The organism is Thermococcus thioreducens, from assembly GCF_002214545.1.
Taxonomy (GTDB): Archaea; Methanobacteriota_B; Thermococci; order Thermococcales; family Thermococcaceae; genus Thermococcus; species Thermococcus thioreducens.
In genome coordinates this window covers 777,931-1,217,498 of sequence record NZ_CP015105.1, presented here as the reverse complement: position 1 = coordinate 1,217,498, position 439,568 = coordinate 777,931, and the positions used below count along the sequence as shown (strand labels likewise).

At 53.3% G+C, this 439,568-nt stretch carries 489 protein-coding genes, 5 tRNA genes and 6 pseudogenes (2 of these 500 only partly in view); 277 read left to right on the top strand and 223 right to left on the bottom strand.

Annotated features, from left to right (window positions below; translation table 11 throughout):
• Positions 1-113, top strand: the 3' portion of a protein-coding gene (locus tag A3L14_RS06695) for an adenylate kinase (RefSeq protein WP_055429310.1). 562 nt of this gene lie to the left of the window's left edge; only the last 113 of its 675 coding nucleotides appear in the window; the start codon falls outside the window, past its left edge; its stop codon occupies positions 111-113.
• Here the strand turns inward: A3L14_RS06695 and A3L14_RS06690 are convergent.
• Positions 76-834, bottom strand: coding sequence for a hypothetical protein (locus A3L14_RS06690; protein WP_143597774.1), 759 nt, complete (start codon positions 832-834; stop codon positions 76-78). The genes A3L14_RS06695 and A3L14_RS06690 overlap by 38 nt on opposite strands.
• A gap of 65 nt (positions 835-899) precedes the next feature.
• Here A3L14_RS06690 and A3L14_RS06685 point away from each other — a divergent pair, with 65 nt between their 5' ends.
• The 4 genes from A3L14_RS06685 to A3L14_RS06670 are packed head-to-tail and all read left to right on the top strand — an operon-like array spanning position 900 to position 2,536.
• Complete coding sequence (locus tag A3L14_RS06685; RefSeq protein ID WP_055429312.1) at positions 900-1,181, top strand: ubiquitin-like small modifier protein 1; 282 nt, start codon at positions 900-902, stop codon at positions 1,179-1,181.
• The gene (locus A3L14_RS06680) at positions 1,181-1,462 is read left to right on the top strand and encodes an MTH1187 family thiamine-binding protein (RefSeq protein ID WP_055429313.1); all 282 of its coding nucleotides are present in this window, start codon (positions 1,181-1,183) and stop codon (positions 1,460-1,462) included. The genes A3L14_RS06685 and A3L14_RS06680 overlap by 1 nt, the downstream gene beginning before the upstream one ends.
• A gap of 1 nt (position 1,463) precedes the next feature.
• Positions 1,464-2,135 (top strand): class I SAM-dependent methyltransferase, encoded by a 672-nt coding sequence (locus tag A3L14_RS06675; RefSeq protein WP_055429314.1) that lies wholly within the window; start codon positions 1,464-1,466, stop codon positions 2,133-2,135.
• Positions 2,132-2,536, top strand: a complete 405-nt coding sequence (locus A3L14_RS06670; RefSeq protein ID WP_055429315.1) for a ParB/RepB/Spo0J family partition protein — start codon at positions 2,132-2,134, stop codon at positions 2,534-2,536. Before A3L14_RS06675 ends, A3L14_RS06670 begins: the two co-directional genes overlap by 4 nt.
• Here A3L14_RS06670 and A3L14_RS06665 read toward each other — a convergent pair.
• Positions 2,533-5,397 carry a peptide transporter gene (locus A3L14_RS06665; RefSeq protein WP_074631198.1) on the bottom strand — a complete coding sequence of 955 codons (2,865 nt, stop codon included), beginning with the start codon at positions 5,395-5,397 and terminating at the stop codon, positions 2,533-2,535. The genes A3L14_RS06670 and A3L14_RS06665 overlap by 4 nt on opposite strands.
• Before the next feature lie 10 nt (positions 5,398-5,407).
• Entirely contained in the window at positions 5,408-7,216 is a 1,809-nt protein-coding gene (glmS, locus tag A3L14_RS06660; RefSeq protein WP_055429316.1) for a glutamine--fructose-6-phosphate transaminase (isomerizing), read from the bottom strand.
• Between the two features lie 163 nt (positions 7,217-7,379).
• Here glmS and A3L14_RS06655 point away from each other — a divergent pair, with 163 nt between their 5' ends.
• The gene (locus A3L14_RS06655; protein ID WP_055429317.1) at positions 7,380-7,583 is read left to right on the top strand and encodes a PCNA-inhibitor; all 204 of its coding nucleotides are present in this window, start codon (positions 7,380-7,382) and stop codon (positions 7,581-7,583) included.
• Here A3L14_RS06655 and A3L14_RS06650 read toward each other — a convergent pair.
• Positions 7,578-8,729 (bottom strand): methyltransferase domain-containing protein, encoded by a 1,152-nt coding sequence (locus A3L14_RS06650; RefSeq protein ID WP_055429318.1) that lies wholly within the window; start codon positions 8,727-8,729, stop codon positions 7,578-7,580. The genes A3L14_RS06655 and A3L14_RS06650 overlap by 6 nt on opposite strands.
• Positions 8,730-8,788: 59 nt before the next feature.
• Here A3L14_RS06650 and A3L14_RS06645 point away from each other — a divergent pair, with 59 nt between their 5' ends.
• The 4 genes and pseudogenes from A3L14_RS06645 to A3L14_RS06630 all read left to right on the top strand — a co-directional run bounded on the left by A3L14_RS06645 (position 8,789) and on the right by A3L14_RS06630 (position 11,974).
• Positions 8,789-10,174, top strand: a complete 1,386-nt coding sequence (locus tag A3L14_RS06645) for a dolichyl-phosphate-mannose--protein mannosyltransferase (protein ID WP_055429319.1) — start codon at positions 8,789-8,791, stop codon at positions 10,172-10,174.
• A 201-nt stretch (positions 10,175-10,375) separates the two neighbouring features.
• A pseudogene (locus tag A3L14_RS06640) lies at positions 10,376-10,699 on the top strand (DUF234 domain-containing protein); the annotation flags it as partial.
• Positions 10,700-10,949: 250 nt separating this feature from the next.
• The gene (locus tag A3L14_RS06635) at positions 10,950-11,162 is read left to right on the top strand and encodes a hypothetical protein (protein ID WP_055429320.1); all 213 of its coding nucleotides are present in this window, start codon (positions 10,950-10,952) and stop codon (positions 11,160-11,162) included.
• Positions 11,163-11,176: 14 nt separating this feature from the next.
• On the top strand, positions 11,177-11,974 hold the full coding sequence (locus A3L14_RS06630; RefSeq protein ID WP_143597775.1) for a hypothetical protein: 798 nt from the start codon (positions 11,177-11,179) through the stop codon (positions 11,972-11,974).
• Here the strand turns inward: A3L14_RS06630 and A3L14_RS06625 are convergent.
• From A3L14_RS06625 to A3L14_RS06605, 5 genes are all read right to left on the bottom strand, one after another.
• Complete coding sequence (locus A3L14_RS06625; RefSeq protein WP_055429322.1) at positions 11,954-12,340, bottom strand: HEPN domain-containing protein; 387 nt, start codon at positions 12,338-12,340, stop codon at positions 11,954-11,956. The two genes, A3L14_RS06630 and A3L14_RS06625, sit on opposite strands and share 21 nt — an antisense overlap.
• Positions 12,337-12,642 (bottom strand): nucleotidyltransferase domain-containing protein, encoded by a 306-nt coding sequence (locus A3L14_RS06620; RefSeq protein ID WP_055429323.1) that lies wholly within the window; start codon positions 12,640-12,642, stop codon positions 12,337-12,339. Before A3L14_RS06620 ends, A3L14_RS06625 begins: the two co-directional genes overlap by 4 nt.
• A gap of 44 nt (positions 12,643-12,686) precedes the next feature.
• Positions 12,687-13,337 carry a ribonuclease HII gene (rnhB, locus tag A3L14_RS06615; protein WP_055429432.1) on the bottom strand — a complete coding sequence of 217 codons (651 nt, stop codon included), beginning with the start codon at positions 13,335-13,337 and terminating at the stop codon, positions 12,687-12,689.
• A gap of 61 nt (positions 13,338-13,398) precedes the next feature.
• A complete protein-coding gene (locus tag A3L14_RS06610; protein WP_055429324.1) occupies positions 13,399-14,220 on the bottom strand; it encodes a metal ABC transporter permease in 822 nt (273 codons plus the stop codon).
• Positions 14,217-15,011 carry a metal ABC transporter ATP-binding protein gene (locus A3L14_RS06605; RefSeq protein ID WP_055429325.1) on the bottom strand — a complete coding sequence of 265 codons (795 nt, stop codon included), beginning with the start codon at positions 15,009-15,011 and terminating at the stop codon, positions 14,217-14,219. The genes A3L14_RS06610 and A3L14_RS06605 overlap by 4 nt, the downstream gene beginning before the upstream one ends.
• A 300-nt stretch (positions 15,012-15,311) precedes the next feature.
• On the opposite strand from A3L14_RS06605, the gene eif1A reads away from it, so the two are divergent.
• From eif1A to A3L14_RS06495, 22 genes are all read left to right on the top strand, one after another.
• Complete coding sequence (eif1A, locus tag A3L14_RS06600) at positions 15,312-15,677, top strand: translation initiation factor eIF-1A (protein WP_055429326.1); 366 nt, start codon at positions 15,312-15,314, stop codon at positions 15,675-15,677.
• Positions 15,678-15,698: 21 nt separating this feature from the next.
• A complete protein-coding gene (locus A3L14_RS06595; protein WP_055429327.1) occupies positions 15,699-16,475 on the top strand; it encodes a serine protein kinase RIO in 777 nt (258 codons plus the stop codon).
• An 11-nt stretch (positions 16,476-16,486) separates the two neighbouring features.
• Positions 16,487-17,185 (top strand): KH domain-containing protein, encoded by a 699-nt coding sequence (locus tag A3L14_RS06590; RefSeq protein WP_055429328.1) that lies wholly within the window; start codon positions 16,487-16,489, stop codon positions 17,183-17,185.
• 2 nt (positions 17,186-17,187) lie between these two features.
• Entirely contained in the window at positions 17,188-18,882 is a 1,695-nt protein-coding gene (gene top6B, locus A3L14_RS06585; RefSeq protein WP_074631201.1) for a DNA topoisomerase VI subunit B, read from the top strand.
• Positions 18,875-20,035: a DNA topoisomerase IV subunit A gene (locus tag A3L14_RS06580; protein WP_055429329.1), complete on the top strand. Its 1,161-nt coding sequence runs from the start codon at positions 18,875-18,877 to the stop codon at positions 20,033-20,035. The genes top6B and A3L14_RS06580 overlap by 8 nt, the downstream gene beginning before the upstream one ends.
• On the top strand, positions 20,032-21,279 hold the full coding sequence (locus tag A3L14_RS06575) for a DUF530 family protein (RefSeq protein ID WP_055429330.1): 1,248 nt from the start codon (positions 20,032-20,034) through the stop codon (positions 21,277-21,279). Before A3L14_RS06580 ends, A3L14_RS06575 begins: the two co-directional genes overlap by 4 nt.
• A gap of 4 nt (positions 21,280-21,283) precedes the next feature.
• Positions 21,284-21,694: a DUF1699 family protein gene (locus A3L14_RS06570; protein WP_055429331.1), complete on the top strand. Its 411-nt coding sequence runs from the start codon at positions 21,284-21,286 to the stop codon at positions 21,692-21,694.
• A complete protein-coding gene (locus tag A3L14_RS06565; RefSeq protein ID WP_055429332.1) occupies positions 21,682-22,455 on the top strand; it encodes a DUF4129 domain-containing protein in 774 nt (257 codons plus the stop codon). The genes A3L14_RS06570 and A3L14_RS06565 overlap by 13 nt, the downstream gene beginning before the upstream one ends.
• Before the next feature lie 51 nt (positions 22,456-22,506).
• On the top strand, positions 22,507-23,310 hold the full coding sequence (locus A3L14_RS06560; RefSeq protein ID WP_055429333.1) for a GTP cyclohydrolase IV: 804 nt from the start codon (positions 22,507-22,509) through the stop codon (positions 23,308-23,310).
• A 284-nt stretch (positions 23,311-23,594) separates the two neighbouring features.
• The gene (locus A3L14_RS06555; protein WP_055429334.1) at positions 23,595-23,933 is read left to right on the top strand and encodes a hypothetical protein; all 339 of its coding nucleotides are present in this window, start codon (positions 23,595-23,597) and stop codon (positions 23,931-23,933) included.
• Between the two features lie 274 nt (positions 23,934-24,207).
• Positions 24,208-25,014 carry a hypothetical protein gene (locus A3L14_RS06550; RefSeq protein WP_143597776.1) on the top strand — a complete coding sequence of 269 codons (807 nt, stop codon included), beginning with the start codon at positions 24,208-24,210 and terminating at the stop codon, positions 25,012-25,014.
• Complete coding sequence (locus tag A3L14_RS06545; protein ID WP_055429336.1) at positions 24,996-26,063, top strand: hypothetical protein; 1,068 nt, start codon at positions 24,996-24,998, stop codon at positions 26,061-26,063. Before A3L14_RS06550 ends, A3L14_RS06545 begins: the two co-directional genes overlap by 19 nt.
• The gene (locus A3L14_RS06540) at positions 26,060-27,148 is read left to right on the top strand and encodes a hypothetical protein (protein ID WP_055429337.1); all 1,089 of its coding nucleotides are present in this window, start codon (positions 26,060-26,062) and stop codon (positions 27,146-27,148) included. Before A3L14_RS06545 ends, A3L14_RS06540 begins: the two co-directional genes overlap by 4 nt.
• Before the next feature lie 4 nt (positions 27,149-27,152).
• Positions 27,153-27,920, top strand: coding sequence for an ABC transporter permease (locus A3L14_RS06535; RefSeq protein ID WP_055429338.1), 768 nt, complete (start codon positions 27,153-27,155; stop codon positions 27,918-27,920).
• Positions 27,917-28,378 carry a hypothetical protein gene (locus A3L14_RS06530; protein ID WP_055429339.1) on the top strand — a complete coding sequence of 154 codons (462 nt, stop codon included), beginning with the start codon at positions 27,917-27,919 and terminating at the stop codon, positions 28,376-28,378. The genes A3L14_RS06535 and A3L14_RS06530 overlap by 4 nt, the downstream gene beginning before the upstream one ends.
• Positions 28,378-29,154, top strand: a complete 777-nt coding sequence (locus tag A3L14_RS06525) for an ABC transporter ATP-binding protein (RefSeq protein WP_055429433.1) — start codon at positions 28,378-28,380, stop codon at positions 29,152-29,154. The genes A3L14_RS06530 and A3L14_RS06525 overlap by 1 nt, the downstream gene beginning before the upstream one ends.
• 55 nt (positions 29,155-29,209) lie before the next feature.
• The gene (locus A3L14_RS06520; RefSeq protein WP_074631205.1) at positions 29,210-30,286 is read left to right on the top strand and encodes an HD domain-containing protein; all 1,077 of its coding nucleotides are present in this window, start codon (positions 29,210-29,212) and stop codon (positions 30,284-30,286) included.
• 135 nt (positions 30,287-30,421) lie between these two features.
• A complete protein-coding gene (locus tag A3L14_RS06515; RefSeq protein ID WP_055429340.1) occupies positions 30,422-32,620 on the top strand; it encodes an elongation factor EF-2 in 2,199 nt (732 codons plus the stop codon).
• 131 nt (positions 32,621-32,751) lie between these two features.
• Positions 32,752-33,273, top strand: a complete 522-nt coding sequence (locus tag A3L14_RS06510) for a hypothetical protein (protein WP_055429341.1) — start codon at positions 32,752-32,754, stop codon at positions 33,271-33,273.
• Positions 33,274-33,458: 185 nt separating this feature from the next.
• Positions 33,459-34,745, top strand: coding sequence for a translation elongation factor EF-1 subunit alpha (gene tuf, locus A3L14_RS06505; RefSeq protein WP_055429434.1), 1,287 nt, complete (start codon positions 33,459-33,461; stop codon positions 34,743-34,745).
• Between the two features lie 51 nt (positions 34,746-34,796).
• On the top strand, positions 34,797-35,105 hold the full coding sequence (gene rpsJ / locus A3L14_RS06500; RefSeq protein WP_055429342.1) for a 30S ribosomal protein S10: 309 nt from the start codon (positions 34,797-34,799) through the stop codon (positions 35,103-35,105).
• Between the two features lie 16 nt (positions 35,106-35,121).
• Positions 35,122-35,208, top strand: a tRNA-Ser gene (locus A3L14_RS06495).
• Positions 35,209-35,574: 366 nt separating this feature from the next.
• On the opposite strand, the gene A3L14_RS06490 is transcribed toward A3L14_RS06495, so the two are convergent.
• Both A3L14_RS06490 and for read right to left on the bottom strand, forming a co-directional pair.
• Positions 35,575-35,805: a MoaD/ThiS family protein gene (locus A3L14_RS06490; RefSeq protein WP_055429343.1), complete on the bottom strand. Its 231-nt coding sequence runs from the start codon at positions 35,803-35,805 to the stop codon at positions 35,575-35,577.
• 71 nt (positions 35,806-35,876) lie between these two features.
• On the bottom strand, positions 35,877-37,736 hold the full coding sequence (for, locus tag A3L14_RS06485; protein WP_074631306.1) for a tungsten-containing formaldehyde ferredoxin oxidoreductase: 1,860 nt from the start codon (positions 37,734-37,736) through the stop codon (positions 35,877-35,879).
• A 169-nt stretch (positions 37,737-37,905) separates the two neighbouring features.
• On the opposite strand from for, the gene A3L14_RS11700 reads away from it, so the two are divergent.
• Positions 37,906-38,070, top strand: coding sequence for a hypothetical protein (locus tag A3L14_RS11700; RefSeq protein WP_157628437.1), 165 nt, complete (start codon positions 37,906-37,908; stop codon positions 38,068-38,070).
• A 4-nt stretch (positions 38,071-38,074) separates the two neighbouring features.
• On the opposite strand, the gene taw2 is transcribed toward A3L14_RS11700, so the two are convergent.
• Entirely contained in the window at positions 38,075-38,914 is an 840-nt protein-coding gene (gene taw2, locus A3L14_RS06480; RefSeq protein WP_055429344.1) for a tRNA(Phe) (4-demethylwyosine(37)-C(7)) aminocarboxypropyltransferase Taw2, read from the bottom strand.
• A 127-nt stretch (positions 38,915-39,041) separates the two neighbouring features.
• On the opposite strand from taw2, the gene A3L14_RS06475 reads away from it, so the two are divergent.
• Positions 39,042-39,377, top strand: a complete 336-nt coding sequence (locus A3L14_RS06475) for a hypothetical protein (protein ID WP_055429435.1) — start codon at positions 39,042-39,044, stop codon at positions 39,375-39,377.
• A 178-nt stretch (positions 39,378-39,555) separates the two neighbouring features.
• Positions 39,556-40,197, top strand: coding sequence for a CRISPR-associated protein Cas4 (gene cas4 / locus A3L14_RS06470; protein WP_074631207.1), 642 nt, complete (start codon positions 39,556-39,558; stop codon positions 40,195-40,197).
• Positions 40,198-40,263: 66 nt separating this feature from the next.
• Here the strand turns inward: cas4 and A3L14_RS06465 are convergent, their stop codons facing one another.
• Positions 40,264-41,142: an MBL fold metallo-hydrolase gene (locus tag A3L14_RS06465; RefSeq protein ID WP_055429345.1), complete on the bottom strand. Its 879-nt coding sequence runs from the start codon at positions 41,140-41,142 to the stop codon at positions 40,264-40,266.
• A gap of 74 nt (positions 41,143-41,216) precedes the next feature.
• Positions 41,217-41,396 carry a hypothetical protein gene (locus A3L14_RS06460; RefSeq protein WP_055429436.1) on the bottom strand — a complete coding sequence of 60 codons (180 nt, stop codon included), beginning with the start codon at positions 41,394-41,396 and terminating at the stop codon, positions 41,217-41,219.
• 187 nt (positions 41,397-41,583) lie between these two features.
• Here A3L14_RS06460 and A3L14_RS06455 point away from each other — a divergent pair, with 187 nt between their 5' ends.
• Both A3L14_RS06455 and A3L14_RS06450 read left to right on the top strand, forming a co-directional pair.
• Positions 41,584-42,891: a hypothetical protein gene (locus A3L14_RS06455; RefSeq protein ID WP_055429346.1), complete on the top strand. Its 1,308-nt coding sequence runs from the start codon at positions 41,584-41,586 to the stop codon at positions 42,889-42,891.
• Positions 42,888-43,778, top strand: a complete 891-nt coding sequence (locus tag A3L14_RS06450) for a 2-phosphoglycerate kinase (RefSeq protein ID WP_055429347.1) — start codon at positions 42,888-42,890, stop codon at positions 43,776-43,778. The genes A3L14_RS06455 and A3L14_RS06450 overlap by 4 nt, the downstream gene beginning before the upstream one ends.
• Here A3L14_RS06450 and A3L14_RS06445 read toward each other — a convergent pair.
• From A3L14_RS06445 to A3L14_RS06435, 3 genes are read right to left on the bottom strand one after another with little or no spacing between them, the layout of a single operon-like run.
• The gene (locus A3L14_RS06445) at positions 43,744-45,279 is read right to left on the bottom strand and encodes a metallophosphoesterase family protein (RefSeq protein WP_198300105.1); all 1,536 of its coding nucleotides are present in this window, start codon (positions 45,277-45,279) and stop codon (positions 43,744-43,746) included. The two genes, A3L14_RS06450 and A3L14_RS06445, sit on opposite strands and share 35 nt — an antisense overlap.
• 5 nt (positions 45,280-45,284) lie before the next feature.
• A complete protein-coding gene (locus tag A3L14_RS06440) occupies positions 45,285-45,692 on the bottom strand; it encodes a CBS domain-containing protein (protein ID WP_055429348.1) in 408 nt (135 codons plus the stop codon).
• A 44-nt stretch (positions 45,693-45,736) separates the two neighbouring features.
• The gene (locus A3L14_RS06435; protein WP_055429349.1) at positions 45,737-46,528 is read right to left on the bottom strand and encodes a class II glutamine amidotransferase; all 792 of its coding nucleotides are present in this window, start codon (positions 46,526-46,528) and stop codon (positions 45,737-45,739) included.
• Positions 46,529-46,597: 69 nt separating this feature from the next.
• Here A3L14_RS06435 and A3L14_RS06430 point away from each other — a divergent pair, with 69 nt between their 5' ends.
• Positions 46,598-47,338: a Rossmann-like domain-containing protein gene (locus A3L14_RS06430; protein ID WP_055429350.1), complete on the top strand. Its 741-nt coding sequence runs from the start codon at positions 46,598-46,600 to the stop codon at positions 47,336-47,338.
• A 2-nt stretch (positions 47,339-47,340) separates the two neighbouring features.
• Positions 47,341-48,213, top strand: a complete 873-nt coding sequence (locus tag A3L14_RS06425; protein ID WP_055429351.1) for a type I restriction enzyme HsdR N-terminal domain-containing protein — start codon at positions 47,341-47,343, stop codon at positions 48,211-48,213.
• On the opposite strand, the gene A3L14_RS06420 is transcribed toward A3L14_RS06425, so the two are convergent.
• The 10 genes from A3L14_RS06420 to A3L14_RS06380 all read right to left on the bottom strand — a co-directional run bounded on the left by A3L14_RS06420 (position 48,210) and on the right by A3L14_RS06380 (position 55,569).
• Entirely contained in the window at positions 48,210-49,202 is a 993-nt protein-coding gene (locus A3L14_RS06420; protein ID WP_055429352.1) for an AIR synthase family protein, read from the bottom strand. The two genes, A3L14_RS06425 and A3L14_RS06420, sit on opposite strands and share 4 nt — an antisense overlap.
• 1 nt (position 49,203) lies before the next feature.
• Positions 49,204-49,401: a hypothetical protein gene (locus A3L14_RS06415; protein WP_055429438.1), complete on the bottom strand. Its 198-nt coding sequence runs from the start codon at positions 49,399-49,401 to the stop codon at positions 49,204-49,206.
• A gap of 2 nt (positions 49,402-49,403) precedes the next feature.
• The gene (locus tag A3L14_RS06410) at positions 49,404-49,700 is read right to left on the bottom strand and encodes an ArsR/SmtB family transcription factor (protein ID WP_055429353.1); all 297 of its coding nucleotides are present in this window, start codon (positions 49,698-49,700) and stop codon (positions 49,404-49,406) included.
• 76 nt (positions 49,701-49,776) lie between these two features.
• Complete coding sequence (locus A3L14_RS11695; RefSeq protein ID WP_162493198.1) at positions 49,777-49,929, bottom strand: hypothetical protein; 153 nt, start codon at positions 49,927-49,929, stop codon at positions 49,777-49,779.
• 26 nt (positions 49,930-49,955) lie between these two features.
• Positions 49,956-50,258, bottom strand: coding sequence for a hypothetical protein (locus tag A3L14_RS06405; RefSeq protein WP_055429354.1), 303 nt, complete (start codon positions 50,256-50,258; stop codon positions 49,956-49,958).
• Positions 50,259-50,302: 44 nt separating this feature from the next.
• Positions 50,303-51,115 carry a DUF2202 domain-containing protein gene (locus A3L14_RS06400; RefSeq protein WP_055429355.1) on the bottom strand — a complete coding sequence of 271 codons (813 nt, stop codon included), beginning with the start codon at positions 51,113-51,115 and terminating at the stop codon, positions 50,303-50,305.
• 122 nt (positions 51,116-51,237) lie between these two features.
• On the bottom strand, positions 51,238-52,425 hold the full coding sequence (locus A3L14_RS06395) for a hypothetical protein (RefSeq protein ID WP_055429356.1): 1,188 nt from the start codon (positions 52,423-52,425) through the stop codon (positions 51,238-51,240).
• A gap of 235 nt (positions 52,426-52,660) precedes the next feature.
• Positions 52,661-52,885: a hypothetical protein gene (locus tag A3L14_RS06390; RefSeq protein ID WP_055429357.1), complete on the bottom strand. Its 225-nt coding sequence runs from the start codon at positions 52,883-52,885 to the stop codon at positions 52,661-52,663.
• Positions 52,885-53,592 (bottom strand): DUF4405 domain-containing protein, encoded by a 708-nt coding sequence (locus A3L14_RS06385; RefSeq protein WP_055429358.1) that lies wholly within the window; start codon positions 53,590-53,592, stop codon positions 52,885-52,887. The genes A3L14_RS06390 and A3L14_RS06385 overlap by 1 nt, the downstream gene beginning before the upstream one ends.
• 201 nt (positions 53,593-53,793) lie before the next feature.
• Positions 53,794-55,569, bottom strand: coding sequence for a ribosome biogenesis/translation initiation ATPase RLI (locus A3L14_RS06380; protein ID WP_055429359.1), 1,776 nt, complete (start codon positions 55,567-55,569; stop codon positions 53,794-53,796).
• Positions 55,570-55,740: 171 nt separating this feature from the next.
• Here A3L14_RS06380 and A3L14_RS06375 point away from each other — a divergent pair, with 171 nt between their 5' ends.
• The gene (locus A3L14_RS06375; protein WP_055429360.1) at positions 55,741-58,437 is read left to right on the top strand and encodes a DEAD/DEAH box helicase; all 2,697 of its coding nucleotides are present in this window, start codon (positions 55,741-55,743) and stop codon (positions 58,435-58,437) included.
• Positions 58,438-58,498: 61 nt separating this feature from the next.
• On the opposite strand, the gene A3L14_RS06370 is transcribed toward A3L14_RS06375, so the two are convergent.
• Together A3L14_RS06370 and A3L14_RS06365 are read right to left on the bottom strand one after the other, a co-directional pair.
• A complete protein-coding gene (locus A3L14_RS06370) occupies positions 58,499-59,128 on the bottom strand; it encodes a YigZ family protein (protein ID WP_055429361.1) in 630 nt (209 codons plus the stop codon).
• A 1-nt stretch (position 59,129) separates the two neighbouring features.
• Complete coding sequence (locus tag A3L14_RS06365; protein ID WP_055429362.1) at positions 59,130-59,576, bottom strand: HAD family hydrolase; 447 nt, start codon at positions 59,574-59,576, stop codon at positions 59,130-59,132.
• Positions 59,577-59,684: 108 nt separating this feature from the next.
• On the opposite strand from A3L14_RS06365, the gene A3L14_RS06360 reads away from it, so the two are divergent.
• On the top strand, positions 59,685-60,500 hold the full coding sequence (locus A3L14_RS06360; protein WP_055429363.1) for a phosphatase PAP2 family protein: 816 nt from the start codon (positions 59,685-59,687) through the stop codon (positions 60,498-60,500).
• A gap of 39 nt (positions 60,501-60,539) precedes the next feature.
• Positions 60,540-60,616, top strand: a tRNA-Thr gene (locus A3L14_RS06355).
• A 97-nt stretch (positions 60,617-60,713) separates the two neighbouring features.
• Here A3L14_RS06355 and A3L14_RS06350 read toward each other — a convergent pair.
• Positions 60,714-61,130, bottom strand: coding sequence for a hypothetical protein (locus A3L14_RS06350; protein WP_082431999.1), 417 nt, complete (start codon positions 61,128-61,130; stop codon positions 60,714-60,716).
• A gap of 243 nt (positions 61,131-61,373) precedes the next feature.
• Here A3L14_RS06350 and A3L14_RS06345 point away from each other — a divergent pair, with 243 nt between their 5' ends.
• A complete protein-coding gene (locus A3L14_RS06345) occupies positions 61,374-62,231 on the top strand; it encodes a DMT family transporter (RefSeq protein ID WP_055429439.1) in 858 nt (285 codons plus the stop codon).
• Here the strand turns inward: A3L14_RS06345 and A3L14_RS06340 are convergent.
• Positions 62,206-62,871, bottom strand: a complete 666-nt coding sequence (locus A3L14_RS06340; RefSeq protein ID WP_088886118.1) for a glycosyltransferase family 2 protein — start codon at positions 62,869-62,871, stop codon at positions 62,206-62,208. The two genes, A3L14_RS06345 and A3L14_RS06340, sit on opposite strands and share 26 nt — an antisense overlap.
• Positions 62,872-63,729: a 3-methyl-2-oxobutanoate hydroxymethyltransferase gene (gene panB / locus A3L14_RS06335; protein ID WP_055429366.1), complete on the bottom strand. Its 858-nt coding sequence runs from the start codon at positions 63,727-63,729 to the stop codon at positions 62,872-62,874. It abuts the gene before it with no gap.
• A 91-nt stretch (positions 63,730-63,820) separates the two neighbouring features.
• Here panB and A3L14_RS06330 point away from each other — a divergent pair, with 91 nt between their 5' ends.
• The 6 genes from A3L14_RS06330 to A3L14_RS06305 are packed head-to-tail and all read left to right on the top strand — an operon-like array spanning position 63,821 to position 67,823.
• Positions 63,821-64,081: a ribbon-helix-helix domain-containing protein gene (locus A3L14_RS06330; RefSeq protein ID WP_055429367.1), complete on the top strand. Its 261-nt coding sequence runs from the start codon at positions 63,821-63,823 to the stop codon at positions 64,079-64,081.
• Entirely contained in the window at positions 64,050-64,511 is a 462-nt protein-coding gene (locus A3L14_RS06325) for a type II toxin-antitoxin system VapC family toxin (RefSeq protein ID WP_055429368.1), read from the top strand. The genes A3L14_RS06330 and A3L14_RS06325 overlap by 32 nt, the downstream gene beginning before the upstream one ends.
• Position 64,512: 1 nt before the next feature.
• Complete coding sequence (locus A3L14_RS06320) at positions 64,513-64,941, top strand: archease (RefSeq protein WP_055429369.1); 429 nt, start codon at positions 64,513-64,515, stop codon at positions 64,939-64,941.
• 9 nt (positions 64,942-64,950) lie between these two features.
• On the top strand, positions 64,951-65,886 hold the full coding sequence (locus tag A3L14_RS06315) for a tRNA (cytosine(49)-C(5))-methyltransferase (RefSeq protein ID WP_055429370.1): 936 nt from the start codon (positions 64,951-64,953) through the stop codon (positions 65,884-65,886).
• Positions 65,883-66,347: a methyltransferase RsmF C-terminal domain-like protein gene (locus tag A3L14_RS06310; protein WP_055429371.1), complete on the top strand. Its 465-nt coding sequence runs from the start codon at positions 65,883-65,885 to the stop codon at positions 66,345-66,347. The genes A3L14_RS06315 and A3L14_RS06310 overlap by 4 nt, the downstream gene beginning before the upstream one ends.
• Positions 66,348-66,383: 36 nt before the next feature.
• Positions 66,384-67,823: an RtcB family protein gene (locus A3L14_RS06305; RefSeq protein WP_055429372.1), complete on the top strand. Its 1,440-nt coding sequence runs from the start codon at positions 66,384-66,386 to the stop codon at positions 67,821-67,823.
• A 45-nt stretch (positions 67,824-67,868) separates the two neighbouring features.
• Here A3L14_RS06305 and A3L14_RS06300 read toward each other — a convergent pair whose 3' ends face one another.
• From A3L14_RS06300 to A3L14_RS06290, 3 genes are read right to left on the bottom strand one after another with little or no spacing between them, the layout of a single operon-like run.
• Entirely contained in the window at positions 67,869-68,795 is a 927-nt protein-coding gene (locus A3L14_RS06300; protein WP_055429373.1) for an ABC transporter permease, read from the bottom strand.
• Positions 68,792-70,918: a COG1470 family protein gene (locus A3L14_RS06295; protein WP_074631208.1), complete on the bottom strand. Its 2,127-nt coding sequence runs from the start codon at positions 70,916-70,918 to the stop codon at positions 68,792-68,794. Before A3L14_RS06295 ends, A3L14_RS06300 begins: the two co-directional genes overlap by 4 nt.
• Complete coding sequence (locus tag A3L14_RS06290; protein WP_055429374.1) at positions 70,915-71,844, bottom strand: ABC transporter ATP-binding protein; 930 nt, start codon at positions 71,842-71,844, stop codon at positions 70,915-70,917. Before A3L14_RS06290 ends, A3L14_RS06295 begins: the two co-directional genes overlap by 4 nt.
• A gap of 96 nt (positions 71,845-71,940) precedes the next feature.
• Between A3L14_RS06290 and moaC the strand changes: the two genes are divergently transcribed.
• Entirely contained in the window at positions 71,941-72,423 is a 483-nt protein-coding gene (moaC, locus tag A3L14_RS06285) for a cyclic pyranopterin monophosphate synthase MoaC (RefSeq protein ID WP_055429375.1), read from the top strand.
• Here moaC and A3L14_RS06280 read toward each other — a convergent pair.
• The gene (locus A3L14_RS06280) at positions 72,408-72,917 is read right to left on the bottom strand and encodes a hypothetical protein (RefSeq protein WP_055429376.1); all 510 of its coding nucleotides are present in this window, start codon (positions 72,915-72,917) and stop codon (positions 72,408-72,410) included. The two genes, moaC and A3L14_RS06280, sit on opposite strands and share 16 nt — an antisense overlap.
• A 106-nt stretch (positions 72,918-73,023) precedes the next feature.
• On the opposite strand from A3L14_RS06280, the gene A3L14_RS06275 reads away from it, so the two are divergent.
• A complete protein-coding gene (locus tag A3L14_RS06275) occupies positions 73,024-74,751 on the top strand; it encodes a P-loop NTPase family protein (RefSeq protein ID WP_055429377.1) in 1,728 nt (575 codons plus the stop codon).
• Positions 74,752-74,762: 11 nt separating this feature from the next.
• Here A3L14_RS06275 and A3L14_RS06270 read toward each other — a convergent pair whose 3' ends face one another.
• Positions 74,763-75,431 (bottom strand): Kae1-associated kinase Bud32, encoded by a 669-nt coding sequence (locus A3L14_RS06270; protein ID WP_055429378.1) that lies wholly within the window; start codon positions 75,429-75,431, stop codon positions 74,763-74,765.
• Between the two features lie 4 nt (positions 75,432-75,435).
• Complete coding sequence (locus A3L14_RS06265) at positions 75,436-75,756, bottom strand: hypothetical protein (protein WP_394325663.1); 321 nt, start codon at positions 75,754-75,756, stop codon at positions 75,436-75,438.
• Between the two features lie 167 nt (positions 75,757-75,923).
• Between A3L14_RS06265 and thsB the strand changes: the two genes are divergently transcribed.
• The 3 genes from thsB to A3L14_RS06250 all read left to right on the top strand — a co-directional run bounded on the left by thsB (position 75,924) and on the right by A3L14_RS06250 (position 79,814).
• The gene (gene thsB / locus A3L14_RS06260) at positions 75,924-77,576 is read left to right on the top strand and encodes a thermosome subunit beta (protein WP_055429380.1); all 1,653 of its coding nucleotides are present in this window, start codon (positions 75,924-75,926) and stop codon (positions 77,574-77,576) included.
• Positions 77,577-77,657: 81 nt separating this feature from the next.
• Entirely contained in the window at positions 77,658-78,530 is an 873-nt protein-coding gene (gene htpX, locus A3L14_RS06255; protein WP_055429381.1) for a zinc metalloprotease HtpX, read from the top strand.
• Positions 78,531-78,671: 141 nt separating this feature from the next.
• Positions 78,672-79,814: an amidohydrolase gene (locus A3L14_RS06250; protein WP_055429382.1), complete on the top strand. Its 1,143-nt coding sequence runs from the start codon at positions 78,672-78,674 to the stop codon at positions 79,812-79,814.
• Here A3L14_RS06250 and hepT read toward each other — a convergent pair.
• From hepT to A3L14_RS06220, 6 genes are read right to left on the bottom strand one after another with little or no spacing between them, the layout of a single operon-like run.
• The gene (gene hepT / locus A3L14_RS06245; protein WP_055429383.1) at positions 79,811-80,209 is read right to left on the bottom strand and encodes a type VII toxin-antitoxin system HepT family RNase toxin; all 399 of its coding nucleotides are present in this window, start codon (positions 80,207-80,209) and stop codon (positions 79,811-79,813) included. The two genes, A3L14_RS06250 and hepT, sit on opposite strands and share 4 nt — an antisense overlap.
• On the bottom strand, positions 80,178-80,591 hold the full coding sequence (locus A3L14_RS06240; RefSeq protein ID WP_055429384.1) for a nucleotidyltransferase domain-containing protein: 414 nt from the start codon (positions 80,589-80,591) through the stop codon (positions 80,178-80,180). The genes hepT and A3L14_RS06240 overlap by 32 nt, the downstream gene beginning before the upstream one ends.
• 45 nt (positions 80,592-80,636) lie before the next feature.
• The gene (locus tag A3L14_RS06235; protein ID WP_055429385.1) at positions 80,637-81,584 is read right to left on the bottom strand and encodes a radical SAM protein; all 948 of its coding nucleotides are present in this window, start codon (positions 81,582-81,584) and stop codon (positions 80,637-80,639) included.
• Entirely contained in the window at positions 81,568-82,392 is an 825-nt protein-coding gene (locus A3L14_RS06230) for an NAD(P)/FAD-dependent oxidoreductase (protein WP_055429386.1), read from the bottom strand. Before A3L14_RS06230 ends, A3L14_RS06235 begins: the two co-directional genes overlap by 17 nt.
• Positions 82,374-83,006: an isochorismatase family protein gene (locus A3L14_RS06225; RefSeq protein WP_055429387.1), complete on the bottom strand. Its 633-nt coding sequence runs from the start codon at positions 83,004-83,006 to the stop codon at positions 82,374-82,376. Before A3L14_RS06225 ends, A3L14_RS06230 begins: the two co-directional genes overlap by 19 nt.
• Before the next feature lie 23 nt (positions 83,007-83,029).
• Positions 83,030-83,836 carry an SDR family oxidoreductase gene (locus tag A3L14_RS06220; protein WP_198300082.1) on the bottom strand — a complete coding sequence of 269 codons (807 nt, stop codon included), beginning with the start codon at positions 83,834-83,836 and terminating at the stop codon, positions 83,030-83,032.
• A gap of 170 nt (positions 83,837-84,006) precedes the next feature.
• Between A3L14_RS06220 and A3L14_RS06215 the strand changes: the two genes are divergently transcribed.
• From A3L14_RS06215 to A3L14_RS06205, 4 genes are read left to right on the top strand one after another with little or no spacing between them, the layout of a single operon-like run.
• Positions 84,007-85,053, top strand: a complete 1,047-nt coding sequence (locus tag A3L14_RS06215; protein WP_055429388.1) for an FAD-dependent oxidoreductase — start codon at positions 84,007-84,009, stop codon at positions 85,051-85,053.
• Positions 85,054-85,089: 36 nt separating this feature from the next.
• Entirely contained in the window at positions 85,090-86,100 is a 1,011-nt protein-coding gene (locus tag A3L14_RS06210; RefSeq protein WP_055429389.1) for a deoxyhypusine synthase, read from the top strand.
• A gap of 40 nt (positions 86,101-86,140) precedes the next feature.
• The gene (locus A3L14_RS11690; RefSeq protein ID WP_055429390.1) at positions 86,141-86,374 is read left to right on the top strand and encodes a hypothetical protein; all 234 of its coding nucleotides are present in this window, start codon (positions 86,141-86,143) and stop codon (positions 86,372-86,374) included.
• A complete protein-coding gene (locus tag A3L14_RS06205; RefSeq protein ID WP_157726983.1) occupies positions 86,328-86,810 on the top strand; it encodes a PIN domain-containing protein in 483 nt (160 codons plus the stop codon). The genes A3L14_RS11690 and A3L14_RS06205 overlap by 47 nt, the downstream gene beginning before the upstream one ends.
• Before the next feature lie 79 nt (positions 86,811-86,889).
• Here A3L14_RS06205 and A3L14_RS06200 read toward each other — a convergent pair whose 3' ends face one another.
• From A3L14_RS06200 to A3L14_RS06185, 4 genes are all read right to left on the bottom strand, one after another.
• Positions 86,890-87,726 (bottom strand): hypothetical protein, encoded by an 837-nt coding sequence (locus tag A3L14_RS06200; RefSeq protein ID WP_074631210.1) that lies wholly within the window; start codon positions 87,724-87,726, stop codon positions 86,890-86,892.
• A 277-nt stretch (positions 87,727-88,003) separates the two neighbouring features.
• Positions 88,004-89,377 carry an ATP-binding protein gene (locus A3L14_RS06195; protein WP_055429394.1) on the bottom strand — a complete coding sequence of 458 codons (1,374 nt, stop codon included), beginning with the start codon at positions 89,375-89,377 and terminating at the stop codon, positions 88,004-88,006.
• A gap of 37 nt (positions 89,378-89,414) precedes the next feature.
• On the bottom strand, positions 89,415-90,701 hold the full coding sequence (gene tiaS / locus A3L14_RS06190) for a tRNA(Ile2) 2-agmatinylcytidine synthetase TiaS (RefSeq protein WP_055429395.1): 1,287 nt from the start codon (positions 90,699-90,701) through the stop codon (positions 89,415-89,417).
• A gap of 58 nt (positions 90,702-90,759) precedes the next feature.
• The gene (locus A3L14_RS06185; protein WP_055429396.1) at positions 90,760-91,290 is read right to left on the bottom strand and encodes a GNAT family N-acetyltransferase; all 531 of its coding nucleotides are present in this window, start codon (positions 91,288-91,290) and stop codon (positions 90,760-90,762) included.
• Between the two features lie 44 nt (positions 91,291-91,334).
• Here A3L14_RS06185 and A3L14_RS06180 point away from each other — a divergent pair, with 44 nt between their 5' ends.
• Positions 91,335-92,291, top strand: a complete 957-nt coding sequence (locus A3L14_RS06180) for a transcriptional regulator (protein ID WP_055429440.1) — start codon at positions 91,335-91,337, stop codon at positions 92,289-92,291.
• Here the strand turns inward: A3L14_RS06180 and A3L14_RS06175 are convergent.
• Together A3L14_RS06175 and A3L14_RS06170 are read right to left on the bottom strand one after the other, a co-directional pair.
• The gene (locus A3L14_RS06175) at positions 92,284-93,534 is read right to left on the bottom strand and encodes an HD domain-containing protein (protein WP_055429397.1); all 1,251 of its coding nucleotides are present in this window, start codon (positions 93,532-93,534) and stop codon (positions 92,284-92,286) included. The two genes, A3L14_RS06180 and A3L14_RS06175, sit on opposite strands and share 8 nt — an antisense overlap.
• A gap of 83 nt (positions 93,535-93,617) precedes the next feature.
• On the bottom strand, positions 93,618-94,901 hold the full coding sequence (locus tag A3L14_RS06170) for a phenylacetate--CoA ligase family protein (RefSeq protein ID WP_055429398.1): 1,284 nt from the start codon (positions 94,899-94,901) through the stop codon (positions 93,618-93,620).
• A 119-nt stretch (positions 94,902-95,020) separates the two neighbouring features.
• Here A3L14_RS06170 and A3L14_RS06165 point away from each other — a divergent pair, with 119 nt between their 5' ends.
• The 3 genes from A3L14_RS06165 to A3L14_RS06155 all read left to right on the top strand — a co-directional run bounded on the left by A3L14_RS06165 (position 95,021) and on the right by A3L14_RS06155 (position 97,737).
• Positions 95,021-96,079, top strand: coding sequence for a hypothetical protein (locus A3L14_RS06165; RefSeq protein ID WP_074631211.1), 1,059 nt, complete (start codon positions 95,021-95,023; stop codon positions 96,077-96,079).
• Positions 96,080-96,085: 6 nt separating this feature from the next.
• Positions 96,086-97,180 (top strand): DUF835 domain-containing protein, encoded by a 1,095-nt coding sequence (locus A3L14_RS06160; protein WP_055429399.1) that lies wholly within the window; start codon positions 96,086-96,088, stop codon positions 97,178-97,180.
• A gap of 290 nt (positions 97,181-97,470) precedes the next feature.
• Positions 97,471-97,737: a hypothetical protein gene (locus A3L14_RS06155; RefSeq protein WP_055429400.1), complete on the top strand. Its 267-nt coding sequence runs from the start codon at positions 97,471-97,473 to the stop codon at positions 97,735-97,737.
• A 1-nt stretch (position 97,738) separates the two neighbouring features.
• Here A3L14_RS06155 and A3L14_RS06150 read toward each other — a convergent pair whose 3' ends face one another.
• Together A3L14_RS06150 and A3L14_RS06145 are read right to left on the bottom strand one after the other, a co-directional pair.
• The gene (locus tag A3L14_RS06150) at positions 97,739-98,929 is read right to left on the bottom strand and encodes a molybdopterin molybdotransferase MoeA (protein WP_055429401.1); all 1,191 of its coding nucleotides are present in this window, start codon (positions 98,927-98,929) and stop codon (positions 97,739-97,741) included.
• A gap of 1 nt (position 98,930) precedes the next feature.
• A complete protein-coding gene (locus A3L14_RS06145) occupies positions 98,931-99,446 on the bottom strand; it encodes a MogA/MoaB family molybdenum cofactor biosynthesis protein (protein ID WP_055429402.1) in 516 nt (171 codons plus the stop codon).
• A 101-nt stretch (positions 99,447-99,547) separates the two neighbouring features.
• Here A3L14_RS06145 and A3L14_RS06140 point away from each other — a divergent pair, with 101 nt between their 5' ends.
• From A3L14_RS06140 to A3L14_RS06130, 3 genes are read left to right on the top strand one after another with little or no spacing between them, the layout of a single operon-like run.
• Positions 99,548-100,141 (top strand): adenosylcobinamide amidohydrolase, encoded by a 594-nt coding sequence (locus A3L14_RS06140; protein ID WP_074631213.1) that lies wholly within the window; start codon positions 99,548-99,550, stop codon positions 100,139-100,141.
• A 29-nt stretch (positions 100,142-100,170) separates the two neighbouring features.
• Positions 100,171-100,377 (top strand): hypothetical protein, encoded by a 207-nt coding sequence (locus tag A3L14_RS06135; protein ID WP_055429403.1) that lies wholly within the window; start codon positions 100,171-100,173, stop codon positions 100,375-100,377.
• Entirely contained in the window at positions 100,367-100,828 is a 462-nt protein-coding gene (locus tag A3L14_RS06130; protein ID WP_074631215.1) for a type II toxin-antitoxin system VapC family toxin, read from the top strand. Before A3L14_RS06135 ends, A3L14_RS06130 begins: the two co-directional genes overlap by 11 nt.
• Here A3L14_RS06130 and cobT read toward each other — a convergent pair.
• Positions 100,806-101,813, bottom strand: coding sequence for a nicotinate mononucleotide-dependent phosphoribosyltransferase CobT (gene cobT / locus A3L14_RS06125; RefSeq protein ID WP_074631216.1), 1,008 nt, complete (start codon positions 101,811-101,813; stop codon positions 100,806-100,808). The two genes, A3L14_RS06130 and cobT, sit on opposite strands and share 23 nt — an antisense overlap.
• 68 nt (positions 101,814-101,881) lie before the next feature.
• Between cobT and A3L14_RS06120 the strand changes: the two genes are divergently transcribed.
• Complete coding sequence (locus tag A3L14_RS06120; RefSeq protein WP_055429404.1) at positions 101,882-103,333, top strand: cobyric acid synthase; 1,452 nt, start codon at positions 101,882-101,884, stop codon at positions 103,331-103,333.
• Here the strand turns inward: A3L14_RS06120 and A3L14_RS06115 are convergent.
• Both A3L14_RS06115 and A3L14_RS06110 read right to left on the bottom strand, forming a co-directional pair.
• The gene (locus tag A3L14_RS06115; RefSeq protein WP_055429405.1) at positions 103,330-103,542 is read right to left on the bottom strand and encodes a hypothetical protein; all 213 of its coding nucleotides are present in this window, start codon (positions 103,540-103,542) and stop codon (positions 103,330-103,332) included. The two genes, A3L14_RS06120 and A3L14_RS06115, sit on opposite strands and share 4 nt — an antisense overlap.
• The gene (locus tag A3L14_RS06110; protein ID WP_055429406.1) at positions 103,539-104,078 is read right to left on the bottom strand and encodes an NTP transferase domain-containing protein; all 540 of its coding nucleotides are present in this window, start codon (positions 104,076-104,078) and stop codon (positions 103,539-103,541) included. Before A3L14_RS06110 ends, A3L14_RS06115 begins: the two co-directional genes overlap by 4 nt.
• 50 nt (positions 104,079-104,128) lie before the next feature.
• Between A3L14_RS06110 and A3L14_RS06105 the strand changes: the two genes are divergently transcribed.
• Positions 104,129-105,259, top strand: a complete 1,131-nt coding sequence (locus A3L14_RS06105; protein ID WP_055429407.1) for an MJ1477/TM1410 family putative glycoside hydrolase — start codon at positions 104,129-104,131, stop codon at positions 105,257-105,259.
• Here A3L14_RS06105 and A3L14_RS06100 read toward each other — a convergent pair.
• Genes A3L14_RS06100 through A3L14_RS06080 form a run of 5 tightly spaced genes read right to left on the bottom strand, consistent with a single transcriptional unit; the run spans position 105,246 to position 107,620 of the window.
• Entirely contained in the window at positions 105,246-105,626 is a 381-nt protein-coding gene (locus A3L14_RS06100) for a type II toxin-antitoxin system VapC family toxin (protein WP_055429408.1), read from the bottom strand. The genes A3L14_RS06105 and A3L14_RS06100 overlap by 14 nt on opposite strands.
• On the bottom strand, positions 105,613-105,822 hold the full coding sequence (locus tag A3L14_RS06095; protein ID WP_055429409.1) for a DUF2281 domain-containing protein: 210 nt from the start codon (positions 105,820-105,822) through the stop codon (positions 105,613-105,615). The genes A3L14_RS06100 and A3L14_RS06095 overlap by 14 nt, the downstream gene beginning before the upstream one ends.
• 33 nt (positions 105,823-105,855) lie before the next feature.
• On the bottom strand, positions 105,856-106,551 hold the full coding sequence (gene cobS, locus A3L14_RS06090) for an adenosylcobinamide-GDP ribazoletransferase (RefSeq protein WP_055429410.1): 696 nt from the start codon (positions 106,549-106,551) through the stop codon (positions 105,856-105,858).
• Complete coding sequence (gene cobZ, locus A3L14_RS06085) at positions 106,548-106,973, bottom strand: alpha-ribazole phosphatase CobZ (RefSeq protein WP_055429411.1); 426 nt, start codon at positions 106,971-106,973, stop codon at positions 106,548-106,550. Before cobZ ends, cobS begins: the two co-directional genes overlap by 4 nt.
• Entirely contained in the window at positions 106,970-107,620 is a 651-nt protein-coding gene (locus A3L14_RS06080; protein WP_055429412.1) for a PAB0415 family putative ATP pyrophosphatase, read from the bottom strand. Before A3L14_RS06080 ends, cobZ begins: the two co-directional genes overlap by 4 nt.
• A 42-nt stretch (positions 107,621-107,662) precedes the next feature.
• On the opposite strand from A3L14_RS06080, the gene A3L14_RS06075 reads away from it, so the two are divergent.
• The 10 genes from A3L14_RS06075 to A3L14_RS06030 all read left to right on the top strand — a co-directional run bounded on the left by A3L14_RS06075 (position 107,663) and on the right by A3L14_RS06030 (position 117,731).
• Entirely contained in the window at positions 107,663-108,409 is a 747-nt protein-coding gene (locus tag A3L14_RS06075) for a uracil-DNA glycosylase family protein (RefSeq protein WP_055429413.1), read from the top strand.
• On the top strand, positions 108,397-109,281 hold the full coding sequence (gene cbiB, locus A3L14_RS06070; protein WP_055429414.1) for an adenosylcobinamide-phosphate synthase CbiB: 885 nt from the start codon (positions 108,397-108,399) through the stop codon (positions 109,279-109,281). Before A3L14_RS06075 ends, cbiB begins: the two co-directional genes overlap by 13 nt.
• On the top strand, positions 109,266-110,264 hold the full coding sequence (locus A3L14_RS06065) for an aminotransferase class I/II-fold pyridoxal phosphate-dependent enzyme (protein WP_055429415.1): 999 nt from the start codon (positions 109,266-109,268) through the stop codon (positions 110,262-110,264). Before cbiB ends, A3L14_RS06065 begins: the two co-directional genes overlap by 16 nt.
• A 4-nt stretch (positions 110,265-110,268) precedes the next feature.
• Positions 110,269-111,015 carry a class I SAM-dependent methyltransferase gene (locus tag A3L14_RS06060; protein ID WP_055429416.1) on the top strand — a complete coding sequence of 249 codons (747 nt, stop codon included), beginning with the start codon at positions 110,269-110,271 and terminating at the stop codon, positions 111,013-111,015.
• A 115-nt stretch (positions 111,016-111,130) separates the two neighbouring features.
• A complete protein-coding gene (locus A3L14_RS06055; protein WP_055429417.1) occupies positions 111,131-112,105 on the top strand; it encodes a hypothetical protein in 975 nt (324 codons plus the stop codon).
• A gap of 64 nt (positions 112,106-112,169) precedes the next feature.
• The gene (locus A3L14_RS06050; RefSeq protein ID WP_232473286.1) at positions 112,170-112,964 is read left to right on the top strand and encodes a hypothetical protein; all 795 of its coding nucleotides are present in this window, start codon (positions 112,170-112,172) and stop codon (positions 112,962-112,964) included.
• A gap of 40 nt (positions 112,965-113,004) precedes the next feature.
• On the top strand, positions 113,005-113,448 hold the full coding sequence (locus A3L14_RS06045; RefSeq protein ID WP_055429419.1) for a hypothetical protein: 444 nt from the start codon (positions 113,005-113,007) through the stop codon (positions 113,446-113,448).
• A gap of 119 nt (positions 113,449-113,567) precedes the next feature.
• The gene (locus tag A3L14_RS06040) at positions 113,568-114,230 is read left to right on the top strand and encodes a hypothetical protein (protein ID WP_055429420.1); all 663 of its coding nucleotides are present in this window, start codon (positions 113,568-113,570) and stop codon (positions 114,228-114,230) included.
• 45 nt (positions 114,231-114,275) lie between these two features.
• A complete protein-coding gene (locus tag A3L14_RS06035) occupies positions 114,276-114,788 on the top strand; it encodes a hypothetical protein (RefSeq protein ID WP_074631218.1) in 513 nt (170 codons plus the stop codon).
• Between the two features lie 270 nt (positions 114,789-115,058).
• On the top strand, positions 115,059-117,731 hold the full coding sequence (locus A3L14_RS06030) for a valine--tRNA ligase (RefSeq protein WP_055429423.1): 2,673 nt from the start codon (positions 115,059-115,061) through the stop codon (positions 117,729-117,731).
• A 6-nt stretch (positions 117,732-117,737) separates the two neighbouring features.
• Here A3L14_RS06030 and A3L14_RS06025 read toward each other — a convergent pair whose 3' ends face one another.
• On the bottom strand, positions 117,738-118,847 hold the full coding sequence (locus A3L14_RS06025; protein ID WP_055429424.1) for a transglutaminase-like domain-containing protein: 1,110 nt from the start codon (positions 118,845-118,847) through the stop codon (positions 117,738-117,740).
• A gap of 61 nt (positions 118,848-118,908) precedes the next feature.
• Positions 118,909-120,021: a tRNA (guanine(9)-/adenine(9)-N1)-methyltransferase gene (trm10, locus tag A3L14_RS06020; RefSeq protein ID WP_055429442.1), complete on the bottom strand. Its 1,113-nt coding sequence runs from the start codon at positions 120,019-120,021 to the stop codon at positions 118,909-118,911.
• Between the two features lie 97 nt (positions 120,022-120,118).
• Between trm10 and A3L14_RS06015 the strand changes: the two genes are divergently transcribed.
• Both A3L14_RS06015 and trm5b read left to right on the top strand, forming a co-directional pair.
• Positions 120,119-120,196 (top strand) — tRNA-Glu (locus tag A3L14_RS06015).
• A gap of 80 nt (positions 120,197-120,276) precedes the next feature.
• Positions 120,277-121,272 carry a tRNA (guanine(37)-N1)-methyltransferase Trm5b gene (trm5b, locus tag A3L14_RS06010; RefSeq protein WP_055428852.1) on the top strand — a complete coding sequence of 332 codons (996 nt, stop codon included), beginning with the start codon at positions 120,277-120,279 and terminating at the stop codon, positions 121,270-121,272.
• 77 nt (positions 121,273-121,349) lie between these two features.
• On the opposite strand, the gene A3L14_RS06005 is transcribed toward trm5b, so the two are convergent.
• Complete coding sequence (locus tag A3L14_RS06005; protein WP_055428851.1) at positions 121,350-122,675, bottom strand: TldD/PmbA family protein; 1,326 nt, start codon at positions 122,673-122,675, stop codon at positions 121,350-121,352.
• A 10-nt stretch (positions 122,676-122,685) separates the two neighbouring features.
• Positions 122,686-124,053 (bottom strand): TldD/PmbA family protein, encoded by a 1,368-nt coding sequence (locus tag A3L14_RS06000; protein WP_074631220.1) that lies wholly within the window; start codon positions 124,051-124,053, stop codon positions 122,686-122,688.
• A 129-nt stretch (positions 124,054-124,182) separates the two neighbouring features.
• On the opposite strand from A3L14_RS06000, the gene A3L14_RS05995 reads away from it, so the two are divergent.
• Complete coding sequence (locus A3L14_RS05995; RefSeq protein WP_055428850.1) at positions 124,183-124,527, top strand: cupin domain-containing protein; 345 nt, start codon at positions 124,183-124,185, stop codon at positions 124,525-124,527.
• 2 nt (positions 124,528-124,529) lie between these two features.
• The gene (cuyB, locus tag A3L14_RS05990; protein WP_055428849.1) at positions 124,530-125,228 is read left to right on the top strand and encodes a cysteate racemase; all 699 of its coding nucleotides are present in this window, start codon (positions 124,530-124,532) and stop codon (positions 125,226-125,228) included.
• Here cuyB and corA read toward each other — a convergent pair.
• Positions 125,225-126,124, bottom strand: coding sequence for a magnesium/cobalt transporter CorA (gene corA / locus A3L14_RS05985; RefSeq protein WP_232473284.1), 900 nt, complete (start codon positions 126,122-126,124; stop codon positions 125,225-125,227). The two genes, cuyB and corA, sit on opposite strands and share 4 nt — an antisense overlap.
• A gap of 232 nt (positions 126,125-126,356) precedes the next feature.
• On the opposite strand from corA, the gene A3L14_RS05980 reads away from it, so the two are divergent.
• The gene (locus A3L14_RS05980) at positions 126,357-127,550 is read left to right on the top strand and encodes a redox-regulated ATPase YchF (protein ID WP_055428848.1); all 1,194 of its coding nucleotides are present in this window, start codon (positions 126,357-126,359) and stop codon (positions 127,548-127,550) included.
• A gap of 4 nt (positions 127,551-127,554) precedes the next feature.
• On the opposite strand, the gene cyaB is transcribed toward A3L14_RS05980, so the two are convergent.
• The 3 genes from cyaB to A3L14_RS05965 are packed head-to-tail and all read right to left on the bottom strand — an operon-like array spanning position 127,555 to position 129,088.
• Positions 127,555-128,070 carry a class IV adenylate cyclase gene (gene cyaB / locus A3L14_RS05975; protein WP_055428847.1) on the bottom strand — a complete coding sequence of 172 codons (516 nt, stop codon included), beginning with the start codon at positions 128,068-128,070 and terminating at the stop codon, positions 127,555-127,557.
• On the bottom strand, positions 128,071-128,553 hold the full coding sequence (locus A3L14_RS05970) for an Lrp/AsnC family transcriptional regulator (protein ID WP_055428846.1): 483 nt from the start codon (positions 128,551-128,553) through the stop codon (positions 128,071-128,073).
• A 1-nt stretch (position 128,554) separates the two neighbouring features.
• Entirely contained in the window at positions 128,555-129,088 is a 534-nt protein-coding gene (locus A3L14_RS05965; protein ID WP_055428845.1) for a UbiX family flavin prenyltransferase, read from the bottom strand.
• Positions 129,089-129,188: 100 nt separating this feature from the next.
• On the opposite strand from A3L14_RS05965, the gene A3L14_RS05960 reads away from it, so the two are divergent.
• The gene (locus A3L14_RS05960) at positions 129,189-129,992 is read left to right on the top strand and encodes a DNA integrity scanning protein DisA nucleotide-binding domain protein (RefSeq protein WP_074631221.1); all 804 of its coding nucleotides are present in this window, start codon (positions 129,189-129,191) and stop codon (positions 129,990-129,992) included.
• Positions 129,993-130,203: 211 nt separating this feature from the next.
• Here the strand turns inward: A3L14_RS05960 and A3L14_RS05955 are convergent, their stop codons facing one another.
• The 4 genes from A3L14_RS05955 to A3L14_RS05940 form a co-directional block, all read right to left on the bottom strand.
• Positions 130,204-131,406, bottom strand: coding sequence for a sugar phosphate nucleotidyltransferase (locus A3L14_RS05955; RefSeq protein WP_232473282.1), 1,203 nt, complete (start codon positions 131,404-131,406; stop codon positions 130,204-130,206).
• A gap of 126 nt (positions 131,407-131,532) precedes the next feature.
• Positions 131,533-131,787, bottom strand: a complete 255-nt coding sequence (locus A3L14_RS05950) for a FeoC-like transcriptional regulator (RefSeq protein ID WP_055428843.1) — start codon at positions 131,785-131,787, stop codon at positions 131,533-131,535.
• A gap of 9 nt (positions 131,788-131,796) precedes the next feature.
• The gene (gene feoB / locus A3L14_RS05945; RefSeq protein ID WP_055428842.1) at positions 131,797-133,773 is read right to left on the bottom strand and encodes a ferrous iron transport protein B; all 1,977 of its coding nucleotides are present in this window, start codon (positions 133,771-133,773) and stop codon (positions 131,797-131,799) included.
• Between the two features lie 10 nt (positions 133,774-133,783).
• The gene (locus A3L14_RS05940) at positions 133,784-134,017 is read right to left on the bottom strand and encodes a FeoA family protein (RefSeq protein WP_394325657.1); all 234 of its coding nucleotides are present in this window, start codon (positions 134,015-134,017) and stop codon (positions 133,784-133,786) included.
• 211 nt (positions 134,018-134,228) lie between these two features.
• Between A3L14_RS05940 and A3L14_RS05935 the strand changes: the two genes are divergently transcribed.
• From A3L14_RS05935 to A3L14_RS05915, 5 genes are read left to right on the top strand one after another with little or no spacing between them, the layout of a single operon-like run.
• Positions 134,229-134,591: a DUF4870 domain-containing protein gene (locus tag A3L14_RS05935; RefSeq protein WP_055428840.1), complete on the top strand. Its 363-nt coding sequence runs from the start codon at positions 134,229-134,231 to the stop codon at positions 134,589-134,591.
• A gap of 37 nt (positions 134,592-134,628) precedes the next feature.
• Positions 134,629-135,423, top strand: a complete 795-nt coding sequence (locus A3L14_RS05930; RefSeq protein ID WP_055428839.1) for a DUF7411 family protein — start codon at positions 134,629-134,631, stop codon at positions 135,421-135,423.
• Entirely contained in the window at positions 135,420-136,418 is a 999-nt protein-coding gene (locus tag A3L14_RS05925) for an AIR synthase family protein (RefSeq protein ID WP_055428838.1), read from the top strand. Before A3L14_RS05930 ends, A3L14_RS05925 begins: the two co-directional genes overlap by 4 nt.
• 25 nt (positions 136,419-136,443) lie before the next feature.
• Positions 136,444-136,761 carry a nucleotidyltransferase domain-containing protein gene (locus tag A3L14_RS05920; RefSeq protein ID WP_055428837.1) on the top strand — a complete coding sequence of 106 codons (318 nt, stop codon included), beginning with the start codon at positions 136,444-136,446 and terminating at the stop codon, positions 136,759-136,761.
• Positions 136,758-137,132, top strand: a complete 375-nt coding sequence (locus A3L14_RS05915) for a HEPN domain-containing protein (protein ID WP_055428836.1) — start codon at positions 136,758-136,760, stop codon at positions 137,130-137,132. Before A3L14_RS05920 ends, A3L14_RS05915 begins: the two co-directional genes overlap by 4 nt.
• Here A3L14_RS05915 and A3L14_RS05910 read toward each other — a convergent pair.
• The 4 genes from A3L14_RS05910 to pepQ are packed head-to-tail and all read right to left on the bottom strand — an operon-like array spanning position 137,119 to position 139,747.
• Positions 137,119-138,192, bottom strand: a complete 1,074-nt coding sequence (locus tag A3L14_RS05910; RefSeq protein WP_055428835.1) for an mRNA surveillance protein pelota — start codon at positions 138,190-138,192, stop codon at positions 137,119-137,121. The two genes, A3L14_RS05915 and A3L14_RS05910, sit on opposite strands and share 14 nt — an antisense overlap.
• A 10-nt stretch (positions 138,193-138,202) precedes the next feature.
• On the bottom strand, positions 138,203-138,463 hold the full coding sequence (locus A3L14_RS05905) for a type II toxin-antitoxin system RelE family toxin (protein WP_055428834.1): 261 nt from the start codon (positions 138,461-138,463) through the stop codon (positions 138,203-138,205).
• Positions 138,453-138,659 carry a hypothetical protein gene (locus A3L14_RS05900; RefSeq protein ID WP_232473280.1) on the bottom strand — a complete coding sequence of 69 codons (207 nt, stop codon included), beginning with the start codon at positions 138,657-138,659 and terminating at the stop codon, positions 138,453-138,455. Before A3L14_RS05900 ends, A3L14_RS05905 begins: the two co-directional genes overlap by 11 nt.
• A gap of 41 nt (positions 138,660-138,700) precedes the next feature.
• Positions 138,701-139,747: a Xaa-Pro dipeptidase PepQ gene (pepQ, locus tag A3L14_RS05895; protein WP_055428832.1), complete on the bottom strand. Its 1,047-nt coding sequence runs from the start codon at positions 139,745-139,747 to the stop codon at positions 138,701-138,703.
• 124 nt (positions 139,748-139,871) lie between these two features.
• On the opposite strand from pepQ, the gene A3L14_RS05890 reads away from it, so the two are divergent.
• The 4 genes from A3L14_RS05890 to A3L14_RS05875 all read left to right on the top strand — a co-directional run bounded on the left by A3L14_RS05890 (position 139,872) and on the right by A3L14_RS05875 (position 143,195).
• A complete protein-coding gene (locus tag A3L14_RS05890) occupies positions 139,872-140,534 on the top strand; it encodes an HAD family hydrolase (protein ID WP_055428831.1) in 663 nt (220 codons plus the stop codon).
• A 50-nt stretch (positions 140,535-140,584) separates the two neighbouring features.
• Positions 140,585-140,851, top strand: a complete 267-nt coding sequence (locus A3L14_RS05885) for a 50S ribosomal protein L35ae (protein ID WP_055428830.1) — start codon at positions 140,585-140,587, stop codon at positions 140,849-140,851.
• Between the two features lie 46 nt (positions 140,852-140,897).
• Complete coding sequence (locus tag A3L14_RS05880) at positions 140,898-142,031, top strand: tRNA (guanine(10)-N(2))-dimethyltransferase (RefSeq protein ID WP_055428829.1); 1,134 nt, start codon at positions 140,898-140,900, stop codon at positions 142,029-142,031.
• Positions 142,032-142,100: 69 nt separating this feature from the next.
• On the top strand, positions 142,101-143,195 hold the full coding sequence (locus A3L14_RS05875) for a VIT1/CCC1 transporter family protein (RefSeq protein WP_055428828.1): 1,095 nt from the start codon (positions 142,101-142,103) through the stop codon (positions 143,193-143,195).
• Here the strand turns inward: A3L14_RS05875 and A3L14_RS05870 are convergent.
• The 5 genes from A3L14_RS05870 to A3L14_RS05850 form a co-directional block, all read right to left on the bottom strand.
• Positions 143,192-143,596 (bottom strand): type II toxin-antitoxin system VapC family toxin, encoded by a 405-nt coding sequence (locus A3L14_RS05870; protein WP_074631223.1) that lies wholly within the window; start codon positions 143,594-143,596, stop codon positions 143,192-143,194. The two genes, A3L14_RS05875 and A3L14_RS05870, sit on opposite strands and share 4 nt — an antisense overlap.
• Positions 143,583-143,804, bottom strand: a complete 222-nt coding sequence (gene vapB, locus A3L14_RS05865; protein WP_055428827.1) for a type II toxin-antitoxin system VapB family antitoxin — start codon at positions 143,802-143,804, stop codon at positions 143,583-143,585. Before vapB ends, A3L14_RS05870 begins: the two co-directional genes overlap by 14 nt.
• Positions 143,805-143,851: 47 nt before the next feature.
• Entirely contained in the window at positions 143,852-145,222 is a 1,371-nt protein-coding gene (locus A3L14_RS05860; protein WP_055428826.1) for an MATE family efflux transporter, read from the bottom strand.
• Positions 145,223-145,328: 106 nt separating this feature from the next.
• Positions 145,329-145,520, bottom strand: coding sequence for a 50S ribosomal protein L37e (locus A3L14_RS05855; RefSeq protein ID WP_055428825.1), 192 nt, complete (start codon positions 145,518-145,520; stop codon positions 145,329-145,331).
• A gap of 25 nt (positions 145,521-145,545) precedes the next feature.
• A complete protein-coding gene (locus tag A3L14_RS05850; RefSeq protein ID WP_055428824.1) occupies positions 145,546-145,776 on the bottom strand; it encodes an LSm family protein in 231 nt (76 codons plus the stop codon).
• 151 nt (positions 145,777-145,927) lie between these two features.
• Between A3L14_RS05850 and A3L14_RS05845 the strand changes: the two genes are divergently transcribed.
• Both A3L14_RS05845 and glyS read left to right on the top strand, forming a co-directional pair.
• Positions 145,928-148,216: an alpha-amylase family glycosyl hydrolase gene (locus A3L14_RS05845; RefSeq protein ID WP_074631225.1), complete on the top strand. Its 2,289-nt coding sequence runs from the start codon at positions 145,928-145,930 to the stop codon at positions 148,214-148,216.
• A gap of 92 nt (positions 148,217-148,308) precedes the next feature.
• A pseudogene (gene glyS, locus A3L14_RS05840) lies at positions 148,309-150,019 on the top strand (glycine--tRNA ligase).
• 2 nt (positions 150,020-150,021) lie between these two features.
• Here the strand turns inward: glyS and A3L14_RS05835 are convergent.
• Both A3L14_RS05835 and A3L14_RS05830 read right to left on the bottom strand, forming a co-directional pair.
• Positions 150,022-150,353, bottom strand: a pseudogene (locus A3L14_RS05835) (HepT-like ribonuclease domain-containing protein).
• Between the two features lie 74 nt (positions 150,354-150,427).
• Entirely contained in the window at positions 150,428-150,649 is a 222-nt protein-coding gene (locus A3L14_RS05830) for a nucleotidyltransferase family protein (RefSeq protein WP_232473278.1), read from the bottom strand.
• Positions 150,650-150,708: 59 nt separating this feature from the next.
• Between A3L14_RS05830 and A3L14_RS05825 the strand changes: the two genes are divergently transcribed.
• Positions 150,709-151,245 carry a DUF402 domain-containing protein gene (locus A3L14_RS05825; protein WP_055428822.1) on the top strand — a complete coding sequence of 179 codons (537 nt, stop codon included), beginning with the start codon at positions 150,709-150,711 and terminating at the stop codon, positions 151,243-151,245.
• On the opposite strand, the gene trmY is transcribed toward A3L14_RS05825, so the two are convergent.
• Positions 151,206-151,811, bottom strand: a complete 606-nt coding sequence (trmY, locus tag A3L14_RS05820) for a tRNA (pseudouridine(54)-N(1))-methyltransferase TrmY (RefSeq protein WP_055428821.1) — start codon at positions 151,809-151,811, stop codon at positions 151,206-151,208. The genes A3L14_RS05825 and trmY overlap by 40 nt on opposite strands.
• Before the next feature lie 58 nt (positions 151,812-151,869).
• Here trmY and A3L14_RS05815 point away from each other — a divergent pair, with 58 nt between their 5' ends.
• Positions 151,870-152,154 (top strand): DUF167 domain-containing protein, encoded by a 285-nt coding sequence (locus A3L14_RS05815; protein WP_055428820.1) that lies wholly within the window; start codon positions 151,870-151,872, stop codon positions 152,152-152,154.
• 94 nt (positions 152,155-152,248) lie between these two features.
• Positions 152,249-153,364, top strand: a complete 1,116-nt coding sequence (locus tag A3L14_RS05810) for an aromatic amino acid transport family protein (RefSeq protein ID WP_232473277.1) — start codon at positions 152,249-152,251, stop codon at positions 153,362-153,364.
• A gap of 59 nt (positions 153,365-153,423) precedes the next feature.
• Here A3L14_RS05810 and A3L14_RS05805 read toward each other — a convergent pair whose 3' ends face one another.
• On the bottom strand, positions 153,424-154,428 hold the full coding sequence (locus A3L14_RS05805) for a phosphorylating glyceraldehyde-3-phosphate dehydrogenase (RefSeq protein ID WP_055428819.1): 1,005 nt from the start codon (positions 154,426-154,428) through the stop codon (positions 153,424-153,426).
• Positions 154,429-154,584: 156 nt separating this feature from the next.
• Here A3L14_RS05805 and A3L14_RS05800 point away from each other — a divergent pair, with 156 nt between their 5' ends.
• The 4 genes from A3L14_RS05800 to A3L14_RS05785 are packed head-to-tail and all read left to right on the top strand — an operon-like array spanning position 154,585 to position 156,846.
• Positions 154,585-155,343, top strand: coding sequence for a molybdopterin-binding protein (locus tag A3L14_RS05800; RefSeq protein WP_055428818.1), 759 nt, complete (start codon positions 154,585-154,587; stop codon positions 155,341-155,343).
• A gap of 47 nt (positions 155,344-155,390) precedes the next feature.
• On the top strand, positions 155,391-155,579 hold the full coding sequence (locus A3L14_RS05795) for a hypothetical protein (RefSeq protein WP_055428817.1): 189 nt from the start codon (positions 155,391-155,393) through the stop codon (positions 155,577-155,579).
• Positions 155,576-156,013: a type II toxin-antitoxin system VapC family toxin gene (locus A3L14_RS05790; RefSeq protein ID WP_055428816.1), complete on the top strand. Its 438-nt coding sequence runs from the start codon at positions 155,576-155,578 to the stop codon at positions 156,011-156,013. Before A3L14_RS05795 ends, A3L14_RS05790 begins: the two co-directional genes overlap by 4 nt.
• 5 nt (positions 156,014-156,018) lie before the next feature.
• A complete protein-coding gene (locus A3L14_RS05785) occupies positions 156,019-156,846 on the top strand; it encodes a translation initiation factor eIF-2B alpha/beta/delta subunit family protein (protein WP_055428815.1) in 828 nt (275 codons plus the stop codon).
• A gap of 37 nt (positions 156,847-156,883) precedes the next feature.
• On the opposite strand, the gene A3L14_RS05780 is transcribed toward A3L14_RS05785, so the two are convergent.
• Positions 156,884-158,983 (bottom strand): Gldg family protein, encoded by a 2,100-nt coding sequence (locus A3L14_RS05780; protein WP_082431965.1) that lies wholly within the window; start codon positions 158,981-158,983, stop codon positions 156,884-156,886.
• Positions 158,984-159,122: 139 nt separating this feature from the next.
• Between A3L14_RS05780 and A3L14_RS05775 the strand changes: the two genes are divergently transcribed.
• Positions 159,123-159,638: a cob(I)yrinic acid a,c-diamide adenosyltransferase gene (locus A3L14_RS05775; protein WP_055428813.1), complete on the top strand. Its 516-nt coding sequence runs from the start codon at positions 159,123-159,125 to the stop codon at positions 159,636-159,638.
• A 48-nt stretch (positions 159,639-159,686) separates the two neighbouring features.
• On the opposite strand, the gene A3L14_RS05770 is transcribed toward A3L14_RS05775, so the two are convergent.
• The 7 genes from A3L14_RS05770 to A3L14_RS05745 form a co-directional block, all read right to left on the bottom strand.
• On the bottom strand, positions 159,687-160,940 hold the full coding sequence (locus tag A3L14_RS05770; protein WP_055428812.1) for an MFS transporter: 1,254 nt from the start codon (positions 160,938-160,940) through the stop codon (positions 159,687-159,689).
• A gap of 80 nt (positions 160,941-161,020) precedes the next feature.
• The gene (locus A3L14_RS05765) at positions 161,021-161,680 is read right to left on the bottom strand and encodes a DUF4097 family beta strand repeat-containing protein (protein ID WP_324615376.1); all 660 of its coding nucleotides are present in this window, start codon (positions 161,678-161,680) and stop codon (positions 161,021-161,023) included.
• A complete protein-coding gene (locus tag A3L14_RS05760; RefSeq protein WP_055428810.1) occupies positions 161,664-162,338 on the bottom strand; it encodes a hypothetical protein in 675 nt (224 codons plus the stop codon). The genes A3L14_RS05765 and A3L14_RS05760 overlap by 17 nt, the downstream gene beginning before the upstream one ends.
• Positions 162,335-162,463: a hypothetical protein gene (locus A3L14_RS12010; RefSeq protein WP_255496492.1), complete on the bottom strand. Its 129-nt coding sequence runs from the start codon at positions 162,461-162,463 to the stop codon at positions 162,335-162,337. The genes A3L14_RS05760 and A3L14_RS12010 overlap by 4 nt, the downstream gene beginning before the upstream one ends.
• Before the next feature lie 5 nt (positions 162,464-162,468).
• On the bottom strand, positions 162,469-163,764 hold the full coding sequence (locus A3L14_RS05755) for a hypothetical protein (protein ID WP_055428809.1): 1,296 nt from the start codon (positions 163,762-163,764) through the stop codon (positions 162,469-162,471).
• On the bottom strand, positions 163,761-164,171 hold the full coding sequence (locus A3L14_RS05750; protein ID WP_055428808.1) for an ArsR/SmtB family transcription factor: 411 nt from the start codon (positions 164,169-164,171) through the stop codon (positions 163,761-163,763). The genes A3L14_RS05755 and A3L14_RS05750 overlap by 4 nt, the downstream gene beginning before the upstream one ends.
• A 185-nt stretch (positions 164,172-164,356) precedes the next feature.
• A complete protein-coding gene (locus A3L14_RS05745; RefSeq protein WP_055428807.1) occupies positions 164,357-164,842 on the bottom strand; it encodes a PadR family transcriptional regulator in 486 nt (161 codons plus the stop codon).
• A 117-nt stretch (positions 164,843-164,959) separates the two neighbouring features.
• Here A3L14_RS05745 and A3L14_RS05740 point away from each other — a divergent pair, with 117 nt between their 5' ends.
• The 3 genes from A3L14_RS05740 to A3L14_RS05730 all read left to right on the top strand — a co-directional run bounded on the left by A3L14_RS05740 (position 164,960) and on the right by A3L14_RS05730 (position 171,054).
• Positions 164,960-169,012: an MMPL family transporter gene (locus A3L14_RS05740; protein WP_055428806.1), complete on the top strand. Its 4,053-nt coding sequence runs from the start codon at positions 164,960-164,962 to the stop codon at positions 169,010-169,012.
• A gap of 95 nt (positions 169,013-169,107) precedes the next feature.
• The gene (locus A3L14_RS05735) at positions 169,108-169,989 is read left to right on the top strand and encodes an AEC family transporter (RefSeq protein WP_055428805.1); all 882 of its coding nucleotides are present in this window, start codon (positions 169,108-169,110) and stop codon (positions 169,987-169,989) included.
• A gap of 48 nt (positions 169,990-170,037) precedes the next feature.
• The gene (locus A3L14_RS05730) at positions 170,038-171,054 is read left to right on the top strand and encodes a M42 family metallopeptidase (protein ID WP_055428804.1); all 1,017 of its coding nucleotides are present in this window, start codon (positions 170,038-170,040) and stop codon (positions 171,052-171,054) included.
• A 64-nt stretch (positions 171,055-171,118) separates the two neighbouring features.
• On the opposite strand, the gene A3L14_RS05725 is transcribed toward A3L14_RS05730, so the two are convergent.
• From A3L14_RS05725 to A3L14_RS05705, 5 genes are all read right to left on the bottom strand, one after another.
• Positions 171,119-173,488 carry an ABC transporter substrate-binding protein gene (locus A3L14_RS05725; RefSeq protein ID WP_055428803.1) on the bottom strand — a complete coding sequence of 790 codons (2,370 nt, stop codon included), beginning with the start codon at positions 173,486-173,488 and terminating at the stop codon, positions 171,119-171,121.
• Between the two features lie 102 nt (positions 173,489-173,590).
• Positions 173,591-174,592 carry an SPFH domain-containing protein gene (locus tag A3L14_RS05720; RefSeq protein WP_055428802.1) on the bottom strand — a complete coding sequence of 334 codons (1,002 nt, stop codon included), beginning with the start codon at positions 174,590-174,592 and terminating at the stop codon, positions 173,591-173,593.
• A gap of 1 nt (position 174,593) precedes the next feature.
• On the bottom strand, positions 174,594-175,088 hold the full coding sequence (locus A3L14_RS05715) for a hypothetical protein (protein ID WP_055428801.1): 495 nt from the start codon (positions 175,086-175,088) through the stop codon (positions 174,594-174,596).
• 4 nt (positions 175,089-175,092) lie between these two features.
• The gene (locus A3L14_RS05710; protein WP_055428800.1) at positions 175,093-175,992 is read right to left on the bottom strand and encodes a zinc ribbon domain-containing protein; all 900 of its coding nucleotides are present in this window, start codon (positions 175,990-175,992) and stop codon (positions 175,093-175,095) included.
• 5 nt (positions 175,993-175,997) lie between these two features.
• A complete protein-coding gene (locus A3L14_RS05705; protein WP_055428799.1) occupies positions 175,998-176,993 on the bottom strand; it encodes a hypothetical protein in 996 nt (331 codons plus the stop codon).
• Positions 176,994-177,208: 215 nt separating this feature from the next.
• On the opposite strand from A3L14_RS05705, the gene A3L14_RS05700 reads away from it, so the two are divergent.
• From A3L14_RS05700 to A3L14_RS05690, 3 genes are read left to right on the top strand one after another with little or no spacing between them, the layout of a single operon-like run.
• On the top strand, positions 177,209-177,520 hold the full coding sequence (locus A3L14_RS05700) for a hypothetical protein (RefSeq protein WP_055428798.1): 312 nt from the start codon (positions 177,209-177,211) through the stop codon (positions 177,518-177,520).
• The gene (locus A3L14_RS05695) at positions 177,517-178,311 is read left to right on the top strand and encodes a hypothetical protein (protein ID WP_055428797.1); all 795 of its coding nucleotides are present in this window, start codon (positions 177,517-177,519) and stop codon (positions 178,309-178,311) included. Before A3L14_RS05700 ends, A3L14_RS05695 begins: the two co-directional genes overlap by 4 nt.
• Position 178,312: 1 nt before the next feature.
• Positions 178,313-179,086 (top strand): oxygen-binding di-iron domain-containing protein, encoded by a 774-nt coding sequence (locus A3L14_RS05690; RefSeq protein ID WP_055428796.1) that lies wholly within the window; start codon positions 178,313-178,315, stop codon positions 179,084-179,086.
• On the opposite strand, the gene A3L14_RS05685 is transcribed toward A3L14_RS05690, so the two are convergent.
• On the bottom strand, positions 179,083-179,742 hold the full coding sequence (locus tag A3L14_RS05685) for an HAD family hydrolase (RefSeq protein WP_055428795.1): 660 nt from the start codon (positions 179,740-179,742) through the stop codon (positions 179,083-179,085). The genes A3L14_RS05690 and A3L14_RS05685 overlap by 4 nt on opposite strands.
• Positions 179,743-179,830: 88 nt before the next feature.
• Positions 179,831-180,559, bottom strand: a complete 729-nt coding sequence (serK, locus tag A3L14_RS05680) for an L-serine kinase SerK (RefSeq protein ID WP_055428794.1) — start codon at positions 180,557-180,559, stop codon at positions 179,831-179,833.
• A gap of 95 nt (positions 180,560-180,654) precedes the next feature.
• Here serK and A3L14_RS05675 point away from each other — a divergent pair, with 95 nt between their 5' ends.
• From A3L14_RS05675 to A3L14_RS05665, 3 genes are all read left to right on the top strand, one after another.
• Positions 180,655-181,800, top strand: a complete 1,146-nt coding sequence (locus tag A3L14_RS05675; RefSeq protein WP_055428793.1) for a DUF763 domain-containing protein — start codon at positions 180,655-180,657, stop codon at positions 181,798-181,800.
• Between the two features lie 54 nt (positions 181,801-181,854).
• The gene (locus A3L14_RS05670) at positions 181,855-182,943 is read left to right on the top strand and encodes an AAA family ATPase (protein ID WP_055428792.1); all 1,089 of its coding nucleotides are present in this window, start codon (positions 181,855-181,857) and stop codon (positions 182,941-182,943) included.
• A gap of 406 nt (positions 182,944-183,349) precedes the next feature.
• Complete coding sequence (locus A3L14_RS05665) at positions 183,350-184,492, top strand: integrase (RefSeq protein ID WP_157726980.1); 1,143 nt, start codon at positions 183,350-183,352, stop codon at positions 184,490-184,492.
• 259 nt (positions 184,493-184,751) lie between these two features.
• Here A3L14_RS05665 and A3L14_RS05660 read toward each other — a convergent pair whose 3' ends face one another.
• Positions 184,752-184,967: a hypothetical protein gene (locus tag A3L14_RS05660; RefSeq protein WP_143597778.1), complete on the bottom strand. Its 216-nt coding sequence runs from the start codon at positions 184,965-184,967 to the stop codon at positions 184,752-184,754.
• 785 nt (positions 184,968-185,752) lie between these two features.
• Between A3L14_RS05660 and A3L14_RS11680 the strand changes: the two genes are divergently transcribed.
• From A3L14_RS11680 to A3L14_RS05620, 9 genes are all read left to right on the top strand, one after another.
• Positions 185,753-185,935 (top strand): hypothetical protein, encoded by a 183-nt coding sequence (locus A3L14_RS11680; RefSeq protein ID WP_143597779.1) that lies wholly within the window; start codon positions 185,753-185,755, stop codon positions 185,933-185,935.
• On the top strand, positions 185,932-186,156 hold the full coding sequence (locus A3L14_RS05655; RefSeq protein ID WP_055428789.1) for a hypothetical protein: 225 nt from the start codon (positions 185,932-185,934) through the stop codon (positions 186,154-186,156). Before A3L14_RS11680 ends, A3L14_RS05655 begins: the two co-directional genes overlap by 4 nt.
• A complete protein-coding gene (locus A3L14_RS05650; protein ID WP_055428788.1) occupies positions 186,137-186,718 on the top strand; it encodes a helix-turn-helix domain-containing protein in 582 nt (193 codons plus the stop codon). Before A3L14_RS05655 ends, A3L14_RS05650 begins: the two co-directional genes overlap by 20 nt.
• Positions 186,681-186,911 (top strand): hypothetical protein, encoded by a 231-nt coding sequence (locus A3L14_RS05645; protein ID WP_055428787.1) that lies wholly within the window; start codon positions 186,681-186,683, stop codon positions 186,909-186,911. Before A3L14_RS05650 ends, A3L14_RS05645 begins: the two co-directional genes overlap by 38 nt.
• Before the next feature lie 116 nt (positions 186,912-187,027).
• Positions 187,028-187,222, top strand: a complete 195-nt coding sequence (locus A3L14_RS05640; RefSeq protein ID WP_055428786.1) for a helix-turn-helix domain-containing protein — start codon at positions 187,028-187,030, stop codon at positions 187,220-187,222.
• A gap of 34 nt (positions 187,223-187,256) precedes the next feature.
• On the top strand, positions 187,257-189,068 hold the full coding sequence (locus A3L14_RS05635) for a hypothetical protein (RefSeq protein ID WP_055428785.1): 1,812 nt from the start codon (positions 187,257-187,259) through the stop codon (positions 189,066-189,068).
• Positions 189,069-189,425: 357 nt separating this feature from the next.
• Positions 189,426-190,190: a hypothetical protein gene (locus tag A3L14_RS05630; protein ID WP_055428784.1), complete on the top strand. Its 765-nt coding sequence runs from the start codon at positions 189,426-189,428 to the stop codon at positions 190,188-190,190.
• A 101-nt stretch (positions 190,191-190,291) separates the two neighbouring features.
• Positions 190,292-190,531, top strand: coding sequence for a hypothetical protein (locus A3L14_RS05625; protein ID WP_055428783.1), 240 nt, complete (start codon positions 190,292-190,294; stop codon positions 190,529-190,531).
• Complete coding sequence (locus A3L14_RS05620; protein WP_055428782.1) at positions 190,528-191,469, top strand: ATP-binding protein; 942 nt, start codon at positions 190,528-190,530, stop codon at positions 191,467-191,469. The genes A3L14_RS05625 and A3L14_RS05620 overlap by 4 nt, the downstream gene beginning before the upstream one ends.
• Positions 191,470-191,779: 310 nt before the next feature.
• On the opposite strand, the gene A3L14_RS05615 is transcribed toward A3L14_RS05620, so the two are convergent.
• From A3L14_RS05615 to A3L14_RS05585, 7 genes are all read right to left on the bottom strand, one after another.
• Positions 191,780-191,856, bottom strand: a tRNA-Val gene (locus A3L14_RS05615).
• A 38-nt stretch (positions 191,857-191,894) separates the two neighbouring features.
• Entirely contained in the window at positions 191,895-193,637 is a 1,743-nt protein-coding gene (tgtA, locus tag A3L14_RS05610) for a tRNA guanosine(15) transglycosylase TgtA (protein WP_088886116.1), read from the bottom strand.
• A gap of 41 nt (positions 193,638-193,678) precedes the next feature.
• Complete coding sequence (locus A3L14_RS05605) at positions 193,679-194,587, bottom strand: inorganic phosphate transporter (RefSeq protein ID WP_055428780.1); 909 nt, start codon at positions 194,585-194,587, stop codon at positions 193,679-193,681.
• Between the two features lie 92 nt (positions 194,588-194,679).
• Positions 194,680-195,729 carry a glycosyltransferase gene (locus tag A3L14_RS05600; RefSeq protein WP_055428779.1) on the bottom strand — a complete coding sequence of 350 codons (1,050 nt, stop codon included), beginning with the start codon at positions 195,727-195,729 and terminating at the stop codon, positions 194,680-194,682.
• A 93-nt stretch (positions 195,730-195,822) separates the two neighbouring features.
• Positions 195,823-196,239 (bottom strand): type II toxin-antitoxin system VapC family toxin, encoded by a 417-nt coding sequence (locus tag A3L14_RS05595; protein ID WP_055428778.1) that lies wholly within the window; start codon positions 196,237-196,239, stop codon positions 195,823-195,825.
• Positions 196,236-196,454: a division/cell wall cluster transcriptional repressor MraZ gene (locus tag A3L14_RS05590; protein WP_055428777.1), complete on the bottom strand. Its 219-nt coding sequence runs from the start codon at positions 196,452-196,454 to the stop codon at positions 196,236-196,238. The genes A3L14_RS05595 and A3L14_RS05590 overlap by 4 nt, the downstream gene beginning before the upstream one ends.
• 61 nt (positions 196,455-196,515) lie before the next feature.
• On the bottom strand, positions 196,516-196,827 hold the full coding sequence (locus A3L14_RS05585) for a hypothetical protein (RefSeq protein ID WP_055428776.1): 312 nt from the start codon (positions 196,825-196,827) through the stop codon (positions 196,516-196,518).
• 90 nt (positions 196,828-196,917) lie between these two features.
• Between A3L14_RS05585 and A3L14_RS05580 the strand changes: the two genes are divergently transcribed.
• A complete protein-coding gene (locus tag A3L14_RS05580; protein ID WP_055428775.1) occupies positions 196,918-199,521 on the top strand; it encodes an ATP-dependent helicase in 2,604 nt (867 codons plus the stop codon).
• Here A3L14_RS05580 and A3L14_RS05575 read toward each other — a convergent pair.
• Together A3L14_RS05575 and A3L14_RS05570 are read right to left on the bottom strand one after the other, a co-directional pair.
• Positions 199,510-200,214 (bottom strand): RAD55 family ATPase, encoded by a 705-nt coding sequence (locus tag A3L14_RS05575; protein WP_055428774.1) that lies wholly within the window; start codon positions 200,212-200,214, stop codon positions 199,510-199,512. The two genes, A3L14_RS05580 and A3L14_RS05575, sit on opposite strands and share 12 nt — an antisense overlap.
• An 85-nt stretch (positions 200,215-200,299) precedes the next feature.
• Positions 200,300-200,470 (bottom strand): annotated as a pseudogene (locus A3L14_RS05570) (prolyl oligopeptidase family serine peptidase); the annotation flags it as partial.
• 305 nt (positions 200,471-200,775) lie between these two features.
• On the opposite strand from A3L14_RS05570, the gene A3L14_RS11675 reads away from it, so the two are divergent.
• The 3 genes from A3L14_RS11675 to A3L14_RS05560 all read left to right on the top strand — a co-directional run bounded on the left by A3L14_RS11675 (position 200,776) and on the right by A3L14_RS05560 (position 203,533).
• Positions 200,776-200,922, top strand: coding sequence for a hypothetical protein (locus A3L14_RS11675; protein ID WP_157628421.1), 147 nt, complete (start codon positions 200,776-200,778; stop codon positions 200,920-200,922).
• Between the two features lie 75 nt (positions 200,923-200,997).
• Positions 200,998-202,125 (top strand): radical SAM/SPASM domain-containing protein, encoded by a 1,128-nt coding sequence (locus A3L14_RS05565; protein ID WP_055428773.1) that lies wholly within the window; start codon positions 200,998-201,000, stop codon positions 202,123-202,125.
• Between the two features lie 40 nt (positions 202,126-202,165).
• Positions 202,166-203,533: an MATE family efflux transporter gene (locus tag A3L14_RS05560; protein WP_074631230.1), complete on the top strand. Its 1,368-nt coding sequence runs from the start codon at positions 202,166-202,168 to the stop codon at positions 203,531-203,533.
• A gap of 4 nt (positions 203,534-203,537) precedes the next feature.
• On the opposite strand, the pseudogene A3L14_RS05555 reads toward A3L14_RS05560, so the two are convergent.
• The 5 genes and pseudogenes from A3L14_RS05555 to thiC form a co-directional block, all read right to left on the bottom strand.
• Positions 203,538-204,986: pseudogene (locus tag A3L14_RS05555) on the bottom strand (prolyl oligopeptidase family serine peptidase); the annotation flags it as partial.
• Positions 204,987-205,028: 42 nt separating this feature from the next.
• On the bottom strand, positions 205,029-205,616 hold the full coding sequence (locus tag A3L14_RS05550) for an IMP cyclohydrolase (protein WP_055428772.1): 588 nt from the start codon (positions 205,614-205,616) through the stop codon (positions 205,029-205,031).
• Complete coding sequence (locus A3L14_RS05545; RefSeq protein WP_055428771.1) at positions 205,613-206,545, bottom strand: formate--phosphoribosylaminoimidazolecarboxamide ligase; 933 nt, start codon at positions 206,543-206,545, stop codon at positions 205,613-205,615. Before A3L14_RS05545 ends, A3L14_RS05550 begins: the two co-directional genes overlap by 4 nt.
• A complete protein-coding gene (locus A3L14_RS05540) occupies positions 206,542-207,201 on the bottom strand; it encodes a phosphoribosylaminoimidazolesuccinocarboxamide synthase (RefSeq protein ID WP_055428770.1) in 660 nt (219 codons plus the stop codon). Before A3L14_RS05540 ends, A3L14_RS05545 begins: the two co-directional genes overlap by 4 nt.
• Positions 207,198-208,487 (bottom strand): phosphomethylpyrimidine synthase ThiC, encoded by a 1,290-nt coding sequence (gene thiC, locus A3L14_RS05535; protein ID WP_055428769.1) that lies wholly within the window; start codon positions 208,485-208,487, stop codon positions 207,198-207,200. The genes A3L14_RS05540 and thiC overlap by 4 nt, the downstream gene beginning before the upstream one ends.
• A 141-nt stretch (positions 208,488-208,628) precedes the next feature.
• Between thiC and A3L14_RS05530 the strand changes: the two genes are divergently transcribed.
• The 6 genes from A3L14_RS05530 (at position 208,629) to A3L14_RS05505 (ending at position 215,742) form a co-directional block, all read left to right on the top strand.
• A complete protein-coding gene (locus tag A3L14_RS05530; RefSeq protein WP_088886115.1) occupies positions 208,629-210,212 on the top strand; it encodes a hypothetical protein in 1,584 nt (527 codons plus the stop codon).
• 129 nt (positions 210,213-210,341) lie between these two features.
• Positions 210,342-211,100, top strand: coding sequence for a sulfide-dependent adenosine diphosphate thiazole synthase (locus tag A3L14_RS05525; protein WP_055428767.1), 759 nt, complete (start codon positions 210,342-210,344; stop codon positions 211,098-211,100).
• A gap of 1 nt (position 211,101) precedes the next feature.
• Positions 211,102-211,893, top strand: coding sequence for a hydroxyethylthiazole kinase (thiM, locus tag A3L14_RS05520; RefSeq protein ID WP_055428766.1), 792 nt, complete (start codon positions 211,102-211,104; stop codon positions 211,891-211,893).
• A 1-nt stretch (position 211,894) separates the two neighbouring features.
• The gene (gene thiE / locus A3L14_RS05515) at positions 211,895-212,512 is read left to right on the top strand and encodes a thiamine phosphate synthase (RefSeq protein WP_055428765.1); all 618 of its coding nucleotides are present in this window, start codon (positions 211,895-211,897) and stop codon (positions 212,510-212,512) included.
• A 1-nt stretch (position 212,513) separates the two neighbouring features.
• On the top strand, positions 212,514-213,806 hold the full coding sequence (gene thiD, locus A3L14_RS05510) for a bifunctional hydroxymethylpyrimidine kinase/phosphomethylpyrimidine kinase (protein ID WP_088886114.1): 1,293 nt from the start codon (positions 212,514-212,516) through the stop codon (positions 213,804-213,806).
• Between the two features lie 40 nt (positions 213,807-213,846).
• Positions 213,847-215,742, top strand: a complete 1,896-nt coding sequence (locus tag A3L14_RS05505; RefSeq protein ID WP_055428764.1) for an ATP-binding cassette domain-containing protein — start codon at positions 213,847-213,849, stop codon at positions 215,740-215,742.
• A gap of 5 nt (positions 215,743-215,747) precedes the next feature.
• On the opposite strand, the gene A3L14_RS05500 is transcribed toward A3L14_RS05505, so the two are convergent.
• The 5 genes from A3L14_RS05500 to A3L14_RS05480 are packed head-to-tail and all read right to left on the bottom strand — an operon-like array spanning position 215,748 to position 220,022.
• Positions 215,748-216,881 (bottom strand): hypothetical protein, encoded by a 1,134-nt coding sequence (locus A3L14_RS05500; protein WP_055428763.1) that lies wholly within the window; start codon positions 216,879-216,881, stop codon positions 215,748-215,750.
• Positions 216,859-217,473: a hypothetical protein gene (locus A3L14_RS05495; RefSeq protein WP_055428762.1), complete on the bottom strand. Its 615-nt coding sequence runs from the start codon at positions 217,471-217,473 to the stop codon at positions 216,859-216,861. Before A3L14_RS05495 ends, A3L14_RS05500 begins: the two co-directional genes overlap by 23 nt.
• A gap of 38 nt (positions 217,474-217,511) precedes the next feature.
• Positions 217,512-218,258 (bottom strand): heparan-alpha-glucosaminide N-acetyltransferase, encoded by a 747-nt coding sequence (locus A3L14_RS05490; protein ID WP_055428761.1) that lies wholly within the window; start codon positions 218,256-218,258, stop codon positions 217,512-217,514.
• A gap of 39 nt (positions 218,259-218,297) precedes the next feature.
• Positions 218,298-218,900, bottom strand: a complete 603-nt coding sequence (mrtA, locus tag A3L14_RS05485; RefSeq protein ID WP_055428760.1) for a CPBP family archaeomyxosortase MrtA — start codon at positions 218,898-218,900, stop codon at positions 218,298-218,300.
• Between the two features lie 33 nt (positions 218,901-218,933).
• On the bottom strand, positions 218,934-220,022 hold the full coding sequence (locus A3L14_RS05480; RefSeq protein ID WP_055428759.1) for an FKBP-type peptidyl-prolyl cis-trans isomerase: 1,089 nt from the start codon (positions 220,020-220,022) through the stop codon (positions 218,934-218,936).
• A gap of 114 nt (positions 220,023-220,136) precedes the next feature.
• Between A3L14_RS05480 and A3L14_RS05475 the strand changes: the two genes are divergently transcribed.
• Together A3L14_RS05475 and cysS are read left to right on the top strand one after the other, a co-directional pair.
• On the top strand, positions 220,137-221,348 hold the full coding sequence (locus A3L14_RS05475; protein WP_157726979.1) for an L-lactate MFS transporter: 1,212 nt from the start codon (positions 220,137-220,139) through the stop codon (positions 221,346-221,348).
• Between the two features lie 42 nt (positions 221,349-221,390).
• A complete protein-coding gene (gene cysS / locus A3L14_RS05470; protein WP_074631235.1) occupies positions 221,391-222,821 on the top strand; it encodes a cysteine--tRNA ligase in 1,431 nt (476 codons plus the stop codon).
• On the opposite strand, the gene A3L14_RS05465 is transcribed toward cysS, so the two are convergent.
• Positions 222,811-223,278 (bottom strand): PIN domain-containing protein, encoded by a 468-nt coding sequence (locus A3L14_RS05465; RefSeq protein ID WP_055428756.1) that lies wholly within the window; start codon positions 223,276-223,278, stop codon positions 222,811-222,813. The two genes, cysS and A3L14_RS05465, sit on opposite strands and share 11 nt — an antisense overlap.
• Positions 223,275-223,595 carry a hypothetical protein gene (locus A3L14_RS05460; RefSeq protein ID WP_083391971.1) on the bottom strand — a complete coding sequence of 107 codons (321 nt, stop codon included), beginning with the start codon at positions 223,593-223,595 and terminating at the stop codon, positions 223,275-223,277. Before A3L14_RS05460 ends, A3L14_RS05465 begins: the two co-directional genes overlap by 4 nt.
• Here A3L14_RS05460 and A3L14_RS05455 point away from each other — a divergent pair.
• From A3L14_RS05455 to A3L14_RS05445, 3 genes are all read left to right on the top strand, one after another.
• A complete protein-coding gene (locus A3L14_RS05455) occupies positions 223,585-227,433 on the top strand; it encodes an Eco57I restriction-modification methylase domain-containing protein (protein ID WP_074631236.1) in 3,849 nt (1,282 codons plus the stop codon). The two genes, A3L14_RS05460 and A3L14_RS05455, sit on opposite strands and share 11 nt — an antisense overlap.
• Before the next feature lie 90 nt (positions 227,434-227,523).
• On the top strand, positions 227,524-228,174 hold the full coding sequence (locus A3L14_RS05450; protein WP_055428752.1) for a phosphoribosyltransferase: 651 nt from the start codon (positions 227,524-227,526) through the stop codon (positions 228,172-228,174).
• An 18-nt stretch (positions 228,175-228,192) separates the two neighbouring features.
• Positions 228,193-228,510: a hypothetical protein gene (locus tag A3L14_RS05445; RefSeq protein ID WP_055428751.1), complete on the top strand. Its 318-nt coding sequence runs from the start codon at positions 228,193-228,195 to the stop codon at positions 228,508-228,510.
• On the opposite strand, the gene A3L14_RS05440 is transcribed toward A3L14_RS05445, so the two are convergent.
• Positions 228,489-230,189 (bottom strand): hypothetical protein, encoded by a 1,701-nt coding sequence (locus tag A3L14_RS05440; protein ID WP_232473427.1) that lies wholly within the window; start codon positions 230,187-230,189, stop codon positions 228,489-228,491. The two genes, A3L14_RS05445 and A3L14_RS05440, sit on opposite strands and share 22 nt — an antisense overlap.
• 188 nt (positions 230,190-230,377) lie before the next feature.
• On the opposite strand from A3L14_RS05440, the gene A3L14_RS05435 reads away from it, so the two are divergent.
• Positions 230,378-231,361 (top strand): metal ABC transporter solute-binding protein, Zn/Mn family, encoded by a 984-nt coding sequence (locus A3L14_RS05435; RefSeq protein ID WP_055428749.1) that lies wholly within the window; start codon positions 230,378-230,380, stop codon positions 231,359-231,361.
• Between the two features lie 49 nt (positions 231,362-231,410).
• Here the strand turns inward: A3L14_RS05435 and A3L14_RS05430 are convergent, their stop codons facing one another.
• The 4 genes from A3L14_RS05430 to A3L14_RS05415 form a co-directional block, all read right to left on the bottom strand.
• Entirely contained in the window at positions 231,411-232,298 is an 888-nt protein-coding gene (locus A3L14_RS05430) for an ABC transporter permease (RefSeq protein ID WP_055428748.1), read from the bottom strand.
• On the bottom strand, positions 232,298-233,350 hold the full coding sequence (locus A3L14_RS05425) for an ABC transporter permease (protein ID WP_055428747.1): 1,053 nt from the start codon (positions 233,348-233,350) through the stop codon (positions 232,298-232,300). Before A3L14_RS05425 ends, A3L14_RS05430 begins: the two co-directional genes overlap by 1 nt.
• Positions 233,331-234,869, bottom strand: a complete 1,539-nt coding sequence (locus tag A3L14_RS05420; RefSeq protein ID WP_055428746.1) for an ABC transporter ATP-binding protein — start codon at positions 234,867-234,869, stop codon at positions 233,331-233,333. Before A3L14_RS05420 ends, A3L14_RS05425 begins: the two co-directional genes overlap by 20 nt.
• 68 nt (positions 234,870-234,937) lie before the next feature.
• Entirely contained in the window at positions 234,938-236,176 is a 1,239-nt protein-coding gene (locus A3L14_RS05415) for a BMP family lipoprotein (protein WP_055428745.1), read from the bottom strand.
• Positions 236,177-236,300: 124 nt separating this feature from the next.
• Between A3L14_RS05415 and A3L14_RS05410 the strand changes: the two genes are divergently transcribed.
• Positions 236,301-236,750 carry a hypothetical protein gene (locus A3L14_RS05410; protein WP_055428744.1) on the top strand — a complete coding sequence of 150 codons (450 nt, stop codon included), beginning with the start codon at positions 236,301-236,303 and terminating at the stop codon, positions 236,748-236,750.
• A 138-nt stretch (positions 236,751-236,888) separates the two neighbouring features.
• A complete protein-coding gene (gene ftsY, locus A3L14_RS05405) occupies positions 236,889-237,794 on the top strand; it encodes a signal recognition particle-docking protein FtsY (RefSeq protein WP_055428743.1) in 906 nt (301 codons plus the stop codon).
• Between the two features lie 477 nt (positions 237,795-238,271).
• On the opposite strand, the gene A3L14_RS05400 is transcribed toward ftsY, so the two are convergent.
• Positions 238,272-238,865 carry a hypothetical protein gene (locus A3L14_RS05400; protein ID WP_143597780.1) on the bottom strand — a complete coding sequence of 198 codons (594 nt, stop codon included), beginning with the start codon at positions 238,863-238,865 and terminating at the stop codon, positions 238,272-238,274.
• Positions 238,866-238,973: 108 nt separating this feature from the next.
• Positions 238,974-239,753: a 5'/3'-nucleotidase SurE gene (gene surE / locus A3L14_RS05395; RefSeq protein WP_055428741.1), complete on the bottom strand. Its 780-nt coding sequence runs from the start codon at positions 239,751-239,753 to the stop codon at positions 238,974-238,976.
• 60 nt (positions 239,754-239,813) lie between these two features.
• Here surE and A3L14_RS05390 point away from each other — a divergent pair, with 60 nt between their 5' ends.
• From A3L14_RS05390 to A3L14_RS05340, 11 genes are all read left to right on the top strand, one after another.
• A complete protein-coding gene (locus A3L14_RS05390; RefSeq protein WP_055428740.1) occupies positions 239,814-240,788 on the top strand; it encodes an archaeosine biosynthesis radical SAM protein RaSEA in 975 nt (324 codons plus the stop codon).
• A 150-nt stretch (positions 240,789-240,938) separates the two neighbouring features.
• Positions 240,939-241,208, top strand: coding sequence for a 2-oxoglutarate ferredoxin oxidoreductase subunit delta (locus A3L14_RS05385; protein ID WP_055428739.1), 270 nt, complete (start codon positions 240,939-240,941; stop codon positions 241,206-241,208).
• 3 nt (positions 241,209-241,211) lie between these two features.
• Positions 241,212-242,402, top strand: coding sequence for a 2-oxoacid:acceptor oxidoreductase subunit alpha (locus A3L14_RS05380; RefSeq protein ID WP_055428738.1), 1,191 nt, complete (start codon positions 241,212-241,214; stop codon positions 242,400-242,402).
• Positions 242,402-243,256 carry a 2-oxoacid:ferredoxin oxidoreductase subunit beta gene (locus tag A3L14_RS05375; protein ID WP_055428737.1) on the top strand — a complete coding sequence of 285 codons (855 nt, stop codon included), beginning with the start codon at positions 242,402-242,404 and terminating at the stop codon, positions 243,254-243,256. The genes A3L14_RS05380 and A3L14_RS05375 overlap by 1 nt, the downstream gene beginning before the upstream one ends.
• A 5-nt stretch (positions 243,257-243,261) precedes the next feature.
• The gene (locus tag A3L14_RS05370) at positions 243,262-243,774 is read left to right on the top strand and encodes a 2-oxoacid:ferredoxin oxidoreductase subunit gamma (protein WP_055428856.1); all 513 of its coding nucleotides are present in this window, start codon (positions 243,262-243,264) and stop codon (positions 243,772-243,774) included.
• A complete protein-coding gene (locus A3L14_RS05365) occupies positions 243,771-244,112 on the top strand; it encodes a DUF4258 domain-containing protein (RefSeq protein ID WP_055428736.1) in 342 nt (113 codons plus the stop codon). Before A3L14_RS05370 ends, A3L14_RS05365 begins: the two co-directional genes overlap by 4 nt.
• Entirely contained in the window at positions 244,084-244,290 is a 207-nt protein-coding gene (locus A3L14_RS05360; RefSeq protein ID WP_055428735.1) for a DUF2283 domain-containing protein, read from the top strand. Before A3L14_RS05365 ends, A3L14_RS05360 begins: the two co-directional genes overlap by 29 nt.
• Positions 244,287-245,435 (top strand): 2-oxoacid:acceptor oxidoreductase subunit alpha, encoded by a 1,149-nt coding sequence (locus tag A3L14_RS05355; RefSeq protein WP_055428734.1) that lies wholly within the window; start codon positions 244,287-244,289, stop codon positions 245,433-245,435. Before A3L14_RS05360 ends, A3L14_RS05355 begins: the two co-directional genes overlap by 4 nt.
• Positions 245,436-246,281: a 2-oxoacid:ferredoxin oxidoreductase subunit beta gene (locus A3L14_RS05350; RefSeq protein ID WP_055428733.1), complete on the top strand. Its 846-nt coding sequence runs from the start codon at positions 245,436-245,438 to the stop codon at positions 246,279-246,281.
• The gene (locus A3L14_RS05345) at positions 246,278-246,838 is read left to right on the top strand and encodes a 2-oxoacid:ferredoxin oxidoreductase subunit gamma (protein ID WP_055428732.1); all 561 of its coding nucleotides are present in this window, start codon (positions 246,278-246,280) and stop codon (positions 246,836-246,838) included. Before A3L14_RS05350 ends, A3L14_RS05345 begins: the two co-directional genes overlap by 4 nt.
• 49 nt (positions 246,839-246,887) lie before the next feature.
• The gene (locus A3L14_RS05340) at positions 246,888-247,358 is read left to right on the top strand and encodes a DUF192 domain-containing protein (protein ID WP_055428731.1); all 471 of its coding nucleotides are present in this window, start codon (positions 246,888-246,890) and stop codon (positions 247,356-247,358) included.
• Between the two features lie 102 nt (positions 247,359-247,460).
• Here A3L14_RS05340 and A3L14_RS05335 read toward each other — a convergent pair whose 3' ends face one another.
• The 6 genes from A3L14_RS05335 to A3L14_RS11665 form a co-directional block, all read right to left on the bottom strand.
• Positions 247,461-248,771: an RNA-guided endonuclease InsQ/TnpB family protein gene (locus tag A3L14_RS05335; protein ID WP_055428730.1), complete on the bottom strand. Its 1,311-nt coding sequence runs from the start codon at positions 248,769-248,771 to the stop codon at positions 247,461-247,463.
• Positions 248,772-249,005: 234 nt separating this feature from the next.
• Positions 249,006-249,479 carry a PIN domain-containing protein gene (locus A3L14_RS05330; protein WP_055428729.1) on the bottom strand — a complete coding sequence of 158 codons (474 nt, stop codon included), beginning with the start codon at positions 249,477-249,479 and terminating at the stop codon, positions 249,006-249,008.
• Positions 249,476-249,658 (bottom strand): hypothetical protein, encoded by a 183-nt coding sequence (locus A3L14_RS11670; protein WP_143597781.1) that lies wholly within the window; start codon positions 249,656-249,658, stop codon positions 249,476-249,478. The genes A3L14_RS05330 and A3L14_RS11670 overlap by 4 nt, the downstream gene beginning before the upstream one ends.
• Before the next feature lie 37 nt (positions 249,659-249,695).
• Positions 249,696-250,043 carry a 6-pyruvoyl trahydropterin synthase family protein gene (locus A3L14_RS05325; RefSeq protein ID WP_055428728.1) on the bottom strand — a complete coding sequence of 116 codons (348 nt, stop codon included), beginning with the start codon at positions 250,041-250,043 and terminating at the stop codon, positions 249,696-249,698.
• A 2-nt stretch (positions 250,044-250,045) separates the two neighbouring features.
• The gene (locus A3L14_RS05320; protein WP_074631238.1) at positions 250,046-250,345 is read right to left on the bottom strand and encodes a type II toxin-antitoxin system RelE family toxin; all 300 of its coding nucleotides are present in this window, start codon (positions 250,343-250,345) and stop codon (positions 250,046-250,048) included.
• Positions 250,317-250,484: a hypothetical protein gene (locus tag A3L14_RS11665; protein WP_157628418.1), complete on the bottom strand. Its 168-nt coding sequence runs from the start codon at positions 250,482-250,484 to the stop codon at positions 250,317-250,319. Before A3L14_RS11665 ends, A3L14_RS05320 begins: the two co-directional genes overlap by 29 nt.
• Before the next feature lie 100 nt (positions 250,485-250,584).
• On the opposite strand from A3L14_RS11665, the gene A3L14_RS05315 reads away from it, so the two are divergent.
• Together A3L14_RS05315 and metG are read left to right on the top strand one after the other, a co-directional pair.
• A complete protein-coding gene (locus A3L14_RS05315; protein ID WP_055428726.1) occupies positions 250,585-250,842 on the top strand; it encodes a hypothetical protein in 258 nt (85 codons plus the stop codon).
• A 106-nt stretch (positions 250,843-250,948) separates the two neighbouring features.
• On the top strand, positions 250,949-253,183 hold the full coding sequence (gene metG / locus A3L14_RS05310; RefSeq protein WP_088886113.1) for a methionine--tRNA ligase: 2,235 nt from the start codon (positions 250,949-250,951) through the stop codon (positions 253,181-253,183).
• Between the two features lie 259 nt (positions 253,184-253,442).
• Here the strand turns inward: metG and A3L14_RS05305 are convergent, their stop codons facing one another.
• The 5 genes from A3L14_RS05305 to A3L14_RS05285 form a co-directional block, all read right to left on the bottom strand.
• Entirely contained in the window at positions 253,443-254,378 is a 936-nt protein-coding gene (locus A3L14_RS05305; protein ID WP_055428724.1) for a helix-turn-helix transcriptional regulator, read from the bottom strand.
• A 56-nt stretch (positions 254,379-254,434) separates the two neighbouring features.
• A complete protein-coding gene (locus tag A3L14_RS05300) occupies positions 254,435-255,703 on the bottom strand; it encodes a hypothetical protein (RefSeq protein ID WP_055428723.1) in 1,269 nt (422 codons plus the stop codon).
• A gap of 154 nt (positions 255,704-255,857) precedes the next feature.
• Positions 255,858-256,694: a helix-turn-helix transcriptional regulator gene (locus A3L14_RS05295; protein ID WP_055428722.1), complete on the bottom strand. Its 837-nt coding sequence runs from the start codon at positions 256,692-256,694 to the stop codon at positions 255,858-255,860.
• A 33-nt stretch (positions 256,695-256,727) separates the two neighbouring features.
• Positions 256,728-257,933 carry a hypothetical protein gene (locus A3L14_RS05290; RefSeq protein WP_055428721.1) on the bottom strand — a complete coding sequence of 402 codons (1,206 nt, stop codon included), beginning with the start codon at positions 257,931-257,933 and terminating at the stop codon, positions 256,728-256,730.
• Positions 257,934-258,195: 262 nt separating this feature from the next.
• Complete coding sequence (locus A3L14_RS05285; RefSeq protein WP_055428720.1) at positions 258,196-258,927, bottom strand: sulfite exporter TauE/SafE family protein; 732 nt, start codon at positions 258,925-258,927, stop codon at positions 258,196-258,198.
• A 45-nt stretch (positions 258,928-258,972) separates the two neighbouring features.
• On the opposite strand from A3L14_RS05285, the gene A3L14_RS05280 reads away from it, so the two are divergent.
• Positions 258,973-259,533 carry a hypothetical protein gene (locus A3L14_RS05280; protein WP_232473425.1) on the top strand — a complete coding sequence of 187 codons (561 nt, stop codon included), beginning with the start codon at positions 258,973-258,975 and terminating at the stop codon, positions 259,531-259,533.
• Here the strand turns inward: A3L14_RS05280 and A3L14_RS05275 are convergent.
• Genes A3L14_RS05275 through A3L14_RS05255 form a run of 5 tightly spaced genes read right to left on the bottom strand, consistent with a single transcriptional unit; the run spans position 259,475 to position 262,951 of the window.
• Positions 259,475-260,239: a sulfite exporter TauE/SafE family protein gene (locus A3L14_RS05275; protein WP_055428719.1), complete on the bottom strand. Its 765-nt coding sequence runs from the start codon at positions 260,237-260,239 to the stop codon at positions 259,475-259,477. The genes A3L14_RS05280 and A3L14_RS05275 overlap by 59 nt on opposite strands.
• Before the next feature lie 4 nt (positions 260,240-260,243).
• Positions 260,244-260,672, bottom strand: coding sequence for a type II toxin-antitoxin system VapC family toxin (locus tag A3L14_RS05270; protein WP_055428718.1), 429 nt, complete (start codon positions 260,670-260,672; stop codon positions 260,244-260,246).
• The gene (locus A3L14_RS05265) at positions 260,647-260,910 is read right to left on the bottom strand and encodes an AbrB/MazE/SpoVT family DNA-binding domain-containing protein (protein WP_232473423.1); all 264 of its coding nucleotides are present in this window, start codon (positions 260,908-260,910) and stop codon (positions 260,647-260,649) included. The genes A3L14_RS05270 and A3L14_RS05265 overlap by 26 nt, the downstream gene beginning before the upstream one ends.
• 33 nt (positions 260,911-260,943) lie before the next feature.
• Entirely contained in the window at positions 260,944-261,939 is a 996-nt protein-coding gene (locus A3L14_RS05260; RefSeq protein ID WP_055428716.1) for a M42 family metallopeptidase, read from the bottom strand.
• Positions 261,940-261,949: 10 nt separating this feature from the next.
• The gene (locus tag A3L14_RS05255) at positions 261,950-262,951 is read right to left on the bottom strand and encodes a 2-hydroxyacid dehydrogenase (protein ID WP_055428715.1); all 1,002 of its coding nucleotides are present in this window, start codon (positions 262,949-262,951) and stop codon (positions 261,950-261,952) included.
• A 125-nt stretch (positions 262,952-263,076) separates the two neighbouring features.
• Between A3L14_RS05255 and proS the strand changes: the two genes are divergently transcribed.
• On the top strand, positions 263,077-264,528 hold the full coding sequence (gene proS, locus A3L14_RS05250) for a proline--tRNA ligase (RefSeq protein ID WP_055428714.1): 1,452 nt from the start codon (positions 263,077-263,079) through the stop codon (positions 264,526-264,528).
• A gap of 47 nt (positions 264,529-264,575) precedes the next feature.
• Here proS and A3L14_RS05245 read toward each other — a convergent pair whose 3' ends face one another.
• Complete coding sequence (locus A3L14_RS05245; RefSeq protein ID WP_055428713.1) at positions 264,576-264,962, bottom strand: hypothetical protein; 387 nt, start codon at positions 264,960-264,962, stop codon at positions 264,576-264,578.
• Positions 264,963-265,051: 89 nt separating this feature from the next.
• On the opposite strand from A3L14_RS05245, the gene A3L14_RS05240 reads away from it, so the two are divergent.
• On the top strand, positions 265,052-266,662 hold the full coding sequence (locus A3L14_RS05240) for a carbamoyltransferase family protein (RefSeq protein WP_055428712.1): 1,611 nt from the start codon (positions 265,052-265,054) through the stop codon (positions 266,660-266,662).
• Positions 266,663-266,766: 104 nt separating this feature from the next.
• The gene (locus A3L14_RS05235) at positions 266,767-267,936 is read left to right on the top strand and encodes a pyridoxal phosphate-dependent aminotransferase (RefSeq protein WP_055428711.1); all 1,170 of its coding nucleotides are present in this window, start codon (positions 266,767-266,769) and stop codon (positions 267,934-267,936) included.
• Here the strand turns inward: A3L14_RS05235 and A3L14_RS05230 are convergent.
• The 3 genes from A3L14_RS05230 to A3L14_RS05220 are packed head-to-tail and all read right to left on the bottom strand — an operon-like array spanning position 267,933 to position 270,009.
• Positions 267,933-268,589 carry a metallophosphoesterase gene (locus A3L14_RS05230; protein WP_055428710.1) on the bottom strand — a complete coding sequence of 219 codons (657 nt, stop codon included), beginning with the start codon at positions 268,587-268,589 and terminating at the stop codon, positions 267,933-267,935. The two genes, A3L14_RS05235 and A3L14_RS05230, sit on opposite strands and share 4 nt — an antisense overlap.
• Before the next feature lie 14 nt (positions 268,590-268,603).
• On the bottom strand, positions 268,604-269,464 hold the full coding sequence (locus A3L14_RS05225) for a M48 family metalloprotease (protein WP_055428709.1): 861 nt from the start codon (positions 269,462-269,464) through the stop codon (positions 268,604-268,606).
• Positions 269,465-269,466: 2 nt separating this feature from the next.
• Positions 269,467-270,009, bottom strand: a complete 543-nt coding sequence (locus tag A3L14_RS05220; RefSeq protein WP_055428708.1) for an adenylate kinase family protein — start codon at positions 270,007-270,009, stop codon at positions 269,467-269,469.
• Between the two features lie 139 nt (positions 270,010-270,148).
• Between A3L14_RS05220 and A3L14_RS05215 the strand changes: the two genes are divergently transcribed.
• On the top strand, positions 270,149-270,364 hold the full coding sequence (locus A3L14_RS05215) for a hypothetical protein (protein ID WP_055428707.1): 216 nt from the start codon (positions 270,149-270,151) through the stop codon (positions 270,362-270,364).
• A gap of 46 nt (positions 270,365-270,410) precedes the next feature.
• Here A3L14_RS05215 and A3L14_RS05210 read toward each other — a convergent pair whose 3' ends face one another.
• Positions 270,411-271,628, bottom strand: coding sequence for a methionine adenosyltransferase (locus A3L14_RS05210; protein WP_055428706.1), 1,218 nt, complete (start codon positions 271,626-271,628; stop codon positions 270,411-270,413).
• A gap of 332 nt (positions 271,629-271,960) precedes the next feature.
• Between A3L14_RS05210 and A3L14_RS05205 the strand changes: the two genes are divergently transcribed.
• From A3L14_RS05205 to A3L14_RS05185, 5 genes are read left to right on the top strand one after another with little or no spacing between them, the layout of a single operon-like run.
• The gene (locus tag A3L14_RS05205) at positions 271,961-272,584 is read left to right on the top strand and encodes a translin family protein (protein WP_055428705.1); all 624 of its coding nucleotides are present in this window, start codon (positions 271,961-271,963) and stop codon (positions 272,582-272,584) included.
• 40 nt (positions 272,585-272,624) lie between these two features.
• On the top strand, positions 272,625-273,185 hold the full coding sequence (locus A3L14_RS05200) for an endonuclease V (RefSeq protein ID WP_055428854.1): 561 nt from the start codon (positions 272,625-272,627) through the stop codon (positions 273,183-273,185).
• A complete protein-coding gene (locus A3L14_RS05195) occupies positions 273,182-273,820 on the top strand; it encodes a DUF120 domain-containing protein (protein WP_055428704.1) in 639 nt (212 codons plus the stop codon). The genes A3L14_RS05200 and A3L14_RS05195 overlap by 4 nt, the downstream gene beginning before the upstream one ends.
• Positions 273,817-274,335, top strand: coding sequence for a hypothetical protein (locus tag A3L14_RS05190; protein ID WP_055428703.1), 519 nt, complete (start codon positions 273,817-273,819; stop codon positions 274,333-274,335). The genes A3L14_RS05195 and A3L14_RS05190 overlap by 4 nt, the downstream gene beginning before the upstream one ends.
• 41 nt (positions 274,336-274,376) lie before the next feature.
• The gene (locus A3L14_RS05185) at positions 274,377-274,586 is read left to right on the top strand and encodes a PRC-barrel domain-containing protein (RefSeq protein WP_055428702.1); all 210 of its coding nucleotides are present in this window, start codon (positions 274,377-274,379) and stop codon (positions 274,584-274,586) included.
• Between the two features lies 1 nt (position 274,587).
• Here A3L14_RS05185 and A3L14_RS05180 read toward each other — a convergent pair whose 3' ends face one another.
• The gene (locus A3L14_RS05180) at positions 274,588-276,051 is read right to left on the bottom strand and encodes a DHH family phosphoesterase (protein ID WP_055428701.1); all 1,464 of its coding nucleotides are present in this window, start codon (positions 276,049-276,051) and stop codon (positions 274,588-274,590) included.
• Positions 276,052-276,165: 114 nt separating this feature from the next.
• Between A3L14_RS05180 and A3L14_RS05175 the strand changes: the two genes are divergently transcribed.
• The 15 genes and pseudogenes from A3L14_RS05175 (at position 276,166) to A3L14_RS05110 (ending at position 291,318) form a co-directional block, all read left to right on the top strand.
• Entirely contained in the window at positions 276,166-277,905 is a 1,740-nt protein-coding gene (locus tag A3L14_RS05175; protein WP_074631239.1) for a hypothetical protein, read from the top strand.
• Positions 277,906-278,039: 134 nt separating this feature from the next.
• Positions 278,040-279,345 (top strand): annotated as a pseudogene (locus A3L14_RS05170) (RNA-guided endonuclease InsQ/TnpB family protein).
• A gap of 227 nt (positions 279,346-279,572) precedes the next feature.
• On the top strand, positions 279,573-280,442 hold the full coding sequence (locus A3L14_RS05165; RefSeq protein ID WP_055428700.1) for a DMT family transporter: 870 nt from the start codon (positions 279,573-279,575) through the stop codon (positions 280,440-280,442).
• 259 nt (positions 280,443-280,701) lie between these two features.
• Positions 280,702-281,274: a CBS domain-containing protein gene (locus tag A3L14_RS05160; RefSeq protein WP_055428699.1), complete on the top strand. Its 573-nt coding sequence runs from the start codon at positions 280,702-280,704 to the stop codon at positions 281,272-281,274.
• 86 nt (positions 281,275-281,360) lie between these two features.
• Positions 281,361-282,578 (top strand): hypothetical protein, encoded by a 1,218-nt coding sequence (locus tag A3L14_RS05155; protein WP_055428698.1) that lies wholly within the window; start codon positions 281,361-281,363, stop codon positions 282,576-282,578.
• Between the two features lie 100 nt (positions 282,579-282,678).
• The gene (locus A3L14_RS05150; protein WP_055428697.1) at positions 282,679-284,529 is read left to right on the top strand and encodes an ABC transporter substrate-binding protein; all 1,851 of its coding nucleotides are present in this window, start codon (positions 282,679-282,681) and stop codon (positions 284,527-284,529) included.
• Positions 284,530-284,623: 94 nt separating this feature from the next.
• Positions 284,624-285,655 (top strand): hypothetical protein, encoded by a 1,032-nt coding sequence (locus A3L14_RS05145; RefSeq protein ID WP_055428696.1) that lies wholly within the window; start codon positions 284,624-284,626, stop codon positions 285,653-285,655.
• A 43-nt stretch (positions 285,656-285,698) separates the two neighbouring features.
• The gene (locus A3L14_RS11820) at positions 285,699-285,875 is read left to right on the top strand and encodes a hypothetical protein (protein ID WP_162840165.1); all 177 of its coding nucleotides are present in this window, start codon (positions 285,699-285,701) and stop codon (positions 285,873-285,875) included.
• A 255-nt stretch (positions 285,876-286,130) separates the two neighbouring features.
• Complete coding sequence (gene hydB / locus A3L14_RS05140; protein WP_055428695.1) at positions 286,131-287,234, top strand: NADPH-dependent hydrogenase/sulfhydrogenase 1 subunit beta; 1,104 nt, start codon at positions 286,131-286,133, stop codon at positions 287,232-287,234.
• Positions 287,231-288,115: an NADPH-dependent hydrogenase/sulfhydrogenase 1 subunit gamma gene (gene hydG / locus A3L14_RS05135; RefSeq protein WP_055428694.1), complete on the top strand. Its 885-nt coding sequence runs from the start codon at positions 287,231-287,233 to the stop codon at positions 288,113-288,115. Before hydB ends, hydG begins: the two co-directional genes overlap by 4 nt.
• 10 nt (positions 288,116-288,125) lie before the next feature.
• Complete coding sequence (gene hydD, locus A3L14_RS05130; protein WP_074631241.1) at positions 288,126-288,920, top strand: NADPH-dependent hydrogenase/sulfhydrogenase 1 subunit delta; 795 nt, start codon at positions 288,126-288,128, stop codon at positions 288,918-288,920.
• Positions 288,917-290,206 carry an NADPH-dependent hydrogenase/sulfhydrogenase 1 subunit alpha gene (hydA, locus tag A3L14_RS05125; RefSeq protein ID WP_055428693.1) on the top strand — a complete coding sequence of 430 codons (1,290 nt, stop codon included), beginning with the start codon at positions 288,917-288,919 and terminating at the stop codon, positions 290,204-290,206. The genes hydD and hydA overlap by 4 nt, the downstream gene beginning before the upstream one ends.
• Positions 290,207-290,254: 48 nt before the next feature.
• A complete protein-coding gene (locus tag A3L14_RS05120) occupies positions 290,255-290,470 on the top strand; it encodes a hypothetical protein (protein WP_055428692.1) in 216 nt (71 codons plus the stop codon).
• The gene (locus A3L14_RS05115; protein WP_055428691.1) at positions 290,433-290,864 is read left to right on the top strand and encodes a type II toxin-antitoxin system VapC family toxin; all 432 of its coding nucleotides are present in this window, start codon (positions 290,433-290,435) and stop codon (positions 290,862-290,864) included. Before A3L14_RS05120 ends, A3L14_RS05115 begins: the two co-directional genes overlap by 38 nt.
• Positions 290,865-290,868: 4 nt before the next feature.
• Complete coding sequence (locus tag A3L14_RS05110) at positions 290,869-291,318, top strand: hydrogenase maturation protease (RefSeq protein ID WP_055428690.1); 450 nt, start codon at positions 290,869-290,871, stop codon at positions 291,316-291,318.
• Positions 291,319-291,351: 33 nt separating this feature from the next.
• Here A3L14_RS05110 and A3L14_RS05105 read toward each other — a convergent pair whose 3' ends face one another.
• Both A3L14_RS05105 and lonB read right to left on the bottom strand, forming a co-directional pair.
• A complete protein-coding gene (locus A3L14_RS05105; protein ID WP_055428689.1) occupies positions 291,352-291,645 on the bottom strand; it encodes a hypothetical protein in 294 nt (97 codons plus the stop codon).
• Positions 291,646-291,803: 158 nt separating this feature from the next.
• Entirely contained in the window at positions 291,804-293,711 is a 1,908-nt protein-coding gene (gene lonB, locus A3L14_RS05100) for an ATP-dependent protease LonB (protein WP_055428688.1), read from the bottom strand.
• A gap of 118 nt (positions 293,712-293,829) precedes the next feature.
• Here lonB and A3L14_RS05095 point away from each other — a divergent pair, with 118 nt between their 5' ends.
• The 7 genes from A3L14_RS05095 (at position 293,830) to A3L14_RS05065 (ending at position 297,666) form a co-directional block, all read left to right on the top strand.
• Positions 293,830-294,630 carry a DUF2666 family protein gene (locus A3L14_RS05095; protein ID WP_055428687.1) on the top strand — a complete coding sequence of 267 codons (801 nt, stop codon included), beginning with the start codon at positions 293,830-293,832 and terminating at the stop codon, positions 294,628-294,630.
• A gap of 102 nt (positions 294,631-294,732) precedes the next feature.
• A complete protein-coding gene (locus tag A3L14_RS05090) occupies positions 294,733-295,116 on the top strand; it encodes a RidA family protein (RefSeq protein WP_055428686.1) in 384 nt (127 codons plus the stop codon).
• 25 nt (positions 295,117-295,141) lie between these two features.
• Positions 295,142-295,513 carry a Mov34/MPN/PAD-1 family protein gene (locus A3L14_RS05085; protein ID WP_055428685.1) on the top strand — a complete coding sequence of 124 codons (372 nt, stop codon included), beginning with the start codon at positions 295,142-295,144 and terminating at the stop codon, positions 295,511-295,513.
• 58 nt (positions 295,514-295,571) lie between these two features.
• Positions 295,572-295,949, top strand: a complete 378-nt coding sequence (locus tag A3L14_RS05080; RefSeq protein ID WP_055428684.1) for an ArsR/SmtB family transcription factor — start codon at positions 295,572-295,574, stop codon at positions 295,947-295,949.
• Between the two features lie 4 nt (positions 295,950-295,953).
• Positions 295,954-296,253 (top strand): MazG nucleotide pyrophosphohydrolase domain-containing protein, encoded by a 300-nt coding sequence (locus A3L14_RS05075; RefSeq protein WP_055428683.1) that lies wholly within the window; start codon positions 295,954-295,956, stop codon positions 296,251-296,253.
• Between the two features lie 172 nt (positions 296,254-296,425).
• A complete protein-coding gene (locus A3L14_RS05070) occupies positions 296,426-296,875 on the top strand; it encodes an Lrp/AsnC family transcriptional regulator (RefSeq protein WP_055428682.1) in 450 nt (149 codons plus the stop codon).
• A gap of 77 nt (positions 296,876-296,952) precedes the next feature.
• Complete coding sequence (locus A3L14_RS05065) at positions 296,953-297,666, top strand: DUF92 domain-containing protein (protein ID WP_055428681.1); 714 nt, start codon at positions 296,953-296,955, stop codon at positions 297,664-297,666.
• Between the two features lie 135 nt (positions 297,667-297,801).
• Here the strand turns inward: A3L14_RS05065 and A3L14_RS05060 are convergent, their stop codons facing one another.
• From A3L14_RS05060 to A3L14_RS05020, 11 genes are all read right to left on the bottom strand, one after another.
• On the bottom strand, positions 297,802-298,857 hold the full coding sequence (locus A3L14_RS05060) for an SPOUT family RNA methylase (RefSeq protein WP_055428680.1): 1,056 nt from the start codon (positions 298,855-298,857) through the stop codon (positions 297,802-297,804).
• Positions 298,858-298,957: 100 nt separating this feature from the next.
• Positions 298,958-299,560 carry a 30S ribosomal protein S3ae gene (locus tag A3L14_RS05055; RefSeq protein ID WP_055428679.1) on the bottom strand — a complete coding sequence of 201 codons (603 nt, stop codon included), beginning with the start codon at positions 299,558-299,560 and terminating at the stop codon, positions 298,958-298,960.
• Positions 299,561-299,575: 15 nt separating this feature from the next.
• Positions 299,576-299,836, bottom strand: a complete 261-nt coding sequence (locus A3L14_RS05050; protein ID WP_055428678.1) for a KEOPS complex subunit Pcc1 — start codon at positions 299,834-299,836, stop codon at positions 299,576-299,578.
• Positions 299,826-301,253 carry a DHHA1 domain-containing protein gene (locus A3L14_RS05045; RefSeq protein ID WP_074631243.1) on the bottom strand — a complete coding sequence of 476 codons (1,428 nt, stop codon included), beginning with the start codon at positions 301,251-301,253 and terminating at the stop codon, positions 299,826-299,828. The genes A3L14_RS05050 and A3L14_RS05045 overlap by 11 nt, the downstream gene beginning before the upstream one ends.
• Before the next feature lie 28 nt (positions 301,254-301,281).
• A complete protein-coding gene (locus A3L14_RS05040; protein ID WP_055428677.1) occupies positions 301,282-301,737 on the bottom strand; it encodes a 30S ribosomal protein S15 in 456 nt (151 codons plus the stop codon).
• Positions 301,706-302,185, bottom strand: a complete 480-nt coding sequence (locus A3L14_RS11935; RefSeq protein WP_232473441.1) for a hypothetical protein — start codon at positions 302,183-302,185, stop codon at positions 301,706-301,708. Before A3L14_RS11935 ends, A3L14_RS05040 begins: the two co-directional genes overlap by 32 nt.
• On the bottom strand, positions 302,143-302,475 hold the full coding sequence (locus A3L14_RS11930; RefSeq protein ID WP_232473421.1) for an LAGLIDADG family homing endonuclease: 333 nt from the start codon (positions 302,473-302,475) through the stop codon (positions 302,143-302,145). Before A3L14_RS11930 ends, A3L14_RS11935 begins: the two co-directional genes overlap by 43 nt.
• Complete coding sequence (locus A3L14_RS11925) at positions 302,468-302,725, bottom strand: hypothetical protein (RefSeq protein WP_232473419.1); 258 nt, start codon at positions 302,723-302,725, stop codon at positions 302,468-302,470. Before A3L14_RS11925 ends, A3L14_RS11930 begins: the two co-directional genes overlap by 8 nt.
• Positions 302,726-302,836: 111 nt before the next feature.
• A tRNA-Met gene (locus A3L14_RS05030) sits at positions 302,837-302,914 on the bottom strand.
• Between the two features lie 100 nt (positions 302,915-303,014).
• On the bottom strand, positions 303,015-303,725 hold the full coding sequence (locus A3L14_RS05025) for a hypothetical protein (protein ID WP_055428676.1): 711 nt from the start codon (positions 303,723-303,725) through the stop codon (positions 303,015-303,017).
• Between the two features lie 13 nt (positions 303,726-303,738).
• Positions 303,739-304,188, bottom strand: a complete 450-nt coding sequence (locus A3L14_RS05020) for a hypothetical protein (RefSeq protein WP_055428675.1) — start codon at positions 304,186-304,188, stop codon at positions 303,739-303,741.
• Between the two features lie 138 nt (positions 304,189-304,326).
• Between A3L14_RS05020 and A3L14_RS05015 the strand changes: the two genes are divergently transcribed.
• Genes A3L14_RS05015 through A3L14_RS05005 form a run of 3 tightly spaced genes read left to right on the top strand, consistent with a single transcriptional unit; the run spans position 304,327 to position 307,188 of the window.
• Positions 304,327-305,487, top strand: a complete 1,161-nt coding sequence (locus A3L14_RS05015; protein ID WP_074631245.1) for an aconitase X catalytic domain-containing protein — start codon at positions 304,327-304,329, stop codon at positions 305,485-305,487.
• 9 nt (positions 305,488-305,496) lie between these two features.
• Entirely contained in the window at positions 305,497-305,889 is a 393-nt protein-coding gene (locus tag A3L14_RS05010; RefSeq protein ID WP_055428674.1) for a DUF126 domain-containing protein, read from the top strand.
• Between the two features lie 42 nt (positions 305,890-305,931).
• Positions 305,932-307,188 carry a site-2 protease family protein gene (locus A3L14_RS05005; RefSeq protein WP_055428673.1) on the top strand — a complete coding sequence of 419 codons (1,257 nt, stop codon included), beginning with the start codon at positions 305,932-305,934 and terminating at the stop codon, positions 307,186-307,188.
• Here the strand turns inward: A3L14_RS05005 and A3L14_RS05000 are convergent.
• Positions 307,185-307,745: a hypothetical protein gene (locus A3L14_RS05000; RefSeq protein ID WP_055428672.1), complete on the bottom strand. Its 561-nt coding sequence runs from the start codon at positions 307,743-307,745 to the stop codon at positions 307,185-307,187. The genes A3L14_RS05005 and A3L14_RS05000 overlap by 4 nt on opposite strands.
• Positions 307,746-307,862: 117 nt before the next feature.
• Here A3L14_RS05000 and A3L14_RS04995 point away from each other — a divergent pair, with 117 nt between their 5' ends.
• The 4 genes from A3L14_RS04995 (at position 307,863) to prf1 (ending at position 310,499) form a co-directional block, all read left to right on the top strand.
• On the top strand, positions 307,863-308,039 hold the full coding sequence (locus A3L14_RS04995) for a class III signal peptide-containing protein (RefSeq protein ID WP_074631247.1): 177 nt from the start codon (positions 307,863-307,865) through the stop codon (positions 308,037-308,039).
• A 341-nt stretch (positions 308,040-308,380) separates the two neighbouring features.
• The gene (locus A3L14_RS04985) at positions 308,381-308,938 is read left to right on the top strand and encodes a HEAT repeat domain-containing protein (protein WP_055428670.1); all 558 of its coding nucleotides are present in this window, start codon (positions 308,381-308,383) and stop codon (positions 308,936-308,938) included.
• 10 nt (positions 308,939-308,948) lie between these two features.
• Entirely contained in the window at positions 308,949-309,185 is a 237-nt protein-coding gene (locus tag A3L14_RS04980) for a pro-sigmaK processing inhibitor BofA family protein (protein WP_055428669.1), read from the top strand.
• A 66-nt stretch (positions 309,186-309,251) separates the two neighbouring features.
• Positions 309,252-310,499 (top strand): peptide chain release factor aRF-1, encoded by a 1,248-nt coding sequence (gene prf1 / locus A3L14_RS04975; RefSeq protein ID WP_055428668.1) that lies wholly within the window; start codon positions 309,252-309,254, stop codon positions 310,497-310,499.
• Between the two features lies 1 nt (position 310,500).
• Here prf1 and A3L14_RS04970 read toward each other — a convergent pair whose 3' ends face one another.
• Entirely contained in the window at positions 310,501-311,382 is an 882-nt protein-coding gene (locus tag A3L14_RS04970; protein ID WP_055428667.1) for a dihydrodipicolinate synthase family protein, read from the bottom strand.
• Positions 311,383-311,477: 95 nt separating this feature from the next.
• Here A3L14_RS04970 and A3L14_RS04965 point away from each other — a divergent pair, with 95 nt between their 5' ends.
• Entirely contained in the window at positions 311,478-312,551 is a 1,074-nt protein-coding gene (locus A3L14_RS04965) for an AAA family ATPase (protein ID WP_055428666.1), read from the top strand.
• Here the strand turns inward: A3L14_RS04965 and A3L14_RS04960 are convergent, their stop codons facing one another.
• Entirely contained in the window at positions 312,552-314,480 is a 1,929-nt protein-coding gene (locus A3L14_RS04960; protein ID WP_074631248.1) for an arginine--tRNA ligase, read from the bottom strand.
• A gap of 69 nt (positions 314,481-314,549) precedes the next feature.
• Here A3L14_RS04960 and A3L14_RS04955 point away from each other — a divergent pair, with 69 nt between their 5' ends.
• Together A3L14_RS04955 and A3L14_RS04950 are read left to right on the top strand one after the other, a co-directional pair.
• On the top strand, positions 314,550-314,828 hold the full coding sequence (locus A3L14_RS04955; RefSeq protein ID WP_055428665.1) for a lipoate protein ligase C-terminal domain-containing protein: 279 nt from the start codon (positions 314,550-314,552) through the stop codon (positions 314,826-314,828).
• Between the two features lie 9 nt (positions 314,829-314,837).
• Positions 314,838-315,407, top strand: a complete 570-nt coding sequence (locus A3L14_RS04950) for a stage II sporulation protein M (protein WP_055428664.1) — start codon at positions 314,838-314,840, stop codon at positions 315,405-315,407.
• Here A3L14_RS04950 and A3L14_RS04945 read toward each other — a convergent pair.
• Positions 315,339-316,472: a DUF354 domain-containing protein gene (locus A3L14_RS04945; RefSeq protein WP_055428663.1), complete on the bottom strand. Its 1,134-nt coding sequence runs from the start codon at positions 316,470-316,472 to the stop codon at positions 315,339-315,341. The genes A3L14_RS04950 and A3L14_RS04945 overlap by 69 nt on opposite strands.
• Positions 316,473-316,757: 285 nt before the next feature.
• Here A3L14_RS04945 and A3L14_RS04935 point away from each other — a divergent pair, with 285 nt between their 5' ends.
• Together A3L14_RS04935 and wecB are read left to right on the top strand one after the other, a co-directional pair.
• Positions 316,758-318,044: a UDP-N-acetyl-D-mannosamine dehydrogenase gene (locus tag A3L14_RS04935; protein WP_074631250.1), complete on the top strand. Its 1,287-nt coding sequence runs from the start codon at positions 316,758-316,760 to the stop codon at positions 318,042-318,044.
• Positions 318,041-319,174, top strand: a complete 1,134-nt coding sequence (gene wecB / locus A3L14_RS04930) for a non-hydrolyzing UDP-N-acetylglucosamine 2-epimerase (protein WP_055428661.1) — start codon at positions 318,041-318,043, stop codon at positions 319,172-319,174. Before A3L14_RS04935 ends, wecB begins: the two co-directional genes overlap by 4 nt.
• Here the strand turns inward: wecB and A3L14_RS04925 are convergent.
• The 3 genes from A3L14_RS04925 to A3L14_RS04915 form a co-directional block, all read right to left on the bottom strand.
• Complete coding sequence (locus A3L14_RS04925; RefSeq protein ID WP_055428660.1) at positions 319,160-319,873, bottom strand: hypothetical protein; 714 nt, start codon at positions 319,871-319,873, stop codon at positions 319,160-319,162. The two genes, wecB and A3L14_RS04925, sit on opposite strands and share 15 nt — an antisense overlap.
• A complete protein-coding gene (locus A3L14_RS04920; RefSeq protein ID WP_055428659.1) occupies positions 319,870-320,448 on the bottom strand; it encodes a hypothetical protein in 579 nt (192 codons plus the stop codon). The genes A3L14_RS04925 and A3L14_RS04920 overlap by 4 nt, the downstream gene beginning before the upstream one ends.
• Positions 320,449-320,553: 105 nt before the next feature.
• Positions 320,554-321,813 carry a radical SAM protein gene (locus tag A3L14_RS04915; RefSeq protein WP_055428658.1) on the bottom strand — a complete coding sequence of 420 codons (1,260 nt, stop codon included), beginning with the start codon at positions 321,811-321,813 and terminating at the stop codon, positions 320,554-320,556.
• A gap of 189 nt (positions 321,814-322,002) precedes the next feature.
• On the opposite strand from A3L14_RS04915, the gene A3L14_RS04910 reads away from it, so the two are divergent.
• From A3L14_RS04910 to A3L14_RS04835, 16 genes are all read left to right on the top strand, one after another.
• Positions 322,003-322,503: a hypothetical protein gene (locus A3L14_RS04910; protein WP_055428657.1), complete on the top strand. Its 501-nt coding sequence runs from the start codon at positions 322,003-322,005 to the stop codon at positions 322,501-322,503.
• Positions 322,504-322,768: 265 nt separating this feature from the next.
• Complete coding sequence (locus tag A3L14_RS04905) at positions 322,769-323,275, top strand: Na+/H+ antiporter subunit E (protein WP_055428656.1); 507 nt, start codon at positions 322,769-322,771, stop codon at positions 323,273-323,275.
• On the top strand, positions 323,272-323,526 hold the full coding sequence (locus tag A3L14_RS04900) for a monovalent cation/H+ antiporter complex subunit F (RefSeq protein ID WP_055428655.1): 255 nt from the start codon (positions 323,272-323,274) through the stop codon (positions 323,524-323,526). Before A3L14_RS04905 ends, A3L14_RS04900 begins: the two co-directional genes overlap by 4 nt.
• Positions 323,523-323,939 (top strand): monovalent cation/H(+) antiporter subunit G, encoded by a 417-nt coding sequence (gene mnhG / locus A3L14_RS04895; protein WP_055428654.1) that lies wholly within the window; start codon positions 323,523-323,525, stop codon positions 323,937-323,939. The genes A3L14_RS04900 and mnhG overlap by 4 nt, the downstream gene beginning before the upstream one ends.
• Positions 323,936-324,220, top strand: coding sequence for a DUF4040 domain-containing protein (locus A3L14_RS04890; RefSeq protein ID WP_055428653.1), 285 nt, complete (start codon positions 323,936-323,938; stop codon positions 324,218-324,220). Before mnhG ends, A3L14_RS04890 begins: the two co-directional genes overlap by 4 nt.
• Positions 324,221-324,222: 2 nt before the next feature.
• Entirely contained in the window at positions 324,223-324,930 is a 708-nt protein-coding gene (locus tag A3L14_RS04885; protein WP_055428652.1) for a Na(+)/H(+) antiporter subunit B, read from the top strand.
• Complete coding sequence (locus A3L14_RS04880) at positions 324,927-325,271, top strand: NADH-quinone oxidoreductase subunit K (protein WP_055428651.1); 345 nt, start codon at positions 324,927-324,929, stop codon at positions 325,269-325,271. The genes A3L14_RS04885 and A3L14_RS04880 overlap by 4 nt, the downstream gene beginning before the upstream one ends.
• Positions 325,268-326,755 (top strand): proton-conducting transporter transmembrane domain-containing protein, encoded by a 1,488-nt coding sequence (locus A3L14_RS04875; RefSeq protein WP_055428650.1) that lies wholly within the window; start codon positions 325,268-325,270, stop codon positions 326,753-326,755. Before A3L14_RS04880 ends, A3L14_RS04875 begins: the two co-directional genes overlap by 4 nt.
• The gene (locus tag A3L14_RS04870; protein WP_074631316.1) at positions 326,755-328,614 is read left to right on the top strand and encodes a proton-conducting transporter transmembrane domain-containing protein; all 1,860 of its coding nucleotides are present in this window, start codon (positions 326,755-326,757) and stop codon (positions 328,612-328,614) included. The genes A3L14_RS04875 and A3L14_RS04870 overlap by 1 nt, the downstream gene beginning before the upstream one ends.
• Positions 328,615-328,617: 3 nt before the next feature.
• Positions 328,618-329,547 (top strand): respiratory chain complex I subunit 1 family protein, encoded by a 930-nt coding sequence (locus A3L14_RS04865; protein ID WP_055428649.1) that lies wholly within the window; start codon positions 328,618-328,620, stop codon positions 329,545-329,547.
• 11 nt (positions 329,548-329,558) lie between these two features.
• Positions 329,559-330,152, top strand: coding sequence for a NuoB/complex I 20 kDa subunit family protein (locus tag A3L14_RS04860; RefSeq protein ID WP_055428648.1), 594 nt, complete (start codon positions 329,559-329,561; stop codon positions 330,150-330,152).
• Positions 330,145-330,660: an NADH-quinone oxidoreductase subunit C gene (locus tag A3L14_RS04855; RefSeq protein ID WP_055428647.1), complete on the top strand. Its 516-nt coding sequence runs from the start codon at positions 330,145-330,147 to the stop codon at positions 330,658-330,660. The genes A3L14_RS04860 and A3L14_RS04855 overlap by 8 nt, the downstream gene beginning before the upstream one ends.
• Before the next feature lie 10 nt (positions 330,661-330,670).
• Positions 330,671-331,846: an NADH-quinone oxidoreductase subunit D gene (locus tag A3L14_RS04850; RefSeq protein WP_055428646.1), complete on the top strand. Its 1,176-nt coding sequence runs from the start codon at positions 330,671-330,673 to the stop codon at positions 331,844-331,846.
• 5 nt (positions 331,847-331,851) lie between these two features.
• Complete coding sequence (nuoI, locus tag A3L14_RS04845) at positions 331,852-332,502, top strand: NADH-quinone oxidoreductase subunit NuoI (RefSeq protein WP_394325658.1); 651 nt, start codon at positions 331,852-331,854, stop codon at positions 332,500-332,502.
• Between the two features lie 81 nt (positions 332,503-332,583).
• Positions 332,584-333,186 carry a DUF996 domain-containing protein gene (locus A3L14_RS04840; protein WP_055428644.1) on the top strand — a complete coding sequence of 201 codons (603 nt, stop codon included), beginning with the start codon at positions 332,584-332,586 and terminating at the stop codon, positions 333,184-333,186.
• Between the two features lie 57 nt (positions 333,187-333,243).
• A complete protein-coding gene (locus A3L14_RS04835) occupies positions 333,244-333,888 on the top strand; it encodes a DUF996 domain-containing protein (RefSeq protein WP_232473415.1) in 645 nt (214 codons plus the stop codon).
• Positions 333,889-333,924: 36 nt separating this feature from the next.
• Here the strand turns inward: A3L14_RS04835 and A3L14_RS04830 are convergent, their stop codons facing one another.
• The gene (locus tag A3L14_RS04830) at positions 333,925-335,226 is read right to left on the bottom strand and encodes a uracil-xanthine permease family protein (RefSeq protein WP_055428642.1); all 1,302 of its coding nucleotides are present in this window, start codon (positions 335,224-335,226) and stop codon (positions 333,925-333,927) included.
• A gap of 76 nt (positions 335,227-335,302) precedes the next feature.
• Positions 335,303-336,646 carry a leucine/methionine racemase gene (locus A3L14_RS04825; RefSeq protein WP_055428641.1) on the bottom strand — a complete coding sequence of 448 codons (1,344 nt, stop codon included), beginning with the start codon at positions 336,644-336,646 and terminating at the stop codon, positions 335,303-335,305.
• Between the two features lie 117 nt (positions 336,647-336,763).
• On the opposite strand from A3L14_RS04825, the gene A3L14_RS04820 reads away from it, so the two are divergent.
• Positions 336,764-337,225: an Lrp/AsnC family transcriptional regulator gene (locus A3L14_RS04820; RefSeq protein WP_055428640.1), complete on the top strand. Its 462-nt coding sequence runs from the start codon at positions 336,764-336,766 to the stop codon at positions 337,223-337,225.
• On the opposite strand, the gene A3L14_RS04815 is transcribed toward A3L14_RS04820, so the two are convergent.
• The 3 genes from A3L14_RS04815 to A3L14_RS04805 are packed head-to-tail and all read right to left on the bottom strand — an operon-like array spanning position 337,222 to position 339,955.
• Complete coding sequence (locus A3L14_RS04815; RefSeq protein ID WP_055428639.1) at positions 337,222-338,298, bottom strand: M24 family metallopeptidase; 1,077 nt, start codon at positions 338,296-338,298, stop codon at positions 337,222-337,224. The genes A3L14_RS04820 and A3L14_RS04815 overlap by 4 nt on opposite strands.
• 3 nt (positions 338,299-338,301) lie before the next feature.
• Entirely contained in the window at positions 338,302-338,613 is a 312-nt protein-coding gene (locus A3L14_RS04810) for a cupin domain-containing protein (RefSeq protein ID WP_055428638.1), read from the bottom strand.
• A gap of 1 nt (position 338,614) precedes the next feature.
• Positions 338,615-339,955, bottom strand: coding sequence for a DUF438 domain-containing protein (locus A3L14_RS04805; RefSeq protein WP_055428637.1), 1,341 nt, complete (start codon positions 339,953-339,955; stop codon positions 338,615-338,617).
• A 111-nt stretch (positions 339,956-340,066) separates the two neighbouring features.
• On the opposite strand from A3L14_RS04805, the gene A3L14_RS04800 reads away from it, so the two are divergent.
• On the top strand, positions 340,067-340,546 hold the full coding sequence (locus A3L14_RS04800; protein ID WP_055428636.1) for a DUF1858 domain-containing protein: 480 nt from the start codon (positions 340,067-340,069) through the stop codon (positions 340,544-340,546).
• Positions 340,547-340,669: 123 nt separating this feature from the next.
• Here the strand turns inward: A3L14_RS04800 and A3L14_RS04795 are convergent, their stop codons facing one another.
• From A3L14_RS04795 to hcp, 3 genes are all read right to left on the bottom strand, one after another.
• The gene (locus tag A3L14_RS04795; RefSeq protein ID WP_055428635.1) at positions 340,670-341,467 is read right to left on the bottom strand and encodes a hypothetical protein; all 798 of its coding nucleotides are present in this window, start codon (positions 341,465-341,467) and stop codon (positions 340,670-340,672) included.
• Positions 341,468-341,502: 35 nt separating this feature from the next.
• The gene (locus A3L14_RS04790) at positions 341,503-342,588 is read right to left on the bottom strand and encodes a PDDEXK family nuclease (RefSeq protein WP_074631251.1); all 1,086 of its coding nucleotides are present in this window, start codon (positions 342,586-342,588) and stop codon (positions 341,503-341,505) included.
• Between the two features lie 226 nt (positions 342,589-342,814).
• Positions 342,815-344,185, bottom strand: coding sequence for a hydroxylamine reductase (gene hcp, locus A3L14_RS04785; protein ID WP_055428853.1), 1,371 nt, complete (start codon positions 344,183-344,185; stop codon positions 342,815-342,817).
• A gap of 175 nt (positions 344,186-344,360) precedes the next feature.
• Between hcp and A3L14_RS04780 the strand changes: the two genes are divergently transcribed.
• The 4 genes from A3L14_RS04780 (at position 344,361) to A3L14_RS04765 (ending at position 346,631) form a co-directional block, all read left to right on the top strand.
• On the top strand, positions 344,361-344,747 hold the full coding sequence (locus A3L14_RS04780) for a transcriptional regulator (protein ID WP_055428632.1): 387 nt from the start codon (positions 344,361-344,363) through the stop codon (positions 344,745-344,747).
• 72 nt (positions 344,748-344,819) lie between these two features.
• Entirely contained in the window at positions 344,820-345,632 is an 813-nt protein-coding gene (locus A3L14_RS04775; RefSeq protein WP_055428631.1) for a hypothetical protein, read from the top strand.
• Between the two features lie 10 nt (positions 345,633-345,642).
• Positions 345,643-346,212, top strand: a complete 570-nt coding sequence (locus A3L14_RS04770) for a hypothetical protein (RefSeq protein WP_055428630.1) — start codon at positions 345,643-345,645, stop codon at positions 346,210-346,212.
• A 71-nt stretch (positions 346,213-346,283) separates the two neighbouring features.
• A complete protein-coding gene (locus A3L14_RS04765) occupies positions 346,284-346,631 on the top strand; it encodes a thioredoxin family protein (RefSeq protein ID WP_055428629.1) in 348 nt (115 codons plus the stop codon).
• Here A3L14_RS04765 and A3L14_RS04760 read toward each other — a convergent pair.
• Both A3L14_RS04760 and A3L14_RS04755 read right to left on the bottom strand, forming a co-directional pair.
• The gene (locus A3L14_RS04760; protein WP_055428628.1) at positions 346,623-347,351 is read right to left on the bottom strand and encodes an electron transporter; all 729 of its coding nucleotides are present in this window, start codon (positions 347,349-347,351) and stop codon (positions 346,623-346,625) included. The genes A3L14_RS04765 and A3L14_RS04760 overlap by 9 nt on opposite strands.
• 61 nt (positions 347,352-347,412) lie before the next feature.
• The gene (locus tag A3L14_RS04755) at positions 347,413-348,012 is read right to left on the bottom strand and encodes a CGP-CTERM sorting domain-containing protein (RefSeq protein ID WP_055428627.1); all 600 of its coding nucleotides are present in this window, start codon (positions 348,010-348,012) and stop codon (positions 347,413-347,415) included.
• A 92-nt stretch (positions 348,013-348,104) separates the two neighbouring features.
• Between A3L14_RS04755 and A3L14_RS04750 the strand changes: the two genes are divergently transcribed.
• Complete coding sequence (locus A3L14_RS04750) at positions 348,105-348,569, top strand: hypothetical protein (protein WP_055428626.1); 465 nt, start codon at positions 348,105-348,107, stop codon at positions 348,567-348,569.
• A 110-nt stretch (positions 348,570-348,679) separates the two neighbouring features.
• On the top strand, positions 348,680-348,937 hold the full coding sequence (locus A3L14_RS04745) for a hypothetical protein (protein WP_055428625.1): 258 nt from the start codon (positions 348,680-348,682) through the stop codon (positions 348,935-348,937).
• Positions 348,938-348,939: 2 nt separating this feature from the next.
• On the opposite strand, the gene A3L14_RS04740 is transcribed toward A3L14_RS04745, so the two are convergent.
• Positions 348,940-349,407 carry a YbhB/YbcL family Raf kinase inhibitor-like protein gene (locus A3L14_RS04740; protein ID WP_055428624.1) on the bottom strand — a complete coding sequence of 156 codons (468 nt, stop codon included), beginning with the start codon at positions 349,405-349,407 and terminating at the stop codon, positions 348,940-348,942.
• Between the two features lie 165 nt (positions 349,408-349,572).
• On the opposite strand from A3L14_RS04740, the gene A3L14_RS04735 reads away from it, so the two are divergent.
• From A3L14_RS04735 to A3L14_RS04715, 5 genes are read left to right on the top strand one after another with little or no spacing between them, the layout of a single operon-like run.
• Complete coding sequence (locus A3L14_RS04735; RefSeq protein WP_232473413.1) at positions 349,573-350,304, top strand: SDR family NAD(P)-dependent oxidoreductase; 732 nt, start codon at positions 349,573-349,575, stop codon at positions 350,302-350,304.
• Between the two features lie 36 nt (positions 350,305-350,340).
• On the top strand, positions 350,341-350,802 hold the full coding sequence (locus A3L14_RS04730) for a DUF2284 domain-containing protein (protein WP_055428622.1): 462 nt from the start codon (positions 350,341-350,343) through the stop codon (positions 350,800-350,802).
• Between the two features lie 12 nt (positions 350,803-350,814).
• Positions 350,815-351,264: a hypothetical protein gene (locus tag A3L14_RS04725; RefSeq protein ID WP_055428621.1), complete on the top strand. Its 450-nt coding sequence runs from the start codon at positions 350,815-350,817 to the stop codon at positions 351,262-351,264.
• Positions 351,261-351,743, top strand: coding sequence for a hypothetical protein (locus tag A3L14_RS04720; protein WP_055428620.1), 483 nt, complete (start codon positions 351,261-351,263; stop codon positions 351,741-351,743). The genes A3L14_RS04725 and A3L14_RS04720 overlap by 4 nt, the downstream gene beginning before the upstream one ends.
• Positions 351,727-352,725, top strand: coding sequence for a PIN domain-containing protein (locus tag A3L14_RS04715; protein ID WP_055428619.1), 999 nt, complete (start codon positions 351,727-351,729; stop codon positions 352,723-352,725). Before A3L14_RS04720 ends, A3L14_RS04715 begins: the two co-directional genes overlap by 17 nt.
• An 8-nt stretch (positions 352,726-352,733) precedes the next feature.
• Here the strand turns inward: A3L14_RS04715 and A3L14_RS04710 are convergent, their stop codons facing one another.
• The 6 genes from A3L14_RS04710 to A3L14_RS04685 form a co-directional block, all read right to left on the bottom strand.
• Entirely contained in the window at positions 352,734-354,056 is a 1,323-nt protein-coding gene (locus A3L14_RS04710; protein WP_055428618.1) for a RuvB-like helicase, read from the bottom strand.
• A 146-nt stretch (positions 354,057-354,202) separates the two neighbouring features.
• The gene (locus A3L14_RS04705) at positions 354,203-354,640 is read right to left on the bottom strand and encodes a hypothetical protein (RefSeq protein WP_055428617.1); all 438 of its coding nucleotides are present in this window, start codon (positions 354,638-354,640) and stop codon (positions 354,203-354,205) included.
• A 9-nt stretch (positions 354,641-354,649) separates the two neighbouring features.
• Complete coding sequence (locus A3L14_RS04700) at positions 354,650-355,411, bottom strand: 7-carboxy-7-deazaguanine synthase QueE (RefSeq protein WP_055428616.1); 762 nt, start codon at positions 355,409-355,411, stop codon at positions 354,650-354,652.
• 9 nt (positions 355,412-355,420) lie between these two features.
• Complete coding sequence (locus A3L14_RS04695; protein ID WP_055428615.1) at positions 355,421-355,681, bottom strand: hypothetical protein; 261 nt, start codon at positions 355,679-355,681, stop codon at positions 355,421-355,423.
• Between the two features lie 52 nt (positions 355,682-355,733).
• Complete coding sequence (locus A3L14_RS04690; RefSeq protein ID WP_055428614.1) at positions 355,734-356,234, bottom strand: hypothetical protein; 501 nt, start codon at positions 356,232-356,234, stop codon at positions 355,734-355,736.
• Positions 356,235-356,265: 31 nt separating this feature from the next.
• The gene (locus tag A3L14_RS04685) at positions 356,266-356,583 is read right to left on the bottom strand and encodes a hypothetical protein (RefSeq protein WP_055428613.1); all 318 of its coding nucleotides are present in this window, start codon (positions 356,581-356,583) and stop codon (positions 356,266-356,268) included.
• Between the two features lie 978 nt (positions 356,584-357,561).
• On the opposite strand from A3L14_RS04685, the gene A3L14_RS04680 reads away from it, so the two are divergent.
• From A3L14_RS04680 to pcc1, 4 genes are read left to right on the top strand one after another with little or no spacing between them, the layout of a single operon-like run.
• Entirely contained in the window at positions 357,562-357,822 is a 261-nt protein-coding gene (locus tag A3L14_RS04680; protein ID WP_014012168.1) for a 50S ribosomal protein L37ae, read from the top strand.
• A 33-nt stretch (positions 357,823-357,855) separates the two neighbouring features.
• A complete protein-coding gene (locus A3L14_RS04675) occupies positions 357,856-358,005 on the top strand; it encodes a DNA-directed RNA polymerase subunit P (protein WP_014788082.1) in 150 nt (49 codons plus the stop codon).
• A 52-nt stretch (positions 358,006-358,057) separates the two neighbouring features.
• Positions 358,058-358,699, top strand: coding sequence for a ribosomal biogenesis protein (locus A3L14_RS04670; RefSeq protein WP_055428612.1), 642 nt, complete (start codon positions 358,058-358,060; stop codon positions 358,697-358,699).
• Positions 358,642-358,920: a KEOPS complex subunit Pcc1 gene (gene pcc1 / locus A3L14_RS04665; RefSeq protein ID WP_055428611.1), complete on the top strand. Its 279-nt coding sequence runs from the start codon at positions 358,642-358,644 to the stop codon at positions 358,918-358,920. The genes A3L14_RS04670 and pcc1 overlap by 58 nt, the downstream gene beginning before the upstream one ends.
• On the opposite strand, the gene A3L14_RS04660 is transcribed toward pcc1, so the two are convergent.
• The 7 genes from A3L14_RS04660 to pstS are packed head-to-tail and all read right to left on the bottom strand — an operon-like array spanning position 358,917 to position 364,627.
• Entirely contained in the window at positions 358,917-359,516 is a 600-nt protein-coding gene (locus A3L14_RS04660; RefSeq protein ID WP_055428610.1) for a phosphate signaling complex PhoU family protein, read from the bottom strand. The genes pcc1 and A3L14_RS04660 overlap by 4 nt on opposite strands.
• A 9-nt stretch (positions 359,517-359,525) precedes the next feature.
• Positions 359,526-360,131, bottom strand: coding sequence for a hypothetical protein (locus tag A3L14_RS04655; protein ID WP_055428609.1), 606 nt, complete (start codon positions 360,129-360,131; stop codon positions 359,526-359,528).
• Complete coding sequence (locus tag A3L14_RS04650; RefSeq protein WP_055428608.1) at positions 360,128-360,889, bottom strand: phosphate ABC transporter ATP-binding protein; 762 nt, start codon at positions 360,887-360,889, stop codon at positions 360,128-360,130. The genes A3L14_RS04655 and A3L14_RS04650 overlap by 4 nt, the downstream gene beginning before the upstream one ends.
• A complete protein-coding gene (gene pstA / locus A3L14_RS04645; RefSeq protein ID WP_055428607.1) occupies positions 360,886-361,716 on the bottom strand; it encodes a phosphate ABC transporter permease PstA in 831 nt (276 codons plus the stop codon). Before pstA ends, A3L14_RS04650 begins: the two co-directional genes overlap by 4 nt.
• Complete coding sequence (gene pstC / locus A3L14_RS04640) at positions 361,703-362,623, bottom strand: phosphate ABC transporter permease subunit PstC (protein WP_055428606.1); 921 nt, start codon at positions 362,621-362,623, stop codon at positions 361,703-361,705. Before pstC ends, pstA begins: the two co-directional genes overlap by 14 nt.
• The gene (locus A3L14_RS04635; RefSeq protein WP_055428605.1) at positions 362,620-363,405 is read right to left on the bottom strand and encodes a sugar phosphate isomerase/epimerase family protein; all 786 of its coding nucleotides are present in this window, start codon (positions 363,403-363,405) and stop codon (positions 362,620-362,622) included. The genes pstC and A3L14_RS04635 overlap by 4 nt, the downstream gene beginning before the upstream one ends.
• Before the next feature lie 34 nt (positions 363,406-363,439).
• The gene (gene pstS, locus A3L14_RS04630; RefSeq protein WP_394325654.1) at positions 363,440-364,627 is read right to left on the bottom strand and encodes a phosphate ABC transporter substrate-binding protein PstS; all 1,188 of its coding nucleotides are present in this window, start codon (positions 364,625-364,627) and stop codon (positions 363,440-363,442) included.
• Positions 364,628-364,799: 172 nt separating this feature from the next.
• Between pstS and A3L14_RS04625 the strand changes: the two genes are divergently transcribed.
• The 11 genes from A3L14_RS04625 to A3L14_RS04570 all read left to right on the top strand — a co-directional run bounded on the left by A3L14_RS04625 (position 364,800) and on the right by A3L14_RS04570 (position 373,633).
• Complete coding sequence (locus A3L14_RS04625) at positions 364,800-365,150, top strand: prefoldin subunit beta (RefSeq protein WP_074631253.1); 351 nt, start codon at positions 364,800-364,802, stop codon at positions 365,148-365,150.
• Positions 365,151-365,179: 29 nt separating this feature from the next.
• Positions 365,180-365,512, top strand: coding sequence for a DUF3194 domain-containing protein (locus A3L14_RS04620; protein ID WP_055428603.1), 333 nt, complete (start codon positions 365,180-365,182; stop codon positions 365,510-365,512).
• Positions 365,490-366,473, top strand: coding sequence for a DHH family phosphoesterase (locus A3L14_RS04615; protein WP_074631254.1), 984 nt, complete (start codon positions 365,490-365,492; stop codon positions 366,471-366,473). Before A3L14_RS04620 ends, A3L14_RS04615 begins: the two co-directional genes overlap by 23 nt.
• A gap of 1 nt (position 366,474) precedes the next feature.
• Positions 366,475-366,801: a hypothetical protein gene (locus tag A3L14_RS04610; protein WP_055428602.1), complete on the top strand. Its 327-nt coding sequence runs from the start codon at positions 366,475-366,477 to the stop codon at positions 366,799-366,801.
• Between the two features lie 1,092 nt (positions 366,802-367,893).
• The gene (locus A3L14_RS04600; protein ID WP_055428601.1) at positions 367,894-368,619 is read left to right on the top strand and encodes a tRNA-binding protein; all 726 of its coding nucleotides are present in this window, start codon (positions 367,894-367,896) and stop codon (positions 368,617-368,619) included.
• A gap of 162 nt (positions 368,620-368,781) precedes the next feature.
• Entirely contained in the window at positions 368,782-370,194 is a 1,413-nt protein-coding gene (locus A3L14_RS04595) for a hypothetical protein (RefSeq protein WP_143597784.1), read from the top strand.
• Between the two features lie 22 nt (positions 370,195-370,216).
• A complete protein-coding gene (locus A3L14_RS04590) occupies positions 370,217-370,720 on the top strand; it encodes a hypothetical protein (protein ID WP_055428599.1) in 504 nt (167 codons plus the stop codon).
• A gap of 372 nt (positions 370,721-371,092) precedes the next feature.
• Entirely contained in the window at positions 371,093-371,533 is a 441-nt protein-coding gene (locus A3L14_RS04585) for a hypothetical protein (protein ID WP_055428598.1), read from the top strand.
• Positions 371,534-371,542: 9 nt separating this feature from the next.
• Positions 371,543-372,616, top strand: a complete 1,074-nt coding sequence (locus A3L14_RS04580; RefSeq protein ID WP_055428597.1) for a hypothetical protein — start codon at positions 371,543-371,545, stop codon at positions 372,614-372,616.
• The gene (locus A3L14_RS04575) at positions 372,613-373,017 is read left to right on the top strand and encodes a hypothetical protein (RefSeq protein WP_055428596.1); all 405 of its coding nucleotides are present in this window, start codon (positions 372,613-372,615) and stop codon (positions 373,015-373,017) included. Before A3L14_RS04580 ends, A3L14_RS04575 begins: the two co-directional genes overlap by 4 nt.
• Positions 373,010-373,633: an ABC transporter ATP-binding protein gene (locus A3L14_RS04570; RefSeq protein ID WP_055428595.1), complete on the top strand. Its 624-nt coding sequence runs from the start codon at positions 373,010-373,012 to the stop codon at positions 373,631-373,633. Before A3L14_RS04575 ends, A3L14_RS04570 begins: the two co-directional genes overlap by 8 nt.
• A 2-nt stretch (positions 373,634-373,635) precedes the next feature.
• On the opposite strand, the gene A3L14_RS04565 is transcribed toward A3L14_RS04570, so the two are convergent.
• From A3L14_RS04565 to A3L14_RS04555, 3 genes are all read right to left on the bottom strand, one after another.
• On the bottom strand, positions 373,636-375,492 hold the full coding sequence (locus tag A3L14_RS04565) for an aldehyde ferredoxin oxidoreductase family protein (RefSeq protein WP_074631256.1): 1,857 nt from the start codon (positions 375,490-375,492) through the stop codon (positions 373,636-373,638).
• Positions 375,492-376,313 (bottom strand): aldo/keto reductase, encoded by an 822-nt coding sequence (locus A3L14_RS04560; protein WP_074631258.1) that lies wholly within the window; start codon positions 376,311-376,313, stop codon positions 375,492-375,494. Before A3L14_RS04560 ends, A3L14_RS04565 begins: the two co-directional genes overlap by 1 nt.
• Before the next feature lie 123 nt (positions 376,314-376,436).
• On the bottom strand, positions 376,437-377,672 hold the full coding sequence (locus A3L14_RS04555) for a 2,3-bisphosphoglycerate-independent phosphoglycerate mutase (RefSeq protein ID WP_074631259.1): 1,236 nt from the start codon (positions 377,670-377,672) through the stop codon (positions 376,437-376,439).
• 119 nt (positions 377,673-377,791) lie between these two features.
• On the opposite strand from A3L14_RS04555, the gene A3L14_RS04550 reads away from it, so the two are divergent.
• Entirely contained in the window at positions 377,792-378,301 is a 510-nt protein-coding gene (locus A3L14_RS04550; protein WP_074631261.1) for an HIT family protein, read from the top strand.
• On the opposite strand, the gene A3L14_RS04545 is transcribed toward A3L14_RS04550, so the two are convergent.
• The 3 genes from A3L14_RS04545 to A3L14_RS04535 form a co-directional block, all read right to left on the bottom strand.
• A complete protein-coding gene (locus A3L14_RS04545; RefSeq protein ID WP_074631262.1) occupies positions 378,298-378,993 on the bottom strand; it encodes a hypothetical protein in 696 nt (231 codons plus the stop codon). The two genes, A3L14_RS04550 and A3L14_RS04545, sit on opposite strands and share 4 nt — an antisense overlap.
• Before the next feature lie 46 nt (positions 378,994-379,039).
• Positions 379,040-379,789 carry an FAD-dependent thymidylate synthase gene (thyX, locus tag A3L14_RS04540; protein ID WP_074631264.1) on the bottom strand — a complete coding sequence of 250 codons (750 nt, stop codon included), beginning with the start codon at positions 379,787-379,789 and terminating at the stop codon, positions 379,040-379,042.
• A 109-nt stretch (positions 379,790-379,898) separates the two neighbouring features.
• On the bottom strand, positions 379,899-380,423 hold the full coding sequence (locus A3L14_RS04535; protein ID WP_088886112.1) for a DUF996 domain-containing protein: 525 nt from the start codon (positions 380,421-380,423) through the stop codon (positions 379,899-379,901).
• Between the two features lie 234 nt (positions 380,424-380,657).
• Between A3L14_RS04535 and argF the strand changes: the two genes are divergently transcribed.
• From argF to A3L14_RS04515, 4 genes are all read left to right on the top strand, one after another.
• Complete coding sequence (argF, locus tag A3L14_RS04530; protein WP_074631266.1) at positions 380,658-381,605, top strand: ornithine carbamoyltransferase; 948 nt, start codon at positions 380,658-380,660, stop codon at positions 381,603-381,605.
• A gap of 70 nt (positions 381,606-381,675) precedes the next feature.
• The gene (locus tag A3L14_RS04525) at positions 381,676-383,034 is read left to right on the top strand and encodes an ATP-binding protein (protein ID WP_074631268.1); all 1,359 of its coding nucleotides are present in this window, start codon (positions 381,676-381,678) and stop codon (positions 383,032-383,034) included.
• A 75-nt stretch (positions 383,035-383,109) separates the two neighbouring features.
• Positions 383,110-383,331, top strand: coding sequence for a hypothetical protein (locus tag A3L14_RS04520; RefSeq protein WP_074631270.1), 222 nt, complete (start codon positions 383,110-383,112; stop codon positions 383,329-383,331).
• Between the two features lie 41 nt (positions 383,332-383,372).
• Positions 383,373-384,227, top strand: a complete 855-nt coding sequence (locus A3L14_RS04515; RefSeq protein WP_074631272.1) for a hypothetical protein — start codon at positions 383,373-383,375, stop codon at positions 384,225-384,227.
• On the opposite strand, the gene A3L14_RS11660 is transcribed toward A3L14_RS04515, so the two are convergent.
• Positions 384,224-384,370, bottom strand: a complete 147-nt coding sequence (locus A3L14_RS11660) for a hypothetical protein (protein WP_157726977.1) — start codon at positions 384,368-384,370, stop codon at positions 384,224-384,226. The two genes, A3L14_RS04515 and A3L14_RS11660, sit on opposite strands and share 4 nt — an antisense overlap.
• 148 nt (positions 384,371-384,518) lie before the next feature.
• On the opposite strand from A3L14_RS11660, the gene A3L14_RS04510 reads away from it, so the two are divergent.
• The 5 genes from A3L14_RS04510 to A3L14_RS04490 all read left to right on the top strand — a co-directional run bounded on the left by A3L14_RS04510 (position 384,519) and on the right by A3L14_RS04490 (position 389,487).
• Positions 384,519-385,805, top strand: a complete 1,287-nt coding sequence (locus tag A3L14_RS04510) for an ATP-binding protein (RefSeq protein ID WP_074631274.1) — start codon at positions 384,519-384,521, stop codon at positions 385,803-385,805.
• A gap of 55 nt (positions 385,806-385,860) precedes the next feature.
• Positions 385,861-386,139 (top strand): hypothetical protein, encoded by a 279-nt coding sequence (locus A3L14_RS04505; RefSeq protein WP_074631277.1) that lies wholly within the window; start codon positions 385,861-385,863, stop codon positions 386,137-386,139.
• Positions 386,084-387,004, top strand: a complete 921-nt coding sequence (locus A3L14_RS04500) for a hypothetical protein (protein WP_143597785.1) — start codon at positions 386,084-386,086, stop codon at positions 387,002-387,004. Before A3L14_RS04505 ends, A3L14_RS04500 begins: the two co-directional genes overlap by 56 nt.
• A 205-nt stretch (positions 387,005-387,209) precedes the next feature.
• The gene (locus A3L14_RS04495; RefSeq protein ID WP_055430276.1) at positions 387,210-388,529 is read left to right on the top strand and encodes an ATP-binding protein; all 1,320 of its coding nucleotides are present in this window, start codon (positions 387,210-387,212) and stop codon (positions 388,527-388,529) included.
• 28 nt (positions 388,530-388,557) lie between these two features.
• The gene (locus A3L14_RS04490; RefSeq protein ID WP_055430275.1) at positions 388,558-389,487 is read left to right on the top strand and encodes an NOL1/NOP2/sun family putative RNA methylase; all 930 of its coding nucleotides are present in this window, start codon (positions 388,558-388,560) and stop codon (positions 389,485-389,487) included.
• Here the strand turns inward: A3L14_RS04490 and A3L14_RS04485 are convergent.
• The gene (locus tag A3L14_RS04485; RefSeq protein ID WP_055430274.1) at positions 389,484-390,458 is read right to left on the bottom strand and encodes a hypothetical protein; all 975 of its coding nucleotides are present in this window, start codon (positions 390,456-390,458) and stop codon (positions 389,484-389,486) included. The genes A3L14_RS04490 and A3L14_RS04485 overlap by 4 nt on opposite strands.
• Positions 390,458-391,036 carry a metallophosphoesterase gene (locus A3L14_RS04480; RefSeq protein ID WP_055430273.1) on the bottom strand — a complete coding sequence of 193 codons (579 nt, stop codon included), beginning with the start codon at positions 391,034-391,036 and terminating at the stop codon, positions 390,458-390,460. The genes A3L14_RS04485 and A3L14_RS04480 overlap by 1 nt, the downstream gene beginning before the upstream one ends.
• Before the next feature lie 59 nt (positions 391,037-391,095).
• On the opposite strand from A3L14_RS04480, the gene A3L14_RS04475 reads away from it, so the two are divergent.
• The 4 genes from A3L14_RS04475 to A3L14_RS04460 all read left to right on the top strand — a co-directional run bounded on the left by A3L14_RS04475 (position 391,096) and on the right by A3L14_RS04460 (position 394,790).
• The gene (locus tag A3L14_RS04475) at positions 391,096-392,184 is read left to right on the top strand and encodes a saccharopine dehydrogenase family protein (protein WP_055430272.1); all 1,089 of its coding nucleotides are present in this window, start codon (positions 391,096-391,098) and stop codon (positions 392,182-392,184) included.
• Positions 392,162-392,821, top strand: a complete 660-nt coding sequence (locus tag A3L14_RS04470; RefSeq protein ID WP_055430271.1) for a 16S rRNA methyltransferase — start codon at positions 392,162-392,164, stop codon at positions 392,819-392,821. Before A3L14_RS04475 ends, A3L14_RS04470 begins: the two co-directional genes overlap by 23 nt.
• Positions 392,822-392,925: 104 nt before the next feature.
• Positions 392,926-394,305: a sodium-dependent transporter gene (locus A3L14_RS04465; protein WP_055430270.1), complete on the top strand. Its 1,380-nt coding sequence runs from the start codon at positions 392,926-392,928 to the stop codon at positions 394,303-394,305.
• 74 nt (positions 394,306-394,379) lie between these two features.
• Positions 394,380-394,790, top strand: coding sequence for a translation initiation factor IF-5A (locus A3L14_RS04460; RefSeq protein WP_055430269.1), 411 nt, complete (start codon positions 394,380-394,382; stop codon positions 394,788-394,790).
• Between the two features lie 50 nt (positions 394,791-394,840).
• On the opposite strand, the gene treT is transcribed toward A3L14_RS04460, so the two are convergent.
• The 5 genes from treT to A3L14_RS04435 all read right to left on the bottom strand — a co-directional run bounded on the left by treT (position 394,841) and on the right by A3L14_RS04435 (position 400,382).
• Positions 394,841-396,079, bottom strand: coding sequence for a trehalose synthase (gene treT, locus A3L14_RS04455; protein ID WP_055430268.1), 1,239 nt, complete (start codon positions 396,077-396,079; stop codon positions 394,841-394,843).
• A 72-nt stretch (positions 396,080-396,151) separates the two neighbouring features.
• Positions 396,152-397,225 carry an ABC transporter ATP-binding protein gene (locus A3L14_RS04450; RefSeq protein ID WP_055430267.1) on the bottom strand — a complete coding sequence of 358 codons (1,074 nt, stop codon included), beginning with the start codon at positions 397,223-397,225 and terminating at the stop codon, positions 396,152-396,154.
• The gene (locus tag A3L14_RS04445) at positions 397,225-398,073 is read right to left on the bottom strand and encodes a carbohydrate ABC transporter permease (protein ID WP_055430266.1); all 849 of its coding nucleotides are present in this window, start codon (positions 398,071-398,073) and stop codon (positions 397,225-397,227) included. Before A3L14_RS04445 ends, A3L14_RS04450 begins: the two co-directional genes overlap by 1 nt.
• On the bottom strand, positions 398,070-399,011 hold the full coding sequence (locus tag A3L14_RS04440) for a carbohydrate ABC transporter permease (RefSeq protein WP_055430265.1): 942 nt from the start codon (positions 399,009-399,011) through the stop codon (positions 398,070-398,072). The genes A3L14_RS04445 and A3L14_RS04440 overlap by 4 nt, the downstream gene beginning before the upstream one ends.
• Positions 399,012-399,020: 9 nt before the next feature.
• On the bottom strand, positions 399,021-400,382 hold the full coding sequence (locus tag A3L14_RS04435; RefSeq protein ID WP_055430264.1) for an ABC transporter substrate-binding protein: 1,362 nt from the start codon (positions 400,380-400,382) through the stop codon (positions 399,021-399,023).
• A gap of 159 nt (positions 400,383-400,541) precedes the next feature.
• Between A3L14_RS04435 and A3L14_RS04430 the strand changes: the two genes are divergently transcribed.
• The 4 genes from A3L14_RS04430 to speB are packed head-to-tail and all read left to right on the top strand — an operon-like array spanning position 400,542 to position 405,467.
• A complete protein-coding gene (locus A3L14_RS04430; RefSeq protein ID WP_055430263.1) occupies positions 400,542-401,600 on the top strand; it encodes a TrmB family transcriptional regulator in 1,059 nt (352 codons plus the stop codon).
• Positions 401,601-401,610: 10 nt separating this feature from the next.
• A complete protein-coding gene (locus A3L14_RS04425) occupies positions 401,611-402,312 on the top strand; it encodes an HAD family hydrolase (RefSeq protein WP_055430262.1) in 702 nt (233 codons plus the stop codon).
• A complete protein-coding gene (locus A3L14_RS04420; RefSeq protein ID WP_074631280.1) occupies positions 402,312-404,555 on the top strand; it encodes a glycoside hydrolase family 65 protein in 2,244 nt (747 codons plus the stop codon). Before A3L14_RS04425 ends, A3L14_RS04420 begins: the two co-directional genes overlap by 1 nt.
• 51 nt (positions 404,556-404,606) lie before the next feature.
• Complete coding sequence (gene speB / locus A3L14_RS04415; protein WP_055430261.1) at positions 404,607-405,467, top strand: agmatinase; 861 nt, start codon at positions 404,607-404,609, stop codon at positions 405,465-405,467.
• Positions 405,468-405,517: 50 nt separating this feature from the next.
• Here the strand turns inward: speB and A3L14_RS04410 are convergent, their stop codons facing one another.
• Positions 405,518-406,849: a cation:proton antiporter gene (locus tag A3L14_RS04410; protein WP_055430260.1), complete on the bottom strand. Its 1,332-nt coding sequence runs from the start codon at positions 406,847-406,849 to the stop codon at positions 405,518-405,520.
• Positions 406,850-407,030: 181 nt separating this feature from the next.
• On the opposite strand from A3L14_RS04410, the gene A3L14_RS04405 reads away from it, so the two are divergent.
• From A3L14_RS04405 to A3L14_RS04395, 3 genes are all read left to right on the top strand, one after another.
• On the top strand, positions 407,031-407,525 hold the full coding sequence (locus tag A3L14_RS04405) for a CBS domain-containing protein (protein ID WP_074631282.1): 495 nt from the start codon (positions 407,031-407,033) through the stop codon (positions 407,523-407,525).
• Positions 407,513-408,832 carry a cation:proton antiporter gene (locus A3L14_RS04400; protein ID WP_055430259.1) on the top strand — a complete coding sequence of 440 codons (1,320 nt, stop codon included), beginning with the start codon at positions 407,513-407,515 and terminating at the stop codon, positions 408,830-408,832. The genes A3L14_RS04405 and A3L14_RS04400 overlap by 13 nt, the downstream gene beginning before the upstream one ends.
• 103 nt (positions 408,833-408,935) lie before the next feature.
• Positions 408,936-410,543, top strand: coding sequence for a NosD domain-containing protein (locus A3L14_RS04395; RefSeq protein ID WP_055430258.1), 1,608 nt, complete (start codon positions 408,936-408,938; stop codon positions 410,541-410,543).
• Positions 410,544-410,552: 9 nt separating this feature from the next.
• Here the strand turns inward: A3L14_RS04395 and A3L14_RS04390 are convergent, their stop codons facing one another.
• Positions 410,553-411,023, bottom strand: a complete 471-nt coding sequence (locus A3L14_RS04390; RefSeq protein WP_055430257.1) for a hypothetical protein — start codon at positions 411,021-411,023, stop codon at positions 410,553-410,555.
• A 75-nt stretch (positions 411,024-411,098) separates the two neighbouring features.
• On the opposite strand from A3L14_RS04390, the gene A3L14_RS04385 reads away from it, so the two are divergent.
• Positions 411,099-412,817 carry a chloride channel protein gene (locus A3L14_RS04385; RefSeq protein ID WP_055430256.1) on the top strand — a complete coding sequence of 573 codons (1,719 nt, stop codon included), beginning with the start codon at positions 411,099-411,101 and terminating at the stop codon, positions 412,815-412,817.
• Positions 412,818-412,826: 9 nt separating this feature from the next.
• On the top strand, positions 412,827-414,101 hold the full coding sequence (locus A3L14_RS04380; RefSeq protein ID WP_055430255.1) for a TIGR00375 family protein: 1,275 nt from the start codon (positions 412,827-412,829) through the stop codon (positions 414,099-414,101).
• Here the strand turns inward: A3L14_RS04380 and galT are convergent.
• Entirely contained in the window at positions 414,094-415,077 is a 984-nt protein-coding gene (gene galT / locus A3L14_RS04375; protein ID WP_055430254.1) for a galactose-1-phosphate uridylyltransferase, read from the bottom strand. The two genes, A3L14_RS04380 and galT, sit on opposite strands and share 8 nt — an antisense overlap.
• 61 nt (positions 415,078-415,138) lie before the next feature.
• Between galT and A3L14_RS04370 the strand changes: the two genes are divergently transcribed.
• The 8 genes from A3L14_RS04370 to A3L14_RS04335 all read left to right on the top strand — a co-directional run bounded on the left by A3L14_RS04370 (position 415,139) and on the right by A3L14_RS04335 (position 423,725).
• Complete coding sequence (locus A3L14_RS04370) at positions 415,139-416,131, top strand: thiamine-phosphate kinase (protein ID WP_162840166.1); 993 nt, start codon at positions 415,139-415,141, stop codon at positions 416,129-416,131.
• 41 nt (positions 416,132-416,172) lie between these two features.
• Positions 416,173-417,054, top strand: coding sequence for a lysylphosphatidylglycerol synthase transmembrane domain-containing protein (locus A3L14_RS04365; RefSeq protein ID WP_055430252.1), 882 nt, complete (start codon positions 416,173-416,175; stop codon positions 417,052-417,054).
• Positions 417,030-418,256: a glycosyltransferase family 4 protein gene (locus A3L14_RS04360; RefSeq protein ID WP_074631284.1), complete on the top strand. Its 1,227-nt coding sequence runs from the start codon at positions 417,030-417,032 to the stop codon at positions 418,254-418,256. The genes A3L14_RS04365 and A3L14_RS04360 overlap by 25 nt, the downstream gene beginning before the upstream one ends.
• Positions 418,253-418,975 (top strand): polysaccharide deacetylase family protein, encoded by a 723-nt coding sequence (locus tag A3L14_RS04355; protein ID WP_055430251.1) that lies wholly within the window; start codon positions 418,253-418,255, stop codon positions 418,973-418,975. The genes A3L14_RS04360 and A3L14_RS04355 overlap by 4 nt, the downstream gene beginning before the upstream one ends.
• Positions 418,976-418,999: 24 nt before the next feature.
• The gene (gene amrS, locus A3L14_RS04350; RefSeq protein ID WP_074631286.1) at positions 419,000-420,046 is read left to right on the top strand and encodes an AmmeMemoRadiSam system radical SAM enzyme; all 1,047 of its coding nucleotides are present in this window, start codon (positions 419,000-419,002) and stop codon (positions 420,044-420,046) included.
• A gap of 2 nt (positions 420,047-420,048) precedes the next feature.
• Positions 420,049-420,873, top strand: a complete 825-nt coding sequence (locus tag A3L14_RS04345) for a hypothetical protein (RefSeq protein ID WP_055430250.1) — start codon at positions 420,049-420,051, stop codon at positions 420,871-420,873.
• Positions 420,874-421,073: 200 nt separating this feature from the next.
• The gene (locus A3L14_RS04340; RefSeq protein ID WP_055430249.1) at positions 421,074-422,897 is read left to right on the top strand and encodes an S-layer protein; all 1,824 of its coding nucleotides are present in this window, start codon (positions 421,074-421,076) and stop codon (positions 422,895-422,897) included.
• A 45-nt stretch (positions 422,898-422,942) separates the two neighbouring features.
• Complete coding sequence (locus A3L14_RS04335) at positions 422,943-423,725, top strand: hypothetical protein (RefSeq protein WP_055430248.1); 783 nt, start codon at positions 422,943-422,945, stop codon at positions 423,723-423,725.
• On the opposite strand, the gene A3L14_RS04330 is transcribed toward A3L14_RS04335, so the two are convergent.
• On the bottom strand, positions 423,715-425,460 hold the full coding sequence (locus A3L14_RS04330; protein ID WP_055430247.1) for a radical SAM protein: 1,746 nt from the start codon (positions 425,458-425,460) through the stop codon (positions 423,715-423,717). The two genes, A3L14_RS04335 and A3L14_RS04330, sit on opposite strands and share 11 nt — an antisense overlap.
• A 75-nt stretch (positions 425,461-425,535) precedes the next feature.
• On the opposite strand from A3L14_RS04330, the gene A3L14_RS04325 reads away from it, so the two are divergent.
• Entirely contained in the window at positions 425,536-426,090 is a 555-nt protein-coding gene (locus tag A3L14_RS04325) for a ferritin-like domain-containing protein (protein WP_232473411.1), read from the top strand.
• Here the strand turns inward: A3L14_RS04325 and rsmA are convergent, their stop codons facing one another.
• The 5 genes from rsmA to A3L14_RS04300 form a co-directional block, all read right to left on the bottom strand.
• Complete coding sequence (gene rsmA, locus A3L14_RS04320) at positions 426,091-426,912, bottom strand: 16S rRNA (adenine(1518)-N(6)/adenine(1519)-N(6))-dimethyltransferase RsmA (RefSeq protein WP_074631288.1); 822 nt, start codon at positions 426,910-426,912, stop codon at positions 426,091-426,093. It abuts the gene before it with no gap.
• A complete protein-coding gene (locus A3L14_RS04315) occupies positions 426,909-427,529 on the bottom strand; it encodes a DUF655 domain-containing protein (protein ID WP_055430245.1) in 621 nt (206 codons plus the stop codon). The genes rsmA and A3L14_RS04315 overlap by 4 nt, the downstream gene beginning before the upstream one ends.
• A gap of 69 nt (positions 427,530-427,598) precedes the next feature.
• Positions 427,599-427,961, bottom strand: a complete 363-nt coding sequence (locus A3L14_RS04310) for an RNA polymerase Rpb4 family protein (protein ID WP_055430244.1) — start codon at positions 427,959-427,961, stop codon at positions 427,599-427,601.
• 2 nt (positions 427,962-427,963) lie between these two features.
• A complete protein-coding gene (locus A3L14_RS04305; RefSeq protein WP_055430243.1) occupies positions 427,964-428,260 on the bottom strand; it encodes a 50S ribosomal protein L21e in 297 nt (98 codons plus the stop codon).
• Positions 428,261-428,395: 135 nt separating this feature from the next.
• Positions 428,396-429,556 (bottom strand): tRNA pseudouridine(54/55) synthase Pus10, encoded by a 1,161-nt coding sequence (locus A3L14_RS04300; RefSeq protein WP_055430242.1) that lies wholly within the window; start codon positions 429,554-429,556, stop codon positions 428,396-428,398.
• Between the two features lie 45 nt (positions 429,557-429,601).
• Between A3L14_RS04300 and A3L14_RS04295 the strand changes: the two genes are divergently transcribed.
• The 3 genes from A3L14_RS04295 to gatE all read left to right on the top strand — a co-directional run bounded on the left by A3L14_RS04295 (position 429,602) and on the right by gatE (position 433,209).
• Positions 429,602-429,895, top strand: a complete 294-nt coding sequence (locus A3L14_RS04295) for a transcriptional regulator (protein ID WP_074631289.1) — start codon at positions 429,602-429,604, stop codon at positions 429,893-429,895.
• Positions 429,896-430,000: 105 nt separating this feature from the next.
• On the top strand, positions 430,001-431,320 hold the full coding sequence (gene gatD, locus A3L14_RS04290; protein ID WP_055430241.1) for a Glu-tRNA(Gln) amidotransferase subunit GatD: 1,320 nt from the start codon (positions 430,001-430,003) through the stop codon (positions 431,318-431,320).
• Positions 431,320-433,209 (top strand): Glu-tRNA(Gln) amidotransferase subunit GatE, encoded by a 1,890-nt coding sequence (gatE, locus tag A3L14_RS04285; protein ID WP_055430240.1) that lies wholly within the window; start codon positions 431,320-431,322, stop codon positions 433,207-433,209. The genes gatD and gatE overlap by 1 nt, the downstream gene beginning before the upstream one ends.
• A 16-nt stretch (positions 433,210-433,225) precedes the next feature.
• Here gatE and A3L14_RS04280 read toward each other — a convergent pair whose 3' ends face one another.
• Positions 433,226-433,870 (bottom strand): hypothetical protein, encoded by a 645-nt coding sequence (locus tag A3L14_RS04280; protein ID WP_143597786.1) that lies wholly within the window; start codon positions 433,868-433,870, stop codon positions 433,226-433,228.
• A 311-nt stretch (positions 433,871-434,181) separates the two neighbouring features.
• On the opposite strand from A3L14_RS04280, the gene A3L14_RS04275 reads away from it, so the two are divergent.
• Entirely contained in the window at positions 434,182-434,832 is a 651-nt protein-coding gene (locus A3L14_RS04275; RefSeq protein ID WP_055430238.1) for a hypothetical protein, read from the top strand.
• Positions 434,833-434,936: 104 nt separating this feature from the next.
• Here A3L14_RS04275 and A3L14_RS04270 read toward each other — a convergent pair whose 3' ends face one another.
• The 4 genes from A3L14_RS04270 to A3L14_RS04255 form a co-directional block, all read right to left on the bottom strand.
• Positions 434,937-435,608, bottom strand: a complete 672-nt coding sequence (locus tag A3L14_RS04270; protein WP_055430237.1) for a hypothetical protein — start codon at positions 435,606-435,608, stop codon at positions 434,937-434,939.
• A gap of 12 nt (positions 435,609-435,620) precedes the next feature.
• Positions 435,621-436,106, bottom strand: coding sequence for a hypothetical protein (locus tag A3L14_RS04265; protein WP_055430236.1), 486 nt, complete (start codon positions 436,104-436,106; stop codon positions 435,621-435,623).
• Positions 436,107-436,212: 106 nt separating this feature from the next.
• Positions 436,213-437,439: a hydroxymethylglutaryl-CoA reductase (NADPH) gene (hmgA, locus tag A3L14_RS04260; protein ID WP_055430235.1), complete on the bottom strand. Its 1,227-nt coding sequence runs from the start codon at positions 437,437-437,439 to the stop codon at positions 436,213-436,215.
• 17 nt (positions 437,440-437,456) lie between these two features.
• Positions 437,457-438,200 carry a MinD/ParA family ATP-binding protein gene (locus A3L14_RS04255; protein WP_055430234.1) on the bottom strand — a complete coding sequence of 248 codons (744 nt, stop codon included), beginning with the start codon at positions 438,198-438,200 and terminating at the stop codon, positions 437,457-437,459.
• Between the two features lie 151 nt (positions 438,201-438,351).
• On the opposite strand from A3L14_RS04255, the gene tdh reads away from it, so the two are divergent.
• On the top strand, positions 438,352-439,404 hold the full coding sequence (tdh, locus tag A3L14_RS04250) for an L-threonine 3-dehydrogenase (RefSeq protein ID WP_074631291.1): 1,053 nt from the start codon (positions 438,352-438,354) through the stop codon (positions 439,402-439,404).
• Between the two features lie 71 nt (positions 439,405-439,475).
• Positions 439,476-439,568: the beginning of a phenylalanine--tRNA ligase subunit alpha gene (gene pheS / locus A3L14_RS04245; RefSeq protein ID WP_055430233.1), read on the top strand. 1,407 nt of this gene lie beyond the right edge of the window; the window shows 93 of its 1,500 coding nt (coding positions 1-93); the start codon lies at positions 439,476-439,478; its stop codon lies off the right edge, out of view.

The window sequence follows — 439,568 nt, the reverse complement described above, 5'->3', positions numbered from 1 at the left end:
GCGTGTATGTAAGAATAGACGGGCACGGCGGTATAAACGAGGTCTGGGAGAGGATAAGGCCCCTCCTGGACTACATCAGGAATCGGGAGTCCCTTTCCCGAGGAGGCTCATGAGCTCCCGAACCTCCTCACTCTGGGCGAGCTCATCGGCTTCTTTCTCTATTTCAACCTTTCTTTTGAGAATCGAGGCCAGGGTTCTGTCTTCGGGGTCTATGATTTTAACCTCAAGCGGAAAGACTCTCTGGGTCAGGGTTTTGAGATACGTTCTGGCTTTGTGTCTGACCTTTTTCTCAAGCTCTCCCTTTTCCTCAGGAGGAAGAAGGCGGTTCATCTTCAGGACTATCGTTAGTACGTGGGGCTCCTCGAATGGCACAGTTACCGCGAGGGCTGAAAACTCCACGCTCCACTCCCTCAGGGTTATTATAAGTCCCTTTCCAAGGCGTTCAAGGATTTCCTTTATTTCCTCAGGCCCATTGACGATTAGCTTGGGGGCTTCCTCCGAGGGGATTCCCTCCGGCCCTTCGTCGATAACCTTAAAGCCGGAGATTGAAAACCGTACCCCGTAAACCTTACCGAGGGTCTCCGTAGCGTCCGATGCCAGCTTTTCCAGAAGACCGTAGACAAAAGGATCGATGTCCATGGAGAGAAACCTCCTGAGCCCTCTAACCTTCAAAAGGAAGATCAGGTTCAGCACCCTCTCTTCGGGCTGGACAAAAACTGTGAGCTCCTCCAACGATGCCCCAAAGGCCTCCACGGCCTCTTTAATCCTCCCGGCAAAGAGCTTGTCAATAATCGGGTAGTATTCCGGCGGATTGACGTTCAGCAATTTCAACACTCCTTGATAGAATTATGGCGAAATCACTTTAAGGGTTTCCCATCAATTAATACCGGTGGTTCTTTATGAGGGTCAAATTTTACGCGACGTTTAGGGAGCTCATGGGCACTAAGGAAGTGGAGGTTCACGGTGTAAAAACGGTTCGCGAGCTCATAGAATACCTGGCCGAACACTACAGTCCGGAGATCAGAAAACAGCTACTGGAAACTGAGCGTGTTGCGGAAGGGAAGCCCGTTGACGGCATGATACTGGTTAACGGACACAACGTGCTCCACCTGAAAGGGCTTGACACTGAACTCGAAGAGGACGATGAGGTTCATATATTTCCGCCCGCCGGTGGTGGTTGATGGCGGTCGCTGAGATATGCCTCTTTCCGCTCGGGACGGGGAGCCCAAGCGTCGGGGGATACCTTGAGCCGGTTATGGATGTTATCAGAAAGAGCGGGCTTAAGCACCGGGTCTGTCCGATGGGAACGGTCGTTGAGGGTTCAGTGGAGGAAATCCTTGAGCTGGTGAAAGCCTGTCACGAGGCTATCCTCAAAGCGGGGGCAGAGAGGGTCATCATAAGCCTTAGAATAGACGATAGAACCGATAAGCCCCTGACGATCGAGGGCAAGATGAGGGTGTGAGATGGCGGAGTACTTCGACAGAATAGCCGGCAGATACGATGACTGGTACAGAACAAAAACCGGAATGTATATTGACAGGATTGAGAAGTGGCTCGTCTTTTCCATGCTGCAGTCGAAATCAGGAAAGGCCCTCGACCTCGGCTGCGGGACGGGCAACTATACCCTTGAGCTGAAGAAGAGGGGCTTCGACGTGATCGGCCTGGATGCCAGTGAGGGCATGCTTGGCGTGGCACGCTCCAAAGGGCTGAACTGCATAAAAGGCGACGCCTACAGTCTACCCTTTCCAGATGAGAGCTTTGACCTTGTTCTCAGCGTCACGATGTTCGAGTTCATTTACGAGCCCGAGATTGTTGTTGCTGAGATAAGCCGCGTCCTGAAGCCCGGAGGGGAGGTCATCATCGGGACGATGAACGGACGGAGCGCGTGGTTCCTCTTCAAGAGACTTAAGAGCCTGTTTGTGGAGACCGCTTACAGGTACGCTCGCTTCTATACTCCAGGGGGGCTTGAAGACCTGCTCAGAGACGCCGGCTTTACGGATGTCCGGAGCGGTGGGGTGATATTCTTCCCATCTTTCTGGCCGTTCCACGGCCTTGCCGAGAGCCTCGACAGAAAGCTCCACCACCGTTGCAAGGACATTGCGGCTTTTATAGCGGTCAGGGGCGTGAAGCCTTGAGACGGATAAGGCTGATAACACGTGAGGAGGCGTGGAAGCGGGCCGAGCGGATAAAACGGGAATACGAAGCAATTTACGGCATTAAATTTGAACTTGAGGCCGCGTTTATACCCCTCGCCAGCGTTGTGCCCACCCAGGCGGCGCTGAGCGAGGTCAAACTTCTGGTCGTTCTTCAGGAGATAAAGCACGGCTACAACGCCCCGGTTATAGTCATACCACACGGGAGCAGATACTACCTCATAGACGGCCACCACAGGGCTTTTGCCCTGAAGAAGCTGGGCTTTGACGAGGTTGAGGCCATCCTCATCAGGCCGGAGGGTGAATTCATGCCCGGTGTTGCCAAAACGGCAGAGAAGGAGGGATTAAAAAGGCTCGAAGACGTAAAAATAGTGAGGGATTAACCCTCCCAGACCACGTACTCCTTCTTTGTTATAAAGACGGGCTCTACCCTCTTTCTGACGATGACGACCTTGTCCTCACCGTACTTCTGGTAGAGCTTTTGGATGTATGCGTCAAAGACACCCTCGGGCATCGATGCCTGAACGGTTATCTCGTTGTCTCCCGGGACGACGCTTATGTCACTCTTGACAGGCACGTAGGTTACAATGTCCTGGTGGGGTTCGAGGTAGAACTTCTCCTGATAGATGTCCTTTCCGTTGGGCGCGATGTAGTAGACGACGCTTGCCCTGAGGTAGAGGCCAACCGTGCGCTCCTCCCTGAAGGCGGCGGTGAGTTTAAGCTCCCCACTTTCTCCCTCCTTGAGGACGTAGCTGGGGTTGACGAGTTTCCCGTTGACGTAAACCGGACCATTGAGCACTCCGACGGGACCATCCTGAATTAGGAGGAAGCGGTACTTGGTGGCGTTGGGTATGGTCAGGCTGACCTCGATGGGAGTCTCGTTGAGGTGGTTCATGTTGATGCCTTCAGCTAGGATTTCCCTCTTCACCAGCACGCTACCGTTGTATGCCTCGAAGATGAGGGTTGCGTCCTTGACGTCCCTGCCAAAGGCAGATATCCAGAGCCTCAACTTCTGTTCTCCCAGCGGGAGTTTTCCACCGCCGAGTGTGCTGTAGAAGGCCTTCCACGTTCCGTTCTCGAACTTGTCGATCCTGTAAACTGCAAACGGCCTGAACTCGTAGGTCGAAACTCCGCCGTCCCTGTGAACCGGCTTGAAGTTGGCAAAGAGCATCTGGGCGTCCCACGGTTCGAAGGAGAACGGTATCTGGAACGCCAGCCTCACGAAGTTGCTGAAGGCTATCTTCCGATACGCCAGAAGCCCGTAGCCCTGGAAGACATATAGGACATAGGGTATATCGCCCCTGCCCTGTATGACCTGCCCCTTGGTGAGGTCTATCGTCAGTACCGGCTGGTAGGCGTACTTCCCTGTGTTTATGTAGACAACGGCCCTTCCGCTCTCATTGGAGTACTGGATGTACTGGGCAGGTATGACCTGGAACATCGGATTGCTCTTGTACTCGCCGTATGTTATCGCACCGCCGAGGTAGCTTATGGCGTTGAACTTGTATATGTCCTGCTGCCAGACGATCAGGTAGTTCAGCTCCCAGGCTTCAAAGTCCTGCTCGCTCTCGTTGCCGTAGTGGGAGAAGAAGTCCGCAACGATGTAACGCCTGTCGTATGCGTGACCACCATCGGTGGCGCTTCTCCTGTGGCTGAGAAGACTTGACTCAATCCAGTAGCCGTAGTCCCACCAGCTGGTGGCGCTGTCGAGGGGATTGCTGTTCTCCTTGAGCCAGTTGAGGGAGTTGACCCACTCCGCTGGAACGGAGCCCTGGGATTTAGCATAATTGGTGGCAACGCTTTCCATGTACTGGGCACCTATAAGAGGCAGGGGCAGGAAGAGGAGCATCAGAAGGAGGGCGTAGAGTGCCTTCGTTGTTACACTCTCCTTCATGTTCTCCACAAAGAGGAAGGCCTCACCAACCGCAACACCCGCCAGCAGGAGTATCGCTCCAGAGGCCTGGAACACGAAACGAACCGCGAGGAGGAGAAGGTAGAGGGAGCCAAGGTAGTATGTGACCAGGAATATCTCCTTGTGACCGGTGAGGTCGTTCTTGGTGAGCTTCCTAACGAACCTTGCGGCTACTATAAGGAACCCAACAGCGGAGAGTATGAAGATTATGGCGTCCTTTGTTTTGACGCTGTAGTATGTGGTTATTGTGTTCCAGTCTGTCTTCGCAAGCTCTGCCACCGTCTGGTAGAGGGGATTTGACTGTGTGGCTGCCCCTAGGAACTTGAACAGGTCTTTTCCAAAATATCCGTAAAATGCTAGGGCGGCAAAGATGGCTATACCTGCCACAACTCCAAATCTGTGCTTCTTGTCCGAGTAATTTAAGCCAGCTCTTTCCCCGTAGAGCATTATCACAGTGAGAGCACTGAGTGCAATGAATCCCTCTAGGGCAAATATCAGAAACCATCTTATTCCTACGAAGCCTGTGTAAGATAGTGCCATGCCGGTGAGTAGTGAAAGACCATAAAGCGGGAAGAAGTCTCTGACAAAAAGCCTTAGGGCGTCTACCATTCCGAATATGAACAATACCACTACAGTGATGCCCGCGAAGAGGAGCAGTATGCTGACGCCAAAGGTGCTTCCGGTCCACGCCGCCATGTACAGGACGCTGGTTACGAGGAACATCACACCGCCCAGGGCTTTCTTCCAGTTCCACTCCCTCTCATCGAGGTAGACCAGGAGGAAGAACACCGCGAAGATGAAGAACATCATGAATGGCCCTTCGCCACGGTTGTTGCCGGAGTATGTCTTGCTGAAGTTGGCGTAGGAGAACATCATGAACGCTGCCGCCCAGAGGCCGGCCCAGTTTGAGTGGAGCTTCTTTCCGAGGAGATAGACTCCTATGATGGTCATCGCCCCGACGAACGGCGGCCAGAGCTTGAACGCCCCAAGCTGGTCGTAGCCGAATACCGAGACGATTTTGTAAAATACCGCCTGAATTGTGTAGAGCCCGAGGTAGCCGCCTGCCTTTATTCCAGCCGGCGGATCGGCGTAGGCAAAGTACCTAGGAATCCACTCGGTTATTGCCTGGCGGTACATCTCGTAGTGGAAGAAGGTATCCGGGTCGAGGAAGGTCTTGTAGTTTGAGGTGATGTTTCTTATCCTGAAGCCGGCGTAGGCCAGTATGAGGACTATCAGGGGGAGGCCATAGGCCTTGAACTTCCGATAGTACTCGGGAAGGGAAGTTTTCTCCCCTTTCTTCTTTCGTTTCTCCTTAATTTTCGTTTTCACCATCCAAACCACCTCATTCAACGGTGACAGATTTGGCCAGGTTTCTCGGCTTGTCGGGGTCGTTGCCCCTCAGAACAGCCAGATGATAGGCTAGGAGCTGGAGTGGAACAGCGTAGACTATAGGCGTGAGGAGCTCGTCCATTTCAGGCATCTTGACAAAAACGTCAGAGACCTTTCCCAAGTCGTCCCTGTTTCCGATGCTTATTATGTACGCCCCCCTCGCCTTGGATTCCTCGATGTTCGAGACCACCTTGTCAAAGGTCTTTCCGCCGGGCGCTATGGCGACCACGGGAACGCCGTCCTCAAGGAGTGCCAGGGGGCCGTGCTTCAGCTCACCGGCGCTTAATCCCTCCGCGTGGATGTAGCTTATCTCCTTGAGCTTGAGCGCCCCCTCAAGAGCCGTTGGAACGCTTATGCCCCTACCGATGTAGAAGAAGTCCCTCTTTTCCCTGAGATACTCAGCCAGCTCTCTCAGCGATCCATCATGTTTGAGAACCCTCTCAACAAGTTCCGGGACGGTGTTGAGTTCCATCTCCAGCCTTTCGAGGTACTCCTCCCCAGCGGTTCCGAGAACCCTCGCCAGCTCGATGGCGAGCATCGTGAGGACCGTCAGCTGGGTAGTGTAGGTTTTTGTTGCTGCGACGCCTATCTCGGGCCCGGCGTGGGTGTAGAGCGTCAAATCCGCTATTCTGGTCGCCATGCTCCCGACAACGTTGACTATCGCGAGAACTTTTGCGCCCTTCCTTTTGGCCAGCTTCATGGCCGCGAGGGTATCTGCCGTTTCCCCGCTCTGGGTTATGGCTATGACTAGGGTGTTCTCATCCACCAGGTCTTCGAACTCGTAGCGGAACTCGCTGGCATCCTCAACGATTGGAACCTTCTTGGCGAGCCTCTGGAAGAGGTACTTGGCAACTAAGCCGGCGTGATACGAAGTGCCCATGGCCACTATGAATATCTTCTCGTATCTGGCCACCTCCTCCGCCACCGAGCGGATTATCCCGGCGTTTCCGTGGAGGGCGTCCCTTATGGCCCTCGGCTGTTCGTATATCTCCTTGAGCATGAAGTGGGGATAGCCGGCTTTTTCCGCCATTTCAAGGCTCCACCCTATCTTCTGGACCGGTTTTTCGACGGTTTCGCCACTGTCGAGATTCTTAACCACCCAGAAGTCCTTTCCGATGATAGCGTACTCCCTGTCGTCCAGAAAAACAACCCTGTTCGTGTACTCGAGGAAGGCCGGAACGTCGCTCGCGGCGAAGTTCTCCCCCTCTCCGATCCCAAGCACTAGGGGACTCTCGTTTCTCACGAAGTACAGTTTGTCCGGCTCCTCGGTGTATATTATGCCGAGCGCGAATGAGCCTTTGAGCCTGAGGAGTGCCCTCCTCATTGCTTCCTCAAAGCTCCCACCTGATTTGAGTTCGTCTTCTATAAGGTGAGCTATGACCTCAGTATCTGTGTCGCTGTCAAAACGGTGGCCACGTTTAAGAAGCTCCTCACGGAGTTCGCGGTAGTTCTCGATTATGCCGTTGTGGACGAGGGCAATCTTGCCGGTGCAGTCAGTCTGGGGATGGGCATTAATGTCGTTTGGAATCCCGTGTGTGGCCCAACGGGTGTGTCCAATTCCCCTTTTGCCGGGCATTTCAGGAAAGCCGAGTTCTTTAGAGAGTTCGTCTATCCTCCCGGCTCCTTTCTTTATGTAGAGCTTCCCATCCTCTTCCGTAACTATTCCTGCGGAGTCGTAGCCCCTGTATTCGAGCCTTTTTAGCCCCTTGACAATGATCCGGGAGGCTCTGCCGTCTCCGATATAGCCGATTATACCGCACATTACCTTCCACCCGCCTCTCTTACTCTTTCCCTAAATAAATGCCGGAAGTTAAAAGCGTTTCTCAACTGCGCTCTCTCGGTGCCCGTTGATATACCCTTTGGTTCAGCCTTCGATTGGTGGAAAAACCTTTATACCTAAGGGTATACGGAATGTGGGTGGGGTAATGGACAGGAAGCTCGACGAGTTCCTGAGGCCCGCGTCCCGGCGGGCTGCTGCAGGGGATGAACGGGCAGGGCCGCGTAAAAAGAAGAAACGGCTAAAATCAACCAGCCTTGACTCTTTTCTGCCCGACGAGCACCTGGACTATTTCAAAAGGCTCCGTATCGGTTCAAAAAAGATACGGAACGCCAGAATCGAGGAACTATAGTCCCTCCGCTATTATCGCCATCTTTCCGAACTGGAAGATGAAAGCCCTTCTTTCTCCCTTCAAGTTTGCCTCTATCCTTTTCCTGACCTTCCAGTACTCCCCTTCGGGCACGCTTATCCTGAGGGTCGCCCTTCCGAAGCCCTCTCTCCTGAGAAAGTCGTTTATCCTGACCGGATGGAAAGGCACGATGCCCACAACGGCGTAGGTTCTCTTGAGGTAGGGGCTTCTGACTTCCTCGTTGCCCGTCGCCAGAACGCGCCTCTTCTCGCGGAGGAGCATCTTTGCGTCCGCATCCAATACATGGAACAGCTCGTTTATCAAATCGGCGTAGTCAACGCTCTGGGGAATCTCGTAGAGGTACTGGCCGGGCCTTTCTGCCCATTCGACTATGTTCTCCAAGTCTGGGTCGCTCTCAATCCTCGCTCCAGCGGGCAGGATGACGGCGCTCCTCTCTGCCCTTGCCAGGGGTTCTGTGTAAAAGGTCAGCCTGTTGAGTGCACCGAAGAGGTCTATGTACTCGAACTCTCCCTCCCAGGGAACCCTCTCGCGCCTCATCTGGGGGGGCAGGTCGAAGATGAAGGCGTCAGTTTTGGATTTGTAAGCTTCGTATACCTCCAGGGGACTCGGCAGGAGGTCTTCCAGTTTCCTCTCGGGCATTTCGGGCGGTCTCGCCGGGTCCGAGAATATTACCTCAGCATCAACCTTCTCGACGGTATCTTTACTGAGTGAATCGGCGTTTATGAACTCGATGTTGTGAACCCCATAGCGCTTGGCGTTCCTCCGCGCGAACTCCACCTTTAGGGGGTCGATGTCGATTCCATATGCCTTCTCGACCTTCATCGCGTAGAATATGAGCTGTATCCCTATCCCGCAGGAAACATCGGCAACGCTTTTGACGCCAAACTCCCTCAGACGTTCGGCGCGGTATTTTGCCACGACCTCGTGGGTGGCGTAGCGCAGGCCTTCCAGATCCATCCAGAGATCTTCTCTGGAGAACTTGTCCCTTGCCCTTATTCTGGCCCGGGCTATCTCGGCTATGAGCTCCCAGTCCTCACCGAGCTTGGCGCGGAGCTTCCTCTCGTCTAAACCTCGCTTTATCATGTCCACGGTTTCTCTAATTTTTTCCTCGGTAATCCCGCTGAGCATGTTTCCGCCTAAGGGGAGAGGCTTAAAAACGTTGCCGCGCTAATCTACCCGGTGGTAAAATGGACTGGAAAAGGGCCCTCTTCATTGCGATTTCGGCCGTCATACTGCTCGGTTCATTCTGGTATCTCTACGACTTCGCATCCCGTTCTGACCTAAGGGACTACATCGGGGACGAGGTCTGGTACGTCCCTGCCAGCAGGAACGTTCTCCACAGGCTTGGGGTTGATCTTCACTACGTGAACGAAACAACGAACTCGGCTGGAATAAACGTCATCTTCTCAAACACAAGCGTTCGGATAAAATACCAGTACGACGTTGAGAAGATAGCCCTCCGGTACAACGCAACCTACGAGATGGAGTATCTCAAGTTTCCGGGCGTTTACTTCGAGATACCGGTGGATAAAGTGGACGGCTTCCTCAACGCCCTGTCCGCAGAGATACCTGCGGATGCCTACTACATAGTCCCCGGCTACAGGTATCCAGACAAGGAGAACATCCAGAACTACCTCAACACCGAGCACCCCTTCCTGGGGAAGGACATCATAATGCTCGGCATGCTCGTCGAGGACAAGCCCATAAACTGGCGCCTGCCGGGAATAATCGCCTTCGTCCTGATAGGCGTTCTGGTCGTTCTCGCAACGTACAGGATAAGCGGCAGCTACCTCGCGGCGCTCATAGCCCTCATCTTCACCGTCGCGGATCCGACCCTTGAAGCCACCGCCGTGACTGCCATGCTGGACATCCACGTGGCCCTCTTCGTGGCCCTTTTCACGACGTTGCTGGTCTATGAGCGGAAAAAATCTTCGGCCTTTGCTGTCGGCCTTGCCGCTGCCGCCAAGCTCAGCGGGGTGTTCGGTTACCCCGTGCTCCTGGTAAAGGCTTTCAAGGGCGAACGGAAGCTGACGGGCTTTCTGCTCGCCATAGCCGTCTTCCCAGCCCTGGGATTTCTTCTCCCCAATTTGATAGCAGTTAAGGTTGTTGGATTTGAAAAATGGTTGGATGATTTTTTGGGCAGCTTCCGCTGGCACCTCTCGAACAAGGGAGGCCATCCTGCGGCTTCGCCGGTCTGGGAGTGGTTCATAAACAGGAAGGCCTTCCCATTCCACTACAACCCCAACATATTCGCCCAGACGGACCCGTTCCTGCTCCTCAGCATGGTCCTGTTCATACTCGCCCTTCCCTGGCTGTACCGGAGGCGGGGGAAGCTGCTGATTCCCTACGGGGTGTTCTGGAGCACGGTTGGGTTCTTTGTCCTCCAGTACCTCCTCGGGGGGACGACCCAGTTCAGCTTCTACGCGACCGTCCTCGTCCCGCCGGCAGCCATAGTCATGGGAGTTGCGCTGAAGGAGCTCCTGCGCTGGGAGGCATTCACGGACTCCCTCTGGCTGTACCTCGAATGGCTGTTTGAGGTAAAGGACAGAATAAGGTTGAGGCTGGGGAGGTGAGAACGCGAAAGGCTTGAATACTAAGGCTGTTTAGTACTAATCATGATTAGTCCATTCATTGATCGGGATTAGGGAGCTGGAAATACTAGAGCGGGAATGGAAGAATGTTCCCTCGTTCGTCGTGATCTACGGCAGGAGACGGGTTGGAAAAACGAGACTGCTGTGGAGTTTTCCCGTGGGAGAAAAGTTTTCTTCCACACCTTTACCAAGATTGGAAGGTGGTGGAACAAGAACGAGGAGATTGATTTGCTCGCCATTAACGAGCGGGAGAAAAAGGCCTTGTTCGTTGAGGTCAAGTGGAAGGAGCTTGGCGAGAGGGAAGCGCGGGGGATTCTAAGGGATTTAGAGAGAAAGGCGGAGTTAGTTGGTCTGGATGAATGGGGAAAACATTACGGCCTCGTTGCCAAGGGTGTTGATGGCAAAGAATTGCTTAGAGAAGATGGTTGGCTGGTCTGGAACTTGGAGGACTTCGAAAGGTTAATTAGGGAACATGCCATAGTGCAACCATCACGAGAAGTGGGGTAGAAGCCGGTTCGAGCGAGGGGACTTTCCAATCACCCCTGTTTCCACCTTCATCAGCCTTGCCAGCTATGCGATCCTGGCGACGAAGCTCAACGCCGCGATGACCATGCTCGGCGTGCACATCAGTCTCGCCAAAGGCGCAGTCAAGATCTCCACGAACATCGGACACACGTGGCACATAAGCGGCAGGTCTATTTGGTTTATAAAGTTCGGACAACCCGAATATTACATAGAAGCGGGAGGGAGCTGAGAGATGGTTTACTTTCCGCGAAAGAATCCATTCGTGATAAAGAAGAAGGTTGGAACGATACGGAAGAGGGAAATAGAGTACACAGTGGTGCCGTACGAAATGGTGTCTCCAAGATCAACGCTAAACCGGTTGAGCGAACAACTCGCAGCGGAGATCGGGGCATACGAAGGGAGAATCAAAGAGATCCTCGATCACACACACCGGAAGTATCATTAAAAAATGAGGATGGCATGTCCTACGATGTTATCGCGCCCAGCACAGACGACGCATTTCTATATCATATTTTCTTCCAACTACTCGCGCTGCCAGTAGCGCTAAAAAACGAAAAGATTAGAGAGAAACACCTTGCTAATGCAACGGCGAAGGTGATTCACACGCATGCATTGGACAGAAAGGTATATGCGATTTCTGGGAAGGTTGAACCAGAAGATCTAGAGCATCCAAGAATCACCGGGTACCTAACGAAGAAGTTCGACGAAGTGATAAACGAAGATAACATTCCGAAACTTGCGAAAACATGGGTGGAAGGATTGAGGGAAGCAGGGATATACGGAGTATCTGAAGAAGAAGTAGAGCAATACATGCGGAAAGTTCTGAAGCTCTCCAAGAAAATAAAGAAAGAGCTTCACGGGGACAGAGTAAGCACCCACGATCTGGGCAAAGAGAACCCGATGATCTGGTCAGCACTCAACATTAAGGAGTTCCGTCAGTTCCTCGCCGAGATCAGCGGGAAGAAGATAGAACCAGAAAAACCGAAATTCCCGGAGACGAAGAAAGCCGTCGAGAATGCTCCTACTGACATTAAACTCGAAGTCCAGAAGCTCCTCGGCGTTCTGAACGGACTCAAGTATGCGGACTACTCCCAAAAGGCCGTTGAGAAAGCACCCAAGGAACTTGAAGCCGAGATAGAAAAACTCATCGAGGAGAAAAACCTCGAACTCATCGGGGTGTATTCCACGGTTGCCCTCCTGTTGAGGAAGGGGGAGTTTGAGGAGGCGCGGGAGTTCTTAAAGGGAATTGATCCTTAACTTCCCTGCGATGAACTCCCTTGAGAACTCGGCAAGCTTCAGGGCTTCCTCCGCGTCCTCTTTTTCTGGCACATAAATGCCGGGATACCTGACTTCAACCGCATATTCAGTTAGGTAGTGTACCCCTCTTTTCAGGAGCTCGACAAAGGCAGGGTCAATATTCCTGCATTCGTTGATCAGGAACTTCAAGTTGTGCGTCTTGGATATCTCTTGCTCCTTCTCGACAAGGAAGGCCTTCAAATATTTCTCAATGGCCTGCTGGGAGTGAAAGCAGGATAGGGCATATAAACCCTCCCTGTAAAGTATCTTGGCAGCTTTTAAGTCCTCGTCCCCCTTATGGAACCATTCCCGGGCATCTTCCTTCATACCTTGATCCCTTCCCTGGCGGCGTAGTAGTAGATGTAGCCCTTCATGTCTTTGAGCCTTTCAAATTCGTCCTCCGATACTATCAATATGTCCGCAGGGACGTCAAGGCTCTCGTATATCCCCCTCCACAGCTCGCGGTATTTCCTCCTGTCAAGTCGCTCTTTGATCACCACGAGGATGTCCCAGTCGGAATCCTCCCGAAAGTCTCCCCTCGCACGGGAACCAAACAGTATAACTTCCACAAGGGCCAGGCCTGCCTTTTCAACTTCCCGGGCAATCGTTTCCCTGATTTCTTCAAGCATGATTCCTTTAACGTCTTCCTGATATTTATCCTTTGTGCTGTCATCTACGGTTGCCCTTTCAGAAACTCCTCCAGGCTGACCTGTCCTTTCTTCTTCGGTTTTCTGACCTCTAACTCTGTCCTCAACCTCCCCTCTATCTTCCTCAGCGTCTTCCAGCTCCGCCTGACTATCGGCGGGAACTCGCCGTGCTCGCGGTAGTAGTTTTCGAGGAACGCCCTCGTCCTCGGGTCGCTGGGATAGCCGCTTCCAATCTCACCGTACTCCCCCTTCAGCTTTTCTATCGCCCTGTCGCGGGTCACCTTTGCTATTATCGAGGCCGCAGAGACCGGCACGAACTTGTCGTCTGCCTTGTGCTCTGCTATTATCTCCGCCTCGAAGTTCAGCTTTGCTCTTATCTCCTCTCCGAAGCGTTTTTCTTTTACGTCGGCGGCGTCGATGTATATCACGTCGGGCTTAACCTTGAGCGAGTTGAGGGCCTTAACGAAGTTCTCCACCTCGAACTCGTTGAGCGTTCCAGCGCGGGAGTCTATCTCCTCCGGCCATAATTCCAGGATTACATAATCGTCTAAAAATTTAATTATTTCATCAAAAAGCCTCTCCCTCCTCTTGGGTGTCAGCTTTTTGGAGTCCTTAACGCCGAGCTCTTCGAGCTTGGGAACGTTTTTCTCGTCAACAACCACTGCCGCTATTACCATTGGGCCTATGACAGGCCCCCTTCCGGCTTCATCGATCCCGGCAAGTTTTCTGCCCAAAGTTTCACCTCCTGAAGAGCAGAGCACCGTAGATGATGCCCAGCATTATCGTTGCTAGGCCGCTCGGGGGTATGTCTATGAAGTACGCGAGGATTACCGAGGAGAGCTGTATCACGAGGGTTAGCATGAGGCTAACGGCGAGAACCTTTCTTATGTCGCTCCTCACCATTAACGCTATCGCACCGGGAAGTACTGCTACAACCTGCAGGGTAATCAGCCCCACGGTCTGCACTATGAGTGCTCCAATGGCCCCGACGAGGACGTAGAGGATCATCAGGTACGCACGGGTGTTGCCGCCATAGCTCTCCACCCCCTCCGGGTCAAAGCTGAGGTAGAGAAAGTCGCGGTAGAGGAAAATCATCAGGAAGAACAGAACCGCCCCGCCTAGGACGAGCACCGTGAGGTCGTTGAGGGTTATCAGGAATATCTCGCCCGTGAGGTACGAGACTATGCTCTGGCTGAGGGGGAAGTACGGCCTGTCCGCCATGACCTTGTACAGGACGCCGAATCCCAGAACGGTGAGTCCCGCCACAAAGCTCGCAACGATTCCTACCGCCGAGTCCGGGGAAAACCCTGCCCTTTCAAGCTGGGCTATAATGAGAACCACTGCGACCGTCACGACCAGCGCCGTGAGCATGACCAATGAGAGGTTCTCTAAGAGCAGTCCGAGTATCATCCCCAGGACAGCCCCGAAGAGAAGGGAGTGGAAGAGCGCATGGGTTAGAAAGGCCAGTCCCTTTGTGTTGATTAGCGGACTGAGCATCCCGAGGAGAACGCTGACCATAATGCTCGCCAGTATGGCGCGCAGGAGGTACTCCGGGATCACAGTCCCCCACCCCCGTGCTCGTGGAGGTGGGCGTCTCCGGTTATGCAGAAGAGCCTGCCCTCAACGGGCACCACCCTGGCCAGCGGGCCGTAGACGGATTTGATAATGCTGTCTCTGAGGACTTCCTCCGGCCTGCCGAAGGCCACAAGGCGCCTGTTGAGCAGCATGACCCTGTCCCCCAGCTCTATTAGGGGGTTTATATCGTGGGTTGTGATTATCATCGTTATGTTCCTCTCGCCCTTTATCCTCTCAAGGACGTTCGCCACCTCCACCCTTGCGCTGGGGTCAAGGGCCGAGAGGGGTTCATCAAGGAGGAGCAACTTGGGGTCGCTTATGAGCGCCCTTGCGAGAAGGACCCTCTGCTTCTGCCCACCACTCAGCTCGCGGAAGAGCCTGCTCTCGAAGCCGGACAGTCCAACGAAGCCGAGAACTTCCGCCGCTTTCTCCACCACCTCTCGGGGCATTTTAAAGTGCGCGAAGCCCCTCCGGTAGATGCCCCCCATTGCAACTACCTCCAAAGCCGTTAGCGGGACCTTCTCATTGAGGTTGCTGCTCTGGGGGACGTAGCCTATCAGTTCCCTCGCATCGCACGGGGGCCTGTCAAAGACCCTGAGCTCCCCAGAGTACTCCCTGTGAAAGCAGGCTATCGTTTTGAGGAGCGTGGTCTTGCCGGCGCCGTTCGGCCCTAGGAGGAGGAGCGTTTCACCCTCTTCGAGGAGGAAGTCAACCCCCTCAACTGCCGGCTTCCCCTCGTAGGTTATTGTGAGGTTCTCGGCGATTACCGCTGCCATAAACATCTCCGGACTCCAGATTGAACGGCGCACTTTTAAACCTTCATGTGCTGTTCGTGAGGGATACCGAATGAGGTCGGTATTGGAGTGACCCGGTTTTCAAGGTTTTGCATTCCTCGCTGGACTTGTGGGATAGTGGCCGGCGTTCTCGGCGGCTATTCCAGGGCGACTGTGCTACCGGTTATTCCTCCGTGGGCTTTGTGCAAAAATTTTAAAAGCACAGACCTGTACTCTCATTAGAAAATTTTTGCAAGGCTCAAGTTTATAAGGGATCGAACCTACTCGCTGGAGGTGATGCTCATGGCGTACCACAAGGGTGGAAGAGGAGGAAAGAAAAAGAACAGGCAGGTTCAGGGTGACGAGGTTATCCGTGTTCCCCTGCCAAAGGAAGGACAGCTCTTCGGAGTGATAGAACAGGCTCTGGGTTCAGGGTGGATGGACGTCCGCTGCGAGGACGGAAAAATCAGAAGGTGCAGAATTCCTGGCAAGTTGAAGAGACGCATGTGGATGCGCGTTGGAGACGTCGTCATAGTCCAGCCCTGGCCGGTTCAGACCGATGAGCGGGGAGACATAGTGTACCGCTACACCAGAACCCAGGTCGACTGGCTCCTAAGGAAGGGCAAGATAAGCCAGGACTTCCTCACCGGTGGAGATATGCTCTTCTGAGCGTAATCCCGAGTGATAGCGATGCGCGAGGAGTTCATCGAACGAGAGATCGAGCACATGCTCGGCCTCAGGGAGAGGCGCGAGAAGGACAGTGAGCTCTATAAGATAGCCAACGAGGTCTTTGACAGAACTACCAAGGAGACCCTCGCCTATCTGCACAGGAGGGGAAAGGTCGAGGCACTTTACGGCGTAATCAGCACGGGGAAGGAGGCCAATGTCTTCGCCGGGATTGACAGCGAGGGCAACAGGGTGGCGGTGAAGATATACAGGACATACACTACCGAGTTCAGGCGCATATGGGAGTATCTGGCTGCAGACCCGCGAGTCGGCTACCTGCCAAAGGACATGAGGAAGCTCGTCTTTGTCTGGACGCGGCGGGAGTTTAAGAACCTCCAGCGGGCGATAAAATACGCGGTTCGCGTCCCCGAGCCCGTAATCTTCCGCAACAACGTCCTGGTGATGGAGTTCATAGGAGGCGAAGTGCCGGCCCCGAGGCTTAAGGATGTGGAGCGTGAGCTTTCCAGAGGGGACTTCGAGGAGCTCTACGACTTCACGATGCGGGTCATCGAGAGGCTCTGGAAGAGAGGGGATATGGTTCACGGCGACCTGAGCGAGTATAACATACTGCTCCACGACGGTCCGGTGGTCATAGACTGGTCTCAGGCGACCGTGAAGAGGAACCGCATGAGCCTGGAGCTGCTCAAACGTGACCTGAGGAACGTCATCAATTACTTCGGTAGAAAAGGCGTCGATGTTGATGATTTCAATGATAAGTTCCGCGAGCTGGTTGGGATTTAGAGGGTGAGAGTATGGACGAGTTTGAGAGACTCCTTAAGAAGTACGAGCGCATTGACAAAGACGGCAGGCCCGTTCGGGAAGCCCCTGAGGAGGAGATAAGCTACACCGCCCTGGGAGAGCAGGAGGAGTTCGTAAGGATTCCGAAGGACAGGGTGGCGGTCGTCATAGGGAAGAAGGGACAGACGAAGAGGGAGATAGAGAGGAGGACAAAAACGAAGATAGAGATAGACAGCGAGACCGGGGAGGTGTTCATAACCGCCACGAAGGAGACTGACGACCCGCTCGCCGTCTGGAAGGCACGCGATGTCGTCATGGCCATTGGAAGGGGATTCTCCCCCCAGAGGGCCTTCAGGCTCTTCAACGAGGGCGAAGTCCTTGAGGTGGTCAACCTTACCGACATAGTCATCGGCAACGACAAGAACGCCCTTCCGCGCGTTAGGGGAAGGATAATCGGCAGAAAAGGGAGAACACGCGAGATAATCGAGGAGATGAGCGGTGCCGATGTGAGTGTTTATGGTAAGACCGTCGCGATAATCGGCAACCCGATCCAGGTTGAGGTTGCCAAGACTGCAATAGAGAAGCTCGCCAAGGGCTCCCCGCACGGTGTCGTTTACAAATACCTCGAAAGGAGGAAGAAGGACCTTGAACTGGAGAGCATGAGCTATTACGAGGCCCTTGGCGGCGAACTGGAGAAGAACGAGGAGGAATGAAAATGGCCGAAGCAAGTCAGCTGTTTAAGGAGTTCAAGATTCAGAGCGTCAGTGAGTTCTTCAGACGAAACGCGGCCATGCTTGGCTACACGGGCAAGATACGCTCCCTTACCACGGTCGTCCACGAGGCCGTTACAAACTCCCTCGATGCCTGTGAGGAGGCGGGAATCCCCCCCTACATCCGCGTTGAGATAGAGGAGCTTGGAAGGGAGCACTACAAGGTTATCGTTGAGGACAACGGTCCTGGAATACCCGAGAAGTACATAACCCACGTCTTTGGAAAGATGCTGGCCGGAACCAAGGCGCACAGGAACATACAGAGCCGTGGCCAGCAGGGCATAGGTATAAGCGGTGCCGTCATGTTCGCCCAGATAACGAGCGGAAAGGCAACGCGCGTTATCACCTCCACCGGCGGAGATAAAACCATTGAGGCCTGGGTGAAGATTGACGTTGACAAGAACGAGGGTAAAATAGTCAAAAAGGAGAAGCACCCCAACCCGAAGGGCTGGCGCGGGACGAGGATAGAGCTCGAGGTCAAGAACGTCAAGTATATCCGTTCCAAGCAGGGCGTTTACTGGTATCTCAAGCTCACCGCCATAGCAAACCCACACGCCCACATCGAGCTCATAGAGCCCGATGGGAAGCTCATAGTCTTCCCGAGGTCGAGCGACTACATTCCGGAACCGCCGGTTGAGATGAAGCCCCACCCGCGCGGTGTCCTTACCGACGACGTTTACAGGATGGCCAAAAAAACTAGGAGGAACACCGTGAAGCGCTTCCTCGTCGGTGAGTTTTCAAGGATAAGCGACAAGAAGATAGACGAGCTGATAGAGTACATTGCCGCGTTGAGGCTCATAAAGACGGAGGAGGACAAGAACGTCCAGGAGCAGCTCTACGAGAGGCTCATGAAAGGCGAGGTTAAGGCCGTCCTCCGCTCCTTCAGGGGATACACGAAAGTCGTCAAGCAGGTCGCCAAGATCATGGAGAAGCCGCCGGAAAAGCTCACCTGGCACGAGGCAGAGGAGATCGTCGAGGCCTTCAAGTACATGAAGTTCCTGGCTCCCCCGACTCATGGCCTCAGGCCGATAGGCGAGGAGAACATTGAGAAAGGTCTGAGGGGAATCCTCAAGCCGGAGTTCGTCACGGCGGTAACTAGACCGCCAAAGGTCTACTCAGGTGGTATTCCTTTCCAGGTTGAGGTTGGATTGGCGTACGGCGGTGAGATTCCGGCTGGCTTTGAACTTCTCCGCTACGCCAACCGCGTTCCTCTCCTCTTCGATGCAGGCTCATGTGTGACGACGCTCGCGGCACGCTCGATAGACTGGAAGCGCTACAAGGTTGACGACCTCGACCGTGCCCCGGTGGTGCTCATGATAAACGTCATCAGCGTCCACGTCCCATACACCGGCACGGGGAAGCAGAGCATAGCCAACGTCGAGGAAATCCAGAACGAGATAAGGCTGGCCATAATGGACGCCGCCAGAAAGCTTCAGACGTACCTCAGCGGCAAGCACAGGAAGCTCTACCAGGTCAAGAGGAAGAAAACCTTCGAGAAGTACGTGCCCGAGATAGCGAGGGCCCTAAGCGTCCTGACGGGAGAGGAGGAGGACGCCATCAGGAGCTACTTCCTGACTTTCATAGAGAGCCGCTTTGCAACCAAAGAGGGTGAGCTTAACGAGGTGAGCGAGAATGCCTAAATCCAAGGTCGTCAAACGTGAGAAGCCCAGGGAACGCTTTTCCTACGACCCGACCAGGGTGCTCACCAAGCTGGAGGAGTATGGAAGGAGGGTTCTTGAAGACATAAAGACCGGAAAGAACCCCTACTTCGATATCCCGATGCGTGGGCTGAACAACGTCTACTTCGACGAGAAGAGACGCGTTATCAGGATGGGCGACAAGCTCTCCAGGAGATACTTCCTCAACGTAGCTCACGCAAGAAAGTTCATGCAGACCTTACTCATAATGGCCTACGTCAAAAGGCTGGTAAGCGAGGGGAAGCACGCGAGCCTTCGTGAAGCCTACTACGCCAACAAGCACACCATCCCCGGGACTAAGGAGAACACCTTCGAAGACCAGCGCGAGAGCGACCCCATCATCGAAGACCTCGAAAGGATGCTCGGCGTTCTCAGGGAAGAGATGCACCTCACGGCCGACAGGCGCGGCTATATCTACGGTGACATAGTCATACGCGACGGCGAGGACGAGTTCAACACGTCAAAGCTCGGTATGGGAGGCTGGGCGGTTCCAGGAACGGTCGAGCACCTCCAGTTCGTTGAGGTTAACGTCGACTATGCATTGGTTGTAGAGACAGCGGCTATGGCCGACCGTCTCATCGAGGAAAAGTTCCCGAAGAAGGAAAACGCCCTCATCATAGCGACGCAGGGACAGGCTTCTCGTGGAGTCAGGAGGCTCATCCACAGGCTCCACTACGAGGAAGGACTGCCCATTATAGTCTTCACCGATGGTGACCCCTACGGTTGGTACATCTACTCCACCATAAAGCAGGGCTCCATCAACCTCGCCTACCTGAGCGACAAGCTCGCAACTCCTGAGGCGAAGTTCGTGGGGATGACCATGGACGACATAAAGCGCTACGGCCTCGAAAACGTCACTGAAAAGCTCAAGGGAATCCCCCCCAACAAGAAGGGCGGCCCGACCGGTGACTACAAGCGCATTCTGGAGGAGATGGAATACCCGTGGTTCCAGAACAGGGAGTGGCAGAGGCAGCTCAAGATGGCCGTTAAGATGGGAGTCAGGATAGAGCAGCAGGCCCTGGCCAACAAGAGCCTTGAGTTCGTGGCGAAGAAGTACCTGCCCGAAAAGATAAACAACGGTGAGCTCCTGCCATGACGACGACGGAGGAACTCGTCGCGCAGGTGAACAAGATACTGGACGACATCGGGATAGACATGGACGGGTTATTTGAGACTTTCGACCTCCCGTCCATTTCTTATCACCTTAGGGAGAATCTCTCCCTCCTTCAGGAGCTTGAGGAAGACCTCTCAAGGAGAGTTGGTGAGACCACCCCGTCAGTCAGGGGCATGGGCAAGCGCGACCGCGATCCTCACATCCAGTGGATTTACAAGAAGAAGCGCAACAGGATTCTCGCCCTTGAAAGGCTCCGTGCGGCGATAACCGCCCACAAGATGGCCCTTGCCATCATCTCCGCCAACTACACCTTCTTCCTCGGGAGGAAACCGGTAACTCTCAAGGAGCTCACTAGGGAAAACGTTGAGAATGTTGAGGCCGTCCCGAGGAATGTTCAGGTGGGCAGGATAGAGGTGTTGCCCCACCTGGCCTACTCTGGGGACGTCCTGAGGCTCCTCGCCCGGGAGAGTATAGCGGTCAGGGAGTCTTTCAAGTTCATAAAGGGCAAGCTCCGCGAGAAGGGAACCGTTAGGACGCGCGGGCTTAGGATAGAAGTCGAGTACTGGGAGAACAACAGGCTCAAAAAGGCCCGGATTGACCTGCCGGCGGACGCTGACATAGAGGGGGAGTTAAGAAAGCGCTACGGAAGGCGCTTCCGCTGGCGCGTGCTGAGCTTTGTCAAGACCAAGGGGGTTTTGATAAACAATCACTATACAGTTGACAACCTCTCCCTGGCCTATTCTGTCCTTGATCCGGAGAAGGGCGCCGAAAAACTTGGCCTTGACCTCTTCCGCTACTATTTCCTCACCTCCGAGAACGAAAGGGAAACCCTCGGCCTTTATCCAAACATAAAGCTCTGCATAGACTGCCACTACTCGATATTTGACCTTCCCTTCCGGAACGAGCCTAACTTTAGGACGGGTCACGGTAGCATGCTCATAATAAGGAAGTGTGAGATGGAGAATGCCCTCGTTGGAAAGAGGAAGGATCTAACCGGCGTTCCCAACTACCTCCTCGGCGCGGTTCTCCTCTACGGGATGAGCGAATACAGTGAAGAGAGGGTTGCCGAGCTTCTCGGCGTGCCGAAGGATGAAGTTGAGGAGGCCATCAGGAAGTTCGTGATTTCCGGCCTGCACAGGACGCTTTTTGCTGACACGAAGAAGTTTGAGAAGTTTCTGCCGAAGAGTGATAAGGCCAAGCAGTTTTTGGCCCTCCTCCAGGGGTGAGCCTATGAGGGTGGAGGTTAAGGCGCGGAACAATTCTGAACTCATAAGGAAGCTGAACGAGGTGCTGAGCGATGAGGTTACCGAGGTCTACGTAAACCTCCGCCCGACGAAGGAGATACTAGTGAGGATTCTTGAGCGCGCCCCCAACGTGAGAAAAATTTCCTGCCCCCCTAGCCTCTATCCCAAGGTCTCGAAAAAGGCCGTCAAAGCTCTCGCCCAGATGGGCATAGAGCTTGTCCCCGAGGGCTACCCCAGGGGGCGACCCAGGAAATACGACGAGGGAACAGTTAGGGAGGTCCAAAACCTCATAATGAACGGAGTTCCCCCCAAGGAGATAAGCGCCAGGATGGGCATCCCGCTCAGAACGGTTTACTACATGATTGAGCAGCTGGGTGTCCGGCGATGGAAAGGCTGAAAGGCATTTACGCGGCCCTTTTTGTGTCTTTTATCCTCGTTTCCACGCTCCTTGGCAGGACGGCCGTTCATGGAGGGACTACTGTCTTCAACTTTGAATGGGTATTTTTCTTCGCGAACCTCTTCCTGTTTGCGGCGGCTGGCTATGTGCTGAAGATGCTCCTTGAGGGGAACTTTGAAAGGGGAATGCGGGGAACCAAGAGGGGCAACGTTCTGGCTGGTGTCATAACGCTACTGTCCCTCTTGGTCGTCATTAAGCTGATCCTCGAAAATAAGCCGGAAGAGCTCGTGAACGGGGGCAAAGTAGGGGAAACGCTCTCCGGGGTCTGGTACAACGTTACCTCCGGCGACTTCGCCGTTACTCTAAGGGAGCTTCCGGGGATATTTTATTTCATTCCCTTCATAGTCTTTATCCTGTTCCTCCTCACGGTGAGGAGGCGTAAGAAACCGAAGAGGGTTCCCTTTGAGGTCAGGTTCGAGCCCCAGATGACGTACGACTCAATAGAGGGCACCCCTGCGGAGAGAGTCATAAAGATGTACAAGAACGTCGTCGCGGGCCTCGTCATGAAGGGCTACCCCTACCAGAAGAGCTGGACGCACTGGGAGCACGAAGAAAAGCTGAGGGAAATCTTTCCTGACCTCGAAGACATCGACATCCTCACGAGGATATTCGAGAAGGCCAAATATGCCGGCAGGCTGGACGAGGCCGATGTCGCCGCCGCCAGAAAGAGCTATGACAGGCTCATGGAGCTGCTCAGGTAGGTTTAAAAGGCGGTCGAATTAGAAGCCCCTAAAAAGTTAAAGGTGATGCTAATGCTCGTCGAGACCCAGGAGGAGAGGCCGGAGATAATGGAGCGCCTTCACCGCGTCGGGATAACCAACCTGCGCACCGTGGCGAGAATAAACTGGAAAGGACGGGTGTACACCTTTCTCCCAGTGTTCGAGATAACCATAGATGTCCCGGAGGAGAAGAAGGGAATACACATGAGCAGGCTCGTGGAAAGCATAACCGAGGCCATGAGCGAGGCCGTCGAGGAGGAAGTGATGGAGGCCCACAGCTCCCTTGAGGAGCTTGGAAAGTCCATTATCAAACGTCTTGAGGGCAAGCACCCGCACAGGCGCGCCGAGGTCTGGATAAGAACCCACCTCATAATACCGCGCGAGACTCCCGCGAGCAAAAAGACCACCTACGAGCCCTACGACGTCGAGGTCGGTGTCATCAAAAACGAGGAGGGTTCCTTTGAGAAGGTTCTCCGCGTCAAGGTGGTCGGCAACACCGCCTGCCCCCACGCGATGGCCAACAACAACGGAAAGACCCACATACAGAGGGCGATAGGCGAGCTTGAGGTGAGGACGGCCTTTGATGAGGAGATAGCACTGGAGGACATGATAGACGTCGTCGAGAGCTCCTTCAGTCATCCGACTTACACGCTCCTTAAGACCGTCGATGAAAACGCCGTCGTGCAGGGTATGTTTGCCAACCCGAAATTCGTGGAAGACGTTGCGCGCGAGATATTCGCCAGGGCGAAGGAGAGGTTTAAAGGAAAGATCCACGTGAAGGTCATCAGCAACGAGAGCATCCACAAGCACGACGTGATAGCGGAGACGTGGAGCTGAGATTTGAGACTCGATATTCCTTATTCTCTTTACTCTCTCCGAAGTTTTTGCACAATTCTGCGACCTTTTGTTAAATTATTTCGTTAACACCTGCATAACCGGGTTGTTAGTTTTGACATATCTGCCTATGTGTTTGTACAATGTAATGGGCTGCAGGGACGTTCCCGATTTTTTTTTGAAATTTATAATTAAACTTTGAAGTAAAAGTTAAATATGATGATGGGAGTATAACCAATTGCCCGACAGGGCGTATTGACCGCCCCCCGGGCAGGAGGGTCGGCACCATGAAGAAGCTTGTGGCAATACTGTTCGGTCTGCTGGTAGTGGCGGCAGGGTTCGCGGCAGCGACGATATGGAACACCACGGTTGTGAGAGACTACAGTTCAGGCCAGTATGGCTGGGCCTATGCAGAAATCGGAGTCAAGTATGATGTCAACAATCCGTACACCAACTACCAGATAACTTACAGGTACGGAGATGGTGGTCTGATTAACGAGCTCGACCCATACTCCTATGGTGTCTACAAGTACTATGACAGCACGGGAATTACCGTAAAGACGGTAGTTCTCGCTCCTGATGCTCCAGAGACCGTGGTAGCGTCTGCTCACTGGCCGGCATATTGAGAGTGCCACCCTTTTTCTTTTTATATCTTAATGGATATTTGGAGGTGGTGTCTTGAACAGCAAAAACCTGAAATTCCTCGTGATTCTTTTGATCGTGCTAATCGGTGCGTATCCTGTTAATGCCATGCCATACTGGGCCAAACCGGGAGTTTATATTAAGTATGCCTCATTAAGACACGAGGAAATTGCCCGTAAGTATGCATCAACGGGCATGTCTCTCTCAACGGGTGACGTTGTTCTTGAGGTTAATGGTACTTACATCCAGATGTCTGCTATGGGGGACACATACTTGACATTTACCATCCTGGGCGACGAAGGAGACTACCTGCTCATGAAGCTGATTTTGGAGATGTTTAATGTAACGATAAAGCAGTTCGGGGACAAGACGGTAGTGCTGTGGCCGGAATCAGCTTTGATCTCAAAAAAGACCCTTGACAACGAGACGCTATTCAACGTCACGGAGGCTAGGTACTCATGCACCTACAAGATTAGAAAGGAGGACAGCATGGTCTTCGATACCGCAGGCACAAACTACGGCCACACAATCCTCTGGGACGATCTGGGAAACGCCCCCATAACAGTAGATCAGCCGTTTCAGCTCGTTGGCTTCGCGGGCAATTCCATTTCAAAGGTGGTGAACGTTACTTCCCTGGACGTGAGTGTAATCACTAGAACTTCCAATTTCACGAAGCCGGTGATCTACGTCAGAACCGCGGGAGGTATGAGTGTAAAGACCCCGATTGGGGAGGTTTCCTTCTCAAGAACCGATGCGATACTGTATTTCGATGGATCCACAGGTATGTTTGTTACTGGCCTTTTTCCGACAGCCCCTGATCTCGCGGCATGCGGTGTCAAGCTGGTGTACTTTATGGATCAGTGGGGCATGTACATGAGCAAGAACCACAAGGAGGACGGGAAGCTCTACACCTACGGAATAGGGTTTTACGACACCAATGCAGAGTTTGGGGTCGCTGAGACGGTACAGTTTTCAAAATCTGAAACGGACGCGGCATATCTATACACGGCCGTTGTCCTACTCCTGGTGCTCGCAGTGGTTGTGGCGTGGAGGAAGAGGCAATGAAGGCTCTTAGGGGTTTGGGAGTTTTATTTACAATATCTCTTCTTGTTTTCCCTACATCTGCGGCCCCGTACTGGGTCAAGCCGGGAGTTTACATTGAGTACATCGCCCAGAGGTACGACCCATACATTGAAACCCAGATCAGTCATGGCACGAAATTGGAATCAGTCACGACTGCTTCCATTCTGTACTTCAGAAACGGAACAGAATACTGGGTGGATAGCTATAATGATACCCTCATAAAATTCAAGATACTCGGGGAGAGCGGGGAGTATTTTGTCGTTGGTGTTATCATTGAGCTCAAAAATGTAACAATCAAGTTCAGCCTCCACAACGGAACCAGCGCCCCGGCCTTCTGGGAGAGTACAGATATGCTCTCAACATCGAAACGGGTCTCGGCTGATGGTGAGGTCAGCGTAAAGGTCAAACTTCGCTCCCTGAGGATATTTGGAGAATATAGAATAAGGAAGAGGGATGGGATGGTCTTCGGGATAGATGGGAGACCCTATGGCCACACTTTCCTCTGGATTAACCCGAATGAGACCCCAAAGGGGAATGATACTTTTGTCGTTCTTCCCACCCTTAACTGGACGATGAAAGTCGAAAGGGTGTCCGCGATGGATAAACCCAAGAAAACGTACTACGGAGAATTTGGACCGCCGACTGCCATACTTTCCCTTATGGGGCCACCGCTCGTCATAAAGGGTCGTTTGGAGTTCACCACCCAGACTCCTGGGGGAATATGCTACGACCCAGCAACTGGAATGGTGTTATCCCCGACTACCCTCTCAATACTGATCTCCCCTGACCTTGCCGCTATAGGGATTCCTTTTGCATCCTTTATGGACGAGCGCGTGGCCTATGACCAGATGGTAAAGGGAAACCCCATGTGGGCCGGCCTGTTGCCACTCTACGACACCAATGCTGAGTTTCAGAGAGTAGAAGAGGTACCGTTCTCGAAGGCTAAAACGCCGTGGAAGTACGCGTTCTGGGGGTCGCTGGTTCTCCTCGGCTCTATCATGACAGCAAAAGGCTGGAGGAAATCAAAATGAGGAACGTCATTCCCTCGATGTTAGTGGCAATATTCATCCTCATCGGAGGCCTTCATTCAGCGCTCGCGGCCCCGTACTGGGTCAAGCCGGGAGTTTACATTGAGTACATCGTCCAGAGGTACGACCCATACTTTGATTTAGTCACGGGAGCACTCCCAAACCAAATACACACTGCCGAAATCTTCATCGAGATTAACGGCACTTTATTCAGGGTATTCGCAAACAACAATACCACAGTCCGATTCGATATTTTGGATGAAAACAATGGGTATTTACGAGTACGGGCGACAATTATGATGGAAAACGTGACGATTTCTTCGATATTTTTGAACGGCACCAGATATCCGGTCTTCTGGAACCGCAGGGACGTTATATCTGAGAAGCTCATCCCGAGCCATGATGTAGGATTTCTCGACTGCGTGTGGCTTGAGGTTAAGTTGAACAACCTCACGCTCTCCGGTGACTATATGATACGGCGGAGTGATGGCGCGGTTTTTGATATGGACGGCAACTATTACGGGCACACGTTCCTCTGGATAAACCCCAACAATCTCCCCGAAGCAAATGAAACGTTTTCCCTCCTGGGAAGTACGAACGTAACGGTATGGGGGGCAGGTACCCTCAACGAATCGGCGATGACGTACTATGGAAAATTCGGCCCGCCCCTGATTTCAATTGCGCTAACCATGGGGGACTTCAAGCTGTCCCAGAGAATTGACGAAAAAAGGGAGTATACACTAATTGACGTGTCGTTCGGCGGGCCAAGTGCAGGGATAATCTACGATCCCTCCAGCGGCATTGCCCTATATCCCGCAACCACAGGTACTGCTCCCTACGCCGATTTTCGTGCAATTGGTGTGAAATGGGCAGTGTTTGAGGACCAGCTATCGGGATATCGGATGATTGCGAAAAAGAACCGCTCCTGGAAATTCGGCCTTGTCCTCCATGACACCAACGCGGATTTTGGAGCTGTTGATGAGGTGAAATACACAAGACCTCAGACCGCGGTGGGCTACATTTTCTACATCACACTGGTTTTCCTGGGAATCGCCGTGGTATGGGCTTCACTAAGAAAAAGGAGGTGACTCCATGGAACGTCGGTGTGTAATCTTCCGCTGGGAAATGAATGACGTTGTGAAGAACGTTCTCTTACTGTTCGGAATACTCCTGGTAGGGATGGCGATGAAGCAGTCCATTATGGGTGTTAATTCAAGCATGGGGTTTGTCTCTGGAACCGAAATTGAACTCTTTGGGCCTCTCCGGGCAAAGGGGGTGGCGTCGAGTATTCAAATCCTCCTTTCCCTCGACGACGTCTGGACACTGATGGGCTTTCTCGTTCTGCTCCTCGGCGCTTTAACGTTCCGCTACGACAGGGACAGCGGCGTTGCGCGTTCGATTTACTCGCTTCCTTACTCCAACGGTGAACTCTTCGGGGTCAAGCTTCTCTCGCTCTTAATCTACGGATTCACCATGATACTGCTGCCCTTCGCCTACGTTAGCGTGACCACTTACGCGGGCATCTTGAAGTACCTCCCCCGGATAACCTCAAACTTCCTAAGCGATGCACTGGTTCTGGTAGTTTTCCTTGTACTTTACATGGTGGCGGTTGCGACCTTTGTCTCGCTGGCATCTCCAAACGCATTCTTAGCATTCATGATCGGCTTTGCGGTGATATACGCGCCCAGGGTTACCGGCCTTTCCAACGTCCCGCCGGTGCTCTTCATCAACGCCATACCCAGGAGCGGGAGCACTGATTTCACGCCGTTCACAATTAACTACATCGGCTGGGGCCTTCTCGTCCCGCTGGCGCTCTTTGCCCTCGCGTGGGTTCTCATCAGAAGGAGGGATGTGGTGTGAGGTTCTGGGGTGCCCTGCTGTCCGCAATGCTCCTGCTCACCATCGGCTCGCTCTGGGTTTACAGTTCCTATGAAAATCAGGTCGGCTCAATCGGCCCGGTTTTTCTCCAGCCGGTGGAGCGTCAGGGTAATGTGACCGATATAACCTCAGTAACAGCCCATACCCCCACCAGCTCACTGGTTGAGGCTTCCTGCAACGGCAACGGGGTCATTGAGGTCTATGACGTCATAACCGGAGAACAGGTGGACAAACACGCCGTCTACGGCCATGCCAGGTATCAGTTCGTTCTGCCGAGGGAGGGAGACTACCTTATAATTAACAACGGCACTGACAAACTCACCTGCTCCTTCCGTTTCATCAAAAACTACCCAACCAAACCTGTCCAAAACGCCCTCTACATCAGCGGCTCCGCTTTTGCAATCCTCCTGGCACTCATTGTGTGGAGGTGGGGCAGGTGATAATCGAGGCGAGAGACCTGAAGAAACACTTCGGGAGCATCAAGGCGCTCGACGGCGTTACCGTGGACATTCCTGAGGGAATCACCCTAATCCTCGGCCCCAACGGCGGCGGAAAGAGCACCTTCCTAAAGCTCGCCACCGGCGTTTATCGTCCAAGCGCCGGAGAGATAAGGGTCTTCGGTGAAGTCCCCTGGAACAATGGAAGACTTAAGGCCCGCTTCGGCGTTGCCTACGACCCGCCGGCTTTTCCGCAGTTCGTCACCGGGAGGGAATGGCTGACTCTCTTCGCTGAGAGCAAAGGGTTCGGTGAGGAAGAAGTCGAGAGGGTTGCGGAGCTGTTTGAGGTCATGCCCTTTATAGACAAGAGGATAAACGGCTACTCATCAGGAATGCTGAAACGTTTGAGCCTGGCGCAGGCCTTCGTAGGGAAGCCCGAGCTGATATTCCTTGACGAGCCCCTGGCGAACATAGACTTCGACAGCATGGAGAGGGTTATTGAGATAATCGAGGGGATGAAAAAGACCAACTTCGTTGTCATAAGCCACATCTGGGAGCCGCTGATTCCGATAGTGGACTGGGTAGTTGTCATAGGCAACGGAAAGCTCGTCCTGAGTGGAAAAGTGGAGGAAGTGCAGGAGGAAGTCGAAAAGCTGTTCAAGCCCAAGGTTGGACGTTCAAAAAGGAGAGGGAGCGAAGATGCCCCCTCTCTAGGGCAGGAGGGTCGGCAAACTCCAAGCGGAGGTGAACCACTTGAAGTGGAAGCCCCTGCCCGTTGATATTTTTGGGGATTAGATTTATTAAACTTTTTCCCCTCTTTTCCCGGGGAACATTATGAAGCTCGTCCACGACCCAATACACGGCCACATCGAGCTTGACGAGTTTGCGGTTAGGCTTGTGGATACGCCGGAGTTTCAAAGGCTCAGGCGGATAACCCAGCTGGGCATGGCTTTTCTCGCCTACCCCTCCGCCCGGCACACCCGCTTCGAGCACTCGCTCGGGACGTTCTATCTGGCAAAGCGAATCGCCGAGCACAATCCAGAGATTGAGGAGGGAGCAGTTCACGCCGCTCTGCTCCACGACCTTGGCCACTACCCCTTCAGTCACACCCTTGAGGCACTCTATCCAAGACACGAGGAGAACACGAAGTGGTTAATAAGGCACGGTGAAATCGGAGATGTCTTGAGGGAGCAATACTCCCTCCGGGAGTTCATCGAGCTTTTCAAACACCCCCTCGTGAGCGGGGACATCGATGCCGACAGAATGGACTACCTCGTGAGGGACGCCTACTACACCGGCGTTGCTTACGGGCTGGTCGACCTCGACAGGCTCGTGAGGAACCTGTACTACGACGGTGAGAGGCTCGTGGTGGAGGAAAAGGGTGTAATGGCCGCCCAAAGTCTTCTCCTCGCGAGGAGCATGATGTATCCCACTGTTTACGGGCACCACGTTTCAAGGATAGCAAGCGCAATGCTCGTCAAGGCGGTCGAACTGGAGGGGCTGTCCCTCGAAGAAATCCGCACCATGGACGAGGTTGACCTCGTAGCGAGGCTCAGGAGGAGCGAGAAGGACGAAGTTCGCGAGCTCGTCAAGGCCATGGACGACAGGAGGCTCTACAAGCGTGTTCTCTACACGAACAGAGACCCCGGTGAGGGGGCAGTTGAGGAGCTGAGGGGAGAACTTGAAGCCGAGTTTGGCCACTTAGTCCTGGTGGATTATCCCCCAAAGCCCAAGTTCGAGGAGAAGAACGCTTTCGTCGAGACGGAGAACGGACTGAGGCGTCTCAGCGAGGTTTCACCTCTCGTTCGCTCCCTCGTTGAACTGAAGGACGCTCACTGGCGCTGGGGGATCTATGCGAGGGCCGACGTGAGGGAGTGGGTTGAAAGGTTTCTGAAGACCTTCCTTGATTGAACGTGATTTTTCATCCAAAACCCTTAAGTAGTTTGAACGCATTCCCGTGCTGCCGCTTCTCCACCGGGAAAAGCTTTATAACCGCACCTTTTAAGTGAGTGGTGAACAAGCTCATCAGGTTAGAAGGTGGTGTAAATGGGAAGAAGGGAAGAGATGATTGCGAAGATTAAGGAGCTCATGACCCAGCCCGAGAGGATCAGGAACATGGGTATTGCCGCTCATATTGACCACGGTAAGACGACGCTGAGTGACAACCTGCTCGCCGGTGCCGGAATGATCAGCGAGGAGCTCGCCGGAAAGCAGCTCGTTCTTGACTTCGACGAGCAGGAGCAGGCGAGGGGAATCACCATCAACGCGGCCAACGTTTCGATGGTTCACAACTACGAGGGCCAGGACTACCTCATCAACCTCATAGATACGCCGGGTCACGTTGACTTCGGCGGTGACGTTACGAGAGCAATGAGAGCCATAGACGGTGCCATCATCGTCGTTGACGCGGTCGAGGGAGTCATGCCCCAGACCGAGACCGTTCTCAGGCAGGCCCTGAGGGAGTACGTCAAGCCCGTCCTCTTCATCAACAAGGTCGACAGGCTCATCAAGGAGCTCAAGCTCGGTCCGAACGAGATACTCCAGAGGTTTGCCAAGATAATCACCGACGTCAACAGGCTCATCAAGAAGTACGCCCCGGACGAGTTCAAGAGCCAGTGGATGGTCAGGGTCGAGGACGGTAGCGTTGCCTTTGGTTCAGCTTACTACAACTGGGCCCTCAGCGTTCCGTTCATGAAGAAGACAGGCGTTTCCTTCAAGGACATCGTCGAGCTCACTAATGCTGGTGACCTCAAGACCCTCAGGCAGAAGGCCCCGCTCCACGTCGTCGTCCTTGACATGGTCGTCAAGCACCTCCCGAACCCACTGGAGGCCCAGAAGTACAGGATCCCGCACCTCTGGAGGGGAGACGTTGAGAGCGAGGTCGGCCAGGCCATGCTCAAGTGCGACCCGAAGGGCAAGATGGTCATGGTCGTCACCAAGATCATCCTCGACAAGCACGCGGGTGAGGTCTCAACCGGCCGTGTATGGAGCGGTACCGTGAAGACCGGACAGGAAGTCTACCTCATCAACGCCAAGAGGAAAGCGAGAATCCAGCAGGTCGGTATCTACATGGGTCCCGAGAGGGTCAACATGGAGGCCGTTCCGGCAGGTAACATCGTCGCGGTAACTGGTCTTAGAGATGCTATGGCCGGTGAGACCGTTGCCCAGGAGCAGATCGAGCCGTTCGAGGCCCTCCACTACACCAGCGAGCCGGTCGTCACCGTGGCTATAGAGGCCAAGAACGTTAAGGATCTTCCGAAGCTCATCGAAGCCCTTCGCCAGCTAGCCAAGGAGGACCCGACGCTCCACGTCAAGATCGACGAGGAGACCGGCCAGCACCTCCTCAGCGGTATGGGCGAGCTCCACCTCGAGGTCAAGCTCGTCAAGCTCAAGGAGGACTGGAAGCTCGACGTTGACGTTTCCCCGCCGATCGTCGTTTACCGTGAGAGCGTCAGCAAGATGAGCCCGATAGTCGAAGGAAAGAGCCCGAACAAGCACAACAGGTTCTACATCACAGTGGAGCCGCTCCCGGACGAGATATACCAGGCCATCCGCGAGGGTCTCATCCCAGAGGGCAGGCCCAAGAACCCGAAGGAGGTTGCCAAGAAGCTCGCCGAGCTCGGCATGGACTACGAAGTCGCCAAGGGTATAGTTGACATATACAACGGCAACCTGTTCCTCGACAACACCAAGGGTATCCAGTACCTCAACGAGGTCATGGACCTCCTCGTTGATGGATTCCACCAGGCCATGGACGAGGGCCCGCTCGCCAGGGAGCCTGTCATGAAGGTCATGGTTCGCCTGCACGACGCAAAGATACACGAGGACAACGTCCACCGCGGCCCGGCCCAGATCTATCCAGCCATCAGGGGTGCAATTCAGTGTGCCATGATGAAGGCCCAGCCGATCCTCTACGAGCCGTACCAGAAGGTCATCATAAACGTGCCCTACGAGTACATGGGTGCCGTCAGCAGGGAGATCAACCAGAGGCGCGGTCAGCTCATCGACATGAGGCAGGAAGGAGAGGTCATGATCATCATCGCCGAGGCCCCGGTCGCGGAGATGTTCGGATTCGCCGGAGCCATCCGTGGAGCAACCAGCGGAAGGGCCCTCTGGAGCACCGAGCACGCCGGCTTCAAACGCGTTCCGGGAGAGCTCGCTGTGAACATCATCAGGCAGATACGCCAGAGGAAGGGCCTCGACCCGAACCCGCCGAAGGAGCAGGACGTCTGCCCGCAGCAGTGAGGGCTTTTCGCCCTTCCCTTCTACTTACTTTCTAGTCTCATGGGCTTGAGATACCGTGCCACTTAATTCAACGTCTCCTCCGAAAATCCTTTAATCTCTAACGATAATATCGGAACGATAATATCGGCTCCATGGGGGCACAAAGGAAGGCACTCCTCGTCGGAATCCTGGTGGTCATTGGGATTTTACTGTTCGTCCCGTGGCCGGGGAGGGTGTTCTACGAGCACTACTCCTATTTCTGGTGGGGGCCGTCAACACCCCAGGAGAAGGTGGAGTGCAAAGCTGGAACTGCACCCTTCGAGTTCGTCAGAGGTATCAACTATGAAAGCTGGAACGTGAGCGTGAACAGGTCCGGTAGGATAGAAACGGTGGTGGCGGAGAGGAGTTTCCTCTCGAACGGTGGATACGGCAGGACCTATCAGCGCCTCATCCTGGTGCGAAAGGACGGTCGCCTGGTGGAGGTTAGATACACCGCGAGCACAGGCCCCTCGGAGAATGCCTACAGGGAAATTTGCTATACCCTCGAAAACGGCACAAGGGAGTGCGGGCTGGTTCTCACGGTGTATGACCTTGACAGCAGGAGAGAGGAGAGGTTCACCATCTACTACACACTCTGGGACTACCTTCGGAAATGCAGACTGAAAGGGGGCTGAGGTTTACATTTTTCTGTTCAAACCCCCGTAGTTAACTTTTTAAACCCGCTTCGTAACTTAGGGACGGAACTCATGAGGCCTCCCCGATAAAAGGCGGGTTTCCCGCCCGAGGGGGCCGAGGTTCGAAAGATTTAAAAAGCCATCCTAGTCAACGAGACTAGACCAAAATATGGAGGTGTATGAAAATGGCTAAGGAGAAGCCGCACGTTAACATTGTCTTTATAGGCCACGTCGACCACGGAAAGAGCACCACCATCGGAAGGCTGCTCTTCGACACCGCCAACATACCGGAGAACATCATCAAGAAGTTCGAGGAGATGGGTGAGAAGGGCAAGTCCTTCAAGTTCGCCTGGGTCATGGACAGGCTCAAGGAGGAGAGGGAGAGGGGTATTACCATCGACGTTGCCCACACCAAGTTCGAGACCCCGCACAGGTACATCACCATCATCGACGCTCCGGGCCACAGAGACTTCGTTAAGAACATGATCACCGGTGCCAGCCAGGCCGACGCTGCCGTTCTCGTCGTTGCCGCCACCGACGGTGTCATGCCGCAGACCAAGGAGCACGCCTTCCTTGCCAGGACCCTCGGTATCGGCCACATAATCGTCGCCATCAACAAGATGGACATGGTCAACTACGACGAGAAGAAGTTCAAGCAGGTCGCCGAGCAGGTCAAGAAGCTCCTCATGATGCTCGGCTACAAGGACTTCCCGATCATCCCGATCAGCGCTTGGGAGGGCGACAACGTCGTCAAGAAGAGCGACAAGATGCCCTGGTACAACGGCCCGACCCTCATCGACGCCCTCGACCAGATTCCGGAGCCGCCGAAGCCGACCGACAAGCCGCTCCGCATCCCGATCCAGGACGTCTACTCCATTAAGGGTGTCGGTACCGTCCCGGTCGGCCGTGTCGAGACCGGTGTCCTCAAGGTCGGTGACGTCGTTATCTTCGAGCCGGCCAGCACCATCTTCCACAAGCCGATCCAGGGTGAGGTCAAGAGCATCGAGATGCACCACGAGGCCATGCAGGAGGCCCTTCCGGGTGACAACATCGGATTCAACGTCCGTGGCGTTGGTAAGAACGACATAAAGCGCGGTGACGTTGCCGGACACACCACCAACCCGCCGACCGTCGTCAGGCCGAAGGACACCTTCAAGGCCCAGATCATCGTCCTCAACCACCCGACCGCTATCACCGTCGGCTACACCCCGGTCCTCCACGCGCACACCCTCCAGGTCGCCGTCAGGTTCGAGCAGCTCCTGGCTAAGCTCGACCCGAGGACCGGCAACATCGTCGAGGAGAACCCGCAGTTCATCAAGACCGGTGACTCCGCCATCGTCGTCCTCAGGCCGACCAAGCCGATGGTCATCGAGCCGGTCAAGGAGATACCGCAGATGGGCAGGTTCGCCATCCGTGACATGGGCCAGACCGTCGCTGCCGGTATGGTTATCTCCATCCAGAAGGCCGAGTGAAGGCCTTCTTTGACCTTTCCTTTACTTCCTTAAGCCTTAGGAGGGACGGAAATGCAGAAGGCAAGGATTAAGCTCGCGAGCACCAACATTAAGGCCCTCAACGAGGTCACCGACCAGATCAAGCAGATAGCCGAGAGGACCGGTGTCAGGATGAGCGGACCCATACCGCTCCCGACCAAGAGGATAAGGATCACCACCAGGAAGAGCCCGGACGGCGAGGGTACCGCAACCTTCGACAAGTTTGAGCTCCGCGTTCACAAGAGGCTCGTTGACATCGAGGCCGACGAAAGGGCCATGCGCCAGATTATGCGCATCCGCGTCCCTGAGGACGTCACCATCGAGATCGAGCTCATCTCATGATTCTCCCCCTTTTTGCGCCGGGGTAGCCTAGCCTGGGAAGGCGCGGGCCTGGAGAGTCCGTGGGCGTTTGCCCGCCAGGGTTCAAATCCCTGCCCCGGCGCCATCCAAACTTTGCCTGTGCAAAGTTTGATCAAAGTTCTTATGTCCATTTGAACATGTAAGTCTTCGTTATCGCACGCCACTCACTGATGGTTTTGTACCGGAGATATTCGGGGAGTTAATTCAAGAGGGGGCACCTCTCTGAAGAACTCACCCATTATGAGGGGAGCCCCGCGGCAAGTTCAATGGCATTGAGCTCTTTAAGCATCTCATGTTTATCCCTCTCTTCTCGCTGAAAAGTTCGTTTATAAGACGCCTTTGGCGTTCAACCTCTGGGGAGAGAAGCAATGTAGAAGAGTTGCTGTTAACAAGTTAACAGAAAAACGAACGGATGATGTTAATAGATTAACAAAAAAGACATTCGACGACCTCACCCACCGCTCAAAACCGGCATCACCTTGATCTCATCGCCGTCGGTAACCTCGGCGTCGCCCCTCGCGGGGTGCCCGTTGATCATTATGATTTTGTCGTGGAACTCGTCGTAGCGCGGAATGACTTCGCGGAGGATCTCATCCACAGTTTTTTTCCCATCAACCTTGACGTGAAGCTCCCTTGCCTTTGCGAGATGAACGAAAGCACCCATCAGCCTTATCCTGACCACCGCTATCACCACCTGAAAATTGGGGCTCCACGCTAAAAATCTGTCGAAGAGAATAATAAAAGGGGACTGAATCACTCCAGCCTGGTGACCTGCTCAAGCTCCGGAATGACCTCCTCAAGGCCGAGCTCCTTGAGGGTCTCCTTCTTCGGGATTCCGCGCTCGTCCCAGCCCCTGAGCCTGTAGTACTCGCTGAGCAGGGCGTCGTATTTCTCCCTGTCGAGGTGCTGTCCCTTGTACGGCCCGCTCTTGAGGCCTTCGATGAACCACCTCTTCGGCGGGTAGTCCATGTGCCTGCCCCACTTCTCGCCGAGCTCCCTGACCCAGTAGGCCCTGATGAGGGCGTAGACCCTGTCAGCTGCTTTGTACAGGTCGTCCCAGGTGTACTTGACGCCGGTAATGGCTTCGAGAAGCTTCGGATAGTAGTCGAGGCTCAGCCCCACTTCGACCCATGGGAGCCTGCACGCGGTGAGCATCTCGAAGAGGCCGCCCCTGAGGCGCTGGAGCTCGATGACCTTTGCTGCCTTCTCCGGGTCGTAGGTGATCTTGTACTCGACCTTCTTCGCCTGCTCACCCTCAATTGGAGCAGTTCCTATCTCCCAGGCGATGACCCAGGCCTCCTTGTGGTGGGCGCCGATCGAGCTGGTCGCAAATGCCAAGGCCATGGCCGGGTAGATGTAGCTGTTGTAGCCGCTGACCTCAAGTCCCTTGGAGTGCATGGCGAAGCTGTCGTCGCCGAGCTTTTCGGCCATTCTCATGACGCCTTCCGCTGCAAAGTTGCCAAGCTCGCCGCGCCTGAAGGCGATGTCCTCAACGAGTTGCTTGGCGCCCTTGAAGTCTCCGAAGGTCGGGCCCTCCTTGAGGAGTCCCCTCTCAACGGCCTCCATCACGAAGCTTATTGAAACACCGAGGGATATTGTGTCAATTCCATACATGTCGGCGAGCCTGTTGAGAACCGAAACCTCGTTGAGCTTCCCGATGCCCAGGTTGGAGCCAAGAAGGGCCACGTTCTCATAGTCGAGCTCGCTCTCCTTTCCTTCAGCGTCGAGGACGACGTTTCCACACGGCATGTTACAGTATGGACATCCCCTCTGCTTGACCTTCATGCCCTCAAGGGTGTAGCCGTCTATCGAGCGGGCGAACTCGAATGAACCGTCCTGGAAGTTCCTGGTCGGCAGTGCCGAGTTCTCGTTCGTCCACTCAACCGCTGCCATCGTCCCCTGCCTGTGCCAGAACGGATACGCTGGGGAGTTGAGTATTGCCTGGTAGGCTTCCCTTGAGAGCTCGCTCAGCTTCTTCTTGTCCGCGACCGGAATCTCCTTGGTGCCCCTTATGACGACGGCCTTGAGCTTCTTGCTCCCCATGACCGCACCCATACCGGGCCTTCCGGCGGCCCTTCCTTCCTGGGACATAACAACGGCGTAGCGGACGAGGTTCTCTCCACCGGGGCCGATGCTGAGGATTCCGACGTTCTTGCCGTGTATCTTCTTGAGCTCCTCCTCGGTCTTGAATGTGTCAAGGCCCCAGAGGCCCTCGGCACTCAGTATGCTGACGTTGTCGTCCTCGATATAGATGTAGACCGGCTTTTTGGCCTTGCCCTCGACAACTATCGCATCATACCCGGCCTTCCTCAGGTGGACGGTCGCCATGGTGCCGAGGTTGCCGTCACCGTAGCCGCCGGTGAGCGGGCTCTTGGCCGCAACTACGAGCTTACCGCCGCTCGGGGTCGGGAGGCCGTTAAAAGGCCCGGCAGCGAACACGAGCTTGTTGTCGGGGCCGAGAGGGTCAACGCCCTTGGCCTCGTTCCAGAGAATCCAGGCGGCCAGGCCCCTTCCGCCTATGAACTTTTTGGCGACCTCTGGAGAATACTCCTGCACCCAAACTTTGTTGTTGGTCAGGTCAACCCTGAGAATCCGTCCCCACCATCCTTTCATTGCCATGTCAGAATCACCTCGAAAGATTTTCGGCTTGAAGGATATAAGGTCTTCGCAAAAGGAAGCGTTTCATACCCGACATGGAGTTAAGTTCATTTGTTAACTGCACTGCTCGCGGCGGTGCAGATATGTCCAAAGGTTTATGTGCCCTGCCCTCAAAGATGCACCGGTGGACGGAATGAAGGAGGAGCTGAAGGCCTGCAAAAACTGTCGCTGGTTCGGTGCGATAGATTCGTACTTCCCAACGCAGGGGATGTGCAGAAGGCACGTGAAAACTGTCCATATGAACTTCGTATGCGATGACTGGGAACCCCTGTGGGGCCGTAGAGGGTAGGAACTTATTTTTTAAAAACCCTCACGTCAACGACGACGTGCCAGACACCGGGAGCGTAGCGCTTGATGACCAGCTCGTTGAGCTTTTCAGCCTCATAGCCGTGCTCCCGGGCTATGTTCCGGAACGTCCTGAAAGGCTCATCCGGCATCAGCCTCTCGGGCACGGTGTTGTGGTAGTGGATTATCGCTTCGTCCTTGGCTATGCTGAGAGCCTTGGGGATGAACTCGTGGGTTGTAACAACGTAGCCCATCAGAATCCTGTCGGCTATGTTCTCTCCGGGGAAGTCGCGGTTGTCGATGTTGTAGGCCGTCATCCTGTCCTGGACTTTGTTGAGCTCGATATTCTCGACTAGAAACCTGAAGGTGTAGGGGCTCTTCTCTATTGCTATGACCCTCGCCTTCCCGTGGACGGCCATCGGCAGGCTCAGGTGTCCGATTCCCGCGAACATGTCCACCACAAGTTCCCCGGGCTTCGCGACCTCTGCCATTCTAACGCGCTCCTTGACGTTGGCCGGAGAGAACATTATCCTTGCCACGTCGAGCTTGTACCTGATCCCGTTCTCTATGTGGATCGTCACTGTATCGTTTCCGTAAAGTATCTCATAGTTGGTCTCCCTGAACTCGCCGCCTATGCGCCCCTTCCTGAGAACGGTCTTGGCGCCGAGAACTTCCGCGTATACCTCCGCTATGCGGTGCTTGTAGGGTTCAAGCTCGGGACGGATGGGAATAATCAGCACGTCCCCTATCCGAACCCAGTGTTTTGGGAGCATCTTCACGAGCCCCTCCGGGAGCTCCCCTGAGATCATCTCCCTGATGCGGGGCTTTATCAGCTGCGTCCTCGTCATCGGCCTTACTCGGGCCGGAAACTTTAAAAAACCTTCTCCCGTCATTTCGGCAAAAAGCGATGAGAAATCCTTAAAAACCTGGAGAACGAGTCTAAACCGAGAAATCCTCCGGAGGTCGATGAGGAGTATGGATGAGGAGCCTTCAAGTAGTTGGTTTTCCCGCCTGTTTAAGTCACGTGAAAAACCCGCCCTTCTTGAGCAGAAGCTGAGCCGTGAGGCATACGAGGACTACAGGAAGCTTTTAATGAAAGCAAGGCCTGAAATTAACGGTTCAAAGCTCACCATCCGGCTCTCAAACGGAACAGTTGAGCTTGAGCGTGGTGTCCTGCGTGTTAAAGCCCGGAACAGGAAGACAGCGGAGAAAATACTCCGCAACCTGCACCACTACGAGCAGCCGCCGAGCCTCTGGCCTGCTTACGGTCTGAGCTACTCGCTCAAGAGGAAGAAGGGCATCATACTCTGATTTCGTTCTCTTTATTCCGGCCTTCTTTCCCCAAAGATTTAAATGCTGGGTTAGCCTTAACTCTCCAAGCGGATGACGACCCTTGCCCAGTCTGATGGGTGATGACGTCGGTATTAGCTGACGCAGGGGCGGCGAGGTTCGCGGGCCGATGACCTGCCCCGTATCTGGAGGGAATGGAATGAGGGCCAATGGGAATCACAACGAAAACGATGGGTTCATCGAGTTTTACGCCAGCGAGGCATTGACCTGTCCGAGGAGGATATACTTCAGACTGAAGGGCTATCCCGAGAGGTGGCCGGAGTTCGTTAGAGTGAGGCTGAACCAGGGAATAAACACCCACAACGTTCTCGGGGAGATTCTGGAGAGAAGGTTCGGCTTTGAGCTTGAGAAGCACATGGTACTCCGCTCCAACCGGCTTGGTTTTGAGATACACGGAAGGGTCGATGCCATACGGGACTTCCCCATCGAGATAAAGGGAAAAACGAGCCTTCCGAAGAACCCCTACGACTATCATCTGGCCCAGCTCAACATATACCTCCGCTGGGCCGAGGCGGAGTACGGCTACCTCTACTACATCAAGCTCCACGAGGAGCCCATGAAGGTTATCAGCAGGATAGACTTCTCTCGTTTCCCCATCGTCAGGGGGCCGAACTTCAAGGCCTTTGAGGTTCCCTACGACGGCAAGCTCTTCAGGGAGACATTGAAGCACTTCTACTCCGTCAAGCGCGCGTACGAGAAAGGAAAGCCCCCGGAGGGGTGGAACAACTATACCTGCAGGTTCTGTCCGTACAGGTATCTGTGCTATCCGGACGAGGAATGAGTTTGTGGTTATCAACCTCAAACTTTCAGAGAAAGTTTGTGGATAGCAATCACAAACTCAGGATATTCAATTCCCTCTAACCCTCCACTTCAGCCCCTTCTCAACAAGGGCCTCAACTCTCCCTTCGTTGTAGAGCTGGGCTATAAAGGCCCTCAGCGGGACGAGGTTGAGGGCGAGCTTCTGGGGAGTGGGTTTCACGCCGTAGTGCTCCATAATCCTGAGGGCCAGCTCATCGATGCTCATTGGGGTTTTAAGGAGTTCGAGTATGATGCTCTCCATCTCCTCAACGCGCCCAAGGTTGAAGTTGAGCAGTTCAATCGCCTCCTCGCCCTTCACGGTCTTTCCATGGGAGGGTATGAGCAGGAAGCCCTTTTCTGCATAATTCTGTAGTTCTTTAATTGAAGCTTTAAATAACTCTGGATCGACGAGGTACGGAAGGCCGACGGCCTCTATCACCCTCTCACCGAAGAAGGCATCTCCCGCGTATACGAGGCCGTTCTCCCCGTCCAGAAAGCCAGTCATTCCTGGTGAATGCCCGTTCAGCTTGACGGCCTTTAGGCCGAACGGCTCATCCCCCCACTCGAAGACTGCGTGAACTTTAACCTCCTCAGGAAACTGGTAGGCTAAGAATCCCTCCGGTGCCTTCGAGCCGAAGGTGAGGAGTTCCCTGTTGAGAGGGCTCTCGGCGATGGAGAACTCGAAGCGGTGGATGAAGAGGGGGGCGTTTATCCTGGGCGCCACCGCGATGTGGTCCGCGTGGCCATGCGTTGCGAGCTGGGCGGCTATTTTGACTCCAAGCTTCCTGACCTCCCGCCTAAGATCTTTATGCCTCCCACTTCCGTGACCGGGGTCAACGATGACCGCTCCCCCTTCGATCACCTTCACGAGGGTCGAAGGGCTTCCGGGATATAGGTAAACCGAATCACCCAGTTTCCTTAGCGCCATGATACCACCGGAGTGATTAGGTGCAGGAGGATAAAAGAGCATCGGAACCAAAGACTGAAAAAGAGGGGGAGAAGTCAGACGTGCCTCGGGTAGAGGGTCTTCTTGCCCTCGTCCTTGGCCCTCTTGACGGCCTTCTCGATGAGAGCCTTGATCTCGGCCTCAAGGGCCTCGTAGAACTCTGGGTTAACCCTCATCTCGGGCTCTATGGCCTTAACGGCCTCCTTAACCTTGGACTTAACTATCAGCTCAGCCATTTCCATACACCTCCATCTCAGGCACCGCCCTCTGGCGGTTGCCAATTATTTTACCCCTCCGGGGTTTATAACCCTTCCTACGGTTGCTTGGGCGGTGTCCGCTCCAACACCTAATCCAGTGGTGTCCGTTTGATGGCACCTGCAAAAGGTTAAATCCCCTTGGGGAATAGAAGTTAACGGTGGTGTTATGGAAAAGGGAAGGCTCGTCCTGATCGACGGCGAGCATTACCCCGATGTCACCGCTTGGGCGGTGGAAAAGCTGGGTGATGTCTGCTGTGCCGTTTTTCTCGGCGGGAGTGAGAAGATTGGTAGCATTGATGAGATAGGGAGGAAGCTCGGCCTTAGGGTGTACTACGGTCACGATTACATGATGTCCCTGAGGAGGGCCTTGGAGGAGAACGAGATAACAGAGGTGGTGGATTTAAGCGATGAGCCCGTGCTTGACTATGAAGACCGCTTTAGAATAGCGTCTCTCTGCATGCTTTACGGCGTCCCTTACAGGGGAGCAGATTTCTACTTTACTCCCCGCAGGCTCAAAAGGACTCGAAAGCCCAGTCTGGCCGTTATCGGCACGGGAAAGAGGGTCGGAAAAACCGCAGTGAGCGGCTTCATAGCGAGGACGCTTAAGGAGATAGCCAGACCGGTGATAGTAACCATGGGGCGCGGCGGTCCCGAGAAGCCGGAGCTGATCGATGGGGAAAGGTTTGAGATAACACCAGAATTTTTACTGCAACTTGCCCAGAGCGGAAAACACGCCGCCTCGGATCACTTTGAGGACGCACTAACTGCGAGGGTGACGACCATAGGTTGCCGTCGCTGTGGAGGGGGTATGGCTGGATTTTCCTTCTTCGACGTGATAGATGAGGGAATACGGCTGGCCGAGAGTCTCCCCAACGACCTCATAATTCTGGAGGGCAGCGGGGCAACTTTTCCCGCCTATCGCGCCGATGGCTACATCCTGATAACCAGCGCAAAGGGAAAGCTGGACTTCATCAGGGGCTACTTCGGTTCCTTCAGGGTGAGCCTCGCGGATGTAGTGGTTGTTACCATGGCCGATTCTGTGAGTGAGGGACGCCTCAGGGCGCTGAAGGAGGCTGTGAGATCGATAAATCCTGACGCGGACGTTCACCTGACGACCCTGCGCTCGAGGCCCCTGGGAGACGTCTCGGGAAAAAGGCTAGGTCTCGTCATGACCTCCAGCGATGCCCTCCCAAGGGCAGGTGAATGGCTTGAGAAGCTGGGGGCGGAGGTCGTTGCGGTTTCGGCCAACCTGTCCAGAAGAGGATTACTCCTGAAGGATTTGCAGGCCTTCAGAGGGATAGATGCGGTTGCGGTTGAGCTCAAAGCTGCAGCCGTTGATGTTGTCACAAAATGGGCTCTGGAGAACGGAATAGAGGTAATATATCTGGACAACGAGCCTGTTAACGTGGACGGGAAAGACCTGCGGGAGGCCATCCTTAAACTTGGACGTTCGATTCTGGAGGGAGGAAGATGATAATCGTCACCGACCCGGAGAGAAAGATACGCCTGCCCTTTTCGAGGGGCATCCTTACGCGCTCTATAACCCTGGCGGGCGTTGAGGTGGGCATAGCCTACATCATCGCTACTGAAGTTCAGAAGGAGCTCAACGAGAAGAGGCGCAAACTTGTGACAACCGAGGAGATAAGAGAACTGACGTACAGGAAGCTCCTTGAGCACGGCCTCAGCGAAGCGGCGAAGCGCTACCTCTTCTGGCGCCAGCTCAGGAGGCTTAAGATACCCATAACCATACTCCTCGGAGGCGCAACGGGCGTCGGCAAGTCGACGATAGCTACCGAGCTGGCCTTCCGCCTCGGCATAAGGAGCGTTATAGGCACTGACACGATAAGGGAAGTCATGAGGAAGATAATCGCCCCGGAACTGCTGCCCGATTTGCATACATCATCGTTCCTTGCATGGAGGACGTTTCACAGCCCCCGAACCGGACGGTCTCCCCTAATAGACGGTTTTGAGAATCAGGTCCGGCACGTTTCGGTCGGCATAGCGGCTGTCCTAGAACGGGCCTATAAAGAGGGCTTCAACGCAATAATCGAGGGCATTCACCTTGTCCCGGGCTACGTGGAGCTCAAGGAGAACAGCTTCATGTATGTGATAACGGTCAGCGGGAGAAAGGACTTGGAGGCCAGGTTCTACGAGAGGGCGCGCTACAGCAAGCGTCCCGCTGATTACTACCTGAAACACCTGGACGCGATAATCGAGATACAGGGATTTATCGTGGACAGGGCGAAGGAGCACGGAATCCCCGTTATAAACAATGTCGAGCTTGAAAAGACCGTCAATGAAATAATGGAGGACATAATGGGACGGCTCATGGAGAGGACGGAGGCGAAGATGAAATTCTAAAGGGTGCCTTTATCTTCCATATCCCCACCAGCCTCCCCGAGCCCCACGTTGCCTGGATCTCGAAGACAACGACCATGTCCCGGTAGACGTCTATCACATTGAAGGTGTTCCCGTATGGATTTCTGTGGAGCTCCCAGCTTATGGAGCCTGAATTGACGATTGGCGTTTTCTCTACCTTAAGCCCAAAGGAGTTGCCGCCGTGGCCGGTCAGCACAAGGTTCGCTTCCCGCTTTGTAATAACGCGAAGGACGTCGCCGGCATCCTCCAGGAAGCCGACCTCCCTGCTTTTGGGTATGGGGACTATGTTGTGGTGCATGACTACGACGGTAAAGCTCTCCCTGTACTCTTCGAGACGCACTGCGAGCCTTCTCTGGCCTATCCTTCCCACGACGCCTATGGGCGTCTCGTACTGAGCGCTTATGACCGGGATGAACGTGAAGCCGCCCAGCTCCTTTATCTCCGGCTCGCCAAAGTACTCAAGGAACAGGTCGTAGCCAAGGTAAGTTATATCGTTGTGGCCCGGGACGATCAGCTTTTCCGCCTTTATCATCTCGTAGAACTCGTATGCCCTCTCATAGTAGCGCTCTATCCCCATATCCACGACGTCGCCACAGTGGATCACAATGTCCGGCTTCAGCTTTTCATTTATCGTCCTGATAGCGTTCTCCAGAACCTTTCTCCTGAAGTATATCCTGTCCGAGACGTTGCTCTCACTCATCTGGATTATCCTGATGAGCCTTTTACCCTTTGGGACGAAGAGCTTTGGCCTCACTGGCCTGTGCTCTTTTACCACCTGCTCGCCTGTGACGCGCTTTATCCTCACCTCTATCCTCCCGTCATCGTAAAGTGTTATGACGTTGTAGCTGTTGACGTCGCCCTTGCGGGTTTTCCTGCAGGAGGTACAGCCCGCGTTGTCCACCACCATGTCCTCTATTCTGTAAACGTTGGGGACGTGTTTATGTCCGCAGGTGTAGAGGTTGACCTCGTGCCTGAGAAGGAGGTCGAGGACGTCGCCGGCATTGAAGAGCACGTTCCTCTCCCTTCCCGTGTCCGGAAGGGGCACCAGATGGTGGTGTGAGGCCACTATCTTGAACTTCCTGTCCGAGTACTCCTCCAGCTTCTTCTTCAGCCATCTGAACTTGTGGCCGCCAACGCGACCATCGCTTAAGTCCGGAATCGTGGAGTCGACCCATATCACGACGCCGTCTTTGAACTCAAAGACTCCGTTCAGCGGCCCGATGAACCTTTCAAAGAGTGTATAGCCGACGTTCCTGACATCGTGGTTGCCAGGAATGACAACCAGCGGCTTCTGGATTTTCCGGAGTTCGTAGGCGGCCCTCTCGTACTCCTCCCGCAGTCCCTGGTTGGTCACGTCGCCGGTGTGGATTACGAAGTCGAAGTTGCCCCTGTTTATTTCGTTGACTATGAGGTCGTAGGCGTACCCCTTGTAGGCGCTCTCGCCCGTTATGTGGGTGTCGCTTATGTGGGCTATCCTTATCATGGCCATCACTCAGCCGCTATGGCTGTCTCAAGCCTTCTCCTGCTGGCGGTGAGTAGGTCGCTCAGGCTGAATATTCCGACTATCTCCCCGTTCTCCTCGATGAGCATGTGCTTGATGCCCTTTTTCGCCATCAGGTCGAGCACCTCTCTGAGGGGAGTGTTGGAGTCGACGCTTATCAGCTCCCCGCTCATTATTTCCCTCACGGGGGTCGTGTTGGGGAGCCCTGGGATCACGACCCTCCGTATAACGTCGCTCTTCGTAAAGAAGCCGACGACCTTTCCATTCTCAACGACGACGAGGGAGCCTATGTCGAACTCCACCATGACCTCGCAGGCCCGCCGTATGCTATCGTTTGGCTCAACGCCGATGAGCTTTCTCGTCATGTAGACTTTAATCGGGGCGTTTGTGTCCATCCCACCACCCAATATAAAAATGGGGAGACATCGTATATAACGTTTCACAGATGCACTGTCTCGACTTCAAACGCATCCCCGCGGATGCGCACGCAGAATGCCGTTTCGTTTGGAACCTCCTCGTATTCCGCCGGATAGTAGAGCTCCAGGGTTGAGGAGACCACCGCGAAGAGATTCTCTCTTCTTAGGAGCAGAAGCTTGCCGTACTCGTAGTTCAGAGGATCCCCCATGTAGCTCTCACTCATCCTTGCCGTGATAAACGCGATGAAGTCTCCCCCCGAGCGGTGGAAGAGTGTCACGGTGTTGAAGAGGGACTTCGTGGTCTCCTCGATTGTCCTGTAGTGAACCAGCAGGTTGCTCAATGTCGGACTCTGGAGCCTTCTGCAGAGGTATGTCCCGAAGACGTAGGTGTCCGAGACGTTTTCAAGCTCCTTCTCATCGAGGTCTGCCAGCTCTATGATGCGGGACTTGTCGAGGTCGCCGTTGTGGAGGAGCCAGAATGTAAAGCCGTGCCTTGAGGAGAAGACAAAGGGCTGGACGTTGAAGAGGCTCTTAACGCCCTGAGACGCCGCCCGGGAGTGCACCATAAGCGTCACAAAGCCTGTGAGCTCACCCCGCAGGGCCTTCACGGCTCCGGTGTCCTCGAATATGGGCCTCATCGACCGGTAGTGCCTCACGGTTCCATCTTTCAGGAGCACGTAGCCCCAGCCGTCGCGGTGTTGCTTTCCCCTCCCACGTTTTTCCTTGTACGGGTCGTTTTCCGATGCTTTGACTATCGCGTCGAGGAGGGGGACGATTTCCCTACCCTCCCCGGTGGCGAAGAGTATCCGGCACATGTTTTTTCACCAGATGTTAATTCTCGGGTATCCCCAAAAGCTTTTAGGTCTCGGAGAGTAAGAAACCCCATGTTGCTGAGGGAGATTAAACGGAGGGCACTGGATATAATAGACGAGGACTTTCGGCTACTTGACTTCTCCTTTGCACTTCCGTACAGCTACGTTCTCATCGAGGGGAAGCGCGGTTCAGCGCTGGGCGTGGCCATGACACTGCCCGGAGAGGTGGGCAGGTATCAAAACTCCATCCGAGAGCCCTCGCTGGAGGGATTTATTCAAAAGGCAGACAGCCTCAACGTGATCGAAAGGACCCTTGGAATCGCCGCCATAAACGCCCTTTCCCAGTACCTCCTGGACGTATCAAACGCCCCGAAGGTGGATGTTGTTGAGCTTCTGGAGGACGACGTTGAAAAAGTCGCGGTTGTTGGAAACATGCCCCCCGTTGTTTCGAGCCTCCGTGAGAGCGGATTCGAGGTTATGGTTTTTGAGCGGAATCCCAAGCTCTGGGACAGAGAAACATTAAGCGATGCCCTTGAGTACTGGCTCCTTCCGGAGGTGGATGCCCTCATAGTCAGCGGCTCGGCAATAATCAACGGAACCCTTGGCATGATGCTGGACAGGGCGAAGAGGGCCAGGCTCTTTGTCCTTACCGGCCCAAGCGCCCAGCTCCTCCCGGATTTCCTGAGGGGCACTGGGGTAACGCACCTCGCATCAATGAGTGTTGTGGATGTTGAATCCGCCATCGTGAGGCTCAAACTCGGCTCCTTCAGGGGTTTTGAGGCGGGGAGCAGAAAGTACGTGCTGGAGGTATGAGCATGGAGGAGCTCAGAAACGCTATCATCAACGTCCTCAGGAAGGTGCGTGCCCACAGAAACCTCTACGTCAGGAATGAGGAGGCAGTAAAGCAGCACCTCATCGGTGAGATCTTTCAGGCGCTCGGCTGGGACTGGAACAACCCGGAGGAGGTTCGGCCGGAGGAGAGAACCGAGGATGGAAGGGCAGACTACTCCCTTATCCTGGACGGAGGGGTCTTCGCCTACGTCGAGGCGAAGAACATGGGTGTGAACATCCTGAAAAGGGACGAGCCGCTCCGCCAGCTGGCGAGGTACTGCTTCAACTCCGGCGTGAGGTACGGTATTCTCACCAACGGCACCGTTTGGATAGCTGTCAAGGCCTTTGAGGAGGGCTCCCGCCTCTGGGACAGGGTTCTGGTTGCAGTAAACGTCGAGGAAGAGCCCCTTGAAAGGGCTGTTCTCAAGCTCTCCCTGCTCTCCAAAGCAAGGATAAGGGACATTGAGAGGCTTTCCTCCCTGCTCAAGGCGCTGGAGCTGAGCTTCGAGGGACTGAGGAGGGAGGGCTATTCGGAAAAAACCCTCGTCGAGTATCTGACCTCCCGCGAGGGCTCCACGACGGTTCCAGTAACGGAGCTCCGTGGAGACGAGAGTCCGAAGGCGGCATACGTCTATGACAACGGCTGGAAACTCCTGCCCCTGCCGGAGAAGAGCATCAAGGGCGTTCTCCTTGCAGTTCTGCTGTACATCGAGAAGAAATCGTCTGGCTACCAGCGGGAGGAGATAAGAAAGGCCTACGAGCACATCAGGACGCTTAAGCTCGACCCAAAAACGGCACTGGAGGTACTCCGGAAGCTTGAGGAAGAAGAAAAGCTGAGAATAGCCGTGGAGCTTTAGACTACCTTCCAGAGCTCGTCGCTTTCGGGCCTCTCAAGGGGTCTTTCCTTTCCGTTCTCGACGATTACCTTTACGCCCGGGTCTTCCACGAACTCACCTATAACCGCGGCGTTTATGCCCTTCCCCCTCAGGGCTTCAACGACAGCTTTAGCTTGCTCTTTAGGGGCGGCTACCATCAGTGTTCCGGAGCTTATCAGAGCCAGCGGGTCTAGATTGTAGAACCCGCATATCTTCAGCGTCTCTTCCCTGATGGGAATCCTCTCCCTGTAAACGCGGAAGCCTACTCCAGCGGCATCCGCCATCTCGTGGAGCCCGTTGGCTATGCCTCCCTCAGTAGGATCGTGCATGGCATGGACGCCGACCTCGTTGGCCGTGAGTGCATCTTCCACAACGCTTATCATCTCGATAAAAGACCTGGCTTTTTCCACGAACTCTCTTCCAAAGGCCCTCTCCAGCTCTCCGCTTCTCTCGCTGGCTATTATCGACGTCCCCTCAAGGCCGGCCCATTTGGTGACAATAACAGCATCTCCAGGCTTGGCCCCGTTGGAGGTTACGAGCTTCTCCTGATCAACCTCACCGAGCATCGTTCCTACCACTATCGGCCTCTCAAGACCGGGAGTCACCTCGGTGTGGCCGCCGACTATGGCAACCCCGAGCTTCGATGCGCTTTTATGCAGCTCCTCCATTATTCCGGCCAAGAGGCTTTCATCCGCGTTCTCCGGCAGGAGTATGCTCACCAGGAACCACTTTGGCCTGGCTCCAAACGTAGCTACGTCATTGGCGTTGATGTGAACCGCGTAGAAGCCTATCCCCTTTTCGGCCCCGGTTATCGGGTCTGTCGATGCCACGAGAATGGAAGAACCGAAATCAATGGCGGCGGCATCTATGCCGAGGTCAGCGCCGATTATAACCCTCTCCCCTCTAGCCCCTAGATGGTTAAAGACCAGTTCCCTGAGCTTCTCCGGGGGGATTTTGCCTGGAGGCAGCATTTCAGACTTCCTCAAGCTTCTTCTTGACTTCCTCGGTGTGTCTCTTGGTCTCCTCCAGTGTGTTCCTCAGCTGGGCAAGCTCAAGTTTGAGCTCCCCGAGTGTCTTGTTCATCTGGTAGAATGCGAAGACCATTATCGCTATCAGAATGAGCCCGAGGATTATGCTTATCCACCCGCTCGGGGTCGATGCGTATGGCATCATCACACCTCCTTAAGGTTCTTTATGGTCTCATTATCAACGACGAACTTAAACGGCTTTGCCCGGTAGTACTTCTTTGCCCTGGGGTCGTTGGGCTCCAGACGGAGCTCGCTCTCGACTAGGTTGGCCTTTTCGAGCTTTTTGAGATGGAGGTAGAGCAGCTGGCGAGAAATGCCGAGGCTCTTAGCCAGCTCATAGACATACCACTCCTTTTCGCAGAGCATTTTGAGTATTTTCACCCTCACGGGAGAGCTCAGGGCCTCTGCAATCACTGTTATCTCTTGTATGCTCTCGACCATCTTACATCACTCTTGACCTTCCATAGGGCAGCAGGCTCTTACATAAGTTGGCGGGGAGAAATAAAAAGCTTTCGAATCAGTGCTTCAGGAAGGCGTAAAGCAGGGCACCAAGGAGCACGAGGGGGAGCAGCAGTAGGGCAATGCGGGCGAAGAGAAGGAATATGGCAAATATTCCAAAGCCCCACCACATCCACCAGAGTCCTCTTCTTCCAAAGCCGGGCCGCATCATTGGGCCTCCAAACCATCTTGGCATCGTCATCCCTCCAGGTAGAGCCAACCAACAACGCTCTCGCCGCAGTCCAGCGTCACCTTTATCCCAAATGGGGTCTGGTAGGCACTCCCGATGGAGAGCTTCTCCAAAGAGCAGCCCCCGACAACTTTTCCGATGTAGTTTCCATGCTCATCAACGAGCTTGAGGACGGTCCCGCGTGATGTCTCGTACCTCTCAACGGTCACGCGCCCGAGAAGTTCCAGCGCGTCGTCCCTCACCTCCTCAACATCGATCTCTTCAACTGGGAACTCACCAAACTCAACGAAGTGCCAGGCTTTAGCTTCCATCACCAACCCCCCATTGTGGATTAGTTAGGAATAAAAAGAAAGCTTCAGATGGGCGTTCCAATCCTCTGGGCGAGCCCGTTCATCCACGCCCAGGCGTGCCTGAAGGCGCTGGCTATACCCGCCATGATGCCCCATTCCTGCATTCCTCCCGCCTGCCCTTGGGCTGCTATCATGCCGTGACCTCCGTACCCGTGGCTGGGTGTTGTGCCGATAACGCTCTGGTAGTAGTCCTCACTCACAACCTGCGGCTCATAGGTCACCCCGTAGGCCTCAAGCTGGCCCGCGAAGGCCCTGAGGTGGTTCTCACTTCCGGTCATGAGGTTCTCATAGACGAGTTTTATGTCCTCGTTGTCGGTCTGGGCTATCCTCTCCTGAAGATCCACTATGTCGGTTTCTTCTATCAGTGCCCCAACCTTGAGGGCATCTACAACGCTCTGGCTTCCCATCTCGACAAGCTGGTTGTAGAGGTTCTGGAGCTGCTCGTTCTGGAAGACGCCCACTTGGTCGAGTGTGTCCGGAGCGGTCAGGTTGTACTTCTCAATGAGGTTCAACACGGCATCCATGTGCATCTGCTCGCTGTTGGCGATGTTGCTGAACACCACCAGTCCAGTCTGATCGTACAGCGTCAGGTAGACGTCCCTTGCGAGCTTTTCCTCCTCGACCATCCAGAGGAGACCATCTATCTCCTCCTGGCTCAGGTCTGAGTAGTAAGTGTCAAGGGTACTGCTCGTCGCCGGGGCGGTTGTTTGGGATGCGTACGGGTTAGGTCCTGGGGTCCCCATGTACGCTGAAACCGCCCCGATGGACATTCCCACCAGCAGGGCTATCAGCCCAATTCCGAACCATATCTTCCTCATGGTCTCAACCTCCTACATGTGTAAGTTTAATATTACATATGTGCGAGATCTTATAAAGTTTTCGGTTAGAAGAGCCCGGAGGAATTGTTCAATTCAAACTAAAGAAGAAATGGGAAGAGGTGTTACGGTCTGCCGTGTCTGCCATGGGCGGGGAACACCATGCGCTCTCTAAACTTGCCCCTGCCGTTGGCATAGAGCTCAAGGAGCTTTTCCCTTATCTGTTGCATTATTGAATCTATGGCATCGTAGTCGCCGTTCTTTATGGCCTCCTTGAGCTGGTCGACCAGTGCCCTGAGCTCGGTGGTGTTGAACCCGCTTTTCTCCATTACCATAATCTGCCTCTCAAGCCTCCAGACGTACATCTCTGCCCTCATAGTCATGTTGGTCTGTATCTCTACGCTCCATCTGTCAGAGGCCATTCTGATAACGAACTCTGCATGGGCCTTTGCCGCTATGGCCTGTCCGTATGCCTTCCCGTACCTTCCCATCTCGTAGGCATCCTTGGCGTTCTCCAGTTCCTTTTCGGCAAGGTTCAGCATCCTTGTGGCGAGCCGCTCCTCGGGTGGGCTTAGAGTCACGTTCTCCAGCATCTCCTTGGCTGTGGTTATTCTCTCCTCACTCGCGTTGATGGCCTCAAGTGCCGTCTCGGCAGTTATGTTGACCTCCATCTCGGTGCAGTTGCAGTTCATCTTCTCCCTAAGCTGTTCCCTTATGTGGAGCATCACTTTGCTCATAACCGGGGTCTGCACGATGGTTACGTTGGCGTTCCTTAACTGGAGCTTCAGCATGAGCTTGGTTATGTTTGAGGTGTCGTTGACGAAGGCTATCATAGCCTTTCTGCGAACTGCCATCCTGAGCGCGGCCCTGATGGCTGCGCTGTCGTTTCCGGGGGTTATTATCACGCTGTTGTTGAACATGAGTTTGAATTTGAGTTTTGCCTGTTCCATTACCATGAGGTTTGTTTCATATCTGTTTTGACCTCCCCAGCGCTCAACGGTTATGCCGAGCTCTTCAAGGTCAGCCACATACTGCTCAACCACAGCATCTGGTCCCCCAATTATGATGACCTCGTCCGGAGCGTAGCTCATAATCTCCGCCGTAACGTTAGGATCATAAACGCCCCACGTGGTCGTCACAACCACAGCACCAGTCACATTAGCCAAATACTGAGCCAAGGCACAGTCAGCCTCGTTGTCGCTGACAAGTATCACTGTCACTGAGGTGTCCTCGGCCATCACTTTGCCGAAGGAGAGTGTGGTTGCCACGAGCATCAAACCAAAGAGCAATGCAACGCCTTTTTTCCACATCATGGCCCTTCACCTCAATGGTCTCTATGAGAAAAGCAATATTTAAGCTTTTTTCACGAAACCATGTGCTTAAATTCATGCTTGTTTACTGAAGCGGCTTTTCCTGCCTTTTTTCGATTTTTACCGTTAAACAACGTTATTCATCGTTTATCTGTGTTTAAGAAGCGGTTTGGGGGGAGAATATAGAAAACCGGATTTTCTGAAAATAGTTGTGGTAGAATGGGGGGAGATACCCCCTTTACACCTCCTCCAGTATCTTCTCCACGTCGCTGGTCTCGTTCATCAGCTCAAGGGCGGCGGCGTTTATCTCCCTCATCTCCCAGAGCAGGGAGTTGAGGCTCTTGCTGAGGCTGTACATCGAGATGGCCACCACTGCGAGGAGGACAAGCCAGAGGGCTATGCTCAGATATGCCACATATCCAGGTGTCTCGGCGTAGATGTACTGGGAGAAATATGGTCCCATCAGCTTTCACCCCCTTCCGCTGTTTCCGACGTGGTGTTGGTTTCAGCATTGCTTATTCCAAGGAGCTTTTCAATGGCCGAAGCCAGTTCTTCCTTGAACACTTCGCGATCCAGTCCGTTGTTGGCCTCTATGACCTCAAGCAGCTCGTCGGTCTTGGCCTCAATACCGTAGTCCTCCTTCAGCACCTCTGCCAGCTCATCGGCCGAGACGCCGTAGATGTCCGCCAGTTGCTGGAGGGTGTACGTCTTCAGCATTGAGCCGGTTATCTCCACGTACGTGTAGGTTGTGTCGTTGGTCTCACTCGGGAGATAGGCGACATAATCGGTGCTCTCCGTTGAGTCTTCCTCCGTGAAGTACGCCTTGTACGCCTGGAATCCGCCGAGGACGAGCCCCATGGTGAGCAGAAAAGCCACTGCTGGCTTCCACCTGCTCTGCCTGAAGCCCATTCTGAGCATGGTGAGCATGCTTCTGAAGCCTATTATCAGGTGTGCCGCTATAAGTCCTATCATGGCAAAGCCCATGTACGTGTGTACGTTTGTCCATGTATCCTTGTCCAGCCCCAGAAACGTCCATCCTATTGTGTCCGCTATCCTTCCCGATGGTGCCAGGTAGAGGGCTATCCCGGATACGGCAAGTATTACAAACACTATGGTGAGGACGAGGTCTATTGTGCCCCTCAGCCATGCTGGAGCCGTCCACCTTGCCATCACCGGCACCTCCCACGGCATTTTATCCTGTAGAGCTTTCCGGCGATCGCGCCGAACCTAATCATACTATCACCAACATATGTATGTTTTAACTTACATATGCCAGTTTAGTTTAAAAAGATTTCGGATGCACCGACGCTCATGTGAAATGAGAAAGGACCATCAGAAAAGCGGAAAATATGAAAAATACCACGGGATGCCTCATGCCGATACGTAGTAGTACTCGCCTCTCTCCTTCTGCTCCCTGTCCTTCACGGAGCCTTCCTTGTTTGCCCTCGGTCTTCCAGTCTCCGGGTCCCTTCTGAAGGTTATTCCAACGGAGGCAAGGAAGCGGTTCATGCCTTCCCTCATCCCCATCGGCGGCAAAGCTTTTCCGCTCCTTCCGGGTTCACCCTCGAAGACTATGAGCCTGTCACTGAGGTAGTCAACCATCATGACATCGTGCTCTACTATAAGGGCAGTCTTTTCGTTCTTTGCCATGAGTGAGCGTATTGCCTTTGAGACTGCCAGCCTCTGCTCGACGTCGAGGTGTGCTGACGGCTCGTCGAGAAGGTACAGATCCGCGTCGCGAATCAGGCAGGCCGTTATGGCAACGCGCTGTAGCTCTCCACCGCTCAGCTCGTCCAGTTTTTTGTCGTAGAGGTCGGGAATGCCGAGGGGGTTCAGGAGCTCGGTCTTGTAGAAGCTGTTCATCAGCTTCCCCGCGTCTATTTTGCTCAACAGCTCGAAGACCGTTCCCTCGTAGTCCACCTTGATGTACTGGGGCTTGTAGCTTACTGTGAGCGTCCAGTCGACCTCGCCCTCCGTTGGCTTCTCCACACCGGCGAGCATCTTGACGAAGGTGGTCTTACCTATCCCGTTGGGTCCCACTATGCCAATCACCTCGCCGACGTAGAGGGTTCCGCCCTCAGCCTCAAGTCTGAAGCCCCCGTAGTCCTTTACCAGCCTCGGATACTCGACCAGTATCTCGCCATCCTGGCTCTTCCTCTCGCTCTTCTTGGTGAAGCTGACCTCATATGGTCTGAACCTAACGTTCTCGTCGCGGAGATAGCCGCGAAGGAACTCGTTTATGCCGTTGCGCGTGCTCTTGGGCTGGGAAAATATACCGTACGCTCCGGGCTTGCCGTAGACCACGTGGATTATGTCGCTCATGTAGTCGAGTATGGCTAAATCGTGCTCGACTGTGAGGACGGCCTTTCCGGAGTCGGCAAGCTTGCGGATTATCCTTGCCACCCTGAGGCGCTGCCTTATGTCGAGGTAGCTTGAGGGCTCGTCGAAGAAGTAGAAATGTGCATCCCTGAGCATCGCGGCCGCAATTGCAACCCTCTGAAGCTCACCACCGGAGAGGTGCCTTATATCCCTATCAAGGACGTTCTCAAGCTCAAGCTCCTTCACAACTTCCTCGAACCTGCCCGCCTCGTCGGCCTTCTTCAGCAGGTCCCTAACTCTACCCTTGACTGCCTTGGGTATCAGGTCAACGTACTGCGGCTTGACGACCGGTCTTATCTCGCCCTTTTTCAGTCTCTCGAAGTAGTTTTGAAGCTCGTTGCCGCGGAAGGCCTTTATGACGGCGTCCCAGCTATCGTTATAGCCGCAGAGGTTCGGGACTATCTGACCCGAAAGAACCTTAACGGCGGTGGTCTTACCCGTTCCGTTCGGCCCAAGGATTCCGACGACCATACCGTCCTTGACGACTGGCAGGCGGTACAGCACAAAGGCGTTGACGCCGTAGCGGTGGACGCAGCCCTCCTCAAGCTCCTCCGGAAGGTTCACAATCGTTATTGCGTTGAATGGGCACTTGTGGACGCAGATTCCACAGCCGGTACAGCTCGCCTCCTGGATCACCGGGCGGTAGTTTTCTTCGTCTATGATTATCGCCTCTCCGCCCATTCGATTGACTGGACAAACGCGCTCACACAGGAAGTGGCCGCACTTATCGGGGTTGCACCTATCGTAATCGATGACCGCTATCCTCATCACTCACCACCGACTTAGCCTACCGAAAGCCCTTTTAAAGGGTTGCGGGTTGTTTCCTTCTTATCCGAAAGTCCAGGCAGTTCCCCTCGCCATATCACAGCCGCTTCAAAACGTCATGTTTCTACGGCAGGTGCCCGCTACTTTTTTAGCTATCCCACCGAATTTATCTTCATGTCACTCTTCGAGACCCTCAGACCCCTCAAGTCGGAGATAGCGAGGGTTCAGGTTTTTCCGCCAAAGGACGGTGAGTTCGGCGATTTTCAATTCAACAACCCTGAGATTAACGCCCTCCTTGGAGAACTCGGCTTTAGGCCCTACCGCCACCAGGTCGAGGCCCTCGAAAGGCTGTACTCCGGGAGGAACATCGTTGTAACAACCCCGACCGCCAGTGGCAAGAGCGAGATATTCCGGCTGGCCATTTTTGATTCCTACCTCTCCGATCCCCGTGCAACTTATCTGCTCATATACCCCACGAGGGCCCTCATAAACAACCAGCTTGAAAAGTTCTCCCTCCAGAACCTCGTCTTCTACCGTCTCACCGGAAAGCTCGTTAGCGCGAGGATGTTGACCGGAGACATTCCGTGGGAGGAGAGGAGAACTTTAATCCGCGAGAAGCCGAGGGTTATCTTTACAACGCCGGATATGCTCCACTACAACATTTTGCGGAGATGGCGCGACTACGAGTGGCTCCTCAGAAACCTCCGCTATCTCGTCGTGGACGAGCTCCACGTTTACCGCGGCGTCTTCGGGAGCAACTTTGCGTACCTCTTCCGCCGCCTCGACTTCAGGCTCAAGCACCTCGGCGCGAAGCCTCAAATAATGGCCCTCTCAGCGACACTAAGAAACCCACGGGGGTTTGCCGAGAAGCTCTTCAGGAGGAGGTTCAGTGCAATAAGCCACGCCACCAACCCCTTCCCGAGGCGGTACTTAATCCTCTTCGAGCCCAAGAACCTTGACGAGAGACAGCTTTTGAGGGCCGTTGTGGAGAGGCTCGCCGAAAAGAAGATCAAGACTCTCGTCTTCTTCGACTCGCGTAAAGGGACGGAGAAGCTCCTTCGCTTCCTCCTTGGTTCAAAGGTTTTCTCGAAGGTGACCACCTACAAAGGAACACTGCCCAGGAACGTCCGCTGGGAGATAGAACGGGACTTCAAGGAGGGCAAGCTGCTCGTTCTCCTGACGACCAACGCCCTTGAGCTCGGCATAGACATCGGCGACCTCGATGCCGTCATCAACTACGGAATTCCCCCGGACGGGCTCTTTTCGCTGATTCAGCGCTTTGGTCGGGCCGGGAGAAAGACTGAAAGGGAAGCCTTGAACGCCGTAGTCCTCAGGAAGAACGGCCTCGACTACTACTACAGGGAACACTTCGACGAGCTCGTTGAGAGGCTGGGGAGGGGGATAATAGAGTACATGCCAGTCAACTTGGAGAACGAGCGCATAGCGGAAAAGCACCTCCACTACCTCCTCACGGAGCTGGGAATAGTGGACTGGGACGAGCTTGATGAGTTCGAGAGGAAAGTCATGGAGAAGCTTGTTATCGAACGGAAGGCGGACCTGAAGAAAAATCCGCTCACGGGCAAACTTGAAGTTCGTCTGAGGAAGCCCGCTTTCAGCTACTCCTCCCTGAGGACGGCGAGCGACGAAACGTTTTTCCTGGTTAAGGATGAGCCATGGATAAAGGGCAAACTGATGGAGAAATCCTCGCTCAGGGAGCTGCTCAACTTCGTAAACTGGCTCAAGCTCAAGGGGTATATAATCGAGGAAGTTGATTCGGATGAATATCACCGCTCTCTCCTCCCGGGAATGGCATACTTCTCAAGGGGAGAGCTCTACATGGCCAGGGACAGACTCGCGCTCGGAAAGTTTCACTTTGTCTTTGCAAAGCCCTTAAACCGCTTCTGGGACGTGGAAACATTCGTGGCCAAGAGGGAGGAGGTCGAGATACTGGAGAGCAGGGGGGAGAAAACCTACAGGGGAGTTGAGGTGCACCTCGGCAGGCTGAGGGTTAGACACGTTTACACCGGCTTCGCCGTCAAGGGGGCCGACACCGGGAACTACGTTAAGGAGATCTTGAAGCTGAAGGAAAGCGGAATCCTTCGGGCCGAAATATATTCCCCAATGACAGGTGAGAGGGTCAATGAGGAGGACTTTTCGATCCTCAACTGGGAGAAGTTTGCGAAAGTTGAGCTGAAGGAACCCTACGTCAGGGAGTTTGAGACGGAGGGAATATGGCTCGTCTTTCCCGACTCGATAAGGGAAGTCGCGAGTGAGGAGTTCAGGGAGTTCTTCAACGTGGCGATCGAGAAAGGCTTTGAAGACCCTGCATTTATCCTTTACAGCAACCTCGACCGGAGGAAGCTCTTTCCGCTCTACCTAGGCACTACCACCCACGTCATAAGGAAAACCATAGGTGATACCCTTCAGAGGCTTGGAATCAGCGATGAAGAGCTGGCCTTCGCGATAAAGAAGATGGTCGACAGCAAAGACGGAATCGGCTCCGCTTTGCATGCGATAGAGCACAACATGATAAAAATTGCCCCCATATTCACCTACGTGGACAGCAGGGAGCTCGGTGGCTACAGCTATGCGAGCTTTCCTAGTTTACCTCACGCTGGAAGGCCGGTCGTGTTCATCTACGACGGCAACGAAGGGGGGAGTGGCTTGGCTCCCATACTCTACGAGAACGCCGAGAGGCTGATGGAGAAGAGCCTTGAACATCTCCGTTCCTGCCCTTGTAAGGACGGCTGTCCCGTCTGCGTTCTCTCACCGAAGTGCGGCACCTTCAACGAGTTTTTGGATAAGTGGGCCGCGATAAGGGTCTGGGAAAAAGTTCTGGAAAGGTTCCCCTCCAAGAGCAAGGATGACTGACTTGGATTTTTACACGGGATGTAATTTACACCCCATGTAATTTACATGGCATGTAAAAAACTCAGAGGCTCCCCTCAAACGAACTCATGAAGAGCTTCCTCAGCCTTACCCTCCCCTTCGTCCTCTCCGTCAAAAGTTCCATCAGCTTCTCAGCTTCGCCCTTCCTCGTCTCAACGGTGAACGTCACCAGCTCGCCGTAATCCTCCCCAACGACCCTTCCTCCGGAATTCTTAACGGTATCTCTGACGGGGTGAAAGAGGCTGTAGGGGAATGTAACCTGGAAGCGCTCCGTCTCGTAAACTTCGATGATATCAGCGTTTTCGATGGCAAGGCTTGCAGTGTCGCTGTAAGCCTTAACAAGCCCGCCGTAGCCGAGTTTTATGCCGCCGAAGTATCGGGTAACAACGACCACAACATTGCTCAGGCCTTTATTCTGGATAACCTTGAGAACCGGTTTCCCGGCAGAGCCTTTGGGCTCGCCGTCGTCATCGTATCTGACCGCAAAGTTCTTTCCGTCGTTGATGAGGTATGCTGAGACGTTGTGCGTTGCGTCGCTGTGGTGGGCTTTGATTTTTGATATGAAGGCTTTGGCCTCTTCTTCCGTCTTCGCGGGCGAGGCGTAGCCTATGAAAACCGACTTTTTGATCACCAGCTCCGCCGTCCCGACTCCTCTCAGCGTTTTCACGTTTATCTCACCCTCTGAGCGTAGCTATGAGCTTTTTCTCGTCGAGGATCATGCCTATGGCGTCCTTAACGTCCCTCACCACTACGTCGCTGGCGAGGAGGGCATCTATACTCGCCCCCTCCGGCCCTATCACGCAGAAAGCCAGCTCTGCCCCCTCAAGCATCGCCACATCGTTGTTGCCGTTGCCGACCGCGGCATAGGGTTTGTAGCCCTCGGCTATCCTGGCCTTCTCAGTACCGCTGGAAACTCTCTCGATCCTCACTGGAAGGCCCCTCAGCTCGTCCTCCAGGGTTCCAAATGTATCGGCGCTCAGAACGACGACCGTGTATCTGTCTGCGAGCCTTTCAAGGAGATGCTTGACTTCGTCATCTACCCTTCCGCTCTCTCCAAGGGTTCCGTTGAGGTCAAAGAGAACAGCCCGGAATTCAATCCTGCCGTAGTTTGGTATCTCCATGCTCCCACCGGTGATAATTGGGTGCAAGGTTTTTAAGGGTTGGAGTCCAAGGCGGTAGTGTATCCAAGAGCGGGTAATTAAAGGTTTGACTACTCGGGGGTAAAAGGCATGAACCTGCTTCAGCGCCGTCTCCACGATCCGGAAGTGCTCATCAGGCTCAACGCCTTTTTCCTGAGCTACTTTGGGTGGATAGCCTTCGGAGTTCTGTACGGAATCATCGGCCGCTGGAGCGTTGACGTCACGAACGAGTTTCTGAGACTTCCCCTAACCTCAAGGGAATTCGTGGTTGGACTGGTGGAATTTACAAAGGGCATTCCCCTCATGTACTCCTTCTTTACGGCTGTTTATTACCTCGGCTTTACTGGATCCATAGCACTGGCAGTTGCGTACCTGCTTCTTTATAAAGGGGACTTGGCGGCATCCGATGAACTGTTCATCCGATATCTGGCGGCCTATATCACAGCCGGTGCCGTATATCTCGTTGTCCACATATACGCCCCCCACATCGTCTATAACCTTCCAGGTTACAACTCCTCGAACACTCTCCTGACCCGGCAGGAGTTTGTCTTGCCATCTCTCCACAACACCATCATTACGATAAACATAATTACCGTCTGGAAGTACAGGAAGAATCTCGGAGGAAAAGCGATTATACTCGTGAACACCCTGATACCCTTTGCCACACTCTTTCTCGGCCACCACTGGATCTATGATGTTCTGGCAGGTATGGCTCTCGGCGTTCTCATATCCAGAGTTACTGAGGGCAAAAACACCAGGATTCCGGAGACACTCTATAACCTGGAAATTGCTTCCCTGAGAAAGGTAACCGTGGTGAACTTCCTCCTCGCGGTTTTGGTTCTTATAGTTGCAACCAGCCCCGATAGGTGGCTGGAGATTATAAACGGCCTCCTGCCTACCCCCTGAGAAAAACTTATAAACTTCCCGTGAACCTTAACATCGGGTGCCGGGGTAGCCTAGCTCGGCAGGGCGGCGGACTCGTAATCCGCAGGTCGCGGGTTCAAATCCCGCTCCCGGCTCCACAATCGTCCTTCCGGTTTTTCCGGCCAGTTCTGAGTGAAAACCTATCCAGAACAGCATCTCGGTGGGTGCTTTTTTAGGTTCCCACAGTTGGGGGAATCACCAGAGAACCAGTCCACCCTTCACATGGATGGAGACAGAAACTGGCCCCCCGTTTGACTCGGGGATGATGATCATGTACATGGGTCCGTCCTTGGGGAACCGCCAGATCTTTTCAACGCTGGTCGTGTCGTCCACTTTGAAGAGGCACAGAGCACCGTCCCCTGATTTCAGTATTCTAAGCCCAACTTCATCAGTGATGCATACCGTTACGGGTTCGGTGGACTTTATCGAGAATTGAATTACGCTCCAGTCGTAGCCCTCAAGTTTGTAAACGTAGTAACCTCCGGAGGATATGACGACGTTTTCCTGAAAACTGTATGAGGCTCCCCATAGGGTGGCGGCTACCAAAATGAGCCCCACAACAAGAATCGTGAACCCCAGGGCTTCAATACGCTTCATCGTGAGTGGGCCCATTGTTATCGCCGCCACCCCCATCCCCAGTTTTAACCTTGTTATCGATGTATTTAAACATTGTGACTTTAAGTGTTAGTTTTATTCTTTTTTGTTACCACTATTTCCACAATCTGGAACATACCCACGGTCTTGGACAAAATCCAAGATATGGGGGGCTTACTTCTGCTTCCGGTTGACAGGAAGGCCCTCAGCTCTGAAAAATTTTTCCGTGGATTTTTTAAGATGGAGGGCGAAGGTGAGCATATGAAAAGGGAATCCGCGGGAGTACTCTTTGCGATAACCGGGACCTTCATCTACGGCCTTGAGCCCGTGGTGATAAAGTCCAATCCCTCAAATCCAATAAGCTTCGCGGCGTTCTCTGCCCTCGTTGCATCGCTTCTCCTCTGGGGCGGTCTTTTCTGGAAAGGGACATGGAGGGAGGTAAGTAACAATAGGGGTAACCTATGGGGGGCATTTTTAATGGGGCTCTTCGGCACTGCGCTCGCCTATCTGGCGTACTCCTTTGGAGCGCGGATGAGCACGGCCATAAACGCCGCCCTGATAACCCGGAGCGAAGTTCTGTTCTCTTTCATTCTCTCCTGGCTGTTCCTGGGGGAAAAGATAACACGGAGGCTTATCGCCTATTCCTTAGCTATCATCACAGGGCTGGCCATCGTGATACTCCAGGGGCGCTCTCTTGAACTCCATCTTGGAGATTTCCTTCTTCTCCTCGTCCCGCTGTTCTGGCAGCTCGGCCACGTTATAGCCAAAAGGCTGCCTTACAGCCCGCCAATGATAGCGGCCCTTAGGAATACCTTCGGCTTCCTCCTGCTATTCCCGCTGGCGGTTGTCACGGGATTTGAGTTTTCTGCCTTCGTGATTGCAGAGGGCCTCGTCATAGCCCTCGGCCAGCTGGTCTGGTACAGGTCGATAAAGCTCATCAACCTATCCAAGGCCACAGCCATAATAACGCCCGCCCCTGCGGTTGCAATAGGGCTGGGCGTCCTGCTCGGCGAGAGCTTTACCATTTACCACGCCCTCGGTTTCCTCCTTATTACCCTGGGAACACTGGGCGCGGTAAAGGTGGAGAGCGAACTCAGAACCGGAGCAAGGCACCAATGAAGCGAAAGACATCCCTTATTCCGAAACGTCCCTCTCTGCTGGGGTCATATATCATGCTCACCGGCACTTCTTTTATTCGGGCCCCCATCTTGGCGGCCTTTATCAGCATCTCGGTTTCGACCTCGTAGCGGTCGCTCTCTATCTCCGGAAGGAATTGCCTGCTGAACGCCCTGAAGCCGCTCTGAGTGTCGTAGACGTACTGCCGCAGCTTGAGGCGTATGAGGCGAGTCGTTATTATGTTGCTGAGCCTTCTGTGAATGGGCCTCTGGCTAACGTCCCCCTTTCTGGCGCCGATTACCATATCCGCGTTGCCCGAGACTACCGGCTCAACGAGCTTGATTATCTCCCCAGGTTTGTGCTGGCCGTCGGCGTCCATAAAGACCACAACGTCGCCGCTGGAGTGGTTTATCCCCTCACGCATTGCACAGCCTTTGCCGCAGTTTTTCTTCAGCCTGATGGCCTTTATCCTGGGGTCCTTCTCGGAAAACGCTTTGGCCACCTTATACGTTCCATCGCTTGAGCCGTCGTCAACGACTATAACCTCGTCAACGAAGTCGGGAATACTCTCAAGGACCTTCGGGAGCCTCGTCTCCTCGTTGTAGGCGGGTATGATGACGGGAATCATTCTGCCCTTCAGCATCTACTCATCCTCTCCGAGCCTTTCGAGGACCCTCTGGGCTTTTCTCCGGAAGTCGTCCTTATCGAGGAACTCCCAGTAGTGTTCCCTTGCCGGGAATCTTCCATCTTTTACTTCCTCGCGGTAGCTCTCAAGGGCAAGTCTTATCATCCCACCGATGTCGGCGTATTTCTTCACGAAGGGGGGCGTGTTTTCGTAGATTCCCAGGAGGTCGTGCCAGACGAGAACCTGTCCATCAACGTAGGGCCCGGCACCGATTCCGATGGTAGGAATCGAGACCTCTTCTGTGACGAGCTTGGCCACATCTGCGAGGGTAAACTCAAGGACGACGGCAAAAGCGCCGGCCTTCTCAAGTGCCCTGGCATCGCGGAGGATCTCCTCAATCTCCTCTTCAGTCTCTCCCATCAGCCGGTAGCCGCCGAGGCGGAGGTAGCGCTGCGGTGTGAGTCCCGTGTGCCCCATCACCGGGATGCCCATGCGGACCAGCTTCCTCACGAGCTTCCTGTGGTCGTAACCGCCTTCTATCTTCACCGCATCCGCCCCGGCCTGAATGAGCCTTACGGCGTTTCTAACGCCCTCGTCGGTATCGATCTCGTAGCTGCCGAAGGGCATGTCAGCCAGGACGAGCGCCCTTTTGACGGCCTTTGCCACGGCCTTGGTGTGGAATATCATCTGATCCATCGTGACGTTCAATGTATTGGGTTCTCCGTAGACAACCATTCCCAGAGAATCACCGATGAAGATTATGTCCATGCCTGCTCTGTCAGCTATGAGCGCTGAGGGGTAATCGTAAGCGGTTATCATGGCTATCCTTTCCTTCCCCTTCATCTCGATTATTTTCCGAGGCGTTATCTCCCTCATTTTCTCACCTCTGGAAGATTAAAGATCCCGGTCTAATTAACGGTTTCGATGGGTTTATATACCTAAGTCGGTAATTACCTACGGTGGTATTATGGGCAGGGTGAAGACCAGCGTTTATATCGATGAGGAACTGTGGGGGGAGTTTAAGGAACTCGCCCATAGGGAGAAGAGTGAGGTCAGCAAACTCCTGGAGGAGGCCCTCGTGAACTACCTAATAAACGAAGTCCTTAGGGATGTTGACGACTCAGAGGTTCCCCTGTGGTTTGAACCGCTGAAAGTTGGTGGAGAGAGCACTGAAAAGCTCCTGAGGGAGATGAGAGATGACAGGGAAAAACGTCTACTTGGACAGTAGTGCAATCCTGAAGAGGTATATAAGCGAAAAGGACAGCGAGGTCGTGAGGGACCTCTTCAGGGACGCATACAGGGGAGAGATAAAGCTGGCCTTCAGCTTCTGGAACATAGGGGAGGTGCTGGAAGTATTTGACAAAAAGCTCAGACGGGGAGAACTCAGCAAGAAAAACTTCAACTTTCTCAAAAAGGGCTTTTTGGCCGAGATTAAGAGGTTCACACGGCTGGGAGTGCTGGAAGTGGTTCCGGTACACTCCCTCATTCTGGCGGATACCTGGAAGTTGATTGAAAAATACCACCTCTATCAGGCGGACGCCCTGCAGATAGCCTCGGCAAAGTACGCCGGTGCAGAGAGGTTCTATACCGCAGACAAGAGGCTTTATAATGCCTCAATAGATGAGGGGCTAAGCGCTGTACTACTCGGAGGTGATTAAAGTGAGGAAGTGGGAGCACTACGAGCACACCGCCGACATTGGCATCAGGGGCTACGGCGAGAGCCTTGAGGAGGCTTTCGAGGCCGTTGCGCTGGCGCTCTTTGACGTGATGGTTGATGTGAGGAAGGTCGAGAGCAAAGAATGCCGTGAGGTCGGGGCCGAGGGCGAGGACCTGATGGCGCTCCTCTACAACTTCCTTGAGGAGCTTTTGGTGCTTCACGACATGGAGGGCCTCGTCTTCGGCGATGTTAAGGTCAAGATAGAGAAGACCGGGGGCGGCTACAAACTCAGGGCAGAGGCCTGCGGCGAGCCCTTGGATTACGAGAAGCACGAGCCGAAGGAAGAGGTGAAGGCGATAACCTACCACGACATGAGGATTGAGGAGCTGCCGGATGGCAGGTGGATGGCCCAGCTGGTTCCCGACCTGTGAGGTGGTTCCATGAGCGCGAGGGACAGGATTAGGGAGACCAACCCGGCTTTCTACGAGCGCTATTCGATGCTCGAAGATACCGACGAGTTCTGGGAGTTCATAATTCGGCCGCTCAGGCAGAGCATAAGGGTCAACACCCTGAAAGCCCCACTTAAGGTGGTTGTTGAGAGGCTTAAGGAGGAATTCGAGCTCGAACCAATCCCCTGGGTTAAAGAGGGCTTCTTTATCAACGTTGACAACCTCGCGAAGGTGCCGGAGCACAGTCTTGGCCTGATCTTCGGCCAGGAAGCGAGCTCTATGATTCCTCCGGTTGTGCTTGAGCCAAAGCCGGGCGAGCTAGTTTTAGATATGGCCGCCGCGCCGGGTTCGAAGACGGGCCAGATAGCCCAGTACATGGAGAACGAGGGATGTATAATAGCAAACGACCCAAAGCTCAGCAGGGCGAACGTCCTCATAGCGAACCTCAACAGGATGGGGGTCTTAAACATCCGGGTAACTACGAAGGACGGGGCTTACTTCGGCCGTTTTGAAAATACTTTTGACAGGATTCTCCTCGATGCCCCGTGCTCTTCTGTGGGAATGATACGGAAGAAGTGGAAGTTCCTGGAGAGCTGGCGCCTGAGGGGCGTCATCAAGTACATGAAGGTTCAGAAGAGGCTCATCCTGGCCGCCTACCGGGCGCTCAAGCCAGGCGGGACGCTGGTTTACTCAACATGCACGATAGACCCCCTGGAGAACGAGGAGGTCGTTGATTACCTCCTGAGGAAGACCGACGCGAGACTTGAGCCGATAGATCTGCCGGTGAAGACCAGCGAGCCAGTCCTTGAGTGGGAGGGGAGAGCTTACTCTGCAGAGCTGAAAAAAGCCCTCAGAATTCATCCAAACGACAACGACACCGAGGCCTTCTTCATAGCGAAGATAGTAAAGCCGGAGGGAGGGGCATGAGCGAAAACCCGAGGGATGAAATAGGAAAAACGAGTGACACCGAACTCGTCAAAAGGCTTCTCCTGGAGAACTACGGATATGCGCCGGATCTTCTCTATGAGATAAGAGGCAGGTATCACAAGGTCTACGCCTGGAAGCCCTGTGCCCTCGACGTCAGCGGGCCGGACAGGAACGGCGTCTACTTCGGCAGGATAGAGAGCGATGGAATAAGGCTGAGCATCGAGGGTTCCTTCCTCGTTGGGCCAAAGGCCACGAAGAACGTCGTCGAGCTGGACGACGAGAGGGCGAGGCTGTACCTGGCGGGTGAGAGCGTCGAGATTGAAGATAAGAACCTCCACGGCTGGGTCATCGTCAAGTGGCGCTCCTACTACCTCGGCTCGGCCAAAGCGAAAGAAGGAAGGCTCATAAACTACGTGCCAAAGGAGAGGAGGCTTAAGCTTGAAGGCTCCGCGAAAGCTTAAAATAACGTTAGGGCAATCTAAAACGGAGGTGGGACGATGGTGCCGCTGAAGAGGATAGACAAGATCCGCTGGGAAATCCCGAAGTTCGACAGGCGCATGAGAGTTCCGGGCAGGGTTTATGCTGACGACCAGCTGATAGAGAAGATGAGAGGGGATAGGACGCTTGAGCAGGCCGCCAACGTTGCGATGCTTCCGGGAATATACAAGTACTCCATAGTGATGCCCGACGGTCACCAGGGCTATGGCTTCCCAATCGGTGGTGTCGCGGCCTTTGACGTCAAAGAGGGCGTTATAAGCCCCGGAGGCGTCGGATACGATATTAACTGCGGCGTCAGGCTGATTAGAACGAATTTAACTGAGAAAGAAGTCAGACCAAGGATAAAGGAGCTCGTCGATACGCTCTTCAAGAACGTTCCGAGCGGTCTTGGAAGCAAGGGCCGTGTAAGGCTCCACTGGAGCCAGCTCGATGACGTCTTGGCTGATGGAGCCAAGTGGGCCGTCGACAACGGCTACGGATGGAAGGAGGACTTAGAGCACCTTGAGGAAGGCGGGAGGATGGAGGGCGCTAACCCGGATGCAGTCAGCCAGAAGGCGAAGCAGAGGGGAGCGCCACAGCTCGGTTCCCTCGGCTCAGGAAACCACTTCCTTGAGGTTCAGGTTGTCGACAAGATTTTCGACGAGAAAATCGCCGAGACCTACGGTCTCTTCGAGGGGCAGGTCGTTGTCATGGTTCACACCGGCAGCAGGGGCCTCGGGCATCAGGTCGCAAGCGACTACCTCAGGATAATGGAGAGGGCCAACAGGAAGTACGGCGTGCCCTGGCCCGACCGCGAGCTGGTGAGCGTTCCCTTCCAGACGGAGGAGGGACAGCGCTATTTCAGCGCAATGAAGGCCGCTGCCAACTTCGCGTGGGCCAACCGGCAGATGATAACCCACTGGGTCAGGGAGAGCTTTGAGGAGGTCTTCAAGAGGAAGGCCGAGGACATGGAGATGCACATCGTTTACGACGTCGCTCACAACATAGCGAAGGTCGAGGAGCACGTCGTTGACGGCAGAAAGGTCAAGGTCGTCGTCCACAGGAAGGGAGCCACGAGGGCCTTCCCTGCCGGCCACCCGGACGTTCCGAAGGCCTACAGGGATGTCGGTCAGCCGGTTCTGATTCCAGGTTCGATGGGAACCGCGAGCTACGTTTTAGCTGGAGCCGAAGGCTCGATGAGGGAAACGTTCGGTTCGACCTGCCACGGTGCCGGAAGACTGCTCAGCAGGAAGGCCGCCACCAGGCAGTACCGCGGCGACAGGCTCAAGAACGAGCTTGCAAGGCAGGGCATCTACATCCGCGCGGCCTCCCTTAGGGTTGTGGCTGAAGAAGCACCTGGAGCCTACAAGAGCGTTGACAACGTCGTCAACGTAGTCCACGAGGCGGGGATAGCGAACCTGGTTGCAAGAATGCGCCCGATGGGCGTTGCCAAGGGCTGATTCCGGTTTTCCCTTCCCTATTCTTCAGAAAGAAAAAGAAATGGGTTAACTTATGTCGCTGGTCATGAACCTAACGTAGGCTATCGCGAAGGGCAGGAAGAGCATCACGAGGAGCATGGCCAGGTTGTTGAAGCCGTAGGTGAACGAGTCGCCCAGCGGGATGTAGTAGTTGAAGAACCTGTCGCCGCCAAATATGTACTGGACGAGCTGGACGTAGTGGTGTGCCGGGTTGAGGAAGTGCAGCCTTGCCATCCATGTGTTTACCGTTTCCTGCCAGACCTCGTGGGCACTTGTCCCCCACGGCGGCTCTGGGCCGGCAAGCCTTGGGGCAGCTATGCCAACCGCTATGCCGTAAAAGACGGTAAGAAATATGGCCAGTCCAACTGCGGCAAGCATCGATGTCTCGGGCTTTTTGAAGAGGGTTGAGAAGAGCACACCAACTGAGAGGAACGCCAGGGTGTAGAGTATCGTGGCGACTATCGCCAGAAAACCCCTGAAGAGTGAATCTCCGTCCAGTGGAATTCCCAGTATAAGCATCACCGCCACTATGGCAACGTAGACAACGAAGTTCGTGAGGACTATCAGCAGCCCCATGCCGAGGAACTTGCCGTTGATAACCTCGTCCCGGTAAACAGGATGCCCTAGGAGAACCTTGGCCGTCCCCGTTTCCACCTCCCTGTTTATCGCATCAGCACCCAGAGCTGCACCCAGAACAGCGCCTATGATAGTGATTATCATCATGTTTATCATGAAGAGTGCGGCAAGCGGTGTCATGTAGACCTCGCTGACCGATCCCCACAGGAAAAGCTCGTTGCTCTCCACCCTAGGCGTTCCCATGCGGATCAAATAGTCCTTAATGCCGTAAACCGCAAGGCTAAAAATGAGAAGGTAGAACACCATGATAACCACGAACCTCCTGCTCTTCACTGCCGTGTAAAGCTCTTTGAGTGCTATGTTCCATGCCGGGTTCATCTCCTCCCGACCCTCCTCATCAGCCATATCACGATGCCGAAGGCTATCACGAGGAGCAAAATTCCGAGATAGGCACTGCCCGAGCTCTGGGTCACCCTAACGGTTATTACAGTCTCAGCTTTGCCCTGGTCGCCCGTAGCGGTTACGGTTATGGTGTATGTCCCAGCGGGCGCTGATTTCGGAACCCTGATCCTCAGCTCAACGGTGGTGGGGCCGGGATACACCTGGACGTTTCCCTGGTCTATCACGCCGATTCTTGGGATTGTATCAGGGACAACTTTAACGTCCCAGCCTTCTGGAGCCTGAACCGAGAACTTGACGTTGGTAACTGTTCCCGAGGCGTCCACCCATATGCTGGTGGCCGTTGAGCCTCCGGCTTTTACCGCCAGACTTGGGCTGTCCGGGTTGAGATTGAGGAACGCCGGGTTCTCCACAATAAACGTCAGCGGCTTTTCTACCTCCATTCCTCTGCCCCTGATTATAAGTCTGGCATTGACTTTTCCGGTGGGGGCGTTGAAGGGAGGAATCACGACTAAGTAGACATCGGTGCTCCCACCGGGGCCGGCCCTGAGGGTTCCAACCGGAGTTAAGCCCTTGGGGTCACTGCTGACCACGTAGCTCCATCCAGGTTCAAGTCCCTCAATGGTCACTCTGTACTCGTCTTCGTCTGAGCCCAGATTTGTCACCTTTATCTCCGTGCTGGTGCTCTGCCCGGGCTGGACGGTCAGAACATCGTTCTGAAGCATTACCTCAAAATAATATGGAGCCTTGGTTAGGGTCACCTGGAGGCTCTTTTCCTCTCCATCTCCCAGCTTTATGGTCTCTTCCCTGGAGACCGCTCCTGGAGCACCGGCGGTAAGTTTATACTCCCCAGGGGGGAGTTCTAAAACCGCGGTACCTGTGGGGGAAGTTGTGATGTTCTTCCCCCCTATGCTCACCCATCCCTTCAGGGGATTTCCGCTCTCATCGCTCAGAACCACGGTCAGCCTTGCCGGCTGTCCGAGGTAAGTCTTGTATATGTGGAGCGTCAAACCGTATTTCTTCCCGTTTACTTCAAAGCTCAGCCTGTGGTCCCCGAGGGTGGCATTTCTGGGCACCTCGATGATGAGGTCTGCATCGAGTCTTCCGGAAACGGTAAAACCCCTCAGCCTGTACTGGCCGTCGGTCAGGTACATCTTCCAGCCCACAGGGAGGTTCACCGGCTTAAACTCGACCTTTCCGCTTCCACTGAAGGTTACGGGGATCGTGAGAACCTGGCCGGCCTCAACGTCGAGTGCAATGTACGGGATGGAGAGCTCAACCCCCGTAGCCTCTATCTCAACGCTTCCGGGAAAGTTCCCGACCAAGAACTTGACCGTTCCGCTCCCCGTTGCCTCGATGTGAAGGGTAACCGTGATCGAGCCCATCGGCGGGAGCGTTACCTCCTCGACCTCAATTCCATTGTACAGGAAGCTCGCCTTCCAGCCCTCGGGAATTGAGGTGACCGTAAGGTTAAGGCCCATCTCTTCGTTGGAGGAACTTGTTATCGTTATCGGAATATCAACCGGCCCGGAGACCCTTATTTTCCCGTAGGGGTAGAAGACCACGTAGTTCAGGCTGGCTGTTTCAGAGACCGGGCTTGCAGCGTACACCCTTATCTCCTTCCCGTCGTACTCAAGGGCTATCAGGTCAACCACAGCGCTTCCGTTTGTCTCAAGCGTTCTTGCAACGCCGTTAATCGAAACATCGACAGTCTTATTACCAACGGCCGTTACTTCGACGACGTTGCCGTTAAAGAGAGCCTTCGCACCGACCTCTGGCTTGATGGAGGTGATGAAAGTCGGCTTCACGGACACGATCACAAAACCTCCCTGTGAGGTGTAGCTCCCGAGGAGGATTTTGAGGCCGTCCCTCTCTATCTCCGTTCCAAAGGCGAATGGCTTCAGCTCCAGGATTCTGCTCCCGTTCTTCAGCATCAGATAGTAGCTTCCATCGGCGGCTTGGACAACGGTTACCGTGTAGTTGCCCACCACAAGGCTCTGTCCTGCGGTGATCCTGCCCTCAAACACCGTCACGTACGGCTGGGCAACTACGAGAGACGAAAGGAGAACCAGAGAAAGGAGAATTCCTAAAAGCTTCCTCACTCCTCATCCCTCCCGTAAACGGTTTTGAGGAAAACGTCTTCGAGGCTGGGCTCCTCGATATCAAGGCCCAGAATCGTGAGTCCCTTCTCGGAGAGGGCCCTTGACAGTTCCTCCCTGATATCAGTGCGGGCAAATATTATGGCCCGGTTCGGTTCAACCAGCTCGATCCTCGTTATCTCTGGGTGCTCGATAGCCGGCAGGGGCTCCTTGGTCTCCACCTTTATCTCGTAGCCCTCAAGCTCCATGAACTGTCTCTTTATTTCGCCTACGGTCCCCACTGCCTTGAGGTTTCCCCTCACGATGATTCCAACCCTGTCGCTGAGCTCTTCGACCTCGCTGAGTATGTGTGACGAGAAAAAGACCGTCCTCCCCTCGGATTGAGCTTCCCTTATCAGCCTCTTAACGAGGTGGGCCCCCTCGGGATCGAGGCCGCTCGTCGGCTCGTCGAGGATCAGCAGTTCGGGGTCGTTTATGAATGTCTGAGCTATAAGGAGCCTCTGCTTCATGCCCTTGGAGAAGGTTTTGGCCTTTCTGTAGCGGACTTCCCAGAGGCCGACCATTTTCAGGAGATCGGTTATCCTCTTCTCCTTTTCAGCGTTTGACATCCTGTAAAAGTTGGCAAAGAACTCAAGGTTCTTCCAGGCCGTCAGCTCACCGTACACCGTGGCGTTTTCTGGAAGGTATCCGATTCGCTCCTTTATCTTCAGGGGTTCCTTGGAGACATCCATACCGAGTATCTCAACCCTTCCGCTGTCTGGTATGATGAGGTTCAGCATGCTCAGAATAGTCGTTGTTTTTCCGGCACCGTTCGGTCCGAGGAATCCGAAGACCTCCCCTTCCTTCACCTCCAAATTCAGGGAGTTAACGGCCTTCAGAGTTCCATACGACTTGGTGAGGTTTTCTATGAGTATGGCCGGCGATGGCATGGGCTACCACCCCTGCCGATGGTAAGGAAACCGTAACTTAAAAGGATTACGGACAGAGTTTTAAAGGAGGAGGTCAATAAACGCTGGGGAAGACATATGAAGGAACTAACCCACGTAGATGATAGGGGCGTTAAGATGGTCGAAGTGGGCCACAAAGGGGAAGTCTTCAGAAGGGCCGTGGCAAAGGGCAGGATAAGGCTCAGGCCGGAAACTATAGGGCTCATAAAGTCCGGAAAGACGAAGAAGGGCAACGTCATAGCCACCGCCCAGATAGCGGGTATCCTGGCCGTCAAGAAAACGCCAGGGCTAATTCCGCTCTGCCATCCGATACCCCTCACGGGCGTTGACATCACCTTCGAATTCGGGGAGGACTACATAGAGGCGACATGTGAGGTTCGCGCGTACTACAAGACCGGCGTCGAGATGGAGGCCCTAACAGGCGTGAGCGTCGCCCTGCTGACGATATGGGACATGGTGAAGGCCGTTGAGAAGGACGAAAAAGGTCAGTATCCATTCACGAGGATCGAGGGCATCCACGTGGTCGAGAAGGTAAAGGGGGAAGATCACTCCCTGCAGTAGCCGAGGACAAAGTACTCAAAGGCCTTGGCAAGGTCGTTCAGAAGAAAGCCAAGGAAGAACAGCAGGAATGTTCCGAGCGGGTATTCCTCGAAGTAGCTCCAGATGAGCCACCACACGGCCCCCCAGATAATTACTGGAGGTGCCTCTATTAGGATCATTGACTTTCTTGAAACCTCCCTTAGGAGAAAACGCTTGAGTCCGTTCTCATCGCGGACCATGTACTTCGTAGCGTTTGGCCAGTTATCCTTTGATATTCGGTTAGTGTGCCTCGCGAGAAACAGTTTACCCTTTGAGAACTTCAGGACATAAACATAGGGGCCGTAGCTTGAGGCTATGAACGACTCTATGGCGAGTTCAATATCGAGGTCCCTCTGAAATTCCGAGACATGGGCACCTTTTCCCCGGAGCGCCTCGACTACGTCCTCGGGCTTAAATTTGTTCATGTTGAGGATTCCGATGCGGTAGCTTGGCTTCAGGAGCCTCTCAACTATCATCTATCCCACCCGAAGGCATTGTTTAGATATTACTTCACGAGTTTATAAAATTTGCCGTTTCTGGGCTTCAGGTAACTTTTTTAGCCCTTTAGACATTCCCTTAGCGATGGCGCTCAAGCTGAACCCCGAGGCTAAAGCGATATACCGCTCAATCCGGGAGGAAATAAAGAAGCGGTTAGTTCTCCCTGGAAGTTCAACATTTCTTGAGGGGTTTGAACCCACCTCAGACCGCGAGGAAATCCTCCGCAGACAGGATTACTTCCGTGAAAACCTCCCCAAAATCCGGTCCGAGCTGAGGGAGCAGATAGCCAAAGTCAAGCCGATAAAGTTCCGGCGCGATTACCTCCACGACAGGATTCTCATAGTTGACGAAAGTGAGCTCGAAAGGGCCCAAAACCTCGGTCTCTGCGAGGTTTCCACAGCCCTCGAAGATGCGGAGGGGTATCCAATTGTCCTGAGCACGCTCGGCTACGGCATAGATGTTGAACTTACCCCATCCCAGATAGCCCCGGAGCTCTACATAATGCCCCTGTGGGAGAACAGAGAAGCGCTTGAGGCACTGGCCAAAATTGGCGAGCTAACAGGGGAAGGAAGCGTCGCCCCAGATATACTCAGCGAGCTGGGCGAACTTGGGGAGGTCATGGGAAAGCGGAAGCTCCTCGACGGCCTTGAGGAACTAATAGCCGAGAAAGAGCGCGAGCTCAACGAGGAAATAGCGGAGAAACTTGAAAAGTTCAGCCTGACGCTGAGCGGAAAGGAGCTGCTGGACTTCCTCGGGGAGCTCAGGGCCGGCAACTACGAGGCCATATTCAGGCACTTCGGCGAGATTGAAGGGGAGATCCTGAACCTAATAAACGACGTCGAGGACGAGCTGAACGAAAAGCTTGGCATAACCGTTGAGCTCTTCTCTTGGGAGGGGCTGTACCCGGTGACCGTGCCGCCGGACAGGATAGAGATGCTCCGCGAGGAGCTCGAAAGAGAACTTAAGGTGGAGCTGTACATCAGGAGCAGGGAAGTGCTTGAGAGGATAATGCCCCTTCTCCCCAAGCTCAAGGAAGAACTCGGCAGGGTTTATGAGCTTGACTTCCTGCTGGCTGTGAAAGAATTCATCGAAGGATTTTCCTTCCCTGAGCTCTGGGAGGGTGGAATAGCGTTCGTCAGCGGGAGGCACCTCTTCATTGAGAATCCCCAGCCGGTCAGCTATGCTGTCGGGAAAACGCCCGAGGAGTTCTTAGTCCCGGGAGCTGGAGATATAGGCGGCGAGAGGGTGGTCATCCTCACCGGAGCCAACAGCGGTGGAAAGACCAGCCTCTTGGAACTGATGACGCAGATAACAATTCTCGCTCATATGGGTTTCCCAGTTCCGGCCGAGAAGGCCTGGGTCGAGCCCCTCGATGAGCTCTTCTTCTTCAGGAGGAAGAGGAGCACCTACGGTGCCGGCGCCTTCGAAACGGCCCTGCGTTCCTTTGTCAGGGCCCTCCGTGGGGAGGGCAGAAAGCTCATCCTCATAGACGAGTTCGAGGCCATAACCGAGCCCGGCGCGGCCGTCAAGATAATCGGCGAACTTTTGAAGATAGCCCATGAAAAGGGCTTCTACGTCCTCATAGTGTCCCATCTAGGGGAAGACCTCAGGAAGGAGCTTCCCTTCGCGAGGGTCGATGGTATCGAAGCGAAAGGTCTTGACGAGAAGCTCAACCTCATCGTCGATAGGCAGCCGGTCTTCGGAAAGCTCGGCAGGAGTACGCCTGAGCTCATCGTTGAAAGACTCGCGCGGAAGAAGCGCGGGAAGGAGAAGGAGATATTCGAGAGGGTTCTGAGGGCGTTCAGGGAGTGACTCCTGTACAACTACCCCACCCAGCTCCGCTCCCTGTACCTACCGCGGCTTTCTATCTCCTCAATTTTTGCCTCGATTTCTTCCCTAGCCCCTTCACCGCGAACCTCGGCATAGCCCTCCAGAACGGCCTCAAAGCCCCTCTCGAACCAAGTATAGTGGGTGCTCTCCATCGCCCTTTTGAGGAGGTGCAGATCAACGCCCCTCGCTTCGAGCGTTGAGTCAAAGTCGGCTAAACCGAAGTCTATCAGGTGGACTTTCCCGTCTCTGAGTATCATGTTGGAAGTCGTTAGATCGCCGTGCACTATGCCTGCCTCGTGGAGCTTTCCAATCTGCCTCCCAATCTCCCTGCACAGCTTAAGCCTCTCCTCCATCGGCAGTCTCTCCAAAAGCTCCTTCAGACGTTCGCCGTCTATAAATTCCATGGCTATTTTCATGTCTTTCATATCCACCTCGTAGACGTAGGGGCAGTTCACACCGAACTTCTTCGCCCGATGAAGAACCCTGGCCTCCCTGACGGTTCTTTCTTTTCTCAGCTTTGTGTCTATCTCCTTTATGCGGTAGCGCTTCGGAATCCGGTGCTTTATCACAACTTTCTCCCCGGGCAGGAGGTCGACGCCGAAGAACTCCTCAAAGTCCACCAAGTAGATCTTCGCCTCGGCTCCCTGTTTTACCAGCTCCATGGAATCACCCCTGGCTAAGTGAAAAGTCCTTAATCAGCCTTAGAGCGTCTCGGATGGTGATCCGTATATCCACGACGTTTTCCACCTTGATAATGAACACGCCTCCGTCTTCTCGGAGGACTAAAACGGCCCTATCAATCTTTCCGCTGTCAAGGATCCTTCGGGCATAGTGGAGTTTCTCCGCGTTGGAATCAAGCATGTTGTCAAATATAGAGGCCGCGTTCTCAACGTCTACCCCCACGATGCCATAGCGCGCTATGGTATCAAAAATATCCAAAGCTTTTTCCGGGTCTATGGGATATATCCCCGCCTTCATTGTCTCCACACTGATCTATCGCCGCTGAAGGTTTTAGCCCTTTCCCTGGCTTGTTGCTCAAGTTTTTGTCATTTTTTCAAAGATATTACTATTCTTTGAAATTTTTGACCCAAAACTTTTTATAGAGCGCTGACGAAGCGTTTCTGCAAAAAGGAATTTGATAGGAGGAATGTCAAATGGCACAGCTTAGCGGACAGCCGGTTGTTATTCTGCCTGAGGGGACCCAGAGGTACGTTGGTAGGGACGCCCAGAGGCTCAACATTCTCGCCGCGAGGATCATAGCCGAGACGGTCAGGACGACCCTCGGCCCGAAGGGAATGGACAAGATGCTCGTCGACAGCCTTGGCGACGTCGTTGTCACCAACGATGGAGCCACTATTCTCGACAGGATAGACCTTCAGCACCCCGCTGCCAAGATGATGGTTGAGGTTGCGAAGACCCAGGACAAGGAGGCTGGTGACGGTACCACCACTGCCGTCGTCATTGCTGGCGAGCTTCTCAGGAAGGCTGAGGAGCTCCTCGACCAGAACATCCACCCGAGCATCATCGTCAAAGGTTACACCATGGCCGCAGAGAAGGCCCAGGAGATACTCCAGGAGATCGCCATAGAGGTCACCCCGGACGACGAGGAGACCCTTATGAAGATAGCCATGACCTCAATCACTGGCAAGAACGCCGAGAGCCACAAGGAGCTCTTTGCCAAGCTCGCCGTTGATGCCGTCAGGCAGGTCGCCGAGAAGAAGGACGGCAGGTACACCGTCGACATCGACAACATCAAGATCGAGAAGAAGGCCGGTGAGAGCGTCGAGGAGAGCGAGCTCGTTCGCGGTGTTGTCGTCGACAAGGAGCGCGTCCACCCGAGGATGCCCACCAAGATCGAGGGTGCCAAGATCGCCCTCATAAACGAGGCCCTTGAGGTTAAGAAGACCGAGACAGATGCGAAGATAAACATCACCAGCCCTGACCAGCTCATGAGCTTCATCGAGCAGGAAGAGCAGATGATAAAGGAAATGGTGGACAAGATAGCCGCCACCGGTGCGAACGTCCTCTTTGTCCAGAAGGGCATTGACGACCTCGCCCAGCACTACCTGGCCAAGTACGGCATCCTCGCCGTCAGGCGCGTCAAGAAGAGCGACATGGAGAAGCTCGCGAAAGCTACTGGAGCTAAGGTCGTCACCAACGTCAAGGATCTCACCAGTGAAGACCTCGGCCACGCCGACATCGTCGAGGAGCGCAAGATCGCCGGCGAGAGCATGATCTTCGTTGAGGGCTGCAAGAACCCGAAGGCCGTAACCATACTCATCCGCGGTGGAACCGAGCACGTTATAGATGAGGTTGAGCGCGCTCTGGAAGACGCCATCAAGGTCGTCAAGGACGTCATGGAGGACGGCTACGTTCTCCCGGCCGGTGGTGCCGGCGAGATAGAGCTCAGCATCAAGCTCGACGAGTACGCCAAGCAGGTCGGCGGCAAGGAGGCCCTCGCTATAGAGAACTTCGCCGAGGCCCTTAAGATAATCCCGAAGACCCTGGCAGAGAACGCAGGTCTCGACACCGTTGAGATGCTCGTCAAGGTCATCAGCGAGCACAAGAACAGGGGCAGGGCCATAGGCATCGATGTCTTCGCCGGCGAGCCGGCCGACATGCTCGCCAAGGGCATCATCGAGCCGTTGAGGGTTAAGAAGCAGGCCATCAAGAGCGCCAGCGAGGCCGCGATAATGATACTTCGCATTGACGACGTCATCGCGGCAAAGATAAGCAAGCCCGAGCAGAGCGGTGGCGGAATGCCCGGCGGTATGGGCGGAATGGGCGGCATGGACATGGGCATGTGATGCCCCTTTTCTACCCTTTAATTTGGGCACCAAAAGATTTTAATACCAAATCGTTATTTTAACCCCTGAGGGGGTGAAAAGATGGGACTGCTGATGTGGCTGAGAACCGGCCTGCTGATGGCCATGCTGACGGGCCTGCTCATGGCCATCGGCTACGTCTTCGGCGGGCCGAACGTGGCCTTCCTGATGTTCCTGTTCGCTATGGCGTTTAATTTCATCACCTACTGGTACAGCGATAAAATCGTCTTGGGCTGGTACCGGGCGAGGATCGTGGACGAACACGAGGCCCCGGAGCTCTATGCCATAGTCAGGGATCTCACTGAGAGGGCAGGCCTCCCAATGCCCCGGGTGGCGATAATCCCGAGCGAGACGCCTAACGCCTTCGCCACCGGGAGGAACCCCAAGCACGCCGTCGTGGCCGTTACCACCGGACTTCTCAGGATTCTCGACAGGGATGAACTTGAAGGTGTCATAGGCCATGAGCTGACCCACATAAAGAACAGGGACATCCTCATAGGGACGATAGCGGCCGCGATGGCCGGCGCCATAATCCAGCTCGCCTACTGGGCAAGGTGGATAGCCATCTTCGGCGGCTTCGGCAGGGACGAGGACGACGCCGGCAACATCCTCGCCGCGGTCCTCATAGCGGTCCTTGCACCTATAGCGGCGATGCTGATACAGGCCGCGGTGAGCCGCTCCAGGGAGTTCTTAGCGGATGAAGGGGGCGCGAAGATAAGCGGCAAGCCCCATGCCCTGGCGAGCGCCCTGATGAAAATTGAAGGGGCGGTTCGCTACAGACCGATGAGGGAAGGGAACCCGGCAACGGCCCACATGTTCATCGTCAACCCGTTCAGGGGCGCCAGCATAGCGAACCTGTTCTCGACTCATCCTCCCACCGAGGCGAGGATCGAGAGGCTCAGGAAGATAGCCGAGGAGATGGGCATATACTTCTGAGGCCCTTCCCTTCTGTTTTTATCTTGCCTTTGCCAATAGGTGGATATTGTGAAGTTCTTGAATTCTATAATCATCTAATTCTGCAATTGCATCATCGACAGGCATTTAAACGTTCGGGCGGACTCTTAAGTGGTGACAACCATGAAGGCCGTTAAAGCCACCATTCTCTACGACGGTCTGGGGAACGTTCTCAGGGATGTGTACGTCGTTTTTGATAGGAACATAGTTGATGTAACGAAGGAAAAGCCGAAGGAAGCCGAAGTTATAGCCGAGGGCGTTGTTACACCCGCGTTCATAGACGGCCACAGCCACATAGGAATGGAGCGCTACGGAGAGCCCTACCAGGAGGGCGAAGCCAACGAGCAGATGGACGCGGTTCTTCCGCTCGTTGATGCCCTCTACTCGATCTACATGGACGACAAGGCCTTCAAACACTCGATAGAGTTCGGTGTTCTCTACTCGTCAGTTCTGCCGGGAAGCGGAAACATAATCGGCGGAAAGGCGGTCTTCATAAGGAACTACGGACGCGACATAGAGGATGCCTTCATACAGTACGCCGGCGTTAAAGCTGCCTTCGGCTACAACCCGCGTTCCACCAAGGAGTGGAAGGGGACGAGGCCGAGCACGAGGATGGGCGCGATAGGAATCCTGCTCAACTGGCTCATAAAGACCCAGAAGACAATAGCGCTCATCGAGAAGGGCAAGAAAGAGCCGGAGGAGGTCGAGCCGACCGTCGAGGCACTCATACCAGTCCTCAAGGGCGAAGTCCCGCTCCGCGTCCACGTCCACAAGGAGGACGACATCGCGGCGCTCCTCATGATAAAGAGGAAGTTCGGACTGCGGATTACAATCGAGCATGCCGGCGACGTCCACAGCAGGGAGACCTTCGAGAAGATTAAGGCTGAAGGCGTTCCGGTAGTTTATGGCCCCTTTGACAGCCTCCCCTACAAGGTCGAACTCAAGCACGAGGACTGGAAAAACGCCCGCTACCTGCTCGAGGTAAAACCCCTCTTCGGCCTCATGAGCGACCACCCTGTCACGCTTCAGGCCAACCTCTACCTCCAGCTCAGGCACTTCATAAGGCTCGGCATGAGCAAGGCGGAAGCGATAAAGATAATCACCCACAACAACGCGAAAATACTCGGCGTTGACGACAGGCTTGGAAGCATAGAGAAGGGCAAGTGGGCCTCGCTCGTCGTCTGGAACGGCGACCCCTTCAGCCTTGAGAACTACCCGACGCACGTCTTCGCGGAGGGCGAGCTGATTCACGAGGCGGAGCTTTAGTCTTCCAGCTTTTCATACTTTTCCACGAGCTTTATAACAATCTCATATAATCCATCAATTCTGCTGAGGCCTTCCCTCACAGCATCAAAGTTAAGTCTGTCGTACTTGTGAACAATGGCATTTCTAAGTCCGTTGTACGCCCTCAAAAGTCCTGCTTCACCTTCGGATATAACTTTTGCCTTTCTAAGTCGCTCGATGTTTGTATAATCATCTTCAACGGTCATGCCCAAGTCCTTAACAAGCATTGCAACGATGTCCATTGCGATATCCACACAGAGCTGAAGGGAATAAAAGAGGGCCCTCTGGGTAACATCGTCCTTCATTTCATGGCTCTTTATGAACTCGTATTCCTCCTCAAACCTCTCAAGCTTCTCTAAGTACCTCTGCCTTCTCACGGGCACGCCTCCTGAGTCTTATCTTCTCCCTCACGCTCTCAAACCGGTTCTCCTTTATCCTGTGCTCCATGTCCTTCCACAGCTTTCGGAAGCGGTAGAAATACTCCGACAGTTCAATCTCGTCGCCGTAAATTACTTTGTGGTTCCTGATAACCTCGATCTGGAGGTAGAGCGGAAGCTCCTCGAAGACTTTGATATCGTACTTTCCACCGAGTTTTTGGAGGACTTCCCCATATACGCCGGGTTTTGGCTTAACGAGGCATACATCGATGTCACTTCTGCTTGTAGCATCGCCCTTAGCGTGGGATCCGTAGAGGAGAATCCCCATGCACGAGTCTTTGAACTCTTGGAAGTCCCTGCGGAGCCCTGCCATGAGTTTCATTGAACCACCGTATAAACTGAGACAAAGAAGAAGATAAGCCTTTCGTCAGCTCACCCTGAAATCGAACCCCCTCGCGAAGGTGTAGGCTTCTCTAAGCTCTGGCCGCTCCTTGAGGAACCTGAGGATGTACTGGCCGCAGTTCGAGCCGATGAGGTTCTCCCTCGTGTCGCCGACCGATATAATGACGTCGTAGCCGAGCCTCCTTAAATCGTCCACGAACTTCCTGTGCTTCATCGGAAGGCCGGTCTCAAGGTCAACGTCGTTGGTGAGCCTATTCTTTAGCACGCTCACCGTCGGGTTGAGCGGCGTTATCTTGATGAGGAAGTATTCTTTCGGGAAGTACTCAGCTATGATGCTTGCATCGGCCTCATTCTCCCTCGCGAGGGCGAAGTTGAGCGTAATCTTCTTGCCGCCATCGTCGTAGAAAGCTTTACCGTACTCCGCGATTTTCTCGAAGTCCCACTTCCTGACCGGAATTATCTCGTCCCTCTGCTCGGGATTGGTCGAGTGTATCGAGAACTGGAGCTGGAAGTTGGTCGGAAAGGCCTCCTTCTTCAGCTCCAGCAGTGCCTCGAAGAACCTGTCCGTCCCGATCGGGGCTATCGTTGAGAGCGAGGGGTAGAAGTTCTCGTAACGCTCGCCCAAAATGCGCATCGCCTCTATCACCGCCATGTTGAAGCTCGGCTCGCCCATTCTCGCGAACTGCACCTTGAACTTCCTGGTCTTTGGCTTTCCGTTCCAGCGCTTCTGGATTGGATACTCTATCTGCTCCATCAGCTCGTCCACGCTCAGCCTTCCCCTGTAAAAGAAGCCCGCGTCGCACATCTTACAGCCGACGGGACAGCCGTTGAGCGATGAGACTATGAGCACCCACTTCTCGGCTGGGTTGTAGGTGGGAACCGATTCGACGAACTCGACGATGTTCCCCCTGGAGGTCTTTCCTATATAAACCACCGCAACGTTGGGGTCTCCAACCTCACTCAATATCTCCATACCTCTCCCTCCTCCATATCACCATCGCGGTTTTGATTCCATCGGCTATGGCCAGGGCCGTTTGCCTGTAGATTCCGTTCTTAACGTCCCCGACCAGGAAAAGGTTATCGTCCTTCATGCCCTCCACAAGTTCGATGTTCGGAACCCTGCCGATGGCCCCAAGGATCAGGTCAACCTCAAAGTCGCCAGCGCTGGTCCTGGCTAAAAGCTTTCCCCTCCCGTTTATGGGTCTTACTTCCCTAACCTGTCCCATCAGCGTCCTGATGTTTGGCCGGCTCTTCACGAGTTTTTGCAGGTAGGGCAGGGCCTTCGGCTCGCTCCTCATGAGGATTATTACTTCGTCGCTGGTCTCGCTCACTGTTAACGCGTAGTCAAAGGCCACATCGCCGCCGCCGATTATGAGAACCCTTCCGTAGTGCCGCCTCGGGACTTCGGCGACGTGGTAGACTATCCCCTCGAAGGGAAGCTTTCTCGGCCTCGTCCCCGTCGCAACCACGAGGTACTTGAAGCGGTAAGTCCCTTCCTCTGTTTCGACCTCAAACTGCCCACCAGCTTTTCTCACGGCCTTGACTTCCTGGTAGAGGATTTTCAGGTCGTACTTTTTCACGTACTCCTCAAGAATTTTGACGACCTTCTCGCCTTTGATTCCGTCGGGAAAGAACATGGTGTTCTCCACGGAGTAGGCGTTCCTTATGAGTCCACCTATCCGGTCGCGCTCGAAAATTACACTCTCAATGCCGTAGCGCGCCAGCTGGACGGCCGTCGCTATGCCTCCGACTCCGGCCCCGATTATTCCGACGAGAGCCATTCCAACACCTCCGAGAGGAGCGGCGTAACCGCGAAGCCGTGGGAAAGGTTTCTGAGCGTCGCCTCGTGGAAGAGCCTGTTCTGGGTCAGCGTCCCATCGACTGGAAAAATCACGTTGAAGCCCCTCACGAAGGCCTCCCGGGCGGTTGTCTCGCAGCAGAGGTGAGTCATGACGCCGGTTACGATGACCGTCTCGACTCCAAGCCCCCTCAGCAGGCCCTCAAGGTTAGTGCCGTGAAAGGCGTTGTAGGTCTTCTTCTCAATGACGGTTCCGGTGAAGGGCTTGAACTCTTCAAGAAGTTCGTTCAACGGGTTGTCCTTTGGCATATCGCCGCCCCACCAGAGGGTCATTATGTCGTCCCGGTGGAAGTGGCGAGTGAAGATTATCGGGACTCCGAGCCTCTCTGCCTCCCTGTAAAACTCCACCAGCCTCGGTACGAAGCGCGGCGCGGAAGGTAGAAACGCCCTGCTCTCTGCCCTGAGGAAATATGCCTGGAGGTCTATCGCCAGAACCGCCGCCTTTCGGAACGGCTTGACCTTCTCCCATTTCTTGAGTCTAAAATACATCTCCCTCATGTCGACTATAAATTCTCCGGTGAAGTAGTCCTCCTTCATGGGTGTGAGAAGGGAGGGTGGCCTTAAATGTCTATCCCCCTCGTCATCGCGCCGTCTATGACCACTGTCGAGCCGAGCATGTATTCCGCTTCCTCGCTCAGGAGGAACGCAATGAGCGAGCCGAGCTCACTCCACCTTCCCGTCCTGTGGAGGGGCGTTCTGCCGAGCACCTCCCGCTCCCAGGTCTCCTCAAAGGTCTCGCCCCTCGCCTCTGCAACCGCCTTGAGGTTCATCCTCGCTCCCGGCGTGTCAAAGCTACCAAGGAGGACGGAGTAGGCCCTTATTCCGTGCTTTCCGTAGGTTCTCGAAACACTCTTCGCCAGCTGAACGAGACCGGCCCGCGTTACGTCGGCCAGAATGAGAGGTGGCATGGGTTCCTTTATTGAGACGGAGTTGAGGTAAACGAGAACACCCCGACGTTTCTTTTCAAGCCATGCCTGAACGAGGAGGGTCGTCAGGTAGCCAGGGGCGACCGTATGCAGGGCCGAAGCCTCAATCCAGTCTACATAGGTCGCCTCATGGAGGAGACAGGGTTCACAGCGGACGTTTCCAGCGTTCCATACGAGGGCGTCGATTCCACCAAGGAGCGCCCAGCTTTCTTTTATGAGGTTCTCAAGATCGTGCTGGTCAAAAAGGTTGGTCCTAATGGAATAAACTTCGCCGTAGCTCGAAAGCTCATCCAGCGCCTTCTTCAGGTTCTCCTCGTTTCGGGAGCTTATAACGACCCTCGCGTTCCTCTTCAGCAGTTCCCTTGCAACGTTGAGGCCTATACCGCGCGATGAGGCCGTGACTATCACACCCAGGCCCTTGAGGTCTATCTCCACGCTCATGATCGTTTCTTTGTCCCGGGATTAATAAACGTTGGCTGTCATTCTGACAAAGATTACCCGAATTAGGATAACCTAATTCGTCTCGTCGTCAGCACTTCTGGAGAAAATAAATTAAAGTGCAAAACCTTCGGTTTTAGACAGATTTCTTGAAAAATTTTGGGGGTGATGGCGTGAGGTTCTACACATGCAGGGAGGCGCACGAACCAAAGCCGTTTAGAGTGGCCGTCATAGGAGCGGGGCCCGCCGGACTCAGCGCCGCAGGATACCTTGCATGCAGGGGTTACGAGGTTCATGTCTACGACAAGATGCCAGAAGGGGGAGGGATGGTGGCCTTTGCAATTCCGGAGGCCAGGATTCCAATACGGGCCGTCAGAGATGGTGTTAGGGCCCTTGAGCGGCTCGGTGTCCGCTTTCACTTCAGGACTAAGGTGGTTTATGATTCACCAAGAGAGTTTGGTGACGAATGGGCCGAACATTTCGTTTCTCTTGAAAAGCTTCTAAGCGAGTTCGATGCCCTTCTGATAGCGACCGGTGCCTGGCGTCCGAGGAAACTGAAGGTTCCTGGTGTTGAGCTCCCGGGGGTCTACGACGCCCTCAGCCTGCTCCACGGCATAAAGATGGCCCGCATAGGCTATTACTCCTGGGAAAGAATCCCTGACCTTAAGGGGGAGCATCTCGTAGTGATCGGAGCCGGCTACACGGCAGTTGACGTCGCTATGGAGGGTCGTCTTCTGGGTGCGGAAAAAATAACCATGGCCTATCGCCGCTCCCTCGAGCACAGCTACGCTAGGGCCGAGATAAGGAAGCTCATCGCAGAGGGCGTCGAGTTCATAGAGCACGCGACTCCCGTCAGGATACTGGGGGAGGAAAAAGTAGAGGGCGTTGAATTCGCTAAAACAAAGATAGTCGGGGGGAGCGTCGTGACGACGGACGAGCGCTTTGTCCTTGACGCGGACGCCGTTGTTTATGCCATCGGCCAGCTTCCCACGAGTCCAATAAAAGAGATCGTCTGCGCCAGCGAAAGGGTGCTGGAGGAGGCGGGAATATTCTTCGCCGGTGACGTCATAACCCCGAGGAACATAGGCACCGCCATGAGGGAGGGAAGGGCCGCCGCTGAGAGGATAGAGGAGTGGCTCCTGAGGAAGGCACCGCGCAGGGTCTTTCCCGTTGCTATGACTGGCAGGCTTATAGCCGGGGTTCTCAGCGGTAAGTGCTGAGCAAAGTTTATACGCCCTCTCCCTGAACCCACTATCATGACCGAGCCGAAGGACATAGTGCTAAAGGAGAGTGAAGAGGTCGAGGGGCTTCCTATTGAGGGCCCCTGGCTGGATGAGGTTTCGAGCCTTGAGGAAGTTTTGGACTATTACGAGCGCATAGGCTTTCAGGCAACGCATCTCGGAAGGGCGATAGAGATATGGAAAAAGGTAGAGGAGAAGCGCGCTAAAGGTGAGGAAGTCCGTGTTTTCCTCGGCTACACTTCCAACATAATCTCTTCCGGCCTGCGCGAGCTGGTCGCGTGGCTCGTGAAGGAGGGCAAGGTGGACGTCATCGTAACAACGGCCGGCGGCGTTGAGGAGGACTTCATAAAGGCCCTAAAGCCGTTCATCCTCGGCGACTGGGGGGTAAACGACGCTTTAATGCGCGAGAAGGGTATAAACAGGATAGGCAACATCTTCGTGCCCAACGACCGCTACATCGAGTTCGAGAAGTACATGATTCCATTTTTCGAGAGAATCCTTGAGATGGAGCGCGAAGCTGGAAAGCCCATGACGGCGAGCGAGTTTATCCACGAGATGGGTCGATACATGGACGAGAAGCTCGGGAAGGAGAAAGAAAAAAGCGTAATCTACTGGGCTTACAGGCGGAACGTCCCTATCTTTTGCCCGGCAATAACCGACGGCTCGATAGGGGACATGCTCTACTTCTTCAAGGAGGAGCGCGGTGACAGGGAGCTGATCATTGATATCGCCAACGATATAGTGAAGCTCAACAACCTCGCGGTCACAGCGAAGGAGACCGCCTCGATAATCCTCGGAGGGTCCCTGCCGAAGCACGCGATAATAAACGCCAACCTCTTCCGGGGTGGAACAGACTACGCGATATACATTACCACTGCCATTCCCTGGGACGGCTCGCTGAGCGGTGCACCGCCGAACGAAGGTGTAAGCTGGGGCAAGATAAGGGCTAAGGCCGACTACGTCGAGATATGGGCCGACGCGACGCTCGTCTTCCCGCTGCTGGTGTGGAAGGTGATGAAGGGATAGGGTTATATCTAATGAACCCCAAATTAAGAGCGGTGGGAGTATGGAAGAGGTAACCCTTCGCGTGAAACTACCCGGTAAGGTTAGTGAGGAGACCAAACGGACCATTGAAAGAGAGCTTGAGCTTGAAGCCCTTCGAATCTACCTTGAATTAAAATTAAAGAAAAAACGTAAGAAACTTCCCGTTGAGAGCTACATGGGAATACTCGGAAAGGCTTCCGTTGAGGAGCTTGACACCTACGCTCTGGAGGCTGAGGGCTTTGAGGACATACATTGACGCCAACATCATCTACAACTTTCTTTTCACGACATCCTTAACTCCAAGAGCGAGGGGCATACTGACTTCAGAAGACGAGCTGGTCATTTCTCCGATTTCAATCAACGAAGCAGTTTACGTCTCTTTTAGGAAGCTCGCCAAAGAGAAACGCGGAATTTCTAACATCTACGATGTAAAGCGATTCGTCAAGACTACAGATGGTTTAAAACTGATTGAAACGGCGTTTTCCATGGTCTTAGGTCTCATCGGGGATGCTGGGATTGATATCCTCCCCGATGAAGATAGAGCCGAAATAATAAAAGAAGTTGTTGCCATGTACGGTCTCCTGCCAAGCGATGCAACGATTCTCGCGACCTGCATAAAGCACGGCATTCCAAGGATAGCGACTTTTGATTCTGACTTTGAGGGCATTAACGCGATTGAGGTCATTAGATAGATTGCATCCTCACTGCAAACTCCTTTTAAATCCCCTTGCAGGGGAGTACAGACGTTAAAGTAGAACTTCTCCCGTTCTCTCACTTAGCGAACTCCGCTATCTTCTTTATCTCCTTCCTCTGGACGAGCCTGAGGAGCTTGACCGTATAGGCTATCTCGATGGCGTTTTCTTCGGGGTTTTCGAGAAGCCCATCGAGCCTGTTAAGTAAGTCTCTCTCCGCTCGCTTTATCGCTTCACTTGAGAATCCCGCGTATTTGAGGGCCTTTGCTATGGCGAGAAGCTCGGTAAAGGTGGCGGTTTTCTTCTCCTCAGGGAATTTTGGTTTCTTCCCAATCGGTTCCAGCGTTTTTGGATCAATTCCTTTCTTCTTGAGGAATTCGTACCATAGATCGCCATACACTTCCTCTGGTTTCACGACGTTTGGGAATACCTTCTTCAGCTCGATTATGCGATCTCCTATTGTTTCAAGCACCTCTTCCCGCGGTACTCGGAGAAGTCCGTCAAATATTCCAGTCAGCTGGCCTGGCGGCGGTTGGTCATACAGGTTTTTGTAGTGATTAACGGCGATCCAGTACGGATCTGCTCGGTTATCGAATATGTTATGCGCAAGTTTGTCGGAAATCTCGATAGCATTTTCTACAGCCTTTCTGATTTTCTCTTTGTCTATGATCCTTCCCCTCGTTTTGTAGGCTGTGTAGATAGCATCTGTCATCTCTTCGATTACCTTCTCTCTGTGCTTCTGGATGAAGTCCTTGAACCTCGGCACTTTTATGCCCATACTCACTTCTTGGTACGTTACGTCCTCTAACGGTCTTATGTCACTTAAACCACGAATTTCTCCAACTTCTTCACCGATTTCCTTGAGTATGTTGTGGAAGCGGGACTCTACGTGGTTTGTGTGCGCCGCCGACGCCATCTCTTGCCAACCCAGTGAGCAGGCCTATCAGAAAATCGTATCCTACCTCTGTTGGTGTGTCTCTTTCTGATATAAAATTGGTTCCATCGCTGGCCCAGTGTGTGTTGGGTGCAGGTCAGGCAATCCTGCGGCGATCTGGGCAATTTCGGCAAATACTGTGCTGTTGCGCCCTGTGGGTGCCGTGTATACATCTACCTGTTCCTTCCTCTTTACCGTTCTGAATCTCTTTTTTCTTTCACCACTACTATTCCTGTTTTCTTCCGCGTGAGTACCATTGTTATGCCCCTCTCTGAATTTGGGTTTCAGAAGTGATAAGCCTTTCGAAATTCTCCAAGTCCCAGACGAGCCATCCTTTTTCCCTAAGCCCCTCCTTGCCCTCCACTACCTTAGCAACGATCCCATAGCTCTTCTCCCAGCTCTCAAGCTCCACAAGCTCGCTTTTCCTCTCAAGGTCTCTCAAAACTCCCCTCGCATCTTTCTCGCTTAGCTCTTTCCACTTAACTTCCACAAACAGAGCCTTCTTCTCACGTTCGTTCAACGCTAAGAGGTCAATCTCCTCGCCCTTCCTCCACCACCGCCCGATCTTAGTGAAGCGGAAGGGTAATTTCTGAACCCTGTTAAGCTCGATTAAAAACTGTTTGGCGGCTTTTTCAAATACTTGGCCGAGGTAGTGGCTGTAATCCCTCTTAATCTCTTCAACATCAAAGATGCCTTCCTCTATAGCTGAGAGGTTCGGGTAGATGAAGCGGAACCAGAAAGCGAGGAAGTTGTCGGCCAGGTAGTAGCGACCCCTCTTTGAGTTAGACTTTTCAGTTATTGGGACTTCCCTCACAAGGAGCCCGGTTTCGATTAAGTTTCTGAGGTAAGGTGTTACGTCCGAGTGTCTCATGCCGATGAAGTCCCTTATCTCCTTTGGCGTCGTTTTGCCAAGAGATATCGCCTCAAGGATTCTCCGGTATGTTCTCGTCTCCGTAAACTCATACCTTAGCAGAAAATCAACCTCATCGCGGAAAAAGCTTACAGGGTTTTTCAGCTCCCTATCAAGCCATTCCCAGAAGGGCAACTTCACCTGCGTTATGTAGAAAGGAATTCCATCGGTCATGCCGTAGACCTCTACGAGTTCCTTCCAGTCGGCATTGGGGAAGAACTCCCGTAGATGGAGAAATTTCAGGGGTTTAAGCTTCATTGAGCCCGTTCTCCTGCCGTAGAGCGGGCTCTTGTAGCTGAGAACCTTCTCGGTCATTATGCTCACTGAAGAGCCAAGAAGAATTAGCTTTGCCTTTGAATCCGAAAGGTCCGTGTCAATAGCCCTCTGAAAAACGCTCAAAACGGTGGGGTCTTCCTTTATCAGGTTTGGAAACTCGTCAATAACGATGACTTTCCCTCTGAGGGCGTGGAGAAGGCCCTCCCAGTCTCCCCGGGCGTACCTCACCTCCTGAAAAACTCTCTCGGCAGTCTCCCTGAAGTGCCTCAGGTTATCCCCCTCGACGGCGAGGTAGTAAACGTGGGGAACGTCTTTCACGGCTTCGAGGACGAGACGGGTCTTCCCAACGCGCCTCCTACCATAGATGACGATTAGCTCAAAATTATCGCTTGAGATTCTTTCCCTTAGTGCTTTAAGCTCTTCTATCCTGTCCACAAAATGACCCATATGATAATCACCATTATGATAATGGCAATTATCATTCTTAAGCCTTTTGATTGAAAGGCTTCAGAATACTATCTTCCCCACCCGGCAGGACGAGCGGCCTCGACAGGTGCTTCCTGGCATCGGGAGGAACCTCATAGACTTTCCTCTCCAGCTCGCGCGGGACTTCAACCGGAATGAGCTTCTTCGGCATCTTATAGCCGCAGCGCTTGCACTTGAGGTAGTCGCCCTTGCTCTTCATCGTCCCTCCACAGCGCGGGCACCTGGGCTTTCGGTACTCGATTTTGGGGACGAGCTTCACCGGATAGAACTTTTCGAGGTTGAGCGTCAGAACGCCCTCGTGCTCCTTCACTCCTCCGGCCGCGATAATCTCATCGCCCGGCAAAAGCTTCCTCACGTAGTTCCTGAACTTCTTGGTCGGCTCGAAGGCCGCTACTCTGATTTTTCCCGTCTCGTCCTCCAGCTCGAAGAAGACGTGCCTCCCACGCTCCCAGTAGGGCTTAACCACCGTTCCCCTAACCACCGCGCTGTCGTAGAGCTTCAGCTCGCCAATTTTTTTAGGAGTTAAGTGGTCGTCAGTGTTCTGGTTGGTCTTGTAGAGCTGGTAGAAAGCGATAGGTTCACCAAACTTAACCCGCTCGAAGGTCTGGAGGACTTTTCCCTTATCAATCCCCCGGATTCCAACGAGAACGGGGTCTTTGCCGTGAGGGGTTATGAGGACGCTCCTCTTGTAGGGGTCAACGTTGTCGTAGGTGAAGGGGTAGCCCCAGCGGTCGGCCAGAAAGACGCTCTCGGCGTTTACCCTCCTCGGCGTCCCCCAGTTGTTGAGCTCCCTGTAGGCCAGCAGCTCGTAGGTGAAGCGCTTAAGTGGGTAGCCGATCGAAGCTAAGGCACCGATTATTCCCCTGCCGAGCTTGAACTTGAAGACATCCGCCCCGACATCTTTCGCGACCCTTTCGGCATCTTCGATCGTAACGTGCTCCCTCAAAGCCCTAAACGAGAACTCGCGGAGCTCTTCTGGAATATCCCCCTCCAAGAAGACAACTCCCGGGTTGGTGTTCTCGTGGGTGAAGTCGGAAAGCTGGTTTACGTAGAAAAGGACGGTATCTTTGATTTCTGGGATCAGCTTCCCATCGACCTCGAAGGTCATCGCGACCGCTCCGTTGCCCCTCGTCTTGTATGGGATGTTCGGGTTGAGCCGGATCAAGCGGGGGAGGTCTATGGGCTCGGCTAACCTGGAAAGCTCGCGGTAGAGGATGGCACCGAGGTAGGTGGTGCACATGCCGTTGGGTGAGTCTGTATCGTCGATTCCGATGTGGAGCCTCATCGTTGAGAGAAAAGGGAGGGGGTTTAAAAATCAACCGGAGTTCCGTCAAGGTGGACCGCTATTCCCTGAACCTCTCATAGCAGAGCACGTCAACGAAGCCCTCTCCCGGGACGTACTGGTGCTTCCTCCAGCGGCCTGCCAATCTGAAACCGTTCTTCTCCAAGACCCGTATGGAGGGCACGTTTGTCTCAAAGACGTGGGCGTAGACCTTCCGCAGGTTGAGCCACTCGAAGGCGTAGTCGAGGGCGAGCTTTACTGCCTCGCTGGCGTAGCCGTGGCCCCAGTACTCCCTGGCTAAGAAGTAGCCGAGCTCTGCCCTGCTGTTGTGGTAGTCTATCTTGTGGAGGCCTATGAGCCCAACGGGGGACCGCGAGGAGTTCTCTATGATCGCGAAGACCTTTTCGTGCTTCTTCTCCCGCCTCAGGGCCTCGTACCATTCGAGCTCGTCTTCATAGAAGAACACTTCCTCAGGATACGACAGGTACCTTCTAACCTCCCTGTCGTTGTACCAGAGCCAGACGTGCTTCAAATCCTCTCTGAGGAGCACGCCCAGGGAAACGAGGTTGCCCTTGAGGATTATCGGCCTCATGCGAACACCTTAACTTTATTAAGCCCTTTGCGTATTTAAAAATGATGGACAGGGAAAGGCTCATCAGAACGGTTGAGGCGATACTCAGGGGCACGGGATACAAAACGGCACGGATGGACTTCAAGGGCTCGTGCTTCGACATAGTGGCGAGCAGGTTACTCCTCCTGCTCTTCGTCAAGGTGGCCACAAACATAGACACCGTCACCGAGGAGCAGGCCGAAGACTTAAAGAGACTCTCCAAGTTTTTCAAGGCGTCTCCTCTGATAGTCGGGCTGAAGACGAAGAACGCTGAGCTGGAAGAGGGTGTAGTTTACGAGAGGTTTGGAATATACGCGCTCAGGCCCGAGACCCTATACGACGTCCTCGTCGAGAACGAGTTGCCGGCGATATTCGCCGAGCGTGGTGGCTTCTACGTAAGGATAAACGGTGCCCTACTGCGGAAGCTGAGGGAGAAGTACGGCTACTCCGTGAACGAGCTGGCCCAACTCCTTGGAGTTTCTCGCAAGAGCCTGATAAACTACGAGCGCGGCGAGCAGGCGGTCTCCCTTGAGGTCGCCATACGGCTTGAGGAACTGTTTGACGAGCCGCTTGCGGAGCCGATCGACATTCTCCACTCCACTGTGGAGGCAGACCTCAACGTTATCCCCGAAAGTCCGCTTGAGAGGGAGATATTCGAGCGCCTAAAGGGCCTCGGCCTCGGTGTCGTCAAGGTCAAGAAGGCACCGTTCAATGCAGTGTCAAAGGAGGATGAGTTCAACATCCTCACGGGCATAGACGAGAGAAAGACCCGCTCGACTGTGAAGAGGGCCGAGATGGTCACCGAGGTGAGCAGGATAATCAACAGCGACGGGGTCTTCATACTGGAGAAAGCGAGAACCGAGATTGTCGGCGACGTCCCCCTGATCCCGAAGGAGCGGCTTGAAGAGGTCAGGGACGCTGATGAGCTCATAGAGATGATTGAGGAGCTCAAGAAGGAAATAAAGAAGCAGCTCTTCAGCTGAAGATGACTCTTCTCCAGACCTCCCTTACCTTTGGAACGTATTCCTTCGGCGCGGCTATAAGGACTGCCCAGCGTGGTGTCTGTCTCCTCTTGAGGGCGTTGGCAAGTGGGGTGACCTTGGTAAGCGGCTGAAGCTCCCCGTTGCCCAGGAGGACGTTTATTTCAGTCGCCTTGAGCCTCGGCTCGCTGAGCATGAGGTCCGCTATGCTGAACTCCAGAATGACCTCCCCCTCCCTCGCGCCGACCATCTCCGCGAGAGTTCTCTCTATCTCCTGCCTGCGCTTAACGTTCCTGTAGGCCGTCAGGAGCTCCCTTTTCTCCTCGGTGCTTAGTTCATCGGCACCCGCCAGAACGGCGGCCTTGTAAAGCTCGCGGTACTTTACCCTCCTCACCATCTCCGCAGGAAGGCCCTCCAGGTCTTCAAGCTCGACAAGGACGCGGCAGTCTATCATCCTCCAGAAGTCCCAGAGGTGGCCCTCCTCCAAGGCGAACTCCAAAGCTCTGGTCAGCATCCCTTCGGCTATCTTGACCGTGTGGTGGAAGTAGACGCGGGAGTACATGAGGGATCTTGCTACCATCATGCCCTCGACCGCTTCAACACCCTTCTCATCGACCACGAGCTCACCGTCGTGAACCCTCAGAACCTTCATGAGCCTTTCAAGGTCTATTATCCCGTGGGCGACCCCCGTGTAGTGGGCGTCCCTCACCAGATAGTCGAGCTGGTCGACGTCGACGTCGCCGTGGAGCATCTGACCGAGGTAGCGCTTCTCGTGCTTTCCGAGGATCAGGTCTGCGACGTCTCTGGGGGTGAAGTCGTAGTCGTAGCGCTCTATTATCTCCGGGATCATTCCCCCGTTCTCGCTCTCGGTTATGTTTATCCGTCCGAGGATTATATCCTGGCCTAGGCGCATGTGGTCGCGCTCCTTCACGTAGTGCTTGTAGATGCTCTCAAAGGTGTGGCTGAAGGGCCCGTGCCCGATGTCGTGGAGTAAAGCCCCCACCTGAAGGAGCATGCTCTCGCTCTCGTCCAGACCAACTTCCTGCGAGAGCCTCCGGGCGAGGTGCCACGCTCCGAGGGAGTGCTCAAAGCGGGAGTGATTGGCACCCGGGTAGACGAGGTAGGCCAGGCCGAGCTGTCTTATGTTCCTGAGCCTCTGGAACTCGGGGGTCTTGACAAGGTCTAGGATAATGCCGGTAAGCTTCATGCTGCCATGAACGCCGTCGTGAATAATCTTCCCATCCATTAACACCACCGCTGAAAGTTTGAGAAGAGTCTTATATAAATTTTCGGCATTGTGACAAAATTGGAAGGGAAAGAACGGCAGAATCAGAGATCCTTGCCGACGATGTATATCCTCTTGGTCTTGCCGAGCCTCTTCGGGAGGTCCGCCCTGAGCTTCTCAATGGGAACCGCTTCGATGATCAGCTCGGCCTGCTTGGACTCCTCCACCTCGTAGCGAACCGGGTTGTTGGCCTCGTAGATGAGCTCCCTGACCTCGTCCTCTATTCCGGCCGGCTTTTCACCGCTGTAGGCGACGCGGAGTACGGCCTTCGGCTTGGGGTTCTCAGGTGAGAGCGGGTGGTAGATTATCACGAAGTCGAGGAGGGCCGGATGGTCGTAGACTATCTCCATCACCTGATCGATGTGGAGCTTGGCTCCCGCGAGTGTTACGACGTCCTTAATGCGGATTATGTTCCTGACCTCGCCGTTCTCGATCCTCGCGAGGTCGCCTATGTCGTAGTTGAATAGGGGCAGACCGGTAAGCTCTCCCTCCCTCATGACCTTGGTTATGTAGATGCGCTTGTAGTCGTCGTAGCCGTCGCCGTTGTCCTTGAGGACGACTATAGACTCCTCGAAGTTGAACCTTGTGGCCTTCTTCCTCGTGATGACACGGTAACCGGTTATGGCGTCCTCAGTCGAGCCGAAGTTGTCTATTATCACGGCGTTTTCAAACAGCTCAAGGGTCGCCCTCGCGAGCTCGGGGGTAAGTGTCTCGCCGCCGACCACTATCGTCTGGATGTCCTTCTTTATGGACTCCGGAAGAACGAGGCCGAGATTGTAGGCAGTCGCCGTCAGACAGAAGAGTGCGGTGGGCTTGATGTAGTTGAGCTCTTTGAGGAGCATCTCCCTGTCGAGCAGGTACTGGATGGGGATCTGGTAGTATGCGGACTTTGCGTTGAGCGCTTCAAAGCTCCCGAAGGCAAACATTCCTGATGAAGATGGTAGCGGTGGGAAAAACGAGGCGATTCTATCCCCTTTGTCCATGTACTCCCTGATCCACGGCTCTACCTGCCGGGCTGTTCGGAAGCGGTCGTCCCTGGTGTAGGCTATTCTCTTGGGCTTCCCGGTTGTTCCGCTCGTCCGCATCACGGTATGGAATACCTGAGCCCTCTGGATGTAATCGGGCCACACCCTGCCAATATCGTAGAGATCATGGGGCGTTATCGTCACCCTATCAGTAAGGGCAGCAAGGTCATCGATGGTTATCCCATCGGGATCGATTCCGGAGAACTTCTCCTGCCAGAATTCGGTCGTTTCCAGGCTCTTGCTGAGGGTGTACCTAAAATCCTCGACCCCCTTTTTGTCAGTTCTTCCAACAATCAAGGTCACGGACGCTCACCGAACTAGTAAATAGAATTCATAGTATATAATTGTTGGGGTTTATCCAACCATTTTTGGATGGATTCCAATAGGAAAGGTTTTTATACCGTCCCGGTTAAATTAACCCCATGAACTATGGGGAAGTGTTGGATAAACTCTATGATGACCCTCTGAGCGTTGACCGCGCTGATTTGGTGGAGTACCTCCGGGAGGTCTTCGACTTTCACCTGCGGGCGACCCCTTACTGGAGGAGGGTTTCTGAGAAGCTGAGGCCCGACCTCGATGAGATCTTTCAAGGTGGACTTGAGGAGGTTTTCGAGAAGATTTTCAATTCTGGATTGATCGTGGACGAAGACTACCTCAGGCACAACTGGCTGGAATTCGTGCCTGATGGATACTCCGGCAGGATAAGGTTTTATCAGTCCTCCGGAACGACCCGGGAGAGGGCCATCGGGCACTGGGATCGGGAGTATCTCCTGGCAAGCCACCGGTATCTGAGGGAAGCCCTCGACGAGATCTACGGTCTGGACGAGCTTTACAACGATGCCCACCAGATGAGGGCAATAGCCCACGGCCCGTACGGATGGTTCCAGGAGGAAATAAGCGAGCTCGTATGGAGCTACGGAGGTGTTCTGTACTTTATAGGCATGGAAACGGACGGTCTAAAAAAAGTTTATGAAAATCAGGGACTGGAAGCGGTTTTGAAGATACTGAATCCGCTCGTGAGATACACCGCCCGCGTCATGGAGAAGGACAGGATAAACACGGTACGCTCTGCACCCCCGCTCATGGCGCTTTTCGAACCTTACAGCGAGAACATTGAGACGGCAATAATAAGTGGGGTTGGTATAAATCAGTCCTTCTTTGAGATGCTCCGTGAAAAGTTTGAAGGCACAAAGCTTATACCTCTTTATGGGTATTATCTATTTGGGGATCTGGTGGGTGTGCACATGGAGGGGGGGTTCTGGTACTATCCCAACTACCCGTTCACAATTATATTCCCCATGAAGCACGGAGACGGGGGATACCGGATAGTCAGGCGTCATGAACGCGGACGGGTTGCAATAATAATAGCCAGACCCGAAGTTTTAGTCGTTAAGTTCGAGGATGAAACGGCATTTAGAACACCCCCCCACGGACCGTTTAAATGGGATGGGTTCGGAGACCCCGAAAGGAAAGTGGGGTGAACTGTGTTGGACGGTATCCAGGCAATTGTGTTTGCTGAGGCGTTGATGGTTCTGATAGCGGACTTGGTGGCGGCAGGCTGGATATTCCGTATATACCTCCATAACCGACGGAGATCTGCCCTGGCCTTTTCTCTTGCATGGGTGTTTGACTTTCTAGCGATCCTCTCGACGGTTCTCACGAACCCGACGTTTCAGATGGTGGGCATGCTCCTTCTTCCGGCGTTCTCTGCTCTCATCTTTTATGGAGCGGTGAAGTTCCTTGAAGAAGAGTCGATAACCGTCAGGTACAGAACTCTCTCAATGCTTGCAGTGATGCCGGTTGCCTTTATGATATATATGATTGGAGTATACATTTACACCGGGGATGCAGTCTGGTCAGTAACCAGCGCCGCTACCCTCGGCATAACCGGCATCTTTGTCATAGCTGGAGGGCTTCTGCTTAGGGAGACCGTGGAGATTTATAAAAGTGCCATCAGATACCTCTATATCAGCATCATACTGTTTGGAGTTCACCTAATCCCTGCGGCACTTTTCGGCAACACCGATTGGTACAAGGCTATAGGCTTCACTCTCTCCACTGCCCTCATAATAAGCATGGTAGTGGCTATGGTAAAGCTCACCTCATCGGAGTTCTTCATGCCCCGAGAAGGCAAAACTGTGCAGCCCGTTGACCTTAAGCCGGGTGTTATAGTGGTCAATGGTAAGGAATACCAGAAGCTCAAGGAGAAACTCAAGGACAGGCCGGTTCTGGCCTTCGTCAGGGACGTTACCCAGGTTCCCGATGGGTGGCAGTACTACTTCGTTACGACCATACCTTTCCAGGGAAGGTTCAAGAACACCATAAACCCGACAAACCTTGCAAGGATGACCGAACTCTCGTACAAGTATCTGGAAGAGTCTGCCCGGATGGGAGAGCAGGGCGTAATTGTAATCGACTGCCTTGAGTACCTGACAGTCTACAACTCCTGGGAGAGCCTCATGAAGTTCCTTTCAAAGCTCAGGGACTTTGTTATAGTCAATAAGGGTACTCTCATACTCGTTATTGAGAAGGAGAGCCTTGAAAACAGGCTCTACGCTCAGCTCAGGAAGCTCATGGAGTGAGGACAGCTTTATATACCTCCTCTTTTCTACCACATACTGCCCCTGCGCGAGGACCCCGGGGAGAATGAACCGGGGGGCGATGCGGGGGCTACAGCTCGGCCTCAGCGAGGTCCCCGCGGGAGGGCCTTCCGCGTTACGGAGCACAATGACCGTGGGAAACCCAGGCCGAGTACAGCCCAGGCCCGCCTGGGTTAACCCGCCCGAGATCGCCGTGAGGCACCGATGGGGGCGGGGGTTACGGGCGGGCCATAGCCAGATTTTGTCAAAACATTGCCAGCTGTGGAGTCAATATGCCGAAAAGATTTATTAAGAACATGAACAAGATTCACATGAGTGGTACCATGATAATCGCAGGAAGAAACAAGTGGGTGATACTCCTCAAGTACTATCCCCCATGGCAGGGATATCCCCCGAGGAAGAGGAAGAAAAGGGAGACCACGGAAATTATTGAGGTACTTGAGATGCTCGCAGACCCCCGCAGGCTTGAGGATATTCCTGAAGACGTCCGCTCTATATTGAAGTTCGTCCATCTTGAGTCTTTTCTCCAGGAGGCATAGCTCAGTAGAGCACGACTTCCACGGTTTCCCCTTCCAGATATCCCTCACTGTCCTCCGGAATAACTATATAGCCGTTGCTCTCCACCAGCGGGCTTATTATGCCACTGCCCTTCTTCTTGATTGGTCTGGCTTCTCCGTTCTCATACCAGACCTTCACGAACTCGTGTCTCCCGAGCTGGCTTGGAACGCGCTCGGTGAGTCGGGCGTAAACCTTCACCTCGTAGTTCCTAGCCCCCACCAGCTTCGCTAAGGCGTGTTTGACATACAGGTGGAACTGAGTAAAAACCGCCGCTGGGTAGCCGCTCATTATGAAGGCCCTTTCGCCGTAACCAACTGGCCTTCCGGGCTTTATCGTCGTTCCGTGGAAGAGGAGCTTGACGAAGCGGTGAGCGAAGTCCCTGTCACCGAAGGCAGAGCCGCCGGTGACGAGAACGAGGTCGCATTCTTCTTTTGCCGTCTCAATGACGTTCCTTATCCTCTCCTCGTCGTCTGGCACGACCCCGTAGAAAACCGGTTGCCCAAAGTACTGCCGCACCAGCCCCATAAGCATAATCGAGTTGCTCTCCATAATCTTTCCTGCCTTCAGCGCGTCCTCATCAAACTCCTCAATCAGCTCGTCGCCGGTAACTATTATCCCAACACGGGGCTTTCTCTTGACTTTCACACTCTTGAAGCCGAGGCTCTTTAGGAGCGCTAAGTCCTGTGGCCTGAGGATATGGCCTTTTCTCAGAACCACTTCACCTTTCTTAACGTCCTCCCCCTTGAATGCCACGTTCTGGCCTGGGGCAACCGGACGGAGGACCCTTATAATGTCCCCATCTCGCTCTGCCATCTCCTGCATGAGGACGGCGTTTGCCCCCTTCGGCATCTTTGAGCCGGTCATGAGCTTTACCGCCGTTCCGGGTTCCACCTTGGCTTTGCTCTCCTCACCTGCGACTATCTCGTCTATAACCCCAAGCTCGACCGGACTGTATTCCCTCGCAGGGAATGTGTCCTCGGCGCGGAGGGCATAGCCGTCCACAGCGGAACGGTCGAAGGGGGGACTGTCCATGGGAGAAACGATGTCCTCGGCCAAGACCCGTCCGAGTGCCTCTTTCAGCGGAATTTCTTCAACTTCATCAATCTCGCTTAAATCATCGAGGAGCAGGCTTAAAGCTTCTTTATAGGGTGTGAGGCGTTTGAACTCCCTCATCTCACTCCCTCCCGTGCTTGAGGACGTGACCTGCTTCGTTCAGAATTATCCTGATCCCAGTCTTCGCCGCGCCTAGACTCCCCGGCAGGCAAAAGATTGCCATTGCCCTTCCGGAGCTTCTGATTATCCCTGCGGTTGCTCTCGTCATGACCGCCGCGGTGCCTATCTCCTCGTAGCTCATAAGCCTGAAAATCTCACCGAAGCCGGTCAGCTCCTTGTCGAACAGCGGTCTGATGCTTTCTATCGTAACGTCCCTGCTCGCTATTCCGGTTCCGCCGGAGGTAACGACAACTTCAGCTCCCCTCTCAAAGGCCTCGACAACGGCGCCAATTATCTCTATCTTCTCGTCGGGGACGATTTTGTAGAGCACCCTCTCATGCCCGGCCTTTTTAAGCTCCTCAACGAGGAACTTCCCGCTCTTATCCTCCTTCTCGCCCCTGCTCGCGGTGTCGCTCACAGTTATGACCGCGAACTTGAACTTCCGTGGGGCCTTCTTTTTGTGTTCTTCCGCTCCCATACCATCACCCGATTAAGCTTGTCCCTGAACTTAATAACCTTTCAGCAAACGGAAGCGTTTAACGGCGCAAGCGTTATATCCCCATCCGCGGATATGCATACATGGAGTTTGAGCACTTTATCAGGCCTTTTGACGAGCCGATGCTGGCCCTCAGCAACGCACCCCACCGCGGGGGCCTGGCAAAGGCGAACGGCTTCTTCTTCATGATGGTTCCCAGGGACTACTCTGGAAACTACAGGCGGGACTGCGCGAGATTTGAGGAGGAGCATGGAATCAAAAACTTTGTCGGCTTCATGACGGCGGCCGACGTCAAAAAGGTACTCGCGGTTTCAAGGCGTGGAAGCGTTACTGCCTATGTCACCGCAGGAATCACAAACCCAGCGATAGCAGGCGATGTGCCGCCTCCCTGGAAGCCGGGGACGATAAACATTGCCCTTGTCATACGGGAAGGCCTGGCCGTCGGTGCTATGGCCAACGCAATAATGACGGCAACGGAGGCAAAGACATACACTCTCCTCAGCCTCGGTTACAACGCGACGGGAACGACAAGCGATGGGATAGGCGTTTTTGCCTTTGAAGGCGAAATTGAGTGGGCGGGAACGGCGACGGAGCTGGGAATAAACATCGGGAAAGCCGTCAGGAAAGCCCTCGCGGAGAGCCTGAGGAAGTGGGAGAGGACAAGAAGTGTTAAATAGCTTCAACCCCTATTAAAGTTGGTGAGAGAATGGAGGACGTGGAGGCCCAAGTCGAAAGGCTCTTCCTCGATGCACAGAATCTCCTGTTGAAAATACGGTTAAAGGGACTTCGTAAGAGCAAGGTTACTCTTGAGGAGCTAATTCAACTTGCAGAAGAGCAGACGGAGTATACAGAAGAGGTGGAAGACATAACCGAGATGGTACGGGAGATGAGGGAGAGAGACTATGACTACTGACCTCGTCCTTGACACGAGCGTCTTCGTGAAGGGCTTTGTTCCACCAAAGCGGAAGAAAAGGGACGAAGTTTACTACTCCCGGCTCGCGCTTCACAGAAAAGCGAAGTCCATTCTCGATGAAGTGACCATGGGTAGGATACTGCTACACGAGCCGGTTGTTATGCTTGTGGAGACGGCTTCCGTTGTCTCACGCCTCTCCAACAATCCTGCCCTTTCTAGGCTCGCGGTTAGTTTTATCACCGAGCATTCCCTGCTGTACTCGGACGTTTATCTCCTTGAAACCGCCATTGACCTGGGAATTACTACAAAGGCAAGCGGTTTTGACGTCCTTTTCCTAGCATGTGCAGAAAGAGCCGATGCCAAGCTGATAACCGACGACAAAAAGATGTACGAAAAAGCGGTAAAAGCTGGAATTAGGGCAGAGCTCCTCAGGTGGATTTCATCTCCATGAGCCTTCCGTAAAGCTCCTCGACCTTTTTGCTGACTTCTTCTGGCGAAAAACCGGCTTTAACGGCCAGCCACGTCGCCCCTCCCGCTCCAACTCCTTCCTTGACGTAGCCCCTCTCGTAGTCCCTTAATCCCTTGAACTCGCTCTTCGAGAAGTCCAGGTCTGCGGCGTAGCTTACTATCCCGATTTCCCTCGCCGTTTCGAGGAAGGTTGCGCTTTTGTCGTTTACCACCCACTTTGTTGTGGCTATCATGAACCTATCAAGGCTCTCGCCGAGGGCCCCTAGGAGCGCTGAGACGGCCAGCATCTGCGTTCCTCCAGCCAGGACGACGTTCTTCCTGAAGCCGAGGGAGACACCTATCACCGTCGCCAGCATAGAGTCGCCGAACTGCCTTAGAGCTTCGAGAGGATTGTCTCTGAGCTGGCCCTTCTCGATTCCGGCCCTCTTGAAGGCCTCGCTGATTACCTTCTCCTTCAGGCTTTGAGGGTTATTGGGCGAGGCCGAACTCGTCTTAGCTTCATACCCGAGCGCCCACAGAACGGCCTGGGCAGTTGTAGTTCCGCCAGGCGTTGATTCACCGATGACGAGTTCCTTGATTGGCATCTTGTTCAGCTCCTCGCCGAGGAGCTTGGCGCGCCTGATTATCTCCCCAAACTCCGGCAGTGCAGGTTCTTTCCTAAAGTCCCTCCCGACGGCGTTGCTGATGTGGATATGGGGGATGAAGGGAGCGAGATATGTTCCACCCCTGACAACTAGAACCGGGAAGTTCGCAAGCTCCTTCGCCGCTTTGGTGATTATAGCCGGCGTCGGGTGGCCTTCAGGGGTTACGGGGATTACGTCAATAGTCAGGGGCTTCTCGTGGAAGAGGTACTCCGCATCGGCTACTGGGGTGAGTCTGGTAAGTTCGGGTGTAGCCCCGGCCACACTTATTCCCGGGACTGTGCTTATCTCCGTGTTACCCAAAACCAGCAGGAAGAGGCTCTCCATTTCAACCACCGCTGGACTTTTTATCCAAGGGTTTATATGCCCTTCGGCCAACTCCGAACGGTGGGAGAATGGGAGATGCCTTGATGGTCTTAGGAACCTTGTCCGGAGCTGGCAAGTCGCTCCTCGTCACGGCTTTGTGCAGAATCCTCTCAAACCTCGGCTACGACGTCGTTCCATTCAAGAGCCAGAACATGAGCCTGAACTCAGCGCCGAGCATCGAAGGGGGCGAGATAAGCAGGGCGCAGTATTTGCAGGCAATAGCCTGCCGGAAAAAGCCCAGCGTTAAGTTCAACCCGATTCTGCTCAAGCCTGAGGGCAACATGAGAAGCCAGGTCGTCTTCATGGGGAAGCCAGTGGGAAGCGTTTCGGCCAGAGACTACATGCTGTCCAAGAAGGAGGAGCTCTTCAGGAAGGCGATGACCGTTCTCAATGAGCTGAAGGAGAAGCACGACCTCGTCATAATCGAAGGCGCCGGCAGTCCTGTCGAAATCAACCTCAAGGACTACGACATAGCGAACACGAGGGTGATGCTCTACGCAAAGGCAAAGGGAATCCTCGTTACCGACATAGACCGGGGCGGGAGCTTTGCCTCGATAGTGGGCACGATGGAGCTTTTGAGTGAACGGGAGAGGGAAGCGATAATCGGCTTCGTCTTCAACAGGTTCCGGGGGGATGCATCGCTCCTAAAGCCCGGCTTCGAGTACCTTGAAAAGCGCTACGGGAAGCCCACCTTGGGCGTTATCCCGTACGTCGAGCACCGCTTACCGGAGGAGGACTCCTTAGCAGAGTTTCCAAAAGTCAGAGGCGAGCTCCACATACAGGTAATCAAGCTGCCCCACATAAGCAACTTCACCGACTTTGAGCCCCTCCACTGGGCCAACGGCGTTGATTACGTCACCAAAGCGGAGGAAATCGGAGGCGACGTTATCATAGTCCCCGGGAGCAAGAACACAGTCGAGGATTTGCTCTGGCTAAGGAAGAACGGCTTTGAAGATGCCATAATAGAGGCCCACCGCGAGGGTTCTTTCGTCGTCGGAATCTGCGGCGGCTTCCAGATGCTGGGTGAGAAGATAATAGATACTGTTGAGTCGAAGCGAGGAACTGTGAATGGCATCGGCCTTCTGCCTGCTAAGACCGTCTTCGAAAAGACCAAGAGGACGAACCACTTAACCGCTAAAGTTCTGTGGGGGCCGGCAAAGGGAACGGCGGTTGAGGGCTACGAGATACGCTTCGGCAGGAGCACCTCTGAGAGGCCTTTCTCGGTCATAACTGCTATCAACGGGGCGAAAACCTTTGAGCCTGAGGGGGCCATCGGGAAGAGGGCCTTCGGGACATACCTCCACGGCATCTTTCACAACTTCGTCTTCACCGAGCGCTTCCTCAACTTCCTGAGGGCAGAGAAGGGCCTTGAGCCGGTTTCAATTGGGCGGTGGAGCATAGAGGAGGAAATTGAGAGGTTCGCGGGGATTGTTGAGAGGAACCTCGACGTGGAGAGGATTTTAGGGGAGCTGGGGCTCTAAAAGTAGTCCTCAGGCCCCTCAAGCTCCTTGGGTGGGTGTCTCCTCGCCCGCCAGAGCTTCAGGCGGACGTAGAGGTAGAAGCCGAGGAAAAGGAGCAGACTGATGAGGATTAGAACCACTGCAAAGAGCAGGAAGCCGAAGAGGAACAGTCCCGCGATGATCATGAAGAGAACGAAGGCTATTGCACCCTTAACCTCACTGCCCCTCATCTTCCCACCAGACGGGATATTCGGTTGGCGAGCTTTAACTCTTCCGGTGTGTTCACGTTCAAAGCCAAGAGCGGGTTGCTCAGCTCGAAAAATCGCTCTCCCTCAGTTCCGACGGCGTTGAGGCCGACTATCGCGTAGCCCCGATAAACAACAGGTCTTAAGTCCTTCGGAACGAGCTTTGGGGGAAGAACGCCGGTTAGACTAGTTCTCCCGTCAAAGGCCTTCTCGATGGCCACTACATCACTCGCCTTCAGGAAGGGCAGATCGGCGGAAACGCTGACGAAAGGCCCAAACTCGCGAAGAAGGTAAATCAGATCCTCAACGTAGCCGTTCCCCGGCGTCTCAACAAAGGAAATCCCCTCGCGGAGGCAGAGCTCCCTCGTCTTCGGCGCCTTCTTGGAGACGGCAACGAGGGTTTCTCCAACCTTTTCGGTCTCCTCGTAAACGCGCAGGAGCATCGACCTATTTCCTACCTTCAGGACAGGCTTTTCTTGGCCCATCCTGCTCGACCTTCCGCCGGCCATGATGATTATCATGGGAGTTGATAGCGGGCAACGGTTAAAAGGTCTTCCGCCCAACTACCTCTATGCGGCTCGCCGGCGTGCTACTCCTCTCGCTCCTCATAGTTTTGGCATCCGCCTGTCTTTCAAACGCTCCAGCAGAGAAAACCAGCACGACTTCGATCTCGTCCTCTTCCCGCTCCATACCTGAGACGACGTCTTCTCCTTTTCAGTTATCGCACACCTCCTTTCCGGTTCCATCGAACGCAACCTTCCCCAAAATAGCCCAGCAAAACGTAACACCAACGACTCAGACCACTCCAAAAGGTGAAGACTCAAGCCAAATCCAGGTTAAGGGAAGGCTGAACCTCTCCTCGGTTAGGGGCTGGGCGTACTGGCTCCAGAACGCGAGTCCGGAGGTTATAGCGAGGAGCGGCTTTGAGCTGGTTGTCATGGACTACTCAAGGGACGGGAGCGATGAGAGGGCCTACACGCGGGAAGAAATCGAGATGATTAAGAGGGCGGGGGTAATCCCCATAGCCTACATCAGCATCGGCGAGGCCGAGAATTACCGCTTCTACTGGAAAGAGGGGTGGAAAGAGAACTCTCCTGGATGGCTCGGGCCGGAGAATCCGGACTGGGAGGGCAACTACGCCGTCAAGTACTGGGAGGAGGGGTGGAAGCAAATCATCTTTAAGTACCTCGACAAAATCATCGCGCAGGGTTTTTCGGGCGTTTACCTCGACAAGGTCGATGAGTACTGGTTCTGGGCCAAGAACGGCTACAACGAGAGCTGGACGGCCAGGCAGATGATTGAGTTTATCCTGGAAATAGCGAACTACACACGCTCCAAGGCAGGACCGAGCTTCATAATAATTCCCCAGAATGGGGAGTATCTGCTCGAATACGACAATGGAACGCTCCTTGAGACGGTTTCGGGCTGGGCGAGTGAAGATGTCTTCTACGACGGCCTTGGGTCGAGTCCCTGGACGGGCGAAAAGGTTTCACTCCTTGATAGGGTTGTCAAGGCCGGAAAAGTCGTTCTGGTTGTGGACTACGTTGACGACGGGACAAGGGGCGAGGAAGACCTCGTGAGAATCCTCGACTTTATAGAAAAGGCCCAGGATAGGGGATACCTGCCTTATGCGGCCTTCGAGGGCAGGGAGCTCGATAGACTCGATGTGATTCCGGGGATTCAGCCTCCTACAGAAAAATAACCTTGACGGAATATGGGGCTTTTCTAAAATCTTCGTCCATTGTTACAATAGTTAGGTCCCTTGAAACTGCAACGGCACATTGATACGCATCGTCAAAATCCAATCCATACTTCTGGTGAAACTCGACGACCTTTTGGTACTCCGAATCAGAAAGCGTTACAATTTCGACGTTTGGAAGCGTGTCTTGGAGGAAGTCCAAGAAAACCTCAGCTCGTCCAAGCCTAAAAAGAACAACCCCTATCGAATGAAGGGTAAAATCGCTCATAACAAGTTCTCCTGGGTGTGAATTCAAGAATCGCTTTGCTATCTCTTTCTTTTCTTGACCGAGGAGAATCTCAAGGAAGACGTTCGTGTCAACCAGATACATCCTCCCGCCACTCCAAGGCCTTGTGCTGAAGTTCAACGGAGGTCATCTTAACGTCCTTCAGCTTTCCTTCCCATGTAAACTTAAATCCTCTAGCCTCTCGCTTTCCATATTTCTGAAGCAGGAATTCCGCGTAGTCTAAAAGCTCCCTCCGGGCCTCGGGTGGAAGCTTGGCAAATATTCTCTCCACCTCTTCCATTATCCCACCGCACCGTTCTTATCTTGTTACCCTTTAAATCCATTGCCCCGCAAACGCCATGACCAAAAGCGTCCCGGTCCTTGTTACCTCCGCAACCGCTCCAAGGCAGTCGCCGTTTATCCCGCCGAAGTTGCCGAGGGCAGCTTTGATGGCGTAGCCCCCGAAGGCCAGACCGAGGAGCGAGACCAGGGCATTTTGCTCGTAGACAACTACAGGGGCGAGGAGGATGGCGTAGAAAACGAGCCCGCCGAGGAGCTGGCCGTTGTCTATCTTCTCCATGAAGTACGCCCCAAGCCCCTGGCCGAGCGGTTTCTTTGTTGCCAGAGCGAGGAGCATGGCGAGCTTTGAGTTCAGCTCGGCTAACAAGAGCGCGTAGAAAGGAACGAGCCCGAGCGAGTAAACCTGCAGGAGCAGAACCATTACCACGGCAAAGAGGCCGGCTATACCTGTGTTTACGTCCTTCATGGCCTTTATCTTCCTCTCCCGCTCGCCCTTGACCATCACTCCGTCGGCAAAGTCCGCCAAGCCGTCAAGGTGAAGGAGGCCAATGGTGAAGTAAAGCGCGATAACCGCTAGGACGTTCGAGAGGGGAAGCCTTAAGTAGAGGACGAGCGTTGGGAGCGCTGAACTAACCAATGCAACGAGTGGAAAGGCCCAGAGCTCCTCGCGGGCTTTTTCGAAGTCGCCCTTGATTGGCACCCGTGTCAAGAACGGCAGGAGGTTCCTCATGGCCAGTCCGCCTCCGATTCGAAGAGCCTCGTCATGCAGCCCGCTATGAAGCCTCCGATGGCATCGTCCAAAAAGGGCGGTAGCTCCGCCAGAATCCCGGGCTTCCTTGTGTCGTAGTAGAAGAAGTTGAAGAGCGCCATCTTTCCACCTATGTATTCGGCGATGTTTATTCCAATCAGCTCGTCCGCCACTAAATTCACAGGGTCGCCTTCGACCGTGAAGTTCTCCTCAAGCAGGAGAGCGGAAAGAATTAATGCCTGAACGTTGATGTCGCTCAAATACTTCAGCATCAGCTCATGAAGTTCTTCTCGAATCTTTTCCCGCTCCTCACCTATGTAGAGCTCCAGAGCCGTGTCGAGCAGGGAGTCGAGGGTTATGCCTTTTGATTCGAGTTTTTTGAGGAAGATTTCTTCAGCCCTCATTCTCCCACCAGCCTAAACTTTAGCCAGTAATACCTCTCGCTTTCCTCAGTTGAGAACACCTCAAGGACAAAGCGTTCCTGGAAGAGAGGAGCTCTCAAAATGACCGTGTGGAACTCTCCCATCTCTCCAATCGGGTCAACGCTGGGATTTTTACGGAGGAAGAACTCCAGGTCATCAACCGAGCGGAAGGTGTAGCCAAGCCACTCTCTGTCGAGCTTCTCCTTGTTGACCGCAATCATCGCGTATTCAAAGCCAGCCTCAAGCATTTCAACGGCGAGCTCCCCCGTGTCCCGTTCCCAGAGGGGTTCAAATGGAGTCACACCGGCCTCACGGGCGAGACGCTCAACCCACCTCAGGTGATCCTCAAGCAGAACGTCTCCCGCTATGAGGTAATCAACGCCGAGAGAGCCTATGAACTCCGCCAAAGCTTCGCTTCCCTCCCCCATGTCGAAGGTGAGCAGTTCCTTTCCCATTGCTCCGGCGAGTGTTTCTAAAGCTCCGAGATTTTCCCGGTGGGGTGAAAGGCCTATTGTGGTTTTCAGCGTGAGCAGATAGGGGACTTTAATCCCTTTTCTCTCCGCAAGATGGACCGCGTAAAGCCCGTCCTTTCCACCGGAAAAGAATGCAATTCCCTCCTCGTGAGACATCGAACCACCAAACCTATAAACCCCCTGGACTTTTTATCCATTATGCTCCTGCCGTTTGAGAACCTCAAAAAGGTCGGTGGGGTCTACACAAACCCTGCCAATCTTAAAGTAATTCCGTTAGCCCTCCGCGACTGGAGGGATTTCCTGAGCTTGGACGAGAAGACCTACGGGGTCTACGCGAGGACGATATACAACCCGATGGAGAGATTCCTCGTCGTGAACGGGGAAGACGAGAGAAAAGCCCGGGAGCTGGAAGGCCTCTACCGCGAGCTCCTCAAAGACCCCCTACGGTTCTGCCGCGAGGAGTACTACCGCTATCAGCTCAGGGTGGGCGAGTTCGATGGCCTTCCCTTCGCCAACGGCTGGGCCGGTTCGGGGGTTGTCCTCGTTGGAGAGGCACCGGGAAGGAAGGGCTGCGGAAAGACCGGGATATGCTTCTACCGCGACGCCTCGGGCATGTTGCTTAGGAAGACGCTCTTCACTCTGGGCATCAACCCTGACTTTCTTTACATCACCAACGTTGTGAAGTGCAACCCGCCCGCTAACAGGTTGAGGGGCTTCGGCGAGGGCGAGCTTGAGCTACTCTCGATGGAACTTGAAGCCTTGAAGCCGAGGACCATCTTCGCGGTTGGCAGAACAGCGGAGAAGGCCCTGAAACGGCTCGGCTTTGAGTTCATGTACCTCAAACATCCGGCCTGGTACGTGCGGAGAGGAGTTAGAGAACCGAGCGAGGAGATGCTGGAGGAGTATTCCCCCATAAGGGAGGCCTCTGGAAAATGGAAGTTTTAGCCGTCTTTATTTTCGCATTACTATGGGACCTGCTCCTTGGAGAACCGCCGGGGTTAGTCCACCCTGTGGTGTGGTTCGGAAAGATGGCGGGCTTTCTTGACAAAAGGTGGGAAAGAAAAAGCCCTCTCCGGGATTTTCTCGCAGGGGCACTGGTTGCTCTCATCGTTGTCATCTTTGCCTTAGCTCTCTCGCTCCTCCCGTTCTACCTCACCTTCCCGCTCAACTATGCTCTGGCCGTTTACCTTCTCAAGGGCTCCTTTGCGATAAGAAGCCTTCACGAGCACGTCGCGAGGACGATAACTGGGGACATCGGGGAGAAGCGGAAGGCCGTCTCTATGGTAGTGAGCAGAGACACCAGAGCTCTCGATGAGGCCCACCTCAACTCCGCCTCAATAGAAAGCCTCGCCGAGAACCTCAACGACTCAGTAATCGCCCCGCTGTTCTACTTCCTCCTTTTTGGCCTCCCAGGGGCCTTAATCTACCGTGCGGTGAACACTTTGGATGCTATGCTCGGCTACAGGAACGAGCGCTATGAATATTTTGGCAAGTTTTCCGCCAGGTTGGATGACATCCTCAACTTCATTCCGGCCCGATTGACAGTTCTTCTCTACCTTCCTTTCGGTGGAAGAAAGGTTCTCCAGCACTACCGCCTCGCTAGGTTCAAACTCAACTCTGACAAACCCATCTCAGCGATGTCAGCCCTCCTCGGCGTCTGGCTGGAAAAACCCGGCATTTACCGCTTTCCAGGCAGGACTCCAGAGAACGATGATATCGGGCGAGCCCTAAGGGTTTATTGGTTCATCGTTGCTGAATGGATCGGAATTGTTGTTTTAATGCTGTTGCTGGGGGTGTTCCCATGCTTGAGCCCGTGAAGTTCTCAACCTACCACGGCGGGAGCAGGGAAGAAGGTTTGCTGGACTTCTCGGCCTCGCTGAATCCCTATGCTCCAGAGTGGCTCGACGAGATGTTTGAGCGCTCCAAAGAGATAAGCGACAGGTATCCTTACTACGAGAAGCTTGAAGAAGGGCTTGCCGAGCTGATAGGGGAACCTCTAACCCTAACGGCCGGCATCACCGAGGCGCTCTATCTAATCGGCATCCTCGCGCTCCGCGGAAGGAGGGTGATAATCCTCCACCACACCTACGGCGAGTACGAGCGCGTCGCCAGGATTTTCGGTGCAAGGATTGTGAAGGGCCCCAACGAGCCCGAGAAGCTGGCCGCATTTGTGGAAAAGGAAAGTGTCGTCTTCTTCTGCAACCCCAACAATCCCGAGGGGCGGTTCTACCGACCAAGGGAGCTCAGGCCCCTACTCGACGCCGTCGAGGATAAAGGGGCTCTTCTCGTCCTCGATGAGGCCTTCATAGACTTCGTGAAAGATGCCAAAAGTCTGGAAGGTGAGAACATCGTAAAGCTGAGGACGTTCACCAAGAGCTATGGCCTTCCCGGGATAAGGGTGGGCTACGTTCTCGGCTTTACTGAGTATTTTAGAAGCGTCCGGATGCCATGGAGCATAGGTTCCCTTGGCCTGGCCTTCCTTGAGTTCGTGATTGAGGACGGCTTCGAGCATCTGAGGAAGACGATGCCCCTAATCTGGCGGGAGAAGGAAAGGCTTGAGAGGGCTTTAAACGTCAAGAGCGACGCGAACTTCTTCATAAAGGACGTAGGTGACGCCAAAGAAACCGTCGAGGCCCTTAAGCGCAGGGGAATCCTCGTGAGGAACTGCACGAGCTTTGGACTACCTCGATACGTGCGGTTCAGTGTCAGAAAGCCAGAGGAAAACGAGAAGCTTATCGAAGCTTTTCGGGAGCTGGGGGTAAGGGTTTTAAATCTGAAGCCCACTTCATTTTTTCGGTGATGCCATGCACGAGCTCTACACGGTTTTGGCAGAATACTACGATGCCATTTACCGGAGGAGGGCAGAACGGGTTGGAGATGAGATTGACTTTGTGGAGGAGCTCTTCCGGAACGAAGCCGAACGAGAAGTAACGCGGGTTCTCGACCTCGCCTGCGGCACCGGAATTCCGACCCTTGAGCTCGCAAGGAGAGGGTACGAGGTTGTCGGTTTAGACCTCCACGAGGAGATGCTGACCGTCGCGAGAAGAAAGGCCGAAAGGGGAGGGCTTAGCGTCGAGTTCATTCAGGGGGACGCGTTGGAGGTTGATTTTGAGGAGGAGTTCGACGCGGTGACCATGTTCTTCTCCTCGATTACCTATTTCGATGATTCTGCAATTCAACAGTTATTTAATTCAGTGAAAAGAGCCCTCCGGCCAGGAGGGGTCTTTATAGCCGACTTCCCAGCATGGCACTACGGCGGGAGGGACGGCCCGATAGTCTGGGACGAGACGAAAGGAGATGAGAGGCTAGTCATAACCGACTGGCGAGAGGTCGAGCCGGCCTTCCAGAAGCTCCGCTTCAAGAGGCTGGTTCAAATAGTTAAGCCCGACGGGAGCGTTAGAGCCTTCATGGTGGACGACGAGCTCAACATCTACACCCCGAGGGAGATGAGACTCCTAGCTGGGAAGCATTTCAGGAAGGTCAAAATCTACGGAGATGGGCACGAGCTGAGCCCCAACGACAGGAGGTACTGGCTGGTGGCGATGAAATGATGCAACTTTGTGAAGTAACCTAATTTTAATTGCTGTTGTTTTGTTAATACTAATAGTAGAAAATTTTTTAAGACTTGAATTTGTTATCCTTATGAACAATATTGGAGGTGAACTCATGGGCTGGAAGCGGTTCCTTGTTCTAACCCTTGTGTTGCTCTTCTTTGGAATGATGGTCAGTGGAGCCAGTGCTACTGCCAGCTTCGTTAACGCGACGGTGAACAGTACGGCAACGCTACCCGGAGACCCCAGTCCGGAGAAAAGGCCTGGCGGTGAGATCCAGCCTGAGAATGTTGGTGCTGAGATTGTAGTAGAGAAATTCTTTGGTACATTTGTTCCGGGCATAGGATGGGTAGTGTTTATAAGCGGAGTTGTGTTGGCAATTTCAAAATATTTGTACTCCAAACCTGTTAGTGAGTTCACTGAAGCGTTCTATAAAGAACTTCCAGACAGAATTTCATACAATGGGCAAGAACTGGCAAAAGGAATCGAGAACAAGAACCGATGGGGGACTAAAGTAGAAATTGGATACGGCTATGTTAAAAAGAAGTGGTTTGGCCTCAAAAAGGAAACCGTCATAGTGAAGTCAGTTATAACAATAACCAGAGACGAAGTCAAGGCTGTCGAAGACTTATTCAGTCCGAAGGAGTATGGCAAACTCCTCGCACAAGCATACCTCAACGGATGGGACGCTAACGATGCTAAAAAGCTTGCAGAGGAGTTTGATAAGCAGTACCGGGGTTTCAGAGCGTATTTCAATGGGGCAAACCTCGATTGTGGAGTATTCGAAGGAGGAGATGTTATCATTGATGCAAAAGGGGCAAACCATATTATTGTTAACCATATCAAGAAAAAGCCTGGAAAAGATCAGTTCACTCACATTTCCGCCGTGGATCTTTTAAACGAACTGGGCAAGACTATAGAAAATCCATATAAAACTACATGTGGAGACATTGTTAACGGAAAACAGAGAATAGTACTTGTTAGATATTCCCCAAAGCTGGGAAAGAAAGTGGTAGTAGTGATTGAGAGAATCAAGTGGGGGATGTACCGGATAGTTACGGCATTCCCACCATCTTCAGGGAGATACTGAGGGGGAGGTGATTTCAATCTTTGCTTTTTCCTTCTTCCTCCAAGATGGAGACAGGGGATTCCCCGTGCTGGTGCTTGAGGATGGGCCGGTTTTCATCAGCGAAACCCCGGTGACGCTGGATGAATTCATGAGCTCCCTAAAGGCACTCCAATCGATGGAGAATCTGCCGGGGAGGCTCTGGGATCTGAGGATAAGGGCAGAAGGAAGGGGGTTTTGTCTGATCCTGCCAGATGGCAGGGAAATGCAGACTTCCCTAAGCAAGTTCGATAGAACAGTTCGAAAATCCCTGGAGAACGTCCAAGAGGTTCTCAACAATAAACCTGTGCGGATGGAGTGGCTCAGGTTCAAGCTAAAGCCGCCTTCACCTGAAGTGCTTGAGATGTTCGGTGAACCTGAGGACGTTATGGATGAGTACGAAATTCAAGTTTACGGGAGCACGTACATACTGGAGGCGTTCGTTAATCTCGAGGGGTATGTTAAGGAGCTTAAACTTCTCAAGGCTTTCGTTGCGGACGAAAACCTCCCTGGAGAGAAGTGGCGGATCAAATGGGACATTGATGGTGAAATCAAACGGTTATCTTCTAGAGAGGCACAAAAGCCAGAGAGACTGGGTCTTCTTCAGGAATTGACCGGACTTAAAAAGCTCTCGACAGGGGCAGTTCCTCCATTCGTGCGCTTCACCCTTTCAACCTATGATCCCTTTGAAGTTCTCTACGCGGCAAAATTAGAGAAGGACTTTTTGCTGGCATTCGTCCTGTATTCCGGTATGGCCGTCAAAGTCCCAAAGAATGTCCTCCTAAGGGCCATTGATGAGGCCATCAGAGATGCGGAAAGGGAACTCGAAAGACTGAAGGCTTAACTCCATCTAAGTCCCCTCCAAAAATCTGAAACCCGTCATAGTGAAGTCAGTTATAACAATAACCAGAGACGAAGTCAAGGCTGTCGAAGACTTATTCAGTCCGAAGGAGTATGGCAAACTCCTCGCACAAGCATACCTCAACGGATGGGACGCTAACGATGCTAAAAAGCTTGCAGAGGAGTTTGAGAAGGAATACAAGAACTTTAATGTAAAGTTCAGGGGAAGATACGCCTGCGGCGGCTACTTCCCGGAAGGAGACGTCATCATTGACAATGAAGGGGCAACACACATAATTGAAAGACACATTAAAAAGGGAATGTACGATTACAAATCGAAATTCGAACAGATAACCGCCAAGCAGCTCCTCCAAATGCTCAAAGAGACCATGGAAGGTGGAAGGCCATATTGCCCCGGATCCAGTAAAAAATACAGAAAACTCGCATTGGAAAAGCATTACTCTGGAATGAGGCTAAAAACAAGTTGAGGGTTATTCAATGGAAAGACGGCACGTATCGTATTGTTACAGCGTTTCCAGTGGATAGATGAGTTGCACCGAATTTTTATTTTTTAAGCACCTGAATTGACGATCATGGGAGGGGGATTATGGAGGATTTCGAAGTTCAATTCAAATTTTATGGGGGTTATGAAAAGTTTGAAAAATTAGGAAAGGAAATCATAGAACGCGGGATTAATAAAGGGGACAGCCATGAACTGATTATCACTAAATGTTTAGAGGAATATGAAGTGTGGATGTTTTACAGGAGAAACGAAATATTCCAGGCAACAGTTAACTTCGAGGTGTTTCTTTTAGACCTCACTGCGCTCGCTTTTTATGCTGTTTTGAGTGATATACCCAGAGAGGTTGATTTCAATGGCATGATGCTCAAGAACGTACATGACATTCCAGAATGGTTAACGGAAGATGTGGAGATTCTTAAAGAGATTCTAAAGGGAAGACCCGAGATTTTAACTTTGACCCCTGTTTTTTACTCGGTTTTTGGGAGTTATGATCCTACGGTTCCAATGTTTGCTTTCAAGAAAATAGATACTTTATACTTAATTAGTATCCCCTACAAGCAAGTTGCAGAGTTGGAAACCGAAATATTTGCAGGATACGTAGCAGGGATAGTAAAAACGGCACTTGGAGAGCTCAGCGGCTACATTCCGCTGTTCGAAGAACATGGGATTAGCGAATACACGAGTCTAATAAATGACGTTGAGGAGGCCTGGAAGCTATTAAGCAGAAGAATTCTGAAGGAACCCTAAAGTAAATCTCAAAATTTTAAAGAGAAAGACCAGAGGGTGGTTCTAATGCCGGTTAAGTTCTCGGTTGATCTCACTCTCGAAGAGTTAGAGGAATCCGAGGGATTTGGTGCTGAGATTGAGGTTGAGATTAACGGGAAAGAGTTTGTATTGGCACTCTGCTACATTGTGCAGGCCCTGGCGGCAATGCTCGCTACAGTAACCTTTGCAGTCTCGTCATGCGATGAAATCCCCTACGTGCTTGAAAAGTTCGAGGAGGACGAGAGGTGGGTGATAAGAAGGAACTGCAGGGACGGGAAACTCAGGGTGGGTTTCGGCACTTACGAGCCTGTCTCTCCAGTGGTGTTTAGGAAGGAGGGCGATTACCTGCTCATTGAGGCCTTCGAGGATGGACGATTTATTGGCAGGGAGAGGGTCGAAGTCAGGGAGTACGTGAAAGCCGCCCTGGAATTCCTCAAGGAGTACCTGAAGGGAACCAGGGATGAGGCTTACCTGACAGGACTCGAGAGGGTTAAAGAGCTCGTGCGGAAGAGCAAGTACAAGGACGTGCTCAGAGACTAAGACCGTGGAATGCTCTATAACATGGGACAAGCTCATCTCCGGGAATGGGTCCCTCTGAGAGCTCTTTAACCCCAAACTTTTTAAACCTCGGGCTCATTTCTATACCCTGGTGGTGCCTATCGTCCACCGTAACGCTGATTTCACCCTTTGAATCCCATACGTTCCGCGCTTCTTGGTTAGCCCTTACTCCGGCACCACCGGCGTTGCTAAGATTTTTAAGCCGCCCTTCTGAGGGTAACCCATCTTCAAAAAACAGAAAGGGTGATGCCCATGCTTCCTAAGACCTACGACCCGAACGAGATTGAGCCGAAGTGGCAGAAGTTCTGGCTTGAGGAGAAAATCTACAAGTACGAGCTCGATGAGAAAAGACCGAGCTACGCGATAGACACCCCGCCCCCGTTCACGAGCGGAACGCTCCACCTCGGTCACGTGCTCAGCCACACCTGGATCGACATCATAGCGAGATATAAGAGAATGACCGGCTACAACGTGCTCTTCCCCCAGGGCTTTGACAACCACGGCCTCCCGACTGAGCTGAAGGTCGAAAAGGAGTTCGGAATCAGCAAAGACCAGCCGGAGAAATTCCTCCAGAAGTGCGTCGAATGGACCTGGCAGGCCATTGAGGCGATGAGAAACCAGTTCATTAGGATTGGCTATTCCGCCGACTGGGACCTTGAGTACCACACGATGGACGACTGGTACAAGGCTGCCGTGCAGAAGTCCCTCCTTGAGTTCTACGAGAAGGGCATGCTCTACCGCGACAAGCACCCGGTCTACTGGTGTCCAAGATGCAGGACAAGCCTCGCCAAAGCGGAGGTTGGCTACGTCGAGGAGGACGGCTACCTCTACTACATCAAACTCCCCTTAGCTGACGGCTCCGGCTACGTCCCCATAGCCACCACGAGGCCCGAGCTGATGCCTGCCTGTGTCGCTGTGTTCGTCCACCCGGACGACGAGCGCTACAAAGACGTGGTAGGTAAGAAGGTTAAGCTCCCGATATTCGAGAGGGAAGTGCCTGTTATAGCCGATGAGGACGTTGACCCCGAATTTGGAACCGGTGCGGTCTACAACTGTACCTACGGCGACGAGCAGGACGTCGTCTGGCAGAAGCGCTACAACCTGCCGGTTATCATAGCAATCAACGAGGACGGCACAATGAACGAAAACGCCGGGCCGTACAAGGGGCTGAAAACCGAGGAGGCGAGGAAGGTAATAGCCGAGGACCTCGAAAAGATGGGCCTGCTATATAAGAAGCAGAAGGTCCACCATCGCGTGCTGAGGCACACCGAGAGGAGCTCCTGTATGGCGCCCATCGAGCTGCTCCCCAAGACCCAGTGGTTCATCAGGGTGAAGGACTTCACGGACGAGATAGTGAAGGTCGCGGAGGAGATCAACTGGTACCCCGAGGACATGTTCTTGAGGCTTAAGGACTGGGCCGAGAGTATGGACTGGGACTGGGTCATCAGCAGACAGAGGGTCTTTGGAACGACGCTCCCGTTCTGGGTCTGCAAGAACGGCCACGTGGTTCCGGCGAGGGAAGAAGACCTTCCGGTTGACCCGCGCTTTGACAAACCTCCGGTCGAGAAGTGTCCGGTCTGCGGTGCCGAGCTTGAGCCCGTCACGGACGTCCTCGACTGCTGGATAGACTCAAGCATAACCCCGCTCATCATAACCCGGTGGCACGAGGCCATCAAGGGCGACGAAGAGGCCAAGCGCTGGTTCGAGCACAACTTCCCGACCGCGCTCAGGCCGCAGGGGACGGACATCATAAGGACGTGGGCCTTCTACACGATATTCAGAACCTATAAGCTAACCGGCGAGAAGCCCTGGGATGACGTCCTCATCAACGGAATGGTGGCCGGCCCGGACGGAAGGAAGATGAGCAAGAGCTACGGCAACGTCGTCGCCCCTGACGAGGTCATCCCGAAGTACGGCGCCGATGCGCTCCGCCTCTGGACCGCCCTCGCTCCGCCCGGAGAGGACCACCCGTTCAAGTGGGAGATCGTCGACTACAACTACAGGTTTTTGCAGAAGGTCTGGAACATCTACCGCTTCGCCGAGCGTCATCTGGTAGATTTTGACCCGAGCAGCGCTCCGGAGGAGCTTGAGCCGATCGACCGCTGGATACTCAGCAGGCTCCACAGGCTGATAAAGTTCGCCGCCGAGGAGATGGAGCGCTACCGCTTCAACCTGCTCACCAGAGAGCTGATGACCTTCGTCTGGCATGAGGTGGCCGACGATTACATCGAGATGATCAAGTACCGCCTCTACGGCGACGACGAGGAGAGCAAGCTGAAGGCGAAAGCGGCACTCTACGAGCTGCTTTACAACGTGATGCTCCTCCTCGCTCCGTTCGCGCCGCACATAACTGAGGAGCTCTACCAGGAGATGTTCAAGAGGCACGTTGGTGTCAAGAGCGTGCACCTCCTCGAGTGGCCGAAGTACGATGAGGGCAGGATAAGCGAGGAGGCCGAGAGGCTCGGAGAGCTCGCCCGCGAGATAGTCGGTGTCATGAGGCGCTACAAGAACAGCCACGGCCTCGCTCTGAACGCCAAGCTCAAGCACGTGGCCATCTACGCCACCGATTCCTACGAGGCCCTGAAGGCCATCGAGAAGGACATCGCCGGAACCATGAACATCGAGAAGCTGGAGATAATCCAGGGCGAGCCGGAACTTGAGGAGCGCATCATTGAGATAAAGCCCAACTTCAGGACTGTTGGCCCGCGCTACGGCAAGCTCGTGCCGAAGATCACCGCCTACCTCAAGGAGAACGCGGAAGAGGTTGCAAGGGCCCTCAAAGAGGCCGGAAAGGTCGAGTTTGAGGTGGAAGGCCAGACGGTCGAGCTGGGCAAGGAGGACATCGTGCTCAGGAAGGCAGTGTTCAGCGAGGGCGAAGAGGTCGAGACGGCAGTCGTTGGGGATGCCGTTGTGGTGTTCTTCTGAGCCCTTTTATTTTTGCATTTTGAGATATACCTCCACAAGTAAATCCTGATCATCTTTCATAAAAATTCTAAGACCAGATAATTTCTTGATACCTCCAGATAATTCTGCTTCGATGCGATTCCTAATGCTTCTCGCAATTGAATACAAAATTATCTCATCATTTTCACAATAAATCCCATAGTTTTTTAGAGTAATTGTGAAATCTGGTTTTCTACTAATTGCTTTCACCGAATTAAGTCCAAATTTGTTGATTAAGAGCTTCTCTAGTTTTTCTATGCAAGTTCTAATATCATCTTTCTCGTAAGTTTTTACCTTGTAACGTATATACTCTCTAATAGTGGGTTTGGCTAAAATAGTCCCATTTAGGTTTTTTTCGAATTGGACAAGATACATGCTACACTCGGGAATGTATCTTCTAAGCAAAAGCTTATTTTTAAGTCTCAATGCCCAAAGGAGCCATTCCCACCTTTTTATCCAGCTATCTAAACTTATAATGGGTAATTTCTGGTCGAGAACATAATATTTACCGTTTATCATGACTGCAACGGCAACATGGTTTGGAAGCGTGAGGAAGTAAACCTCAGGATAAGAATTAAAAAGCAATGCAGCTGTAAGCTTTGCATAATCCCTGCATACTGCCAGCCGATAATCTAGGATTATACTAATAGGTAGACTTGGTTTAATCGTATGGTAAACTAACTTAAACATTTTCTTAAGCTTCTTAGGGGGGCTCTGACGCTCTTGTGCTACAAGATTATAATAGTTATAAGGTAGCATAAAACACAAAAATACAACAAGGAAGGTGCAAATGAGTATGCTGATAAGTCCAAATAACAAAAATGCCTTCTTTGATAATGAGGACAGATATGGGACATTGATCACGCTAAAAAAGAGAGTCACAAGAACAAAAATAATGATTATCAAAAATATCATTATCCCGCTAGCGGCCCAATATCTCTCTTTCCAGTACTGTATATTTCGTTCCTGCCATTCTAATAAGTTTGTGAGTGTTTCTGCCTCAGAATTCCCACTTAGACGCTGATAAATCGCAGTTACATATTGGACGTCCTGAAGTGTTGGCAGAGAAGTCTCAATGGGATTCTTTCTGACTTTCATTATTACGATGTAACATAAAATGAATATTTTAAGTTAACCCTCCTATTGAGCAGGAATGGGCTCAGCAGTTATAGCACAGCATCGCGGCCTTTTTGAGCAGAATCACCCTGTAAAGCTTTCCGTTTATTATCCTCGCGCTGGATATCTTGTTGAGGTGGTGTATCCTCTTCCTCTCAAGCGCTATTAAGTCCAGCTCCCTCAGCACCTTCACGAAGTCCTCCCAGCGGATTTTGAGCCACTTGGAGTATTCATCGAAAAGCTCCTTCTCGACGACCCTGTAGGTCTTGCCGCTCACCTTGTACCTGATGACCCTCTTTGGCAGTTCCTTCCTCAGGCGCCAGCGGGCGTGGAGGGGTTCTTGAAACTCGTAAACTGCCTCGTCCATCGACTTTCCTTCCACCATCATCTTGAGGATTATCCCCAGAATCCGGTTTATCCTGTCGGGGACGCCGACGATGTCGCCTTTGAGAACGATCTTCCTTCTGCGTACCCTTATTCCAGCCCTCTCAAGCTCTTCTCCTATCTTGGGCGTGGTCTTCTTCTTGTTCCCACCGGTGTCGACGATGCCGCCGATTATAAAGGCCCCGACGTCGAAATCCTTCTCGCTCAGAACCTCCTCCGCCCAGGGATCGAGGAGAACAACCTCGTCGATGCCCTTTTCCTTCAGAAAATCCGCCGTCGGTCCGGCGTAGGTTGTTATCCTCCCGATAGGGCCGTGGAACATGGATTTAAACTCGTCATTCGCCCACGTTACTGCCAGCTCACGACCTGTGAAGTAGTCCCTCAGAAGGCCGTAGCTCTGGCTCACCTGGAGGCATATCTTCCCCTTCTCCTTCTGGGTGTGCCTGTCCCAGTGGTAGAGGTCGATTATGAAGTAGGGCCACTCCGGGAGCTTTGCCTTCAGCTCTTCGGGTGTTAAAACAGGCTCGAACTTCTCCATCATGCACAGGGGAGCGTAGGCGTAGTAAGAGCCTTCAACGCGGTTGCCGTTCAGATCCCACGCAACGGCGGTCTTCTCCGGGACGCGGAATACTGCCCCCTTTCCGTTGATTATCTCCACTGCCACGTCCTGGAGCTTGTTCTTTGACTTTCTAAAGCGCTTTGAGAGCACCCCGAAGCTCTCGATCCCCTTCTCCCCCAGTGCCTCCCTGAAAACATCGGCGAGCGTCTTCATGGCCATCGGTTGAGGGTCGGGCGGGGGTTTAAAAAGTTTGCCGGGGGCTTTCCCTCAGACGAAAGATTTTTAAACGCTCTCCCTTCCCTAATATCGAGCCCCGGTGGTGTAGCCCGGTCAAACATGCGGGCCTTTCGAGCCCGCGCCCCGGGTTCAAATCCCGGCCGGGGCACCATAAGAAACTTTTGCCAAGGCTCTTCTGGATTCAAAACTCTTTGCCGGATCATTTAAATGCAGTGGGATAGAGTGATAGCTATGCTCGCGGTCAGAGTCCCCAAATGGGAAGCTGAGAAAGTCAGAAGAAAACTCATCGAACTCGGCGTCTTGGCGAAAGGATACGCCGTCAGAAGAGAGGGCGAGTTCGTACTCTTCCCCGTCACAGAGCCGGTTGAGGGCTTTGAGCTCGTTGAGGCCGACTTTGAGAGGGTTGGGAGAAGGCCCCACAGCTACCGCGAGGTCGTTGAGGTTCCGGATGAAGTTAGACCGCTCCTCCCGAGCTCCTTTGACGTCATCGGCGACCTCGCGATAATCGAGCTACCTGAAGAGCTGATGTCCTATGGAAAAGCTATCGGAGATGCCATCCTCAGGGTTCATCGGCACATAAAGGCCGTCTTCGCCAAGGGGGGCAGAGTTTCCGGGGAATACCGCATTAGGGAGCTGGTTCACCTCGCCGGTGAGAGGAGGACTGAAACCCTCCACCGCGAGAACGGGATAAGGCTCAAGCTCGACGTTGCAAGGGTTTACTTCTCCCCCCGCCTGGCCACGGAGCGGATGAGGATTTTCGAGAAGACCCGGCCGGGGGAGATTATATTTGATATGTTCGCCGGCGTCGGGCCATACGCGGTGCTCTTAGCTAAGAAGGCAGAGCTCGTCTTCGCCTGTGACATCAACCCCTGGGCGGTTCGCTACCTTGAGGAGAACATCCGGCTGAACAAGGCTGACAACGTCGTGCCCGTCCTCGGCGACGTTCGAAAGGTGGCGGGCAAAGTGGAGGCCGACCGGGTGATAATGAACCTCCCCAAGTTCGCCGACCGCTTTCTGAGGGAGGCAATGCTGAGCGTTAGGGATGGGGGAGTTGTCCACTACTACGGCTTCGGCCCGGAGGAAGACCTGTTCTCCGAGCACGAGGCAAGGATTAAGGCGGTAGCGAGAGAGCTGGGCTTTGGGGTTGAATTCTTGGAGGAAAGAAAAGTCCGCCCCTACGCGCCGAGGCAGTTCAACATAGCGATTGACTTCAGGGTTTTAAAGTAGTGTTTTGCTGAGAAAACAGGCTTTAAAAGGAAGTTGTTTTCCCGATAAAACACCCAAAAGGTTAGAAAAGGGAAAATTCACTTCCCCGCTATCTTCACGTTCTCGAACTTCACGAAGGGCGTTATGATGGTGGTCATGAAGGGCATTACGGTCTGCTCCTTCGTTACCTCAGTGGCGCTCTTCAGCAGTTCGTAGACGTTGCCGGCTATGAGGAAGACGCTGGAGCCGACGACTTCGCCGTCCTCGATGAGGAACGCCGGGTTTGCTGTTACCGCGAAGTTCCCGTTGTCGGGGTTGCTTGAGTGCGCACCTTGGAAGCCGTCCACGAAGTAGCCGTGCTCGATTTCCGCTATGACCTCCTCCAGCGGGCGCTTACCGTTCTCTATGACCATGCTGTGGAAGCCTATGTTTATGCCACCGCTCCTTATGTCCCTCTTGCCGTTTCCGGTGCTCTCGGTGCCGTGGACTTTGGCCCAGTAGTTGTCCCAGACGAAGCCCTTGAAGGTCCCCTTCTCGATGAGGACGTTCTTCCTCGTTGGCACTCCCTCACCATCGGCTATAACCGGCTGTATGGAGAGCTCGTGGAACGGGTCGTCGTATATCGTGAGCACGTCGCTGGCTATCTTCTCTCCTACCTTCCCTGCCAGCGGTGTCGTTTCTTTAACCAGGCGCTCACCGCTGAAGGCTGGGAAGAGAGCGTAGCTGAAAAGTCCAGCAATCGCCCATGGGCCGAGGATTATTGGAACCTCCTCGTTTTTGCTGGCCTTGACGCTGTAGGCCCACTTGACTTTCTGGACGGCCCTTTCAACGACCCCCTCAACGTCGAGGTCTAAGCTGCGCTTCGCGTCGAAGTCAAAAATGCCGGGCGTTACGACGTCACCCTTCCTTCCCACCAGCTCCAGGAACAGAAACGCCGCACCGCCCTCCTGGGAAACGTCTACCCCGTGGGAGTTGACGATGTGCCTCTCCTCCCACGAAACGCCGCCCTCCCCGCCTGCAACTACAACGTGCTCATCCTTCTCACGGGCGAGCTTTATGCCGCGGACGAGCATCTCAACGAGCCCGTCAGGTGAAGCATCCTTCAGCTCGTAGTTGGGCTTTGGTCCCTCACGGTACTTCCCCGGCTCCGGAAGGGAGACCCACTTCTCGTCGGGGCTGTTGAGCCTCGCCATCTTGGCCGCCTGCTCTATGGCCTCCATTATCCTGGGGGGTTCGTCGCTGTCGACTATCGCCAGACCGAGGCGCTTGTCCTTGATTCCTCGGATTATGGTAAGGGCTCCGCTCCTCGTGGAGGCCATTGAAATCTCGTTCAGCTCGACGCTTGCGCTGACGTCCTTGGAGCGGTAAACGGCGATCTCCAGCTCATCGAAAAACTTCTCACCGTACCGTATCAGTTCCTCCATCTTCACCACCTCACCCGATGAGGATTTCCCCGTCAAAGCGCATGTGCGGGCCGCCTGAGCTGACGAAGGCCGTCTGTCCCTTTCCGCAGAAGCCGACCTCAAGTCCGAAGTCCTTGCCTACAGCGCTTATCTTCTTCAGCGCCTCGATGGCAACTCCAGTGATTGAGGTGTCCCTTATCGGCTCTGCTATCTCACCATTCCTGATGACGTAGCCCTCCTGGACACCAACTTGGAATGCTGAGTTAAGCTGGGCCTGGCCGCCGCGGAAGTCAACGACGTAGTAGCCGAACTTGATGTCCTCGATGAGCTCCTCGAAGGAGTGGTCGCCGGGCTCGAATATAGTGTTTCTCATTCTAATTATCGGCGGGTAGCGGTAGCTCTCGGCCCTGGCATGGCCGTTCGGCTCCATGCCCCACTTGTGGGCGTATTCCCTGTTCAGCATTATCTCCTTGAGGATTCCGTTCTCGATGATGTGGATGTCCCTCACGGGGACGCCCTCGTCATCATAGCGGTCGTTCCCAAAGCCGCCTTCAACGTAGCGCTCGCTCATCGTGACGTACTCCGGGGCAATCTGCTTGCCGATGAGGTCCTTGAAGGGCGAGTTTATGGTCAGGTCAGCCTCTGCGAGGTGGCCAAGAGCTTCGTGCGCTATTATTCCAACGACAATCGGGCCGGCTACAATCGGCCACTCGCCGCGCTTCGGGGCTATTCCTTTCAGCTGGCTGTGCATCTTTCTGAGAATTCTTTCGGTGACCTTCTCGTTTGGCTCGTGCTCCGTCATGAGCTCCCAGCCGTAGTCCACCGCACCTATGCTGTCCCTCGCCATGGCCAGCTTTCCATCGGCCTTTCCGGTGACGTAAGTTCCCTGGTAGAGGTAGTTGTAGTCCCACTCTATCCTTGTACCTTCGTTGGTGAGGAGGAGCTTTTTGCCACCGCCGTCCTCGTAGCGTATCTGGACACTCTTAACGGCCTTGTCATCCTTGAGGAACTTTTCCAGCTCCCTCAGGTGGGCAACCTTCTCCTCGATGTCCACTTCCTTCGGCTTGACCTTCATCCTGCTCTTCACGAAGTCCTCGACCGGCTTTATCTCGGCCAGCTCTATCTTTTCCTTCTTGGTCTCCGCTGCCGCTTTGGCCAGCTTGTAGGCCTCCTCGATCTTCCTCTCAAGATTGCTGAGGTCGCTGGTCGAGGCGAAGCCCCACGCACCGTTGGCCAGAACCCTTATCGCAACGCCCCTGTTCAGCTTCCCTGTAAAGCTGGTAAAAACGCCATCTTTGAGGGCGAGGGTCGTCTTTCTCAGGTTCTCGTACCGGAGCTCTATGTAATCCGCTTTCAGGTTTTCCTCCGCCCAGCGGAGGGCTTTCTCCAGCGCTTCCATGGTCACCACCGTTTCTATCTGTTCACTGATGAATCGCGGGCTGGGTATAAAAGTCTTTTGAGCCTTTCGATGTGGGTCGAAAGGATAAAGCTTTTCAACTCTGGGAGCTATCTATCTCGGGGATGCAGGATGAAAGCCAAAATCAAGAACCTCATCGACCGCGGGACTTACAGGAAGCTCCCTCTCTTCGAAGGAGAGCTCCCTGAGGGAAGCTACGCCCAGATAGTTGAGGTCAAGCCAAAGCAGACCGTCAAAAAGCACTATCACGAAAGGCAGTACGAGCTGTTCTACATAATAAGCGGCGAGGCGAGGCTCGGCATCGGGGAGAGGGAGCACCTCGCCAAACCGGGCGACATCTTCCTTGTCAAGCCAAAGATCGTGCACTGGGTAATCAACGAGCGGGATGAACCGTTCAGGCTCTTCGTGGTCAAGCTGAACTACTACGGCGATGACTCAGTCTGGCTGGAGGAGTAAGGATGACCGAGAGGGTCATAGGCATCCTCGGCGGCATGGGGCCTTTGGCGACAGTTGAGCTCTTCAGGAGGATAGTGGAGAAGACGCCGGCAAAGCGCGACCAGGAGCATCCAAAGATAATCATCTACAACAACCCGAAGATACCTGACAGGACGGCATTTATCCTCGGGAAAGGGGAAGACCCGAGGCCGGAGCTGGTAGCCAGTGCCAGGAAGCTCGAGAGCTGGGGGGCTGATTTTATAATAATGCCATGCAACACAGCGCACTTCTTTGCTGAAGACATCCAGAGGGCTATAAAGGTTCCCCTTGTCAGCATGGTGGAAGCAACTGCCGAGAGAATAGCAAAAATGGGTCTCAAGAAGGTCGGTCTCCTTGCGACCGACGGGACAGTGAGGGGCGGGGTTTACGAAGGCCCTCTTGCCAGGAGGGGGATAAAGCTGGTCGTTCCAAGCGAAGGGGATCAAAGGCTTGTTATGGAAGCCATCTACGAAGGTGTGAAGGCCGGAAAGCTGGAGTTTGGAAGGAGGCTCCTTCTTGAGGTGGCGGAGAGGCTCCAGCCCCGGGTTGATGGGATAATAGCCGGCTGCACTGAGGTCAGCGTTGCCCTGAGACCCGGAGACCTAAAGGTGCCCCTGATCGACCCGCTCGACGTGATAGCCGAGAAGGCCCTGAAGCTTGCCCTTGGGCTTGAGGCCCTCTAAATCCACCCTTTTCTCCTGAAGTAGGCGAGCATTCCCACAGCTATAGTGAGCATCAGCAGAAGCACGAAGGGATAACCATATTTCCAGTAAAGCTCGGGCATGTATCGGAAGTTCATTCCGTAGAGGCCTGTTATGAAGGTCAGCGGGATGAATATCGTTGAGACCACAGTCAGGATTCTGATTATGTCATTGGTCTTCATCGAGATGGTTGAGTAGTAAAGCTCGACGAGGCTGTTGGCGAGCTCGCGCTGGCCTTCGAGTATCTCCAGAACCTCAAGGACGTGGTCGTGGAGCTCTTCAATACAGCTCCGGGTTTCCCGCTCAAAGAACTCCTTTGCCTCCAGCTGGAGCCTTCTGAAGGCCTCCAGCAGGGGGAAGATCGTGCGGCGCATGAAGAGGATTTCCCTTCTGAGGCCGTGTATCTTTCGGAGAACGTTTTCGTCCCCCCTTGAGAGTATCTGTGCTTCAAGCTCTTCCATTCTGGAGCTTATGCGCTCGATTATCGGCACGTAGTTTTCCACTATTGCCTCAAGGAGAGCGAACAGCAGGTAATCTGCCCCCCGATCCCGCAGGAGCCCTTCACCTTCCCTTATGCTTTCTCTGACCGGGTCGAAAACATCACCCCGCCTCTCCTGAACGGTAACCACCAGATTGTCCTTCAGCAGAAGGCCTATCCGCTCCCTCTTCAGCCCACCCTCTATCTCGTACACCTGATGGAGAAGAAGGAACAGGTAGTCCGGGAACACAAAGACCCTGGCACGGGAGCTTGCTCTCCTGAGGTTCTTCATCGGACGCTCGTGAATTCCCAGGGCATCCATCACCTCGGGGATGAGCGACGGTGTGTCAACGTTCACCCAGATGACGTTGTATCCTTCAACGCTCAGGGCTTCCCCCACGCTGGAGACTTCATGCTGACGAATTTGTCCTTTGAATAGGCGATGACTGTTATTCTGGAGACATTGGAGTCATCGGTCATTCTACCACCTCACCCTCCAGCGAGAAGGGCCGTCGATGTTGGAAAGGATTCCCATGGACTTCACCCGAAAGAAGTAGGACAGTTGGTGAGTTATAGTTTTCGGAAACCGCAACCCCTTAAAACCCTCCCGCGAATTTAACCCGGTGGTGAGCATGGAGATAGGCCTCGTTGGAAAGCCAAATGTAGGAAAGTCAACTTTCTTCTCGGCGGCAACCCTTGTCGATGTCCAGATTGCCAATTATCCCTTCACAACGATAAACGCTAACGTCGGTGTTACCTACGCCATAGCGGAGCATCCATGCAGGGAACTCGGCTGCACGCCGAACCCTCAGAACTATGAATACAGGGACGGAAAGGCACTGATTCCGATAAAGATGATAGACGTTGCCGGTCTCGTCCCGGGGGCGCATGAGGGACGTGGGCTGGGCAACAAGTTCCTCGACGACCTGAGAATGGCCTCCGCTCTGATACACGTGGTTGACGCTACCGGAAAGACCGACGCGGAGGGACAGCCCACCGACCACCACGACCCCGTTGAGGACATCGAGTTCCTTGAGAGGGAAATAGACTACTGGATATACGGCATCCTCAGGAAGAACTGGGAGAAGTTCGCGAAGAGGATAAAGCTTCAGCACCTCAAGCTTGCCCAGGCTATAGCCGACCAGCTGACCGGGATAGGAGTTACGGAGGAGGATGCGTTTGAGGCTATCCATAAGCTCGGCCTCGACAACGACCCGACGAAGTGGAGCGATGAGGACCTTTTCGCCTTCGTCCGCGAGCTGAGAAAGATAAACAAGCCGATTATCATAGCGGCCAATAAGGCCGACGCGGCGGCCGATGCCCAGATAGAGCGCCTGGTAAGGAAGGGCAGGAGCAGGGGTTACATAGTCATCCCCACGAGCGCGGCGGCGGAGCTTACCCTGAGGAAGGCCGCCAAGGCGGGCTTCATAGACTACGTCCCCGGTTCGAGCGACTTCAAGATCCTGAAGCCAATGAGTGGAAAGCAGGAAAAGGCCCTTCAGCTGATAAAGGAGAAGGTTCTCGACCGCTTTGGCTCTACCGGGATCCAGCAGGTAATCAACACTGCCGTATTTGAGCTCCTAAACCTGGTTCCCGTTTACCCGGTCGAGGACGAGCACAAGCTCACTGACGGGTTCGGCAACGTTCTGCCCCACGTCCACCTGCTCCCAAAGGGGTCAACGCCCCGCGACCTGGCCTACAAGGTGCACACCGACCTGGGGAAGACCTTCCTCTACGCAGTCAACGCGAGAACCCACAGGCGCGTCGGAGACGACTACGAGCTGGAGTTCAACGACATAATCAAGATAGTCGCGACGGCTCGCTGAGGCATCATTTCCTTTTCTCAAGTTCTTTGATGAGCTCCTGGTAGAGCCTGGGCTCAACGTCGTCCTCGCTCAGTCCTATTCTTCCTGCCATCTCCCAGATTTTCCGCTTCGCTTCATCTACGTCGTCGGAGATGACCTCAATGTCAAGAAACGCTCCAAGGCCTTCGACCTCGCTAAGTTCAAAGGTAACCCTGTCCAGGCGGTACACCAGGCGTTTCTTCCTGACCCGCACGTCCTCCTTAAAGCCGAGGCGCTTCAGAATCTGAAGGGTTTTCTCGAAATCGGAGACCTCAACCTCTATCTCGTCAAACTCCTCGTTCCTGCCGGGGTCTGCTATACGTTTATACGTCAGAAAAGAGCGGTTGAGGTTGTCTACCCGCCTCACCCTGAGAAGTTCGGGGAGGGGAACGGAGAGGTAGACGTCCTCCTGCATCTCTTCCCTCACAAATCTGGCTCCGATGGATTCTATCGCCCTTTTGACCCTTTCGAAGTCAACGCGGAACTTGACCTCTATCTCCATTTAAACACCCACGAGGAAGCCCACGAGGCCGTCGCCCTTGCTGAACTCGTCCAGTACGAAAACATCGACCCGTTTGAGAGTTGGAAGAACCCTGATCGTCTCGTCAACGAAGCGGTTGAGCTTTTCGGGACTATCTTCGCCGATGAGAGCCACTACCCCGTCCTTTCCGCTCCTGGCAACGGCCAGAACATTGGGGAGCAGTGAGAGCGTCTTCATTATGTGGCGGATGTACCTCTCAAGGAAGTCCTCAATTATCGGGGTCTCAGCCTGGATGTAAACTATGGCGAGGCTCTTTGGCTGAAGGCTCTCGCCCAGAACGATGGTGTATTTATCGATTATGTTTCGCTCCTGGAGCTTTTTAATCCTGAAGTGGATTGTAGATTCGGGCCGGTTTAGCCTATCGGCGATTTCTGAGATGGTTAATCTAGCGTCCTCCTTCAGGATGCGGAGGATAGCCCTATCAAGGTCATCGAGCTGGACCATGCTAACTCCTCCATCGAGGGTATATCTCGTTCTCAATACCAAGAAGGTCTAAGATTTTTCCAATTATAAAGTTTACCATATCGTCCAAAGTTTTGGGCTTTGTGTAAAATCCTGGGGAAGCTGGCATAATTATCCCTCCAGCTTGTGTAACCCTTACCATGTTTTGAAGATGTATCAAGTTAAACGGCGTCTCTCTGACGAGCAAAATTAGCTTCCTGCGCTCTTTCAGCGCCACGTCGGCCGTTCTCGCTATCAGGTTGTCGGCGTATCCAGTTGCTATCGCGGAGAGCGTCTTCATGGAGCAGGGTGCTATTACCATGGCATCGAAGGGATTCGAACCCGAAGCAATGGGGGCGAAGAGGTCATCCTCCATGTAGTCCGGCCGGAATTCTACTCCCGTCTCATGCCTCATAACTGCGAGGCCCGTCCTGGAGGCTATTGTAACGACCTCATGGCCAAGCTCCTTTAGAACCTGCACCAGCCGAAGACCGTAGATGGAACCGCTCGCACCGGTGATTGCGACGACTATCCTCATCCCTCACACCGAAAAGCCTACGGCGGGTTATGTTTTAACGTTTTCTAAGGACGGTAGGTTTTTATACCTGCCGAAGTTATTTTGTTAATGGTTGGTGAATATGGGCAAGGAGGTTCCCGATGTTCTGATAAAGAGCGCCGTGGATGTTGTGAGGGCACTCAACGGCAAGGCTCTTGTTATCCTGGAGGATGTTGAACCCGAGAGCGTCCCCGATGTGGACGTCACCATTGTAATCGTCAGTTCTTCTTTTGATGTGGAGAGTGAGAGGGTAAAGAGGGTCTCAATTCCACAGAACCTCGACATAAACAACGTTCTCAACCTAATCTCCGCTTTTCTCCTTGAGCATGATATACTCAGGGAGGGTGACTCCTTTGTTTACGTTACCCCCGAGCTGATTGGGATCAAGACCGTTAAAAAGAGCATATCCGCCATGAGGGGATTCTTTGCCCAGAATCAGAACGTCCTCCAGAGGCTTCTTGAGATAACGATAGAGCTGAGCATCGAGGGCAGGGAAGGTCTTCCCGTTGGAACTATCTTTGTCATAGGGGACACGAGGCGGGTTCTCAGGCACTCCCATCAGCTCATACCCAACCCCTTCAAGGGCCACAAGGTAAATGTCCTCGACAGGAACAGCAAGGAGATAATAAAGGAGTTCGCCCAGCTGGATGGGGCGTTCATTGTCAGGGACGACGGGAGGATAGCCGCCGCAGGTAGGTACCTTGAGGTCGAGCCGAAGGTGATAGACCTCATGCTCCCCCCCGGCCTTGGGAGCAGGCACATAGCCGCGGCAGGAATAACACGGCTCACCAAGGCGATAGCCATAACCCTCTCGGAGAGCGGCACGATAAGGATATTCAAAAACGGGCTCATGCTCCTGGAGTATAACCCGAGGATAAGGTACTGAAAGAAACTTTGCTGACGCAAAGTTTCATCAAAAGTTTTTGACTTTTTAGCAGGATTGATTTTGGGGTGCATTATCCTATGATGGATTGTTCCTACTGGATTCCTCGTCAGTCTGCAGCTTTAGCTTGAGTCCCGCTCACCAACGTCAGTCGAACGTCTAAAAACGTTGAACTCAGGTAGCGACTCAGAATGAAAGAACTAAATGAAAAAGCTCAGAAGAGCCACTGGTTCTCTATGCACTCGTCGCAGGGCGGTTTTTCACCGGCTATCGCCTTGAACTTGGTGTAGATGCACTCCGGCAGACCGAGCGGACAGCGCTCTGGTGTGATACCCGGCCTGACCTTCGTCGGGTCGAGCTTTATTTTGAGGTATGCCTCGTACTCCTCGACCTTCTTCCACGGGAGTATCTTTGCCCCGTAGATGACCAGGTTGTCGTATATCCTCGCGTAGTCGCCGACTACGGCGTTCTCCTTGAGGATAACGTTCTTCCCAACGACGACCCCCTCTCCGAGGATGCTGTCCTTTATCTCGGCGCGCTCCTTGACGATGTCGCTGCCGATGAGTATGGCGCGCTTGAGGTATGCCTTCTCCTCAACAACTGTGTTCGGGCCGATGTAGGTGTAGGCCTTTATCTTAACGCCGTGCCCGATCTTTGCCCCCTCGTCTATGTATGCCGGCCCCTGAATCTCGACATCCTCGGGAACTTCGGCTCCCTCCTTGATTGTGTAGTAGCCGTTCTGTTTGGTTATCTCGTCCATGGCAAGCTGGTGGGCGTAGAACAGGTCGTCGGGCGTTCCGAGGTCAATCCAGTAGGACTCCCGGGGTATCTTGTGGGCATAAACGGCGCCCTGGCTCACGAACTTGGGGAGCACTTCCCTCTCGAAGTAGACCTCCTTGCTCCGGGGAATGGCCTCCAGCACCTTCCTGTTGACAACGTATATTCCCGCATCAACGAGGTTCGTCTTGGGCCTCTTGGGCTTTTCTTCGAAGTGGGTTACCTTGTTCTCCTCGTCCACTTCGACGACTCCATACTTTTCGGGGTCATAAACCTTGGTCACGGCGACGGTTATCATGCCATCGTTCTCCTTGTGGGCCTCTATCAGCTCCCTGAAGTCGAAGTTTGTGAATACGTCTCCGTAGATAACCAGAAAGTCATCGCTCACGTACTCCTCGACGTTTTTGAGGGCACCGCCAGTCTCAAGGGGCATGGGATCGTTGACGAACTTGATGCCCTTGGGATAGTCGGCCATCCTCTCGTCTATGAACTCCCTTATCTCACCGCGCATGTAGTGAACCGAGAGGATTACCTCATCGATTTCCGGTATCTTCTCCAAGCTCTCAAGGAGGTACTGGAGGTTGGGCTTTCCGAGAACCGGGATCATGGGCTTCGGTCTGGTCGATGACAGCGGCCTCAACCTTGTTCAAAAACCGCCAGCAAGAATAACAGCTTTCATGGTATCACCATTTAACACTGCGGCGGGGAACTTATATATTTTACGGCCATTAAATATGCCCAACGATGGACTGGAAGGTCTAGAGGTTCATTCCTGTCCATCAATCCGAAAGTCAGTCACGGTGTACACCTTCCCCTTGAACCTGAAACACGAACCCGGGCAGACACTGCTGAGGGGACAGCTTTTGCAGGCGGAGCTTCCGGATTCAACCCTCTCGATATAGCCAAGGCTCTCCAGGATCTTCAGGGCACCCTCCACCTCCTCCTGAGGCATTGAGAGTTCATCGGATATCTCGTCTATGCTCTTTCCGGCCTTTATGAGTTCGAGTATCCTCTCAAGCATGCCCCCACCTCAATACCCCAAGGCTGTGCCAACGTTCCAGACCAGGATACCCACGATGCTTGCCAGGGTTATCATATAGATCACGGTAAACGCCGCCCACTTCCAGTTGCTCTCGGCCCTTATGGCCCCTATTGTTGCTATGCACGGTATGTAAAGGGTCGTGACGAGCGCCAGCACAAACGCCTGGAGGGGCGTCATGGCATTTACTATCTCGTCAACACTGCCGTAGATTATGCCGTAGGTCGAGATGACGTTCTCCTTGGCGATGATCCCAAAGAGCAGGCTAACGGCCGCTTTCCAGTCCAGCCCCATGAGCCTCATGTACGGTTCAAAGAGGGTTCCCAGCCTCTCGGCGTAGCTTCCCCCGGTTCCTATCTCAACGGGGTAGGCACTAAGGTACCAGATAGCAATTGATCCGAGCAGGATAATCGTCCCGGCTTTCTTGATGAACTCCTTGCTCCTCTCCCAGGAGTGGAGTGTCACTGTTTTCCACGAGGGTATCAGGTACTCTGGCAGTTCGATTATGAACGGACTCTCTTCTCCTTTCACAACGAACCTGCTCAGGAGCCATGCCACGATCAGTGCAAGGAGGATTGCAGTGGCATATATGCTCACCGCAACGAGCGCTTGGTTGCTCGCAAAGAACGCCCCGGCAAAGAAGCTTATGACGCTCAGCCTGGCACTGCATGGAACCAGGGGATTGACCAGCATGGTCACTATCCTGTCCCTCTCATCGTCGAGGGTTCTCGTTGACATAACAGCGGGGACGTTGCAGCCGAAGGCGAGCACTAACGGTATAAAGCTCTTTCCGGGGAGGCCGAACTTCCTCATGATGCGCTCCATGACCACAGCCGCTCTCGCCATGTACCCAACGTCCTCCAGGATGGACATGGAGAGGAACAGCAGGAAGACGAGCGGGAAAAAGCTGAGAACCGAGCCAACGCCGGCTATTATGCCATCGACTATCAGACCGCGCAGTACTTCGTTGGTGATATGTGGCGCCAACCATTGGCCGAAAGCCACGAAACCGTCATCCAGCATGCCCTGGAGGGGCAGTCCGATCGCAAAGACGAACTTGAAAATAACGTAGAACACCCCGAACAGTGCGAAGAGACCGTAGACCGGGTGGGTCAGAAACCTGTCGAGCTGATCGCTGAAGGTCTCGCCCCCTTCGTGGGAATACCTGACGAATCTGTGCATGAGCCCGTCTATGAACTCGTACTTCTGGCTGGCTATTATGAGATCCATCGCCCTCTTGTATCTCTCCTCGACCTCTGATATATGTCCCATGATCTCGTCGAGCTTCTCCTTTCCAAGATGGCGGAGGACGAGCTTTATGACGCCGTCGTCCCTCTGGAGGAGCTTCACCGCCAGCCAGCGGAGGTTGTAATGGTCGGCCAGTTTTGTGCCCCTGAGAACGGTGGTTATGTGCTCGATTTCCCTCTCGACCTCTCTGTCATATCTCGGCACGACTGGACTAGCCCGGAGCTTCCCGGAGGCCATTTTATAGATGGTCTCTTTAAGCTGATCCAGGCCGACTCCTCCCTTTGCGTTCAGCGGGACAACCGGAACCCCAAGGAGCTCTTCCATCTTCCTCACGTTTATCTCAATGCCCCTCTTCTCAGCTAGGTCAATCTTGTTCAGGGCAATGATGACGTTCTTCAGCCCCATCTCAAGAATCTCCATCGTCAGAAAGAGGTTCCTCATTAAGGCCGTGGCATCGACGACGTTAACAACAACATCCGCGCTCCCCTTGAGGAGGAAATCCCTTGCGACAAGCTCGTCAACGGAGTGTGCGGTGAGCGAGTATATCCCCGGCAGGTCAATCACCAAGAACTTCTCCCCCCTGTACTCCAGTATTCCCTCCTTTTTCTCCACGGTCACTCCGGGCCAGTTCCCTACGTGCTGCCTCATTCCCGTCAGAGAGTTGAAGATTGTCGTCTTTCCGACGTTGGGGTTTCCAGCAAGAGCCACGACCTTCATCATGAAGAACACCTCAGAGCTTCCTCACCATGACCCTGCCCGCAAGACCCTTACCTATGGCGAACCTTACACCACCGACGGAGATTATTATTGGCCCCATGGGGTGGGATTCGAGCACCTGAATCGTTGCCCCGGGGGTTAGGCCCATGGAGACAAGCTTCTGCCGGGCGTTGTGCCCTCCAAGGATGTTGACAACTATTCCCTTATCCCCGGGGCCCATCTCACTTAAAGGTACAACCATGAGCATCACCGTTAGGCTATCCTAATTCGATATTCCAGTCCCTCGACAACCTTAAAAAGCTTTGGTGAGCCTAACAAAACTCAGGGGTTCGAAATCAGAAAGTTTCCGGTTCAGAGAATTTCCCGTTTTAATCCCAAAGGGACGCCTTAAAACTTTGGAAAGGTATTTAAGGAGTTGGGTAAAATACAATTAATTGAGTTTCGGAGGTGTGTTTGCAATGGAGGAAATTCCACCGGAGGAGCCCAAGAAGACCTCCCTCGGGATGGAGGAGAACATTGAAGGGCTCATAGCATATCTGCTCGGCCCCATAACGGGGATTATCCTTCTGCTGCTTGAGAAGGAGAGCGACTTCGTCCGTTTCCATGCGATGCAGTCAACGATAACCTTCATCAGCATATGGGTTCTGCAGATAATCTTCAGATTCGTCCCCCTGCTGGGGATGTTGGTCGGAATGTTGCTGTCCCTCCTTGCGCTGGTGTTCTGGATCCTTGGCATGCTCAAGGCCTACCAGGGCGAGCGCTACAAGTTCCCGATATTCGGCGACCTGGCGGAGCAGTGGGTCGGCAAGATCAACGTGTGAGGCTTAGATTTTTAAGCCTCTCCGGCTACTTTTTCCCATGATTGAGAGAGCCGTTGAGGACATCAGGGAATTCTCAGAGGAGAATGGCCTCTACGAAAGGCGAATCCTCGTTCTCTTTTCCGGCGGAAAGGACAGTTCGCTCGCATTATACTTACTGAAAGAAGCCGGCCTGGACGTTTCAGCCCTCACATTTTTCCACCGCTGGAGCTGGAGGGAGACGCTGAACTGGGCGATGGGATTCACCAAGAGTCTCGGCGTCGAGCACTTCCTGGTGGACGTAACCGACGGCCTTCTGCGCGAAGCGGTGGGGAGAAAGGGGCCGATATGCATAAACTGCAAGAAGGTTATGCTCTGGAACGCCAAGTGGTTCGCCCTCAACAACGGCTTCGACGTTCTTGCCAAGGGAGACAATGCCAACGACAAGATAATAGGTGCCCTGCTGGATCAGTGCGCGGGAGATATAAGGCTCTGCGACATACCTAGGATTGGGATTCCCTTCTTCAGACCTCTGATTAAATACACGGCCGAGGAAGTTGAAGCACTTGCAGAAGAGGCCGGAATAAGACCCTACCGCATGTACGAGCACGCCCGGAGGAGGCAGTGGCGTGAGGGCTGCCCTCTCCAGTACATAGATCGGGAGGAGACGGTAACCCCCGAACTGATGGACTTGGCTTACGGGGCCAACTACGAGATAAGCAAACTCGCCCGGCGGAAAAAAGTCCGCATGAGCGTCCGGGTGCCAAGCTTCGAGATAATGTGCTGGGACTGCGATGGGGAGGCACTGAGCGAGGCGAGGGAAGTTATTTCAAGGTTTATGGGGGGAAAAGAATGAGGCTCCCGCCCGGAAAGCTGAGGAACGATGTCCTGAGGGATACCGTGTTCCCCAACCTTGGGATAGAGGACATGAGGATTGTCTACGGCCCCAGAGAGGGCTTTGACGCGGCCGTCCTTGAATACGACCGCGATCACTACCTGATCGTCGCCACGGACCCAGTTCTGGGTGTTCCAGGAGAGACCTTCGGGTTCTTTGCGTACCACTTCGCGGCCAGCGATGTGGCGGTTTTCGGGGCGAGGCCGAGGTGGCTCGTCCTTGATATTCTCCTCCCGCCCGGAAGCGAGAAGGGTTTTCTAGAAAAGACAATGCGAGACTTAAACGCGGAATGCAGGAAGTATGGGAGTTCGATAATAGGCGGCCACACGGGTGTTTATCCAAGCGTGGCTGAGCCAACCGCTACCACCACCGCGATGGGGCTCGTTAGGAAGGACGAGCTGAAGCTCCCGCTGGCCAGGCCCGGTGATAAAATAGTCGTGACCGGCAAAGTCGGCCTGGAGTTCGCGGTCTCGGCTTCCTATTTCCGTGAGATGGAGCTGAGGAAGCTCCTGTCCTTCAGGGAGATAGCCAGACTCAAGAAGTCCTTCAGATTTGAAACCGTTGTTCCTGAGGCCCTCACTGCAAAGCCCTTTGTGAGGGGCATGCACGACGCCACCGAGGGGGGTTTAACCGCCCTCCACGAGATAGCCAACAACTCCGGCCTTGGGTTCAGGATATATGCCGAGAAGCTCCGGCTCGACCCGATGGTACGGAAGGTCCTCGATTTCTACGGGATCGAACCGTGGAGCGTCTCCTCAAGCGGGACGCTGATAGCGATAGTCCCACCAGAAAAATCCAATTCCCTAATTACAGAGTTACAGAAAAATGGAATTATTGCATTTGAGCTCGGGGAGTTCACGGAAGAGAAAGGGAGGATTTTGGTAGAGCACGGTGAAGAGAGGCCGTTCCCGCGCTTTGAGGGCGATCCCTACGTGGAGCTGTACGGCAAAGGATAAATACCAGAAGGGTGTATTACTGACCATGAGCCGTGAAGCAATCAGAGATGTGATTCTCAGTGTATCAAGAGAGCTCGGCCTAGAGGTCAATGATATAATCCTTTTTGGTTCCAGAGCCAGGGGCGATTTTAGAGCCGACAGCGATTGGGATGTTCTGGTGGTCCTCTCCAGGCCACTGGAGAGGAAGAAGGAACTGGAAGCGTACAAAAGGATACACAGGGAGCTTCTGTTAAAGGGAATCAAGGTGGACGTCCTGTTTATCTCTAAGGATGAACTCGAAAAGGTCAAGGATGACACGGGTTTTCTTTACTACTACGCTCTCAGGGAGGGTGTGAAAATTTGAGCTTTAGGAAATGGCTCGAAAAGGCTGAAAAAGACCTTGTACTGGCCAAAAATAGCCTTTCTCTTGGCTACTACGACTATGCAACCTTTCACGCCCAGCAGTGTGCTGAAAAGGCTTTAAAGGCGTTTTTGGTATCAAAGGGAAAACCTATCAAACGAACCCATGATATTGGAGAGCTCATACTCCTGTGTGCCGATGTGGATTCTGAATTCTTAAAGCTCTTCGATGATGATGTGGATCTTCTAACCGCTTATGCTGTGGAGGCAAGATATCCGACCATTCATGAGCCGGAGAAAGAAGAGGCGGAAAATGCCATAAAACTGGCTGAGCTCGTCCTTGCATTTGTAAAGTCCAAACTCACTTCACCCTGAACCTCAGCAGTGCCGCCAGGCCGCCCAACGCTTTCAGCTTGTCGCCTCCCTCGTGCTCCGAGCTTATAACAACGACCTCGCCCCTAGAATACCTCACCGCGTCCATGAGCTCCTCTATCTTTTCCCTGTGCTCTCCCTTGAGCAGTTCGTCGAGAACCAGGAGCGTTTCAACGGCGCCGTAGTTCACGGCCTCCTCGACCTCTCTGAGACCGTAAGCGGCCAGGCCGTTGTTTTTAGCTATATTCTCAAGCACCCTCTCGACGAGCTGAACCTCTTTAGCAACGCGGTTCTCGTGGTAGACTTTATCGACTGTTCCGCGCCTTATGACCTCGTAGATGCCAGTCCTCCCGGTCACGCTCGTGTCCTCGATTACCACCTTCTTGGCCAGCTCCGGGTAGTTCTCGCGCAGGAACTTGTGGAAGTCCTCCTTGACGAAGCCTGGACCGGCTACTATGGCCCTCTCTATTCCTTCACGGCTGATTATCTCCTCCATGCTCTTGGCAACGTCGTGGAAGAACTTCTTCTCCTCGCTCTCGCGGTTGGTGCTGTACCTCTTCCCCCCGAGGTTGTAGCGTATCCCCTTGAGTATCTCGACGCCGTATTCTCTGATTATCGCCATGTCCGCCTCGCCGTCGTCTATGACGACTATCATGACCCTTGCCCTCTTTGATGCCTCAACCGCTTCTTTCAGCCTCTCTATGTGGTGCTCCTTCCAGCGGGGCTTCTGAATGGTAACGACCGTGCCTTCCTCTATCGCTATCGTGTGGTACTTGCCGAGGGGGACGTCGTCCCTGCTGGCGTAGACTATCGGCCCGGTGACGCGAACCTGGTTGGCGAACTTGTGGAAGTTTATCTTCTCTGCCTTAACGCCGAGAAAGACCGGGATGACCTCAACCTTCTCGGCCCTCAGGGAATCGCTCCTCTGGCTCTGCTTCCTGAGCGTTTTCGCGTAAACGGTATCGCCCGGGTCTATGATGTGGTAGAGGTGCCAGAGGTCGTCGAGCGTCTCGGCCTTGACCTTTATCTTGCCCTCCTTGACGTCCTGGTGGATTATCTGCATCATAACCACCTTAGAGGTTGTCGTATACGCTCTCTCGCCTCCCAATTATAACAACATAAACGGTTTTTGAATCCTCGTCGACGCTGTATATTATCCTGTAATCACCAACACGAATGCGGTAAAATGGATATCCTTTAACCTTTTTGTACTGTGCAAACCACGGGTTCTGCTCAAGTTTTACCAGAGCCCCCACTAATCTTTTCTTGTCCTGAGGAGGCACCTTTTTGAGAAATTTCTTGCTCTTTCGGGACAGGACAACACTATAGCTCATGGAGAATCTCCTCTAATCTAACGCCGTTTTTCTTGGCATCCTCAAGTTCACTTATAAGCTCTTGGAGCTCTTCCTCACTGACTTCGAAGTAACCGGCAAAATTGTCTATCTTTGAGTTTAGTATCCTGAGCTCTTCCTTGATCTCGCGAAGCTCCTGGAGTATCAGTCTCTCAACGTCTTCCATTTCCCCCACCATCCGTTGGTTATGCGGAGGGGCAAATAAAAGTTTTGGGAAAACTAAATCAGCTCCCTCTCGGTCTTTGTAAGCCTCCTAGCACCGTTCTCAGTTATGACAACAGTGTCCTCTATCCTCACTCCGCCGAACTTGGGGAGGTAGATTCCAGGCTCGATTGTTATCACCATCCCTGGCTTGAGAACCGTCTCGTCCTGCTGGCTCACGCGCGGCCACTCGTGTATCTGAAGTCCGACGCCGTGTCCGGTGGAGTGTATGAAGTAGTCTCCGTAGCCGTACTCCTTGATGACGTCCCTGACGATGGTGTCCAGCTCCTTGGCCGTTATGCCTGGCCTGGCCGCTTCAACGCCCTTTCTCTGAGCCTCAAGGACAGCGTAGTAGATGTCCTTCTGCTTCTCATTTGGAGAGCCAACGACTATCGTTCTCGTCGTGTCCGAGTGGTAGTGCCGGTATAAAGCTCCCTCATCTATGACGACCAGATCGCCCTTCTCTATCCTCTTGTCGCTGGCGACTCCATGGGGCAGGGCAGAACGCCATCCGCTGGCTATTATCGTGTCGAAGGCCGTCTTTTCCGCCCCGTTCATCTTCATGACGTACTCCATCTTCGCCGCTATCTCCCTCTCGCGCTTGCCCTCGCTTATCTCCTCAAGGGCGGCCATCATGGCCATGTCCGCTATTTCGCAGGCGGCCTTTATGACCTCAATCTCCTCCGGGGTCTTGATAATCCTTAGCTCTTTGATAACATCGTCAACCACAACGAAGTCCTCCACCCCTGCCTTTTCTTTGAGGGACTGAACCGTCGAGAAGCTGGTCTTCCCCTCGATGCCAAGCTTTGTGAGTTTAAATCCTTTGAGCTTCTCGTAAAGTTCTTTACCTGTCTTGAATTTGTCTACGGGTACCTTCGAGGTCTCCCTCGCTTCCTCATATTCAAGCTCGGGGACTATGAAAAGGACATCGTCAGGAGCAACAACGAGGTAACCTCCCAGAACAGGGGAGCTTCCAGTGAAGTAGAAGAGGTTCTCTTTTGCCGTTATTAAAGCGGCGTCAAGTTCCTTCTCCTCAATGAATTCCTGGAGCCTTTTAATCCTCATCTGGCAACCACCGGGTCTCTTTAACTGTACCACCAATAAAACCCTTTCGGAGGGCATCGTGCATACCCGCGAAGAGACTGAAAGGAGTTATAAACCCCGAGGGGAAACTATCCAGGGGATCAAAGTGACGGTGTACCTGTTTGACTTCGACGGCACCCTTGTGGACAGCACCGGGGCAGTCGAAAAGGCCCTCCGAATCGCTATCGAGAAGACAATCCCTGCGGTGATAGAGAGCGACCTCTACGAGGACTACTACAAGGCGCTTTTCCTCTTCATCAAGGGCAAGCTCACCTACCAGTACCTCGGAGTCATCCACGAGCTCGTTGCACAGGGCACGATACACGAGTACTACAAGCTCATGCCCAGGTACATCAAAGACTTTCCGTTCGCCAGGGAGGTCATCAGGGAGCTCAGGAGGCGGGGACGGCGTGTGATAAGCTTTTCTGGGGAGCATACGTATCCCGGAGGGAAGGTCATCTTCATGAAAAAGACGAACTGGTACGACGAGTTCGACGAGGTCATAACGTTTAAGGGCACGAGGGACATGCTCAAGAAGTTCGAGACACTGCGGGAGCTCTATCCAGAGGAGCCGTTTGTCTGGGTCGACGACAGTCCCAGCAGGTTCACGTACGTTCTGGACGAGAATACCCTCTTTGTCCAGAAGTTCTCCCCCTACAAGAGCGATGTGGCACTGCTGTTTGACAGGGAAAACTTCATCAAGATCAAGAGCATACGGGAGATCCTGAGCATAGACGACGGACTGGCTGGCTTTGAGGATAAACCTTAAAAGTCCCTCACGCAACCCCGAATTGGTAGGAGTCGGTGGGGGTGAGGGCGATGGCCAGGGGAAAGGCTCTCGTCCTTGCCTACGCCGGTACGCATGAGCACCAGGACAACCACCACATGATTCTGAAGCCCCTCGGCATCGACGACAGGAACGCGGCTTCAAAGCTCATAGGCAGGAAGGTCGTCTGGACGACCCCGACCGGCAGGAAGATGTACGGCAAAATCCTCAGGACGCACGGCAACAGGGGCGAGGTAAAGGCGTACTTCAAGCCGGGCCTCCCTGGGCAGGCCCTTGGGGACTACGTTGAGATTCTCTGAGCGTAATCCTTTAAACCTCCCAACCTTTTCTTTCTCCGGTGAGAGGATGGAGTTCATCGAGGTGCGCGAGGGCCTTGCAAAAATCCTTGTCCCGAAGGCGGAGAGGATATACGACGCCCCCGTCTTCTACAACCCGGTCATGGCATTAAACCGCGATATAAGCGTTCTAGCGGTTGAAGTGCTCAAACCGAGGACCGTTCTCGACGCCCTTTCTGCAACTGGAATCAGGGGCATCCGCTATGCCCTCGAAACTCCGGCCAAAGAAGTCTGGCTCAACGACATAAGCAAAGAGGCCTTCAACCTGATCCTGAAAAACGTCCGGCTGAACCTCGGCGTTGAGGGGGAGGGGATAAGTGAGAAAAGGATCGCTTTTCGGGGAGAGAAAGAGGTGGTGGCCAACCTAGACGATGCGAACAGGCTTATGGCCGAGAAGTTCAGGTACTTCGACTTCCTCGACCTCGACCCCTTCGGCTCGCCGGTCGAGTTTCTCGATACGGCTCTGAGGAGCATCCGGAGAAGGGGTGTTCTTGCCGTCACCGCAACGGACACGGGCGTCCTCTGCGGTGCTTACCTGCACGCCTGCCGCAGGAAGTACCTCGCCGAGCCCATACGGGGCGAGCTCTGCCACGAAGCCGGGCTGAGGATCCTCATAGGGACGGTTGTTAGATACGCCGCCAAGTACGACCTCGGTGTTGATGTCCTGTTGGCATACTACCGCGACCACTACTTCAGGGCCTTTCTGAGGCTCAAAAGCGGTGCGAGGAAGGCCGACGAGAGCCTTTCAAACCTCGGCTACCTCTGGCAAGAACCTAACGGCCGCTTCGAGTATACGAAGGCGTTCCTCCCGGAAAAACTTCCCTCCTACGGCCCGCTCTGGCTCGGCCCCCTCAAGACCCAGAAATTCGTCGATGAAATGCTGAGCCTGGCAGGTACTCACTCCCTTGCCCACAAAAAGACGCTCTCGTTCATCAAGACACTCTTGGAGGAGCTGGACGTTCCGTTCCACTACGACACCCACGCTCTGGCTAGAAAGAACAACCTTCAGGTCGGGAAGCTCGCGGATATAATCGAGGCCCTCCGCGAGGGGGGTTACCATGCGACGAGGACTCACTTCTCGCCGGTGGCGCTGAAGACCGATGCACCCTTTGAGGAAGTTCTTGGGGTTCTGAAATCCCTCTAGTAAGTTACAGTTTCGAACTTTTCGATATGTATTTAACTTATCTCCGTGTGGTTTTATTGGGGTGAGCCAATGGACGAGATGATAAGGCTCGCGAGGGACTTTTATAAAGACGAATACGCCGATTCAGTCCTCTACGCCCAGCTTGCAAGGATTGAAAAGGGCGAAGAGATAAGGAAGGAATTTCTTCGGCTCTCAAACATCGAATCAAAGCACGCCAAGTTCTGGCACGACTTCATAAAGCGGCACGGGGGAGAGGTTCCAAAGCCTTCCGTGAAGAGGCTCACAATCTTCAGCGTCAAGCTCCTCAGAAGAATTCTCGGGCCGGGCTCAGTCGCTTCTCTCCTGGAAATGGGTGAAAACAGCGCGATACAGAAGTACTTCAAATACCTAACCACGTACGCAGACCGCTTTTCCGAGGAAGAGCTGAAGGAGATAAAGGAGGTAATACTCGACGAGCTTGAGCACGAGAGATTTTTCCGTGAGGAAGAAAAGCGCTTCCACGTCGAGAACACACGAGACCTCGTCCTCGGCATGAACGACGGGCTGGTTGAAATCCTCGGTGCCGTTACGGGTCTCTCCGCAGTCTATCCCAACAACCCACAGCTCGTCGGAATAAGCGGCCTCATCGTCGGTGTGGCGGGTGCGCTCTCGATGGCGATAGGCACCTTCGTCTCCGTCCGCTCTCAAAGACAGGTGAAGGAATCCATCCGCGACAGGATGGAGGTTCTCTTCAGAGTCTCGCCCGAAAGAGCCGCCGAGGAGCTGGTGGAGAAGCTCGTCGAGGGAGGAATGCCCGAAGAGGTCGCGAAGGAAGTTGCGAGAGAACTCGCCGACAACAGCGAGGCGATTATGCAGCTCCTCCTCCCTGAGGCTGAAGAGAACGAGATAAGGGCGGCGCTCTATACTGGCCTCTCTTACCTAGTCGGCGTTGCCTTTCCGGTTACGCCGTATTTCCTCGCATCCAGCTCGCTGACGGCACTCCCTTTCTCGATACTCCTGGCAGGCTCAGCGCTGGCGATAGTGGCGACGCTGATTTCACTCCTTTCCGGAATCTCGATCAGAAAGAAGGTTGCCGAGATGGTGGCGACGGGACTGGGTGCAGCGTTCCTGAGCTACCTCTTCGGCCGGCTGATGGAGGCCCTCTTCAACGTCTCGGCGCTTTAGAGGTAGACGACCTTAACGCCGAGTTTCTCCGCTATTTTTCCCTGTTTCTCATCGCTCGTTGCAAGCTTGCCGTACTTGAGTGCCTGGGCGATGTAGAGGGCGTCATAAACGGTGATTTTGTGCTCCAAGGCTATTTTCTCCCCCTCTGGGAGGTATTGAAGCGGATTTTCGTACAGTATTATACCCTCGGTGGCATGGAGATAGTCCAGTATTTTCTGGGCAGTTTCAATGGATATGTCCCTGTACAGGTTGTACCTTTTCCACACGGCGTTGGCACCCTCAATCAGTGCCATTTCCAGCGAGGCCAAATCCCCGCTTTTTCTGAGGAATTCCGAAACCGTCTCCCATCCCTCTTCTTTCAGGAGATACTTTATGAGGGCAGATGTGTCAATTACTATCACGGGAATCCCTCAGGAGCTTTGTGGCCTTTCCTCGTTCAAGCTCGGGAACGCTTTTGAGGAAGGAGTCAATCTCGTCGAGCAATTTTGCCTTTTCTTCATCTCTAATCTTCTGCTCTATGAACCTCCTTATCTCCTCACTCCAGTTGATGTCGTACTTCTTCATCTTCGCTTTTAGCTCATCGGGGACGCGAACGCTTATGACTGCCATACGACCACCATTTACAGAAACGCATTACAAAAATATAAACATTGCTGTCATACCTTCACGTACTTCCACTTTCCACGTTTGAACGCCCACCAGAAGAGCGCCGCTGTGGTGAAGGTTTCGAGGCTCATGGCTATCCAGGCCGCTATAACGCCGAGGCCCTCAAAGTGCACCGGTCCGATTGTAAAGCCAAAGCCGAGTAAATATGCCGGGATTATCCGGAAGAGGAGCTTGCTGGTGGCGGTGATGTACATCGGGGTCTTTGTGTCGCCGGCACCCCTCAAAGCACCGCCGAGGACGAAGAGCCAGCCGAGGGGGATCTCGCTGATTCCGACTATTATGAGGTATATGCTCGCCAGCCCCATGACCTCGCCGTAGTTCGGGTCGCTCGGACTTATGAAGGGCATGACCAGATAGCGCGGGAAGAATATCAATATGAAGGCCATCACACTCATGAAGATGCCCACCATCTTGAGGGCCTCGTAAACTGTTCTCTCGGCTTTCTCCGGACTGCCCTCCCCAAGGCTCTGCCCGACTAGGGCTGAGGTGGCCACGTTGAAGCCAAACGCCGGCATGTATGCGATGCTCTCAACGCGGAGACCAACCTGATGGGCGGCTAACGCAACGGTTCCGAAGCGAGTGACTATGCTCATATAGAGGAAGTTGTAGAAGCTGAATATTCCGCGCTCGATCATCGTTGGCACACCGATGCGGAGGATTCTGCTCGCCATGTCGGGGTGGAAGCTCCAGCTGGGCTTAAAGCGGAGTATAAGCTTCCCGCTCCAGAGGAGGTAGAGGCCGATTAGGAAGGACGTGGTTATTCCAATCCCCGAGGCCCAGGCCGCTCCGACTGGGCCGAGCTCTGGAAAGCCGAACTTTCCAAAGATTAGTAGGTAGTCGAGAACCGCGTTCACAACGTTCATCAAAATTCCGAGCTTCATGGGTGTCTTCGTGTCACCAGCCCCCCTTAATGCGGAGAAAGCAGTGAAGCCTGCGAAGCGGATTGGATAGAAGGCAAAGACGACCTTGATGTACTCGTAGCCCAGAGCGATTACGTCGGGTTTAGCGCCCATTATCCTCAGGATGTCGTCACCAAAAAACCATCCGAAGAGCATGACTGGGATTCCAAGGAGAAACGCCAAGTAAAGGCTCTGCTCCAAAGCTAAGGTTGCGTTCTCCTCGTCTTTGGCCCCAACAAAACGGGCAACGAGGGCCAGCGTTCCGGTGGCCACAGCCGCCATTATCGGCATCATGAACCAGCTGACCTGGCCGCCGAGACCAACTGCCGCTAAGGCCAAAGCACCCAGCTGTCCGACCATCATCATGTCAACTAAGTTGAGAAGGGTCTGGGAGATGTTGCCCATTATGGCCGGCCAGGCCAGCTTCCAGAGACGGCGCTGGTCTTCGTTGAGGCGGATCATTAAGACGTCCCTCTAAACGATAAAGCAGATATAGAAGTTAATAAGAGTTGCGGTAGTACTTAGGCATTACAGCTCGGAAGACATCCAAAAGAGAAAATAAAAGGGCTCAGTATGGGAGGTTCCTCTTCTTCCTCCACTTGTGGGACCAGCTGTACTTCCTCATGCGCCTGCTCCTGCCAAAGCCGCACGAGGCGCAGTAGCCCTTCTTGATGTTGTAGGCGCGCTTTCCACAGCGCCTGCACTTAATGTGAGTTGGAGTATGGTTCCTCCTGCCCTTCGGTGCAGTCCCGCTTCCCATGCTATCACCCCACTAAGGTCTCACTTCACTCAATCTCGACAGGGGAAATGGCCAGAACGTTGTCTCCCCTGATGACGATTTTACCGTACTTCTTCACGACCTCGCCGTCCTGAATAAGGGCAGCATCGGCGAGGACGACGTTCAGGTGGATGTCGTAACCGATGAGCCTGCCCCTGAACTCGGAACCCCGCTTCAGGAGCACGAGCACGTCCTTATCGAGCGACCTGTGGATAACATCAAGTGGTCTTTCCGCCATTTTCACGCACCTCCAAATAATCAAAGCTCGTAACGATAACGAGGGAAACGGTTTATAACTCTTTCCCCGTGCTTTTCGCCGGGGTTCCGGGAACACGCCTCCTGGGAAAACCATATAACTATGTATCACCAAGGGTGACTATGGTGGTTCCATGAAAAAAGGTGGCCTGCCCCTGATTCTCATACTCCTAACCGCCATAGTGAGCGGATGCATCTCGGGTGAAACCCAGAACCAAACGGGCACGACTTCGAGCTCGGTTCCCACGACAGCCACTTCTCCGGTGCTCACCTCAACATCCCCATATTCCCCTCCTCCGAAGGGTGAGTTCGGACTGCCGGAGGGCAACTACAGGGCCATCTATACCGGCCTCGACAAATCATGTCCAACTGGGAGGGTTCCCGTCAGGTTTGCCTATTACTCGGGAAACGAGACGGTAAAGTCGGTAAGCCTGCGCGGGAGTTTCAACAACTGGGCCGAGTGGCCAATGAAAGAGGAGAACGGAACCTGGAGCACAACGGTCTGTCTCAGGCCTGGGAAGTACGAGTACAAGTACTTCATCAACGGCCAGTGGGTCAAGGACATGTCAGATGATGGCACCGGAAGACCCTACGACCCCGACGCCGATGGATATGCCGATGACGGCTATGGCGGGAAGAACGCGGTCAGGCTAGTTGAGGGGAAGGAGAGCTTTTACGTGGAGTTCGACCCTGGAAACCCTGCCTATCTGAGCGTTGCCGACAACCGGACGGTTGTGAGGTTCGAAGCAAAGAGGAAGGCCGTAAGCTCGGCCGTCCTTGTGACCGACAGAGGAAACTACACCATGAAGCTCCAGGTATGGTGGGACTCGGGGGAAGTGTGGCGCACCGAGGTGCCGTTCGTTGAACCAATGAGGTATTACATCGTTATAAACTCCGCCGACGGGGGGAGGTTTCTCGTCCTCAACACAAGCGAGAGCCCGTTCTTCAGCTTCGACGGCATTGATAGGTTCCCTCAGCTGGAATGGGTGAGCAACGGGATAGCCTACCAGATATTCCCCGACAGGTTCAACAACGGTAACGAAAGCAACGACGCCCTGGCGCTGGACCACGACGAGCTTCTCCTCAACCAGGTCAACCCGGGAAGGCCCCTACTCTCCAACTGGAGCGACCCGATAACTCCCCTCCACTGCTGCCACCAGTACTTCGGCGGAGACATAAAGGGAATAACCGAGAAGCTCGACTACCTTCAGAGCCTGGGCGTCACGATAATCTACCTCAACCCCATCTTTCTCTCCGGGAGCGCCCACGGCTATGACACCTACGACTACTACAAACTGGACCCGAAGTTCGGGACGGAGGAAGACCTCAGGGAGTTCCTCGATGAGGCCCACAAGCGCGGCATAAAGGTCATCTTCGACTTTGTGCCCAACCACTGCGGGATTGGCAACCCTGCATTCCTCGATGTCTGGAAGAACGGAAAGCAAAGCCCCTACTGGGACTGGTTCCTCATCAAGCGGTGGCCCTTCAAGCTGGGCGATGGGAAGGCATACGTCGGCTGGTGGGGAATTGGCAGTTTGCCAAAGCTCAACACGACGAATCCAGAGGTAAGGGAGTATCTCATTGGTGCCGCCCTCTACTGGCTCGACTTCGGCTTCGACGGGATGAGGGTGGACGTCCCGAACGAGGTTCTCGACCCGGCGACGTTCTTCTCCGAGCTGAGAGAGAGGGTAAAAGAGAAACATCCCGACGCCTACCTCATCGGCGAGATATGGACGCTCTCGCCGGAGTGGGTCAAGGGAGACCGCTTCGACTCGCTCATGAACTACGCCCTCGGAAGGGACATACTCCTAAACTACGCAAGGGGCTACCTAAGCGGTGAAGCCGCAATGAAGATGATGGGCAGGTACTACGCCTCTTACGGTGAGAACGTTGTTGCAATGGGCTTCAATCTCGTTGACTCCCACGACACGTCGAGGGTCCTCACCGACCTTGGCGGCGGGAGCCTTGGAGATGAACCTACCAACGAATCTATCCAGCGGCTCAAACTGCTTTCTACCCTTCTGTACACCCTTCCCGGGACGCCGGTGACATTCCAGGGCGACGAGAGGGGCCTGCTGGGCGACAAGAACCACTACGACGAGCAGCGCTATCCGATAGGGTGGGATCAGGTGAACGAGGACGTGCTGAACCACTACAGGGCGCTGGCAGAGCTGAGAATGAGAACCCCTGCGCTGAGGAGCAGCGCCATAAGGTTCTACACCGCGAAGAACGGCATGATGGCCTTCTTCAGGGGGCACGACGATGAGGTTCTCGTCGTGGCAAACAGCTGGAATAGGCCTGCCAAGCTGGAGCTTCCCCAAGGGGAGTGGAGAATCCTCTGGCCCGAGGGCCGTATGGGGGTTACCGTGTTGGGAAGCATCGAGGTGCCCGGAGTCAGTGTCCTCATACTGGAGAGGAGCTGACCGCCCCCAGTCTTTTTTCATTGCCACTCTGACGACTCCCGTTCCAAAAGCTTTTTATGAAATGGCCTTACTCCAGTTTCAGGTGGTGAGCGATGGGAAAGCCCGATAAGTATGAGATTCTTCAGGACTTGATGAGGAGGAGAGGCTTTGCCTGGGGGAGCTTTGAAATCTACGGTGGTGCGAGAGGTTTCTATGATTACGGTCCTCTTGGAGCTACAATAAAGAGGAAAATCGAGCGGAAGATACGCGAGGCCTTCCAGAGGGAAGGCTTCTTCGAGCTGGAAACTCCCGACATCACGCCGGAGAAGGTCTTCATAGCGAGCGGTCACGTCGAGAAGTTCGTCGACCCGCTCGTGGAGTGTAAGAAGTGCGGTGCCCGCTTCCGGGCAGACCACATAGTGGAGGAGGCCCTTGGAATAGACACCGAGGGCATGAGCGCCGAGCACCTCACCGAACTCATCCGCGAGCACGACATCCGCTGCCCCGAGTGCGGCGGTGAGCTTTCCGATGTCTGGTACTTCAACCTCATGTTCGAGACCAAAATCGGCCCCTACGGTGACCAGAAGGGCTACCTGAGGCCTGAAACGGCTCAGGGCATCTTCGTCAACTTCAGGCGCCTAAACGCTTTCGCGAGGAACAAGCTCCCCTTCGGTGTCTTCCAGATTGGAAAGGCCTACAGAAACGAGATTTCGCCGAGACAGGGGATGCTCCGCCTGAGGGAGTTCACACAGGCTGAGGCCGAGATATTCTTCAACCCTAAGGAGACGGAACATCCACACTTCGACGAGGTCAAGGACGAAGTTCTGCGCCTCTATCCGATAGAGAACCAGCTCAAAAACCTCGGGATGATTGAAATAACCGCCGAGGATGCCGGTCAAGAAGGGCTACGTCCTGAACACATTCTTCGCCTACTACATGGTCATGGTCAAGAGGACGCTCCTCGACATCGGCATCCCCGAGAAGGCCATACGCTTCCGCCAGCAGCTGCCGGAGGAAAGGGCACACTACTCAAGCGACACCTGGGACGTTGAGATACACAGCGAGCGCTTCGGCTGGGTGGAGTGCGTCGGCATAGCCTACCGCGGCGACTACGACCTCAGCAAGCACATGAAGATGAGCGGGGCTGACCTAACCGTCCTCATCCACTACGACGAGCCCAAGATAGTCAGACGCCTCAAGGTAAGCCTCAACATGAAGAAGGTTGGTCCCAAGCTGAAGAAGGACGCCAAGAGGATAAACGAGCTCATCCAGGGCTGGGACGAGGAGAAGCTGAGGAACCTGGTGGATGTGCTGGAGAGGGACGGCAGGATAACCATCGAGGGCTACGAGCTGGAGAAGGACGACTTCATAATCAGGGAAGTGGAGGAAAAGATAACCGGCGAGAAGATAGTACCCCATGTTTTAGAGCCGAGCTTTGGAATAGACAGGCCCTTCTACCTGCTCCTTGAGAACAGCCTCGTCATAGAGGAGGACAGAACCTATCTCAGACTGAAGAAGGACATGGCGCCGATAGAGGTAGCTGTTCTGCCTCTCGTCGCCAAGGAGCCGCTCAAGAGCATAGCCTACGACGTCTTTAGAACCCTCCAGAAGGCGGGCTTCATAGCGGTCTACGACGAGAAGGACACCGTCGGGAGGAGATACATGCGCTACGACGAGATAGGAACACCCTACTGTGTCACGGTAGACAACCAGACGCCCGAGGATAACACCGTTACTATCCGCGACCGCGACACGAGGGAGCAGATGAGGGTGAAGATTGAAGAGCTGCCGGAGAAGCTCAGGGAGCTGATTTTTGGGGAGTGAGCTTAGCAAAGCTCTTTTACCATTTTCTCTATGCTTTCTTTCAGTTCCGGCAACTGGAAGCGGATTATCGTCCAGATTATATTTAGGTCAACACCAAAATAGTGATGGATCACGACGTTTCTAAGTCCGATAATACGCCTCCATGGTACGTTTGGATTCTCTCCGGCACATACCTGGCGGCTTCACCTATTATTTCGAGATTTCTCAGAACTGCATCAATGGTCTTTCTATCCCGCACGAAATCATCAAACTCATAACATTCCGTGTACTCCTCAATTCTAGAAATCGCCTCAAGTATGTCGTTCAAAAACAGGCAGGGGTCCCGCTTAGACATAAACGAGGTTCCCCTTTATGTGCTCCCAGAAGCGATTTCTGCTCATGGCTGCATTTTTTGTTATCAGATCTACTTTAACTCCAAGCAGGGATTCGAGGTAGTATTTTAGAATCGACTATCTCCCAGCCGATGGGCCGTTCAAACTCGACGAGTATATCCACGTCGCTAAGCTCGGTCTCCTCGCCCCTCGCATAGGAGCCGAATATAGCGATTGAGCTAACCCCGAATCTCCTGCGGAGATCCTCCTTATGTGCTCTAAGAATATTCTCAATCTCGGAAAGGGTAACCCTCACCATCAACAAATCCTGAGTTGTGAAAATATAAAAAGGTTCAGTCTTATTCTCAGTGGGGTAGCATGTCCAGGAAAATCCACCTCATCTACCTCCGCCTTCCGAACAGGATTCTTGAGCGTGATGATGAGGTAGTCGCTGATTTAGGCGATATCGTGGTTGCCAAATCCCGCTTCGAAGGCATGCTTGCCCCGCTGAGAGTGAACGGTGTCGAGGTCATCAAAAACGGCTACGCCATGATCTACTTCGCCTTCGTCGGGAGAAACTACGACGTCCTGAAGGTCTACGACGAGAAGGGAAACTTCAAAGGCCTCTACATCGACGTCCTGGCTTACACAAAGAGGGAAGGGAACACGCTTGAGATGCTCGACCTTTTCCTCGACCTCTTCGTCTTTCCGGGCGGCGGGGCATTCCTCCTCGATGAAGACGAGCTTGAGATGGCACTTAACTACGGAGTGATTGACAGAGAGACCTTTGACTTCGCCTACCGCGTTGCGAGGGAAATCCTTGAAAAGATTAAACGGAAGGAGTTCCCGCCCGATATCGTGTGGGAGTACGACCTTCAGGGGACGCCGAGCGAGTCGAGGGTTATGTTAACGTAGGCAACCACATGGGAAGCCAGGTAGCTCTTCTTTCCAACACTCACCCTCTCCGCTATTCCGTCGAGGAAGGCCTCGTCTTCATTGCTTAGCCCTTTGTGGTCGCCGAGGACGAAGGCGACATTTTTCCCGAAGTTCACCTTTCCAATAGGCTTGCCCCCCTCGTGGAGGTAGTAGAGCTCAGAGCCCTTCAGCGTTCTTCTTATGACGTCCTCAAAAGTCAGATTGCTGACGTAGATTCCCGGCAGAACCTCAAGCTCCTTTGCTGGCTCTCTAAGCCCTTCACCGGCCTTTAAGGCCTTCACTATGAGCTTCGCTGTACTCAGCTCGTCGGGATTGAGCCTGGCCCTCAGTTCAGCCCCCTCAAAGCGTATTGCCTTCGGCGGTTTAGGCGGGCCGTAAAGGAGGAGCCAGACCCTTACGTTCTTCCTTATGCCGTGTGAGAGCAGGAAAGCGCTGTTGAGAAACCGGCAGAGCAGATCTATCCTCCCGCTTGTGCCGGGTAAGTCCTTCAGACTGAAATCATAGGCAGTGTGGGCCCCGTTTGCCTTGACTATGAATGTTCTCATATGACCTGCTGGGAGGTTAGGGTTTAAAAGTCTGCACCCTAATCCCCCCGGTGGTTATATGAAGTTCCTGAAGGAGACGAGGGACGGAACTATCATCCTCATCCATGTGCAGCCGAAGGCAAAGAAGAGTTCCATTGAGGGTGTCGATGAGTGGCGCGGACGGCTGAAGGTCAAAATAAAAGCCCCGCCCGTAGAGGGGAGGGCGAACAAGGAGGTCGTCAGGTTTTTCTCGAAGCTCTTCGGGGCCGAGGTCGCGATAGTCAGGGGAGACACCAGCAGGGAAAAGGACCTGCTCGTGAAGGGGCTCAGCGCGGAAGAGGTTCTGAAAAAACTTGAGCTCTGATGTTCACGGTTGTCTTGGGTTCTTTCCTTTGTTTCACCGAAGAACATCCTTTTTCAGGCAAAGCTTAAATCTATGAACCTTTCTTCAACCATCGGTGGTGGCCGTGAAAAAGCTCACCCTCGCTGAGGCAAGCGCAATATTGATAGGCACTCAAATTGGAGCGGGAGTTCTGGGTCTGCCCTATGCGTTCAGGGAGACTGGTTTCGCAGGGATCGCTGTCATAATGGCTGTCGGGTTCCTCACTATGTTAACTGCTCTCTTCGTCCTCGAACTGGCCGTCCACAGGGGCGGTACGATGACCTCTCTGGCGAGGGAGACCCTTGGAAAGGCCGGCGGCTGGCTCATGCTGGCGAGCATCTCCGTCCTCAGCTACGGTGCGCTCATAGCCTATATCGCCGGAAGCGGTGACATAATATCATCCCTCACGGGGATCAACGGCACAGTGGCGGCGATAATCTTCTGGCTCGTGATGAGCGGGATAGTTCTCATGGGGCTCAAGGCCTCGGGCAAGGCGGAGCTGGTGCTCAACTTCCTCCTGCTGGGTGCGCTGGCGATTGCGGTTGCCCTGATGCTCCCGAAGCTCGAACCTGCAAACATGTCCCCAACAAACACCGGTGCAGTGGTTTCAGGGATAGGTGTGGCGATATTCGCCTACGTCAGCCACATGGTTGTTCCGGAGATGTACAAGGGGCTTGGGAGCGCGGAGAAGACCAAAAAGGCAGTCCTGATAGGCTACCTAGTGCCGATGGGCTTCTACGCTCTCTTTGTGCTGGCGTTCGTCGGCGCACTCGGAGCGGGCACTCCACAGCTGGCAACCTCAGCCCTGGAAAGCTACTACGGTCCCCTTGGGAAGATTCTTGGGCTCCTCCTCCCGCTTGCTGCAATAAGTACCAGTTACATCGGGATAGGCTTTGCCCAGATGGACAACCTCCGCGAGGCGTTTAATCTTGACAAGAGAACCGCATGGTTGCTCACGGTCATTCCGCCCTTGCTGATATACTTCGCCGGGCTCAAGAGCTTCGTCAGCGCCCTATGGCTCGCTGGAACCTTCGGTGGACTGCTCTATGCCGGAATCCTGCCGGTGGCGATGTACCTCAGGACGAGGGACGTCCACCCGCCGGAGTGTGTGAAGGTCCCGCACGGCGTTGCCTACCTCACCGGGGCGGTATTCTTCCTCGTGTTCGTATATTCAGTGGTCTCTTTGGTCTGATTCCCTTTTTTCGCGGAGAGACATAGAAGGTTGCAAAAAATTGGGGAATAACAGGAGAGCTATTTCAGAATCCCCAAACTCTCGTTCGTCTTCTTTATGCTCTCCCACTTGTCTGCCAGCTCGAACATCGCCCTTATCGCGTCTATGTTCTCAGGAACCACGTCGCTCTCCTGGTGGACGGCCTGAATGTAAAAGAGCCTGTTTCCGCGGACGCTTACGCTCTCCTTCCATACAACTATCTCGTAGAGGTTGTTCCACTCTCGGTGCAGGTCGCGGGCGAACTCTATGAGCTGGGCTGTGCTGTCAAAGCCCTTCTCCTTCTCGAAGAGCAGAACGCGCGTGGTGTTCTCGAAGACCTCAACGACGTCCTTGGCTTCGAGCGGCTTCTTCAGCTCAACCATGATGCTGTGGACGTGCATGAGCGTCGTCGGTACGACGAAGGCTGAGGTCTCAATGTTTATCGGGATGACCGTCTGGACGTCCGGCCCGTGGTGTGAAGGGACTGTCACGCTCGGGGTTATGGCGTTGACCGGGCCGCGCCTGGCGTCGTTCGGGTCTGCCGCGCGGCGTATCATGACCGCGTAGACGTAGTCTATATAGTCCTGAATCGCTGAGAGCGTCCTCGTTAATCCGGTCGTGTTGCAGGAGACGACGCGGACGTAGTCCTTGCCGAGGGCCTTCTCGTAGTTCGCCTGGGCCACGAAGGAGACCTCAGCGGTTGATGCCTTCTCACCACCCTGGAAAATCGCCTTAACTCCTGCCTTCTCGTACAGTTCCTTGCTCTTCGCCCCCATCCCGCCGGGGGTGGCGTCGACTATGACGTCGACCTTTTCGAGAAGATCGCTGAGCGTTCCAGCGACTTCAAAGCCGGCCCTCTCGAACTTCAGCAGAAACTCCTCGCTCGCGGCATAGACCGGAATCCCCAGCTCCCTGGCGCGGTAGGCCTCGAAATCCGGCTTCGTCTTGGTGACGCCTATGAGTTTCATATCGTCCTGCTTCGTGACCGCGTAGGCGACGCGCTTGCCTATCGTCCCATAACCGTTAATGCCGACCTTCACTTTCATGTTACCACCGGAGAATTTTATAGCGATAAAATACTTAAGTCTTGTTTTCACCCGTGGTGAAAACCGCTATTGAATGTGCTGGATTTTTACATTCCCCTGCAGAGGATTTCCGCTGGAGTTATAAGCTGTTCTCCGGAAAATCCATCGGTGGTTGAGATGTTCGCCGAGATACTCACGGTAGGCGATGAACTGCTCACCGGGAACACCGTGGACAGCAACTCCGCGTTTATAGCCCGGAGGCTGACCGAAAGGGGCTACTGGGTGAGGAGAAAGACGACCGTCGGAGATGATGTTGAGGAGATAAAGAAGGTTATCCGTGAGATACTGGACAGGAAGCCAGAGGTTCTCATTATCTCAGGTGGCCTTGGACCGACCCACGACGACGTCACCATGCTGGCCGTTGCCGAGGCACTTAACAGAGAACTCGTTCTCTGCGAAGAGTGCCTCGAACGGATCAGGGAGTTCTACCGCGAGCTTTATGAGAAGGGCTACATAGACGACCCCGAGCTCAACGAGGGGAGGAAAAAGATGGCTTACCTTCCAGAGGGTGCAGAGCCCCTTAAGAACACCGAGGGAGCCGCCCCGGGTGCATACATCGAGCACGTCGGTGTAAAAATCTTCGTCCTCCCAGGAATGCCCCGCGAGATGAAGGCCATGCTCGAAAAGGAAGTCCTACCGAGGCTTGGGGAGAGGAAGTTCATCCAGAGGAAGCTCCTCGCGGAGATAACCGATGAGAGCAAGCTCGCGCCCCTTCTGATTGAGGCCCTGGAAAGGTTCGACGTCAGGATACACTCCTCTCCAAAGGGCTTCGGGAGGTACATTGGCATAATCATATTTGGAGAGAGTGAAGGGGAGATAGAGCGCGCGAAGGCCTTCCTTGAAGAGAAGGGGATTAGGTTTGAGGAAGGCTGGTAGCGAAAGGGTGATAAAGGAGTTCATGGTAGAAAGCCATTGGTGGGAGAATGACGGTGGAGATAGATGTCCCCAAGGACATAGAGCCTCTCGTTAGGGAGATTCTCAAAGCCGTCCGAGAGGGACGGAAGAAAAAGGCCCTGAGAGACCTCGAAAACGTTATCCAAACGATTAATCAGAATGCTCCTGAAGAGATTCCCGATACCCTCGAACTGCTTGAGGAGCTGAGGGAGAGATGATAGTCGCAGATGCGTCTTTTATAGTTGATGCTCTCGTCGTCCCGAGGAGAAGAAAAAAGGATGAAGTATATTGGAGGCAGTGGAAACGTCATCAGCGCTCTAAGGAACTCCTATCTTTCTTTTTGGAAGAGGGATTTCAGCTTTACATGCCCTTTCTTGGCCTTGTCGAGGTTTCTTCCCTTCTTGTCAGAAAACTCGGAAAAAGAGCCAACGTCGATGCTGCTCTAGAGTTTTTGGGTGAATACTTCTTCGTAGTATCTGAAAAAGACCTGGAAGGATCTATACTGGAAATTGCAAGAAAGACAGGTTCACGGGCCGCGGATGCATACTATCTTTCACTTGCAAAGATAAAAGGTGCCGTCCTCGTGACCGCGGACAGAAAAATGGCTGGGATTTCAAGAGACACGGGTGTTAAAGTGATTTTAGTGGAGTGATACCAATGCTTCCTGATGAGGTCCGCTCGATACTTGAGGAGATGCGCGCCGAGCGCATAAGGGGCGCCGGCTGGCTCGCAATGAGGGGTGCAGAGGCATACATGATACTCGCGGGCCTGCTTGAGGGGGATGAGCTGAAAAATGCTCTACGGGAGATGAGAACCGAAGTCCCCGCGGTAAACAGGACGATGGCGTCGCTCTACAACCTCTCACGCTTCATACCCATAACGGGCAACCCCGAAGTGGTGCGGACGAAGGCCGAGGAGTTCGTCCGCCTCGCAGGGGAGGCAAAGCGCGAGATAGGCAACATCGGCAGCGAGCTGATAGACGAGAACGAGGTAATAATCACTCACTCTTTCTCCTCGGCCGTTCTTGAGATCTTCAAAGCCGCCAAGAGGAAGGGCAAGCACTTCAGGGTCGTTCTCACGGAGAGCGCACCTGACTACGAGGGGATAGCCCTTGCGAGGGAGCTCGATTCCCTCGGTGTCCCGTTTGAAGTTATAACCGACGCACAGCTGGGTCTTTTCGCCAGAAAGGCCACCCTCGCGCTGGTCGGGGCGGACAACGTTACGCGCGACGGGGCGGTTGTTAACAAGGCCGGTACTTACCTCCTCGCTTTAGCGTGCCACGACAATGGTGTTCCTTTCTACGTCGCCGCGGAGAGCTTCAAGCTCCACCCCGGGCTGACCTCGGAGGAGGTTGAGATAGTCGAGAGGCCCTACATGAGGCAAGGTTACCGCGTGAGAAACCTGCTCTTCGACGTCACCCCGTGGCGTTACGTCAGGGGCGTAATAACCGAGTTCGGGATTCTTGTACCACCCAAAGAGATTTGAGCTGAAGCAAACTGGGAAAGGGGAGAAAAGAAAGGCCTCACTCCTGGTGGGCAAGCCAGAGGAGGACTCCCTTGACGAAGGGCCAGTTGGTGTTGATATAGTGGCCATAATAGGCATCGCTTATGGCCCTGCTTGAACCATAGGCGACTATCCTGCCCTGCCCCGCCTCCACTGCGGCGGCTATAATCGGCTTGGAACCCTTCTCATAGACTATATTGCCGTCCCTGTCTTCGGAATATGCAGTCTCATAGCCCCTCACGAGCCAGGTCACGCTTCCGCTCACAGTGAGGGTGTCACCGTTGTAGTACATCTGGTGGTCGGCGGAGAGGAACTTCATGGCCGGATGGTCGAGGTTGTAGATTCCAACGAGCGGGAACCACTTTCTGCCGGTGTTCATGTCATCGTCCATGAGTTCGTCGTTGTTGAACTGAATTCCGTACTTGCCGACGACCTTGTTGAGGCTCTTGTAGTAGACGTGGCCGTAGTAGCTCTCGCCGAGTATGAACAGACCGCCTCCGTTCTCCACGAACTCCTGTATCGCCTGCGCTTCCCCGTCGGTTATATCCTGACTCGGGTTGGTGATTATGAGCACGTCGTAATCCTTAAGCTTCTCGTAGGTTATCGGTTCCGTGTTTATATCAACTATCCAGCCCAGCTCGTTCTTTATGTTCTCTATGAGCGTTGCCATGCCGTTCTGGTCGGTCTTGGTCGGGTTGTAGTATTGACCGTGGGACGCATCGATAAGAACCTTGGTTATCTTGATAGTCACGTTAGTCGATGGAGTAGCGTTGGTCTGGTTCGCGGGGGTCTCATTACCCGGTGCAGGCGCGTGACAGATGGGTTTTACCTGTTCATACGTGCTGTGAAGTATCGGGAGCACGAACTCAAGCTCTTTCATCACGTCCCTGCTCATCATCGCGGCCTTTCTTATGTGGACCATAACGGGGTAATAGTAGGCGTTCCTGTAGGGGTTCTGCTGGATGAGGAGTCCCTTGAGTGTGTTGTACAGGGAGTACTCCCTCTTTATCTCTTCCATGGTGCCGTTGATCCACTGGATCCTGGATTCGAGGTCTCCGAGGCTGACGCCGCAGGATGTGAGCTCACCGACCACCCAGGTGAGGTTTTCGTAGAGCGGGGTCACGTTGGCCATTTCCTTGTTGTAAAGCCTCTCGTAGTAGGGTGTGAGGCCGTAGGAGAGCTGATACGGGTTGGGAATGACGTTGACCGGGACTATCTTTTCACTCTCCTCGGCGATTATTGTTAATGTGTGGCTTCCCGTGGATTGGGGAACCACATAGAACTCGACAACTTTGCTCTCACCGGGTAGCAAGGTGAACTCTGCAGAGTACACCTGGACTCCATCGAATGTGGCTGAAAAGCTTACGTTACTTGCGGTGCTGCCACTGTTGAACACAGTCGCACGAACCCTTGTGGGGACTTCCTCCATGAACGCATAGTATTCGACGTCCGTTACCTTGACTGCAGGGTTGTAGAGCTGGTACTCAACTGGAAGAACTTCATAGGAGTTTCTGTAAACATAGACAACGCCAACGAAGTATTTGAACTTTGCCCCAGGCTCCAGGGTGCTGGGGAGGCTTGAACTGGAGAATATATACGCCTCGCCGCTTCCGTCGTCTATCCACAGCTTAGTATACCAGCTGTCGTACCTCCCGGTTATCTTCGCATCAACGAACTTGACGAGAACGCTCTGGTATTCGGGCCTGTCGTAGTCCGCGGTTGGTATCACTGCGGGCTGGGGCACTTCCGCAGCTCCGACGACGGAATAGTACTCCCCATAGGTTGGGTTTACTGAAAGCTCGCGCAGGCCGTTGTAGTACTTGGGATACCCGTAGACCTCCACCACGTCCCCCTTCTGGACGGAGGGATATGATTTGTATCCTGTATACACGTAAATCCCAGTGTACGCACCGCTTCCATTCTGGATCATAAAGCCGTTGCTGTCCACGTACGTTACGATTCCCCTCGTGAGAACGTCGCCTCCGTATGCATAACTGTCGAAGTTCTGGTTGAGCTCCACCAGCGGGATATAAGTTGCTGCGGCTACTGGCTTTAGAGTCCACACAGGCATCAAACTCAAAACCAAAATCAATGTTATTATCAGCGCTGATTTCCTCATAGGCAGCACCCAAAAAAGAAGGCCGCCAATGTATAAATAAGTTTCCCCGATGTTTTATTTCAGCTATTTATCACTGATAGTGTATCATCCTGTCCAAAAAGAATAAAACCTCGGGCTTCGAAACGTTTCCGGTGATGGCATGCCGATAACGACCAAAACGGGCGATAGGGGTTTGACCGGTCTCTTCACCGGCGACCGCGTTGCGAAGTTCTCCCCCATCATGGACGCCAACGGCACGATAGACGAGCTGGACAGCTTTCTCGGTGAGGCAAAGCACTACGTCCCCGAAGAGATGGTTGAGATCCTCGAAAAAATCCAGGTTCAGCTCTACGACCTCATGGCGGAGCTTGCCAGCAAGGGGAAGTACCAAAAGGTCGGTGAGGAAGAGGTGAAGTGGCTGGAAGAACTCATCAAAAAATACGAAGGGGAGTTCCAGATGAGAGCCTTCGTCCTGCCCGGCTCGACAATAGCGAGCGCCAAGCTCGACATATGCAGGGCGATAGCAAGGAGGGCCGAGAGGAGAGTTGCCAAGCTCGTCCTTGACTACGGCTTTGGGAATAACGCCCTCGTCTACCTCAACAGGCTCAGCGACCTGCTCTTCATCATGGCGAGGGCTATAGAGAAGAGGGAAGGCAAACTGAAAGAAGTCAAGTAGCCTCCTCCTATTTTCTCCCGTTCATCACCTGGCAAGTCCTGCCAGAGGTCATCCCACCACCTCATCGGGCCCTTTTTCAAAGCCAATGCCCAGCAGGAGTTCCTTAAACCGAAGGTAGTACAGGGAGACTAGGATACTCGGCACTACCGTGGCAACGACTAGGGGGACGATTCCAATCATGTCAAGGAGGGGGCCGGCTACGGCCATCCCAAGGGGGGTTGTAGCAATCACAGCCGTTTCAAAGGCGGAAAAAACCCGTGCGCGAATCTCACTCGGAACTGCCTTCTGGAGCTTGGTGAACAGGGGAACGTTCACGAAGACATTGCACAGCCCTATTAGTGAGACAAGGGCAAGGAGAGCAGGGTAAGAGACTCTACCCAGGGAAGGGACTGCCGCCAGCAGAAGCATGAGACCCAGTTGCCCGAACATTGCCTTGAAGATCAGATTCTCGGAACGTTCCTTGAGCTTTCCCGCTATGAGCAGGTTTCCCCCTAGCGCCCCCAGGGTGGCAGCGGTTCCAACGCTCCCGAACTGAACCGCGGAAAATCTAAGAACGACACGGGTCATATAGGGTATGAGAAGAGTAAACACCGGGTTGAGGAGTGTGTTGAGTATTATGGCGTAGCTCATCAGCAGGACTACCGCCCGTGAAGCTTTTATGAAGCGGAACCCCTCGGCCATGTCCTCCCAGACCTCACGAAGGCTTGAGAGCTTCCGGGTTTTCCATGGATATTCGATTAGAACCTCAAACAGTCCCGAACCAAAGAAGCTGACCGCGTTTATCAGGATTGCCAGCCTTATCCCTCCAAAAGCGTAGATCACCCCTCCCAGTATTGGCCCTACTATCCTCAGAACCTGTCCGCCCATCTGGAGTATCGAGTTGGCCCTGGCAAGGTCGTCCTTCCCAACGAGGTCAGGGAACATGCCCGAAACTCCCGCTGAGAAGAACGCTCCGAGGATACTCATCACTACCTGAACGGCTAAGAGCTGGTATATTCCAAGGATGTTGAAGGCTATAACACCAAACAGCAGGACTCCCCTCGCTATGTCCAACCCATACATGAGCTTCTTTCTGTCGTAGCGGTCGCCTATCACACCAGCTATCGGGTTTACAAGCAGCCTTGGAATCAGCTCGGCCATTATGAAGAGGCTCATCATCGCCCCACTGCCGGTCTGGTCGAGCACGTACAGCGGAACGGCGACATCCTGGATAACCCAACCAGCTTGGGATATCCACCCTTGGGATATCCACCTGCCCAGGGTGTAGAGCCAGAAGTTCCGGCCCAGTCTGGTGTCGAGCATTACCCCTAACCCCCTAACTTCCACATCCGGATCTAGTTATTTGGTTGCAGAATTAAAGAATCAAAGAATTAAACCAGACCTCAAATGAGCTCAACCCTTACCCCGCCGTTCACGGTGCTCGCCTTTACCCTGTAAGTTCCGGCGCCGATGACCGGATCGTTCGGGTCAATACCAACGAGCTTCACTTCCCCGTTGACCCTGCTGGAGACTATCCTTGCGTCGCAGAAGTCGGTAAGGCGGAGCACGATGTCGCCATTGACGGTGCTAACCTCAACATCATCTTCAAGCTCCTCGATGGTAAGCCCGAGCGTTCCGTTCACGATGGAGGCCTTGAGAGGGCCAGCTGTTGCCAGGTGGGCGTTTATCTCCCCGTTTACGGACTTCAGAAGCTCCGCCTCGCATTCTTCAAGCTCAATCGTTCCGTTGACCGTTGTGGCTTCGGTCAGCCGGACATCACGGGCGGTTATCTCTCCGTTCACGTTCCTGGCCTTCACCACGACGCTCTTGGGAACCTTGACCTCTATCTCAGCCCAACCACCCTTTCTTAGCAGGTTGAAGAACTTCTTTTTCCATTCCTCCTTTATGATGAGCCTGCTTCCCCTCTGCTCAACGCTCACGTTAACCTCGCCATGGAGAACGTAGTTCACTTCCACGTAGTCGTTTTCCCACCCCTCAATCTTCACCTGAGCACCAAAGGTGTTCAGTTCAACTTTCTTGACGTTTTCAAATATCATCCTCATCACCTTCCAAGATGGACAGCTCCAGTATCCCCCCAATCTCCGCCCTGAGCGTTACCGTGTTCCTTCCATCCCCGAGGATGGGGTCTTTCGGGTTGATACCTTCCAGCTTAACGACCCCTCCGTTGTCCTCAACTTTTATCGAGGCGTCGGAGTCAATCGGGATAGCCAGCTTTAGTATTCCCATATTGCTGACAGCCTTGATGTCCCCATCAAGTTCCTCAACCTTCAGGGTGACCCTCCCGGCTATTGCCATTACGGACGCCTTTTCCTTCACCACAACTGATCCGCTGAGGGTGGAGACGGCGGAGATTAGGTCTCCAATGATGCATCCTTTTAGCGAGGTTTTGCACTCGCCGACCGAAAGGCTCTCAAAGCGCACGCCCTCTGCCGTGACTTCTCCTCTCTTAATCCCTACCGAAACCGGAACCCCGAAAGGGACGCGGAGTTCCAGGGGTTCCAGGCCCCTGTCCCGCTTTATGGTCTTTCCGAGCTTCCATAGGGCCTTGTAGTCCACCGAAAGCCTGCCGTCTTTGACCCGGACTTTGATGCCCTTCTCTGAGCGGGGATTAAGCTCCACGTAGTCCCTGTCCCAGGCGGCTATTTTGAGGTCAACGTCGACGAGCTTCATCCAGACCTCTTCGATGCCTTCAAACCTCACAGCCATCCCTCCGGGAGGAAATCAAAAAGGGGCTTTTCATGCCCCGATGCCTTTTTGAGCCCCCCATCTCCATTTCCACCGACGGAATCCCTCTGCGGAGGCCTCTGGACGGCAGTGGCTTCCATTCCCCTCACCCGATATAGCCCATCAGCTCGTCGAGGAGCTCCTTCACGCGCTTGTTGAGGAGCGCCCTGTCTATGCCAAGGCCCTCTATCAGCTCGGCGCTCTGCTCCTCCACTATCTCCTTCGCCTTCCTCATGACGAGCCTGTATGCATCTGGGTCTTCCACCGTGTAAGTCCTTCCGCCGGCCCTTATCCTGACCCTGCCCTCTCTGGCGGAAATGACGACGTCCTCGATGCGTATCTTGGCCCTCCCCCTGCCAACGCTGACCGAGACGTCTCCCGAGCGGAGCGAGACAGTCTCACCAAGGCTCAGAACTTCGTTTCCGCTCCGGTAGGTCACCCTCTCACCGTCGACCTCAATGGAGTATTCGTCCGTCTGAATCTTCAGCCTCTCCCCCACCCTGGTCAGCTGGAAGCCGTTGCGGAGCTCCCTGATGGTCAGCATGTCCGCCGGAGGCATCTCCGGGTTGCCCTCCCTGAACCGCATGGGCCCTATCCTGACCTCCTCACCGCCCGGCGTCTCTATGACCTCGATGAAGGGCAGCTTCACGTACTCAAAGCCTTCACCCTCGTAGACCTTGATGAAGCCGAGGTCGACCACACTGTCCCTCTTGCCCTTCTTGTAAAGCCTGTCGGGGTTCACGAGGTCGTTCACCCTTGAGACAAAGCCGGGATCCGCGGAAGTTTTCCGTCCGGCTATCCTCTCCTCGGTCCACACGATGACCGGGCTGAGGAGTCTTTTCGTTATCCTTCCGAGCGGTGTTTCAGCTTCGACCTCAACGCTTCCATCTATCACCCAGGCAACATTCTTCCTTCCGAACTTCACGGGGTAGGCCTTGCCGGTTCCCTTGAGCTTCACCTCGCCGAAGTCTGCCCCGCTAAACTCGTAGGCCCTGCCCTCAACTTTGAGGTCAAGCTTTCTCTCGTCGAATTTTGCCAGCAGGATTCCCGCTATGACGAGGACGACTGAATAAGCGAAGGCCGTTCCCGCGTAGTCGTGGAGCCTGCCAATCCCCAGCCACTGGCCGAAGAACAGGAAAATGCTCGTCCAGAAGAAGCCTTTAGCCAAAGCAAAGACTATTCCGCTTACCGTCACCCCGAACCACTTGCCAACTGAGAGCAGCTCGAAGGCGAAGATCAAGGCTATTATCGCGTACACCAGCCCGTCGTTGTATGCCTCAAGCCTCAGCGGCCCCTTGAACAGCCATGCAATGAGCAGTATCGCCGTGAGGGCCTTAAGGTACTCCGCCAGCTTAAACCTTGGGCTTTTATGATAGGCTTGGTACTTCCATCCAAAACTCATTCTTCCACCTCCTCAAGGGCGGTTATTATCTCAAGCAAGCGCAAAAACAAACGTCCGTCGGGCGAGATCTCGTATTTGTCCCCTTTCTTCACCATTCTTGTCCGGAGAAGGAGCTTCAGGTGGTGGGAGACCGTGGGGCTCTCAACTCCGAGCGCTTCCTTTATCTCCTTGAAGCCCATGGGCCTCTCGGAGAGCATCTTGAGTATTCTTATCCTGTCGGGATTGGCGAGGGCCTTAAGGGTCTTCGCGGCCTTCTCTTCATCAATCTCCGGCAGGGCTCCCCCCTCAAGTTTTCGCCGGAGGCGCATCTTGATGGAGAGCATGACCTCATCAACCGGGTCAATGCTCTCCTCCAGCACCTCCAGCCTTTTCTTCAGCTCTTCCAGCTGAACTCTGAGGTCCTCCATGCTACCACCAGGTACAGATTTTTGTAGTACATTTTTCTGTACTTAACTGGCACTGTAGGTATATATAAGTTTATCGGTCTATGTGCCAAAACGGCCACGCCAAACAAAACTCCTCATAACAAGAAAGTGGAGAAAGACTGACCTCCCCCCAGTCCTGAAGGGCGAGGCTTGTTAAAAGAAAAACCTCAGCCCCTCGCCAGCTCGGTCTCTATCGCCCTTATCTCCTCGTCCAGTATGTCGCGTATCCTCTTGAGGAGTTCCAGATACGTCTTGACGGTCTCCCTGTCCACCGGCCTCTTAAGCTCCATCTTCTCGAGCTTCTTCTTCAGGGCCTCGTGGTAGTTTACGGACGTGTACAGAACCCTCAATGCAAGGTCATTGGAGGTTTTCAGATACTCCCAGCCCTTCTCGGTGAGGCTGTATTTAACCCTCCTGACCCTTCCGCGGTACTCCTCCCTCGGCTCCAGAAGTCCCTCTTCGACCATCTTGTTGAGGAGCGTGTAGAGATTGCTGTGGCTCGGCTTCCAGAGCCCAATGGCGAACTTCTCCAGCTCCTTTAGAATCTCGTAGCCGTGAGCTTCTCCCTTCAGGCCGACGATGACGAGTATGATGTTCTTCAGTGGAACCGTGAAGAGCCCCTTGATTATCCTCCGCTCCACGTCTTCTCCCATCTTCATCACCTATGGTCGAAGGTTGAACCACAATCCTTATAAACGCTTCTCTCAACGACATGTCGAACTTCGACATGTTATAGTTCATCATGTTGATAAGCGACAATGGTGGTGGACATGCCCTGGAACGACTGGATAGTCAAGCACGCAAAAGCCATCGTGGCCATCTGGATAATAGCAGTTATAGCCGCGATGCCCCTGGCGGTGAAGCTGAGCAACCTCACCAACTACAGCATGGATCAGTTCCTCCCGAAGGACGTGGAGTCCGTCAAGGTTCAGGACACCCTGGCAAAGGAGTTCCCTGAGTTCTCGACCAGCGACAACCAGACCTACATGATAGTGAGCGGCGTTGATATCAACGACCCGGCAACGAAAGAGGCCTACGAGCGCTTCAAGGCCGAAGCAAAGCCCTACGGGAGCAATTTCACCTCATACTACGATGCCGTTGATCTGCTTCACAACAAGTCCTATGAGATAGCGCTCAACCTCACCCAGACGACCGCCAACCTGACGGGAATCTTCTACAGCTCGGCAATCAACGCCAGCAACGCCTATGTAACCCTTCTCTCACAGGTTGAGAATCTCAGCGAGCAGGTCAAGACCCTCAATGGAACCGTCCCCCAGCTGGCCAGAGCCTACCTAGCGCTTGAGGCCAACCTGACGGTTCTCTACAACCAGAGTCTCGCCCTCAGAAAGGCCATCAACGAGACCGATAATGCCTACGTGGTCCTCCACGAGAACCTCACCGGGGCCAGCGAACAGCTGAAAGCGCTGAACTCAACTATAGCAGGCCTTAACGCGGGCCTATACAACCTGAGCGATAACTACGCGGGAACTTACCTCGGAACGATAGGGGCCTACGGCGCGCTCGTTCAGGCCGGGGCCTACGAGGGGGGCCTCGATGGGGCAACGGCTCAGGCCATAGCTGAAAAGCTCGGCGTTCCCGTCGAGCTCGTTTACGCGGTTTACAACTCCACCTACCCGGCCTACTCCGCATATGGTTCAGGGGCAATAACCGACGGCTTCCTGGCCAACGTCACCAAGGCGATGGTTCTCGGCCAGATTAGCGACCCGATGCAGAAGAACCTCACCGAGGCGTATTCTGTTGCCTTTTATCAGGGCGTCGTGGCATTCGACGGGCAAGCCGGAAGCAACTACGCCCTCATTCAGCTTGGCGAGAACGCGGTTAAGTCCGTTGATGGGATAGCAATCAACGCCCTCAAAAACCCCCCGCTCGTCGTCGAAGGGGTTGGGGGAAGCTATGATGTTCCGGGCTTCGGCAAGGTTCCGGCGGAGACTTTAGCTTACATCGTCAACGTCTCGATAAGTCTCGGAAGGAACCCGAGTGCTTCAGCGATCGAGAACGCAACCATTGAGGCCACAAATGCACTCATGAAGGGAATCCCCCTCCTTGAGATGCCCAATGCGGACGAGATACTTAGGACGCTCCTCGTCTACGGCCCGACGAGGGGACTTGAGGAAAATCTGCTCGCCGGAGTGCTCAAAGAGAAGCTCCCGGAGGAGCAGAAAGATTTAGCAGAGCCGATAGTCAGAACCGTTGTGAACTTTGACCCGAACGCCACGGGGGTTCTGTCCAAGGATCCTACCCTTCTGAAGAAGGCCACCGTCTCACTGCTCACAGAGATGCTTAAGGAGAGGGGCGTTGAGCTCCCTGAGAGCGTTATTAGCGAGGTCTACGACTCCAACGGGAACGTCGCCCCGATTGCGAGGGAGATTCTGATTCAAAAGACCTCCGAGGAGGTTGGAAGTGAGAAGGTTGCTGAAGCCATCGTTGATACCGTCCTCAAGAACCCCGAGGAGCTAGAGAAAGGCAAGGGCGTTAAAGAGACCGTCAAGGAGATAATCACGAGCCTGGCCGGAGACGTCCCGATAGACCTCGGCAAAGCTGTGGACGAGGTTTACGCCGGCAAGAGTCCGGAGGAGATAGCCTACAGCCTGTTTGAGCAAGGGGTTGATGAGAAGCTCGCCAACGTCAGCGCTCCGGAGGACGTCAAGGAAGCGCTGAGAGAGATAATGCTCACCGTTGCCAGGGACTACCCCATGAGCGACTCGGAGGTAGAAGCCCTTGTCAAGGTGAAGACCCTTAAGCTCGTCGAGAAGTTCGCAGGGGAGATTGACCTCGGGGTTCCGCTCCACATCAACGCGGCCGAGCTTGTGAACATCGCCTTCGAATTCAGGAACAATCCTGACGCCATCACCAATGAGGACGTCAAGCCCATTGAGGAGCAGGTCTACCCGTCCATTTACAGCCTCGCGAAGAGCTATATCGGCATGCTCAAGAGCCCCGACAACAGGACGATGCTGATACTCTTCGTCCCCAAGGGTCTGAATGGAGTCAGCGACCTGGAGAAGCAGAGCAAAGCGCAGTACGAGAGCTCGCTGAAGGTCAAGGAGGTCGCGCTGAAGGAGTTCGGGAAGGTATCGCCGGAGGTCAAGGCCTACGTCACCGGAACCCCCATCCAGACCTATGAGGCCATCAAGTACGGCAAGGAGGACAACGACAAGACCACCAAGTTCAGCATAGCTGGGGCACTGCTCGTGCTCCTGGTACTCATGGGTGCGGCTCTGCTGGCGACGCTCCTCCCCTTCACCGGCGTCGCGACTGCAACCCTCACCGCGCTGGGAATACTCTACCTGCTCGCGAAGGGTGACTACCTCGATGTTGGAAGCTGGGCCCAGATGCTGACCGTTACAACCGCGCTCGGACTGGGCATAGACTACTCCACCTACTACCTGCACAGGTTTAGGGAGTACCTCGCTGAGGGCTACGACCACAGCAAGGCCGCGAGCGAGGCGTTAAAGAGGGCAAAAGATGCCGTCCTCGCGAGCGCATCAACGGACATCATAGCCTTCGCGAGCTTTATCCTTGCCTGGGAGTTCCCGATATTCAAGACAATGGGCATCATAGCGCCCCTGGCGGTCATCATAGTGCTCCTCGCCAGCCTGACCTTTATTCCAGCGATAACGGTCCTCATAGGCGACAAACCGGCCTTCTGGTGGCCGAGGCACATCGAGCACCACCTCAGCAACGTAAACCTCCACGAGAGGAGCAGGATCGCAGAGTGGGCTGTTAAGCACGCCAAGATAGTGGTGGTCATTGCTTTGCTCCTGGCCGTTCCCGCGGCCTACAACTTCGCCAACTTCAACGGAACCCACGACATAAAGCTCTTCATCCCCAAGGACAGCGAGACCTACAACTTCCTCCAGCTCAGCGAGAGCACGGTTGGTGCGGGCGTTACTTCGCCGACTTACGTCGTCATAGACCTGGGCCACCCGCTGAGCGATGGCGACCTCAAGACCATCGAGGCGCTCGCGGGAAGGATTTCAAAGGTGGAGGGCGTCGAGTACGTCTACACCGTGACCCGGCCCTACGGGAGGCCCGTAAACGTCAGCGTGGAGGAGCTGAAGAGCATTGGCGGCGACCGCTACATCTCGGAAGACGGCACCAAGGTGCTAATTCAGGTAACCGGGAAGTATGAAGCAACGGACGACCGCTCCAAGGACATGGTGAGGGAGATAAGGGCAATAGTGAAAGACGGGGAAAAATCGGGAGCGATAAAGTCCGGAATGGTCGGAGGGAACACAGCTTTGGCCCTCGACCTCAGCGACCTCATCAACGACGTCTTCTGGCACAGAATCTTCCCGGTGGCACTGCTGCTGATGTTCCTCTCGCTGATACCAACACTCAAGGGGTTGCCGGCGGTTATAACCACCATAGGCACCATAGCAGTCGGCGTGCTCCTCAGCATAACCGTCTCCAGCTGGCTCTTCGAGAGGGTCTTTGGCCAGCAGGTTATGTGGTTCTTGCCTATGATGGTCTTCGTGGTGCTCATGGGCGTTGGCATAGACTATAACAGCTTCTACCTCGTCAAGGCAAGGGACGAGTTCGAGCGCAGGAGCGCGAGGGACGCGCTAGTGGTCGCCGCTGGAACGATGGACACCCTCGTCGTCGGCCTCGCGGCGGTGCTGGCGGTGACCTACGGCTCACTGATGACTGGAGCTACCTGGGGCATCAGGGAGATAGGTTTTGCACTGGCCATCGGAGTGCTGCTGACAGCAACAGCGGCGGTCTACTTCATCGGCCCGGCCACGATGGCGCTCTTCGGGGAAAAGGCCTGGTGGCCTCTGCACAAAGGGAGGAAAGAGTAGTCCCGCTCTGTTTTTATTTTTGTTCGTTCCTTCGCCCCAACTCCTTTCATTCTTATGTTCGACATACTTTTAAACGCTAAGTCCGAGCTTTTAGCATGGACGTCTATCAGATGCTCGCCCTCATAGCTCTCGGATACGTCCTGAAGCGCTTAATTAAGGACGAGAGGCCATTCCATTGGCTCAACCTCTTCTCCACCCGCATCCTCCTGACGCTCTTCGTCTTCGGCAATGTCGCGAGCAAGGATCTGGGCTACCTCCTAAGTATAAGACTTGTTTTCTTATACGTCCTTCTTGTGATAGGGCTGAGCCTCGGTCTCTCCTACATCTACGCCCGCCGCTTTGTTGGGGACGAGAACTGGGCCGGGGCGCTTATGATCCTCTCGGCTTATCCGAACACGGCCGCCATGGGCTTTCCGATAGCAAGCCTCTTCCTCAGCGATATAACACCAGCCATACTCTACTCGACCACCAACAGCCTCATCGTCCTCCCGCTGGCAACGTTCATAGCGGCCCACTACTCAAGCGGAAAGGCCTCGGTGAAAAACAGCCTTATTAAGGCCCTGAAGTTCCCTCCAACTGCTGCCAACTTGCTGGCCATTGCCCTCGTACTCCTGGGGATCAGGCTCCCAGAATGGATTCTTGAGCCGGCCAAGGCAGTGGGCTGGTGGAGCATACCCCTGCTTCTCATATACTTCGGCTCCATAATAAACCTGAGGGAATTCAGGTGGAGCCACCTGCTGGAGGTCGGGCTCTTCAGGAGCCTTATTCCGTTCATCTTTGTCTTTCTAACCCTTCGGGGGACTGGAGACGTTTATTACGCCGTCCTTGTGGAGGCTTCGATGCCACCAGCTATAATGGCGAACGTAATACTCGCCCACTACGGCCTGAAAGCGGAGGAGGCCATCGGCGTAACGGTGGTCCTGACGCTCCTGGTTCTGGCGTTTTTCCTCGCCTTCAGTGCGCTGGCTGGCCCATAAACCGGTGGTCTTTTCAACCCTTCGACCATTCTTTTAACGGTGATTCCAATGGAGCGAGTGGTCGAGATTCTGAAAGAGATACTTGAGATACCGTCCCCAACAGGCTATACAAGGGAAGTTATGGCGTATATCTCTCAGCTCCTAAACGAGAGCGGTATAAAGACGTTTTACACCAACAAAGGCGCCCTGATAGCCGGCAATCATCCCGAGCCAGAACTCGTCATAGCGGCCCACGTGGACACCCTCGGTGCAATGGTAAGGGGAATCCTGCCCGACGGGCACCTGAGCTTCACCAGGATAGGCGGCCTTCACCTTCCGGCCTTCGAAGGGGAATACTGCACGATAATCACCCGCTCGGGCAAGCGCTACCGCGGGACGCTTCTCCTCAAGAATCCGAGCGTCCACGTGAACAAGGAGGCCGGTAAGAAGGAGCGCAAGGAGGAGAACATGTACATTCGCCTCGACGAGCTCGTCGAGAAGAAGGAGGACACGGAGAAGCTCGGCATAAGGCCCGGGGACTTCATAGCCTTCGACCCCAAGTTCGAGTACGTGAACGGCTTTGTCAAGGCCCACTTCCTCGACGACAAGGCAAGTGCCGCGGTGATGATAGACCTGATGCTCGATTTGACGGGCGAACTCGAAAAGCTCCCAGTGGCGTTCTTCTTCTCGCCCTACGAGGAGGTCGGACACGGCGGTTCGGCGGGCTATCCGAGGAGCATGAAGGAGCTCCTCGTCGTCGACATGGGCGTTGTTGGAGAGGGCGTCGCGGGCAAGGAAACTGCCGTTTCAATAGCGGCCAAAGATTCAAGCGGCCCCTACGACTACGAGATAACCACCAGGCTAATCGAGCTCGCTGAGAAGCACGACATTCCCCACGTCGTTGACGTGTTCCCCTACTACGGCTCCGACGGCTCGGCGGCCTTGAGGGCGGGATGGGACGTTAGAGTTGCTTTAATCGGCCCAGGAGTCCATGCCAGCCACGGCATGGAGAGGACGCACATTAGGGGCCTGCTTGCCACAAAGGAGCTGATAAGGGCCTACATTGAAGAGAGGTTCGGGACTTAGGTATTCTTTTTCCATCTATTTGTGGTGAAAAAGGGGACAGAAGAAAATGCCAATAACCACGACATCACTTCCTTCTGCCGGCGAAGAGTAGCGCCAATATCAGGAGAGTAACCAGACCCACTGCATACACACGAATATCGCTTTTCTGGTCAGCCGGAGGTGCCGCCGGGGTGGTGGATTCGGTTCGGGATTGGTTCGGAGTGCCGGATGGTGGTGGGGTTGGACTCGAAGGAACTACCGGCGACCGCCCATGGAACCGCCTTAGCTCCAGAGACAGGTTCTCGGGCACATAGTTATCAACGTAGAACGGCCCGTTGCTTATTACCGCATGGCCCATGCCTCTGATCCACTCGATGGCCAGTGTATAGCCCTCTTCCGGGTTGCTCACATCGTCAGCGATTGCCTCGGGAACCGCCTTCTCCTCCCTTAAAACCTCCAGAACTTCCGTCATGTCTGCCGCGTGCTCCCTCGCCAGAAGGTTGAGACAGCTCACGTCCTTTCCACCCTCACTGAATGAGTATTTCCTGGGGATTCCGTATGCCTGGGATCTGGCCACCAGCTCGCCCATGGCATAATAGAGCTCCCAGGGAAACGCCGGATAGAAGACGTAGGTTTTTGCCGTGAGGTCGTCGGCGAACGGGTGGGCGTAGTTACCGTAAACCACGTAGCCGTTGTCGGCGAACTCAAAGCCAAGAACCCTGGAGAGCGATTCTGCGGCATCTGAGAGGCTCCCGTCGTAGTAGGGGTCGTCGGCACCGTCCCTGTAAGCCCAGGTGTACAGGAAGGCTATGTAGTACCTAATGTCTTCAGTCCTCATTTTGACCCCATCGTGCCACTCGCCGAGGTTGCAGGCAACGGTGACCCTGACGTTGGCCGTCTCACCTTTGTGGAGGCTGATCCAGCCCTGGGTCTGGTTGTAGATGACCGCATCGTCAGGAACGGTGAACTCACCGCGCTCGACCGTCCAGTTGCACCGATAAGGAGTGTAGAGGCCGTTCGGGCCGAGGAATATCCCGGGGTCGTGGACGAGCCCCCACAGGTTGGCAGGGAAAATGTGGGTATCAAAGCCACTAACTGGGTTGAATGGAAGACATAAACCCCCGCAGGTCGGGACAAAGTAGGCAACCCTTAGCACGCCGCCCGGTGTCCTGACATCCAGGAGGCTCCAGCGGTTGAGGATTCCTGTGGTTGGGTCGGGTGTTATGCCGACAACCCCCTCCCTGTTTACAGGCGAGAGCTCCCACTCCTCGACAAGGAAGATCCTGGCACTCTCCATTATTCCGATGCCTATGGCTATCTTCTGCAGGTCCCAGTACTGGCGAGCGCTGGTTATCGCGTAGCTTTCGCCGTTTACCTCAGTGCTGAGATTAAAGAGGAGCCTCGTCAGCTCCTCCTCCGTCCAGTTGAGAATCCCTCCCAGTTCCGAGGCTTTGCTGTAGTACTCTGCACCGATGACCCTAAGGCCGTTGTCCGGGTCGCCGTTGCCGGCTTCCCTTAGAAAATCCATGACCGTGACGGTGTTGACGTGTTTGGGTTCAACTGCCCCCGGAAGGTAGCCGTACCAGGCCGAGTAGAACCATGCGGCGTAGTCGTCAACCCAGAGCTCCGGCTGTCCCCTCACCTTCCAGCCTCCGGTGTAGATGTTCCACTCGTAGTTGCTGGACGGCCTGGCAAAGACGACCTGACCGGCCTTCTGCCTGTCCCAGAGGAGCTCCTCAACGGCGAAGCCGGCTTTCTGGAGCTGTTTTGAGACGTACATCCCTATCCCTTTCCTCTCGTCCTCGATGCGGATGACGAACTTGATAGTCACAGGCTTCCCGTCGAAGTACCACGTCCCGTTTACCTTCTCCAGCCTGTGGCCGTACTCCGCAACACTCTCAGCGGCTTCCCCCATTGCCGTCTCTATCATCTGGAGGGCAAGTTCCTCGTTACCCTCAGCCGTAAGGTTCAGAGCGGCATAGACCGGCTCGAAGTATTTGTCGGCCGGATGGCTCGGCCTGATACAACCGAACATGGGCGCGGCACCACCCCTGTAAATCTCCCGAACGATGTATTCCCTGCTTATGAGGTAGTTCATTGCAAACCTGACTTCTCTGATTGCGAAGGGATTGAAGTAGGTCTCGTTCCCCACGGTAACGATTGGGGCATCCTTGTCCGGATCGTGATAGGTGTTGAATGTCAGCTCGTTGTAGGAGACGACTGTCTTGTAGAGTTCGAGGTTTTTGAGGAGGTCTTCATCAAGACGGCGGTATTCATCGGCCGGAAGGGAGAAGAGCCCGATATCGTATTCACCCTTAGCTATCTGGCGGAGAACCAGTTCGGGGTTCTGAACTCCCTGGAACTTGATGACGTCTATTGGAGACCATTCCTCGGCTCCCGCTAATGGTGCCAGAAGAACGAGCAGGAGCAGAGAAAGGGCAATTACCGACCTCATAAACCATCACCGCGACGTTACCATGTGAGGTAAAGCCGACGGAATAATATACCCTTCGGGACCATATAAGCCTTACCACCCTGGGGAAAAAGAAAAGGGAACTCACTCAATCTTCGCCCCACAAACCGGACAGAACTTCGCCCCCTCCGGAACTATGTGCCCGTTGGGGCAGCGGTGTATTTGCTTGCCGCAGTAGGGGCAGAAGCGCGCTCCCGGCGGGATTGGCTTGCCGCAATAGGGACAGATTTCCTGGTTAGGTTGAGCCGGTGCTCCCGGCTGAGGTGCCCCCTGATAACCTGCCGAAGGAACTGCCCCACCGGCGTAGGGTTGCGCCGGTTGAGCTGACTGAACCGGTTGCTGGAGGAGCTGGGGCATTATGACCATACCAGTCCCTATCGCGGCCCCTTCACTCTTTCCAAGTTCCGCCGCCACCTGCTTCGCCGTGTCCATCTGCATAACCGCCTGAGCGTTGCCGGTCTGCATTATCCAGAAGAGCCTCTGGCGCCACTCGTCGGTGGTGTTCACTCCTTCAATCTTGACATCGACCAGCTCAAGGCCGAGCCTGCGGAAGTCCTCCATGAGCTTGACCTTGACCTGCGTGCTCACTATGTCGAGGTTCTGGAAGAGGTCGACTATAGAGTAAGCGCTGAGGTGCTTCATCATCCCCTCGTTGAAGTATGCCCTGATGAACTTGGTGACGTCGCTTGTGTCGTATAGGCTCTGACCGCCAACGACCTCAGTGATGAAGAGCACGGGATCGGCGACCTTGAACCAGTAGACGCCGTAGTACTTGACCGGTGCCAGTTCCCTCGTCTGCGTCTCTCCTCCATACCTCCCCTGGAACTGCTTCATGCTGACGAAGATCACCGTTGCCTTGAAGGGGCTGTTTGAACCGCCGACGAGCTTGTAGAGGAGCGGCAGATTCTGGGTTGTCAGTGTGTGCCTTCCCGGGCCGAGAACGTCGTAGATTTTTCCGTCGCGCATAAAGACCGCTACCTCGTACTCGTGGACTATAAGCTGCGCACCCCACTTTATGACCTCGTTTGGATACCTCCAGATTATCTCGTCCTCTCCGGGGTTCACCCATTCTATTACTTGCACCATCTTACTCACCCGCCGCGAAGCTCATCCTTCCGTTGAGAACTTCCTCAAAGTTGACAAGCTTATCGTCGAGGTTTAGAACCGCCATGCCCAGAGCTTGGGGGTTTGTTATCTCACCGTTTAAGGCTTTAACCTCGTTGAGTATCTCCTCCGCCAGCTCTATCATCTTGGCGTCGTATTCCAGGAGCCTGTTAAGTTCCTTCTCCTTGAACTTCACCCTGTCAAAGTAGCCGCGGTAGCCGGCTTCGGCATGACGAACTCTGCTTTCGAGCATCATCAGCTTCTTTCTCAGATTGTCTATAGCCATCAGCTGGGCACAGCTCACCATGGCGCACCTCTGAAGGGCGCGCTCCATCTCCCTTCGAGCCTGGGCAAGGATATCTGCCACCCTGCCTCGGACGAGCCTGTCGTCTTCCCTAATGAGCTCCTTCTTCTTGTAGCCGTGGAAGCCGGGAATTACGAGCTCTATCTTCTCCAGAAGTTTGGTTTCCTTCCCCATATTATCACCTCATTGGCCGGAAGTACAGGTTTCCTTCTCCCGTTTTCATAACCTCGCTAACCTTCCTCCTCTTGACCGAGCCCTTCCGGAATATCCCAAAAGCCCCGGCACCGGCCGAGATAAGTCCCCCTATGAGCCCCCAGGCGCTTCCGTAGATGGCCGTTGCAACTATTCCAAAGACCAGGCCCGCTCCTACGACACCCGCCCCAAGGAAGGTAGCTTTTTTCCTCGCATCGCTCATCAGCGGGTATTCTCCGAGGATTACCCTTCCGTCGGTTCCGTCCACGTAGCCTGTAAATCTTTCCCCTCTGTATTCATAATGAACCTCCCAGATCGGGTAGTGAACCAGCCCGAGGTAGCGAACCACGATTTCCATCTCTCCCGCTGATTTGTCCTCCTGGCGGGCCTCGCTTCTCAGGGCATTTTCCATCTCTGCCCTTGCCATTGCTTCCGCCTGCTCCCTGTCAAGTTCAGGTTCGTAATACCTGCCCTTTCCGACGATGCTCTCATCGAAGAAGCGCTTACCCCTTATCGGAAACGGGTAGTGGTTAAGCAGATTCATGAACCTTGAAGCGGCCGGAATTCCCAAAAATCTGGCCTCCTCAACCGTTGACCAAAGTCTGCTCCTCCCGTGGAGGTAGAAGAAATAAACCGGAACCCAGTGAAGCTCTTTCTTTGTCACCTTCGCGCCGGTTATGTCAGCTGGAGCGCCGTACTGCCTTGAGAGGAACTTGAGGAGAACCCCGGCTGGATCTTTTCTCATCGGTGGGAAGAAGAAGTGCTCCTTCTCGCTTTTCTCCCCCGTGTGGATATGGAAGGTCGTGCCGCAGTAGGGGCACGTGGCCACGCTGACCGTTTCTGGAATCTTAAACTTTGCCGAGCAGGTTGGACACTGAACCTCCATTCCTTTCACCTCCCAAGGATTCCCCCGGTGCGCTCTATCCTCTGCCCTTCAAGCACGAGCGAACCGAAGTAGCCGCTCACCCCAGCACCAAGGAGAATCGCTATGAGAGAAATCACCGCAGAGCCGTTTGCACCCCCGTAGGCCACGCCTAAAGCACCCACCAGAGTCCCTAGGACGGTTCCTGCCAAGTACTGTGCCCTCCTCCAAGTAGGCATTGGCTCCGTTGAGAGGACGTCCTTCCCGTCCCAGCCCGCGAAAACGGTGTAGAATATCGAGTTTTCAAACCTGTAATAAACCGTCCACATCGGCAGGAGAATGAGGCGAACACTTTCAGGCTCGTCTGCTTGGATATCAAAGCGCTCTATCCTGTCGGCCTTGGCGGAGTAGCGATCCCTTATGACGTCTATCGCATCCTCGCGCATTATCACCTTCGCCTGGGTCTCGTCTATCTCCGTGTTGAGTATCTCCAGCTTTATCTTCCCCCACTGATCCTCGTCCAGCTCAAGGAGCTTCATCCCCTTAGGGCGGGCTCTGGAATAGTGGACAATGATGTCATCAACGCCGAAGCTCTTGATCTGCCTCCTCGCGGAGCCGATGAGGCTCAAAACCTCGTCGACGTAGTCGTGGTAGTGCCTTTCGACGGTGTGGCAGTGGGTTTCGCCCTCCGAGTCCGTGTGGCACTCCTCCTCGCGCACCATGTATTCAACGTCACCCTCGACGTGAACGCTACCCACCCAGTACGGGGCGTAGTGGCCTTCGATGTCAACTATCTCAATCTCCTCCTTCATGCGCTTGAGGTCAAAGTCCCGTTCGACCCTTTTCCAGAAGCCCTTGGCTATGGCGTTTTTGTCCTTCGTGGGGACGATGTAGATGTTTTCCGTCCTCAGGTTGCCGCTTATATGGTTCGGAAAACCGCAGTACGGGCAGATGGAAACTATAGTTTCGGGGGATACACCCAGAGGCGCACCGCACCTCTCACATTTGAATCCAACGGCCTCCATAGCCACCACGTCCTGGTTATTTCGGGACTCCCTGTATTTAAGGGTAGTGCATTCCCCCAGGCCAGGTTTGAATTCCAAATGGGAAGAAAATTAAAAGTAGAGATTTCGAAATTTGAAATCTACTTGTTATGAAATTGAAACCAAAGGTTTAAAATACAAACCAGCTGATTTGATCTAAAACACAAAAGGCTGGAGATCATGCAAAGGTGGGTAAAATGATATCAGAAGTAAAGAATCCAGTTCGGACATCTCTCATCTGGGCCGTTAATCCATTCGAGTATCTTTACAGGCTGTGGGGATACCTGAGCAAACCCCCTGAGAACGCGATTCCCCATCTCATCGGGACGCTTGAGGTCATCGATGGCAGAATAACCGAGGTAGAGATAGAGGTAGTGTTCCATGATCGGGAGAGACCGCTGGTTTTCAGAGAGGGCCACAGGGTATACTTTCTTGTGCCGGTGAATCCTTTGGAGGGTGTGGAAGGTGCCTACCTCCGCCTCCAGGAAATCCTGGGTGAGGTTCTATGAAGCGTAAAAGCACCTCCGTGGAGATAAACGCCCCCCGGAAGAGTGTTGAGCATGTACTTGAAGACGCCCCCCAGTTCATCACCAACTGGCCGTATGTGGTCAGGGTAAACACCAGAAACGGCGTTCAGGTGGAGGTACTACTTCCGAGGTTCGTCTTCAAGTTCGGGGACACCTACACATTTACAGTAATGAACGACAGCAACAGCTACATTTACGACGGGGTTGGAGGGAGGAGCCATCTCACGGTTACAATTGGGATGAAAGAGTGGCAGAAGAGCGTTACTGCGGATATCGAGCTCTCCTACCAGGGACGCGGTGAATTTCTGCTCGGAAAAACCCTTGAAATACTCGTCAGTGGAATCGCCAAGAGCCTGAAGGAGCTGGCCGAGAACCTTGATGCGGTTCCATCACTATCGGCCTCGGCAGGTATCGCTGATAATGTGGACTTTTCAGACCCTATGAGTGTGGCGTCTTTCCTTTCCAAGTCAAAGATGGTTCACAGCGGACTCCACATAATCCAAAAGGGCGGTCTCTTTGACGTCATTATGGAGGTGCGTGGAAAGCTGAGCGACAGCGTTCTCTACGTGTCCGGGATAACTCAAGATGGGCTGAAAGCGTTTAAACTTCTCATCAAAGGAAGTCAAGTGCTCGCGGTCGAGTACAGGGACCAGAACGGCACTCAGATTGTGAAAGTCAAGGACGATGAAACCGCCAGAAAAGCCCTCGAAATAGTCTCCAGGATCGAAGGGGCGTACATGGTTAATGTCTGGGTTCCCGTGGGAGGTGTTTGAGATGATACGGAATATGAACAGCTACCCCCTCTACGATGACGGAGAGCACAGGGTCTACTGGCTCGGTATTGAAGAGGCTGAAGACGAGAAGGGCATCCTCACGAATCAATACCTTGTTATAGATGGGAACGAAGGAGCTTTGATAGAGCCCGGTGGCTTCTTTGTCTTCTCGCGAGTGCTCAAAAACGTCTCATCGCTAATTCCGCCTACGCAGATAAGGTACCTCATGTACTCCCACCAGGACCCAGATGTTGTTGCGGGCCTGAACCTCTGGTTTGAGTACGCCCCGCTCGCAAAGGTCGCCGTTTCCAAGCTCTGGGTTCGCTTCATTCCCCATATGGCAGTACTGAGTGCCGGGAGAACCATTGGAATTCCCGATAAGGGGACTGAGTTCAAACTTGGAAACTCGGTGATAAAGGCAATCCCGTCCCATTACCTGCACAGTCCGGGCAACTTCTCGTTCTACGACGAGAAGAGCGGGATACTCTTCAGTACAGACATAGGGGCGGCTGCCTTCCCCGAGGGGGAATGGTACCTCTTCGTTGAAGACTTCGAAGAACACGTCAAGCTCATGGAAGGCTTTCACCAGAGATATATGAGCTCGACTAAAGCTTTGAGGGCATGGGTTCGCTCAGTTAGAAAGTTGAACCCAAAGGTCATAGCCCCCCAGCACGGTGCGATATTCAGGGACGAGAACGTTGGAAAATTCCTTGACTGGCTTGAAAGCCTGGAAGTTGGAATAGACGTCTTTGAAAAGGAATTCTACGGGGATTAAGTCCCCAGAATTTTTCTTATCAATCCCACAAGCTCCCAGAGATCCTTCACATAGTAGTCGGCACCCCCGATTTCCCCGAAGCGCGTAACGTTGACGGTTTTCATGCCGGCACGCTTTCCTGCGAGCACGTCATGATGACTGTCGCCTACCATCATTGCCTCCTCCGGTCTAAGGCCGAGCACTCTCAGGGCCTTTTCAACGAGGTAGGGGCTCGGCTTGACGCCGTCAAGGTTGGAGTAGTCCTTGCCGTACACAACGTCGAAGTACTTCCCCAAGTCAAAGAGGTTCAAAACGAACTCCGTGCACTCCTGGGAGGCGTTGCTCACCGCAGCCAGCCTCAGACCCATCTTTTTCAGTTCTCCCAGGGCACCAACATCGGGGAACGGCTTTATCCTGCCGAGCCGCGCCATTTCCCTCCGGTAGCGGAGGTTCACCGCGTCCACGATTTTCCAGAACTCCACGTGGTCTATGCCAAAGCGCTCGACGTAGCTCCTGGGAAGCTCACCGGTTACCGTTTTTTTGTACGTCTCGTAGTCCAGCTTGATGCCATGCTCCTGAAGGGCCGGCATAACCCACATCTCATACCATTCCCTGTGATTGTAACCCTCATAGTAAACCAGGGTTTCATCAACGTCGAATATCAATCCCTTAAGCATGCCTCGGCCTCCTGGACTGGTCATCACCCTTCAGCCGGTTGATCCCTCGTCATCGGCGTAAAAAGTGGGAAAAGGGAGTTAAAAACCTTCAGAACAGCTCCTCGAGCTTGACATCAATCTTGTCCGGGTTGAACGGCAGGACGTGCCTGGTGGTCTTCGGGGAGTAGACCTCACCGCGCTTGACGAGCTCCATGACTTCCTCCTTGCTCGGGGCCTTCCTGATGAAGACGTAGTCAATCTCGCCCTTTGCCATGTCCTCTCTGGCGTCTTCCTTGAGGCCGTAGTAGATGAGCTCGATTTTACCCTCAACGCTCATCTCGTCGAGAACCTTGCTGACCTTCTTCTGCTCATCGAGGCCGCCGGGTATGGCAAAACTCTTCTCACCGACAAGGGCGAATGCTATCTCGCCCCTCTCGGCCTTCTCCTCAGCATTGGGGTCCTCGATGACTTTGAGGCCTTCCTTCTTAAGCCTCTCAAGAACCTCCTCAAGGCTTCCCTTGAAGGCCGGATACCAGGTGTAAACCTTGACATCATCACTGAAGTAGTCGAGTATAACGGAAGGAGCCTTCTTGGCACCGAGTTTTTGCAAACCGGCCCAGCGGTGGTGGCCGTCAACGATGAGGTACATATCCTCACCGGGAACCTTGGCGAGGAGCATGGGCTTCCAGAAGATTCCACTACCGGTAACGCTCTCGATGAAGGCCTCAAGCTCCTTCTGAACGAGCTGTTCGTGGGGCTTCATCTTGTCGAGTTCGATAAAAACGTAGTCAACCTTCTTGGTTGGAATGTCGTACTTCGGAACCTTTTCAACTCCCATGATCATACCTCCCGTGGGTTTACGATGGAGTAAACGTGCCGGGGGATAAAAAGGTTGTGGCAAAGGTTAAATCGTCTTGATACGAGGAAATAATGATGAGGAACGTTGCAGATTTGCCCCTTCACGGCGGCCATGTTCCGGCGTGGCTGGCGCAGAGGATGAGGAGGCTTACAAGGTTAGTGCTGGTTCTGGCGGTTGAGGAGTACGGGACGAAGGGCCTCCTTGAGAGGCTCTCCGACCCGGTCTGGTTCCAGGCGTTTAACAACGTCATCGGGATGGACTGGGACTCCTCGGGAAGCACGACGGTAACGGCGGGCATGATAAAGGACGCCCTCTGGAGGGAGGAGCTGGGGGTTAAAGCCGCCGGGGGCAAGGGGAAGAAGAGCCGTGCTACACCGGAGGAGCTTAGGAGGATAGCGGAGCTTTACGACCTCGACCCCGAGCCCTATGTGAGGACATCCAGGCTAGTGGCCAAAGTCGACACGGTTGCGCTCCAGACCGGCTACGGGCTCTACCACCACGTCTTCTTCCTCGATGAGGAAGGCAACTGGGCGGTGGTACAGCAGGGCATGAACGAGAGGGAGAGGATGGCGAGGCGCTTCCACTGGTTCGATGCTGAGACCTTCACCCTCGATCCCCATAAGGCTATCTCCGGGCTCAGGAGAGAGTTCGCCCTCAACACTGTCTCAAAGGAAGCCAAAGAATACCAGAAGACGCTCCTCGATGTGGTTCAGGAGGACCCGGTTAAAATAGAGCGCGAGCTGGAGAGTTTGAAAGCGCTCGCAAAAGGCTACCGCCCGCTCGTTTACTACAAGCCCCGCAACGTCAATGAGGTTTCCATCCTAAGGCGCTACGAAAGTCTGGGAAGGTTTGAGCTGAACAAGAGGGCATTAGAGTTTGCCCGTGAGCTTAGTGTGAGCAACTACGAGGAGTTTTTGCTATTGAAGGGCCTCGGCCCGAGCACTTTGCGCGCTCTCTCGCTCGTCCTTGAGCTCGTCTACGACGTCCACCCGAGCTGGAAGGACCCGGTGACGCACCCGCCTGATCCCTTCAAGTTCACCTACGCCGTTGGGGGCAAGGACAGAGTGCCGTTCCCGATAGACAAGCCCGCCTACGACGAGCTTATTTCCTTCCTTGAGGAGCTCGTCTCAAGGCATCCCTGGGAAAGGGCCCTCGTCCGGAACGTGACGAAGATAACCAAAAACTGGAAGTTCCCGGAGGAAGATAAGAGGGCGACGTGAATAGGCGATATCCTTTTAACTATCGGGGCGATAGTATACTATCGGGGTGGTAGTTTGTACTTTGATGAAAGACCAAAGGTCAGGAGAGATGACCTCTATGACAGGGAGAGGGAGCTGGGAGAGCTACTGAGCTCCATAAACTCACGGAAGCCCCTCATACTGCTCAAAGGAATACGCAGGCTTGGAAAGACCTCCCTCCTAAGAGTGGCCCTCAACGAAGCGAAACTCCCTCACGTTATAGTCGACCTCAGGGGAGTGAACCCCAACTCACGGCGCGACCTCTACCTCCGCTTCCAGGCGGCACTCAACGAATACCTCTCGAAAAACGCTCCCCTCCTCAAAAGATTGAAGGACAGGATAAAGCTCATAGACGGCGTGAGGATTTCCGGTGTGGGAGTCTCGCTCTCGTGGAAGAACCCCGAAACGTTGTATTCCCTGATCTCCGCCCTTGAAAGCGAGGGATTTGTAATAGCGTTCGATGAGGTTCAGGAGATTAGAGGGCCAGCCGGAAAGGAGCTGGCTTCATTGATAGCCCATTTCTACGACTACGGAGAGACGAGCTTCATATTAACCGGAAGTGAGGTCGGGCTGCTCTATGACTTCGCAGGTATTGAGGACCCCACTGCCCCCCTTTACGGGAGAGTTTTTCACGAGATAGAGCTTTCACGGTTCTCAAGAGAGCAGAGCCTCGATTTTTTGCGTAAAGGCTTTGAACAGGCAGGAATAAAAGCCCCTGAGGAGATTCTGGAAGATGCAGTCAACAGGCTTGACGGCATAGTTGGATGGCTTGTTAAATTCGGAGTAATCTCTCTCAGAGAGGGACTGAGCAGAAGAACAGTGGATAGGGTTCTTGAAGAAGCGTCGAAGATGGCTTTGGGAGAGCTTGACCGCTTCCTTGAGAAGAGACCCCTCGCAAGAAAGCGATATCTGGCAATTCTCCATGCGATAGCCCGCGGAAGAAACACCTGGAGCGAGCTGAAGACGGAACTCGAAAAAGCGGAAAAGCGTGAGATAACGGATGCAACCCTTGCGAGGCTCCTTGACGCTCTCCTCAAGGCCTCGTTTATAGAGAAAAAGATCAACGGCAGGAACATCACCTACCAAATAGCCGACCCCGTGCTGGAGTTCGCGCTGAGGAGATAAAGCGGGTTATTGCAGAAACATCGCCTCTTGCGTCGAGCAAAGCTCGACGTCGCGCAGGCGAACAAACTTTGCAAAGCAAAGTTTGACCGAAAAGCACCCTTAGCACCAAAGGGCGAAAATTAGTCGTGCACCAACCGAGTGCAACTCTAATTATGGATTTAAGGCGTAAACAAGCATTTTCAAGCGGTTCCAACTTTACCTTTGGCGTCCGAAGGACGCCTTCTTGAGTGAAACACTCCCCAAGAAGCACATGAGAAGGAAACCGCCTCAAAACGCACACTCTTTAAAAATGCATCTTGTTTTCCGCCAGCGCTGAAGCTTTTGGGAAAAGCTTCACCAAAGAAACTTTGCTGGGCAAAGTTTCACTAAAGTTTGTGGCTCTCCTTGAATTTGGATGTGTTTGAGTGTGATTACTTTAACTGGAGCTTTTCACCTTGGAATCTATCTCACTTCGCAAGTTAAAAGGAGTTCCTTCCCATTGACGCCCTTTGGGCGTCGGTTTAAAAGTGAACTCCTCACGAAAGGGAACCCTATAGCAGATTCCAACACTCTGGAGGTTGAATTTAGCGACAATCACACTTTAGATGCAAGCTCCAAGAAAGAGCCACAAACCTTGATCAAACTTCGCGCAGGCGAAGTTTGTAACTGGTGGGCCCGCGGGGATTCGAACCCCGGACCTCCACCTTGTAAGGGTCAGCTAAACCGCCAAACAGCCAACGTAACAGCGGATACACTCAAATACGCCACCGTCAGGGACGAGTTCGCCCACTACCTCCATGAACGTCTCAGTAGGGATGTCGCTCGGGACTATATCCGCTACCTAGACAAGTACGTTGGACAGGCTGACATCAAGAGCCCGGCCGATTTGAGAGGAATCCTCACCAAGGTTGACAATGGCAAGAGTGGCCGCTGGAACTTCTTCGTTAGGAGTATCCGAGCACTAATCCGGTTTGAACTAGAAAATGGAATGATTAGTGAGGAGTTCGCAGCAAGCCTCCTGAAACTCCTGAGAGAGCGGCCTGACGGGATTGACGTCAGGTTGCCGAGTGATGAGGAAGTCAGGCAGGCATTAGCCAAGGTCGAGAGGGAAGAGATGCTGATTGTCGGCCTCCTCTGCCTCTTTAGTGGGATACGAATCAAAGAGGCTATCAAGCTGGTGAACACATTCGACAAGGCGAAACTCCACATTGACGGTAATATCGCCTACTACGAGCTTGGCTGGAGGAGGGGCGGGAAAATCAGCTACTACGTCTTTATGCCAGTAGAGTTGGCGAAAAAGCTGAGGAGGTTCAAGATTACCTATGATGCTGTCGGGAGCTACTACGTCAAGCGTGGCCTTCCCTTGAAGTATGCCAGGAAGTGGTTCATAAACAAAATGATTGAAGCAGGAGTTCAGGAGAGTGTCGTCAAGTTCATGGTCGGACATAGCCAGAGTGGGGATATACTAGCAACTCACTACATCAACCTGTTTAACCAAGCTAAGCGGGCTTACAAGGAAAATGTAAATAGACTAATTAGGGCAGTTAAAATAGAAAGATTAGGGGGTTAAGACCCAAAAAGGGTAATTGCTATCTGGTAGATGACATATGCCCCAACAACTAGCACTATCGCTGCCCCTACAAGTTCAGTAGCTTTGTCTATTTCTCCGGTTCCTTTTCGGAACATTCTCATATCACCTCCTTACATAATACTTTCACGCCGCGGAATACAAAAAGCTTTCTGTTCGTCAAGTTGTTAGTTAGCATTCGACAGTAGTCTAATTGAATACAACCAGCCCTTGGCAACAAGAAAGTGGTGAGAAAATAAGGTTACAGGGTATCTTGCCTCATCAGCATGGATTGGTAGGACTCAATCATCCGAATTTCAGCGTCAATCCTGTTAATCCCCTCTATTAACTCAGCCCTCTTGTCGAGAAGTTGTAGTTTCCTCTTTTCAAGTCTTTGCCACTCTTTAAAGTTTGGGCTGTTTTTGGCGATGGACTTGATTATACCTTCTGTTGTCTTCTTGCCGAATAACCAGCCCAACATCCTCCCCTCACCATTTTGATTTTGGCCCTCCTAGTATGTAGTGGTTTTGGTGATTGGAAACCTTACACTTTCATACTGTATGTGTAGATTTTCTCCAGGATTTCTCTACACTTACCCTAGAAAAACAAGAGGAAGTGTAGAGGTAGATGGAGTTCAACTCCGGACTACCTTAGACCTGACAAGTTCATCATGCTCATAGCTTTCCCAAACCCTGACAAGTAGTAAGAGTACTGAACTCTTTTTTGCCATTTAAAAGATTTCTTAGCCTTCTTAACTTTCTTCCGGGATTTTCTTTTACGGGTCTTTGGTTCTGTTGGTAGAGCACTCAAGTGCCTCACATATGTTGCGGGATACGGTCTGAATAACCTCTTAATAGTTGAAGTGAAGGGGTTGAATTATGGTTCTTCTTTGGCTTTGTTTGGACAGGAACATCAGGCAGTGGGAGGCTCTCCCTGCGGCGGTGTGTTGGGTCTGAAATCTTCTCTGGCCTTGTCTCATGTCTCTGGATTGTTGTAGAAGTAGTCTCATCCTTCTTGTCTTCCTCTTGAGTTACAAATGGAGATGACTGGTATGTTTGTGAAGATGATGAGGTTCCTGGTCCTGTATCGGTCTGTTCCAGAGGGACATGGCTCTCACCAATAGAAAATTAGCTGGTTATTGTATACTACAATTTTGGAGACTTCTGCAGATGTAGTTCCTACATTGAATACCAGAAAAAGTCCAAAAAGGTTAACTACCGCTTACTGACAGTTAGTATCACTAACGGAGCGGGGTGAGGACTCGTGGATGTAAGACAAGCCCGCCGGTTGGTGAAAAGCCTAAAGACAAACCTCTACTACATCAGGGCCACGAGAGTGTCAAGGTACTGGAGAAGCGTTGGAAAGAACCTAGAGGAGGCCATCAACACAGTAGAAGAGCTAGACAGGTTGCTGAACAACAATGGCAAAGGAGGTGACAAACCATGAAGCAGTTTGAAAAGTTTGTAGGAAAACAAGTCTACTTAACAACTCCCAGAGCAAAGTACATTGGGACACTAGAGCACGAAGACAGGTTCTTCATATACCTTGCAGATTGTGTCGTACTTGTTAGGTCAAAGAGAAAGAGCCCTTATGCTGTTGTTAGAAAAGGACAAATCCTTGAGATGAGGGTTATAGGAGGTGAGGCTAATGGCTACACCAAGACCTGAAGGCCCATACTATAGCCCAAGAGAAGTGGCACGAGAGTTGGACATAGACATCTTCAGACTCTACACACTGATAGAAAAAAGGAAGGTCAACGCCCTGAAAACTCGCTACAAGAAGTGTATGTATTATTGGATTCACAAGGATGAGGTCAAACGCCTCAAGAAGATGATGGGGTCAAAAGACTGCTACACTACTGGAGAAGTCGCAAAAATCCTCAACGTGACACGAAACACAGTCTACGAGTGGATTCGAAGAGGCAAAATTAGGGCAGTCCAACCTTCATTCCACAAACACTGGAGAATCCCAAAAGAAGTAGTTGACATGCTCCTAGAAGCAAGGCAACTCCCACCAGAACAACTCTACACTGAGTCCCAGCTAGTAGAAGTCCTCGGAATTCCTAGGAGGAGAGTAGGCCGGATAGTTGACTTGATTCTAAGTGGAGAAATTCAGGGCGTCGCGGTAGGTAAGAGATGGTACATCCCAAAGAGTGAATTGGAGAAAGCAAAAGAGATACTGAGGGAGGAATATGGCGAAAAAGTACTACACAATTCAAGAATTTACTAGAATCTTCATGGTTCCCGAAGAAGAGGTCTTCTGGGCAACAGTTTCTGGGAGGCTCAAGTACAAAGTCATTGACGGCAAAACTATGATACCTCGGAGTGAGGTTCTGAGACTCCTAAGACGCCTCAACCCCTGCATAACCGAAAAGGACCTTGATGTGCTTGAGGCAATGGTCATGCTAAAGGAGAAACATTGAATCCTCTTTTTCTATTCTTGGGCATTTTAGGGTTTTGATGACTAAATAAAGCTTCCAGGTATGTCCAAAAAGGTTATGTATACTAAGGATACAAGAAATATTAGAGGTGAGACAACATGGCCATCAAACTTGAAAAAGAGTACTACACAACTGGGGAAGTTGCTAGGATGCTCGGTGTCCACTACGTGACCGTCTTTGGCTGGGTTCAGGAGGGCAAAATCAAAGCAATCCAACCCACTAAACGAGGCTGGTGGAGAATCCCAAGGGAGGAAGTCGAGAGGCTCCTCAATCCCGAGAAATCAAGAAACTGAGAACACCAATAAAAACTGATTCAAGGTGAAAGGTATGCCCGAGCCCAGTAGTGTTTATGCTGGTCACCGTACAAAGGCTTTTTGGAGGCTTAGGAAACTAGTTGAAGACCCAACCATCGAGTTTATCGTGGACAAGTCTTTCCCAGGTTCTGGCAAGACTCACAGAAACATCGAACTAATCAAATCAGAGAGCGAGAAAAAGTTCCTCATCCTTGCTGAAGCTCATACCATCCTCGACTTGTATGAGAGACTTCTGCCCTCCAGTGAAGTTGTCCACTGGAAGGGCTTCGAGCGGTCTTGCCAACACCTTGACGTCTTCCGTGGCTTCCCTCCCAGAATTGCATGCTCTATCTGCAAGGAGAAATTCCCTAACACGTATGCTAATTGCCCGTATCACCAAGCCTTTAAGGAGGACAAAAGGGTAGTTCTCGCTCCACTCGCCTATCTTCAGACAAAACAACTCGAACGCCTTGAACCTGATGTTATCATAGCCGAGGAATCCCTGTTCAACGGAAAAGTCATTGAGCCTCCTGACCCTAAGGTCATGCACTTGCATTCTATAGCTCTTGGGCGAGATCTCACTGAAGATGACTACATCAACCACTGTGAGGAGCTGACAGTTGAACTACAAAGAAAGCTCCTAGAAAACTTGTATCACGCTCCTGACCTCGACTTTGTACGAGAGGCTGTGAGAGACTTATTCGCACAGAGCCCATGTGAAATTGGCCTCTACCTCAGGTATGCCCGTTCCCAGCAAGTTCCTAACTCTCTCGACAAGGTTGTCATCCCCTATGCTCTGCTCCTCTTCGAGTATGCTCGGAAGAAAGGAGCAAAGGTCATCAACACCGACGCCTCTTTCAACGAGGCTGTGTGGGAATACTTGAAGCAGAGGGCAACTATAGACCCTGTTTACAACATGGACCTCCCAGACCCCGAGATTATCGAGATACCAGTCCACGAGTCCTCAAAGAGTAGTGTTGTCGTGAGGGTTGTGCCTAAGAAGATTCCACAGGCTAAATACACAAAGCAGACCCTTGCTAACCAGAACATACCTTCGCTTGAGGGCATTGCCAAGAAGATAGTGAAGATTGTGGAATACCTCTATCCCCAATTCGTCATAGACAATCGTGGAATAGTCCCCATAATCACCTACAAACAATTCGAAGACAGACTAGGTATCCTCATCCAAAGAGGCCTAGAAAAACATGGATATCACGACCTCACAGTTAGGACAATGCACTTCGGCTCAAGCCTGAGGAGTAGCAGGGACTTTGAAGGCCTGAAGTTTCTCTTCATTGTCGGCACATTCACTGTCGGGCCTGACGCTTTCCGGGAAATCCTCCTCTCCTACTTCCTGATTGACCCCGACACCATTGGCATACAGTCTTATCGGGATAAGGACAGCAGGTGGAAGTACAGTAGCCAAGCCCTCCCAGACATTGACGAGATTAGGAAATATTGGGAGGATGAGACACAACTTCAAGCAATCTTCAGGATTAGGCCATTTAGCGAGGACACTGTAACGTTCCTGTTTGGCCTACTCCCAGAACGCCTTGAACCTATGCTCTCAGTTAAAACACTCGACGACATCAAGAAGGTCAAGCGGTATCCTAAAACTCCTGCAACACTAAAACTGGCCATAAAGAGGGCGACAGAATTTATAGTAAACTATGACGACGACTATGTGCCATTCTCGGAAGTTAGGCAGTATCTTGAAGCTTGTGGGTTCGCTGAACCAATACTTAGCAAGGTCATACAGGAGTTGTCCCACCAGTTTACCGTTTATACCAAGAAGAGCGGAAAACGTGGAAGACCCAAGAAGTATTTCCTCTATGTTCACAGCTAATATGTTCAGAAAAATTCTTACTGTCCTCTAAAAACTTTTCTTCCAGAGAACTTGGCATCTTGACGAGATTAAAAACTCAACGCAAAATGGAGATTTGCATATTATTATATTATGCGTTCCAAAATCAAACTTCTCGGAAAATCCTGATTTTCCAAATCAACCGCTTCACAAACTTGCAGGATTTTTTCTGAACTACTAGCCACTGAGTATTCCTAGTGTGCAGCCCTCTCCTTTCCCTAGTCCTTGACTTTAGAGAGTAGAAAGAAATCAGGAGGGGCTGGACGCGTCCTCACATCCCCCAACCCATATCCTCAACGACACGAAACATCTATTAGGAAAAACTTCGCTTACTGTATTATGGAAGAGTGTATTCAAGGGAGGTCTGTATACAGGAATTTTGACAAGTTCCAACGAAGAGTAAGTGAGAGATCCACAGCTCTTGCTAATCTGCTCAGGCGGAAGGTCAAGGAAGATGTGATGGATTTTGTGAAGGAGTTGAATGCCAAAGCAAATAGTACTGAAAGAGCCCATGATTTAGAGGCTTATCTTAGGGTTCTAGAATTCACTAAGAAATCCACTCCCGAAAATATGAGGAAGGGCTTAATGGGAGATGAACTACCAAAGGTCCTCTACGAGACTTTAGAAAGTTGGGGAATGAACAAGAGAAGAGCCTCTCTGAAGGAGTATGATGACTTCAAGAAAGAGCTCCAGAGCGCTGTGAGTTTGATTGATGGCTCTCTCTTGGAATCTTCTATTGAAGTATTTAAAGATGTGAATAGTCCAACAGTAATGAATGTACTAAGGTTCTATGGGAGTTTGAAAGTGACGCGCACTAAGACTAAGTTGGTTGGGAACTCGAAGCTAATGCACTTCCTCTTCCCTAACCTTATAGTCCCTATTGATAGAACCTACACTATAAGGGCCCTAGGAATTCCTGATTTCTGGCTGGAAATTGAGAAGTGCGCATTCTTAACAATTCATCGTTGGGCAGGAGAGTTTGTCGAAGAAAACAGAGAGTTTCTCCAGAAGTTGATTGAAGCTGATACTGGGAGCGGGTGGAACCAGACGATTCCTAAAGTTGTTGACAATCTGATTATCTACTATGTTAAGACTCAACTCTGACTTCTATCTTTTACACGGCCACATATCTCCATGTTTCTGTACCTCTAGAATGTCCAAAAAGTATGTGTAGAACGTACAATTATGTACAATTGGTGAGGGGTATGGAAGAGGTTATCCGCCTTGTAGAAGAGGCAGGAGTGAAGATTCCGAAGAACATCAAGACCCATGGTAGCCCCCAGAGTCTCCAAAACTACTTGAAGGCCCGAAAGAAGCTCATAGAGATTCAAGTCTCAGCACTGGAGGAGAAGGTCATCTCTCTTCAGGAGCAGTTGGAGGAGAGGAAGAGACAGTTAGAGATTCTGGAGAGGGTCATAGAAGAGCTGGGAGGTGACGTGGGATGAAGCGTGGTATCTTGTCCCTGGCGAGTGGAGCCCAGATTGCTGCTCAGATTGGTGCTGAACTCTTGGACAGGCTCCTAGAGAGGAATCCCGGAAGGGGCGGCAGGCTTGTCATGATTACTGGGGAACAAGGGGCTGGGAAGACTTCACTAATGGGCAGACTGGCCTTACGGTTCAGGGGCGAAGAATACGTTATCTGGCGTGGCCGCTTCCTTGCCCAGTGGCACAAGTTTCCAAACTGGGAGAAGAAGATCCAGATACTAGTGCATGAGGACGATGAAGTAGAGTTCCTCAAAATTCCCTATGGAGGAGAAGCAGAAGTGATTGATGTTCCCGTCGTCAGGTACAGGGATGCGAAGGATGCCATTCGGAAACTCCGTAAGGACAAGATTAACGTCATCTATGAGCCTGCCTCATATAGAGTCTCCCCAGAGCTAGCCAAGGATGTGAAGGAGAAGACTGGGAGGGTTATCCCACCAGAGAAACTGGAGGAAGACAGGCCTGTCTACTTCTGGTTTGAGCTCCTCTACTGCCTACTCACTCGTGATGATAGAGAGTGGTATGCAGTTTTCATCGATGAAGCTGATGATATTTTCCCTGAAACTGCACCGGGCACTCAGTTCACCCTTCAGGATTGGGTCAAAGATATCCTCAAAGACTTGAGGAAGGCCCTAGTATCCCTTGTCCTCTCGACTCATACAGTTAGCAACGTTGATTGGAGAATTCGCACGAAAATTCCAGCTTATATTTACCTGAGAGGAGCCCAGGTCAGGAAGGGGTCAAAGGTCAAGCAAGGTTACGTCTCGATGCTGGATGATGGATACGCTTATATCGAGTGGGGGAGGTATGGTTTCTTCCGGTTTGAGTATCTGCCGTGGCCAGGATATGACGTCCAAGTAAGGCGGAAGAGGAGTCAGGGAGAGAGGGTAGAACTACTATAGATTACTATGCCCTAGGTTTTGTCCCTTCCTCGCCTCTCGCTCTCTTGTGTCCCGCCCGGGCTGGTTCCTCATTTTCACTTTGTTTTAGTCGTTCTTCTTTCTGGACAAGTCCTATGTAGGATGGGGCATAATTGTGTATACGTATCCCCTATAGTCGCTATAGGCGCTATAGTCGGAGGTGCTGGCAGTGGGGGAGAAAGCAAGACGGAATACGACTATTTGGGTGAGTGTGGAGTTGAAGGAGGAGTTGAGGCGGATTGGTCGGTTGGGAGAAACGTATGAGGATGTTATTTGGCGGTTAATCGAGAACTGGTGGGCCCGCGGGGATTCGAACCCCGGACCTCCACCTTGTAAGGGTGGCGTCATAACCATCTAGACCACGGGCCCGCCCGAAATAGGAGAAGGGAGGGACGTTATAAAATTTTCTACTTCCCAACGCCCCTGCGAACCTTCACGGCTAAACCGCTCTGGAACACCTTCAGCTCCTCGCCGCTGAGCAGCGTTTGACCCGTTGCAAGGAGCTCGTCGTTCTCGTTCACGACCAGAACCTCGTCGTAGGGCCTTATCTCGGGGTCAGCGTCCACCACGAACTTTGCGAAGACGTTCTTGCCCTTCCGTGCGAAGGGCTCTGCATCTTCGTTGACCACAACGCGCATCCTCGGGAACGGCAGTATCTCGTGGAGCCTTTTAGCCCCCTCGATGCCGAGGGTCAGGAGGCCGTCCTCAGCCCTGAAGGTCGCGAGGTGTTTGCCCTTCACCTTAATCTGCCTCGGCATTCCGGTCTTTCTCGACAGCTCGACGAAGGCATCTCTGAACGCTTCCCCAGCGCCTTCTCCGAACTGGTACTCCGCTATGGCCATGATGTAGCTCCTCGCCTCTCCCCTGGCGGGCTTGGTTATGGTGAAGTCCTCCTCGCCCTCGCTCTGCGCAAAGGGGTAGGTCAAGCCGAGGTACCTAGGTATCTCTCCGAATATCGGGTGTTCTATCGTCCCAGGAAACCTGCTCTTAACGCGCTCTGCCCTCTCCTTAGCCCTCACAGCAGTCGGCCAGCGCAGTGCCTCCTCGCTCACCTTGAAGAAAGCGGAGGCCTTGGTTATCGGCTCGTTCTTTTCGAGGTAGTCCCTGTACTCCAACAGCCTCTTGTAGGCGGCGAACATCTTCGGGTGGGAGCGGGCGCGCTCATCGACGAGCTCCCAGAGGGTTCCCTCCTTTATCGTCTGCTTGACCCGGTTGAGCTCCTCGCGGATTACCCAGAGGTTGTGGAGAGCCAGAAGCCTCGTCCTCTCTTCCTTCGGCATCTCGCGAAGCTCCTGGGGAGTGTGGCGGGGGCAGACCGGACAGGAGCAGGGGAAGTATTCGAGCTCTTCCAGCCTTTTCGTCCCCTCGGGCGTCATGTAGCGGTCGTCTTTGGCATAGAGGGCATAGCTCGCGGAATCGAAGAGGTCTATCCCCATCGCGACCGCTAAAGCGAAAATCATCGGGTGACCTGCGCCGAAGAGGTGAACCGGCCTGTCGGGCCTGAGCCCCTGCTTTGAAGCGATAACTACATCAACAAGGTCTTTATATCTGTAGCTCTCCATGAGCGGGACGACTGCCCCAACCGGGTGAATCTCAAAGTTCATATCGCTGAGCTTTTTAGCGGCATAGGTTCTCAGGTCTGGATAGGTGGATCCCTGGACTGCCGCGTTCATCGCGATGTTCTTGACTTCCTCGGCTTCCTTTGCCCTTTCAAGGGTCACCCTGAGGTCTTCCTCTGCTTTTTCCCTCGGTGCATCCGGTGGGGTCGGAATGTCGAGGAAGGTGCCTATATCGACGCCTATCCCCTCCTGGAACTCGATTATCTCCCTGTTCGTAACGTCCACGCCGCCGTAGCGCATGAGCTGGAACGAGCCGGAATCGACCTCGATTATGCCGTCGTAGTCGAGGAGCCTGTGGATTCCAAACTCAAGGGCCCTCTCCCTGAGTTCAGGCGTCTTGTAGATGATGTAGGAGTTGGTGATTATCATTCCAAAGCCCATCTCCTTGAGTTCCTTCGGTGTCACTATCAGTTGCTTTGGGTTGATGACCGGCATTATGGCAGGGGTCTCTATCGTTTTTCCGTTGACAGTTAACTTCCCGATCCTTCCGGCGGCGTCTCTCGCCTTTACCTCGAACTTAAACTCGACCATCTCTCAACACCTCAAGAACCTTCGGTGGTCGGTTTAAAAGCCTAAGCCAGAAACGTTATGAGGACGTAGGATATCGCACCCGCGAAAACCGGGGCCATTACCCAGCCCTTCACGATTCCCACGAGGAGTTTGAGGTTCACATGCTCGCCCTTGTAGAGGCCCAGGCCGCTTATGGCCCCGACTATGGCCTGGCCCGAGCTGACGGGCAGGCCTATCAGGTTGGCCGCGCTGACGGCCAGAGATGCTCCGAACTGGCTCGAAAAGGCCGAGGTCGGCCCGAGCGGCGAGATGTCCCTTCCGACCGTCATCATAACGTCGTAGCTGAAGGTCAGCGCCCCCAGGGTTAGGATAAGCGCCAGGAGGAGCTTAAACGGTCCGTTCACTCCGAGCCCTTCCATCAGCCCGGCGACGTTGGAGAGCTCGTTGGCGCCGAGGTTGAAGGCTGAAAAAGCCGCCGCCGTGAAGACGAGCCACTTCTGGGCCAGCTCAAGGTTCCGCAGACACTTTACCCTTCTCCGCAGGGGCTTGTAGAGCCTGTAGACGGCCAACGCGAAGAGAGCGGCGACGATCGGTGAGAGAACCCATGCAGATGCTATTCTGCCGACAGTCCACCAGTCAACCGGCAGTCCGAGGGCGAGGGAGGCCCCGACGAGGCCGCCTATTATGGACTGGGTCGTTGAGATTGGCCTTCCCCAGAGGCTGGCTATGGTTACTGCCGAGGCCGCGCTGAAGAGGACGAGACCGACCTCGCCAGCAGTCATGCCCTCGGCCAGCCCGGAGACCGTTCCGGAAACGCCGGAGCCGCCGAGAAAAACGCCTAAGGTGGTGAATACACCTATTAGGAGCACTGCCCTCTTGAAGCCTATGACTCCCGACCCAACGGCCGTCCCAACGGCCTTTGCGCTGTCGTTCGCGCCTATCGCCCACGCCATGAAGAGCGCCGTTATCATCGCCATCACTATAGTCTATTTGTTGACACATAATCTATATAGTCTATGTAGCACATGGTTGAGCACTTAAAAGGTTTTCGCTCAGTGTTGCATCATACCCTCCCGAGGAGCACCGAGAGGTAGCCGTAGATGTGGAGGGCAAGGTAAAAGGCCGCCCAGAACCAGACGATTACCGGGAACAGGAAAGTGTTTATCAGCCTTCCCCCCTCGAAGAGGGTCGGTAAAAGCATTGTGAAGGTCTCGAAGAACCACCATAGGGCGAAGAGCTCAAAATGTCCGGTGATGAGGAGAAGAGGAGGAACAATCACATCAAAAAACGCCACAACATCCCCGAGAATCAAAAAGATCCAGTCCTTGGTAAAACCACCGCCGAGGTTTTTCAGGTCGCCGAGGAACCAGCGCTTCCTCTGGCGCCAGAGCACACTAATGCTCTTTGGCATCTCTGTCCAGACCTTCGCGCGGGGAGCGTAGACGACCTTCCCAAACTCCTTAACGGCCTTCGTCGTGGCGTAGTCCTCGACGATTTCCTCAACAAAGCCGCCGATCCTCCCAAGGACCTCCCTTCGGAAGGCCGCTATTGGGCCCGGGGCTAGGCTCAGGTCGTCCAGCTCCTTCGCCCTGCGGAACATCGCTATTCGAAGGTGCTCCGCATCTTGGGCAATCTCAAGGAAAGATTCTCCCGCGACGCGAACCTGACCGCCGACGCCGAGGATTTCATCCGAATAGAAGCGTCTCACCAACTCCTTAACTGCATCGGGTTCGAGACGGCTGTCGGCGTCGGTCGTGACTACAATCTCCCCACTGGCCTTCGAGAGGCCGAAGTTCAAGGCTTTGGCCTTTCCTCCGTGATTCTTCCTGTAAACCCTCAGGCGGGGGTCTTTTACGGAGAAAGCCACCTCGAAGGTGTTGTCCTTGCTTCCATCGTCGATTACTATAACCTCAAAGTCGGGATAATCCTGGGCTAGAGCAGATTTTATCGCCCTAAGGATCCTTTCTCCTTCGTTGTAAGCAGGGATAATGATTGAGACTTTGGGCGACCATTCCCGAATTCTGTAATTCTTGAAAAGGCTAATTATGTAATTGAAGAAAAAGTAACCGTCCCAGAGGAGGATGACGAAAAGACCGAGTAGGAGCGGGTTCATGGGAATAGTTTGGGATATGGAATTTTTAATTGTGTCGATATCTAAGAACCCACGATATAGCGCGTTAAACCCTAAAATTTACCAGCGGAGGACCTATTCACGCACTACGGTGACGTCCAGCTTTTCGAAATCTCGATCAAAGGTGTAAATCTCCTCTATCCCAAGCTCTTTCATCTTAATGTAGGCCAAAGCATCGTTCATCCCAAGGTCTCTCTCTTCAGCTATAAGCGAGGCCTTGAGGTAGTCTCCCGCGGAAACCGGCAGAACCTCGATGTTCTCGATTGTCAGAATCGCCAAAAGGACTTCAGCGGCTTTTCTCTTTCCACCCCTGCTTTCAATGACGTTGGCAACTTCGCTCAGGTGGACAACTGTGGTAACCACTCTCTCACCCCCGCTGATCCGTCCAAGTATATCCTGTGCTTTTTTCTTGATGAGTTTGACGTTCCCTGGGGGTTCCTTTCTTGGCTTCAAAAACGCATAAATAAAGACGTTTGCATCGATGAACCTCATTCCGCCCACAGCTCCTTTTTAAGCTCTTCCCACCCCTTCAGCTCCCCCACCTCGATGCTGTCAAAGAACTTTTTTAGGTCGACCCTTCTCCTTGGCAATAACTCCACCCTGTCGCCGAGGTCAACTATTATCACTTCCTCCCCAAGCTTTTCCCTCAGCTCCTTCGGCAGGAGAAGTCGCCCCTGGGGGTCGAACCTTTTCACCAGAGTTTCCATGCAATCACCATTTTTTTAGTCAATCCACCATGCATAAATAGTTTTTGGTAAAGAGGAGCTTTTAATCTTTATCCGGAAGTTCAAGGGAGAGGAATTTTCCAACCCTGTACCTCACCACGTACCTGCCGTGCTCGAACTCATCTTCCTCAGCCTCAAGAACCTCCACCGGCTCTATTTCCAGGCCGAAGTCCATGGCCTCCCACTTGATATCATCGAAGTAGTCGTAGAGCCCGCACGTGGCGCAGAATGAGCCGGAGAACTCAATGATGACCTCGTCTCCCTCAACCCGAAGTATTCTCGCCTGAGCCTCGCTTCCGTGGAGTCTGTTGAACTCCTCAATGATCCCCTTCAGTTGCCCAATCTTCCTTTCCATCCTCTCACCGATTTTAGTTCTTAATTGGCACTTAAAAAGTTTGTTAAGATAACCGAATAGCTTAAAAATCGAAAACCCAACCGAACCTCGATGAGCGGAGAAAGGATACGCCACGCCGAGAGAGAATACACGGACGAGGAGATATTTGAGATACTCAGCGAGCCGGTTAGGGAGTGGTTTAGGCGAAAGTTTGGAACCTTCACCCCTCCCCAGCGCTACGCGGTCATCGAGATCCACAGGGGAGAGAACGTGCTTATCTCGTCTCCAACAGGTTCTGGAAAGACCCTCTCGGCTTTCCTCGCGGCCATAAACGAGCTGATACTCTTGGCCAAGGCCGGAAAGCTTGAGGACAAAATCTACGTGCTCTACGTCTCCCCGCTGAGGGCTTTGAACAACGACATCAAGCGCAATTTGGAGGGGCCCCTGGCCGAGATAAAGGAAGTGGCAAAGGAGCTCGGCTACGAGATTCCGGACATAAGGGTGGGCATAAGGACGAGCGATACCTCAAGCTACGAGAAGAGCAAGATGGTCAAGAAGCCGCCGCACATCCTGATCACAACCCCCGAGAGCCTCGCCATAGCCCTGAACGCCCCCAAGTTCCGCGAGAGGCTTAAGACGGTCAAATACCTCATCATAGACGAGGTTCACGCCTTAGCCGAGAACAAGCGCGGCACTCACCTCGCGCTCAGCGTCGAGAGGCTCGCCCACTGGTCGGAGAACGAGTTCGTGAGGATAGGACTGAGCGCGACGATTCATCCGCTTGAGGAGGTCGCCAAATTCGTCTTCGGCTTCGGTGACGATGGAAAGCCCAGGCCGGGCCTGATAGTCGACGTCAGCTTCACCAAGGAGACTAAGATATGGGTCGAGAGCGTTGTAGATGACCTCGTTTACACGGACGCTGGGATGCTCAGCAATGCCCTGTACCGCCGTCTGGCAGAGCTCATCAGGGAGCACAGGACAACGCTAATATTCACCAACACAAGGAGCGGTGCCGAGAGGGTCGCATACAACCTGAAAAAGCGCTATCCTGAGTTCGAGGGGCTGATAGAGGCACATCACTCAAGCCTTTCAAGGGGGGTTCGCCTTGATGTGGAGGAGAAGCTCAAGAGGGGAGAACTTCGTTGTGTTGTCACATCGACAAGCCTTGAGCTCGGGATTGACATCGGTACAATTGACCTTGTAATTCTTATCGGTTCGCCGAAAAGCGTTAATAGGGCCTTACAGAGGATTGGAAGGGCCGGCCACAGGCTCCACGACGTCAGCAAAGGAGTAATCCTCGCCCTCGACCGCGACGACCTCGTAGAGGTTACAGTCTTGGCGCACAACGCCCGCAACAGGAGGCTCGACCGGATAAGGATTCCCAAGAACCCCCTCGATGTCCTCGTCCAGCACCTCCTCGGGATGGCGCTCAACCAGGTGTGGGACGTGGAGGAGGCATACAGGCTCGTGAGGCGCGCCTACCCATACCGCGACCTGCCGTTTGAAGACTTCATGAGCGTTCTCCGCTATCTTGCCGGGGAATACGCCGGCTTAGAGGAGAGGAAGGTCTACGCGAAGATATGGCTTGAGGACGGCCGCTTTGGGAGACGCGGCAAGATGACAAGGGCAATCTACTATATGAACGTCGGCACGATACCTGACGAAGCAAAGATACGGGTCTACACCATGGACAAGCAGATGATCGGAACGGTTGAGGAGGAGTTTGCTGAGAGGCTGATGCCCGGTGACATCTTCGTTTTGGCGGGGAGAACCTACGAGTTCATCAAGAGCAGGGGGAACAAGATTTATGTAATTCCGCGCGAGGGTGCGAAGCCCACCATTCCAGCCTGGTTCTCGGAGATGCTCCCCCTGAGCTTCGACCTGGCCCTCGACATCCAGCGCTTCAGGAAGGAGGTCTACTCCCTTGTGGACAGCAAACGCGCCAGGAGCTTCCTGATGAAAAAGTACGGGATAGACGAGAGAGCCGCGAAGGCTATTCTCGCCTACTTCCGCGAGCAGGCGAAGTACTCAACGGTGCCCGACGACGAGACGGTTCTCGTTGAGGAAGTCCTCGGGGGGAAGAGGAACCGCTATTTCTTTCACACACTCATCGGGAGGCGCGCAAACGACGCCCTGAGCAGGGCCTTTGCATATCTCGTGAGCAAGAAAAAGAAGACCAACGTCGGTGTTGCCATAAACGACAACGGCTTCGCCCTGCTCCTTCCCCCGGATAAGAGGTTGAGCGAAGAGGAGATAATGGCCCTGTTTAAAATCGAAGACCTCCGCGAGGTTCTTAGGAGGGCCCTTGACAACACCGAGCTCCTCAAGAGGCGCTTCAGGCACGTCGCCAACCGCGGGCTTCTAATACTTAGGAGATACATTGGAAGGAGCAAAAGGCTTGGCAGACAGCAGGTCATGGCAGTGACACTGCTGAGGATTCTCAAGGAAAACCATCCGGACTTTCCGCTTCTCAAGGAGGTCTACCGCGAGATAATGGAGGACAAGATGGACGTTGAGGCTGCCGAACTCTTCCTGGGCTGGATTAAAGAGGGGAGGATAAGGGTGGTGGTCGAGCACAACGAACTCCCAAGTCCATTCGCCTTCAACCTTGAGGTGATAGGCTCAAGCGACGTGGTCCTCATGGAGGACAGAAGGGAGATGATAAAACAGCTCCACAGAAAGATAATGGCGATGATAGGTGCATCAGGGCAGTGAAATGACGCGGTCGTGGTGGACAACTATCCCCCTGTCGGTTATCTCGTAGGGGCGCATACTGTGGTCAAAGCTACTCCCTCGGAACTTTAGTATCTTCAACCCCCGGTAAAGCGTCCCCTGGATGTCAAACATTCTCAGCTCTATAACCCCGCTGACGAGGTACTCCTCGATGTCTGTCTTCTGGAGCTCCGAGGTCATCAGGACGGTTGCCCCCATTTTGGCCATACTCTTCACGAAGCTCAGAAATGCCTTCCTGTATTCCATCTCCTGGGGGGACGTGAGCTTTAGCATGGTTATTGGATCCAGGACGATGCGCGTATAGCGCCTCTCTCTGAGTTTCTCTTTTATTGCCGCCGTCATCTTCTCCATACTTCCGGCAAAGGACTCGAAGAAGTCCTCGACCAGAACGTACCGCTCGGAGGTGGGGGTGGCGTCTATCAGGGTGAACCTGCTGTCATTGATTCTAAAACCCATCTTGGCCATGTCTGCCCGCAGGTTTTCGGAGGGCTCTTCAAGGGTCACATACAGAACGTCCTCGCCATTGGCTATTCCTGCCATTGCAAAGTGCATTGCGAGCGTGGTTTTACCGGTTCCCGGAGCACCTTTTACCAGGTACGTCCTTCCGGGAATTAAACCGCCCCTGAGCATGACATCGAGTCCCCGGATGCCCGTTGATATTCGTTTGCCGTACATGATTCCGCCCCTAATCTATTACTCTCATTCCTAGATATAAGAACTTTTCGAGCTTCCCGGACAAAATGAAAAGACATGGGTGAAATTAGAGGGTCTTGATGACAAACGCCAGCAAATCCGTCAGCTCCCTCGCCCTCGTTTCTGGTGAGGCGCCCATGTGGCCGCTCTTAGTCTCGACGCGGAGATAGACGGGGGCACCTACCTCCTTCAGCTTCATGAAGAACTTGAGGGCGTGGGCGGGGTGAACGCAGTCATTCCAACAGGAATCCAGAGAAGTTCAAAACAGGGTCTTAATCCCTCATGAAAATCAGACAACTTTCGTTTTCGTTTTACTGGATTGCACACTCCTTCAGGCTCTGTTAATATGCTCTCCTCTCGTATTTTGGTTTTATGAAGAGATTTCCCGAACTCTCCACAGTCTCTTAATTCATCTTAGTTCGTAGCCCTAAAGATTAGTTTGAACTATTTCTCATGATAGTGTTGATAACTTTTGGTTAATAACTTAATGATAACAAAAAATTTAAATCTTAAATTCTAATGATAAATAGTGGTGATGGCTCTATGGAGGAAAATTACAAGATACAACGATTTGAAAGAAGATTGGCACAGGCATGGAGTGAAGTCGACGAAGGAAAATTCGTTGGAGTGACTCTGAAAGGACATCTTGCAAATCACAACAATGCAGACCCGTTTTTAATGGAGTCCTGATTTTAATAATTTATTTTGATTTGATCATCTAACAATGTTTAGCATTGCGTAATCAAAGGGAGTAGGGGTGATTAAATGAAATATATCAATGGCCGCTTTTATCTTGAACCGATTTCAGCCCATATAGATGTCACTAATAAATGTAATTTGAAATGTATGTACTGCTTTTATTATGAGGATCCTTACGTCCAATTGCCTGATGGAGATCCCTCAAAAGATGAAATCTTGGATTGGATGGATCAGTTGGCAGGAGTTGGAGTTAAGTTTCTGACTTTTTCTGGAGGAGAAGCATTTATGAGACCGGATTTCTTGGAAATACTTAGCAGTGAAACTTCAGAGAATTTCTGGAAAACAATTATAACTAATGGAACTCTTCTCGACGAACAAACAGTAGGAAAATTAGGAAATATTCCAAAACTTCTAGAATTAAGAGTTTCCCTGGACGGTTTTGATGCAAATAAAAAAGTTAGAGGAGTGGATGCAAAAGTTATCGTACGGAATATTGACTTTATTGGTAAAATGACGGATATACCAGTACACATAAATACTATGATAACAACTGAAAATCTCCACGAACTTGAAAAAATGTATGAATGGATCGAGCAACATGAGGCAATTTCCGGTTGGTCAATTGATCTCCCAATCATCAGAGGAAGATATATCTCCGCGATGGATGCACTTAGACCCTCTTGGTCCGATATGGCACCAGTTTTAAAAAGATTAATCTTACGTTACATTGACGAGAGACCCCCGTTCAAACTTGCAATATTCTCAATATTTAGGGAGAGCCTACTATATCCTGACAAAATCAAAGATAGAATCTATAGTTTTGACCTAGAGTCCCATCCATGCAGCTATTTACCCTCAGTAACAATTAGAACAGATGGTTCTGTAACGCTTTGCCCAAGTTTGCCATTTAGTATAGGAAATATTAGAGAGAGACCCCTGAGGGATATTCTGGAGAGCCCGGATCAGGGTAGTGAAAGAGTGCTGAGAATACGGATAAGAGACATCAAAAAATGCTTAAGTTGTAGGTATGTAAAAATATGTGGTGCTGGTTGCAGAGCGAATGCATTTTTAGAAACAGGAAAACTCATTGAAGTGGATCCTGTTACCTGCAAGATGATGGAGTTCTTTGATAGGGAGATATTGCCCCATTTGCCAAGGAAAAGCAGGGAGTTGATAGAGGAATACTTAACTTAGCCAGAATACTCTGTGTTGATTTTCCCCTTTGGTGAGAAAAATGCAGCACAACAAAATCCAGGAAATTAGACAGGAGATACTTAGTGGTGATATAACAAGAACTATCCTTAAACTTTCTTTGCCTCTAGTTTTTTCAACATTGATTCAGCAGCTTTATAACTTAGTCGATACTTTTTGGCTCGGATTTTTTGGAAAAGTCGCTCTCTCCACACCTGGAACTGCACTGCCGTTAGTAACGACCTTAATGCACGTTGGCCTGGAGTTTTCAGCAGTGGGTGCAATATTCATTGGACAATACGTTGGAGCGGGGGAATATAAAAAGTACAGAAAATTAATTGGTGCGGTCTATTCTTTTATGCTGATTTCTTCTATTATCACCTCAGTCTTGGGGATACTTATAATCCCTTACGCCCTGGAGTTCATGAGGATCCCTCCCTCTGCTTATTCGTATGTTAGGGATTATCTTCTAATACTCTATGTTGGGATTCCCTTCTCTTTTTTGTTTGCGGCAAGTTTGTCTGTAATAAAAGCATTCGGGAGAACCAAACTCGTTATGAAGCTCAGCATCTTAGCAATTGCGATCAACATGATTCTTGATCCAGTAATGATTTTTGGCCTGTTCAGCCTTCCACGCCTGGGCGTTAGGGGTGCCGCTCTCTCAACTGTTACAGCGGATGTAATCGTCTGTATAATCTCCCTTTATATTGTTTTCTCTGGGGAAATGGGGATACCAGTAAAAGCTCAGGACATAAAACCTGATTTGAGATTCTATGGGAAAATCCTGAGAAAGGGTATACCCCTTGCCTTTGGTTCATTGGTAAATGACATAACAACAATCATCATGATTAGATTGATCTATGGATTTGGGATAGCAACATACGCAGCTTATTTGATCATTATGAGAATGGTGAAGCTCTTAGAGAGTTTTACCGTTGGAATAGCAAGTGGCACAGGTATAATGATCTCCCAAAATATTGGGGCTGAAAAATATGAAAGAGCAGAAAAAATAGCAAGAAGGGCCATGGTGTTGAATTTTGCGGTTTCTAGTATTGTAGCTCTATCATTAGCTGTTTCAAGAGAGTATATTGTAAGAGTATTTGTAAGCGACGTTCAGGTCTTGATGGAGAGTAAGAATGTCATCCCTTTAATTCTCTCAGTGCCTTTCTTTACGGGGATATTCTTGATAGTGAACAACGTCTTCAAGTATTCTGGACACACAAGGGAGTCCATGGTGCTTAGAATGATAAGGCTTTGGGGCCTTAGATTGCCACTAACATATCTTTTTGGATATATTATTTTCAACTCATCTGCAGGTTTGTTTTGGGGCTTAGGAATGAGCAATGTGGTCTCAGCACTCATCGCCATAATTTTCTTCCTCATGATCCCCTGGGCAAAAAAGATTATTTAGTGTAGATCAACAATCTGCAGCTGCTCCTTCCCCAGGCGGAGACCTTATAACCCTCCCCCTTCAGCTTCTCGAGCACGGCTATGAAGTCATCGAAGACGTTCTGTTTGTTCTCCCTCATTCCGGCGCGGTGCCACTCCTCACCGTACTCGGAACCACCACGGAGGTTGGCCATGGCGAAGGTTCCGCCGCGCTTTATGAAGGGTATCGCCTGCGGGAAGAACCTCGGGGTCAGGGCTATGTTGAAGCCGCCGTAGCCGAAGACCCACGCCTTCTTCTCATCTCTGGTTCCCTTAACGAGGAAGTAGTGAACCCTCGTCCCGTCTTTGGAGACGGCAAAGTCCTCCTTGACCATGAAGTCCCCCTGAACTTCTTGCCCCTCTATGAGGTTGAACTTCCCATCGAACCCGTAGAGCCTGTACGGAACCGTGAAGCTCTCGTAGCGGAGTAAAGCTCTCTTCCCGTCGGTGTCGAGTGGATAAACACTTCCCGGAAGGTCAAAGGTCACCTCATCAAGCTTGTTCCCTTCAAGGGAATAGACCTCAAGCCTGTGGCTGGCATGGACGAGCCTGCCGGCGAGAATTTTTCCGTCCACGATAACCGCCCACTCCAGCGGGAATTTCCCTTCAGGGATGATCTCGGTAACTTCGCCGTCTTCCACCGTTATTACCTTTCCGAGGCCCTTTCCTTCCCTCGTGAGGACGTAGAGCTTTCCATCGATCACGTCAATCGGCTCCGCCGGAACCTCCGCCGAATAGGCCTTCTTCCACATTCCCGGCTCCTCAATCGGCCCGACGTATATCTCCGCCCTGTTCCAGCCGAAGGTCACCGTTACCATCGCAGTCTTTCCGTCGGTGCTCTTCCTCAGCGAGATGAAGTAGCCGGAGCCGAGACCCTTGCCGAAGACCATTCTCTCCCCACTGCCGTCCTTCCAGAAGAGCCTCACCGCTGGGGCCTTAACCCCATCGGGCGTCTCCCCGTGCCGGTAGAAGCGGGAAAAGTAGTAGCCGTCCCCGAGGAAGGTCACGTTCCAGACCGAGGGCCTAATCTCGTCGATGAGCTTCCTGGTTTCGAGGTCTATGATTCGGGTTATGCCCTCGTCGGCGCCGCCTATTGAAAAACTGTAAGCCAAAAACCTCCCCTTCCCGTCGGCGGTGAAGCCCTGGAGCAGAACCTCGTCGTTGAGCTCCTCCTCAAGGGCCTTGGAATCGACTATGACATCGCCACCGAGCCATCTAATAAGCTGTCTTTCCCTCTCCTTGTACATTGCTATGATGCCCTTCTCGGTGAGCTTCGCACCGTAGAGGGTTGGCATCGAATAGTACTCCCATACCCCCGGGAACAGTTCGTCACTCAGCTCCCCAATGAACTCCCTGAAGCGTTTGTTCTCCTCCTCAACGAGCCTGATAACCCGCTCATCTTCGAGGTTTTCCATCCATGCGTAGGGGTCTTCCATGAAAACCACCATCTTAACGTTCGACGAAGGGCATAAAAATGTTTAGGGAAAGGCCCTCACTTTCCACTTACTACCCTCACTAACCACACCAATCGCGAGCACCCTGTTCTCGAAGGGCAACTCCATAGCCTTCTCGGCAAGCTCCTCTGCACTCCCAAAGACCGGGAAATCGAGCTCGACAAGGCCGAGATCGTATGTTGCCGTTACGAAGGCCTTTCCATCTTTGAGTCCCAGAGTCTTCACCCAGAACTCGTCCCTGCCGGCGAAGCCAAGCCAGCCCCTGCTATCGGTCCCGATTATACCCGCTATTCTCGGCGTGCTGTAATTGTCCCTTTCGTAGTCGAGGGCATCGAGGACGTGGATTAGAGCCTTCCTGGGGCTCTCCCACTCAAGGGTTTGAGCAATAAAGTCCGTCTGGAGGCCGTTGGTGACTACGGTGTACTCATCGAGGAGCCTCACGACTGGGTAGCTCACGTAGGGGTTGTCCGTCTCTGTTAAGTTCTCGATGTAAACTGCCCTTCCTTTAACGATGACCTTTCTCTTCGGGAAGGAGCGGGAGCAGAGAAGGTAGAAGGCGAAGGGTTTGCCGTTCATCAGGCCGATTCCCAGAGTTCTACCCGTGTAGGTCACGTAACCACCTCCTTAAGGCGGTCCTTCTCGAGGGCAAGCTTAATCTCGCGCGCTATCCTCCTGCCCACGCTCATGGGCTCGTCCCAGTAGAGCCGTCCGTACCAGTGGAGCGCGTTCGAGCCACCGTCTATCCGCGAGGCAAAGCCTATCGCCTTGAAGTTTCCGTCGTAGGCGAAGTGGAGGGCGAAGGGACCTACGATGCCGGGAGGTTCAAGCTCCTCCATGGCCTCGACGAAGGCCAATCCGTAATCGTAGAGCACTGGAATGAGCGACTCTCTCAGCGCTACGGCCTTGTTTCCTGCTATGGTGTAAGGGAGGGTCCTGAAGGGCCGCCTCTTGTTTGCGTCCGCGATGACCAGGCGCTCATCAACGCCAAAGAGCTCCAAACGGTTTAAAATCGGCGAATAGAAGAAGTGAACGTAGAGGTAAACGCCGTCTGTGAAGCGTTCAATCCTGTAGGGTTCGCTCAGGCCTTTGATCTTCTCCTCCAGTTCATAACCGTAAGCCAAGAAGTGCCCGCTTCCGCCCCTCGGCCCCTCAAGGCGGACAAAGTAAAGCTCGTCTGGCTTAGCCTCTTCTGGTTCAACTACTTCAACCCTCGGAATCCCTGCCTCGTCGAGGGCCTTATCCTGCAGTTCAAAGCTGGTTTCCCACTTGAGGAAACGCTTGTTGCCGAAGAACTTAGCCTTTGCTTTCTCGATGGCCTCTATGCCAAGGTATGCCACGAAAGAGCCGTGGGGTACGATGATGCCGTCATCACCGAGTACTTCCCTCATGTTTTCCGTTACGACGATTTCATCGACAGGCGGGATAGAGGAATAGAAAGCCTTTCTGCCCGGTTTGACGTAGAGCCTCGTTCTGAAACCCTCTCTCTTTACCCCTAGGAGTATCTGAAGTGAGGAATGGGAAGCTATGGTGGAGATTATCATTCTACCACCTCCAGGAGCTCTTCCTGGCTCAAAAGCCTTCCACCCTTCATAACGCGCATCGTGTCCCCGCTAAGCTCATCGATGATGATTAGCCCCCCGTTCAGCCTGCCGAACTCCAGCTTGAAGTCTATTAGCTCAAGCCCCTTTGCGGAGAAGAACTCCGCCAGGATTTCGGCGACCCTTTTCGTTACCTCCTTCATTTTCTCCAGCTCCCCTTCGCTCGCTATACCTAGCTGTAATATTGCTTCTTCGGTTATGAGTGGGTCGCCGAGCGAGTCGTCCTTGAGGGTGAACTCAACTATTCCCAGCTCTTGGAGGGACTTCACCCAGCATCTGTATCTCCTGAGAAAGCTTCCGTAAGCCTTAAAGCGGTATATAGTCTCCAGCGGAATCCTCTCTGCCTTCAGAAAGCGTGCCCTTCTCTCGTCAATCCGCTCGACGAAGTGGGTCCTTATCCCGTTCCTTTCCAGCAGGCTGAAGAAGAACTCCGTCTGCCCGAGAACTGCACTCCCCTTGCCCGGTCTCTCGCCTATCACCTCGTTGCCACCCGTGTCCTCTCTGCCGTCTTCGCCCAGCAGGGAGTCCTTGAAGTAAAAGACTAGATACGGGCCATCCTCGTAAACGTCCTTCGTTTTGCCGCGGTAGATGAGCCTCACTCGGCCTCACCCTTCCTCAGCATGTCGTTGATGAGCTTTATCGCGCAGAGGTCACCGCACATCGAGCATGCCTCGGTCTTTGTAGGCCTCTCCTTCCTTATCTCAATGAACCTGTCCCTGTCCCCGCTCAGCTCGAACTGCTTTGCCCAGTCGAGCCTGCCCCTCGCGACGCTCATGAGGTAGTCCTTCCTGAAGTCCGCCTCGAAGCGGGTCAAATTGACGGCGTGGGCCGCTATCTTTGCTGCAATCACGCCCTCCCTCACGTGCTCCACCGTTGGCAGTCCGAGGTGCTCCGCCGGCGTTACGTAGCAGAGGAAGTCTGCGCCGTTCATGGCCGCTATCGCCCCGCCTATGGCCGCGCTTATGTGATCGTAGCCCGGGAAGATGTCCGTGACGAGCGGGCCGAGGACGTAAAAGGGCGCGTTGTCTGTTGCAACCTTGGCGAGCTTTATCTGCATCGGTATCTGGTCAATCGGGACGTGGCCCGGCCCCTCGACCATCGTCTGGACGCCCGCTTCCCTCGCGCGCTTCACGAGCCTCCCGAGGGTGTAGAGTTCCGCTATTTGAAGCTCATCGCCGGCATCTGGAAGTCCACCCGGTCTTAACCCGTCGCCGAGGCTGAGAACGATGTCGTACTCTTTGGCCAGCTCGAGAAGGTAGTCGTAGTCCCTGTAGAAGGGGTTCTCCTCGCCCCAGTGGAGTATCCATGCCGCCAAAAATGTTCCTCCGCGCGAGATCATGCCGACAACTCTCTTTACCCTCGTCATCTTCTCGACGACTTCCCTGGTTACTCCAACGTGAATGGTCGTGTAATCAACGCCGTCCTTGAAGTGCTTCTCAACAGCTTTCCACATGTCGTCCTCGCTCATCTCGATGATGGCCTTCCCCTTGGCCAGCATCTCCTCGGCGGCCTGGTAAATCGGCACCGTTCCGATGGGGACGTCAACGGCGTGCATTATGGCCTTCCTTATGGAGTCGAGGTCACCGCCGGTGGAGAGGTCCATTATCGTGTCAGCGCCGTATCTTATGGCCACCTTAGCCTTCTCTATCTCGGCCTTGAGGTCGACGATGTCACGGGAGGTGCCTATGTTGGCGTTCACCTTCACACGAACGACGTCGCCGACCGCGACGGGCTTCACCCAGTCGTGGCGGACGTTGCGGAAGATGACGGTGTGTCCTTTGGCCACGCTCCTCCTGAGCTTTTCGGGGTCTATGCTTTCCCTCTCGGCGATGAACTTCATCTCCTCCGTGATTACCCCGCGTTTGGCCTCCTCAAGCTGGGTCATTCCCATCACCCGGTTTTAAAACCCGTTTATAACAAAGTTTTTAAATTTCAAAACTTAGTTTTTAGCGGGCCTTAAAAGGTTTTTGATGCCTGGAGAAAACTTTTTAAAGTTGTAAGTATTATTAGCTGTTGAGGTGACATTATGAAAAAACTAATAATAGCAATTTTGGTAGGTTTAGGCTTAGTATTAACGGCACTTTCAGCCGCGTTGCAGATTCCCATAACCTCAATGGAGTACGCCGGAACGAAGGTTGAGTATTACAGGGGCACGTTTCTTGGCCCCTCCTTTGAGGTCGAGCTACCAACCAGCGACCCAGCAACGGTCACGGTCTCAATGCTCATGCCCAACGGCTCTATGGTGGATCTTGGAGTGTATTCCGGCAAAGGCAAAATCTCAATAGACTTCCGCCGGGTACTTTACGCCATGCGTGAATGGAATAGATACCTGAGGGCAGAAGGCATAAACCCCGAGAGTGTTAAACCTTCACTGCTTCTGCTGGGGACTACGGTTGACAGAGACGGCAATCTAAACTACTTCATGAAAACGGTTCCCCTCAACATTGGCAGAATCGTGTCTGGAATGAGAGTTAAAGTCCAACTCAATAATTCAGCATTGAGCAGGCTTTATAGCAAAAGCGAAGTTGAGAAGATCCTCCATGATTCCAAAAGAGTAATCCCAAGGGAAATTGTAGGCGCGTCTTCCGATGGATCATCACTATTAGGATCTTCATGTTCACCTCCGTTCTATGAGGACGGTGATTGGACATGGTACTGCTTCGAGTGGTTCCACGAGAAGACATTGGGGAGGGCCAGCATCATTCCAGTGGCCGCTTTCCAAGTGACTGGCGATACTGATAAGGTGAACAGCATTTTCATTTCTTTGAATTATGATGCAATATCTGACAACAGTGCGGAGCTGGCTTTTTCTGCAGTGGGAGCTATTGAGAAAGGCAGTGTCGGCGGTTCAGGGGAGGGAAAAATACTGGGTTATTCCTACACAATAGACAGTAGATCACTAAGGATCCCGGAATCGACAGTTAAGATATGGGGCTCAGAATTAACATCACCATCTGTTGTCGGGGCAGGGATTGGGGGAAGTGCTGTATTTTCTAAGTACAGGCTCTATAGAGTGGACTATGTCAACGGGAAAGTCTGGAACAAGAAGCCCCTGGACACTTATGCCTATGTGATTCTTGGAAAGCCTGATGAAAAGGACATGAGTCTAAGGAAATTCGTTGAACCCGGATGGCCAAGAAATAGTGGTGGGCCAATGAGTAGAACTATGTGGTTCGTGCATTGGTATTGGGATACTAAAGGTAATATCGAGGGCAAGGGAGGAATCCTCACCAATACTTACTACTTTGGTCACAGGGTGGACACTCTTCCACTGTTTTCGGCTTCAGCGCCGGTACTGGGTATCATCGGAAGCGGAAACACAAAAGTTGCACCTTTTACCTTGGCGATTGGTGTGGGGTTAACCAAAGAAACAAGAACGTCCTCACTGGTCAGCGTCTCATTGGCACTAAAAGAAACGTACAAAGACACCAACGTTCGTCTCACGATATACTCCAGTAAGGTTAGGCTTGAGTACAAGGGCAGGAAATATCCCCTCACGGGAATGTTCGGAGATATCTTCATACCTGGGAGTTTAGGATACAATCCTCCCTGTGATCCACACAAGAGGTACTGTCCCATGGAGAATCCTGAAAACCCAACAGATCATTGATTTCCACCCTTTTTGATTTTATCTGTAGATTTATGGTCTAAAGCTGATTTTTAAAACCCGTTTATAACAAAGTTTTTAAATTTAAAAACTCAGTTTTTACCGCGGCTTAAAAGGTTTTGGGTGGTGGCTATGATGAGGGAGATGGAGATAAGCAGGGCGATAATCGAGGCCTACACGAGGGAGCTTCTCGAGAGCTTGAGCCTCGACGTCGCTATTGTGGGCGCGGGCCCCTCGGGAATGGTTGCCAGCTACTACCTCGCCAAGAACGGGGCCAAGGTTGCGGTCTTCGAGAAGAAGCTCTCAATCGGCGGCGGAATCTGGGGCGGCGCGATGGGCTTCAACAAAATAGTCGTGCAGGAAGAAGCAAGGGAAATCCTCGACGAGTTCGGGATAACGTACAAGCCCCTCGGAAAAGGCCTCTACGTGGCGGATGCAATCGAGACGGCAACGACGATAGCGAGCAAGGCTGTAAAGGCAGGTGTGCGGTTCTTCAACATGGTCGAGGTCGAGGACCTGGTTGTCAAGGACGACCGCGTGGCTGGAATAGTAATCAACTGGACGCCGGTTCTCATGACGGGCCTCCACGTGGACCCTTTAACAGTTGAGGCGAAGTTTGTAATCGATTCAACGGGTCACGGGGCGCAGATAAGTCAGCACCTCGTCAGGCGCGGCATGCTTGAGGTTCCCGGGGAGGGTCCGATGTGGGCCGAGAAGGGTGAAGAACTGACCGTCGAGCACACAAGGGAAATCTTTCCCGGCCTCTACGTCACTGGAATGGCCGCGAACGCGATAAGCGGTGCCCCGAGAATGGGCCCGATATTCGGCGGAATGTTCCTGAGCGGAAGGAAAGCGGCCTTCGAAATTCTAGAAAAGCTGGGGAGGGGTTGAGATGGAGTGGATTGGAGACGCCCTCAGAAAAGTGAGAGAGAAGAGGCCCCTCGTCCACAACATCACCAACTACGTAGTCATGAACGAGACCGCCAACGCCCTCCTCGCCCTTGGGGCATCGCCGGTTATGGCGCATGCCATTGAAGAGGTCGGGGAGATGGTATCCATAGCGGATTCGCTTGTGATAAACATAGGCACCCTCTCTCCCCCCTGGATAGCCTCGATGGAAAAAGCAGTTAAAGCGGCTTCCGAGCTTGGAAAGCCCGTTGTGCTCGACCCCGTCGGAGCAGGGGCGACGAAACTGAGGACATCAACCGCCATGAAGCTCCTTGAGATGGGCGATATCTCCGTTATCAGGGGAAATTTTGGGGAGATTTCTGCCCTCCTCGGAGAGCACGGGAAGACAAGAGGTGTTGATTCCGCTGAATACTCCCTTGAGTCTGCGAGCCAGCTCGCCGAGAGGGCCGCCGGGGAGTTCGGAACGGTCGTGGCGGTGACAGGTCCGGTGGACTTTGTAAGCGACGGAAAAAGAACTTATGCCGTGGAAAACGGCCACAAGCTCCTTGGAAAAGTCACCGGGACGGGATGCATGGCAACCGCTATCACTGGGGCATTCCTTGCGGTAGAGGAGCCCCTGAAGGCGACGGTCTCGGCCCTCGTGACCTTTGAGGTCGCGGCGGAGCTTGCGAGCGAGGCCAAGTACCCGGGCACGTTCCACGTCAGGCTCTACGACTACCTCTACGCCATAGACTCAGAGACTGTAGTCAGGATGGCGAAGGTAAGGGGGGTTTGAGTTGGGGCTCCGCAAGGCCCTCCGCCTTTATGTTATTACAGCCCGCGGGGATAGGGAGGAGGTTCGGCGCGTCAGGGAGGCCCTTGAGGGAGGCGCCACATCAATCCAGCTCAGAGCAAAAAGTGTTACCGCAAGGGAAGCCTATCTCGCGGGAAGGGAGATAAGAAAGCTGACCCGGGAATATGGGGCCCTCTTCTTCGTTGACGACAGGATAGACCTGGCCATTGCCCTCGATGCGGACGGTGTTCAGCTGGGGCCTGGAGACATACCAATAGAGGTGGCAAAGAATGTTGCGCCCAATCTCATAGTGGGTGCCTCTGTTTACAGTGTGGATGAGGCCCTGAAGGCGGAAGAGCTTGGGGCCGATTATCTGGGAGCGGGGGCGGTTTTTTCAACCCCCACAAAGCCGGAAGCCCGGATACTGGGGCTTGGGGGCCTCAGGGAGGTAGTCAAAAGGGTCAGCATTCCTGTGGTTGCCATAGGGGGAATAACCCAGGAGAACGCGGGGGAGGTCATGAAGACCGGTGTGGACGGCGTGGCGGTCATCTCCACCGTTATGTGTGCCCCCGACGTCAAAAAAGCCACTCAAGAACTGAAAAACGTCGTTGGGGGTGTTTGACATGGCCGTCTTGATAATAGCGGGCCTCGACACCGGCGGTGGAGCGGGTCTAAAAGCGGACATCGAGACGGTCTCGGCTTTAGGGGAGCACCCGCTCCCGGTTCTCACTTCGGTTACCTACCAGAACCCCGAGAAGGTTTCCGGCTATTTTTCCCTTCCAGCAGAGGTCGTGAGGGAGGAGATACGGGCCGTTAGGGGGCACTTCGATATTAAGGCAGTCAAAGTGGGCGTGCTTGGGAGCGGGGAGGCTGTAAAAATAGTCGCCGAGGAAACGAGGGGCCTTTTGAGGGTTCTTGACCCTGTTTTGACTTCCTCCACCGGTCATCCCCTGATAGACGTGGAAGGCGTCGAGACGCTAAAGGACCTCCTGATTCCAGGTTCTATAGTCACGCCGAACGTTCCAGAGGCCGAGAAGCTTACGGGGATGAAGGTTTCAAGCGTTGAGGACATGAAGAAGGCTGCCAGGATTCTCGTTGATGAGTTCGGAGCCAAGACGGCCGTCGTTAAGGGGGGACACCTCGACTACACCGACGTCCTCTACTGGAATGGAGAGTTCTACGAGTTCCGGGGTGAAATGATTGAAGGCTTCACCCACGGAACGGGCTGCGCATTTTCCTCGGCTTTGGCTTCCCTCCTCGCCAAGGGGATGGGGCTTCCGGAGGCCGTGGAGGAAGCAAAGCGCTTCGTTGAAACTGCGATAGTGTTCTCCTCCAGCGAGGGCAAGTGCATCAATCCCCTCGCACCGCTTGAAATCGACGTCGAGCGCTGGAGGACCTATTCAGGGCTCAAAAATGCAGTGAAAAGACTCGTGGAGATGGGTGAGCTTTTGAATCCCTTCGTTCCGGAGGTTGGGACGAACTTCGCCTACGCCACTCCCCAAGGCGAGGTCTTCGCGGTGAAGGGCAGGATAGTGCGCTACGGAAAAACGATTAAACCAATTGGACCGGTCGAGCTAAACGCGTCGGACCACCTAAAACGAGCCCTCCTCAAGTTCCGCGAGTTTTATCCTGAGGTAAGGGCTGTTATCAACCTCCGCTATTCAAGGGAGCTCATCGAGAGGACAGAAAAACTGGGCCTCACGGTTTCCTTCTACGACAGGCGGGAGGAGCCGGGGGAAGTAAAGAGAGCCGAGAGGGGAACGATGGAATGGGGTATAGAGACGGCGATAAGGAGGGTCAGGGAGAGGCCCGACGTAATATACCACCTCGGCGACTGGGGCAAGGAGCCGATGGTTCTGGTCTTCGGAAGGGACGCGCGGGAGGTTGTGAGAAAAGTTAAGGAACTTCTGGGCTAACGTTATAACCTTTGGCGACGAGTTCATAGGGGTGGTCATCATGATGATACGCGGGAAGGTCGTCGGGAGCGAAATCCCGCGCTTCAAACACCGCTGGTTTGGAATCCTTGAAGTTGAGGCCGGGGAGGGAAAATACCGCCTCTACATGACGGGTAATGTCGCCCAGTGGTTCCTGACGGGCGACGAGGTGGAGATAGAGGTTCTCAACGAGCCGGGGGAGAGAAACGGGGCTAAGGTCCTTGACTTCGACGACTACCGTCTCTGGAAGTTCTACGGTGGGGATAAAATCCCGGTCTGGCCCCTCTTCGAGAAAACCGTCGAGGCAAAGCGCTACTCGCCTTTAACCGGTGAGCTGCTCTACACCTACAGACTCCGCGCGAGGGAGGCCAGATACGAGAGCGATTTTGAGGCCATAGCGGAGCTTGAGCAGTACCACTACGCGAGCCAGAAGGAGAAGGTCGCCCTGTGGCGCTGTGAGAACGGGCACATCTTCGAGGCAAACACCAAGCAGAGATGTCCCGTCTGCGGGAGCGAGGATGTGCACATCCTTGAGATAAAGGGTTCTACTCCGGCATCGCGTTTCCTGATCCTTGAGCTCGTCGAAAGGGAGGAGTACGAGCCAAAGATCCTGAGCTACGTCCGGATTGACCCGCCCATACCCCTCATGCACCGCAGACTGCCGAACGGCGAAGTTGAGAAAAACATCCGGGAAAAGGTATTCCCGGAGGAGTGGTTTCACCCGGCTTTCTGGCCTGAGAGGATAATGAGAGAGCTTTACGAGGAGCTGAGGAAGAAATACAAGAAAAGAATAGCGCGCTCATACCTCTGGGAAGAGGCCAAATGGAAGGCCTTGGCGGAGACCAACACCGCTGGAGCGAGGATTGCGCGCGTTGTGGTTCATCCAGACTACCGCTCCGATGGACTGGGGCAGTTAAGCGTTAAATCCGCCCTCGAATGGATAGCCGAGCGCAGGGTTCCCGAGATGAGGAAGAGGAAGCACCTCGTCGAGACAATAGCCCAGATGGCGAGGTACAACCCCTTCTTCGAGAAGGTCGGCTTCAAGTTCCTCTGGGAGACGGCGAGCGGGAGGCCCGTCCTATTCTACCCGCTGAGCGAAGACGCCAGAGAATACATTGACCTCTTTTTGAAGGAAGACCCCTACGCACCTCCCGAAGGAAGGCTTTGGAGGCCAAGCTACGGGAATGTTGAACCCCTGAACGGGCCGATACGCTTCGTCAACGTCTCCAAGGTCTTCGAGAGCGAGCTCGACATTAGGGGATTGCCGGAGGAGATTCAGGAACTTCTGAAGGCTTTCGGCGTAAGGCACCGCGTCATTCAGAGGCCTGTCCTGAGGAACCTCAACTTCGAGATAGGGCCCGGGGAGCTGGTTGCAATAGTGGGTGCGAGCGGGGCCGGGAAGACGACTCTCCTGAGGCTGATCCTCGGCTCTGCAAACGGCTGGTGGGAGGAGAAATACAGACCAACCACCGGTCGGATAGAGGTGCCCGGGAACGTAAAGGCCTCCGTCCTGATACCCGGTGAGTTCGAGCCCAACTTCGGCTCCGAGAGTATCTTGGAGCACGTTTACCGGAAGATCAGGGACATAAACGCCGCGGTGGAGATACTCAACAGGGCCGGCCTGAGCGATGCGGTGCTGTATAGGGCCAGGTTCTCGGAGCTGAGCACCGGGCAAAAAGAGAGGGCAAAGATAGCCTCGCTTCTGGCCGAGAAGCCAAACCTCCTCCTGATGGACGAGTTCGCGGCCCACCTCGATACGCTCACGGCAATGAGGGTGGCCAAGAAGGTCGCGGAGATAGTAAGGGAGGCGGGCATAACGGCGCTCATAATTACCCACAGGCCGGAGGTTCTAAAGGCTTTGGATCCGGACAAGGTGCTCTTCGTCGGCTACGGGACGGCAAGGATATCTAAACTATGAAGAAATCATAATCTCCCTTTTTCCTTCTCATCAATGAAAACCCTCACGTGTTCAGGGGCTTTCTCCTTTATTTCCCCGGCCAGCCCCGGCCGCTCGAAATAGATTTTGAGGAGAACCTCTCCCCTGAGCCAGGGGTTTTTGATCTTTTTTCCCGCTTCAAAGGCATCTCCATAATGTTCGGTTCTTATGAGTCCCAGGGCGAGATTCCAGTAGGCTGTATCACTCCTGAGCTCCTTCGCAATCCTCTCTCCCTCTTCAGGCTTTCCTTCCACCGTGTAGAGGTACGCCAGATGGGATAACATCTCGGACCGGTACGGCTTTTCGAGGAGACGGTAGAGACTTTCGAGAATCTCAGGCTTGCTGTGGACTCTGAAAAGGGCCTGCCTGTAGTGATTGGGGTTCTCGAGCGAGTCGAGGACACACTTTGCACCCTCAATGCTCCCCATAAACAATAGCTCAGAGGCGGTTCTGACGACTTCATCAACATCCCATGGAGCGTAGGCCATCGGAAGGGCGTCAACGTCAATTGGATTGGCATCAATGAGCCCCCTCAGCAGTGCCCGATATCGTCCGATTTTATGAGGGGCATTCGCGAGGCCGTACCTGAGGAGCGTCTCCCTCATTTTCTCGAAATCCCTAACTATCATCGCGAAGAGCTCCACAGTTGAATCAAGCCACTCCTCAAGGGGGACTTCAAAGTAGAGCTCCTGATGAGGCCCGTACCATTTGAGGGAAAGAACCTTCAGGGTTTCCCCGTCCCTCACCAGGTGCAGGTCTATCCCGGGATCGTAGGAGCCAAGGCTCACCACGGGATGCTCCTCCAGGAACACATCGAAGTTCTTCCCCGCGAGGGCCCGGTAGAATGGCCTCTCATCTAGCTTGGCCCTACGCAGCTCTCCAACGTCGATAGGCGGTTTGACATCTAGCAGGTGAAAGTTCAAAAGGGCCAGCTCCTCCAGCGCGCTCCCGAGAAACACGTCCGCCCCGAAGACGAGGAGGTCTCCCTGCCAGAGGCTTAAAATTCCGTAGTCGTCCCACTCAAAGCGGAGGTACTCAAGGAAGTCCCCGGTCTTCGCCAGCTCCGCGAGTCTCTCAAGGAGGGATTCCCTTTCCGTCTCAATATTCCAGCCTGTTCTCATAGCCAACCACCTTCAGGAGAAGCCTCACCGGCCGGGTGTTCTCAAGGAACGCCCTCTCAAGCCCGTGCTTTGAGCAGACCTCAAAGAGCTCTCCGAGGTCAAAGGCAAGGGAGCTCAAGAAGTGCTCCTCAGCTCTGAGAAAATCTCCAAGGGGAACCTTCATGGCCGAATCCTCTGTCGAGAAGGTTATTTCACCAGGGGAAAGCACTACCGCGCCGTAGAAGCCCGCGAACGACAGTCTTATTCCATCATCAAGAGGGTCCGCCAGTAGGGGAGTTCCGGTAAGTTCCGCCAGCTGGAAGGTCCGCATGAACCTGCCCCTTGCGAGGGCCCCGATGCTTAAAATTCCTTCCGCGAATCTGAGATAGTCCTCCTCGCCCCGGGCGATGAATAAACCTCCCGCCGAGAACTCGACACTCGCCTTTGGTCGGGCACATTCCTTAAAACGTTCCCAGGGTCCCGGGTGAAAAAGTGCGCTCGTGAATTTCCCTGGAACGCGGACCGTCTCGTCCACCAGCGCGTCGAGCGCGGCCCTCTTTATGCACTCCTTTGGATCGTTATCCTCTGGCACGGCTCTGATTTCCACTATCATACGATTTGAAGTTGGAATGAGCCTTTTAAATTTTCCGGTTAGATTGGAAGGCCGGGAAGAGGACCGTAGATGAGCCTCAGCAGGCCCACGAGGATCGGCTGGTGAACCACGTAAATCAGGAGTGTGTGCCTCCCGGCAAAGGCAACGAAGTGAACTAATGGACTCGACGGGAGGCCAATATCCCTTTTTCTCCTCCCGTCAGGATAGAGAACGCTCCCCGCAGTCATTCCGAGTAAGAAGACCCCGAACCAGGGGAATATCGGGAAGTAGTCAGGGGTGAAATAGTTTTCCGGCATTATTCCAATAGGCAGGAGCCAGAGCCCATCGTGGAAGTTCCTGAGAACCAGATGTCCCAGAATAAAAAACACCGCCCAGAGCACGTTAAAGCGCCCAAACCTGTAAAAAAGCATTCCGAGGAGCGTTGCAAGGCCGAGGAAGTGGAGGATCCCAAAATGGATCGTCATGCCAAGGGAATAAGTTACAGCCGTAATCAGCAACCCGAGACCGAAGAGCTTGAAAAAGCGCCTGAGATACTTCCAGTGGGGATTAGGCTTTTTTCCCAGCGTTCTGGAGTAGCTTATCCACATCGAGAGGCCGGAGGCGAAGACGAATATAGTGGCAGTGGTGACCGCAAATCCCATCCAGAAAGTCCTGTGGGAGGAGTAGTTAAGGAACAGCCCTAAGTCCGTCACGAAGTTCGAGACCACCATCATCGTTATTCCGATGCCGCGGAGCAGGTCGATTTCCCAGTAGCGGCGGTCGGTGTATATCTCGGAGTCGAACATAGTAAGGAGTTTATGCCTTCCCCTAAATAGACCTTTCGCTCAGAGGAGGACGCAGAGAATATCAAAGAGAAGCGACCCGAACCAGTGGAGCAGGAAGCTTGGAAGAAAGCTCCCGCTCTTGAGGTCGATCTTGGCGAAGACTATCCCCGCCACGAAAGAGTAGGGAACCTCTATTCCCGGCTTGCCGATGTGCACGAGCGTGTAGGGGATGTCCTGTGCGAGTATGCCGAGCCACTCGTTCTTCCTGGCGAGCGGAAAGAGCATAAATCCCCTGTAGAACGCCTCGTGGGAGAACATTATCACCCCAATGGCCAGCTCCTTGAGGAGGAAGTCGCCCCAACCGGAGTACTCGAATATCGGGTAGTACTCCTTCATAGAGGGCACGGTCGTGCCATAGAGGCTCAGAGGGATCGTCAGCAGAAACAGTATCAGTGCCAGCTCATAACCCTCTTTCTTTCCAACCTTCACCCCCAGTTCGGCGGGCTTAAAGCCAAGCAGACTTGCGAGGAGCAGGGGTGAAGCGAAGTAGAAAAGAAGGTTGTAGCCTGCCCACTGGAAGATTCCGCCCCCGGTGGAGCGGACGAGGAGGATGAACGGTAGCAGTGCAATGTAGAGAACCCAGGGATTTCTCCTGACACTCATGGAGAAAAGTTGGGGGAGGAGGATAAAAGTCTTTCACTCCTCCTTGGATTCCTCGCTCTTCTCCTCGGCGGCCTTGGCCTTCTTCTTGCTGGTGGTCTTCTTGGTGGTCGTCCTGCGTGTCTTCCTGCCCTTGGTGCTCTTCCTCGTGGTCTTCCTCTTGGGCTTCTCCTCTTTCTCTGTCTCTTCGGGCTCCTCGGCTTCCTTTGGTTCTTTGGCCTTCTCCTCGGCGGCTTCCTCAGTCTTTACCCCTTCCTTGGTGTCTTCAGCGGTCTCCCCGGCGGGCTCTTCCTTCATCTCTTCGGCAGGCTTTTCCCCTGTCTCTGTTTCCGCTGGCTCAGCAGCCTCAGCCTTCTCGACGAGGGGCTCGCTGGCCTCTCCCTCAAGCTCGGCGACCTCTTTCTCCTCCTCAGGAGGCTTGAGGAGCTCCTCAACGCTCGGTTTGAAGGTGACCTCCTCGTAGCCTATGAACTTGAGATCGCTCTCAAGGAGTATCTCACCGAGGACAAGGGTGTTCTTGTCGATTTCATTGAGAAGCTGGCCGAAGTCAACGGCAACGTCCTTTTCACCGACCTCAATGATGACCTTCTCGGTGTCGACCACCGGCATGCGGAGCTCTATGAGGGCCTTGACCTTCTCGATGGGGTCTTCAATCTTCTCGACGATCTCAACCTCATATACGAGGTGCTTGCCGGCGTAGGGGTGGTTGAAGTCGACCCTAACGCGACCGCCGCTGACCGTGAGAACCTTGCCCTTGAGCTTCCTCCCGCTCTCGGTCTCTATCTCGACGGGCATTCCCGGGAACGGGTAGATGCCCTGCCTCCTGAACTGGCCGAGGGTGAAGGTCTTTATGAGCTTGGGGTCGCGCTTTCCGAAGCCCTTCTCGGGCGGGACGATTATCTCGTACTTCTTTCCAACCTCAAGGCCCTCAAGCTGTTCATCCAGTCCCTTGAGAACGTGGCCGGCTCCCACAGCTATCGGAACCGGGCCGTAGATTCCCTTCTCGGAGTATATCCCGGCCTCCTTGGCGACATCCTCAAAGGTCGTGTCGAATATCTCACCGGTCTCCTTGACCTTTCCGGTGTAGTGGAGCCTTATGACGTCTCCCTTCTGAACCTTCATCACCGTAACCTCCTTTCACTGCTCTAACCCCGATTGAAGGAGTCGGTTTTTAAGCTTTTGCCGGGGACTGAATCCGAAAGGGTTTTAAGACGTTCATTTCAGGACATGTTGGGAAAAGTGGTGACGAGTACACAGAGATGGGTAGTTCTCGTTGGAACCTTTCTGATGGGCCTCGTCGGGGGTATTTCCTACGCGTGGGGCGTCTTCGTCTACCCCATGATGAAGGCCTTCGGCTGGAGCAGGGCGGAGGCAGTTCTGCCATACACCGTCTTCATGATAGTCTTTACACTGACGATGTTCCCTGCCGGCAGGATGCAGGACGTTAAGGGGCCCAGAAAGACCGCCATGCTTGGCTCCCTGCTCTTTGTGGTGGCGTATTCTCTCGCTTCACTCGTCGGGAGGTTTCAGAGCCCCTGGTGGCTGGTCATAACCTATGGACTCATAGGCGGCCTCGGCTGCGGTCTGGTCTACGCGTCGACAACACCCCCGGCAAGAAAGTGGTTCCCGGACAGGCCTGCCCTAGCGATATCGATAGCTGTGATGGGATTTGGGATAGCCGCAATGCTCTTTGCGCCCCTGAAGGCCAGGCACCTGATACCGACCCTCGGGATACCCACCACCTTCCTTGCCCTTGGCTTCATAACCGGGGGGCTTGGCTTCCTGGCGTCTCTGCTGGTCAAGAATCCACCGGAGAGCTTCCATGTGCCGGCCAGAAAAGGGAGTTCAAACACTGAGGACGACATCGGGCCGAGGAAAGCCATCCGAACTCCCACTTTCTGGATGCTGTGGCTGACATTTGCGCTCGTGGCTTCAGGGGGGTTTATCGTGATAGGCCTCGTCCCGGTCTACGGGGAGCAGGTGCTGAACCTGAGCCCCTCACGTGCCGCACTGGCCATCTCGATATTCTCCTTCTTCAACGGCTTCGGGAGGCCTTTATCTGGCCTCCTCAACGACAGATATGGCCCCCTGATGGTCATGGACGTTACGTACCTCCTCCAGGCGGCTACACTTCTGGCCTTTCCGTTCCTGGTCACCAGCGACATCCCCCTGTACCTCGCCAGCGCTATCATAGGCTGGAGTTTTGCGGTAACGCTCGCGTCATTCCCTACCCTGACGGCTCTGGCTTTCGGCGTCAGAAACATGGGGGCCAACTACGGGCTGCTCTTTACCGCCTTCGGCCTGGCTTCCCTGTCGCCAACCCTCGCATCATGGATCATGGGCGGCTCGATTGACTATTCCCCCGCGTTCATCGGAGCGGGAATTCTCTCCGGGGCGGGAGCGCTCGTCGTGATAGCCATGAAGAGGGCGGGTATCCTCCACAAACGATAACCTAATAAAAGAACCTTCCAAAGTTCCCCCGGTGGTGAGAAGATGGCCATAAGAGTGTACAACACCCTGACGAAACAGAAGGAGGAGTTCAGGCCCTTACGGGAAGGCGAGGTCAGGATGTACGTCTGTGGGCCGACGGTCTACGATTACACTCACCTCGGGCATGCCCGGACATACATAGCCTTCGACGTCATCCGAAGGTACCTGGAGCACCGCGGTTACACGGTTCTAATGGTCATGAACTTCACGGACATAGACGACAAGATAATCCGGAGGGCCAACGAGACCGGGGAAGACCCAAAGGAGCTCGCCGAGAAGTTTCTGAAGTACTTCCTTGAGGACATGAAAGCCCTCAAGGTCAAGCCAGCCGATATTTACCCGCGTGTTACCGAGCACATCGAGGACATCATAGACTTCGTGAAAAAGCTGGAGGAGAAGGGCTACGCCTACGAAGGCTCTGACGGCGTTTACTTCGAGGTTCAGAGGTTCAGGGAGTACGGAAAGCTCAGCGGGATAAAGCTTGAAGAGCTCAGGAAGGGTGCAAGAGTTGAGCCCGGCGAGGGCAAGAAGAACCCTGAAGACTTTGCCCTCTGGAAGAAGGCCAAGCCCGGGGAGCCCAAATGGGAAAGCCCATGGGGCGAGGGAAGGCCCGGCTGGCACATAGAGTGCTCCACGATGAGCACTAAGTACCTCGGAGAGAGCTTCGACATCCACGGCGGCGGCAACGACCTCATCTTCCCGCACCACGAGAACGAGATAGCCCAGACCGAGGCATGCACCGGCCAGCAGTGGGTCAAATACTGGCTCCACACCGGCTTCCTGATGGTCAACGGCGAGAAGATGAGCAAGAGCCTCGGCAACTTCGTGACGATACGGGAGATGCTCGAACGCTACGACCCAGAGGTCATCAGACTCTTCGTCCTCCAGAGGCACTACCGCTCGCCGCTCGACTACACTGAGGAGGGCATGGAGCACGCCAGGAACAACCTGGAGAGGCTTTACAACACCCTTGAGAACATCCGCGTGGCCATGGAGAAGGCAGAGATTTCCTTTAAGTGGGACAAAGAAGAGTTCGAGGCCTACGAGGCGATACGGAATGCGAGGAAGAAGTTCTACGAGGCGATGGACGACGACTTCAACACGGCAGAGGCACTCAAGGCCGTCTTCGAGGTAAGCGGCGCGGTAAACAGGTACCTCAGCAGGGTCGAAAGACCAAAGGAGAGCATCCTCAGGAAGGCGTGGGAGTTCTTCAGGATCGTCAGCGAGGTCTTCGGTCTCTTTGAGGACTACTTCAGGGAGCAGAGGGCCGGTGAGGAGGAGGCCCTTATCCAGCTCCTTATAGAGGTCCGCGCCCAGCTCAGAAAGGAGAGGAACTTCGCCCTGGCGGACAAGATAAGGGCCCAGCTCAGGGAGATGGGCATTCAGCTCGAGGACACCCAGCAGGGGACGATATGGAAGAGGGTTAAGGGTTGAAGCGGGTTTTCATTTCTCCCATGACCTCTTCTAATGTCTTTCCCTCTAAGAGGGATTCCAAAGCAGTGGAATCAAGGGCAATGAACTTCTTCGTAGAAAGAGCTGCAAAGAGCATCTTTTTGTCTCCAGTCCAGATAGGGAGGTTAAGTTTCATAGCCAACGCTATGAACGGGGTGTCCTTTTCATCGAATTCTGAAGCAATAATGTATGCTTCCCGGATTTTGTCGGAGTAGAATTCCAGAGGGATTACCTGCACCATTGAAAAGGCTAAGAACGTGCGATATTCAAAGTCTTTCGTGAATTTCTGGAGCTTGACCTTGTGCCTCTTAAACTCAAGAATGACTTCCTCAGGAGCAAACAGAGTGATATCATAGTGTTCAAGAAGTCTAAAGGCTCTGGATTTTCGCCCTGACACTATGATGGAGAATAGAATGTTGCTATCAACGACAACTTTCATATTAATCCCATTTCGAGATATTTGCGCTTTATCTCGCTCCAAACCTCTTCCCGAGTATTTTCAAAGGATTTCTCGTCGAGTGGAATATCCTCAGCTAAGGCCTCGAGGATAATCCTCCTAGAAATCTTCCTCCCAAGACCCTCAGCTATCCAAAGCTTAGCCTCTTCGGGCGTTACCCAGTCAGGAACCTCCACATTGATAACCTTCATGTTTTTAAGTTTTAGCAGGGAGTTTATATCCCTTTCCCCATTTTGTATCCCGGAATCTTTATAATTTTCTGCAGTGCAGTTGGTAGAGGTGAGAATCATGGATGACATCAAGGCTCTTCGTGCTGACCTTGAGGAACTCGTTCTCAGGGACAGAATCCCCCTTTCCGGGCTTGAAGAAATAAAGTCTGGACTAAATAGTGAAGACGTGAGAGAGTATCTAGAGGCCATCGTCGAGAGGGCTAAGCCTGAAGAAAGCCTCAGGCAGAAGTTCTTCTATAAAGACTCACCTATAATGAAGCTCCTCGGAGTTAGAGGTTCTCCCGAAGTGAACATTGGTTCTGGCTACGTTGATCTAATACTCAAGGACTCCCTTGGGAGGAAAATCATCGTCGAGTTCAAGCGCCTCTTCGAGCTGAGGAGGAACAAGCTCATGAGAAACGAACTGGACTGGAGGGAGCACGAGGAACAGATAAAGAGGTACGTCTTTTCCGAGCAGGCGAGGTTTGTAGTCCTGACGAACCTTTATGACTGGTACTTCTTCAGCTCCAAGACCATCATCAGGGAGTTTAAGCCCTTCTACCACGCGACGTTTTCCGACCTTGCGGACGACCTTGAGGGATATGGAAGCCTCTACGAGCTTCTTGAGAGAAAGGAGCACGGCATAAAGAAGGGCGAACTCGATGACAGGTTTTTTGAAAGCCTGCGCGAGTGGATAAAAATCCTTGATGGAGTTGAGTTTAATGCCGACGAAAGGGAGAAGATGCACCTCATCCTCCACCTCATCAACAAGTTCATCTTCATCCAGACCCTCGACGATTACGGCGTTATAGACTTCAACTGGCTCTACAAGAAGTGGACGACCTTTTACGATAGAATCCAATTAGCGGAGAGGCACAAGGAAAAACCCAAGGTTGCGGGGAGGTATTACAAATCCTTCATAAGGAAGTTCCTTGAGGAGATAAACGACTTCTTCTACCCGCTCTATGACACGGAGCTGTTCTCTGACAGTCTCTTAGAGAAAGTTAAGGACGAACCTGAGAATTGGGCGCGCTTTTACAGCGCTCTCGCCACGGTTCTCGGCTTCACGCCCTGGCAGGAAACAGGGCTCAAAATGGGCATAACCCAGTACGACTACAGCCAAATAGACGAGGACATTCTTGGAAAGGCATACGAGACATACCTTGCCGAGAAAAGAAAGGAGAAGGGCATCTACTACACGCCAAAATATGTTACCCAGTTCATAGTCGAGGAAACCCTTGGAAAACGCTTGGAAGAACTCAGAGATGCCATAACTAGAGCGATAAGAGACAACGACTTTGAAACCGCAGAAAAGCTCAGCAGGGAGCTTTTTGATATCAGGGTGGCTGATCTCGCTTCCGGCTCCGGCTCGTTCCTGATCAAGGTTCTCAGGGCTCTGTGGGGCGTTTATTCAGCCGTTATTGAAGAACTCAGGAAGAAGGAAGACCAGCTCATGGGCAAAAAAGTGAGGGATTTCTCGGCGCTGGTAGGGAAGAAAAACCTCATTGAGGGCATCGCAAGGATGAGAAAGCTCTTCCCGGGTGACGAAAGAATCCTTATGTCCCAGATGGTTCTCAGGCACGTCTTTGCCGTCGATCTGGACGAGAACGCGGTTGAAGTCGCGAAGATGAACCTCTGGAGGGAACTGATAAAGCTCAACCCCAAGGCCTTCCGCTGGGATAACCTGGGAGAGAACGAACACGTCCTGCCAAACCTGAGCCTCAACCTGGTAAGCGGCGACTCGCTCATGGGTTTCTCCGAGCCAGAAACCCTTGAAGGAAGAGAGGAAGTTAAGAGACTCCTTGAGCTGTGGGAGGAGTTTATAGAGAACCCAGAAAACTTAGAAGTCCTCGAAGAGATACGAGAGATAAAAGACTCCCTTAGGGAAGGGCTCGACGAAAAATACCGTGAGCTTTTGAAAGAAAAACTTGGAGAGAAAGCGGAGAAGCTCAACAACCGCTTTATCCATCACCCGCTGGACTTCTTCATGGCCTTTTTCGGTAAAGATGGCTCGGTCCGGGGAGGCTTTGACTTCATAGTCGGCAACCCGCCGTACGTGAGGATACAGAATCTCAAGAAGGAGAGCCCGGAGTATGTGGAGTTCCTTAACCGGTTCTACGAGAGCTCACACAAGAACTATGATTTGGCCATTCCGTTCATCGAGCGCGGCTATTCACTCCTGAGAGATAACGGCGAGCTCGGCTTCATCGTCACCAAGAAGTGGATGAAGGCCGACTACGGGGAAAAGATGAGGGGGATACTCGCGAAGGAAAAGGCCGTCAGGCTAATCATCGACTTCGGCGACGGGCAGGTGTTCAAGGGTGCAACGACCTACACGATGATACTGGTTCTCAGAAAGGCGAAAAACGAGAGGCTCACCTACGCTAAGGTGGAGGAGCTCAAGGAGAGCATCGAACAGTTGAGGGCAGTTAGGGAACCAGAGAAGTGGAACGAGCAGAGACTGAACGTCATTGAAGTTCCTGAGGAAGAGCTCTCGGAAAAGCCCTGGGTCTTCCTGACGGAGAAAGAAAGGAAGATCGTGAAGAAGGTTCATGAGGGGAGTGTGAGGCTAGAGGAGGTTGCCGATATTTTCGTTGGAGTGCAGACAAGCGCAGATCAAGTTTATATCCTTGAATTAAGGGAGGAGAGAGGAGATTATTATCTGGTATATTCGAAGGCCACAAATAGAGAGCATTTGCTTGAAAAAAATCTTTTAAAGCCCTTGTTAAAGAACAGAGACACTAAAAGATGGACAATTTTGGAATACAAAAACTTGCTTCTCTTCCCATACAGAATAGTCCAAGAAAATGGTAGAAGGAAGTCTAAAATCATCGATGAAAACGAGTTAAGGACAAAATATCCAAAAACATGGCAGTATCTCTTAGAAAACCGAAAAATCTTAGAGAACCGGGAAAGAGGTAAGATGAGGAATAATCCCTATTGGTACGGGTATATCTACGAAAAAAATCACGATAAATTTGAACTTCCAAAGGCTGTAGGAAAGACCTTAGCTAATCGTTCCACATTTGCGATTGATAACAGTGGTAAGTTCTACTTAACATGCGGTGCCGGGGGAGGCTATGGAATTATAACAAAAGAAAAATGGAGGGACCAAGTATCTGTTAAATTTTTAGTAGCATCCTTAAATAGTTCAATTGCAGATTGGCGGGTCAAACAAATTGCTTCCGAATTTGAGGGCGGATTTTATTCATATGATAAAAATGCCATTAGAACCCTCCCAATCAAACTCCCCTCTACCGACGAAGAAAAAGCCCTAGTTGAGGAGATAGAGGACACAGTGGAAGAAATCATAGACCTCCTCAAAAAGCACCACCTCGTCAGGTCCCTCTGGGAGGAATGGAGCGAAAAGCTCGGGAACAAAAAGCTAACCCTGAGAAAGCTCATCGAAACGTGGGAGAAGGGAGTCGGCAGGCTTCCTCAGGAGAGGCTCTTCTTCACCGACGTCGGGATAATATCTGACGAGGGAACCGAATACGATGGCTTTGAGCTTGAGCTGAAGGATGGAGTTTTAAAACTCCTCGGAAGGGAAGGGGACATACTCACGCCCGTCCTCGAACTCGAAGGGAAGGAGGAGCTCCTTGAGCACGTCTATTTCTCTATACTGTCGCTGTTAGAGTCGAGGAGGAAGGTAAGAACTCTCAGTGATGTCCTGAGCAAGACGACCGTCCCGACGATAGACGGAAGCCCGACCGAGACTGAGAGAATAACGGCCATCGTGAAAGAAAAGGCCAACGCCAAACACCTTACCTCCTTCCTCGGTATCGTGAGGGAGAACGAGGCCTACCTTGACGCCTTAGTTTTCAAGCTCTACGGCCTAACAATCGAGGAAACAAGACTCGTCCTTGAAAGCCTCGGAAAGGATCAGAACTACATTGACTCCGTGATCGAGCACCTATCAAAGCTTTGATTCCATCCCCTTCTTTTGCCACTTTCACGTCAAAGCTCCGAGCGTAACGCTTAAATATAACCTTCCCCTTGCTCCGTTAAGGGAAATCCAATGAAGAAGTTTCCGGCTTATCTCGCTTCTTGGGAGGACATAGAAAGGTGGGCAAAGGAAGGTGCCTGGAAGGTTCTGGAGGACGGCTGGAGGCCCGACGTTATAGTCGGCCTCGCCAGAGGAGGCTGGGTTGCGGCAAGACTCTACTGCGACTACCTCGGTGTCAAGGACCTCGTCAGCCTCAAGGTCGAGCACTGGGGTGTTACCGCCACCCCGGACGGAAAGGCCAAGCTCAAGTACGGCAGTAACTACAATCTGGGCGGGAAGAAAGTCCTCATAGTGGACGATATCAGCGACACCGGTGAGAGCCTAACGCTCGCAAAGAACTACGTCGAGGAACAGAAGCCGGCAGAGATAAAAGTTGCAACGCTCCTCACCATAAAGGGCTCACGCTTTAAGCCGGACTACTACGGCGAGGAAATCGACTGGGCCTGGATAGTCTTCCCATGGAACTTCGTCGAGGACATGATAAACCTCGTCGGCAACCTCTTTGAGGAGAGAGACGCTTTAACCACCGATGAAATCATCGGGCTGTTCAAAGAGCTCCATAACATTGAGGTTCCGAAAGGCAAGCTTGAGGAAGCCCTCCGCATGGCCGAAAGAAGAAAGCTTTTTAAGTTCCGGGAGGGAGCCTGGCGCAAAGCCCCATGAAGCCCTGGAAGTGGTAGTTTGAATAAGGATAAGAAGGTCGAAGAAATCCGGAACCACAGCGTTTACGCCCGGGAAATCTACGACATGCACAGTGAAAGCATAGATGAGGTGCTCGATAACTACGAGGGCCTCAAAGAGGACTATCTGAACGACCATTCGCGGGCGAGGATAGTGCGCATAGTCTTCAACGAGGACAACGGCCTTCCGCTGGCGATAGAGTTCAACAGGAAGGACGACAGCTTCAAGGGGTTCACAATAGCCATCGGCAAGCCCCACATCAAGAGCAACGGAAATGGAAAAGAAGAAAACTCCTCTCATGGGGATGCCAGCGGTTGAACATAAAAGCCCATCTCTATCTCTTTTCCCGTAAATATCTCGTAGCTTGAGAGGTAGTACGTCGGGTTTCTGAAGAGCCTGGTTCCGTAGCGGTCCGCTCCGGCTATCCAGACGATGTAATTCGCTGGATTGCTGGGGTTCCGCACCGCGACCAGGAGCGATGCAGTATGGTCATCAGATAGATCGAGCCGCCCTTTCAGTACCGGATCGCTCTCGTCCCCCGTTATTATGAACGACTCAACGCTCCAGTTGATGCCGTGCTCGACCACCCAGTGGCCCCCTTCCTTCACAAAGCGCAATGGAAAGTGTCCCTGCATCTCAGCGACCACCGAATTCGCCGCGGGGCCTCCGACGAGAACAAGGTTTTCTCCAAGTTCATCCTCCGTCACGTTCACGTCGGCTTTAACGACTATCTCCACGCTTCCGTTCCATTGGGAGTAAAAGGTTCTGAGGCTGTCCGCTATAAGTTCGGCGGTTTCCCTATCATATTCCGCCCCTCTGGGGTCGGGATTTTGCGTTCCGTAAACCACCACGACTTTCCCAGTGACCGCGCCCCTGTCAAAGGCTCTCAGAGGAGTTACGGGAACGCGTTGCTGATACATGTCCTCCGCCACTTCAGGAGGAACGCTCTTCCTGAGCTCGGCCAGCATGTCATCCACGTACTCCTCGATTGAGACACCGTTCTTCTGGCTCAGAGTGGCATACTCCTCGTATATCCTGAGCACGTCGTCGATCCAGAACTCCCCCCAGCCCCTCTGCATCCACATAGTCAGGGCAGAGTAGTCGGGGTCAACGTGGAGAAGAGCAAAGTCCGCCCAGCCGTCCGCGAAGCCCTCGTATATCATCATAGTATCCCACCAGAAATGTATGTCGTATGTGGCGAGGTAGGGCATGTCACCTTCTATCGTGTCCTCCAGGTAGTGCAGGCTGTAGGTGTCCTCGTAGTACCTGTTCAGTCCCGGAACCGTTGTATCGTGGCCGAGTTCATGGTAAACAAAACTAAGATAGATGAGCCGGTCCAATCCGGTGTTGTTTATGTAGTCTCTGTTGAGCGGCAGGCCAAACACGGTGTCCCTCGCGGTCTTGTGACTCCAGAGGGTTCTCTGTGGATCCCTCCTTACCAGCGGGACCATCCCGCCGGCACCATATATCTGGGTTCCACCCCTCACCGGGCTAAAGCTGTGTCCGTGTATCGCTACAAGAAAGGGGTGCTGGAACTCGAAGCGTACGTTGGAAACATCAATATAGCCACCCATAAAGTCGTCGGGAGGGAGTTTCTCAAGAGCACCTTTGTAGACGTTTATATCTTCCGCATAGTAGTCCTCATGCTGCCTGTAGAACTCCATAAAGTTGCTTTTCTTTGCGAAGTCCCTGAGAACCCCAAGGTACTCCGAAGTCCAGGGGTCATAGAACCCTGCCCACTGCCGAAGCTCCGGAGGCTCAGTACACTGGAGCAGATCCGCCTCAAGATAGTAAAGCATGCGATCCCGGTCGGAGATGCTGGTAGCGTTCTGGAGATGCTCCCTCAGCATTGTAACGGCCGGATGGTTTCGGTAGGGCCCGAACCATGCATCAACCTCGTCCAGATAACCTCCCCGATGGATGACGAAGGGGTCATCCCTGCCGAAGGCCAGGTAATATACAACGCTTAGTAGTTCTGAGTTCGGACTGATTCCCACAGACACGCCCGGTCTTATTTCATATGCTGCGGAAGGTACTGCCGATGCTGTCACGGCAAGAGCAATTATTAACACGACCAGTCTCTTCATGACGACCTACCGTGGTATTTAATGAACACGTCATTTTAAATGTTTTGGTACCAGCAGGTTTAAAACCCGTGAAGAGAACAGAATTCGGGTGACCGAAAATGAAGGCGAGGGTATTTGTCCCCCTCATGCTGTTCCTTGGAGCTCTCGTGCCGCTGATGGGGGCCCCGGGGGAAAAGCCCCTGGTGGTGACAACGATAGCACCGCTGGAGGGAATAGTGAGCGAGGCCTTCGGGGATTCGGTTGAGGTGGCCTACCTGATACCCCCGGGTGCAGACCCCCACGAGTACCAGCTCGCAGCGAGCCAGATAGAGCTCCTCCGGAGGGCGGACGTGATAGTAACAACCGGCGGCCACCTGCCGGTCGAGAAAAGGATAGCTGAGCTGAAGAAAGAGGGCACAATAAGAGCTGATGTTCTGTTCATTGACGACTACATGCGGGAGGGCTTTCGCTATCTGCCTGAATACTGGTACAATGATAAGGACAACCCCCACGGGATATGGCTGGATCCAACCAACGCTCTGGCAATAGCAAAGGCCACTGAAAGGGCCCTTGAAAGGGTCGATGGGGCCAACGCCAACGTTTATCGGGTGGAGTATGAGAGCTTCGAGAACCGCGTAATGACTGTGATGCACTCCTATAGGGCCATCCTCAAGGGCGAAAAAAGCGCAGTAATCCAGATGCCTGCGGATCAGTATGCAATAGAGTGGCTTGGAATCAAAGCGATAGCGTCTGTAAAACCTGAAGAGGAGATTCCCGCGATGGGGGTAGACGAGCTCATTTCAACGGCGCTCAAGTCGGACGTTATAGTCTATGCCGTGGACAGCCCCGATCAGCTGAAGGATGCCGTAAGGGAGCTCTCAGCCAAAAGCGGGAAACCGCTGGCGGAGATAAGAGTCTTCTGGAGTGGCAGGCCCTATACGGAAATACTCATCGAAAACAGCGCCGCCATTATTAGAGCCCTCGGTGAAAAAGCACCTGAAAACAAACCTGTGGCGGAGACGGACGTGACGAGATACGTTGCCCTTTCTCTGGTGGCCGGAATCGTTCTGGGGACTGCCATAGGTGTCCTCATCAAAAAGTGATCTCCTTTTTATTTTTCCGGTTTCTTTAAAACAAAAATGAAAGGGGAAGTCACTCCCTCTTGTAGGGCCTCCCGTCCCACTTCGGCGGCCTGGCCTTTCCGATGATTCCTGCAACTATGATGAGGGTCATTATGTAGGGCAGCATCAGGATGAACTGCCCCGGTATTATGTGGAGCGGTGCGAGCCACGCCGCCAGTGCGTCGAAGAACCCAAAGAGCCAGCCGCCGAGGAGGGCAACGAGGGGGTTCCATCCGCTGAAGACCATGTTGGCGAGTGCTATGAATCCCCTGCCGGCGGACATGGTTTTCTGGACAACTCCCAGCCAGGCGACGCTCATGTAAGCTCCTCCGAGACCGGCCAGAGCGTGTCCGTAGACCGTTGACCAGAACCTGTACTTCTCGACGTTTATACCAAGTGCATCCGCCGCCTCGGGGTTCTCACCGACAGACCTAACGCGCAGTCCAAGGGGGGTCTTGAAGAGCACCCACCAGGTTATGACGGATATCGCTATGGTAACGAAAATCATGGGGCTTATCTTCCCGTACTTGGTGTTCCAGCTCCAGAGAGTAACTGCAACCTGGTGCTGGCCGGCGGTTCCCCAGTAAGCAAGGATACCAAAGGGGACGACACCCATCGCCAGGAGGTTTATGCCTATGCCCGGGATGACGTGGTCTCCCTTGAGGTAGACCGTGAGGACTCCGTGCAGCATTCCGAAGATCACTCCCGTGGCTATACCCCCTACGAGCCCCATGATCCCGCTGCCGGTGACCTCTGCCACTATGGCACCAAAGAACGCACTCATGAGGAGGACTCCCTCGTAGCCGATGCTGACAACACCGGCCCTCTCGCTCCAGACAGCACCGACGCTCGTCAGCACTATCGGCACCATTGCCATGAGGGAAGTAATCAGGATGGAGATTATTGACCCGAGATCCATCAGGCCTCCCCCCTCTTGAAAGCCTTCTTGATGAGGTCATAAAGCCCGGGTATGGCTACGGTTATGACTATGATGCCCTGTATGACCTTGATGATCTCCAGGGGGACCTGTGCACCGATCTGCATCAGAGGCGTTCCGGCGCGGAGCATTCCGAAGAATATCGCGGCGAAGATTATGCCCAGCGGGTGGTTCCTGCCAACGAGGGCAACGCCTATTCCATCGAAACCAAGTCCATATACGTTGGCCATTCCCTGGCTTATGGCGTATGTTGGCGGCTCGCCCATGATCTTCATTGCACCACCGAGGCCGCTCATGATTCCTCCTATGACGAAGGACCATATTATTGCCTTGTTCGGGTTAACTCCACCGTATCTTGCTGCCTTTGGGTTAATCCCGCTTGCCCTCATGCCAAATCCGAACACGGTATGCCAGAGGAGGTAGTACGTGAGGACTGAGGCAATGACGGCAATTATGAACGCTATTGAGAGGTCGGTGTTGCCTATCAGGGGAAGCCTCGCGCTTTCGGGTATTCTTATGGTCTTGTTGGGGTCGTTTGGATTGGCGTAAGGACCAACGACGAGCCAGAGGACGAAGAACCACGCAATCCAGTTGAGCATGATTGTGGAAATGACCTCGTGGACACCGCGGTAGACCTTAAGGAAGGCCGCCGGGAGGCTCCAGAGCGCGCCGAGGAGCATGCCCATGGCGAGACCGAACCACATGTTGCCCCATATGTTGGTGAAGATGACGGCCGCTATTGCACCGAAGTAGAAAGAACCCTCTGCACCGATGTTGAAGATTCCAGTCCTGGCGCTTATGGCAAATGTAAGTGCAGTCAGCATTATCGGAGTGGAGTACGCAAGGGTGCTGGCTATACCGTTGGTTGAGCCGAGGGCACCTTTAAAGAGCCAGTAGTAGGTTTCAACTGGGCTGTATCCAAAGACAAGGAGCACTATTGCCCCCAGGAGGAAGCCGACGAATATTGCTATGAGGCTCTCGATGAGAGCTTTGAAGTTGAAGAACTTAAGGGCATCACTTTTTGAGCTCTTCATAGCGTATTCCCCCCATCATCATTCCTATTTCCTCTGTGGTGACATCCTCAGGCTTGACAACTCCCATGAACTCGCCCTCGTAGATTATTCCCATCCTGTCGCTGAGCTGGATGACCTCATCGAGGTCAGCCGAAACAAGAAGGACTGCCTTGCCCTCGTTTCTCAGCTTGATCAGATAGTTCCTGATATACTCCGTTGAGGCAACGTCAACACCCCTCGTAGGCTGGGAGGCTATCACAAGGACGGGCTCTTTGCTGACCTCTCTGGCAACGATGAGCTTCTGCTGGTTTCCACCGCTGAGGCTCTTGACGGGGGCGTCCACTCCGGGAGCGGATATCTCGAACTGTTCGATGAGCTTTACCGTGTGCTTTTTCGCCTTACCCCAGTCTATTGCACCCTTCCAGCGCTGGAACTCCTTCCTCCACTGCAGTCCGAGTATGGCATTTTCAGTAACGGTCATGTCAAGGATCAGACCCATGTGAGTTCTGTCCTCCGGGATGTGGGCCATTCCAGCATCGTAGAGCTCCTTTGGAGGCTTACCTGTAATATCCCGGCCGTTGAGGAAAACACTCCCCTTTTCAGGTTTTCTAAGTCCGGTTATTGCTTCGATAAGCTCCGTCTGACCGTTGCCCTCGACGCCGGCTATACCGAATATCTCCCCGGCCCTCACCTGGAAGGTGAGCCCCCTAACGGCGTCCTCACCACGGTCGCCCTTGACCCAGAGATCCTTAACCTCAAGTATGGGCTCTCCCGGCTCCTTGGGCGGTTTCTGGATCCTGAGAACGACGTCCCTGCCGACCATCATCCTTGCGAGGAGCTGGGGCGTTGCCTCGCTCGTGTTGACGGTTCCGATGACCTCACCCTTTCTGATGACAGTAACGCGGTCGGTGAGCTCCATGACCTCATTGAGCTTGTGACTGATGAAGATTATCGTCTTGCCCTCTTCCTTTAGCTTCTTGAGGACGGCAAACAGCTCCTCGACCTCTATCGGGGTGAGAACCGCCGTCGGCTCGTCGAGGATCAGCACGTCAACGTCCCTGAAGAGCATCTTAAGGATTTCAATCCTCTGCTGAACTCCAACGGGGAGCTCCTCAACGGGCACGTCGAGGGGGACTTTAAAGTTGAGATCCTCCATAAGCCTCTGGAGTTTCTCTCTCGCCTTGTCAACATCTATCTTCGAAAACATCCCGTGCCCTTCCATTCCCAGGATTATGTTGTGAAGGGCATCAAAAACCTCAACGAGGGTAAAGTGCTGGTGAACCATACCAATACCGTTTGCGAGTGCATCAGCCGGACTCTTAAAACGGGTCTCCTTGCCACGGACGTAGATTTTACCCGCGGTGGGATGGAGCATTCCAAAGAGGATTTTCATAAGGGTCGTTTTTCCGGCGCCGTTCTCACCGAGGAGGCCAAGTATCTCGCCCTGATACACGGTCAAATCAACACCCTTGAGCGCTCTGGTACCGTCGGGATACACCTTCACTATGCCCTTCATCTCCAGTATTGGAGTCTCTCCCATGCAAGCACCCCCTGAAATTTAAGAATCCACGGACAAAATTGACGAATAAAAAATAAGGGTTGAAAAAATCACTTGGCAAGCTGCATCATTTCCTGCCAGGTCTTAGCGTTCCTGATGGCCTCGATCTCGTCCTTGTTGAAGGCCTTCGGAACCTTGATCTCGCCGCTGACTATCTTCCCCTTGAGCTCATCGACGGCCTGCCAGATCCAGTCCGGAACCTGCTTCCTAGTGTCCTCAAGGTACTTCTTAAGGTCATCCTTACTGTTGAATCCAAGCTCCTTGAGCTTCTGCTGCTGTGTGTCCGCAGGAAGTGAGTCAAACATGGCCATAACGTCGTCAACGGTGCTGACGCCGACACCGCCTTCCTTGAGGCCGAGCTCGACAACACCGCCCTTGAAGTTGCCCTCGACGGCGTCCTTGACGGCGGTATAGACACCGACATCAACGCGCTTCATCATGCTGGCGATGATGGCTCCCGGCTTAATCCAGTCCTGGGCGGAGTCAACACCGACCGCGAACGGCGGGCCCATCTTCTGGTTGTGGGCCTTGAGGTACTCCTCAACGGCCTGGAAGACGCCAACACCGGTTCCACCGGCGACCTGGTAGATGACCCAGGCACCCTGGTCAAGCTGGGCCTTTGCGGCCTGGTAGCCCTTAGCGGGGTCGGTGAAGGTTCCGGTGTACTGGTAGAGGACGTCTATCTTAACGTCCTTTCCGGTCTTCTGCTTGTAGTAGTCCTCGGCCCAGGCAACACCGAAGCGATAGCCACCCTCGAACTTGTAGAGGACGGGTATCTCCATTCCAAGGACGATTCCAACCTTGTCCTTACCGCTGTCGGCGGCGATGAGGGCAGAGAGGGCACCCACAAGTGCAGACCCCTCGTTCTCCTTGAAGAGTATCATCATGACGTTGTCCGGCATCTCCGGGTCAAAGCCGTCGATGATTGCAAAGTGCTGGTTCGGATACTCGGCAGCGACCTTCTTGACGGCATCGGTCATCATGAAACCGACCGCAATTATAACGAGGTAGTCGCCCTGCTGGGCGAGGGTCTCAAGGTTCTTGACGTAGTCGTCCTCTGTGTTGCTCTGGAGCTCAACGAGCTCAAGGTTGAAGTCCTCTGAAGCCTTTTTGGCACCTATGTAAGCCATGTCGTTAAAGCTCAGGTCACCCCTTCCACCGACGTCATAGACGATGGCAATCTTGCCCTTGGTCTGAGTGGATGTTTCTCCTCCACCGCTTATGCAGCCGCTGGCCACGACGCTTATGGCCAGGAGGCCGATTAAAAACAGGCTCAACCACTTCCTCATATGAAACCCTCCGCGAGTTTTGCAGATGTATATAGGCGGCGAAAATATATACTTTGCGGTGCTTATAAAACCGAAAACACAAGAAAGAATTTTAACCTTGGAGTAAAAGTTTTTTGTGATGACCATGCTGAAGAAAATAGCCAAATTGGACTCGGGAACCGTTTTAATCACCGGAGACGGGAAGAGGATTGCCAGGATATACCTCAATGCATGGGCAAAGCGGGGAAAGCGCATACTTGCTGAATACCTGCCGTTTCAGGTCGATGGTGACGTCTACATCGGCTCGCCGTTTGAGAGCGACGAGTTTGAGATATACCTAATAGTCAATCCACTCTCGCGCTCAAAGGCCGAAAGGGAGAAGTTAAAAGAGTGGCTCGCCTCACATACTGATAGGCTCGTCCTGCTCTACGAGCGCAAGTACGTGAAAGACTCAATAACCCGCTATGGGATAAAGGAGTTCGTCGATTACTTAATAGCTTACAAGAGAGAAACCGTTGGCTTCGAAAGGCTGGACGTTATGAGGCTGGAAGAGGGAAAAGTCGCCGAAAGCAAGACCTACGTCAGGAGGTACTGAATTTATAAACAATGACTCCAAACCAGCTTCGCCCGATGACGAGCGGTTTCGGGTCTGAGGTGTGATGACACCAGCTATCGCCGAGGGCGTTCATAATAATTATATATGCATAAGTCCCTCGCTCATAGGGTGATGAAAATGCTGGGAAAACTCAAGGAGAAGTTAGGCTCATTCGTGGACAAGGTCTCACAGACTGAAATAAGCGAGAAGGACGTGGAAAACGCACTCTGGGATCTGGAGATAGAACTCCTTGAGGCTGATGTTGCCCTTGAAACGGTTGAGGAGCTGAAGGAAAGGATAAAAGAGAAACTTGTTGGTCAGAAGGTAAAGATAGGTACCAACAAAAAGGCACTGGTCGAAAAGGCCGTCCGTGGGGCCGTCCTTGAGGTTCTGACACCTGAGAAGAGAATAGACCTCCTTGAGCTGATCCGGTCAAAGGAGGAGAAGCCCTTCGTCATAGCCTTCGTGGGCTTCAACGGCTCCGGGAAGACGACGACCATAGCCAAGCTCGCCCACTGGCTCAAGAAGAACGGTCTAAGCGTTGTCATAGCCGCAAGCGACACCTTCAGGGCTGGAGCGATTGAGCAGGTTGAGGAGCACGCAAGGCGCGTTGGCGTCAAGGTCATCAAGCACTCCTACGGTGCCGACCCCGCGGCAGTAGCCTACGACGCAATACAGCACGCGAAGGCGAGGGGGCTGGATGTCGTCCTTATAGACACCGCGGGCAGAAACGAGCTGAACAGGAACCTCATGGACGAGATGAGGAAGATAGCGCGCGTAACTAGGCCAGACCTCGTCATCTTCGTCGGCGACAGTTTGGCCGGCAACTCAGTGGTCGAACAGGCAAAGCAGTTCAACGAGGCGGTTAAGATAGACGGGGTAATCCTCACCAAGCTCGACGCGGACGCGAGGGGCGGCGCCGCTTTGAGCATAAGCCACGCGATTGGGGCGCCGATACTCTTCGTCGGCGTCGGCCAGGGCTACGACGACCTAAGGCCCTTCGACGAGAAGTGGTTCGTCGAGAGGATTTTCGGGGAGGAGTGAGCTTTCTCAACAACTGACCGCGAGTCCTCCGAGAATTATGGTGAGCACGAGGAAGCCCAGCAAAAAGCCCTCGATGGCAACCAACGCCTTCTCCCTCTTCCCTCTCCTAAAATGGCACCGATTAAGAGGGAGACAACAGGTAGGATTAAGATAGAGGCACGGGGCCTTGCAATAGATACAAGAACTACAGACAGAACGGGTACGCCAATAGCGAGGGCAGATTTTGCGAGGATAGCATTCTTTGAGATCAAATAGAGGCCAAAAAGTATGAGCGCGGGAAGAAGAACGGGGAGCACGAAGGAGAGTGAGGGCGAATACCTGAACCAGCAGGAAGGGATTCCGCGTCCCGGATGTCAACCCTCCCGCTTTCGATGTAGTAGCTCCTCAGCCGGGTCATGTTGTAGGGGAGAAGGAGCTCCCATGCCATTGAGAGGGCAATAAGAGAGGTGGAGAAGGAATTCCCTGACGTTTCAATGGCTAACCCCCCTCAGGCGAACCTGTCTGGACTACAAGCTTCGTCCCCGGCCTTACGCAGCTCTGCGTTGGGAACCACCAGGTCAACCTTTCAACGGCGGTCTCGTTGCTTCCTCCAACAACGAGAAGAACGCCTCTGCCCCAGAATTTGCTACATTCGAGGTAGTAACTCTCGTTTCCAGAGAAGAGCCTCCAGACACAGGATTCGCCTTCAGAGCTGTTCACGATTGTGAGTGAAGAGTTCAAGTCCTCCTCAATATCTTCAAACCATCCCATGCACTCACCGGGGTTTTCATAGACAAAAACTGCAACCTTGAAGTTTGTCGTGCCGTTGGAAACTAGGCCCTCAAAGCCGTCTTTGTAGCCCGAAACGTTGTAGGAGAGCCATGTTTCATTTTGCCTTGAGCTGAAATGAACGAGCATCTCATCAAGGACATCCGAAGCGTGAGATTCCGTATTTGATGCGTTGAGCTCGTTTGAAGGATTCGTTTTTTCACTGTTTTGGGGGTAGGGAAATTGGACTTCTATAACCAATATGGCAGCAATAACCAATGCTAAAAAGATAAAAAGGAGCCGTTTTGGATATCTCCCTCTCATGAAGTCACCGTAACTCGTAGGGAACAACATCTTAAAAAGTTTTCTTGGCCATATATTTTGAAAGGATTACATTAATTCCAATTGAAATTAGTGAGCACATTTACACGTTTATTTCCCCAAGAGAATCCCTCCAAGCTCCTCAAAATCTATTTTAGCCGTCATGTCTATGTTCACCGGCGTGACGCTGACCTTTCTTTCAACCTTCAGGGCGTAGGCGTCTGTCCCGGGCTCGAACTTCTCGCACTTCCTCCCGACTATCCAGTAGTAGGGATGTCCCCTCGGGTCGAGGCGCTCCTCTATGGTCGGGCGGTACCTCCTCCTGGCGAGTCTCGTTATCGCTATTTCTGTCTCAGGTGTGGCATCCCTGGGCACGTTCACGTTGAGCATGTCAACGCCGTCGGGAAAGCCCCTCTCAAGAACCGCCTTGGCTATCCTCCTCAGAAAATGCGACGCAACGGAGAAGTCTATTCCCTCCCCCTCGCTGAGGGTTTTCCTCCAGTCGACTTCGAGGCTCACGGCTATGCTGGGAATACCGTGCGTGGCAGTTTCAATGGCGGCAGATGCAGTTCCGGAAACTGTTATCTCGGTGCTGAGGTTTTCTCCAAGGTTAATGCCGCTTATGGCGAGGTCGAAGTCGGAGAAGCGCGCGAGGGCGAAGATTACACAGTCCACTGGCATTCCATCAAGGCCGTAGGCAACCTTTGCGCCTGGGACGTCAACGAGCTTGGCCCTAAGGGGCCTGTGAAGGGTCATAGCGCGGCCGCTGGCACTCCTCTGAAAGAGAGGGGCAACCACATACACCTCACCGAGGTCCTGGACGGCCTCAACTGCGGCACGGATGCCCTTTGAATAAATTCCATCGTCGTTCGTGATGAGTATCCGTGGCATGATAAGAACCTCAACCTCACCTTTAAAAACCCTAACTCCCAGCGAGGCTTAGGTGAGAGAATGACATACTGGACGAGCGAGGACAACGTTGCCGGCAAGCCCGGGACGGCGCTCTTCATAATCCTGCCCACGATAGGCTGCTACCGCTTTAGAATAAACGAGGCCTGCTACATGTGCGCCTACCCAACGGCCGCGCCGAAGGTTAAGTGGAGCCAGGAAGCCATAGTTGACTACGTAAGAGAGGCCCTTAAGAAAATCGAGGGCAAGAAAGGGCCCTTTGCAGTCAGGATGTTCACCTCCGGCTCGTTCCTGGACAACGGAGAGCTCAAACCGGAGACGAGGAGGAAAATCTTCGAGATTCTGGCGGATTTCGATGATGTTAGGGAGATAGTCATCGAGAGCAGAAGCGAACTCGTCCGCTACGAGGCAGTGAAGGAGCTGGCAGAGATAGTCCCTGACAGGCACTTCGAAGTTGCCGTAGGCCTCGAAACCGCCAACGACGATATAGCCGATGTTTCAATCAACAAGGGCAACACCTTCGAGGATTTTGTTAAGGCCGCGGAGATAACCCACGAGGCCGGAGCAAAGGTCAAAGCGTACCTCCTTCTCAAGCCAATATTCCTGAGCGAGCGCGACGGCATAAATGACGTCAAGGAGAGCATAACCAGGGCAGAACCCTACACGGACACCTTCTCGATAAACATCACGGACATCCAGAAGGGAACGCTCTACGAGAGGCTGTGGGAGAAGGGTGAATACCGCCCGCCCTGGCTCTGGAGTGCCGTTGAGGTTCTTCTCTGGGCGAAGAAGAGATTCCCGAACAAGAGGATCCTGAGCGACCCGGTGGGGGCTGGCTCGAAGCGCGGTCCGCACAACTGCCTCACCGAGTACGACAGGGTCATAGGTAGGGCGATAAAGAAGTTCTCGGCCACGCAGGATTTGAGCCATATCGAGAACCTCAAGCCGGAGTGCCGCGAGAGTTGGGAGTACATAGTTGAGAACGGCCTCCTCGACTGGCAGCTGGTGACGTGGTGAAGGTATTTCGTTTTTGAAAGAATTCTCATGTTTTCTTTTCGCGGAGCTTATAACGCTGCCCGTGATTCTTTGATGCCCACTTATGAGCCTTCACGAAACCTTTAAATGTTGACAAACGTAAACGGGGTTAGCAAATCGCGGGTGATGCTTATGGCCGAAGATTCAAAAACCGTGGTCGAAAAGGTGGAGTATCTGGTCACCGGCAAGGCCGAGGGCGTTGTTGAGATCGATGTGGACACTTTTCTGTGCAAGGGCTGCGGCATCTGTCTTGAAATGTGCCCAAGGAAAGTCTTCGAATGGAGCAGGGAGCTGAGCGAGAAGGGTGTCCACTACCCGGTTCCTGTTGACGCCGAAAAGTGCGTCAAGTGTAAGCTCTGTGAGCTGCTCTGTCCCGACTTTGCTATAGCGGTAAGGTGGTGACTCATGATCATTCGTGGTGACGAGCCTGACCAGGTCAGGCTCATTAGAAAGCTCTACAAGCCGGGCAACTACTTTATGCAGGGCAATGAGGCGGTTGCCTACGGGGCAATATTTGCAGGTTGTCGCTTCTACGCAGGCTATCCGATAACCCCATCCAGCGAGATAGCCGAAACAATGGCCAGGGAGCTTCCAAAGCTCGGCGGCTACTACCTCCAGATGGAAGACGAAATAGGAAGCATAGCGGCTATGATAGGCGCCTCCTGGACGGGCTTCAAGGTGATGACGGCAACGGCCGGGCCAGGTTTTTCGCTCATGCAGGAAAACCTCGGCTACGCTGTGATGACCGAGACTCCCCTCGTCCTTGTCGATGTCCAGAGGAGCGGTCCATCAACCGGCCAGGCCACAAAGGGTGCTCAGGGCGACTTCTTCCAGGCAAGGTGGGGGACGCACGGAGACCACCCGATAATAGCGGTTTCTCCGACGAGCGGGCAGGATGCATTCTGGGAGACGATTAGGGCATTCAACATAGCTGAGAAGCTGAGAACGCCGGTCGTGGTTCTCTTCGACGGTGTTCTGGCCCACACGAGGGAGCAGATAAGGATCCCGGACATCGAGGAGGTGGAGATAGCCTACCGCAAGCTTCCGGAGAACGAGGAAGAGGCAAAGCTCCCCTTCGGCGACCCCCACGGGGACGGCGTCCCACCGATGCCGCTCTTCGGCCACGGCTACTTCACCCACGTCACCGGTTCGACCCACAAGGAGACCGGTCTGCGCGATGTCTACACGCCAGAGGTTCACGATAGGCTCGTGAGGAGAATCCACCGCAAGATCGAGAAGAACATGGACGTTTACGAGAAGTACGAGGAGCACTTCACCGAAGATGCTGAAATCCTCGTTGTCAGCTGGGGCGTAACGGCAAGACCTGCCCTCGGAGCGGTTCTCAAGACCAGGAGAGAGGGAATAAACGTCGGCCTCTTCGTACCCAAGACCGTCCACCCGTTCCCGGCTGAGAGGATGCGTGAGCTGGCCAAGAGGGCACGGGCAGTGCTCGTCGCAGAGATGAACCTCGGGCAGATGATAATAGAAGTCGAGCGCTATGTCAACGACGACGTCCTCCTCAAAGGTGTGAACAAAATCGGCGGTGTGCCTCTGACCGTTGAGGAGATCCTCCGCGAGATAAGGGGTGTTGCCTGATGGCGAATAGGATATACTCCACCTACCCGATGGTCAAGTACCTCCGCAAGGAAGCCCTACCCACAGCCCTCTGCCCCGGCTGTGGCGGTGGAACTGTTCTCAACGCCTTTGCAAATGCAATTGACCAGCTCAAGCTCGACCCGAGGGATTTGGTCGTCGTCAGCGGAATAGGCTGCTCCGCCTGGATAGCCTCGCCGTACTTCCTCGCGGACACGCTCCACACGACCCACGGAAGGGCGATAGCCTTCGCAACCGGCGTCAAGGTTGGCCTTCCCGACAAGAAGGTCGTCGTCATAAGCGGAGACGGCGACCTGGCGAGCATAGGCGGCAACCACCTCCTCCATGCGGCAAGGAGGAACATCGACATGACGGTCATCCTCGTGAACAACTTCATCTATGGAATGACGGGCGGACAGGTGGCCCCAACGACACCTTTCGGCGCAAAGACCACAACCAGCCCGTACAGGAACATAGAACACCCGCTCCAGATTTCCGAGACTGTCGCTGCCGCCGGAGCGAGCTACGTTGCCAGGTGGACAACCGCCCACGTCTACCAGCTCATCGAGAGCATCAAGAAGGCCCTCCAGGTGAAGGGCTTCTCGCTCGTTGAGGTCATCTCCCAGTGTCCCGTCCAGTACGGAAGGAGGAACAGGATGAAGGAGCCGGCCGAGATGCTCAGGTGGTTCCTCAAGAACTCCGTTCCTGTCAGCAAAGCGAAGAACATGAGCCCAGAAGAGCTTGAGGGCAAGTTCATCATCGGCGAGATAATTAACAGACAGAGGCCCGAGTTCACGGAGGAGCTCAACAAGCTGATTGACGAAGTCCAGGAGCACTTCGGGCTTAAGGGGGAGTGATGGTTATGCAGGTTAGGTTTGCCGGCATAGGCGGTCAGGGTGTTGTGCTCGCGGGGGTAATACTCGGTGAGGCCGCCGCCATAGAGGGGCTGAACGTCGTCCAGACCCAGGACTACAGCTCGGCCAGCAGGGGCGGCCACTCAATAGCGGACGTCATCATCTCAAAGGAGCCGATTTACGACCTCATAGTCACCGAGGCGGACGTCCTGGTTGCCCTCGCCCAGCTCGGCTACGACACCGTAAAAGACGAGCTGAGGAAGGATGGATTGCTTATTATAGACACCGACCTGGTTAAGCCCGATAGAGACCACATCGGCGCACCCTTTACCCGGCTCGCCGAGGAGAGCACCGGCCTGGCACTCACAGTCAACATGGTAGCGCTTGGCTACCTCGTGGCGAAGACGGGAGTTGTGAAGAAGGAAAGCGTCGAGGAGGCAATCCGGAGGCGCGTCCCGAATGGAACGGAGGAGATAAACATCAAAGCCTTCAGGGTTGGATATGAGGAGGGAACCAAGTGATAATCAGAGAGGAGCTTCACGAAAGGGGAAGAATCTACACGATAAGCTCTGATGGCAGGAAATGCAGGGTACTTCTCACTTTTCACGCCATAGAGCGGGCGAAGAGATGGAATCTTTCAATCGAGGAAGTTTTAAACGCACTCATTTTTCCGAGGGAGGTTGTGAGTGGACATCACGGAAGGTTCATAGCCCACTATCCCCTCAACGACCACATCATCAGGGTGGTTTATGAATACGAAGCTGATCTTCCGGTTGTTGTAACGGTTTATAAGCCCCGGAAAGAGAGGTATTTTAAGGGCGGTGGAGGATATGAGGATAGAGTACTCCCAAGATGCTGACGTTCTCGTGATTTTTTTGAAAGATGACAAGATAGTGGATTCCATAGACATTGAGGAAGGCATAATAGCCCACCTCAACGAGAGGGGAGAAATCGTGGAGATAGAGGTGCTTGATGCTTCAAAATCTGTTGATTTTACGGAGCTGATAGTCAGGATTCCAAGTGGGGTGATAACATGAGGTACCCTTTTCCTGTCGGTAAGAGCGACTTCATCCAGGGTGATGAGGCCATAGCGAGGGCGGCCATCCTGGCCGGCTGCAGGTTCTATGCGGGATATCCCATCACCCCCGCAAGTGAGATCTTCGAGGCGATGGCGCTCTACATGCCCCTCGTTGATGGGGTAAGCATACAGATGGAGGACGAGCTGGCGAGCATGGCTGCCATAATAGGCGCCTCATGGGCCGGTGCGAAAGCCATGACCGCAACGAGCGGCCCGGGATTCAGCCTTATGATGGAGAACCTCGGCTACGCGATAATGACTGAAACCCCGGTCGTCGTCGTTGATGTTCAGCGCGGAGGTCCGTCGACGGGCCAGCCAACCCTTGCCGCCCAGGGCGACATAATGCAGGCAATCTGGGGAACCCACGGCGACCACTCGCTCATAGTCCTCAGTCCTTCAACCGTCCAGGAGGCCTTTGACTTCACGATAAGGGCCTTCAACCTGGCAGAGAAGTACAGGACGCCGGTGGTTCTTCTCACCGATGCCGAGATAGCCCACATGCGCGAGCGCGTTTACATTCCAAATCCCGGGGAGATAGAGATTATAGACCGTAAGCTGCCGGCCAACGAGGAGGAGGCCAAGTATCCCTTCGGGGACATACACGGCGACGGTGTTCCACCCATGCCGATATTCGGAAAGGGCTACCGCACATACGTTACCGGCCTCACCCACGACGAGCGCGGAAGGCCCAGAACGGTCGATGCTGAGGTTCACGAGAAGCTGATAAAGAGGATAATCGGAAAGATAGAGAACAACAGGAAGGACATAATCTCATACCACACCTACGAGCTTGACGACGCCGAGATAGCGATAGTGAGCACGGGTATAGTCTCGCGCTCGGCGGTAAGGGCCGTTAAGATACTCCGCGAGAGGGGCGTTAAGGCCGGCCTCCTCAAGCTCAACACGATATGGCCCTTCGACTTTGACATGATCGAAGAGCTTGCCGAGCGCGTGAGAAAGATATACGTCCCGGAGATGAACCTCGGACAGCTCTATCACCTCGTCAAGGAAGGGGCGAACGGGAAAGCTGAGGTCGAGCTCATAGCGAAGATAGGCGGCGAGGTCCACACTCCGATGGAGATAGCCGAGAGGGTGGTGGGCTGAATGTACCTGAAATCCGCTTACGAGATTCGCGACAAGTACCTGAGAAAGGACATGCTTCCTACAATATTCTGTCCGGGCTGTGGAATAGGCTCAGCTTTACAGTACACACTCCGCGCGATAGACGACCTTGGCCTCAACCCGGACGAGATAGTCTGGGTCAGCGGGATAGGCTGCTCCTCCCGCGTTCCGGGCTTCGTCAACTTCGACGGCCTCCACACGACCCACGGGAGGGCTTTAGCGTTTGCCACCGGCATAAAGCTCGCAAACCCAGACCTCAAGATAATCGCATTCATGGGCGACGGCGACGCTGCTGCAATAGGCGGGAACCACTTCATCCACGCCATCAGAAGGAACCTCGACGTCACGGTGATACTCATCAACAACTTCACCTACGGAATGACAGGTGGACAGGTAGCGCCTACAGCTCTTAAGGGCCTGCGCGGAACCACAGCGCCGTACGGCCAGTTTGAGAACCCCTTCGACATAGCTGACTTGGCCGTCTCTGCCGGGGCCAACTACGTGGCCCGGTGGAGCGTCTTCAACTACCTCCAGGGGATCAACAGCATCAAGAAGGCTCTCCAGAAGGAGGGCTTCACGCTCGTTGAGTTCCTCTCGCCGTGTCCAATAAGCTTCGGAAGGAGGAACAGGATGAAGACGGCCCCGGAGCTTCTCCGCTGGTACCAGAAAATAACCGTCCCGCTGGCGAAAGCCAAAAAGATGCCCCCGGAGGAGCTTGAGGGCAAGATAGTCATCGGCGAGTTCGTGGACAGGGACAGGCCCGGCCTCGTGAGGGAGTATGAGGCCTACAAGAAGCGCGCCAAGAAAATGATGGGGTGGGAAGAATGAGGAGGGAGATACTCTTCAGCGGCTTCGGCGGTCAGGGGGTTATACTCGCCAGCGTCATCCTTGGCAGGACGGCGGCCGTTTACGAAAACCTCTACGCGGTGCAGACGCAGGCCTACGGGCCAGAGTCGAGGGGAGGAGCGAGCAAGGCCGAAGTAGTTATCAGTGACGAGCCCATAGACTACCCCAAGACGCTGAAGCCGGACTGCGCGGTGTTTTTCTCACAGGAGGCCTACAACAAGTACCTTCACACGGTGAGGGAGGGTGCCAGGATAATAGTCGAGGAGGACCTCGTTCCCCACAGGGATTTTGAGTTTGAGAAAAAGCTTGAGGTGCTCTCGCTACCGCTCACGGAGATAGCCGAGGAAACCACCGGACTGAGCCTCACCATGAACATCCTCGCACTCGGAATCCTTACCGCATGGACCGGGGTAGTGGGAAGGGAGGCCATAGAGAAGGCCGTTTTGGACGCTGTGCCGAAGGGAACGGAGGAGATAAACCTGAAGGCTCTCCACAAGGGCTTTGAACTTGGAGAGAAGGCCAAGTCAGGGGAACTTTGACATTTTTCCTTTCCCAAAAACTTATCAATCCGCATTCCCATCTTCTATCATGCTCATCAACGAGACCAAAGGCAGAACATGGCACGGAAAGGTCAAGCTCGCGGACAGCTTCTTCAAGCGCTTTAGGGGACTAATGCTGGTTAGAGACATCAACTACGCCCTTGTTTTTGTATTGCCAGCCGAAACAAAGGCTAACGCTTCTATTCACATGTTCTTCATGCTGAGCGATATAGACGTCATCTGGCTCGATTCAGCGAGACGGGTGGTGGATTTCAAAACCGCCAAAAAGTGGCGCCTCTACGCTCCGAAAAAGCCCGCGAAGTACATAATTGAGGGGCCGGTCGGGATAACGCGGGTTCTTGAGATCGAGCAGGGAGACGTAATAAACTGGACACCGAGCGAAGAGAATGAAAAGTCCGTGCCGGTGAAGGTGTCGCTGCCGGAGAAGATTTCCTTTGAAGGTTCGAACGGCATAGCGATGGCCGAGAGCGTTAGGGAAGCCAAGGCCGAGGGGAACTAAACGAGGGACTCAGATTCTTTTTCAGTGGGGCATGTCTTCATTGAGGGTTCGCCATACCACCCGGTGCTGACCTCCTCCCCGCTTTGGAGGGGTTCTAACGAGTTAACCCCTCGCCATTGACGGGGAGGTTTGAGGGGTCTCATTTAGGCCCAAAATAAAGCGGGTCTTCGACCCCTCGGGGACGGCCTTGCCCCCATTACCCCTACCCACCGTTAAACCCGGCAGGCTCGGGGTTATGGTTTTGGCAACTTTTTTCAAAATGTTAAACGCTCCAACTAAGTCCGCATTCATAACAACGCCCTCTCTACGGCACTTAAACAAACCCCTGGAAATTCTTCCACCAGAATGGCGTTGGCCGCAGAGAGGGCACGATTGCGAAGTGAAGGCCTCATTAACGACAACAACGCTGATACCATACTCTTCAGCAACTTCCTTGAGTCGCTGAATCACAGTGTTAAACCGCCAAACGTGGGAGAGGAGAAAATTCTGCTTTTTACCCTTATCAGAATTTCTGGCGATTCCCTTCGGATAACCCACGACAATCTTAGAAACTCCAAGATTGTAAAGCCTTCTAACAGTTTGTCTAACTGCGGTGTTAATGTAGTGCTTGGCTTGTAGTTTAGCCTTCTCGTGCATTCTTTTTAACTTCCTGCTCGTTTTAGCTCCAGACTTGTTGAGTTTTGACTGATACTCTGCAATTTTTCTCCTCCAGTAAAAGTCAATACTTTTGAGTGGTCTCCCGTTCACGAGGAAGCTTTTTCCGTTTTCAACGTAAACGGCCATTAAGTTGTTCACTCCCAAGTCAATCCCCGCGAAAAGGCTTCCTTTTGGGGTTCTCGGGAGTTTAACCCATTCCTCGCCCCCAAGTTTCTCCTCAACGATAATGCTGATGTGAGCGTACCACTTCCGCTTTACCGGGTCGTAAGTTATTTCTAACCTTCCCTGCTTGCCCTTCAAGTGTATCCTGCCCTTGAACTGGATTCTAAGCCTACCGAACTTTCCGAGCCTTCTGAGCTCGATAACGTTACCATCAATCCTGTACTGGTCGTTCCTGAGAGGAATAATGAAGAGTTTTCTCCCGTCTTCTCCCTTAATAAACCTTGGTGGTCTTGGTTTCAACCAAGAGGGCAGTCCCCCCTTCTTTTTCTTCTTGTTGGGGGAAAAGAAACTCCTCCAGCTTTCAGCGTTCTTTCGGGCTAATTGCTGAACTGTTGAACCGCCAATCCAGTTTTTGAACTCATAGTATGCTTCCTTTTCTGTTCCGTTAAAGTCGATTTTCCCGAATTCTTTGAATTGTTTGAGCCTCTGGTAGTTGAGCTTGTTCCAAATTACTGCTGAAGCGTAAGCTAACTCAAAGAGGATTTTCTCCTGCGCCTTTGATGGTTGAAGTTTAACCGTTACTGAACGCTTCATTTCAAAGTATGGTATGGGTTTTATGCTTTAAAAAAGTGTTGCTTTCCTGCTCAAGAGCCAAATTCTCGAACACTGTACCCCGCCCTAAAGGGCGAGGCTTGCAAAAGAAAAAAGTCAACTCCGAAATATGCATGTATGAAAGGTACGGATAACTTCAAACTGTGTCTTCTTGTCCCGTTTGAACTCTTGGAATTCCATATTCTCAGTAAACTCTTCTATTAGAGATATTGACTCTTACTCTTCCCAGAATCCCTCCGGAACGAGCTTGATGACGTCCCTCACCGCTTCAAAGTCCTCGTCGAGGGTGGCGAGCTTGTCACAGTTGTATTCCAAGGCAGTGGCGAGAATTTTGGCGTCGTGGGGAAGGAGAGAGTAATCATGAACGAACGTGGCAACGGTCAGCCAGTCCCGGGAGTCAGAAACCAGTAAAACATCTTTTGCGTCAATAAGTGCTAAGATGTCCGATATGGCATCAGAAGCGCGTCTCCTGAACTCTGCGTCGTTCCTGAGAAGCTCCTTAACTTTCCAGATTGACATTGCGTTGTACTCCTTCTCACCAAGCTTCCTGATGAGTGCATAAAATAACTCATCAACGACGGTGTCTGAAGTTAGTTTCCCTTCTCGGGACTCAAGAACATCAACGGCGTATTCGGTAAGGCTGGTTTCGATAAGGTAGTTGTAGAGAACGCTTGAGTCTATAAAAATCACTGCTCATACACCTCAAGCCTATACCTTTTGAACTCCTCAGCGTTCCCCTTCCCAAACATTCCGGGTCTGACTTCCTTTTTTTTCACCTCGATAAGCTTCTTAAGTTCAAGAGCCTCCTTGAAAAGATGAGAATACAGCTTTAACATCCGTTCTGAAGTAACCTCGGACATTCCGTTCACCATTGCTAACTTCCACATTGGGGGATAAAAACGTTTCTTAGAACTCAAACTCCACCCCGTTCTCCTCGCCCTCCCAAAGGATCACACGTTTGAGCTTGACGCCGTCGGGTAGTTTTTTTCCGACCTCTCCCGCTATCCAGAGGGCCACGTTCTCGGTCGTCGGGTTTTCGAAGAGAGCGTTTAGGTTTCTGTGGTCAAGCTTCCCGATGATTTCATCCACGATTTTCCTCAGCTCAAGGAAGTCCATCACGTAGCCCTTCTTAATTTCGCCTTCAACAGCCACCTCAAGCCAGAACGTGTGGCCGTGTATCTCCTCGGGCTTTCCGTCTATGATAACGGCGTGGGCGGCCTCAAACTTGAAGCGCTCGACGATTCTGGCCTTCAAAATTACTCACCCTTTCGTCTCTTTAACCTTTCATAGACTTTACCCCTGTGAGAAATCATCCACACAAAAATAATGTTCTCCTCGTGGTTAGGTTCAATGATAATCCTGTAATCCCCAACCCTCACCGAGAAAAGATCATCATATCCTTTCAACGGTTTTTTATGTATGGACTCGGGGGCAATTTTGAGAGTTTGGAGAACCTGCTTTATTCTGAGTTGCGTTTCTGGAGGGATCTTTTTCATATCTTTAAGGACTTCCCTGTGAAAAAGAAGTTTATACACCCAGCTCCCTCCAGAACTCATCCTCCCCTATGAAGTCCCGCTTTTTCCTCCGATATTCAAGTTCCCGTATCTCTTCCTCAGTAAGCTCCTCAAATTCCATCAATCTCTCCAGCCTCTCAATGCGATGTTCCAACTGTTGGAGCCGCTTGACTACTTCCATACTCCCACCGTTACTGGTTTATCTCTATCCAAAAATAAACCTTCCGCCATCACACCGAAAACCACATCAAGGGGATGCCTTAAACTTTTCCGGTGATGTTATGGGGTGCGGTATGGCCGTCGATGCCAACAGGGTTATAGCCGGTGGTGTTTTAATCTTTGTAGAGCCGGAAGAGTTCAGGAAGTTCCTTGAACTCAAGAAAAGGCCCCTTCTTATAGTGGGTGAAACTGGGGGCTTCAGGAAAACCAAGCTGACAATGACAACCTACGACGGAGCTTTGATAATCACCCGGGGAGAGGTCGAGGTTCCAAAAAATGCCATCCTTGTAAGGACCGAAAACCTCTCCCTCGGAAAGTGATATATCAAACCCTACATATTTTTCCCCAGACATAATAACCCACCGTAATGTTTAAAACCCGCAGGTCTTATAAGGGGCTAAACCCATTGCCGGGACGGTGGTTAAAATGGTCAGGTACATGGTAACATCTGCACTCCCTTACGCTAACGGGCCGATTCACGCGGGACACCTGGCAGGAGCGTATTTACCAGCGGACATTTTCGTTCGCTATCTCCGCCTGAAGGGCGAGGAAGTCCTTTTCATATGTGGGACGGATGAACATGGGACTCCGATAACATTCCGTGCTCTCAAAGAGGGAAGAAGTGCCAGGGAGATCGTCGATGAGTTCCACGAACACATAAAGACGACCTTCGAGAGGGCCAAGATAAGCTTCGATTTCTTTGGAAGAACCGAGCTCCCGGTTCACTACCGGGTAAGCCAAGAGTTCTTCCTAAAAGCCCTCGAAAACGGCCACCTCGTCAAGAAGGTCACCAAACAGGCCTACTGCGAGCACGACAAGATGTTCCTGCCCGACAGGTACGTCATAGGCACCTGCCCCTACTGCGGTGCAGAGGGTCAGCGCGGCGATCAGTGTGAAGTCTGCGGGCATCCACTCACACCGGAGAAGCTGATCAATCCACGCTGCAACATCTGTGGCAACCCGATAACCTTCAAGGACTCGGCTCACTATTATATTCGCATGCAGGACTTCGAGGAGAAGCTCAAGGCCTGGGTGGAAAGCCAGGAGCACTGGAAGCCGAACGTCAGGAACACCGTCCTCGGCTGGATAAAGGAGGGCCTCGAAGAGAGGGCCATAACGCGCGACCTTGACTGGGGTATTCCGGTCCCGCTCGACGATGAGGACGTTAAAGGAAAGGTACTTTATGTCTGGTTCGAGGCACCGATAGGATACATCAGCATCACCGTTGAGCACCTGAAGAGAGAGGGAAGGGAGAATGAGTGGAAGAAGTTCTGGCTCAACCTCGACGGAGAGACAAAGGTAATCCACTTCATCGGCAAGGACAACGTGCCCTTCCACGCGATATTCTGGCCGGCCTTCCTGATGGCCTACGGGAAATACAAAGACGAAGAAACCGGGGCCGAGTGGCTTTTGCCATACGACATCCCTGCCAACGAGTACCTCAACCTTGAGGGCAAGAAGTTCTCGACGAGCAGGAACTGGGCGATATGGGTTCACGAGTTCCTTGATGCGTTTCCAGCGGATTACCTGCGCTACTATCTCACCGCCATAATGCCCGAAACCCGCGACAGCGACTTCAGCTTTGCAGACTTCAAGAGCAAGATAAACGAAGAACTGGTAAACAACCTCGGAAACTTCGTGCATCGCGCACTCACCTTCGTCAACCGCTACTTCAACGGAACTGTGCCGGAGAGAGGCGAGCTGGACGACCTCGACAGGCAGGCCTTCGAGGAGATTGAGAGGGCCTTTAAGGAGACCGGAAAGCTGATAGCCCAGTACAAGTTCAAGGACGCGTTGAAGAGGGTCATGGAGCTGGCCATCTTCGGCAACCGCTACTTCGACTACCAGAAGCCGTGGAAGACCGCCAAAACCGACCGCGTTAGGACGGCCACCACGGTAAACATCTCCCTCCAGATAGTTAAAGCGTTGGGAATCCTCCTTGAGCCGTTCCTTCCGGATGCGAGCGAGAAGATATGGCACCTCCTCAACCTCGAGGAGCTCAAGCGCTGGGAGTTCACCGAGATTCCTGCAGGCCATAAGGTTAGAAAAGCCACTCCAATGTTCAAGAAGGTAACCGACGAGGACATAATTTACTTCATCGTGAACTACATAGCCAGGGGCAACCCGGAGAGCGCCAAACTGCTCCTCGACAAGTACTACAGGCGGGACAACGGGGGGAAAATTACCATCGAGCGCTTCGGGGAGGCGAAAAGGGAAGAAGCGATGGCAATCCTTAAGAGCATCTACGGGGATGAACTGGAGGCCAAAGCCGAAAAGGCCGGAAAGGCCTCGAAGAAGGAGAAGGTGAAGAAAAAGGGAAAAGGTGGTGAAAGCGTGGAGTATATCAGCTTTGATGACTTCATGAAGCTCGACCTGAGGGTTGGAAAAATAATCGAGGTCAAAGACCACCCCAACGCCGACAGGCTCTACGTGGTCAAGGTTGACCTTGGCGACGAGATCAGGCAGCTCGTTGCCGGGCTGAAGAAGTACTACAAGCCGGAAGAGCTGCTCAACCACTACGTCGTCATCATAGCAAACCTCGAACCCAAGAAGCTTCGCGGTGTGGAAAGCCAGGGAATGCTCTTAGCGGCTGACGACGGCGAGCGCGTTGCGTTACTCATGCCGGACAAGGAAATAAAGCTCGGCTCAAGGATAAGGTGATTCTTTCTTCTCCCTTTTTCGTGTTGATGGTGCATGTTTGGAAGGCTTCTCAAAACAGGGTTTAGGTTTGAGGAGGACAAGATGTTCATTGAATACCCCACTGGGCTTTAATGCCAACTTTACGGCTCATAAAAAAGTTATAATCCCCGTATTATACCATGTCAATAACTTTCGTTAATCACGCCCCAAGGCCTTGGAGGATTTCACCCCGTTAGGAATGAAAATTGAAATTAGATAGAAATCCCAAACAAAGACCCGTCTAAAGCCTCAGCTCCACCCAGTTCTCCCTCTTCTTCTTGTAAACCCTCACGAGTCCCTGCTTCTCAAGGCGCTGGAACATTCTCCACGCGGTCGTCTTCGGGATACCGAGCATCTCCCGGACCTCTGCCTGCTTGGCCTTTCCACCCCTGTCGAACAGGTAGAGCAGGGCTTTCTCCTCGTCCTTCGTCAGTTCGTACCCCCTAAGGCGCTTCTCGAAGTCCTCCCTGCTGATGCCTGGAGCTACATCCTCTTTCTCTCCGCGCTTCATGTAGAGAAATCCTCCCCCAGCGGCAAGAACAAGCAGGCCCAGGATACCGAGCATTGTCCAGTTTGTGGAGCCTCCTCCTGAGGTGGGAGGTGAGGATCCAGGATTAGATGACACCGTCGAGTTGGAAGGTTCAGCAGTCATTCCAGAGGTCGGGGCCGTTGGAATCTCTGCCCCCGTTGGTCGGTATTCAAGGACATAGGAAACCGTCTGGTTTCCGGCAGGCATTAGTATAGAGTTCCCGTTTATCTCAAGGGGTATATCGGTGAGGTCGACTATGACAGCGTTATCCGGAAAGGTTATTTTAACCGGAACGGTTGAGCCGAAATGAACGCTCCATATGGCGCCGTTTTTCGCGGTCAGGTCGGGAGTGTAATAGGTTACTCTAACACCGGTGGCGTTTTCAAAATACACTGTGAGGGTGGAGCCGTTTATCTCGTACGGCAGGGGTTTTCCGCTCTCGTCGATAACGGTCAGCCCCTCAACGTTGGTAGCGAGGAGCGGGACAGAAAAGCTGACCGTGTAGTTCTCGGGAACGATAGCCTCAACTACCTTAACGTACCCGTCGGAGTAGACTGTAAGGCTGAGGGACTCGACGGAGTACTGCCCGCTTACAAGAGGCAGGATCATGAGTGCAACTGCAAGCACTATCACTGCTTTGCTCCTCATCACAGCACCTCCAGAAGTTAAGAAATCCTCCTTAAAAAGATATTAGAAGGGGAGGTTCACTCACTATCCTCCGAGTCGTCTTCACCGTTGTGTTCCTCGCCCCCGTTGCCATCCTCAGAGTCCTCATGCTGGCCGTTGTCATCATCGTGGGAGTCCTGTTCCTCGTAGTCCCCATCCTGGTCATCTTCACTCTCATCGTCGGTGTATTCGTCCTTGTGCTCGTCCTTCTCCTTGTGGTCATCCTCGTATTCATCATCTTCATCCTCGTGCTCTTTCTCCTCTTTCTCTTCCTTGTACTCCTTCTCTATCTCCCCAGTCTCCTCGACTATCTCCTTCAGCTCCTCGTTGATGTCGTGGAGCATGTCGAGGGCTTCCTCGTACTGGCCGCTCTCGACGAGGGCGTTGAACTCCTCATACATCATCTGGAGTTCCATGAGGTTCTCCTGGAGGTAAGTGGCGTTTATCGTGGAGTTCTGGATCAGGGCCATTAGTTCCTGCATGAGCTCCATCTGCTCCTGGAGCTTCTCCATGAAGGCCTGGCTTATCTCATCGGCCTTTGCGCTGACTATCTGCTCCTGGAGCTCCTCAACGGCATCCTCAAGCTTGTCCATGAGCTCCTCTGCATACTCAAGGTCCGCCTTGAGCGCTGTGACGTTACCGCTGGCAAGATCCTGGGCGACGACCTTGTAAGCTTCTTTGGTTGCATTGTAGAGTTCCTTAATCTGGGTCACGTTGAGGCCTTCCGCTTCAGCCTCCGCGATAACTTTCTCCACGTACGGGAAGTACTCCGCGGCCCTGTGAAGCTCCTCCTTAGCGTCCATTATGAGTTCATAATACTCGTACTGCTCCTCCATTTTCTCTTCCTTGTGCTCTTCGTAGTAGTCGGTAAGCTCCTCTATGACCTCCTTGTAGAGGTAAAGGGCGTTCATGGAGGCGTTTATGCTCTCGCTGTAGTTGCCGGCGTTGTAAAGCTCCCACGCCTTGGTATGCATTGCTTCAGCCTGAGAGTAGAGCTCAAGGGTGTAATTGGAGATCGTGACGTTGCTCGCATTGAGCTCATCTATCAGGTCTGTGGTGTAGTTGGCGACCTTATCCAGTATCAGGAGCAGGTTGTATGCCATAACGCTCGTGTTCGTTGTATTGGTGACGTTGGTCATGTTAACGGGGGTGGTGTTGGTCACGTTCGTGGCGTTGACCACCGAGACGTTGCTCACTGCGGTTGTGTTTGTTGCTGTGGCGTTTACGCTGGCCGCCCATACGGCAGTGCTCAGTGGTATCAGTGCCCCTATAAAGAGCACCAGCAGGGTTTTCATACTCATCTTCATGGCTCTCACCTGATATTGTGTAGGTGTCCACACGTATATTAGGAACCCGCCGGACTTTGCTCGTTTCAAAACGTTCCTCCGAGTTTCTCTCCTGCAGAATAGAATTCAGGAGGGCAAAAAATAGGGTTGGAGGTTTCATCCGCCCTCATAGGGTCTAAAACCTTAGCTCCACCCAGTTTTCCTTTCTGCCCTTCAGAACTTTCACCAGCCCCCTCCGCTCAAGGCGCTTGAACATCCTCCATGCGGTGGTTTTAGGCAGGCCTATCGCTTCCCTGACCTCAGCCTGACTGGCCTTTCCACCCTTATCAAAGATGTAGAGCAGCGCACGCCTCTCCTCCTCGTTGAGGTCGAGGTTCTCAAGCCTGGCCTGGAACTCCTCACGGCTTGGCATTGAGCTCTGACCCTTTTTCTTTCTCCATAGGGCGTAGGCGGAGCCCCCGACTACCGCGAGGCCTCCCAGGAGGGCGAGATACACTAAACTGTCCGCTCCTTTCTCTCCTCCGACCCCTCTCCCGCTGAGCGTGTAGGAAACGCTCTGGTTTCCGGGGGGCATGGTTATCGAGTTCCCCGCTATCTCAAGGGGTATGTCGCTGAGGTCGACCACTATGGCGTTTGCGGGCAGCACAACTGTGAAGGAATCGTTGGTCGCAATGTTAAGCGTCCACACCACGCCCTGCTTCACGGTCAGGTCTGGAGTGTAGTAGGAGACCTTGACTACTTCAGCGTTCCCGGAATAGATGAGAAGGCTTCCGTTCTCAAGCCTGAAGTTGAGGGGATTTCCGTTCCCGTCCTCGACGATAACGTTCTCGTAATGGTCGCCGAGGAGGGGGAGTTCAACCTGGGAAGAATACTCCGAGGGTAGGATTTCGTATTCAACCTTGGTGTAGCCGTCATTGTAAACCGTCAAAACCAGGGATGAAACGGTATAGGAACTAACCCCGGGCAGGAGGATGAGCGTTATCATCATGAGGGCCGCAACTGTGAGTCTCATTTAATCATCCCCCCATAAACTAAAAAGGAAAGGTCAGGAGTGGGCGAGTATGAACTCATCCACCCTGTGGAGCACCTCCAGCGCTATTGCAAAGTGTGCCTTGGCCTGGAGGGGTTTCTTCGCTTTTAGAAGCTCGACGCCTATCCTGAGCTCCTGGATAGCTACTTTCAGCTGGATCTCTGCCCGGGTGGTGTCGACGCCCCTGCTCTTGAGCTCGCGGAGCGCCTTTGCGTCCTTCTGAATCCTGCCGTTCATCTCCATAAGGAAAGCGCGGACGTCCTTCAGCTTTTCATCAAGCTCCCTCTCGCGAACCTTCCTGAGTACGAACTCAACAGCCCTGTGGAACTCGATTATTGTTTCCCTGTTGTCTTTCATGACTGTGAGGGCGTCCTCCCACTTGCCCTCGTCGGCCAGGGCCTTGACCTGGCTGTAAACCTCCGAGAAAGCATTGAGCCTCTCCCGGAGCTCCGTCACGTTGTAGCCGTTCTCCCCCCCAACTTCGATTGCCTTCTGGGCTATCTCCATTCCCTTCTCACCCTTGATCAGAAAGTCCTTGACGATCTTATCGGCGTTGGCATAGGCGAGCTCCTCGCGGACCTTTCTCAGCTCCCTGTCGAGAAGGGCCTTCTTCTCCTTGGCGACTTCATAGTCTGCCCTCGCCTTTTCGTAGTCTCCGGCCTTAAGGTCATCCAGTACAACTTTATAGGCATCCTTGGTCTCGTTGTAAAGTGCGGTGAGGTTGCTCACGTCTATCCCCTGGTTCTCCGCCAGCCTTATGGTCTTCTCAACGAACCTGAAGTACTCACTGAGGCGCTCGATTTCCAGTTTGATGCGTTCCCTTACATCCTGAGCCTTTTCTCTGCCTTCCTTAAGTGCTGAGAGGGCAACCTTGTAGTGGTGCATTGCTGTGAGGCTGTCGAGTATCGAGCTGTAGTAGTTACTGGCCTCGTATTCACTCACCGCCTTTTCCCTGTAGTCCTCAGCGAGCTCGTAGTGGGTTAGTACAGTCGAGTTCTCGGGTAGCCTGTCCTTTATTGGTTCTATCTTATCTTCGGCGAACCTGCTCAGCCTCTGAAGCTGATCAATCAGCTGACCCGCTATCACCATCTCCCTGGTGCTGTTGTCGAGGACTCCTGTGTACGACCCCGTGGTGTTGTTGCTCTCTGCCAGTCCCAGGGGTATCACGCTTCCAACCAGCAATATTGCCAGGGCCAGTGCAAAGCCCTTCATCCCCTTCATGGGCATCACCAATGAACGCTACGCCCCAAACCTATTTGAGGACTCCGACGAAACGAACGTTTCAGAGCGTTCCATTCTCTTTAGTCGGTGTTGAGAGACGAGTTGCAGGACATACACAATCCCAATGGCCTTAAAATGCAATATTCAGTTGCGTGTTTGTTTATTCATACCCGGCCATATAGTTGCGTCTGGTGCACCCTTTGAAATCCCGCCTCCGATTCCCCCGGTTCTGTCTTCGGTGAGGTGTTAATAAATATGTGCCCTAAAGGAGCATTTTGATTGCCACAACCACCAAAATAGCGGAAAATGCCTTTCGAAGGTGCCGAGGGTGAGCCCTATGAACTAGGATGGCCCCAATTCTGGCCCCCACAAGAAGGCCTGGTGCAAGAAGAAGAGCCGTATGTAAGTCAACCTGCCCGAGGCGGTAGTGACCAAAAGAGGCCGCAAGAGCGGTGAAAAAAAGGGCCAGGCTGGAGGTGCCAACGGCATATTTCATGGGTATCCTTACATAGGCATGGAAAAGGGGGACGTTCAAAATGCCCCCACTGATGCCCAGCAGTCCAGAGATCAGGCCCGAGAGAATCCCCACCGCCGAAATTCGGAGGGTCTTTAGTTCTCCTCCCTCAAGGTCGGTAGGGGTTTCGTCCCTCCACATCTTAAACGAGAGGTAGAGGAGGAGCAGTATGAACATGAACCTGAGAATATCCTCAGGGAGCAGTGAGGAGGCGTAAGCACCCACTAAGGCAGCGGGCACCGAAAATACCTCTTTAATGGCCACAACACGGTAGAGAACAGTTCCCCGCCGTATATGGGTGACCGCCGCGGAGAGGGAGCTGAGGACTATGCAGGCCAAGCTAGTCCCGATGGCCACGTGTATCGGCAGGCCCAGTATCGTCAGAGCGGGGACTATGAGGAACCCCCCGCCGACCCCGAAGAGACCTGCTATCAGGCCGATGCCGATGCCGAGCAGGAAATCGAGGAGATAACTCAGCATGGGAACTCTTTTTAGGGATGGCGTTAAAAATTCTCCGGTGATGGGGTGAAGGCCTCAACGCTTAAATTCTGGCTCATGGTGACACTTGTCTTCGTTCTGACCCAGCCCGGTGCGATAGCCTTCGCCAACTGGGACGCGCCCTACGGCTTCTACAAGGATCTCTCGGTGTGGATGGGCTGTGCAGCGGCGGGATTGGTGCTGGTGCTCGCTTACGGCCTGTACGAGTGGAAACGCGAAAAACTGGGTTATGCAAACATTGTCTTAGCCGCCGTTATCGTGGTTTTGACCGCCATAATCGGTTATCGCGCTGAGCTTGTCCTCGGGGGCGAGATGAGCTATGGAAGCAGGAACTTCCTGGTGTTCCTGATAGGAGGATTCATCGGACTGGTTCTCAGCCTCATGCTCCTGCCGGCTTCCCTCCTTTACGCGCTCACCGGCGACCTATACTACCCCTACGATCGTCCCCTAGCCGTTGCATGGGTGGTGATGATAATAATTGCCATAGTTCTGCTGGCTGCCTACATAAAAGCAAGAAAAGAAGAGAAGCTCATGGAACCGGAAGACCGAGGCCCTTCAGTATCATCCTCAGGGCAAGGAGGGCCATAACGACCGCGAAAGCCTTTTTCAGGGATGAAGCCCTCGTCCGCTTTGCTATCCTCGCACCGAGCTGGGCACCTATGATGAGGCCCGGGACGAGGAGGACCAGCCACTGAGTTTCAACGTTGCCCATGGCGTAGTGCTTGAGCGCTCCGGCGGTTGCTGTGAAGACTATCGCAAAGCTTGAGGTAGCGACCGCGTAGTGTATCGGCAGGCCGAGGTACGTCAGGAAGGGCACGTTGATTATGCCCCCTCCAACGCCGAGGAGACCGCTGGCTATTCCCGCGAAGAACCCTCCAACCGGGACGAGCTTGTAGTTGACCTCAACTTCCTCAAGCTTAACCTCGCTCGGCTCGGCTGTCTTCTTCCGGTATATCCTGATGGCCACTACAACGAGGGCCGCACCGAAGATGACCTTGAGCTGACCGGCGCTTATGAAGCTCGTCATCCATGCACCTATGTACGCTCCTATCACGGCCGTTGAAGCCAAGAGGAGGCCGACCTTATAGTGTATTCTCTTCTGCCTTGAGTATGCTATGGCTGAGCTGAGGGAGGTAAAGACGACGGCCGCGCTGGAAGTTCCGACGGCGTGGTGTATCTCAACGCCGAGGAAGTTGAGCGTAGGGACTATCAGGAATCCCCCTCCGAGGCCGAATAACGCTGCCAAAATGCCGATAAAGACTCCAACTGCGAAGTAGCCGATGTATTTTAGCAAGGGATCACCTCCTCAGAATCTTTCGTATTGCTTCGCTTATGCTCCACACTTTAATCAGGCCTTCTTCGGCCACTTTCTCAAAATGCCGGTCATTAGTTATTAGAATCGCTCCCGTTTTCAGACAGGTGGCCGCGTGCACTGCATCGGCGATCTGTGAAGGGGGAAAGTGGGGAAGGAGACGAAGCACCTCTTTTCTGGAGGGATTGACTATTTCCATTCTGAGCCTCAGGAACTCGTAGAAATCCAAGGCGTTGAGTCTCTCAGCGTATTTCCGATACTCTGCCAGCAGGACATCGTTTCCGATAACCCGGTATTTATCACCGGATAAAACATGGAGTAAGAGCTCTGTGGTGTCTGTCCGCCCCGTTTTCACCGCAGCTATGAAGACGTTGGTGTCCAGTAGAAATTTAGAGGCCATAGAGCTCTTTCGCAACCCTGTTCCCCTCTTTTTCTGTTTCTTCCTTGAGTTCTTCGAGGTTGATGCCCTTGGCGTTCTTTATCATCTCTTCAAGCATCTTTTTAACGTCAAAGCGTTTCATGACTATCGTATCTCCATCTATCTCTGTTATCAGGAACTCTTCTCCCGGCCTTATGCCCATCTTTTTTCTAATATCCTTTGGAATGACTACTCTGCCCTTGGTATCCACTTTAGTTAGTCCCACTTTTCCCACCAATCCTGCATATGCGCCAAGGATATTTAAACTTTACAGTTCAAACGCTATCGCCTCTATAAGCTTTATCAGCGCCTCAAGGTCGGCCAGATGGAGCATCTCGACCTCGCTGTGGAGGTACCTTATCGGAACGCTCAAAGCCAGAACCTCGCTCCTGTCCTGGAAGACCGACGCGTCCGTTCCGCCGCCGGTGACGCCGATCTGGAGAGGGATGTCGTTCCTCGACGCTATCTCGGCAACCTTTCTGGCGAGCTTCCTCGTGTAAATCGCGGAGTTATCGACTGCCCTTATCACCGCTCCCCCGCCGAGGCGAACGTCGCCGGTTAGCTCGTTGCAACAGGCGAAGGAGTCTATAGCAAAGGCGTACTTCGGGGTGTAATGCTCGGCCAGGAACTTCGCTCCTTTGAGGCCTATCTCCTCCTGAACCGTGAAGGCGAAGATCCACCTTCCATCGAGGTCGTGGTCAACTAAGTCCTTTATGGCTTCAACGAGGGCAACGACGCCAAAACGGTCGTCCAGAGAGCGCGTAGAAATATAGCGGTTGTTGAGAACCGCGAAGTGCTTCTTAAAGACCGCGTAATCCAACACCTTAACGCCGAGGGCTTCCGCCTCCTCCCTGCTCTCGGCGCCGATGTCTATTACGAGCTTGCTCCATGGGACGGTGTCGAACTTCCGCTCGAGGTTCAGGTGCACCGGAAGGGCACCTATAACGCCGTCGAGCTTCCCGTTTTCGGTTATAACGTCAAGGTGCCTGCCGTAGAGGAGTCTATCATCTATTCCACCGATTTTCCTGAAGGTAAGCTTTCCGTCGGGCCTTACGCCTGTTATGAGAAGCCCAATCTCGTCCATGTGGGCCATGAAGATGCCCTTGAGCTCACCCTCCCCGAGCTCAACGACGAGGTTTCCAATGGTGTCAACCGTATAGTCGGCGTATGGCTCAAGCCACTCAGCTATCTTTTCCCGGATCCTTTCCTCGTAGCCCGAAATACCGGGGATCCCGGTTATTTCCCTCAGCTCCTCAACAAGCATCACGACCACCTCAAAGCATCTTAACGTCCTCTGGGGAGCGTATCTCAACCACCTCGCGGTTCACGAGCGCCTCCGGGACCTCCCCCCTGAGAACGGCGAGGAGGTTCCTAACCGCCTGGAAACCCATGTCCTCCATGGCCTCCTTCGAAAGGCCGGCGTGGTGGGGGGTCAGAACGGTCTCCCACTCATGTTCAAAGAGTTCGTGCTCCTGAACTGGCTCGTTTTCAAAGACGTCCGTTGCGTAGCCCTTCAGCTTTCCTTCTTCAATGGCCTTCACGAGGGCCTTCTCGTCTACCAGCGTCCCGCGCCCGATGTTGACGAGATATTTGCCTTCGAGGAGTTCCAGCCTCTCCACGTTTATGATGTGATACGTCTCCGGTGTGGACGGCAGGGCCAGAATCACGATATCGCTTTCCCGCAGAACGTCTTCGAGCGGCATGTATCTGGCCCCGACTTCCTTTTCAATATCGGGCTTCTGAGAGCGGGACCAGTAGAGTATCTCCGTGCCCATCGCCTTCATTCTTCTCGCTATGGCCTTTCCAATGGCGCCCATGCCGAGGATTCCAACTTTCTTCCCGTAGACCGTTTCTATGTCCCTGAACCCGCTCCAGACGGTTCTGTGGGAGTCCCACTTCCCGGCACGAATGAACCTGTCGGAGTAGGCGATCTTCCTGAGGAGCGCTATGGTCAGACCAACGGCGAACTCGGCAACAGCCTCGCTTAGAACTCCAGAAACCTTGGTGACGTATACCCCCCTTTCGGTTGCAGCTTTAACGTCAACGTGGTCGTAGCCGGCGGAATGACAGCTGATGACCTTCATTCTTTCAGCCCTCTCGATGACTTCGCGCGGAAACCTGTTCAGTGGGGATATTATGACCCCGTCAAACTCTCCTATCCTTTCCTTGAGCTCATCGATGCTTGGATACAGTATGAATTCAACGTCCGCGTATTTCCTGAGCTCCTCAACGGGCTTGCTCTTCATCTTAAAGAGAACGGCCACCTTCGGCCTCATGATATCACCTTAAGATGATTATCGAAACGTCCCTAATAAGGTTTTCCTTCCCGGTTTGTCAGAAAGCCGAGCCGCCACCGGGAAAACTTAAAAACTTTTTCGATTTCTCCCTCTAGGTGGTGCAGATGGCGGGTAAAGTTAAGAGGGAAAAGTGGAGCGAGAATTTCAGCGAGTGGTACAACGAGCTGATTGAAACGGCCGGAATCCAGGACAAGCGCTACCCGGTCAAGGGAATGAACATCTGGCTCCCGTACGGGCTGAAAATCATGAGGAACATTGAGAGGTTCATCCACTCCGAGATGGAGAGAACCGGGCACGAGGAGGTTCTCTTCCCGGCGCTCATCCCCGAGACTGAGTTCCAGAAGGAGGCCGAACACATAGCCGGCTTCGAGGGAGAAGTTTTTTGGGTCACCCACGCCGGCCACGACCCCCTCGACGTCAGGCTCATCCTCCGTCCTACGAGCGAGACGGCGATGTACTCAATGTTCTCGCTCTGGATAAGGTCGCACGCCGACCTGCCCTTCAAAGTCTATCAGATAGTTAACGTTTACCGCTACGAGACCAAGCACACGAGGCCCCTTATCAGGGTCAGGGAAATCAGCAGGTTCTTCGAGGCCCACACAGCCCATGACAGCTACGAGGACGCCGAGAGGCAGATAAAGGAGGACCTTGAGATATTTGACAACCTCGCGAGATTCCTCGCGATTCCCTACATCGTCTCCAAGCGCCCCGACTGGGACAAGTTCCCCGGTGCATACTACTCCCTTGGCGCCGAGGTCATGATGCCCGACGGCAGGACGCTCCAGATAGGCACCATGCACAACTACCGCCAGAACTTCGCAAAGGCATACAACATCCAGTACGAGACGGAGAGCGGCGACCACGAGTACGTCCACCAGACCACCTTCGGAATGAGCGAGAGGCTTTTGGCGGCGGTCATGGCCATACACGGCGACGACAGCGGCCTCGTTCTCCCGCCGACGATAGCCCCAATACAGGTCGTTATCGTCCCGATACCGAAGAAAGACGCCGAGGCCGACGTCTTTGCCTACGCGAGGGAGATAGCGGAAGAGCTCAGGAACGCCGGGATACGCGTCCACGTGGACGAGCGCGATATAAGACCCGGAAGGAAGTACTACGACTGGGAGCTGAAGGGCGTCCCGCTGCGCATAGAGGTCGGCCCGAGGGACGTTGATGGAAAGAAGGCTGTCCTCGCGAGGCGCGATACGCTCACCAAGGAGGTCATTGATAGGGCTGAACTCGTCGATGCCGTCAGGAGAACCTTCGATGAGATAATGGAGAACCTCTACAACCGCGCGAGGGAGTTCCTTGAGAGCCACATCAAGCGCGTTGACACCATCGAGGAAGCGAAGGAAGTTTTCGAGGACAGGCGCGGTATAGTGGAAATCGCGTGGTGCGGCGAGGAGAGCTGCGGGCTTGAGATGGAGGAAATACTGGACGCCAAGATGCTCGGAACCCCGTATCCGGACGAAGAGGCCAGAGCCCCGGAAGGAAAGAAGTGCCCGGTCTGCGGCAGGGAGGCGAAGTTCATAGCGAGGTTCGCCAGAACCTACTGATACCCCTTATTCCAGCCTTTATTTTTAAGAGGATAAAAAAAGAGGAATCATGCAGTTCCGTTCTCAAGGGGAGCAAGCGCCTCTTCAAGAAGCTCAACGGCCTGGCTTATGTAGAGGTAGGCCTTCCTTATGTGGACGCTGAAGACGACCCAGCGGAACGTCTGCGTCTCCTGCGGGATTCCATAGGTTATTGCCTGGCTGTACTCGGTGCTTGCGTTACTGTAAAGCTCCATCGCAAGGGCAAGGGTCTCGTTGCTGACGTTCATCTGGGCGCTGAGATTGTAGAGCTCGTTGAACTTCTGCTCATCGCTCTGGTACAGGTAGTACCAGGCAATTGACTGTTTGATGAAGTTTTCATAGTTCCATGTTGTGGCTCCTGCAACGGGAACGAGCGCCAGGAAGAGCAGGGCAATGATTGCAGCAGCCTTCTTCATGGTTTCACCTCCAACATGTATTGATCTGGCGGGATTTTTAAATTCTTCCCCTCCCCAACCTTTAAAAGAGGAAGGTGGAATGCACCACCATGATTCTCGGAATCCACGACGGTCACGACGCCGGTGCGGTTCTCATAGATGGGGGTAGGCTATTTGCCGTCAACGAGGAGAGGCTTAACAGAACCAAGAAATACCGGGGCTTTCCTGCCCTGAGCCTGAAAAAGGTCATAGAGATGGCTGGAGCAGAACCGGAGGACGTTGAGATTATAGCCGTTGCCGGCATATTCCGGAAGCAGAAGCGCCTCCTTGAGCTTGAGGAGAACCTCCGCGCTGTTTTTGGGAGGGGGTTCAAGAGGAAAGTAATTTTTGTTGAGCACCACTTGGCCCACTCCGCGAGTGCTTACTACACCTCCGGGTGGCGTGATGCTCTCGCGGTGAGCATCGATGCCGCTGGAGATGGGCTGAGCTCCTCAATTTACATCGCGAGAGACGGTGAGATGATCAGGATAGCCCAGAGCACATACCTGGACTCATTGGGTGACTTCTATGCTTCAGTTACTGAGCTTTTAGGATTCAAACCAATGCGTCACGAGGGCAAGGTGATGAGCCTTGCCGCCTACGGCAGGCCGACCTACGACCTTAGCTCGGTAATCGAGCTGAACGGCATGAGCTTCGACAACCATCTCAGTCTTATCGGGGTTGAGGCTACACGGAAGCTCGCCGAGCTCTTTGATTACCCCCTCAGACACGCCAAGGAAATTGCCCTCCAGATGAAGCGCGGAAAGCTTGAAGGCAGGCTCCAGAAAAAGGCCATAGAGATTGCAGCGAGCGCTCAGGCGCATCTGGAGAAGCTAATAGAGGAGCTCGGGTTGAAGCTTGTAGAGAAAAACCTCCCCCTCGCCTACGCCGGTGGAGTTGCCCAGAACGTAAAGGCCAACGCTGTGCTGAGGAAAATCTTTGGGGACGATAACCTCTGGGTCTTCCCTGCGATGGATGACGGTGGTCTGGCCTTCGGGGCGGCGGTCTTTGTGAAGGCTCAGCTCGATAGGCTCGACGGAAGATGGAGGCCGTTCAAGCTTGAGCACGTCTATCTTGGGCCCGGGTACTCGAAGGAAGAGGTCGAGGAATTCCTGAAGAAGGAAGGGGTCAAGTACGAAGAGATAGGGAACGCCTCCGGCTTCGTGGTGGATGCCCTCATCGATGGCAAGCTGGTGGGGTTCTTCCAGGGCAAGATGGAGTTCGGACCGAGGGCCCTGGGCAACCGCTCCATTTTAGCCGACCCTAGGGATGAGGGCGTCAAGGATAGGCTCAACGTGGCTTTAAAGCGCGATGTCTTTCAGCCGTTTGCTCCTTCCCTGCTGTGGGAGAAAGCCGGGGAATACCTCGAGGACCTCGGAGGAAAGCCCAACGAGTTCATGACCATGAGCTACACGGCGAGCGAGGAGTTCAGAGAAGCTGCTCCCGCCGTCGTTCACGTGGACGGTACAACGAGGCCGCAGGCCGTAAGAAAGGAAGTCAATCCGGCTTATTACGACGTAATCAAAGCCTTCGAGCGGAAGACCGGCCTGGGTGCGGTCCTAAATACCAGCTTCAACATGCACGGCGAGCCGATAGTCTGCTCGCCCGAGGATGCGTTGAGGACGTTTAGGAACGCGGGGCTCGACCTGCTGGTCATTGAAGGCTTCGCAGTCTGGAGATGAGGATCCGTTAATTGTTCATCAAAGCACTTTCCTGCGCTTTGAAGTACATCTTTTCTCTGAGGTAAAGTTATAAACATTGTCCCGAAGGAAAAGCGGTGATGCTGATGGCGCTGAGCGACAGGCTGGAACTCGTTAACCCTTCTGAAATTAGGAAGCTCTTCGACCTTGCTCAGGGTGTTGAGGGGTTAATCTCACTCGGCATCGGTGAGCCTGACTTTGATACTCCCGAACACATCAAGGAATACGCAAAGGAAGCCCTTGATAGAGGGATGACCCATTATAGCCCAAACGCAGGAATCATGATGCTCCGGGAGGCCATAGCCAGAAAGTTACGGGAACAAAACGGTATCGACGCCGATCCCAAGACTCAAATCATGGTGACAGTTGGAGCGAACCAGGCCTTTCTGATGGGGTTCGCGGCCTTTCTCCGGGAGGGGGAGGAAGTCTTGATTCCAAGCCCGATGTTCGTCAGCTACGCTCCGGCGGTTATCCTTGCGGGAGGAAAGCCGGTTGAGGTTCCGACCTATGAGGAGAACGAATTCAGGCTGAACGTGGACGACCTCGAAAAGCACGTGACCGAAAAGACAAGGGCGCTCATCATAAACTCCCCCAACAACCCGACCGGTGCGGTTCTCACCAGGAAGGATCTCGAAGAGATAGCCGACTTCGCGGTGGAACACGATCTCATGGTCTTCAGCGACGAGGTCTACGAGCACTTCGTCTACGACGGGGCCAGAAACCACAGCATAGCTTCCCTCAACGGAATGTTTGAGCGCACGATAACCATAAACGGCTTCTCCAAGACCTTCGCCATGACCGGCTGGCGCCTCGGCTTTGTCGCGGCTCCAGAATGGATAATCGAGAGGATGACCCGCTTCCAGATGTACAACTCGACCTGTCCGGTCACCTTCGCACAGTATGCAGCTGCAAAAGCTCTGAAGGACGAGCGCAGCTGGAAGGCCGTCGAGGAGATGAGGAGGGAGTACGAACGCAGGAGGAACCTCGTTTGGAAGAGGCTCAACGAGATGGGACTTCCGACGGTCAAGCCCAGGGGAGCGTTCTACATCTTCCCGCGCGTGAAGGACACCGGCCTGACCAGCAAGGAGTTCAGCGAGATGATGCTCCTGGAGGCCAAGGTTGCAGTCGTTCCCGGCTCGGCGTTCGGAAGTGCCGGAGAGGGCTATATCAGGATAAGCTACGCAACGGCGTACGAACAGCTCGAAGAGGCCATGGACAGGATGGAGAAAGTGCTGAGGGAGAAAAAGCTCGTTTAGAGCGTCTCCAGCCTTACGTCTTTCACCTTTTTCTCGTTTTCGTCGAACTCAATAACCGCGTAGTGGCCCCTGAAGAGCGGGCCGGGGTTCACCACGACTGTTTCTCCAACCCTATCGACGCCCCTCCCCTCGTGTATGTGGCCGCAGACGACGAGGGGTGGTTGTTTCTCCTCTATAAATGCCCTCAAGGCCCTGCTTCCAACGTGATGGCCAAAGTGAACCCTGTCAGCCACCGTCCTATGGGGGGGAACGTGGGAGAGAATTACATCGCCCTGCAGGTAGTTCCTTTCGAGTATCTTCCGAATATCGTCCTCTGTCATCTCCCATACCGTGTGGAAGGGCGTGATATTTGAACCGCCGATTCCAACGATGCCAGCTCCACCGACCTCAACCCGCCTGCTGTGGGCGTTTATCCCGAGTTCGCTCAAAAGCTCCGGAACGTCCCTGCCGTCGCAGTTTCCGTGAACTGCAAATACTGGAATATCAAGCCCTAAGAGGGGTTTGAGAACTTCCACAGCTTTGTCTGCACCGCTAAAATGGGTTAAATCCCCCGCCACGAGGAGTGCGTCAAATTCTTCGCCCCTTAGGATTTCTGCAAGTTGCCGGACCCTCTTGGAGTTCCCGTGGATGTCCGTTACCGCGACGAGCCTCATGGAACCCCACCCCCTCAGGTGAAGACCCCCATCTCCTCGGCCATCTTCAAAAGCCTCTCAGCCCTCTCGTCTGTGGGGGGATGTGTAGAGACCATGCGGGCCAGATTCCCCCTAAACGGGTTCACGATAAAAAGCCCGGACGTTGCCAGATTGCCTCCCTTCATCGGGCGGAAGGATATCGCCTTGTCGAGTTTCAGCAGGGCGCTGGCGAGAGCGAGGGGTTTGCCGCTTATCCTGGCACCGTGCTCGTCGGCCAGATACTCCCTGGAGGGACTCAGACCTATGTGCAGAAAACCTCCAGCTACGGGGGCAAGTACCCCAACCAGAAAACTGTCGTTCGGATCTTCGCCCTTTCCTCCCTGGAACGCAAAGCTGAACAGCCTGCCGAGGGCATAAGCAACACTGAGTATGAACCCGGATATCATGGAAACAACAGTCTGAATTGCGATGTCCCCGTTCATTATATGGGCTATCTCATGGGCAAGAACTCCCTCTATTTCCTCAGAATCAAGGGCCCTGAGCAGTCCGTATGTGAGAACTATGGTCGTGCTTCCGGAACCTCTGCCCGTTGAGAACAGATTGGGGGTGCCAATCGGGGCTAGGGCCAGTTTGGGAACAGGAATCCCCGCACTGGACGAAAGCTTTCTCAGGACAGCGTAGAGGTATGGATAATCGCTCTCGGCAACAGGTCTGGCCCGATACCATTTCATTAAAAATCTGTCGCCATACCAGTAAATTAGCCAGTCGACTATTATAATGAGAAAAAGCACGGCAATCAGGCCGAAGATACCCCCGAGAAGGTATCCCAGTATTGCGGGGACAAGAGCTGCGAGAAGTATCACAAGTACCAATCTGAGCCATTTGATGGCTCTCATATTTAATCACCCCCGAGCATTAGGTACTGGAGGACATCATCGTATGCCCCGGTCCAGTCGACAACCCCGACTCTTTTTTTCATTCCCTTCTCAAGAAGTTCCAGGATCTCGTCAACTATCTCCTCGGGAGTTTTACCGGTGGTGTCAACCTCCAAGACACTCTCGTTCTCCTCCAGTGCCTCAACGAGAATTACATCTATGAGTTCAGCTTCAACGTTTTCAGCGAGCTTTTGATGGGAGTACCCCCGGGATTTGAGTCTCTCGGCCACTACTTTCGGATGGAGGCGGAGAACCACGACAACATCGGCCAGGACAAGATGACTGAGGTGACCATCAATGACAACGTTCTTACCGGAGAACTCGGCCCTGACTTCACGGGCCAGTGCATCTACGTCTATCTCAACCTCCTCCCCAACAGGCTCGCCTATGCCCTTCATGAGGGCAAAATCCTTCACACTCACGTATTCGTAACCGAGCCTCTCACTCAGGAGCTTTGAAACGGTGGTTTTACCGACTCCGGGAGTACCACTCACAGCGATTATCATCGATTTACCCCCGAGAACTCACCTTATTTTGTTGCCTGGAGTTTATATGCTTGTTCCTCGTTAATCGTCGAATGTATATGTAGCATTTGGCGAAAACCTTTTAAGGACTATAGTTTCTATATAGGCCAGGTGGTTCATTATGGAGAGGCTCAAATTGCTCCAGAAGAGGCTGCATGTTGTTAAGAAGCAGAAGGAGCTCCTCATGCTTGAGGAGGCAAAGCTCATAAGGGTCGCCCGCCAGAAAAAGGCCTCCATGAGGGAGCTTGCAAAGGTAAAAAAGGAGAAGATTGCATTAATGGCAGAGGAAGCGAAGCTCGTAAGGGTTCTCAAACAGAACGGCTACCCCGCCATTTGATCCTTCCACAATTTTGGCCCACGTAGGGATAAAAGAAGGAGCAGGCTCAGAAGACGCTGAGCTTGTCATCGAGTATCATTTTCTGGATCTTGGTTATGTCGGCGAGCCATGTGTCCGCTATCTCGTAGGCCGGCTTCTGGATGGTCTCAAGGCGGTAGCCCTTCTTCGGGATGACCTGAACACTGGCAACGAGCGGCTCGTCGATGGGCTTGCCTATCTGGCTGAGTATCCTGACGTATACCTCTTCCACTCCTTCAACCTGCTCGGCAATGTCGTTGGCGATGAGCATCGAGAGGAGGTTGTAGATCTTACCAACGTGGCTGACCGGGTTCTTACCGGCGGCCGCCTCCATGCTCATGTGCCTGTTCGGGGTGATGAGTCCGTTGACGCGGTTGCCCCTTCCAACGGAACCGTCATCGCCGGCCTCGGCGCTGGTCCCGGTGACGGTTATGTAGTAGATGCCCCTCTCAGGGTCGTCGGCGGTGTTGACGTAAATGTTGACCTTCCTCTCGGTGTGCTGCTCGGCAACCCCCTTGGCCGCCTCGTAGATCGCCTCCTTAACGGCCATGTAGTCGTCAGGGGTCTGAACCTCGCTGTCAACTATGGCGGCGGCGATGGTGATATCTATCTCGTCGCCCTTCCTGAGACCCATGACCTTGATGTCCTCACCGACGGCGGGGTATTTCTTCTTGAACTCATCGCTGTTGAGCAGTCTCTCGGTCTCAAGGACTATCCTCTCCGTCTCGCTGAGCGGCGCGTAGCCGACTCCAAAGCTGGTGTCGTTCGCTAAAGGAATCGGGTTCTCCTTGGCCTTGTTGAAGACACCGACGAGGTCCACGCTTCCCTGGCCAATGCGGGAGTCGATGACGACGTGGTTCTCAAGGTCGAGGTGCCGGACGGCTCTCTTCAGGTACTCGCGTGCTGCTTTAATTGCAACCTCATGGACAGGGAAAAGCTCACGGTCAACTATCTCAACCGCCCTACCCGAGAGGAGTATGTAGATCGGCTTGATGACCTCACCGCCACCAAAGCGCGGGTAAGCCTTACCACCGACAACCTCAACCTGGTCGGTGTTGTGGTGCAGGATTATGCCGTATCTCTTTATGTACTCCCTGCTGAGGGCCCTGCTGACTGCCTCGGCTATGCCGTCGGCTATGCTGTCCGGGTGCCCTATACCTTTCCTCTCAACTAGCTCGACCTTCTGCATCTCAACGGGAGTCCTTACGAGCTCCTCAACCACTATGTTCCTAACCTTCTCAGCCATGATCGTCACCTCTTTCCTGATTTGCATGGACGGGTCTGTTCATCTGCTTATATAATTTTCGGCATGAAGCTATATACGTAATATTCCCAGTAGTTATTAAATCCGAAATCCTTAAAATTTTTCCCGAAAATTTTCCATAACGAAGGCATCCGACACGCCCGGTGGCCCGGGCCCGGGAGCGTTAGGGCAGCGATGAGCGGGTGCGACGATGCCGGGCGGACAGGGCTTGGCCTCCGGACTGCCTGAGGGAGCCGTTGGGCACTCCATGAAGGCGGGGGATCGGCCGGGCCTACACTTTTTAAGCCTTCAGGACAACTTTTCTCGGTGGGAGCATGGGACTGAAGGAAATTATAAGTGAGATACGCGAGGTTCTCGACGAGAAGGACGCTCTTAGGGAAGAGGCACTGAGGCTCACCCGCGAAATCGTGAGGCTCAGTGGGGACGCCATAAAAGCCCTTCACAGGGGTGAGATGGCGAAAGCAGAGGAAAGACTGAAACTGGCCCGCAGGAAGGTTGAAGAGCTCAGTGAAAAGCTCAGGGAGCACCCTGACCTATACCACAGCGGTTACGTCCAGAACGCCCACCAGGAGTTCGTGGAGGCGACCCTATTCCTTGCGTATAGAACGGGAAGAAAGTTCCCGTCGCCCCAGGAACTCGGGGTACCCCACGCCGATTATGCACTCGGGATTGGGGACTTTATAGGTGAGCTGAGAAGGCACTTCCTCCTCCTGCTGCTCGACGGAAACCTGGATGAAGCTGAGAGGACCTACCGCTTCATGGAGGAGGTCTACGAAGATCTCATGGTCCTTGAGTACCCCAAAGGGCTTGTCAACGTGCGTCAGAAGCAGGATCAGGCAAGACACATACTGGAGAGAACCCTTGAAGACCTGACGAGGGCAAAGCTGAGCAGAACGCTGGAGGAGAAGCTTGAGGCGGTGGCAAATGATAGCAAATAATTACTTAATTACATAATTAGGTGATTATGTGATTAATGAAATGGACAAAAAGCTCAGGAAAATTGGAGAGCTCCAGCGGAAGCTTGCCCGGAGGATAGTGGAAAGACCAGTTGAGGCGGAGAGAATAAAAACCGTCGGGGCAGTCGATGTCTCCTACGGAAATACCGCCAGGGCGGCCTTTGTCCTCTGCTCCTTTCCTGACTGCAGGATCCTGAAAACCAGGGTAATCGAGATGAGAGTTGCCTTTCCCTACATCCCCACATTCTTTTTCCTGAGGGAGACAAGACCGGTGCTCTTGGCCGTTGGAGGCGAGAGCTTTGACGTCCTTCTTGTCGAGGGGCACGGGAGGGCGCATCCCCGGGGGTACGGCCTCGCTTCCCACATCGGCCTGTTGCTCGGAAAACCAACGATTGGTGTCGCCAAAAAGCCCCTGAAGGGAGTCGCGGAGGAGCGATTCATAAAGGTGGGAAAAGCTTATGTAAGCGTCGGGCACTTAATCGATTTAGAGTCTGCGGTGAGAATCGTCGCGTCTTTGCTTGAGGACGGCTATCCCATACCGTTGAAGCTCGCTGACAGGCTGTCAAAGAGGGGAACGCTATGAAAAGGATTCAAATGCTTATACTGCTCGCCCGGAAAGGCGCGCTTGGCAGAAAGATAAAGATAACCCTGAGAGAGCTCGCCAACGAGCTGGGTATCTCCCCACAGTCAGTTCTCCGGCTCTTTGAGGAGATGGAAGAGGAGGGACTAATAGAAAAGGACGTGCTCGGGAGAAAGACCTACGTTGAAATAAGTACCGAAGGGCTGGCATTTCTAGAAAGCCTCTGTGATGCTATCTCTGAGGCCCTCTACAACGGTATAATAATCGGTGAGGTCATATCAGGAATCGGAGAGGGGGCATACTATGTCAGACAGTATTCTCACCTGATAAGGGAGTATCTTGGCTTCGATCCGTATCCCGGGACATTAAACGTCCGTGTGCTGTTTCCAAAGACTGTCTTTGATGCGTTTTGTGGCGTTAGGCCTGTAATTCTGCCCGGATTCTCAAAGGAGGGGCGGACATTTGGCGATGTTAAAGCCTACCGCGTCCAGATAGGTGATGTTGAGGGAGCAATAGTCATACCCTCCCGAACCGTTCACCCACCGAAAATAGCTGAGATAGTTGCCCCTGTGTACCTCAGGGAGAAGCTGGGGCTCAAGGACGGGAGCAGAGTAACCGTTAAGGTTGTGAGAGGATGAACTGGCGTTCGGTACTTACCTGGGCCGGCATCGGTGCCTTCGTAGGATTTGTCATAGCCGTTGGGATGTACTCTCCTGTGAAGAACGAGAACTTTGTGTATTTAATATACATAGGAATGCTGGCTGGAGCGCTTTTGGGGGCGAGGTATCCAACGGACACACGGGCATCTGCATACGCCTTCCCCCTGGGATTCACGGCAACAACCCTTCTCGCGGGCCTCTGGATGGTTAAGACAGTTGGCTCCAGCGATGTGTACGCGTTCCTTGCCGTTGTCGTGGCGGTCATGATACTTGTAAGTGCTAACGGCTTTCTCGACATGTTTCTGGTGCCTATAACGTACTTTGGAGGCTTTACAGTCGCAATGCTGACGTTCAAGGGCTACCAGCCCCTGCAGGGTTCGGAAGGTGCAGTCGTCGGCCTCTTCACTGTGGGTGTCATGGGGGCAATACTGGCCTTTTTTGCGGTCTTGGGGAGATGGGCATTCACCATGGCCAAAAACATCCCGAGGAGGTAACGTTTAAATATGTCCACCAACAACCTAGTCCGGTGATTAAAATGGTGATGCGTCTCTCAAGGCTCTATGGGAAGCAGATATACAACACCAAGGGTTATTACATCGGCTACGTCGATGAGATTCTAATCGAAATAGACAGAGGGCGGGCAAGGGTACTCGCTTTGGGCCTCCCCGGGGAGAAGGTAGGTGTCCCCTACGACAGGGTTACCGCGATAGGGGACATAATACTGGTAAAAGCAAAGGAGGAGTGAGTCAGCCTTCTTTAACTTTTAATGCCTCCAGGAACTTCTCCGTTATCGCCTCTTCTGCCAGCCTCAGCAGTGAGCTCTTGTCTCTGGCAAGCTTGAAGATCCCCAGCGGGATTCTCGCACCCCCCGACTGTGCGTGGCCGCCGCCACTACCTATGTCACCAAAGGCCTCCTTCAGGACCTTCCCTATGTTGACCCTGACATCACGGGTTCTTGCGGAAATCTCTATCCTGTCATCAACGATGCCGAAAACGAGGACAGTGGTTATTCCCTCAAGGCGAAGGAGGAAGTCAGCCGATTCTGCTATCGCGTCGCGGTTCGTTATGAATCCAACGTTACTGACGACAACGTTCTTGTAGATGCGGCGGTTCATTATGGCCTTGGCAAGAATCTCAGCAGTCTCGGTGCTTATGTCAGGGTGCTCTATCTTATCAAGGAGCTCGTAGTCGACCTTTCCGGCAAGGAACTCTATCGCCTTTAAATCAACATGACTAAGCTTGGAGAACTTCTTGGTGTCGATATAGATACCGTAGAAGAGCGCCGTTCCAAGGACGGGTGTGACCGAGATGTTAAGGGTCCGGAGATACTCCGCCAGTATCGCTGATGAAGAGTTTACCTCCGGCCTTATGTCAAGGAAAGCATCGTCCGGAAGGAGATCCTGGAGGTGCTGGAGTATCTGGTGATGGTCGATCAGTATCTTTATCTTTTCGTAGTCATTGCCCTCCAGTACCGTCAGGTTTCCGTTGGGCTGGCAGTCCACGAGGGCTATGAACGGATAGCGCTTGAGCTCATAGGAACCGCGGGAAATCTTCCTTATGTCAACCCCAAGCAGGTTAACAAACGCCCTGTTTTCGTGGTGAGTTATTTCGCCTCCGTACACTATATGGGTCTTAAAGCCAAGGGTCTGGGCTATGACGCTCAAGGCCGTTGCACTGGCTATTGAGTCCGGGTCGGGATTGTCGTGCATGACTATGAGGAGGGAGTCGCTCTTTGCCTTCAGCTCTTTGAGCTTTTTCACAAGCAGGTTGGCATTCTTCTTCTCACCGAGCATTTCGACCGTCCTGACCACAGCGTCCTTGAGGGCATTTCTGGGTGAAATTGCATAGTCAACCTTGACATCTGCCTCAAAATCCTCGTTAATCTGCGAAACAAGTTCGTCAAGACTAACCTCGTCAGGAATGACAGTGAGAATTGGAACGTCCCTGTTATTTGTCCTTATTACGTAGACTGTTTTCTTTATTGTATCCACGTCCATCACAGTGATTATAACCAGCTCGGCCTTATCTATGCCCGCCTTTAGCAGTGTTGCGGTGTATGAAAAGTCCCCGTGAATGACCTGGAACCCACTCTCTTCGAGAGCTTTTGCCCGAAGCTGATCCTTCTCAATGATCATAATCTCAAACTCTCCTTTGAGGGAGTCTGCTATTGAGCGGCCGATTGCCCCGCCTCCAAGTATCAGCACCCGCATGTTTCTCACCTTTTTGCACAATAATGTTTAAATACAAGCGCCGATATACTAAGACGGTGAATTCCTTTCGGGATTTCTTTGGCGGAAGGATATATATAGCTAATGGTGATGAGCATGCAGTTGCCGGACAAGCAACCACTCATTGAAAACATGGTAGTAACTTCGGCGGGGGAGCTGGGAGAGCTCATCCAGAAAGGCCTCTCAAAGGGCAGCGGCGCGTTTCTAAAGATATTCGCCAAGGACTCCGCCGGGAAGTACTATATGACAATACTCCTCGACCGCTCCAAGATACTCGCTGCCGAATGCCTTCTCGTGGACAAAAAGCAGGGCCTCACTGGAGAAGAGGCAATCACTCTGCTGAAGTCACTCATCGGTAAACCCATGGTCGTTGACGTTTATACCCTAGATGAGCTGGAAATCAAGCTTTCAATAGCCGATAACGTTGATGTGTACGTGCAGACACCGAAAATACCCCTAAACGAGCTGTTCAAAAAGGCAGAGGAGGGCCCGCCGAAAAGGGAAGAGGAAAAGACAGAATCAGCAGTCCCGGTGACCGCTACGCAGGAAGTCCCCAAGGCAGTCCCGGCAGTGAGGGAAGCACAGGCGGAGGAAAAGACCGAGGTCATCACTGAGGAGAAGCCCTCTGTCTCCGCTCCTCCGAAGGAAGAGGCGAAAAAACCTGCTCCTCCGGAAAAGCCAGAAGTTATCGTCAATCTCACCGGGGGAGAGCTTCCGGAAAGGGCGTTTCAGGCATATGCCGAGGATCTGCTTAAGGAAGCCAAAAGGATCAAAGGGCTGAGGATCAACAAGATTGAATTCGACGCAAACGTTGGCGAGGGTGTGGTTTACCTAAACGTCCACATATATGGCAACTCCGATGGCAGTTCCAGGGACATAGAAATCGCGGAGAAGAGGATGCTCCATGCAGTCAGCAAATATGCGCCGGTTCTTCTCAGGGAAGCCGAGGTCAAGCCCATAGTCAGGGACGTCAGCGTGGTGATAGACGGGCAGGAGATTAAGCCCCAGGAGATCGTGGACAGGGACAAAAAGAAGACGGGCAACGTGACAAAGGACGGAAGGATAAGCCTCTCCGTCCTTGAGGATGTCTGGCCGTATTTCAGCGCCTACGCTAGAACCGTCATTACCGAGCTGGAGGGAGCTGGAGTAAGGGTCAAGAAGGCGTATTTCGATGTCAGGGGACGAAGAGAGTTCGAGATTAACCTGTCCATGGTCGGAGAGACTGAGATGACCAAAGAGACCGTTGAGAGGATCGCCAGGGACATCCTCACAAGGCACGCCAGAGAGCTCGGGAGGTCAATAAAGCGCTACATAACCGTCCACAACATCGACGTTGAAGTCCTGACCCCCGCCGTTGTAAAGGCCGCCAAGGAGGCCCCCAAGGCAACCTCCAGCAAAGCTTCCGAGATTCTGGCAAAGAAAGAACTTCTGGAGAAGGAGGTTGAGCAGCTCCTTAAGCAGGCAGGGATAGACGAGTTGGCACCCCTAACTGAGGAGAAGAGAAAGGAAGCAGAGGAGGCCATGCTGAAAGGCCGCATAGAGCCGGCGATAGATGCCCTGAAGACCAGGATTCACGCGGAGATGAAGCTTATACCCAGGGTTACATTCAAGTGGCTCAAAATGAACCACGAAATCAGGGACTCCACGGTGATGGTTGATATTGAGGCAAGCTTCCTGAGGGAGGAAACCGGGGGACTCTTCGGATCATTCTCAGGGGTCTCGGAGAGCAAGATAAAGAAGGACATCGAAGACGCAATAAGACGCGTCCTCCGCGAAGTCTCAAAGGAGTACGGCATACGAATAGGGCTGAGGAAGCTAAACATAATCCTCCGCTGATTTCTTTTACATTTTTCTTTTGAAAGCCTCGCCGTTCACAGCGGTGATGCAATAAACCATCCAACGAGCAATTAAACCAAGTAAACAGGAAAGCGACACTCTTTTAAAGCCTAAAACGCACACTACACTTTAGGATGAAGAGAACAGTAACAGTCAAACTCCAACCCTCAAAAGAACAACAGAAAATCCTCCACCAGTTAGTTGACATTGGAGTCAAAGTCTGGAACAGAGTAAACTACATGAGAAGACAACAATTCTTCGAGGGCAAAATTGTGGACTTCAACAAGACTGAAAAAACTGTCTACGAGGAGTTCAAACGGGAAATCGGTTCTGCCACAGTCCAGCAAATAGCGAGGAAGAACGCAGAAGCGTGGCGTTCGTTCTTCTCAATCTTAAGGAAGAAACGCAACGGAGAACTTTCCTCTTGGCTCAAGCCAAAACCACCAAACTATCTCAAAGAAGATGGAAGGAGAAAACCCTCAATTGTCCCCAGGAATGACCAGTACAAGATTGAAGGGAATAAACTTATCCTCAAAGGCCTTGGAAAGTTCAAAAGACTAAAAATTCAATTCAAGGGAAGAATACACCCGAGGGGAAAGCAAGGAAGGTTAGAAATCACTTTCGACCCCGTTAAGAGGAAGTGGTATGCTCACGTGAGCTTTAACGTTGAGGAAAAGCTTGAAAATGGTGAGTGGGTTAAAGTTCCAAGGGACCCATTGGGCAACCTTTCGGCTGGAATTGACTTGGGCGTGAACAACTTAAGGGCTGTTTACATTGAAAACGGGAAAAGCTTCCTCGTGAATGGAAGGCCACTTAAAAGCATTGATTTCTACTGGAGAAAGAAGATTGCAGAGTATCAGTCAAAACTCAATAGGAGTGGGGCTAAAACGAGCAGGAAGCTCAAGAGAATTCACAAGAAGGCGAAACTTCAGGCAAAACACTACATTAACACTGCTGTAAGACAAACGGTTAGAAGGCTTTACGATTTGGGAGTTTCTAAAATTGTCGTTGGTTATCCGAGGGGAATCGCCAGAAACTCTGATAAGGGGAGAAGGCAGAATTTCCTCCTCTCCCACGTGTGGCGGTTTAATTACGTGATTAAACGCTTGAGGGAAGTGGCTGAGGAGTATGGTATCTCTGTTGTGGTTGTTGGTGAGGCTTTCACTTCTAAAACTTGTCCCGTGTGCGGGAGGCCCCACGATGGGGCTCGCTTCGTTCGTGGTCTTTTTTCGTGTCCCGCGACGGGGCTTGTTTTCAATGCAGACTTAGTTGGAGCGTTTAACATTTTGAGGAAGGCGGTAAAAACCATAACCCCGAATCTGAGCGGTCTTTACGCTCAGAGGAGGGGTAACGGGGGCAAGACCGTCCCCGAGGGGTTGAAGACCCAACTTTATCTTGGGCCTGAATGAGACCCCTCAAACCTCCCTGCCCTTGGGTTAGGGGTTTCCCGGTGGAACCCTCGCCCTTAGCCGGGAGGAGGTCAGTATTTCAGCACTCAAGATCTTCATCATCCTGAACGTCAGTTCTGCCGAGGTCATCATTCGTTGGGCCTTTGGATCCTTGGTATTTAATCCTGTCTGTTGTGGCTCAGCGGTATATGGTTATATGAATTGTTCGTCTTCCATCGAAACGCTAAGTTTTTAAGCTGAATGTGCCCCGGTTCCAACATGGACGGCACACTCCTGGGAGTCATAGGGGCACTCACCTCAGCGTTTTCCTGGGCAGCCTCCACGATACTCATAAAAGTCGGGATGAGGGACAAGAGCCCCGTGGCAGTTAATATCATTCGCCTTTACATAGTTTCGACCATATTTGCCGGCATATTCCTTGCCAACGGCACCTTCCAGGAAGTGTTTTCCCTCCCCCCAAAGTTGCTCGTGGTGGCGTTTGTATCATCAATGTTCGGCTTCGTTGTGGGAGACTACTTTTACTTCAACGCCCTTAACATGATGGGTGTCTCCAGGACGGTGCCGATAACCTCGACATACCCCCTCTGGGCGATACTCTGGGCGGCCCTATTCCTTGGGAGAGAGATAGGCATCCAGATAATCCTGGGAGCCCTCCTCGTTGTCCTGGCAATAATAGTGGTTCGCAGAGCTGAGGAAAGGGAAAACATCAACCCGTGGGGCTTTATCTTTGCACTGCTTGCTCCTGTTTCATGGAGTCTGGCCATACTTACGATGGACTGGCTGACAGGATACATGGATGTGCTCACCCTGGCAGGGCTGAGAATGATGCTGGCGGCACTGGGAATTTCTGTACTCGTCCCAAGATACCTCCCAGAGCTGAAGCAGGTAACTCCAAAGGAGGTGCTCATACTGACCGGGGCCGCCATCACCGGGCTCATGGTGGGCCAGTACCTCTTTGTATACTCGGTTAACCTTGTGGGGTCTCAGATAGCCGCCCCGGTCTCGGCGATAAACCCCATAATCTCCTCCGCTCTGGCAATAGTCCTGCTGAAGGAGCCCCCGAACAGGAAGATACTGGAAGGTCTCGTTCTGGCAGTTCTTGGAGTCATACTTATCTCGACCGCATGAGGGGCAGGTTTTTAAATTTTCCACACTATCTTTAACTGCCGACAGCGGGGGGACAGTACGTCTCCTCGCACGGGCTCGGTCTACCCGCCTCCGCGAGGTATCGGGTTCCGTGAGCGGAGAGTGCTCACGCCGAGCCCACAGGGCCGGGAGCATCCACCCGCGCGAGGGAATGAACGCGGGCCTCTGTGCCCGGCCCACAGACATTTTCTGAGGAAGACTTATAACCTCCAAGACTGAAATAAATAACCGGTGGTTATGTATGGTGACAATCCCCCGCCCCATTGATCCCAGGGAGATAAGGCGAATTCGGAAGGAGCTCGGCATAACGCAGGAAGAGCTCGCCGAGAAGGCGGGCGTAACTCAGGCGTATATAGCCAAGCTAGAGGCGGGGAAGGTCGACCCGCGATTATCCACCTTCAACCGTATCCTGCAGGCCCTGCTCGAATGCAAGAGGGCACAGCTTAAAGCAAAGGATGTCATGTCCTCTCCCGTTATCTCGGTTAAGCCCTACGAACTAGTTGAAAACGTTATCAAGATAATGAACGAGCACAACATCTCCCAGATTCCCGTCATAGCTGGAAACAAAGTCGTCGGTTCCGTGACGGAGCGGACACTGGTCAGGCAGAGCCTTGAGTACGAGGACATCTACGACAGGAAGGTCATGGAGGTCATGGAGGAGCCTTTCCCGATAGTCAATGAGGACGAAGACCTTGAGGTCGTCAAGTACCTCCTTGAAGAGCACCCGGCGGTTCTGGTTCAGGACAGGGAAGGAAAGGTGGCCGGGATTATAACCCGCGTGGATATCTTCAGGATTGGGAAAATTAAGGAGTAAGGTTATTGCTCCCATTTTCTCTCGTTTGGAAATGTTTTTATCACCCACGAGCAATATTTCGAGGAAAATAACAAGAGGGGATGGCAATGAGAAAAGTGCCAGTCACCTTGATTATTTTCGTCATCTTTTTCTCTCAGTACGTGGGTGCCGCAACAATAGCGGTTGATGTTTCACACAGTGAAGGGACGGTAGCACTAGTCTCACCTATAGTTGATCCCGTCACGGGGAGGATTATAGCCGAAGGCATGATACCAGCCCTCTCCTGGTATGACTGGGGCTACATCGGCTACAGCCCTGAGCTCGAAAATGCAGGTGTTAAGCATCTCGGCGACGGCATAACGTACGATGCGCTGGAGGGCGTTGATATCCTTATAATAGGACAGCCGTGGAAGAGATTCTCTCCCGATGAGATGGAGGCCATCGTGAAATGGTTCTCAGAGGGGAGAAAAGTCCTGTGGGTTGCAGGGGACTGCGACAGAAAGGACAGCGCCTACGTCCAGCGAAACGTCAACGAACTGCTCTCCGCGATACCAAACACCAGACTGAGGATAGACTACGCCACAGCAACCGACACCTTCAGCAACGCCGGAAAGAGCGCATACGTGGCGGGCTTCGTCAGAGTGGACTTGGAAACTCCCGACGCGGGTATTCTCAACAGGGGCTATCAGGGGGAGGTGGGCAAGGTCCTCTTCCATGAGCCGGGTGTCCTGGCGTGGGTGGACGAAAACGGGAAATGGCACCCCCTAATCGCAGGTGAAATTCCCGAGGGAGTCTACAGAATAGTCACGACCAGCGGCAACGGAATGATAGAGGACGACTACGCCCCGGAGGCAAGGGCCTACAAAGCCTGGGACAGGGGGCTGTTCACGCTCCTGGCTGTGGAGTTCGTCAAACTTCCCAACGGGGCAGAGAGCATTCTGATAGTCAGTGGGGAGAGCCCCTACGGAAGTCCCGTGCCCATATGGGTGAACCGCTACGGCACCTATCTCTTCGATGGCCAGCAGTTCGTCACCAACCTACTCCGCTGGGCCCTTCTTGAAGCATCGAAGCTGGCCCCGCCTGAGGAAACCACAACCACCATCGTAACGACGACAACCACAACAGAGGAGACAACCAAAACCACTCACCTCACAGTTTCCACCACGACCACCTCAAACCCTGTGGCAGAGCCAACCACGGCCACCAGCGAAACACCAGTAACAACAGCCGCATCGTCAAGGACTCCAGTCTGGATTGTAGGGGTCGCTGTGGTGCTGCTCACTGGCGCTGCAGTTCTGGTTTTTCTGCTACTCAAAAAACCGTGAGAAGTCGCTTTTCTCTTTTTATCTCCAATGGCAAAAATATCCAACAACTTTATATACCCCCAGCCAAATCAGTGATGGACAAATAATCCAGGTGGTGTGAATGAAAAAGACGGCCCTATTACTGATGCTTCTGCTGTTCGGCGCGGTTATAGCAGCTGGATGCATAGGCGGTAACGAGACCCCCTCAAGCACATCCCAGCCATCAAGTCCTACTGAGACATCCACCACTACCCCACAGACATCATCTCTCCAGACATCCACAGAAGCCGAAAAACCGCTTTACCCGGTAACTGTTACAGACTTCGCCAACAGGACTGTAACCATAGAAAAAGAGCCCCTGAGGGTTGTAACTCTAGCCCCAAGCATTACAGAGGACCTCTATTACCTCGGCCTTTTCGACAGGGTCGTCGGGGTTACCGATTACGACGACTTTCCACCCGAGGTCGCCAACGTCACCAGGGTAGGCGGCTACGGAAAGTATGCGAACCTGGAGGTAATTGCTTCCCTCAACCCGGACCTTATACTCGTTGACAGCTATTCAACGCCAATTCTCAGCGACCTTGAAAGGATAGCCCCCGTGGTTGTCGTTGATCCGCACAGCCTTAGAGACATACCGAAGGCGCTTGAACTCCTCGGAGAAGTCTTTAACGTTCCCGGAAACGCTCAGAAGGCAGTAGCAGAATTCCATGCAAAGATAAACGCCACCGGCTCTGCCGTTACCGGTAAACCAAAACTCAAGGTGTTCTACGTCGTCTGGAGCAATCCCCTCATGACCGCTGGAGGGGACACCTTCATCAGCGACGTTATCAGCCTTGCGGGGGGAGAGAACGTCTTTAAAGACACAAGCGGCTGGCCGACCGTAAGCATGGAGCAGGTTCTTGAGAGAGACCCGGACGTCATAATCCTTACCCCGCACTGCGGCATGACAGTCCAGGACGTTTACAAGAGCATTCTGGCAAATACAAAAGCCGCCAGGGAGGGTAGGGTGTACGTTATCGAGAACGAAAACGACCTCATACACCCGAGTCCGCGCGTTGTAAACGGTCTGGAAACAATCGCTAAGTTGCTCCACCCCGATGCCTTCCGTGTGAGCTACCCCCTCACCATAACCGACTTCGCCGGGAGGCAGGTTACCATCGAGAAGGAACCTGAAAGGATAGTTTCCCTCGCACCCAGCATAACCGAGACCCTGTTCTACATAGGTGCAGGGGACAAGCTGGTTGGCGTCACAAAGTGGGCCGACTTTCCTCCGGCTGTTGAGAACATCACAAGGGTAGGCGGCTATGGGCAGTATGCGAACCTTGAGATAATAGCGTCCCTGAATCCCGATCTTATAATCGCGGACGGCTTCTCGATGTCCATACTGAACGAGCTTGAAAAAATAGCCCCGGTAGTCATAGTAGACCCCAAGAATATGAGCGGGATTTACAGGAAGATAGAACTCCTGGGAGAAATAACCAACCGCGAAGAAGCTGCCAGGGCAGTAATAGCCGAGATGAAGGCAAAAGTTAACTACATTACCTCAACGGTGGCCGGAACATCCAGGCCAAAGGTGCTCTTCATAACCTGGTGGAACCCGCTTTACGTCCCAGGTAGCGGCACTTTCCAGGATGACCTGATCAGACTTGCCGGTGGTGAGAACATATTCTCCGACATGAACGGCTGGGCCCAGGTAAGCCTGGAACAGGTTCTTGAGAGGAACCCCGACGTAATAATACTGTCCGCCCACGCAGGCATTACCGCAGAGGAGCTCTGCAACACACCTCTTATCAACACGAATGCCTTCAAGAACGGCATGGTCTTTACTATCAGCGACGACAACCTCGTCTCAAGGCCAGGACCGAGAATCGTGCACGGGCTGGAAGAGATTGCAGAGTACCTGCACCCCGATGCTTTCAACTATCAGCCACAACCTCTGGTATGCAACGCAACGGCCGAGACAGGGGGTTGAGCCGTTCATTTTTCTTTTTTGTTCTTGGATGACATAACATATACTGGAAGTAACCGTTTTATACTGTGATGCACATAACACTGCCGGTGATACCATGAGGACCATTGAATCGGTCGGGCACACCAGGTTTAATGACCTTCTGGATAAACTCCGAAAAATGGGAAACAGGCTGATTTTGGTAAGAGCCTCCGGGGAGGATTTTATCCTATTTGCAAACGGGAAGGTGCTGAGGCAGTTTTCTGAGAGGGAGCTCTTGAAAGACGTCGAGATATTCGAGCTGGACAAGTTTGAATTTCTCGATTACCTGGAACAGGGTGATAAAACCAAAAACACGGCGCAGTACCCCAAGAGCGTTGAGTTCAAATGCCTCATCGACTGTCCAAGTGAGCTCAAGATAAAGCTTGAAAGCGCCGTAAGGAAGGCGGTTTTAAAAGCATACAAACAGCTTGATGTGGCCGTTGAAAATACCCAACTTAAAGCCTCCATTCGGTACGGTGCTACTGGAAGGGACATACTGCTCGTGAGCGGCTCATTAAAGGCGTATTCCACCAAGGACGTTGAAAAAGAAGAACTCGTGAAAATCCTCAACAAGGTTATTTCAGAAGAAACGGGGTTTTACACGAGGGTCCATATCAGGGATTTTGAGCTTGTAAAGACACTGAAAAAACCAGTGTTTAAGGTCAGTGCAGCTTCCCTCCCCCACTTCCGGGGCGGCAGGGTAGTTGAGATACGCTTTGCAGAGAAGAAATCCCGGATACCCCTCAAGAAGTCCAGGATTGAGGAAGAGGTCGAGCGTATGCTTGCCCAGTCCGAAGTGGATGAACTCCGCAAGATCCTTAAAACCGAAAAAAGGACTGCACCAGATGGGAAGGTCGAAAGAATCGTATGGGATAACCTTTCGTCCATTAAAGGTCTTCGGCTCAACTGGATGAGAGTGCTCCCGGATACGGACGGTGGGCTGAGCGTTGCCATAGGCATCTCCCGGAAGTCGAGGTCCCTCAGCGAAGGTCAAATTATAAATCTCATAAAGAGTTCCCTCAAAAACGCGGAAAAAACATGGCGGACAAGAGGTCTTCCATCACGGATAAGCTCCGCAATGGTGGTTTTTGAAGAGGATATATACTGAGCAAAGGATTTAAACTATCATCTTTATCTTTCATGGTGGTTGCATGGAAAGGAGAAGGGTTTACAGGATACTGCTCGTCATAGTTCTCATTCTGACCGTGATATACACCATGGGGATAATGGGGCTCGTGCCTTTCCAGTGGAGCTACTACATCACGATATTCATGATAGTCCTTTTCATCTACCTGAAGATTGAGAAGAGGCTTCAGGGCGGGCAGTGAGCCGAAGTTTTTTCTCAGGGAATAGCCAGTAGCCCCAACTTTTCCAGCACTACCACGGCTCTGGATAAACCACCTCGAAAAGTGGCCATACATCCGAAATAGCTGGTCGGCCCATGTTCTCCTGCAAAAAGTCCGTTGTTAACTTTTGGTTTACAATTTTCGGGTTTAAAAACGCTTTTTTAACCTCCAGCTAAGCCTCAATTGAGGGGACAGAGATGAGCACATGCATGATTATGTTCATTGGAGGTGGTTGGGTTGAGATATGTTAAGCTCCCGAAGGAGAACACCTATGCCTTCCTTGAAAGGCTCAAGGAGTGGGGTAAGCTCTACGCCCCGGTGAAAATCTCCGAAAAGTTCTACGACTTCAGGGAAATAGACGACGTCAAAAAGGTCGAATTCCACTACAACAGGACGATAATGCCGCCGAAGAAGTTCTTCTTCCTGCCGAGGGAGAAGCTCTTTGAGTTCAACATCAGGAAGGCGGAGTACAGGGAGGTTGTTGAAGAGGTCGAGCCCTTCGTGCTCTTCGGCCTTCATGCCTGCGACATCTTCGGCCTCAAGATACTCGACACCATCTACCTCGACGAGCTCCCGGACAAGTACTACAAGGTTCGCAGAGAGAAGGGCATCATCATAGGCATCAGCTGCATGCCGGACGAGTACTGCTTCTGCAACCTCCGTGAGACGGATTTTGCCGACGACGGCTTCGACCTCTTCCTCCACGAGCTCCCGGACGGCTGGCTCGTAAGGGTCGGCACGCCAACAGGCCACAGGATAGTTGACAAGAACATCAAGCTCTTTGAGGAAGTCAGCACGGAGGACATCTGCAACTTCCGTGAATTCGAGAACAAGCGCTCAAAGGCATTCAAGTACCACGAGGACTGGAGCAACCTTAGGTATCTCCTTGAGCTTGAGATGGAGCACCCGATGTGGGAAGAGCAGGCCGCCATCTGTCTCGCCTGCGGCAACTGCAACACCACCTGCCCGACCTGCCGCTGCTACGAAGTCCAGGACATAGTCAACCTTGACGGGAACACCGGCTACCGTGAGAGGCGCTGGGACTCCTGCCAGCTCAGGAGCCACGGTCTCGTTGCGGGAAACCACAACTTCAGGCCGACCAAGAAGAGCCGCTTCATGAACCGCTACCTCTGCAAGAACTCCTACAACGAGAAGCTCGGCATAAGCTACTGCGTCGGCTGCGGCAGGTGTACCTACTTCTGCCCCGCTGGCATAAGCTTTGTGAAGAACCTGCGCACGATCATGGGGCTTGAGGAGAAGTCATGTCCTTCGGAGATAAGTGAGGAGATTCCAAAGAGGGGCTTCGCCTATGCCACCGAGATAAGGGGTGAGGACATATGAGCGAGGTAGTTCCCAGAGAGATTATGATGCCCGATGAGAATCCCTATGCACTCCACAGGGCAAAGGTCCTCAAGGTTTATCAGCTCACAGAGAAGGAGAAGCTATTCCTCTTCAGATTCGAGGATCCGGTATTAGCAGAAAAGTGGACTTTCCGTCCAGGACAGTTCGTCCAGCTCACAATACCCGGCGTCGGCGAGGTTCCGATAAGTATCTGCTCCTCCGCCATGAGGAGGGGCTTCTTTGAGCTGTGCATCAGGAAAGCTGGAAGGGTAACAACCGTCGTCCACAGGCTCAAGCCGGGGGACACCGTTCTAGTGAGGGGCCCCTACGGAAACGGCTTTCCGGTTGATGACTGGGAGGGTATGGACTTGCTCCTCATAGCCGCCGGATTGGGGACGGCACCGCTCAGGAGCGTATTCCTATACGCCATGGACAACCGCTGGAAGTACGGCAACATAACCTTCATCAACACCGCCCGCTACGGAAAGGATCTCCTGTTCTACAAGGAGCTGGAGGCTATGAAGGATCTGGCAGAGGCAGAAAACGTCAAAATAATCCAGAGTGTCACGAGGGATCCAGACTGGCCTGGGAGGCACGGAAGGCCTCAGAACTTCATCGTTGAGGCGAACACCAACCCGAAGAAGACCGCGGTGGCAATATGCGGCCCGCCGAGGATGTACAAAGCCGTCTTTGAGTCGCTCATAAACTATGGTTACAGGCCGGAGAACATATTCGTCACCCTGGAGAGAAAGATGAAGTGCGGGATAGGCAAGTGCGGCCACTGCAACGTCGGAACGAGCACCAGCTGGAAGTACATCTGCAAGGACGGCCCGGTCTTCACGTACTTCGACATAGTATCAACACCGGGACTGCTCGACTGAGGTGGTGGAGATGGAGAACGGAAAAGTTCGCATCGGATTTTATGCTCTCACCTCATGCTACGGCTGCCAGCTCCAGTTCGCCATGATGGACGAGATACTCCAGCTCATCCCGAACGCTGAGATAGTGTGCTGGTACATGATAGAGAGGGATTCCTACGAGGACGAGCCAGTCGATATCGCCTTCATCGAGGGAAGCGTCTCCACCGAGGAGGAGGCCGAGCTCGTAAAGAAGATACGCGAGAACGCGAAGATAGTGGTCGCGGTTGGAGCCTGTGCGACCCAGGGAGGAGTGCAGAGCTGGGATCAGAACAAGAGCCTGGAGGAGCTGTGGAAGGCTGTCTACGGCGATGCAAAGGTCAAGTTCCAGCCCAAGCCTGCGAAGCCAGTCGAGGAGTACATCAAGGTTGACTACCGCCTCTACGGATGTCCGCCGGAAAAGCGCGACTTCCTCTACGCGATAGGCACCTTCCTAGTGGGCTCATGGCCGGAGGACATAGACTATCCTGTCTGCGTCGAGTGCAGGCTGAAGGGCAACAGCTGCATACTCATCGAGAAGGGCGAGCCGTGCCTCGGCCCGCTCACGAGGGCCGGCTGTGATGCAAGATGTCCGGGCTTCAACGTGGCATGCATCGGGTGCAGGGGGGCCATAGGCTACGATGTTGCCTGGTTTGACTCGCTGGCAAAGACCTTCAAGAACAAGGGCTACACCAAGGAGGAGATCATCGAGAGGATGAAGATCTTCAACGGTCACAACCCCAAAGTTGAGGAAATGGTGGAGGCCGCTTTCAGGGAGGTGGAAGAATGAAGAACCTTTACCTTCCAATCACGGTTGACCACATAGCGAGGGTTGAAGGGAAGGGAGGCGTAGAAATCATAGTGGGCGACGAGGGAGTACAGGAAGTCAGGATCAACATCATCGAGGGGCCAAGGTTCTTTGAGGCCATAACCATTGGCAAGAAGCTCGACGAGGCTCTGGCGGTTTACCCGAGAATATGCTCCTTCTGTTCCGCGGCGCACAAGCTCACGGCGCTGGAGGCGGCGGAGAAGGCCATCGATTTCACTCCCCGCGAAGAGATTCAGGCCCTGAGAGAGGTGCTCTACATAGGCGACATGATAGAGAGCCACGCGCTCCACCTGTACCTCCTGGTTTTGCCGGACTACTTAGGATACTCCAACCCCCTCAAGATGGTGGAAGAGTACAAGAAGGAGATAGGCATCGCACTGGAGCTCAAGAACCTCGGAAGCTGGATGATGGACGAGCTTGGAAGCAGGGCGATACATCAGGAGAACGCGGTACTCGGAGGCTTTGGAAAACTTCCGGACAAGGCCACCCTTGAGCTCATGAAGAAGCGCCTCAGCGAGGCACTCCCGAAGGCCGAGTATACCTTCGAACTCTTCGCAAAGCTTGAACAGTACGAGGAGGTTGAAGGGCCGATAATCCACATGGCTGTGAAGCCAAGGGGGGACGTCTACGGCATATACGGCGACGCCATAAGCGTCAGCGACGGCTTCGAGTTCCCGAGCGAGGACTACAAGATGCATATGGTCGAGCGCGTTGTGGAGCACAGCTTCGCCAAGCACAGCTTCTACAACGGCGAAAGGCCCTTCATGACCGGAGCCATATCCCGCGTCGTCAACCACGCTGACAAGCTCTATGGAAGGGCGAAAGAGCTCTACGAGAGCCACAGGGATCTGCTCAGGCCGACCAACCCCTTCGCCAACAACCTCGCCCAGGCCCTTGAGCTGGTTTACTTCACCGAAAAGGCGATTGACCTCATAGACGAGGCACTCGCGAAGTGGCCGGTAAGACCGAGGGACGAGGTTGAGATAAGGGACGGCTTCGGCGTCTCAACGACGGAGGCACCGCGCGGAATCCTCGTCTATGCCATTGAGGTCAAAGACGGAAGGGTAGCTTACGCCGACATCATAACCCCAACGGCGTTCAACCTCGCCATGATGGAGCAGCACGTCAGGATGATGGCCGAGAAGCACTACAACGATGACCCCGAAAGGCTCAAGCTCCTTGCCGAGATGGTGGTAAGGGCCTACGACCCGTGCATCTCCTGCTCGGTGCACGTGGCGAGGCTCTGATTTCCCAACTTTTTTAAGGTGTTGCGGCAAACTGGTTGCGGTGAGGGTATGGGTAAGGTAACGATTCAGGTTGAGGTTCCCGATGAGTACGTTGATTCATTTAAGAAACACGTTGAAGAGATGGCCAGGTTCCTCCGCAACAAGGAGAGGCTGAAGGAAAACATGGAAAAGGTAAAAGGAATCCTTAAGACGGACAAGTCCTGGAAGGAACTTAAGGAGGAGTACTATGAGGCACACGTTGGTAGATACATCCGTCATAGTTGAATACTTAAAGGGCAATCCACAAGCTATTGCCTCCATCTCAAAGCTCCTCGATGGGAACAATGTGCTCTTCATTAACCCGGCAGTTTTCAGCGAAGTTATCTACGTGATGATGGGGTATTACTCAGGAAGGGCCCCCAAAACAATCAAAGAAAATCCCAAAAGGCTACCAAAAGAACTCGACATGGTTTTTCAGGTTCTCTCAGATTATGCCTTTGTAGAAATCACCAGGGGAACAATTGAAATAGCTAAAGAGCTTATCGAGAAGTACGCTATGCTCCCTAACGATGCACTGATTCTTGCAACCTGCATCGAGCACGGCTTTGCCCTGGCGACGCTGGACGATGATTTTAAGCTACCAGCTGAGAATGAAGGCGTTCCAATCATAACGGGGTGATTCCATGAGAACCCTTATCCTTGCCCTCGGCAACGAGCTCATGAAAGACGATGGAGTCGGCCTCAAAGCCGGGAGGATGCTAATCGAGAGGGGATGCAGCGTCCTTGAAGTCGGTACTGACATCTTCAGGCTTTCAAACTACTATAACGGCGAGGAGAGGCTGATAATCATTGACGCCATTCTGAGCGAGAAGTTCCCCCCCGGAAAGATAGTCCATCTGGAGGGCGGGGAGGTCTTCGAGAAGCTCAAGGGCGAGATAAGGAGCGCCCACTTCATGGGGGCGATAGACGGGCTCAAACTGCTGATGTCGCTCGATGAACGCCTTGCCAGAGCCGAGATACACTTCATCGGCGTCGTGGCCAAGGAGATAGACCTCGGAATGGAGCTCAGCGAGGAAGTTGAGAAAGCCTTACCAGAGGTCGTTAGGCTTGTCGAAAAACTGTGTAAGAATTAAATTGAAGAATTAGAACCATTGAACTAAAAAGTCTCAGCCAAACAGTATCTCAAGCTCCTTTTTCATCACCTGCCGGTTCAGGAGCAGGTGGATTATTATAAGGAACATCATCGCGATGCCGTAGCGGGCACGGAGCTTGAGGTAGTCAAGCTGGGTCATCCCGAGGAAGGTTCCGTTCTTGCTGGCGACTACTGTTCCAATCGTTATGAATATCACTCCCAAAAACCCCACGAGTAGTATCAGAGAGAATGCGGCTTTTATCCTGAGTCTCTTTCTTAGCTTCGGATTTTTCCTGGCCTCTTCGAAAGCTTTTGCCATAACATCCATCGACACCACCAAAGAGGAGGGCCCAAAGACAGTTAAAACGTTTCGCCAGGATTTTTCAACGAAAGACCGAATGTTCCCCAGGAACATTAAAGACGCAAGAAAAAAAATCTTCAACTTGATGCCACTGAAATCAGTGTACCCGTTCAAACATCTTATGATTAACTAGAAAGAGGAAGGGCCTCCCGTATGCGCCTGAGCAGCTCCCTCTTCTTCTCGCTCTCTTCGAGGGCTATCTCAAGCACCTCGTCTATGGTCTCTACAGGGAATATCTGAATCCTCTCCGCCTTGTCCCTGCTGAGGAAGACGTCCTTCTCGTTGCTCTTGGGGATTATGACGGTCTTTATACCCGCCTCTATCGCCGCCTCTATCTTCGGAGTGGCCCCGCCTATCGGGAGCACCTCGCCGCGAACGCTCAGTGAACCTGTCATGGCCACGTCCTGCCTTATTGGTATCTCCTCCAGGGCCGAGATGACGGCTGTCGCGACGCTTATGCTGGCGGAGTCACCTTCTACCCCTTCGTAGGTCTGGAGGAACTGGACGTGAATATCATAGCGGCTTATGTCCTCCCCCTTGTAGCGCTTGATTATTGCCGAGACGTTCTGGACGGCCTCCTTGGCTATCTCTCCGAGCTTTCCTGTGACTATTATCTTGCCCTCCTCCTTGCTGGCGGCGGAGGCGACGACAGCCTCTATGGGCAGGACGATACCGCTCTGCTCACCGATTACGGCCAATCCGTTGACACGGCCTATTTCGCTTCCCTCGGTCTTAATGACCTGGTACTCCTTCTTGCGCTCTATGTACCAGTCGGCGAGCTGCTTTTCGAGGGGCTTGGCCATCCTTATCGCTTCAAGGACGTCCTCACGCTCCACGTACTTCTTGCCCTTCTTGACCGCTATGTCGCCGGCGGCTCTCACGATACCGCCGAGGTCACGCAGGCGGAGTGTAAGATGGCCTTTTCTGCCTGCCCTTTTCTGGGCCTCCCTGACGATCTCCTCAACTGCCTCCCGCCTGAAGTGCGGAATCTTTCCGTCGCGCTTTACCTCCTGGGCGACGAACTGAACGAGCTTGCGTCTGTTCTCTAGAGTGTCAGGCATCGTGGTACGCATGTAGACCTCGTAACCATAGCCCCTGATACGAGAGCGCAATGCTGGGTGCATCTTGTCAACGGTGTCGAGGTTTCCGGCCGCAACTAAAATGAAGTCACACGGAACCGGCTCGGTCCTGACCATCGCGCCGCTGGACATCTCGCTCTGGCCGGTTATCGGGAACTTCTTCTCCTGCATGGCCGTCAGCAGGCTCTGCTGCATCTTCAAGCTGAGAGTTGCTATCTCGTCTATGAACAGCACCCCTTTATGGGCGCGGTGTATCATACCCGGCTCGACCCTCTCGTGGGCCGGAGTCCCGAGGCCACCCGACTGGAACGGGTCGTGACGTACGTCGCCGAGGAGCGCACCCGCGTGGGCTCCAGTTGCATCGATGAACGGCGCCTTGGTCCTGCCGCAGTTATCCACCAGAAGCTTGGGGACGAGCACTGTATTGCGGAGACGCATATTTGACAGGGCCATTATGGTGAGTATAATAACAAACAGGCCCATCAGGAGCGTTGTGGCACTGAACTCTATAAAAAGCGCAAGCATCACCGTGAACATGACAAAGAGGAGTATGTAGGATTTTATGCTCTCCTGACCCCTGGCCTTCTCGCGGTACTTTTCGACTATCCTCCTCCCCTGACAGGCCGGAACGGTTTTTATCCTGGGCATGTTTTCGTCTTCGGAGTTTGGGAAGACGAGTATGTCCTCAAGGCTCTCCGTTGGGAGGAGCTCAGCCATCGCCTGACCGAGCATTGACTTACCCGTTCCAGGCTCACCTATCAGGAGAACGTGCCTTTTCTGCGTCGCGGCTGTTCTTATGACCTCCACCGCGTGCTCCTGTCCGATAACCTGATCGATGAGCTTTTCGGGAACCTCTATATCCTCGGTCGTGTTGAACTCCAGCCCTAAATCAAGGCTCTCTCCGTATTCCCTGGGGGCCAGGGCTTCCCTCTCAACCTTCGTGTCTTCCCCCATTTTTCTTCCCTCTTTCACTCTCTCAAACTGGAGTGCTCGGGTCGATTTATAACTTTTTTTGAGATGGTCGAGAAAAAGCTAAAATAGGGCCTGCCATCCATAACCACTGGTGACAGCGATGAAGGTTGAGGATCAGATAGTGTTTACGGCACATCACGGGAGCTGGAAGGTGGCTGACAGGCTCCTGGATATGGATGACGAGAAAGTTGCCCACTTCATAGCGAGCATAGCCAATACTGTCAACGCCAAGATACCCGAGTACCTCACGGAGGTAATGAACGTCGCAGGCATAATGAGCCTCGCGGGGGAGCTGGCCAAGAAAGACCTGGGCGATGCCATCATTGCTCTCAAATCACCCGGGACTGCCAGGAAGCTTGGCCAGCTCGTCTTCGAGGAGGACAAGAAGCTCAAAAAGCATCTCGTTGAGGTCGCCAAGGCCCTGCTCGTGAGAGAGGTGCTCTCCAAAAAAGTGCCGGTCGAGTACCCAGAGGAGCCCTTGAGCGAAGTTAGAATAGTATTCCCATACAACGAAGACCACATCAACTTTGTAGCCTTCCATGTGAGCGGCAAAACAAAGTGGAGGGCTGTTAGAAGGCTCATTATCGATGAGAAGACTCCCATGGCAGACGTTGCAAGGCTCCTCGCCAGCATAAACGAGAGCATCACGCTCAAACTGCCCTTCTACGCTGGAATTGACATCAAGGGAATAGAGGCATGGTTTGGTGAATTCAAGAAGGTCAAAAAGGCCGAGATACCGGGGGTCGTTGAAAAGTACAGGCACTTCCCGGCCGAGAACTACGCTCCGACCGGCTTCCATGAACACGCAAGGGTCTATGCCCTGAGAACCGCCCTTGGGAAAATAGGTCTGCCCCTCGACGTTCCAGCCAAGAGCCTTGAGAAGTACCTGGAGAAGAAGTGAAGGCCGTACCAGAACGGAGATGATGAGGCCGAGGACACCTGAGGGAAGCCGATGAGGACTCTTCGCTTCGCTGATCAACGGAACAAACTGGAGGTGGTGTAAATGAAGAAGGAAATAGTTTTCACGGAAAAGGCCCCAAGACCAATAGGCCCCTACAGTCAGGGAGTAATCACCGAGGGCAGGTTCCTGTTCGTTTCAGGGCAGATACCCATAAACCCCGAGACAGGAGAGCTGGTGACTGGTCCAATTGAGGAGCAGGCCGAGCAGGCAATTAAAAACCTCATAGAGGTCGTTAAAGCAGCAGGCGGAAGCGCCGAGAACATCGTGAAGGTTACCGTCTACATCACGGACATGGGCGCGTACGCCAGGTTCAACGAGGTCTACGAGAGGTACTTTTCGACATCAAAACCCGCCAGAGCTGTCGTGGAGGTCTCCAACCTGCCCAAGGGGGTAGCGGTTGAGATAGAGGCGATAGCGGTTCTCTAGCTTTTCAATATTTTTGGTGAGCGAGATGGAAAAGGTAAAAATCCGGCGCGAACTGTTGGAGTATCTCTTGGAACTCGCCCGCGATTTTTATCCCAATGAGTTCGCGGGCTTTCTGAGGGAGAAGGATGGGATATTTGAGGAGGTTCTCATAGCCCCAAACCCACACTTCGGAAGGAGTTCAGCCTTCTTTGACACCTGGATGCTTCCCTACGATGAGAGCATTAAAGGAACTGTCCACTCCCATCCGGGGCCGAATCCACGGCCGTCCCGGGCGGATTTGAACTTCTTCTCAAAGTTCGGCGGGGTGCATATCATAATCGCCTATCCCTTCGTGGAGGACAGCGTAAGGGCGTACCGCAGCGATGGGAGTCCGTTAAGGATAGAGATTGTGAAGTAGCATCGTGTAAAAATTCTTAAAAAGAAACTTCCAACAATCCCGTTATAGGTGTTGAGCCATGAAGATTAGAGACCTCCTGGATGAGCTTAACCCAAAGCAGAAAGAAACGGTTATCCACTGTGCAGAGACCTGCGGTATCCCTGACCTCGACAGGGAAGTGGAGATCAGGATAGAGGGCGACATGATAAAGTTTCTGAAGGCCCTTTCGAACCCACTGAGACTCAAGATACTCAAGCTCCTCAAGGATAACTGGCTCTGCGTGTGCCTGATATCCAAGATACTTGACCAGGATCAGACTCTGATAAGCCACCACCTGCGCACCCTCAAGTCACTCGGACTGATAATCGAAAGAAAGGAGGGCAAGATGCACTTCTACAGAACCAACACCGAAATCCTCCAGAGGTACCTTTCCATGATAAACACCGAGCTGGTGTAACGTTATGAACGAGCTCCAGAGACGGGTCGATGAGCTTATCACCGAGTTCGGCGGCTACTGGGAGCCTTTTCAAATGCTTGCGGCCTTCGTAGAGGAGGTCGGGGAGCTTGCGGACGAGCTCCTGAAGGCCGAAGGGATTAAAGGAGAGGGGAAGTGGAGCAAGCTGGAAGAGGAGCTCGGTGACGTTATGTTCGCACTTGCCTGCATAGCCAACTACTATAAAATAGACCTCCTGGATGCGCTTGGAAAGAGCATTGAGAAATACCGGGAACGTGACAGGAAGAGATGGCCCAGCAGTAGGTGAATACCCATTCAAGTATGATGTCAGTTGTAACACAAAGAACTACCATACTGCTGGATTAAACGGGGATGCCTGGTAAGGTGAATGACTAATTGATTAGAAATCCTCCAACTTATCGAAACATTTTTATAATCGGGGCGATCAACTTTCACCATGATTCGGGGGAGGTGGAGACATGGCCGATAAAATAAACGGGATTGACATAAGGATTTTGAAGCTCCTCGCCAAGAACGCCCGCCTTACCTACAAGGAGCTTGCTGAAATTCTCGGCACCACCCGGCAGAGGATATCCAGGAGGATGGACCGCCTAGAGAGGAACGGCGTCATAAAGAAGTACACCGTGATACCCAACTACGATGCCCTCGGATACGTCCATGTGATACTTGGGATCACTATCAAGCCTTCGGTCAGCATTGACGAGATCATCCCTGCCCTCGTTGAGGACGAAAACATCAAGATAGTCGAGCGCGCCCTCGGTTCACACAACCTCGTGATACACATCGTTGGCCCCAAGGACATGAAGGAGCTTGAGAGGATCATAAACGAAGTCTCCCGGAAGATACCCGGCATAGACAAGCTCGACATAACTTTTGTCACAGAAACCGTCAAGTTTGAGGTTCTTTGATCCCCTTTATTCCTTTCGTCAACCAACGAGGGAAAGAATAATAAAGCTACCATCTGCACTTCTTCCAGGTGGCAGAGATGCTTGAGAGAGTGGCAGTGGACATAGTAGTGGTCGCAGGACTCGGCATCGGTTCGTATAAGTTCAAGGCTCTGGACGCCAAAGGCGCCATTGCCGCGGCACTCCTTGGATTGGCCGTCATCGAACTGGGAGGAGTATATCCCTTTGCCGCTCTGCTGACCTTTGTGGTTCTGGGTGTTCTGGCCACCAAATACAAATTCGGGGAAAAGGCCAAACTGGGTGCCGCTCAGGGCAGGGGTGGAATAAGGAGCTGGGGAAACGTCCTCGGCAATGGCCTTGCGGCGGTAATTTTTCTTGCCTTTGAGCACTTCTCCCAGATGGACGTCTTCTGGGCGGCCAGTTTTGCGGCCATAGCAACGGCCAACGGAGATACCCTTGCCAGTGAGCTTGGCAAAATCTTTGGAAAAAGTCCCAAGCTTATCACGACCCTTAAACCCGTCAAGCCAGGAGTAAACGGGGCGGTTTCATTGGCGGGGGAAGTCTTTGCCGTTGTGGGTGCATTTGTAATAGCCCCCTTCGCCCTCCCACTAACGTCGGAGAAGGTAGCAATGCTCTTCGCCATTACCCTTGGTGGCTTCATCGGCGTTAACCTGGACAGCCTTATAGGGGCAACCCTTGAGAACGAGGGAATAACCAACAACAACTCAACTAACTTCCTCGCGAGCCTCTTAGGTGGCTTCATCGGCGCCGTCCTCTTCTACCTCATTGCATGAAGTTTTAAAACCCCAAAAAGAACTTTTCTCGGCGGATGATGACTACGGCGGATTCCCGAAGGGTGAGGAGGACCTTAGGGTCTGACGCCGTTTGTATAAAAACACAACTGCAGAATTGAAGAATTAAAGAAAAACTCAGGTTTTTTTCTCCCGCTTCCGAGCGTACTCCTCGTAAACCTCCCAGAGTGAAACGAGCGCGGCCGGAATGCCGTGCTCTGTAGCAAACGTCATATACGGTGCAAGGTCAACCACGTAGTCCGCGAAGCGGAAGAGGCCCCTTGGGATGCCCTCACGGGAGCCAACGAAGATTACGACCTCCTTTGCATAGAACATATCCTTTGCGAGCCTATCCTTCACCTCGGCGAGCGTCGGCCCCTTGGGGTCGGTTATTATCAGCAGTCTCTTGCCCCGCCTCTTATCACGGACAACCTGATAGAGATCCCAGACGCTCACCGGAACCTTCTCAACCTTCCAGGGATAAGCCTCGCGCTGTATCTGGTGCCTGCTCTCCTGGCCGATTTTAACGCCTTTTATGAACTCGGCCAGCTCAAAGGCGTCCATCTTCTCCTTGGGGGCGATTATCAGTTCCTTCACCTCAAAGGCCTGGGCAGCCCGGCCTATCTTTTCGCCGAAGGAGCGACAGGCCTTGTGATTGCCCCAGTAGGGCATCTGGACAAGTGTAACCTTTCGGAAAAGTTTTCTAGCGTCTATCTTGTCTGGCGTGAACTTTCTGAACTCCTCCCCAGGAACCACTGAAATGTAAGCTTTGTCGCCTATTATCTCAACCTGGACGACCCTGTCCGGCCAGCTGAGGTTCACGTCAGCGTTCGTAAGCTCCCTTATCCTAGCACCCAGCTCACGGTTGACGTCCATACTGGTGAACCCATGCTTTCCGCGCCTCTTCGTCTTCACGGCAAAGGTCTCGTTTTCGCTGATTAGGGGGGCAATTTTTTCGGCAGTAGTGACGATCGCCTCAAGCTCGGCGGGAACTTCAGCGATGACGGGGATGAGGCGCTCGACCTCGGGAATTTCGAGTATCTTTTCCCCGGCGTTTTCATCGCTTGTTTCAACAATGATGAGGCCAGAATATCCCATGGGAGACGCCCAAACGCTGGCGTCTGAAATGGCCTCCCTGATGTAGTTGGCGGCGACACTCTCCATTCCCCGCTGGGTTTTGACTATGAACTTCATGACGGCACCTCCAGTGGGGAATCGGCGGGAGGTTTAAAAGCCTGCCGAGAAGGCCAAGTTCAGACTAGTGACACGCAGAGAATAGAGAATTGAGAGGCCTTCAGGCCTCCGGCTCGGCGAGAACCTTGATCTTCCTGATCTCGGCCCTCTTGATCGGGTATATCTTCCTGGCTTCCTTGGCTATTTCAGCAGCCATCTTGCCGCTGACGGCCTCAAGGATGAAGTCCTTGTAGTTGAGTTCTTCGGCCTTCTTGTAGATGATGTCCTGGATAATCTTTCTGATGGCCCTCTCCTGGCTGGTCTGGATGCGCCTGTAGGCGATGACCATGCCCATGACGCGGAGCTTGTAGCCGTCCTTGGTGGTGATGTTGAATATGCCGTCAACCCTGGTGGTTCTCCTCCTGACGAGGCTTCTTATGTAGCTCCTAGCGAGGGTGTGGCCCTTGAACTTGGTGTAGGCGTTCTGGCCCTTGACGTCGTAGATCTGGAAGTAGAGCTTGACCTGGCCCTTGGTGAAGTCACCGGTGAGATCCTTGAGGGTGGTCTCTATAACGCGACCGATGACCTTCTCCGGCTCGTCGGCAGGAGTGAGGCCGATCTCCTTGCTTCCGAAGAAGTCCGGAGCGTAAACTATGTACCACTCTTTCATCTTCCACTTATCCTTGGTAGCAGCAGCCCTCTTCCTAGGGTTACCCTTTGCCATCTCAACACCTCCAGTTCACACCTTTTCGGTAACATCTTCGGCGATTTTGATTGAAAACACCAAATCGTCCAGCGCTTTGATGAGTGTCTCAATCTCACCCGAGTATTTAACCTTTGTTATGACGTCCCCATTTTCCCATCGGGTTAGCACATTTAAACTTTTCTTTAGGCTTTCAGGAAGGCCCACGTTGTCCACTTCCAGTGCCTCGGCTATGGCCCCCGCCCTTCCAGGATCGCCGTAGTGCCAGACTATCTCCGCCCTGGCCTCAATCTTCACCGCTCTTTCCCCCCACCTGCCTTCCAAGCGCCTCGTTGAACAGCCGTATGAACTCGTCTATCCTGTCCTTAGGGAAGCGGATTCCCGCTGCGATAGCGTGGCCGCCCCCTTCACCGCCGAGCTTCTCTGCAACTTCTCTGAGCGCCTCTCCCAGGTGGTAGCCCTTGGCCAATGCCTTCTCTGTGGTTCTGGCGGAGCCCTTTACGAGGTCTGGATCCTCGTCGCTATCGGCCAGCACAACGACGGGCTTCTCCGGGTCGGCGAGGCCGGCGTTTATCGCTATGTTGGCCGCTATGCCCACGAGCGTGTCCCTTATGTTCCTGCCGGCGTAGAAGACGTACGCATGCTCTCCCTCGTCGGCCATGCTCCAGTTCTGGATGAGGAACTTTCTTGCCTCGATTTGCTCCCGCTTGTAGTCCTCCAGCATCTTTCTTGCCTTTCGGTAAGCATCCTCGTCGCCGAGGCATATGGCAACGCCCAGGGTTCCGGCGTTTAAGCGACCGGTGGCGTTGAGGAGCGTCGCGAACTCCCTGGCCTCGTGCCGTGGATCGCCCTCGGGATAGAGGGGGCTTATAACAACATCCCCTATGAGCCTGTCTATGGCCTCTTTGGGGGCACCGTGCTTGATGAGGTGAATCACAAGAGCGTCGTGGAGTTTCCTCTTTTCCTCTTCCCTCAACTGCCAGTACTTCATGTCAGGGTCGAAGCCCTTAGCCCGGAGCCATTCTATGGCCCTCCTTTCGTCGCCGGTTATCTCTGGGATCTCCGGGTGGGTGGCGTAAGCCAGCATCTGATAGAGCGGCCTGCTCTCCCTTCCGAAGAGGCGGAGCTCCTTTCTGATTTCCAGGATATCCAGCTTCCTGCCGTACTCAATGATATCGAGGTTAAGACCGTGGAAGGTTCCGTCTATTTCCTGCATATCTCCGACGGCACCGACGAGGGCGATATAGGCCATGTCCATGTTCCTCTCGTTCATCTCCCTGGCCACGAAGTAGGCGACGCCAGAACCGCTGAGGTCTCGAACACTGTTGGCGCCAAAGGGAACGGGGTTTACCAGCACGTGAGAGTCCGTGGAAAACTCCTCCTTCTCAGGGGGGTGGTGGTCTGCGACGACAACCGTGGCGAAGTCGAGATACCGCTCTATCAGCTCCATGGAACCGCTTCCAAGGTCGGTAAAGACGTATATTCTGTGCTTCTCTGCAGCAAGCTCCTTTATGAGCTCCTCGCTGAGCTGTTTGACTATGCTGAGCTGGAAACTCCCCCCTTCCCTGGCAACGGCCTTGGCAAGAACCGCCCCGGCGGTTATACCATCGGCGTCTCGATGGGAGACTATCCTGATAGTGTGCCCTAGCTCGATGTGCATCCCGATTAGCTCTGCTCCCTCGCGGGCCTTCTCCAAGAAAGCGCCCCTGTCCATTTTACCACCTTATAAGAAGGAAAGGGAATCAGCGGACCAAGAGCTTGGCCTGCTCCGGATCGTAGCGCCACTTGGCGGGCAGCTTGCCGGTTCTCCTGTAGTACTTGACGAGCCTCCTGATCTTGCTCTCGGTGAGCTGGAGACCTCTCCTGGAGTGCTTGTCCTTCGGGTGCATCTCAAGGTGCTTCCTGAGCTTGACGGCCTTCCTGATGAGGGCCATGAGGTCCTCCGGGATCTCCGGGGCGAGGCCGTTCTCCTCAAGGATCTTGGTTATCTTCTTGCCGGTGATGAGCTTGACGCTCGGAATGCCGTACTGGTCCCTGAGGATCGTCCCTATCATGGCAGCGCTGTAGCCTTCCTTCCTGAGCTTGATAACGAGCCCCTCGACCTCCTCCGCCGTGTACTCGACCCAGGTCGGTGGAGCGGTCCTCGGTGGCCTCTTAGAACCAGACTTACCCCTCTTTCTCGCGTGTATCCTTGCCATACCATACACCTCCCGGTGACGGCCAGCTCCCGCCAGCCGCCCCTTCGCGTTGGAAATTGAGGGGAGGTTTAAAAAGGTTTGCCTCGTTTAACGTAGTCCTTCCAACCTTTGTGTATTCTTGTAGCCACAAATTAATGGCCTCTGAGGATGGATAGTTCGTTTTTAGTTCGATGGCTCTTTGGAGTTTTTCTGATTTCCTGAATGCGGTAAATCCAACCTTCTCGGAAAAAAGGAGAACGTCTCTAAATCGGGAAATCCGCAGGATAAACATATCAACGTTCGAGGTGTATTCTCTCCCCCGAATTGTAAGTTTGTAACCCCTCGAGTATAGCCTTCTAATCTTTGAACTCATCCCTAATTGTTGGAGGAGTTTTTTAGTAAATTTCAAAGTGCCCACATCTGAGTTCACCACACCAACTTTAACCTCAAAGGATTTTCCTGCGTATATCGTTGGGAACCCTTCACTATCAAAAATCCCCTGAGGAATTCCCTCGGATATTTTTCGGCCAAGAAAAACAAATTCTCTTTTGAACTACTCAAGAGTTGAAATAATGTCTTGTTGCTCCCTTCAACATAAAACCTGTCCACGCGCGTTGAATCCCTTTCAAAACCCAGAGTGGCTTTGATCCCGAGACTTTCAAGGGAGCTGGCAAACGCCTCCGCAAACTCTTTATCAACAACTTTAAGTTTGATAAGGTAGCGTCCATTGCTTTTCTTGTGGATACTACCATCACCCATGTAAAACCCCGATTACATAGGAAAGCTCTGGGGAGGGTTCTGTTGAAACATGCTTAATTCTGTTAAAGGGGCTGTGTGTCCCTTTACACCAGCGAATAACTGTCGCCTTTGATATTTGAACATTGTATTCATCCGACATCACCTCAACAATTTTTCCATAACTGTGCCCCTGAGAACGAAACGCCCTCACCTTATCTATTACCTCCTGAAGTTCATTGACATCGAGGTCCTTAAGTCTTCTCATAACCATCAATCACAGTAAATACAGAGAATATAAAAACCTTGCTCCTCCGCACGCGCGGGAGTGTCAAAAGGCATGTATCAGTCACCAACAATGAACCCCAACGCACAAAAATGAACCTGGTAGCGGGGGGAGGATTTGAACCTCCGACCTCCGGGTTATGAGCCCGGCGGGCACTCCTAGCTGCCCCACCCCGCTGCTCGACCCGTTAGTTAGTGAACCGGGGAGGGTTTATAAATTTTGTGGCGGGACGAAGTTATGCCAAACCGCCAAAAATAGGGAGAAAGAGGGGAGAGCGTCAGTCGAGCGGTGTTACGTCCACCACTACTTTGGCGTCTTCACTGTCGTATTCAAATCTGACGGGGATTCCATTACTGTTTACAAACACTCTCCATTCCGCTCCGTTTCTGGCAGTAAAGCGATATTCAAAGAGCTTTTCCTTGAGTCCAAGCCCCATAAGTATCCTGTCTGTCAGTGAAACGGAATCCTTAAGGGCCTGGAAGTTCTTGGATCCAAGGGCAACATCGCGTAGCAGCAGGGTGGGCAGGTTCGCCCTCATCATCGCCATAGCCTGCTCCGGATTGATTCCGTAGTACCTCTCCCAGAACTGAAGTATGTCCATCTTAGTTCCGTTGGCGAGGGTTACAGTTCCGGAAATCTTTCCTGTATTGAGGTCAAAAACAACCTCACCTTTCATCACAAGTGAACCGTTTATGTAAAGCTCATCGTATTCAGTGACGACACCTTTGGTGAGATCCACGGTACCTTTTGTCACAGTCCTGCCCTTGTATAAGAACTCCCGCCGGATGTTCTTCGAGTTTCCGTTGTGGACTATATAAACCCTGTACTGCTTGAATTCAACGCTACGGGAAAACTGGTACCTCTTCGTGTTTTCCAGAGCTAGTGCCAAGGTTCTCTGAGAGGGTGGCTGGGAGAGGGCGTAGGCAGTGCTCAGAATACCCCCAAGGACGATGAGAACTACAACAACCGGAAAGAGATACCTCCTCACTCACATCACCCCCTTAAAACGTTCCTGCACCAACGAGTTTGTAGTGCCACCGCATAGTCATTGTGGAGCGGGGTCCGCCGTCATAGTCATCAAGGAATGGATAATAGAAGCTCCCCGTAAAGCTCGCTTGAGTATATGTCCTTGACAGAGAAAAGCCCTGGGTATTTGTGAGTTTCACTGAGGAGTAGTCCAAGAAATAGACTCCAAGCACTATCACCGCGATACTGGAATGTCCCTCACCTTCATACCAAGACGTAGAGTAAGACTCCACTTCCCCCCTCATCACAAAGGCATAGTAGTTGGGCCACAGTCCAACAATATCAGTATCGTAGAAGGATGCTCCCGTGTCCGACAGAACCACGTCGTACGTGCCTCCCCAGAAATCTGCCGCCACCTGCCCTGCAGTTATGCTACTGAACACCAAAAACAGTAGCAAGGCTGCCTTCTTACTCCGGCTTCCCATAGGCAACACCCCCATTGGGCATTAATTATTATCATAAAAGGTTATAAAATTTCCGTTATAAAACCCCATGAACCCTGACTTTAGCCGATAGAAGCAAGGGCTTATAAGCAGAGAAGTCCCTTAGATAGTGGTGGTTAGATGTACCTGACAAAGGAAGAGGAGCTCATACTCACTGGGGAATACGGGTATGCGCTTCAAAAGGCGATGGAGATACTTGTCGCCCTCGGCGAGATATACGGTGCCGACAGGCTCATTCCGATCAAAAGCGCCCAGATAGCAGGTGTTTCGTACAAGAACATAGGGAAAGCGGGTGTTGAATTCCTCCGTGATTTTGTGGATGCAGGTGCAAAGGTCAGCGTCTATACAACCCTGAATCCAGCAGGGATAGGTGACGAGGACTTTATGGAGAAGCAGATTGAGGTTCTTGAGCTCTACCGCAGGATGGGAATTGAGATAACCTCAACCTGCACACCTTACTACGGAGCGAATCTCCCAAAGTTCGGCGACCATCTGGCATGGAGTGAAAGCTCAGCCGTCAGCTTTGCAAACTCCATCCTGGGGGCAAGGACAAACAGAGAAGGGGGGCCCTCAAGCCTGGCCGCGGCAATAGTTGGCAAGACCCCCAACTACGGCCTCCACCTGGAAGAAAACAGGAAGGCAACAATCAGGATCAGCGTTGAGGCCAAAGTCGAGACATTCGTTGACTACTCCGCCCTTGGCTATCACCTCGGAAAGGCTCTGGGAAACGATGTCCCCTACTTTGTTGGGTTGAATCCGAAAAATCCGGATTTTCTCAAAGAGCTCGGCGCTGCGATGGCCGCCAGCGGAAGCATAGCCCTCTACCATGTTGAGGGGGAAACTCCCGAATACCGCAATGCCATCGTAGACAAAATCGAGACGATAACGGTTGAGGACTCTGACATCCAAGCCGTCAGAGAGCAGTTCTCAGACGAATGGAGCGAAATTGACATGATACTCATAGGCTGTCCCCACGCATCCCTAGCGGAGATTAAAGAAATCGCAGAACTCCTCAAAATGCGGGGGAGACCTCTTAGAATCCCCATGTTTGTAACAGCCAGCAGGGCTGTTAAAGCTCTGGCGGACTCGCTTGGTTATACGGACATCATAGAGAGGTACAATGGCAGAATAATTCCGGATGCCTGTTTTGTGGTGTCCCCGATCAAGGGATGGTACAGGGGGATAGCGACCAACAGCGGAAAGAGCGCGTTCTACTTCCGTTCATTCGGCTTCAGCGTACGGCTGGATAACGTGGAGAACCTTATTAATAACGCTCCGTGAGGTGGGATAATGATGCTCAAAGGCAGAAAAATAGTCGGTGGAAAGGCGGAGGGAGAACTGGTAGTCTCCCAAAAACCCCTATCATTCCTAGGTGGAGTTGACCCCGAAACAGGAATTGTGACGGACGCTGAAAGCGATATACGGGGACAGAGCATAGCCGGGAAAATACTCGCCTTTCCGCGCGGTAAGGGCTCAACTGTAGGTTCATATGTCATCTATGCTCTAAAGAAGAACGGAAAGGCCCCAAAGGCAATAATCGTCGGCGAGGCCGAGACAATAGTTGCTACGGGTGCAATAATAGCCGGGATACCCATGGTGGACGGAATAGATGTCTCAAAGCTCATCACCGGAAAACGTGCCCGTGTGGATGCCGACAGCGGGCTGGTCGAAATTGAGGAATAGACTTTTTAAGCCATCCGGACTATTCAGATTCAGGGGAGCCAAGTGCCAAGGGGAATCTACGAGTGCATCAACTGCAAGCACAGGGAAACGCTGGATTCCACTGAAGCCCTTCTCGAAAAGAGCTGTCCCGTTTGCGGAGGAGACATGGTTCTTGTTGAGTTTCAAACCGATTCCGATGAACTTGCCCTCCAGACGGCCCATCAACCAAAGTCCCCAGCACTTCCAGAGACCCTTGAGAGCAAGCTCAGAGAGTTCTACCTCGTTGATCTGGAGAGAATAGAGGGCAATGTTTTCGTTTTCAAGGTTCGTGAGATCCTTGAGAGCGATTTTGAAAAGGTTCTGCGGGAACTGGAGGAAATGGGGTACTGGGCAGCCCTCAAAAAGCGTGATGATGGTGTCATGCTTTTCGTATTTCCCGCGGGGGAAGTGAAAGATGACAACAAGTGGCTCCCCTGGTTGTTCCTGATAGCCACAATCCTCACCACCCTACTTGCGGGATATTACCTTTCATTAACATACATTCAAGTTCTGGACTATTACGGTATTCCCGGGATACGGAATCCCTACATCAATGCCATCGCGTTTTCGATAAGTGTTATGGCAATACTCGGCACCCACGAGCTTGGACACAAGATAGCAGCTGCATATCACGGCGTTAGAGCGACGATGCCGTATTTCATACCCTTCCCAAGCATGCTTGGAACTCTGGGAGCGGTGATACGGGTTAAGTCCCCCCTGCCCACAAGAAACGCCGCCATAGACTTGGGGGTCAGCGGTCCAATAGCGGGTTTTTTAGTTGCGATTCCAGTTAGTATAATCGGCCTCAGACTCTCGGTTCCGGTGCCCCAAAACTTAATTCCTCAAACCCAGGGGGGAATAGCCTTCGGTGAGAACCTTCTGTTCCTGCTCATTGAGAAGTATATCGTTACGTTCCCCGAGAACACTGTCGTGTTCCTTCATCCGGTTGCCATCGCTGGATGGGTTGGAATCTTGGTGACGTTTTTGAACCTCATTCCAGCGGCCCAGCTGGATGGAGGACACATTGCCCGCTCATTCCTCGGTGAAAAGACCCATCGATATCTTACGATGGTCGTGGGGCTTGTTCTTATTGGCATGAGCTTTCTCTGGGTCGGCTGGCTTATATGGGGCATGCTGGTCCTCCTGATGGGTTCAGCCGGCAATCCTGGTGCGCTTGATGAGGTCTCCCCAATTTCAAAGAAGCGGCTTGCGCTTGCGATTCTGGCGTTTATAATCTTCGTAATCTCGGCAACGCCGAGACCCCTGTGGGTCCCCGGCTAGTGCCTTTTCCTGTCCCTGAGAATCTGTTCGATGTCGTAATATATGGAGTCCCTGGACACTCCAAACATTCTGGCTATCTCTGAGATGTTAAGAACCCTGGGATTATAGTTGAAGTTTTCGAGAACTTTAGCCAATAGCTCTCTGCGCTCTTTGATTGTATATTCGGTGAACGATTTTATCTCAAGAGGGGCGTTGTAGACAACAATTCCCACCGCATACGTTCGTCTTGTCACGGGGGTTGTGTAGGTCCCAATCTCAAAGTCTACAATTTGAGCACCTCTAGGCAGCGCAGAGTTAAGTTTTTCCAGAGTTCTTTGTATTGCATCCTCCTTGTGTTTCCCAGGGGAGTAATCAGCTAGGATTCCCTTTCGGTTGTTACCACTGGAGTCGAGTAGGAGTGTTACTGTAAGGTTCATAAAAGCACCAAATGTCAGACGTATTTTTGAAGAACGTATAATGCCATGCTTGGATGATAAGATGTTCTGCGACTTTGAAACTATATCCTTTACACAATCTTCAATATTGACTGATTCGGATTGGACAGCCAATAATTCCACATAACCACCCCTGTGCTTTCTACAGTATTGGGGAGATTTGACTTAAATTTGAGGAGAAAGCTATATAAGCTTTTTCAGTACATTAATGTATGAAGTAATCCTTTGGGGGTGAGTATCATGAAGAGGAAGGCCCAGGGTGCCATCGAGTACCTGTTTATGATTGCGGCTGCCCTGATAATAATCCTGATTGTGGTCAGGCAGCTTAGAGGTAGGACTCAGAGTGCCACTAGCACCATAGGAAACGCCAGCCAGGAACTGAACACTACTCTTGGCGAGCTGAATAAGAGCGGCTGATTTTAAAGTGTCTTTTTATTTTTATATAAAACCCATTATGAGCATGCTTTTAGTTTGTCGTATTAAAATACATAGGTGGTCAGTGGTGAATAGGAACGCCCAAGCGTCTTTGGAGTATATTATGATGTTCGCGGTAGGCATGCTTATTGCGGCCATAATAATCTACCGGCTGATAGGGATTAAAGGACTTGCCAAATGGGCAGGGAGCCAAATGAATAGTACAGGCAAAGAGATTACAGAAGGCTTTCAGAATTTAAGCAATATATCGAACCAATGATAGAGCAAACCTTTTTAGTGAATTAGTGAAATAGGTATTTAGTTCTATTTCAAGGTGATGCCACATGGGATTCCTCTCCTTTGGCTCAAAAAAAGATAAAATAAAAAAACTCATAGAAAGAGAGCGCTTCGACGAGATTGTATCAATGGCAGTAAAGGATAAAAAGGCCCTGAATGCACTCATCGAGCTTCTGGATGATCCCGCTCCGGGTATTCGGGGAGATGCACTGCTCCTTCTAGGGATGGTGATTGAGCAGAGGGGGGAGGTTATCGAGCCCCACGTGGGAAAGATACTCCCAAAAGCCATTGAGTTAACCAAGAACAGGAACCCCTACGTAAAGGAAAATGCAATGATTTTATCGTATGAAATCACACGCAGATTTCCTGGTAAGGTAATGGGTCTCAGGGACACCATCGTTGAGGATCTCATAAATGAACTGAGGGAAGGGGACAAAAATACTAAAGGATTCGCTTTAATACTCCTGGGAGAGATCGGTGCAGTTGGAGCCAAGGAGTACATTGAAGAGCTAGTCAACGTTGAGGACAAGGTGATACTCCCATTCGAGGGTAAAAAGTGGGTTCCCCTGGGGGAGATAGCAAAGGAGGCCCTCGAAAAGCTCTGAGGTGGTAGAGATGGTTGAGATACTGGTTTTCCTCCTCCTGCTGGCCCTCGTCGGTTATATAGTCCTTAAGCTGACGCTGGCGGTAGTGAAGTGGCTGGCCGTCAACACGATAGTTGGGCTCGTCCTTATAGGGCTCCTCAACTTCCTGGGAGTAACAAACATCGAAATAACACCACTGAGCCTGCTGATAGTTGCCGTCGGTGGCGTTTTGGGGGTCTTCATCTTAGTGCTGTTATCCCTCGTATAGGCCTCCAAACCTTTATAAATTCCCTTTTCGTGCCCTTAACGGCGAGAAGTTTCAGGGGTGATGCTCATGTCTCACAAATCAGCCGAGATGTATGAACTCAAGAAAAAGGTGGAGGAACTCAAAAGCTATCGAGGTCGTGCGACCGAACTCGTCAGCCTGTATATCCCAGCGGGCTACGACATAAACAAAGTCATGCAGCAGCTCAGAGAGGAGTACGGAACGGCACAGAACATCAAGAGCAAATCCACGCGAAAGAACGTTTTGGGTGCACTGGAGAGAGCCATGCAGCACCTCAAGCTCTACAGGAAGACACCCGAAACGGGCCTGGCCCTCTTCGTCGGCAACGTCAGCGAGCAGGAAGGGGTAAGCGACATAAAGCTCTGGGCGGTGATCCCTCCCGAACCGCTCAAGGTCAGACTTTACCGCTGTGACCAGACCTTCGTTACCGAGCCCCTTGAGGAGATGCTCCGCGTTAAAGACGCCTACGGCCTGATAACGGTCGAGAAGAACGAAGCAACGATAGGCCTCCTGCGCGGGAAGAGGATAGACGTCATCGACGAGCTGACATCAAACGTTCCAGGAAAGACGAGAGCTGGAGGTCAGTCCGCGAGGCGTTACGAACGCATTAGAGAGCAGGAAACGCATGAGTTCATGAAGCGTATAGGTGAGCATGCCAACAAGGCCTTTCTCCCGCTCCTTGAGAAGGGCGAGCTGAGAGGTATAATCATAGGCGGCCCGGGGCCGACCAAGGAGGAGTTCGTTGAAGGCGACTACCTCCACCACGAGCTCAGGAAGAAGGTAATCGGTGTTGTTGACATAAGCTATCACGGCGAGTACGGGCTCAGAGAGCTCGTGGAGAAGGCCAGCGACATACTCAAAGACCATGAGGCCGTCAAGGAGAGGCATCTGATTCAGAACTTCTTCAGGCACCTCGTCAAGGACACAGGGATGATAACATACGGCGAGAAGGAAGTCAGAACCGCCCTTGAGCTCGGTGCCGTTGACACACTCCTGATAAGTGAGGGATACGATAAGGTCAGGGTTAGGGCGAAGTGTAATGCCTGCGGCTGGAGCGAGGAGAAAACGATGAGCGAGCAGGAGTTCCACATATACAGGAAGAAGCTCACTCACTGTCCAAAATGTGGAAGTCAGAACATCAGCTTTGAGAAGTGGGACGTTGCCGAGGAGCTTATAAAAATGGCGGAGGAGAGCGGCTCCGAGGTGGAGATAATCTCCCTTGACACGGACGAGGGCCAGCAGTTCTACAAGGCCTTTGGTGGATTAGGGGCCTTCCTCAGGTACAAGATTCAGTGAACTAGCCCAGCACCTCGGCGAGCAGTTTTCTTATATCCTCCTTCACTTCGTCTCCATCCATCATGTATGGAGGTCTGAGGACGGGTTTTATCGAGAAGCCCCTTACCGACATCGCCAGCTTTATCGCGGAGCCAAAGGAAGAAGCCATGTCGTAGACCTTGGACAGTTTTGCCAGTCTGCGGGCATACCCAAGGGCATCCTCGAAGCGCTTCTCCTGAAACGCCTTCCACACTGCGAGGTGAATCTCAGGCGCGAAGTTGGCGCAGGCCATTATACCGCCGTCGCCGCCGAGGATAAGGGTGTTCAGAAAGTGCTGGTCTAGACCGGTGAAGACCCTGAAGTCCTTTCTCTCTCCCTTCACCTCAAGGATTACATCGCGGACGTGGTTAACGCTGTCTATCGTCTCCTTTACACCTGCGATGTTTGAGTACTCCAGGGCAAGGCGCTTGATGAGGGAAACGCTGAGGGGATTGGCGCAGGAAGGGATGTTGTAGAGTATAATAGGAATATCAGTTCTCTCGGCGACTATCGAGTAGTGCCTGAAAAGGGCATCGTCATTGAGGGGACAGTAGTACGGCGGGGCTATAACGGCGTAGTCAGCCCCTATGTCCTGGGCATGCTTCGTCAGCTCGATGACCTCGAAAGTATTTGACGATGCGGTGCCGACGAGGTAGAAGGCAGAGGTTACGAGTTCTCGTCCCTTCTCGGCCAGAAACTTTTTCTCGTCAGTGCTCAGGCTCGTGAACTCTCCGGTCGTCGCGTTGATAAATACTCCGTGCACTCCAGCCTTCAGGAGGAACTCAACGTGCTCCTCAAGGGCCGGAACATCGATAGAATAGTCCTCATTGAAAGGTGTCACAAGGGGTACTATAACGCCGCGCATGGAACCACCGGGGGATTTTGGAGAAAGGAGTATTTTAGGGTTCCGGAAAAGGTTTTAAGTACCGGTACCGATACCTGGTATCGGGGGCGATACCTATGCTCTTTGACCCGAGACCAAAGGAGAGAAGGGAGGAGATGTTTGACAGAGAGGAGGAACTTGAAGCCATCCTCAGAGGCATGGGGGAGTATCCAATAACCCTTATCATAGGAATCCGCCGCGTGGGTAAGAGCTCCCTTCTAAAGGCGGCCCTTAACGAATATCAGGGAATCGGACTCTACCTCGATGCCCGCAGGCTCTACGCGGCAGGGAGCGGAAACATAAGCGCCTCAGTGATAACGGACGAGCTCAGTAGAATACTCATTGGAAGGGGCCGTTTTGGATTTCTCCGGGGCATTAGCATTGAGAAGGTGAACATCGGGGGAATCCAGATCAAACCCCGCGACATGGGGTTTATGGACATCCTTGAGGTTATCAACAGAATTGGGGAAAAAACGGGCCATAAGGTCATCCTGGCCTTTGACGAGGCCCAGTATCTAAGATTCTACGGTTCCAGGGGCGGAAAGGATCTGCTGGCTGCCATAGCCCACGCCTACGACTCAATGCCTAACTTGGGTTTTGTATTCACAGGCTCGGAGGTTGGACTTCTCCACGACTTTCTGGGACTGGATGACTACTCAAGCCCCCTCTACGGAAGAATCTACGAGGAGGTTGAGGTCAGACCGTTTCCGAGGGAGCTTTCCGAGGAGTTCCTTAGGGTGGGCTTCTCGGAGGTTGGGTTGAACGTACCGCAGGATGACATCAAAAGGGCCGTTGACGAGCTGGATGGAATACCCGGATGGCTCGTTGAGTTTGGATTCAATTACTGGAAAAAGGGGGACCCAGAAAAGGCCCTGGAAACCACGATGGCAAAGGCGAGGAGCATGATACGGGAGGAGCTACTAGAACTTGAAAGGCGCTCCCCGAGGTACGCCCTCATCCTGCGTGCGGTCTCCATCGGACTATCGAGGTGGTCTGGGATAAGGGACTACGTGGAAGCAAAGAGTGGCCCCATAACGAACGCCAGGCTGACCAATCTCCTCAGGAACTTGGAAAAGATGGGGTGGATAAAGAAGGAGAACGGCGGATACAGAATAATAGACCCCGTGGTGGAAAAAGTGTTGAGGGAGTGATCACATCTTCTCGGGCGCCTCTATGCCGAGCAGTTCAAGAGCATTGCTGAGAACCTGCTTTACAGCCAAAACTAAGAGCAGTCTCTCCTCCACTATGCCTTCCTCGGCTTTGAGCACCGGATGATCCATGTAGAACTTGTTGAAGAGCGAGGCGACCTCGTTGGCGTACCACGGGATGAGGTGGGGCTTGACGTCCTTACCTGCCTGCTCCACGATCTCCGGGAACTTTGCGAGGAGCTTTATCAGCTCTTTCTCCCTGCTGGTAAGCTTCGAGAAGTCAGCCTTCTCCATGAGAACCTTCCAGTCAGTCTCTATGTCCTTCTCCTTTGCCTTCCTAAGAATCGAGGCACAGCGTGCGTGGGCGTACTGGACGTAGGGGGCGCTCTCGCCCTCGAAGTTGAGGACGTCCTCCCACCTGAAGGTGATTACCTTGTCCGGGCTGTACTTGACCAGGTTGAAGCGAACGGCCCCAACTCCAACGGCCTCCGCGATATTATCCTTCTCCTCATCGCTCAGGCTTGGGTTCTTTTCCTCCACCAGCTCCCTCGCCCTCCGGACGGCTTCGTTGAGAACCTCGTCGACGGTGAAGCCGACCCAGGTTCCCTTCCTTCCCGAGAACTTGCCCTCCGGCCGAACAACGTGCTCGTAAGCAAGGTGGTGGAAGTTCTCCGCACTCTCCTCAAATCCAAGAAGCCGGAGGGCATAGCGTATCGCCATCTGGGGGTGCTTCTGCTCGGCGCCGATGACGTTGATGACTATGTCCCCTCCCCCAAATTTCCCGGGCATCTCATCCCCGTCGGGGGCGGTCGTCCAGGTCTCGTGCTCTTCACGTTTGTCCCATGGCTTGTAGAGCATATCGGCACTGACCTTTCCGAACTTCCAGAGATGATACGCGATGTCCTTGCCGGTGTAAGTGGCGGTCCCGTCGCTCCTCTTGAGGACGAGGAAGGGGTTCTTCATGTCCGGGAAGAGCTTCCTGAGGTCCATCACGAAGGCTCCTTTGTACTTGCCTTCCGTGGCCCAGAAGAAGTTCTCGTTGGCCTCAATGAGCCCGTAGGCCTCGCCGAAGATTCCGCTCCTCATTATGTCGCTCTCCCAGCTGAGGAGGTCATAGGTCACTCCCATGCGGTAGGTTGTCAGCATCTGGGCCCTGACAACGCGCTCGGCCAGCTTCCTGCCGAGTTCGGCTATCTCGTTGTCCCCCTCTTCAAGCCTTTTCATGAGCTCGCGGACTTCCTTGTCAACCTCCGGATTCTCCTCTATGCGCTTGTTCACCTCAACGTATAGCAGGCCCATAACGTGGTCTATGAAGTCTTCCTTCAGGCCCTTATCCCTCAGTTCAGCCTCAATACTCTCAAACTCGTCCTTCAGATGGAGATAGCCCCAGAGAACCTGGGCAAACTGCACGCCAAGGTCGTCTATGTAGTTCTGGACTTCAACGGTGTAGCCGAGCTTCCTCATTATCCTCGCCATAGTGTCTCCGAGAACTGCGTTCCTGGCGTGCCCCATATGGAGGGGCTTTGTCGGGTTTACTGAGGTGTGTTCAACGATGACCTTCTTTCCGGCCCCAACCTCACTCTCTCCGTAGGCATTCCCTTCATCGAGTATCTCGCGTACGAGGTTTTTGGCAAATATCTCGTAGTTCAGATAGAAGTTTATGTAGCCGTTCACGGCCTTGACGTCGGCAATTTCCTCGGGTAACCTCTCCCTGAGTCTTTCAACAAGCTCCTCGGCGATGAGCTTCGGTGCCTTCCTGAAAACCCTCGCCAGCTGGAAGGAGACCGTTGTTGCGAAGTCGCCAAGCTCGATATTCGGAGTGTCGTCGAAGGTTATCTCACCTTCCCACTCTTTTCCAACCTCGTTCAGCATTTCTTTCAGAGTTTCTTGGAGGATAAGCCTGATCTTCCCCTTAACCTGAGCGTATCCCATTCCCACCACCGCAACCACTTATACCCAACCTTTAAAAAGTTCTCCGAACCATTTACTTTGGGGATGGGTATGAAGCACCACGTTGGAGAGCACAAGGCCAGAAAGGGCCTGATTAGGATAGAGTTCGACGAGAGAGACGGAAAAGCAGAACACGTGAAGATCACCGGAGACTTCTTCATGCATCCAGAAGAGGCAGTCCAGGAGCTTGAAAAGAAGCTTGAGGGACACAAACTCGAAGAACTGGAGCAGATTATAGACGAGTTCTTCGCGGTGAGGATGGACATAGAGATGCCCTATGTTAACGTTGAAGACTTCAAGATTGCCCTCAAGAACGCCCTCAGGGAGTGAGGTGGGGGTATGCTCGGGCTCAAGGTGGAGGTTCCCAGAAGGATCCTCGGCTACCTGCTCATCGTATTTCTTGCAGCTTCATTCGCCGGATATCTCTTCGCCATTGGAAATCCCGGAGCGGCCATGGATGCCGTCAAAAAGCTGGCCGAACAAATAGATCCAACCTCAGATTCCAGCTTTGAGAACTTCGTCAAGATATTCACCAACAACTCGATGGTGGCACTCTTCATGCTCCTATCGGGCCTCTTCTTCGGCCTGGGACCGTGGCTGATAATGGCCTTCAACGGATTTATGGTCGGCCTCGTCGTCAGGGCCGTTCAGGAGAGCGGGGAGCTTTCATTCCCCCAGATAATCCTGGGTCTGGTGCCCCATGGAATCATTGAAATACCGGCAATAGCGCTCGCGGGGGTTTCAGGTATCATCTGGTACCGGGAGATAATAAAGGGCGAGGGAGAAACGGGGGAGCGGTTCAAAAGGGGAGCGGTGAAGGCACTAAAGCTCTTTGCACTTTCAGTGCTGCTCCTCCTTGTGGCGGCCGTTATTGAGGCCTACGTAACCCCGCGCGTTGCTGGTATCTGACGGTTCCTCCACTTTTATTGTCACGAAGGTTCCAAACTCCTCGTAGGTCTCTATCTCCCGGAGAATGACGTCCATGGGGTTCTCGAAACCGCTTACAACGCTCCTTATGTAGGCGCGGTAGCTCCCGTTCATCTCCATCATGCGCTCCGCCATTCTGGCAACCTTCACTGGGTCGGTTGAGTGGAACTTCAGGCCCTTCTCCACGAGCCACCTTGTAACGGCCAGCAGCCTTCCGGGATACGTCGAGATCGTCGGGGTTCCGAGGGCTATAGCTTCCCTGTTCATGGTTCCACCAGCACCTATCATGAGCCTGGCATAGTAGAGGAGGCTGAGGCTATCAACGGGCCTTTCGGGCATTATCACGTTGTCGAAGCGCTCGAAACGCTCCCTTTGCTCTTCCGTACGGGGGAAGAGAACTATGGGGACCTCAGGAAGGAGCGGGATAACATCCTCAAGCACGCTCTTTGGCGGCCCGTTGAAGTAGTTGGCCTTTATAGGCTCGGTGCGCATGACTAGGTACTCTCCAGGCCTTACTCCGAGTTCTTTCAAGACAGATCTGCTTGGAAGGAAACCGTAGAGGTGCGCCAGCTCGGAGAAGCCCTTAACCGGCCTCATGCCGTTTGGATCCGCACCGCATCTGAGGAGCTCGTATGCGTCTATTGCGGTGGGGTAGAGAAGGAGCGTGGTGTACGGTAGGATGAGCTTGTTCTGTGCAACGGCCGTTTCGTTGTCAACGAAACCTATTGCCGGCATCTGGAGGCCGAAGGCGACCCTTGGTGCCTCGGCGGAGTGCTTGTAAATCGCCAGGTCCGGCTTTTCTTCAATGATAAGCTTGGACAGCTTGTACATTCTCTCGGTGCTCGCCAGGAGCTTGCCCTCAAGCGTTGCACCGCCGTGCTTCCCGACCACATAGTAGTCGACTCCAAACATGTCCAGAATACCGGTTAACCCGTCAAACTCCCGCGTGGTGACGAGAATCTCGTGACCGGCCTTTTCGAGCTCCTTTATTATACCCTTGAAAAAGTGAACGTGAGGAGCGTTCGTGATGTCAATCCATACCTTCATCTCATCCACCAATTTACTGGACAACTCTGTTCAATATAAGGCTTTCCCAAAAACGATTGTGAAGCCTTCTTTTCAAAGTTTTTTCATGCCGTTTCAAAGCGAACAAACGTTTAGAACGCTTTCTTTCGGTGAAATTAAAGACATTGTTGGAGGGCATCCCGCTGAGAGAATGAAATTACGCGGGAAGCACCACAAAATTGTGCACATCCAGGAAATCCGGCCAGAAATCGTTTTCTGGAAAAGACTTTTATTCAGGCGGTGGCACTAGGGTAATGGGTGAAGGGCATGCTGGAGAAAATAGAGGGCAGGAAAGCAGAGATAGCCGTAATTGGCCTGGGATACATCGGCCTTCCGACGGCCATAATGTTCGCCAACGCAGGTTTTCACGTTACGGGCTATGAAATACGAAGAGATGTGGTGGAGAAAATAAACTCCGGAAAGGCCCATATAGTTGAGCCCGAGATAGACGACCTCCTCAAAAAGGCAATTGAGAACGGAACCCTCCGTGCAACTTCCGATCCGGGAGAGATCAAAAACAAGGACGTTTACATAATATGCGTCCAGACACCCCTCAAGGAAGACAAAACTCCAAATCTGGAGTACCTACAGAATGCCATTGAAACCGTTGCAAAGGTCATGAAAAAGGGCTCGCTTATAATAATTGAGAGCACAGTCCCTCCGCTCACAACTGCTAAAATGGCTGAACTGGTGGAGAGGATCACCGGACTCACGCCGGGTGAGGACTTTTATATGGTTCATGCCCCCGAAAGGGTAATGCCAGGCAGGATATTCAAGGAGCTGGTTTACAACTCCCGCATTTTCGGAGGAATAACCCCTGAAAGCGCCGAACTTGCTGAAAGGCTATACCGCTCCTTCGTGAAGGGGCAGACGTTCAAAACGAGCTCAACCGTCAGCGAGGTCGTTAAGCTCATGGAGAACACCTTCCGGGACGTCAACATAGCCCTCGCCAACGAGTTCGCCCTCTTGGCTCACCAGTACGGGATAGACGTTTTCGAGGCCATCGAGCTGGCCAACACCCACCCAAGGGTCAAGATCCATGTGCCCGGCATAGGGGTCGGCGGCCACTGCCTTCCGAAGGACCCGCATCTTCTCGTCTGGCCCGCCGAGAGGGACTTTGGGCTGATACGGCTGGCAAGGGAGATAAACGATTCGATGCCCCTGCTTACAAGGGAACTCCTGTTCAACGCCCTCCATGAGGCCAACGTTCCCCCGAATAGGGCTGTTGTTGCAGTTCTTGGCTTAGCATATAAGGGCAACAGCGACGACACGAGAAATTCACCGGCACTTGCCTTCATCGGAGCCATACGGGACGATGTCGCCGAGGTGAGAACCTACGACCCCTTCGTCGGTGGAACCCACAAAAACCTTGAGGCCGCTCTAAAGGGAGCGGATGCCGTCGTCATAGCAACCGACCACACCGCTTTCAGGTCCCTCGACTGGGAGAAGCTGGGCATGCTTATGAGAACACGGGTTCTGGTGGACGGCAGGCACGTCATCGATGAGCCGCCGCGAGGCTTTATCTTCCGGGGCGTTGGGAGGGGAAGGTATTGAAGCCAGCCTTCGTCTTCGGAACGAGGCCGGAGATAATAAAGCTCGCACCGGTGATAAGGGCATTCATTGAGAGGAGCGTGGAGCCGCTTTTAATCCATACCGGTCAGCACTACGACTACGAGATGAGCGCGGTCTTCCTAGAGGAGCTTGAGCTCCCACCCATAGACTACCACCTTGAGGTCGGCTCTGGAAGCCAGGCGGAACAGACTGGAAAGGCAATGATAAATATCGAGAGGGTTCTGATGAAGGAAAAGCCGGACGTAACGCTTGTGCAAGGCGATACCAACACCGTCCTAGCCGGTGCCTTAGCGGCCGTCAAACTGAAGATACCGGTTGCCCACGTTGAGGCAGGACTGAGGAGCTTTGACAGAACGATGCCCGAGGAGATAAACAGAATCCTGGCCGACCATGCGAGTGAAGTTCTCTTCGCCCCAACGGAAGAGGCGGGGAAGAACCTAGAGAGGGAAGGGATAACCGAGGGGGTCTATGTGGTCGGCAACACGATAGTTGACGCCGTCCTCCAGAACGCCGAGGTAGCCGAGAGAAAGAGCGACGTTCTTGGGAGGTTCGACCTTAAGCCGAAAAAATACATACTGATAACCGCCCACAGGGCGGAGAACACGGACAGCAGGGAAAACCTAACAAAGCTCGTCGAGATACTCGAAGCCCTTCCCATGAGGGCAATCTACCCGATGCACCCGCGCACGAAAAACAGGCTTAAGGAGTTCGGTCTATGGGAGAGGATAAACTCGATTGAGAACCTGACAATCACCAAGCCCCTCGGATACCTTGACTTCCTCAAGCTGGAGAAGAGCGCCTTCGCAATAATGACAGACTCCGGCGGAATACAGGAGGAGAGCATAATCCTCAACGTACCGTGCCTAACGCTGCGTTACAACACCGAGAGGCCGGAAACTGTAAAGGCGGGCGGCAACATCCTGGTGGGGCTGGAAAAGGAGCGTGTCCTTCGCTACCTGAACAAACTGCTTGAGGATGAGGAGTTCTATCTAAAGATGGCAAACGCACCTAACCCGTTCGGTGACGGAAAGGCCGGGGAGAGGATAGCGGAGATACTCCTGGAGCTTCACAAGAAGGGAGAACTGAAGGTCAGGAGCTCAAGGTTCATCTGAGGGCCTGAGGGTTCGGGCCCATTCTTGAATTTCCTTTCCCACCTCCCCGGCCAGGATATCCCAGCAGCTCTTATCGGCCAGCTTGCCGCGCCTTACCTCAAGGACGTTCCAGTAAACCACCTTCAGCGAATAGGGGCTTCCATCGAGGTCAGCCCTTGCTTTGGCGGTACGGAAAAGGTCGGCGGCAAAATACTGCAGGTCGTCTGTTTTTCTTGAATCGCCGGAGTATTTTTCCTCCACCGACAGATAACTCCCAACGTCGCCATTAGAGTTCATGTAAACGAGTATGCTCGCGTAGCAGTTTTCGTAGTAGACCCTGTTTTCGTGGCCGTAAAACGGAACGAAAATGATAACAACCGAGTTGTTTATCCTTGAGGGCAACCCCTCGCCCGGAAAGACCATGACCGGCCTCACGTGTGCGAACTCGGAGTAGAGAGTTTCCGATTCCAAAACCTCTGCCATAGCACTCTTCAGGGAGTCCTCAAACTGCCCGTGGTAGTCAAGCTCTGGGTAAACACCGGAAATCAGCTCAAGCTCAGGGGGCATGTCAACAACAACCTTTCCCGGAGCAGTAACGTTGGCGAGATGATTGAACTCACCCCTTGAGTCCCAGGACACTCCAGTTGAGAGGGAGAAGTAAAAGACGAAGGCATAGACCACAACGATAAGGAGTGCGAGGCTAATCCCCTGGCGATTCATCCGGCCTCACCATGTGAGAGGCTCTCAATACGGTCGACGGTAGCTTTTACCGCCTCTCTCAAGAGGTGATTTTGGTAGCCCCTGAGACCGATGATGCCCCTGGATTCATCAGAGATGTCGAGGAGGATGTAAGCTTGGAACTGGGGCCTCTCTGTTCTGCTAAAGGCCATCAGGGCTTTTTCCTTATCGGTGGCGTTCCTGTAACTCAGATAGTGGGCTGGATCGCCGGCGCTTGAATATATGGCAACGACCCTTACCTGTCCCTCCGCAAGTATAGGGGAATAGCTGACGTTGAACCACTCAACCCAGACAGCCAGAAACTGGCCGTCGCACTCAACGGGAGAGGACAGAGTCATGACCTTATGCCCTCTGCCTTTCAGTTCGGTGGCCACCATTTTTCCAAAAGGGGAGTCAGGGTAAACGCAGAAACCCTCGTTGAAGGTAGCATTGACGTTTCTCATGCTTCCAGTTTGGACACTGACGTGGGTTTCCGAGTTAGCCAGGGTAAAGCTGCCGAAGTAGAACACGAGCGAAAGGACGGCCAGAGTTAAGACAACCCCGTAGGTTTTCCTCATAACACTCCCCGGTCAATGCATCGGCGCTGATAATTTAAACTTTTTGGAGTCATGACAAGACGATGCATAAGGGGATTATAAATTAGTTATCAAAGTGGTGAGGCCCTAAACTGGGGTTCCGATGTAAATTCCATGTCTTGTCCTGACGATCTTGACCCTCACCCTATCGCCGACTTCCGCATCAGTGTTTATTACCTCTATGAGCCTGTTCCTTGCCTTAGCCAGCATCTCCCCCCGGATCCTACCCGGAAGGACTACCTCTGCCCTGACGGTTTCACCCGGACGGAAGACCAGGGGGATAAATTCCCTCTTCTCCATTCCAAAGTGCTTTGGCTTCAGGACGAGGGGCCTCATCCCGGTCTTCTCCTCAAGTTTTCTGAGCCAGGCGTAGAACTCCTTGAACGGGACGAGCTTGGCTATCGTGGGGTTCCTCCCGAACTTGTATGGGATGTAGTTCTGGAAGCCGAGGGCCGGCCAGCGCTTCCCGGCGCCTATCTTCATTGCAAACTCTATGAAGGCCTCTGCCTCGTCGTCGTTTATCCCAAATATTATGACCGGAGCAATGAGCACGTCGATTCCAGCGTTTACCAGTGCCTCCGCCATATCGAGGACGTGCTCCAGGTCGTAGTTTTTTATCCCCATGAGCATCCTCGCCTTGTCCGGATCTAGGGAGTGGAGGGATAGGTTCACCCGGTCCAGACCTGCCTCGGCCAGCTCTTCGACGAGCTTATCGTTCAGCAATGTGCCGTTGCTCTGCATGGAGATTACAGAGACGTTCGGGTGCTCGCGGAGGGCCTGCACCAGTTCGACGCGGAAGGGATAGATCAGCGGTTCTCCCTGGCCGTCGAGGTGGGCCTCCAAACCCCTCCCCTTTATGCGCGCGACATCATTGAACCACGTCATCAGGTAGTCGATGTCAACAACGTAGTCGAGCTTCCTTGTCCTTGAGTAGGGCCCCTCATCAACGGAGCAGAAGACGCAGCTGAGGTTGCAGCCGCTTACGCCCCTCACCTGGATGAGGTTTGTCCCCCGGTCAATTAAACCAAAGGCGTTGTATCCGAGGAGGGGAACGTCCATACCCTCGTGGATGTAGAGAACCTTCCTGCCGGTGTAGCGGTTTTTGAGAAGGGCACCGAGGTTGTTCTGGATGTAGATAGCGATGTACTTTTCCACATCAGGATAGTCGGTATCAATAACCATAGCGCCGTCTTTCACTGTTATTTCCGGTAATACACGATACTTTCGCCTGATCACTCTGGAAAGCTCTCTTTTTTCAAATTCTGCATAAAGAGTCTCACGCCATATGAGCCTAATGTTCTCACCGGCGTCCTCGAAACGTGTATGGGGCAACCTGACCTCAATCATATTTGCGGGTTCAGCGGAGATTTTAAAAATCCGCCGATGGATAAAAAATCCGGCCATTAGTGGGGCGTCCATGCCCACTCCCGCCCAAAGGTTTTTAAGGAGAGACCTTTTGGAGTCATGCGGGCATGGAAACATTTTAATATTATTGAATTAAACAGTCTAGTGATGGACTAGTGTGGGTGATCGGTAATGTGGGGAAAGATCGAGCATTACTTTGACGAGTATCCTGTGAGGAAGCAGATCGCTAAGACGCTCCTCAAGTACGGCCTCAGGGTTTCAGAGGATATGAAGATTAAGGCCGGGGATATAGAAGTTCCATACACAAAGATCGCGAAGGCCCTTGATGTCGACAGAAGGGTTGTTAAGGAAACCGTGGGGATGATACTCAAGATACCCGAGCTGAAGGAGATCTACGTAAACCTTGAACCGACCGTTCACATGAAGTATGTCGGCAGGCACGTTGGCTACGGCGTCATAGAGATCGAGCCGGAGCCGAGGGCGATAGGCATACTTGCAAAGATCGCCCAGAAGATAGCCGAGAGGGACATCAACATAATCCAGGTGGTCGCAGAGGATCCGGAGCTTTATCCGGAGGCAACGCTCACCATAATCACGGAGAAACCAATTCCGGGCGACCTTATCAACGAGCTCTCCAAGCTTGAGGGAGTCAAGAGGATATCCATCTACTGACCCGCCTCTTCTTTTTGATTGAAATTTCCCTCAATTTTTCACACTCACTGTAACCAAATTTGGGAACTCCCTGACTCCTCTCAAGCTATGCGCCATGAGGAACCCTTTTTAACATTAGAGAACAAACCTGGTGCCTCTATTTTAACCAAACGTTTTAAACCTTTGTTCTTCGTAGGTAACGTTTATAAGCAATTGTTTTAAACCAAAAATTAGCTTCGCTTAACTCTGTAAGGAGCACTTCCATCAACCTGTGGAGGGTTGCTGAATGGGAGAAGCAAGCAAGATAAGCCGCTACCTGTACACGGTTATCGTACTGTTCCTGATATGGCTGTTTCTAACAGCCAGTTTGGATCCACAGGAGCTAGGATTCGGCCTGCTGCTGTCGCTCATCGTCGGTGCGTTCACCTACGAGATATTCACCACCAACGGCCTCGCAAACCTCAGCCCAAAGAGGATCGCCTACGCAATAGCTTACATCCCGTACTTTCTGTGGGCCATGATAATGGCAAACCTCGATGTCGCATACAGGGTTCTGCACCCCAAGAGGCCCATAAACCCGGGAATCGTTGAGTGCAGAACCGTTCTCAAGAGCGACGTTGGAAAGCTCAGCCTCGCCAACTCAATCACCCTGACACCGGGAACCATAACCCTCGACGTCGACGGGGACAGGTACTTCATACACTGGATAGACGTCAAGGATTCGAGCGTTGAGGGTGCATCTAAGAACATAACCGAACCCTTTGAAAAGTTCCTGAGGGTGATCTTCGGATGATAGGGATAAACGTTTATCTCGCGCTTATAGCCATAGCGACGCTTCTCAGCATGTACAGGGTCTTCAGAGGACCGACCACCGTTGACAGGCTCGTTGCGGTCGACATTATGACGACCATCACCACGGGCCTCATGGTTCTCTTTGCGCTGTACTACGGGAGAATGATATTCCTTGACGTTGCACTCGTTTACGCGATACTCGCCTTCGGTGGGGTCATAGCCTTCGCGCGCTACATGGAGGGAGGCCTATGAACGCGCTCACCGCTGTTGGAGAAATTCTGGTCCTCCTTGGAACGTTCTTCTACATACTCTCATCACTGGGCCTCATCAGAATGCCGGACGTCTACAACAGGATGCAGACTGCCACCAAGAGCGCCACCCTGGGTTCGCTCGGCGTTATTATCGGTGTCGGCATCTGGGCCCTTGGAACCGACTTCGGAAGCGCCGCCTGGCTCACCAAGACGATAGTCATCGCGGTCTTCCTCCTGCTCACCAACCCGATAAGCGCCCACGCACTCATAAGGGCGGCCTATAAGAGCGGCATACCTCTCTGGGAGGGCAGTGTTGTTGACAGATACAGGGAGCACCTAGAGGCAAAGGAAAAGGAGGCCGGCTCACCTAAGAACCCCGATGAGACCCCCATAAAGGAGGGTGGTGTAGAATGAACGGTATAACATTCATCGAGTACCTCATAGTTGGCTTAATGGTAGTCTCCGCAATACTTGCGGTCGAATGGAGGGACCTGCTCGCGGCCGCCGTCGGGATGGCGGCGGTAAGCCTGTTCGCATCGCTGCTGTTCTTCATGCTCCAGGCCCCGGACGTTGCAATGACCGAGGCTGCCATAGGCGCGGCGCTCAGTGCGGCGGTGTTCATATTCGCCATTAAGAGAACCCAGCGCTTTGAGACAGAGGAGGAAGAAAAGCCCGGCTGGTGGGTGAGGTGGTGAAAATGATGAAGCGCCTCCTTGCAATAATCCTGCTCCTCATCGTGGGTTACTGGCTCGCCCAGGGTCTAGCCGGTGTCCCCTTCGGTCAGGATAAGATGCTCGTTGGACAGTACTACCTCGACAACGTAAAGCAACAGACCGGGGCAGTTAACGCGGTAACGGCCGTTGTCGTCAACTACCGTGGTTTTGATACACTCGGTGAGGTCACCGTCCTGTTCATCGCATCAACCGGTGTCGGGGCACTCCTCTGGAAGAGAAAGAAGAAGAGGAGCGCTAAGACCGAGGGCTCAATAGTCCTCACAACCGGAACAAGACTTCTGGTGCCATTCGTAATGCTCTTCGGCACATACATCTTCATCCACGGCCACCTCACACCGGGTGGAGGATTCCCCGGCGGAGCCACCATAGCCACGGCCTTCTTGCTGCTCTACCTGGCGTTCATAACCTATGAGATACCCCACAGGGGCTTCGAGAAGACCGAGGGGCTAGCAGGAATGGGCTACGTCCTTGTCGGCCTCATTGGACTTGCAATAGGTGGCTACTTCCTCTTCGACTGGATATGGCAGACATGGAACTTCGGCACGGAGAACGTTGGAAGGCTCCTCAGCGGCGGCTTCATACCGATAATCTACACCATAATCGGAATCAAGGTCGGTACGGAGCTCAGCGGGATCATCGACGGCATGATAAAGGAGGAGGTGAGCGAATGATCAGCGTCTACTACTTCGGGGCCATAGCCCTGGTTCTGATAGGTCTCTACGCCATCCTCGTCAAGAAGAACCTGCTTAAGATACTCATTGGGCTCAGCATAATGGAAACCGGGGTCAACCTTCTCCTCATCAGCATCGGCTACGTGTCCGGAAGGAGCGCACCTATACTGAGCGAGGGGATAGGCCCGAGCCAGGCCGTTGATCCGATTCCGCAGGCGCTGGTTCTTACGGCGATAGTTATCGGCGTCGCAACCACGGCCATGGCCCTTAGCGTTGCCATGCTGATCTACGAGAAGTACGGAACACTCAACATTGAGGAGATAAGGAGGTTGAGAGGATGAACGGGCAGTATGCCGCTCTGCTCATAGCCGTGCCCCTCATCAGCGCGTTCTTCGTGCCCCTGCTGAAGGGCGCTGGGAAGAACGCCATCAAGTACTTCCTCATAGCAGTCACGGCACTTCAGACTGGAATAGCCGCGCTAGTCTTCCAGCAGGTCTATACCACCGGCCAGCCGATAATCGTCATGGCCGGAGGCTGGAAGCCGCCCGTTGGAATCAACCTGTACTTCGGTCACTTCGCGGCGCTGTTCGTGCTGATAGTGGCGGTCGTCAGCTTCCTGATGGCAATTTTCAGCCTTGAGTCAATCAAGGTCGAACCGATAGACAAGTACGCCATGCTGTTCCTGCTCCTCATGCTCGGTGCAACGGGCATGATAGCGACTGGAGACATCTTCAACCTCTTCGTCTTCATGGAAATAACCGCAATCAGCGCCTACGCACTCACAGCCTACAACAAGACCGGCGAAGCCGCGGAGGCTTCAATGAAGTACATAGTCCTCGGTGGGATAGGCTCAAGCTTCTTCCTCATAGGTGTGGCCCTTATCTACGGCTCCCTTGGAACCCTCAACATGGCCCAGATAGCCCAGCTGGCTGCAACAATGAACCCGACCGTTGCACAGGTCGGACTCGCCCTGATAATCTTTGGACTGGCAGTTGAGGCCGAGATATTCCCGCTCAACGCATGGGCGCCGGACGCCTACCAGGCCGCACCGCACCCGATAACCGCAATGTTCTCCGCCTTCGTCGTCAAGGCTGGTCTCTACGCGATGGCCAGGATCATCTACCTGATGCAGGATGTAGGAAGCTGGGGCTCGGTTCTAAAGCTCCTCGTCGTGCTGGCAACCCTCACGGTTATTGTTGCCGAGCTTGCAGCTCTCAGACAGAGGGACGTAAAGAGGATGATAGCATACTCCAGTATCGCCCAGATCGGTCTCATTGCACTCGCCTTTGCCCTCGGCACCCAGAGCGGCGTTGATGCCGGAGTCTTCCACATGGTCAACCACGCCATTGTGAAGGCCATGCTCTTCCTCGCTGTGGGCTACGTTGCCATGACCCTTGGAGGGGCGGAGATTGAGAACTTCAAGGGACTGGGCAGAAGAATGCCCCTAATGGCCTTCGCGATATCCGTCGGCGCCATAGCCACCGTCGGAATACCGCTCTTCAACATATTCTGGAGCAAGGTCAGAATAATCCTCGCAACACTGCAGGTTGGCTATACCTGGGCGGCAGTGCTTGTACTGGCAGCGAGCGTCGTGGAGGCGGTTTATTACTTCAGACTGCTCCACGTCATATGGTTCGAAGGGGACGGTGAGAAGATAAACGAGAACCTGGCAATAGGGCTCATGGTGCTCTTCCTTGCGGCTCTGGTTGTCGTCATAGGCATCTACCCGGACTACGTATGGAGCCTTGCCCAGAAGGCTGGAAACGACATCTTCAACGTCGCCAGCTACATTAAAAACGTGCCACTGATGGGGGTGGGAGCATGATTAACGAACTCTTGATCATCATTTTCGCGCCCCTCATAGCGGGGGTCATAGCGTGGGCGCTCGACATCAAGATATTGAGGGAGCTAACCGGCATAGTCGGTGCGGTTATTCCCCTCTCTTACCTGATTTACCTGTACCCCACAATCGACGCAGGAAAGACCATACAGTACACTGCCAGCTTCGCTGGCTTTAAATTCAACTTCGCTCTGACCCAGCTCAGCTGGATCTTTGCCATGATGGCAGGTGTCGTTGGTCTGGCCGCGGTGCTCGGCATGGCCTCAACCGCAAGGAGCAGCTACGAGTGGCTTTTCGCCCTCATGAGCCTCACCGGTGTCTTTGGGATATTCCTGTCCTACGACCTGCTGGCGTTCTTCATATTCTGGGAGGTCATGACCTTTGGAAGCTTCATGATGGTGCTCAAGTACAATAAATCCGCCTCGCTCAAGTACTTCATCCTGAGCGTCATAGGCGCCTACGCCATGCTGATCGCCATAGGCATCATCTACGCCAGAGTCGGCTCCTTCAGCTTCATCCAAGTTTACAACGCCTTCGCCCAGGACGCCGCCCTCGGAATGGTTGGGGGAGAAACCCTGTTCAGCAGGGGCGAGATGGCGGCCATATTTGGCCTCTTCCTGGTAGCGTTCGGCGTCAAGGCAGGAACCTTCCCGCTCCACGTCTGGGCGCCCGATGCGTACAGCGAGACCAACCAGAGCTACACCGCGATGTTCAGCGGCGTCCTCAGCAAGACGGGGGTTTATGGATTCATACTCCTCTATATGCTGATGGGGTACAGACTTATGGCGGAGTTCGGAACCTTCAGGAGCGTTCCGAAGTTCGGCTACATAATTGCCTTCCTCGGAGGTCTGACGATAATCGTGGGCGGTCTTCTGGCTGCCCTCCAGGAGGACATCAGAAAGCTCTTCGCTTATTCCAGTATAAGCCAGATAGGCTACATCCTCGTTGCCATCGGCGTCGGCAGTGCCCTCAGCATCGAGGCCGGTATATACCACGCTATAAGCCACGCCCTCTTCAAGGGGCTGTTCTTCCTCATCGTGGCGACGATAATATACCGCACCGGCAAGACCGAGTTCAAGGACATGGGCGGTCTGGCCGAGAAAATGCCCTTAACCTTCGCCATGGCGTTTGTTGCAATCCTCAGCCTGGCAGGAATACCACCCCTCGTCGGCTTCGCCAGCAAGTGGCTGATATTCGAGGCTGTGATAAGCCAGAACATGCCAATCCTGGGAGGCATGGTGTTCTTCGGAAGCGCCATCGGCTTCGTATACCTCATCAGGTTCACCTACGCCGTCTGGTTCGGACAGAGGCCGACTGACCTCAACGACGTCAAAGACGCCCCGCTTCCGCTCGCGATAGGCATGGGCATACTGGCTTTACTCAACGTGGTCTTCGGTATCGCCCCGGGTCTCGTCGCGGGGGAGCTCAACAAGATAATAGGCAAAGATGTCATCGGCGGAACCATCTGGGAGCTTGACATCGGCGTCGGCAAGTACAACGGGCTTCTCATCACAATCTGGCTCGTCATCGGCCTGCTGGTGGCGGCAATAATATACTTCCTCGGCGCAAGGGTCAGGAGGGTCCCGGTCACCGACACCTACCAGTCTGGCAACCCAGTGACCATGGACTACAACCTCACCATAAGGAGGAACTTCTTCCTCCCGCTCAAGGAGGCCCTGTCCTTCTGGCTCAGGATAAGCTTCGACAAGCTCTACAGGGACATCGCCAAGACCACGGAAGATTTTGCCGACACCCTTAGGAACTATGTCTACAATGGAAACGTTCAGAGCTATGCCTGGTATCTGGCCATAATACTCCTGATACTGGCAATGTGGGGGGTGTGAAGGATGTTTGAAGTTGCGCTGAAAGCCCTCTTCCTATTACTTTACGCGACCTTCGTAGGGTTCATCTTCATGGGCATCATAAGGAAGGTCTCAGCGAGAATACACAGGAGAGTCGGTCCGCCGCTCTATCAGCCGATACTCGATACCATAAAGCTCCTCTCAAAGAAGAGCAACATAACCCACGGCCTCATCTACGACTTCGGAATCATCTACGCCCTTGGGGCAACGATACTGGCATTGATGTTCATTCCGATAGGCAGCGTCAGCATACTCAGGGCCTACGGTGACCTCATCCTCATCACGTTCCTGCTTGAGATACCGATGCTCGGAATAATGTTCGCCGCAATGAGCTCAGGGAACCCGTGGGCAGGTCTCGGTGCCCAGCGTGCACTGCTCACACTGCTTGCCATACAGGTTCCGCTCGGCTTCGCCATAGTCGCTCTTGCGGAGTTCTACGGAACGTTCAGCACGTACCAGATAGTCATGGCCCAGCAGGTCAGCGGGTGGAGCATAATCCACATACCCCTCCTGCTGGCGGCTATAGCGTACGACATAGTGCTCCAGGCAATGTTCGGAAAGGAGCCCTTCGACATCATGATCGCACCGGGTGAGATATCCCTCGGTCCAATGGTCGAGTTCGGCGGCAAGCACATGGGTATCCTCCAGATACAGCACGCCATAGCCCTCTTCGCCGAAACGCTGTTCTTCAGCAACATCTTCCTCGGCGGTGCGGTGGTTATGGCATTCGCCAGCCCGGTGCTCAACACCATAGCAGGCCTCGGAATCCTGCTCATCAAGCAGATAGCGGTGCTCATGATTGCAATATTCATCGGCAACATCTTCCCGAGGTTCACCATAGACCAGGCGGCCAAGTTCTACTGGAAGTGGCCGACCATCATAGCGGCCCTCGGTGCCGTGTTAGCGAGTCTGTGAGGTGGTGAGAAATGGATTGGAAGCTCTGGGAACCGCTTATTGAATTCGCAAGGAAAAGAAGCCTTTGGATAGTGTCCTTCTGTACGGGATGCGGCGGTATAGAAATGCCGCCGCTCATGACCTCCAGATATGACCTGGAGCGCTTCGGTATGATGCCGAACCCAGCCCCGAGAATGGCAGACCTGTTCCTCATTACCGGCTACGTCACGCCAAAGACCCTCAAGAGGATAATCATAACCTACGAGATGCAGCCGGATCCAAAGTACGTCATAGCGCACGGCTCGTGCACCATCAACGGAGGCATCTACTGGGACGCCTACAACGCCATCAAGAGGCTTGACGCCTACATACCGGTCGATGTCTACATAGCCGGCTGTATGCCGAGGCCCGAGTCCGTCATGGAGGGAATCAACAAGATGATGGAGATGATCGAGAACGGCACGGCCGACAGCTGGAAGCGCTACAAGGAGAACTACGAGTGGTATAAGAAGAACCAGGATGAACTGTTCGGAGAGGGATGGCGCGAGAGGGAGGCCAAGAGATGGCTTCCATGGATAATGGACGACCTCAAGAGGGTCGAAAAGGAGCGTGAGAAGAATGACTGACTACGAAGCTCTCGTTTCAACCATCACTGAAAAGGCGCCCTATGCTGAAGGAAAAGTCAGACGGGAGAGGAGAATAGAGTTCACTATTCCCGCAGACAGGATAAGGGACTTCCTCAAGCTCCTCAAGGACAACGACTTTGAGCTCCTGCTCCAAATTACGGCCGTTGACTGGCCCGACAGGGGAGAAATCGAGCTGATTTACCAGGTCTTCAGCATAACCCACAGGACACATACCTTCGTCAGAACCGCCATACCGAGGGATAACTCAGTGGTGCCCACCGTCATGGACATCTATCCGGTTGCGGAGACCTACGAGAGGGATGCTCATGAGTTCTTCCAGGTCGTCTTTGAGGGCAATCCAAAACTCAAGATGCCCTGGATACTGGAGGAGGAAGACAAAGAGGCCGGCCTCTCCTACAGGAAGGACTTCGACATGCTCGGCTACGTGAAGAGGAAGTATAAGATACTGGACAGGTTCGATGAGGATAAGGACACCTATGTGATCTGAGGTGAGGATAATGGTTTCACAGAGCGAGCTTGTTAAAGAGGCAAGAGAGAACGGGATGGAGCTGCTTCCAATAGACAAGGACACCTACGAACTGTTCTTCGGGCCCCAGCACATGGCAACCGAGAACTACAGCATAATCCTCAAGATGGACGGCAACAGGGTCGTTAAGGCCATAGCCAACCCCGGCTTCCTCCACAGGGGATTCGAGAAGCTGGCCGAGTACAGACCGTGGTACACGAACATAGCCTTACTGCTTAGAGTCTGTGTTCCCGAGCCCGATGTCCCGGAGGTCATATACTCAATGGCCGTCGAGGAAATACTCGGCTGGGAAGTCCCGGACAGGGCACAGTGGATCAGGACAACCGTCCTTGAGATGGCGAGGGTCTCAGCGTATCTGTTCTGGACGATGGGTATGGCCTTCAAGCTCGGTGTCTACACCGCCGGCCAGTGGGCTGCCGCCTACCGTGAGAGGTTTATGGCGCTCTTCGAACAGCTCACCGGGGCCAGGGTCTACCACATCTACACAATCCCTGGAGGTGTGAGAAGGGATATACCCAGCGACGCCTGGCTGAGGCGCCTCAGGGACACGGTGGAGTACATAAAGAGCAAGCTCCCCGACTTCGACGAGATACTCTTCGAGAACTACATAACCCACCGCAGGCTTGAAGGGATAGGTGTGATGGACAGGAAGTTCGCCCTTGATGAGGGCGTTACCGGGCCCAACCTCCGTGCCACCGGAGTCCCCTACGACGTGAGGCGCGTTGACCCGTACCTCCTCTATCCGGAGCTCGACTTCGAGGTGCCCGTCCTGAGGGACGGAGATGCCCTCGCGAGGGTCATGGTGAGGCGCTTTGAGATAGAGCAGGACCTCTACATACTCGAACAGCTACTCGACATGGGGCCGCCGAGCGGGCCATACAAGGTCGAAGACCCGAGGCTCAAGAACCTGCCGAGGTTCAAGGTTCCGGCCGGGGACGCCTTTGCCCACGTTGAGAGCACAAAGGGTGACTTCGGCGCCTACGTCGTCAGCGACGGAAAGAACAAGCCGTACAGGCTGCAGCTCAGGGGGCCGAGCATATCCCACGGAATCAGGGTCATCGAACAGCTACTCGTCGGAGCGAGAATAGCCGACGTGCCCGTGATACTCGTAAGCCTTGACAACTGCCCACCGGACATAGACAGGTGATGGAAATGGAGGTCGATTTTAAGGTCGCCCCGGAGAGCAAGATCAGGAAGAAGCCGTCCTACATAAAGCCCTGGATGGGGCTGAAGTACCTCTTCAAGAAGCCGGTCACCATAAAGATACCCCAGGAAAAGACCCAGATTGCCAAGGAGTACCGCGGTCTCCACACCCTCGACTGGAAGAAGTGCGTCGGCTGTAACTTCTGCGGCCAGATATGTCCGGCGAGGGCCATAGAGATGACCTGGCTCGAAAAGGACGGCCAGATGGAGAAGAGGCCGCACCCCAAGATAGACTACGGAAGGTGCACCTACTGCCAGTTCTGTGTTGACGTGTGCCCCACCGGAGCCCTGGGCTTCATCGAGACCTTCATGATAACCACCACCTGGCAGGAGGAGCAGCTTGAGGTGTTTGACTGGGTTCCGATACACCCCGACGAGTTCAGGAAGTATCAGGACGAATACGGCGACTACCGCTTCCCGGTCGAGAAGATAGAGTTCAACAAAGAGACCAAGGAAGTTACCTACCACCTCAGGGACGGCACCGTGTTCAAGTTCAAGATACTGGGCTACGGCATAAGACCGCCCAAGAAGCCAGCGGCTAAGCCTGCCGAGAAGAAGGAAGCCGAACCCGCCGAAAAGACCGAGGAGAATAAGGAGTGAATTCCTTTTCTCCCTTTTCTCCCGGACAGTATCCAGCGTAACCTTTTAAAGTTTTAATCCCAACTAACCTCCGGTGGTCACATGGTGGAGCTGAGGAGCGAGAGGAATCTCGGGCTTATAGGCTCGGTTCTGGTTCTTGTCGGGAGCTTTACCGGCATCATCCCCTACTGGGGGATGGTGGCTGGAGGTCTATCCCTCGTCGGGGAAATACTCGTGCTGATAGCGCTGAAAGGCCTCGGCGACAAGCTCAAAGACGATAGACCCTTCAGGTACTACCTCTACTCGGTGATAGCCACGATAGGCATAGCGGTCATTGCGATAATCTTCATGGTGGTGGGCATCGTTGCGATGGCAAGCACCGGCATGACGTTCAACGAAACCCCTGAGCAGGTTCTCGGGGCCCTGGGAATAGGGATGATATTTCTCGGTATGGCTCTTATACTGGCCGCAGTCGTGGTCGGCATCTACTACGCTGTAAAGACCTGGAGGGCCACCTATGAGCTAACGGGCGTTGAGGAGTTCGACAAAACTGCAACTTTCATAAAGTGGGGGGCAATAACCGCGATACTCCTCGTGGGAATCGTGCTCCTCTTCATCGCGGCAATCTATCAGATAATAGCCTTTGCAAAGCTGCCAGAGGAACTGGAAGGAAAGCCCCAGACCGAAACTATAAACGCCCTCTGAATTTCCCACTTTTTCAGGTAAGCCTTTTAAGAATGAACGCCGTTTTTATTTCCGGTGGTGTCTGTGGGGGTAGACGTCAGCAGTGAGAAAAATCTTGGACTGTGGGGGTCGATCATAGGCCTCGTCGGTGCCTTCGTCCCGTACCTAGGAAGCGTGCTTGCTCTGGTTGGATTTATTTTGGTGCTGGTCGCGCTCAAAGGGATAGGCGACAAGGTTAAAGATGACAGGCCATTCAAGTACTACCTCCTTGCCTTCATCTCCGCGATAGGGGTGGTTGTTATATTTGCCATCGTGGTCTTCACGAGCCTCTTTGCGTTCAGTGGCTTCGGTGTTATCGAAGAGACGCATTCCCTAGTGACAACACCTGAGGGAGAAACGGTTGTGATGCCTCCCCATGAAGTCCAGCATAGCTCACCTACCTTCGTGATAGCCGGCGTCTTTCTGTTCTTCCTGGTGGTAATGATAGTCGTTGCGTACTTCGAGATGAAGACCTGGGGCGCAATGTACGAGATAACAGGCACCAAAGAGTTTAACGATGCCTCCACCTGGTACAAATGGGGAGCGATAACGGCCATTATTCTCGTGGGATTTTTGCTGATGTTCATAGGCAGGATATTCGTCATACTGGGCTTCTCCAACATGCCAAAGGAGCTGGAACAAAAAGGGACCGGGGATTTTATTGTAGACTCCCCCATAATCTGAGCGTGTTTTTCTCTCATTTTTAAAAATTTGAAGGGATCAGAGAACCCTCTCAAGGATTATCGCCGTTAGTGCACCAACGGCCATCCCCGACTCCAGGATGCTGGCGATTATCTTCGGGAAGGCCGCCAGGAACTCCGGGGGCAACTGGGGCGCGCCGAGACCGGCTATGAGTGAAGCGGCAAGGATAAGGGTGTTTCTGTCGTTAAACTCGACCCTCTCCTTTATCAGCCTCAAGCCGGTGACGCTGATCATTCCGTACAGGGCCAAGGTCAGACCCCCAAGAACCGGCGCCGGCATTGAGGCCAGTATTCCAGCGAATTTGGGAACCAGCGAGAGCAGTATGAGGATAACCGCCCCCATCTGCACCACGTACCTGCTGCCCACTTTGGTGAGCGCCACGACTCCTATGTTCTCGGAGTAGCTCGTCGTCCCGCACGCCCCGAGGAGGCCCGCTATCGAGCAGGCCAGGCCTTCGCTGCCTATTCCCCTCGCTATCCGCTTTTCGTTTATCTCGGAGCCCGTAACGGCCGCTATCGCGTGGTAGTCCCCGACGCTCTCTATGATGCTCACCATGAATGCGAAGAGGAGCAGGATTATTGCGGTTGTGTCAAAGACCGGACTGCCCCACGGAAAGAGTGTGGGAACGCTTACCACGGGCAGGGTTTTTACCAGCCCGGAGTCCACCAGTCCCAGAGGGACGCTGACGAGATAGCCAACAACTGCGCCGACAACGACGGGCATCGCCTTCAGGCTCCCACTCGCCCTGAGGGCCACGAAGACGGTCGTCAGGAAGGTTATCATTGCCACCAGGGCGGCCTTGACAACCGCTCCGCCGGAGGGGTCGGCATAGAAATTGAAGAAGTTCTTTACAGCAACATCTGCTAGACTGAAGCCTATCAGCGTTATCGTGACGCCTGTGACCAGCGGTGTGAAGAGCTTCCTGACCTTCCCGATTATCCCAAGCCAGCCTATTGCGGCCTCGATTAGGCCGCCGACTATCAATGCCCCTTGCACCGCCGCCATTCCCAGGGAGGAACCTATGGCTATCAGCCCGGGAATAAAGGCGAAGCTCGATCCCTGCACTATCGGGTAGCGCGACCCTATTATGGTCTGGAGGAGAGTCGCTATCCCCATCGCCAGCAGAACTGCCTGTATCATGAGGGCAATTTCGGAGCCGCTCAGCCCAATGGCACTTCCAACAACGAGCGGCACTGTGACCGTCGCCCCAAACATCGCGAGAACGTGCTGAAGGCCAAAAACCAAAGCCTTTGAAGGTTCAACCCTCTCCTCGATTCCAACCTTCAGTACAGGTCCCTTCATGGTTTCAAGGGTTTCCATTGAAGCCCGCTCAACCTGTGTAAAAGTTTGTTTAAAAAGATTTCGGAAGCTGAAAAAATGGACAGAAAAATGTCAATCACCAGCCCTGAACCTTCGTCAGGACATCGTCCGGAACCCTGCCCTCCTCAACATCGGCTATGGCCTGTTCCAACCTGTTGAGGCCTTCCTCCAGGAGTTCCTCCTCTATCGTGAGGGGCGGCTGAATCCTCAGCACGTTGCCCTGGAGGAACGCAAGAACTAAACCCAGCTCGTAGGCGCGCCAGACGATCTTTCTGGCCTCCTCGTAGGCCCTCTCCTTGGTCTCCCTGTCCTTCACGAGGTCAACGCCGAGCATCAGGCCAAGGCCGCGGACGTCACCTATGAGCTCGTGCTCCTTCTTCATCTCCTCCAGCCTCTTTTTCGTGTGTTTTCCGAGCTTCTCCGCCCTTCTGAGAAGGTCCTTCTCCTCAATCTCCTCGATGACGGCTAAAGCCGCTCTGCTCGCCAGGGGATTGCCGCTCAGTGTGAACGTGTGGCCCAGGGACGGCAGGGAATCGAGGATCTCTCCCCGGCCGATTACTGCGCTTATGGGCAGTCCACCGCCGAGGGGCTTTGCGAGGGTTATTATGTCCGGCCTGACCCCGAAGTGCTCTATTGCGAACCATTTGCCGGTTCTCCCCATTCCGCTCTGAACCTCGTCCACAGCCAGGAGGATGCCGTGTTCATCGAGGATTTTCTTCACTCTTTTGAAGTAGCCATCCGGTGGGACGACCATTCCCGCATCGCCCTGTATCGGCTCGGCAAAGAGTGCAGCGGTTCCCTCCGCGTAAACCTCCCCTTCGAACTTTTCCTTGAGGTAGGAGACGCACTCCATTTTGCAGGCCTTTGGCTCCTTCCCGAAGGGACAGCGGTAGCAGTTGGGGTAGGGAATGTAGTGAACGTCGCTCAGCTCGCCCACCACCGAACGAACCTCGAAGTCGAGTCCAGTTATGCTCATAGCACCGTAGGTTGCCCCGTAGTAGCTCCTGAGGTAGCTTAAAATCGCTCTCCTACCTGTGTAAGCCCTCGCGAACTTTATTGCACCGTCGTTGGCATCGCTCCCCGTCATTCCGAAGCTGACCTTGGGACTTTCAATCGGTGCTATCTCGGCGAGCTTCTCGGCCAGGAGGAGAGGCTCAACCGGGAAGCCGTAGATGAACGTGAAGTGGATCAGCCTTTCCGCCTGGTCTTTTATTGCTTGGACAACACGGGGGTTGTTGTGACCGATGTTCTGCACCGCCGCATCGCTCAGGAAGTCTATGTACTCCCGGCCCTCGATGTCCCAGACGAGGGCGTTTCGGGCTTTCACCCCGACTATCGGGGCGTAGGTAACGCGTGCCGACCTCGGGAAAACCCGCGAATAGCGCTCCAGAACTTGCCCCTTGTCCTTAGGATATTCCATGCTCTCACCGTACTGCTATATGCGTTTGAAATTAATAGCAATTTCGCCTAAATTTTGCGGATTCCGTGGAAATATTTAAAAGGATGGCATCAAACTGGCAAAAATAGGTGGGGAATAATGCGGAGTAATGGACATCTTGACGAGCTGGACAGGATGATACTCCACATCCTTCAGGAGGACGGAAGGGCCAGCTACTCGGAGATAGCCAGACGTCTAAGGGTTCCAGAATCGACGGTCAGGCTCCGTGTGAAGAAGCTGATGGAGCGGGGCGTCGTCAGGAAGTTCGCGGCGCTGATAAACCCCTTTAAAGCGGGTTACTCAATCGTTGCTTTTATAGCGGTTGATGTCGAGCCAAGCAGGGTGAAGAAAGCGGCGGAAGAGCTTAGCAAACTGCCGGAGGTGGACGTCCTAGGCATAGCAACCGGGGCGCACGACATACTCATGCAGGTCACGGTAAAAGACCTCCAGGAGCTGGAGAGCTTCCTCATTGAGAAGCTCGGAAGAGTGGAGGGGATAAGGAGCACGGAAACCTCTATCCTGACGAGCGTACGCAAATGGGGCTACGCGAGGGTCTTTTAGGTGACCCTCTCCAGCCCGTTCTTCTTCACTATGTAGGTGTCCTCGTGCTTTATCGCCCCCTCAGGAATCATGAGGGGCGGGTGTATTATCGTCAGAACCATGTTCTCCTGGACCTTCGTGGCCCTCTGGGGGACGACTATTGTGGTTATTGGCGGCTCCTCGATGAGAAGGCCGACGCCGTGGGTGTAGCCGGCCAGATAAGCATCACCGAATCCCTTTTCCCTGAAGAACTCAGCGAGCCTCTTCTCGACGGCGCTCAATGCAACGCCAACCCTGGTTTCCTCAAGCGCAATCCTGTAGGCCTCTTCCTTGACTTCGATGGCCCTTCTGACCCTTCGCCCCGGCTCTCCGACGATGAAGGTTCTCGCCATGTTGGCGTAGTAGTGGTTCCAGTCCGCCCCGATGACGATGGTAACGACGCCGTTCTCCGGAACCCTCAGGTCGCGGAACGGTTCGGCATGGGCTCTGGGCGTCACGGAAACGTAGACCTTGGGATCCTCGCTTCCGTTGAGCATGAGCTCCCTGACCACCTCGGCCGCTATCTCAAGCTCGCTGAGGCCTGGCTTTATAATCTCCTCAGCGACCCCCATCCCCTTAACGGCTACCTTCCCTGCCTTTCTGATGTTGTCCAGCTCCCACTCGTCCTTTATCATCCTCAGCCCCATGGTGAGGTCAAGGATGTCAACTATTTCCACGGTGGGATTGAGGCGCTCGAATATCTTGAGGAATATCAGGTAGGCGTCACGCTCTATGCCGAACTCAAGGCCTACTCTCGTCATTCCGTTCCCGTGTATCCACGTTACTATACCCGCCATGAGGTCCTCAACTCGCTGGAACTCCACGACGTTTTCGATCCAGCTCTTCTCCCGGAAAAGCTCCGCTTCACCTTTGACGACGTAAACTACCGGTTCACCCTCTGAAGGGATGAGGAGGCTCGGCCTGAGCCACTTGGTTCCGGTGAAGTATATGAAGCTGGAGAGGGTCCTTACGACGGCCCCGTCTATCTCGTTCTCCCTGAGGAGCTCCTGAAAGCGCTCCACACGTTTTCGAAATACCTCGGGGTCACCCCTCATCTTTCACACCACCTTGATAACGAGGAATGCCATGTCGAGGCTCCCCCCGTTGGAGACCGCGTGCGGCACTCCCTTAGGCAGGTATACGGCGGTTCCCTTCTTAACCTCTGCCCTTTCATCACCGACCTCCACGATGCCCCTGCCCTTGAGGACGTAGATGAACGCATCAACCGGCGTTGTATGTCTCTTCAGACTCTCCCCGGGCTTCAGGGTTATGTAAAATATCTGGGCGCTTTCCCCGTCCATCAGCTTTCTCACGTCCACCCCGTGAGGATTTTCAACCCTCTCGGCCTCTTCAACCCCAACAACCTTCATCTCAGTCCCTCCAGTCCAGCAGTCTCTTCTCACCCTTAATCTTCCTGTAGGGCTCGATGTCCATTGTCATCTCAAGCGTCCCGATGTAGTTTCCGTCCCTGTCAAAGAGGGGCACGTATTTTATGTAAACGTACTTCGGCCCGAGCCTGAGCCAGAACGTTGCCTCGCTCTTCCTGCCCTCCTTGAATGCCCTGAGTATCTTGTTGACTATATGGACGCTCTTCGGCGGGTGGCAGAGCTGGACCGGCCTTCCGAGAACCGACGGCGTCCTTGTGAATATCCTCTCTCCAGGAGAGAAGAACCTAACGCGGTCGTCCTTGTCGATGAAAGTCACGTCAACCGGAAGGGCCTCGAATATCGCCTTCAGCTCTTCTATGCTAACGAAGCCCGTTCCGAGGTCGATGTCGCCCTCGCGCTTCAGCTGGCTTTTGTCAAACTCCAGAGGACGGCCTTTCAGGGCCTGCTGAACTTCCTTTGGAAGGTTCAAAAGTTCCTCAACGCTCAGTTCAGGGTTGATTTCCCATGGATGGAGCGGTTTAACGTCCTCACCGGGGTTCCAGGCGGGTGGGTTGACCTTGTAATAGCCGATCTCATCCTCCTGCATCCTTATTGCCTTCCACTCGCCCTCGCTTAGCAACGCTTTGAGCGTTGGATAATAGATGTTGTTCTCCCTGAAGACCATATCGCTCAGCGCGAAGGAAACCTCGCTGGCTTTCTCCTTAAAGCGCTCAACGAACTCTTCCCAGGGCATCTCGTCCTTCTTCCCCAAAAGCTCAGCAATCCTCTTTACCATGAACCTGATTTCGTCGTGCTTCGTCCAGAGAACCGTCGCTATGGCAGTCAAACCCCTGCGCTCAATGTAGGGGAAGGTGAGCATCTCCTCCCTGTTGTAGTGTGTGAAGCCGACCTTTCTGAGGTTGCCCACTATCTCCTCCAAGACACCGAGGATTTCAGCTTTCATGCGCTCATCTTTGGTAGTCGCCAAAGTCCTCGCATAGAGGTTGAGCATCTCGGCGTCCTTCATTATCTCCTTGTTTTCGAGGTAGAGCGTCTTGAGCGGGTGCCCGTCCGGAAGGTCTTTCTCCTCAACCTCTTCCGTCCCGGCAACCGCTTCTCTGAAGAGTTCAACGTGTAAATCACACATCTTCGCTATGTCTTTTGCCGAGATTCCCTCCTTCACGAGCTCCTGCTCTATGATGGGAATCTCGAGGGGTGAAATGCCGCTCAAGACCTGGCGGAACTCTTCCTTGAGTTTATTGACATCTTCCCCTTCGTGAATCCTGAGGAGAAGCTTCTTCAGCTGCTCCTTCTTGTATTCGCGATTGTTCAGCAACTCAGTCATCTTTATCACCTTCATGACGAGTGTCATAGTGGGTACTTTTAAGCGTTTCTGGGCAGATTTGCCCAACAATCTTTATATGTCGCACGTCATAGAAGGGAGCGGTGATGAAAAATGATGCTCGACGTTCGTGGATTACAGCCTCCCCAGCCGGCGGTCATGATTATGGAGGCCCTTGGAAAGCTCCCGGTGGGGGAGACTCTTGAAGTTATAGGAGACAAGCCCTTCGTTGACATGCTGGGGAGACTTGAGGAGGCAGGTTATCGGGTTGAACTGAAAGAAGTTGGCGGGGCATTCGTGCTCAGGATTATGAAGACCGAGGACTCCAGGGAGCTTAGGATGGAAATCAGGGAGTGCGACGATAAGCTGGACGAGATAACGGAGGAAACCAACGTGGGCAAACTCCTGAAGGCCTATCCCGAATCTCTGAAGATACTTGTGAAGTACGGATTCTCCCCCCTTGAGAACCCCGAGATGAGGAAGACGCTCGCGAGGACGATTACGTTGAAGCAGGCGAAGGAGCTCATTGGGATGGGGGACGAGAAGTTCAGGGAGATGATGGAGGAGCTGAAAGAGCTGGAAGAGGACAGATAGTTCAGTTCAAAGCATTTCCTATTGAAGTTATTTGTTTTTTCAGTAATCTCAACCTATGATGGATTATTTTTGTTAATTCTTAAAGCCACTAGACTTTTAGACTTTGGCGAGGCTGCTGCTCGCTCAATATGGTTCAGCCCCCGTTTGAGCTTTAAAGTATTCCTCGGCCCTCCTGGTTAGGAATTCGTTTTCAATTTTCTTTCCAACACGCTTGAAAACCGTTGCAGTCATGTGCAGACTGAACCATGCTTTGTCCTCGAGTAAGTCTTGGTAGCATTCTTCGTCCGTCAGATCGCTCTCCCTTACCGTGACGAGTATGTTATACCCATCCATGCTTTTAACCAGCACGTACTCTCTCTCCCCTCTTCCAGGTCTTTCAATCAGCTCGTAGAGACCATCCTCCAAGTCCAAGAGTTCTCTCTTCACAACAGTAACGCCAGAGGGAATAACTTCAAGCTTTCCCCGCTTCACAATCCCAACTGACCATTCATAGAGCAAGAATCGATTGGTATCACCAAACACCCTCTCAAGACGTTCATATCCGTAGATGTATCCACAAATGAGAACCGCTCCGATCTCCGTTAGTTTTTTGAGGAATTTAAGGAATTCAGAACTTAAGATGAAATCAAATTTGCTCATGCAGGTTTCGAGGTCAATAACTGTCACGCCGTCTTTTGAGAATACTTCGATGTCAAAGTAGTCGTGAGGACCCCAATCTTCGATTGTGTTCAGTGTAAAGTGGATGTGGCCTTTAAGCATTAGTTTGAATCCCCTTGTGTCCTCAAACTTAAACCACTCCATGTTTTCCCTCTCGTTCCCGTACTGCTTCTCGCCGAGGAACTCAAATTCCTCTCTAAATTTTTCCAACACTATTCCCCAAGGCTCATCAAACACCGCAACGACACTCTTGCAATCCCCCATACATTCACCTCCAATGGTTCAAAAATTGTAAAGAGTTAATTAAATTCCGAAATCTTCTGGACTAACTCAATATCAACCCCAAACTTAGACTTCGCCTCTCGTATGGCTGACATGACATCATAATACCCCCTGGGATTTGATGTACCCCTTGAGTAGTACACGTAGATTTTATCAACGCCATTTTTCTTGGCGTATTCGGCTTGAATTAATAGTTGATTCTTCTTGATTTGACTGAAGCTCCTTTTGCACTCTATGTAAACCTCCCTTCCTCTTTTCTTAACAATTATGTCAATTTCAGTTTTTCCGATTGAGGTTATCACGTCTTTCTCAACTTCCTTGATTGTCCACCGATTTTTCTTGAGGTAGCTAACCACTTCCGCCTCGTAGAGTGGGCCCAGTGTCTTGTCATCCCTAAGATCCGCATTGACTCTCTTAATTAGCTTGCTTCCTCCGTGCTTAACGTTGCTTGCGTCGTTGAGTACTTCTTCAAGCTTCTTAACGTCCCAGTCTCGGCGAATAACCTCCTTAAATGCATTCTTGTTAGTTAACCATTTCCTGATCCTTCTGAGGCTACCAACAACCTCATCAAAGTCCATGCCACGCCTTTTTACATATTTCTCGCCTATCTCCTCGAGGTACTGCTTGCCCAGTTCGTTTACCACCCACCTGGCGTTTTCTCTGCTGACTTTCGTGAATTCCCTAACCATTATTTTATGTCCCAGGTAGTCCTTTACGATGCCCATTGAAAACCTGGATATTTCATCCCCGTCCTTCGCGAGTATCTTGATTCCCCATTTTCCACCGCGAACGATGTCTGTTGGATCTGGAGCAAGGATTGCAGATAGTGCATCATACGCCATTGCCGCCTCAGGAGAGACGTAATGTTCGATGGCAAGACTTAACGCATTGTCCACGAGGATTGCACCTATCACCAGAACAATTCCCGGAACAGCCTGGGGCTGGACCTCATCCCCAGGCTTCCCCGGACCGAGCTCATGCGGAACCTTCACGGTGCTGTTAGTAGTCGAGTTTACGAAGCTGGCAGTCGCGCTGGCTCCACTGACCGTCATTCCAAGGAAGAGAAACACCAAAGCCAGAGCAAGAAACCTCCTCCAGCCCATAAGGGCACCTCCAGTGTTACTCATAAGGATAACAAATCCAAGCCTTAAAAAATTTTCTACTATTAGTATTAACAAAGCAGTGACAATTAAAATTAGGTCACTACTCCACAGGGAGTTCAGATTACAACCGCCGAAACATGACAATCTAAGAACAGCCAGAAGCCTGACAGAATCCAAATCCAATAACTCAAACACCAATAACCCAAAGAGAAAAAGAAGAGTTAGTTTAATCCAGCTCCTCCGCGAGGGGTGAACCCTCCTCCACGCTTATTCCCTTGCCGAGCATGTCCCTGAGGTCAGCCTCCGGGTCGCCGGTGAGCCTGAGGTCAAACTGCCTCCTGAGGATCTCAAACACATTGGGAGTCAGGAACTCTGGCGGCCTTGGTCCGATGTAGATGCCCTTGATTCCCAGGTAGAGGAGCGAGTAGAGTATCGCTATGGCTTTCTGCTCCATCCAGCTCAGGACTATGCTCACCGGCAGGGAGTTCACATCCGTCCCGAGTTCATTGGCGAGTGCTATTGCAATCTCGATTATCGAGTACACGTTGTTGCACTGGCCGAAGTCGAGGAACCGTGGAATGCCCTCAATGGTGCCGTAGTCCCTCGCGTTGTAGCGGAACTTGCCGCATGCCGCAGAGAGTATCAGCGCATCCTTTGGAATCAGCCCAGTGAGCTTCTCGTAGTAGCCCATGCCCTTGTGCGGGGTGTCACAACCGCCCACGACGAAGATGTGCCTTATCTTGCCCTCCTGGATTAGCTCTATCAGTTTGTCCTTCATCGCCAAAACGTTGGTGTGGTGGAAGCCGGTGAGGAGCTTTCCGCCGTCGTAAGCCTCCATCCTGGGGGTTTCAAGGGCGCGCTTTATGAGCGGCTCGAAGTTGTAGTCCTCGATGTGGGGAACCCCTTCAAGGCCCGCTATCCCAACGGTGAAGATTCTGTCGGCGTAAGCCTTCGTCGGCTGCTGGACACAGTTGCTTGTGCCCAGAATGACGCCCGGGAACTCCGCGAATTCCTTCTTCTGGTAGAGCCACGAGCCTCCCCAGTTGCCGTAGAGCGCTTTGAACTTCCTCAGCTCGGGGTATGCATGTGCCGGAAACATCTCCGCGTGGGTGTAGACCTTGAGCTCCTCCTCAAGGCCCATCTCCTCGATCTGCCTGAGGAGTTCATACAGAGCCTTGTAGCTGTGGCCGGTGACGAGTATGCCGTGTCCCTCCGCAGTTCCGGTCGGGACTTCAACCGGCTCCGGCCTTCCGAAGGTCTCAACGTAGGCCTTATCGAGGAGCTTCATCGCCTCAAGGTGAACCCTTCCGTTCTCAAGGATGAGCTCAAGGAAGCGGTTCTTGTCGAAGTTGACGTTGGTCAGGGTCGAGTAGAGGGCCTCAGCCAAAAAGTGGCCTATCCTCGGGTCGTCGTAGCCGACCTCAAGGGCGTGGTAGTAGTAGGCCGATGTTCCCTTTATGCCGTAGAGCAGGGCCTCCTGGAGCGAGTTGAGGTCGGGGTCTTTGCCGCAGACTCCCCTTATAGTACACCCTCCCGCCAAACTCATCGAACACTGGTTGCAGAGCATATCAAACGCTTCCGGAACGCGTATCGCCATATCCATCAACCTCCATTTTTATGACACGTGTCATATCCTTCGGTTATAGATGAAGTGACCTTCATAAAAGTTTTGCGGTTTAATAACCTAAAGCGGTTTTATGACTTATGTCATGTCAAAACCCCGGGGGACTTGGCAGAAAGGTTTAAATATTCCACGCGTCATAAAGGATACCATGAAGACCAACGCCTTTGAAGTGGCCTCGCGCTACGTGTACCCATCACTCAGGCGGAGGCTCGTTGAGATACTCTACGAAAACGGCCTGAAGCAGACCGAGATAGCTCAGCTTCTCCACATAACCCAGTCGGCGGTTTCCCGCTATCTTCGGATGGACAGGGGCGCGTTGATGGACGTCTCCAGCTATCCAGACATAGAGGAGAAACTCCAGTCCCTCGCCCGAAACATAGTCGAGAAGAAGCCGGGTGAATACGAGATACACCGGAGAATAGTGGAGATATCTCTGGAAATGCTCGGAAAGGGATACGCCTGCTCCATCCACTCCAAAGTCGACCCCGAGGTCGACCCGGGGGAGTGTAACATCTGCCTAGAACTTTTCGGATGAGCTAAGTCTTCTCGGCTTGACTAAAGCAAGGTTTAATACCTTTCGACGCCGATTTTAATGGAGGTGATTGGGATGAAAAGAGCGCTTGTAACCCTCACACCGCCGGAGAGCAAGAGGCTGATCGCCAAGGCAGTTGTGGCAATGCCCGAAGTCCAACACGCCCTCAAGCACGGCTTCGTGTACATAGCCACCGGTACAACAGCGGCCTATGTGGCCGAGGAGATACTGGGAGAGGAAATTGAAAAGGAGAAATGGACCGTCGGCGTTATAAGCAAAGGACGGACGTGTGTTACACCAAAACAGACCTGGCCCAAGCACCTCGTCCTCTACAAGGGCGAGCCCTTCGACGACCCGCTTGAGGCCCTCAAGAGGATGGGGCCGAAGGACGTCTTTATCAAAGGTGCCAACGCGATAGACATCAACTGGAACGTCGCTGTTTTCGCCGCCGCTCCCGACGGCGGAACCATAGGGAAGACCTTCGGATGGACGATAACGAAGGGGGTCTTCACGATAACGCCGGTCAGCCTTGAGAAGTTCGTGCCGACGCCGGTCGAGGAGAGCGCAAAGCTCACCGGCATCTACTCCTTCGACTGGGGAACCGGGCTTTACTCCGCACTCGTACCGATACCCCACTCCCATCCCGTTACGGAGGTTGAAGCTTACAGGATTCTGGCAGGTGTCGAGGCCATACCGATAGCGGCCGGCGGAGCGGGCGGAGCTGAAGGAAGCGTCACCCTCGTCCTTGAGGGGGACGACGAGGCAATGGAGAGGGCGAAGGAGATAACCAAAGCGGTCAAGGGTGAGCCCTACCTCAAGCCCTACACCGAGGACTGCTCGGTCTGTCCGTTCGCCAAGATATGCGGCCTCGGGAGCGGCGCTTTCTGAGGTGATAGTAGTGAAGCGGGCTCTCGTTTTCTTCCTTTTGATCCTTATGATGGCCCCCCTTGTAATTGCGGACGACAACGGTGAGGAAAACGAGTATGAGGCAGGCTACGGCGGGCTCGCGGCCCTTGGAGTGGGCCTTATTGCTGCCGGTGTCGTCTACTACTCCCTGACAAAGAGAAAGCTCGTCATAGTGCACAAGAAGTCCAGTGAGTGGGGCTTTGAGATAAGGCCGGAGCACCCGTACATGACGATATTTGGCCCGGTGTATCCCCTCACCATCCACCACGTCCTCACCATAACAGGAACGCTGCTGGTCTTTGTCCACTTCTTCTCATGCGACAACTACGCAGGACTCACGGGGGGCACGGGGCTCGCGATGGGCATCGTACTGGTTCTGCTGAACCTGAACGGGTTCATCGGCAGGTACATACATGGAAAGGTTCTCCTCGCGGCGAAGAAGCACGACAGGAAAATGGCAAAGAAGTTCGTGGGCATACTGGGCCACTGGAAAAAAGTCCACATAGCCCTGGCCGTGCTCTTTGCGATACTGCTGGCCATCCACCTTGCAACTGGTGATTAATGTCCCATGAACTCTTTTTCAAAAATTTCTTTTTAAATCCCCTCACTTTTCTTTTCTAACGGGGTGAGGGTATGGACGAGCTTGAGATGATACGGAGGAAAAAGATGCTCGAACTCATGAAGCGGGCCGGGATGATAGATGTGAAGCCAAAGAGAAAGGTGGTCATTGAGGTCATAACGTCGCCCGGCTGTCCCTACTGCCCGATAGCCTGGGCAATGGCTCAGGAGCTTGAGAGAAAATACGAGGGAGTCGTAGCGAGAGAACTGAGTGTGGCCACTCCCGAAGGCCAGAGGAAGGCCATGGAGCACAACATAATGGGCACTCCAACGATACTCATAGACAACAGGGTGGAGTTCATAGGGGTTCCGAACTTCGCCGAATTCGAGAAAAGGGTGAGGGAAAAGCTCGGCCTAAAGTGAAGCGCCCGCAAGAACCCAGACTCCGATGGCTATCAGGAGCAGACCGGCTATGACCGAGAGCTCCCTGCTGTGCCGCACCATGGCCTGGGAGAAGCGCTTGCTCTCGGTGACACTCCCCATGGCGAGCAGTATGACGACCAGTGGTAGGACAAAGACGAGGTTGTAGAGCGCCAGGAGGAGGAATGCAAGTGCTTTCCCGGCCTTGGAGATTATTATCGCATAGACGAGGTAGCTACCGGCCGAGCAGGGCAACAGCGTAGTTGATACTATAACTCCAAGCGTAAAGGCGCCTATGGCTGTCGCGTCGCTGCTGAATATTTTCCTTCTAATTTTGCTTTTGTCGCCGACGCGGGACTTCTCCATCAGACCTGTGGCTATGGTGTAAGCACCGAATACTATCGCCGCAACTCCAGCGACCCAGAGGGGAAGGTAGCCGGCGAAGTACAGCAGTCCAACGCCAAGAAGGTAGTATGATATGTAGACCGCGGCTATGAACGCTGAGCCTATGAAATACAGCCTCTTCTTTGATATCTCCCTTACGGAGAGTGCTATGAGGAGCATGGTGTATATGACGAAGGTGCACGGGTTTATCGAGTCGCTCATAGCTAAAGCGAAGAACTTGGGTACAAAGTCCACCATACCCAGCGCCCACAGCGCAAGGGAACTCACCCCGAAGGATGCCAGAAGGATTATCGCCAGTCCCTTTATCTCACTTCTCATGGGAGAAAGTTCTCACAGGGCTTTTTGTGGCTTTCTAAAACAAAAAGTTGGGAACGAAAGGTCAGCGCCTTTTCTTCCACAGAACCAGCGGAAGAACAGCGAGAACGACCGCTATTCCGGGACCGCAGATTTCACTGCCAGGATTTGTTGTAGTGGATGTTGTTTCCGATGCGGTGGTCGTTGTGGTCTGGCCCTCCCCGGGCATTCTGTGCTCAACGTATATCGCCTGAAGCTCCTGGATTATTGTTTCGTTCTTGATTATGTACGCCTGCCCACCGGTGAAGAGTATTAAGCCCCCGTTGTCAAGGGCCGCCTGCACAATCTTTGGCGTAGCTGAGACGTTGTATTCTCCTTCAACTATTGCCACAAGCTTTCCGTCGTACGCTATACCTATGGCGGGCACTCCGGCTATACCGGTGTACTTGTACTGGGCCGAAAAGAGCTTGTTGTTCTCGTCGTTGTTGATCAGCTCGTAGTACGTTAGGCTGTTCTCCCCGTAGAACTTGGGAATCTCTTCCTTCATTTTTTGACAGTGGGGACATGTCTCCAGACCGTACATGTAAAAATGGAGCTTGCCTGGGTCGATCTGGGTTTCGACGAGGGCGTAGGAGACCGTTGAGAACACCAGCAACCATATGAAAAACAACACCAACTTCTTCATTTTCTCACCTGAGCCTTATTCTCATGGGGAGTTATAAACTTTGGCCGCGGAAAGCTTAAATCCTGGGAGTTGCAAAAGTTTTGGGGATACTCATGCAGGAATGGTACCGCTCCCGGGCGCTCTATGAGGCTGTTCTTAAGCTCGTTAATTCAGGAAAAGTGAAAGAGGCCATCGAGATGGCCGGTGGCATACCAGACAAAGTGATTCGCTCAAAAGCCTTCTCCCACATAGCCGTTGAAGTCGCACGGAAGAGTCCTAACTACAAAGAAGCCCTAAATCATGCCATCGAGGCAGCACTGGACATAGAGAACCACGAGGAAAGTACAAAGGCCCTGATGAGCCTGGCCTTTGAGTTCCTGAACATGGGCAAACCGGACGATGCCCTTCATATATCCCGATACATTACCGATCTTTCCAACAGGTCAAAGGTTGAGGCCGAGGTAGCACTCGCTCTCGCAAAAGCCGGAAATATTTCTGAGGCCATGGAAATCATCAACGGAATCCTCGATGAGGACGTTAAAACCTGGGCAATGTCGAGGCTCGCTAGCCAGCTTTAGCTTAATTCTGTCTATTTTTTCACGATTTTCCGGAAATTTTAACACCAACCCATCCACAAGGCTTTTTTACGCTTCCCTCATCCTTTTCCTCCCGTTGGAGGTGAGAGAAAATGGAAGGTGGAGCGATAATAGGACTCATAGGAATGCTTCTCCTGGTGAGCTCGTGGGTTCCCCAGACGTGGGAGACCATAAAGACGAGGAAGTGCCCGCTCAACATGCAGTTCATACTGATCTACGTGACGGCCTCGACGCTGCTCACGATATACTCCTACCTGATAGGGGACTGGATATTCTTCGCCCTGAACTTCCTGGCAGCGTTCCAGAGCGCCATAAACCTTACCGTAAAGTTAATGGAAAAGAAAAGATAGGGTCATTTCCTCTCGTAGAGCCCGACGAGCTCTCCCCACTGGATAACGTGGCCTTCCATGGCCTTTTCCAGTTCTTCCCTGCTTGAGCCGGGTTTTAGGTTGAGGGTCGTGTCAAGCGCATAGACCTTGAAGTGGTAATGGTGCACCCCATGACCCCTCGGCGGACACGGCCCACCATAGCCTATCCTTCCGAAGTCATTGCGCCCCTGAACAACATGCACCGGGGCATCGACCTCCGGCTGAGGGGGCACGCCTTTGGGAATCTCCCCAAGCGGGGGGATATTCCAGGCTATCCAGTGGGTGAAAGTTCCTCCTGGGGCGTCGGGGTCGTCCATGATGATGACCAGGCTTTTGGCCCTGGAGTCTATGTGGCCGATGAAGATGGGAGGATTGACGTTCTCACCGTCGCACGTGAACTCAACTGGTATGTACTCCCCGTTGTGAAATATCGAACCGATCTCCAAATCCATACCAACCCCTCCTTCGGGCTTTTCTTGGGACGTGCACCCGGCGGCCAACGTCCCAAAAATCAAAAGTAGCACTACCGCGAATTCCTTCATATGAACAATTAAGTTTTCAAACGTAAAAATATTTCGGCGTTAGGCTTTATTAAGTTCAAAGGCAAAGAAGGGTTGGTGGTGCGTGTGGAGCTGACCGGGAAGGTTGCCCTAGTTACCGGCGGCGGAAGGGGAATAGGGAGGGCGATATCACTCGCCCTCGCGGAGAAGGGGGCAAACGTTGCCGTAAACTACGCCCACAGCAGGGAGAAGGCGGAAGAGACCGCGGAGCTCTGCCGTTCCTACGGGGTCGACGCGATCGCCGTAAAGGCCGACGTGAGCAACCGGGAAGAGGTCAGAAGGATGGTCGAGGAAGTTATTAACCACTTTGGAAGGATAGACATCCTCGTGAACAACGCAGGAATCCTTGGAAAGGCCCTGAAGCCGATGGAGGTCACTGACGAGGACTGGGACGCGGTTCTCGGCGTCAACCTCAAGGGGGCCTTTATCGTCACTCAGGAAGTCCTCAAATACATGAAGAAGGGAAAGATAGTCAACATAGCCTCGATAGCGGGCAAGGACGGCGGAACCGTGGGGCCGCACTACGCGGCATCGAAGGGCGGACTGATAGCCCTCACATTTAACCTCGCGAGGCACCTTGCACCGGATATTCTCGTCAACGCAGTCGCCCCCGGGCCAGTTGATACCGAGCTGATAAATCCTGAGATAAAGAAGAGGCTCCGTTCGCTCTCGCTGACGGGGGAGATAGCCAAACCGGAGGAGATAGCCCACACGGTGATTTTCCTCCTCGAAAACGACCACATAACTGGCGAGGTCATAGATGTCAACGGCGGCAGGCTGATGGATTGATTTTTAAGCTCCGGCTCCATTTTTTCTTGATGCCCTATGAAGGTGCTGTGGGAGAAGGAAATTCCAGCGGATGAGATAACCGTCTCCCCCAGACCGGTCTGGAAGTGCCGCTCCTGCCCCATGTACGGCAAGAGGCCGAGCTGTCCGCCACACGCCCCGGACTGGAGGGAGACCAGAGAGTGGATTGCCGCCTTCAAAAAGGCGCTGATAGTGAAGTTCGAGATAGATATGGAACACTTTGAGAGAGATAAGCGGGAAGCCCTCCTGTACCTGCTGAAAAGGGAGGAGGAGTTTTTCCGGGAGGGAAAAATGTATGCAACAGCACTGTTCCCCGGCAACTGCAACCTCTGTGATGACTGTCCCTTCGAGAGGGGCGAGCCGTGCAGGCTTCCAACCAAGGTCAGGCCGAGTATAGACGCCATTGGCATCGAGATTGGAAGGCTCGTGAAAATTGACTTCTCCGAAAGCGTTTTGTACGGGATGGTACTAATTGAATGAAGGTGTGAACGAATGAAAGCGGAGGGCTCCTCCCCCATGAAGTGGGGGATCTCGCTCATCATGACGCTCGCCTATGCATTCGGAGCGGCTCTCTTCTACTACCTGCCCGCGAGGGGCGAGCCGAACCTTGACGTGGAGTTCTGGGGGCTGTTGGTTCATTTTCTTGTTCTGAGCTTCCTCTTCTGGGTGGTCTTAATTCCTGAAAGGGAGTCAGGGGACGCCCTTGATGTCCTCATGCTCACCCTCTTAACCGTTCCCGCCGGTGCTGTGGTAGCCCTCTTTTTCATCTTTGCCGTTACATCATTTGGAATTTACGAAACATGGGGCGCCGAATACTTCGTGATGGCACTGGTTCCGTTCCTGCTCGCCTACAGGACGGTCAAGGGGCGAATCTCAGCCCTGCCATTCATTCTGGCAATAGCCTACGGTGTTTTAGCGTACGTATGGGGGCGTGGTTTATGAAGATTGCCTACATAACCTTGCTCGGCCGCTCGGAATGGGCACTGGTAAATACCTACTACGCGGTCGTCTCAAGGGGGAGAAAACCGGACCGGGTCTTCATATTCACGGAAGAGACGTACCGCAAAAAGCTTCCCAGAGTTGTGGAGGCACTGAAGGCAATATCTCGGGCCTACAACTTCACCCCCGAAATCGAGACCATTGTAATCCCGGACAACAGCTTCCTTGAGGCTGATAGGAAGTTCAAGATACTCTTCCAGAGGCTTGAAAAGGAAGGGTACACCATCGGGCTGGATATAACGTCCGGACGGAAGGCCCTCGCCACGGCGGCGGTGGTTCAGCTCAGGGAGTTCCCAGTGGACAGGATAATCTACATGGCCCTCCTCGACATGGACTTTCCGGACAGGCCTTACATGATGATACCAATCCACATGCAGCGCCTCAAGAACTTCCTGGGTGATGGAAATGCGCCGCCCTACTGAACTCATCGAAAAGCCGGAGCTTCAGGTTCTTATGAACGTTCTCGGGGAGGTTGAAGTGAGCTACCCGCTGTACGGTCTCCGCCTGCTGAGGGCGAAGCCGATAGAGACGGGCTACCGCGTTGAAGTCACCGTTAACCGAAGGGAATTCAACGACCAAGTTCCGGAGCACCTCTCCCACGAACTGCCCACTTACACCGACTTCTACGAGTGCTTTATCTCCTCGGGGATAATCCTCTACGACAACGTGGACGAGTTCCTCCAGAACCTTGAGCTCTACGAGAGGCTCAGAAAGGGCGTCTCCTTTGCCCCCGACACAAACCTCTTCTACCACCGCTTCATCTCGGGCTTCCGGCCCCTTGACAGGTATCAGATAGTCGTGGCCGAGGGAGTGAAGAAGGAGATAGAAAACGCGATGAACTACAAGTACCGCCACAGGGAGCTGGAGGAGATGAGGCGTGAGGTGAGGAACGGAAGTCTTTTGAAGGAGTTCAGCAACAGGAGGACGAAAAAGAGCAGAAAGGCGGCTTACATAGCCCTAAAGGAGTTCGAGAGGCTGAAGGACAGGATAATCATAGCGGAGAGCGCCAAGGAGCCGGCCCACAACAACGACGAGATAATAGTGAAGTCCCTAAAGCACTACGACAACATGACGCCAACTTTGCTGGTCTTCCTGACGGCCGACATAGCGATAACCGACGTGGCCGAGATGGAGGGGCTTGAGTACTTCCTCTTCAAGTATCCGCGCAAAGAGCTTGGGAGGCACGACATTACGGCCTACCAGCTCAGGACGCTGATCTTCAACCTCGCGGCGGTCTTCGGCGTCATCGAGGTGAACGGGATAACGGTGTTCGGTGAGTTCGGTGGAAAGCAGGGACTGAACGAGCTGAAGCTTGTCTTCCCGACGGAGAACAGGGCATATCACGAGTTCGAGTTCCACCTGAAGCTCAGCAGGAAGCTGATGGAGATAATGGGAGGAAGATAGAAAAGGAATCACCTCAGCATGCCCTCCAGCTTTTCCACGAACTCCATGCTCCTCCTGAGGTCGGCGAAGTACTCCTTAGCTTTTTCGATGTGCTCCCTCTCCACCCTTCCGCCCTTTGCCAGGACGCTCGCCGGGGCGAGGAGCTGGACTGCATACCTTAAGCTGGTCTTCTCGCCGAGCTCCGCGAGGTACTCGATGGCATCCTCGCTTACCTCGATCTTCTCCTCCTTAGCCCTTATCTTGATTATCTCGCGAATTTCCTCCTTCCTGTAGGGCTCGGTGTTGATTATGAGCAGCCTGTCGAGCATATCTATCGGAATGCCGTGCGGGGCTTCGAGGTCGGTGCCCCTGATCTTCGTCCTTCCGCGGTTCGTCGCGAGGATTAGGATCGGCGCCAGCTCGCTCTCCATCGCCCTCGCGAGGAAGGAGAACGCCTCGATGTCGAGCATGTGCACCTCGTCTATGAAGAGAACACCCGGCACGAGGCTGGCCTTCCCCTCTTCGATCCACTTCTTGACCGTCTCATCAACCCTCTGCCTTATCTCGTCGCTTATCTCCGCCCCCGTGCTGAAGAGCAGGCCGAAGATGTTTCCGCGGGCGTTGGCAACGTCGAGGTCGTGGAGGGTTACTGTGTAAGTGAACTCCTTTATCTTGAGAACCGGGCCGCTCGGCAGGTTCACTTTCCTCTTGAAGAACAGCCCCTCCTCCTCCTTGGTGGTGCCTATTTTCGAAATCCTTCCTGTTTCCGCGTCAATCTGTATGACGTCGCCCTCCTCGACGCCCATCTCAAGCAGCTGGTAGGCTATCTCCCTTCCTGCCCTAATCGTCTTCTCGTCGTCCTTCGTGCGGAGGGTTATGATGACGCTCTCAGGAATCTCGACGTAGGGGTTGAACGGGTGCCTCGTCCTGTTGATTTTAATCTCCCTTATCTCACCCTCGTAGACCTTCCTCTCCTCGCTTATCCTTACTCCTATCGCCCTTCTCAGGGCCTCCTTCAGGAACTCGGTCTTCTTGACCTCGGCGGAGTAAATCTCACTGCCGGCTATCTGGACGAAGGGAACGTCCTCACCGAGCTCCCTCGCTATGCCCATCGCTATCGCCGTCTTACCGCTCCCAGTCGGGCCGACGAGGAGGATTCCCTTGCCGGCGAGCTTACCGCGTTTGATGAGCTCAACAGCTATTCCAGCCGCTTCCCTCGCCTTGACCTGTCCGACCATTCCGTCTCCCATGAACCTGGCCTTTCCGTTCTCGTCGAGGCCAAGGCCCCTTATGTGGGAGTGGCTTCCGATCCTCTCGAAGCTCCTCGGCGCCACTTCCTCTATCACCGGCATGGCACCACCCCCTTAATCTTTCCAGGGGTTACTAAAAGAGATGCCTTAAAAATTTGACGGAGGCTCAGGCGGCTTTTCCGGGCATCACTCACCCCAAAGGCCAATCTCATCATCGCCACACTCACTTCGGAAAATCCCTTAAAAGCTCACCTGTATCTCAACCAGAAGTAGAGGGACGCGCTCCCCACGATGATTGAAACCGCGGGCAGGAAAGCACCGACGAATCTGGCCACGTACGAGCTCTCCCCGATGGCCAGCCACCCCATTATCAGCCCAGCCGGGACCAGGAGCAAAACCGATTTCTCGGAATTCCAGAAGAAGGCCACCACCATAAGCCCACCCGCGGCGAGATAAAGCGGATTCCCGTAGTTCAGGAACAGCAGCAACGGAAGGAGAACGCCAAGAACGAGAGCGCTTTCAGAACGCTTCGAAGGCTTTGAGCGGTTGATTATGGAAGCCCCGGAAAAGAGGGCCACAAACGCGGCCAGGAGGAGTGCAAGAGAAAGCTCCCCGCTGGAACCTTGAAGATATGCGGAAAGGCCAGCGAACACGAGGGAGAGCGCAATAAGCGCCTCACCCTTCACACTCTCACCTCAGAGGACGTTGAGGTACTTGTGAACCTGGAAGCTCAGGCCGACGTTCTTCCGGCCCATAACGAGCGAGGCTTCGCGGTACAGCTCCACGAGCTTTTCCTGACGTATCTCGATCGGCTCCCTCGGCTGGATTACGAGTGGGGCCAAACCTTTCAAAAGCTCCGCATACCAGCGGACGTTCTCGATTTTCGTCTCCGATGTAACGACGAGCTTGGCGTAAACCCTGGCCCCGGCTTCCTTCAGGATCCGTATGCTCTCGACCTCACGGAGAACCAAAGCCCTCCAGTCCCCTGTGGCCTTTGCCGTCTCGTCCTTTATGTCAACGCTCGCGTAATCGGTAAGGTGGGCAACCTCCCTAATCAGCTCCGGAAGGCCGCCGTGGGTTTCCAGGAAGTTGTCTAAGCCGAGGCTTTTCATTTTCTCCATAAGCACCTTGAGTGCCCTTATCTGGAGCGTGGGCTCGCCGCCCGTGTAGCTTACCGAGTGTACGTCACCGGTATCGAGGCGCAGGATGGCATCAACGACATCATCGAGCTCCGCAGGGTTTGGTCTGTACTCGAACTTCCCTGTGAAGGGCTCCACCTCGTAACGCCAGCGGGAAACACGAGAGGCGTCTATGTATTCCTTTGAGTCGCACCAGGCACAGTTAAGGTCGCAACCTGCGAAGCGGACGAAAATCTGCCTCCTGCCGAAGGCACTTCCGGGAACGCTCCCTCCTTCACCCTGCCAGCTGTTGAAGACCTCGGCCATCACGAGCTTCATGCCAACACCTCACAGCTCATCCACATCAACGCCCTTAACGTGTTCGCTCACGTAGCCTTCAAGAATCTCGACCCGTACCTTTCTTTCCTCGCCGGTCATGTCGGCCATAAGCTGAACTCCCCTCGCGTAGTCCCAGAGGCGCCTCTTTGCCCCATCGGTGATCCTCTCCGCCATGATGATTATCTCCCGCTCGTTGGGCCTTTTGCTCACGATTTCGATGACCTTTCTGGCATCTTCCTCGGTGAAGGTTCCCCTTTTCTTGAAGAGCATCGCCACACCTCCAGCTTTAGTTAAACAATTGCATAATTCAGCAATTACATTATCAAATATATTTCATCAGCAGTTCGAGAGCCTCCTCGAATATATCCCTGTCCCCCCCATCGAGAACACCCTCAAGGTAGTGTATGCTGAGGAGGTTCAGGATTATGTAGGCGGTGTTCCTGTCAAGGCCGAGGTCGTAGGCCTCGTAGAAGACGATTTCCCTGCCCAGGGCCTCATTCAGCATCTCTACGAAGTAGGCGATGTCCTCCACGCGGAGCTCGTCCCACTTGCTCTCCATCTCGTCGAAGTAGCGCTCCATTACGCGGAGAGTTTCAAGGTCAACCTTCAGCGTCCCCTCGAAGTATGGGAACTCTCCGACCCGGAAAATTTTGACGCCCTCCTCGTCCTGGACGCCGATGTAGTCCCACAGGAGAACGCCCTCCACCGGATTGTGGCCGTATTTGCTCGCCAGATATGAGAAGCGCTCCATTATCTCCGTCATATCGTCGAGGAACTCTTCCTCGTCTCTGAAGTGTATTATCTTGCTTATCGTTCCAGCCATGTTCTGCACCTAATTGGAGTTGGGGGTGAAGTTATAAGGGTTTGCTCGTCTTCTGCATGAGAATCGCGAGCAGAAAGTAGCCGGCTAGGCCACCCAGAACATACCAGTTGCCCGGTGAGCTGTGCCTGATTCCAATAAGAAGCCATATCAGCGTGAAAAGTCCGAAGATGAAGACACTTCTTAGAGGTATTCTGCCGTCGAGGTAAATGCCAGCCGAAGAAGAGAGAACCACCCCGCCGACAAAAGCCCATGAAATAAGGGGAGTGAACTGTAGGCTGTACTGCTTCATTGTTAGAGCGAAGACGATTATGTAAACGAGCGGAAACACCGAACCCCATACCCTTTCCATACCGTTTGCCCCCCTAAATGATGCTCATCCCAGAAGGCTTTTATCTTTTTGGCACAATATAAATCTGCCCGACGAGTATGGGGTTGCGATGACGTCGGGACCCCCAGGGGGGCGACAGCTCAAATGCCCCCCTCACAGCCCTTGCTTGCGCAAGCGCTGGCGGAAAAGTGGATGCGTTTTCTGAAATTTAGCAATTGTAGGGAGTTTCTTTTCGACTTGCTCTTTTGTGAGTGTTTCACTACACAAACAGCGTCCGAAGGACGCCAAAAATAGAATGAAACTACCTAAAAGTCCCCATCTAACGCTAAACTCGCTCTGGAATTGCTCAATTCGCGAGTGCACGACTGATTTTTTTGCCTGTTGGTAAGAAGGGCATTCCTTTGGTCAAGCTTTCCTAAAGCTTGTTCGCCTGCGCGATGTCGAGCTTTGCTCGACGCAAGGGACGACAGTCCCGCAGAGTTTGATCAAGTTGGTGATTCGTTTTGGAGGTGCTTTTTTGAGATGGTTTGCCTTGTTGGGTGTGATTTTTGGTGAAGAATTCCTTTTTGAAGGTGCTTTGTTTAAGTGGGTTTGCTTCTTCCGCGCTCCGTTGGAGCGCTTTGATGGTTTAAACCCCTGTTTTGAGGCTTGTGAAATGTGAATTCCAGCTTAAAATGGCAGTTTGATAGTGCAAACCCTTTTCAACTGCACCTTTTGGAAGAGGAATCACAAACTTTGATGAAACTTTTCGCAAGAAAAGTTTCTTTGGTGGAGCTTTTTCCAAAAGCTTCAATCACAAACTTTGGTGAAATTTTACCGGGCAAATTCTCAGCGCTTAGATAAATTTTATAAGGGAATCTTCCACCAACCGGCGGGTTTAAAGGAACCGCAAACTTTGATGAAACTTTGCTCCGCAAAGTTTCCAGGCAAAGGTTTATAAAACGTCCCCGGAAACACTCTCCAGTCGTGAAAATCGGTTGATAATTAGGGGTGATGCTCATGGGAAGGACTACTAAGGTTGGTTCAGCCGGAAGATACGGTCCAAGGTACGGTCTCAAGATCAGGAGAAGGGTAGCGGCCGTTGAGGCCAAGATGAAGCAGAAGCACGTCTGCCCGGTCTGCGGAAGGAAGGCCGTCAGGAGGATAAGCACGGGCATATGGCAGTGCCAGAAGTGCGGCGCCACTTTCGCCGGCGGTGCATACCTGCCGACCACTCCGGCCGGAAAGGTCGCCAAGCGCGTCACGGCCTCCAAGGCCTGACCCCTTTCCTTTGCTTAGTTTAGGGTGATAACTATGGTGATGGCCGTTTACCGGTGCGCAAAGTGCGGAAGGGAGGTCGAGCTCGACCTCGAAAACACCAGGGAAGTCCGCTGCCCCTACTGCGGCAGCAAGATACTCTACAAGCCCAGGCCCAGGGTGGCCAGACGCGTAAAGGCGATCTGATTCTTTCGTTTCGAAAGCCTTTTATCGATTAAACGAATTTTGAGTGAGGGCTATGATGCTGATAACGACTTCCCACAGACCCACGAGGAGGACGAGGAGCTTCGGTCACGACTTGGAGAGGGTCTTCCCCAACTCGCTCTACCTGACCAGGGGAAAGAAGACGATACAGGATTTACTCATGGAAGCCTACGACAGGAACTATGAGAGGCTCCTGATAGTCAACGTCTGGAAGGGCAACCCGCTTAAGATGACCTTCATCAAGGTTGACCCCGAGGACTGGGGCTACCTCGGCTACCTGTACCTCCACGGCATAAAGCTCCAGCGCGAGATTGGTTTCAGAGATATAAGGCCCATACGCGAGGAGATGCCGCTTGTTGTGACCACAGCAAAGCGCGTCGGCCTCGACCACGTTGCATTCGCCCAGGTTTTCGCCGAGCTGACCGGCGGGAAGTTCGTTCCGAGAAGGGAGCGCTCGCTCCTCGGAATAGCCGACAGGTACAACACCGATGTTCTGAGCGTCATCGAGAGGCACCCGCGTGGAATGGCGGTGAACTTCTACCGCCTTGACGTTAGTAAGGAGAAGGCCGTTGGCCCGCTCATAAGTGTCAAGATATGGATAATGGAGGACGGGCGGAGATGGGACTACAAAGAGGCGGCGTGGCTGAAGAAAAAACCTGGCCAATCGAAGGGGTGATCGAGGTCTCTTTTCCCGACGAGGAGACTGCGAGGATAGTTTATGAAAGCGTCCTCTACGAGCACGAGAGCGTGCCCTACCGGAGGAGCAGGATAGAGTTTCTCAGAGATGGAAAGAAAATAGTGATAAGGTTTTTAGCAAAGGATAACTCGGCTTTGAGGGGGACGCTGAACTCCTATCTGAGATGGATTAAGGTTGCCATTGACTCGCTTGAGGTTTAGAGTCTTTTGCCTTCCTTGATGTAAACCACCCTCGCCCCGATTTCCTTGGCGTGGTCGCTTATCCTTTCGAGGTGCCTCAGAATCAGCGCATCGAGGGCGCTGCATTCCCTCGGCTCCCTAAGGTTTTCAAGGGACTTCAGATAGAGCTCATCAACCTTCTCGTCGAGCTCGAGCAACCTTCCCGCGGACATCTCGTCGAGGTTCGAGAAGGCCTCAACCGCTGTTTTCACAGCCTTGACCGTCACTTCAAACCCTTCCTTTGAGAGTTCCGGCAGGCAGTCCGGTTTAACTATCCTCATAGTCCTTTCAATCTCCATCGCATAGCGGGAGATTCTGTAAAGGTCGTAGGAGACGTCAATGGCACTCTGGATGAAGCGCAGGTCACCGGCCATTGGGGAATACCTCACTAACAGCTCGGTAGCAATATCGAGGATTTCGTTCCTCAAAATGTGGAGCTTGCTGGCCGTCTCCACCGTGCCGTCGAATTCCCCATCGAGGGATTTCCTTGCCGATTCAAGCGCCTCAAGTGCACCGTTCCCCATCTCAACCAGGAGCTTCCTTATCTGCTCCATACCCATGTCGAGAAGTTTCCTCATACTATCACCTCAGTCCACCATCAGTATGGGAGTTTTCTCAAGCCCGCGGGAGCCATCGAGGTAGTAAACCCCCGCTCTGAGAAGGTGTTTGGTATGATTGAAGATTCCTTCACAGTGAATTAGAACCCCCATAACGTATGGATCATCAGTTTTCACGTTGGTCTCCCAGAATTCTTCAAAGGCAGACTCAAAGAAGGGCAACTCGTGAACCGGCGGCTTTTCGTCTCTGGTGAAGGTTGAGACCCCCCGCTCGAGCCAGGGCTGGATTATCATGAGGCCTTCAATAACCGTGCTTCTGGCGGATTCCCTGCCATCTATGGTGAGTATAGCTTCAACCCTTGAGCAGTGCCTCACTATCCTGTAGGCATCGTACGATGCGGTAAATATCGAACGGACAAAGCGCATGTCTCTTGCGAGAGGCTGACACCTTATAAGGGCCTCAATTACGGTGTCGTTAAGTTCGTCCTTCACGTCAATCGCCTTCCAAAGGAGGTCATCTACCTGTCCATACTCGTTCCTCTGGGCCTCCTTTATCAGGGTACCGGTTGCGGTCAGGGTTATTTCGCCGAGTTCCTCAAACCATTCCTTAAGCCGGGCGAAGAGCTTCCTCTTCATCCGAGTGCCCCCGTAACGTACTTCTCAGTCAGCTCGTGCTCCGGGTTCTCGAAGACCTTTCTCGTCGGGCCGACCTCTATGAGATCCCCAAGGTACAGGAAGGCAACGTAGTCAGAAACCCTTGCCGCCTGGGCAGGGGAATGTGTCACGAGCACTATCGTGTAATCTTCCTTCAGCTCGAAGAGAAGCTCCTCGATTTTCTGGGTTCCCACCGGGTCGATGTTGGCGGTTGGCTCGTCCATCAAAAGAACCTTGGGCCTCATCGCCAAAGCTCTGGCTATAACCAAGCGCTGCCTCTGTCCACCGGAGAGGTTGGAAGGGTAATCATCAAGCCTGTCCTTGACCTCGTCCCAGAGCGCCGCTTTTTTCAGCGCCCACTCCACCCTTTCATCGAGCTCTTCCTTTGAATCCACGAGGCGGTTGAGCTTAAGGCCGATGGCAACGTTGTCGTAGATGGTCAGGTGGGGGAAGGGATTTGGGTACTGGAACACCATGCCAATCTGCTTTCTTATCTCCACCGGGTCAACATTTGGCTCGTAGATGTTCTTCCCGAAGAGGAGCACTTCCCCCTCAACCCTGGCATCGTCGTTCAGGTCAAGGAGCCTGTTAAAGGTTCTCAGCATCGTTGACTTCCCGCATCCGCTCGGCCCCATAAGGGCAAAGACGCAGTTTGGCGGTATCTGGAGGTTCACTCCCTTTATGACCTCGTTATCACCGTATGAAACACGGAGGTTTTTTGTTTCTATCGCGTACATCATAGTTTCACCTCCTTAAGGCTGAGCCTCAGCGGAATGAAAACGGCAAGGAAAATTAGGAGAAGAACCAGCGATGCTCCCCATGCAAAGGCGTGGTCTTCTGGCTTTGGACTCTGGACGAGCTGGTAAACGAGGAGCGGTATCGCGCCAACGGGCCTGGTGAGTGAAGTGGGATAGCTCTCGTAAAGACCTGCTGCGGTAAAAAGTATGGGGGCAGTTTCTCCCGCGGCCTTGGCCATGCCTATGAGAACCCCTGTCAGTATTCCGCGCTTGGCCATCGGTGCTAAAAGCCTGAAGAGAACTTTTATTCTTGTCAGGCCCAGGGCGTAGCCGGCCTCCTTGTACGTAAAGGGAATCCCGCGCATGGCCTCGTGTGTGTAGATGGCCACGTAGGGCATGAGGATTATGGCCAGTGCCAGAGCTCCGGCTATGGCGGAGTAAGTTCCCATCGGCACCACGAGTATCTGCATGACGAATACCCCAACCAGTATCGTTGGAAACTCCATCATAATCTCAAGCAGGGACTTGGTCCACCTACCTATTGTGCTTTTGGGGTTCTCATAGGCGTAAACTCCGACGATTATCGCCAAAGGAACGCCTATGAGGCTCGACAGGAACGTTAGTATGAAAGTTCCGGCTATGGCCGGTCCGATTCCGCCCTCCGAAAAGGTGCCCGTGATGAAAGTGACTCCCCTGTCGAGTATCGTGGAGAAGCCGTTGGCGGTTACGGTGTAGATGATGTGAAATAGCGGGAACACAGCGAGCGCTGTCAGAAAGCCTATTAACCCAAGGAAGCATTTTTCCTGGGCTTTTCTGTCAAAGCTGAACATTCTCCTCCCACCTCCTAAGGGTTCTTATGCCGAGCAGGTTCACGGCAAAGCCTATGAGGAACAGCGCGAGCCCGGCCGCGAAGAGAACGGGGGTCATGTATCCGTAGATGAAAGCATTGCCAAACTGGTTGGCTATCAGTGATGATATCGTATACCCCGGCGCAAAGAGCTTGAACGTCATGTTGAAGGTGTTTCCGATGACGAGGCTGACCGCTACCGTCTCCCCTATGGCCCTCCCAAAGGCAAGGATTACTCCAGATACCATCGCGGGCTTTATGTATCCGAGAAGGATTTTCGTTGCCTCGTACCTCGTCGCACCGAGGGCGTAGACGGCTTCTCTATATGTGAAGGGTATCATGGAGTAGGCCTCTCTCAAAACCGCCGAAACGAAGGGGGTCACCATTATCGCCAGGAGGACCCCAGCTGAAAAGTAGCTGTAGCCTCCAACGGGAGGATAGTTGAAGAGGGGTATAAAGGAGAGGTGATTGTAGAGGGGGGTCATTATGTAGTCCCTTAGGAACGGAACGAGAACAAAAGCCCCCCAGATTCCATAGATTATGGTCGGCAAACCTGCCATCACATCGGACATCACAATTAGAGCGTTCTTGATCCTTTTAGGTGCGTAATCAACCACGAAAACCGAGAAGGCTATCGAAACTGGAAGGGATATTAAAATTGCAATCACGGATGTGTAGACGCTCCCCCATATCGCCGCCGCTATTCCATACACCTCCTCTTCCGGAACTTCAGCAGCCTTCCAGACGTTTTTGATGTATACGTCGATGCCATAGCGGTGAAACGCTGGAACGGCGTTTGTGAAGAACACCAGCAGCATTCCAGCAAAGAGGAGGAATACAAGGAGCACAACCGGAAGGGCCATGTAGTCAAAGGCGTCTCTCCTCCTCATTCTATCACCTCTGCCTTCTTTATTTTTTCAAAGCAGTGAATTGATTCGAGTATTTCATCGGGAGAGTGATAGTTTCTAATTTCGAGGATAGCTGTTGAGGGCTCTACCGCTCTCAGAAGCTTTCTTATGAAGGTCTTCCCGAGAAGGCCCTTTCCAGGGGGCAGATGCTCGTCTTTGGTTCCATTGTTGTCGTGGACGTGGGCGTGATCAACGTAGGGGGCAAGCAGGGTGAACTCGTCCATGCTGAGGCCCAGCTCCATAGCGGCAAGGAACGCATGGCCAGTATCGAGACAAGCATTCAAGTTTTCGTTGAGCAGAGTGGTAAGCTCATAGGGGAGAACACCGACGCTGGAACCGAAAAGGTTCTCAAGGACGAGCCCCGTTCCAGTCTCCTCTGACATTTTGCATATCTCATTTAAGGTCCGTTTTGTGTTTAGATAGGCCATGTGGTAGGACTTTTCGACGCTACCTCCATGAACCACAATCTTTTCCGCGTTTAGAGATGACGCCACCTGAAAAACCCGCTCCATGACCTTGATGTTGAGCCGTGAGCGCTTTCCGAGGTCAATCGAGGAGAACCTGCCAACATGAGTTGGGGCATGGATTGTAAACCTAACCCCAAGGCCACTCAGGTTCTTAACGAGCGACCAGTCCACGGAGGTTCCGATCAGAATTGGAACCTCGTCGAGATAAATTTCAACAAGGGGAACCTTCAGCTCATCTAGGCTCAGGCCTTTCCCTGAAATCTCCTTGACCAGAGACGATGTCACTCCGAGCCTCATATCAGCACTCCCCAAAGAAAAGGTTTGGAAGGGCTCAACCCTCCTGAATCATGTTCACCGCTTTAAGTCCTATCTCGGCAACATCCTTCGGAAGGCCAACGTATCCCGGAGCCAGGTTCTCCGGTTTCTGTCCTTCCGTCAGAACCCACGTTAGGAAGTCCTTGATGGCCTTGGCCTCTTCTTTCGAGTAGTGTTTGCCGTTCTTGTTCTGCCAGACTAGGAGGTGTGTGAAAGCAACTATCGGATAGGAGTTCTCGCCCGGAGCGTTGAGAAGCTGCTTGAGGTCTTCCTTGTAGCCCTCCGTTGGATTGGGTATGAAGGACTTAACTCCAGCAACAGCGGCCTTTATGGTCTCGTCCGTAGGCTTAACGAAGTTCCCCGCCTTGTTCCTGAGGGCAACAACAGGGAGGTTCTCCTCTATGGCAAAGGAAAGCTCCGTGTAAGCTATGCTGTATTTGGTGCTCTTCAGGGCCTGGACAACTCCAGGGTTGCCCTTTCCACCTATCCCCCTGCCAACCTTGTCAACCGGCCAGTCGACCAGCTTGCCCGCACCGACCTTCTCGGCGAACTCCTTGCTGACGAGGCTGAGGTAGGTGGTAAATATGGCTGTGGTTCCACTTGAGTCGCTCCTGTGAACGACGATTATCTTCTCATGCGGGAGGTTTGCGTTGGGGTTGAGAGCCTTTATTGCCGGATCGTCCCAGTACTCTATTTCACCCATGAATATCTTTGCAAGTGTCTCACCATCGAGCCTGAGTTCATCAACGCCAGGAACGTTGTAGGCAACGACAACGGCACCGACTATCTCGGGGAACTGGAGTGGCTGGTCACCAGTTGCGAGGAACTTTTTCCAGGTCGCTTCGGTAACCGGTGGATCAGTTCTGCCTATCTGCGTCAGGCCCTTCATGAAGGCCTCCTGTCCGTGGCCGCTTCCACCACCCTCATATTCAATCTTAACGTTGGGGTGGCTCTTCATGTAGATTTCAATCCACTTCTGGATCTGGTACTGCGGGAAGGTGGCTCCGGTGGTGCGTATGGTTATTACCCTGGTCGAGGTTTGAGTAGTGGGGGAAGATGTTGGGGACGACGTTGGGCTGGAAGAGCTTGTAGGGGAGCTCGTGGTTGTGTTGGTCCTGCTTCCTATACATCCACTGGCGGCAACGGAGACCGCCAGCAGAAAGACCATCAATATGGCCAGCGCCCTTTTCATGGGTTTCACCATGTTTCATGAAACCTCGTTTAAATATAAAGATTGCCGCAGTAGAATATAGTTTTATAACATGAACCAAGTGTTGGCCCATAATCTATATAGATATATAGATTATGGGTTCCCAAACTTTCTTAAACTTCCGCCCTTATTCTAACCCGGCATTACGATTACGGAGGTGTTGGTTATGCAGAACATTCCACCCCAAGTTCAGGCCATGCTCGGCCAGCTTGAGAACTATCAGGGGCAGCTGCAGCTCGTCATCCAGCAGAAGCAGAAGGTTCAGCTTGAGCTCACCGAGGCAAAGAAGGCCCTGGAAGAGCTTGAGAAGGTCGGGGATGGAACGGTCATATACAAGACCGTCGGAACTCTCATCGTGAAGACCGACAAGGCCAAGGCAGTCGAGGAGCTCAAGGAGAAGGTCGAAACGCTGGAGGTTCGCCTCGGCGCCCTTGAGAGGCAGGAAAAGAAGCTCAACGAGAAGCTCAAGGAACTCACCGCGAAGATACAGTCCGCCCTCAGGCCCACGGCGGGCTGACCTCTTCTCTTTCATTTGGAGGGATAGTGATGGACGAGGGAGCCAGCGGAAGGAGGGTTATCCACATAGGCCTGCCCGAGCTGAGCGAGGAGCAGCTCATAGAGGTCGGTGAGATCGCGCAGGAGACGATAATCAAGCACGTCTTTGATGCTCTCAACAGGAGCGACGTCAAGGACATAGAGGTTACCCTGAGGATAAACCGCGGGGAGATCCTCGACCTTGAAATTGAGGTCTACCTTGAGGTTCCGGTATTTGTGAAGGTTGATGTTGAGAAGCTCATCGACGAGGCAGTTGAGAAGGCCTACGATGCTATCGAGAGGAAGCTGAGGGAGATAGCCAATGAGGGGAAAGCTCAAGCTTAAGCGCTTCCTTCAGGGGTCAAAGGACAAATCCTTCCTTCTCCTCTGCCACCACAACGCCGACCCCGATTCCCTTGGCTCGGCGATAGCCTTTGCCCTCTACCTCAAATCCCTGGGCGTTAAAAGCGTGAGAATAGGCGTCGCCCAGAGCGTCTCCTCCTACGCGAAGAGACTGTTAACGCTCTCACCCGTTCCGCTAGAGAAGGACCCCCTTGTTAGGGAAGACGTTGTCATGATCTTCGACACCTCCTCACTGGAACAGCTCGAACCTATCGAGATTCCGCGCGGTAAGACCGTAATCGTCGTAGACCACCACTCAGAAAAGGAGAAGCCGATCAGGGCGAATATATCCGTCGTTGACTCCTCACGCACATCCACGGCCGAGATAGTCTGGGAGCTGTTTAAATATTTTGGCTTCTACGATGAGACAGCTGTTAGAGCACTTCTCGCCGGAATAGTCACCGACACCGCCAACTTCCGCTTTGGGAACGCGAAGACTTTCAAGGCAGTAAGCGAGATGCTGGGGCGTTTTCCGATTCAGATGGGCGAGATTTTCCAGCTCATCGCTCCGGTCAGCGACGAAAACATCGATCAGGCGAAGCGCATGGCCATTCTCAAGGCCTGCCAGAGGCTTGAACTCAAAAAGTTCAGGAAGTATATCATAGCGGTCTCAAAGGTTTCCGCCTACGAGTCCCTGGCATGCAAGACGTTTCTAAACCTCGGCGCGGACATAGCGGTTGTGGGAAGTGAGAAGAAAGGGGTTCGGATTTCCGCGAGGGCCAAGGAGAACCTCGTCAAGAAAGGCCTTCACCTCGGCAAAATCATGGAGAAGGTCGGACCGATTATAGACGGCTCGGGCGGAGGCCATGCCGGCGCCGCCGGGGCGAACGGGAAAAATAACCTTGACGGGGCTATAAAGCTCATCCTGAAGGAGATTGAGAGGTTTTTGAGGGAGGTTGATTGATATGGCAAAGTGCCCGCTCTGCGGTAAACCCCTCGACTGGGGTGAACTGATCGAGCAGATGCTCACCATTGATGACGCGGAGGACATAATGAAAGATCACAAAAAGTTCATGGAGGCCTTCGAGGGCTTCGTCTTCAAGTGTCCTCACTGCGGTGAGGAGTTCTACGGAAGGAACCTTCCAGAAAAAGAGGCCGAAAAGGTTTTCGAGCTCCTCAACGAGTTCAATGGATCAATAGACTGGGAAAACAAAAGGGTTCGCCTTAGGCTCAACAGCCTTTTAGCGCTCGACACGATGCTCGAACAGTGGGATAAAAAGGTCAAGGGATAGCGATAGCCTTTTTTACTTTCGTTCCCTATTTCCAGCGGTTGGTGGTTCTCGTGGAGGCCGTGGAGCTTTACCTTTCAAAAGGCGACTACAGAAGCGCGCTGAGAAACGCGCTGGAAATAGGAGATGAAATACGGCGGCTTCTTGCGTTAACAGAGGTACTGACGGCCTTTCCAAGGGAAGAAGTCCTGAGCCACATGCTGGAGACGCTCGAATCCATAAGCGGAACGCCGGAGAAGGCTTTAGCTTATTCTATCCTCGGCAGGGCCCTCTATACGCTCGACAGGGACAGGGACGCGGAGGCATACTTTGAAAACGCTATAGGTATCGCCGGGAGCATAGACTCCCCGCGGGTTAGAGGGGAGGTCCTGGCAGGGATAGCGAGGAACCTCGTCCTCTCGGACCGCTATAAGGACGGCCTGGAGCTGTTCAGGGAGGCTGTGGAGCTGCTTCAGGCCTCGCGGGGGCTGTCATCGGCGGCAACATCGTCGTTGATAAAGGTCGCCCGGCTAATTGAGAAGAGTGCCGACGAGATACCCAACGAGATGGCCCTTGAGTTCTACGGCTTGGCCAGGGATGTTTACGCCTCGATATTCTTCAAGCTTCAGGCAAAGTACATCGAGGACAAGATGGAGCTGATGAAGGACGTCCTGAAGAGGGGGAAAACAGCAGTAGAGGAGCTCCTTGAGAAGGGGGAGGTAGAGCTTGCTATCTCAATGATGCGCTTCCTCCCGCTTGAGGGAAGAGCAATAGCCATGCTCGAGCTGGCATACTGGCTCTACCTCCACGAGCAGCCGAAGCTCGGCAGGAGGGTCTTCGACGACGCCCTTGAGATAATCTTTGTGGGCAAGTTCAAGCCGACGGACAGGGAGCTGGAGGGAATAGCGAGGCGCTTCCTCCGCATAGGCTTCCTGGAGGAGCCGCTGATCCTGGCCGGCGTTATCAGGGACGATAGAATCGCCTCGGAGCTCCTTGGAGAGGTGGCTCTAGCCTATGCCCGCTGGGGCGATAGGGCTAAGGCCCGTTCGATAGCCGAGGGAATAAGGGACGAAAGCGTTAAGAACCGCGTTTTGGAGGCACTGGAGGGTGAGAGCTATGTGGGACACGAGCAAGGATTACCGCTTACTGGTGGCGGAGAAGGCGGTGGAGCTGTTCCTGAAGACGGTGGAGCACGCGAAGTTCAAGGGGAAGTGGAACAAGAAGGGAGCGATTCAGTTAGCGAAGGAGATGATTCCGGAGATACAGGCGATGAGGTACAGCTACGTGGAGCCGAAGGAATTGATTGAGACACCGCAGATGAAAGCTTTGAAGGAGAAGGCCGGCGGTATAATCGAGGCCCTTGGTGGCGAGGACTGGCACCACAAGTTCATCAGCCTGGCGGATAAGAGCGAGCGCGAAAAGGTCGAGGAGCAGGTGGCCAAAGTCCGCTTCTTCCTGAACACGATACTCGGCCTCGACAAGCGTCTCGCCCTCGGCAAGATAAACGACCCGGTCATCGCGGTGGACATCAAGGTCGGGGAAGTGATGAGCGTCGGCAAGCACCCGAACGCCGACAGGCTTCTGGTTACCAACGTGAACATCGGCGACAGGGCGATAACGGTTGTCACCAACGACCTGACGGTGAAGGAGGGCAACCGCGTGGCAGTGGCTCTGCTCCCGCCGGCCAACTTCCGCGGAATAGTCAGCGAGGGCATGTTCCTCGGTGCCGGAGAAGGCGTCCTGAAAGATGTCAAGGGGGAAATCGGAGGCCTTCCGAAGGGAATCCCGCTGGAGGCATTCAACGAGACGAGAAACCTTGTGGAGGCGTTTTTAAAGGGGTGATTTTTCGCTTTTTGTCCCGATGTATTCAATAGTTTACTCGGTTACTCTTCTTTCTTTTGGCTCGTTCTCGTCGTAAAACTCAACTCCGAATAAATTTATACTCGAAAAAAAAGGAATAGAGACTATAAATAGTAAAAGAAAAAGCTTATATATGCTAATGGTGTGAGAATTATGAAAAACTCTCGGGAGGTGAACTACGTGAGATGGAAGTCTATGTTAGCAGTCCTTTTGGGATTGATGATGACTGGAATGACTGCAGGAACGGCAAGCGCAATATCGCCTCCAATAGGGGAGGAGGGGAAGTTCTTAGTATCTCTAAAGAATAATCATATGCCAAACAGTCCAAGTGAAATCCCATTTTTTAAATATATAGGACTCAATCAAGAATTCAAATTGCTATCAGACGATGGAACAATATTCAACTTGGCTCATGAGCCTACAAACATTAGTATCAAGAGAGATCATGGAGCCACAAAAATTATCAGAAAATATCACTTAGGAAAAATACTCGTTTCAGAAATAATATTTGTTGAGAGGGGTAAACTAAAAACTATTCTTGTCGTTAGTTCCAGAGAAACGACAAATCTAACAATATTGTGGAATGTTTATTCTCCTGTCTTCAGAGATTTTGACACTGTGAACACTAAGCAAGCTCATCCCACCGGAACAATTTCCCCAACGATCATAGGCCAAAGCAATAACATTAGATTTACCTTGTCGTATGGTGAAGTATATTCAAAATTTAAATCCTCAATCATAACTCGGCAAGGCATTTCTCTAACATTTGGGCCATTTAGCATATCCCAACACGAAACACTCAATATTGGAGAGTTTGAGATATCTATTCAAAGAGCCCCTGCTAACAAGATAATCCCTATGGGATATTATTACTACACCCCATCACCGGCTAGGTATCCAATAAAAAGGTATTTCGACATCTACGACCACGATGGCAACGTCGTTGGTAGAGCCGTTGTGGCAATCTACGGAAGCAGAAAAAGAGGAAGCAACTACGCATACCTTGAGGACGGAATGGAAGGATTTACTTCAGTTGGTTATGCAGTAGCTCCCAAATATGGAAAGTTTCATTCACTATACACTAAATTTGAGTTTTGTGGAGGTTATTTGGGTTCTGGATATCCAAATGTTCCGATAGAACTCAATTACGAAGCGTTAGGTGGGCGTCGTACCAGCACACAGTTTATCGATGTTCATAGAACTCTCATAGATCTTGTTTCTAGTTACATTGAAGGGGGTGGGTTTATAGGTATCATGCTCAATGGATTGCTGGCTAGGGATGGCAGTGGGAGAAGTATCAATCTCCTCGAGAGAAGGTACTCTGGCAAATCGATTATAACCTCAAGGTACGTCAGGTTGTATTCTCTTGGGGTGGATGAAATAGGTCAGTACTATACATATACTGTACACCTCCCTTACAATCTAAATGAGGACATGATAAAATTCTGTCTCACAGTAAGGCCAGGAATTGCATTGCCCCACCCGTCTTTACCCACAGATACGTTATATACTAGGGACTACACGATACCCATATGGATATCACTCCAGAGGCCGTGACCATGTTAGGGGGCGGCGTACGATGAACATCAAGGGTTGGGTACGCGCCAACTTCAAGGAACTCCTCGCGGTCTATTTCCTTTATGTTATTCTTTTTAATCTTGTTATTCCGCAGTCGTCTCTGGTATCGGATGGTGGGGGTGTTGAACTTCAGGGGGCAGTCAGATTATTCGTAAAAGGGATGACCTACACGGGATCTCTAAATTGCTGGAATTCAACCAGGGAGTCGGTAAACGGGCCATATCTTATGTGTAGTTTTGCTATCTCAAGAAAGGCCCTGATAAGTCGGGGAATTGTGGTCAAGTTCTCCTCAACTTCATCGGAACCATTTCGCATCGAGGCCGTAAGGGAGGATCTAATAGTAAACGTGCCCCCAAATTTTACGGACACGGCAAAACTTGAGATTACAATTAGGACGTACGATGTGTGGTGGGTAGGTATAGTTGTTCCACACAGTATCAGGGTTGTTTTAGCACTCAACTGTACTGGAACAGAATGCGAGTTAAGTCGTATCGCCAGAAGGTAATGCATGCTTCCGTTCACTTGGAGAATCCTCTTGGTGTGTAGATTAGGTTTGAGCCGGCAAATAGGAGCATCGTCCAGGAAGTAATATCGGAATGCGGGAGGTGTGGAAGGCAAAGGAAAAGAAATAGAAGGGACTAAACCCGTGTCTCATAACGCTTAGGTGTTTTAATGAGGTGATCTTTCACTTTTTGTCCCGATGTATTCAATCGTTTACTCGGTTACTCTTCTTTCTTTTGGCCCATCCCCATCGTAAAACCCAACTCTGAATAGATTTATACCCGAAAAAAAGAAAGATAATCCACTAATAGTAAAAGGAAAAGCTTATATATGCTAACAGTGTGAGAATTATGAAAAACTCTCGGGAGGAGAACCTGTGAAGCTAAGTAAATCTGCCTACTACGTCGTCACGGCACTCCTGTGGTTTATGGCCTTCAGCACAATAAGTGCCTATCTCTCCATGAAGGGTATTGGGCTCCCATGGGTCAAGCAGCTGGCCGAAGGATACCAGGTGAACCTGATCTTTGCCCTGATCATTGGTGGCCTGTTAGGTGCTCTGATTGCCTACGCAGGAGATCACCTTGCTCAGAAACGGAGTAATCCAGCCTATTACTACCTTGGTCCCATTGGGGCAATAATAGTCATCTCACTCACCGTTTTGCTGCTCTACGGTGGTGCCTGCGGCTACTGCAAGAAGGTCGTCTGCTCACCAAATCCTGTGAAGGAGTGCGGAATAAACGCAAGACTTTCATGGACGCTCTTTGAAATCAAGTGCGTCTGTGCAGCGCTCGTGGCGCGTCTCCTCTCGCTCCTGTGAGGTGGGAGTATGATTTTTTCTTATTTTAATGGCCTCTTCCGTAGCCGTTTTTACCTGGCACTTCTCCTTGTTTCTGTCGGGATTGGACTCAAGATTCCGGACTTTAATCTAGATTCTGCTCCTTACGTGCTTATCCTGGTTATCGGCTTCATCTGGGTTTCAGCTCCAATAGTAGACCCCAGAAAGGTTCTTGGAATAAACGATTTCCTGCTGAATTTGCCCCTTGTCAGGGAGAGGCTCTCATTTCTTATGGCTTTGGCACTCTTACCCCTAACCGTTCCGCTTTTCCTCAAGTCCGAGGGTATACTTGTAGTTTTTCTTACCCTGCTATCTATTTTGATCTCGACTTTTCTTATCTTCGACTCGGTTTTTGCAGGTCTAATGCTTCCTCTGGCCTTTGTGTTTCCCTTTCTCCACTGCGTATCCCTGAAGCTCGCTTCTCTCGTCGCACTTACTGGACCGTATTTGATATGGGCCATTAAGACCATTAGCAAGCGACTTGCATTCAGAACGAGCTTTCGGGGTTTCCTGATCGACGGTAGATATGCAATACTGCTTTCCCTTTTGGTCTTTGTATTTGACATATTCTATGAAGGTGAGATGAAGTTTGTGGTTGCCGATTACATTGGCTTTAAAGACCCAGACTTCAATCCAGTATTGTTCATTGCTTTCATTTCCTTATCTCTTGCGTTCATTACAATTCCATACTTCACGTCCTACGGGCTCAGGGAGGGAGACCTCTACACCTCTCACATTCGAGCAATAGTCGGAACTCCCATTCGGCGTAGGGCCACGGCATTTCTCCTTGCCCTTGTCCCGGAACTTCCTGTGCTTGCATACCTAAACCTTCTGGAGCATTTCGCCGTATCCCCTGGAAATGCCCTGAAAATTGTTGGGGCAGGTGCTTTCTTCAACTCGGTTGTCCCAACAGGTAACAACTCTAAGTGGACTAGTTATTCTTTCGTAGCTTACATGGTGGCGGTTCACTTCTTAATCAAAGTGCCGGCTTGGCAGAGCCTTGCCGTGTTTTTTGTGCTCTCAATAGTTCTATATGACATTGATGTTTGGAGGTGCGTAAGATGAGAAAGCTTGCAGTGTTTGGAGAGGTGCTGTCAATTAAACTGCTCTGGCTACCCTTGATATTTGCCCTCCCGATCGCCTCACTCTGCCCAAGTAACGGGAAAAGTTTCCTTCTTTTTGGGGCTGGCATTCCAATAAGCATAGCACTTCATGAGTTCCTTCATGTGTTGCTCCTCCCTTCGGGTAGTTTTTCCCTCCGAAAAGGTGCCTTCATAGCAGTTGAAATAACAGGCAATGTTCCAGCATTTCCATTATTTGTTTCGGCGCTCTTACCGGGACTTGTTCTCGGGAGCGTTGGAGTATTACTACTTCCTCACGATGCGTTAGTTGCTTTTCCTTTTGTAATGCATCTCCTATCGGTTCCACTTGACATAGCAGGAATAGGGGGGATTAGGCTTGGGTGAAAGGATTCTCTCGCTAAGAAATCTAACCTGCGGATACAGAGTCCCTCTGCTTAGTGCTTCATTTGAACTTAAAACCGGCGAGCACCTCGTAATCTACGGCCCCAACGGGACGGGAAAAACTACCCTTCTAAGAACCATAGTAGGGCTTCTCAGACCTATCTCTGGTGAGGTTGAAATACTCGGAAAGAGAGCAAAGAGGGGAAGCCCTATCATGAAGAACGTCTTTTATCTGCCTGAGACCATCGACTTACCAGCCCATCTGCGCGCCAGAGAATACGTTGAGCTTATCTTTGACCTCTATGGAGAAAAACCTGATTTGGCACGAATCCATGAAGGGCTGAACGTTTTAGAACTTGGACCCTTTTATCAGAGGCGCATAGGCAATCTATCGCAGGGTCAGAGAAGAAAGCTTCAGCTCCTCGTCGCCTACACTCTTAAAAGGAAACTAACGGTTCTCGATGACCCTACGATAGGAATTGACAAATCTGGGAGCAATATTGTTAGATACATCGTCAATGTGCTCACCGAGAGTGGGGCAGTTCTAATTACCTCTAGAAATCCAATAGTGGGTTTAAATAATATCTCCATCGAGGAACTCAAGAAAAACGTAGAATAGGACTAAGCTCCCATTCTCTTCTTCACTACCTCCAAAGCCCTCTCGGCATCTTCCTTGAACTCCGGGTAGCCAAGTTCCTCCATGGTTTCGGGCAACGGAACGCCGAGTTCCTCGTGCCAGCCTCTGAGCCTGTAGAACTCCCTCCTCGCCTCAAGGAAATCGTTGTAGTCTATGAAGGCCTTATTGCCCTTTGCAGGACCTTCTGGCTCTGGCTCCCACCAGCGTGGTGGTATGGTGTCGTCCATCGGCGGGGTTACCCAGTCGAGGGCGTCGTGTATCCTGGCAATGCTCTCCACTGCCTGAGCGACATTTCTGAGCTTCTCAACGGTCCACTCCTCGCCGGTCGCGAGTGAGTAGAGCCTGGCTAACTCCTCCATCTTGTAGGGGACGAACTTACATGTTCCGAGCATGTCTGTGATGTAGCTCTCGTCCCTGCCCTCTATCATCGAGGGCACCAGTTCCTTTGCCGGCCCCTGATTCGGGAGCTGGTGGGGCCTCGGCCAGCCGCGGAGGTGGCTCGCACCAACGTCGGCTGTTGCATAGCTCAGGGCGTAGGTTCTCCTTCCGCGCGGGTCCCAGGCTGGGCTCTCCATGCCCTTCACGTGTACTGCGAACTCGCAGCCCCTGCCGAGCCTCTCACAGGCGCGCTTAACACCGTCCGCCAGAACTGCACCGATGCCCTTACGCTCGGCCATCAGCTTGATAAGCTTTTCCTCAGCCTCCTCGTCGCCGAAGCCCTTCACAGGGAAGCCGATTTCCTCCTCAGTGAGCAGGCCCTTCTCGACCATCTCGAAGAACCACCCTATCGTGGCCCCTGTCGCTATGCTGTCCAGCCCGAGGTCGTTCACGAGCCAGTTAAAGTAAGCCACCGCAGGGAAGTTGAAGACGCCGGTTGCAGCGCCGAGCATCGCTATGCTCTCGTATTCGGGCTTGACGCGGATTTTCCTACCTTTGTATTCCACCTCGACGTAGCGGGCGCACTTAATCGGACAGCTCTTGCCGTGGACGAACCACTCCGGCTCAGCTTCATACTTCTTGACCTCGTCTCCGGCCAACTTGCTCGCCAGCTCGTCCGGGATGTAGGGCCTTGAGAAGTTGTAGGCCGGACTCATTCCAAGCGAGGCGGCGCTCCTTAAGGCATCGGTCGTCCCGTAGTTCCTTGTGTGCTCGTATTTCGGATTTGTGGCAAACTCGTTGTAGAACTCCATCCAGAGTTTCTGGAACTCCTCGGGGTTGGCCACCTTGGGCTTTTCGCCCGGCTCAACTACAACTGCTTTGACCTTCTTGCTCCCCAGAACTGCCCCCAAACCGCCCCTTCCGCTCGCCCTTTCGGTGTCGTAGATAACGTTGGCTATCCTGCTCAGCCTCTCTCCGGCGGGGCCTATCAGGGCCATGCTCGCCTTCGGGTGTTCCTTCCAGAGCCTTCTGGCGACCTCATAGTTGCCCTTTCCCCAGAGGTGCTCCGCAGACAGAATCTCAACTTTTCCATCGTGGACGTAGAGGTAAACCGGCTCCTCTGCCTTTCCCTCGATGATAAGAGCATCGAAGTGCCCCTTCAGTTTCGGGCCGAAGGCGTCTCCACCGCTGGAATCACTTATGAGCTTGGTCTCGGGACTCTTGCTCACAGCTATGACCTTGCTTGAGCCAGGTACGAGGCCGGTTAATCCACCCGGGGCAAAGACGAATTTGTTGGCTTCGCTCAACGGCTCAGTTCCCGGAGGAACCTCGCGATAAATCAGGTAGTAGCCCAGGCCCTTTCCCCCGATGAACTTTCTTATTATCTCATCGGGCAGTTCCTCGTAGGTTACCTTTCCCGCTGTCAGGTTCACCCTTGCGAGCCTGTTGTGGTAGGCAAACATCAGACGCACCCCCTTGCCTTTTCCCTATCCTCCTTTGAAAGCCTCCAGCCCATGGCCCCGGCGTTCTCCTCAATGTGCTCCTTCCTCCCGGCCTTGGGTATTGCCACGACGTTTTCCTCCCAGATGAGGTAGTTCAAAGCCACCTGGGCTGCGGTCTTACCGTAGGGTTTTCCAATCTCGGCCAGACAGGGGTTCCTCGCGAGGGAGCCCTTTTCTAGGGGGGTGTATGCCATAAGAGCTATTCCCTCGCGCTTCATGTAGTCGAGCAGGCCGCTCGTTTCAGGCCATCTATCGCGGAGCGAGTACTTCACCTGGTTGGCCACTATCCCGTACTTTCTCATTGCCTCCTGGGAGCGTTTGAAGAGCTCAAGGTCGAAGTTGCTGACGCCGATGTAGCGGATTAGCCCTTCATCAACAAGCTCTTCTAACGCGTGAAGTGTCTCCTCTATCCTCTCAAAGTTGTCAACAGGCCAGTGAAGAAGGTAGAGGTCTATGTACGTGCCGAGCCTCCTTGCACTCGCCCGTGCGGCTTTCTTTGCGCTCTCATAGCCGAAGTGCGTGGGCCACACCTTGCTGACGATGAAGAGTTCTTCACGCTCGAAGCCTTGAATTGCCTTTCCGACGAGCTCCTCACTGTGGCCTTTACCATAGAACTCGGCCGTGTCTATTAGGTTTATCCCGAGCTCAATGCCGTACTTCAGGGCCTCAACGCTCTCCCTGTCGCGTGAGTGGTCGGGACTTTCTTTTCCACCTATGCCCCATGTCCCCATTCCCACAGCGGTAACTTTGTCCCCGCCTATTTTTTTCACGTCCCGTCTCATTGGGCACACCTGATGGGATTGGGTTTCGAACTAATTAAAGTTTACGTCTAAACGCTAAGATGGCAGACCAAACGCGGGTGTCTGTAGCGCCGGGTTAAGCCCATACAAGAAAAGATTATGGGGCTAGGCCCCGAACTTCTCGCTCCTGTTCATGAGATCCATCATTATGTGCACGATGTCGTGGCCCTTAATCCTGCCGAGGCCGCCGCGCATGCACTCGCGCTCGCCGAAGCTCTCCGTATAATCAGCCCTGACACCACCGCCGGCTATGAGAACAGGCACCGGGTCACCGCTGTGGTTCATGACCTCGCATGGTGTGCTGTGGTCGCCGGTTATGGCTATAACAACGTCCTCCAGGTTGATGTTGTTGACTATGTAACCTATCATCCTGTCGGCCTTCTCTATCATCTCGGCCTTGAGCCTCGGGTTGTTGTCATGGCCGGCGGCATCGGTGGGCTTGAAGTGCAGGAAGACGAAGTCGTAGTCCTTCAGAAGCTCGACTACTTTCCTTGCCTTGGCCATCTCGTCGGTGTTGTACTCACCGGTGGCTCCTTCCGGCGTGTAAACGTCGAATCCTATCGCCCTGGCGACGCCCTTGACGAGGGAGACAGCGACGACTGCCGCTGCCTTCACCTTCCACTGCTCGGTGAACTTCATTGGGATTCCAGGGTAGGTTCCGGCACCGCGGATGAGCAGGTAGTTGGCGATGGGCTTGCCCTCCTTTCTCCTCTTCTCGTTGATTGGGTGCTTGTCAAGAACCTCGTGGGCCTGCCTGACGAAGTCGTTGAGTATCTCGGCGACCTTCTTGCTTTCATCGTCCTCCCAAGTGAACTCATGGGGAGGTTTCCCGGCCTCGTGGGGGTCGTTCTCGCCGACTTTATAGCCTGCGGCCATGCCCTTGAGAACGAGAACGGCTCTGTGGCCTGTGGCCCCTACAAAGATGAACTCGACCGGAAGCTTAACGTTCTCCTGAATAGCTTTTGCCAGCTCGTGGGCTTCTTCGGTGCTTATCCTTCCGGCGCGCCTGTCAGTTATGATGCCGTTTTCGATGGTCGCGAAGTTGACGCGGAAGGCCAGGTCGTCCTCGCTCAGGTCGAGGCCAACTCCGAGGGCCTCAAGGAAGCCCCTTCCGCGGTAGACCTTGTAGGGATCGTAGCCGAAGATGCTGAGGTGGGCTGTGTCGCTACCAGCCGGCTGTCCGGGCTTTATTGGGTCCTGCTGGCCGAGGATTCCGAACTTTGCAAGACCGTCCATATTGGGTGTGTCCGCGTACTCAAGTGGGGTTTTTCCGCCGAGTTCTTTTATCGGCCTGTCGCCGAGGCCGTCGAGGATTATGAGAAGTCCCTTTCTCTGCTTCATACCTATCACCTGGAGTGAGTAGTGTGGTGGAGTTAAAAGCTTTGTTGGCCGGATTTGGATGGTTCTCTCTTCAAAAAAGCTTTTAACCCCTCCTTCTTTCTCCCACTGGGGGTGAGGGAATGAAGATAATGTGGGCACCGTGGCGCATTGAGTACATACGCTCACCGAAGCACGACGGCTGCATATTCTGCGACTTCCCTAAGGAGAACCGCGATAGGGAGAGGCTCATCCTCTACCGGGGGAAGCACGCTTTTGTCATCATGAACAACTACCCCTACAACCCGGGCCACGTCATGATAGCACCCTACCGGCACGTCGGGAGGTGGGAAGACCTCACCGACGAGGAGCTCCTTGAGATCATGAAGCTCTCCCAGCTCATGATAAAGGCCCTGAAAAAGACCATGAACCCCCACGGCTTCAACATGGGCGTGAACCTCGGCCGTGTCGCCGGGGCAGGGATAGACGACCACGTGCACCTCCACATAGTGCCGAGGTGGAACGGCGATACCAACTTCATGCCGGTGATAGCGGACACGAAAGTCATTCCAGAGTCGCTTGAGGAGGCCTACGAGGAACTCAAGGCGGCAATAGATGAGATAATTGGTGAAAAAGCGGAAGAGAAGGCCTAAATTTTTCTAACCTTTATCTTAAACGCCCCGTCCAGGGGGAGGCCTTCAAAGAGCTCCGGGGTTACCTCCAGCACAGGGAGGTCGGCCTCGACCACAGTCTCTTTATTAAGCGGATCCCTCACAGTGAGCCTAACGAGCCTCCCATTTCTAACGGTTGCAGAGAGTTTAACCCCCTTCTCAGAAATACCCTCAAGGACGAAGTCTTCCCCTCTGAGCTCCCAGACGATCCTCTTGATGAGCGCGGGGGCGCTTTCGGGGCTCACATGGTGGACCACACCTTCCTCAGATTCCAGCTCCAGCACCGGGCAGGTCGCCTGGGCACTGCAGAAGTCCCTTATCGCTTCCGCTATCCCCCTGGCGAAGATTTCAAGCGGCTTGCCCATCAGGAGTTCGCCGAATCCAGACCAGCTGGCGGTAACTTTAAGTCCTTTCCCCTGCATCTCAAACGTAACGGTCAGCACACCCTTCTCTCCGGTAAAGGTATAGACGGCACCGTTCTTCATGAAGCCAAGGGCAAGCTTGAACTCGTAACCGAAGTCAAAGATGAACCGGGGGACTTTGAATCTAACAGTATCACCGTGAAGGCTCTCGAAGTACGGGAAGAACGGAAGGGTCTTTTCGGGTTCGCTGATGACTACCTGAAGACTGTCCCATGAATGGGGCAGTTCCACCTCATAACTCTTGATTTTCATGATTACTCACCGGGAACTCCTGAGAAAAGCCAATAAAAAGGTTTTCTTAAACCGTTGGTTTGGAACCCGTCAGGGCTTTCCACCTCTCCCTTGTCCTCCTCCAGCAGCCAGGTGGCATGAGTTCGCCCTCAGGACAGTAGCCCAGCTGGACGCATCTGGGTCCGAGCTTTGCCCACTTGATAATCGGCCTCAGGTCATCATTCTTCGCAATCTCTTCCAGCATCTTCCATGCAACCTCTCTTATCTCCCACTGGGCCCTTTCACAGGTTCTCAGGCCGAAGAAGTGCTTGAGCTCGCGGAGGTTCATGGTAACAACGATTTTAGTTCTAACCGCTTGGGGAAGAATGAAGCGCGCGTCCTCCTGGTGGAGGCCTGCCTTGTAGCTCTCCTCGTAGAGCTCTATAGCTTCTCTCATGAGGCGCTTCCATTTCTCGTAGAGTTCTGGCCTCTGCTTCACAGTTTCAGGAATCACGAAGGTCTCCTCAACGTCGTCAGCGTTGAGCTTGATGTAGCGCTGGCTCTGCTGGGTGTAGCTGGCTATCCTGTGGCGGACAAGTTGATGCGAACAGACCCGAGAACATCCCTCGAGGGCAAACGTCAGAACCGCGTGCTCAAGGATTGACTCGTGGCCGTAGCCCAAAACCTTCGGCAGGTGCATCTCGACGTCCTTCTCGGTAATCCGCCCGAAGGCCTCGCTCTCCCACTCGTCCCAGTAGCTTATGAGCGCTGACCACGTGACGGTTTCAAGGGGTTTTTTCGTATAATTGACAAGGGTAACCTTGATTCCACCGCTCATTTGCGCCACCGAGAATAGAAGAGGGCCAGGTTTATTAGGTTTACCCGAAGGGGCGCCCTCCTTACCCTGGGTTGGGATATAAAAATTTCAAAATACGGGCAAAGGAAGTTCACGCGACTGGAGGGAGCTCTTCTCCGGGCTTCTCAATCTCATCTGGGAGGGAGAAGAAAGCTATTATCTCCAGGATTGCCGCTATCAACACGAGCAGCCCACCTATCAGGACTATCATCAGGATGGCACCGACGATGTAAAGCAGCGCCGCCGTGTGGAAGGCTCCAACCCCTGTCTCCTCCGAAATCATGTCGTAGCTCTGTTTCATGAACCAGGCCCCGACTATCATAAGCACCGCCGCGAGCAGGCCGCCAACTCCCATCATGCCGAGGCCAAACTCGGGCGCCCCATGCGCGGCCATTCCCATTATTGCCCCCCACCAGCTCGCCACGAAAACGAGGCTGGCCAGAATTCCAAGTATCGCAGCCCAGAGGTACTTGCTGAATATCTCCTCCCTTCCGGTGGCTTCTGCGATGTTCTTAACGGCAAGGAGCTTCAGGATAAAGCCCACGAAGCCCAGTCCGACAAACGTCAGGATGGCACCGATGCCGCCCATCAGCTTTGCATTCCTCAAATCCGCCACGCCAATCACCTCGACATTTATTAGGGGATTTTTTTATAAAAGAGTTTCTACTCAAAACTGTAAAACCGCCGCCCATTTTCCATCCGAAATGCATTGGGGGAACAAAAAGAACAGCGATGCACATTACATTTGGAAAGTCGGTGCTCGGTAATGCTCAAAAGATTTCAGTTAGCCACGATTTTTTCCGACGAAAGGGTTATTAAAAGGGAGCGCCAGCATTAAACGGTGATGCACATGGTGGTTAGCCTTGCTGGAAGGGACGTTCTCTGCCTTCAGGACTTCACGAGGGAGGAGATTGAAACTATTCTCAAAACCGCCGAAATGATGAAGATATGGAACAAGATAGGAAAGCCGCACCGCGTCCTTGAGGGGAAGACGCTGGCAATGATATTCCAGAAGCCCTCAACCAGGACGAGGATTTCCTTCGAGGTCGGCATCTACCAGCTCGGCGGCTACGGCCTCTACCTCAACGCGAACGATCTTCAGCTCAGGCGCGGCGAGACGATAGCCGATACCGCCCGCGTCCTCAGCAGGTACGTCGACGGGATAATGGCCCGTGTTTTCGACCACCAGGACGTTGTTGACCTCGCCAAGTACGCCGACGTTCCGGTCATCAACGGTCTGAGCGACTTCTCGCACCCGTGCCAGGCTTTAGCGGACTACCAGACCATACTTGAGAAGAAGGGCAGGATTCAGGGACTTAAGGTCGTCTACGTCGGCGACGGCAACAACGTGGCACACTCACTCATGATAGCCGGGACTAAGCTCGGTGCCAACGTCGTCGTTGCAACTCCAGAGGGCTACGAGCCGGATAAGCGCGTAATCAAGTGGGCCGAGCAGAACGCGGCCGAGAGCGGTGGCAGCTTCGAGCTCCTCCACGACCCGGTTCAGGCAGTTAAAGGTGCGGACGTCATCTACACCGACGTCTGGGCGTCAATGGGTCAGGAGGCCGAGGCCGAGGAGAGGAGGAAGATATTCCAGCCGTTCCAGGTGAACAAGGAACTAGTCAAGCACGCCAAGCCGGACTACATCTTCATGCACTGCCTCCCGGCCCACCGCGGTGAAGAAGTTACGGACGACGTCGTTGACTCCCCGAACAGCGTCGTCTTCGATGAAGCGGAGAACAGGCTCCACGCCCAGAAGGCAGTGATGGCCCTCGTCATGGGCGGGATAAAGGTCTGATTCTATTCTATTTTCCCGTTTTGAAGTTCAGCAAAGAAACCCTTATAAACAAAGAAACTTACTCTAAAGTATGATACTCGTGAGTAAGTTTATTGACCGCGAGCCGGAGCTGGAGTTCCTGAGGAGCAGATACAGTTCTGAAAGGCCCGAGCTGATAATCCTCTACGGACGGAGGAGGATAGGAAAAACATACATCCTTCAGAAGTTCCTTTCCGAAGTTGATGGGGTCTATCTGCTCGCCGAGGAGAGCGAGACCATCCTCGACGACTTCTCCGAAAGGCTCGCCGAGTATTTCAAAGACCCGTTCCTCATGGAGAATCCATTTCAGAACTGGAGGGCTTTCTTCACTTATCTCGCAGGAAAAAGCTCTGAAAGGCTTGTAGTGGTAATAGATGAGGTTCAGTACATAGCGAAAGCCCAAAGGGACTTTCTCAGCGTCCTCCAGAAGTACTGGGATATGCATCTCTCCAATACAAAGATAATGCTGATACTCTGCGGTTCGCTGGTTTCGTTCATGGAGGGCGTTCTTTCAGCAAAGTCACCGATATACGGAAGAAGAACCGGGGCGTGGAAAGTTGAGGAAATGGACTTTTTCAACGTAAGGAAGTTCCACCCCCTAAGCACCGAGGAGGCCGTCCACGTCTATTCCGTCTTTGGAGGAGTCCCACAGTACTGGGCTGATTACGATCCAGAGCTTGACTTCTGGGACAATCTAAGAGTTCTTCTGCTGTCGAAGGGTGCGAAATACTATGATGAGCCAAAATACCTTCTTAAACAGGAGCTGAGGGATGTTTCGAGGTACTTCTCCATACTGAGGGCGATAGCACTCGGCTACAACCGCTTCGGCCAGATAGCCGACAGAGCTAAGGTTGACCTTAACTCGCTCGGCAAGTACCTCAACGTCCTTGAGGGGATGGGATACATAAGCGAGGAAAAGCCCCTCGTGGGACGGGGAAGGGGCATCTACAAAATAACCGACAGGCTCTTCAACTTCTGGTTCCGCTTCGTCTATCCGAGGAAAAGCGAGATCGAGATGGGGTTTGACGTCGTTGAGGACATCAAGCCCAAGTTTAATGAATACCTTGGCTTCGTTTTCGAGGAAATAGCAAGGCAGTTCTTAGTTGAGCTCAACAGGGCCGGAAAGATACCCTTCAGGTTCACGAGGATTGGAAGGTGGTGGCATAAAGGGGAGGAGATTGACATTGTGGCGCTGAATGAGAGGGAGAAAAAAGTTCTCTTCGTGGAAGTGAAGTGGAAAGAGCTGAAAGAGAGGGAAGCACGGGAAATCTTGAAGGATCTGGAGCGGAAGGCCGGGCTTGTCGGTCTCGATGACTGGGAGAAGGGCTATGGTCTCGTGGCAAAGCACCTTGAGGGTAAGGAAGAGCTGATGGATGACGGCTGGATGGTTTGGGACCTGAGGGACTTTTAGGGAACCTGAGGAAGAAACGGTTTTATACTTCTGGGCCGAAACATTTACGGGCCCAGTGGGGTCGGTGGTAAGACGATGCTGCTGATGAAGAAGGAGCCGAGGAAGGTAAAGATCAGGGAGAAGAAGGGGCTGTTCGGGCCGGTGAAGGAGTGGGAAGCGGAGTACGTGGTGGTGAGGGATCCGGAAAGAGAATACGAAAGAATGACCGATAGGATCGCAGCGGCGGTCGTCCGGGGCCTGGACATACCGAACGACGCAATTACTGCCATAACACACACTGGTGGGAACACGCAATAAGGGAAAAAACGAATGGGAATGAGTACAGGCGCGTATATCTCGTGCTCGAGGGGGGCGAAGACATACCGCCGTGGAGGATATGGGACTACCACAGGAAACTGGAACTGCTGAGGGCAACGATCGGGCTTGCCACGTTCGCCGCCACGTATAAGCACAGGGAAACCGGCATATTCGGCAGGTTCGTGGATGATCCGGACCCGCACCACGTGACGGGGCGGGCGCTCACGAAGGTGGCGAAGAAGAAGGTGCACGCAATACCCGGCGACGTGAATGACGAAGAAGCGGCAAGACATATAAAAACAGATCCGGAGCCGAATGCGTACGTCATACCGGAGCCGGACGAACTATTCGAGAACGAGGAGAACGTGGAAAAACTTGCGGAGGCACTGAGAGACGAGTTCTACCACGCATACAAGATCCTCATACCGGATGAGGACATCGCCTACGCACTAAAAAAATCCTACGAGATCGTGAAGAAGTTTGCAGACAAGGAGAGTTTCAAGGAGATCATGCAGGCAAGCCCCAGCGAAAAGGCCGTCATGAAGCACCCCGCATACAAGGAACTCATCAGGTTCCTCGAAGACTTCACCGGAGCCAAAAGGAGTGTGGAGCGTCCCAAGGCAGTCCAGGGGAAGAAGGGGGATAACGGAAAGGAAAGCGGGAACTCGCTTACCGTTGAGGTTCTGACGATGCTCCAGGCATTGAAGCTCCTGAACTACAGCGAAGAGGCCGTGAACAACGCGGTTAAGGACCTTGAGAAGAAGATTAGGAAGATAACGGAGCTCGATTACCCGACGCCCGAGGACGTTTACAGGCTCGGCCTGTACTACCTCGCGCTGTCCTACATAAGGAACGGAAAGTTCGAAAAAGCGGAGGACGTCTTCAGGGGGCTTTAGCGCACCAGCGCCTCAAGGTCTTCCAGGTCCATCATGCCTTCCCCTTTTTTCATCGATTTTTTCGGCCTTCTGCCACGAGCTGGGGTTCTTTCCTTCCCCTTCCTCTCAAGGAACTCCAGCTCCAGCTCTCTGTCCACGAACATTGGCTGCTAAAAATGATGTTGACAGAGTATAATACTTTTCCTACAGCATTCTGATTTCGGGAAGGGTAAACGTGCAGAACAGCAATTTATAAATGGTTGTCCAGCATACTGGACAAGGTTTATAAATGATGAGGGGGTATTAATCTCCATGAGGGAGGATTTGGCCAAGGTCTTAGTGGAGTGGCAGGAAACCTGGACGCCCGAGCTCGTCGAGAGGGACTTTGATGTCTCCCTGATACCGGATAAACCGAGAAAGGTTGTAACCTTTGCCGGCTGCCGGAGGTCAGGCAAAACGTACCTGATGTTCCAGCTCATCAACGAGCTGTCAAAAAAAGCTCCGAGGGAGGAAATATTCTACATCAACTTTGAAGATGAAAGGCTCGAAAAGAGAACCGAAACTCTAACGGAGCTCATACCAACGATAGAGGAGCTCTACGGAAAAAAAGATGGGCTGTACCTTTTTCTGGACGAGATACAGAACATTCCGGGCTGGGACTCGTGGGTGAGGAGAGTCCATGATTCGAGGAGAGACGTGAGGCTTTTTTTAAGCGGTTCTTCCTCAAAGCTCTCCAGCAGAGAAATCCCCACCTCACTCAGAGGCAGGGCCCTGACGTTCGAGGTTTTTCCCCTGAGCTTTCGGGAGTTCCTGAGGTTCAAGGGTTTTGAGGTGCCGGAGAATTTAGATTTCAGCCCAAAAAAGCCAGCCTTACTCAACCTGCTGAGGGAGTACCTCCTATACGGAGGTTTCCCAGAGGTGGTTCTAACCAGCGACGTGAGGGTCAAGCGGTTGATAGTTATGGACTACTTCAACACGGTAATAGCCCTCGATGTCGTGGAGAGGTACTCAATCAGAAACCCGGAAGAGCTCAGAGCTTTCATCCGACTTCTCCTTAACTCCGAGTACGTGAGCCTGAGCAAAACCGCGAAAACTATGAGGAGCATGGGCTACTCAATATCCAAATCAACGCTCGCCAGCTACCTGAGGTACCTTGAGGAGTGCTACTTTGCATTTCCCCTTGAGGTGTATTCCCCCAAGGTGAGGCTCAGGATGCAGCACCCCAGAAAGATATACTTCGTTGATACGTCCTTTTTGACGTTTCTTAGCGTGAAGTTCAGCGAGAACATGGGGAGGCTTATGGAGAACGCCGTTTTCATCGAGCTCCTCCGGAGGAGAAAGGAAGTTAATTATGCCCTCGGGAAGAACTGGGAGGTTGATTTCGTCCTGCCTGAGGAGGAGACACTGATCCAGGTGAGCTACGATATCAGCGGAGAAGAGACGTTTAATCGTGAGGTGAACGCTCTCAGAAAGGCTTCGAGAGAATTCGGATTTAAAAACGTCCTGCTGATTACATGGGACGTGGCGGGCAGGGTAAAAGGGAAGGACACCACCATAGAGATGACCCCCCTGTGGAGGTTTTTGATGGGTTCCACCTGAGCCGGCAGGCAACCGTTTTATATGTTTTTAACATACAGTCTGTGAGGGGTGAAGAATGGCGCCGATCGCAGAGATGGGGTGGGGAGAATTTGAGTACGAGGTGCCGAAGGGGTGGTTCGGAAAGGAGAAGAAAAAACTGAAGTATGTGGAGTATAAACCAGTTTTTCCAAAATCCACAGGCTCCGAAATACTAGCAAAGGCAATAAAGGAGAGTTTAGATCTGGATCTCGATGGGCGGATCTCCATAGATGCTGCCCTAACACACACACGAGTCAGAGATGGTAGATCCCCCGATCCCCGTGGTGAAGAACCCAAAACTGCACGAGCCGTCTGACTACGAGCGAATGAAGGGAGGGTTCTACGAAGCGGGGAAGTGGTCGACCTTCCTGCACCTGCTAGTAACGCCAATAATTGCAAAGTACGGGTTTGGGAAGATAAGTGATCTCGATTACAGGAAAAACTTCGTAAAAGCATTAAAGGAAGCGTTGAGCAGGGTGAAGATAGCGGACGTGAAGGCATATTTACATAACGCAAGTTTAAAACCGGAAAGAGTAAACGATCTAAAAGATGGTTTCCTCCTCCCACCGCTGGAAGAGGTTCTCCAGGGCCCCAAGAAAAGGGACGAGTTTGTGAGTTGGCTGCGGGTAGCACTCAGAGATGTAGGAGTAAGAACATACGAGGAGGAGATCGACAAAATGATTGATAGGGTATATCCGCTTGCTATGAAGATACACGACAAGTTCGTTAGCAGGTGGGGCGGCTTCGATGAATGGGGCCACCCAATAACCACGGTAGCGAGCGAGGAAGTAAAGAAGTGGGAAGAGTTCGAGGAGTACCTGAAAATACTCCAAGAATTCGCTGGTGTTAAACTGAAGCAACCAGAACCAACTATCGCTGAGAAGAAGGCACAGCCGGTCGAGAGAATACAGACAGAGGAAAGAACTATTGGGACATCCACAGACCTCACCAGTGCGAAGCTCGAAGTCCTTTCCATGCTCCAGGCCCTGAAGCTCCTCAACTACAGCGAAGAGGCGGTAAACAACGCCATGATGGACTTCAAGAGGAAGATTATGGACATCATAGAGCTCGAAAACCCCACGTTGGAAGACCTCTGCAGACTCGGCATGTACTACCTTGCGCTGTCCTACATAAAGGAAGGGAAGTTCGAAAAAGCGGAGGAAGCCTTAAGGCACCTCTGAGTTCTCCTGCATTCTCTACAGCCCTTCACCATATTCGAGCCCTCAGGAAGTGCCGTTTTATGAGAGTACTTCCACAAAAAGGGCACTTTATGAAAGCGGGCTTTCATAAACGGTGCAATCTATGAAAGTGAACTTTCATAAAAGGGACATTTTGTGAAAGTGCACTTTCACAAACCTTATAAGTCATGAAAGCGTACTTTCACATATGGCGGTTAAGATAGTAAAACTCGTCAGGCACAACCCCTGGTGGAAGGGAGCAGACTGGGAGAGGGAAGACCCGGACCTCTCACGTGTGGAGGATGTGATTCCCAGGAAAGAAATCGTGATAAAGGAAGGTTCAGTAACGCTCCTCAGAGGAATTCGCCGTGCCGGCAAGAGCTTTTACATTAAGACCATGATAAAAAGGCTGATTTCAGATGGTGTAGCTCCCAGGAGGGTCGTCTATATACCCTGCGACAGGTTCACAAAGAGAGAGGTCAGGGGCTTCATAGACGAGCTGAGACTAAGACACGGGGAGCTTTACGTCTTCCTCGACGAGATAACGTACCTCGATGGCTGGCGTCTCCTCCTCAAAGAACTCGGTGAAGACAGAATAACTACAGTCGCAACCGGCTCTAATCCGGTAGAGATGAAGAGAGAGGCCGAGCTTTTACCCGGGAGGGGCATCGAGGGAAACGAGTACTACTTCAACCCCCTGAACTTCAGGGAATTTGCGCGGTTTATGAACCCTGAACTGCCGGATGTGTCTTTTCCCTACAACGAACCAGCCGTTGATAGCGTTTTCCCCTGGTACGAGGAGCTTGAAGGGCTTTTCTACGCGTACATTCTTACTGGCGGTTTTCCTGAGGCAGTTTTGGACTACAAAAGCTCTGGAACCATCGGGGAGGAGCGGTACGAGGAGATAATAAGGCTGGTTCTCGGCGAAATTGCCAAATCTGGAAAGAGTGAGGAGATTGCAAGGGAACTCCTGGAGGCGATTTTCAGGCTCAAGGGCAACCGCGTTGATTACGTAACCCTCGCTGGAGAAGTCGGAGTTTCCCACCCGACCGTTAGGGAGTATCTCTCGACCCTTGAGAGCGCGAGGGTTATTTACACCCTTGAGGCCTGGGACATAGCCAAAAAGAGGCACGCCCACCGGAAGGAGAAAAAGATAGTCTTCCAAAGCCCCCTCATAGCGACGGCACTGGCGGTTTATCTCGGTGAGAATCCGGTTGAGTTCGTTGAGGGAAACGTTGAATGGCTTGTCGAGAACATCGTTGCCTCTCATGTCATCTGGCACATCGAGGAACCAATACTCCGGGAAAAGCACTCCTTCGCCGGATTTTACTACGACAGGAACAAGGAGTGCGACCTCGTTGTGCGGGAGGGGGGAAAGTTCTTCGGGATCGAGGTGAAATACGGAAAGGTGAAAAGAAAGCACTACCCGTTCCCGACCCTTTACGTCTCGAAGGATGAGCTTGGTGAGGACACCGTTCCCGTCTCGCTGTATCTTCTCGGCCTGGAGAAGAGCGGGAGGTCAATATGATTTTAAACCCCTCCCCCAACTCCCCACCATGCTGGAAAAGTTGTTTTCCCTCGGCTACTCGAAGACCTTCGCGGAGCGCTATTATGAACTCTGGGGCGAGAGGGCATTAAGCATAGCCGAGGCGATGGAAAAGCCCCTGCCGAGGTGCTTCCGCATAAATACCCTTCGCATCGAAGTTCCAAGGCTCACCAAACTCCTCAACAAGAAGGGCTTTCAGTTTAAGAGGATTCCCTGGGCGAGGGAGGGCTTCTGCCTGACGAGGGAACCCTTCTCGATAACCTCAACGCCCGAGTACCTCAGCGGTCTCCTCTACATTCAGGAGGCAAGCTCTATGTATCCGCCGGTGGCTCTGGAACCGAAGCCCGGCGAGATCGTTGCCGACATGGCGGCGGCACCGGGAGGTAAAACTTCTTACCTCGCCCAGCTGATGGAGAACGAGGGCATCGTTTACGCCTTCGACGTCGGAGAGGAGCGCTTGAAGGAGACCCGCCTGAACCTCTCAAGGCTTGGAGTCACAAATACGGTGCTCCTCCACAAATCGTCGCTCCACATAGATGAACTCAGCGTCGAGTTCGACAGAATCCTCCTCGATGCACCGTGCACCGGCTCAGGCACAATCCACAAAAACCCTGAGAGGAAAGCCAACAGGACGATGGAGGATGTAAAGTTCTGCCAGGGACTGCAGATGAGGCTCATTGAGAAGGGCCTAAGCGTGCTCAAAAGGGGTGGAACCCTCGTCTACTCCACCTGCTCCCTTGAGCCCGAGGAGAACGAGTTCGTGATCCAGTGGGTTCTTGATAACTTCGACGTTGAACTGCTCCCGCTTCGCTACGGCGAGCCGGCTCTAACGATGCCCTTTGGAGTCGAGCTGAGCGATGAGATAAGAAAGGCGAGGCGCTTCTACCCCGACAAGCACGGCACGAGCGGCTTCTTCGTTGCAAAGCTCAGGAAGCTTTAATCTTCGACCTTCCTGACCAGGACTTCCTCTATTCTGCGGAGCCTCTCAAGAACCTCTTCACTCAGGTTCTTCTCCAGCTCTTCCCTCGCTTTTTTTGCAAGCTCGAACTTCGAGCTGAATTTTCCCAGTGAAGTCCATGAAATTTTCTTTTTCTCGATGAAAACGTCTATGTCGCAGAGCCTTTTGTAGCCCCTGTACTCAAGCCCCTTGAGGAGAAACTTGACGCGAACTGGATCTTCCCACGTCAGAAGCTTGAGCTTGTAAACCGGAACGCGCATGAAGGGCCTTGGATAGTCCCAGTCCCAGCCCTCGCCGACGACGAAGCCGAGATCGAGGTCCTCTATTACCATCATCAGCCTCTCGATGTTCTCCTCGTAGCGCTTGTCGGTGTCGTAGATTTTGATGGTAATCTCCTTCCACTCGGGCATCAGCCTGAGCAGGAGAACGGGGACATCAAGGGTCAGCTCACGGTAGACCTCCAGGAAGTCCCTTCTGATGAGGACCGCACCCTCAATATCCTCCGGGCCGATTGGGGAGTTGAGCTTCTTCCTCGTTACCCCTATTATCGTGTCCCCTGCCTCGCCCTCATCGAAAGCAGTTCTTATATCCATGATCTCCCCGCCGTACTTTTTAGCCAGAAGCTGAAGCCCCTCCTGAACCTTGTCGGGAACCCGCATGAGGATCAGCGTGCCCTCGACGTGAACCTTCTCCACCGGGAGTTTCCGGTTCACAATGGTGCTCAGAACAACAGGAGCGTGGCAGCCCAGAAGGAATGCCCTCTCCGGGGGAATCGTTTCCTTCTTCCACTCGTCTGTGACAAATACTATAGTCTCAAACTCACTGCTGTTCCTTATAGCTGCATCGGTCGGCATCTCCTCGACACCGAAGACCTGGGAGATTGCCGCCTTCACGGCCTCCCTGTGGGGAGTTCGAAGGAAGATTATCGACGGCCCAAAGCGGAGAACCCTCATCACATACCCCTCCACATCTTGTAGCCTCTATCGAAGTCCGTTCCTCCGGGATACTTCACCCTGTAGGTCTTTCCGCTCGGGAGGAGGACGAAGTTGACTCCAAGAACGCCGTTTAGACCCCTCTCGATCAGCTTGAAGTTGTGGCCGTAGAGCCTGAAGTCGGCTTCTTTCTCCGCAACTTCTCGCCAGGTGTGGCCGAGGGCAAACCTGCTACCCTCGATCTCGATGACCGTGCCTGGCTCGACGACGGAATCGCCGAAGAACTCCCTGAGCAGTTCAGGGTCGTCTTCGTTGCCCGGAACGATGTAAAGAACCGCGCCGGAGCCTTTAAGGACACGTGCCAGTTTTCTCAGGGCACCCTTGTAGAGGGGCACCAGCTCCGGCCTCCTCTCAAGCTTCACGTTGTCGGCCAAGTCGCCGGTGTGGATAATGTAATCCGGCCGGGTTTTCCCAATAATCCCATCGAGGAAGCGGTAGACACTTTCCGGCGTGTCGCTTATGTGCATGACCTTGGTCTCATCGGAGGAAGCGAGCACCTCAAGGACTTTCTTCCGGAAGATGGGTAGCTTGAACGGCATTAACAGGGGTAGGAGCAGGGCTTATATATACCTTCCCACAAGTTCCAAGGGGTGTTACCATGAAGGTTCTCGTTCTCGGTGCCGGAAACGTTGGGAGGGCAGTAGCATGGGATTTGAGGGACGAGTTTGACGTTCACGTGGGAGACGTCAGTGAGGAGAGGCTGAAGGCCGTTTCTGAGTTTGCAACTCCCTCGAAGGTGGACGCGGCAAACTTCGATGAACTTGTCGAGGTCATGAGGGGCTTCGAGCTGGTCATCGGGGCCCTGCCTGGAAGGTTTGGATACCGATCCGTAAGGGCGGCCATAAGGGCTGGCGTTGACATGGTCGACGTTTCGTTCATGCCCGAAAATCCGCTGGAACTCCGGGACGAGGCTGAAAAGGCGGGGGTAACGGTGATAGTTGATGCCGGCTTTGCTCCGGGGCTCAGCCATATCCTGATGGGGCGCATCTGGCAGGAGATGGACGAACTGAGGGAGGGCTATATCTACGTCGGGGGCCTTCCGAAGGAGCCGAAACCGCCACTTTATTACAGAATTACATGGTCACCTAAAGACTTAATTGAGGAGTACACGAGGCCAGCACGCGTGATAAGGAACTGGGAAGTCACCACAGTCGACCCGTTTGAGAGGATTGAACGGGTCTCCATCGCGGACTTCGAGTTTGAGGCGTTCATAAGCGACGGTCTGAGGAGCCTCCTGGAAAGTGTAAGGGCGGAAAGGCTTGAAGAGTGGACGCTCCGCTGGCCGGGGCATCTGGAAAAAATGAAGGTTTTGAGGGAGCTCGGATTTTTCAAAGAGGAGCACGTTGATAAGACGCTTGATGTCATAGCCCCGCTCATGACCTACGAGAGCCCGGACTTCTCCATAATGCAGGTCCTGGGGAAAGGAACGCTGGACGGAGAGAGGAAGGAGATCGGTTACCTGCTCTACGACGAAGAGAGGGGAGGGTTCACGTCCATGGCTCGCGTTACAGGGTTCACGGCGGCGATAATAGCGCGCCTCGTTGCCGAGCAAGGGTGCATCTTCGGAGTTATCCCCCCGGAGATACTGGGGATGAGGATAGACACCTTCACGCGCATAACTGAGGAGCTTGGAGAGAGGGGGATAAAGATTGAGAGGTGGGAGAATGCTCCACCTGGTGATAGCTGAGGCCGAGCTTGAGCTGGCGCCCAAGAGTATACAGAACCACCCGGCAATAGTCAACTACGCAAAGCGGAGGGGCAAGAGGCCGGATGAGGTCATCCTGGACGCCACATACCACCATTCAGCCCTGAAAAAGCTCGAAGACGGTGAGAGGCGTGGAAGGCCGGATATAGTCCACGTCTGCCTGCTCAACGCCCTGGAGAGTATAGCCAACAAGGAGGGCCTGCTGAGGGTCTACGTCCACACGCGGAACGACGAGGTGATATACATAAAGCCGGAAACCCGGATTCCAAGGAACTACAACCGCTTCATCGGGCTGATGGAAAGCCTCTTCAAGAACAGAGCCGTTCCCGAGAACCTTGAACTTCTTCGAATAGAGGAAAAGCCGCTTGGAGAACTCATAGAGGAGATAGGCCCGGATGAGGTCTTCGTGATGCATGAGGAGGGGGAACCCACAAAGCCGATGGAGTTTGGGAAAACCCTTTCAGAACTTAAAAACCCACTCGTGGTTGTTGGAGCATTCCCTCATGGGGACTTCAGAAGTGAAATCCCGGGCAAAAAAATAAGTCTTTACAAAGAACCGTTGATGGCATGGACAGTTGTGACCGAAACAATCGTCAATTTTGAGCAGTGGGGCCTCTAAATTGAGTAGAAAAAGCACACAATGTTTTTATATTAGTTTTCTCTTATTTTTTCTGCAAATCTCGCCTAAAATATGGGGCTGAACCTCCATGGGGGTGTGAATCTATGCGAAAAATAAGCTTCCTGATGGCGTTTTTGATAACGGGATACATCCTCGGCATCTGGAACTTTCTGGTGCTACCAAAGTACTACATAAACTTTGGACTGAAGGGGTTCCTGATATCGCTGATACCGATGCTCCTGGCGCTGTTTCTGATATACAGTGAGGCAGAGAGCACTAAACGCACGAGGTACCTGATATACGAATTGTTCTTCAAGATATCCCGCACTCCAGCACTGATATTCGTCCTCATCATGTTCCTGCTCGTGATGCTCGGAATCACAACCTACTACTCCTCGTACAGCATCATATACATCCTCGGCATCGCTCCCAGGTATGTCCCCGTAATAGCCCTCGGAACGATACTTGTCTCCGTGGTTCTACTTCTCCTTGCCAAGGGCAGAACTCTGGAAGTTATCTCAGTGCTCTCGGTGCTTTTCGTGCTCTTTGCAATAGTTTCCGCGGTCCTCGTCAGGAACCAGGCCCTCAACACAGTCACCGATCCCCAGGCAGTTCACTACATGAAAAACGCGGTCTCGGCAATAACTTCCTTTGGACAGCCACTCTCCCTCAGGGGAGTGCTCTACATGTTCATCTCGGTGCTCATGTCCTTCGGACTTGGTGCCGGCGTTTATTATGTGGTTGGAAGCTTCACCCCGGAGGAACTTGACCTCAGGAAGGTTCTTGCCGCTGTTTTTGTCCTCCAGATAATACTGAGCTTCGCCGCGGCTTTTACCGTCGCTTACTCCCTCGGTGCAGCCTACCAGGGATTTGGAAAAGCCTTCCACAGCCCCAACATCCCAGCGGAGGAGTCCATGAGGCTCTACCTCGGATTTCAGGATCTCAGGGAATACGCTACGAACAGTGAAAAGAGCCCGATGGACTCAATTGAGGTGTTCTATTCAATCCCGTACGTACTCAAGGGCAACATCGCCAACGCCAGCAGGTTGATATCTCTGCTCATGCTCTCGCTCTACTTTGCCGGGCTGACCACGATCATCGTCCTCATAGAGATGGGCAGCCAGATACTCTCAGAGGTCATGCAGCTTGGAAGGAACAGAAGCCTGACTCTGGTGGCGCTCCTTGGCTTCCTGCTCTCAGCAGTGATGGTCATAGGTGACATCAGGACAATGTTTCTTGTGGTGCCGTTCAGCGTGGGTGCAATAATAGCCGCTATCGAAGCATATCCCCTCCTCTCGGAGGAACTCGCGCACAACAGGGGCGCCGTGGCGGGCACAATGATCGTCCTCTTTCTCATGGGCCTGCTCACACTGTACTACGCGTTCAGAGCGCTGGGCACCACCGTTAAGATAGGCGCACTGCTCGGTCTCGTCCTCCTGGTGCCCGCGCTCATGAACAGCATGCTGATGAAGGGCCGGCGCTGACTCTTTCTTTTATTCAAAAATTTTTTAAAGACCCTTCCCAATCGGTTTTAGAACGCTTATGGGAGGTCTGAAAAATGGGAGACAAGACCAAGGTTCAGGTTAGCAAGCTCAAGCCGGGAAGGTACATCCTCATCGACGGCGAGCCCTGCAGGATCGGCAACATAACCGTTTCCTCGCCCGGAAAGCACGGTTCAGCCAAGGCCAGGATCGAGGCCGTTGGAATCTTCGACGGAAAAGTTAGAAGCATCGTCAAGCCCACCAGCGCCGAGGTTGACGTCCCGATTATCGACAAGAGAACCGCCCAGATAATAGCCATGACCCCGGACACCGTCCAGATCATGGACATGGAGACCTACGAGCTCTACGACGTTCCCATCGAGACCGGCGTCGCCGACGAGATCAAGGACCAGCTCAAGGAGGGTATCAACGTCGAGTACTGGGAGACCCTCGGCAGGATCAAGATAATGAAGCTCAAGGGCGAGTGAGCTCTTTTTTCACCTCTTTAAACCAGACTTTTCTTGGGAAATTAGAAAATCTAAAGGGAATTCAGAAGATCCAGATACCTTTCTAGGTGCCGAGTAATTAAAAATTTCTCCAGCACCCTTTTTCTTGCCTTCATGCCCATGAGGTTGGTCTCTCTCGGGTGTTTCAGCAGGTAGATTACTCTTTCGACGGCTTCTTCAACGCCATTCACGAGGAAGCCCGTTTCCCCATCGACCACTTGGAATTTGATTCCCCCCACGGCCCTGCCAACAACAGGCTTACCCTTCCACATCGCCTCGGTAACCGTTAACCCAAATCCTTCCCGGATAGACATCTGCAAGACAACGTCACTAGCCCGCTGAAAGGCGTTAACTTCTCTGGCATGAACCCCAGTAAGGTTCGTCAGAACTTTAACGTCGTAGTCCTCGCCAATCTTCCTCAAGGTCTTTTCGAAGTAAACCCAACCTTCTGGGTCGTCAGCCGCCATGACCCCGACGAGAAGCAACTGAACCTCCGGAATCTTTTCCTTCACTTTCCGGTAGACCTCAATAACGTCGAAAACACCCTTCCAGGGATCGAAGCGGGCGACCTGTATGATTATCGGCCGGTCCGGATCGACGTCGAACCTTTCAAGCGTTTTCAGGACCTCCGACTCTTTCAGCTCCATGTTCTTTTCGCTCAGCGGATCGATAGACGGCGGCATGATGACGGTTTTCTCCGAGCTCAAGTCTGGCTGAACGTATTCCGGAAGGTGGAAGATGTACCTGTCGTATCTTTGGATATACTCCCTCAGAAACACCCAGAATTGCCTGTTCGGGTCACTTAAGTCGATATGGCACCGCCAGATCCAGGGTTGGGTTTTCTCGTAGAAGTCTATGAGCGCCGCGGGTTGTGGGTCGTGGATGAGAACGTAGTCAAATTCACTTAGGTCAGCTTTCTGAGCGTTCTCTTCGTTGGTTTTGAGGTAGAGGTTCTTCATTTCCCCGGTGAGTTTGAGGTCTTTGTTGCCCTGGAGGGCGTTGTGAAAACTCTTCGTGACATTAAAGAACTCGTCTGAGCCTCGAATGACGAACCATTTGGCGTCGAGTCCTGTGTCTCTCATAAGGGGCACGAGATTGTGAAGTATCTCCGCAACACCTCCTCCAAAGGACGTCGAGTTGACGTGGGCAAACTTGGCTCCCAAGAGCCTTTCCGCCTTGACCTTTATCCTTTCAACGGCATCCTCTCCGATTATTCTGCCGTAGTCCTTCAGACTCTTACCAACTCCTGTGAATTCTCTAACCTCTAGCATCACGTCATCCCCCCACTTTCAGTGAAAGTTCAATAAAGAGAAATGGCTGATTCAAGGCAGACAGCGCGGTAATCAGCCGTACAGTAGCTTTCCACTCTTGGGGTCGAAGATGTACATCCTGTCCATCCTCGGCCTCCAGTAAACCTCATCTCTGCCTGTCTCTACCCCTTCCGGAAGCCTGAGTACCAGCTCCACACCACTGTAGGCGATGTGGCCGTAGCTCTCTACGCCGAGCCTCTCAACACCGAGGAGCCTGCCCTTCACAAAGCCCTCCTTTGGTTCGGAGCTGACTTCAACGTGCTGGGGCCGGAAGCCGAGAACCGCGGTGTCGCGGACGTCTATGCTGGCGGGTAGTTCAAGTGTGAACTCTCCCGCATCGAAGAGCACTTTTCCGTCCCTCTCAACAACCTCCCCTTTCACAAGGTTCATGGGCGGGCTTCCAACAAACGTTGCAACGAATGTGTTGGCGGGTTTGTAGAATATCTCATCCGGCGTGCCGACCTGCTGGAGGACGCCCCTGTCCATGACCGCTATCCTGTCGGCCATCGTCATGGCCTCAACCTGGTCGTGGGTAACGTAGATGGTGGTTATTCCGAGGTCGTAGCTGAGGAGCTTTTTGAGCTCGAAGCGCATCTGGGTTCTTATCTTGGCGTCGAGGTTGCTCAGCGGCTCGTCGAGGAGGAAAACCTCTGGTTCCCTCACCAACGCCCTTGCCAGGGCAACACGCTGCTGCTGGCCGCCGCTCAGTTCGCTCGGCTTCCGGTTGAGAAGGTCCGCTATCCCAAGGAACTCGGCCACCTCCTTAACGCGCCGTATCCTCTCCTGCTTCGGAACCTTCCACATCCTCAGCGGAAATTCTATGTTGCCGAAGACCGTCATGTGAGGATAGAGAGCGTAGCTCTGGAAGACCATGGCAGTGTTTCTCTTTGTGGGGTCTATCTCGTTGACCAGCTGGTCGCCTATCCATATCTCGCCTTCGGTGGGCGTTTCGAGGCCGGCTATCATTCTGAGTGTCGTTGATTTTCCACACCCGCTCGGCCCGAGGAGCACCATGAACTCCCCGTCCCTGATCTCAAGGTTCAGTCTGTTGACAGCAACTACCTCTCCAAACTTCTTGGTAACGTCCTTAAGCAGAACCCTCGCCATCAGCCTTTCCCTCCCGTAATAACTATACCCCTAATGAGATACCTGTTCAGCACGAGGAAGAGCAGTATCGTTGGTGCCGAGGCCACCAGCGAGCCGGCTATGATGGGGGTGTACTCCGTCCACATGCTCCTCTGGAAGGCGAAGCTGAGACCGACCGGCAGGGTGAAGTTTTCCGGCGAACGGAGGAAGATGAGCGGCCCGATGAAGGCGTTCCAAGAGCCGAGGAACTGGTAAACGGCAACCGCACCTAGGGCAGGTTTGGCCAGCGGTAGGGCTATGTAGAAGAACGCCTTTATCGGACCGCACCCATCCAGACGGGCGGCTTCGAATATCTCGTTGGAAAGTGAGGTAAAGTACTGCCTCATGAGGAAGATGCTCGACACATTTACTATTCCCAGCAGCGCGAGGCCGAAGATGTTGTCTATGAGGCCAAGCTTGTACATGATGATGTAGTTTGGAACCAGCGTGACGAACATTGGGATCATGAGGAGCGAGAGCAGCGCGGAGAATATTACGTCCTTTCCCGGGAATTTGAGTCTGGCGAATGCGTAGCCAGCCATGCTGGTGAAGAGCACGTTGCCGGCAACGATTAGCCCAGCGTAGAGCGCGGTGTTGCGGATCCAGCGCGGGAACAGGTCAAGCCTAAAAAGCTTCTGGTAGTTCTCAAGCGTGAATGGATTGGGAACCCACTCAGGGGGATAGGCCGAAGCCTGGGCCCACGTCATAAACGAAGCGACCAGCGACCTGATGAAGGGCATCAGATATACCAGCGCAAAGGTTATCAGCACTGCGTAGGTTATGACAATCCAGATACGGCGGATGAGCCTCTCCTCCTCTTTGGGGGTCATCTCATAGCCCTCCCGTACTTTTTCTGGAACAGGTATGTGGTCGTGAATATTATCGCGAACAGGAACCAGCTTTTGGCCGCGGCAACACCGGGACGTATCCTGGTGAACGCCTCGTTATAGATGTCCAGCGCGACGGTATAGCCTGCTCCACCAGGACCGCCGTTGGCCCCCGCCATTATCCACGCGAGATCGAACATCTGGAGGGCCCCTATGAGCCCCATGACCACCACGTAGGTTATCATCGGCCTGAGCATCGGGATCGTTATGAAGAAGAACCTCCTTATCGGCCCTGCACCGTCAAGCATTGCCGCCTCGTATATCTCCCTGGGAATGGCCTGCATCGCCGCCAGGAAGGACACCATGAAGTGTCCGCTGGTCCCCCAGATGGCGACAGTAGCTATGGCGAAGAGCAGGTAGTCCTTGTTGTTTATCCAGTCCACCGGCTCAAAGCCCGGGATCACGTGGACCAGGACGTAGTTTATGTAGCCGTTCTTCATGAAGAGCCAGATGAATATCAGGGCCACGATAACCGAGGAAGTCGTCGCGGGCAGGAAATAGGAGACCTTGAAGAACTGCTGGCCACGAATCTTCTGGTTAGCAAAGGAGGCCAGCACTATTGCCAGGAAGGTCTGGATGGGCACGACGATGAGCGTGTAGAGCAGTATGTTCTTCAGGCCGGTGTAGAAGGGCACGAGAAGATAGGGAGCTCCGTGAAGTCCCCTGATAAGATCCCTTATCACAATCTCAAAGTTTTGAAGCCCCACAAACTGCATCTCACCTATGTAATCCCACTTGAAGAAGCTCAGGTAGAAGGCAAAGAACATCGCGAAGTAACCGAAAACCAGGTTCAGAACAACGGCAATCGAAATGAGAGTTAATCCTGCTACAATCTCCTTATTTCTAGCCTTCTCGTAAAAGGAAGAAAAAGACGAAAACATGTTCTCACCTCAGCTGCTCAGCTCTTCCTGAACGACCTGCTTCATAACCTCAATGGCCTCGTCCACGCTCATCTCGCCCCTCATCGCTGCGGCCATGGCGTCGCTGAACTTGCCCTCAAGCGGTCCCGACTTCGGGCCCCAGAGGAAGACTATCATCTGGTCGTACTTGAACGAGAGTGTCTTCTTGTGCTGCGGCCACATGTCCGGGTCGTTCTCGAATCCCTTTATGCTGGGCAGGGTCTGGCCGCCCTTGACGACGAGCTCCTTCTGCCCCTCCGGCCCAAGGAGGAACTCAACGAACTTCCAGGCCTCCTGCGGGTGCTCAGTCTTGGCGTTTATTCCCAGGATGACTGTGTAGACCATGGTCACCCTTCCTTCCTTTCCGGCCGGGACAGGGGCTATGTCCCAGTCCTCACCGTACTTGAAGTCGGGGAACTGGTCTGCAAGGAATGGAATCATCCAGTTTCCGCTGATGACCATTGCGACCTCCTGCTGGCCGAAGGCGTCACCGAGCCAGCCGGCTCCGACGTCACTAGGTTGGACTACGTACGGGGTAAGCCCCTGGTTCTCCCTCTCAGTCTTGCCCTTCCGGTAGAGGTCGATGTACCACGTGAGGGTCTCCTTAACGGCTGGATTATCGAACCAGGAAGCGTCTTCGGGCTTCTCGAACCAGGGCTTGGGGGCGCCGTTGCTTACGGCAACTGGGACGTACCTGTTAAATCCGCCCAGATATATAGCAAGTCCGGGCTTTCCGGTCTTGTCAGCTATTATCTTAGCATACTCCTCAAGCTCCTCCCAGGTTTCGGGCGGCCTAGTCAGGCCAGCCTGTTCGAAGAGCTTCTTGTTGTAGAAGAGGGCCAGCATGCTCCAGTCCTTCGGCAGGCCGTAGAGCTTTCCATCCTTCATGAAGGGCTCAAGAAGGAACGGATAGAACTGGTCAATGAAGCTCTGGTCGGCGAGGTCGGATATCGGATAGAGGGCACCCTTGTCGATGAAGATTGGAGCCCATGCACTGTCAACGTAGAATACATCGGGGGCAACTCCGGCACCGTAGGATGCCAGGATGTTCTCGTGGAACATCTGGGTGATGACCTCGTACTTGATGCCGATGTTGGGGTTCTGCTCTTCGAAGGCTTTAATCATCTTCTCGTAGTTCTTCATCTCGGTTTCTCCGGCACTCCAGCCGGCGAACCTTACGAAAACCTTCTCCTGCACTTGGGTCTCAACCTTGGTCTCAGTTTTAACTTTGGTCTCCGTGACGGTCGCCGGCGTCTGGGTTCCGGTCTGCCCTCCGCCGCCGATGCACCCGGCGGCCACTACCGCCAAAAGCAGAACAAAAACCAAAAGACCACCAGCAAGGACTTTTTTCATACCTCCTCACCCCTCGACATACGTGCATGGAATAATATGGGCATTCAATGTTTATACTACAATACTATTATATAAACCTTACTGAATTAGTATCCAATATATTTAAATAGTATTGAAGCTCAAAAATACATAGTAGCAGTGACCTGTGGAGGGGTGCAGATGGAAAATTATGCTTTTTTGATTGAAAAATTGCAGGAACTCGGGCTCACCAAAAGGGAGGCTGAAGTTTACCTGACGATACTCATAAAGGACGGCGCCACCGTGAAGGAGCTTCTTGAGGCCCTCGACATCCATCAGCCCCAGCTCTACAACATAATCCAGAGCCTGATACGAAAGGGATTCATAAGAGCTTCCGCCGGAAGGCCGAGGGTCTACACGGCGAGCGATATAGGGGCCCTTATCGACATTCAGAAGATGAAATTTGACCTCCTCCGGAGCGTCCTTCAGGAGGAACTTATGAAGATTAAGGGGAGAACAGAGGAAGAGGGGCCCTATATCTCGCTTGTGAGGAGCCTGGAAGGTGTCTTGGCGAGCATTATCGAGATAATAAACTCCGCGGAGGTCGAGATTAGGGCCGAGCTCCCCTACCCTGTCTTCAAGGAGCTCAAACCCTACCTGCTGGGAGCCCTCCAGAGGGGGGTGAACCTGTACCTCCTGATCTACCCCAGCATGGGCACTCCAGAGGAGTTCGAAAGGTTCAGGGATCAGGTCAAGATACGTACCTTTGACCTTGGAAACTTTCTCCTCGTTATATCCGACCTCTCAAGCGCTGTCTACTCAAAACGGCGCTTCTTCAGCGTCCACAAGCTCCCGATTTCCAGCAACGAAATCTACGGATACGTGATACAGGAAAAAGACCTTCTCCTCAGACTTCTCAACATCCACAATAACCTCTGGCTCAAGTCAAAGGAGGTCATAGGCTGGATTCCCAGGCCGGAGCTGTATCCCAAGGTGTTCATAGAGTTCTCGATGGCGCTCAACGAGCTTGAGACCCTGCTGAAGCTCGGCTACACCCCGGTGGTGACCGTGGAGGGCAGGGACGTTAAGAGCGGCTATCCAGTGAGCATTACCGGAAAGGTTCGCTCGATAAACCGCTTCGGGATAGTTAGCAACTTCGTCCTCGAAAGCGAGAACGGAACCTTTACAGTCGGAGGTTTTGATGCGGAGGTGGAAGACATAGAGGCGCAGAAGATTGTTATCAGGGAGATAACCAAATAAGGTGGCACTGATGGCCAGAATAGCACTAATATGGGACTTCGACGGGGTTCTCGTTTACACACCCCACGAGGAAGCCTGGAGAAAGGCGGCAAAAATCTATGGGGCTGAAATCGACCACGAGTTCTACGTGAGGTACGTCTCAGGGAAGCCACGCTACGAGGGTGCGCACAACATACTGGAGCTGACGGGTATCTACGAACGCCACGGCGCGGACACTGAAGAAAAGAGGAAAAAACTGCTCACGGAGTTCGCCGAGTTCAAGAACAGGATGGTCAACGAGATGTTCGACAGGGGAGAGTACGAGGTTAACCAAGGGGCAATAGAGTTCCTGATGAAGACAAGGGAGCAGGGGATACCGAGCGCTCTGGCTTCTGCATCAAAGAACGCCCCGAAGCTGGCGGCCAAGGTTATGGTGGGGGAGAAGAGGCTGATAGACTTCTTTGACGTTAACGTCAGCGGCATGGCACCCAGCAAGAAGGAGGTATTCCGACTGGCCAGGAAAAAGCTCGTGGAGATGTTCCCGGAGGTGGAGTCGTTTTTCGTTGTTGAGGATGCCCCCGCAGGCGTGAAAGCCGCCAAGGAGCTCGGGATGCTTGTTTTGGGATACGAAAGAGATACCGAGCTGGAGGGCGCGGATCTGAGGTTCAGAGACTTTGGAGAGGTCTCCATCGAGCGACTGTTGAGGCTGAACGGAGGCAAGGGGGGAGATTGATGAAATTCCGGTTCAGGCTTTCCGGGTATTCACCCGAGGAGGAGGCAGTCTACGGGACGGTACTGACCCTGGGAAACGGGCATCTTGGTGTTCGGGGCGAGGTTGAGCTTGAGCCGACGATATACGGCACGACCATAGCCGGTGTTTATGATGATGCCCCCTACTTTTACCGTGAAATCGTCAACGCCCCCAGGGTCGTGGGTCTGCAGCTGATGTTCAACGGTGAGCCCTTAAACCTGAGCACGCACAGAATTCTGCGCTACGAGAGGGAGCTGGACATAGAAAAAGGAACCCTAAAAACTTGGGTGGAGCTCGAAACCAGAAAAGGCGTCAGAATCGACTACGAGAGCACGCGAATAGTCCACGGAAAGAGAAAAAACCTCATTATTCTAAGGTTCAGGCTCAGGGCCAGCCAGGACGGCCTCCTAACGATACTGAACCCGATAGAACTCGACACGGCCAATCCCTCCTACAGAGGGGAGATACTCGTCAGGCACTATTCCGTGGAGGAGCTGAAATGCGATGGGGAAGCAGTGTACGCCCACATCAGGACGCTGGATGGGAGGTACCATGTCGGCATAGCGAGCTCAATTTTCACCCCCTGGAACCACGAGAGAAGCACCGTAAAGAACACGAGGCTCATAGGGGAAGTTCTGACGCTGAACGTTGAGGGCGGAAAGGAGTACGAGTTCGTGAAGTACGTTGTAGTGTCCTCAATTGGCCGAGGCGACATGAGAAGTGCAGTTCTTAGGGAACTCAGGGAGAGCAAAAGGAAGGGGTTTGAGCGGCTGTATGAGGAACACGTGGAGTACTGGAAGAAAATCTGGGATAGGGCCTGGGTGGAGATAGAAGGCGACGAAGACGCCGAGAGGGGACTTGCATTCAGCCTCTTCCATCTGGTGCAGTCACTTCCCCGTGACGGCCGCATATCCCTGACCGCAAGGGGGATACACGGCTTTGGCTACCGCGGGCACGTCTTCTGGGACACCGAGATCTATGCACTCCCCTTCTTCATGGCAACAATGCCGGAGGAAGCCCGCAGAATGCTCGTTTACAGGTACAACAACCTCAACGCGGCCAGGGAAAATGCAAGGCTCAACGGCTACGAGGGCGCGCAGTTCCCATGGGAATCGGCCGACGACGGCAGAGAAGCGACGCCCCCCCTCGTGCCGCTGGACATGAGGGGGGGAAAGACGGTCAGGATATATACAGGTGAGGAGGAGCACCACATAACGGCCGACATAGCCTACGCCGTTGACCTATACTACCGCCTTACGGGGGATGAGGAGTTCATAATTCGCCACGGCCTTGAGATTATCATGGAAACGGCGCGCTTCTGGGCAAGCCGGGTGAGGTACGACGAGAGGAAGGGCTATGTGATAGAAAAGGTGATCGGACCGGACGAGTACCACGAGCACGTTAACAACAGCTTCTTCACCAACCTGATGGCCAAGCACAACCTGCTCCTCGGGGTCTCGTATTTCAGAGAAGGCCTCGGGAAGAGCTGGTGGGGGGAGGTCATTGAGAGGATCGGGGTGACCGAAAGGGAAGTCCAGAGGTGGCTTGAGATAGCCGAGGGGCTGTACCTCCCACCGCAGAGGGACGACGGAGTTTACGAGGAGTTCGACGGGTATTTTGCACTGATGGACTACACGGTTGACCCCTACGGCCTGGGCGAGGGAAGACTGCCGGAGGACGTAAGGGAGAACCTCGGAAAGACCCAGCTCATTAAGCAGGCGGACGTTATAGCCGCCCAATACCTCCTGAAGGACTGGTTTGACCTGGATACCATCGGGAGGAACTTCGAGTACTACATCGTCAGAACCACCCACGCGTCCTCACTCTCAATGCCCACCTACGCCATAGTCGCATCGTGGCTCGGGAACATGGAGCTCGCCTACGACTACTTCATGAAATGCGCCTATATAGACCTGAAGAACATTTACGGAAACACCGCGGACGGATTCCACCTGGCAACCGCCGGCGGCCTGTGGCAGATACTCTTCAGGGGCTTTTGCGGTGTTGATTTCAAGGGAGACACCCTGAAGGTCAGCCCGAACCTCCCGGAAAAATGGAAGTCTGTAAGGCTGAGGTTCTTCTTCAGAGGCTCGTGGCTTGAGCTGAAGGTGAAGCACGGCGAAGTTCACATAAAGATGTTGGAGGGCACGAAACCGATAGGCGTGGAAGCCTTCGGGAGTGAGGCGGTTCTTCAGCCGGGGGGAGAGGTCGTACTCCGGCCTTAGCCCCCACAAAGGTTTTTAATCGTGCCCTCGGAAATCTCCCCGGTGGGAGAGATGGAGTTCCTGTACACCTATAAAACGCTCAAGCTCGAATTTCCGCTTTCCGAGCCTGAAAAAGCAAAGTTCGTAATTCTCGGCATCCCCTTCGACGGGACGACCAGTTTTAAGCCCGGGGCGAGGTTTGGACCAACCCTGATCAGGCACGCAACGCTCAACCTCGAGAGCTACATACTTGACTATGACGTCGACATAGCCGAACTCCCCATAGCGGACATAGGGGACATTGCCGTCGTCGCCGGCGACCCCCGAAAGACCGCGGACAGGGTCAGAGATACCCTTGAGGAGCTTAAACGCATAAATCCCGACGCCCTGCCAATACTCCTGGGCGGCGAGCACTCCCAGACCCTCGGAGCCGTTGAGGCACTCAGGCCGGCCAGCTACGTCGTCTTCGACGCCCACCTCGACCTCAGGGACAGCTACGAGGACAACCCATACAACCACGCCTGCGTGGCGAGAAGAATAGGGGAGCTGGGAGTGAGGGAGGCGATGTTCGGAATACGGAGCGGAACAAGGGAGGAGGTAGTCTACGCAGAAGAGAACGGAATCCCGTGGGTGCACGCGAGGGACTACGACTTCGATGCTTTCGTTGAGCTGGTGAAGCCCCTCCCCGAGCCTGTGTATCTCTCGGTTGATGTAGACGTCTTCGATCTTTCGCTCGTCCCCTCAACCGGAACCCCCGAGGCGGGGGGACTGGGCTTCTGGGAGGTCGTGGAAGCCATGGAGTGGCTCGTGGAAAACAAGAGAATAGCAGGCTTCGACATCATGGAGGTTGGGGGAAACGAACTCGGGGACATCACCGCCCTGACAGCCGCAAAGCTCCTCTTCCACTTCATGGGAGCGAAGGGCAGCCTCTGACAATCATTTTCTTTCGAGACTTACAACGAATTGAAATTGAAAAAGAGAAATTAGGAAGCTTTCAGCTCGTGCTTCATCTTCTCGTAGTTCTCCATCCTGTCCTGTACAGTCTCGGTTCTCAGGAGCTTTGCCCTGAGGAAGGGCAGCCACAGTGTCTCGGTTATAACGGAGGCGAGGACAACTATGACCGTGGTAGCCAGGATTACATCGCCCCAGTAAACGCTGAGCTCTCCACCCAGGTACTTCACTGCCAGAGACAGTGGGAGCGCCGCCAGAGCGGAAGGAACTATGCCCCTGGGCCCTTCGAGGGCTATGAAGAGGTATTCCCTTGGGTTCCACCATTTGAGGAGGGGCAACGATGCAAGGGGCCTCGCAACCGCCATAATAAAGAAAGCGACAAGTACACTCCTCAGGACGTTTCCGGTCAGGAGGTCGAGGTTCAGGCTGGCCCCGAGGAGCACAAAGATGAACACCGTGGCTATCGCTGCGAGGCTCTCGTTGAACTCGACCTCCTTCTCCACCGCCCTGAGAACCCGATCCATGATTGCCGGGTTCTCTCTCTTTCCGATTATCTTGTAGTTTCCGAGCACTATTCCAGTGACCGTTGCAACGAGATATCCTGAAGCCTGAAGGGACTCCCCAAGAAAGAAACCAGTAAAGGCTAGGAGAAGAGAGAATATCTCTATCTCCGGGAACTCGAATATAGCCGTCTTCTTGATGAACCAGTAACCGAACATTCCAAGAACGAAGCCGACCGCGATGGACACCCCAACCTCGTAAAGGAAGTACAGAACTGCCCCCCCGTAGAGGCCAGCAGCGGAGCTCAGGGAGGCAAATATGCCACCGCTGGCCTGGGGAACGAACATCGCTATCGCAACGGTTGTCAGGACTATGCCGAGCGGGTCGTTGAATATGGACTCGGTTACTATGGTCGTCTCGATGTCCTGCTTAACCCTGTGCTGACGGAAGAGGGGTATCAGCGTCGCCGGGTCGGTGGCGCTTATTATAGCACCGAAGAGAAAGCCAACCAGAAACGGAGCATCAAAGACCCACGAGAAGAACCATGCGGAGAGAAGGGCTGTTATGAGGAGTCCAACAGTGTCTAGAGTCACTATCGTACTCATGTTCCGTTTTAGCATCCTCCAGCTCAGGTTGTGCCCCTCAGTAAAGAGTATCATCACCAGACCAAAGACCCTAACGTAGTCAAAGAGCTCATGCGCAACCGGCCTCGGCATCCACGCGGTTATCGGACCAAGAACCATTCCGAATATTATGAAGAGGGGGACGTAAGATATGTTAAACCGTCTGCTGAGAAGCATTGAGAGTATGCCCGCACCGAGTACTGCTATGAGCACCCTGGCTATAACATCCGTTGGCACCATTGGAACATCCTCCGTTCTTTGGCCGGGGTTCTACGAGAGATATTTAAACGTTTGGTTTGTTTGACACTCTCAGATGGGGCGGATTAACTGGTACAATGTTCTAAACGTTGCTCCGGTGCCCCCTTAGGCCCACAAAGTCTTAAATAGAATCGTTTTCATCCTTCAGAATTGGTGGTGAGAGATGGAAGTCGAGGCGGCCCTCGAAAGCTTTCACTCCCTCACTCTGGCTAACATCATGCCCAGACTTGAGACAATGCCCGTGGTCACCGCAGATGCAGACCTCCTCAGCGTCCTCAAAATACTGCGGAGCAGGCACCACGTCTGGGTTGTTGAGAGCAGGGAGAACATGAAGCTCGTGGGCGTCATCCGGTACATCGACGTCATAGACGTCCTTCTTCCCCCTGAGGCGCACAAGTTCAAACTGGGCATGACCAGCAAGATAATGCGCTCTATGCTCGGGGGCGCCACCAAGGCTGAAGACGTCGCCGAGCGGCACGTGCTCACTATAGACAAAGATGCCACGGTTCTCGATGCCCTTATGAAGATGCGCAAGTACAGGGTACAGGTGCTGGCCGTCGTAGAGGACGGAAAACTTGTGGGCGAGGTGAGTCTTCGCATACTGATAGATGAACTGCTGAGGCTGCTCCGGGTGGGTGGGGCACAATGGAAACAGTAACCTGGCTTTTGTTTTCAATAGGGGTATCCCTGATCCTGGCGAAGATAGGGGACAGCATAATAGAGAGACTTGAGCTACCGGGAGTCCTCGGAGAACTCCTCATGGGGATGCTCCTCGGAAACCTCGTCTATTTCGGGATAGTCGCCCCCCAGTATCTTCCGATAGTCAGCGGAGAGGGCTTTACCACGGATTTAACCGTTGTTTCCAACTTCCTAGCCAAGCTGGGTATAATCTTCCTGCTGTTCCTCGGTGCCCTCGACGCTGACATCGAGCAGCTCAAGAAAACCGGGCTTACTGCAACGGTCTCCACGCTCCTTGGAGTCTTTGTACCGCTCCTCATAGGCTGGTTTGCCCTCATGGAGATGGGGTACCCGAGCAGGGAGGCCTTTGCCGGGGGTGTTCTGCTCACAGCAACGAGCATCGGGATAACAGTCCGCGTCATGATGGATTTGGGCGTTCTCAAGAGTGAGGTCGGGGCGGCTTCGCTCAGCGCAAGCGTTATGGACGACTTCTTAGGCATAGCCCTTGTGATATTCGCAGTCGGAAGTGGAAGCCTGATAGAGCTGAGCGCCAAGATAGTTGCGTTTTTCATAATAACCGGTGTCATCTGGTGGTTCCTCGTTGAATACTATATAAAATTCGCCGAGAGGCTTCACGTGGAAAAGGGCATACTGGGGACAGTTCTCGGTATGATGTTCCTCTTCGCCGCCCTGGCTGAGGGCTGGTTTGCAGCTGCCATCGAAGGAGCGTTTATGATGGGCCTCGTGCTCTCAAGGCTCCCAGAAGGAAAGCGCATTATGGAGGACGTAAAGGCAATAGGCTACGGTTTGCTCATACCGTTCTTCTTCGTCCACACGGGGGCGATGCTGAATCTCACGGTGTTCGAGAACGCGAAGGCACTCGTTCTGGCGGCAGTCCTGACGGCCATAGCGGTTTTTGGAAAGGTCGCAGGAAGGGGATTTGGGGCATGGATAACCGCATGGGGCCGCGGCAGGGACTTTCTCTTTACCAGGGAGAACTTCTGGATGTCCCTCCAGATGGGCATCGGTTCGGTTCCAAGGACTGAAGTGGCTCTCGTTGACCTCATGGTGGCAATCCACGGTGGTGCGATAAGCCCGGAGCACGCCCCGGAGTTCATAGCGGCGACGCTGATATTCATAACGGTATCGGTGCTGATAACCCCGCCCCTGCTCAAATGGGCGTTCAGGCACGAAATAGAAACGGCCAGAAGCGCAAAGGCCGCCCGGAAAGTCGAGAGGATAGAGAGCACGAAGAAGAGGATAAAAGAACTGAAGGGAGCTCAGTAATTTACCTCCCACTTTTCCTTGCATCTTAGCAATATTTTTGGCGTTTGTATGGAAAACATTTATACACTTTTCTGGACATAGTTAAATACAGCGGTGGAGCTTTATGGGAACAAAGCTCGGGATTGCGATCATGATGGTGGTTCTGGTTTTGTTATCTCATCCAAACTTTTTAGGAAAGGGTTCCGCAGATACCGTTACCTGGATTCCCGTGAGCTCATGCACCCTCATAAACCAGTCCGGATACTACATCCTCACCGACGACATAACCGAGAGCGAGAATATGATATGCATTCTGATAACCGCTAGCAACGTTGTTTTTGACGGCATGGGGCACAGAGTTGGTGGGTTGGGGAACTACCACACGATAGGAGTCTATGCTCAGGGTTCAGGGGCCTTGGTCAACGTCACCGTCAGAAACCTGGTGGTCTTTGAATGGTTTCATGGGATATACTACAAAAACGTTAGGACGGGGGAAATCGGAAACAACACCGTAACATCGACCTATGGAGTGGGGATATTCCTGTGGGACTCCAATGAAGTCGTGGTGAGGGACAACACCGTGGACTCAAACTACGGTCAGGGGATATTCCTCCACAATTCCAGCCACAGTGCAGTGGTAAACAACAGTGCGAACTCCAATTACGATGGAATAACCCTCAGCGACATGAGTGATTTCAACCTCGTTTCAGGGAACAATGCAGGTTCCAACGCCAACAAAGGCATCTCAATAGACGGTTCAAGCAGCAACACCTTAACCAGCAACTATGTAAGTGGAAACGGATACGTGGGTGTGTCCCTCCAGAAGGCAACGGAAAACAGAATATACTGGAACAGGATAGCCTCCAACCGCGACCACGGGATCCGGCTTATTTCAAGTCGGAACAACTCAATCGCCGGCAACGATGTGGTGCTGAACGGCAGAGACGGAATTGCCCTTGAGTTGTCCACCCAAAATACCATCTCAGGGAACATAATTACCGAAAACCGTTTCCGTGGAGTCTCCCTCTGGAGGCACAGCGGGCACAACCGGGTGGCCAGCAACACGATAATGAGCAACGGGGATGTAGGGATATCGATTGACTCCTCCAGCGGAAACACCATTGTCCACAACAACGTTAGCTCCAACGAATACGGGATCACCATCATCCTCTCCAAAGACAACTTAATCTACGACAACTACTTTGACAACACGAAGAACGCACAGGCGGACAGGCAAAACCGGTGGAATATCGAGAAGACTGTCGGCACGAACATAATCGGGGGCCCCTGTCTCGGGGGCAACTACTGGAGCGACTATTCCGGCAGGGATACTGATGGAGACGGCTTCGGGGACACCATGCTGCCGTACACTTCCGGGGGAAGCATTTTGAACGGTGGAGACTACCTCCCCCTCGTCCCGGTTTCGGAAAACGCGTCCTGCGCCCCCGCTACGACCGTATCAACGACATCAACGGTTTCTCCTTCCCCCACAGCTTCACCCATCACCACCTCATCCCCTACTCCCTCCACAAGCACCGTTAGTTCACCAAGCACAACATCATCAACCTCCATCCCCTCGATAACCACTCCAACGACGACTTCGGAAGAGGGTGAGAGCACAACCTCGGGCACAAGTAAGGAAAAGACAGCTATATGCGGTACTGCTTTGCTGTTGGGGTTGACGCCAACACCATTCATCCTTAGGAGGCTGAACGGAAGAAATAGAGAATAGGGCCAAACCTCAGCCGAAGAAAGCTCCCATGGCACTCATTTCCTCTTCGCTCATGCTTTTTATCCTGAACTCCGGCATCTCGGGAACCAGCCCCTCGTACTCCTCCTTTGTTATCTCCTCAGCCCGTCCGTTCTCGACGAGGTAGAAGATTCCGTAGTCCTGGTCGCGGTAGGCAACAAGGAATTTCTCAACCTCGATGTCGCCAAAGTCCACGAAGATAACGTTTCCGCCGGTGTAGGGGCGCTTGCACTTGAAGGGGAAGCTTGAGGAGTTGAGCATCGCATCTCCAAGGGCCTGGTTGGCCTTCTCCCCGTTTATTTCGGTCCAGAACTTTCTGCCCTCAAAATCGCCCTCAACGACGATGAGGAACCTCTTGCCATCGAGCTCAGCGATGGGGGCACCTTTCTCTGCGAGTATCTTAAACAGCTCGCCGATGGTCTCGGCATTCCTTAGGGAAGCGACAAATCCTTCAACCTTCATAGTCCCACCAGAGACCCTTCCGATTGAGGGGTATAAAAGCTTAAGCTTTTTATTTGGGACACCCATTCCCCATTGATGACATCGAAACGCGACTATCTCAAAAAGTGGGGCCTTGTCATCGCCTTCTCCATTCTGGCCGGCCTGGTGGGTGGCTTAGGTGCGGTAGTCTTTAGGCTATTCATAGGGATGGTTCACGGGTTTTTCTTCGAGCGGCTTCTCCCGATCGTTTCTTACAACGTGGAGGGCTTTAACATCGGCTACGTTCTCCTACCAACCCTCGGTGCGTTCATAGTTACGTTCTTCGTGATCAAGTGCCCCGAAATCAAGGGAAACGGCATTCCGGAGGTTGTAGAGGCGGTCATATTTAAAGGCGGTAATATCCCCGGAAAGTTTGCCGTTCTGAAAACGATAGCCACCGCCATAACCATAGGCTCTGGGGGAAGCGTTGGACGCGAGGGGCCAATAGGCTTCATCGGCGCGGCTTTAACGTCAATCCTCGCCCGCTGGTTCAACCTGTCCAAGGAAATGAAAAAGCTCCTCGTCACCTGTGGTCTGGCGGCAGGTATAGCGGGCACCTTCAACACACCTCTGGCAGGAGCGATGTTCGCCCTTGAAGTCGTCTACATGGGCGCTTTCTCGATAAACCTCGTGCCCATATTCATCGCCGCCGTCACCGGCAACGCACTTACCCTTGCCGTCCTCAACAGGGCGGTGGAGATAGATGTTCCGGGCGGGATAGGGCATACGCTCTTTGAGCTCCCACTGTTCTTCCTCCTTGGACTGTTTCTCGGTATCCTCGCCGCGTTCTATGCCCGGTTCCTTTACGGGATGGTTGACAGGTTCTCAAAGGCCAAAGTGCCCGAAATGATGAAGCCCACAATAGGTGGTTTTGGTGTCGGCGTTCTCGGAATGCTGTTTCCGGTTTACGGCATATTCGGAATAGGCTACGAAGGTATGAGAATGGCCTTCTACGGGGAGCTGGCGATAGGGCTCCTCGTAACTCTCGGACTGGTCAAGATGCTGGCCACCGCCCTGACCCTTGGCTCGGGACAGAGCGGCGGCGTCTTTGCCCCGAGCCTCTACATAGGGACGATGTTTGGGGCGGCATTTGGCCAGATCGTAAAGGCATTTCTACCGGCCCACGCGTCTAACCCATCCGTCTACGCTTTAGCCGGAATGGCGGCCTTTTTCAGCGGTATGACGCAGGCACCGCTGACTCAGATACTGATGGTCACCGAGCTGACGAGGAGCTACGCCGTTCTGCCCGCGGTGATGACCTCCGCTACCATAGGCTTTCTCACGGCAAGGTTCTTCCTCAGGGGAGAGTCCATCTACACCCTCAAGCTCATCAGGAAAGGCTACCACGTAATGACGGGAAAACCGGTCATCCTTGAGACCATCTCCGTTGGAGAGATAATGACCCGCGAGCCGGTTTACGTCACCGAAGACCAGACTCTCTTTGACGTGGAGCACCTGATAGGGGAAACCGGACACGACTGCTTCCCCGTGGTCAACGAGAACATGGAGGTCGTGGGCATAATCGGCATAAAGGACGTCCTGAAAAAGTCCCCCAGCGTTAAGAGGATGCCGGTGAAGCGATTCATCCGCCGGCCTTACGGAGTAACGTACCCGACTGAAACTGCTGAGGATGCCTTTGAGAAGCTCATGGCCTACGACCAGAACCTCCTGCCCGTTCTGGAAAGCCCGGGGAGCAGAAAGCTCGTTGGTGTCGTCACAAAGAGGGATATATACCGTGCCTACTACCGCGGCCTGGAGGGTATGTACATAGAATGAGGTGATACCATGCAGGTTGATGCCGACCTTCACATACATTCCCGCTACTCGAAGGCGGTCTCAAAATCCATGACGGTTCCAAACCTCGCCGAGAACGCCAGGTTCAAGGGCCTTGGAATAGTCGGAACGGGAGACATACTCAACCCAAAGTGGGAAGAGGAACTGTTGAGATACACCGAAAAGGTTGACGAGGGAACCTACGAGAGGAACGGAGTCCGCTTCATCCTCACAGCGGAAGTTGAGGACAGGAGGAGGGTTCACCACCTTCTCATTTTTCCGAGCATCTCAACCGTCCGGGAGATGAGGGAGGAGCTGAGGGAGCATTCAGGGGATATAGAGGCCGAAGGGAGGCCGAGGATTAACCTTTCCGCGGCGGAGATAGCCGAGGTAGCGAACGAGCTCGGCGTCCTGATAGGGCCGGCACATGCATTCACGCCCTGGACGGCCCTTTACAAAGAGTACAACAGCCTCAAGGAGGCATACCAGGGAGCAAAGGTCCATTTTCTTGAGCTCGGCCTCTCGGCAGACTCTGAGATGGCCGACAGGATAAAGGCCCACCACTCGCTGACATACCTCAGCAACAGCGACGCCCACTCACCAATGCCCCACCGCCTCGGGAGGGAGTTCAACCGCTTCGAGGTCAAAGATGCAACCTTTGAGGAGATACGGAAGGCCATTCTCAAAAGGGGAGGTAGAAAAATCGTCCTCAACGCCGGCCTTGACCCGAGACTGGGCAAGTACCACCTTACCGCCTGCTCCCGCTGTTACGCAAAGTACTCGCCGGAGGATGCGAGGGCGTTCAGGTGGAGGTGTCCGAAGTGCGGCGGCAGGATAAAGAAGGGTGTCCACGACAGGATCCTTGAGCTGGCCGACATTGAGGAGAGGCCAGAAGACAGACCTCCATACCTCCGCCTGGCTCCGCTCGCTGAGATAATCGCAATGGTTATTGGAAAAGGAGTCGAGACAAAGGCCGTAAGGGTTATCTGGGAGCGCTTTTTGGAGGAGTTCGGGAGCGAGATAAGGGTTCTCGTCGATGTCCCGCTTGAGGGTCTGGCCGAAGTCCACGAGGAGGTTGCAAAGGCCATCTGGGCCTACAGAGAGAACAAGCTCATAGTGATTCCCGGTGGCGGAGGAAAATACGGAGAGATAAGACTGCCGGAGGAAATAAAAAGAGCCAGAATAGAAGACCTCGAAGTCCTTGAGGTCGAAGTTCCAGAGGAGGAATACCGGCCGAAGCAGACGAGCCTCATGAAGTTCCTCGAAGGAAGCCGGGAGGTTAAGTGAAGCACCTTCCTCTTGCCCCGATTCTTTTCACTGCCTTCTTACAGGCCTCTTTTAGCTTTTCTGCATTCTCTTCAGGAGCCCCATCGTAAGTGAAGTCCCAGGTTCCCATTTCTATTCCCGCGGCGTACTTGATTCTGCCGTTATCCCTCAGGATTGGGTAGAACTCGACGTGGAGGTGATAGAAATCGTAACTCCCCTTGAACGGCGCCTGGTAGGCCATCATCGTGTAGGGCATGTCCCGTTCCAGGACCGTGTTGAGGGTTCCAACTGCAACTCTGAGCGCGTCGGCCAAATCCGTGAGCTCTTCCTCCGTCAGCTGGGTGAGCCACTGGACGTGTCTTTTCGGGTAGATGTGAACTTCAAAGGGCCAGTTCGCGAAGAATGGCAGGAAGACTGCAAAGCTTTCGTTCTCGTATATCGCCCTCTCGCCTTCCATCTCTTCTCTCAGAATCCTGCAGAAGAGGCACTCGCCGGTGCGTTTGAAGTATCTCCTTGAGTTCTCGACTTTGAGGCGAACCTTGAGGGGTATAAACGGTGTCGCGTAGAGCTGGCCGTGGGGGTGGGTCAGGCTGACGCCAATTTCCTCCCCCTTGTTTCGAAAGATTGCGACGTAGGCAACGTGGGGGTTATTCTTCAGTTCTGCGGTTGTGTTTTTCCATAATTCAACAACCCGGGTTACGGCACCGAGGGAAAGCCTGTCTAGGTCTCTAACCTCGTGCTCAGGCGTTTCGACTATCACACTGCACTGGCCGAGAGCCCGTGCCTTCCTGTAAAACCCATCTCGCTCTGGCCGGGGGGCATCAAAGGACAGCATGGGGAACCTGTTTGGAAGCAGAAGAACCTCCCACCCATAGCCGGTCTCCTCTCCCCCTGGACAAAAAGGGCAGAAGTCTCTCGGCCTCCAGGGGCGTTTCCTCCTCACAGCGGAGACCATGACCCACTGACCGGTCAGGGGATTGTACCTAAGCTCCTTCATACCCACCACAAGACTACATTGGGGCCAATGGCATAAAAGCTTGGCGAAGGCTTTAAATCCCATGACCCAACTGGGAGTGGGGATAAAGGTGGAAAGGGAGATAATCGAGCTCTTTATGAGGCACCTCAAAATCCAGGGAGACCTGCCCCTGGGCGACGACGCGGGAGCCATCAAACTCGGAAACGAGTGGTTTGTAGCGACGAACGATATGCTCGTGAGAAAAACGGACGTGCCGGATATAATGACGCCAGAACAGGTCGGGTTTAAGGCCGTTACCATGAACGTCAGCGATGTCGCCGCCATGGGTGCAAGACCGGTGGGGTTCCTCTTCTCCCTTGGAGTCCCCGGGGACATCGATATGGACTATCTGGAAGGTGTTGCAAGGGGAATTGGAGATGCCCTCGAATTCTACAACCTTCCCGTCCTGAGCGCCGACACTAACGAGGCCGACGATTTGATAATAGACGGGATAGCCCTTGGAAGGACGGGGAGACTGCTCACAAGGAGCGGGGCGAAGCCTGGAGACCTCGTCTGTGTAACCGGCGATATAGGACGGGCTCTGGCGGGGCTCCTCCTCTGGAGGTACGGAGTCGATGTGTCCGGGAGAATACGGAGACCCCTCTATGAGAAGCTCCTTGAACCGAGGGCGCGGGTTGCCGAGGGTATTGAACTGAGCGGCTATGCAAACGCCGCAATAGACATCAGCGATGGACTCTCCAAAGAGCTCCACCTCCTGGCAAGGATGAGCGGTGTAAGGATAGAAGTCGATGCCGAGAGGCTCCCAGTGAGAAAGGAGGCTGTCGAAGCCGCCCGGATGCTCGGAATAAGTGCCGTCGAGATGGCTCTCGCCAGCGGTGAGGAGTTCGAACTCGTCTTCACAATACCCGGGGAGGTGGCAGAGAGCCTTCGGGTAGAGTTCACAGTAATAGGACGCGTCGAAAAAGGAAACGGTGTATACGTTACCATCGGTGGAAAAAGGGAGGAGATGCCCCTCCTTGGATGGGAGCATCTTAACAGGAAAGTGTATGGGACATATAGAGCTTTGTTCCGATAACGTTTTAAAATGTCAAACCGGACTTAAGGTAGGTTGTGACTATGCTTGAGAGTATCGCAACATCGGCACGGCAGTATCTCTCAGTCGTAGGAACCGCTTCCATTAAGTATCTGACTCTGGCGTTCCTCACGTATTATGTGAGCGTCGTTCTCTACGGCATCCGCTGGAAGCTCGTTCTGAAGGGTGTCGGTAGGGACGCCCCTCTTCACGAACTCGTCAAGGCAATCCTCGCCTCGATTTTCATGAACAATGTTACTCCAATGAGCAGGAGCGGCGGGGAACTGCTCAGGATGGCGTGGGTGTCCAAAAAGGCCAACATCCCCGCTGGAATCTCTGCGGTCAGCATAATCTACGAGCGCATACTTGAGACGATCCCGGTGTTTGCACTCTTCCTCACTGGAATGGCATACTTCTCATCGGAAGAGCCGGCCACCCTTCTGATTCTTGGGATGGCGGGAATATCCTTGATCTGGATTAAATGGGACTCCTTCGTCAGTCTCTCACTCCGCCTGTTCAGAACCCCAGTGACCCATGAGGAGATGAAAAAGATAACAGCCCTTAAAAACATGCACAGTCTCAACATTATCGCGATTCTGCTCAGCTCCACAGTCTGGCTCCTTGATGTAGTCAGGCTAAAGCTCATAACACTCGCCTTTGGTCTGAACTTGGCCTGGACCCTCATAGCGGTGGTTTCAATAGCCAATCTCCTGTTCGGTCTGATAGCCTTCACCCCCGGCGGTGTTGGAATAATAGAAGGGGGCCTTGTGGGAACACTCACCTACTTTGGAATCCCTACGGCGCTCGCGGTTTCAATAACCCTCCTAGAGCGCTTTGTATCGTACGTTGCCAGCAGTCTAGTGGGACTAGCGGTGCTCCTGACGTCCGGAGGGGTCGAAATATGGAAGGCCTTAAAATCGCAATAGCAAGTGACTGGTTCTACCCTAAAATCGGGGGAATAGAGTCCCACATTGATGAACTCGCCCGCAATCTCATCCGGATGGGGCATGAGCCCTACGTCCTGACCCATGATTACAGATACATGAAACCATATATCGACAGCTTTCCATATCCAGTACTCAGGTTTCCTGCAACCCTGTATTTCCGCAGTTATCACTCCAGTGTGGGCTTTACACAGTTCTGGAGGGTAAATGAACTCTACAAGGAAATAGGCTTTGATATAACCCACGTCCACAGTATATACTCCCCCTTTGCGATTGCCGTGTCCAAGATATCCCGGGGAATACGGAACGTTCCCGTTGTGGCCACAAACCATTCGTTCTATGGGAACCCGCCCCTTGACTTCCTTATTGGAGCCTTTGTTAGGCACCACCTCAAAAGGATAGACACCTTCATAGCCGTCAGCACTCCAGTGGCCGAGGACACGCGGAACCTGCTCGGAGAAAAGCTCCGGGGACGCCCAGTCGTTGTGGTGCCCAACGGGATAGACACCAGAAAATGGCGTCCTCCAGAACCTGAGGAGAGGGAGAATGCCAGAAAGAGCCTCGGCGTCAGAGACGAAATCGTAGTTCTGTATCTGGGCAGGATGACCGAGAGAAAGCAGGCCCACAGGATACCGCTCATGATAAAAGGGGCCCTAAAGAAGAGCGGTCTCCCCAAGAGAAGTGTAAGGCTTGTCATGATAGGTGACGGTCCTATGCGGCCTCTTCTTGAGAAGAACCTGCGTGAGACCGGTATCGGCGAAATAACCGAACTCTACAGCTTTATCGAGAGAGGGCGGCTTCTGCCCCTTTACTGGGCCGCGGACATGGTGCTGATGCCCGGAATACTTGAAGCCTTTCCGGTAGTTGGGCTGGAGGCCATGTCAACCGAAAGGCCTGTAATCGGGAGAAACGAGAGCGGTCTTTCAGACATGATAATTAACGGGGTTACTGGTCTTTTAGCAGAGAGCGAGGAGGGTATGATGGAGAACCTTGCCACCGCGTTTCTGGACAGAGAGGGGCTTATAGCGATGGGCAGAGAAGCACGCAAACGTGCGGAGAAGGAGTTTTCATGGGATGTTGTTTTGGGCAAGCTCCTCAGGATATACAAACGCACAATCGATATGAGGGACGAGGTTGACAGGAGATACGTCTTCTACAAACTGGTTCGGGGGATCGGTTCATGATAGTCTCAATAACCTTCGATGTGGAGCACGACTGCCCACCGTATCTAACCACTACAAAGGGAATGGAGAAAGGACTTCCAAAGCTCCTCGACCTAATGGCGGAGAAAGGGGTAAAAGCCACGTTCTTCTTCACCGCGGAGATGGCAAGGCGCTTTCCCGGACTGGTCAGGCGTGTCATCGATGAGGGGCATGAGCTGGGAAGTCACAACTACAACCACGAGAGGCTCGACAAGCTCACCAAGAGCGAAGGTGAAAAGGCCATCAAAAAGTCCCTTAAGGTACTGCGTAAGTTCGGTGATGTGGTCTCGTTCCGTGCCCCCAACCTTCAGTTCCCTAATTACTATTATGATATACTGGCAAAAAACGGCATCCTGGTGGACTCGTCAAAGGCCGTCTATAAGGGCTACCGTGAGGGTGTGCGGTTCTTTGGGGAGATCCTTGAGGTCCCCGCTTCAACCACATCCTCAGTCATACGGCTCCCCTGGGGAATTCAGAGGATTATCCACTCCCGCCTGAGAGAGCCCCGGGTCTACTTTGCCCACCCGTGGGAGTTCGTCCCCATGCAGAAGGAGAGGATACGGTGGGACTGCAGGTTCAACACGGGAGATAGAGCACTTGAGCTCCTCGGGAGGCTGATAGACCACTACAGGAGAGAGGGTGCGGAGTTCCTGACAATGAGGGAGTACTACGAAAGGTACCAAAAACTTAAACGGAAGTGAGCCTACTACCCTCTGGTGAGGCCTATGCGAGAGGCCATGTACTGGGAGCCGCTTGAGGGAGGAAGGGTTAGGTGCAGGCTGTGCCCCCTCAACTGCATAATAGACGAGGGCCAGCGCGGCTCCTGCCGAGTGAGAAAAAACATCGGCGGAAAGCTATACACGCTCAACTACGGCAAAGTATCGGCCATAGGAACAGACCCCGTCGAAAAGAAGCCCCTCTTCCACTTCTGGCCGGGTTCCTGTGCCCTGTCCATAAGCTCCGTAGGGTGCAACATGCACTGCAGGCACTGTCAGAACTGGGAGATAAGCCAGGCGGATGAGGACTTCCCGTACCTCCACGCGGCTACACCAGAGGGAATAGTCGCCCTTGCTAAAAAATACGGGTGTGAGAGCATAGCCTACACATACAACGAACCGGTCATCTGGTACGAGTTCGTTCTTGACACAGCCAAGCTGGCCAAGAGGGAGGGGATACACAACCTGCTGATAACTAACGGCTACATAAACGAGGAGCCCCTCAAAAAACTCGCCCCGTACATCGATGCCATGAACATCGATATCAAAGCCTTCAGCGATATGTTTTACATGAAGATAGCAGGCGTCCCGGGTGGTGAACCGAGCAGAAGAACCGCGGAGATAGCCAAAAAGGAGTTTGGAATTCACGTTGAGTTAACGTACCTAATAATCCCAACGTTGAACGATGGGGAGGATGAGATAAGAGCCTTTGCGAGGTGGGTGGTTGGGGAGCTCGGCGACGATACCCCCGTTCACTTCTCTAGGTTCTTCCCCCACTACAGGCTGAGCCATCTGCCCCCAACCCCCGTCGAGACTGTTGAAAGGGCTTATCGCCTCGCTAAAGATGAGGGGCTCAGGTTTGTCTACGTCGGCAACGTCCCTGGCCATGAGGGGGAGAACACCTACTGTCCCGGCTGTGGCAAACCTTTAATAGTCCGCTGGGGATTCAAAATTACCGAGTACCATGTGAAAGGGGGAAGGTGCGAATACTGCGGTGAGCCCATCCCCATAGTGGGTACGTATCAAAAGAAGCGATATAACTGGATGTGGTGGTGAAATTGGCCGAGATTGAGGTTATTTTTTACATTGAAGGCATAGGTAACGACAAGAAAGTTTTAGAAAGGGCTCTGGAGGAGACTGCCAAAAACCTCCAGAATGAAAAGGATGTCAAAATTAAGTACGTAAATCTCGAAGAGGTCATGGAGAGCCCGGAGGAGGAGCTTCTCAAGTATTCTGGGGTCATAGAAGCCCAATTGGAAGGGACGCTTGGAGATATAGTCCGTCTGACCCTCCAGTACTCTCCAGCCGTTGTGGAAGTCCTGAGACCCGGAAAGCTGGAGATCGAGTCAAAAGACCTTATGAAAACACTCGGAGAAATCTCGCTGTTTATGGGGAAGCTCATGAAGCAGTTCGGCGGTCTGGCAGTTTATCCCAAGCTCGACGACATTCCTGAGCCGAGGATAGGCTATTCCAGGGAGGAGATTGAAGAGCTGATCGTTGAAGACAGGAACATTCTCTACCGCTTCGTTGTTGAGGTCTTTGGGGAGAACGAAGAGGGCATAAAGACAACAATGGCCAAGGCACTGTCGATAGAAGGGTGCAGGATAAACAAGCTCCTCGTCCAGGGGCAGATTGAGGGGGAGGAGTTCAAAGGTCTTCTAGCGGCCGAGCTTCTTTCACCGTTTGAAACGCTTGTTCAGCTGACCGCAAAGTACGCCCCCGTTGCCATCTCAATAATAGAGCCCGAGATTATAGATATCACCGCCAACGAGCTCCAGAACACATTAACTGACCTTGGTGGCTTCGTTAACGAGCTGGTTACAAGGCCTGTGAAGAGGCAGCTCATGGAGAAAAAGAATACTGAGTTCAAATTGAACCCCTGATATTATCGGCAAAAGGCGAAAAGCCTATAGGCATTTAATTAAGCTCCCTTTCATTTTTACGGCAATGAGCGAGCTTTTTTTAAGCAGAGAAAGGGTCTGAAAGCGAAAAGTATATATACCCTAACCGGGTAGAAAGTCATTGACAATGCATATTAGACCATCCTAGGGCGTAAGCCCAAAGTTAAGGAGGTGTTGGGAAAATGAAAGTGAAGAAAATCGCGGCCCTTGCAATTGGTGCCGCAATGGTTGGAGCCACCATGGGCTTTGCCAGCGCTCAGCCGACCGTCCCGAACATACCGAAGGACTTCTTCGTTAACGCCGATGGAACCCCGAACGTTAAAATCGTCGTTGGAAGTACCGCTGCTGCTATGGACGTTGCCAGCGCCGCCGACATTGCCGTTGCCCTCGGCAGCCTGCTCTACACCACCGAGCAGGCCGAGGTTCAGAACGGCTACGTCAAGGTTAAGGCCGAGTACCCGCCCGCCACCCTTGCCGAGTGGACCATCTACGCCTACAACTACGACACCATGACCGTTGACCACGGTCTCACGATCAACGGCAGCGAGAACTGGGCCACCAAGTACGAGGAGCTTCCGGGCGACTACTGGTGGAACGGCGCCGCCTACGTTGACACCTACGCCCAGTGGAAGGACTGGTTCACCGTTGACACCACCCTTGCCGACAAGGACAAGATCAACGACGAGCAGCTCATCGACTGGCACATCACCCTCAGCAAGATAGGCCTCAAGTCCAAGGACCCGAGCACCTGGGACGAGACCAGGCCGCCCAAGGACGCCGACCTCGTCGTTACTCCGGGCAACGTCACCGTCTTCGTTGACTACAAGCTCTACAACTACAGCGTGACCACCACCGAGCTCGTCAGGGACGAGTACCCGGAGTGGGGCGTCCCGGCTGAATACCAGAACGTTACCAACTACTACATCGGAGACGCCATGAACGTCGCCGCCGACGGCGGAACCATCGTCAGCACCTACAGCGAGGGCGTCGGTGCCGGTGACACCTTCACGGTCTTCGGCGAGACCTACTACGTCCTCAGCGTTGACAACGGCCAGTTCACCGCCGGTCTCGACAAGGGCACCGCCTGGTACCAGGTCGGCCAGCCGCAGGCCATTGAGGGTACCGACTGGATCGTCACCGTCCTCGACATAAGCATCATCGACCAGAGGGCCCTCGTCGTCGTCAAGAACGCCGTCACCGGCCAGGAGAGCGACCAGATCATCCTCACTAAGGACTCGGCCGTTGACGTCTTCGGCGACGGAAGCGTTATCCTCACCCTCAGGGACACCTTCGTTGGTATCGACGGCCACCTCATCGCCAGCATCGAGGCCCAGGTCGACGTTAAGACCTACCAGAGCGCCGACACCATAACCTACGACGGCAAGACCTGGGAGATGACCATCAGCACCGCCAACGTCAGCGGCACCTGGTACATCACCAACATAACCCTCACCAACAAGGACACCCTTGAGGGCAACCCGGTCGACATCTTCGGCACCTACGACCTCTGGTACCACTTCCAGCTCAAGACCCTCAACGAGAAGGACGTTGGATACGACATCGACGGCAACGGCACCATCGACGACGTTGACCGCGTCGTTGCCTACGCGCACATCTGGCTCAAGGAGAAGCAGGGCACCGTCGTCGAGAAGGAGCTCGCCGCTGGCGACCAGGTCCTCGACACCGACTACTACGTTGAGGGCATCTACGGCGACGTCACTATGATCAAGCCGGTCGCCCAGCCGATAACCCTCATGGACTACGAGGTCAACATGGACGACCCGGGAAGCAACCTCATCCTCATCGGTGGTCCTGTTGCCAACAGTGTCACAAAGTACCTCGTTGACCAGGGCATAAGCCAGGTCGACTGGTACAACAGCCCAGGCGACATCGAGTACATACAGGGCGCCCTTGGCGGCTACGACGTCGTCATCGTCGCTGGTGCCACCAGGGACGAGACCAAGGCGGCCGCTGAGGCCCTTATGGAGTACCTCGCTGGCCTCTGAGGCCCTTCCCTTCTATTTTAATTCCCTTTTCTGGGGGTTTTAGCATTGGTTCAAAAGAGACTCATAGCGGTTCTTATAGTCCTTATAGTGGTCGTGGCTCCAATCAGCTACGTGCTTTACTCGTACCACAGCTTCAGCGGAGTGATCAACCCAAGAGCACCGAAAGCCTCAACCCATTACGTAATGATATACACGTCCTCAGGTCAGTTCTATGCCCTGACTGCGGAGCAGTACCAGAAGCTGATTGAGGAGGGCACGAAACCCCCGGCAGGCTCAAAGCTTTTCAACATCACAGTGGACAGCTACATCACGGGTAGCCCCGAGGTCGACCTCAACCTGACAGTCAGGAGCTTCTACAAATACTTTACGATCGTGATGGGAGACCCCTCTGTAACCAACTGCAAGGACTCCCCCCAGCTGTACGTGGGAGACTGCAAGTACAGAACCCTCGCCGTTTCGGAGATATCCGGTGTTGTTTCGAACATATTTACAACGAACTACTACCTCAAAGGACTCCAGCTGGGATACGACAACGCCACTGCCAAACAGTATGCCTTTAACCAGACGTGGCTCAGGTACAGAAAAGTCTACCTGAACTTCTGGATCAAGGTGGACATCGGTCGCGGCAAAATAGGGAACGAGAACCACCTCGCCGTTATCCTTATCGGCCCTGCAGAAGGTGCCAAGGAAAACAGGATATTTGCCCCCCGCAGGGGCGTGCTCGTGATAGAGGGAACCACAGACGAGGCACTGAGGGCAGAGGTCATCCTTATCGAGAACATCATCAGGTTCTCATGGCCTCAGAACGGCACGGCCACTACAGGCTGATTATCTCCTCCAGCATCTCCCTTTTCTCCCTCCCCACAACCTCAAAAAACTCATCTTTGCTCTTAAACGGCCTCCTAGAGAGTATCCCCACGATGTTTCTTTTCCCTATACTTGGGAGATACTGGAGAACCTTTGAGGATTCAGTGTTCACATTCACTGGCACGGGGATTCCGGTTATGCTCCTGAACCCGTGGTCAACTATTAGAACGTCGTAAAATCTGTCCAGTTCAACCTTCTTGGGAATGCCCACTATCAGGGGATAGCTTCCTATCTGTCTTCCATAGGTGAGCCCGTTCTCAAACACTTCGGCACGGACATCCCGAAGCACTGTTCCAACGGGGACGACGCGCTTCAGCATTGGAAGGTCTATCTCATGCCGTATTTTATACTTGTAGTGCTGGATGAGCTTTTTGTGCTTTTCAGTCTTGAGCTTACCCTTTAGATGCCACAGGGGAGTTCCTGGAAAGACCACAACCTGTCTGATGTTTATTCTCCTTACCATCAGCCCATCGTCCAGTATGCGCTTCAGGAACTGGAACGTCAGCTCGTAGCTCCTCTTGGTCTCCCCAGGCAGACCAAAGAGGATGTTTATTCCGGGAAGAAGCCACGGCATCCCGTTTGGCCCTCTTCTTCCGCCGACCTCGTTGAGAATCCTAACGGCCTCGTAGGTTTCTTCAGCGGTCGCGTTTAGGTTGTTCAGCCTGGCCACTCTTGGGTCGGCACTTTCGAGACCGAAGGCAACCACATTACCTGGAGTCCCGTATTTTATCAGGGCCTTTGCTATCCTAATGGCTTCCTCCGGGTAGTTGGCTATAACCGCCGGATTGGCGTTGTCAACATGGAGGGTCTTGACGCGGGGTGCGGCGGAACGGATTCCGGCAAAGAGTTTCTCAATTGCCTCGGGATTTGGAATCGGAACACGGCCGTTCGGCTCCGCCATGTATGAGAATATGCAGCTCTGCCGTCCAACACGGAAGTGCTTAACGCCCAGTCTGTAAAGGACTTCGACCTCCTCCACTATATCTTCTATTGGCCTGTCCTCGATCGAGCTGTACCTCACCGGTTCGGTGCAGAATGAACATCCGCCAATTCCAGCCGCCTTTGGACACCCGCGCTGGGTCTCAATCTCAACTATGACGAAATTGGGATAATCCGGAAACTGTCTAACGACTTCGGCACCGAGGAGGGCGTAATCCCGCAGTTCCTCATAAGTCCTAAAACGGAAGGGGTCTGCATCATTTGGATTCTTGATGAAGTCGTGGAGAAACGCCTCCAAATCCCCGTAGACAACGTGGTCAAAAACCGCACTGGCCAGCATCAGCTCACGGGAACCGATCTTTGTGCCGCCGCCGTGCGCGGAGCCCATGAAAGCGGGGCCACCGAGTATTTTAATCCCCGTGAAAGGTTTAAGAAACCTCGCAACCTCCTCCACCTGCGACGGCACGGCGGAGAGATATTTACCTGGAGTGTGGAGCCCACCTATGTAAACGAGGACGTCGGCCTTTTCTAGTATTCTCCTCGTCTCCGGGAAGTTTGGAGTTTTATTCTTGGTGGCTACCCCCCCCTCCCCCTCGAACGTTGCCCTGAGGTCATCTATGGTCAGGTAAAACACTTCGGCGTCATGTCTGGCCTTCTTGATGGCGCCGTAAGCATAGCGGGGGTATATACCCAGATACGGGGGGACACCCAGCCCAGCGGGCTCATCAGTATAGCCATCGATAATAGCTATTATCATGGTCTGGACTTCTCGGATTATCTTAAAAAACAATCGCTGGCGAAAGGTATAAACGCCCTAGTGCCCCAAGTATTTATGGGGAACTGTATGGGGAAAGTTCGATACAGGACCGAAGGGGAAAAGGCCAGGTTTAAAAAAATACTGGAAGCAATTTCCAAACTCAACCACATGGAACTTCTTTCATATTGGATGGAGCAGGAGGTCAAAGAGGCTGAAATGTACTACAAACTATACCAGCTAAGCAAAGAGGTAAACTGGGATGAACGTGTTTCAAAACTTTTTTACCAGCTTTACAAGGAAAGCCTTGGACATGCAGAAACGCTACTCAGGATGTTTCATGAGATGTTCCCTGGCAAGAAGCCCCCAAAAATTAGCCTCCCTGCCTTGGAAGTGGAGCTCTCCGAAGAACAGCTGAGGGATATGGCATATCGGGGAGACGTAAAAGACATCCTGGAATACCTTATGGGGACCGAACGCCTCGCCCACGATGTGTATAGATACCTCTCGGATAAAGCCGTGGATGAAGATTCCAAAGCAACACTCATATGGCTGGCCAATATAGAAAACGGACACTATCAGAAACTACGCCGTTTATACGCCACTCTGTTCGGAGAGGAAGCATCGGGGTGACTACTTAAGGAGCCCCTCTGCCCTCAAAAACTCCTCGATGTCCCTAACCTCCTCGGGGGACAGCTGAAAGACGCGCTTCCCAGCATGGGGCATCCCCGAAAACGCACCCTTAACCTTTTTGAATTCCTCCCTGCTCAGACCCAGCATGTGATGGGACTTTTTTAGAGCCGCCAGAGCCGTACTTCTGCGGTGCTGGAAAAGTGCCCTTACCAGGTTTTCGTGGAGTTCTATTCTCTCATCCGGAGGCTTGGGTTCTAGTATCACAACTGCAGAGTCCACCTTCGGTCTGGGCCAGAATGCGCCTCTACCGATCTTCTCCACAAGCTCAGCGTGGGCCTTTGCCTGAATCATAAGGGACAGGCGGGAGTAATTTCTATCCCCTGGCTTTGCCACCATTCTCTGGGCGAACTCCAGCTGGTATATGAGAACTGCCCGTTCAAATTCATACCTCAAAAAGCGGAACGTTATGGGGGACGAAATCTGGTACGGGAGGTTTGAAACTATCTTGTTAAACTCGGGGAACTCGACCTTCAATGCATCGCCCTCTATTATCTCGACGTTCGGCCAGTCATACTCTTTCCTTAGTATCTCAACGAGGCGGTGGTCTTTTTCAATGGCGTAAACTTTTTCGGCGTGTCTGCTCAGAGCCTCGGTGAGAACTCCGAGGCCCGGGCCAATTTCGAGAACGCGGTCTTTTTCGTCCAGTTCTGCCCTTTCAACGTTCCTTTCAATTATATCCTGAACTACCAGAAAGTTCTGACCGAGGTCTGAGCTGGCCTTCAGATTGTACTTGGAAATAAGGGAAAAAAGGCGCTCCCTCATACGCGGAATATCCTCCTTGAACCGACGAAGAGTCTGTATCTGTCCTTACCTTCGAGTTCATCGACGACTCTCTTTGCTATCATTTTCGCCGGATCCGGGAGCCCCTTGACACGGTGACGGAGGTCTTCAAAGTTCTTAAACGGCTCCTTCTTGCGCTCGTCGAGTATTTCCCACATGTGCTTTTTCCCTATGCCTGGAAGCAGTTCCAGACTGTGAAGCCTGTTGGTTATGGGGGGAGCAACATTGAAGAACTGAATAAAGCGCTCCTCATTATTCTTGACTATCTCCTCAACAACGTACGGGAGTTCGGCCTTAGCGGTGGCAGTGAGGTCATCGTAGTGAATCTTTTTGTTTATCATAAGAATCTTATCCCTCTGCCCCTTACCGATGAAAACCCTCTCATAGAGCATGAGATCCTCCTTGGGAGCAACTTCAAGGAGTGTGAAGGCCTTTTCACCTATAACCTGCGCCACGGGCTTCCCGCTCCTCCTTCCGGTGCTTAAATCAGTGTAGCCCTCCGGCAGATAGTCCAGCACGTAGGCGTACTCCTCATACTCAACATTCCGCCTCTTCTTTTCGAGGCTTTCCCTGTAAGAATGTCTCCGGTACCTATCCATAGTCTCTCCCCCAGAAATTATATCCCCAAGGAGTTTTTATACTTTGTCTAGGAAAAGGAAAAGAAGAGGTCACTTCCTGTAGTCGTCGAGGAGCCTTATTATCTCCCCGGCTTCCTCTTTGGTGGGCATGTAGTCCTCCTTGCTGAAGATCACCCGTATGTCAAAGTAGTCCTCGGGCATCAGGTCGACGAGCTTCGCGGCGAGCCTCTCGTCCATCCATTCGAAGAGCTCCATGAGCTTTTCCTTCAGCTCAACCGCCTGCTCGGGTTTAAGCTTGGCAAAGCGCTCGGCATGCTCAAGGCTGACCCTGGCCTCGTAAAACATCGGCTCCTCAGGGTTCTCTTCCATACCCTCTGCCTTGCGCCTTTCGAGGAGCTCCTTGGTTTCGGCTACCGTAAGGTACCGCTCCTCCAGTTTTTTTCTCCCGATCATGATCATCCCTTCTGGGCCCTGAGGTGGACCGGGTGGATGAAGAAGGTCTTAACCTTTCCGCCGTCCTTAATCTGGACGATGTAGGCATCGCCGCGCTTACCAACTACAGTCCCGGTTCTTCCGTGGAACCTCGGATCGGGCATTCCCCTGTGGTAGCTCGGCTCGATGACTATGTGGACCTTCTGCCCGGTCTCAAACTCCTGAAGGAACCTGGTGAGAGGCGGAAGCCCCCTCCTCCTGGGGCTCTTGCTGAGCTTCCCGCGGGTCTTCCTCCTAAAGCTGTGGGCCTTTTTGACCATTCCTACCACCTCACGGATTTTTATCCATCGCGCAACGGACGCAAAGACGTATCCAGCTTTTCGAACCTTTTCAGCATATCAACTAAGCCTGTTATGGCTTCGCTATCCAATCGGCGAGAACCGTTTATAAAGTTTTCAGTCATCAAGAATGTTCAACACGTCCAGTCTTTCACACCACGCCGACTTTCCGAGGAGGTCACTCACAGAGGGCTTTGTTCTGCCCTTATCCCCGGATATAAGCTCCTTGATGTAGAGGCCCCCGTCAGTGACGAGCCGGAGCTCAAAGTGGTTCTCATCCAGCCACCTTGCCTCAGCCTCGTGAACCCTCTTGACTCTGACCCTGTCCGCTCTAGCCTTTCTCACGCGCCAGGGAGTCCGCTGATGAACTTCAAGGCCTCCGAGCTCCCGGGCAATACGTTCAGCTTCCTCGGGTGTTACCCCCTCGTCAACACGGACGAGGGCAAGGTATTCCTTGCGGTGATTCCGGGTGAGAACTTCCCCAGCATCTTTTGGTGAAACGAAGCGCAGGTTCAGAACCTCCACCTTTCCGCTCGCGTTTATTTCCTTCGCTATCGAGTCAAGATCGAGTCTCCTCCGTTTGGGACGCTTGATTTCAACTATGAACGGCCTCCCGTTTCCGAGCATCCGAACGTCAACGTCTTCCCTTCCCGCCCCCTTGAAGACGCACTTTCCGCCGGATACCCTTGAAAACGCACGGCAGATTATTGATGCGACGCTGTCTTCGAAGTCAGGCAACGGTGTCTGCGGAATGCCACGCAGGAGCTTCCGGTAGCGGCCGTAAATGTAGAGGGGGTTTATTTGGAGTTCGACTTTCCTGGAGTAGGGCTCAACTATGAAAACGAGGTCCGGGTTCTTGGCAGTGTCCTTTCCGGTGGCCAAACCAAAGGCCTTCCCAAGCTCGCGGTTGAACTCGCGGTTTATGGGCTCAGCAGTCTCCACCCCAAACTCCCTCCAGATGGCCTCTTCCCTCTTGCGTACTTCTCCTGGAAAGCGGGAACCGACGAGGAACGTCTCGAACTCGATGCCTTCAGCCTCCTTTTTCATATCCTCCACAAGCTCAGGGATTTTGTCAAAAATGTTGCCGCACAGCTCGCACGTTTCGGGCTCTTCAATCGGCGGCAGCCCTTTAGCTGAGCGCTCCATGTTGAGAACAAATCTTATCGCCATTCCACGCTCATCGTTCGTTCCTCTTCCGAGTCTTGCGAAGAGCCTGCCCAGACAATGGTTGCAGAGCCTGTGGGACTTAAGAACCACTTCGGCATTCTCGATTATCATGCTCCCACCCTAAGCTTTATATCCCACCGCTCAAAGCTTCTCGCGATGATGACTCGTAGACAGCGCATAATAAATCTTTTGGAGGGGAGGGACTACTCGCCAGGGGAGCTTGCATTGGCCCTCGAACTGAGGGGAAGGGGAGCGAAGAAGGTCATCATCGAGGATCTGAAGGCAATTCAGAGAACTCTAAAGCGTGAGGGGAAAGTGCTCCTCATAAAGCCCGCCGAGTGCAGGAAGTGCGGCTTCGTTTTCAGACCCGAAATCCACGTTCCCTCCCGCTGTCCGAGGTGCAAGTCGGAGTGGATAGAGGAGCCGAGGTTTAAGATCGAGGCCAGATAGTTGTCATTCCGGCAAGATTCACTGGGAAATTCGGCCGATTTTTGTCACCTGTCCAGCCCGAAGGTTTATATTGGATTGAACGCACTATCCCCCGGAGGGAGAGCTATGCGCAAAGTTGAGAGGTTTATGAAGGATAAGAATCTAGAGGTCGGAGATTACGTCCGGATAATCGAAAAGGAGAACGGAAACACGAGCGTCTATGAGGGCATCGTCATGAACCCCTACGAGCTCTCCAGCGGCGAGACCCTCACGCTGAAGCTCGACAACGGATACAACATCGGAATACTGGTTGACCAGATAGTTTCAGTTGAAATCATAGAGAAGGCCGCCCCCCGGGAAGAGCTGAAGTTCGAGGAGGTCTTCCCCAAGAAACCGGGACTTCCAAGCGTTGCGATAATAGGAACCGGCGGAACCATAGCGAGCAGGATTGACTACAAAACGGGCGCCGTTCATGCGGCCTTCACCGCGGAAGAACTCGCCAAGGCCGTTCCCGAGATATTCGAGATAGCGAATATAACGCCGAAGCTCCTCTTCAACATAATGAGCGAGGACATGCGCCCGGAGTACTGGATTAAAATAGCCCACGAAGTAGCCGAAATGCTGAACAACGGTGAAGACGGTGTGGTCATCGCCCACGGAACGGACACGATGGCCTACACCGCCTCGGCGCTCAGCTTCATGCTCCGCGACCTGGGCAAGCCGGTTATTCTAGTCGGTTCCCAGAGGAGCTCCGACAGGCCGAGCAGCGATGCGGCAATGAACCTTATATGCTCAGTGAGGATGGCGACTGCAGACCTCGGAGAGGTTGCCATCGTCATGCACGGCGAGACCGGCGATACCTACTGCCTGGCCCACCGCGGAACCAAGGCAAGGAAGATGCACACCAGCAGGCGCGATGCCTTCAGGAGTATAAACGATATCCCTCTCGCGAGGATATGGCCTGAAGGTAAAATCGAGTTCCTCAGGAGCGACTACAGAAGGAGAACCGAGAGCGAGGTATGGGTGGACGACGAAATGGAGGAGCGCGTAGCCCTCGTCAAAGCGTTCCCGGGAATCCAGCCTGAGGTCATAGACTTCTTTGTTGATAAGGGATACAAGGGAATCGTCATCGAGGGCACCGGACTGGGCCACGTCCCGACTTACCTCATAGACTCCATAAAACGCGCCACTGAGGAAGGCCTCAGCGTCTGCATGACCAGCCAGTGCCTCTACGGCAGGGTGAACCTCAACGTCTACTCTACCGGCAGAAGGCTTCTCAAGGCGGGCGTCATACCGTGCGAGGACATGCTCCCCGAGACTGCCTATGTTAAACTCATGTGGGTCCTCGGCCACACTGATGACCCAAAGGAAGTGCGCGAAATGATGCTGACCAACTATGCCGGCGAGATAACACCCTACACGAGGTTTGACACTTTCCTGAGGTGATGACGATGGCGTACGATTACGAAAAGCTCGGTCTCAAGGTTGGCCTTGAAATCCACAGGCAGCTGGACACCAAAAAGCTGTTCTCACCCGTCCCAAGTGAGTTCAGCGACGAGGTTGACTTCACCTTCCAGCGCAGGCTCAGACCAACTATAAGCGAGCTCGGTGAAGTTGATCCTGCCGCGCTTGAAGAGTTTAAGAAGGGCAGGACATATGTTTATGAAGGAAACTACGGGCTTACCGACCTCGTTTACATGGACGAAGAGCCTCCCCACATGCCGGACGAGGAGGCACTTAAGGTTTCCCTCCAGATAAGCTATCTCCTCAACGCCACCCCGGTTGACGAGGTTCACTTCATGCGCAAGATAGTCATAGACGGCTCAAACGTTTCCGGCTTCCAGAGAACCGCGATAATAGCCATGAACGGAAGGGTTGATACGCCATGGGGAAGCGTCGGCATTCCGACGATCTGCCTGGAGGAGGACGCATGCAGAATCGTCGAGAGGCGGGATAAGGAGGTAATATACCGCCTCGACCGCCTCGGCATTCCGCTCGTTGAGATAGCAACAACGCCGGATATACACCACCCCGAGCAGGCGAAGGTAGTGGCCAAGTACATAGGAGACGCACTGAGGGCAACGAGAAAGGTCAAGCGCGGCCTTGGAACCATCAGGCAGGATCTGAACGTCTCCATCAGGGGAGGGGCAAGGGTCGAAATCAAAGGTGTGCAGGAGCTGGACATGATCCCAGTTATCATCGAGCGCGAGATTGAGAGGCAGCTCAACCTGCTCGCGATAAGGGACGAGCTGAAGAAGCGTGGAGTCAAGCCCGAGGACATAAGGGAAGAGTTCCACGACGTCACGGATATATTCAAAAACACCGGCTCGAAGATAATAGCGAGGACGATAAAGAGGGGCGGAAAGGTTCTGGCAATAAAGCTCCCCAAGTTCCGCGGGCTTATAGGCAGGGAGATACAGCCCGGAAGGAGACTCGGCACCGAGATGGCCGACAGGGCCAAGAAGTACGTGAAGGGCATATTCCACATCGACGAATTACCGAACTATGGAATTAGGGAGGAAGAGGTCAAGGCTGTCGTTGAGAGGCTTGGCCTTGGTGAACTTGACGCCTTTGTCCTCGTTGCCGCGGAGGAGGAAACCGCAAAGAGCGCCCTCCGCGAGGTTCTCCAGCGCGCGAGAGAGGCCATAGAAGGCGTGCCAGAGGAGACGAGAAGGGCTCTGCCGGACGGAAACACCCAGTACATGCGCCCCCTGCCGGGGAAAGCCAGGATGTACCCTGAAACAGATATACCCCCGATACTGATAACGGACGAGATGAAAAGTGAGATACTTGCAAATCTGCCCGAGCTCCCACAGGAGAAGGTTGAACGCTACATGAAGGAGTACAGAATAGACAGAAGCCTTGCTGAGACCCTCGTGAACGACGAGCGCGACGAGCTCTTCGAGGAGTTAATTGGGAAGGGCGTCAAGCCGTCCTTAGCTGCCTCAATACTCGTGGTGGTTCTCAAGGGACTCAAAAAGGAAGTGCCGGTGGAGAACATCACCGACGAGCACATAAGGGAAGCATTTGAACTGTACCTCAACGGAAAGATCGCCAAGGAGGCCTTCGAGGACATATTCAAGGAGCTGGCGAAGAGCCCCGAGAAGACCGCAAAGCAGGTCGCTGAAGAGAAGGGTCTGACGCTCCTCAGCGAGGAAGAGGTCGAGAGAATAATCGACGAGGTCATTCAGGCGAACATCGAGGTCATCAAGGCCAAGGGAATGGGTGCTATGGGCATGATCATGGGCAGGGCGATGGCGAAGCTCCGCGGAAGGGCGGACGGAAAGCTCGTCAGCTCGCTCGTGAGGAAAAAGATTCAGGAGGCCGCGCCCTGAGGCCCCTCTTTTTTCATTAAACCCCCAGGAACTTGCGGACTTTGAATTTCAGATAGCCAAAAAACGCACTGTTGAGGTATGAGTCCGTCGAATGGGTGTAGAGCGTTCTTGCTATCCTGTGGTCTTTAAAGTGGAGAAAGGCCAGCTCCCTGAAATCCTTCTTATCAAACAGCAGAATCGTGTTGGCGAGCACCCGGGCCCCAAAAGCGTCCAGCGGGTCATAACGTACCCTGGCGAGCTTTCGGGGAGTTCCTATCCTAATCCGACGGTAGTTCCTGGCGATTATCTCGTCGATGAGCGTAAAGGTCCCTTTCCTGAACCCCGCGGGATGGTCTTTGATCTCGATCTTTGTGGGCTGCACCACCTTATCGAGCACGTAATACTCCGGGAACAGCTTTTCGCGAATCTTGATCAGATCAAGAAGGTTGAAGAGTGCGGCAAGATACGTCTCAATAACAGTTTCAGGTGTTATATCCATGTAGTAGAGGTCGTCCAGGAGGGCTCCTTTTCCCTCCGGGCACTCCATTCGCAGAAGCTTTGTCCCATGGGAATCAACGATATAAATGCCACTATCGACGAGAAAGCTCTTGTACGCAGGGGACTGAATAACCACGTCATCAAACAGCAGCTCGAACAGCTTGGAAGTTGATGTTACGAACATCGATTTGCAGGCGTGCCCATCTATTTCAACCTGGATCATTGGAAACTACCATATACGTATCCGGCAACTTCCTAAATTAACTTTTCTCCGAACTTACATTAGAGAGATTGTGAAAATGGCAACAAAAGCCGGCGAAATCAGGCTAAAAATCCAGAGGGTGTTACAGTACAGGATAGTATGAAATATGATAATACCACTTTCGGCCAAGAAATGCAGCAAAATGAAAGAAATTTCCCACCAATAATAACACCAGACTACCAGTAGCCTTTATGGGGAGTGAAAGTTTTAAACTCTAAGGGGTATTTTTACCGATGGCTTTAAGGAAGCGTATCAAAAGAACGCTTCATTTAATGAGCGAAGGAAAGATCCTCAAGTATGCCAGCGTTAGGTGTGGTATTCTTTCAGAATGCATAAAACCCGTGGAGGAATACCTAGACTCCAAGAAGATACACTACACCAGGCTGATCGACCCAGACCTGTATCTGCTGGAGACTGTGGGGGCTTCCATGTATGAGAGTGGAAGTTTTCTTGGAGTAGTAGAGGTAAAAACCGACCTAAGCCGTACATTTTATCTGCTCGAATCAGACGTCCCGATGGATCTTGGGGGTATTCCCGGGCTGGAGTTCACCCTGGCCTTTAGGGTGCGGAAAAAAGAAGGACTGTATGAACTCTTCAGAATCATCGGGGAGGGAAAAATCGGCGGCATAAGGCACAAACACCGTTCAACACTGAACTTTTTGATAAGCCTCTTAGGGGGCGTTGTTTTCTCCTCTGTGATGGAGCTCGGAAGTTACTTGATGGGATTCCTCTCCACAATAAGTTTCGCCCTCATTGTTTATCTGATACTTGACTATCCGTTTTCGCTGCTCTATTTCAAGGGAGTGGAGGTTGTTTCCACCCAGAGCCACGAGGAAAAAGTCCTGATAGTCAAAATAAAAAGGCCGAATGATAGAGGCATTTAGGGCATATCAGATAAACCGCGCACCTCCAAGATCCGTATCCTGCCAATAGATGACTGAACTCGCATGCCCTGCAGAGAAATTCCGAGGAAAATGAAATAAAAACATCAGCTACCGGCTACTGACCGTATCATAACATTCACTGTCGAGTTCCTGGATAAAATCAGCTTAATATCAACAGACTCCAAGTTTCCTCCAGAGAACTGCTCCCTGAATGTAATCATATGTCCAGCATACGTTCCCTCGTACGTTCTTCCACTGATGTCAAGCCAGGAAGTTTTCTCGGAAAGCTGGGACTTTTCCAGCATCCCCCTAAGCCTTGCCTGATAACCTGACCGGATAAAGGAAACCAGCTCATCCAACCGTATCATCGTTTTATTCTGCCACTCCATGGAAGTTATGTCATAGCGGGTTCCATTAACGATGGCATAACCGGCCACAGAGCCTCCCTGCAAGACCACATGTATCTCAAATCCCCATACGGTTCGTCCGTTGGTCTTATATTGAACCCTGTCATGGTACACGTACACATCCCCTACTTTCCTGAGTGACCTTGTATAGTTTGTGAGAAGATCCTCAAACGAATTTCCGTTAACTGAAACCTGCCCCTGAGCAGCATATAGCACGCCGCTCTCATATATCTCGTAGTCGCCTGCCGTCATGAGAGCAATGGCATCCGAAGGCGTGACTGATGGGGGCTTTATTGCGGTGGTATAAACTATACCTCCAAACAATAACAAACCAATCCCAAACAAAAGTGCTATTATTCTACGCTTCATTTTGTCACCACCTCATGGATAGGAATTATAGTGCCATCCAATTTGCAATGAAAACCTTACTCCCTTGTTAGTATAAGGGATATCGCGTACAAAATCTGCAGAGTGAAAAGCTATTCTATAGTCGAATCCAATGGAATCCTTCGCAATAATTGCCGTGGCACTGTAGGTGTACAGGTATAATCCAATTCTAATGGTACCTTCTGGTCCGTCTCCATCAACAGTTACTATCCCGGGGGAATCGGGCATAATAAAAGCCATCCATCTCCATTTGTAGGCCCCATACATTTCTTCATGACTTGCAAACAGGGTAGGACAGTATGTCAATGGGTCTGGCACATCAGTGCTTCTGCACATTAACACATCCCCGCCAGCTCCCACAAAACCTCCCCAGAACACGTAGTTAAACTGTCCTGAGCCCCCACAGTAGTCCCAAGAACTTCCAAGTGGTGCCCATAACAAAGCTATTAAAAAGGTCACAACCACAATCCACTTCCGCATTCGCCCCCCCAGAGGACATTCACTCTTATTATTAAGATCGACAGTATTTAAACTTTTCTACTTTTTCTGTAAAATTAAGCACGTACAGGGATAAAAAGAACGAGGCTTAACGCCCCAGCTCCGCATGTGCCTTCGCCAGGTGCTTTGCTGCTATCGCCGCCAGAAGTGAAAGCTCCCCTGCAAGAACGGCACCAGCGATTATCTCCGCGAACTTCTTGGCGTTCGTTCCCGGCGGATCTCCGCCGCCGGCGACGCCCATTATACTCAACGCTTCCCTCTGGGTTGGAACCCTCGTTCCTCCACCGACCGTTCCAATCTCAAGGCTCGGCATGGTGACGCTGATGTAGAGGTCGCCCTCGGGGGTGACCTCTGCAAGGGTTATGCCGTGCGAGCCCTCGGTAATCTGGGCCTCGTCCTGGCCGGTTGCGAGGAATATTGCACCAACTATGTTGGCAAAGTGGGCGTTGAAGCCGTAGGAACCGGCCTGAGCCGAACCGACGAGGTTCTTGCGGTAGTTGACCTCGGCTATGAGCTCCGGCGTCGTCTTCAGCTTCTTCTCCACAATCTCCCTCGGGATTACGGCCTCGGCTATGACGGTCTTTCCTCTTCCATTGATGAAGTTCATGGCGTTGGGCTTTTTGTCGACGCAGAGGTTGCCCGAGAGGGCGAGGTACCTCACGTCCGGAAAGTGCTCCTCGATGACCTTCATGATCTCCTCACTCGATATCGTCACCATGTTCATGCCCATGGCATCGCCAGTTTCGAACTCGAAGCGGAGGTAGAGGTTGTTGCCGACAATGTAGGGCTTAACGTCCCTAAGCTTCCCGTGACTGGTGACCTTGCTCACGGCCTTCTCCTGGAGGTAGTCAATGTTGGCCTTGACCCATTCGGCGACTTCCCTGGCGCGCCTCGCGTCGGGGCACTTGAGGAGAGGTGCACGGGTCATCTTGTCGCCAATTATGGTCGTCTTGACGCCCCCTGCGGCGGTCAAAGCGGAACAGCCCCTGTTTACTGAGGCAACGAGTGCGCCCTCGGTGGTTGCGAGCGGTATGTAGAACTCGCCCTTAGCGTACTCGCCGTTGATTTTAAGCGGTCCAGCGACGCCCATCGGTATCTGGACGACGCCTATCATGTTCTCGATGTTCTTGCCTATCAACCTGTTGGGGTCGATGGAGTAGTGGCCGATGTTCTCAAGGCTGACGCCGAGCTTCTTTTCAAGTGCCTTTCTCCTTATTTCAGTGGCGAGTCTCTTATCGCCGTCCGTGTACTTTTCGACCTGGTGGAGCTTTATCTCTCCGCTGGCTACCTTATCCACAAGCTCTTCCACGTTCATAACAACACCTCCAGAAATCAGCTGAATATCCATTCCTCAAGTATCTCCCCCGTTTCGCGAAGGGCTATCGCCGCATCGCTTTCAGGGAGGTATCTGACTATGGGAACCCCCCTGTTTATGGACTCAGGAACGTTATAATCGAAGGGAACCCATCCAATAACTGGAACGTCCAGGTCGCTCTCCACTGCGTTCACTATTTTCTCAACGACGTCGGCAGATTCCCTCACCTTGTTCAGTATAACTCCAATGTTTAGGTTGTACCTCTCGCCCAGAACCTTCAGCTTCTCAATCTCGTTTTTCACCATGGTCTCGAAAGAATATATCGGCGAACGCTCGATTTCAACAACAATCAGCTGGTAGTTGGCGACCTCAAACGTCGGGAGGGTGTCAAATGGTATACCCGTGGGAGAGTCCACAAATACGGCGCCAAACTTGTATTTGACCCTCTCCAGTATGTCGACGAGCCTCTTGGGCGAGATGCCGAGAACATCTTGAAGCTGGGTGCTCCCGGGCATGACATGAACTCCGGTCTGAGGGTGCTTGTATATCGCCCACTCCGGATCGATGTCCGGATTTCTCAGAAGGGAGTGGAGGGTGTACTTTACGGTGTCGAGAGCAAAGTGAAAGCCAAGATTCGGGAGGTAAAGATCACCATCAACCGCCAGAACACGGTACTCCCTCATCGCGAGATACGTACTGAGGTTTGCGGTCATTGTGGTCTTTCCCGCACCGCCCCTCCCCGTCACCACTATCAGCGCCATCGTTAAACCCCCTTACCACGTAGAAATACTCAAAAGAGGATATAAGGTTTCCGATGGGCATTGGAAACATCCCCCACCGTATCTATGGCCGCAAAAGGTTTATATCGTCCCCCATTCAGATTTTCATTGTAAGGTTAAGGAGATGATTGCCATGGCCGAGAAGATGCCCGCCATTGTAAAAACCAAGCCCGCTTACGGCGCTGAACTCGTTGAAGTCGATGTCCCAAAGCCCGGACCGGGGGAGGTTCTCATCAAGGTTCTCGCGACGAGCATCTGCGGGACTGACCTCCATATTTACGAGTGGAACGAGTGGGCCCAGAGCAGGATCAAGACCCCCCAGATTATGGGGCACGAGGTCGCCGGCGAGGTAGTTGAGGTCGGCCCGGGTGTCGACACCCTTGAGGTCGGAGATTACATAAGCGTTGAGACCCACATCGTCTGCGGTAAGTGCTACGCCTGCAGGCACAACCGCTATCACGTCTGTCAGAACACAAAGATATTCGGCGTCGACATGGACGGTGTTTTTGCTGAGTACGCGATAGTCCCAGCCCAGAACGCCTGGAAGAACCCCAAGGGCATGCCGCCGGAGTACGCCACCCTTCAAGAGCCCCTCGGCAACGCAGTTGATACTGTTCTCGCAGGCCCGATAGCGGGAATGAGCACCCTCATAACCGGTGCCGGGCCACTTGGATTGCTCGGCATAGCGGTCGCCAAAGCGGCGGGTGCTTACCCTGTTATCGTAAGCGAACCGAGTGAGTTCAGGAGGAAGCTGGCCAAGAAAGTTGGAGCCGACTACGTGGTCAACCCCTTCGAGGAAGACCCGGTTAAGTTCGTGATGGACGTGACCGATGGGGCTGGTGTGGAGGTTTTCCTTGAGTTCAGCGGGGCGCCAAAGGCCCTTGAGCAGGGATTGGCGGCAACAACTCCCGGAGGAAGGGTTTCTCTGCTTGGACTCTTCCCGCGCGACGTCACCTTTGACATGAACAACCTCGTAATATTCAAGGCCCTTGAGGTTCACGGCATAACGGGCAGGCACCTCTGGGAGACCTGGTACACCGTCTCAAGCCTAATCCAGAGCGGCAAGCTCAACCTCGACCCGATAATCACCCACAAATACAAGGGCTTTGACGACTTCGAGGAAGCCTTCGAACTGATGAGGGCAGGCAAGACCGGAAAGGTCGTCTTCTTCCCTCACAGGGGCTGATTGATTTCTTCTTCTCTTCCACCGCAATTTTTAAGTAATTCCCCTCAAACTCAACCCAAGGAGGTGACCCTATGGAGCTAAGCTATCAGGAAAAACTTACTCTCATAAAGCTCAACGAGGTTAAGAAGGTCAAATTTGAAGATCTCGTCGGGAGAACCGGCCTT

Excerpts from the sequence above, each read along its gene's own strand:
- A3L14_RS06685 (WP_055429312.1), top strand. The coding sequence starts at position 900 with ATGAGGGTCAAATTTTACGCGACGTTTAGGGAGCTCATGGGCACTAAG.
- A3L14_RS06680 (WP_055429313.1), top strand. The coding sequence starts at position 1,181 with ATGGCGGTCGCTGAGATATGCCTCTTTCCGCTCGGGACGGGGAGCCCA.
- A3L14_RS06675 (WP_055429314.1), top strand. The coding sequence starts at position 1,464 with ATGGCGGAGTACTTCGACAGAATAGCCGGCAGATACGATGACTGGTAC.
- A3L14_RS06665 (WP_074631198.1), bottom strand. The coding sequence starts at position 5,397 with ATGGTGAAAACGAAAATTAAGGAGAAACGAAAGAAGAAAGGGGAGAAA.
- glmS (WP_055429316.1), bottom strand. The coding sequence starts at position 7,216 with ATGTGCGGTATAATCGGCTATATCGGAGACGGCAGAGCCTCCCGGATC.
- A3L14_RS06655 (WP_055429317.1), top strand. The coding sequence starts at position 7,380 with ATGGACAGGAAGCTCGACGAGTTCCTGAGGCCCGCGTCCCGGCGGGCT.
- A3L14_RS06650 (WP_055429318.1), bottom strand. The coding sequence starts at position 8,729 with ATGCTCAGCGGGATTACCGAGGAAAAAATTAGAGAAACCGTGGACATG.
- A3L14_RS06645 (WP_055429319.1), top strand. The coding sequence starts at position 8,789 with ATGGACTGGAAAAGGGCCCTCTTCATTGCGATTTCGGCCGTCATACTG.
- A3L14_RS06635 (WP_055429320.1), top strand. The coding sequence starts at position 10,950 with ATGGTTTACTTTCCGCGAAAGAATCCATTCGTGATAAAGAAGAAGGTT.
- A3L14_RS06630 (WP_143597775.1), top strand. The coding sequence starts at position 11,177 with ATGTCCTACGATGTTATCGCGCCCAGCACAGACGACGCATTTCTATAT.
- A3L14_RS06625 (WP_055429322.1), bottom strand. The coding sequence starts at position 12,340 with ATGAAGGAAGATGCCCGGGAATGGTTCCATAAGGGGGACGAGGACTTA.
- A3L14_RS06620 (WP_055429323.1), bottom strand. The coding sequence starts at position 12,642 with ATGCTTGAAGAAATCAGGGAAACGATTGCCCGGGAAGTTGAAAAGGCA.
- rnhB (WP_055429432.1), bottom strand. The coding sequence starts at position 13,337 with ATGGTAATAGCGGCAGTGGTTGTTGACGAGAAAAACGTTCCCAAGCTC.
- A3L14_RS06605 (WP_055429325.1), bottom strand. The coding sequence starts at position 15,011 with ATGGCAGCGGTAATCGCCGAGAACCTCACAATAACCTACGAGGGGAAG.
- eif1A (WP_055429326.1), top strand. The coding sequence starts at position 15,312 with ATGGCGTACCACAAGGGTGGAAGAGGAGGAAAGAAAAAGAACAGGCAG.
- A3L14_RS06595 (WP_055429327.1), top strand. The coding sequence starts at position 15,699 with ATGCGCGAGGAGTTCATCGAACGAGAGATCGAGCACATGCTCGGCCTC.
- A3L14_RS06590 (WP_055429328.1), top strand. The coding sequence starts at position 16,487 with ATGGACGAGTTTGAGAGACTCCTTAAGAAGTACGAGCGCATTGACAAA.
- top6B (WP_074631201.1), top strand. The coding sequence starts at position 17,188 with ATGGCCGAAGCAAGTCAGCTGTTTAAGGAGTTCAAGATTCAGAGCGTC.
- A3L14_RS06580 (WP_055429329.1), top strand. The coding sequence starts at position 18,875 with ATGCCTAAATCCAAGGTCGTCAAACGTGAGAAGCCCAGGGAACGCTTT.
- A3L14_RS06575 (WP_055429330.1), top strand. The coding sequence starts at position 20,032 with ATGACGACGACGGAGGAACTCGTCGCGCAGGTGAACAAGATACTGGAC.
- A3L14_RS06570 (WP_055429331.1), top strand. The coding sequence starts at position 21,284 with ATGAGGGTGGAGGTTAAGGCGCGGAACAATTCTGAACTCATAAGGAAG.
- A3L14_RS06565 (WP_055429332.1), top strand. The coding sequence starts at position 21,682 with ATGGAAAGGCTGAAAGGCATTTACGCGGCCCTTTTTGTGTCTTTTATC.
- A3L14_RS06560 (WP_055429333.1), top strand. The coding sequence starts at position 22,507 with ATGCTCGTCGAGACCCAGGAGGAGAGGCCGGAGATAATGGAGCGCCTT.
- A3L14_RS06555 (WP_055429334.1), top strand. The coding sequence starts at position 23,595 with ATGAAGAAGCTTGTGGCAATACTGTTCGGTCTGCTGGTAGTGGCGGCA.
- A3L14_RS06550 (WP_143597776.1), top strand. The coding sequence starts at position 24,208 with ATGGGGGACACATACTTGACATTTACCATCCTGGGCGACGAAGGAGAC.
- A3L14_RS06540 (WP_055429337.1), top strand. The coding sequence starts at position 26,060 with ATGAGGAACGTCATTCCCTCGATGTTAGTGGCAATATTCATCCTCATC.
- A3L14_RS06535 (WP_055429338.1), top strand. The coding sequence starts at position 27,153 with ATGGAACGTCGGTGTGTAATCTTCCGCTGGGAAATGAATGACGTTGTG.
- A3L14_RS06520 (WP_074631205.1), top strand. The coding sequence starts at position 29,210 with ATGAAGCTCGTCCACGACCCAATACACGGCCACATCGAGCTTGACGAG.
- A3L14_RS06515 (WP_055429340.1), top strand. The coding sequence starts at position 30,422 with ATGGGAAGAAGGGAAGAGATGATTGCGAAGATTAAGGAGCTCATGACC.
- A3L14_RS06510 (WP_055429341.1), top strand. The coding sequence starts at position 32,752 with ATGGGGGCACAAAGGAAGGCACTCCTCGTCGGAATCCTGGTGGTCATT.
- tuf (WP_055429434.1), top strand. The coding sequence starts at position 33,459 with ATGGCTAAGGAGAAGCCGCACGTTAACATTGTCTTTATAGGCCACGTC.
- rpsJ (WP_055429342.1), top strand. The coding sequence starts at position 34,797 with ATGCAGAAGGCAAGGATTAAGCTCGCGAGCACCAACATTAAGGCCCTC.
- for (WP_074631306.1), bottom strand. The coding sequence starts at position 37,736 with ATGAAAGGATGGTGGGGACGGATTCTCAGGGTTGACCTGACCAACAAC.
- taw2 (WP_055429344.1), bottom strand. The coding sequence starts at position 38,914 with ATGACGAGGACGCAGCTGATAAAGCCCCGCATCAGGGAGATGATCTCA.
- A3L14_RS06475 (WP_055429435.1), top strand. The coding sequence starts at position 39,042 with ATGGATGAGGAGCCTTCAAGTAGTTGGTTTTCCCGCCTGTTTAAGTCA.
- cas4 (WP_074631207.1), top strand. The coding sequence starts at position 39,556 with ATGAGGGCCAATGGGAATCACAACGAAAACGATGGGTTCATCGAGTTT.
- A3L14_RS06465 (WP_055429345.1), bottom strand. The coding sequence starts at position 41,142 with ATGGCGCTAAGGAAACTGGGTGATTCGGTTTACCTATATCCCGGAAGC.
- A3L14_RS06460 (WP_055429436.1), bottom strand. The coding sequence starts at position 41,396 with ATGGCTGAGCTGATAGTTAAGTCCAAGGTTAAGGAGGCCGTTAAGGCC.
- A3L14_RS06455 (WP_055429346.1), top strand. The coding sequence starts at position 41,584 with ATGGAAAAGGGAAGGCTCGTCCTGATCGACGGCGAGCATTACCCCGAT.
- A3L14_RS06450 (WP_055429347.1), top strand. The coding sequence starts at position 42,888 with ATGATAATCGTCACCGACCCGGAGAGAAAGATACGCCTGCCCTTTTCG.
- A3L14_RS06445 (WP_198300105.1), bottom strand. The coding sequence starts at position 45,279 with ATGATAAGGATAGCCCACATAAGCGACACCCACATAACGGGCGAGAGC.
- A3L14_RS06440 (WP_055429348.1), bottom strand. The coding sequence starts at position 45,692 with ATGGACACAAACGCCCCGATTAAAGTCTACATGACGAGAAAGCTCATC.
- A3L14_RS06435 (WP_055429349.1), bottom strand. The coding sequence starts at position 46,528 with ATGTGCCGGATACTCTTCGCCACCGGGGAGGGTAGGGAAATCGTCCCC.
- A3L14_RS06430 (WP_055429350.1), top strand. The coding sequence starts at position 46,598 with ATGTTGCTGAGGGAGATTAAACGGAGGGCACTGGATATAATAGACGAG.
- A3L14_RS06425 (WP_055429351.1), top strand. The coding sequence starts at position 47,341 with ATGGAGGAGCTCAGAAACGCTATCATCAACGTCCTCAGGAAGGTGCGT.
- A3L14_RS06420 (WP_055429352.1), bottom strand. The coding sequence starts at position 49,202 with ATGCTGCCTCCAGGCAAAATCCCCCCGGAGAAGCTCAGGGAACTGGTC.
- A3L14_RS06415 (WP_055429438.1), bottom strand. The coding sequence starts at position 49,401 with ATGCCATACGCATCGACCCCGAGCGGGTGGATAAGCATAATCCTCGGG.
- A3L14_RS06410 (WP_055429353.1), bottom strand. The coding sequence starts at position 49,700 with ATGGTCGAGAGCATACAAGAGATAACAGTGATTGCAGAGGCCCTGAGC.
- A3L14_RS11695 (WP_162493198.1), bottom strand. The coding sequence starts at position 49,929 with ATGATGCGGCCCGGCTTTGGAAGAAGAGGACTCTGGTGGATGTGGTGG.
- A3L14_RS06405 (WP_055429354.1), bottom strand. The coding sequence starts at position 50,258 with ATGGAAGCTAAAGCCTGGCACTTCGTTGAGTTTGGTGAGTTCCCAGTT.
- A3L14_RS06400 (WP_055429355.1), bottom strand. The coding sequence starts at position 51,115 with ATGAGGAAGATATGGTTCGGAATTGGGCTGATAGCCCTGCTGGTGGGA.
- A3L14_RS06395 (WP_055429356.1), bottom strand. The coding sequence starts at position 52,425 with ATGATGTGGAAAAAAGGCGTTGCATTGCTCTTTGGTTTGATGCTCGTG.
- A3L14_RS06390 (WP_055429357.1), bottom strand. The coding sequence starts at position 52,885 with ATGGGACCATATTTCTCCCAGTACATCTACGCCGAGACACCTGGATAT.
- A3L14_RS06385 (WP_055429358.1), bottom strand. The coding sequence starts at position 53,592 with ATGGCAAGGTGGACGGCTCCAGCATGGCTGAGGGGCACAATAGACCTC.
- A3L14_RS06380 (WP_055429359.1), bottom strand. The coding sequence starts at position 55,569 with ATGAGGATAGCGGTCATCGATTACGATAGGTGCAACCCCGATAAGTGC.
- A3L14_RS06375 (WP_055429360.1), top strand. The coding sequence starts at position 55,741 with ATGTCACTCTTCGAGACCCTCAGACCCCTCAAGTCGGAGATAGCGAGG.
- A3L14_RS06365 (WP_055429362.1), bottom strand. The coding sequence starts at position 59,576 with ATGGAGATACCAAACTACGGCAGGATTGAATTCCGGGCTGTTCTCTTT.
- A3L14_RS06360 (WP_055429363.1), top strand. The coding sequence starts at position 59,685 with ATGAACCTGCTTCAGCGCCGTCTCCACGATCCGGAAGTGCTCATCAGG.
- A3L14_RS06350 (WP_082431999.1), bottom strand. The coding sequence starts at position 61,130 with ATGGGCCCACTCACGATGAAGCGTATTGAAGCCCTGGGGTTCACGATT.
- A3L14_RS06345 (WP_055429439.1), top strand. The coding sequence starts at position 61,374 with ATGAAAAGGGAATCCGCGGGAGTACTCTTTGCGATAACCGGGACCTTC.
- A3L14_RS06340 (WP_088886118.1), bottom strand. The coding sequence starts at position 62,871 with ATGCTGAAGGGCAGAATGATTCCCGTCATCATACCCGCCTACAACGAG.
- panB (WP_055429366.1), bottom strand. The coding sequence starts at position 63,729 with ATGAGGGAGATAACGCCTCGGAAAATAATCGAGATGAAGGGGAAGGAA.
- A3L14_RS06330 (WP_055429367.1), top strand. The coding sequence starts at position 63,821 with ATGGGCAGGGTGAAGACCAGCGTTTATATCGATGAGGAACTGTGGGGG.
- A3L14_RS06325 (WP_055429368.1), top strand. The coding sequence starts at position 64,050 with ATGACAGGGAAAAACGTCTACTTGGACAGTAGTGCAATCCTGAAGAGG.
- A3L14_RS06315 (WP_055429370.1), top strand. The coding sequence starts at position 64,951 with ATGAGCGCGAGGGACAGGATTAGGGAGACCAACCCGGCTTTCTACGAG.
- A3L14_RS06310 (WP_055429371.1), top strand. The coding sequence starts at position 65,883 with ATGAGCGAAAACCCGAGGGATGAAATAGGAAAAACGAGTGACACCGAA.
- A3L14_RS06305 (WP_055429372.1), top strand. The coding sequence starts at position 66,384 with ATGGTGCCGCTGAAGAGGATAGACAAGATCCGCTGGGAAATCCCGAAG.
- A3L14_RS06300 (WP_055429373.1), bottom strand. The coding sequence starts at position 68,795 with ATGAACCCGGCATGGAACATAGCACTCAAAGAGCTTTACACGGCAGTG.
- A3L14_RS06290 (WP_055429374.1), bottom strand. The coding sequence starts at position 71,844 with ATGCCATCGCCGGCCATACTCATAGAAAACCTCACCAAGTCGTATGGA.
- moaC (WP_055429375.1), top strand. The coding sequence starts at position 71,941 with ATGAAGGAACTAACCCACGTAGATGATAGGGGCGTTAAGATGGTCGAA.
- A3L14_RS06280 (WP_055429376.1), bottom strand. The coding sequence starts at position 72,917 with ATGATAGTTGAGAGGCTCCTGAAGCCAAGCTACCGCATCGGAATCCTC.
- A3L14_RS06275 (WP_055429377.1), top strand. The coding sequence starts at position 73,024 with ATGGCGCTCAAGCTGAACCCCGAGGCTAAAGCGATATACCGCTCAATC.
- A3L14_RS06270 (WP_055429378.1), bottom strand. The coding sequence starts at position 75,431 with ATGGAGCTGGTAAAACAGGGAGCCGAGGCGAAGATCTACTTGGTGGAC.
- thsB (WP_055429380.1), top strand. The coding sequence starts at position 75,924 with ATGGCACAGCTTAGCGGACAGCCGGTTGTTATTCTGCCTGAGGGGACC.
- htpX (WP_055429381.1), top strand. The coding sequence starts at position 77,658 with ATGGGACTGCTGATGTGGCTGAGAACCGGCCTGCTGATGGCCATGCTG.
- A3L14_RS06250 (WP_055429382.1), top strand. The coding sequence starts at position 78,672 with ATGAAGGCCGTTAAAGCCACCATTCTCTACGACGGTCTGGGGAACGTT.
- A3L14_RS06240 (WP_055429384.1), bottom strand. The coding sequence starts at position 80,591 with ATGAAACTCATGGCAGGGCTCCGCAGGGACTTCCAAGAGTTCAAAGAC.
- A3L14_RS06235 (WP_055429385.1), bottom strand. The coding sequence starts at position 81,584 with ATGGAGATATTGAGTGAGGTTGGAGACCCCAACGTTGCGGTGGTTTAT.
- A3L14_RS06230 (WP_055429386.1), bottom strand. The coding sequence starts at position 82,392 with ATGGCTCTCGTCGGAATAATCGGGGCCGGAGTCGGAGGCATAGCGACG.
- A3L14_RS06225 (WP_055429387.1), bottom strand. The coding sequence starts at position 83,006 with ATGAAGGAGGACTACTTCACCGGAGAATTTATAGTCGACATGAGGGAG.
- A3L14_RS06220 (WP_198300082.1), bottom strand. The coding sequence starts at position 83,836 with ATGAGCGTGGAGATAGACCTCAAGGGCCTGGGTGTGATAGTCACGGCC.
- A3L14_RS06210 (WP_055429389.1), top strand. The coding sequence starts at position 85,090 with ATGACCGAGCCGAAGGACATAGTGCTAAAGGAGAGTGAAGAGGTCGAG.
- A3L14_RS11690 (WP_055429390.1), top strand. The coding sequence starts at position 86,141 with ATGGAAGAGGTAACCCTTCGCGTGAAACTACCCGGTAAGGTTAGTGAG.
- A3L14_RS06200 (WP_074631210.1), bottom strand. The coding sequence starts at position 87,726 with ATGGCGTCGGCGGCGCACACAAACCACGTAGAGTCCCGCTTCCACAAC.
- A3L14_RS06195 (WP_055429394.1), bottom strand. The coding sequence starts at position 89,377 with ATGGGTCATTTTGTGGACAGGATAGAAGAGCTTAAAGCACTAAGGGAA.
- tiaS (WP_055429395.1), bottom strand. The coding sequence starts at position 90,701 with ATGAGGCTCCACATCGGAATCGACGATACAGACTCACCCAACGGCATG.
- A3L14_RS06185 (WP_055429396.1), bottom strand. The coding sequence starts at position 91,290 with ATGAGGCCGATAATCCTCAAGGGCAACCTCGTTTCCCTGGGCGTGCTC.
- A3L14_RS06180 (WP_055429440.1), top strand. The coding sequence starts at position 91,335 with ATGGACAGGGAAAGGCTCATCAGAACGGTTGAGGCGATACTCAGGGGC.
- A3L14_RS06175 (WP_055429397.1), bottom strand. The coding sequence starts at position 93,534 with ATGGATGGGAAGATTATTCACGACGGCGTTCATGGCAGCATGAAGCTT.
- A3L14_RS06165 (WP_074631211.1), top strand. The coding sequence starts at position 95,021 with ATGAACTATGGGGAAGTGTTGGATAAACTCTATGATGACCCTCTGAGC.
- A3L14_RS06155 (WP_055429400.1), top strand. The coding sequence starts at position 97,471 with ATGCCGAAAAGATTTATTAAGAACATGAACAAGATTCACATGAGTGGT.
- A3L14_RS06150 (WP_055429401.1), bottom strand. The coding sequence starts at position 98,929 with ATGAGGGAGTTCAAACGCCTCACACCCTATAAAGAAGCTTTAAGCCTG.
- A3L14_RS06145 (WP_055429402.1), bottom strand. The coding sequence starts at position 99,446 with ATGGGAGCGGAAGAACACAAAAAGAAGGCCCCACGGAAGTTCAAGTTC.
- A3L14_RS06140 (WP_074631213.1), top strand. The coding sequence starts at position 99,548 with ATGGAGTTTGAGCACTTTATCAGGCCTTTTGACGAGCCGATGCTGGCC.
- A3L14_RS06135 (WP_055429403.1), top strand. The coding sequence starts at position 100,171 with ATGGAGGACGTGGAGGCCCAAGTCGAAAGGCTCTTCCTCGATGCACAG.
- A3L14_RS06130 (WP_074631215.1), top strand. The coding sequence starts at position 100,367 with ATGACTACTGACCTCGTCCTTGACACGAGCGTCTTCGTGAAGGGCTTT.
- cobT (WP_074631216.1), bottom strand. The coding sequence starts at position 101,813 with ATGGAGAGCCTCTTCCTGCTGGTTTTGGGTAACACGGAGATAAGCACA.
- A3L14_RS06120 (WP_055429404.1), top strand. The coding sequence starts at position 101,882 with ATGGGAGATGCCTTGATGGTCTTAGGAACCTTGTCCGGAGCTGGCAAG.
- A3L14_RS06115 (WP_055429405.1), bottom strand. The coding sequence starts at position 103,542 with ATGAGGGGCAGTGAGGTTAAGGGTGCAATAGCCTTCGTTCTCTTCATG.
- A3L14_RS06110 (WP_055429406.1), bottom strand. The coding sequence starts at position 104,078 with ATGATAATCATCATGGCCGGCGGAAGGTCGAGCAGGATGGGCCAAGAA.
- A3L14_RS06105 (WP_055429407.1), top strand. The coding sequence starts at position 104,129 with ATGCGGCTCGCCGGCGTGCTACTCCTCTCGCTCCTCATAGTTTTGGCA.
- A3L14_RS06100 (WP_055429408.1), bottom strand. The coding sequence starts at position 105,626 with ATGTATCTGGTTGACACGAACGTCTTCCTTGAGATTCTCCTCGGTCAA.
- A3L14_RS06095 (WP_055429409.1), bottom strand. The coding sequence starts at position 105,822 with ATGGAAGAGGTGGAGAGAATATTTGCCAAGCTTCCACCCGAGGCCCGG.
- cobS (WP_055429410.1), bottom strand. The coding sequence starts at position 106,551 with ATGAGGAACCTCCTGCCGTTCTTGACACGGGTGCCAATCAAGGGCGAC.
- cobZ (WP_055429411.1), bottom strand. The coding sequence starts at position 106,973 with ATGAGGGCTGAAGAAATCTTCCTCAAAAAACTCGAATCAAAAGGCATA.
- A3L14_RS06080 (WP_055429412.1), bottom strand. The coding sequence starts at position 107,620 with ATGTCTCACGAGGAGGGAATTGCATTCTTTTCCGGTGGAAAGGACGGG.
- A3L14_RS06075 (WP_055429413.1), top strand. The coding sequence starts at position 107,663 with ATGCTCCTGCCGTTTGAGAACCTCAAAAAGGTCGGTGGGGTCTACACA.
- cbiB (WP_055429414.1), top strand. The coding sequence starts at position 108,397 with ATGGAAGTTTTAGCCGTCTTTATTTTCGCATTACTATGGGACCTGCTC.
- A3L14_RS06065 (WP_055429415.1), top strand. The coding sequence starts at position 109,266 with ATGCTTGAGCCCGTGAAGTTCTCAACCTACCACGGCGGGAGCAGGGAA.
- A3L14_RS06060 (WP_055429416.1), top strand. The coding sequence starts at position 110,269 with ATGCACGAGCTCTACACGGTTTTGGCAGAATACTACGATGCCATTTAC.
- A3L14_RS06055 (WP_055429417.1), top strand. The coding sequence starts at position 111,131 with ATGGGCTGGAAGCGGTTCCTTGTTCTAACCCTTGTGTTGCTCTTCTTT.
- A3L14_RS06040 (WP_055429420.1), top strand. The coding sequence starts at position 113,568 with ATGGAGGATTTCGAAGTTCAATTCAAATTTTATGGGGGTTATGAAAAG.
- A3L14_RS06035 (WP_074631218.1), top strand. The coding sequence starts at position 114,276 with ATGCCGGTTAAGTTCTCGGTTGATCTCACTCTCGAAGAGTTAGAGGAA.
- A3L14_RS06030 (WP_055429423.1), top strand. The coding sequence starts at position 115,059 with ATGCTTCCTAAGACCTACGACCCGAACGAGATTGAGCCGAAGTGGCAG.
- A3L14_RS06025 (WP_055429424.1), bottom strand. The coding sequence starts at position 118,847 with ATGAAAGTCAGAAAGAATCCCATTGAGACTTCTCTGCCAACACTTCAG.
- trm10 (WP_055429442.1), bottom strand. The coding sequence starts at position 120,021 with ATGAAGACGCTCGCCGATGTTTTCAGGGAGGCACTGGGGGAGAAGGGG.
- trm5b (WP_055428852.1), top strand. The coding sequence starts at position 120,277 with ATGCTCGCGGTCAGAGTCCCCAAATGGGAAGCTGAGAAAGTCAGAAGA.
- A3L14_RS06005 (WP_055428851.1), bottom strand. The coding sequence starts at position 122,675 with ATGGAGGAACTGATACGGTACGGTGAGAAGTTTTTCGATGAGCTGGAG.
- A3L14_RS06000 (WP_074631220.1), bottom strand. The coding sequence starts at position 124,053 with ATGGAAGCGCTGGAGAAAGCCCTCCGCTGGGCGGAGGAAAACCTGAAA.
- A3L14_RS05995 (WP_055428850.1), top strand. The coding sequence starts at position 124,183 with ATGAAAGCCAAAATCAAGAACCTCATCGACCGCGGGACTTACAGGAAG.
- cuyB (WP_055428849.1), top strand. The coding sequence starts at position 124,530 with ATGACCGAGAGGGTCATAGGCATCCTCGGCGGCATGGGGCCTTTGGCG.
- A3L14_RS05980 (WP_055428848.1), top strand. The coding sequence starts at position 126,357 with ATGGAGATAGGCCTCGTTGGAAAGCCAAATGTAGGAAAGTCAACTTTC.
- cyaB (WP_055428847.1), bottom strand. The coding sequence starts at position 128,070 with ATGGAGATAGAGGTCAAGTTCCGCGTTGACTTCGAAAGGGTCAAAAGG.
- A3L14_RS05970 (WP_055428846.1), bottom strand. The coding sequence starts at position 128,553 with ATGGTCCAGCTCGATGACCTTGATAGGGCTATCCTCCGCATCCTGAAG.
- A3L14_RS05965 (WP_055428845.1), bottom strand. The coding sequence starts at position 129,088 with ATGAGGATAGTCGTCGCAATCACCGGTGCGAGCGGTTCCATCTACGGT.
- A3L14_RS05960 (WP_074631221.1), top strand. The coding sequence starts at position 129,189 with ATGGGCAAGGAGGTTCCCGATGTTCTGATAAAGAGCGCCGTGGATGTT.
- A3L14_RS05950 (WP_055428843.1), bottom strand. The coding sequence starts at position 131,787 with ATGCTTGAGAGGATACTCGAACTCATAAAGGCCGGAAAGAGCATAGAC.
- feoB (WP_055428842.1), bottom strand. The coding sequence starts at position 133,773 with ATGATGAAGGTCGTGGCTCTTGCTGGAAACCCCAACGTCGGAAAGACG.
- A3L14_RS05940 (WP_394325657.1), bottom strand. The coding sequence starts at position 134,017 with ATGCTCATGGTTGTACCTTTAAGTGAGATGGGCCCCGGGGATAAGGGA.
- A3L14_RS05935 (WP_055428840.1), top strand. The coding sequence starts at position 134,229 with ATGGAGGAAATTCCACCGGAGGAGCCCAAGAAGACCTCCCTCGGGATG.
- A3L14_RS05930 (WP_055428839.1), top strand. The coding sequence starts at position 134,629 with ATGATTGAGAGAGCCGTTGAGGACATCAGGGAATTCTCAGAGGAGAAT.
- A3L14_RS05925 (WP_055428838.1), top strand. The coding sequence starts at position 135,420 with ATGAGGCTCCCGCCCGGAAAGCTGAGGAACGATGTCCTGAGGGATACC.
- A3L14_RS05920 (WP_055428837.1), top strand. The coding sequence starts at position 136,444 with ATGAGCCGTGAAGCAATCAGAGATGTGATTCTCAGTGTATCAAGAGAG.
- A3L14_RS05910 (WP_055428835.1), bottom strand. The coding sequence starts at position 138,192 with ATGCAGATAATCCACCAGGACGTCAAGGAGGGCAAGATAAAGGTCAAG.
- A3L14_RS05905 (WP_055428834.1), bottom strand. The coding sequence starts at position 138,463 with ATGAGCTATAGTGTTGTCCTGTCCCGAAAGAGCAAGAAATTTCTCAAA.
- A3L14_RS05900 (WP_232473280.1), bottom strand. The coding sequence starts at position 138,659 with ATGGTGGGGGAAATGGAAGACGTTGAGAGACTGATACTCCAGGAGCTT.
- pepQ (WP_055428832.1), bottom strand. The coding sequence starts at position 139,747 with ATGAGGATTAAAAGGCTCCAGGAATTCATTGAGGAGAAGGAACTTGAC.
- A3L14_RS05885 (WP_055428830.1), top strand. The coding sequence starts at position 140,585 with ATGGCCAGGGGAAAGGCTCTCGTCCTTGCCTACGCCGGTACGCATGAG.
- A3L14_RS05880 (WP_055428829.1), top strand. The coding sequence starts at position 140,898 with ATGGAGTTCATCGAGGTGCGCGAGGGCCTTGCAAAAATCCTTGTCCCG.
- A3L14_RS05875 (WP_055428828.1), top strand. The coding sequence starts at position 142,101 with ATGGACGAGATGATAAGGCTCGCGAGGGACTTTTATAAAGACGAATAC.
- vapB (WP_055428827.1), bottom strand. The coding sequence starts at position 143,804 with ATGGCAGTCATAAGCGTTCGCGTCCCCGATGAGCTAAAAGCGAAGATG.
- A3L14_RS05860 (WP_055428826.1), bottom strand. The coding sequence starts at position 145,222 with ATGATCCGCCTCAACGAAGACCAGCGCCGTCTCTGGAAGCTGGCCTGG.
- A3L14_RS05855 (WP_055428825.1), bottom strand. The coding sequence starts at position 145,520 with ATGGGAAGCGGGACTGCACCGAAGGGCAGGAGGAACCATACTCCAACT.
- A3L14_RS05850 (WP_055428824.1), bottom strand. The coding sequence starts at position 145,776 with ATGGCGGAAAGACCACTTGATGTTATCCACAGGTCGCTCGATAAGGAC.
- A3L14_RS05845 (WP_074631225.1), top strand. The coding sequence starts at position 145,928 with ATGAAAAAAGGTGGCCTGCCCCTGATTCTCATACTCCTAACCGCCATA.
- A3L14_RS05830 (WP_232473278.1), bottom strand. The coding sequence starts at position 150,649 with ATGGTGAGGGTTACCCTTTCCGAGATTGAGAATATTCTTAGAGCACAT.
- A3L14_RS05825 (WP_055428822.1), top strand. The coding sequence starts at position 150,709 with ATGTCCAGGAAAATCCACCTCATCTACCTCCGCCTTCCGAACAGGATT.
- trmY (WP_055428821.1), bottom strand. The coding sequence starts at position 151,811 with ATGAGAACATTCATAGTCAAGGCAAACGGGGCCCACACTGCCTATGAT.
- A3L14_RS05815 (WP_055428820.1), top strand. The coding sequence starts at position 151,870 with ATGAAGTTCCTGAAGGAGACGAGGGACGGAACTATCATCCTCATCCAT.
- A3L14_RS05805 (WP_055428819.1), bottom strand. The coding sequence starts at position 154,428 with ATGAAAGTGAAGGTCGGCATTAACGGTTATGGGACGATAGGCAAGCGC.
- A3L14_RS05800 (WP_055428818.1), top strand. The coding sequence starts at position 154,585 with ATGTTCGCCGAGATACTCACGGTAGGCGATGAACTGCTCACCGGGAAC.
- A3L14_RS05795 (WP_055428817.1), top strand. The coding sequence starts at position 155,391 with ATGACGGTGGAGATAGATGTCCCCAAGGACATAGAGCCTCTCGTTAGG.
- A3L14_RS05790 (WP_055428816.1), top strand. The coding sequence starts at position 155,576 with ATGATAGTCGCAGATGCGTCTTTTATAGTTGATGCTCTCGTCGTCCCG.
- A3L14_RS05785 (WP_055428815.1), top strand. The coding sequence starts at position 156,019 with ATGCTTCCTGATGAGGTCCGCTCGATACTTGAGGAGATGCGCGCCGAG.
- A3L14_RS05780 (WP_082431965.1), bottom strand. The coding sequence starts at position 158,983 with ATGAGGAAATCAGCGCTGATAATAACATTGATTTTGGTTTTGAGTTTG.
- A3L14_RS05775 (WP_055428813.1), top strand. The coding sequence starts at position 159,123 with ATGCCGATAACGACCAAAACGGGCGATAGGGGTTTGACCGGTCTCTTC.
- A3L14_RS05770 (WP_055428812.1), bottom strand. The coding sequence starts at position 160,940 with ATGCTCGACACCAGACTGGGCCGGAACTTCTGGCTCTACACCCTGGGC.
- A3L14_RS05765 (WP_324615376.1), bottom strand. The coding sequence starts at position 161,680 with ATGAGGATGATATTTGAAAACGTCAAGAAAGTTGAACTGAACACCTTT.
- A3L14_RS12010 (WP_255496492.1), bottom strand. The coding sequence starts at position 162,463 with ATGGAAGCCACTGCCGTCCAGAGGCCTCCGCAGAGGGATTCCGTCGGT.
- A3L14_RS05755 (WP_055428809.1), bottom strand. The coding sequence starts at position 163,764 with ATGAGTTTTGGATGGAAGTACCAAGCCTATCATAAAAGCCCAAGGTTT.
- A3L14_RS05750 (WP_055428808.1), bottom strand. The coding sequence starts at position 164,171 with ATGGAGGACCTCAGAGTTCAGCTGGAAGAGCTGAAGAAAAGGCTGGAG.
- A3L14_RS05745 (WP_055428807.1), bottom strand. The coding sequence starts at position 164,842 with ATGGGAGAAGACGTGGAGCGGAGGATAATCAAGGGGCTCTTCACGGTT.
- A3L14_RS05740 (WP_055428806.1), top strand. The coding sequence starts at position 164,960 with ATGCCCTGGAACGACTGGATAGTCAAGCACGCAAAAGCCATCGTGGCC.
- A3L14_RS05735 (WP_055428805.1), top strand. The coding sequence starts at position 169,108 with ATGGACGTCTATCAGATGCTCGCCCTCATAGCTCTCGGATACGTCCTG.
- A3L14_RS05730 (WP_055428804.1), top strand. The coding sequence starts at position 170,038 with ATGGAGCGAGTGGTCGAGATTCTGAAAGAGATACTTGAGATACCGTCC.
- A3L14_RS05725 (WP_055428803.1), bottom strand. The coding sequence starts at position 173,488 with ATGAGGTCGGTAATTGCCCTTTCTCTGCTCCTGCTCGTTCTTCTGGCA.
- A3L14_RS05720 (WP_055428802.1), bottom strand. The coding sequence starts at position 174,592 with ATGGTGCAAGTAATAGAATGGGTGAACCCCGGAGAGGACGAGATAATC.
- A3L14_RS05715 (WP_055428801.1), bottom strand. The coding sequence starts at position 175,088 with ATGGGGAAGGAAACCAAACTTCTGGAGAAGATAGAGCTCGTAATTCCC.
- A3L14_RS05710 (WP_055428800.1), bottom strand. The coding sequence starts at position 175,992 with ATGGAGGTTCAGTGTCCAACCTGCTCGGCAAAGTTTAAGATTCCAGAA.
- A3L14_RS05705 (WP_055428799.1), bottom strand. The coding sequence starts at position 176,993 with ATGGAGGCCGTTGGATTCAAATGTGAGAGGTGCGGTGCGCCTCTGGGT.
- A3L14_RS05700 (WP_055428798.1), top strand. The coding sequence starts at position 177,209 with ATGATATCAGAAGTAAAGAATCCAGTTCGGACATCTCTCATCTGGGCC.
- A3L14_RS05695 (WP_055428797.1), top strand. The coding sequence starts at position 177,517 with ATGAAGCGTAAAAGCACCTCCGTGGAGATAAACGCCCCCCGGAAGAGT.
- A3L14_RS05690 (WP_055428796.1), top strand. The coding sequence starts at position 178,313 with ATGATACGGAATATGAACAGCTACCCCCTCTACGATGACGGAGAGCAC.
- A3L14_RS05685 (WP_055428795.1), bottom strand. The coding sequence starts at position 179,742 with ATGCTTAAGGGATTGATATTCGACGTTGATGAAACCCTGGTTTACTAT.
- serK (WP_055428794.1), bottom strand. The coding sequence starts at position 180,559 with ATGGGAGTTGAAAAGGTTCCGAAGTACGACATTCCAACCAAGAAGGTT.
- A3L14_RS05675 (WP_055428793.1), top strand. The coding sequence starts at position 180,655 with ATGAGGAACGTTGCAGATTTGCCCCTTCACGGCGGCCATGTTCCGGCG.
- A3L14_RS05655 (WP_055428789.1), top strand. The coding sequence starts at position 185,932 with ATGAAGCAGTTTGAAAAGTTTGTAGGAAAACAAGTCTACTTAACAACT.
- A3L14_RS05650 (WP_055428788.1), top strand. The coding sequence starts at position 186,137 with ATGGCTACACCAAGACCTGAAGGCCCATACTATAGCCCAAGAGAAGTG.
- A3L14_RS05645 (WP_055428787.1), top strand. The coding sequence starts at position 186,681 with ATGGCGAAAAAGTACTACACAATTCAAGAATTTACTAGAATCTTCATG.
- A3L14_RS05640 (WP_055428786.1), top strand. The coding sequence starts at position 187,028 with ATGGCCATCAAACTTGAAAAAGAGTACTACACAACTGGGGAAGTTGCT.
- A3L14_RS05635 (WP_055428785.1), top strand. The coding sequence starts at position 187,257 with ATGCCCGAGCCCAGTAGTGTTTATGCTGGTCACCGTACAAAGGCTTTT.
- A3L14_RS05630 (WP_055428784.1), top strand. The coding sequence starts at position 189,426 with ATGGAAGAGTGTATTCAAGGGAGGTCTGTATACAGGAATTTTGACAAG.
- A3L14_RS05625 (WP_055428783.1), top strand. The coding sequence starts at position 190,292 with ATGGAAGAGGTTATCCGCCTTGTAGAAGAGGCAGGAGTGAAGATTCCG.
- A3L14_RS05620 (WP_055428782.1), top strand. The coding sequence starts at position 190,528 with ATGAAGCGTGGTATCTTGTCCCTGGCGAGTGGAGCCCAGATTGCTGCT.
- tgtA (WP_088886116.1), bottom strand. The coding sequence starts at position 193,637 with ATGGTCGAGTTTAAGTTCGAGGTAAAGGCGAGAGACGCCGCCGGAAGG.
- A3L14_RS05605 (WP_055428780.1), bottom strand. The coding sequence starts at position 194,587 with ATGATAACGGCGCTCTTCATGGCGTGGGCGATAGGCGCGAACGACAGC.
- A3L14_RS05600 (WP_055428779.1), bottom strand. The coding sequence starts at position 195,729 with ATGAACCCGCTCCTACTCGGTCTTTTCGTCATCCTCCTCTGGGACGGT.
- A3L14_RS05595 (WP_055428778.1), bottom strand. The coding sequence starts at position 196,239 with ATGAGGTTCATCGATGCAAACGTCTTTATTTATGCGTTTTTGAAGCCA.
- A3L14_RS05590 (WP_055428777.1), bottom strand. The coding sequence starts at position 196,454 with ATGGAAACTCTGGTGAAAAGGTTCGACCCCCAGGGGCGACTTCTCCTG.
- A3L14_RS05585 (WP_055428776.1), bottom strand. The coding sequence starts at position 196,827 with ATGGAAAGGAAGATTGGGCAACTGAAGGGGATCATTGAGGAGTTCAAC.
- A3L14_RS05580 (WP_055428775.1), top strand. The coding sequence starts at position 196,918 with ATGAGCGGAGAAAGGATACGCCACGCCGAGAGAGAATACACGGACGAG.
- A3L14_RS05575 (WP_055428774.1), bottom strand. The coding sequence starts at position 200,214 with ATGTACGGCAAACGAATATCAACGGGCATCCGGGGACTCGATGTCATG.
- A3L14_RS11675 (WP_157628421.1), top strand. The coding sequence starts at position 200,776 with ATGGAGGAAAATTACAAGATACAACGATTTGAAAGAAGATTGGCACAG.
- A3L14_RS05565 (WP_055428773.1), top strand. The coding sequence starts at position 200,998 with ATGAAATATATCAATGGCCGCTTTTATCTTGAACCGATTTCAGCCCAT.
- A3L14_RS05560 (WP_074631230.1), top strand. The coding sequence starts at position 202,166 with ATGCAGCACAACAAAATCCAGGAAATTAGACAGGAGATACTTAGTGGT.
- A3L14_RS05545 (WP_055428771.1), bottom strand. The coding sequence starts at position 206,545 with ATGATAATCTCCACCATAGCTTCCCATTCCTCACTTCAGATACTCCTA.
- thiC (WP_055428769.1), bottom strand. The coding sequence starts at position 208,487 with ATGACCCAGCTTGAGGAGGCCAAACGCGGGGTAATCACGGAGGAGATG.
- A3L14_RS05530 (WP_088886115.1), top strand. The coding sequence starts at position 208,629 with ATGAAAAAACTAATAATAGCAATTTTGGTAGGTTTAGGCTTAGTATTA.
- A3L14_RS05525 (WP_055428767.1), top strand. The coding sequence starts at position 210,342 with ATGATGAGGGAGATGGAGATAAGCAGGGCGATAATCGAGGCCTACACG.
- thiM (WP_055428766.1), top strand. The coding sequence starts at position 211,102 with ATGGAGTGGATTGGAGACGCCCTCAGAAAAGTGAGAGAGAAGAGGCCC.
- thiD (WP_088886114.1), top strand. The coding sequence starts at position 212,514 with ATGGCCGTCTTGATAATAGCGGGCCTCGACACCGGCGGTGGAGCGGGT.
- A3L14_RS05505 (WP_055428764.1), top strand. The coding sequence starts at position 213,847 with ATGATGATACGCGGGAAGGTCGTCGGGAGCGAAATCCCGCGCTTCAAA.
- A3L14_RS05500 (WP_055428763.1), bottom strand. The coding sequence starts at position 216,881 with ATGAGAACAGGCTGGAATATTGAGACGGAAAGGGAATCCCTCCTTGAG.
- A3L14_RS05495 (WP_055428762.1), bottom strand. The coding sequence starts at position 217,473 with ATGATAGTGGAAATCAGAGCCGTGCCAGAGGATAACGATCCAAAGGAG.
- A3L14_RS05490 (WP_055428761.1), bottom strand. The coding sequence starts at position 218,258 with ATGTTCGACTCCGAGATATACACCGACCGCCGCTACTGGGAAATCGAC.
- mrtA (WP_055428760.1), bottom strand. The coding sequence starts at position 218,900 with ATGAGTGTCAGGAGAAATCCCTGGGTTCTCTACATTGCACTGCTACCG.
- cysS (WP_074631235.1), top strand. The coding sequence starts at position 221,391 with ATGGCCATAAGAGTGTACAACACCCTGACGAAACAGAAGGAGGAGTTC.
- A3L14_RS05465 (WP_055428756.1), bottom strand. The coding sequence starts at position 223,278 with ATGAAAGTTGTCGTTGATAGCAACATTCTATTCTCCATCATAGTGTCA.
- A3L14_RS05455 (WP_074631236.1), top strand. The coding sequence starts at position 223,585 with ATGGATGACATCAAGGCTCTTCGTGCTGACCTTGAGGAACTCGTTCTC.
- A3L14_RS05460 (WP_083391971.1), bottom strand. The coding sequence starts at position 223,595 with ATGTCATCCATGATTCTCACCTCTACCAACTGCACTGCAGAAAATTAT.
- A3L14_RS05450 (WP_055428752.1), top strand. The coding sequence starts at position 227,524 with ATGAAGAAGTTTCCGGCTTATCTCGCTTCTTGGGAGGACATAGAAAGG.
- A3L14_RS05435 (WP_055428749.1), top strand. The coding sequence starts at position 230,378 with ATGAAGGCGAGGGTATTTGTCCCCCTCATGCTGTTCCTTGGAGCTCTC.
- A3L14_RS05430 (WP_055428748.1), bottom strand. The coding sequence starts at position 232,298 with ATGGATCTCGGGTCAATAATCTCCATCCTGATTACTTCCCTCATGGCA.
- A3L14_RS05425 (WP_055428747.1), bottom strand. The coding sequence starts at position 233,350 with ATGAAGAGCTCAAAAAGTGATGCCCTTAAGTTCTTCAACTTCAAAGCT.
- A3L14_RS05420 (WP_055428746.1), bottom strand. The coding sequence starts at position 234,869 with ATGGGAGAGACTCCAATACTGGAGATGAAGGGCATAGTGAAGGTGTAT.
- A3L14_RS05415 (WP_055428745.1), bottom strand. The coding sequence starts at position 236,176 with ATGAGGAAGTGGTTGAGCCTGTTTTTAATCGGCCTCCTGGCCATAAGC.
- A3L14_RS05410 (WP_055428744.1), top strand. The coding sequence starts at position 236,301 with ATGCTGAAGAAAATAGCCAAATTGGACTCGGGAACCGTTTTAATCACC.
- ftsY (WP_055428743.1), top strand. The coding sequence starts at position 236,889 with ATGCTGGGAAAACTCAAGGAGAAGTTAGGCTCATTCGTGGACAAGGTC.
- A3L14_RS05400 (WP_143597780.1), bottom strand. The coding sequence starts at position 238,865 with ATGAGAGGGAGATATCCAAAACGGCTCCTTTTTATCTTTTTAGCATTG.
- surE (WP_055428741.1), bottom strand. The coding sequence starts at position 239,753 with ATGCCACGGATACTCATCACGAACGACGATGGAATTTATTCAAAGGGC.
- A3L14_RS05390 (WP_055428740.1), top strand. The coding sequence starts at position 239,814 with ATGACATACTGGACGAGCGAGGACAACGTTGCCGGCAAGCCCGGGACG.
- A3L14_RS05385 (WP_055428739.1), top strand. The coding sequence starts at position 240,939 with ATGGCCGAAGATTCAAAAACCGTGGTCGAAAAGGTGGAGTATCTGGTC.
- A3L14_RS05380 (WP_055428738.1), top strand. The coding sequence starts at position 241,212 with ATGATCATTCGTGGTGACGAGCCTGACCAGGTCAGGCTCATTAGAAAG.
- A3L14_RS05375 (WP_055428737.1), top strand. The coding sequence starts at position 242,402 with ATGGCGAATAGGATATACTCCACCTACCCGATGGTCAAGTACCTCCGC.
- A3L14_RS05370 (WP_055428856.1), top strand. The coding sequence starts at position 243,262 with ATGCAGGTTAGGTTTGCCGGCATAGGCGGTCAGGGTGTTGTGCTCGCG.
- A3L14_RS05360 (WP_055428735.1), top strand. The coding sequence starts at position 244,084 with ATGAGGATAGAGTACTCCCAAGATGCTGACGTTCTCGTGATTTTTTTG.
- A3L14_RS05355 (WP_055428734.1), top strand. The coding sequence starts at position 244,287 with ATGAGGTACCCTTTTCCTGTCGGTAAGAGCGACTTCATCCAGGGTGAT.
- A3L14_RS05350 (WP_055428733.1), top strand. The coding sequence starts at position 245,436 with ATGTACCTGAAATCCGCTTACGAGATTCGCGACAAGTACCTGAGAAAG.
- A3L14_RS05345 (WP_055428732.1), top strand. The coding sequence starts at position 246,278 with ATGAGGAGGGAGATACTCTTCAGCGGCTTCGGCGGTCAGGGGGTTATA.
- A3L14_RS05340 (WP_055428731.1), top strand. The coding sequence starts at position 246,888 with ATGCTCATCAACGAGACCAAAGGCAGAACATGGCACGGAAAGGTCAAG.
- A3L14_RS05335 (WP_055428730.1), bottom strand. The coding sequence starts at position 248,771 with ATGAAGCGTTCAGTAACGGTTAAACTTCAACCATCAAAGGCGCAGGAG.
- A3L14_RS05320 (WP_074631238.1), bottom strand. The coding sequence starts at position 250,345 with ATGAGTTCTGGAGGGAGCTGGGTGTATAAACTTCTTTTTCACAGGGAA.
- A3L14_RS11665 (WP_157628418.1), bottom strand. The coding sequence starts at position 250,484 with ATGGAAGTAGTCAAGCGGCTCCAACAGTTGGAACATCGCATTGAGAGG.
- A3L14_RS05315 (WP_055428726.1), top strand. The coding sequence starts at position 250,585 with ATGGGGTGCGGTATGGCCGTCGATGCCAACAGGGTTATAGCCGGTGGT.
- metG (WP_088886113.1), top strand. The coding sequence starts at position 250,949 with ATGGTCAGGTACATGGTAACATCTGCACTCCCTTACGCTAACGGGCCG.
- A3L14_RS05305 (WP_055428724.1), bottom strand. The coding sequence starts at position 254,378 with ATGAGGAGCAAAGCAGTGATAGTGCTTGCAGTTGCACTCATGATCCTG.
- A3L14_RS05300 (WP_055428723.1), bottom strand. The coding sequence starts at position 255,703 with ATGAAGATGAGTATGAAAACCCTGCTGGTGCTCTTTATAGGGGCACTG.
- A3L14_RS05295 (WP_055428722.1), bottom strand. The coding sequence starts at position 256,694 with ATGAGACTCACAGTTGCGGCCCTCATGATGATAACGCTCATCCTCCTG.
- A3L14_RS05290 (WP_055428721.1), bottom strand. The coding sequence starts at position 257,933 with ATGAAGGGGATGAAGGGCTTTGCACTGGCCCTGGCAATATTGCTGGTT.
- A3L14_RS05285 (WP_055428720.1), bottom strand. The coding sequence starts at position 258,927 with ATGCTGAGTTATCTCCTCGATTTCCTGCTCGGCATCGGCATCGGCCTG.
- A3L14_RS05260 (WP_055428716.1), bottom strand. The coding sequence starts at position 261,939 with ATGCTTGTTGAGGAGCTGAGGGAAATAACCGGGATCCCCGGTATTTCG.
- A3L14_RS05255 (WP_055428715.1), bottom strand. The coding sequence starts at position 262,951 with ATGAGGCCGAAGGTGGCCGTTCTCTTTAAGATGAAGAGCAAGCCCGTT.
- proS (WP_055428714.1), top strand. The coding sequence starts at position 263,077 with ATGGCGGGTAAAGTTAAGAGGGAAAAGTGGAGCGAGAATTTCAGCGAG.
- A3L14_RS05245 (WP_055428713.1), bottom strand. The coding sequence starts at position 264,962 with ATGAAGAAGGCTGCTGCAATCATTGCCCTGCTCTTCCTGGCGCTCGTT.
- A3L14_RS05240 (WP_055428712.1), top strand. The coding sequence starts at position 265,052 with ATGATTCTCGGAATCCACGACGGTCACGACGCCGGTGCGGTTCTCATA.
- A3L14_RS05235 (WP_055428711.1), top strand. The coding sequence starts at position 266,767 with ATGGCGCTGAGCGACAGGCTGGAACTCGTTAACCCTTCTGAAATTAGG.
- A3L14_RS05230 (WP_055428710.1), bottom strand. The coding sequence starts at position 268,589 with ATGAGGCTCGTCGCGGTAACGGACATCCACGGGAACTCCAAGAGGGTC.
- A3L14_RS05225 (WP_055428709.1), bottom strand. The coding sequence starts at position 269,464 with ATGAGAGCCATCAAATGGCTCAGATTGGTACTTGTGATACTTCTCGCA.
- A3L14_RS05220 (WP_055428708.1), bottom strand. The coding sequence starts at position 270,009 with ATGATAATCGCTGTGAGTGGTACTCCCGGAGTCGGTAAAACCACCGTT.
- A3L14_RS05215 (WP_055428707.1), top strand. The coding sequence starts at position 270,149 with ATGGAGAGGCTCAAATTGCTCCAGAAGAGGCTGCATGTTGTTAAGAAG.
- A3L14_RS05210 (WP_055428706.1), bottom strand. The coding sequence starts at position 271,628 with ATGGCTGAGAAGGTTAGGAACATAGTGGTTGAGGAGCTCGTAAGGACT.
- A3L14_RS05205 (WP_055428705.1), top strand. The coding sequence starts at position 271,961 with ATGGGACTGAAGGAAATTATAAGTGAGATACGCGAGGTTCTCGACGAG.
- A3L14_RS05200 (WP_055428854.1), top strand. The coding sequence starts at position 272,625 with ATGGACAAAAAGCTCAGGAAAATTGGAGAGCTCCAGCGGAAGCTTGCC.
- A3L14_RS05195 (WP_055428704.1), top strand. The coding sequence starts at position 273,182 with ATGAAAAGGATTCAAATGCTTATACTGCTCGCCCGGAAAGGCGCGCTT.
- A3L14_RS05190 (WP_055428703.1), top strand. The coding sequence starts at position 273,817 with ATGAACTGGCGTTCGGTACTTACCTGGGCCGGCATCGGTGCCTTCGTA.
- A3L14_RS05185 (WP_055428702.1), top strand. The coding sequence starts at position 274,377 with ATGGTGATGCGTCTCTCAAGGCTCTATGGGAAGCAGATATACAACACC.
- A3L14_RS05180 (WP_055428701.1), bottom strand. The coding sequence starts at position 276,051 with ATGCGGGTGCTGATACTTGGAGGCGGGGCAATCGGCCGCTCAATAGCA.
- A3L14_RS05175 (WP_074631239.1), top strand. The coding sequence starts at position 276,166 with ATGCAGTTGCCGGACAAGCAACCACTCATTGAAAACATGGTAGTAACT.
- A3L14_RS05165 (WP_055428700.1), top strand. The coding sequence starts at position 279,573 with ATGGACGGCACACTCCTGGGAGTCATAGGGGCACTCACCTCAGCGTTT.
- A3L14_RS05160 (WP_055428699.1), top strand. The coding sequence starts at position 280,702 with ATGGTGACAATCCCCCGCCCCATTGATCCCAGGGAGATAAGGCGAATT.
- A3L14_RS05155 (WP_055428698.1), top strand. The coding sequence starts at position 281,361 with ATGAGAAAAGTGCCAGTCACCTTGATTATTTTCGTCATCTTTTTCTCT.
- A3L14_RS05150 (WP_055428697.1), top strand. The coding sequence starts at position 282,679 with ATGAAAAAGACGGCCCTATTACTGATGCTTCTGCTGTTCGGCGCGGTT.
- A3L14_RS05145 (WP_055428696.1), top strand. The coding sequence starts at position 284,624 with ATGAGGACCATTGAATCGGTCGGGCACACCAGGTTTAATGACCTTCTG.
- A3L14_RS11820 (WP_162840165.1), top strand. The coding sequence starts at position 285,699 with ATGGAAAGGAGAAGGGTTTACAGGATACTGCTCGTCATAGTTCTCATT.
- hydG (WP_055428694.1), top strand. The coding sequence starts at position 287,231 with ATGAGCGAGGTAGTTCCCAGAGAGATTATGATGCCCGATGAGAATCCC.
- hydD (WP_074631241.1), top strand. The coding sequence starts at position 288,126 with ATGGAGAACGGAAAAGTTCGCATCGGATTTTATGCTCTCACCTCATGC.
- hydA (WP_055428693.1), top strand. The coding sequence starts at position 288,917 with ATGAAGAACCTTTACCTTCCAATCACGGTTGACCACATAGCGAGGGTT.
- A3L14_RS05120 (WP_055428692.1), top strand. The coding sequence starts at position 290,255 with ATGGGTAAGGTAACGATTCAGGTTGAGGTTCCCGATGAGTACGTTGAT.
- A3L14_RS05115 (WP_055428691.1), top strand. The coding sequence starts at position 290,433 with ATGAGGCACACGTTGGTAGATACATCCGTCATAGTTGAATACTTAAAG.
- A3L14_RS05110 (WP_055428690.1), top strand. The coding sequence starts at position 290,869 with ATGAGAACCCTTATCCTTGCCCTCGGCAACGAGCTCATGAAAGACGAT.
- A3L14_RS05105 (WP_055428689.1), bottom strand. The coding sequence starts at position 291,645 with ATGGATGTTATGGCAAAAGCTTTCGAAGAGGCCAGGAAAAATCCGAAG.
- lonB (WP_055428688.1), bottom strand. The coding sequence starts at position 293,711 with ATGGGGGAAGACACGAAGGTTGAGAGGGAAGCCCTGGCCCCCAGGGAA.
- A3L14_RS05095 (WP_055428687.1), top strand. The coding sequence starts at position 293,830 with ATGAAGGTTGAGGATCAGATAGTGTTTACGGCACATCACGGGAGCTGG.
- A3L14_RS05090 (WP_055428686.1), top strand. The coding sequence starts at position 294,733 with ATGAAGAAGGAAATAGTTTTCACGGAAAAGGCCCCAAGACCAATAGGC.
- A3L14_RS05085 (WP_055428685.1), top strand. The coding sequence starts at position 295,142 with ATGGAAAAGGTAAAAATCCGGCGCGAACTGTTGGAGTATCTCTTGGAA.
- A3L14_RS05080 (WP_055428684.1), top strand. The coding sequence starts at position 295,572 with ATGAAGATTAGAGACCTCCTGGATGAGCTTAACCCAAAGCAGAAAGAA.
- A3L14_RS05075 (WP_055428683.1), top strand. The coding sequence starts at position 295,954 with ATGAACGAGCTCCAGAGACGGGTCGATGAGCTTATCACCGAGTTCGGC.
- A3L14_RS05070 (WP_055428682.1), top strand. The coding sequence starts at position 296,426 with ATGGCCGATAAAATAAACGGGATTGACATAAGGATTTTGAAGCTCCTC.
- A3L14_RS05065 (WP_055428681.1), top strand. The coding sequence starts at position 296,953 with ATGCTTGAGAGAGTGGCAGTGGACATAGTAGTGGTCGCAGGACTCGGC.
- A3L14_RS05060 (WP_055428680.1), bottom strand. The coding sequence starts at position 298,857 with ATGAAGTTCATAGTCAAAACCCAGCGGGGAATGGAGAGTGTCGCCGCC.
- A3L14_RS05055 (WP_055428679.1), bottom strand. The coding sequence starts at position 299,560 with ATGGCAAAGGGTAACCCTAGGAAGAGGGCTGCTGCTACCAAGGATAAG.
- A3L14_RS05045 (WP_074631243.1), bottom strand. The coding sequence starts at position 301,253 with ATGGACAGGGGCGCTTTCTTGGAGAAGGCCCGCGAGGGAGCAGAGCTA.
- A3L14_RS05040 (WP_055428677.1), bottom strand. The coding sequence starts at position 301,737 with ATGGCAAGGATACACGCGAGAAAGAGGGGTAAGTCTGGTTCTAAGAGG.
- A3L14_RS11930 (WP_232473421.1), bottom strand. The coding sequence starts at position 302,475 with ATGGGTGATGGTAGTATCCACAAGAAAAGCAATGGACGCTACCTTATC.
- A3L14_RS11925 (WP_232473419.1), bottom strand. The coding sequence starts at position 302,725 with ATGGTTATGAGAAGACTTAAGGACCTCGATGTCAATGAACTTCAGGAG.
- A3L14_RS05020 (WP_055428675.1), bottom strand. The coding sequence starts at position 304,188 with ATGGGAAGCCGGAGTAAGAAGGCAGCCTTGCTACTGTTTTTGGTGTTC.
- A3L14_RS05015 (WP_074631245.1), top strand. The coding sequence starts at position 304,327 with ATGTACCTGACAAAGGAAGAGGAGCTCATACTCACTGGGGAATACGGG.
- A3L14_RS05010 (WP_055428674.1), top strand. The coding sequence starts at position 305,497 with ATGATGCTCAAAGGCAGAAAAATAGTCGGTGGAAAGGCGGAGGGAGAA.
- A3L14_RS04995 (WP_074631247.1), top strand. The coding sequence starts at position 307,863 with ATGAAGAGGAAGGCCCAGGGTGCCATCGAGTACCTGTTTATGATTGCG.
- A3L14_RS04985 (WP_055428670.1), top strand. The coding sequence starts at position 308,381 with ATGGGATTCCTCTCCTTTGGCTCAAAAAAAGATAAAATAAAAAAACTC.
- A3L14_RS04980 (WP_055428669.1), top strand. The coding sequence starts at position 308,949 with ATGGTTGAGATACTGGTTTTCCTCCTCCTGCTGGCCCTCGTCGGTTAT.
- prf1 (WP_055428668.1), top strand. The coding sequence starts at position 309,252 with ATGTCTCACAAATCAGCCGAGATGTATGAACTCAAGAAAAAGGTGGAG.
- A3L14_RS04970 (WP_055428667.1), bottom strand. The coding sequence starts at position 311,382 with ATGCGCGGCGTTATAGTACCCCTTGTGACACCTTTCAATGAGGACTAT.
- A3L14_RS04965 (WP_055428666.1), top strand. The coding sequence starts at position 311,478 with ATGCTCTTTGACCCGAGACCAAAGGAGAGAAGGGAGGAGATGTTTGAC.
- A3L14_RS04960 (WP_074631248.1), bottom strand. The coding sequence starts at position 314,480 with ATGGGATACGCTCAGGTTAAGGGGAAGATCAGGCTTATCCTCCAAGAA.
- A3L14_RS04955 (WP_055428665.1), top strand. The coding sequence starts at position 314,550 with ATGAAGCACCACGTTGGAGAGCACAAGGCCAGAAAGGGCCTGATTAGG.
- A3L14_RS04950 (WP_055428664.1), top strand. The coding sequence starts at position 314,838 with ATGCTCGGGCTCAAGGTGGAGGTTCCCAGAAGGATCCTCGGCTACCTG.
- A3L14_RS04945 (WP_055428663.1), bottom strand. The coding sequence starts at position 316,472 with ATGAAGGTATGGATTGACATCACGAACGCTCCTCACGTTCACTTTTTC.
- A3L14_RS04935 (WP_074631250.1), top strand. The coding sequence starts at position 316,758 with ATGCTGGAGAAAATAGAGGGCAGGAAAGCAGAGATAGCCGTAATTGGC.
- A3L14_RS04925 (WP_055428660.1), bottom strand. The coding sequence starts at position 319,873 with ATGAATCGCCAGGGGATTAGCCTCGCACTCCTTATCGTTGTGGTCTAT.
- A3L14_RS04920 (WP_055428659.1), bottom strand. The coding sequence starts at position 320,448 with ATGAGGAAAACCTACGGGGTTGTCTTAACTCTGGCCGTCCTTTCGCTC.
- A3L14_RS04915 (WP_055428658.1), bottom strand. The coding sequence starts at position 321,813 with ATGATTGAGGTCAGGTTGCCCCATACACGTTTCGAGGACGCCGGTGAG.
- A3L14_RS04910 (WP_055428657.1), top strand. The coding sequence starts at position 322,003 with ATGTGGGGAAAGATCGAGCATTACTTTGACGAGTATCCTGTGAGGAAG.
- A3L14_RS04905 (WP_055428656.1), top strand. The coding sequence starts at position 322,769 with ATGGGAGAAGCAAGCAAGATAAGCCGCTACCTGTACACGGTTATCGTA.
- A3L14_RS04900 (WP_055428655.1), top strand. The coding sequence starts at position 323,272 with ATGATAGGGATAAACGTTTATCTCGCGCTTATAGCCATAGCGACGCTT.
- mnhG (WP_055428654.1), top strand. The coding sequence starts at position 323,523 with ATGAACGCGCTCACCGCTGTTGGAGAAATTCTGGTCCTCCTTGGAACG.
- A3L14_RS04890 (WP_055428653.1), top strand. The coding sequence starts at position 323,936 with ATGAACGGTATAACATTCATCGAGTACCTCATAGTTGGCTTAATGGTA.
- A3L14_RS04885 (WP_055428652.1), top strand. The coding sequence starts at position 324,223 with ATGATGAAGCGCCTCCTTGCAATAATCCTGCTCCTCATCGTGGGTTAC.
- A3L14_RS04880 (WP_055428651.1), top strand. The coding sequence starts at position 324,927 with ATGATCAGCGTCTACTACTTCGGGGCCATAGCCCTGGTTCTGATAGGT.
- A3L14_RS04875 (WP_055428650.1), top strand. The coding sequence starts at position 325,268 with ATGAACGGGCAGTATGCCGCTCTGCTCATAGCCGTGCCCCTCATCAGC.
- A3L14_RS04865 (WP_055428649.1), top strand. The coding sequence starts at position 328,618 with ATGTTTGAAGTTGCGCTGAAAGCCCTCTTCCTATTACTTTACGCGACC.
- A3L14_RS04860 (WP_055428648.1), top strand. The coding sequence starts at position 329,559 with ATGGATTGGAAGCTCTGGGAACCGCTTATTGAATTCGCAAGGAAAAGA.
- A3L14_RS04855 (WP_055428647.1), top strand. The coding sequence starts at position 330,145 with ATGACTGACTACGAAGCTCTCGTTTCAACCATCACTGAAAAGGCGCCC.
- A3L14_RS04850 (WP_055428646.1), top strand. The coding sequence starts at position 330,671 with ATGGTTTCACAGAGCGAGCTTGTTAAAGAGGCAAGAGAGAACGGGATG.
- nuoI (WP_394325658.1), top strand. The coding sequence starts at position 331,852 with ATGGAGGTCGATTTTAAGGTCGCCCCGGAGAGCAAGATCAGGAAGAAG.
- A3L14_RS04840 (WP_055428644.1), top strand. The coding sequence starts at position 332,584 with ATGGTGGAGCTGAGGAGCGAGAGGAATCTCGGGCTTATAGGCTCGGTT.
- A3L14_RS04830 (WP_055428642.1), bottom strand. The coding sequence starts at position 335,226 with ATGGAAACCCTTGAAACCATGAAGGGACCTGTACTGAAGGTTGGAATC.
- A3L14_RS04825 (WP_055428641.1), bottom strand. The coding sequence starts at position 336,646 with ATGGAATATCCTAAGGACAAGGGGCAAGTTCTGGAGCGCTATTCGCGG.
- A3L14_RS04820 (WP_055428640.1), top strand. The coding sequence starts at position 336,764 with ATGCGGAGTAATGGACATCTTGACGAGCTGGACAGGATGATACTCCAC.
- A3L14_RS04815 (WP_055428639.1), bottom strand. The coding sequence starts at position 338,298 with ATGAGGGGTGACCCCGAGGTATTTCGAAAACGTGTGGAGCGCTTTCAG.
- A3L14_RS04810 (WP_055428638.1), bottom strand. The coding sequence starts at position 338,613 with ATGAAGGTTGTTGGGGTTGAAGAGGCCGAGAGGGTTGAAAATCCTCAC.
- A3L14_RS04805 (WP_055428637.1), bottom strand. The coding sequence starts at position 339,955 with ATGACTGAGTTGCTGAACAATCGCGAATACAAGAAGGAGCAGCTGAAG.
- A3L14_RS04800 (WP_055428636.1), top strand. The coding sequence starts at position 340,067 with ATGATGCTCGACGTTCGTGGATTACAGCCTCCCCAGCCGGCGGTCATG.
- A3L14_RS04795 (WP_055428635.1), bottom strand. The coding sequence starts at position 341,467 with ATGGGGGATTGCAAGAGTGTCGTTGCGGTGTTTGATGAGCCTTGGGGA.
- A3L14_RS04790 (WP_074631251.1), bottom strand. The coding sequence starts at position 342,588 with ATGGGCTGGAGGAGGTTTCTTGCTCTGGCTTTGGTGTTTCTCTTCCTT.
- hcp (WP_055428853.1), bottom strand. The coding sequence starts at position 344,185 with ATGGCGATACGCGTTCCGGAAGCGTTTGATATGCTCTGCAACCAGTGT.
- A3L14_RS04780 (WP_055428632.1), top strand. The coding sequence starts at position 344,361 with ATGAAGACCAACGCCTTTGAAGTGGCCTCGCGCTACGTGTACCCATCA.
- A3L14_RS04775 (WP_055428631.1), top strand. The coding sequence starts at position 344,820 with ATGAAAAGAGCGCTTGTAACCCTCACACCGCCGGAGAGCAAGAGGCTG.
- A3L14_RS04765 (WP_055428629.1), top strand. The coding sequence starts at position 346,284 with ATGGACGAGCTTGAGATGATACGGAGGAAAAAGATGCTCGAACTCATG.
- A3L14_RS04760 (WP_055428628.1), bottom strand. The coding sequence starts at position 347,351 with ATGAGAAGTGAGATAAAGGGACTGGCGATAATCCTTCTGGCATCCTTC.
- A3L14_RS04755 (WP_055428627.1), bottom strand. The coding sequence starts at position 348,012 with ATGAAGAAGTTGGTGTTGTTTTTCATATGGTTGCTGGTGTTCTCAACG.
- A3L14_RS04750 (WP_055428626.1), top strand. The coding sequence starts at position 348,105 with ATGCAGGAATGGTACCGCTCCCGGGCGCTCTATGAGGCTGTTCTTAAG.
- A3L14_RS04745 (WP_055428625.1), top strand. The coding sequence starts at position 348,680 with ATGGAAGGTGGAGCGATAATAGGACTCATAGGAATGCTTCTCCTGGTG.
- A3L14_RS04740 (WP_055428624.1), bottom strand. The coding sequence starts at position 349,407 with ATGGATTTGGAGATCGGTTCGATATTTCACAACGGGGAGTACATACCA.
- A3L14_RS04730 (WP_055428622.1), top strand. The coding sequence starts at position 350,341 with ATGAAGGTGCTGTGGGAGAAGGAAATTCCAGCGGATGAGATAACCGTC.
- A3L14_RS04725 (WP_055428621.1), top strand. The coding sequence starts at position 350,815 with ATGAAAGCGGAGGGCTCCTCCCCCATGAAGTGGGGGATCTCGCTCATC.
- A3L14_RS04720 (WP_055428620.1), top strand. The coding sequence starts at position 351,261 with ATGAAGATTGCCTACATAACCTTGCTCGGCCGCTCGGAATGGGCACTG.
- A3L14_RS04715 (WP_055428619.1), top strand. The coding sequence starts at position 351,727 with ATGCGCCGCCCTACTGAACTCATCGAAAAGCCGGAGCTTCAGGTTCTT.
- A3L14_RS04710 (WP_055428618.1), bottom strand. The coding sequence starts at position 354,056 with ATGCCGGTGATAGAGGAAGTGGCGCCGAGGAGCTTCGAGAGGATCGGA.
- A3L14_RS04700 (WP_055428616.1), bottom strand. The coding sequence starts at position 355,411 with ATGAAGCTCGTGATGGCCGAGGTCTTCAACAGCTGGCAGGGTGAAGGA.
- A3L14_RS04695 (WP_055428615.1), bottom strand. The coding sequence starts at position 355,681 with ATGCTCTTCAAGAAAAGGGGAACCTTCACCGAGGAAGATGCCAGAAAG.
- A3L14_RS04690 (WP_055428614.1), bottom strand. The coding sequence starts at position 356,234 with ATGGCTGGAACGATAAGCAAGATAATACACTTCAGAGACGAGGAAGAG.
- A3L14_RS04685 (WP_055428613.1), bottom strand. The coding sequence starts at position 356,583 with ATGGAAAGGGTATGGGGTTCGGTGTTTCCGCTCGTTTACATAATCGTC.
- A3L14_RS04680 (WP_014012168.1), top strand. The coding sequence starts at position 357,562 with ATGGGAAGGACTACTAAGGTTGGTTCAGCCGGAAGATACGGTCCAAGG.
- A3L14_RS04675 (WP_014788082.1), top strand. The coding sequence starts at position 357,856 with ATGGTGATGGCCGTTTACCGGTGCGCAAAGTGCGGAAGGGAGGTCGAG.
- A3L14_RS04670 (WP_055428612.1), top strand. The coding sequence starts at position 358,058 with ATGATGCTGATAACGACTTCCCACAGACCCACGAGGAGGACGAGGAGC.
- pcc1 (WP_055428611.1), top strand. The coding sequence starts at position 358,642 with ATGGGACTACAAAGAGGCGGCGTGGCTGAAGAAAAAACCTGGCCAATC.
- A3L14_RS04660 (WP_055428610.1), bottom strand. The coding sequence starts at position 359,516 with ATGAGGAAACTTCTCGACATGGGTATGGAGCAGATAAGGAAGCTCCTG.
- A3L14_RS04655 (WP_055428609.1), bottom strand. The coding sequence starts at position 360,131 with ATGAAGAGGAAGCTCTTCGCCCGGCTTAAGGAATGGTTTGAGGAACTC.
- A3L14_RS04650 (WP_055428608.1), bottom strand. The coding sequence starts at position 360,889 with ATGATGTACGCGATAGAAACAAAAAACCTCCGTGTTTCATACGGTGAT.
- pstA (WP_055428607.1), bottom strand. The coding sequence starts at position 361,716 with ATGTTCAGCTTTGACAGAAAAGCCCAGGAAAAATGCTTCCTTGGGTTA.
- pstC (WP_055428606.1), bottom strand. The coding sequence starts at position 362,623 with ATGAGGAGGAGAGACGCCTTTGACTACATGGCCCTTCCGGTTGTGCTC.
- A3L14_RS04635 (WP_055428605.1), bottom strand. The coding sequence starts at position 363,405 with ATGAGGCTCGGAGTGACATCGTCTCTGGTCAAGGAGATTTCAGGGAAA.
- pstS (WP_394325654.1), bottom strand. The coding sequence starts at position 364,627 with ATGGTGAAACCCATGAAAAGGGCGCTGGCCATATTGATGGTCTTTCTG.
- A3L14_RS04625 (WP_074631253.1), top strand. The coding sequence starts at position 364,800 with ATGCAGAACATTCCACCCCAAGTTCAGGCCATGCTCGGCCAGCTTGAG.
- A3L14_RS04620 (WP_055428603.1), top strand. The coding sequence starts at position 365,180 with ATGGACGAGGGAGCCAGCGGAAGGAGGGTTATCCACATAGGCCTGCCC.
- A3L14_RS04615 (WP_074631254.1), top strand. The coding sequence starts at position 365,490 with ATGAGGGGAAAGCTCAAGCTTAAGCGCTTCCTTCAGGGGTCAAAGGAC.
- A3L14_RS04610 (WP_055428602.1), top strand. The coding sequence starts at position 366,475 with ATGGCAAAGTGCCCGCTCTGCGGTAAACCCCTCGACTGGGGTGAACTG.
- A3L14_RS04600 (WP_055428601.1), top strand. The coding sequence starts at position 367,894 with ATGTGGGACACGAGCAAGGATTACCGCTTACTGGTGGCGGAGAAGGCG.
- A3L14_RS04590 (WP_055428599.1), top strand. The coding sequence starts at position 370,217 with ATGAACATCAAGGGTTGGGTACGCGCCAACTTCAAGGAACTCCTCGCG.
- A3L14_RS04580 (WP_055428597.1), top strand. The coding sequence starts at position 371,543 with ATGATTTTTTCTTATTTTAATGGCCTCTTCCGTAGCCGTTTTTACCTG.
- A3L14_RS04575 (WP_055428596.1), top strand. The coding sequence starts at position 372,613 with ATGAGAAAGCTTGCAGTGTTTGGAGAGGTGCTGTCAATTAAACTGCTC.
- A3L14_RS04565 (WP_074631256.1), bottom strand. The coding sequence starts at position 375,492 with ATGTTTGCCTACCACAACAGGCTCGCAAGGGTGAACCTGACAGCGGGA.
- A3L14_RS04560 (WP_074631258.1), bottom strand. The coding sequence starts at position 376,313 with ATGAGACGGGACGTGAAAAAAATAGGCGGGGACAAAGTTACCGCTGTG.
- A3L14_RS04555 (WP_074631259.1), bottom strand. The coding sequence starts at position 377,672 with ATGAAGCAGAGAAAGGGACTTCTCATAATCCTCGACGGCCTCGGCGAC.
- A3L14_RS04550 (WP_074631261.1), top strand. The coding sequence starts at position 377,792 with ATGAAGATAATGTGGGCACCGTGGCGCATTGAGTACATACGCTCACCG.
- A3L14_RS04545 (WP_074631262.1), bottom strand. The coding sequence starts at position 378,993 with ATGAAAATCAAGAGTTATGAGGTGGAACTGCCCCATTCATGGGACAGT.
- thyX (WP_074631264.1), bottom strand. The coding sequence starts at position 379,789 with ATGAGCGGTGGAATCAAGGTTACCCTTGTCAATTATACGAAAAAACCC.
- argF (WP_074631266.1), top strand. The coding sequence starts at position 380,658 with ATGGTGGTTAGCCTTGCTGGAAGGGACGTTCTCTGCCTTCAGGACTTC.
- A3L14_RS04525 (WP_074631268.1), top strand. The coding sequence starts at position 381,676 with ATGATACTCGTGAGTAAGTTTATTGACCGCGAGCCGGAGCTGGAGTTC.
- A3L14_RS04520 (WP_074631270.1), top strand. The coding sequence starts at position 383,110 with ATGCTGCTGATGAAGAAGGAGCCGAGGAAGGTAAAGATCAGGGAGAAG.
- A3L14_RS11660 (WP_157726977.1), bottom strand. The coding sequence starts at position 384,370 with ATGTTCGTGGACAGAGAGCTGGAGCTGGAGTTCCTTGAGAGGAAGGGG.
- A3L14_RS04510 (WP_074631274.1), top strand. The coding sequence starts at position 384,519 with ATGAGGGAGGATTTGGCCAAGGTCTTAGTGGAGTGGCAGGAAACCTGG.
- A3L14_RS04505 (WP_074631277.1), top strand. The coding sequence starts at position 385,861 with ATGGCGCCGATCGCAGAGATGGGGTGGGGAGAATTTGAGTACGAGGTG.
- A3L14_RS04500 (WP_143597785.1), top strand. The coding sequence starts at position 386,084 with ATGGTAGATCCCCCGATCCCCGTGGTGAAGAACCCAAAACTGCACGAG.
- A3L14_RS04495 (WP_055430276.1), top strand. The coding sequence starts at position 387,210 with ATGGCGGTTAAGATAGTAAAACTCGTCAGGCACAACCCCTGGTGGAAG.
- A3L14_RS04490 (WP_055430275.1), top strand. The coding sequence starts at position 388,558 with ATGCTGGAAAAGTTGTTTTCCCTCGGCTACTCGAAGACCTTCGCGGAG.
- A3L14_RS04485 (WP_055430274.1), bottom strand. The coding sequence starts at position 390,458 with ATGAGGGTTCTCCGCTTTGGGCCGTCGATAATCTTCCTTCGAACTCCC.
- A3L14_RS04480 (WP_055430273.1), bottom strand. The coding sequence starts at position 391,036 with ATGCCGTTCAAGCTACCCATCTTCCGGAAGAAAGTCCTTGAGGTGCTC.
- A3L14_RS04475 (WP_055430272.1), top strand. The coding sequence starts at position 391,096 with ATGAAGGTTCTCGTTCTCGGTGCCGGAAACGTTGGGAGGGCAGTAGCA.
- A3L14_RS04470 (WP_055430271.1), top strand. The coding sequence starts at position 392,162 with ATGCTCCACCTGGTGATAGCTGAGGCCGAGCTTGAGCTGGCGCCCAAG.
- A3L14_RS04465 (WP_055430270.1), top strand. The coding sequence starts at position 392,926 with ATGCGAAAAATAAGCTTCCTGATGGCGTTTTTGATAACGGGATACATC.
- A3L14_RS04460 (WP_055430269.1), top strand. The coding sequence starts at position 394,380 with ATGGGAGACAAGACCAAGGTTCAGGTTAGCAAGCTCAAGCCGGGAAGG.
- treT (WP_055430268.1), bottom strand. The coding sequence starts at position 396,079 with ATGCTAGAGGTTAGAGAATTCACAGGAGTTGGTAAGAGTCTGAAGGAC.
- A3L14_RS04450 (WP_055430267.1), bottom strand. The coding sequence starts at position 397,225 with ATGGCGAGGGTTCTGCTTAAGGACGTTACCAAGAAGTTTGGAGAGGTA.
- A3L14_RS04445 (WP_055430266.1), bottom strand. The coding sequence starts at position 398,073 with ATGACCCCCAAAGAGGAGGAGAGGCTCATCCGCCGTATCTGGATTGTC.
- A3L14_RS04440 (WP_055430265.1), bottom strand. The coding sequence starts at position 399,011 with ATGTTTTCGTCTTTTTCTTCCTTTTACGAGAAGGCTAGAAATAAGGAG.
- A3L14_RS04435 (WP_055430264.1), bottom strand. The coding sequence starts at position 400,382 with ATGAAAAAAGTCCTTGCTGGTGGTCTTTTGGTTTTTGTTCTGCTTTTG.
- A3L14_RS04430 (WP_055430263.1), top strand. The coding sequence starts at position 400,542 with ATGGAAAATTATGCTTTTTTGATTGAAAAATTGCAGGAACTCGGGCTC.
- A3L14_RS04425 (WP_055430262.1), top strand. The coding sequence starts at position 401,611 with ATGGCCAGAATAGCACTAATATGGGACTTCGACGGGGTTCTCGTTTAC.
- A3L14_RS04420 (WP_074631280.1), top strand. The coding sequence starts at position 402,312 with ATGAAATTCCGGTTCAGGCTTTCCGGGTATTCACCCGAGGAGGAGGCA.
- speB (WP_055430261.1), top strand. The coding sequence starts at position 404,607 with ATGGAGTTCCTGTACACCTATAAAACGCTCAAGCTCGAATTTCCGCTT.
- A3L14_RS04410 (WP_055430260.1), bottom strand. The coding sequence starts at position 406,849 with ATGGTGCCAACGGATGTTATAGCCAGGGTGCTCATAGCAGTACTCGGT.
- A3L14_RS04405 (WP_074631282.1), top strand. The coding sequence starts at position 407,031 with ATGGAAGTCGAGGCGGCCCTCGAAAGCTTTCACTCCCTCACTCTGGCT.
- A3L14_RS04400 (WP_055430259.1), top strand. The coding sequence starts at position 407,513 with ATGGAAACAGTAACCTGGCTTTTGTTTTCAATAGGGGTATCCCTGATC.
- A3L14_RS04395 (WP_055430258.1), top strand. The coding sequence starts at position 408,936 with ATGGGAACAAAGCTCGGGATTGCGATCATGATGGTGGTTCTGGTTTTG.
- A3L14_RS04390 (WP_055430257.1), bottom strand. The coding sequence starts at position 411,023 with ATGAAGGTTGAAGGATTTGTCGCTTCCCTAAGGAATGCCGAGACCATC.
- A3L14_RS04385 (WP_055430256.1), top strand. The coding sequence starts at position 411,099 with ATGACATCGAAACGCGACTATCTCAAAAAGTGGGGCCTTGTCATCGCC.
- A3L14_RS04380 (WP_055430255.1), top strand. The coding sequence starts at position 412,827 with ATGCAGGTTGATGCCGACCTTCACATACATTCCCGCTACTCGAAGGCG.
- galT (WP_055430254.1), bottom strand. The coding sequence starts at position 415,077 with ATGAAGGAGCTTAGGTACAATCCCCTGACCGGTCAGTGGGTCATGGTC.
- A3L14_RS04370 (WP_162840166.1), top strand. The coding sequence starts at position 415,139 with ATGACCCAACTGGGAGTGGGGATAAAGGTGGAAAGGGAGATAATCGAG.
- A3L14_RS04365 (WP_055430252.1), top strand. The coding sequence starts at position 416,173 with ATGCTTGAGAGTATCGCAACATCGGCACGGCAGTATCTCTCAGTCGTA.
- A3L14_RS04360 (WP_074631284.1), top strand. The coding sequence starts at position 417,030 with ATGGAAGGCCTTAAAATCGCAATAGCAAGTGACTGGTTCTACCCTAAA.
- A3L14_RS04355 (WP_055430251.1), top strand. The coding sequence starts at position 418,253 with ATGATAGTCTCAATAACCTTCGATGTGGAGCACGACTGCCCACCGTAT.
- amrS (WP_074631286.1), top strand. The coding sequence starts at position 419,000 with ATGCGAGAGGCCATGTACTGGGAGCCGCTTGAGGGAGGAAGGGTTAGG.
- A3L14_RS04340 (WP_055430249.1), top strand. The coding sequence starts at position 421,074 with ATGAAAGTGAAGAAAATCGCGGCCCTTGCAATTGGTGCCGCAATGGTT.
- A3L14_RS04330 (WP_055430247.1), bottom strand. The coding sequence starts at position 425,460 with ATGATAATAGCTATTATCGATGGCTATACTGATGAGCCCGCTGGGCTG.
- A3L14_RS04325 (WP_232473411.1), top strand. The coding sequence starts at position 425,536 with ATGGGGAACTGTATGGGGAAAGTTCGATACAGGACCGAAGGGGAAAAG.
- rsmA (WP_074631288.1), bottom strand. The coding sequence starts at position 426,912 with ATGAGGGAGCGCCTTTTTTCCCTTATTTCCAAGTACAATCTGAAGGCC.
- A3L14_RS04315 (WP_055430245.1), bottom strand. The coding sequence starts at position 427,529 with ATGGATAGGTACCGGAGACATTCTTACAGGGAAAGCCTCGAAAAGAAG.
- A3L14_RS04310 (WP_055430244.1), bottom strand. The coding sequence starts at position 427,961 with ATGATCGGGAGAAAAAAACTGGAGGAGCGGTACCTTACGGTAGCCGAA.
- A3L14_RS04305 (WP_055430243.1), bottom strand. The coding sequence starts at position 428,260 with ATGGTCAAAAAGGCCCACAGCTTTAGGAGGAAGACCCGCGGGAAGCTC.
- A3L14_RS04300 (WP_055430242.1), bottom strand. The coding sequence starts at position 429,556 with ATGATAATCGAGAATGCCGAAGTGGTTCTTAAGTCCCACAGGCTCTGC.
- A3L14_RS04295 (WP_074631289.1), top strand. The coding sequence starts at position 429,602 with ATGATGACTCGTAGACAGCGCATAATAAATCTTTTGGAGGGGAGGGAC.
- gatD (WP_055430241.1), top strand. The coding sequence starts at position 430,001 with ATGCGCAAAGTTGAGAGGTTTATGAAGGATAAGAATCTAGAGGTCGGA.
- gatE (WP_055430240.1), top strand. The coding sequence starts at position 431,320 with ATGACGATGGCGTACGATTACGAAAAGCTCGGTCTCAAGGTTGGCCTT.
- A3L14_RS04280 (WP_143597786.1), bottom strand. The coding sequence starts at position 433,870 with ATGTTCGTAACATCAACTTCCAAGCTGTTCGAGCTGCTGTTTGATGAC.
- A3L14_RS04275 (WP_055430238.1), top strand. The coding sequence starts at position 434,182 with ATGGCTTTAAGGAAGCGTATCAAAAGAACGCTTCATTTAATGAGCGAA.
- A3L14_RS04270 (WP_055430237.1), bottom strand. The coding sequence starts at position 435,608 with ATGAAGCGTAGAATAATAGCACTTTTGTTTGGGATTGGTTTGTTATTG.
- A3L14_RS04265 (WP_055430236.1), bottom strand. The coding sequence starts at position 436,106 with ATGCGGAAGTGGATTGTGGTTGTGACCTTTTTAATAGCTTTGTTATGG.
- hmgA (WP_055430235.1), bottom strand. The coding sequence starts at position 437,439 with ATGAACGTGGAAGAGCTTGTGGATAAGGTAGCCAGCGGAGAGATAAAG.
- A3L14_RS04255 (WP_055430234.1), bottom strand. The coding sequence starts at position 438,200 with ATGGCGCTGATAGTGGTGACGGGGAGGGGCGGTGCGGGAAAGACCACA.
- tdh (WP_074631291.1), top strand. The coding sequence starts at position 438,352 with ATGGCCGAGAAGATGCCCGCCATTGTAAAAACCAAGCCCGCTTACGGC.